This window comes from Photobacterium sp. DNB22_13_2 (genome assembly GCF_052873915.1).
Genome location: NZ_JBNNXU010000002.1, coordinates 57672 through 514221 on the forward strand (window position 1 = coordinate 57672; position 456550 = coordinate 514221).

The following is a 456550-nucleotide window of genomic DNA, read 5'->3' on the forward strand; positions in this document are numbered from 1 at the left end:
TTGCGGTTTTAGCAGCAGGAACACCGAGTTCAGCGCCCGCTGGCATCATAATTGGTGCCTGAACAGCCCACTGACCGCCACCTGAAGGGACAAAGAAGTTAACAATCCCGGCACTAATAAAGGTAAACAATGGGAAGGTATATTCATTGGAGATACTGACGAACATATCAGACATCGCTCCAGCCAATGATACGCCCTCTGGCCCCTTCGCCACCATCATCCCCATGATCCCGGCATAGAATGGAAATTGTAGCAAAATCCCCGTTGTGTTTTTCGTACCTTCAGCGACCGCTTTCAACAACCTTTTAGGAGTGCCGTGCAAAAGAATTGCGGTAAACAAAAAGATGAAGTTAACGATGTTGAGGTTAAGAGCAAAACCATTCTCGCTGAAATACATGACGATATAGGTAAAGCCTAATAACGCCAGCAAACGGTTAACCCATGGCGATTGTTCTAGTTTCTCAGCGGGTGTTAAGTCAGCTCTCTTTTCTTCCTCTAGGCTTTCATCTGATGACAAAAGCTCTGGTGGAATAGTCACCACTTGATCCGCTGAAGGGTGCATAGAGCGATTCAATAAAGGAATAGTAATCAACATTACCAAAAGAATGATGATATTCATGCTGGAGAACAGTGTTTCCGCCGTTGCTACAGGTGCCAATACAGCGCCTGCTGTTACAGTTTCAAGGTTACTTCCCGAAGCTAATGCTAACGGTACAGAGCCAGAAAGGCCTGCGTGCCAGAACAAAAACCCAGTATAAGCCGATGCAATCAACAGTCGGTAGTCGACCCCTTTGACTTTCGCAGCCAATTCACGGGCAAAGATTGCCCCGACCACTAAGCCAAAGCCCCAATTGATCCAGCAAGCAATGGCAGAGACAATGGTGACGATCAAAATTGCATGCCCAGGGGTTTTAGCCGTCATGGCTAAGTAAGACAGGCCACGGCGAAATACCGGAGCTGATGCCATAGCATGCCCCGTTACAACCACCAAAGCCATTTGCATAGCAAAAGTGAGTAATGACCAAAACCCGCCCGCAAATGCATTAACCATTTGGGTGGGGCTTTGTTGAGTTACCGGCATTGCAATAAGGAAAACAGCAAAAGTGAGTAATGCGGCAAATAAAAACGGGTCTGGTAAGTAGCGTTGAACCAAGGCGGTACATACCGTTGAAAAACGCTGAATGAGTGTTGATCTTTGATAGGACAGTGTTTCAGTAGCCATTTCCATCTCCTTTAGAATATGTCTACAGCGTGATTGGATATTATTGAGTTATTTCTCACCTATTATTGAAGCTTAACCATAGCTAAATTAACACTTTCATTATCAGGAATTGGTTTTGCAAATACTGGATACTGTAATACGTTTTTTTCGGGTTTGATTACAGAAATAGTTATAGAACCCTGCTAATGCTGAACTATCTGTAAAGTCGGTGGCTATTCAATAGTTCAACAACAATCTTCTTTATTCACTTGAGAGCAAGCAATATATCGCATCCAAACGTGATACCCTGCCCATACATTCACGCCACCAATAAATCTTTATCTCCCCCTCTCCTTCTGCCTGCTAAAAATTACAAAAGAAACCAGAAAAGGAGGCAAAGATGCAGCGACTCAAAGCTAGTTCATGGTTATGGATAACCATTCCTATTACCCTGTCTGCATCAAGCTATGCAACATTAGAAATTCCCACTGACATACAACCACCACGAGGTGTCGTTGGCGAAAAATACCGTTGGAAGATTCCAGTAAATTACGATGGCGAAGAAACGCTAAGTTGGTCTAGCGAAAATTTACCCGACTTTATCTGGGTCAATAATAATGGTTTTTTTTGGGCTAAACCCTCATCGGACCGAATGCCTCCATCAGGTTCTGAAGGCTATTACCCTAATGTCACCTTTACAGTGACTGACGGCAAAGAAGCCAGTACATTTGGCCCTTTCACTTGGATCGTAGAGCCCAATGCCAATGTTTCGGGTAGACTCATATACCCACGAATCGACCCTATCTCTCCAGCGACTGAATTACCTCAGGTATCACTCACCACCGAGCAAGCAGCATCGCTGCTATATCAAGCCACCTTCGGCCCAAAAGTTGGTGAACCTGCGACATTAAGCACAAATGGCTTTGAATATTGGTTTAATGAACAACTAGCAATCGAACCCACTTATCACCTAGATCGCTATGATAACTACCTTAGCTACGGCGCAGACGACGAAGCAGAAACCCGTTATCGCGTCTGGTGGGAAAAGAGTATCAATGCACCGGATCAACTCCGTCAACGTATGGCTTTTGCTCTCAGCCAAATTCTAGTGATATCGGAAAAAGACGCAACGCTTAGCCAACACCCCCGCCTACTTACCGATTACTATGATGTTCTTATCCGTCATAGCCTTGGCAACTACCGTGACTTACTCCTCGATGTTTCACGCCATCCCGCTATGGGTTACTACCTAACGGCTATCGGCAGCCAACAAGAAAACCCTTTCGAAGGCATACGCCCCAACGAAAATTACCCTCGGGAGTTAATGCAGCTCTTTACTATCGGATTAGATGAACTCAAACCTGATGGCAGCCCTTATCTCACAATAGAGGGTAAGCCGATAGCCACCTACAGCGAAACCGATATAGGTGAGTTCTCTCGAGTACTGACAGGCTGGCATCTAGCAGGAAATACTGACTGGGATGACCTTAGCCAAGGCGAACTCTTTGCTCCCATGGCGCCAAACGAAGCGCGTCATGATAATGGCAGCAAGCAAGTTATGGGGATAACGTTTCCTGGGGGGCAACCTGCAGACAAAGACCTCAACCTTGCCATCGACATGTTGTTTAACCATCCCAACACCCCAGTATTTGTTAGCCGGATCCTTATCCAACGCTTGGTTAAATCCAATCCTTCACCTGAATACCTCACACGTGTTTCAAACGTATTTCGTAACAACGGACAAGGTGTTCGGGGCGATCTTGCCATGGTGGCCAAGGCTATATTGAGTGATGAAGAAGCACGAAGTGGTGATGCCTTTAAACTCAAAGAGCCCTTGATCGTAATGGCCAACCTTGCCCGAGCTATGACGATGCGAGGCAACATTGATGGCTTTTATGGCGACATCAAGACAGCCGAGGCTTACGGTCAAATACCGTTAGGTTCACCATCGGTATTCAACTTCTACCGCCCTGAAGATGTTCCTGATGGGAGCTTGAAGGAAAATGGTTTAGCGGCACCCGAATTTACAGTGCTTAATGCGGCATCCTATAAAGGGTTAAGCAATATCCTCAATTCCGTCATTAGCCAGAACAAAAATTACGATACCCCCGAGGTAAATGAAAACAACAAAGTCGATATATCTGGTTGTTATGACATTAGCCACGTATCCAAGTTCGAAGAACAAATGACCTACCTTGAGCAAACCTTCTATCACCGGTCGATCAGTGACACCATGCTTAACACCTATCGTCAATTCACCGATTCAATAGGCCCAAGTAACGGTCGTATTCGCTGCAAAGGGATGATCTGGCTGACTGTGACTTCCCCTGAATACCTGATCCAGGAGTAATGATGATGAAAAGACGTGACTTCCTAAAAAAATCACTGGCAACTGCCGGCATGCTTTCATTATCAACCGGGATTGGTATGCGTAATTTGGCCATGGCGGCCGGTGGTGACTACAAGGCATTAGTCTGTGTGTTCCTTGCCGGGGGCAACGACTCCCACAACATGTTGATCCCGACAAATACAGCCCGTTATGATGAATACAGCGCAGCAAAAGGTGCGCTAGCGATAGATAAAAGCCAATTGGTGGAGCTTGGAATGGGAGGCGATCTCGCCTTTGGTGCCCATCCGGCTCTGTCTCCCCTGTCTGATTTATTTAACCAAGGAAGAATGACCACCATCGTCAATACGGGCAATTTAATTGCGGCAGGCGATCGGGCCGCTTTCGAAGCCAAAACTGTCCCATCAATTTCTCGCTTGGGTTCGCATGCCGATATGCAGGCAGCCAAACGAAATGGGCTAGTCGGTGGTGAAATCCCAACTGGATGGGCCGGCCGTCTACTAGATACTCTCGCCAGCCCCATTTATGATTTCAGCCCCGCTTACAGCACCGGTGAAGAAACCAATTTCTTATTATCAAGCAGCTACCAGCAAGTATTACTATCAGAAAGTGCCAATGTTAACGCCTTTGGCTTAGCTGAAGGACTTGAGTCCACTTTCAAAGATGACATGATGGTTAAGCGTACCAATTTATTCAGGCAGCAAATCAATATCATCAAACAACAGATGCTTTCATCCGGTGTGCAACTCGACCCAATACTGGAAGCGGAGCTCTCTACGGTCTTTCCCAAATCCTCGCTTGCCAACAACTTATCTATGGTGGCAAAAGTCATCAAAGGTAATGCAGCGCTCAACCAGCAGCGACAAATTTTCTATGTGGTTCAAGGAGGTTACGACACGCACAACAACCAATTAGCAGCCCAAGATCGTTTGTACAAAGAGTTAGCCGATGCATTGGCGGCCTTCCAAACTGAACTGGATATATCAGGGCTCGGCAGTAATGTGACTACCTTCACTATGTCTGATTTCGGCCGCTCACAACTTACCAACGGCACAGGGACTGCTCACGGTTGGGCTGGCCACGAGTTGGTAATGGGTGATGCCGTACTCGGCGGAAAGTACTACGGAGATATTCCAGATTTAGTTCACGATGGTAACTGGTCGATTAACAACAATGGTCGCATGATCCCGACCACCTCTGCCGCTCAAGTCGCAGCGACACTCGCCCACTGGTTCGGGGCTCCAACAGACGCACTCGATAGTCTCTTTCCCAACCTAGTGAACTTCAACCAGAAAACACTGGGCTTTTTAAGCTAAACCACCAACATTGCCGCTTCGCTTGAAGCGGCAACCTACCAGTGATAGCTCACCTCCAGCCCCCATGCATAGTGATCGTCGTATTCACCAACGATCCGTCCTCGAGCTGGGTCTTCACCAGTATCTATGGGCGCCCTTCCGGTATCAAACAGATTGAGGTTAATATCCAGCTTATCACCGCTTTTGTACTCATATTGAATGCCTGCTCCCAAGCCATAAATCCTATCAAGAGCAAATGAGAAACTTCGGTTTTCATCACTAATGGCAGGCTGGGCGTATAACCCGCCTACTCGTCCAACTATCCGGTCACTTAAAGGAAACGACAAACCTGCAGTAAACACCCAGAAGTCTTCATATAAATTATCAGGGGCAACAACTTTATTATCGACAACACTTATTTCAGTGACCCCAAACTCTGAAAAATTAACCCATATGGCATCGAAAGTGATCTCCCAATCATTATCTAGCCGATGATAAGACCCAAACTGAAACTGAGCTGGCACCTTACTGGCGATACTCAGACTGCTTATTGCCGCTTCAAGCTGTTCTCTTGCGTCATCTGGCGCATCCCACCCACTAATTTTCACATCAGGATCGCTATCGGCATTGGACTCAGAATGCCAATTGATCCCAAATCGTGTCGATGGAGACCATTCAATCAATGCGCTCAATACCAATGCTACGCCTAATCCATCGGACCCCACATCCAAGTTTCCATCCGGCTGGCTGGGTTCACTATTCGCAATCGCAGAGCTAATTTCGGATAGCGTATAATTAATGTTTAGCCCCACCCCCACAGAATATCGTTCATCAATTCGATAAGCGACAGAAGGACTTAAGCTCACCAAAATCAGACTTGAATCCGTTGTGTAATAACGACCAGCCCAGCTACCACCGGTTGTCGAACCAAAGCCCGATGGAATAGTCAGAGCCACACCAGCACGCCAATCAGGATCAAGAACCCGGACATAATAAAGAGAAGGCACCAATATCGGATCGCCGCTATCTGGTGCGCCTCCACTGACCGTCGTCAGGCTTTCATCAATATCAAACTCACCCAGGTATTGAAACAACAAACCTGACACCACCAGCGAATGTTCACTTAAACGCGTCATTCCAGCCGGTGTCAGGTAGGCCGTCTCAGCACTGTCTGCAGCGGCAAACAAGCGAGTAAACGCCGGGGCCGCCGCGTAAGTTGAGCTTATGGATAAAACAAATAAAGAGAGAATTGCTAATTTCACCAAAATGCCCTGCTTATTATTAGGACTAAATGGATAAGACTAGCAGTGAAATCCGCTCCACATTTTATAGAGTAAATTCAAATCACTCAGTTTTGATTCAGGCCTATTAAATACAAGAAAAACGCCCACTGCATTTTACATCGTTGAGAAACTCTCCTAATTTTTTAACACAACCATCGTAAATTAAATTGGGATTTTTATATGATGCGGCCGATATTGCCACTCGTCATAACAAGCGCTTTTATCTCTAGTGCCTATGCCATAGAGCCTATTCCTACGGAAAGTGGTTTTTCTGGTTTCGTTAACGTTGGTGTCGGTGGGATGAGTGTTGAATCAAATACCTTGGCCAAGTTTGGTTCTGTTGATTTAAGTAACAACACTATAAATTCAATCAACAACTCCCCTAGCAGTGAAGATACTGGAATGCCGGTTATTGCTGCTGAGATTGCCTACACCTTCGCAGATACTCGTACACAAGTTTTTATTGGTAATCAGTTAGAAGACTATATCCGTTTTGACTTCTCTACTCTTGCCGGTATTAGGCAAGAAATAGGTAAAGCCGGGGTATTAGGCGCTAGCTTTCTTTATACCCCTCTCGCAACAGAAGTATGGGCAGATCCTTTCCTCACTGACTCCCCGAGAAAAAAAACGGATCGAACCGCTGACGGTTTTCGTCTTATCTGGGATAGGATGTACGGTACAGGTTTAGAGCTCCGGTATTCTTACCGCGATGTTGATATAGATGATGAGCTAAGCGGTGTCTCACAGGGATTGGAGCCCGAAGACCTCGCCTTACTTAACCGCAATGGTGAGCTTCACCGTTTTACTGCACAATACACTTTCACATGGGACTCACCTAGACATCGATTAGTGCCTTTGTTTTCTGTAGTCAACTTAGATGCTGACGGTGATGCCATGGCTTATGACGGATACTCACTTGGTGCAAACTACATCTACTCGATTAACCGTTGGCGTTTGGTAACAAACCTTTATATCTCGGAACTTTCTTTTGATGAAGTCCACCCTTTATACGATAGAAAAATAGACAGCAGCCAACTGGGTGCCAGCTTCTCGGCCTTTTACGCTAGTCCGTTTGGCTGGAAAAACTGGCTGGCAAACGGCACAATGGCTTGGTTCGATAACGACAGTGATGTCAATTTCTATGATTCCTCAGTGAGCTTGTTCAGTGTTGGGCTGCTCTATCGCTTCTAGAAAACTTATTTATCAAACAGTGATGACTCAGCAAATATTCTGACACTGCCGTATAGCCTGAAACAGGCTACACGGCGGTATTAATTTGAGTTCAATTATCAATATTTTATTTAAACTGTTTCGTTATCTGATTCAATTATCAATTTTTTTAAAGCTGCTATTATTCATACCGTTATGATTACCTTATCAAGGGATACAGCAATGCAAAAAGTGATTCTTGTTACCGGCTCAACTGACGGCATCGGATTTGAAACAGCCAAAATGCTCGTTTCTCAAGGCCATCATGTCCTTCTGCATGGCCGTAATCCGGCAAAGCTTAAAGATGTCGAAAACCAGCTGATTAAGTTACAAGGTAACGTAAAGATTGAAAGCTATGTCGCTGACTTGTCAAAGATGTCAGAGGTTGAAGTACTCGCAAAAGAGGTCATCGCACAGCATAGCCAACTCGACGCCTTGATTAACAATGCCGGTGTTTACAACGCACCCGTTACGACGACTGATGATGGCTTTGATGTCCGTTTTGCCGTTAATACATTTGCCCCGTATCTACTGACTAAAGCACTACTTCCTGTATTAGGACAAAATGGCCGCGTGATTAACCTGTCTTCAGCGGCACAAGCCACTGTGAACTTAGACGCACTTGCTGGTAATGCTCCCTTATCAGCAGGAGAGGCCTACGCTCAAAGCAAACTGGCGATAACCATGTGGTCTCGCAGCATGGGACTTGCCATGAAACAAAGTGGTCCTATGATAGCCTCGGTAAACCCTAAATCACTCCTTGGCAGCAAGATGGTGAAAAGTGCCTTTGGTATTGCTGGTAGTGATCTCAGTGTCGGTGCAGACATTTTAGTTCGCGGCGCATTGTCAGATGAGTTTGCCAACGCCCACGGCCTCTACTTCGATAATGATATTGGTCAGTTCGGACAACCACATTCTGACGCATTGAACGCTCAAAAGGTTCAAGCCGTAATGACGGCAATGGATTCTGCGCTAAAGAAGTTTCAGCAGTCGTTTTAACTCTACTGCTCTCGTCGATATCGCCCTTCACTTAATCCAAAAATACGGGCTTACAAGTACCTTTTGGGTTAAGTGAAGTTAGCTTAGAGAAGAGATACAAGCCTATATCCTTTTATTATTGCAGCTTGACCCCAGCAAGGGCGTCGAACAGTGCCCGCTTATCTGCTTCTGATAAGTAATTCATTTCTAGCGCCTGAGAAAAAGCATCCCAATCCGCTTGTGACAGCTGCCCACCCGCTTTTAGGTAGCCAACCATTTTTTGGTTAATTTGATTACCCAAAGTGATCAGCGCCGGCCGTACGACCACTTTCAAATCACGAGGCTCACGACTTGTCGGCTCATTAAGCAAATCGGCACGGTAACGATACTGAATCGCTTTTGCCGCAGAGATCTGCGCTCGGAAGAAACCCTCCACACTGCTGCTGTCCAAGCCCACCTTCGCCGCCGAAGCTGATGCTTTTTCAATCACCACTTCTTCTCTCGCCACATCTTCTATAGCTAAGTGATGATTAAATTTATATAACCCCACATCTTCCATATAACTCAATCGTTGGGCGATAGTATTAAATAATGCATCCGTCGAAGACGTTGCTTGCACCTGGAGTGAAAACACACACATCAAAGTCGCGACGATGACTGGAAACACCGGTATTACTTTAAACATTTGCTATCCCTTTTCATTCAATAAGCAACAAGTTGAATTGATATTATTACCAATGAATATGTACATCAATGTGTAATCCCTTGACGTATGACCTAGCATTTCACCCGAGGAATATCCCGCCACTGAGTCGTATATTGCGGTGACAAGAACTCCCGCCGCATGGCCCACTTTGGATGAATACCTTGAGCTGCCAAAAATAAGCTGTTTCGGCCATAGCGCTGATTGATGTTATCGAATACCGCCATTAAGGCAGGGTTGGTTGTTGTTTCATCAAACAAGTCACCCTGCGCGTGCTCACCGCTCACCAAATCAATAAGCCCAACTCCTATTTTGTAATAACGCACCCCAGAAACAAATATCTGATCAAGCAGTGAAGCTACGGCCTTAGTGATCATCGCACTGTCATCGGTTGGATAGGCAAAGCGGTAGACCTGCTTGAATCCCTGCGGCCGCTCGTCATAAGGTGAATTTGAAGCAAACACCATCAGCACACGAACAAGAGAACGTTGCTTTCTTAGCTTCTCTGCTGCGATCCCTGCATGTTTGCACAGAGCTTGGCGAAGACTGTCAGGACAAGTTATCCGCTCACCGACACTTCGGGTAGAGAAGATCTGCTTCTTATCAGCCCGAGCTTGATCCCACCCTTTGCATGCCTCACCATTAAGCTCACGTACTGTACGCTCTACTTCAACACTGAATGACTTCCTTGCTAATCCCGGTTTCATACCCGCAAGCTGCAGCGCGGTATTAATTCCCATGAACTCCAACCGCTTGGCTATCCTCCGGCCAACTCCCCATACATCAGAGGTTTTCATCTGGCCCAATATCTCATGTCGCTCAGCTTTAGTGTTTATTACACATACCCCTTGGTAACCCTGCACCTTTTTAGCGGCATGGTTTGCTACTTTAGCAAGGGTTAACGTCTCCCCCATTCCCACACATACAGGTAAACGACACTCGCGCCAGACAGCCCGCCGTAACAGCTGCGCATGATGGGATAAATCCGAAATGGCTTGCTGGCATTGATGGAAAGCCAGGAAAGATTCATCTATGGAATACACATGTTGCTCGGGAGCAAAGCGGCCAATAACCTCCATCATCTTACTGGAAAGGTCACCATAGAGCTCATAGTTCGATGAACAGGCAATCACCCCCTTCGCTTCGCATAAGCCGCGCATTTCAAAATAGGCTTTGAACTTTTCTACGCCAGCCTCTTTTGCCAGTCGGTTAGCAGCAACAATACACCCATCGTTATTCGACAGCACAATCATGGGCTTACCGCGCCAATCAGGCCGAAAGACCTGTTCAGCCGAACAATAAAAGGAGTTGGCATCAACCAGCGCGAACATTACTGCCCCTATTTATCAACTTTCACCAAAAATCAGACTCTTCCGATGACAACGGATCGAGCGGGTCACCACTCCTTCCAAGGTAAACTGATCATGCTGCGAGACAAAAACCGGTATATAACCCGAGGCCGCCGAAAGTAGCCGCCGTTGCTTAGTATCAATGAGCTTACAGACAAACTCACCATTAAAATTCGCCACGACTACATCGTGATCCTTCACCTCAATATGACGGTCTACAATCAACACATCACCATCATAAATGCCGACGCCTTCCATGCTGCGACCTTGCGCCAAGCCAATGTAGGTAGCACTTGGATGTTCGACCAGTAATTCATCCAACGACAAGGGAAGTTGTAAGTAATCTGCCGCAGGGCTTTCGAATCCGGTGATCCCCGCACTGGCGTAAAATGGAATAAAGTTCATAATTCACGACATACTGTTTATTTATACAGTATCATTGTTATATTAGACGGGACATTGGTCAAGATGCACCTTGATCAATAACCATTCGTAAAGTGAAGGTGGTGACTGGTGTAACCAGCGGAAAGAAGGAAGAAAACCATGTGTGGAAGGCTCAATATTTTTGCTGACATGCTGAATAATCAGGTTTCTGATGAATTACGCATACGCTACAACACCACCAACAATCCAGATCTCTGTCCTAGCCAAACCGTCGAAACCCTTTGTAGACGTTCAGTCCCGAACACTCATACGACTAACCTACAGCAGTTTGCTATGACATGGGGGATCAAACCCGCTTGGGCAAAGAAGCTATTGATCAATGCCCAAGTTGAAACCGCAATGGAAAAGCCGACTTGGCGAAACGCGATGCAGCACCGGCGTTGCATTATCCCTTGCTCGGGTTGGTATGAATGGCGCGATGAAGGCGGTACAAGGAAGCAAAAATATTTGTTCAACCATAGCGACGGTAAGCCCTTGTACATGGCTGGGTTATGGTTTAAAGCAAGCGATAGAGAGTTACCCGAGCTAGTCACCCTCACCACCGCCGCTAATGCGATTTGTCGGCCATATCACCACCGGATGCCATTGTTGATTGAGACAAAGAGCATTAGAAGATGGTTGGAGAACGAGCAAATCACAGTTCAACAGATCGCTCAATTAAGCCTCTTTCAAAATAGTTTCAAGGTCATTAAATGTACTGATTAATAGCCACGTCAATAGCAGCTCATTCTTTCCCTATTATTTATTTCTGATTTCTGATTTCTGATTATTCAACCTAGCATAAACACACATCTTTCGATAAAGCCATATTCTCCCCACTACCACCAAGAATGAATTTCACTAATTCATCGTCTCACATCGCCATCCACTCTATTGTAACGCCTCAGGCACTACTGCAGCATAATTAGTAGATTTTCCAATCTCATACACCTCGTTAAAGGACAGTAACGAACCGTAGAAAATTTCCACAAAAGGCTCATATGTTCAAGATACTAAAGCAAGAATACACACTGATTACCGGTATGCTTGCCATATTATTTTTTAAACTCGGCGGAAATAGCCTGCTAGATGGTGACAACTCTCCAGCTTTATACATAGTGACAACTGGCATTTTGTTTACGGCCGTAATGACAGCAATATTTGCTGTTGTTCGGCACTCTGACGCGCTTGCAATTAAATTAGGTGACCCATTCGGGACGCTAATTCTGACTTTGTCAGTCGTCTTGCTTGAAGTCATCATGGTTTCATCTGTCATGCTGACTGGCGACTCTAATCCCGTATTGGCAAGAGACACCATGTTTGCCGTAGTAATGACTGTGCTCAATGGTTTTGTCGGCATTACTTTGTTGATCGGCGGCATGAAGTACCATACCCAAACATATAACTTGGATGGAATAAAAGCCTATCTTGTCGCCATCATTCCGTTGGCAATGCTCTGTTTGATTCTCCCTAACTTCACCAGTATGGATGCCTTTGGCAACATGTCTGCAGGTTTAACGGGGACTCTAGTGCTCGCTTCGATAGCACTTTATGCCGTATTCCTGTTTATTCAAACCCGCAGTCATACCCACTTTTTCATTGACGCAGATAACAAAAGCGACCACGACAGCCATGGTCCATTAAAGAGCAACACATTCCATACCATCATGCTTATTAGCTACTTGGTAGTGGTCATTTTGCTGGCAAAGAGCCTAGCAATTCCAATCAATGATGGAATCACCGTAATGGGCGCACCTGCTGCACTAGGCGGTTTAGTTGTGGCTTTGATCATTCTAGCACCTGAAGCCGTTGGTGCGCTTAAGGCAGCCTTTAAGAACCAACTTCAGCGAGCCATAAACCTGTTTTTTGGCTCGGTGCTTGCCACTATCGCATTAACTGTACCTGCAGTACTGCTTATTTCAGGGCTAATGAATGAGCCCATCCGATTAGGGCTCGAACCGGCTGAAATGGTGCTTCTTATTGCGACTCTGTTGATGAGTAGTGTCAGCCTCAGTAGTGGCAGAACAAACTCACTCAACGGCGCTACCCACCTCATTCTTTTCTTTGCCTACATCATTCTAATGTTTGATTAAACACGCAGGTTAAGGTCTATATTATGCAACAAATACTAATGGCTATTTGGTTACAAGATTTTGATTCTCTGCAGGTCGTTAACCCAATCAACATCTTGTTGTTGCTTCTTGCTATGGTGTTACTTCTAGAATCCTGCTTTCTTTTATTACCGCTACCAGGGGTTGGTTTAGCGTTATTTGTGGGCGGATTGGCTAGCACAGGGACCGTTGACTATTACAGCGCGGTCATTCTGCTATCAACGGCCACTTCAATAGGCAGCATCATCGCCTATCTTCAAGGACGCTGGCTCCATGGTACGAAATTCATGAACAACATTGAGCTCCGCCTACCCCAAAATACTCAACAAAAGCTAAGAAGGCTGTTAGATAAATATGGGTTCATCTGCCTTTTTGTTTCACGCTTTGTACCATTTTTTCGTGTATTAACGCCGATGTTAATGGGCACGACACAAGTCGATTTTGTTCGCGCAGTACTTATCAGTATTACCAGTTCATTAATCTGGTCCATGAGCTTAATGCTCATTGGCACCCGAGCCATGCAACACCCTTTAATGGCGACTTATCAGGAATCAATCACAAAGTGGTTCTTAATTGGAAGCTTGCTACTTTTGATAACCGTGATTATTGCCCTGCTCATACATTGGATAAGGCATAGCAATTTGCTTAAAAGCGACAAGGCATAAACAATGACATTAATTTCAATGCCCCTGCACTCAACTAGTGCAGAAAAACTTTACGGCCAGCTTCTGTTTTGTGTTGAAACACAGGATGCTGAGTTACTACACAAAAATATAAAAACGACTCACTCTGAAGCACTCCCATCAGCTTTCAGAATGCTTAACGACCATGACCGTGTCACCGTCTGGATTCTACTCAGCAGAAAATCACCACAACTTGCCGCCAATTTACTCGATCACTTTTCTGATAATGAATTGCTAACACTAATGAGTCAGCTCCCACTCGAGGTTACCGTAAGCCTGTTTGAATACCTACATTCTACAGACAGAAGAATATTAATATCTCAGCTGCCTCATCAACTGCAGTCTCAACTAAAACATGCTTTACCGCAAAAATGGCGAAATGAAGAGCGAGCGGCACTCATATATCCAGAATACTCAGCCGGTGGTATTTGTAAAAATGAAATAATAAAAATACGCGCAGAAGCAACTGTCGCTGATTTAAACGCCGCCCTCGAAGAAAAGGAACAAAACTCAGATCACCTTGAATGGCGTTATGTTTTTTTACGCAATGAGAAGGGTGTTTTTATTGGAGCATTAAAATTAAAGGATATTTTCCTGCAATCACCAGAAACAAAGCTCAAGGAACACCTGGACCCAAGCATTCCCGTAGCTTCACCAGAACTAGAGCTTTATTCACTAAAAAGTATCTTAGACACAACACTGCACTCAGTTATCCCAGTGGTAAATGAACATGGGTTTCAAATCGGTGTGGTTGGCTCTAAGCAACTTAACGAAGCACTTTATGAGCAATCAAAGCACCAACTGCTTGAACAGTCCGGCGTGTTTGGGGGTGATGAATTTCGCTCAATGCCAACGATCACCCGCAACCTACGTCGGTTAGCTTTCTTGCTACCGTCTGTCGTTTTAAGCTATGCCGCCGTCTCTATCATTGCCGCTTACGAACCCATTATTGAACAAATCGCGGTACTGGCAGCCATTTTACCGCTTGTCGCTAATCTCTCTGGCGCGGCTGGTAACCAAGCCGTAGCGGTCTCCATTAGAGAGCTATCAATGGGCCATCTTAGCGCAAAGGATTGGTTTTACGTTATCGTCAAAGAAGTCCCCATTGGCCTTATCAACGGCATATTGATTGGCGGAGTGCTCGCCGTACTGACGCTGCTCACTCATGGCAATGAACATATCGGATTACCTTTGCTAATCGGTGTCGCCTACGCTTTTTCATCCATTATCGCAGTAATGATTGGCGGAGCATTACCTTTGCTATTAAGGCGCTTCAAGCTCGACCCGGCTATGTTATCTAGCCCAGTTTTAACCACATTAACCGATGCTATTTCATTCTTTAGCGTCCTTTACCTCGCGCAATTATTTTTACTATAAACAAACATTAAACCCATCTATTGAAGAGCTCGCTTATGCATATTGAAACTTTATTTACCTATTTAACGTTAACGGTTATCGGTTTATTACCGATGATGAATCCACCAGCGGCAGCAACAGTCTTACTTGGGTTAAGTAAGGGAAAAGATAAAAACTACATCGTCTCACAAGCTAAAACGGTCGGCGTTTTTTTATTCTTCGCTCTATGTATCACCTTTCTGATTGGTGCTTCCGTATTAGAGCTATTTAGTATCTCGATACCTAGCCTGCGTTTAGGGGGCGGTATCATCATAGTAGCCATTGGTTTTAATATGCTATTTCCAAGCCCAGAAGCGGGCAATGGACCTCCGGGACAAGATTCTATTGCACTTGTACCACTTACCATCCCTTCATTATGCGGTCCTGGCACAATGGCGTTAATCATTAGCCTAGCTGCTGAATTAGCGATCCATGGCGATGAGTTACACATGCCAAGTGTCTACAGTGGCGTACTATCCGGTTTCGCGGTCGTTGCTTTGATTGCTGCATTTACCCTCAGTATGGCTTACCCATTACTCAAAGCCCTTGGCCAAAACGGCATCAATGCGTTTACTCGAATTATGGGCTTTCTACTGATTTGTATGGGTGTTCAGTTCTTTACTCTGGGCATTGAAGAGATTGTTCAAGATATCTATCAACTCCTGTAGAGCAATACCCGCAATCAGAACTCTATCAACTGCCGGATACAGAATAGTGATACTCAAGGGACAAAGAATACAAAGTCGCTGAAGGGACTCAGCGATAAGCCATTCCTTCTAGCTCACCGCATACGGTTTTATTAGACAAACACCCTGCCACTTAACAATTCCACTAGTAACTTATTGAAATAAAGTGCGTTAAATCTATTCTTAAACGAGTACAGTTAATGCAGAACTAGAGAAGAATCGCTAAGGGTATTCAATGAAAGAGATCCGTGATTTAGACTTAAACCTACTTAAGTTATTAAAAGCCGTCGTAGAAACTCAAAATACGCATGCGGCTGCTGATAAACTGGGGATCTCACAGACAAGTGTTAGCAGAGGGCTGGCAAAGCTAAGGGAGACTTTTGGCGAGCAACTTTTTATCCGTAAAGCCCATGGCGTTCAGCCTTCAGAGTTGGCCGAAAAGCTAGCAGAAGCAGCAGATGAAATGTTTAACCCACTGATCAAAGTGGTAAACTCTTACCGTGACTTCAATGCTCAAACGTTCAATGGTGAAGTCACAATCGCTATGAATATCCTCCTTCTTGAAGTATGTGGGGAGGATATTTTCACCGCATTAAGAGAAGCCCTACCTAAGGCCAAATTCAAATTAAAGTATTGGCAGGAAGAGTCGCTCACTGAAATGCTAAATGGCCATATCGATTACATGGTCCATTTTGCTGCCTTTCCGCTGCCACAAGATATCTACCAACATAAGATTAAAGAGATCAAGCTAGCTTTAGTCGCTAGAAAAGACCATCCAATATTAAAAAATGGCAGTGAATGGGAGCGCATTCACCATTTACCGATAGCTAAAGGTATCGTTGATGGCATAAACTCTAAGCGCTCGCCTATAGAAGAGCTATATCTATCTAAAGGCTACCAAGCAAACATCGAACTAGAGTCACACAGCGCTCGCGTCTTGTTCAGTAAGTTAAAAAATACCGATGCGATACTATTCGGCAGTAGCTTTATGTTACAGCTCGACCCGACATTACGCACCTACCCATTACCGCTAGTCTCCAAGGAAATGGAGCAAATACAAGTTAATGGTGGCTATTTACAGTCTAAGCGAGGCTTCCCGCTCAACCAATTACTGCACCAAATCATGCAAAGTTATTTTGATAGCATCATACAACCTGAGTAGATAAAACAAAGACAGGTGATAGCTTTCACCTGCCTTAAACAAGCAATTGCATCACGCTATGCTCTAGCATCCTTTCGAGTTGCCGAAGTTATGGCCGGATAAATTATTGTGTCCTTGATTTCGTATTTATATTCGAAGCTAAAATCAGGAAATGGATAGTTATTGGTTTCATGCCATTGCTTAACCGTTGAAGATGCTTTTTCTTTTAGCTCTTCATCTATTGCAGAGACCTTACCAGCAAATTGGTACTGGTTAGAAAAGGCAAGTTGCGCCCCTACTGTTTCAATTTGCCGCATGACCATTAACAAAACATCTTCTTGCAAAGCCATAAACTCATCATGATCACGACACCGAATATAAGCGAGAACATTAACCAATATGCCATACTCGCCCACGCCCATGAAACGTGCTCGCAGCGGCTCGGCCTCTAGTTGCGGATGTCGCAGAAGTACTCGGCGAATATTAACTAACAACAACCTCAACTGATCTCTGGTCAACTCTGCACGCACTCTAAAGGTATGTTCCATTCTTCGCTTATCTCGCCGCTCCAGGTTATCTATCTCCATGTTGGCAAACTCAGAGTTAGGAATAGTGATAAGTGATCGCTCCAAAGTTCTGATCCGAGTGGAACGCAAACCAATACTTTCAATCGTCCCAAGCTTATCGCCATAACGACAAAGCTCACCAATCTTAATCCCCCCATCGGCATACAAGGTTAAACCATTAATCACATTCTCCAACACCGGACGAATAGCCAAAGCGACCGCTAAACCACCGACACCAAGACCTGCAACAATCGGAGAAATAGAAAAACCCATAAACTCAACGACATAAATTGCAAGTATTGCAATAGTCAAACCACCAAAAATCCGAGCTAGCACAGTGATTAATGAAGAGTCGACATGCTTACCCTTATGCTTGTGGCAAGCATATACCGTGGCAAAATAGTTAAACAACGCCATGATTAACCAAGACGCAAAGAAAAACTGCCAAAGTAAAAAGGCCGTAGATAAGAACTGATATACATAGCCAGTGATCCAGATACCGTAATCAATCACCTGCCTGGTCGCAAACAAAATCCCCACGGCAAGCAATAATGAAATTAAACGACCTATCTGCCACCTTTTTTCTCGCTCTTCACACCAAGTGTTCCACAATTCCCCTAATTTAAAGCTCAGCTTTATGAACAGCTTACACATGACAAAAATACTCAGTAGAGCAAGCCATTGCCATAGGGGAAGCGTGCCATAAAGTTGTACAAAATCAGCAGGAAGCGAATAAATCAAGCTTTTGGAAAACAATGGACCAGGGGAAACTAAGAACTCTTGGTAATAGTCTGTTCGAGATTCCAACGAATAAGGCATGGCCTCCATATTACGGTACCAAACTGGCACCTGCTGCACCGTATTTGCCGAGAAAACAAACTGCCCTTGCCTGTTGCCGGATTCTAGCCGAACAATGGACAAGTCCGAGTTTGCGAAACGCCAGTAGCTAATGTCTTGTGCTTTTTCATGATCAGGCGCGGCTTGTAACACCTCACTATCGAACCTGTCCAGTATCTCCCGGAGTAAAATAATCCGCTCCATCATTACCACTGTTCGAGTACGGTTAGGCACCAGTGAAATATCCAGTGTTCTGATTGTCTGGCTATAGGCATGCCTCGCTTCTGTCGTATCTAACGTTTCTGCTTGCCAGTGTTTAATCACTATCTCAGAGTAATAAAGAAAGTTAACTAAAGTGTGTTTCGGGCTTGATGTGTCTGCGAGTGAAAATGGAGAGTAAGCAATAGAAAAGGCGCTAAATAACATCATGCCTATGAAAAAAAAGCGCTTAATAATCAATAGTTTTTTCATTATTATGCCCATGTTCTGCACCTGAAACAAACTAGCTTCTTAGAATATAAACTAAAGAGGTAAAAGCGCTCACCTGAGCGCTTTTATTTCAAGAACAACAACTAGAATAACTACTTGAGGTACTCAGCAAAAAACTGACTAATCTCTTTAATAGCATCATCAGACTCGGGGACACCTGCTATTAAGCCACTCATGTAATCAGCATGCGACTGTCCGTCATAAACATGTAATTGGGTGTCAACATCCGCACTACGTAATAAACGATGCATACGAACCGTATCGCTCAGCAATAAGTCACGTGTTCCAGTCAAGAACAACGTTGGTGGGAAGTCATCAATCTCTGCATAAACCGGTGACAACAGCGGGTTTGCTAAATCCTCACCATTTGCATACAAATCAAACGTAGCTTCCAGAAGACCATCGCGCCTCCCTAGAGGATCTAACCCCTTCAGTGTTAGCCACGAATCTGATGTCTCTTTTAAATCCGTTGCAGGTGTGCCCGCATAGATCGCACCCGGTGTAGGCAAGTCCATTTGCTGCAATTTCAACACTGTTGCCAAGGTTAGGTTTCCGCCAGCCGAAGTACCAAAAATAGCCGTCTGCTCTGGCTTCTGGTTTTTAGTGAGTTCTTTCCAAACGGCTACGGTATCTTCTAATGCGGCAGGAAATGGATGTAGCGGTGGCTTACTATAGTCAATAGAGATAACTTGAGCTCCTAGCCCGTTTGCTACCCAAGCAGCCTCCCTTAACGCGGATTCGCCGCCGCCAAAGACAAAGGCTCCACCGTGAATATGGATCAGCCATTTGTCTTTGTACTCTGGTGCGACTTCTTTAGGTGTAACAAAAAACGTCTCAACCCCTGCATACGTTTTCGCTTCGTAAGTAACACCTAAACGCTTCATCCCTTTATGAGCAAACTCAATACCTGAGGCATTGAATGCTTCTTGAAAAGCCAGCCACTCTTCGGTTGACTCTGGAACTGGCACTTCCGGTGCTTGCTCTCTATTTTCAATAATTGAAGCCATTTCAGATGAAACACCCACAGGTGTCGGGATAGATCGTTCATCCAAAGTAATGTTCGCTAATACAACTGAACTAGACATGCTAACTAATAATGCTGGAACAATAGTACGTAATAATTTCTTTTTCATCATGACTCCGATAACCCGTCGTTTATACCCTGTGGACTGTGCCGCCATTATTCAGCACATCGCCGTCCCATTCGATGAATTAGAGAAATTCAAACCTGCACTAGATAAACCTACGCATACCGCCAAATATGAATTACTCAAACCCATGGTTATCAACATAGAAAGCAATAACAATGTGGCTATCAAAGAGTTAAAAATTAAAGAGATTAAAATGAAAAAGTACTTACCTGTTATCGTGATATTTAGCTGCTACCTCGTGTTCTTCTTTGGGTTAGTTACTCGAATTTCGGCGTTGTAGAGGACGGCTTATGTTCGAGCAATGAGGCTGCTATATCCATCAAAACCCTCAGAATAAATTAGCATAGACTAATTTCACTAGCATTATTGAGCAGACTGTAATGAGTGCAGGCTTAACGACTTTACTCCCCTTGTGATGTACTAATTTTGAACCGTACTTTGCACCAATCCACTGGCCAACAGCCATAACCAACCCAAGCTTCCAGACAATCTCCCCTCCGGTAATAAACACCATCAAAGCAGCCAAGTTTGTAACCAGTAACAATAACTTGGTATGGGCAACGGCTTTTGCCGTACTAAAGCCCAAAAGCGCCACAAAACTAATAACGAAAAAAGAACCCGATGCAGGCCCGAAGAAACCATCATAGAAGGAAATTACTGCACCGACTGTAACACCATACACACCAATTGGAATTCTGCTTTGGGTATCAAAATCGGCCAACCGTGGAGAAAAAAATATGTAAATCATTGCCGCCATAATCATAAAAGGCAGAAACTGACTTAAGTATGATGAAGGGATAGTTTGTACAAGGTAAGCACCAAACCCTGCACTTAAAAACGATAAGACTAATGGTACCTTCAAACGAGAAACATCAATCAGTCCTTGCTTGGCAAAATAGCCTACCGAGGAGATCTTACCAAAAATTGCTTGTAGCTTATTGGTTGAAAGCGCTTGTGCCGGTGTTAAACCGACTAATAGTAATGCTGGTAAAATGATTAACCCACCACCTCCACCAATCGCATCAACAAAGCCCGCAAGTAATGCCACAAAGAAAAAAATCGCAACAATATCCAATGTTACTTCCACACATCATCCTCAAAAAACGCTGATCTATCTAAGAGCCTAATATAGTGAAGGTCTAGCCCTGTGACTGCTAGGTGTTTTGGCTGGGAAACTGTAACTAAGATTATAAAAGAAGCCCTTCTTATTGAGAGCGCAGTTGTGCTTATTAAGTTTCACTAGTAGATATGAAATAGGTAATAGCTCATTTGACAGCCAGAATTTAGCCATGCCCCTCCCCCTAATTCTTTGTTATCATTAAGCCAGATGACACTTTTCTCGTGTGAAGATAATAATGAGCAACAACAACAATCAGCCAACCCTGTTTTGGCTGGACTATGAAACCACCAAAATAGTGATATGATTTTATTAAGTTATTTTATATAAATCATCATCTAAGGACACGGTATGGACACGCACTGTAGAGAAGTTTCACACGAACTATATCAACCTTAAAAGAAAAGCTAACCAAACACACCTTTAAACTATCAACCCATCACTGCTACTAGTGTAATACTATCTTCAGCAATATCCGAGGCTTCTAGGGCCCAGCCCACGAAACAGAAATCTGTAGGCTGGCTTCTTGTCTTTTTGGGTATCATTACTCTTTGGTTCTTTGTTTTAGTTCAGTATGCATTTCTCTTAACTGCCTTATCTGCTCGCACTTTTCCGCTTTTCGTTTTAAAAAATCCAATCTTACAATTTCCTTCTTATTTTTATCCTTGTGGTCTTTCAGACGCAGTTTTCTAATACTGGGGAAGAAGCGATATAAGCATGCAAGAGCTAGCATAAATAGCACGATGTTTATCATACGTATAATGTCAGGTGAGATAGATGAAAAGCTATTCAATCCCCAACCAATACCAAGCACACACATAATAGACCAACCAATCCATCGTAGTGCCAAACGAATGTACAAACTGACCTGGTAACGTCTAAGTCTTATCTCTGCTTTATTTTTCATAAAATTCCTCTAAGCTGGCTACTTGACAATCATGTAAACCATTTTCAGTTAGGACTCGTGCAGTATAAACGTAAGTTTGTTGGGCGGGAGCAAGTTGTAGATGGGTTTTCGTGGTGATAATTTTACTCTTGCTCAACCACCAATAATAGGGGATAAGCTCCACCAGCGAACAAAAAGAAGAAGAGTCGAATTGGGTGAAGAAGCCTAGCGCTTCCTTTACCTTTTGTTGGGTATACTGGAATTTTTTAGTTCTAAGGCCGACTAGAGTATCACTTTCTATAACTCTATCTGGAAATACAAACACATGATGTGTCCCCTTTCCACTAGGGCAGCAAAGAGGGTCTGAATCACGTGGATATACTGTTGTAAAGTTTAGTATCCCATCCCTATCGATACTATCAAAATACAAGTGCTTGTCGGACTTTCCTCCTACAATAACCGACTCTATCACGTTAGGATCGCCGTACCGCACCCTTAGGTGTTGGATGTAACCTGTTGCATCAATTGGGTGCTCAGTCAGAAGGTATACATGTTCTATCAAGCCATTTCCCGTCAGGTCATCGCTGAGTATTAAAGTAGATTCTATTCTTGACTCCCCCGCAGATACAGGCAATGTCAATAATATCGATAACACATGTGAGATGACAACCGAACATAATGTAAGTGTGCGCATAGTGCCATGTTGCATAGTGAGTGTTCTATCAAATATAGCACTATTCAAAAGTATGGTTGAATAGCTACCGACTTGATAAACACAGTTAGATGAGCTGTAAAATGACCAAGTATTCCAGCTGGGCTTTTCAATGCTCAATTAATCAATAATTTAGTGATTCCTACAAAGCAAAAATGTCCAGAGGCGCGTTGCAGTGGAATGCCCCAAAACCAGTTAATTCTGCTCGAACTGAGTTGCTTATAACTCTCAAAAGGCATGAAAAATCATCTAACGTTACGCATAACGTTCATAGTCTAAATGCTACAGGTCTCTTCTGATACAAGCCCGATGGTGGTGACCAAAAGACTCGAAAAATTTTTATTCCTCGCGATGTGGCATCGTAAGCAAGACTCTAGCTACCAGAAGGACCCAGTCTGTCTAGATAAGCGTATCTTTATGCCAGCTTATTTACTCATCACGTTATCAAGAATACAATACCAATAAACTAGCTCTACCCTTCAAGGACTTAGCGTATGATTTGGGCTGTATATGTTTCTGATAAACCCCACTCAAAAATTAATTTTCCAATTGGTATGGATAGCAGAGTATGGGGTGTCACCGAAGATAAAAAGAAAACAGTTCTAGATGTAAAGGAAGGTGATTTAGTTGCCTTTGTATACGCAATATCATGGTTAAAAGCTGAAGGTCCTCCACCAAGTGGTTTCTCAAGAGTGGGTAAGGATAAGCTAGATTTATTCCGTGGTGTTGTTCAAAACATCACATTAGGAAAAGTGACTAGATCATACTATGAATCACATAGCGTTGTTTGGCCTGATGATACCTACCCTCACAGGTTTGAGTTTGAAATTGTCGAGCAGCGCAAAGGTAATGTGTTTTTTGGTACAGAGTTCTTCAACTCTGAGTTCGTTGAAGCTGTACGCTACTCAGCATGCACACGAGGTTCAGTTACAGCTGCAAGTTCTATCGTAGAGCTTGAAGACCTATCACCCAAGGAAGATAAAACTGAACAATATACAATCGATGATCCTGGCTACGAAGGACAACCAATTTACCGATTACATAAAACGAGAGAACGTGACGACCAAATACCTCGTCGTAAGAAAGACCAAGTTTTAAACGAAGTAGGCAGACTAGCTTGTGAGATCTGTGATACAGATTTTTATAAAGCTTATGGAGAACTTGGATATGGGTTTGCTGAATGCCACCATGAAAACCCGATTAGCCTAAGAGATAAAAATGAAGAGACCAATCTTAAAGACTTAGCTATCTTATGTGCTAACTGTCACAGAATGATTCACCGGAAAAAACCATGGTTAAGCGTAAAAGAGCTAAAGGCTATTTATGAAGAACACAGAGATTAAAGAAATACAGGAAGCTCTTCAATCATTTGCTCAAGAGCGTAACTGGGATCAATTCCACTCCCCTAAAAATTTGGTTATGGCTCTAAGCGGTGAAGTCGGTGAGCTAACCGAGGTATTCCAATGGCTTACACCTGAAGAAAGTGAAAAGCTATCTTCAAAACAGCAAGATAAACTCGAAGAAGAGATTGCAGATGTATTCTTATATCTTGTGCGATTAGCTGACAAGACTGGAGTAGATCTTCTTGATGTTTCTCGAAAAAAAATAGCAGTTAACGCAGCAAAATACCCTGTAGAAAAAAGCTATGGCTCTGCCAAAAAATACACAGAGCTATAAAACCAGTAGTACTGTATTTTACAGTACTACTCCTTTCAGTTATTCGACTTCACTGAGGCTGGATTGAAATACATTTTCGTAGTGATGTATCAAAGCCTTCTCACTAGCCAACAAACCACTTAGATACTTACCTTCAAAATTTTCATACTCTGAGCCTTTCAACTCATCATCAATTTCTACTTTCAAACTATCTGGGTTAATTGAAATTAAACCAAGGTCATAAAGCGTATGTATATCAGACCTGAGCAAAAGTCCGTTCTGTACATGGTTAGTTCTTTTGCCATTGTAGCCAATGATATGAGCAGCTTCTAAAGCGCGTGTAACTGTACACCCAGTGATAACACATTGCTTATAAACCGCTATAAGCTCATTCCTAAACTTCCTTTGACCTCTCCGAGCAACAATGCTTCTCAGGGTTCGTTCCCTCGCATCGTTTTCATCCTTTGCTTCAATATCCTCAAGATCTTCATCTCCTGCACCTGTATCATAAGTACCAGGAATATCACCAATCATATTGATCTCATAACCTAGTTCAATCAATGCTAAATCAATAGAGCGTTCAATGTGCCGAAGTAATTCTTCTTCAGAGTCGATTGGGAAATAAAACTCTTTAGGGTTTGCAAATACATTATTATATTTAGTAGTACTACTACTTCCATCTACATCGATTTTTAATTCTTTACCACGTTGCTTTCTAGTAACAACACACAAGCCTTGAGAGTTTGTTTTCGATTCAGCACAACCAACTAAAGCGCCACGCCCTAACTTATCAAAGCACAGCGCTACATAGATACCATTTGAAACTGATTGGTTTGGAGGCAAAATACAAACATGTGGAACAAACGGAAACACAGCTACACCCTTGGATGCTTCCACTTCTAGCTGTATCCCCCTGTGCAGCTTAAAACGTTCCTCAAGCTTATTCCTTAACCTTTCCAGATCAGCTTTAATTCCAGATAGCCTTGGGTCACTGGTCTTCAACCCACTACCTGGTTTACCAGGGTGCTCCTTTCTGAACCTACAGATTCCATCAAAGCTATCTTTCATATATCCTCTTAATAATTAAGAATTTACCTTCACTTACTCTACAACTTTGAGTATGCGAACTCAATCCCACCGACTGTTCCCCCCCTAGCATATCGAATTAAATAAGCTCTCTCGCACAAACGTCGTAATGTTGAGCTTGCCCAAGCAGCAGACAATCCACAACGTTCTGCAATATCCCCTGCAGTAACCTCCTCCCCACACTTAATAGACTGAAGCACCCTCAACTGCGTCTTACTCAATTTAACTAAGCCAACTTGATGCGGTACAGCCCGAGCTGCACGAACCAAATTCGGGTCGATTAAGCCGCTTTGAGCCAAATTATCCATATTTTTTATCATCCTCTGAGGTTTAGAATCGGATCATGAAAGGATCCAGTCGTGATAAGGCTTAGTGAAGGGTTGTCTCTGGAATTGAAATAGGTAATAGCCAGTTGTGCCAGCAAGAATTTAGCCATTGATGGTACGTTTTGAGGGCATCTTTCTTCTGCAATTCCATATGAGTGTGAATATATGCCTGGTCAAGCTTGTCGCGAGCGTGATTCAGTAATGCCTCACAAACAATATAGTCGATACCCAATTCAAGCCAGATTGTCCTTGCCCGCTTCCTTAGGTCATGGGCCGACCACTTTCTTTTCGAGATATCCCTCACCCATGTGCTCGCCGTGGTACTGTGGATCGGCTTTCGGCTTCGTTTGGACAAGGGGAACAACATCCCAGTTTGATATCCTTGCACAGCTTGCCACTCTTGGTATGAACGCAATAGTTCAACCATGCCATCAGTTAGAGGATAGACAACTGGCTTACCGTTCTTGGTGTCTTCTGCAGGAATGGTCCAGCGCTTCTGAATCAAGTCGATATGTTCCCACTTGGCTTTTCGTGTTTCCCCTATCCGGGTACCGTGGGCAATGATTAAAGTAAGCAGCAACCGCTTATCTGGATCTGCCTTTTCGATGGCCATCAATGCTTCCGGAAGTTGATCAGTATTGAAACGGCAACCTCGAACCTGTGCAGCAGATATAGAAAAGGTCTCACCAAAGAAGTCTTTGAACCGGACATCTGACATCGGGTTTACTGTGATCTTCTTTACCTTCTTTGCTGCCGAGTATGCCGTCTTCATCAAGTTAAAGTTGGCTCGCACATAGCTCAGAGAATAACCCTGTTGAAACATGGGCTGGATAAGCTGCTTGTCTACTGTTTGATGACACAATTTCATGACAGGCCATCCCTCAAACATACAGCTCACATGCTGTTCCGCCATGCTCTTAAGGTTCTGCAATCTCTGAGTTGTTGAACGATGTAATTTAAATTCCCGCTCAACATACCAATTAATTAGCTGATCAACTGTTTCAAACCCGCTGCATTCAGCTTTTTCTCCGGCTGCAATTCGTTGGGACGCTATACTCACCAACTCCATAACATGCCTCGCCTGAGTCGCTGGATATTTGCCGATGCGATGGCCAAACTGACTACCGTTCTTGTACTCCATCAACACCCAGGTGCCACCCGTGCGCGCTTTATTGAATTTCAGATAAAGAGAGCAACGCTCATCTTTGAGCTGACGAACCCGAGGATCGCGGAGGTGTTTTTTAATTTGAGCGTCTGAAATCTTGAGGGAGATGGTTGAAGAGAATAAAGCTTGCTGATTAAGTCGAATATTGCTTGATAACATCACTCACCTGTTAAAGTCGCCTGAATAACCATACGTGTCGGTTGTAGTCCTTGGCCGGAGAAGCTCACCTGGTCAATAGAACACTTCCCCTGAAATGCACGGGGAAATGACTCATCCATAATCACAATGCCCTCTGCAAAAGCCGTTGGATTGACTGGCGCATCTATGGTGATTTTCCTTCCCTGCCGTTGCAGCTTCCTAAGCTCAGTGGCACAGGCCTGCTCGGCTTCAGCCTTACTGTTCTTGTCTTTACCAATCCGCTTGAACGGTGAACTCCCAAGCCTAACTTCCTTCCGGCTACCGTCGGCTGTAGAAAGGTAATAGGCACGAGCACCACTAAAATCATTACGACCATCCAGATCGGCTGACACATTGATGAACTCTGGCAAGCGAGGATCATTCTCCTGAGAAAGTGACAGGGTAATGGACTGAATAGCCTTTCCTGACGCGCTACGTTGCTCCCCAATGGGAACAAACACAAACTGTCCTTCTGATGGCTTTGCAACTGCATCATACTGTTTTGCCAGTCTGTTTAGGAAAGCCGGTGTACTCTCCTCACATCGGTCCAAATGCTCGATTACAATTTTTTGTAATCTCGAATGCACAAAAACAGAGAACCCATGCGGGGTAACACAGTCCGAGACTACCTGGCCCAAGGTTGTATTGTCCCAGCTCGCTGACTTCCTCTCTCGATATCCCGTTTCATCAGTAATTGCAAAAGGCGCCACTGTTAGAACCAAGGTGATCTCTCTTGGATGCAGGCTGATAGACCGTTTGGAGATCTGAAACTCATCACGAGGGACATCACCCAGCATGACCGAGTACCGCTCACCCTTTGGTGGCATTCCATCGATGTCATCCGAGTTGATAGCCAGAGTCAGACTGTCACCCTCAGTGCCATTTCCATCCTTTAAGCGCCAAGACTTGAGCCGACTCAACATCAAGTCGGCGTTTTTTCCTATCAAATTAATCATCTTCAATCCCATGACTTAGTGACTGTTTTGAGTTTTGGAGCTGATTTCACATCAGGTAGAACCACAACGGTATTCTGCTGAAAAACCTCATTCCGAACGTGCGGATTCAACTGATAAAACGCCTGCTCAAGCTGATCGTTATCTTGCCCGGAATACCGATACAACAAGTCAGTGATCAGCTCTCCGGCCTTTGCATTGACCTTCACCCGCGATACTCCTTCAACTGCAGAGTAATGTCCGTCACCATCGCTCGGCCATCATGTACCAACGATGATTTCCCTTCTTTGAGTTGCTGAATCGTCCAGCGACCTAAATTTCGTCCCTGCCCGTCACTCACTTGTTGAGGTTCATCAATCAAGTTCCGGATCGCCTCAACTGACTCATGAGCACCGTACTGCAGCCATTTCCCGCTAATATCGATGGTTTCAAGTGGACGCCCAGTCCTTTCCGACCGAGCGTCATCTATCAAACCCACTTCAGAGAACGCGCCAGGGGAAGTACGTTCGAACTTACTGATAGGCGTTTTATTGCCCACAGCAAAAACAAACTCACCAATAACTAAATGATGCATAGTGAACCCTTAACAATCTCGAGCACCTAACTATCCCGATCGATAGCGGCATAACCTAACTGAGTCGAAAGCGTGTTCTCACCCATCAGGTAAGCAAATTGCTGATCCATCTGGCGAGTAACTTCTTTCGCAATGACTTGCTCATCTTGACCTTGAGCACCTGTGATTTGAATTTGAGGGGAAAATGTCACTTGAGGTTGTTGTCTAGCCTGAGCTTCTTTCTGCTGAACAGCATCAACCTTTGCGGCAACTTGCTCTGGCGAGTCGAGCTTTCGGCCAAACCAACCACCCAACATCTCGCCGCCCATACCGCCACCAATAGAGCCAATTAAGCCTCCTATTGCGGTACCAATCCCGGGCAATATCATAGTCCCAAGTGCTGCGCCTAGTGCGCCACCACCTAATGAACCACCAATATCACCCAAGGCCTCACCACTCTGCTCCATATTGCCGTTGGCAATACCTTCAACTGCAGAGACAGCATTCATAGTCAGACCGAGTGGCTTTAATACACGAGCAAGCCCAGCTTTACCCAAGGTATCAGCCACATCACCACCAATCTCAATAGCATCTGCAGCCATAGCATTCATTGGCATCATCGCAATACCAGAACCGGCCATCGCCAAAGCTGCCCCTTTCGGTTGAACAAACCGGTTATCCAATACCGAACGAGCTAACCCAGCTAGGCCGCGTCCCCGTTGTCTAGAAGATGATGGACGTGCTCGTTTCCGACCTCCACCAGTCAATCCACCAGCCCTGCCATTCCTAGGGCCACGACTCGAAGCCACCGCAGCATTCAGATTTCGCCACTGTTTAGCCGCCATCGCAGCAATCCGGCCACCTTCCTTGGTTTCCCGGTTAAGTCCTTTGCGAAACAGTCGGGACTTATCCAGCGTATTACCAAAAATAAGTGAGGCAGCTTTCCCAGCAAGCATTACACCTTTAAGGCCAATGAATGCAGCAATACCAATTCCTACGGCAGCAGCAACGCCCTGGTTAGCCTCAGCAAAGTCAGCCAGTATATCCACGCCCTTACCCAGAGGTTCAAGCACCCAGTTCAATGCCGGTAACAAAGCGGTGCCAATAACAACACTCAAACGGCTCACTTTATTGACGAACATATCCACGCCATTTTCAGACGTACTGACTCGAGTCTCGTATTCTTTTTGAAGGGATTCGATATGAACATCTTGCCCTTGCTTGGCAAGCTTCAAGGCTTTAGTGAAATTCTGGGTATTCCCCGCAAGCGCCGCCACAGCACCTTTGGCCTCTTCACCAAAGATCTGACTGATCAATGCGCTCTGCTCTTCAATAGGTGCATCTTTAATCGCTTCGAGCACTTCCAACAACGTACCCGAAGCGTCTTGCTGCATAGAACTGGCAATATCACCAGCATCCAAGCCCAATGCAGTCATTGCTTTTTTCTGTGTTCCACTGGCTGCGTCACCTAAAGTCAGACGGCCAGAAATATTCTTAAGGGCGGTAGACGCACGCTCTTCCCCCATACCGGTTGAAAGCATGGCTGAAGCCAAAGCAGCAGATTCATTAACAGAAAAGCCCGCCGTTTTTGCGGTTGCTCCCTGCCGAGCCATAACGCCAGCAATGTCTTTCGCTTTTGAGTTGGAGTTATTGGAAAGGTGGTTGGCAAGTCCAGCTAGGCCTAAAGCCCCTTGCTGATCAAGCCCCATAGCAGCCTTAAACACTGCCAAGGTTTCACCGGCTTGCCCGGCTTCCATGTCAAAAGCCACACCCATCTTTGCGGAATCGAGTACAAAGCTTTTCAGCTCACTAATGTCTTGAATCCCACTCTGACCACCAGCCGCAAGCATCGCATTAATATCATTGGCACTCATCGGCGTATCTGTGGATGTTTTCAGCGCCCAAGAACGCAGCTGAGCAGACTGCTCCGGTGTCATGTCCACAACTTTGCTGACATCAGCAAATGAGCTTTCGTTCTTCATCGCAGACCACATAGTGCCTGCTAACGGCGCCGCGGCCATCGCTAAACTCGTTGCCTGACTGCCTATCTCACCAAGTTTTGCTTTTCTGGCATCAATGCGACCTTGGATAGTCTGCATTTCCTTGAGCCGACGATTCTGCTTCTCAAGAGCCGCTGTTGATTTCTCAGTTTGGGACTGCAAACGCTTTTGCTCATCACCGAGCCTATCGGTACTAATACCGGCTTTCTTCAGGGCATCACCCAAGCTCTGCAAGCGGTTCTGTTGTTTCGTCTGGCGATCAGTTAGAGAATCCACCCTACCTGACGCCTTTTTATAAGCCGCACCTAATTCAGTCGTTCGAACCTTGCCATGGTGAATCTGCGAATTTAACGACTGAAGTCGCTTATTGGCTTCATTAAGCTTCAGCTTGAGTTGTTGAGCCCCTTCACCAGAGGCTTTTTTCATTTGCTGGTTTAGGCTTCGGATTTCAGCCTGGGTAATGCCGTACTCACCACGTAAATGAGATGTCTTCTGCTTATTCTCTTCCATCTCAATACCAAGCGCATTCATAGATGCCTTGGCGTTAGTAACTTGCTTGGCCAGTTTTGCCGCTCGACTACTGGCAGACTCAAACCCTTTAACTTCACGGAGCTGAGTATTAAGAGACTTCACCTCACCACGCTGCTCTTCCAACGCTGCTGTCAGGCGCTCTGTAGCCGTAGTAGTCGAAATAATATCCTTGGTGCCCTTTACGGTAGCATCAAGGACAAAGCTGATCTTTTCGCTCATCGTTTCACCCCGAGCTTAGAAAGAATCAATTCGTAGCGCCGCATCGCCTGATCTTGTGGCCACTCTCGCAGTTCACTCTCAGAGGTATTACGATGCATAGGGATTAAATCAATGAGCGCTTCTACATCGTCGGGCGAAAGTAATCCCCCGACAGTTGAAAAAAAGCGCCGACCTGAGGCTTGATAGCCAGGTAGTCATTCAGCGCCATCGCATCCATATCCGGTGTATCGAGGTTACAAACAACACGAAACATGAAGTTCTCTCGCTCGGTATCATCTGTGATTTCCGCAAGCGCTTCCGAGTGTTTGACCTTAGGCACAACAAACTTGATATGTGAAATGTTCTCGCCAAGCTCATTCGTGAATGGGAACAGCAAATCAAACTCAAAATCAGAACCAGTCAATTGCTTCTCTTGAATCTCATCGGATGGCTTCAAGATAAAATCTCGAATATCTTCATGTAGCTGAGTGAAATCAGGCGCTGACAGCTCTTCAAATTCCTCATTGGAAATATCGGTACAGGCCAAGATCATCGCTTTAAGTTGTCGGAACAACTCAGAAGGACTCAGATCTTTATCTACCCCAAGATTGACATAAGGAAGCAGTCGGAACGCCCCCAGAGAAATAGGCTTGATTTCAATTTGATGGTTACCGTTTCGGTTGTAGAAAGGCAACTTAGTGGTCTTTTTCATGGAAATTCCGATACAAAAAAAGCGCCCTAAGGCGCTCATCAACTAAACGAAAAACAACTACAGGCTGATACCCGCCTCACCCATCAAATCGGCACCACCGACAATGGTTTTCCCGGTGTTTACATTGATGTCATGAACAACAGTGCCGGTATCACGTTGGGTATACGCCTTACAGGTACCTTCAATAGTAACGGTCGGCTTCTCACCCATTTTCACAGGATCTTTCTTGATCACAGTGATTGGCCCGTACATTGAATACTCTTCAACATACGCCACACCTTCCGTGCTTTTGCCTTTCTCGGTCACATTTACCTGAGCGTTACCCATGGTGAACTTACCCAGCGCTTTAGAAAGCGCACCATGCTCACCGCGTACCTTGAGCGACCAACTTAGCTTCTCAAGCCCAACCGTATCTTCCGAGACAACAAACGAGCCTTCGTTGTTAGCTAGCTTGGCTTTGATTTCTGGCGGTGTGAAATCAACGATCTCATTCATCAAAGGAACAGACTCAACCTGCGCCTTAATCCGCATACGGATACGATCAGCCATTTACGACCTCCTCAAGCCAAGCTGTAATCAAGCCATTATCGACACTCATCTCATACACCATGTGTTCATTCGGTGAGTAACGGCCATAGTTAACACACAAGAACCAACGGCCAGAGCTGTAGTTCTCAAGATTGTTCTTACTTGGGTGCAAGAAGGCTTTGAATACAGGAATCACGCCTTGAGCAACCAGGTCTTGTCCCCAGTTGGTCAGGCGATCAATCACCTGCTGCATAAACTCTTCAGTGAGCTGTTTACCCATTAACGGCTGGCTGGTTTCTTCCAGCTTTCGCGCCATTAAATCTTCAAGGCCAACATGTGAGATAAAGCGCCCGGTATTGGTTCGGTTGCCAATGATCGAATACCCACCCATGCGGGTACGAGCAATAGTCACAACACCGTGCTTATTAAGGAAGTTAGCCTGAGTAGTTTTATCGTTGATCTTGTAAGACACATTACGGGCAGTTTCATCACAAAGCACCGAACGGTTTTGCGGGCTAACCCAACCATCCACAGAGGCCATTGCTGCCACCAGCGCAATCGATGCCGGCATCAATAGCTGGGCGCCGTCATAAGTCTTAAGAAACCAAGGATCGATAATACTAACTTTATCCTCACCGGTACCTTCTGCGCCAAATTCAGCCGCAAACTCTGCTGCAGCCATATCGTTTGTATTAGGCCCATCCAGCACCGAACGGCAGCGAACATCACGCCCCATCAGAGCTAGCTTCTGCCCAATAGGTTTAGAACTGAAACCAGGCGCAGCAATAATTGTTGGTGTCTCAGGACAGCCTTTTACGGTCTCGAGGCCTTTGATTGCGCCCGTAGCGGAATCGACACCGCCAATCACATTGGATTCAGTTGTTGCATCATCGGCATGCTCTTGTACAACCGTCACATAAAGGATGCACTTCACGTACTCCAGCAGATAGCGAATCACATTAGGCAGAGTCCCTTGGCGATCACCTTTACTATCTAGCGCCATCATGGCGTCTGAGTAATTCCAGAGACGTGTCGGTTCATTGTAAGCAATCGTCCCGCGTTTATCCGGCGCAGTACCGACCAAATGAACCACCTGCAACGCAAGCGGCCCCATACTTGGTAACGGCTCAATGGTATTAACTTCAACACCGTTGATCTCAAAATCTTGAATTGGTGCAAGGGTTGCCATTATTTGCTCACCTCTTGTTTAACTTGTGTAGCCTGCTCAGCCAGACCAATCTTGCCGTTCTTCAGCAAAAAAGGCGTCTGCGCAGGCTTTAGGGAAATGGTTTTATCGGATGGGAAATACCACCGGCCATTAAGACGGAAAGGTTTCAGGATCGGGTAATCCTGCACCCCAAGTTGCTTTTGGGTTGCCATAGTTGTTCCTGCAGGAGATCAATAAGGTTGGAATTTAGGTACAAAAAAACCGCTGATGCGGCGTTAGGTTTGTCATTCTGTCGGTAATGGGTAACGGGCTTTTATCTCAGCGACTTTATCTCGCCAAGCTTGCTCTTTTTCTGATGTTTGATCGTACTGCCATTCCATGTATAGCGGATCTGACTCACTTAAATACGCTTTATAACGTTTAGATAAAATAATCCTAAGCTGTTCGGCTCTAGAAGCCTCCACCATATCAGCTTCTATTCGCTCTGCATCAGCTTTTCGAATAAATTGACCATTTATGTATAGATGGGTATCTATATCAGGTAATGAATCGACGAAATACGAGGTAACACCCTTAGGAATGGATACTGATGTTGGAAGAAAAACATTTCCTGAATCATCAACAAAAAATTTGTATGTATTCATAGTCACTTTGCCATCGCTTGGATATCAACAACCGCTGAAACTTGCCAATACTGCTTCACCAGAACTTGAATTGTCATTACTTCCATATCTATAAATGAGTAAATTCCATGTTCATTTGGTTCTATAACTTCACCACTAGAGTTAAGCACCTGAATATAACTAGAAATATCATCCCCAGCAGAGAATGAAATTAACATTTCATCTATAGGTGGGCTAGTGAAAGGGTTAGAGTTTGCCCGAATTGACAGTTCACCTGATACGCCCAGTTGACGACCTCTTTGATATGAACTCAAGAAAACCTTTATATAATGACCCGCATATTGAGTTTTAAAACTAAATAGGTCTACAAAATGATCCGTTCCCGCATCACTATCACCCGTATACTGAGTAACAACTCGTCTATAAGTATCTTTAGGCTCCAATAGGCCAATTCCAGCCGAGTTTTTTACGATAATTAACGAATCAAGGTGCCCTGAATTCAACTTATCTATTGTTGCTTGTGTATCTTTTTCAGCTTTGTCCATGCGCTGATCAATTTTACCAATCTTCCCATTCACCACCTTAGTCAAATCATTCGACGCTTCAACCAACGCCCCGATCTGTTGCTCAATACTCATATGCCTGATTTCCAATTATCGAATTAATGCCAGCCCACTAGCCTTGCTTTTCAAGTTCATTCACCCGAAGCAGCAACTCCACATGTCGGGCCATATTGCCAATCTGTGCTGTGCCCATGATAGCGAGTTCTTCAGCCAGGAAGAGGTTTATATTCTCGGCGCCGAGCACCACGTTAACGCTGTCAGTAGGCAACGGAGAAATATCGAGAGTAAACTTCTGCAGCCAACTGGCATTCGCTGATTTATAGGTGAGCAGCGTGTTTGGTACCGAATAAACAGCCAGCAACGTACCGGACTCTAAGAAGAACCCGACTTCCCTCACCTCATATTCCAGACTGCCTTTAAATACCGCGCCCATACGGAGCTGAGTTGGACTTAACTCTTCCCAATCCGTAATCAATTCGCGCTGCTTTTCGTTATAGAGGCGGGTCTGGTCAACACTGGGGTTATAACTACGGTCACCGGCGGCAATCCACTTAATTGCCCCTTTTATGCCCTGATTTCTCGCGCTGATCAGCTCTGCCAAACCCGCTTTTGTGTACTGTACAACAGGTGTACTCATGCTGTTGCTCCGGGATTCATTTCACTTATAACCACCATCCGTGTTGCACCGCCCCAACACACAGAACCGAGACAAACCGGTGATGGCGGCAGTACACCATTCACCAAGTCATCATGATTGGTCACACCTTCCTGAGCGATACCAGAAAAACGAAAGCCTGACTCATTACCATGAGCCACAATCAGCTCAACCGTGTCCCGTTCCGACTTAGTATGTTCAATACGGGAAAGCATCCGTTCGACACTTCGCTTATTGGCAGGATGGCTACGCTTCCAAGCAATAACTTCTATATGATACGGCCCCGGAGGCTTATCCATTTGATACCAAGGGCTCACCTCGATATCACAATCAAGCGCATCCATTGCTACCGAGAGCCCATGGCGAGTCCCCGCTTTACGGTGTATCTCAAAGGCCTTGTCCGCCGTCTTGCGCTGTTGGTCCAATGTATCTTCAGGACGCCAGTCCATTACCCCGCGTTCTGCCGCTAGCAAAGCGACAAACTCATCGGGGCTATACAAGGGTTGTTTAAGCTCAGGAAAAGGATCCACCAGAAGGTTGATTGCCTGATGCCAGGCGAACTCCAGCGATTCCTCAATAACAGTGCGGTTCTCCGGTTGAACGGAGACGAAAGGTTTACTCTGCCCGGACATCAATCACTACCTCCGTGCAATAAGGCGCCTCATCCCAATCACAAACCACATCTTGCGATGGTTCATGCACCTTGGCTCGCTTAGCACCTAACTCATAAAAGATATGCGCCACCTCTTCACGATCCACAATGGCTTCTAACCGATGAAGCCTATCCGCAAGCGATTCAGCTGCTTTCACTGCTTCCTCTTGCTGAACATGGTTACCCGGCTGCGCACCGGTATATAAGGTCGCCACAATCCGATAAGGCTTTGGCGTTGCACTCTTGGTCGAGATTTCATCCGACTCCTGCGCAATATCATCCCGCCTTAGGTAATTCAGTGTCCGCGCCAATAACTCAGGACTCGCTCTGCCGTCAGGGCTTTCACGGCTAAGCACTGCCACACAGACCTTACCCGAATTAGGCTCAATCATTTTTGGCCGGGCATCTTTAACCGGCATAGGCCGAGTGAGATTCTGAAACTCATACCGCATCACCACAGCATCAGGTTCAGACTCAATCTTGATCACCGGTCGCTCATCCAACGTCAACGCATGGAACTTATACCCCATGTGAGTACCTGTGGTATGAAACTGATAAGGCGCCAAATCAAAACGCTGCAACAAGCTGTCATTTGACTCCATCACCGGCGGCTTAGGCGGAAATACCGAATCATCACCCGGCTCCATCACCTGCCGTTTCAAGCCATACTGCAGCGCCAGCAAATCCACCATGTCCGACTCAGTGACGAACTTGCGGAACATCTGCAAAGCTTGGTGGTTATGCTCACGAATTTCAGCAATACGCTTTAGCACAAACGCCTGTGTTACCTGTGCCAGCAACTCAGCATCATTATCAAATGCCGATTGAAGCTCTATCTCCTTATCAGGATCACGCTCAGCACAGTAATCAACAGCAAAGCCAATGTACTCCTCTAGTAGCGATTCAAAGTCAGGAACCTGAAATGCTCTAGGCAGATTCGAATTAGATAAATTAGATGAACTCGTCATACACGCCCTTTTAGCTCAAGCGGCTTCCCGTTCCAGTCACCACTCACCCGTACAATGAAGCCATTCTTTCCAGATTCAGCGCGGCACGACTTAGCATTGAAAGCCGTCAGTCCATTCGCCGGATTAGCCAAAGCTTCAAGAGTCAGGTTCTGTAAGATCATCGCTTCGGTTGGAGACTGAATTCTACCCAGCCTCTCAATAGCTCGATTGCCAACAGCTCTGCGCTTAACGCGGGAAGTCATAGACGTGGTCAATACCCGTTCAAAACGGCATTGCAATGCAGCCGCACCATTTACCGTGCGACCAGTTTGAGGATCGATTCCAATCATTGTTGTTGTGCCGGAGTAGAAGTATCAGCACCCGTTTCAGGGGATGAATGTTTGTGGCCGTTGTATATTTCACGGTCGGCCTGCATGGATCGCGTATGATCAACAATCTCACCGTGGTTCTTAAAGGTCGGCGCATGCCACTCAACGCCACCAGGATAATGCGCAGTCAGCTTACCGCTATCGAGGTTGTAGAGCTCCGTCATCCCATCACCGTAATCGGTCATCACTTCATGGGCTTCAGTGGTTGGGCATGGGTACTGAGTGGAAGGAAGCCCCATTAACGCGACTGCATTATTTAGGTTGTCACCGCTGCCAAGATTAATCAGCAAGCACTGCTCACCCACACTCGGGCGGCGATAATGACTCACCCGCCCAGCGCAATGAACAAAGAAAGGGATCCGCGTAGCCTTATTCAAACCAGAAGTCACAGCGACGGTTGTCTTATCCGCCTTCGATACCACACCAAGGCGAATAATATTCGCTGCCGCCCTGCGGTTTTCTTCCAGCTCTTCACGCAGGGCCAGAACCTCTTCCTCAAGCGACCTGAGGCGTTTCATCAACTCCAACATCATGATGACTATTCCCCACAATCTGAAGCCACTCTTCGCCAACCGGCCCCATGTAAATACGCTGCTTAATGGTGACCACTCTTAAGAACACCCCATTATCAGGGTCGAACTTACGGGGAATATTCGATATCAGCCGAGTATCATCCACATCGTTAAAGCAACCAAACCGCTCATTCAGTAGCTCCCGCTCAAGCCGAGTTGACGCATCCAGCGCTTCCAAGTCGAAATCCCTGACAGCGGTCGGCACTTCTACCAAAAAACGCAACTCAATCTCATGCAGCTTACGGCCATCATTACCAGAATGATTCACAGGCTCACTCTCACCAACCTGATAAGTGATCAGCGTATGAGCTGGCTCTTTGGCCTCACGTCGATAAGCAGTACCAATTTTGATGCCTAGCCGCTGCTCCAGCGTACCAACCACCAACCTCACCCACTCACTTGGCGCTCGAAAGAACGAATTTGAACTCATGGTGAAAGTGCTCCTCGAACTTGCGGTTTAACTCGGGAAGATAAGACTCAATAATCTCTTCGGACTGCTCCGAGATATCCATCGTCACCAGCTTGATAGACTTTCTGGATCGGCTCTGGCGCCGAAACACCAACAGCTGATCACTATCCATCGGAGAGATAAACGCCCCCTTGTAGAAATGCCGCCCAACAGTGACACCGTCACGGCCTTGAACAGGCTTTCCCAACCGATGAACGCCCACTTCCCGTACACCAACCCACAGCTTCGATGTTTGGCCACGCTGATACACCCGATAGCGTGTTTTCATTGCCTTACTATCGATGGATAGCTCATAACCCAGGTCAGCCATCGAAACCGCACGTAGCCAACGATTAGTTTTCACCACCGCCCGTCGTGCCGCCTTGGCCAACTCCACAGGCAACTGAGAAAACTTCTCCAGCACACGCGTATCAAGCATCATCTGTGAATTCAGACCAGCCATGTTTAGCCCCTGCCGATTCCAAGCTCATCAAGTATTCACGAGTGATCTGGCTATCCCCATCACGCCCCATATCAAGGGCATTAGAATGAGCCAGCACATAGCGCTTACCCTCATCCATCAGCGAAGCTAATGGCGGTAACTCGGCATCAGTTAGAAGCCGTTTTACTTTATTGCCATTCAGCTCAGTGGACTTGATATATCCCTGAACCGTTCGCTGACTGCCATCGGGTAACATCACCACAATGGGACGGCCAAAGCAGCGTTGAAGCGAAGCCCGAATTAACTCTCGGGCTCCTTCAAACTGGCTAGCCCCCTCATCAAACTGACTAGCCATCGCTAAACCAGCACGCCAGTCAGCAACACACAGCCATCAGTGAAGACACCCACGGGCACTTTCACCGAACCGTCAGCCGTCGGTGCTGCTTTCGTAAATTCACCATTGTGGTAATACGCAGGTTCCGATTCGAAAGCAGGCGAATCCCCCGCCTTAATCGGCCCATCAAACAAACCACGGTAAGTACAACTCACCACTTGGCCTTCTGGACCCGAGTAATTGGGTACCACAATCAAAGAGCCATACTTAACCGGTACATCCTTGGTAAACCCGCCAGCTGGCGCTTTCAGGTCAATCTTATTTCCGTCAGCAATACGCATCGTAATTACCTGTCCTAATATCGAATGAATGTGGGAGTGACTAAGCGAACGTCGCTTTAGAAATACCGCGACGATCAACCATCTTAGAAGCCAGATCGTAAGTGATGCGGAACTTCGCACCGTCACTACTCCAGCCGTCGCCCGTTTCCAGCCAAGGATCTTGCTCGCCATCGAGGAAGGCCATCACAACCGAATCAAAGTGCTTACCGGTTAATGCAATCGCACCATTCACCTCAGCCATTCGAGCTGTTTCAATCACCTTCTGGAACTTCTTATAGGCAGGGTTGAAAGTATCTGGCTTACTCGCCGTATTCAGCACCGCTTCTAGGTATGAAGCATGGTCAGGGTTTGCCAGTAGCACTTCACCGCGAAGATCCAATGCATCACCACCCGATGATGTCGCCGTCGCGAACGACTTATGCAGCGCCATAATCAAGGCTTGGTAATCGCCCTTGGTAATACCCGTTTTCAGATTGCCCCACTTAGAGCTCGTACCCGGGATATAAACAGACTTCCCGTCACCCATTTGGCCAGAGAGGATCGCATTGAACATCAGCTTGTCAGACAGGCGATAAGCCGACTGCATGAACTTACGAGGGATCTTAGAAATCAGCGCGATTTCATCATTGATGATCGCCTGACGGGTAAAGGCAATTTCACGGCCAAAGGTCGCCAGCTGGATTTTCTCGCCGCTACCTTTAATGGTTGCCGCTTTGTACTCACCATCTTCCGATACCGCCATCAAATCCGGCGCATCATTAATCAGCACCAAATCCGTTTCTTTAAAGTTCGGCAGGTTCTCGGTATTTGCCAGCTCACGCCACAACGGCGCCCGAACCTTGGCCTCATCACGCATGACCGTGCGAACACCCTCGGTGATGATGTCGGCGAAATCACCACTGTTGAACGCCCTTGCCACCAGTTCGTTCTTGTTACTGCAGAACTTGGCATCTTTGCCCACCGAAATCTCAGCCATATCCAGCAGCGTCTTCATGCGATATGGATTGTCTTTCTCGACACTTTCGGTACCACAGCGCGAATTTAGCGCATTCTGCAGCGCATCTTTGGTGGTATTGCCGTTATCGACATGGATATGAGTATTAATTGGCCCTGAGCTGTTCGCCCCTGATGAAGCCTGATCACCGTTACCCTGCGGATCACGCCCATGAGAAGATGGTTCACTGCCTTGTGCAGCCCCTCCACTCCCTAGCGCAGACAGCGTCCCCAGGTTCTGCAGAATCTTCAGCGAGGCCTTCTCTTCAGAGCAGTCCATATCATTGAGCATGTCATCGCGCAGCTCATCACTCACCTTGTGCTGAGCACACAGCGCACGAATCGCAGACTGGCGAGCGTTTTCTTTCTTCACTGCATTTTGCAGCGTATCGTTATCAAGTGGTTTTGGCATATCGTCACTTACCTGTTGTGATAGTTCGCTGCCTGCCGCACTTGCGGCCAGCGGTTGAGGTTCTGTTTTGGAGGTAGAAGGTTCCGGTTTGGGCTCAGGAACAGGGCTTTCCAACTGATTGAGCAAATCTTCCGGAGGATGCTTAAAGGCCTTGGCCTGTAAATCATCAAGGGAGATATCCTTGAGGCTGTTGGAGAGATCAACCGGATCCACAATCTCATCAATCAAGCCAAACTCCAGTGCTTCCTGCGCAGTAAACCAAGTCTCCTTGGCCATGGCTGCCAGCACATCGTCCAACGGCTTGCCGCAGCGCTCCACATAAGCATCTGCAATGGTTTGTTTCGCGTTCTTCAGCTGGGTAAGCGCGCTATCCAGCTCATCTTCACCGCCCCATGCACCAATAGACGGGTTGTGAATCATCAGCTTGGCGTTTTCCGGCATCTTCACCACATCGCAGGCCATCAGAAAATAGCTTGAGATAGACGCCACCAAGCCATCAACCACACCCACGGTTTTACCCTTGTGTGCCTTGATGGCGTTGTACATCGCCAACCCTTCATACACCGAGCCGCCATAACTCTGAATACGAAACTCTGCATCTTGGCTACCCACGGCCTGCAGCGCACGTACCAAATCGATAGCCTCAATGTCATAGCTACCGATATCACCGTGGATCCACACTTTCACCGGCTGCTCTTCACCTTGATTGGTCAAGGTGAACCATGACTTATTCATCTTCGGCATTCTTTGCCTCTCTGTTATTGTTTTGGCCCGTTTGATTCTTGGCGCTATGCTGAACCTTCGACGCAATGTTATGGGCAGGATCCGCCACACTCACAATCGCATCATCATTCATCGCCTGACGCTCAGCCTTAATCTCACGCCTGACTGATACCGGGTTGAAGTTTCGTTCTCGCTGGTAATGACTTAGCGACTGCAACCCCAACCGAGTACCTTTCTCGACCCCAGTCATCTCTTTGGCTGGGTCTATCCATGGCATCACCGGCGCCTGATAAATCGCATTCAATACCGACTCAGCATCAACATCCTTTGGCACTTTTAGCTGACCAGAGAGAATTGCCATCTCCAACGCTTGCCGGTATTGCGGACGAGTCCAGCAGGTAACGAACTTGCGTTGAAGGATCCGGTAACGAGCAAAGGAATCGATAAGCTCTTGCCGCTGTGCAGAGTAGGTCCCAGAGTAATGACGAGTCACACTAGAGCAGTTCACGCCAGAACCTGCCGACGCTAATCGCATTTGGGCATCACGGAACGGACTACTCATCGACTCACTGCGATTGCTCTCCACCACACCCGCATCTTCACCAGGTGCCAGTTCAAAACTGTTTCCCATACCAAGAAACACATCCCCGCCCCGGTCAAAGGCATCACTCACTTCAGTGCTGCTGTCACGCTTGATGAAATAGGCAAATCGGCTAGCAATCTGCGCACTGATCCGCTCCGACTGATCGTAATCTTCCACATCCGCAATCAAGTCCATCACCGAATGCAGCAAGGTCACGCCACGGTTCTGATGAAAGCGACGAGTAAACTTCAAATGAGTAACGAATCGTGCTTCAACCTCCGAGAACTCAAAGCCCAACGCATCCCGCTGGATCAACACAGAGATAATCTGCCCTAACTTATTGCGGCGAATCCCTTCATACACACCGCGCTCAGGCTCACTGATATTCACCGGCACATAATCCGGCTCAAAAGGCTGCACCCCAAACGGCGTCCCAGATGGATAATCAATCTCTGGGTGATAGCCCATGTAATACCGCGCAAACACTTCCCCATCTCGCAACCAGGTACGGCAGGCCAACCATTCGGTTTCGGCCCTGGAATGTTCACCATCGATATTTTGCTTAAGGGAAAACAGCTCAAACCATTCATTAATCTGACGGGCAAACTCCGTATGCACATTGCCAGCTTTATCCAATGGCTGAGGCTCAATCATGATGCCGTTTGGCCCCACCACATTGGCGCAGAACTCATCAAGAATCGCAGTAACGAAAGGCGTGTTTTCATCCATATGCCGAGCCCGTTGGCGCAGCGACTTGGCATCTTTGTTTAACTGATTGGCTTTACTTGTAGAGCGAGGATTACGTTTCTTGGTGTGAGGGTTAGCAGGAAGTGCCGCTTGATACTTGTTGATCAAGGTTCGGTTGTGCATCCGTTCCAGCCCTGCCTTGGGGTTGAAGTAACCCACCACACGATCGGCAAGGTTGAATTTACTCAAGGTAATTCCTCCGGATCATACTTCTGCGGCCACCTTGCGACTCGCGAGCAATCAACGCCTGCAGGCGTTCAATCTCTCGTCGCACCGTTGCAAGGCTGGCAAAGGTCAGCTTTTCCCCTTCAGCAGTTTCCACCGACTGCTGCATCAAAATCTTCTGCTCGGCATCTAAGTACCACTGCAAGCGCTGGCGGTTAGTTATTGTCATCCGTAAATGCCCCTTGAATGCCTATATCGACTTCTTGGTTTTCGCTCAAACTTAGGCTGCTGATCGGCATCCACCACATTAGTATTGAACTGCCACTCATCGGCCCAGCCCGGAGGGTTCTGCCAGTTCAGCTCATCACCGCCCTTGTAATGCATACCGGCTTCGGCATACACGCACAGGTCAAACGCCTCGTTCGCCGCTTTATCCGGCTTCTTCCAGTCACCATTTTCATCAACAAACTCAGCGGTCAGTTCATCAAACCACTCACGTTGGCACCATGCGGGCAAATGGAAGAACCGAGAACCAAACTCAGCCCGACAATAGCTCGATGACACACGGTGTTTTAAGCGATTGGTATGAAGCAGCAACAGCGGGATTTCACCATGAGCATGTTTAGAACGCTTATCGGGAAAGCTCTCTTTCACCAAGTCTTTCGGATCACGGCTCGCGCCCTTCACCAACCGAAACAAGTGAGACATCCCCTGTCGCTTCAGGCGGTTGTAAAACTGATAACTAAGCTCAGTGACCGAAGTGGTTTTATTACCCACCTTTTCACCAGAGCCACCGGAATCACACAGCGTCAGCAAAGGCTTCATCACCCGGCCAGACTCATCAGCCAGTGGATAGGTTTTCTTAATCACCTGATCAATTAGAAGATCCCAATCTTCGGCGTATACCGCAGGGTTAATACGATCACCATTGCGATGAGGGGTCGTCAGGATTTCAAAGCGGTCAATCACCCAACGTTGCAGTCCTTCACCAAACACCTGAGCTTGCACCACGAACCGAGGGTTCTTACGACCACCCTGCACATCGATACTCATAATCAGGAATCGGCCCCCTTCCGGAATCACGCCACGCGGATAGTCTCCGGCACGAGCCATCAGCTCATGCGCACCCACATCCTGGCTTTGGGATTGCAAAATATAAGGGCGACCAATATCGAGGTTAAAGAAGCTCTTCAACGCTTCCTCATCGCCGCTGTTATCGTATTGCTCTTGAGCACTCAGATAACGGTAAACCAGCACTTCCCAATTCTGATATGTCGCAGCAACGCCCTCAAACCAGAACGTCGCCCACTTAGATTTCCGATGCTGGCTTTCGTCTTCGATAACCTGACCGTATTGATCAACGCCACCTTCCCGAAACCAACGAGCAGCAAGGTTCAAGGTTCGTTTTTGTTTCTCTTCAATGCGATACGTACAACGAGGACACTCACAGTATGCGGTGTTAGCCGCTTCTTGATGATCCTCATGTTCATCCCATCTCAGCGTCTCAAACTCAGGCATAAACCACGCTTCGCAGTCAGGACACTGCCAATACAACCGCCGCCTATCCCCTTGGTTGTACAAAGCACCGATACCCGAACAAGGCTGGCATTCATGCGCTTTCAACTGTCCTTCCTGTTTAGGCTGGCGAACAATACGCCCAGGGGAAGATTCAGCCATCGCCATACCGGAAGATTTGGCATTCTGAACACGCTTAAGCATGAGCTGAAACTTACTGCCTTCTTCCCCCACCGAATCATCAGCCCGATCGTAATCGGTACAACCTGCATAACGATATGTCGAGGCCGACAAACTGGTTTCCGTCGCAGAATCCAGCTTTAGCATCATGCCGTTCTTGAATACTTTACTGGTGAGGTTGTCATCCGCCTTGCGGCCAGTGCGCAAATCCCGAATGGGCTTGGTTTTGGTAAAGCAGCGATCTAAATCGATCTTACTCATATCGACCGCTTTGGTTTTGGTACTGTAGATAAGCAGCATGTCACCCGGCGCTTGAGTAACGGCGTAATTTATCCACCCCTCAACCAAGGCCTTGGTCTTGCCCGAACGCGCAGGCCCCATCAAAATCACCGCTTCGTAAATCCGGCGAGACAGTGCATTCATTGGCTCACGCATATACGGCGTCATCGAACTCATGAACTTGGTAGTGTCCATCCCATCCGACACCCAAAGGTACTCATCAGCGGCTTCTATTGGGGTTTTATTGGCAGGCAAACACAAATAAGCCAAACTACGACGTATAGCCGCCGCATCGGCAAACTTATAATCGAATGTCATCGTTCACCGCCTCTAAATCAAAATTCAATAGCCGTTCTATATCTTCAAGCTGTTCAGCGGTTGCATCGGGTATCGCGGTTTCAATCCGATTGATAGCTCCATCGGCAAACTTCTTAATTGCAGCGATACTCTTGGCGATTTCATTCTCGTAGTCTTCACGCAGGATCAACTCACCAGTGTCTTTCGATAAGCTCAGCTTCTCTCGCTCTGCCTGAACAAACGCCCGCAGCTCAGCGGCGGTTGGAAAGCCCATTAAATCCGGTGCGTCTGACTCTTTCACTGGCGCTTTACACAAATACGGCGCCACCTGGCACACATCGTAAAGCGGAGCATTTCCCTTAAAGGCCACCGGCTCTATACCCGCCGCTTTAAGGCGTTTACGTACCGTCGAACGATGAGAGCCAAACTGCTCTAGCTCACTGGTATTCCATAATCGTTTTTCATTATTCATGGCTTCCTCGGTAATAGCCCAGTCTCTCCCGGTGTCACGCCCGTCTCGCCCACGGTGACGTTGCCGCTCATGTCGCGCTTACTCGCGTGGCTAGTGCCTTTTTGATTCTGAATGCGCGCTCAGATGTAAGGAGGGCACCGTCTTAGCTAACGCAGCAGACAGCGAGGCACAAACGCAGAAGATGAAAATAGAAAAGAAAAGTCACTCTTGAATGCAGGTCTGCGGGTTGTCGTAACAACGCCGCAGGTTCTCGATGCGAGAGGCACACAACGAGAAATACATCAGCCAGACAGGATCACGCCTGACGGCCTCGCCCCACGTTGACGGAGGTGATCGATAAGGTTGAGTACAAGAAAGTAAATACGCCGCAGGCGGTTTAATCAGTGTCACTTTGTATTGGGTGACCACTGGCGGCTGTGTTGTAGTACACCCAACGGTCAGCACCAGGAATAGGCAAATCAGCACAATTCGCATTGGCAATGTCCTTATCAATTTGTTGTTGTGCTTGTGATGCGCGAGCCTGCCAACTTCGACGGGCTAAATCCGCCTGCTCCGCCGCTATACGTTCTCGCTCTGCCATGGCTTCTAGATAAGCCACCGTCTGTTCCATGGATTGATTCACCGCGACTAGCTGTGCAATTTCTTGCACTTTGGCCTGCACATCCGCTTTCGATGCTTTTAAGTCTCGCGATAAAAAACCGTTCTCGACAAACAGCACCAATGCAATCAGAACCAGCACCGCTAAACTGAAGCTCTTGAACTTACTCATAACCATTGAGGCAAATCCCCCGCTCTCGTTCCCGCCGCGTCACAATGCCCCGGCAATTGCTAGCATCCACTCGACAGTCTTTGCCGTTCACATACACCCAGCGGGTAAACTCGTTACAGGCTGCATCCAGCTCGCCGGCTTTAAGTTTCTTCAGGTAAGTAGAACTGCGAAAATTTCCCGAACCAAGGTTCATCACAAAGCTTACGGCCATGTCGAACTTTGGCCCTTCGGGCAGCTCAACTTGTCGATTCACCACCTTCTCTGCCGCAGCAATGTCATCAATAAACCACTGGGCAATTTCGGGCACTTCAGCCGTGTCGCCCTGCTCTACCCCTTGGGTATGGCCAAGGCCGATGGTCCACACATTGGCGCTGCACTGGTAAGCCGAGCTTTTACATCCTTCGAGCCCGGCCATAAACGCCAAGCCATCGTCACTGGTTTTTAAGTCGTGATTACTACCAGCGACAAAAGCCAGCACCGCAGCCACCGCACAACCTGCCGCGCCGCTAGTCGTCTTCCATTTGTTCATAGGCTTTTCTCACATCAGGATGGTTCTGCAAGGCTTTGAGCATTCGGCGGCGATAGAGCCAGTTGATAACAGCGGTGAACAAGGTTGCAGCAATGGACACCACTACACCAATTTCATTGATGGATAAGCCAGACACCAAGCCGGTAAAACCCGCCCAGAGGTAGGCAAACCATCCGATCATCTTCTCTCTCATAGGCGAATTTCAGGGTTAAAAAAACCGCCAGAAAGGCGGTTGGGATTAGAGGTATGAAGCGCTAAAACGACAAAACCCCGCCGAGTTGGCGAGGTTTTGCAATTTGGTAAGTAAACGGCATTTAGAGGTGAATGTCAACACTCAGTCATAATACCACTAGAAATATTATGCTATTGGCTTTCCACGGTAACAAGATGACCCGGCCATAAATTAATCATAAACTTCTGTTATTTTATACACCGTCTTATCTGGCCGATAGACAGAGCTTACTGTCTTAATCACCATTTTAACTCTAACAGTAGAATTCCACTTTTTACCTTGAAGCCTTTTTGCTACTGCTTTTGATGTAGTTCCTGAAATAAGAGCCCCGCCATCTAATGCTTCAAACTTACAGCTCTCTGGTAGTTGACCTATAAGAACAATATCCCTCGTTTCTTCTTCTTCATCTATAGAAGTAGCTTCTGTCCTCCTTCTAGCTAAGGAAATAGACTTACTATCCAAACGATATTCGCTCTTATCTCCCACAACTCTCAAGCAAGATTTACCCTTATCTAAGGTAATAAAAAAGTTTTTAAGTGATTGTAAAATTCTTTGGTCTATATTCTCAACACTGCTTGCAAAAATACTCTCATCTTCTAATGTAGTATTTAATATCAATTCAATTACTTCATCCAGCGTTACTTTTAAAGACGTTTCTGTCATTTCTAGCTGCTCAGACAGCTCATCTAAAATAAAACCAAACGAACCTTTTGCCACACCGGTAATCATTAAATTAGAAGATGCTTTATTAGCAATAGCTCCCCTTGTACCCAATCCACCATTTTCTCTGTAAGCAAAAACTTTGTTAACAAGTTCTTGAAAGTTATCGAGTGAATGGCCAGCAAAACTAGCTAGAATACCCTTGGAACCATAAACGGCCTCGCCATCAAAGAACAAAGCAACACTTGCGTTTGTTACATACTGAGTTTCTAAGCTAGTAAGTTCTTGCTGTAGCTTTTCCAGCTTTTTTAGATACAACTTTTTCGCTACAAAGTCGCCATACTTCACTGCGTCATTTAACAGCTTTTCCACTGAAGTAATATCAACTTTCAAACTATCCAATTCTAATTTACGAGGCATTATTCATCACCTCCATCAGTAATAAGACTGAGAACACTAGACTCATCTTCGCTTAAGTCTATCTCGAGAATACCCTTCCATAAGGATGTTGAACGTTGATGGGAGAATAGACCGAACCAGTATCGCGTTTGTTCGATTAGGTAAAGTGGATTAGTCCTAATGTTCACATAATATGCGTCACACATAAACTCCGTTTTTGATACATCTGTATCAAACAAGTCTTGATTGTCATCAAAGAGCTGATTCCAGTCGTCTTCTGACTGAACAGACGCAGGTAATTCAGAAAAAGTTACAAAGTCAATATCAGCAGGAGGGCGTTTTCTTGTTGTTTCTACATCTTCAACAAAGCTACCATCAATCCATTGAAAACCTGTTGAAAATCCTAACCCTTTCATTTTCAGCCTATAGTTGATAAAGCCACGCAAAAGTAACTTTCGTTCAGGACTAGTTGCAAAATGGGCTACAAACTCATCTAACCCGACTCTATAAGGAGACATACTACCACGTTCAGTTGGATCATCCGCTAAGTATGGCGGCAAAACACCTGACGAATTAAAGTGAGGAATCAAGTAAAGCTCCTTGCAACAATTTATCTCTTGTAATCTCCTGTTATTCTAAGCATTTTATTGTTTCAGTGAAATAGATAGTATAGTCTTCATGACAAATTTATCTATTTTAATCACACATACAACATAGCCTTGTTAACAGGAGGTTAATTGAAAAACTACTCTCGACCTTTGTACAATAATCAATTGGCATTTGACTTCCTTACTCGAGTCCTTGGTCAAAAAAACTCACTGCAGGTGGGAGACAATGTCCAAAGAATCGTCACAGCAGAAAAGTTACTGCAAAGTACTACTGCTGAACCAACCATGACTGTTCGCAATAATAGACACCCTTTTTTCGCCACCGATGAAAGTAGAAAAAAACTCAGGGAAGATATCTTCAAAGAGTTAGCTTTTCTAGAGAGGCTTGACGATGACGATGACATCAAGCTGGGTAAAGGAGGGGCACTACCAAAAACTGAAATTAAGAAAGAAGGTAAAGCATTCATTATTATAGGTTTACCGGCATCAGGTAAATCAACTATTGCAAGTCAAATAGCAGACTATTATAGTGCAGCCATAATTGATTCTGATTACGCCAAAAGAAAATTTCCAGAGTATTCACTACCTCAAGGGGCAAGTATTGTACATGATGAATCAACCTTGATTACATTTGGTGCTGAATCAGGTGACTCTGATGAGCCTTCTCTTTACGAGTTTTTCACAAAAGACAAGTGTAATATAGTCATTCCAAAAATTGGCCATGACGAAAAATCAGTTCTTGGGCTCAGAAACGCGCTATTGTCAAACGAAGCTGGAAGCTACAGTGAAGTGCACTTGGTTTTAGTAAGTGTTGATAGAACAATTTCAACAGAACGCGCTCTCAGTAGATTCCTTAAGACTGATCGGTATGTGCCACTAAGTCTTGTATTTGATGTTTACGCAAATGATCCAACTCTAACCTATTATAGAGTTAGGGAATGTACAAATTGGACAACAACTGGTAAAGTGAAAACGGAAGCGAGTAGCCCAGTCTATGTAGGTGGTTCTGGACAAGAAAATCCAGCCCAAATTATATTCGGAGGTACAAATGACAGATAAAAAAAACGTATCTTATGGATATTCATACAGTTATAACGATATGGTGTGTGAAGACTCAAAACGTGCTACTGCGAAAGAAATGAAGCAGGAAACATATTCAAACAACTTAAGGTCTTACTATAAGCAAGACTCGAGTGATTACAAAGCAGTGTCAAATAATAAGAAAACCAAAGCTGAGCTAGATGAAAAGTACTCAAAGTATATGAACTAGCTTTTAGTGCGTCGTAAAGACAGCAGCCCCACCTCAACTTGGGGCTGTGTCGTAACTAAGCGACTTCTTTTATACCTTCCTTTTCTTCCTCTCCTACTCTTTTCTGAAGTGCCAAAACAGCTACAGTGCGATTACATATAAGCCAATCAACCAACCTATCTAGAACTGATTTATACCGGTTGAACCGGCAATACGTAACAGGCAGCGTTTTAGCAAAGTAGGCAAAACGGGTTTCATTGGTCCACTTGATTCGCCCATCGGTACAGCATGGGCACTTACGGCTGTGTTTACACTTCGATACTACCCTACCCGCACCATTGCACTCGGGGCATAGCTGGCCGAGCTGTTGAGTAGCTTCGGCTATTGCGGTTAGGCACAAGGCCTCGATGGCTTGTTTGGGGTAAACACCACGCCATGTTTGCATCGCTTTGGCAGCTTCTAACCAGGTTTGCTGATATAGCTCTCTGGCTGAATCCCTGTCTGATAGCAGCTCTACAAACAAAACGTGGAAACCGATGGGTGACTCCTTCCAAGTAATGCCCACTATCGCCAACTGCTCATCAAGGCTCAGTAAGGCTTTACCGCCTGTTCGGGGACCATAGCTGATCCCCTTCATCCCGAATTTACCTAGCAACTTTTCAATTTTCATAATGTTATGCCGCCTCTTCGAGCGTTGTTACCATGCTGGCCGGAACCAAGCGGTAGTAGTAAACCAATTTGCCATTAACGTGCTTGCACATCCGCTGCTTAACCAAGCCAGTGTTGCTTGGCTTCACCTCTCGCAATCGGGCGCTGATCGCTGGTTGGGTATCAAAGGCATCAAACTTAGTTTGGATCCGCTGCTCTAAATCCCTCAGCGTTGACCATTCCAAGCCCAGCGCAGAAGACACGACTCGATTAAATTGGGTATCGGCACTTAGGGTGAGTCGCTTCTGTGCTTTCAAGTCTTCCACTTGCTGATCAAAAGTTAGTTTTGTGTTCATGCGGCACTCTCCACTTTTTCACGAAAGTTGATTGTTAGCTCGTCCGCAATACCACGTTTAAAACGGATCCGCTGCGTGACAGGAAAATACCCCGGTGTAAACAGCACAAACACACTCCCGAAGTTAACGCCTGTCTTCTTGGTGACGCCATCAGGTTCAACAAAGTTGTAACGGCCATCAGGCTCATAAATGGCGGCGGCTTTGCCCTCGACATACTCCAGCCACCAACCGGTTAACGGCTCATACGGCAACAGCATCATGCCCGAATGGCCTTTCTTGGCTTGCTCCAACGCCTTACTAAGAAACTCAGGTTTCTTATCAAACGGCGGGTTACACCACCAATGCGATGCCCAGTCGCATTGCAAAGCATCAAAGCCACGAACCGTAGCGTTCGGGTTCAACCTGAAAGCACCTTGCCCGCGGCTACGCTCAAACCATTCCGGTGAAACATAGAACTCGGCACACTTTGTTGTCTCCGGTTCGGCGGCCACATCCAACGCAAACGCACGACCATACAAAGCTTGGGCATCCCAATAACATGGCCACTGTGTACCCCACCGATTCTTATCACTTTGGGCAGTCGTGCTCTTAATCAAAATCGCCATCACGCCGCCCTCGCAATTCCATACGTATTCACCCGCATCCAGATTTCGGCTTCGCGCTTACGCGGTGCGAGCTGATGTCGTGCCCACGGTGATCGGGTGTTGAGCAGTTCTAACATCGCATCAACTTGGTTCCCGGGTATGCCGCTGGTTTGCCATTTCTTCACTGTGGTGACGGATACCCAGCAGTGATCGGCTATCAGCTTTAAGGCCTGATCCTGCTTCAACTTACGGTGATGCATTAGGTGGCGTACAGCAGAACAAAACGCCTTTGATTTCAGTTCAGATTGAATCTGTTCGAGTGTTTGATATTTCATGCTGCGTTGCTCCCTTTCTTGATCCGGTAACTGCTCCAGTTGAACGTCACCCACTTGCCGTCTTCCATAATGCGATCGACCGCAGCGCGCCCGAGGGTTTTCACTAGCTCATCACTCTGCAAGTTGGTGATGATGCCGGTTGGTCGTTCCTGCGTGTATCGCTCATCGATAATGCGGTTAAGCATCACCCGTTCGTTGTTGCTGTTGTGCTGAATGCCCAGCTCATCGAGTACCAGCAAATCAACCCCGCTCAGGTAGCGGATGATTTCTGTCTCGCTGATTTCAGATTCCTTGCGGTAAGAGTCGCGGATCTTCAACATCAACTCCGCCACGGTGATCACCACTACAGAACGGCGCAGCTGCAACAGCCCATTGGCGATAGCACAGGCCAAGTGATTCTTACCCGTACCCGACGTTCCCGCGAAGATAAAACCACCCGGACGATGATTGATGTAGTCATCCAACAAGCCACGCGCTTCGGCAAACGCCGTACGTTGGCCTGAGCAATGGGTGAAGTAGTTTTCAAACTTACAACCCTGATGGCGCTTCTTGATGCCAGAGCGGCCAATCGCTTTAGCAGCCAATACCTGACGGTTTTCTTGATTCACCTTCTGGCGGTAGGCTTCCGCTTCACGCTCGTGGATTTCGGCCATCTGCTCGGCGGTGTATGGCTGGACGTGTTTTGGCATCGCTTTGGCCAATCGATTCATGATGTTCATCAATAACCCTCCGGTGGTCCGTAGTTGCCATTACTAGCCCCCATGCGCAGAACGTTTGAGTCCTGCTTGCTCTGGCGCTCACTTGCCCACTTGTTGGCATTGCGCATGCCGTTGCGCCAGGCGGCAATCCAGTCGGTGTACTTCGAACCTCTGGCAATCATGGCGTCGGCCCATTGGTTGGTGGCGTCGTGTACATCCAGCGAGAAGTTCTGCTGGGCATACCACTGCGCCATCTCATCCGATACGTGGAAATGAGCAGGCAGCAAGGTTTTAGATGGCTTGCGTATTTTGCCTGTTGGTTTTTCAAGATCGCTTGCTTGGGGGACTATAGGGGGATCTTTAAGATCTGATGGATCTAATGATGGTTTGGGGTCAGCCTCCGGCCCACCCTTTGCCGAAATCTGCCCTAGGTCAGATTTCGACCTAGGTTGATTTTCGACTGGGGTAGAATCGCTGTTTTGCAGCTGACGGACATCAATCCAATACATGTTGGTGTCGTTGTTTTTAGCCCCTTCTTTAGCGGGTTTCACCCGACACTCTTTGGTGATAATCCGCATCTCGCACAGACTTTTGATCTGCGCTTTTACCGTAGAGCGGGATACCCCACACTTCTTCGCCAACCGCTCTAAACTCGGCCAGCAATAGCCTTCGTCGTTGGCAAAATCAGCAAGGCAAAGCATGATGAGCTTCGCGTTGCCTTTGAGGTTATCGGCGTCCCATACCGCCGTCATTACTTTGATACTCATAACGCCAGACCTGCTCTCATCTGTTGGAAAATCCAATGGGCTTCAACAGGTGAGACTTCAAACTTGCGCCTGCCGTTACTGGCCATCCATACCGAATGGCCCTGATTAAGAATTAGATAAAGACTCATTGCACGAAATCCTTACGCGGCTTTGTTAGCCATCAAGTTCTCTAGGTATCCCAGTAGCGGTTTATGAGAACCCTCACTCTCCTGCACTTCTTTGTAAGCAGTGCGGAGTTGGTCCAGTGAGGCATTCTCGGGCAGCATCAGTAGCGTGGTCAGTGCTTCTGATGATTCTTTGTTGAAATGAGCCAGCAAGCGATCGCGGCCAGACGTGCAGTCACTCTCCCCTATTGATGCCACCGAAAAGCCCAGTGGATTAAGGAAGGTATTGAGCGCATCGCAAGCCCGTTGCTTAGGCATGGCGAGCAAGATGGCCGGAAGCAGATCCATGATGTTAGCTTTGGCCTCGGCAGAAACCCGTTCGTTGTAACGCCAGAAGTTCTGCGAGTTGTTGGCGTCATCGGCACCTGGAACTTTCAGGATCCGCTTTCTGGGGGCATCCGGTTCATGATGCAGATTCAGCTTGTAATAATTGCGAGCGACTTTATTGGCGATGAACTCCTTGGTGACTTCACACCGCCAACTTTCTATCGCGTTACGCATAACGCTTTTTAGACTTACCATTGTTGTTTCCTTACGTTGGTTGATTGTTTGTAATCACCTCTTCCCTTCAGATCTTGATATGATGAAAAAGTCACGTATCTGATGGGTATATATCGGGTCGCAAAACGCTCTTATCTAATGCACCCTTAGTAGCGATATGTAATTGAGTAGCTAGGTTAAAACCTGCTTTCTTCCTCCCGTGCATGATGTGGCGCAAATAGCTTGTTGTTGTGCCTACCGATTTGGCCAAGGCTCGTTTATCTTTTGCTGTCATAGATTGCCAATAGATCGAATACACAATGTACCTCCTTGGTACATGTAACAATACTTTATATGTACCGTCAAGGGCGTGTACCAAAACAGTACCTAGTTATATGCTGTTTCTATGAAGAAGATCGAAGATTTGCGTTTATACAACGCAAGATTGCTTACAGATAAATTTGATACGCTTGCAGAATTTGCTAACGCTATTGATAGGTCAGCAACGCAAGTAAGTCGGCTTGTAGGTAAAAACCCAACGAAGTCTATTGGCTCAAGAATGGCTCGTCATATTGAGCAAGCACTTCAATTGCCTGAAGGCTGGTTAGACACTGTTCATACTGAATTAATGGATAATAGCTTTGATGATGGAATTGATCTTAGCGTAGATAAAATCACGCTATCAAAGGTGCCAGACGACAGTTCATATCTTCAAACATTTGGACGATCCGAGAGAAACAAAGTTTCTACCTACCCTTTGCTGAATAAGGTTCAAGCTGGTTCTTGGTCGGAAATTACCGAGAAAAGCATCTCTGATGCGCCCAAGTACCCTTGCCCAGTGACTTGTAGTAACCAAACCTTCGTTCTTAAGGTCAGCGGCGACAGCATGCTACCTACTTATCAGGATGGCTATTTAATTTGGGTTGATCCTTCAGTAGAACCTCAGAATAAAAGCCATGTCATTGCGCGTCTTGATGACAGTAATGAAGCTACTTTTAAACAACTCGTTGTTGAAGACAACCAACGTTTTTTAAAGCCACTTAACAAAAACTGGCCAGAGCAATACATTAAAATTAATGGCAATTGCACCATCATTGGTGTTGTGGTTTTTGGTGGTTTTGTCCCTTCTTAACCCTTCAGCTACAGTCAATTTTCTAAAGAAAAGCAGACATTAATATGTGTCTGCTTTTTGTTTTCAGCTCCCAAGAATATTCCCATTCATTCTAAATCCTGAATTATTGACAATATTCACAAAAACTTCATGGTTGAAATATGTACTTTACAGGTACATATTCATGATGTATCTTTCAGGTAAATCACTTGATTTACCTTTTAGGTACATAAGGAATGACCATGAAAGAACTCAATCAAATCGTCACAACCAAGCTTGCCCGCATGATCGATGACGGATCCATCGAGAAAATGATCGAAGATCAGCTAGAAAAGCTGATGCAAGATACCGTCAATGCAACCCTTCGCAGGTATAGCGACTTTGGTAAATCGCTTACCGAGACAATTGAAACGTCTATCGGTACATCACTCGACCACGTTTCATTTCCTGAGTACAACCACTTCGTAGCCCAACTAGTGCAGGAAAAATACGGCCAGGCATTAGATAAACATGCCGCTACCCTGCTGGATGAATTACTCAAAGCTGAGCTTAGCCCGGTACCTGAAGAACTGGATGCACACAAAATACTGGATGAAATTAGAAGCTGTTGGGGAGAGTCGGCCCAAGAGAATGGTGGTGAAATAAATATTGAGTGGGATGAAAATGACACCGCTATTTATATGACTATCAAGCACCCCGAATATGATTGGCAATCAATAAAAGTCACCTTCTACAACCATGGCGAAAAAGACTGCCAATACCACATCGGTTATATCAACGAAGATGATAAACGAATCAGCGGAAGTATTACCGGCGCCACTCACGCAATGGGTTTAGCGGGTTACTTCTACAAACTCTACTGCCGACAAACCAAAATCTCTGGCCTGCAAAATATCTACGGCGAGAGCATTGATGTTTTTGATTACTAAAAGAAAACCCCGACTCAGGGACCAATCCGAATCGGGGTATCTCGTGCAATGAGTCCTCATCGAGGCTCAACTTTAGAATAACGCAGGGCTGACCACCCTGCAAGACCACAATCTGATTATCAATATTCACATAAGGAAATCGTGCAATGAGAGAACCAGTGAAGAACAGTATTGAGGCATTTATTGTTAAGCATATAGATAAACAACTTGAAGCTGAGGGTTATCCCCCATCAGAAATTGATCGCGGAATTAATGAAGCATTACGCTTCTACCGTACTACCGCCACTTTCAGTAAAGGCAAAGTCTTCGACAGCTGTTTAACTAAGGCGCGTCATCTTATTAAGCCGAGTAAGAAAACCGCCACTCGCAGTAGTAAAAAGAAAAAGGCGGCAGCATGAATAAAGAAGATCGCCTTCGCGAACAAGGACGCCGGCGCGCCCAACGTTTTCGCGACAACCAAAAGAGTAATGGGGTGACTAACTTTCCCCTGCCCTTGGAACAAAAGGAAGTGGAACAGCTCAACGAGATTTGCCGCTTCTTCTCGCAACCAGGTACACCATGCAAACAAGCTGAAGCATTGCAGTTATTGATTCACCGCATTCACGCCGAGATTCCGGTGATCAAAGAAAAGCTCGGCACCTGTAAATATTGTGGCGAGTCATTACCCGAAGGCTGCGCCAAGTTAAAACAAGGTGGACTGTTCAAAGGTGATGCCCGTTGTTGGCACACCACCAACAGAGTCCGACTTTTCGAACCGCTGCTACTAGCAAAATCAACGGAGGTTTCATGATGGAATATTTAGCCCCACTCATCTACTCCACCGGATGTGTTGTGTTTTACATCGGTTACCTATTGGCCACCAGCAAGAGGAATAAAAGATGAGTAAAACGATGCGACTTTCATGGCTTAACTGCGCCAAGTGCGACAGCAACAAAATTGAAGTTACCACCGAACAAGGTAACGATGAATGGATCTACGATGGTGACAAATTAACCTGTTTAGACTGCGGCGCAACCGGAGAACTAGAAACTGACGGCGGGATCACCTGGTTCGAGGCAGATAAGGAGCCTAAAAATGCACAATTTCACTAACTACCCCACTGTTGATGTCACATATCGAGTTAAATCAGACATTAAAGTGACAGCGTCACCATTAAAATCTGATAAAAACGATGAGCAATCACCCGAAAAATCAAAAACAATAACAACCTTAGATGAGCAGTCATCACCACAACTGATCAGCCACAAGGAAGTATTGGCCATGTTCCACATAAGCAGCAAAGCCACCATCTACAAATGGCGACAAAACCGTGGATTCCCAGATCCAGTTACGTTAATGCCATTACGATGGTTGCGGTCAGCGGTTGAAGAATGGAAGGAGAATATTGGGGGCTGTGGGAGGTGATGTTTGAAGCGGCTGGAAGGCCGCTTTTGATTTAGAGATCGTAATAAGAGAGTTTGGACAGAAATGAGCTTAGGAAATCCAAACATTAGCAAAGCATCAATTAGTATAAGTATGGAAAGTCGCTTAACTCATTCTTCAACATTGATGAACTAATAAGTGTAATGAAATGCACTAGAGCCATGATACTAGTGCATTTCTTATTGCTTAAGCGGCTTCGAGCCTGTTATATGAAAACTCTACTGGTTCACTAACTTGGATTTTATAGTTACATCATACCGAAGTGGACACTCTGGCTTAATACTTGTTTCATTTAGCTTGTATAACTCAAGGATAGGATGACTTTCAAGGTTCTCTACGGTTACCAAAACCAAAATATCTTCAATCAAATGCATCATATTAGAACACAGAACATCCAAATCATTTAATAAATCATGTGGACCATTCTTTATCTCTAGCTTTTTGGTTAGATCATAAGTCCAAGCAGGAGAACAAAACCGATTCCCAGGTTTAATACCAAAGTTTTCTATTTCTATGCTTTGCCCTGTTCCTGAGTGTTCAATCGCATTACGACACTCTGAGAGCAAACGAATCCAATCCATATCTTGAGAAAGTAATTTAACTATTTCGTTATTTGTACCTAGTCGGTCACTCAAAAATTCGAGGTGCTTGTTAAAATGTGATTCGTTTCTATCAGTTATAGGAATTGAATAAAACAAAGATAAAAACTTAAAAGTATCTATTAGCACTAACTTAGCATTAGTAAGAAAAACTCGTACTCTAGACTCCAATTCCGGTATCTTTGGTAAGGCTGGCATAAAGTCATTGTTTTGGTTCACCAAAATAATCTTATTACATTTAGGAATTAAGTCTTGATAGAGGTCTTCAAGCTCTACGACTACTTTTCGACAGTTCAAAAGTAGTCGATTCATACCCCAAATGTGAGATAAAACCTGATCTTTGTCCATATCTGCATTAGAGATGTATGGTGCAAGTTTTGCCGCTTGCATCAATACACGGGCTACGTATTCAGAAGCACAGCCAAAATCGAAGATTTTCTCGTAAGAGTGTTTCGTTTCTAATTCAGTTCGATGAGGATCGATTGAGTCTGCAGTTAGCATTCTAAAAATGCTATTAGCCTTTAGCAGATACAAAGACTCCCCAATAACTAGTGTCTCAATAATCGCATCTTGAATATCAGGATTGTCAGGATCTTTTACCTCAAATCCAAACGCACTATCTCGATCATATTTTCTCATAGTCTCTCAGGAGCCTCTTTTTATATAACGCCTTGCTATGTGTATTTATTCAATTAATTCTGCTAATTTCTTTTCTAATGCCTTTTTGCCTAAGCTAAAAACAGCTTTCACTGTCTCTGAAGGCCCCGCATCTTTAAAAGAAGTTTTTAATGTTTCTATTACGCCAGGCTTCACTAGATCAGAGGCAAATTGATGACCTTGAGCAGTTAACCTCAAAGGGATTATGCTAACCGAAAATGATCCACACCCAGAACGCGAAAATCCGATACCTTGTAGATTATTACTCGAGTTTTTCAATAAACCTTGATCTTCAAGAATTTCCAAATGAAAAACGAGTTTATGTAACTCATCATCTGTAGATATAAAGCCTTTAAAGCTATCTTGATTAAGTTTGAAATCAGGATGATTATTTTCTAAAACCAATTCTAGAAAATTCTTTATATATTCAATATCGATTTTCATAAACTCTCCAATTTATACAACTTGCACATAACGTCTGCAATAAGGTACGCCATGATGAACTCACAAAGCGCACCGAACTCCATACCAAAACCGCCGAGTGTAACGCATCTCCTTGATGGCTTTGATAAAGCTCGTTATTCCTCAGCTTCTTGGGGGACGACTTCAACAGTATCAGCGTCAACCATTTGCTTTTTAATTAGAGAGATAAACCTTTTATCATTAATTAACTTTAAAAATAAGTCAATATTGTTTTCATCTATTATAAATTTACCGTCACCATCAACTGTTAAATCCCAACCATGCTGACCAACGATTTCTTTCATTTCTTCGATAAATTGTTGATCTTCATAATATCTAGTTTCTTCCACTGCAACGAGTCGTCTAAGTAAAATTTTATTGGTGCCAATAGCAACTTTTAAGTCGTCAACAGATGTAATGATTCCTTGCTCAGCTAAAGCGTCAACGAGGACATCTCTTTTCGCCTCCAATCCTTCACGGATGTTAAGACCTAATTCATAGTTTGCTTTATCTCGAATAAAGACATCATCACCATAGGCAACAAAGTCAAAATAGTCTCTAAATGTAAAGACCTTTTCAACTTCTATTTTTTTAAAATCACCATCACTAAAAATCCAATTATGAGCTGATGATGTTCGTTTTAAATTCCAGCCACCTTTTACTTTAGAAAAGGCAAAAAGCTTATTATTTTCTTGCGTAAACTCAACAACTAGTGCCCACGCATTACTGAACTCTTGGATGTTTTCAACAGGTTCATTATCAGCACCTTGACGAACCTTTGTTATTATCGCTGAGAAATCTGTAGCATCAATAGTATGAACTAACGCTCGATCTTCATCTGTATCAACTGTAAGCGCAGAGTATGCAGCTAAATTTCGAATTGGTTCCACAGAGTCTTGAATTCCACAAAAGAACTTCTTTAACGCTCCAACCAAGTCATCATTCAATCCATCAATTGATGCAGACAGTGCTTTATAACTATTGACACCAGATCTACTACTTTTCTTTATTACCCATAATCGGCTTGCAATCGCATCAAAATCTAGCTGCTTTATATTTTCAAGGGTTTGTAATTTGTCTTGCATCCAACAGTCCTTACTTTGAGATTATTCCCATATAATTATTTAATTTAACAAATTTCTCTTCAGTATTAGCTAAAAGATCTTTTGTTGATAGCATTACGCACTCTTTATTTTCGTCACCTTCTTTATAACTACAATCATATAATCCATACCCCATTGCAGCCAATATCGGGTTAATGAAAACACTTTGACTTCTAATTGATAACAAACAAAGAACACTAAGAAACAAAACAAGAGAAAATATGTCTTGCCATTTACTTAAATCGAAAGCAACGAAAGATATCATGTATGGAATAGTATAATTAACCACTTCGCTTGAGCGACATTTCGCTGAATTGATAGTGATATCAAAAGGATCTTTTGTGATATTTTTTAACACATATCTGAGTAAGATAAGACTTACCACTGACAACCCAATTAAAGTAAACACAACATCTTTATTGCTAAAATTTATCCAGTATGGGAATTTTATTTTGCTAACGAATAAAATAGGTGTGTCAAGTATTTTTTCATACCAAAAAAAACTTTTAATATCCTTGATGATCATTATCAAAAATAAAGGTGTATATCCACTTATGAAAATAGCGATCGATGAAACTAACCTTGTTTTGCTCCTTCTATTCATAAATCCTCCTATTACCAGCGTCAATAAGTTTACATCCCCTCTTAGTCATACGCAACGAAACTAATATCGACGTGTAGAGTTTTAACGCCCGCTTAAGTGGCGAGTGAGCGTGTTCCATAATTGTAGCGAAGCAAAATGGCACACGTTTACGAGCCCGTCTTGAAGCGTTTGTTATGAAACACTTTCCGCTGCTCTTCCGGTCATGTCATTCAACAGGTTTACCCAGATTTTTTCTAGTGTTGGTAAGTTAACATGAGGTGAGCTTTGCTCAATAACGTGGTCACATACTTTTATAGATTCTTGCACCATCACGATGATGTAGTCTCTAAGTCTCTCCTGCCCTTCCTTAAGCATCATCAAAACGCACTTGCCACCAAACAAGTCATTCAACTTTCCTTTACGCTTATTAATACATTTAGTAAGCATTAAAATAAATACGCCTACTTGCTGACTTCGTGGGTCAACCCCCTCTTGAAAATACACTGGATTTTCTGCTGCTACCTCGTGAAGAAAGTCAGGATCAAAATGTCCAGAAAAGCTATTTCTAATGCCCTCAATATCCTTTCTGAAGTTGGAATTGAACTGTTTAAATAGTTCGGTACCAATAGCGTCATCCCGGTTATAGACACTCCACTGGTGCTTTTGCATTGCGTCCTTAACATTGAACATATCAACAAAGGCTAGTTTTATTCTCAAACGAATTTCATCATTATGAAAATTCAACTCTTCATTTTGTAAGTAGACCAGTATCTCCGCCAAACTATTACGCAGATTAGTCGCAACTACATAATTCTCGTGATTCATTAACTTACCTTTATACTCCGAATTTCAATGTGTTTCATAACGCCGCATTAAGGTGTGAGCGGCGCTTGGCTATACTTGAGCGAAGCGAAACTGCCAAGCGTTGCGAATCACTATTAAATGCTTTGTTATACCGTTCTTGAATGGTGCTTCCTTTTTATTTGAAATGACTCGACATCGATATACGCTTTATACACGTCACACTCAATCCCAACATTCCCCTTTAGAACAGACAACAAAGTAACAAGCTTACTTTCTGGCATTTTTTCTCCATAAGTAATCGACTTAATTGCTGCTGGATTAAAATAATTTACATTACCTGTGCTTTTTAGGATAAGCCTAAACTCATTCTCATATGCCCACTCTAAAGATTTGGTAGCTACCAGTGCCCCTAGATTCTTAGAGCTTCCATCGCGTTCTGCTGTTCCAATGAACAAGTCTATAAAACTGTTTTTCTGTAGCACTTGGTATTCCATAGGGCACAAGCCGACGTTCTGTTCTGATGCAACCGATAAGCTATGCACTAATTCAGAATAATCGTACTCAACACAGAAGCCTCGCATCCCGTTCCCATAATGTGACCACATTAGTTTGTTCTCTAGAGCAAGTTCATTTTCATCGATGTTATCTGAGACAAGACAGCATGCTTTTGTATCGTTGATGTGAGCACTAAGTTCCTTTTGGGTCATTGCTACAGCGTTTTTCATGTGCTGTTCGTAATGTTCACGCAATTCATTCTTTACAATAAGTTCAGTTAGGGCTTGGTTAACCTGTTCTGACGGCATATCTCCCTTATGTAAAGCTTTATACATGGCAATTACTTTTGACTGATCATATTCTCCTAAATCTGCTTGCAAGGCATTTTGAACAAACAAGTCTTCAAAAGGATCATTGAAGTCAGAATATGAGCTAAACCACAAATAGTTATTAGCTAGAGCATCTAAGTCATGCGCATTGTAAGGAAAGAATCTATATAAGCTTTTAATCAATTATTACTCCACCGATATGTAATTTTTAGACAAGGTATAACATTTTATTCTACGAAATCGATTCGTATATCTTCCTGTTTCGGCGAATATACGAATCAACTTCGCTTCTCTCACGTTTATCGAAATAGAACCATCAAACCACGTGAACGACATTATGAAAAGTATTAACCGTCATTACTGTCTAGGTAATCAAACAATTTCTTCGCATACAGCTCATATCCCTCCAACTGCTCATCTAACCAATCATGCTTGTTGTATACAGCCAGTACCCCACCCAGCTCATGGCCTAACATCTTCTCTACTACGTGTGGCATTACACCAAGTTCTGAGGCACCTGTAGACAACGAACGCCTGAAATCATGGGTCCGCCACTCTTCTAGCGGCAGACTTGCGCGTATGCGGCGTATATAACGGTTTGCGGCTGAAATGGTAATTGGGGTGTTGAGGTCTTGCCCTGGGAATAGCACGTCATCGTAGGTTGCCATGACGCGTTCTAGTATGGCTCGTGCTTTGGTGGGGATTGGTCGGCGGATAGGCTTGTTGGTTTTGCTCAGCTCTTTGGGGACAGTCCAAATGCCGGCTTTCATGTCGAAGTGGGATCTACGCGCTAGGCGGAGCTCTGAGAGGCGGTTGCCCCATAGCATAGTAAGTTGATGAAGGGTTTTATTGGCGGTACTGGCACGACTACGCTCTATGGCGAGCCAGATTTGCCCTAGTTCGGACCAGGTAGGCACACGGCTTCCGTTCTCTGGCCGCATACCGACGTTTTGTTTTTTGATTCGGTCGAGGTCGGTTCTATCAATGATGAATTTACTTTTACAGAAATTCAGGCAGGCGCGCAGTGTGGTGAAAAGAGAGTTGGCAGTTTTGGGCTTTTCAGCGCCGATATCATCCAGCCATTGCATCCATTCTCTGGCAGGTATGGTTTCGACGTTTCTGTCTGGGAAGGTGCCAAGATAGTAATTTCTTGCAAAGGATCGGTATAGCTCTTGGGTACCCTTCTTCAAGGTGGGGACATAGTGTTTCAGCCAGTAGTTTATGCAGTCATCTAAAGTGACGAAATCTTGTTCACCACTACCTCCAACCCCGTTGGCAATTTCGGGATTTCGACCAGATTCTCTCAATTCCATCATGATTTTATGTTTCCGCCTTGCCTCTTTGAGGCTAGTTGCGGGATACTTACCTATCTTTATTCTGAGGCTTTTTCCATTGAACCGACAACGATACTGAAAGGTAATTTTTGCGGTGGGAGATACGCGGGCTATCAGCCCTTCCCCATCACTGATTTCTGATGGGCCATCGTAAGATTCTTGTTTTGAGATCAGTTTCAGTTGCCGGTCTAAAATGGTCATACTAAATCCTTGTAAAATCCATGATTTGGTTGCTTGGTTTAGAACTAGTTTTGGACACACAGCGCAAATGTTTGGACACGGATTTGGACGTAAATGCAAATCCCAAACGTAAAAGCGCCGGAATCAACTACTGTATAAGTGTACAGTATAGCATTTAAAAGCCATTGTAAGAACAAACACTTAATACCAATGCGATGGCTTCTGGAAACTACTATGAATGATACAAATCAGCCAACCCTGTTTTGGCTGGATTATGAAACCTTCGGTGCCAACCCGGCAATGGATCGCCCATGCCAGTTTGCTGGTGTTCGCACCGACATGGACATGAACATCATCGGTGAACCGCTGGTGATCTACTGTAAGCCACCCGTCGACTACCTGCCTTCGCCTGAAGCCTGTCTTATCACGGGGATTACGCCACAGGAAGCGCATGAGAAAGGCTTGTCAGAGCCTGAGTTTATTGCCCAAATTCACAATGAGCTGTCGAAGCCTAATACCTGTGTGATTGGCTATAACAATGTACGCTTTGATGACGAAGTTACTCGCTATACCCTTTATCGCAATTTCTATGACCCATATGCTTGGAGCTGGCAGAACGGTAACTCGCGTTGGGATCTGCTGGACATCATGCGTACCTGTTATGCATTGCGCCCGGAAGGGTTAAACTGGCCAACCAACGAAGATGATCAACCAAGCTTCAAGCTTGAAAACCTATCTGTTGCCAACGGTATCGAACACGCCAATGCGCACGATGCGATGGCAGATGTATACGCGACCATTGAACTAGCAAAAATCATCAAGCAAAATCAGCCTAAGCTGTTTGATTACTTCTTTAAGCTACGTAACAAGCGTAAGCTTCAAGAGCTGATTGATATCGTCGAAATGACACCGCTGATGCATGTGTCAGGTATGTTCGGTGTCGAGTGTGGCAATACCAGCTGGATTGTACCGATGGCATGGCACCCTGATAACAAAAACGCGGTTATAACGGTGAATCTGGCAATGGATCCTACCCCGCTACTCGAGCTCTCTGCCGATGAGTTGCGTGAGCGTCTGTACACCAAACGAGCAGACCTTGGCCCTGACGAACAACCAGTACCACTTAAACTTATTCATCTTAATAAGTGTCCGGTACTTGCTCCGGCGAAAACCCTCCGCGCTGAAGATGCAGCTCGCATTGGTATCGACCGTGAAGCTTGTCTGAAAAACCTAGCGACGTTGAAAGCGCATCCGGAAGTCCGTGAGAAACTGCTGGCGATTTATAGCGTAGAGCGTGAGTTTGAGAAAAAAGACAATGTCGATGCCATGCTTTATGACGGCTTCTTCTCTAACGCCGATCGCTCGACCATTGATATCATCCAGAAAACGCCAGAAGCCGAGCTCGGCAAGCTGGAATTGAATGTTAGTGATAAGCGTATCAAGCCGCTGCTGTTCCGCTACCGTGCCCGTAACTACCCAATGACGCTGGATTTCCAAGAGCAACAACAGTGGAAGCACCACTGTCAGGACTTCTTTGAAGAAAACCTGCCAAGTTACATGGAAAACCTCGAAGCGGTTGCCATGGAGCACCAGTCGAACGAGAAGAAGATGAAGATCTTAAAAGCTGTCTACGATTACGTACAAACACTTGTATAAATTACGACAGTTCATCGGTGCTTTATTGAACAGATAACTTACTGATATAGAAACATAAATTTACAGCCCCTTGCGCTCATCCAGACAAGGGGCTTTTTATCATCTATGATTCTTTGTTGTGAGATTGCGCAACTGGGCATGAGCACCAACACTAAATAGTGAAGGATTTTAAATTGTCATTCATGGATTCGAAGGGCGAATTGTAGTGATTGATATGACAACACAATCTTTAACACGCTGTTTTCGGTTCCCAGATGTCGACTTTGAGCCAGACGTACACTTGCTGGTTTGGCGAGACAAAACAGAAACACCGCTCACGTTGCATGAGTCTCGGTTACTCGAGGCACTTTGCTATTGTGCCGGTGAAGTGATCAGCCATGAGCAATTACACAATAAAACCTTCAGCCAACTTGATCCTTATGAAGACGGCACCGGTCAACACTACGATCTTAATAATGTACTCAAACCTTTAGCGGCAAAGCTCATCCTGCAGGAAAAAATGGCTATCCCGATCGAAGTGGTCCCCCATTATGGTTTTAGGGTGCCATTGCCTGAGAAAACCTGTCGACTGCCCCACGAACCAGAAAAAGCGGAAGATCAAGACCAAGCTCCCCCTCCGAGCCCAGACAATGAAGAGGACGAATTTAGCTCTGCCACCGAAGAGATAGTCAAAACCAGTACGGTGCATAAAATATCTGTCGCCATACTGGCATTAATCGCAGCGGGTATCATTACCGCGTCATTCCTCGATTATTTATGAAGAATTAACTCTTTTTGAAGCATTAAAGTCATGACAACTAAGTGTGGCTTAGATCACATTTATTTTGTATGATAAATGAGTTTCTTCTACCACCTCTGATGAGCTCATGGCATATCTACGATCTTTCTTTATTATTTTTGTCTGTCTATTGTTAGGCAAAGGCATTCAACACCTTACCGGTTTAGCCATCCCCGGTAGCATCATCGGCATGCTGATATTGTTCACCATTCTTTCTATGGGGCTTATTCCTGCCCACTGGGCAATGCAAGGCTGTCACCTTCTTATTCGCCATATGGCTTTATTGTTTGTCCCTGTTGGCATAGGGCTAATGAACTACCTCGACCTTCTTACCAATAACGCCCTTATCATCCTATTGAGCACTATTGGTAGTAGTGTGGTGGTCTTCGTCACCATAGGTTTGGCAACACATTATAAGGAAAAACAATGATCTGGCTGCTGACTACCTTGGTTGTGTTCTACACGGCCCGTTATATTTCCAAGCATATCCAGCATCCTATTGTTAATCCGCTTCTCATTTGCTTGCTGGTGATCATCCCGTTGTTAATATGGCTTGAAATTCCTTATGAAACCTATTTCGAGCAGAACAAATGGCTTAATGCTTTGCTTGAACCCGCAGTGGTTGCATTGGCTTTTCCTCTTTATGAGCAACTCAGTCAGATCCGCAAAAAATGGAAGGTGATTTTCTCTGTCTGTCTAATCGGTAGTTTGTTATCGATGATCACCGGTGCGGGCATCGCACTGATGCTAGGGGCTGATGCACAACTTACGGCATCAATTCTCCCTAAGTCAGTGACGACCCCTATCGCGATGGCCGTGGCAGAACAAGTTGGCGGACTCCCTTCAGTTGCCGCTATTATGGTTATTATTGCTGGGTTATTTGGTGCGGTATTGGGTTATCCCTTATTCCGCCTGATCGGTGTCAAAGCGCCAATCGCCAAGGGGCTAACCATGGGCACGGTCTCCCACGCATTGGGCACAGCAAAAGCGGCAGAAGAAAATTATCAGGAAGGCGCATTCAGCTCCTTGGCCTTGGTAATTTGTGGGGTGATCACATCGATTTTGGCCCCGCTATTGTTTCCACTCATCATGGCAGTATTTCGCTAAGATGTGCTAGTAATCGAATACAAAACTAAATAATTGATTATCTTCTATAATTTATTTATAACCTGTGTGACCCGACTCGCATTACTGCAAATGATGCAACGGTTGATTGTTAAGTGTGATCGAGATCACTCAATTATATAGTTACCAAGCCTACAATGTTTCTCCATACACAAGACGGAGTGAAAACTCATGCACACTAAAGTAATGGATGCTTTAGGCGCTCTACCCGCTGATCTGGCTTCTGCAATTAAACCTGTGCTAGAAGCTGAGAATTTCGATGCCACCTTAAACCCTGAGGTGTTTGCTCAGTTAATGTCGAAAACCAACATGACTGACAGTGAATTGCGTGTTGCATTACTTCCGCTTGCCGCTGCTTATTCTGTTGCACCTATCTCGAATTTCTATGTTGGCGCAATCGTCCGTGGTCAATCTGGCACGCTTTATTTCGGTGCCAACATGGAATTTGTCGGTGCTTGCCTTTCTCAAACGATTCACGCAGAACAATCCGCCATCAGCCATGCTTGGGTGAAAGGCGAAACCGGCATTTCTGATATTACCATTAATTACAGCCCTTGTGGCCACTGTCGCCAGTTCATGAACGAGCTAACAACAGCGAACGAATTGGTTGTTCAATTGCCAGAGCGTGCTGCAAAGTCACTGCAAGAGTACTTACCTGAATCTTTTGGTCCAGCCGACCTAAATGTAACTGATGCGCTACTGACTAAAGTTGATAATGGTATGGAAACTGAAGCATCAGAAGCCCTCATTCAGCAAGCTTGCCAAGCAGCTAACCGTGCGCATGCGCCTTACACCAAAAACTTCAGCGGTGTGGCACTGAAAGCAAAAGACGGTAAAACATTCATTGGTATGTACGCCGAGAATGCTGCCTTCAACCCTAGCCTTCCTCCGTTACAGGTGGCATTGGTTAACATGAACATGGCAGGTTACCCGCTTGCTGACATTGAAGAAGCGGCATTGGTTGAAAAAGCAGACAGCACAATCAGCCACCTCTCTGATACACAGACTACACTGGAAGCACTAAACCCTGATATTCCATTGTCTTATGTTGCTGCGTAAGCACAATGAAGATAAAAAACCGCCAATTGGCGGTTTTTTTGTATCTGTTGTCGCTTAGCGAACAGAAAGCGGTTTTCTCTTACCATGTGTAGGAGTATGATTTTCCAGATATAAACCCAATAAATATTAATTACATGTCTCATCAACACAACCCGGTTCAAGGGGCTAGCTGGATGGTCACTGCCGGCTTGGCTTTTGCTATAGTCAACAGCTTGGCACAGTACCTCAGTATGGTTTTACATCTTCCATCAACCACTGTTGCCCTATTCCAGTACTTCATTGCCTTAATTGCTATTTTCCCTTGGTTAAGAACCTTGGGTATTCGCAATGCACTGCGCACTCAACATTTTGGCCAACACTGTTTTCGCGTATTGCTAGCGGTAATCGGTATTCAACTGTGGCTTTGGGCGCTGGCCTATCCGGTGCCAATCTGGCAGGGTATCGCGCTACTTATGACCTCACCGCTGTTCGCTACGATTGGCGCGGGTATATTTCTGAAAGAAAATGTCGGCACTGCACGTTGGGTCGCGACAATTGCTGGTTTCTGCGGTGCAATGATCATCCTAGAACCTTGGGCAGAAGGTTTTAGCTGGGCAACGCTACTCCCGGTGGCAGCTGCATTCTTCTGGGCTTGTTACTCGCTCATGGTGAAGAAAATGTCATCCAGTGAGTCACCAACCACCATTGTGGTATACCTACTGATACTTATCACTCCGTATAACCTGTTCCTTGCCGTCCCTGAGTTTACACTGCCGCAAACAGGTTTAACTTGGATTCTGCTGGGTGGTGCGGGGTTATTAACTGCGTTGGCCCAATGGGCGATTGCCAAAGCCTATGCCGTCGCTGATGCCTCTTTTGTCCAACCTTTTGACCATGCCAAACTGCCTCTGAATGTGCTTGGCGGTTGGGTAGTATTTGGCTGGGTTCCACCGGGAAGGTTGTGGTTAGGCGCTGCAATTATCATTGCATCTGTTGCGTTTATCACCCAGTGGGAAAATAAAAAAGCCGCAATGGCAAGAAGCTAGCAATTCAGCATAATATTAAATCCAACCCTCGAGAATACAGATGAAATACCGGTACGCTCGGGGGTTGTCTTAATCCCACGACAAATAGCGCTTCACCACCGTCTACACTCATCCTAAACTGCCCAACCTATTGTTAACGTAAAGGTTGAGTCGCCATGTATGATCAACAACATGTGAGGTATACGGAATGTCTTGGCGCGTTATAGCTCTCTCGTTTATCGGTGGCGCTCTGCTATCGCTCTCCTCGATTTCACAAGCTCAGACTTTCGTTACGGTAGGTACCGGTGGCGTAAACGGTGTTTACTACCCTACCGGTGGTGCAATTTGCCGACTTGTAAATAAAGATAGGAACAGGCACGGGGTAAGATGCTCGGTTGAATCAACCGGCGGCTCCATCTATAACATCAACAGCATCCGTGCTGGCGATCTGGAGCTTGGGATCGCCCAATCGGACTGGCAATATCACGCTTACAACGGTACCGGTAAGTTTGAAGATAAAGGCCCTTTCAAATCACTTCGCGCAGTGTTCTCTATTCACCCAGAACCTTTGACTGTGGTGGCACGTGCTGACTCAGGTATCAAGAATTTTGAAGATCTTAAAGGCAAACGGGTCAACATTGGTAATCCGGGCTCTGGCCAACGCGGAACCATGGAAGTATTGATGAAAGCCTATAACTGGACCGAGAAGGATTTTGCCTTAGTGTCGGAGCTCAAAGCATCGGAGCAATCCAGAGCTTTGTGTGATAACAAAATCGATGCCATGGTCTACACCGTTGGCCACCCAAGCGGTGCTATCAAGGAGGCGACAACTGCCTGTGAAAGTGTCATCGTTAATGTGTCAGGGCCTGTGGTCGACAAGCTTGTTGAAGAGAACAGCTTCTACCGCAAAGCGACAGTACCGGGGACGATGTACCGGGGTAATGATAACGACGTGCAAACCTTTGGGGTCGGTGCCACCTTCGTGTCATCAGCCGCAGTGGATAAGCAGATCATCTATGAAGTGGTGAAGTCAGTGTTCGACAACTTCGATAACTTCAAAAAACTCCATCCTGCATTTGCCATCCTCATTAAAGAAGAAATGGTCGCTGACGGCCTCACGGCCCCACTTCATGATGGCGCAAGACAATATTATTTAGAAACAAAGCTAATTGAAGAAGAGTGACCCCACAAACAAAACAAGGAGCCCGTTAGATAACGTGGCTCCTTGTTTATTGAGTCTTCAATAAATCGCTTAGAAACGAATACGGAAACCCAGCTGACCTTCTAAATCAAGATCGACATCTTCCACCACATACAGTGTTGGGCCAACTTCACCGTAGAACTCAAAGCTGTTCACTGGAACTTGGAAGCCAATACCACCACGTACACCAAGCTTATTGTACTTATTGTCTACGTACTGAGCGCCAACAAAGGTGTACAAGTTATTCATGCCAGGGTCTTGGGTTAGCGAACCTAGGTTAAAGGTTTTATCGAACGCGAGGCCAAAATCGTCGATACCTAATGAGAAACGCAAATCGTTGTGCTTATACTGGATACCCGACATAGGGCTACCAAAGAAGATACCAACAGCCTGAGATGCCTGAGCCGAAAACGGAACCGCCATCATCAGCCCTATAGCGAACAGATATTTTTTCATGATGTAATCATTGTCGTTGCTAAACAAAACTGCGGCTAATCTAACGATAAAGCGGGCAAAATTCGACCCTCACGACTAACTAATGACATAACTTTGACAATCATGACAGAATATTGCGGTGATTTTGTTGTCATCGAAAACACGCCTTACCGATGAAAGATTAGCCAGCATGATGAAGCAGTAAACACGAAGCTCAATAACAAGTTATCCAATTAAATCGCAAACTTTACAAAGTAATTAAACACAAGCGCAATCGTTTGCGTGAGGATGAAATTCCTGTATGATCCGCACTAGTTTCACGTCATCTCCAGTAAGGAATTCTAATGTTAGGATCTGCAACCCGCTTAAACGCAACGCGTGTACTTCTTCTTGGCTCTGGCGAGCTAGGCAAGGAAGTCGCCATTGAATGCCAACGCCTTGGCTTGGAAGTCATTGCCGTTGACCGTTATGCCGATGCACCGGCGATGCAAGTTGCCCATCGCAGCCATGTTGTTGACATGCTTGATGGTGAAGCCTTAAAGCAACTCATTGCTGATGAAAAGCCTGATTATGTTGTGCCAGAAATCGAAGCGATTGCAACCGATACGCTGGTTGAGCTAGAAGCCGAAGGCCTGAATGTAGTGCCAACGGCTAATGCTACCAAGCTAACAATGAATCGCGAAGGCATCCGTCGCCTAGCAGCAGAAGAACTGGGTCTTACCACCTCTCCTTACCGCTTTGCCGATAACTACGATGATTTTCAAGCTGCAGTTGAGCACGTAGGCATTCCATGTGTCGTGAAACCGGTAATGAGCTCTTCTGGCAAAGGCCAGAGCGTGATTAAGTCACAAGAAGACATCGAAAATGCGTGGAGCTATGCACAGGAAGGCGGCCGTACTGGCGCTGGCCGAGTGATTGTTGAAGGTTTCATCGACTTTGATTATGAAATTACCCTGCTGACGGTACGAGCTGTTGATGGAACTCATTTCTGCGCCCCCGTAGGCCATCGCCAGGAAGACGGTGACTACCGTGAGTCATGGCAGCCGCAGGTAATGTCAGAAGATGCGCTAAAAGCCGCTGAGCACGCCGCAGGGAAAGTCGTAAACGCACTAGGCGGTTATGGCATCTTCGGTGTTGAACTGTTCGTGAAAGGTGATACTGTGATCTTCAATGAAGTGTCCCCTCGCCCACACGATACCGGTATGGTAACGCTGATCTCCCAAGAACTATCAGAATTTGCCCTGCACGTTCGTGCCTTCCTAGGACTTCCAATTCACACCATCCACCAGTATGGCCCATCGGCTTCTGCGGTTGTATTGGGTGAAGGTGTGTCTGAAAATATCCGTTTCGATAACCTCGCGGCAGCAATTGCTCGCCCGAACACGCAAGTTCGCCTGTTTGGTAAGCCAGAGATCAATGGTCGCCGCCGCTTAGGTGTCGCACTCACTCGCCGTGACTGTATCGAGAGTGCTATCGAAGACGCTCTTGCTACCGCATCCGACATTAAAGTTGTGTACTGATTTTTAGACAAAGCCAAACAAACAACTAAAAAAGGAGCCACTAGGCTCCTTTTTGTTTGTCTGTCATAACTGCCATTAAGTGGCTGTATTTTACGCGACGGTAATCAACCAAGCTTCTTCAGCAAAGCGTGTTAAGCCACGTTTGCGGCGAGGATGCGACTCATCAGCATCATCACGGGCTATGTGGCGAATCTCGCAACCTTCAAACAGGGCTTCAATTTCGTCCTTAACAACAGAAAATGGAGGGCCATCCATTTCATGCTGAGGGTAATCAAGCGTCACTAATAGGATGCGGCCGCCCGACTTCACCATAGAAAGCAGCTTTTGAGTATAGCTTTGACGCATTTCCTGCGGCATCGCAATAAGCGCGGCACGATCGTACACAATATCGACCGGGTCTACGTTTGCGGTGAAGTAATCACCACAGTGAATAGTGATTTCATCAAACTCGTAAATTGACTGGCCATTGCCCACCGGAATAACCAATGGGGTGTAAAGATGCTCGGCAAAGAATGCACGTACCGCAATTTCACTCAGTTCAATACCAACCACTTTATTGTGTTTTTCCGCCAACCATGCCAGGTCGACTGATTTACCACACATAGGGACCAACACCGAATCTTCTCGGGTTGGTTTTACTTCTGGCCAGTATTTTTCAAGTACCGGGTTGGTATCATCTAGGTGAAAACCAATTCGATTTTCAGCCCAGCGGCTATGCCAAAATTCTGCATCCATTTATTGTTTTCTCTTTCTTTTGACTGACTGATTGGCTTTATATCAAACTTGGCTTGATATAGCGAATCAAGCCACGTCAAACAAATATCTATATATGGCTCTGTAAGGCGTTTAGGAGGGCTTTCTGTAGCAAACTGAGGTAATGGTATTACTGTTGCGTTTCAGTGCGCCATAAGGGAGTGTGCGAAACAAGCACAACGAACAGAAAACAACCAGTGGATACATACAAAAAAGGATGCCGAAGCACCCTTTTTCGTTAGCTAAATTTCAAAGGCAAATCTAGCTAAAAATCTGTTCTTCAATTTTCTTTTATGAGAGTCATTGAATAAACGATACATGCTAGCGAATTATGAAATTCGGAATAGCTTAATCGAGTCACGGCGAACAGTCACACCGCGGAAAGTTACAGGCTCAAGCAACGTCATAAGTTGCTTAGAGACAAAAAACTTACCGCCGTAGCTACGATCACCACCACGATTTACCCAATCTGCAAATTCATCTGCCAAGTTGAACATAGAGTTTCCAACAAGCAGAACCAACACTTTAGCGACTTCACTGTCATTCTGTTTATTAAACTCCGCGTCTCGAACTTTCTTACGATATTCTTCGACGATTCTTTCTAGGCACTCAAATCTGCTCATATACACCACCACAAAAAAAGAGGTGCGGATACTACTGCTCATACTCGCTGAAATCAACCCACCGAGGGCCTATTCTTGGCAGAAACCTGTAATTTTTTCGTTCTCGTAACATGATTCGGGGCGTTTATAAGGAAAATGACGACTTATGTCATATTTTTCACCTTGCCAATAAGTTACATTTAAAATATAACTTTATCGATACCGCCTTGATTTAAAGCCAGAGAAATAACCATGAGTGACCAAAAAATAGACGTAAACGTCTTAATGGGAAACCTAGAAACTGAGTATAAAACCATCGAGGCAATGGTGAAGATTTACTGCAGAGATCACCATGGCACTGACACACTGTGTGAAGAGTGTGATGACTTTTTGGTCTACGCGCTGACCAAACTCGATCGCTGTCCATATGGCGAGGAAAAACCGACCTGCAAACTATGTCCAATTCACTGCTACAAAGCCGATTACAAAGAGCACTCTCGACTTATCATGCGCTATAGTGGCCCCAAAATGCTTTACCATCACCCCATTCTCGCTATCCGACATCTTGTTGCTGGCAAGAAGCCGGTACCAGTTAAGCCAGCACCAAATGCTTCCAACCGCCATAAACGAAAATCACACAGCCGATAACGAATTAATTTCTGTAGTAATCGACAACCTGAATGGTACTTGGTGGGGTATTCGCTTCAAGGGATAACTGAAAGCTTTTTCCACCTTGCATCTGCACGCTTGATCCACCATGGCCTGTCACACTAACTCCCTCAATCTTTTCGAAAGACCGAGATTCGCTGTAATGCATGGTAACGTTCAAATCTACATCTTGGTTGGCAGATAGCTCAAACTGACAAATCCCCGTGAGGCAATAAACATCAAGGTTGCCATCTTGATAACGTACATTATCAACGTTTTTTAAGGGCTGTGCTGTTATTTGCAATTCTTCGCCGCACCCTGCCAGTAAGGCCGCCCCTGCGATTACGGCCAACATCAATCGTTTCACGCATCCTCCTTAATCTCTTTCGTTTTCAGAGAATTAATATCACACCAATCGCCACCATAGTGCAACCCGTTCGATGACTTCAAGTTTTGAATACAGAGGATCTTTCAGTGACTTTCTCCATATTAAGTCTGTGTATTTAACAGAATCTACACACTGTCTCAAAAATAGCTCACCTACACTTCCCGTGACTAAGTTGCTAGGCATAAAAATGGAAGTCATCATGAAAACAGAAACTTATATCCCACATAACCCCTTGGGGTTATGTCTTGCTAGTCATACACAAAGTTTAACGCTGCGAGTTAAGAGGCAATCAACGTCTACTTCAGCGATTAAGTGGATAGCAATGGGCTGTATGCTGTTTTTATTCACTTCTTATACATTCGCCAACCAAGAGTCCGGTAACAACAAATGGCTCAAACCACACAAAGCGAGCTCAGCAGAACAAATCAATAACGAGTATCCCTTTTATCCTTCGCGGGTACAAACCGCAGGAAGAGAGCTGACACCTGACATGTTTGAAGACCCAACCGTATGTAAAGCATGCCACGAAGAGATTTATAAACAGTGGGAAAACTCCGTCATGGCCAAGTCATGGGACGACCCTATCTACAAGGCCCTGTTCAAACGTGCCAGCGCCGCAACTAATGGCGAAATCGACAACTTTTGCATAGCCTGTCATAGCCCTATCGGAATGACGAGTATGAATGCCTCGGCCAAAATGCTAGAAACAAATGAGCATCTGCCGGGGGTGAACTGCGAAGTCTGCCATAACATTTCGGGGATAACCGGGCACGATAATGGCGCTTATGTACTGACTCCAAACCGAGAAGCGCACGTAAAATTAGGACCAAGGACAGATGCCGAATCCCCTTATCACAACACGGCCTACCTCGATGTACAAACTCGCTCCGAGTTCTGTTCGACATGCCATAACGTAACCCATCCGACTAACGGTACGGCCATTGAGCGCACTTATGACGAATGGCAAGAAAGTATTTATAATGAGCAAGATATCCATTGTCAGGATTGTCACATGACTCCGGGGCCAGGCATCAATGAAAACCCAGGCAAGTCGGCGATTATGGGTAAAGAGCGCAAGCATATTTACTCTCACGAATTCACTGGCGGTAATTCGACCCTGCACAACTATTTCAAATCGCCCGAACGTGCCGAAGCAGCAAGAGCGATGCTACGATCAGCAGCCATTATGGAGCTTGTCGATATACCTGAAACCATTCAAGCTGGTGACACTGTCACTATAAAAGTCAAAGTCAGCAACGTCGGCGCTGGGCATAAGCTGCCAACCGGTTTTCCAGAGGGGCGTGAAGTGTGGGTCGATTTCCAAGTCAGCTCTGATAACTACCCTAGCCTCTATCGCTCAGGCGCGATTATTGATGGCCATACCGAACCCAATACCCGCAACTTTAAGGTTTGGCTTGGGAATGCCAAAGGCGAGGTGGTTGATCTAAATGTGTGGGAGGTGGACCGAGTATTGGCGGATACGCGAATCCCGCCTAAGGGCTACTCCATTGTAGACTACACCTTCGTGGTGCCTGCCGATAGCGGGGCTATGCTCAATCTCGATATCACCCTAAACTACTGGCCATTCTCACAACAGCTTGTTGATGAACTACTCGGTGAAGATGTACTGGAAGTGGATGTGGTTGAAATGACTAGCCTAGAGACAAGCCTCAAAATCACACCAGCTGAACCTACTGTAGCGCAACGTCACTAACCACATTAGACGCCAAGGGAAAAAGCGCCAGCAACGGCTAGCGCTTTCATTCTTTTTATATCAATTTACGCTTGGCAATCAATTAATACTGAGGAGTCAGAGACTTCGCCTCTTCTTCCTTCTCCAGTTCTTCGCCTTTACTGATCAGCTTGTTAATCACTTTTGATAGTGCCAGCGTGACAAACGCCATCACTACGGCCAGTATGGCTAGGTTGAAGAAGTAACTTGCATATACACTTTCGATAATATCCTGAGTTAGCTCAACATCTTTCGGCAAAGCGATCTTGGTCGAAATAACCGCAGCCAGAATACCACTTAGTGATAATGCTACAGAACGCAGACCGATAGAGAACGCAGAGAGGTAGCGCGGCACCATTTCAAAGATAAAACCAGCCCCCAAGGCGCCGACAATCAACTCAGCCAAAGACTGGAAGAAGTGTACCCATAGAATCCAGTCTGCAGAGATCTTACCATTGTCACCAACAAAGCTAGTTGACAAGCCAAGTAACGAGAATGCAATGGCGCTGAAGATGAAAGCCGCTGCAAATTTAGTTGGGATTGACGGTGAAATTCCTTTTCTTTCTAACCATCCATAGATAAAAATAACCGGACCACCCAACACAAAACACCATAACGGGTTAAATGCAGCATTTGACTCAGGACGAATAGGAATCAAACCAAACAGATGGTCACCCATTAGGTTGATAGCATAAATGTTCATCGAGGTTAGCATCTGACCGTAGTAGAAGTAGAACACGATCATGATGAAAATGAGGATCAACACCCCACACATTTTGTATTTAAAGGCAGTGGTTGCACGGGTAATTTCATAAATGAAGTAACCAATAGCGCCAGCACCTAGTGCATATAACAGGTATTTACCTTCATCAAGGTTAGAGAATACCCAAAATACCAGACCCAGCATAACCGCCGAGCCCAGAACAAATGCCGTCCACACTTTCATTGATACAGAACGGCGGTCAATATCGTTACCCACACTTACAAAACGATCACGGAACAGTACGAACAGCACCAAGGTAATCGACATTAATCCCGACGCAATATAGAAATTCCCTTGATACGCTAAGTAAGCAACCATGAACGGGAAAAGGTATTTAGATGCGAATGAACCTAAGTTATTTATCGAATAGTTTACCGTCAAACCCTGCTGGAACGAATCGCGGTTATCTGCCGCATAGGAATTACCCAGTAATACCGTTGGGCTTGTTGCAGAAAGTCCCCTCGCGTATCCGATAAGTGCGATAGCAAAAATACTCAGCGGTACATTTAACGAACTCGCCCCATACCCCAGAGTAAAGAAACCGATGGTATAGACTGTGTAACCAATATACACCGCACGAAATGAACCGATATAACGATCAGCAACAAAACCACCCACAGCCGAGAAAACAGGTCCTACAGCACCGAAAGCACCCATCATCATAATGGTATCGGCTTCACTGTAATTAAGTTCAACGAGGAAAAATTTAGTTAGCAGAACGTAGGTGCCGTAGAATGCTGCACCCCACAGGAACTGTCGTAAGATAAGTACTCTGGCAATAAATGGAAATCTAGAGTTTGCGTCTTGCATATTATACTCCTTTAATATTATGCACTGCGTAAACTAGCAATTTACAACTTTTAATTTCATGATCGATAGCAACTTATTCAACAAATCACCTATGATAAATGCATTTTTTTGCATATCTGTGATATTGATATAAAAACAATCGGTAAGAGATTGATTAAAAAGAAGATAACAAAATCATCAAATAAACTTATCCCTCTTTTTAGTGAGTGTTTTATATGATGAATATTGTTCACAAAGCGTACTTAGGTCGTTTTTTGACCAGTACGTACTCCTCGAGTAATAAATCGTTATGTCTGAAGAAAAAAATAGCTAACCAATAAGCTGATGCTCAATGTCACTCATAGCCACTATTTTTTGAACATCCATGTAACGCCCTCTTTAATGTTAATTGGTAACCTAATCCCATTGTGTGGATATAAACCAATTTGGCGCGTCACAGCAAGTCTGACAACCCCACCTACGGCAAACAGTACTTTCCACAACTGCAATGTAACAATCACCCATTAATTCATTGTGATAAGCTGCATGTCACATTATTATCGATGCGTCACATACCCCAACAGGATAAAAATAATGAAAGGCATTCTTTCTGTTCAGTCACATGTCGTTTATGGACACGCAGGAAACAGTTCAGCCGTTTTTCCGCTACAGCGCATGGGCTTTGAAGTATGGCCAATCCATACCGTTCAATTCTCTAACCACACTCAGTACAAGGAAGGCTGGACGGGACGTGCCTTTGCTGCAGAAGATATCACCAGTTTAGTCTCTGGTATGGAAGCTATTGGCCAACTGGCTAACTGTGAAGCGGTTCTCAGCGGTTACCAAGGCAGCGCTGAACAATGTCTAGCTATTGAAGAAACAGTAAAAAAAGTAAAAGCAGCCAACCCTGAAGCGCTATACGTATGCGACCCAGTAATGGGTGCGCCAGATAAGGGTTGTATTGTTGCCCCAGGTATCGCCGAACACCTGATCAATACCCTAATGCCAATGGCAGATATCATCGTGCCGAACCAATTTGAGCTTAGCCAATTTGCTGGGATGGAAATTAACTCTTTGGAAGACGCAGTCAAGGCTTGCCAAGTTGCTCTGAACAAAGGCCCGAAGATGGTTTTGGTCAAGCACCTACACAGCGTATCGAATGAGATGTTCTCTATGATGCTGGCCACCCAAGAAGGTTGTTGGTTAGCCCAGCGCCCTCATCTTGAGTTTGACAAGCAGCCAGTCGGTGTTGGTGACCTAATTTCCGCTCTATTTACAGGCCAGTACCTAGCAAAAAGCAACGCAGAGGCAGCATTCAGCCATTGTAACGATGCCTGTTACGCTGTATTGAAAGAAACTTCGCTACGTGGTGAGTGGGAACTGCAGACCATTGCAGCCCAGAATGAAATTGTTAAGCCCTGTGAGCACTTCCCAGTAGAAGCACTCTAAAAGCTAACAGCATTCAACGCAGAAAGTAGACAACTATCTTCTCTGCGTTGAATGTCAGGGCCAAAGCCGAATAATACTAAGCTACCGACTGCGGCACCTTTGACTTATAAAGCAAGCGTTCAAACTCAGCCGCAGGTAAAGGCTTACTGAAGAAATAACCTTGCCCATAATCACAACCACTCTGAAATAGATATTCGGTATGCCACTTCGTTTCAACCCCTTCAGCAACAACTCGAATGTTCAGCGCTTTAGCCATCGCAATAATAGCGTTTACCAATTCTCGGTTAGACGCATTTTGGTCAATATCTATCAGAAATGACCTGTCTATTTTCAATTTGTCGAATGGGAACTTTTGCAAGTAACTCAGTGCAGAATAGCCGGTGCCAAAATCATCAATCGTCAACTCAACCCCCCGACTGCGCAAATCCTCAAGCAAAGAAACAACCTCATCATTGTGATTGAATAACAAACTTTCTGTCACTTCAATGTCGAGCTTATTTGCAGGAAGCCCTGAAGATTCTAGCCCCTTTTGTATTTGGGCTGATAGCGTTTCACAATATCTGAACTGCACGCTGGAAAAGTTAATTGAGATTTTTATTGGCGCAATACTTTGCCAATGTGCCGCATGGTGACAAGCCTGAAAAATTGCAATCTCACCAAGTCGGTGAATCAAGCCATTCTTCTCGGCCAGTAGAATAAATTCATCGGGTGGAATGGAGCCTAATTTTTCATCTTCCCAGCGCATCAGAGCTTCCGCGCCCACAATTTGATTCGTTTCCAAATCCAATATTGGTTGGTAATGCATCTCAATACGATTGTTTTTAATGGCCTGCCGTAACCGGCTGTCGAGGTCCATTGTACGCTGCACGTCAGTCGTCATACTGGTGTCATAGAACCGATACGCATTACGGCCATCTTGTTTAACCCGATACATGGCAGTGTCGGCTGCCGCCAGCAACTGATGAGTATTTGTTCCATCTCTCGGGAAAACCGCCATACCAATACTGGTAGTAATGAAAAACTCTTGGTTGCTCCAGGTAAACGGACGATCAAACAGCGATAAAATCGTGGATGACAATGATTGGGCATACTCCTCGTCACGGAGGTTGGGAATAATGAGCAAAAACTCATCTCCTCCCAAACGCGCTAATACACTTCCCCCGCCAATGACTGACGACAAGCGTTGGCTGCTGTCGGTAAGAATAAAGTCTCCCGCTAAATGTCCCAGCGTGTCGTTAATCTGCTTAAAGTTATCGAGATCAATAAACATCACGAGTACTTTGCTGTCAGTATCGATTGCATCGGCAATGATCAACTCCAGTTGTTCATTGCCAAATTTTCGATTGGGCAATCCAGTTAAAACATCATGCGTAGCTTGGTACGCTAATTTCCGTTCAGATGCTGTTCTTCGATCAATTTCTTCCACCAGCCGTTCATTTTGAACGGCAAGTACTCGTTGTTGCTTATGTGACTCTTCAAACTTTATTTTTAAAATGATGTTGGCACTATTGATATTGAAGGTAAAAAACAGACCGATAATAACTGGCACGGCTAGAAATGAAATACCCACAACAAACCAACCGGAGGTGAATATATCTTTTTCATTTACAGGGGAAAACCAACCTTTTAATTGATAAGGTGTATTTTCTATTGGAAATTGAAAAAAAAGAATATCGGATTGCTCTAAAACATCATCCGTTATTGAATTCCACACTAATATATCGTCACGCGCAGTGGAAAGCAGCATTCTACTTCTGCTTCCCTCATATTCCTGCGCGGTTAACTGCTCAATAATTACAGAGGTATTCACATCGGCAATTAAATAAGCGACAGGCCGTCCGGAGTAATACACTGTTTTGTATATTTCAATATGCGGTTTCCCTTGATCATAGCTGGTATGTAAAACATTGGTGCCGCCTTCAGCGTTTTCAAAGCGCTTAACATCAACCACCAAGCTTATACTTTCAGCGGTATCGACAATCACAGAGCCATCATAACTGGTCAAAACAAAGCGATTGTATACTGGTATTTCGTTGATAAGCCTAGTTTCAACCAATGCATCCAGTTCGTGATCGAGCTTCATCAGGCTCGCACCCAAACCGTATTCCATTGACATGCCAGACGCCAAATTGGCGAAAAAGGTTGTCATGGCCCTGTCTGTCGTAAAGTCAGTGATCTCTTCACTGGAAACGCTAAAAAAGTACTCAAGCATACTGGTATAGCTTTGAACTTTAAGCGTCAGCTCACGATGCTGCGACTCATTTAACCTAGTTTGGCCTAGGTTGGTTACAGCCAAAATCAAAATCAAATACGCCGCCAGCAAAACTGCGGCAAGTATTATCAGATTACTACTTGATAGTTTTTGTATCCATTTCTTCATAAATCAGCTTCATTGCTTTTACTGAAATAGTCGCCATAAAAATAAAAAACCGATGGATAATGCTTTTCTATAAGCTTCTGATAAGTTCCATCTTTTCTAATCTTAGTTAAGTATTGATTAAATGCATGACGTAATTCAGGACTATTTTTCCTAAATGCAGCCGCCATTCTTTGATCTTGTGATACTGGTCCAATAACTTTAATTTTCCCTGGCCATTTATCTAAAGCAATTAATGTATCTGCTACATCTAATAACGTGGTTTCAGCATCATTGTTTAAAATTGCTGGCACCATTTCATTTAACTTTCGTCCGGGCTCAGGAAGAATGATATTTGCGCCAGTGTCATACAAGTTATACAAATGGGGGTCGAGACAAGATTGTTCCATTGCCAATACATCTTTGTTTTTAATCAATTTCTTTACAAGATTAATATCTTTATTTATATCACCGGTTGGCTTAATTGGTGTCAAAGGTGAATCAGAACGCGCCACTAGCCATACTGCTGAAGGAAAATAATCTATTGAAAAATCAGCTAATTCTTCACGCCAATCTAAAACCGTTACACCATTTGCGATAATATCTCCTTCTATCGGCGACTTATCTCCCAGTACAATCTCGCTATTTACATACAAGGCGTTTTGGCCATTCAGCTTTCCGACAACAGTATCCCATTGGGCGGGAACATATTCGTATTTGACACCTAGCGATTTGGCAAAACCTTTTACAATCTCAACATCGAGCCCACTGAGAGACTCAAATTCCTCTGTTTTTATATATGAAATGAAATTAGCATAAGGGACACCGATATGGCGCAAAACGCCCCTCTCCTTGATTTCAGCTAAATCGTCAGCGGTAGACAAAGGGCTAACCAGCATCCCAGCACCAAGTACCGCCGCGGCAATCAACGATCGTAAAAGTTGTCTCGCACTCTTCATTAAACCCTGCCCTCATCCTTGTAGTACAGTCCCCCAAACACCCAGAAGTGACTGGGAAATATTCGCCCAGCGAACTGGGCGTCTTATATTAGGCCATTGCTTGATACAACTGTTTTATTGCTTTCACTAACCCTTTAACATCTTTTTCATTATGGAATAAATGAGTAGAAATACGCAGAGAGTAAGTCGAGTCGGCATCATCTTTGTACAATTTGAAGTCGGTGGTACGAATAATATAGCCATACTCTTCACGCAACCTATCCCTAAATTCAGTCAGCAAATCGCCATCAGAAACATTGAATGGGAATGGGTTGAATGTTGTTAAACCACTGTCTAGCCCCTCTACATCTGGTGAGAACACCAAAGCTTGCGGCAATGCATCAGACAATAAGCTTTTGCATAATTTGCTCAAATACAAAACACGAGACTCAATGCGACGGCGGCCTATCTCATCCCACATCTTACAGCTGTCAGCTAGCGCTTGTTTAGCAGGGTAATTATCATTACCGATGTATTGCATCTGTAGTTGGGTACCAAGGTAGCCAGCATGAGATAAAGACGAGTTGATATACCACAATGGGTTTTCCCGATCAGGCCAGTACTCATCTAATCGTGTCGCATTGTCCCGTACATACAAGATCCCTGTCGCCCCAGGGCCACACTGCCATTTATGGCCCGACCCCGCATAGAAGTCACAGTCGATATCGTGGAAATCCAAATCCATCATCCCGATGGTGTGTGCCCCATCGACAAGCGTCGGTACCGCATACTTTTTCGCGAGTCGACATAACTTCTTCGCCGGCAAACGCGTACCTGTTTTATAGGTAATATGCGAGAACACCATTAACCGAACATTACTGTTTTCGTTTAACGCTTTTCTGAATGCCTTAACATAATCTTGCTCGCTAACTTTTTCAGTCCCGGTATAAACAGGCAGTTCGACCTCAACAACCTCCACCCCAAAACGTTGCTTGACCACATTCAATGGCGATGAAGCAGCCACATGTTCATGATGGGTTGTGAGAATGACATCCCCAGGCTCAAAATGCAGACCGTTGATAATCGAGCACATACCATCAGTGGTATTGCGGCTCAAAATGATCTCATTAGGATCGGCACCAAAACCGGCGGCAATATCAGTCACCATCTCAGAAACATACGGCCAACCACCAAATTTTCCATCCATGTCCCACGGATATTTAGCAACGGTTTTATTGTTCTCATGAAAAGCTTGTAATACTGACTTTGGCATCGAGCCTGTCGTACCAATATTCATATAGGTTGTGCTGTTATCGAGCATGAACTGCCGTCTAACTTCTTGCCAAAAATCATTGTCATTTCCACCAAAATGAAGGGACTGCCAATCAGCTACTTCATCTGCCGCACTCACTGTGCTGCTAAGCAGCGCACTCCCCACCCCAGCGACAGCAAGTCCTGTGGTTGTTTTCAAAAACTGACGACGTTTAAGGTTTTTCAGATCTGACTCTGAATGGCTCATTTTTATCTCCCTGTGTCATGCACTATAAATTGAGAACAATTAACAATCCCATCAATAAAATCACAAAGTATTACCAAATGTAACCATCCTTTTCAGGAATACCGAGCAATATCAAATTTTCCCCATGCAAATACTGCTAATACGGTTACAAAATAGTTATACCTAAAAGATGATGTTCATTTTTCTGCACAACTATATGGTTAGACCAAAAACACCAGAGAGGCATAATGGAAGTTGTAAGCAGCATTACTAATATAACTGTAGGTTCTATTTAATTATAATGCAGATACAAAAACGCCCTAGATAAACAGGGCGCTATTAGTAAACAAGGTCAAAAAGTACTAATTGACATGACATCGCTTAGTTTTCTGCTGTGCTAGAACAATAGAGTTCAAAGGCTTCTTCAGTATTATCAAACCCCTCACGCTCGGCTAACTCCCAAGGACGCTCACACTGCTCTGATTTTGCACACCAGCTGTATCCCGCAGAATTTTTACAACCGTGTTCATCTTCATCTGCACCCACCATAGGTTCGGTAGAATCATTACAACCAACCAATAGAGTACAACTCGAAACAAGCAGCAAGACTAGCGCTGATGATATTGAAAGACGACGCATCATATATACCCCCTCTACACCCAGAATAAATGTTAAGGATAGGCAGTTATGTTTATGCCGGGCAACAACGATAGGTATAAAGTAAGACCGACACTTTTTGCTGGTGTTTCAGTTTATGTCACGGTGATGGAACGGCCAGATGCCTTCAAATTGCTCTGTTCATTAAACATTCAAACAGTCATCAAAGCAGCTTTAAAGCGTGATGGATGTGGCAAAATTTATCTTTTACGATTGCGAGAAAGTCAGAGCAGGCTTATCGTTGCTTTGTAATCAGTGACTTATATGCGAGCATCGTATAATGGTATTACCTTAGCTTCCCAAGCTAATGACACGGGTTCGATTCCCGTTGTTCGCTCCAAGCGCCTTGGCGCAAAGATTAGACACTGATGAGTAAGGTGACATGCGGTGGTGGCGGAATTGGTAGACGCGCTAGCTTCAGGTGCTAGTGTCCGCAAGGACGTGAGGGTTCAAGTCCCTCCCTCCGCACCAATCTTACATATAAAACTAGTCAGTTTTTCTAGAAATATCCCTCCTTCTACTCTACCCCCTCAAGCTTTGATACACATCAAATCATATTAGCCACATTTTGGAGCAGTATCACACCGGTTGCACATTCTGCAAGCTACGCTTCTTGTACACTCAACACCCCAAACAAGGAGAGTAAAATGGCTTACTTAATTGTGTGTTGTGATGGTACATGGAATGACCCTGATAACAGAGACAAAGGAGAGCTAGCCCCAACCAATGTAAAGCAGCTCTTTGATGCACTACCTGAAAAGCCAGACCTTCAGCGCAAACGCTATCAAGCAGGTGTCGGTACCGAGGGGGGAATAGATAAATTCACAGGTGGGATTTTCGGCTTCGGAATTTCTGAAGATATTCGCGACTGCTACCAATGGATAGCCGACAAATATAAAGCAGGAGACAAAATCATTTTAACCGGCTTTAGTCGAGGCGCTTTCACGGCCCGCAGTTTAGCCGGAATGATCTGTAAATTGGGTATCGTCAACCTACATCAACAAAAAGAAGATGAATGGGACGAAACAGTAAAATTGGTTTATACCCAAGGATATAGAGAGTGTGAAACGGCTGAGTATTTAAAGGCTCACCATAATATCGAATTTCATGAAAATTCGAATACAGTATTCTTCCTTGGTGTTTGGGACACAGTTGGTGCACTCGGTGTGCCTGATGATAAAGCGGTTGCTGATCTGTTTGATAACCCTAAAAAGTATCAATTCCATGATGTAAAGCTCAGTGCAAATGTTGAACATGCTCGGCATGCTGTCGCGATTGATGAGCAACGAGGCAGTTTTAGCCCAACATTATGGGAAAGCGATACTCACCCATCCATGAAACAATTATGGTTCCCTGGTGTACATAGTGATATTGGCGGTGGTTATAAAGAAGATGGGCTCTCAAACACAACCCTTAGTTGGATGGTCAATGAGCTGAAAAGTGTTTCAGATGACCTTATTTGGCACGAGGACATGCTTGACCAGATCATACCTAACCATGCGGCTGAGCTTCATGATTCGCATGTTGGTTTTATGAAAGTGCTAGTCACTGCTCCTCGTAATATACCCTGCTTTGAAAAGCAGGCTGGTAGCTTTCATGAGTCCGCACTGGAAAGACGTGAAAAGCCACCAATAAAACAAGGTCCCTATCGCTCTACACAGACTTTCATTGAAGGGGGCTCTATAGAAGTTGATATCTATGCCAAACACCCATGGTCTTGGACAGGGATCTACCTGCAAAAAGGCAAAAGCTATCGCTTTACCGCGGCTGGTCAATGGGTAGATAAAAGTGTTCCGTGTGGCCCAGCAGGCACCAATGACGGCCGATTTTACCTAGGTGAAATCGCCCATATTGCCAGTGAAGGTCTGGGCTTTGTGGAAAAGCTATACAAAAAGCTACTCGATAAGCCCGACGCAAACTTCGTTCTCACCAAGCGGGTAGAAGAAGCACCGTACTTTAGTTTAATTGGCGCAATTGCCAATGGCGGTAACCCCAACAAAGACGGCACACACTGCCCGCTTCGCCAGTTCAACATAGGTTCGGGGACGACAATAGCAGTGAAGAAATCAGGTTACCTTTACTGTTTCCCTAATGATGCATGGGGATTCTATGGTAATAACCGAGGGTATATAACACTGAAGGTCGAAGAAGTGAACTAGTTAACTTTTGGTTATGAAAACAGCCAAGGGTAAAACAAAGCTTCAGAGTATAAATTCCTGCCTCAAGTCATGGTTATATTTGTACTCTGATGCTTTTTTTCGAGCCAAGTGCTGTGAATTTATGGTAGTTCTCTCAGTTTTCTTGCTGGGTTTCCCGCGTATATACCCTTTTCGGTAATGTCCTTTGTCACCACACTACCGGCCCCAATCACAGCGCCCGAACAAACACTCACTGCGAGGATCGTCGCATTGGAGCCAATTGTCACATTATCTCCAATAACCGTCCGGCCCCAGCTATCAGGGTTTGGATCCGGCTCGCCACTTTTGAATAAATCATTGGCAAACATCACACCGTGGCCAATAAAGCAGTCCGCACCTACTGTTACGAATTCACAGATAAAAGTATGAGATTGCACTTTAGTTCTTTCACCAATGATGGTGTTTTTCTGGATTTCAACAAAAGGCCCAATGAAGACACCCTCTTTTAAGCGACAACCATATACATTGACGGGCTCTATAATGGTGACATTCTCTCCGCACTCAATATCAACGATTTTAGTCTGGATAACCCTTGGTTGTGGCATCAGAATCCCTATAACTCAATAGATAAAAAAATACACATTATAGGCATCGACTTAGTAAGGCAATTTGTCAGGCTCCACTCCGATGTAATCCGGAGCTAACGCCTGACAAAATTGCACGGCACGAATAGTCTCTTTACCCAGTAATACAGCCTTGCAAACCCGGTGCATACCGTCCATCACCCTACCCTGATGACACAATATGATTGGGTAGGACAAATCTGACGCATCAATCAAACTGGCATGTTCCACAATATTCCGGCATGTTGGTTTAGCTCTACCAAGCTCATACCAAAACTCTTCATCCAGTTCCTTTATATTGGATAAAGGTACGTCAATCTCAGGAAGCTCCTTGGCTAACCGTATCAATCGAAAAACATCCCAAGCTAGTAACCCTTCATCTGATTGACGGAAATGATATTGCTGTCTCATAGCATTCCTATTTATTCATAATAATTCAGGTTCGATACAAGTGATAACGTCAACTCCCTTGCTGAGATCTCTTTACAACCCTCGGTGCTCTGCCCACACCACAGAGGAGAAAAATCACCTTGACCACGTTTTTCGAATTGCGTTCGTAGCTGGGTCATCTCGATTGATGCATAAGGAAAATCGGGCGTATCATTACTCATGCAGCCAAGCTCTTTCATTGCCCGGTTTACAATGCCGCGTGCAGGCCTACCAGAGAAAACATTGGTAATCGCAGTATGCTGTGAGCCGGCTCCTTTAAGTGCTGAGCGGTGTATAGGTGAGGTTTTAGCTTCATGACAAAGAAGGTAAGCTGTGCCGACTTGAACATAATCCGCGCCAAGCATGAAAGCAGCATCGACTCCTTTCCTGTCAGCAATACCGCCAGCAGCAATAACCGGCACCTTTACACTGCTGACAATTTGGGGCACTAACGAGAATAGCCCCACCTGAGTGGAGAGGTCCCCCGACAAAAACATGCCACGATGTCCCCCCGCCTCAATCCCCTGAGCAATAACCGCATCAACGCCATTTGATTCAAGCCAAATGGCTTCTTCAACAGTGGTGGCCGATGAGATAACGGTTGTACCCCACCTCTTTATACGAGCAAGCAAGTCTTTATCGGGAAGGCCGAAATGAAAGCTAATAACGTCAGGAGAAAAAGGTTCTATTGCATCAGCTATGTCGTGGTTGAATGGAACTCGGCTGGCGCTATTGGGCCGGCTCTCGCACTCTACGCCTAGCTCAGAAAAGTATGGTTGCAGTCTATGTTGCCACCGTAATTGCCGTGCTTCGTTATAACTTGGCATATCATGGCAAAAGAAATTGAGATTTAAAGGATTACTCGTGGCTGATTGTATCGTCTTAATTTCGCTTACTATCTGGTCAATATTTAACATGCCGCAAGGTAAAGACCCTAGCCCACCCGCTTCACTAACTGCAATAGCCAAAGTGCTGTCTTGAACACCGGCCATGGGCGATTGAATAATGGGTAAAGCCGTTCCGAATATATCCTTTCGCATAATTTTTCCTGTTGTGTGCTCATCCATGCCAATAACCAATAATAATGTAATTTACGGGTGACGATAAATTTGGCCCTCACGGCCACCTTGTAATTCTTCCATGATTCTCCAACGGCAAGATAAGCAAACAGTTTGATCTAACTAGGCTCGGTTTTTCTGCCGATATTGACACTAATCCTCGATTCTCTTCTCACCACAATTTTCACAGACAAGGTGACGGCAGAACTCATCCATTGAAGCCACAAACGGTCCAAGCGCCCAACCTTTAATAAAACCGGATATAAACTCTTTCACCTTTCGGTTATCTGTATCCTTGTAGACAGCTGGCTTTCTAACCAAAACGACAACATGATATGTTTCTACCCGACAACATGGGCACAGATGAACTTCTTTCTGCAATGACAACGGCACTTCCTCCATGAATTAAGCCCGATGATAACTTGGGTATACATCTATTTTTCTAGTAGACTACCCGCCTTTTTGTATCTCTCAAAGTACGGATTTATCATTTTGCATTCACTTTCTCAGCTAAAATCAGGCGAACTAACAGGCATTCAGCACTTGAAGTTGTCGGAAGATTTAACAGAATTCCCATTAGAAATTCTCTCTCTCGCTGATAGCTTAGAAATTCTTGATTTATCCAATAATCAGCTAAGTTCACTGCCAGACGAGCTGAGCCAACTGAGTAAACTCAAGATCTTGTTTACCTCTAATAACCGCTTTGAATCACTTCCTGAAGTACTTGGCCAATGCCCTGACTTGGAAATGATAGGCTTCAAATCAAACAAGATTAAACAGGTTCCGGCAAACTCATTACCGCCCAAACTACGCTGGCTTATCTTGACCAATAACCTGATTGAAACCCTGCCAGAATCTCTGGGTGAACGTCCACGGCTGCAAAAGTTAGCGTTAGCGGGTAACCGTCTAACCCACTTGCCGCAAAGCATGGCGCAACTAAGCAATCTTGAATTGTTACGTATTTCAGCAAACGAGTTAACTGAGTGTCCCGACCAATTACTCAGCTTACCCAAGCTCGCGTGGTTCGCCTTTGCCGGCAACCCGTTTTGCCAATCGCACGTTGCAATTGAATCCGTACCGGAAGTGTCTTCTTCCAGTTACTCCTTGCAGCAAGTGCTGGGGCAAGGTGCCTCTGGTGTTATTTCAAAGGCTGCATGGAATCAAGCTCAATCAGCTTTTCCTAACGACATTGCCGTAAAGGTATTCAAAGGTGAAGTCACCAGCGATGGTTACCCTGAGGATGAGCTGCAAGCATGCCTGAAAGTCGGCAATCACCCCAATCTTGTGCAGTCACTGGCACAAGTCAATGAGAGTGGTTATTTGGCGTTAATTATGAATCTTATCCCCTCGCACTACCGTAACTTGGGGCTGCCTCCTTGTTTCAACAGTTGTACCCGCGATACCTTTTGGCCAGACTTTACGCTAACTATTACGCAGATTGAAAAAATCGTTGCGCAGATGGAAGACGTCTTCAGTCACTTGCATACAAACCAAGTCTGTCATGGCGATTTGTACGCCCATAACACCTTGTTTGACGAAGAAGCCAATATCATTTTTGGTGATTTCGGGGCGGCGACTATGTATCACATGCTTACGGAGCAACAGCAAGGCCAAGTAAAACGGATTGAACACCGCGCACTTCATCATTTTATCGATGACTTACTAAGTATCTGTCGTGATGAAGATATCAATAGTGATGGTTATGCCCGACTAAAGCAGAAGATCAGTCAATAACAAGAAAAGCCAATAGCAAAAGAAATGTTCACCTCGTAATGCCTAATACCCAAATAATAGGGCTATAGTCATAAATATTAGCGTGTTAGATATCGCGAGGGAAAGCACATGACATTGCCTATATTGTACTCTCTTCGCCGCTGCCCTTACTGTGTAAGGGCAAGGCTCGCTTTGCTGTTGGCTCAACAGCCGGTTATTTTACGTGACGTCGTAACGACAAACCTGCCTGATGAAATGCTAAGTGTTTCGCCAAAAGGGACGGTGCCCGTACTGGTATGCCAGGATGCCTCGGTTATCGATGAGAGCCTAGATATTATGGTTTGGGCATTACAGCAGAGCGATCCAAGCAACATGCTATTAAGTGATCACCCCGACAGCTTTCAAGAAATAATCAAACTGATCAAACGCAATGATACTGAGTTTGTCATGTCGTTAGATAAATACAAAATTGCGTCACGGTATCACCACGATGACGAAGTAGAACATCGTGATCAATGCGAACGGTTTGCTGATCACCTTGAACAATGCTTAGCCGAGCAATCTTTTTTAATGGGCGACAATCCAAGTTTGGCAGACTACGCAATATTACCCTTTATACGCCAATTCTCCCGTGTTGACCGCCGTTGGTTCTTAAACGCCCCCTACCCAAACCTTCAACGCTGGATAACCGCTCACTATGACAATCCATTGTATTCTGAAGCCATGACCAAATATCCGTTATGGCTCGACAGCCGTGAAGAGTTTGTGTTTGGTAAGATCTAAAAGGACATCATACCGACTCGTTATTGACTAGCTCCTGTTTATGCAACTCACATCAAGTTCGAATATTTTCTTATCAAGGCTATCAAATATTTGATACACAGTGATGGCTTGATTAGCTTCTTTCTTTGGTGTTTTTCGTGTTGTTTTAAAAAATGCATGAAGAATAATAACATCACCACTTTTTGTTTTTGTAAAAAGTACTCTTGCTGACTCACTTCCATTATCAACTCTTAACTTGTAGATTAAACCTTTATATTTCCATATCTTAGAGTTTAAAACTTTCAAGTGGTTACAATGATAGACATCACCATGAACTTCATAAGACTTAAACTTTTTATATATATTTAAAGCAAGCTTTCCAGAGGTTTTATCAAAAAATTGAAAAAGAGGATAACTAATGTTGTCATCAAGAATAAAAGTAATCATAACATAACAAGATATTTGTTTATTTATAACAATAAACAAATCCGTGTCGATTTCACAATCACTTTTATTTAACATTGCGTTTAGAGATATTTATACCAACAAGTAAGGATTAAACGTTGCGTAGTCAACGAAAGACCGAACTCAGACGGTAACCCATTGAAGTGAAAGCATCAGTTGTCACTTCCAGGCAACGCTCGTCCAGAAGAAAGCCGCGGGCGCTGCGCCCATCAAGTTCCAATCGAGCAATTTACTTAATAAGGCGACACAGGCTTGTCCAACAACCGGATAGAAGTGTCGGCTGCGCGACACGTATCCTTATTTGTTATGTTTATTTTGCCAGCGCTTCCGAATTGTCGTCTGTCACAGGTTTATCATAAGTTTCAGATTCTACTACTGGATCTATTGGATGGTACGGAGGTAAATATGTAACACACATCGGTAACGAGCGCTTACCTTCTAAAACAGCTAATACGCCTTCACGGATTTTAGTTTGTTCATTTTCGACACGACCATGTGCGATTGGACTATAACAGTCTCTCTTAAGCTGAACTTCGTCGAAGTCGTATCCCAATGATTGAGCCATCGCGTATAGAAGACTTGTAAACAAATCATTTCCTCGCTCAATCCATGCATCCAACCTTTCATCTGGGACACTGTTATTCAAATGATCATTGTAGATCTTCCAAGCATTGGTAACTTTTTTATCAGCAGCTGATTGCCAACGTTTTCCAAAAAGTGACTTCCCGTAGAATTCAAGGTCAATCATGTTGAGTGCAGAAACATGATTTCCTGCTAACCTAGTTGCGCGTGTTTCCATCAAAGTATGAAACAGCTGAAGTTTTCTTCTCTTTCGTTCAGTGACATTTTCAATAATCTTCTGAGCCTGAACAGCTAGGATTGGACCAACAATAACAGCACCGATTGTTATCCAATCTTTAATTTCCATGTTTAGTTCCATATTTTCCCCGATAAACATAACGCCCAATTAAGTAGCTGACAACGCTACCAATACACTCAAACTTACCACCTAAATCACTAAAGCTAAACGGTACTAAAAATGCCAAGCGTTGGCAGTCTGCTTAAATTGCTTGTTAGCTTTTGTACACCATGATTTCAGCATTAGTTAACTGAAACTTTTGTAGCAACTGCATCGCCTTTCTTGAGACTAATAACATCCCTTTTTCGGACACGCTAAAGTCGTCTTTGCCGTTGTCTCCCGTTATTTGTAACCACGAGAAACTAGGTAAACAGCACTCTGGCTGTAATTCTTGAAATATATCAGAACTTGATAGTTCCATTGCAGCAAGATTGTATCCAGACAACTGTGATGCAACTAATGCTGTCGCCAAGCTTTCAGAAACTAAAAAACACGGAAATGACTCTAATAAGTCATCACCCAACCACCCATCAAACTCTAAGTGTAACTTTTCTACTTTTGGCGGGTGTACATCAAAATGCCCCAAAGTGTTTTCACCAAATCCCCCAGGGATTTCAGGTTCGATCAAATATTGACTCACCCCATTCTCCTAAAAAAACTAACGAATGACATGGACTCCCCCTCATCAGGCTCTGCCACACTTGGTAAGTCTGACTACAGTCCTTGGAGGCCACCATGTCACAATCAATTTATGGCATTGATTTAGCCAAACATTCGTTCAGTATCCACGGCGAAGATGAACAAGGCAAGATACTGATCCATAAAACAATAACTCGCTCAAAAGTCTTAGTTATGTTTGCCAATATTCCACCTGCAATTGTCGGGATGGAAGCCTGCGGGGCTTCCCATTACTGGGCTCGAGAACTGGCAAAACTCGGCCATACGCCAAAGATCATGGCATCGAAATATGTGGCACCTTTCAGGACGGGTGCCAAGAACGATCTCAACGATGCTGTGGCTATTTGTGTGGCGGTCACCCGCCCTTCAACGCGCTTCGTTAAGATCAAGTCACCTGAGCAACAAGCCATCCTTTTCTTACATCGTGCCCGTGATAACTGGGTTCATGAGCGAACAGCACTGTTAAACCAGATGCGAGCAATGCTAGCAGAATTTGGCATCATCGCACCAAAAGGCCGACATGCCTTACAAACTGCTATCCCTGAAGCACTTGAAGATGGCGAAAACCAGCTGCCCGATTTAGCCAGAGCTATTATCTCCGACAGTTACGAGCACTTGTTGAGTATTAACCAACGTATTGCCGACCAAGAGCACTGCTTCAACATGCTGGTTTCTCGTAGCCATAATGCACAGAAAATCATGAAAGTTGCAGGTATCGGCCCAATTACCGCCACTGCCGTTATCGCCAGTATCGGTAAAGGCGAACAATTTGATAAAGGCCGAGACTTTGCGGCTTGGCTCGGGTTGGTACCGTCACAATATTCAACCGGTGGTAAACCCAGACTTGGCCGAATAACCAAAAAAGGAGACAAGTATCTCAGGACATTATTGGTTCACGGTGCGAGGGCTGTTATCTCGGCCATTGGCAATAAAACTGATCGGCTTAGCCTATGGTGCAAAAGTCTGGTCGAACGACGAGGCTTCAAGCGGGCTATTGTTGCCCTTGCAGCCAAGAACGCGAGAATTATCTGGTCGCTACTCAATAACGACACCGAATACCAACCAATGTAAAAGTCAATTTCAAAAGGAATAAATAGCTTCACCGGGTCATTGCAATAGCCAATGATGATGTAAGGTTCAGACCTTTTGCGGGAAAACCTGATAATGCGGCGGGCACTGTAGATGCCTTCTAACGAATGAGGAACCGCAACCGCGTAGTGTCATCAGGGTCATGGCAACAAAGCCAGTAAATAGACCGAATGTAGAGCGGCAGTCCCAACCTTCCATTACCTGACGCTGTTGTTGACAACCGGGGGAGTCCATGTAGCCGCATTAAGGTGTGAGCAACGCTACCACGAAACTCAACCTTACCACCGTAAACACAAAACCCAACGATGGAATGAAAAATGCCATGCGTTGGGAATCACTCTTAAATGCTTTGTTAGCAAGCAGTTTTTGCATCAATAAATACGTTTTCAACACTCTCTATAAAGTGAATTACCGTATTTCTAAAGACATTCAATTCAGTATCACGCATAAAGTAAAACTTACTATTTTTAACTAGATGCTTTTTCATGATTGCTTCTAGGTCGATAATCATAATTTCTTCTTTGTGCATACTATAGATGGCTTTTTTCATGTCTTCTAACTTACCACCAATATTTGACTTGATTCGACCGTTTATATGCCCATGATTATGCACATATATATTTCTTAATTCAGTGTAAAATATCCATACTTTTTCAATATCATCTTGTTCAAAACCTACTACGTCAGATAAGGCTTCATATTTTTGATAGATTTCATTAACCAAATTTTCTTCTCGAACTTGACCAGACTTACCAAGCACATCTTTTAGTGCAGACTCAACAGCGCCGTACAAGAAAATAAATTCCCATACATTTAGAAGACCTTTTAACAGTTCATACCAGTTTCTTGATGTCGTCGCATCAAGGAGAAGTTGCCGATCAATTTCTACTTCTTTCTGTACATTCCCTGTTATATGCAATCCCATACCATGTGCACAATGCTGTAAAAAGTCACCTCGATTTGAGAACACATTTTCGATAATTTGCTCAATCACGTCCTCTATATGTATAGATTTCAGTTCGGCTTCTTTTGGAATAATAATCGAGCCCGACTTAGAATCTTCATAGATTATTTTCTTTGCTTTCAATTCGTTGTCTAACTCGGAAAGCATCAAAGACTTGTCACTTTCTATAGTAGTTTCCATGTAAGATAACAGTATTTGATTAGTCAATTGAGACATGTAAAACACACTATTAAAGTGCCTATACCAATCTGGTGACTCTGATGTTACTTTTCGCAATATCGGATTATATGCTGAGATCATTTTCTATCCTTAACTGACTTGTTTGACTGTATGCTTGCTAACAGCTTTATAGATTGAATATTTCTCACTTATCAATCTTCATATCATACAGTCACCTTTCAAATGAATCACTAAAATCATTTAAAATTCATGCATTTGCCAGCAATACAGCTAACAAGTAAAAAGTGATATGTTGAAAATTTCAACATATCACTTTCTCCATTATCACCAGCGGATTTTTATCACATTCATCATGTAACAATATGGCCACCCACTCCGTACTTTGTGCGATACACCGAAACTATTAGTCAAATGTCACCACCATTTAGCCCCTCCGGTATAGGTTTACATATTCAATAAGAGGTAAAGACCTTGAACAAATCGCCTTTTTTAGAGTCAATCAAAAGACATATGTATGTGCGCCATTACAGCCAGCGAACTGTAGATGCATACATCTATTGGATACGATCGTATATTTTCTATCACCATAAACGGCATCCGCGTGAAATGGGCTCAGATGAAATAAGTCAGTACTTAACGTACCTGGCTGCACAAAAATGTGTAGCTGCTCGTACACAGTCTACAGCACTCAATGCACTGTCATACTTATATAATAAATTCCTTAACATACCGGTTGACACTAGTTTGAATTTTAAACGTTCAAACCGCGATAAAAAGATCCCTATCGTTTTAACACAGCTTGAGGTATCGCAACTTTTTAAGTCCATTAAACCTAAGTTATTACTCCCAATTCAACTTATGTATGCAAGCGGCTTGAGGATTTCTGAAGTCCTACATCTTAGATATGGTGACATAGATTTTGAATATGGAATGCTGCGGATTTAATATCCTAAGGCGTCACCATATTCATAAGTCGGCACTAAATAAAGAAGTGAAGCGGGCATCGAATCTGGCAAACATTACGAAGTTAGTAACCTGCCATACATTGCGCCACAGTTTTGCCACTCACCTGCTTTCAAGCGGTGCAGATATTCGGACAGTTCAGTCTCAGTTGGGCCACAGTGATGTTAAAACAACGGAGATTTACACCCACGTTTTAAAAAATGGTGCCTCTGGTGTAAAGAGCCCATTCTCAAACCTTTAAGCACGCTACCGCCCTTGGATATAAACAACCCAATGCCAATTTTTGTAATCAGTTAACCGTTATATCGCATATTTGGTCGGTATTGCCTTTAGCTTCATCATTTTTTGAGCTGGCCCACATATGCACCAAAAGACAACACGCACACATGCACCTAGTCATTCCGACCTTCACCACCACTGTATACACAGGTGTTTATACAGTAGTTTTTACCTGTATACAGTACTGGTTATCCCGTCATTTGTACTCCAAATTTCAAACTACTTGTTTGACAAATTATTCAAATCATTTTGATGAGAACTTGTTTTATCAATAAATACAATGATTTAAATCCATAACCGCTACTTTTTAAGCATAAAAAACACCTCCTCCCTCTCTTCTTAATATAAAAAACACTTGCAACAGCGTCTGATTAACACTACTGTATAGACATACAGCATGTATAAATAAACACTGTTTGAGGATGATGGATTATGGCTGCTTACTTTGAACACCAAAACACGGTTTCTGCTGCTCAGGTTTACAAAGCGACATTTGGCGCGCATACCGAGGGCACCCCTTCTCCTCATACCGTGAATTGTCCAATTGAGGTTTCATTCAATGATGAAAGCCAAGCCCAATTGGCCTACTTCCTACGTATCCTCAAACAAGCTAGCCAGCAGAACCGCTGGATCATGTTTATTGGTCAGAATGCTCTGGTTGATAAGAACTTATTGAAAAGTGCTGGCATTGATTTAAACAAGGTCTTGGTATTGAACAATAAAAAAAGCAAATCAGACCAGGAGTTGATGGAAAAAGCGCTTCGCAGCGGGAATTGCAGTGCTGTCATCGCAACGGGTGACATTCAACATTTTGCCAGCTACGCCATCCGCGAAGCGTCAGATGTAGGTGCTAGCTTTGCATTTGTTATTAACCGTGACAATAAATCGCAGATCACTTACCACTAAATACCCTCTCGAATGACAGAGTTATGCTCCGAAACTAAGACTTAATTCTTTCCTATACTTACAAAGCCATCAGCAATGCGGATGGCTTTTTTGATCCAGTACAATGAATGGTGTAATTAACTATTATTTACGTGACCAACATCACTTCTGCCGTGCAAATCAAGAAAAATCCATCATAATACACCTGAAAATTATAAAAATTCAGTCGTTATAACCGGATGTAAAAATGGAAAAGAAACTGGGATTAGGATCGCTAACCGCTTTGGTCATCGGCTCAATGATAGGTGCGGGTGTATTCAGCCTTCCTCAAAATATGGCTGCTGTTGCCAGTCCCGCAGCAGTAATGATTGGTTGGACTATCACAGGTATAGGAATGATTTTCCTCGCCTTGGCTTTCCAACACCTTTCGCGACTTAAGCCTGAAATCGAAAGCGGTGTCTTTGGCTACGCCCAAGCTGGCTTTGGCGATTTCGTCGGCTTTTGTTCGGCATGGGGCTACTGGCTTAGTGCTATGCTAGCCAATGTCTCTTACTTGGTTATTGTATTCAGCACATTAGGTATGCTGTTCGATACCCCCGATATGATGCTGTTTGGTGCGGGTAATACTTGGCTATCCGTTATCGGCTCATCTGTATTATTGTGGCTTGTGCATGCACTGGTGCTACGCGGTGTCCAAACTGCTGCCATGATCAACATGGTCACGACCTGTGCCAAACTGGTCCCATTGTTCCTGTTTATTTTCTCTGCCCTCATTGCTTTCCATTGGGATACTTTCGTATTTGATTTCACCGGGCTGCATTTTGGTGAACAACACGATCTGCTGTCCCAAGTAAAAGGCACCATGCTAATCACGGTATGGGTGTTCATTGGTATTGAAGGCGCTGTGGTGGTTTCTAACCGCGCTAAGAACCGTAAAGACATCGGCCGCGCAACGATACTTGGGCTGCTAACAGCATTAACCATCTATGTCTTTGTGACTTTGCTTTCAATGGGTGTGGTCAGTACAGAAACACTGGCAACCTACCAGAACCCTTCTATGGCTAAGGTGCTTACCGAAATCCTTGGACCATGGGGCAAATACATCATTGGTGGTGGCCTTCTTGTATCTGTCTGCGGTGCTTTCCTTAGCTGGACGGTACTTGCCTCTGAAGCACCATACCTGGGAGCCAAAGATAAAATGTTCCCAATCAGCTTTGCGAAACAGAACGAAGCGGGTAGCCCTGTTAACTCACTATTACTGACGAATTGCTGTATTCAGGTCAGCCTTATCTGTGTGATGTTTGCCGGGAGTACCTATGACACTCTACTCGCTATCGCATCAGAGATGATCCTTGTCCCCTACTTCTTGGTAGGTGCGTATACATTGAAATTGGCGATTGAGCGCAAAAACCGTGGCTCATTGTTCATCGTTGGCCTATGTGCAAGCCTATACGGTTTATGGTTGCTCTATGCATCAGGACTTAACTACCTTCTACTATCTGCATTGCTATATGTACCCGGACTGTATTTCTACATAAAGGCCAAGCGAGAGCAGCAAACCCGTCCGTTTGTCGGAAAGGAAATGACAGCAGCTAGCATACTGACTGCTGCAGCTTGCCTCGCCGTTGGTATGTTGTGGAAAGGTATGATTTAAATACAAAAAAGCCAGCGTAATAAACGCTGGCTTTTTATCTGAACAAGTAAGCATTCAGAGCATATGTGCTCTAAGCACTTCCCCTTCATCGTCTAACTTGATCATCTTGCACGCCGCTTTACTTTCAATCTCTACTAGTTGAAGCTCTTCTAATGCATAAGGCAGCTTAATCATTAGCTCGTCAATATGCTCTGCGCGGGCAAGTCGTAACAAACGAATCAGGTTGTTCGTATCACTAATATTGGTCGACAGCACTTTTAGTGCTTGCATCTGCAACTTCTCTGAGTCTGTCATTCCATTTGGCATTGAAGAAGTCCATGTTATTTCAAATGCTGGAATAAGCGCCTTTAGCGCATCGACAAGTGTTACTCTTTGTTTGCATGATGCGGACAGAAACGTTGTGTAATCAAAGACCACATTGTCTAGATTTGAGAATTCAACTGATGTTTCCATATTCATCCTTTTAGAAACATAACCACTGTTGTTAATAACTCATGTGCACCTAGCTAAATATACCGTTAGCTAATAACTACTATACGACTAACTTAAGTTTGAGCTATGTCTAATTTATGAAAATATGGTGTTGATCTGCTTTTTAGAAGCAAAAAATCAAGGTGGAAATATCCACAAAACAATTGATTAACATCAATAAAACCTTGAGCACACAGTGATCACTATCTTGAAAAATAAATTTTTTTCATCTCAGCTTAATTGATAGAAATAATTATTTTCCACAATTATCACTCGAAACAAATTTGCAACATATTAAAAGAAGGCCAACATTATTTGTCGGCCTTCCATTTGGTTAAATAATGCAAATCTTAAAATTGATAATCAGATGGGATTACAACGACTCCATTAGGTGAAATGACAAACCGATCTGCATCATGTTTTGGATTCACACCAATTTCAGTCCCTGCCGGAATAACGACATCTTTGTCGATAATACAATTCTCAACATGTGCTCCTTCACTTATCACTACCCCTTCAAAAACAATACTGTTTATGACCACCGCTGCGTTCTCAATTTTGACCTTTGGAAATAGAACTGAGTTCTGCGCTGACCCCCCTTCGATGGCTACTCCATTGGAAATAATAGAGTTAATGAAGATCCCTTCATTACCTACAGGTGAAGAAACCGTTCTTGCCGGTGGCAACTGTTGTTCATAAGTACGTATTGGCCACTCTTTCTGATATAGATCCATAGGTGGGGAATAGGACAACAAATCCATGTTGGCTTGATAGAACGAATCAATGGTACCGACATCTCGCCAGTAAGCATCTTGACTTACCCTACCCGCAGATCCACCAAATTGATAAGCATAAACACGTTCACCGTCGATCAGGCCGGGGATAATATCGTTACCGAAATCATGGCTACTCGATGGACAAAGTGCATCTTTTTCCAAAGCCTCTTCCAGTGCCTTCATCGAAAAGATATATATCCCCATAGAGGCTAAGCAGGCATCTTGATTGGTTGGCAATGGCTGGGGCTCTTCTGGCTTCTCTGTGAAAGAGTAAATTCGCTGGTACTCATCAATAGACATAACACCAAAGGCATTGGCTTCTGATTTTGGTACCTCCATACAAGCAACAGTTAAATCAGCTTCATTTTCAACGTGCTGCTTAAGCATTGGCTCATAATCCATGCGATAAACATGATCACCGGAAAGTACAACAACGTATTTTGCATCACTGCGGGTGAGTAAGTAGAGATTCTGATAGATGGCATCTGCCGTACCCTGATACCAACTATCACCAGTGCGCATTTGAGGGGGAACCGCAGTAATATACTCACCAAGTTCAGGATTAAAAATAGACCACCCGTCCCGTAGGTGTTTCTGCAGTGAGTGTGATTTGTATTGAGTTAGCACCAATACTCGGCGTAAACCAGAGTGAAGACAGTTAGTCAGTGTGAAATCGATAATTCGGTATTTACCACCAAAAGGTACAGCAGGCTTGGCTCTATGGTCGGTTAATGGTGACAATCTCGAACCGACGCCACCAGCCAAAATAACGGTAATTGCTTCCTTTTTCATACTCTCCCCTTAGCGCACATTATGTTATACAGAGAACAGAGCAATATTTACGCCACAAAGAGTAACTATTAAATCATTGAAAATTAAAACCAAAAACAAATGGCCAGATAAATCCCGACCTCGTTGCACCAACATGGTGAGACAATATTAGGCACTGCACAAAAAAAGCCCTTTGGGTGTATGACCGCACCAAAAGGGCAAGTTATACCCAGCTACCCTCAAACACTTTCAAGAATACTGGGCATTAGCTAATTTTATTATTATGGAATATGGGGCTTCAAAACAGATTTTATGGGCGTTCGCCGGCAGCTAAACGACGCTCAATATCTGCTACAACATCAGGCAATTCTGCAATAGTATCAATTTGGTAATGTGCACCAGAATGAGCAAATGCATCGACAGCTTTTGCACGTGCAGCTGCTAAAGTGGATTCATCTGCTTGCTCAAATTCCGCTTGCGTCAGACCGGCTTCATTACCCGAAAGTAGCAATGCCACAGTCCACATACCGGCATTTAGACCTTCAGTGATACCCGGTACAGAATCGTCTACTTTAATACAAGCTTTTACGTCTGTTACTGCAAGCTCAATCATATTTTGCAGCAACATGTAAGGTGCAGGACGGCCGCCTGCTGCTAGGTCATCGGTTGCAACAGCACAGTCTGGGCTGTAGCCTTTCGCTCTTGCAGCAGGGATAAGTTCATCCAAGACCACACGTGGGTAACCGGTGCATGAGCCAATCTTGATCCCATCTTCACGCAGGCCATCAATCACCGTTTTTGCGCCGGGGATCAAATCTGCATGCTCACCAACTTTAGCTATCTGCAGTGGCATAAAGGTTTGATAGATTTTATCGATATCTTCTTTTTGCATTGGCTGGCCAAACTTTGCCTGCCAACGCTTGCTGACTTCAGGCAGTTCACCCACACATTTGATGTGGTCCCACTTACCGAGCCCCATAGGTACACGGGCTTCGGCCAGTGAAATGTCGAAATCATATTCACGACGGAATGCTTCAACAAAAATAGTCGTCGGTGCGAATGAGCCAAAATCAACAACGGTACCCGCCCAATCAAAGATTACTGCCTGAACTTGCTTAATCATTTTCTCTTCCTTTTAAATTTTGTCTCCAACGGGCAGCCGAATGAGCTACCAGTCAGTTATTCAATGGTGATTATTGTGCGCTAACTTCGCTGATCGCCTGCTCTACCATAGCCATAGCACGTGCTAAATCTTCACGTTCAATAATTAATGGCGGACTCAGCTGCAACACGTTACCCTGTGACACTTTAAAACTCATGCCTAATTCAAGACAACGATACATAACCTGTTCGGCTTCTTTCATTGCACGCTCTTTGGTCTCTCGAGATGTAACAAGCTCTACCCCCCAAAGCAAACCGACCCCACGCACATCACCAATGATTGGGTATGTTTGTTTCATTGCTTCAAGGCGATCCCGCATGTAGGCTTCGTCTGCCTTCACTTTGGCCAGCAAGTTTTGCTGCTCAATCACTTCAATCGTCGCCAGTGCTGCTGCGCAACCAATAGGTGATTTCTCATGGGTATAGTGTCCCAATGAAACATGCGATGCGGTGTTGTACTTGTCTTTAGTGATCATGGCCGCGATTGGCACTACGCCACCGCCCAACCCTTTACCGATACACAAGATATCTGGTTCAATGCCAAACTCTTGGTAAGTGAACCAGTTTCCACTTCGACCCATACCATTTGGAATGTCATCGATAATCAGCATGACGTTGTGCTTGTCACAAATCTCGCGGATTCGCTTCCAGTAGGCTTTACTTGGCACCTGCACATCGGTGTTGCGAATACCTTCTGCAATAAAGGCACCGATACCACCTTCTTTCTCGATCACATACTCCAGATAGTCAGCATAATGAACATCACTGCCGTCATTGGTTGGGAATGCACCACGATAGCTCACTGCAGGTGGGATGCGCTCTACCCCGGCTAATAATGGGCCCATCCCTTCACGAAAACAGGCTTCACCGCCAACCGAAATAGCATCCAAAGAGGCACCGTGGAACGAATCCCACAATGACACTACCTTGTAATTTCCAGTCACGTAACGTGCAAGTTTCAGTGCCATACCAATAACGGAGGTACCACCCGGTGCAAACAGCACACGGCCTAGATCCCCACCGGCAATTTCAGCTAGCTTTTTCGCACAATCAATAGCGGTTTGGTTAGTAAAACGACGCGGTGAGAATGGTAGATCGACCAATTGCTTCTGGATTCGGCCAACAACATGGGGATGGCCATAACCTAGTTGGTGAACATTGTTACCATGAAAATCCATATATTTTTTGCCGGCAACATCTTCGATATAAATACCTTCAGCACCGACTAATGCATCAAGACATGGTGTCGACATCGCTTGGTGTAAAAAGACATTGCTATCTTCTTCCAACATTTTCTGAGTCACTTGGTCTGCAATACTCTGGGTCCACGCCACTCGCGCTGGGGTAATGTTGGTATCACCTTCGCTAAGCAATGACTGATCGGTTAGTGCTGAACGATCTTGCTTTGTCATATCTAGCTTTTTCAAATCTGTATGAGTCATGCTGATTTCCTTACACCCAGTACATCGCTGTTTCTATAGCATCAATCAAGCGGTGCATATCATCATTATGAACATCACCTATGTTACCGATTCGAAAGCAATCTGCGTTTGACACTTTGCCGGGGTAGATGACAAAACCCAAATCTTTCAGAAGGTTGTAGAATTTTTTGAAATCATACTCGTCGGATTCAGGTGAGTAGAAAGACGTAATGATTGACGAATGCAGTGACCTATCCAGTAGACAGTTAAAGCCCAGCTTTTCCATGCCTGCAACTAGAATCTGTTGGTTAGTTGCATAACGCTGGTGACGAGCAGCGACTCCACCTTCTTCTTGAAGTTCTTGCATTGCTTGGTGGAAAGCGCGGACAGTATGAGTTGGAGAGGTAAAACGCCATTTACCATGATTCTTTTCCATGCACTGCCACTGATCATAAAGATCTAGCGACAATGAACGGGCACGACCTTGGCATTTTCCTAACTCATCTTGTTTAGCAATAACGAAACCAAAACCGGGAACGCCCTGAATACATTTGTTGGCTGAGCTGATCATAAAATCAATGCCTAGCTTGCCGATATCCAGTGGAATACCGCCAAAGCTAGACATCGCATCAAGGATCATGATCTTGTTGCGTGATTTAACCACATCACAAACGGCTTCAACTGGGTTCAACATGCCAGTCGTGGTTTCGCAATGCACCATAGCGACATGGGTAATAGTTGGATCATTATCAAGGATATCAGCTACTTGTTGCGGTGACGGCTGAACAACTTCACCAAGAGCAATAATGGTGTGTTCAATTTTCAAATATTGTGCAATTTGACCAATGCGCTCACCGTATGCACCATTATTGACCACCAGCAATTTTCCGTCTTGGGGAATAATCGTGCCGATTGTCGCTTCAACCGATGCGGTACCACTGCCCTGCATAAGTACACTTGTATAACCCTCAACACCCGTCGCCAGCTCAACTAACTGATTGCGGATCACTTCTACAATGCCTTTATTGTATTCGTCATCCCAAGTACACCAGTCTTTTAGCATTGCTTCACGAACAGTGCGGCTAGTTGATAGTGGACCAGGGGTTAGTAGCAGATATTGATTATCCAAGTTTTCCATTGTCTCGATTCCGATTTGGACTATACCAGTTTCGTCAAACTATAACGATCTTGCCAGATTGCTGTAAATCCCCTCACCCCAAAATTAATAAAAGCTTCATATTATTCTAAATTCATACACGCCTACTTTATTTACGTCTGAATTTTCGTTGTCATAAAGGTCAAATAAAACTGTTCGCAAACTGAAATATCACAATCATTGAAGTGTCATATTTTCTGCCTAGCATCATCCCTGTCGAAACAATCTGGTAAAGACCAAGTTTATTAAGAATACTATTCAGGCTTGGACACCCAAATATTCATGGAGATGACAAAATGAAAAACCGTTGGATGATTGCCCCTCTTACTGCAATTGCTGCACTTACCGCTTCTTCTGCATTTGCTGCCGAGGAACTGACGGTATATACCGCTTTCGAAACCGACATGCTAGCCAAATTTAAAAACGGTTTTGAGCAAGCGAACCCAGACATCAAAATCAACTGGGTACGTGACTCAACCGGCATCATGACAGCAAAATTGCTGGCAGAAAAAAGTAACCCTCACGCTGACGTTGTGTGGGGCCTGGCCGGTTCTTCGATGGCACTACTAAAAGAAGAAGGTGTACTACAGCCTTATACGCCAGAAGGTCTTGATCAAATCCGTACTAACTTGGTTGACCCGCAAAAAAACAAAGCCTGGTTTGGTAACGACGCGTTCTTCAATGCCGTTTGTTTCAACGAAATTGTTGCTGAGCAACAAGGTCTAGCTAAACCTGAAAGCTGGGAAGACCTACTAAAGCCTGAGTACAAAGGCCACATCGCGATGCCAAACCCAGCCTCTTCCGGTACGGGTTACATGCAGGTATCAGCATGGATCCAATCTATGGGTGACGATGCGGCATGGCAGTACATGGAAAAACTGGATAACAACATCGCCCATTACACCCACTCTGGCTCTAAGCCATGTGTACAAGCAGGTATGGGTGAAGTGGCTATCGGCATTTCAATGGCAATTCGTGGCGCAACCCTGAAAACTCAAGGTGCTCCTATCGATATCATCATGCCTAAAGGCGGTGTGGGTTGGGAAGCTGAAGCTGTTGGCCTAGTGAACACTGAATCTGATGCCGCGAAACAGCTGATCGACTGGTCTATCTCTGAAGAAGCCAACAAGCTTTACAATGAGTTCTACCCTGTTGTGGGCCACAAGTCTATCAATGCTCAAGTGAGTAACTACCCAGATGTAGAAAACGCTATGGTTGATATGGATTTCGGTAAGATGGCTGTCAGCCGTGAAGATGTTCTGAAGGCTTGGTCTGATAAGTTTGATGCTAAGTCTGAACCACGCTCATAATTTTCTATCCTAGAAAACGAATCGCTAAGCGTGACGATAATGCTGTCACGCTTTTTTGGTTTATGTGATAGGCATTAAAGCTGGAAATAAGGTTGGCGTGACAAAAGCCCTTCTTGTGCTTCCAATCCTTCTTGCTGCTCAGCCTGAGCATCCAGCTTTGCTAATTCTTTTTTCATTTCCGACAGCTCACGTTCCATATAAGAAATATTACGCATCAACATTTTTCTTTCCATGATACTTTGCCTCAATCAAAAAAAAATAAAAATAGAATAAAAGGTCTAGACCTATTTAGAATATCCAATCTGACAAGGTGAAACCGTGCAACCCGAATCAAATTCTTTTTTAACACAACAAAAAATTACGATATTCAGTACTGGTTAAGTATGTACCAGTAGCTCTTTTTTTCCACAAAATAACTATACCCAAGTAACTTGGGTATAGATCTAAGTAACTTCTTTTTTTCGTAAAATTCATGTCATTTAACTGTAACCGATTACCACTATGTTTGGTATATACCAATACGAGTGAGTCGAACCATGGAAACATATCTGAAGATTGAAAATGTCAGCAAGCAATTTGGACAGTTTACAGCGCTGAATGACATTTCACTTGAAATCAACAAAGGTGAATTTGTTTGCTTCTTGGGCCCATCAGGCTGCGGTAAAACAACCTTGCTACGTGCCATTGCCGGCCTTGATCTGGCGTCTTCAGGCAAAATTACACAAGACGAAAACGAAACCACTTTCCTTGCTCCGGAAAAGCGTGACTTTGGCATCGTATTTCAATCTTATGCCTTGTTCCCAAACCTGACCGTCGCTGAAAACATCAGCCTCGGTCTTCGTAATCAGGGCAAGGACAATAAAACCGTTATCGACACTGTAAACCACTGGTTGAATGTTATTGGCTTGCCAGACTCAGGTGTAAAATACCCAAATCAGCTTTCCGGTGGCCAGCAGCAACGTGTTGCTCTTGCCCGCGCCCTATCATTGTCACCAGGTTTGTTACTGCTTGATGAACCCTTGTCAGCTTTGGATGCGAAAGTACGTTCCCACCTTCGTGATGAGATCCGCCGACTGCAACGTCAGCTGGGCATTACCACGATTATGGTTACCCACGATCAAGATGAAGCCCTAGCAATGGCCGACCGTATTGTCGTAATGAATCATGGCGTTATTGAGCAAGTCGGTACACCGCAGGACATCTATGAAAAACCAGCATCTCGTTTTGTGGCTGACTTTGTCGGCAACATGAACTTCATTCCGGCTTCAGTTGTGAGCGAGAGTCAAATCCGTATCGGTGAGTCTCTGCTCCCTAAACCATCTGATGATTTACAGCGTGGAGAGCAGATAGAGTTAGGACTGCGCCCTGAAGATCTGCACTTCCTAGAGATTGGCAAGAAAAGCGACTCAAGCTTTCCGGTACAGATTGAAGAGTTAGAGTTCCAAGGCACTTATGTTCGCGCGGAATGCAAACTTCAAGGTGAATACCAAGGCAAGATGCTGAAGGTCGACGTGCCAATCCGAGAATTACGCGAGCTCCAGTTAGAACGTGGTCACTACCATTATGTGAACATGTCGAAAAAACACACCCATATCTTTCAAGCGCATTAAAGAGCCTGGATACTGAGATGAATGCAATTACCAATGAGCACGCGATGGCTTCACATCAGCCAAGCTTTGAGCAGCGCCTAACCGTATTTAGGAATTCACTAAGCCGAGATAACATCACCCTTGGTATTATCTTACTAATACTGCTGATCATTATGGGGATCTTTGTGCTGGGTCCCATGTTTGCCATGCTACAAAAAAGCGTGCTGAACAACCAAGGCGAATTTGTTGGCCTACAAAACTTTGCCAACTACTTCTCTTCACCCGCGCTGTGGCAATCATTGAAAAATACCGTCAGTATCGGCTTAACCGTCACTTTCTTTGTCGGTTTTCTTGCCTTTGGCTATGCCTATGCCCTAACGCGTAGCTGTATGCCATTCAAAGGCCTTTTCAATATTCTGGGCGCGGCACCGATCTTGGCACCATCTCTTCTGCCTGCAATCAGCCTGATTTACCTGTTCGGTAATCAAGGGATCGCCAAGGAAGTGTTGATGGGCAACTCGGTGTACGGACCAATCGGGATTGCGCTGGGTTTGATCTTCTGGACTTTCCCCCATGCGGTGATGATCTTGACCACCTCGTTAAAGACATCGGATGCCCGTCTGTATGAAGCAGCCAAGGCATTGAATACATCACCGTTCAAGACATTCTTTGTGGTGACGCTACCGGCAGCAAAGTATGGCTTGATCAGTGCGCTAATTGTGGTCTTCACCTTGGTGGTGTGTGATTTCGGTGTACCTAAAGTGATCGGCGGCAGCTATAACGTGTTGGCAACCGACATCTTCAAGCAAGTGGTTGGTCAACAAAACTTCTCAATGGGTGCGGTAACCAGTGTTATCTTGCTTATTCCTGCCATCCTTGCCTTTTCGGTGGATCGCTGGGTCAAGAAGAAACAGCAGGGTCTATTCGACTCACGTTCGGTCGCTTACACACCAGAGCCAAGCAAGCTGCGTGATGGTTTGTGCTTACTATTCTGTAGCCTGATTTCACTGTGCATTTTGGCGGTGATTGGTATGGCTGTTTATGGCTCGTTGGTTACTTTCTGGCCTTGGAATCTGACCCTTAGCCTGAACAATTACAATTTTGCCCAATTCAGCACTTACGGCTGGGCTCCATACTTCAATTCTATTCAGCTCGCTAGCTTGGTCGCGGTGTTTGGTACGGTGGTGATTTTCATCGGTGCTTACTGTGTTGAAAAAGGTCGTGCCTTTGCTCCTATTCGTAACCTACTGCAAATGATTGCGATTATTCCGATGGCGGTACCGGGCATGGTTTTGGGCTTGGGCTATATCTTCTTCTTCAATAACCAAGCAAATCCGATGTCAGTACTTTACGGCACCATGGCTATCTTGGTTATAAACACCGTGATCCACTACTACACCGTAGGCCATATGACGGCACTGACAGCACTTAAGCAGTTGCCAGCAGAAGTAGAGGCGATTTCGGCGTCAATTAAAATGCCTCAGTACAAAGTGTTTTTTAAAGTTACCCTGCCTGTGTGCCTGCCGGCGGTATTGGAAATTGCTGCCTATATGTTTGTTAATGCCATGACCACAACATCGGCTATCGTATTCTTGTACGCAACCAATACCATGCCCGCATCGGTCTCGGTGCTGAACATGGACGATGCGGGTCAAACAGGCCCAGCTGCAGCAATGGCAGTGATGATTCTGATGACAGCAGCAGTAGTCAAACTCAGCCATGTCGGCACGATTCAGCTGATTGAACGTTACACTCAGGCCTGGCGTAAACGTTAATAGCATTAATTGGTTTATCACCACTGAACATGCTTAAATTCACCAAACGGCAATAGAGAACCAGTAACGCTCTATTGCCTTTTGTTCTTTTAATACAGTAACTTACCACCAACCAATTAGTTGTAGAATAAAACTACAGCGCTACCGATATGATATCGATATAATGTTAATCCGATTACCTTTTAGCTCAATAACGGTAATCGAATTTGCATTTTACATAGGGTCAATTGTGCAATATTTAAAAATTATGGAAGCCATCAACGAGCAGATTGAGGCTGGCCTTCTGTCGGCTGGGAACAAATTACCTGCCGAGCGTAAACTCGCTGAATCATTCAATACCACTAGGGTGACCTTGCGTGAATCTCTGGCTTTATTGGAAGCCGAAGGGAAGCTATACCGCGAAGACCGCCGGGGTTGGTTCGTGTCACCTACCCCATTGAGCTATGACCCAACCTACACCACTAACTTTCCTCAAATGGCCAAAGAGCAAGGTCGTATTGCACGCACTGACCTCATAGATGCCAAGCTAATGCCTGCTAGCCGAAGAGCTGCATCGCTATTGAAAGTACCACCATTGTCAGAGGTATATCGGATAGACAGGTTGCGTTTTCTTGATGAACGCCCAGTCGTCGTTGTAACCAACTTTATCTTACCAACGTATTTCCCTAACCTGCTTGAGAAGTCATTTACCTCATCACTGACGGCCCTCTATAAAGAAGAGTATGGCGTGATCTATTCGAAAACCCGATACCGCGTCAGCACCACTTCGCTACTTGGTGAAACAGCTCAGCACCTGCGAGCAACAGCTGGTAGCCCAGCAATGTTGGTCGAACGCTTAAACTACGATCAACACGATAATGTCATTGACTGTGATTTAGAGTACTGGCGTCACGATGCTATCTGTATCGAGTCGGTCGCCCAACTATCAAAGTAGCCTTTGCCAGTAAATTAAAAAGCCTGAATGTAATCACATTCAGGCTTTCTTTTTAAGGCTCTGACAGAGCACTATACCTTCGAAATCCGCCCTGATGTAACCTTCGTCTTGGCATAACGGTAAACAAGGCCAACTAGCGCTGAAATCATCAGAGTAAAGCTCAGCAGCACCAAACCTTTGGTGATCGTTTGCTGATAGTCGCTCAGCATAGGGCTTAGCATCACCCACTTACCAACAAGTAACAGAATCAAACACCACACCAACGAGCTCATGGTACTAATCAGCACCATACGCCATGCGCTCAGCTTAGCGATCCCCATTAGCATCGGGGTTAACACCCTGACGAAAGGAACAAAACGTGAAATAAACAATGACAAGAAGCCATACTTATTGAGCAGTCGCCTCGCTTTCGGCAATGATTCTTGCGGCAGCATACGCTCAAGCCAGTTAACAAACCCGGTCCGGTGCAGCACCCGCCCCTGCAAATACCCGTTAAACCCGCCCAATGTGGCCGCAAAGCACAGTGCTGCTACCGTGGTTGGAAAATCCAAAATCCCAAGCCCAATCATACCACCGGCAAATAACACCAGCCCATCACCTGGCAAAGGCAAGAATACAAAACTTGATTCCAACAGCAAGATCACCGTCAGTAACAACAAGAACCATTTCAATGAGCTCACTTGCTGCAGGGTTTCAAAATCATGATGCCATATAGCCAATAACATCTCTTGCATAAACTACTCCAAAACGTAACTACCGGCATCCCCGGCTATATGAACTGCTTTAGCAGCAAATACCAACTAATGGCCTGTATCGCTATCGCGAGCAGTACCAAATATCACTTTGACTAGCACCCTAGATGCTAGATTTCCTTCTTGATTGGCTCGCATTTCATTCAGCCTATGTTCGATATAGTCGTTCACTTTTCGTGATGAATGCTTGATGGGCGAGCCAGGACTGTTATCTAAAACAAACAGCACCACAATCAGAATAAACACGATAGATCTCCAACTGGAGATAACATTTTTAATTCGTCGAAAGGTACGTATTCCTTCCATCATCCAACCCTCATTTACATGAGACAGTAGTGATCAATGACGACCCGTCACAGATACACTCCTTAACAAAAATAAGATTTGGAAATGGAGTTAGCCGAAGCGGTGGCTATAAAGTAGATTGCCTTCTTTCCAACCAGAAAGACGGTTATGACTCGGAGGAATGTGACCTATCCAATGAGATTGCAGTTGTGGCAATGCCGTTGACGATAGCGCACTTTGTAAAAGTGAAGGTACAGGGAATTCAAAAACAAGATCGAAATCGGGTTTTACTCCCATTCCAGCGAAATGGTCGACGCTTTTAAGACGCCTTAACGCATTGAAAATATACGCCCCATTCTTCTCATCGAAGACTGAACGGTCATCTTCTTGGGTAATGGTGTTCTCTGCTGTGATATGTCCTGACCTACTGACTTCTGTTGTTCCTATTGAGCCAATCATAGTCATTGGCTGAACCGTAGTAGCAGAACAAAACAGAACATCATTAAACGACTCAATATGCTGCGCCATCGCGGTGTTTACACACAACGATAAGACAAACAGACAAATTGTGCAGAGACGCTTAATCAACATACAACTTACCCAAGATAATCACTCAGGACATTATAATCTGTGTAATCGAACTGAACAGAGATAAATCTCAGGTTGTGTTACAAGTTATGTATGGTTCTCAAGAAAAGTCAGGGTCTGAGTAGATACAAAATAAAGAGCCAAAGGCCCTTTATTCATTTTCATGGATGATAATCAACCAGCATGTAGGCTATATTCATTATCCCTTGTCTGCTTTACCTGCAGCATCTGCAAATTTGGCTAACTGCTTGTCAACCCAAGATGGCTTTTGGCCAACATCTTCAGCCGCTTCCTTTCGTCGAATCGCATCACGCACCATCATCGCCCCAGTCCAACGAATAGGCTCAGGCGGAAAGTAACCTTTCGGGCCGGATACCAATCCACACTCGGTCCATTCATTGTTTTGATCGAGCACCATAGAAGCGAGGATCTTACCGCCTATCCAAGTTTGTGCCACACCATTACCCGAATAGCCCAAACCATAAACTATGTCTTTATTCTGTTTGAGCTGGCCAAAAAATGGCATACCCGTTACAGAGCGATCTGAGGCTCCCGTCCACGTGGTAGCGAATGATTGCCCTGACAATGACGGGAAGAACCGGTTGAAGGCGCCACGTAACAGCGGCTGATAGCGACTAGGTTGATCAAAGATCTTGCTGATCCGGTTAGCGAACGAGAAATAGTTGCCACCTTTACCCAACATTAAACGGCCATCGGGTGTTGAGCGGTAGTAATGAACAAACGTGCGCGAGTCAACGATCGTCTTGCCATCTTTCAGTCCCATTTCGTCTAGCTTTTCTGGGATTGGTTTAGTAATAGCCATATCCGACGAGACCAAAACCACACTGCGCTTGAACTCAGGGAACTGTTCTACCATCCATGCATTGAGTGCGAGTACCACCTTCTTGGCATAGATCTCGGCTTGTGGCGTCGTGATGGTAATAGGGATATCAGTGTTGATATCTTCCATAGGCGTGTTTTCATAAATCTTCACCCCTAGTCGTTCTGCGACATGCCTCAAACCACGGGCCAACATAGCAGGCTGGACACTGGCTGCCGCCGGTGAATAATACCCTTCACAGTGGATGTCTGAGCCTGCATCTAATTGGACTTTATCTTTTTCCCACGCTTGCCAGCTATTGATATCCTGCTTTTTTAGTGCGTGTAAGACACCTTCCATCGAGCCCTCTTGGGCAGTGTTAGTCGCAGTATACAAAGTGCCATGACGACGCAGCTGGGCATCGATATCGTGCTCATTGCAGAACGCTTCGATTTCATAAATCGCTTGCTCTGAGGCCGCCACCAGTTTTGCCGCTTTCTCTTCACCATACAGCTTTTTCATCGACAGGTATTTTGTTGACCACGTCAGCATGCAGCCGCCATTACGGCCCGAGGCACCACTGCCACATAATCCCTTATCGATAACAACAACATCCAAGTCTGGCTGCTCTTGTTTCAAATTGATGGCCGTCCACAAGCCTGTGTAACCGCCACCGACAATACAGACGTCGGTTTGGATATCATTCTGTAAAACATTGGGTTGAGCTGATACTTCAATGCCCATCGCCTGAGCAAACCAATATGGCTGGAAGTTATCATTGTCCTTAAGCATTATTCACCACCTGTCTTGGTATAGACCAAAATAATAATGATAAATTAGCGTCGCTCTGTGAAAGCTTTATGACAAAGAAAGTAAATATCCAAGTTACTTGTAATTGCTTGATACAGGGCACTTTGACGTATATTCGGCATAATAAATTTATTTTTTATGTATTTGGTGTAAATTATCACTAGCGCATTGAGAAATTTGCTTTTAGAATGCGCCTGCTTTGGGGAGTAGTCACCAATTGTTCGTCTGTCGTCATCTCGAAGTCTTGTACTTCCGGCAGCCGAGGGTGGATTTGTAGCACCAGCCCTACACCATCCTGACGAGACCAACGCCATTAATCATGCACATCCGTGCAGGGTTGTCTTACCTATATGTTGCCATTTGGCCGTAAAAGACAACCCTTGTAATTAATGCGCGAAAGGTCTGGTCATATCCCTGATCCCGTCTCTTTCGCGCACTCGATCGCGAAAGGAGAAAACTATGAGCCTTTTAAGCTATGAAGGGTTCGCTGTTCTAACCATCTTTATGTTGGCGCTGGACTTGTATCAAACCCGTGGTGGAAAAGTCACCATCAAGAAAGCCGCTCTTTGGAGTGTGTTTTGGGTGATTTTGGCCTTGGCCTTCAATGTGGTTATCTATCTATACTGGCCTTTGATGGCACCAGAGAGTAGCTATACCAATAGCGAAGCAGCGACTGCTTTCTTAACCGGTTACTTGCTCGAAAAATCATTGAGTGTCGACAACCTGTTTGTCTTCGCGTTGATTTTCGGCCAATTTGCCGTGCCCGAAGCGATTCGTCCTAGAGTGTTAATGTTAGGTGTTGTGGGTGCGTTGATCCTACGTGCGATCATGATCGCAGTCGGCGCTGAGTTGCTTACTCAGTTCCATTGGGTCTTATATGTATTTGCGGCGTTCTTGCTCTACACTGGTTACAAATTGTGGAGCGAAGACGAAGAAGATCAAGAGGACTTTTCCCAATCCTTACCTGTGCGTATGGTGAAAAAGTGCTTCCGGGTCTCTGATAACTACAGCGGCCATCGATTCTTCGTCCAAGATAATAAAGGCTGGATTGCGACTCCGCTGTTGATTGTGATCGCGGTGATCGCATTGACCGATGTGATGTTTGCTCTGGACTCCATCCCTGCTATTTTCGCAGTGACAAAAGAGCCGTTTCTGGTCATGACAGCTAACGTATTCGCCTTGCTTGGCCTGCGCTCGCTGTACTTTGTACTAGAAGGTATGCTGACTCGTTTCTGCTACCTACGTCCAGCACTGGCTTTCATATTGAGCTTTATCGGTATCAAGATGCTGCTAATGGAAACCAGTTATGCGATCCCAACGCCAGTGTCTCTGGCTGTGATTGTGTTGACCATCAGCACTGCAATTATCGGGTCACTATGGAAGACCCGAGAGTTGAAAGTGTCATAGCGGCTTAACGATTAGCCTCTACAAATAGATAAAACCGCTCGCATTTACGCGAGCGGTTTTTGTTTAGCCAATCAGTCGTCTAATCTCGGTTATCTTTAAAGCGAGTATCTTTAAAAATAGTTCCGCCCTTCATCACCACTTTGATATTGTCCGGGTTAGCCAAAATATCAAGGTCAGCAACTGGGTTGCCCTTAACAAACAGCATATCGGCAAAGGCCCCAGAACACAGCACTCCTAACTTCGCTTCCGGGTATGGGTCCAACAGCCCCGACAATTTCAACAACTCTGCGGTATCCGACGTCGCCTGCTTGATGCCTCTAAATGAGCCGAAATATTTCTTACGCGCCGAGAACTCCATGTTCTGCTTGGCATGCACCTCTGTCGTCCCGACCAAGTCAGTACCGAAAGCACACTTCAAGCCGTATTTATCTACCAACTCTGCTTGCTTGAGCAAGCCTTTACCTACACGCTCAGTCTTCTGGTACAAGATTTCGCTACCAAGCGGGATCTGGCGGTTGGCAATCAGCTCGGCAGTGGCATACTGCGGCACCACCCAGACATCTTTGTCGAGGCACATACTGGCGACTTCATCATCCATAAATGTGGCATGCTCGAGCGACTTAACACCTTCCTCCACAGCGATTTTCATCGCTGGCTGGGCATGGATATGACTGCACACATACGAACCGTAATTAGTGACTGTTTCTATAATGGCCCGAAGCTCATCTCGGGTATATTGGATCGTATCGAGCGGATCAAATAAAGAAGATGCCCCGCCACCACCGAAGATTTTGATCTGCGAAGCGCCTTTGAATATTTGATCCCGTGTACGTTTCAAACACTCAGGGATCCCATCAGCTAGCACTAAATGCTGCTGACGCATAAAGCTAGAATCTTCAATACCGCGATTGAAGTTCGAACGCTGGGTTCGATTTTGGCGATAGTCTGCATGACCACATGTTTGCGAGATCCCGGCATAACTTGGGTAGATCCTTGGCCCCGGCACAAAACCATTATCAATGCTTTGCTTAAGACCATAGCAGTTACTGCCTACATCTCGTACCGCGGTAAAGCCACGTTCAAGCATTTCCTTGGCAATTACAGTTGAACGAACAGCAACCTCTTCCGGTGTCATCAAGTCAATATTATCGAAACTATCAGACAATGCGATATGAGTGTGAGCATCAATTAGCCCTGGTATCACTGTGTAACCCGTCGCATCTACCGTTTGATCAACGGTTTCGAGCACCGCTTCGTATTGGTAGATTTTAGAAATGACGCCATCTTCCACCAACAAGCTGCAATCATGACGTAATGCTTCATTTTCCCCGTCAAACAAAGAGGCATTCTTAATTAATACTTTCATCATTTTTCCTCATTACACGCTATTGAAAACACGAACCTCATTTAACTATTCAGCACATACCGCTGGCTCAGAATGCGTTTGTTCTTTGTTATTGCTGAAAAGCGCACGCTCAATGTCAAAAGCGGCGATGATTTTCTCAGCTGAGCGGTCGATATCCTGCTCGTTAGTGTGGCAACTTAGGACCGAAAACAGCATGGTCTTTAGCCCTTTGTAGCCAGATGTCGATGGGTAACAGAAACCTTCTTGCTGCAAACGGTGCACGACCCGTTCGGTCATTTGATTTCGTTCAGCTTCATTTCCAGTACCGAACTGGGCTGAAAAGCGATTGGACACAACGTCATTTAAGATGGTGATACCTTCAACTGGCCGTAACTTGTCAGCCATACGCTGAGCCAGTGCACAACAGTTATCGAGATGCTGAACAATACCCTCTTTACCAAGGGCTTTAATGGCAGCGTAAACCGGTACCCCTCGGGCACGTCGGGAAGCAGAAATACCAAAGTTGATAGCATTACGATCCGGTTTGGCCATGGCGTCATTGAGGTAATCCCCCATGTTGCTGCCGCCCATTGCGCTTGCCAAAGCCGCAGCATCCTTAACAATCACTAGACCGCAGTCATAAGGCATGTTGAACCATTTGTGGCCATCGGTATCAATGGAGTCCACACGCTCAATCCCCTTGAGCAGATGCTTCTGCTTATCGCTCGCTGCTGCCCACAGCCCAATCGCACCGTCCACATGCAACCAAGCATTAGGATGGCTAGCAACAGCGTCGGCCAAGGCATCAAAGGGGTCGAATGCACCGGAGTCGATACAACCCGCCTGAGCGCAAACAAGCGTTGGGCCATCACACTGAGACAAGACTTCTGGGATATGCTCGGCAATGATCCGCAAGTTGTCATCAGTTGGAATAGTATGGATATCTTCCAAGCCAACACCGATCATCGACAGTGCACGCTTGATGGTAGAGTGGATTTGATCGCTCACCACAACGTGAACGCGAGGCGCATTGTAAAGCCCCTGCTTGGCCACATCCCAACCTGCTCGTTGAAGCAAGGTATTGCGTGCTGTGATCAAAGCGGTATAGATCGCTTCCTGTGCACCAGAAGTAAAACCAAGGCCGGCCTGTTGAGATAAGCCAAGTAGCTCTAAGACCCATTCGGCTGCCGTTTCTTCAACAATGGCCATCGATGGGCTAGATACGTAATAAGGAACATTCTGATCCCAAGCACTGACAAGCCAGTCAGCCGCCATTGAAACAGGGAACGAACTACCAATGGCATAACCAAAGAAACGAGGGCCACCAGAGCCAATTAAACCTTGCTCAACATTTACCGCTAGCTGGTTAAGCACGGTATCAGGGCAGCTAGGTGACATCGGTAAGCCGCCGCCGATGGCCTGACGTAAAGCTTCAGATGTCACGTGTTTATCAACCGGACGCTCTGGCAAAGATTCAAGGTAATCCACAGCGTGTTCTAAGGATTGGTTAAGTAACTGACGGTACTGATTAAACTGATGAGACATAGCTTAGCTCCTATTCGTTTTCGGCTATGTCACTAAAGTACTTTTCCTTACAGTTAGTTTTTTATCAATTCGCGCCAAAAAATCAGAAACACGTAGAAGAGGGCATAATTACCTCTTCTAAATCAATCAATACTATTTGCCTCGATTAATGGCATTAAGCTTGGTAACACACTTATTTTGTCTTTGAGGCTGATAACGATTAAGTCATGAAAGGTAATCGTGACCTTGCTATCTAGGCCAAACAATGAGGATGTGAACATGTCCACTGATATACCCAAGTTACCCCAAGGTGCAGGATTAAGAGGGTTGTCAGTGCCATCAAACCGCTGACGTTTTGTATCAATAGTAAGCTCAGGGGATAAATGTTTGCAAAATCACCAAATTCAACGGTTCCTGAACTGTCATTAAAATTACACAATGCCAGTAGAAACATAGAGGCAATATCTATATCAAAGTCAGTAAGTTGAACTGGTAAGTCAAACGAATGGTCAGGCATAGCAACCTCCATGAGATCCAGCTTTTAGCACAGAGACCTGTTAAGCATGAGGTTGTATCGAATATGACAAAAAACGCCAACACCCAGCGGGTATTGGCGTGATTAATAAATCAGCAGATTATTTCATTGGTGCCCAAACAGAATAATCCACCTTAACATCATCCTGGGCATAAATAACCAAAGGAAGCTTTGAGTTGTAGCGCAACAGGTCGCTATGGAACTGTAGGTTAGTGTCAGAGGCTTCTTTCTCACAAGCCATCATGGTACTGGCATAGTTCGTCTGTTTTTCCAGTACGTAGTATGAATATCCCCACCCTTCCAGCGAACGTCGCTCGATATCCATCGGCAGTGCTTTAATGTTGCAATCCACATTCATAACACTATTAGCGATAATCTGTACTCGACGAGTTTGGTTTTCGTCCTCAACCGCATCTAGCTGAATAACATGCTTGGTAAAACCCGGCATTTCAGGGAACATCTCAGCATTTTCGCTAGCGAAGACATGCGGAGCAGAAAACAATAATGCAGCAGTCAGGAATGTCTTTTTCATTTTTATACCTAATATTTTGGAATAGCTTAGTATCACCATTTTACCCTGAACCATTGCTGTTTAACTTAACTTCCAAATATTTTTCTATTTGTAAGAATTGAAACGATACTAAATATGCCCTATTGACTATTACCTAGCCTACCAAGCTTAGAATATAGAGTACAAAGGGAAGACCGGCGACAACTCGCGCTGCCTTGTAGGCCTTTAGATTAAGCTGTTTGGATTGCAAGCGGATATCAAGCAGCATTTTGTCTTCAGACTGTGTATTTTCAGCCATAGGCAATTCTTCAACCAAAGGTATCGCTTTTTGATTGATCTTTTCTATCGCGACTTTTGCTTTAATGTCGCCTTCCAATAATGCTCTTTCAACTAATTCATTGATTTTGTTACTCAACATGATTTGGATCCAGCATCAACCACCATGTACTTTCTACACCGCATTACACCGCATTAAATGACTCAGGTATGGCTCTACTGCCTATAATTTTTAACCGTCGAATATTTCAGCTTTACCGGGCGTTTTATCGGCCTGTCATAACCATAGATATCTTCCCGAAGCTGCAGTTGGTTATTCTTATCAACCCATGCCGTCACATAGGTCACATCAACATCAATCTTGCGCGGTAAGGTAATAGTATCGGTTCGCCTGTCACTTACCAGTTGCTGGTAATTACGCCAATTCGGTCGCTGCTGGTAATCCAACACATATTCAGCTAGCTCGGCGGCTTTTTCTACCCTCACGCAACCAGAGCTTAAATTACGCTTAGTTTTATTGAATAAACCTCTAGATGGTGTGTCATGCAGGTAGACCGAGTAATCATTTGGCATCAAAAACTTCACATTGCCTAGTGCATTTCCCCTACCAGGATTTTGCATAAATTCATAAGGGAATGTATGGGGGTTCACGTTGCTCCACTCCACCAGATCCGGCGAGATCGCAGTACGATCACGCCAGCTGCGGATCATCGTCAGGTTCTTACGCTGCAAGTAATCTGGGGATGCCTTCATCCCTGGAATAACATCTTTCTTTTTTATCGTCTCAGGTACGTTCCAGCGCGGATTCACCACCATGATATTCATCGATGAAGAGAACAAGTTGGTTGGTCGAGCGGTGCGGCCAACAATCACTTTAGATTCGAAAACCACTTCTTGCTTATGGGTGATCTGTAAATGGTAGTCAGGAATATTAACCCTAATACTTGGCCGTTCATCCCCTGTTGCACCTAATTGGCTACGATAAAGGTTCAATGCCAACAATCGGGCAACCTCGCTATAAGGTAATGCCATTTGATGAGCCGTGGCAGGGCCAATAATGCCATCGGCTTCTAATCCATTGCGCTGCTGAAAACGCCTGATGGCTTGGTTGAGCTCACCGCTATTTGTTAACGAAGCCTCAGCAGTGAGTCGATAAAAAGCTTCATCAGTCAAATCACCATAGGTATTAAGAACTTCGATCATGGCCAAACCATTGGGCACCACCTTGTCCTGCTTAACCAGTTGACGACCATGTGTTTGGTAACTGTGTGATGGCAATTGATTAAAATGTTCAACTTGTGCCAGTGCTCTCTGGGCAAGATCATATTGATCTTGCCTGCCGACTAAACGAGAATTCAAAAACGATGTATTAATCACAGCGCCTTTCACGGAGCCCGGTAGTAGCCCAATGTCTGCATCACGGTTCAAACTCAGCGTCTGGTGGCGAAACATCAGACTTGGTGATGAAAATAGTTGGTAGGTTAACGCCTCGTAAAGCAGGAAGGTGTCTGTGGCCAGCATGTCATATGCGCGGAGATCGGGTAACAGTTCAAGCTGGGCAAGCTCTGATAGACGAAGCTCCAAACCCGTTATCAAACCAGAGTACGCCAATGATTTTACGCGAACATTCAGGGCGTTTCTTAAATCACCCTCGCCCCACAGCGGCATATAATCATTCTCAGCATAGATTCGCTTCACTTCTTCTGTGAAGCACAGACCTGTTTGAGTCGCCTCGCACAAGCTTTGTGCACTAGACAGATTGATACTTTTAAGCAAAGAAAGGTCTAATAATGAGCTTCCTATCACCGAACTGGCGGATACTTGAGTCTGCTGGCTTGAATAATCGCTAGCCACATCACTCGGACTAACAAGCGCGGCATATTCGGTGTTATCTAACGATTGCGCTTGCACTTGACAACCAAGCGTCAAAGTCAGCGAGCAAAGAAGTAGATTGAATCGGTTTGGTGATCTGTCTGAGCAAGTCATCACATAAGTCCTGAGCTAAAGTCTTCGACCAACTATCAAGCTCTGTCCATGAGAAATTTAGAGAGCGGAACGGGCTTCCTGTTTGATCCACCTACTATTATTTCTAGTCAAATTAGTGACACTATGACAACTTCGTTATGTTCCAAAAATGACAATCCAGCCAATAAAATCAAGAAGCCTTTCCTCAGCTCAGTGTTTACGGGCTGTTTGTTACCGCTAGGTCAGGTTTGGCAGCAACAAATTTTTTATAACCAGATCCAAGTTATTGGTTTTCCATTATAGAAACTGTCACTTGATTTCTTTTCACTTCAAGAAATCGTCTTGGCCATTTATGGTATTAACCATAATTCAAACATGGTTAATAACATGAGCATTCAAGACAAGTTCAAGCAAATCATCCAAGATCCAACTCTCTCTCCAAAGCAAAAAAGCCAATACCTTGCATTGGAAGCCGATGCTAGCCTGCCCTATCTCGATATTTCAGAGTCAGTTCATGCCGCCATTGAAGACAATATCTTGTGTGACATGTTTGAAGGTAATGCACCATTCAAACCACGTTACGTTCTGCCGGATTACGCCAAGTTTCTTCAACAAGGTTGTGAATACCTTGAACTGCCACCAGCAACAGATTTCGATGAAGCGCTTAACCATCTCTCGATTATCTACCACCATGTGCCATCGGTTACCAATATTCCCGTTTATCTCGGTCAGCTAGATGATGTTTTGATGCCGTTTACCAATGGCCTAGACGAAAACACCATTTACCGTAAGCTACGTCTTTTCTGGATCATGCTGGATCGCACCCTGCCAGATGCCTTTATGCATGTAAATATTGGTCCGACTGATAACATTATTTGCCGTACTATTTTGCGAGTAGATGCCGAACTAAAACAAGTCGCGCCTAACTTAACCTTTATGTACGATCCAGAAGTCACGCCAGACGATCTACTACGCCAAGCCAGCCATAACATCTGTGAGTGCAGTAAGCCACATATCGCCAACTACCCTGTCCATGCCAACGCCTATGACAACAGTGGCTTTGGTATTGTTAGCTGCTACAACTCATTGCCATTAGCGGGGGGGGCTAACACACTGGTTCGTATGAATCTTAAAGAAGTGGCTCGAAAAGCATCATCTAGCGAAGAGTTCTTTCGTACCATCCTGCCAAGCTACTGCCAAACCATGTTCGAGTTGATCAATGCTCGTTCGGCTTATTTACATGAAGATTCAGGCTTCTTTAACAGTTTCTTAGTGCAAGAAGGTTTGATTGACGAAAGCCGTTTTGCGCCGATGTTTGGCATCTACGGTATGGCAGAAGCCGTCAATACCCTACTTGAAAAAGATAATCTGAACGGCCAATACGGTCACCAATCAGCAGCAAATGCACTAGGCCACCGTATTTCGAAAGCCCTGAGTGACATTGTTACCTCAACACCAGTGAAATATGGCTACAATGGCCGCGCCCTGCTCCATGCTCAAGGTGGGATCAGCCTAGATGAGGATGTGACCCCAGGGGTTCGTATTCCATATGGTACCGAACCTGATCCGGTGAACCACATCCAAGCCCTAGCAGAGCATCACCAATATTACACGTCTGGCATTAGCGATATTCTGACCATTGACGAAACGGTCAAATCCAACCCTGAAGCCATGTACCAGCTTTGCAAGGGCGCGTTAGCTATCGGATTCCGTGAATTTACCGCCAATGTGCACTCTAATGATTTGGTACGTGTAACAGGTTATATGATCAAGCTTTCAGATATTGCCAAGTTCAAAGAACAAGGCTCTCGCACCAATACCACAGGACTTGGCGCAGAAGCGGCCGCCAATACTGGTATCCTTAATCGAAAACCACGAGTTGTGAGCCATGAGCAAACGCCGCGCTACTGCGACAGTCAGTAAGATCCTGACCTTCTCGTGTGTCGACGGGCCAGGCAACAGGCTCGTTATCTTCCTGCAAGGGTGCAATTACCAATGCAAGAATTGCCATAACCCGCACACTATCGGAGTATGCAATGATTGCGGTGATTGTGTTGCACCTTGCCCAAGCAACGCGCTTTCGATGCAGGAAGGTAACGTTAAATGGCAGGCAGAACTCTGTACTCAGTGCGATCGCTGCTTGGCAGTATGCCCTAACCAATCCAACCCCAAAACCCAGCAAATGGGGGTTGAAGAGATATTACAACTCGTTCGAAAGCATCAGCTGTTCTTGTCCGGCATTACCATCAGTGGTGGTGAAGCGACACTGCAACTGCCTTTCATTGTAGAGCTATTTAATGCCATCAAAGCAGACTCTAGGCTTCAGCACTTAACCTGCATGGTTGATAGCAATGGCAGTCTAAGCGTGACCGGGTGGGAAAAGCTCCTGCCTGTATTGGATGGCGCTATGATTGACCTGAAAGCTTGGCAAGATGAGACTCATCTATGGCTAACAGGACGCAGCCATCACCGGGTGATGCAATCTATTGCGCTGCTGAGCCGCTATGATAAATTAGAGGAAGTGCGTCTCTTGCATATTCCTGGGATCACTGATTTCGAGCAGGAAATAGATGCCCTAACCCACTATTTATCGTCTCTGCCAGAGAGGACAATCATTCGGCTCAACGCGTTTCAGCATCACGGCGTAACCGGCCAGGCTCTTGAATGGGAACCGTGCAATGGTAGACAAATCAATGCGTTCGCAGAGCAACTCACCACGCGTGGTCTTAGTGTGATATATCGAGAGCCTCTAGGTTAAGCCAATCGAGGTCTCCCACTATTATGGAGGGAGACTTTGATATATTGGAAGACATAACTATACGACGATATAGTCATAATCCTTCATGATGCTATTCCTTTCGCTTATTCCGCAGTGAGTTTACGCTTCAAAATCTTACCAGTTGCACTCATTGGCAGTTCAGACTTGAAGTGAACATGCCTTGGGTATTTATAATCAGCCAGCTGAGCTTTACACCAAGCTTTCAACATTTGTTCGTCTGCGTCATGGTTTTCGTCTAATACCACAAAAGCATGAATTTCTTCGCCATGAACTGCATGAGGTAAACCCACAACAGCAACCATCGAAACAGCCTCGTGCTCCATTAAAATTTCTTCAACCTCTCGCGGATAGACGTTATAACCACCACGAACAATCATTTCCTTTATCCGGTCAACGATGTAAAGGTAGCCGTTGCTATCAAGCCGGCCAATATCACCGGTATGAAACCAGCCATCAACCAAGACCTCCTCTGTGGCTTCCGGTCGGTTGTAATATCCCTTCATGACGCTCGGGCTATTGATACAAATCTCGCCAAGCTCTCCAGCAGGCACTTGCTCACCCTTTAAACCAATAATTTTCACCGCTGTTGCACATAGTGGCTGACCGACACTCCCTGGGATCCGTTCAGCATCTACATGGTTGAATGTAGCAACTGGGGCAGTTTCAGACAGCCCATATCCCTCTAGGATCGGAATATTAAACTGCTGCTCAAATTGCTTAAGGATCTCCACAGGCATAGAGGCACCGCCAGAAATCCCTATCCTTAGGTTTATCGATACCCGCTCTATCAGTGATTGGTGATGGTCAGACGCAGCCAATAACGCTATATACATCGTCGGCACCCCGGCAAAGACGGTGACTTGATTTGCATCTAGCGCTTCAAGCACGGTTACGGGATCGAAGCGAGGGGTCAGAACCATGCTACTGCCACTCAATACCGACGCATTCATCAACACCGTTTGGCCAAAGCTGTGGAATAGCGGCAAGGTTATCAATGTAGTATCGAGTTTAGAAAGTCGCATGAGGTATTGGGATGCCATCGCATTCGTTAGCATGTTGGTATGCGTCAGCTCAGCCCCTTTAGGCCGTCCGGTTGTGCCTGACGTATACAGGATAACGGCAGTATCATCGCCAGTACTGGCGTGTGTAATAAAATCCGAAGGCTGTTGATTGATCCAGCTAGTGAAGTGTATTTAGCCGTCATGCGCAGGTGAGGTATACCCCGGTGTCGGTATGTGAATGAAATGCTCACACGTTTCAACCTCTGTAAAACCAGAACGCCCCATCTCGCCAATCGGCATCTCAGGTGTACCATCAAAACAAAAATAGGCCTTCGCTTCTGAATCTGCCAAGTGGTAAGCAACTTCCCGCGATTTAAATAGCACATTGAGCGGTACAACAGTACAACCCGCCTTTAAGATTCCGTAATAGATAGCGGGAAAATACGGTAAATTCGGGCATGACAATGCCACTTTATCACCGACTTCTAACCCCAATCCTTTGAGTCCATTTGCGACTTGATTGGCTAACACGTTCAATTGTTCATAGGTAAGTTGTTTATCCACACAACTTACCGCAATTTTGGATGGATACAGTGTTGCGCAGCGTTCTAGATTGACAGCAAGATTCAGCATTTACGACCTCATATTATTGTTTTTCATAACATCCGATGAAGGGTATTGCTATAGCATCAGCGCTGCCATACCAACGCTAATGCTCTTATAGTTATACTCATTAATTCAGGTATAGCTATTTACTTCTATAGAATTAATAACGTCTATAGAACAGTGTTCTTCAATTATTTGTTCTCTCTCAAACTGGGGTCGGCTTTGCCGACGAACAAACGTAAAGTTAATCGTTGCAGCAATGTGCCGTAAGGCGGACTGAATATTTGAATAGGAAACCACGGTTTCATTTCTAACACGGTACGTGCATGGCTAAGTTCATGGAAGCCTTCTTCGCCGTGATAGTTACCGATGCCTGAATGCCCCGTTCCGCCAAATGGCACCGAATGATTAAGAACATGCCAGCCCCAATCATTGATAGTCACGCCACCGCTGTGAGTATTTGTCAGCACCCATTCACGCTGTTCAACGTTATTGCTGAATAGGTAACAAGCAAGAGGCCTAGGCCTAGACTGAATATGCTCTACAACATCCTTAATATCGTCGAAACCATATACAGGCAGCAACGGACCAAAAATTTCTTCTTGGCAAATTCTCATATCCGGTGACAGCGATGTAACAATATGCAATGGGTACTGGCGCCCTTCACCTTTGTCACCACAACGTGTAATAACAGCCCCTTTGTCCTCGGCATCCTTTACCAAGGCAATAAATCGCGACTCTTGAGCCTCATCGACGAGATGAGTGACATCGGGATTACCACCAAAACTTGGATACATTTGTCGGTTCGCGGCTTGTAACGCCGCGACAAAGCTATCGATTTTTTCCTTTGGTACCATGGCATAATCCGGTGCGATACATATTTGTCCCGAGTTAAGCCCTTTGCCATGGGCAATACGTTCTGCGGCTTTCTCGATATCGTAATCATCAAACACCACGGCGGGTGACTTGCCACCCAATTCAAGCGTGACCGGTGTCAGATTAGCCGACGCATTAGCCATAATATGTTTGCCACTTGCCGGGGACCCGGTGAAAACCAAGTGGTCAAAAGGAAGGTGGGAAATCTCCATCGCTTGAGGGTGCTCCCCCTCAATAATACACACCAAATCTTCGCTAAAGACTTCAGCCAACATGCGCTTGAGCACTGTCGTCGTTTTTGGGCAGTTGGGTGGCATTTTGATCATGCAGCGATTACCCGCAGCCAGTGCTGTAATCATCGGACCGAGCGACAGGTACAAAGGGAAGTTCCACGGGCAAATAATGCCAACAATACCCTTAGGTTGGTAACGTAATTGAAGTTTATTGCCTTTAAATAGCCACTCTGTTGGCCGGCGTTTGGGCTTGACCCACCGCTTTAAATGACTTTGTACATGGTTGATATCTAAAATAGGTGCAAGTACATCAGCCAACACAGATTCCGTGTGTGAACGGTGGCCAAAGTCATCACTCATTGCCTCCGCGAGTAACTGCTGATAACGGCTAAGCTGTGACTTCAATGCCGTTAGACGCTCTTTCCTTACCGCAATAGAGGGGTATGGTTCTCGAGTAAAAGCACGCTGCAATACTATAAATTTGTTTTTTAAATCATTAACTTGATTTACATTATCTTGCATTGCGTCATGATTTTCGACAGTGCTTGGCTTGTTCATAATAAATGTCACCCTATTGTAATACCATCACATTACAACACTTCGTTCACACCAAGCACAGGTCGCAAGCAGACAATTATAGGTGAATTTCGGACAACACCATAAACCAGATAATTGTTTATGGTAATCTGTTATTTATGGTTAATATTGAATGTAAATATGGAATATATTGCTAACTACGCCCCTAGTGCCAACGATTACACTAACGGTATTTTAGATATCCAATTGCTGGCTAAGATGCTGGAGAAAGAAGAGGTTGCTGTTGAAACCCTGCTCTCAGGGAGTAAGCTAACGCCGGATGATTTATCCTCTCCTAATACTCATATTCGTTACCGAGATAAGCTGGTGGTATATGCCAATGCCATGGATTTATCTTCTCAGCCAGGGCTGGGGTTATTGGCCGGTAGCCAAGCCCGCTTTAGTGATTTCGGTGTACTTGGCTATGCGGTATTCAGTAGTGCGACATTGGGTGAAGCACTGCTTATTGGCTTTAAATATCTTCGCCTTGCGGGCCCCGTATTACGGAAAAAGATGTGGGTCGATAACGATGTCGGTGGATTCAGTGGCGAAAAGTTGCTGGAGCTCGATGAGAATTTACTTCGCTTCTGCGCCGAGTACTGGTTTAGTGCTATCAAAGCATTATGTGAAGAAATCACTCAGACGACGTTTCCAGCTAAAAAGCTCTATTTTCCTTTTCCCGAACCTAGCTACAGTCGTCTGTACCAAGACATATTTAAGTGCCCTGTTATCTTCGGTAGCAATAAACTGGAATGGCATTTTGATTCTGATTGGTTGGCACGTCCATTACCCACAACCAACCCATTAACCTTGAAGATGTGTCTGCAGTCTTGCGACGACATGCTCTCTAAACTGGATCAGCCTACAACCTTAGCCGACAAAGTCTCATTGCTGTTTGTTGAGAGTTCAGGGCGCTATCCAAGTATCGAACAAGTTGCCGAACACTTCTCAATGTCATCACGCACCCTTCGTCGTCACTTAACCCAACTTGGCACCAGCTACCAAATTCTATTAGATCAAGTCCGCTGTAACTTGGCTAAAGATTATTTAAAAACGACTCAGTTGAGCCTAGATGAAATTGCTGAACGTATTGGTTTCTCGGATAGCGCTAATTTTCGTCATGCTTTTGGAAAGTGGAGTGGAAGCAGCCCCTCTCAATATCGCAAACAAACAAGGACTAGCGAAGAAGCATAAGCCACTCGGTTTCACCTGCAACCCTGTATTTCAAAATATGCAACCCAAGCACAAGCCACTAAGATTCAGCTGCGACTGAGATAATTTGTTCGTAAAGCCAACGCTGTGCAGGATCGTTCATGCTCGGCTGATGCCAGACGAGACTGTAAGAGACCTCGCCATAATTAAATGGTAACGGTTTGGTGATCAGATCTTTTGCCTGCAAGGCGACATTTGCCCATTGGCGAGAGCAGGTAAACAGTAAATCACTGTGATGGCACATCAAGGCTGCCCCACCAAAATCAGGTACATTGACGGCGATTTTGCGTTTCTGGTGCTGCTGAGCAAGCTGCATTTCGAAGAACGGGACATTCAAGTCGTTATCGGTTATACCGATATGACCATAACTTAGGTAGTCATCAATGGTCAGGGTTTTATCGGCTAGTGGATGGTTGGGGTTCATTAAGCACACCATTTCGTCATCCAGCAAAGTTTCCCATACCAGATTATTCTGAGTGCTCGGTGGCTGGCTCTTATCATGGGGTAAGATAATAAAATCCAACTGGCCTTTGGCAAGGCTATCAAACCCTTTATTATCACGCGACCAAATCTCGAGTCGCATTCCCGGCGATTGCTCTAGTACCCTAGCACTCAGCTTAGCCGCCAACAGCTCGAACGTACTTTCCCGCATCGCCAATGAAAAACGCCCTTGATATGACGCAGGATCAAATGCCTCTTGCGTCAGCATCTGGTTCATCTCATTGATCATTTGGTGCACTGTCGGCCCCAAACGACGGGCAAGCGGTGTAGCTACAAGCTGATTGCCGTGACGATAGAACAACTCATCGTTCAAGCTTTCCCGCAATTGGGTTAAGGTTTTACTAACAGAGGATGGGCTCAGGCATAACCTTTCTGCACTCGCGGTAACACTGAGTGTATCCAACATGACATGCAGTGTAATTAAATGCTTCATGCTAATTCGGGACAGTTTGATGAGATCCATAAGCCTTTTAGTATCCAATAGCTACAAAAAAGCCAGTAGATGACCTACTGGCTTGTTTCATAATAAATTATTCTGGATTGGCGTCAAATAAAGAATTATCGAAGGCCGTGTAGAAATTCAGCGCGGGTTGCTGGATTGCGCTTAAAAATACCACCGAGCGCCGTGGTTGTGGTCACACTGGTTGCGTCCATGACACCACGCGCTTTCACACAGTAGTGTGTTGCATCCATGGTAACGGCAACATCATCACTTTCAAGCAGGGTCTGCAAAGCAACTAAAATTTGTTGCGTCATGCGCTCCTGAACCTGTGGGCGCTGGGCAAAGAAACGGACAATGCGGTTGATCTTAGACAAACCGATGATTTTGCCACGAGGGATATAAGCAACAGTGGCGGTCCCATCGATAGTTACCAAGTGGTGCTCACAAGTGCTGGTCAAAGTGATGTCTTTGACTCGCACCATTTCATCACACTTCATCTTGTTTTCAATGACGGTGATTTTCGGGAAATTGGCGTAATCTAGACCAGAGAACAGTTCATCAACATACATCTTTGCAATTCGATGCGGTGTTTCAACCAAGCTATCGTCGGTTAAATCTAATGAAAGAAGCTCGAGGATTTCACGCATGTGATACTCGATTTTTTCTTTCTTCTCTTCACGGCTAACCACCCTATCCGTCATAGGGGTTTCTAAGCCACGCTCAACCAGTGCTTGGCGCACCATCAATGCAGATTCGCTAAATGCAGTCATTCTTTTCCTCCAACCGGCTGGGCTTAAGGCAAACATCAAGTGATTTTAGATACTTATGTGTATAAAACGTGCCCAAATACGAGTGCCAGCAAACTTTGAAACGGAAGGATACCCTTAAATCAAAAAGAATACACTAGGAATTACACGACGAAACTACTCAGGTATTAGTGCTAGTGACCTTTTTTTGTCATAATTACCCCACTAAAACATATAACGACGATAGACGGATACTTATTATGGGATGTTGTGACACTCCAGGCTTAATGCCAGTCGACACCGCACTGACCAAGATTCTTGATCAAGTTAAACCTCTTGAAACTGCAACGACGGTTTCCCTGTCAGAAGGCATGGGACTGGTACTTGCAGAAGATATTTGCTCACCAATTAACGTACCGCCATTTGCCAATTCTGCAATGGATGGATATGCCCTGCGTATTGCAGACTTGGATAACACAGACACCCTGCACATGGCAGGTAAGTCTTTTGCCGGTATCCCATATGACGGCGAATGTCAGCCTGGCCAATGTATTCGTATTATGACCGGTGCCCAAATGCCTGAAGGCGCAGACACCGTTATCATGCAGGAAGAAACCGAAGTTGATGGCGACAATATCCGCTTCACTAACAAGGTATCTCACGGTGAGAATGTCCGCCCTATTGGTGATGATGTTCATCAAGGGGATGTGGTTGTAGCAAAAGGTAATCGCATCACCGCTCGTGAAATGCCTTTGCTTGCTTCTCTGGGTGTTGCGACCCTACCCGTTTATCGTCGCCCTGTAGTTGCGTTCTTCTCTACTGGTGATGAACTTCGCCCTGTGGGTGAACCGTTAGAAGCAGGCCAGATCTATGACAGCAACCGTTATGGTATCCGTGCGCTGCTTGAAAAATTCGGCTGCGATGTGATGGATCTTGGCATTATTCCGGACAGCCCTGAAAAACTACGTGAAGCATTTGATCAGGCAACTACAGCAGATGTACTCGTGACATCCGGTGGTGTCAGCGTAGGTGAAGCAGACTACACCAAAGATATCCTCGACGAGCAAGGTGAAATCGGTTTTTGGAAAATCGCCATGAAACCGGGTAAGCCATTTGCTTTTGGCACTATCAAAAACACTTGGTTCTGTGGCTTACCGGGTAACCCTGTATCAGCCATGGTGACGCTTTACCAGTTGGTCCAGCCGATGCTGGCCAAGCTTGCTGGCCATAGCCAATACCAGCCACCGCAACGCCTGAAGGCCAAAGCAACAACAGTATTCAAAAAACGACCTGGCCGTGCCGACTATCAACGCGGTATCTACCAGCTCAACGGTGAAGGTCAAATTGAAGTCGCGACAACAGGCAACCAAGGTTCAGGCGCTTTCAGCTCAATGCACCAAGCCAATTGCTTTGTGGTACTTGAGCAAGAGCGCGGCCGTGTAATGCCAGGTGAAGATGTCACCATCGAGCTTTTCAACCAGGCGATGTACTGAACAAGCTAAGTACTAAAACGGCTGTAGCCATGTACTAATACACACTGACGTGTGTGCCGCTATCTTTGTGCGGCACACTCTTCTCGTGACAACGACCCGCAAGAACACGATAGGAACACACCGTGGTAGAACTTACCGACGCAGAAATGCTGCGCTACAATCGCCAGATTATTCTCAAACAATTTGATTTTGATGGCCAGGAAGCACTGAAATCTACCTCTATGCTTGTACTTGGTGCTGGTGGGTTGGGCTGTGCGTCTACCCAATACCTTGCCGCTGCAGGTGTTGGCAAACTGACTTTAATTGATGACGATAAAGTAGAGGTGTCAAACCTTCAGCGTCAGGTATTGCATAACGACAGCACCGTCGGCATGCTAAAAGTCGACTCGGCCCAACAAGCGTTGCAGACAATCAACCCGAATACTGCTATCGAGACCGTTGCCAAACGCCTTGATGACGAATCTTTGAAAGCGCTGATCGAGCAACATGACATGGTGCTGGATTGCTGCGATAACGTTGATACCCGAAACCAGCTAAACCGCTTGTGCTTCAAGACTAAAACCCCATTGATCTCGGGTGCCGCCATTCGTCTGGAAGGGCAAATCAGTGTCTACACCTACCAAAACAATGAACCGTGCTACCAGTGCCTAAGTGCCTTATTTGGCCAACAAGCTCTGACTTGTGTTGAAGCTGGAATCATGTCACCGGTTGTCGGCATTGTGGGTGCTGTTCAAGCCATGGAAGCGATTAAAGTAGCCGCCAATATGGGACAACCTTTGACTGGCAAGATCTTAATGCTTGATGCGATGACAATGAGCTGGCGAGAAATGAAGCTAGGTAAGCAGTCAAAATGCCAAGTTTGTGGTTAACATTAAGAAAAAAGGAAGCGATAGCTTCCTTTTTTCTTAGATGGTGACAATACATAAGGCATTAGAATAACTTAGGAAACCCTTTCTCAAACCGCCCCCCCCTCCAAGACACATTCACCAAATGTATGCCTTTGTATGGATCGCACCTCAGACCGATGAATGCCATTAAATTAATGCTACTATCCTAAAACATAATGAACAGTGTTTTATAGGGCGCATACAATGAAAAAAATGGGATTAATCGCGTGTGGTTTGAGTGCATTGCTACTTGCGGGCTGCGCAACCCCGTATGATACCGACCGTGACTCTTTCTGGTCATTCGGTAAAGGTTTCGAAGTCACTCCTCTTGCTCAAGATACTTGGCAAATAAGCTTTATCGGCAATGAAAATACCGACCGCACCCTTGCCAGAAACTACCTACTGCACAAAGCTGCAGAGCTTGCCCAAAGTGGAGGCTATCCATACTTTGCACTGCGTGGTGAGCAGAACTTCCGTGACCAAACGGGCAGCACGTCGGGTGTTGGTTACTCGAGCAATGATTTTCTCTACGGCATTGGCAGCATAGTTTCCGAAACAACCGTGATGGTAGAAGTCATTGGTATGAATGAGAAGCCAGCTGATAACAGCCTTCCGGTATACGAGTCAGACTTTATTCTGAAAAACGTTGATATTGAATCGTAAGTAGCCCCCCAACGGCAAGCCAGTGAGGGATCACTGGCTTTATCTCTAAAATGATATTTTACTCTCATTTATCACAACGATTTTTTTCCCAGTAGCAATAGCAACTAAGCTTTATTAAAACAAACAGTTAAACTTAGGCTTAAGGGATTATCCAATGCATGATTTACTGACTGTTAGCGTAACGGTATTTATGGGGTTCTTTGCCATCATGAACCCTGTCGCTAATACCGCTGTGTTTATCGGTTTAACCAGTAACCAAACCCACCAGCAACAAAAAGCCACCGCGTTCAAGGCCCTATTTACCGCATTTTGCATTGTCGCGACGTTCAGTTTGCTCGGTAAAGGTATTTTCCAAGTCTTTGGTATCACTCTACCCGCACTTCGCATTTCAGGTGGCATCTTGGTGTTTTTGGTTGGTTACCACATGCTCCAAGGTAGTAGTTCTTCAATGCATAGCCATCAAGAAATTGAGAGCAGTGAAAACAAGCAAACCGACAATGGTCAAGATGTGGCGATCTCTCCCCTTGCCTTACCGATTTTGGCAGGACCAGGGACGATAGCAACAGCGATGAACTACTCGGCCGCCGGCGGCATTCTCAACATCGTTATTACCATTTCCGCTTTTGCCTTGCTATGCCTCATCAGCCTTGTTTGTTTTATCTATGGCCAAAAGCTAGTGAGCTTACTTGGAGATAACGGTATTAGTATTGTCACTCGGCTAATGGGGTTGATCTTAACGGTTATTGGTATGCAAATGGGTATTCAAGGGATACACGATGCAAGAGAGTTACTAAATCAAATGCCCAAATAAAAAGCCGGAACAGATTCCGGCTTGCTCATTTGCGGCTATTTCGATGAACTCAATTACTGAGTCATATACAAATCACGGGTGTAGCGTGCTTCTGCTGCATTAGTCGCGGAATACCCACCGACTTTGGTGCTCTTAAGCACAGAGCGTGTGTAGTGATATAGTGGGATTGCTGGCATTTCTTCAGAGAACACCTTCTCTGCCTGTTGGTAATACTTGTTACGCTCATCATTACTTGGCGATTGGATCGCTTTCGCCATAGCCTCGTCATAGGCGTCACTTGACCAGCGAGAGTAGTTCATCCCGGTACTTTCGAAATAAGACAAGAAAGTCGACGCTTCGTTGTAATCCCCTACCCAAGCATATCGGGCAACGGTGAAGTCTTTCTGCCCCAGTTTTTGTAAAAACGTTTTCCATTCCTGGTTAGCCAAATTTACTTTCGCGCCCAACGCTTTGTTCCACATCGACGACATCACAATAGCCAACTTCTTGTGTGACTCTGAGGTGTTATACACCAGCTCAAACGATAATGGATTGGATTTATCAAAACCAGCCTCAGCAAGTAACTCTTTCGCCTTTTGGGTTCTTTCTTTCTGGCTCAGCTTACCCCATGCCAATGTCGGAGACTCGAAGCCATCAACAGAAGGCGGTGTCACACCATAAGCGGGGACCTGGCCCTGACCTAAGATCACCTTAGTGACAACGTCACGGTCAATCGCATAAGCCAGCGCTTTTCGTACCCTAGGATCATCAAACGGTGCCTTGCTGACATTAAACAGGTAATAGTAAGTCCCGAGTGAAGGCATAGTTAACAGCTCATCAGGGCGTTGTTTTTTGATAGCGTTGTATTGCTCTAGCGGAAATGACGAGGTGATATGGATTTCACCTGTTCTAAAGCGATTATATTCCGAGGTCATATCGGCAATCGGCAAATACGTCACTTGGTTAATGACTGTTTTTTCGTTGTTCCAATATTGTGGATTACGCTCTAATACTATCCGCTCGTTCAGCGTCCAGTTTGCTAACTTATAGGCGCTGCTGGTGACAATATTCTCAGGTTTAGTCCATGCATCACCGTGGGTTTCGATAGCAGGACGGTAAACTGGGAATGTTGACTCATGCACCATCATCTTAACTAAATACGGGACGGGTTTATCAAGAGTTATTTGAAAGGTTTTATCATCCAGCGCTTTTACGCCGAGCTCATCTACCGGTAATTTCCCTTCGTTAATTTTATCTGCATTGAGAATGTGGGCAGTGCTGTAATACCACGCGTAAGGTGCACCAGTTTTAGGATCGACCACCCGCTTAAAACTATAAGCGAAGTCGCTTGCGATAATAGGTTCACCATTGGACCACTTAATGTCATCACGAAGGTGAAAAGTAAAAACTTTACCGTCATCCGATTGTTCCCAATGGGTCGCTAGCGCAGGAATTATCTCCCCATCAGGGCTTTGAGTGACCAGCCCTTCGAACATATCGGCAATAACACGGGCACTGGAGGTATCTGAAGAATAAGAAGGGTCTAACGTCGGAACTTCATCGCCATTACCACGGACTAGCTCTTGTACTTTTGCTAACGCTACATTGGTGGGGACATCTGCAGCCCAGATTGGACTAGCCGTTAGCATAGCGACAGCTGCGGCGATCACGGTTAGCTTACTTCCTTGCATAATCTATCCTTGTGATGATTGTAATAAAAGGGTAAAACCGCTTTTAACATACACTTATATTCACTTGGGTGATATGCTACTGCTCACAAAAAAGCCGGTGATAAACACCGGCTTTTTAGACAATCACAAAACCAATTTCTGATTAATTATCGTTCAGACGGATTCCATCTTTATCAATAATAATCAGACCTTTCTTATAAAGACCACCAATGGTCTTCTTGAAGGTCGCTTTACTGGTACGGAATTCTTTGAAGATCGCATCTGGTGACGACTTGTCACTCAGTGGCACAAAACCACCTTTACGTTCAAGTGTTGTCAGAATTTTATCGGCCAAGTCGTCAACCTTTGCCTTACCTGCTTTTTGCAGTGACAGGTTGATCTTGCCGTCTGGGCGAATCTCTTTAATGTAAGCCTTTAATTTTTTGCCTGGGAACAATTTACCGAATGACTCAGTTTTGAATAGCAGACCCCAGTGCTTATCTTCGATCACGGCTTTATAACCCAGTTCGCTGGTTTCAGCGATCTGAACTTGAACTTCTTGACCCAGCTTGTATTCAGCTGGCGTTTTATCCAAGAAGCGATTGAATTTAGTTGAACCTACAATACGACCCGATGCTTTATCAGTGTAAACACGCACCATGATGTCTTGGCCTTCTTCAAGGCGGCGACGTTGCTCACTGAATGGAACCAATAAGTCTTTTGTCAAACCCCAGTCAACAAATGCACCTACACCACAAATGCCGACGACACGCAGCAAAGCAAAGTCACCAACCACAGCATATGGCTGTTGAGTCGTCGCAATGATTTCGTCTTCAGAATCGAAATAAACAAAGACTTCCAACTGGTCCCCCAGTTGAGTGCCAGCAGGAACAGAGGCTTTAGGCAGTAGGATATTGCCAAAGTCATCACCACCATCAAGGAATACGCCAAAATCTACTAACTTGACGACCTCTAACGTGTTGTATTGTCCAATTCTAATCATTCTTTCGACACTCTCTGGATAAATTAAACGGCCTGTGTAACAAACAGCCGACAGCATGCGACGCTCTGCAATGCTTCATCTTAACATCAGGCGGCGCATTATACGTGATGTTAATCCAATGCGCCTGACCTATCTTTCATTTTTTGCTTACTTTTCACTCTAATAAAATGTGAAACACCAAATAACACTGCTAATAACTGACTAATTCATCTAAAATTAATCTTACTTCCCAAACTTAACGTTATGTTAGTAGCCAAGTGACTTGGTTATACAGCGTTGCATATTCATATCCCCCAACCATAGTGAGGTAGTGTAGTAGAGTGATCACAGTTGAAAAAAAAGACGGGCATAAACTCAAAATTTCCCACGTCATTCCTGAAACAACCAACCGACAACTGGATCTCTTTATTTTCGTTCCCGGCGAACTTGGATTAAACAGCAATATCATTGCTGAAGATGAATTTTTCCATAATGCGATTCAGGGTAAACGTACCTATTACAGTGATGTAAACCACTTACCATTGGTTCATAGCCGGCTTGCTAGTCGTGGAAAACTCTCTACTGAGCAGTACCGCTTGAGTTTGAGCCTCTATGCGTATCAATACGCCTTGGCCCTTGAAAAAACCGCACAGCAACTACTCGATGACAAAGAAGGGCGTTCGCTGGAAGAGGTCGAAGAAGTAGCCCAATTAACTCAGCGGATTTTAAAGCGACTCCGCCGTAATGTGCCCACAGATAAGAAGCTGCACAAATATTATGAGAATGTCGATAACTATCTTTCATGGTTTACGGAACAACGACTGTTAGAACTCGTTGCACACCTACCAAGAAGTAGTGATTACAGCGAGATAAAATCGCTGCTACTGCAAGTGTGTGAGAAAGAGTCTGAACACCGAACCAAGCATGACTACAACTCATCTAAAGCGATGGAAGATCCGACTCGGATGTCCAACAAAATGCGCCTACTGCGTCGCTTGATTGAGTACCCGGTTACCATGAAGGAAAAGACTAGTGAGCTGGGCCAGAATACGCGCAAAGTTGTCACTGGGTTTGCGGCAGGTTTTGTGATGATTTTCGTTACCTTGATGCTGATTAAAGCTCGAGGGGTACTCGGTGACATTACCGCTTCATTTATTCTAGTTCTGTCTTTTATCTATGCCGCGCGTGAAGTGTTTAAGGATGACTTGAAAACCATCCTTTGGCGTATGGTACGAAAAGGTAAACCCAAGTGGCGAAAACAGTTTTTTGATGTCAACTCGAACCAGTTAATCGGCCGCCAATTAGAGTGGATGGAATATTGCGCCTTTAAAGATTTAGATAAAGAAATCAAAAAGGTCCGCAAACACAAAGTTTCCCAGCATGAAGAAACGGTCTTGCACTATAAAAGTACCACCCGCATGTCGCCGACTAAATTCTTAACTGGATACGAGCAAACCCGCGAGTCCATCATGCTGGATTTACGTACCATTACCCGACTGATGGAAAAAGGCTCACAAAAGATTTATCAACTTAAAGATGGTCAAGTATCAAAAGAGACGGTTGAAAAACGCCACTTAATTAACCTAGTAACTCGGGAAATGGTCGATGAAAAAACCGTCTGCGTCCAACGTTGGAAGGTCATTATGAACCGCTCTAAAATTGTCGATATTGAACCTATCGAAAGCGAATAGACCCAGCCAAAAGCAAAAAAACAATGAATAGAGGTAATACCCCTACACTCTCTCCGTTGTAACCTCGCTGACAGTTGATACGCTTAAAGGGAAGCCATTTTGATGATCCCTATATGAAAAAACTGTCCGAGCTAGTCTTTAACAACACATACAGCCAGCTACCTGCTACATTTGGTACCCTCATCAAGCCACAGCCGCTTGATGATCCTTTCCTGGTCAGCGTAAACAGTAAAGTAAGCGAATTGCTGGAGCTGGATCCAGAACAGGCCAACACAGAGTACTTTGTCAATCTATTTACGGGCAACGATGAGCACTCAGCAATGTCCCCTATTGCAATGAAGTACACCGGTCATCAGTTTGGCCAATACAACCCAGACTTGGGCGATGGACGGGGCTTGCTGTTCGGGGAGGTGCAGACTTCCTCAGGACAAAAGTGGGACATCCACTTAAAGGGATCCGGCCTTACCCCTTACTCACGCCAAGGCGATGGCCGAGCTGTTTTACGTTCCAGTATTCGTGAGTATCTGGCCAGCGCAGCAATGGCAGGATTAGGGATCAAGACAACACATGCGTTGGCCGTACTCTCGAGTAACACCCCTGTTTTTAGAGAAACCGTCGAACGTGGCGCGACGCTAATCCGTGTTGCCGAGAGCCACCTCAGGTTCGGTCACTTCGAATACCTTTTCTATACCCAGCAACATAGCGAACTAAAATTGTTAGCTGATTATTTAATCAGCAACCACTTTGCAAATATAGATAGCCAAGCTAACGATGCCACCCGCTATCGCCAGATGTTCACCAATATCGTCACGTTAACTGCCGAAATGATTGCCGATTGGCAATCCGTTGGTTTTGCCCATGGTGTGATGAACACCGACAATATGTCGGTACTCGGCTTAACTTTTGACTACGGCCCTTATGGTTTCTTGGATGACTATGAGCCCGGATTTATCTGTAACCATTCCGATTATTCCGGCCGTTATGCTTTCAATCAGCAACCCAACATCGCCTTATGGAACTTATCAGCACTCGGCTATGCACTCACTCCACTGCTAGAGAAAGACGACATTGATCATGCCTTAGAAAGCTATCAGCCTTTGTTACAAAAGGCCTATAGCGAGAAGATGCGTAATAAACTCGGTCTAAAAGAAAAACTTGAGCACGATACCCCGCTGTTTGCCAGCTTGTTTGATTTAATGAAAACACAAGCCGTCGACTACACCCTATTCTTCCGTACCCTGTCGTCTATTCCTCATGTTGATTTGAAAGCATCAAGTCACCACTTCCAATCCTTGTTCAAAGACCTCGCGCCGCTAGAGGAATGGCTTTCCCAGTATACTAACAGGCTAGAAAAAGAATCGTTGAGTAATACCGACCGCCTCGAACTTATGCGCGCATCCAACCCAAAATATATTTTAAGGAACTATCTCGCTCAGCAGGCTATAGAGTTAGCAGAGAAAGGTGACTTCACCCTGGTGGAGCAACTCTTGAAAGTATTACAAAGCCCATTTGATGAGCAGCCTGAATTTGCCACTTTTGCAGTGCAGCCACCTGAATGGGGGAAGGCACTGGAAATCAGTTGTTCTTCATGAAGCGGAGCTGAGACAAAGTTCACGATTCATAAAATCATTAGATTTTTGAGTATTTATCCCCATCAAATTTGATGGGGATATCTGGTAAAGTCGATCGACACTTTATTAGCAGTAGTAACCATGACACACAACCGTATTGCCAGCTTCGAAATCGGCAGACTAATTGCTCTTCTTGGCGTTATCGCCATCCATAGCCAACTATTTATGCAAGCCCCTCTGGTTAACGATAAGCCTTGGTTAGGGCTTATCATCAACCAGTTAAGTCGATTTGCTGTTCCGCTGTTTTTTATTTTGGCGGGGTATTTCATTGCGCCCAAACTATCATCTCAACCATTAACGACCCTGAAGCAATATAGCCTTCCGTTACTTAAGGTATGGTTGGCTTGGAGTGCAATATTTATCCTTGCGCCCTTCAACATTCAAATGGCATGGGAATCAGGTTATATAGCCGAACGTAGTGGATATTGGCAGTACTTGCTGTCCCAACCACTTAACACCTTGTTTGAAGGTGGCTTGGTCCATCTGTGGTATATACCGGGCTTGATTTGTGGACTTTTGATTATGGCAATTTGCTGTCATTTCAAGAAACAAAACTTGATCATGCCTGTTGCGATAACTCTTTATCTATTCGGACTTGCTGGAGGCAGCTATGAGCCACTCACAGGCATTGAGTCTCCCTTGTTCACTCGCAACGGACCCTTCATGAGCATGTTGATGCTCACTATTGGCTTCATGACCAAACAGAATGGATGGCAATTAAGTTTTAGTAAAGCGACCACTCTTGCCTTCGTCGGGATGGGGGTACATTTGGCAGAAGCTGCATATTTAACTGGCTATGACGTACCTTTCAATATGCATGACTTCCTCATTGGGACACCTTTCTGGGGGGCAGGACTGTTTTTTATGTTGATGGGCTACCCTCAATTTGGGCAGTCACTGCTAAAATTCAACATAAACAAGCAGATACTCGGAGTTTATTTAATTCACCTGCTTATCATTATTTACTTAATGCGTCTCCTTCCCCTGCTTGGTTTAACAGGTTACGCCAATGACATATTGCGTTTTGTTCTCACATGTATCATTAGCTATGGCTTAGTTACACTGATAGATAAAACGCCACTGAGAAGTGTCCTACTAAGGTAAGAACCAGCATAAACAAAGAACCCGGCAGGATAAGACATCCGCCGGGTTCTTCATTTCAAAGTTTGTTCTCTATTGTGTAATCACTTTAGAAACGCCATGTTCCATCAACCACAGCTGGAGGTTAGGCGCTTTGCTGATGTAATGGCTCAGCATATCACATGGCTTCTTCGCTACATTTGTAGCCTTTAAAGCATGGTCAATGAGTGCTAATACCGCCTCATTTTGATCATCATGCAAATACTCCAATGACGGATGGGTTTGATCCAATCCAAGAGCAAATTGAGCAAGCTGATCGATATCAATAACCAAACCATCAAAGTATTGCAAAAACTTTTCAGCCGTAAGCGCATTAGCCGGAAGCTCTGCCATCAGGTGAACCCTAAGCCCTTGTGCTCCGCGACATAGCCCCTGCTCTGCCAGTAAATCAATGGCCGTCGCCGCCTCACTAAACGTTCTAACAAAAGGGATAACCAACTCAATATTTGTCATGCCCTCTGCAATTCGAGCGCGCTTAATGGCTTCGCACTCTAGCTCAAAAGCCTTACGAACAGATTTGTTCGCCCAGCGTGAGACTCCCCGCTGACCAATAAGTGGATTCACCTCTTTGGTTTCAAGCTCTGAGCCCAATAGTGACTGCCTCTGATACGAGTCAGCCCCTGCAAGACGTACTTTTAGCGATTTATCCCCTGCTTTTTGTGCCGCGGCGATAAGTTTCTCAGCCAATGCAGAAACAAAATATTCGGCTGGATTACCTTCTGTTTGCGCCAACAACTGCTGCTGGACGTCGGCGGGTAAGTCAGCAGGATAAGCTGCTGCCAGAGGATGGATCCCAATTTCAAGCAAAATGTCATCAACCGAAAGCAGGCCAATATCAGCTTGCATACTTGATAATTGCGACGAGGATTTGAGGATTTCAGAAAATTGTAAACCTGACTGAGCGCTGTTTGTCATAAGCCACCATAACTACTTTATCTTGGTTTCTAGGAAGAACATATATAGACAGATCATAGCGCCTAGGCCTGTGATTCCTTTCGTATATCGACTTCCATTTTTACCCATACAACATGGATAGATATTCACATAGACCCAACATACTGACTCATGTCACCTGACGCAAGTAGCTATGCCGAAAGTTTTAATCATCTGAAGCCTCGGTAAGTACAGAATCCTGAGTTATTCATAAGGCCGCGGCATTTAATGCTAGGCGGAGATGAACTATTTCAGTTGCACACAAAAGCAGCATGCATTGATCTATTTTGACAAAACTCGAAGTAAAAAAGTAAACACTAGAATAAAAATCTAAGTGATATCACAAGTTTGGTTTATTCCTGCCAACTTTTGGGCTATCTTTACGCGTCAATAATTTTTGTAATACCGAGATAGGCAACACTATGCCAATGAAAACAGATGAACTCCGCACCGTAAGCCTTGGGCCAATGCCAACGCCGGCAGCGGTAGAAGCTGCTTACCCAATCACAGATGAAATTGCGGAACATATCGCCCACTCTCGTCGTCAAGTTGAAGCGATTCTCACGGGCCAGGACTCCCGTCTTCTTGTTATCGTTGGTCCTTGCTCTGTCCATGATCCTGATGCAGCCATCGACTATGCTAAACGCCTTCAAGCAGTTCAGGAAAAATACAAAGATACGCTATTTATTGTTATGCGTACTTACTTTGAAAAACCGCGTACTGTCGTGGGCTGGAAAGGTTTGGTCTCTGATCCTAACCTTGACGGCAGCTTGGATTTAGCCAAGGGTCTACACACCGCCCGTAAATTGCTTGTTGATATCAATGCACTCGGCATGCCTACAGCCACTGAATTCCTAGATATGATCACTGGCCAATATTTGGCTGACTTGATCAGCTGGGGCGCTATCGGCGCTCGTACAACCGAATCTCAGATTCACCGCGAAATGGCTTCTGCACTCTCCTGCCCGGTTGGTTTCAAAAATGGTACCGACGGCAACATCAAGATTGCGATCGATGCTATTCGAGCCACACGCGAGTCACATGTGTTCTGCTCTCCAGCCAAAAACGGGGAAATGACCATTTACCGTACTTCCGGTAACCCGCATGGTCACGTGATTCTTCGCGGTGGTAAGATGCCAAACTACCATGCAGAAGATATTCAAGCGTCTTGTGACACATTGGCTTCATTCGAATTACCAACCCGTTTGGTCGTCGACTTCAGCCATGGCAACTGCCAGAAGCAGCATAAGCGCCAGCTTGATGTCGCAGCCGACATTTGTCAGCAGATTAAGTCAGGCAGCCAGTTTGTTGCTGGTATTATGGCGGAAAGTTTTATCGTAGAAGGTAACCAGCCTGTCGATACTAACAATTTAGATGCACTAACTTATGGCCAGTCTATTACCGATCCGTGCATTAACTGGGATGATACCGTCACCCTGCTAGACATGCTGTCTGACGCAGTAAGTAGCCAACAATAACTGACCGAGGTATGGCCGTTCAATGCCATACCCCAATCCAAGATATAATTAAATCACTAAACAATTAGGATTACGCACATGCCATCTTTTGATATTATTTCTGAAGTCGACTTCGTTGAAATCCGAAATGCGGTAGAAAATGCTTCTCGTGAACTTGAAACTCGTTTTGACTTCCGAGGTGTGGAAGCCAGCTTCAAACTAGAGAAGGAAGTCGTAAAAATTACGACTGAATCGGATTACCAACTAGGCCAGCTAATTACGATTCTTCGCGGCAACCTTGCTAAGCGTCATGTTGACGCCCAATCAATGGATCAAAAAGACACTACTCGTACAGGTAAATCTTTTGCGTGTAACGTTGAATTCAAGCAAGGTGTCGACACAGCTGTTGCGAAAAAAATCGTTAAAATGATTAAAGATGAGAAGCTTAAAGTACAAGCTTCTATCCAAGGCGATAAAGTCCGCGTAACCGGTAAGAAACGAGATGATCTTCAAGCGGCTATGGCACTTGTACGCAGTGCTGAACTTGGCCAGTCATTCCAGTTTGACAACTTCCGTGACTAATACCGTAACCGCAAATAAAAAACCGCCAACTGGCGGTTTTTTTAGCATTCATTAATGACTTGGCTAACTTTCAACTGATCTACCTTCGTTTCGCCATCTTCATAATGCTCTAACTTCACATAACACTGATGAGATGTGATCTCCTCACCAAAGCGCTCTTCGCCAAAATATACATAAGTCCAATCGTCGTAATCGCTAAGAATTAATCCGTCAATGCTCATCGCACTCTGTAAATGTTCTGGCTTAACACTCATAAAGTTATCACGTACATAAAGCTCCGTCCCCGGTATTTTTTTTAACTGAGCTGTACCATCAAGAACTCCTGCTATTTCGGCTTTTGCCATCACAATATCATTGGCAGCATATAATGCCCCTTCAAACCCTTTTAAGACGGCAATTCTTGCGTCGCTTTGGCTGTTCATAAATTTCGGTGCAGCTGTTACAGCTAAAATGCCAAGTAGCACAATCACTACAACTATTTCTATTAGGGTAAACCCTTTTTCAAAAGAGTTTATTTCACCTTTATCAATTCCCAAACAATATCCCACAGTATGCATATCGATAAGTGAGGTAATTATACCGAAAAACGGCACTCACTCAACGAGCAAGTCAAATTATTGACGAAGAAAGGAAGTATCGCATGCTTCTTCACTCTCTTACCTACTATAGAGTTTTTTTTGAGCTCAAAACCAACCATTCTCACAATAGAATTGCTTGTTTCTTCACCACTTAATTCTCAATGTAAATTAAATGGAACTTAAAACTACTCCTTTTTATCTATACGAAACTCACTTACAACCTTCTACATTTGAATTAGCTCATTTCTTCTAAAACACTAATGCAATTATCTTCACCAAATGATGATGGTACTGATATAAAACAACCATCATTAACAAAAGCTAATACATTTTCACCACTTGACACAATAATTTATAACTGGATATTTTATGGTTATAAACAAGTGTTTGAATATTGTGCAAACAGACTCGTAAAAGCGAAAAACCATAGTTGTGATACGGATAATCCCCTATACTTGCCGCGTCCTATCTAGGGTTCCAGTTGTTAATTTTAAAGGTTTTAATAAGTTAGAGATTTAGAGCAGTCATTACCAAGTAGCATTGTGCATGCATGGAATTAGCGCTTTTAGACCCAGGACGTCGACATAATCACTTTTCAGTTTTAAAGTGATTCCCCCCCACAACTCGCTCCTTATATTGTACGTAGAACCTGCAAATAATGTTTGCAAGCTGCTCTTGCTCCTTTGCTGACATCCCATCAGTGAAGCAGGGAAGATACACCGAAGAGAACCCTTTGAAGGCTATATAAATTATACCTATAAAGGAGATGTCCATAATGGACACTGTGAAAAACAATACCGTTCATTCTCAATCAACTACTTCATCAAAGCTGGGGTGGAAAAAAGCCGATACTCTATGGGTACTTGGCCTTTTTGGTACTGCTGTAGGCGCAGGTACCCTTTTCCTACCTATCAATGCTGGTGTCGGTGGTTTGATCCCGCTTTTAGTCATGACAGTACTTGCGCTGCCGATGACCTACTTCGCTCACCGTGGTATGACACGCTTTGTGCTTTCAAGCGCCAACCCTGGCGCTGATATCACAGAAGTAGTTGAAGAGCATTTTGGTGCGGGCATGGGTAAAGTTATCACTTTGCTTTACTTTTTTGCTATTTACCCAATCCTTCTAGTATACAGTGTGGCACTAACCAACACGGTTGAAAGCTTCATGATCAACCAGTTGAGTATGGTTCCACCTGCGCGTTGGATCCTTGCATTGGCGTTGATTATCGGCCTGATGGCAGTTGTACGCTTAGGTGAAGAACTTATCGTTAAAGCGATGAGCATTTTAGTCTTCCCGTTCGTAGCGGTTCTACTAGCATTAGCTCTGTACTTGGTTCCAGAGTGGAATGGCGAGATATTCAACCATGTTATGCCTGCAGAAGGTGGTATGACGTCAGTATTTATGGCGGTATGGTTAATCCTTCCTGTGATGGTTTTCTCATTTAACCATTCACCAGTGATTTCATCTTTTGCTGTAGCAATGCAAAAAGAACACGGCGAAAATGCTGAACCTCAAGCGCGCCGCGTACTTCAGCGTGCTCACATCATGATGGTTGTAACCGTTATGTTCTTCGTGTTCAGTTGTGTATTGTCTTTGTCTCCTGCGAATCTAGCAGAAGCGAAAGCGCAGAATGTATCAATCCTGACTTACCTGTCTAACCACTTTAATACACCAATGATTGCTTACGCAGCACCGATTGTAGCGATTATCGCAATTACCAAGTCATTCCTTGGACATTACATTGGTGCTAGCGAAGGCCTAAACGGCTTAGTCCTTAAAGTAGCGCGAGGACGTGGCAAAGAAGTGGGCCCGAAAGCCCTAAACGCTTTCACTGCTACCTTTATGCTTGTTACGACTTGGATTGTGGCAACAATTAACCCAAGTATTTTGGGTATGATTGAAAGCCTTGGTGGTCCAATTATCGCCATGTTGCTATTCATCATGCCGATGTACGCGATTAATAAAGTACCTGCAATGCGTAAGTATTCTGGTGCTATCAGTAACGTATTTATCGTGATTATCGGCCTGATTTCTATTTCAGCGATTTTCTACTCTTTGGCTCAGTAAGCCATAATTTAAGGCCATCAGTCGATGGCCTTTTTTATATCCTTAATCCCAATCTATATTCGAATTTTTTAAACATCTTGTTCGTCAATGGCTACTGTTTGTCATCGTAAACTCTGCATACACTGAAACCATAAGCAGATTAGGAGGCAATTATGGCTATTCGACAAATCCAGTCCCTCATACCCGCCCACTCATCCTCTGATGGTGACGGCGTCCAAATTCAACGTGTACACGGTTTTGACAACGCGCAGTTTTCACCTTTTTTGATGATTGATGAACTGAAGTCCGAAAGTGCAGCTGACTACATTGGTGGTTTTCCGCCCCATCCACATCGCGGGATAGAAACCTTGACCTACATGCTAAAAGGCCATTTCCAGCATAAAGATCACATGGGGAATGTAGGCGAACTCAGTGACGGTGGAGCCCAGTGGATGTCTGCAGGAAAAGGCGTGATCCACAGTGAAATGCCAATGATGACTAACGGGCAACTTCATGGCTTCCAGATCTGGATAAACCTGCCAGCAGCCAAGAAAATGCAGCCTGCGGATTATCATGATTTCCAGTCTGACGTTATCACGCAATACCAACAAGAGGATGGCAGCCTTATCCGTGTTATAGCTGGTGATTTAACGACGAAAGGAACGACCCTTGCCGGCCCATTACAACAAACAGGGGTTCCTGTAACAATTGCTGATTGGCAGACGAACCAGGCAGCGACATTTAACAGCTGCCTAAATCCTGACTTTCAAGCCATGATTTATGTATACAAGGGAGAGGTCAATGTCGGAGAAACAACGATAAGCGAGGGTACTCTCGCTATACTCGGTAATGGTGAGGGTTTAGCTATTTCAACACAAAGTGAAGCTGGCGTATTGTTGTTATCAGGCCATCCAATCAACGAGCCAGTGGTACATTACGGCCCATTTGTGATGAACAGCATGGACGAGATTGAACAAGCGATTCAGGATTATCAACAAGGAAGATTAGTGTAAGGTTCAGTCGATGAGCACCAGATCCACCTTGATGAACAAAAAGCGGCTAACATGGCAGACATCATGTTAGCCGCCACAACAAAACTTTATTCGAGATCGGACCCCTTCCGTTTTTCTTGTGCGAGCATTGCAAAGTATTCCTTCGTCAACTTAAACACCACAGGGCTTAATAGTAATAGCGCAATCAAGTTCGGGATCGCCATCATGGCATTAAGTGTATCTGCAAGTAGCCAGATAAATTCTAACGAGCTGGTTGCGCCTATCGGCACCGCAATAATCCACAAAACGCGAAAAGGGATAATTGCCTTTACACCAAATAAATATTGAACACATTTTTCACTATAAAAGCTCCAGCCCAATATTGTTGTGAAGGCAAAGATAGACAATGCTATTGCAACCACATAATTCCCAATGCCTGGTAATGCAGAGGCGAATGCAGCCGACGTTAACGCAGCTCCCGTTTCACCACTTAGCCAACTCCCTGACACGACAATCGCTAAACCAGTGATGCTACAAACAACGATAGTATCAATAAACGTACCGAGCATAGCCACTAAACCTTGGGCTACCGGATTTTTAGTTTGAGCCGCTGCATGAGCAATTGGTGCACTACCAAGCCCTGCTTCATTAGAGAAAATACCACGGGCAACACCAAACCGGATTGCGGCCCACACCGCAGCGCCAGCAAAGCCACCTTGAGCGGCAACAGGGGTAAAGGCACTACTAATAATTAGACCAAAGGCAGCTGGGATTTCGGAAATGTTCATGAAGAGAACAATTAAGCCTGAGGCAATGTAAAAAATAGCCATCAAAGGCACTAACTTACCGGCAACATCCGCTATTCGCTTGATCCCCCCCATCAGTACGAGCCCGACTAGTACCATCATTATCAAGCCGGAAATCACAGGAGAAACCCCAAAACTCGATTCAACCGCTGCAGCAACAGAATTAGACTGTACTGTATTACCAATGCCAAACCCGGCTAATGAACCAAATATTGCAAATGCCGTACCTAGCCATGCCCACTTACTGCTAAGGCCGTTCTTGATATAGTACATCGGGCCGCCAACATGGTTGCCATTCGCATCTGTTTCACGGTATTTCACGGCACAAACCGCTTCGGCAAACTTAGTTGCCATGCCAACTAAGGCAGTACACCACATCCAAAATAAAGCGCCGGGACCACCCAAAAATATAGCCGTGGCTACACCTGCAATATTACCTGTGCCGATAGTGGCTGACAGAGAGGTCATCAATGCATTAAACGGACTGATCTCCCCTTTTGCTTCCTCTTCTTTTTCGGGGATCCTTCCCGTCCAGAGCAGCTTGAAGCCCGCGCCTATTTTCACAATAGGCATTAACTTTAAGCCAAGAGTTAGGAATATACCCACCCCAAGGATAAGTACCAACATTGGTACTCCCCATACAAAGCCGTTTATAGCGGAAATTAAATTAGCGATTGAATCCATCCTTGCCCTCTCTTTTATATTTACATATCCCAAAAACATAGGCGTCCTTGACTATAAGTTCAACATTCAAGTGAACAACGTAAGTGCAAAGCTAGACAAGAGAAATGAAAACAACGAAGTTGCTACATCGTGGATGGAGTAATATCGAGGTATAAAAAAAGCTTCACAGGGAAGCTTTTTTTATCAATTATAGGCGGGATTAATCATATAATGATGATTCACCTTCGGGGCGAGTTTTAAAGCGACGATGCAACCACATATATTGTTCTGGCGCTTCCATGATTGAGCGTTCAACGGCCTTATTGACATAGGCAGCAGCGGCATCTGGATCGTTATGAGGAAACGCATCCAGCGGTGGGAAGACCTTAAGTGTGTAGCGCCCAGAATCAGTATTACGCGTCATGGCGAACGGCACCACGGCACAATGAGAAGCATCGACCAACAAGCTAGTACCGGTTGTCGTACAGGCTTTTTCAACTGCAAACAAAGGGGCGAACGTCGAGCGACGCTTACCATAGTCATGATCAGGTGCATACCATACACGCTCACCTTTACGTAATGCGCGTAGCATACCTTTCACGTCTTTGCGGTCAATCATATATTTGTTAGAACGGATACGACCTGTAAACTGAAAATAATCAAAACAGGGGTTATTATTCGGTCGATATACACCCACTCCTGGCGTTTTCATACCAAATGCACGCGCACCAAGCTCAAGGTTTAATGAATGAACCGCTACAAGCAATACCCCTTTACCTTCTGTTTCAAGTTGATGAATATGCTCCATGCCTTCATAAGTCACATGCCGTTCAACTCGGATATCAGGCCAGAACCAAGCCATGCCGGTTTCGAACATCGCCAAACCGGTATTATCAATATTCTTTTTCATCAATACATCGCGTTCTTCTTGCGACATATCGGGGAAACAAAGCTCTAAATTTCGAGCTATGGTTTGCTTGCGCTTTTTAATAATACGCATAGCAAGTCGACCAAGCCCTTGCCCTAGTCGAAATTGGATAAAATACGGCAGCCAACTGATAAGGTACATCACACCGACCATCAGTAGGGTTAACCAATATCGCGGATGCAAAAGCGATTTAGTAAACGTAGGCGCAGTAAACTGACTCATAACCTATGGTACCCCTTTCTTATTTTATTCCGTATTCAGATATTAGCTGAGTGGGCCATCCCTTGACGGGAGAACTATTTTACGGAGTTATATCGAACAGTGCATTCTATTGCGACGAGATTAGCTATGCAAGAGGCTGAAGTTATGTACCATTATTTTTCAGCTTGTATTAAGCGAATGGATGTAGATGAAGCAATTCTCGTTGCAAATTTGAACTATAGAGATGTATAAGGAAGAAAGAAGGTTATTAATCAGAAAATTGTACGGTGGTTTGACTATGTCAAACCACCGTCGTTTTTTAAGAGGAGCAATTATGCAAATTCAAATATCATTCGGCATTAAGCGGTACGAGACTTTAATTCAAACCCCTCTTTGGCATATAACGAAGGCTCGCCTTCAGGTCGGGTTTTAAAGCGACGATGCAGCCACATATATTGACTAGGTGCAGCAAGGATGGCATTTTCAACGGCTCTATTGATAACCACAGCGGCCTGCTCTGGGTCATTACGTGGGAACTCTTCCTGCAACGGTGCTAGAGTTATCAAATAATCGCCTGAATTGGATTCGCGCACCATTCTAAACGTCATCACCTCGCAGCCACTGTTGTCTACTAACAGACTGGTTCCTGTCGTAGTACAGGCTTTCTCAACAGCAAACAAAGGAGCAAACGTTGAACGCCGGCGGCCATAGTCATGATCAGGTGCGTACCAAACACGCGATCCTGTGCTCAATGCCTTCAACATCCCTTTGACATCTTTACGATCAATCAATGTTCGGTTGGAGCGAGCTCGTCCTCGGTACTGAACAAAATCAAAACAAGGGTTATTATTCGGGCGATATATCCCGGTACCTGATTTGTGAATCCCAAACGCGCGTGCCGCAAGCTCTAAGTTCAATGAGTGTACGGCAACGAACAGCGCGCCTTTACCTTCTTGCTCAAGCTTTTCGATATGCTCCATGCCCTCAATGCGAACATGGCGCTTCACTCGTGCATCCGACCAAAACCATGCCATACCGGTTTCGAACAGGGCTAGCCCCGAGTTATCAATATTCTCCTTAACGATTTGTTTTTTATCGTCTTTGGTCATATCCGGAAAACAAAGTTCGAGGTTTCTCTCAATAGTGAATCGGCGTTTCTTCATAATCCCCAGAGCCAAGCGGCCAATACCCTGCCCTAAGCGGCGCTGGATAACGTAGGGTAGACAACTCAATAAATACATGACCAAGATCAACAGTAAGGTTGGCCAATACCGTGGGCTTAGTAGCTTCCAAGTGAAACGAGGTGCAGCAAATTTGCTCATAAATAATTATCGCAATAGGTTAATTCTAAGTAAATCTACGGGGTTATAAAAAAACGTAAATTGTCCTTGAATCATACGCTGAGCACACCCAAAAACATAGCTAAATTATGTTACATTAACGTTTTTATAAGCACCCTCGGTTTAAAATGATAATTTGACAATAAACCAATGAAAATGAACGATGTTTTACATTGGTTATTCAATAAAAAATAACGACTGAAATATCTACATTTTTATAAATGTGTCAATATCAGTCGCTTAGTGCAATTAGTGAAACTTAAGCTGTCATTTTGGTCACTTTAATTCAAAAGCCCTCGACCCCTTTCATATCAGGAAGACGATGAGCAATCCCCTTGTGACAGTCGATACAGGTTTTCGAACCATCAGCCAATGAGCTCGAATGCTGCACAGAGGCACGCTGAGATTGCTGCGTGAAATCCATATAACTAAATTCATGACAGTTTCGGCATTCGAGTGAGTCACTCTTCTTCATTCGCGTCCATTCCCGCTCAGCCATATGCAGACGCCGGGCTTCAAATTTTTCAGGAGTAGAAATCGCCCCAGTTACCCAAGCCCATACCTCCTTTGAGGCCTGCATCTTACGCGCCATTTTATCCGTCCAGTTGTGCGGAACATGACAGTCTGAACAAATTGCCCTTACCCCAGTACGGTTGTTAAAGTGAATAGTGCCCTGAATTTCCTGATACACGTTATCTTCATGGCAACTAACACAGAAAGGTTCTGAGTTAGTAAACTCCATCCCAGTATTAAACGCCCCCCAGAAAATAACCCCAGCGATAAAGCCTCCTAATGTCAGAAAACCAAGACTAAAATACTTTGCGGGTGAACGAATGAGCGTCCACCATTTTTTTAACCATTGCCACATACGCTTCCTCCCTTACTTCTCTTGATCGAGCAGCGTATCGAGATCGGTAAATGAAGTACCAACCAATGGTTTAGCATCGGTTTGCACCACATGACACTGCTCGCAGAAGTAGCGCCTTGGCGACAACTCCGCAAGAAAGTTACCGTCTCTATCCATATAGTGAGTGACACTGATCATTCTCGCCTGCGTATCTTCTACTCGGCTACGCGCGTGGCAGGACATACATTTGTTCGCATTCAAATCTACTTGGTAGTTATCGATCTTATGTGGGATCAATGGCGGTTGCATTGGATAGCTTCGCTTAGGGATCCTGTCGTTATTAATTGTTTTATTCATTTGCGGCGGTTCAGGTTCACCATTAAGTGGATATTGACGTGTTGTTGCCAATTCATCCCCTTTGATTACCTCCGTTGCCGCGATCACCAGTCCGGTAAAAAACAATAAAAGTACAGCAAATAATCTATTCATGGTTGTACCCCTATGCCTTTACCACTTTAACAGCACATTTTTTAAAATCTGTTTGCTTAGAAAGTGGATCGGTGGCGTCCAATGTAACTTTGTTGATCAGTTGGCTAGCATCAAACCATGGGACATACACCAACCCTTTAGGTGGCTTGTTCCTACCCCGCGTTTCCACCCGTGTAATAATTTCACCGCGTCGTGAAACCACTTTTACTGCATCGCCACGGCGCATACCGCGTGATTTAGCGTCTTCAGGGTGCATAAAAACCTGTGCGTTAGGATATGATTTGTGCAACTCAGGTACTCGCCGAGTCATTGATCCTGAATGCCAATGCTCCAAAACACGGCCAGTAGATAGCCACAAGTCATACTCTTCATCAGGGCTTTCTGCTGGTGGCTCATATGGCAGAGCGAATATCACGGCACGGCCATCGGGTTTACCATAAAAGTCAAAGTCACTGCCCGGTTTCGCGTAAGGATCAGAGCCTTCCTTAAATCGCCACAAGGTTTCCTTGCCATCAACAACAGGCCAACGTAAGCCTCGCACTTCATGGTAAACATCAAATGGGGCTAAATCATGAGCATGACCGCGTCCAAATTGGGCATATTCTTCAAACAGCCCCTTTTGGAGATAAAAGCCATAATCAGAAGACTCATCATTGCTGTGGCCTTCGGTGATATCTTCCAACGGGAATTCATTTACTTGGCCATTAGCAAATAATACCTCAAACAAGGTTTTATCCTTGTATTCAGGGTTCGCGTCTAACAACTCTTTTGGCCAAACCTCGTCAGTCTTAAAGCGCTTCGAAAATTCGGTAAGCTGCCAGAGATCCGATTTAGCCTCTCCCGGTGCATCCACCATTTGATGCCAAAGCTGAGTGCGGCGTTCGGCATTGCCATATCCCCCTTCTTTTTCTACCCACATAGCGGCAGGTAAGATCAAATCTGCAGCTTGAGCAGTGACTGTAGGATAAGCATCTGACACAACAATAAAGTTGTCTGGGTTTCGGTAACCCGGCAGGGTTTCTTCATTGATATTGGCTGCAGCTTGAAGGTTATTGTTTACCTGGATCCAATACGCATTGATTTTTCCATCTTTGAGCATCCTGCTTTGCAGCACAGCATGTGCCCCTACTTTACCTGGAATAGTACCGTCGGGTAGTTTCCATATTTTTTCGGCAATTTTCCTGTGCTCAGGGTTGTTAACAACCATATCGGCAGGAAGGCGATGGGAGAAGGTGCCGACTTCTCGGGCTGTACCACATGCAGAGGGTTGACCAGTCAGTGAAAAAGGACTGTTACCTGGCGTTGAAATTTTCCCTGTCAACAAATGGATGTTGTAAACCAAGTTATTACACCACACCCCGCGGGTATGCTGATTAAAGCCCATGGTCCAAAAAGACATCACCTTGGTATTGGGATCAGCATAAAGCTCGGCTAATTCAATCAGTCTGTTTTGTGGAACGCCCGACATCTCGCTGGCCTTCTCCACCGTGTATTCGGAAACGAAATCTTTGAACTCATCGAATGTCATCGGCTCAGAATCGCCGCTATCTGGGTTTTTCGCCTGTTGCTGAAGTGGATTCTCCGGCCGTAACCCATAACCAATATCCGTCGCACCTCGGCGGAAGTTCACATGTTTACCAACAAAATTATGATTCACTTTATCGTTTGTAATGATGTAATTGGCAATAAAGTTAAGGATAGCAAGGTCAGATTGGGGCTCAAATACGATAGGAACATCAGCCAACTCAAAACTACGATGTTCAAAAGTAGATAGCACCGACACTTTCACATGAGGGTTTGAGAGCCTGCGGTCCGTTACCCTCGTCCAGAGTATTGGATGCATTTCTGCCATATTAGAGCCCCACAGAACGAAGGCATCGGCAGCTTCAATGTCATCATAACAACCCATAGGCTCATCAATACCGAAAGTACGCATGAAACCGACTACCGCCGAGGCCATACAATGCCGAGCATTGGGGTCAATATTATTAGACCGAAAGCCTGCCTTCATCAATTTTGATGCCGCATAGCCTTCATAAATCGTCCACTGCCCCGAACCGAACATACCAATCGCTTCTGGGCCTTTTTCTTTCAACACCGCTTTCCATTTTTCGGCCATGATATCGAAAGCTTGCTCCCAACTGATAGGAGTAAAATCCCCCTCTTTGTCAAACTTCCCATCTTTCATTCTTAACATCGGCTGTGTCAGGCGATCATCACCGTACATAATCTTCGACAGAAAGTAGCCCTTTACACAATTAAGTCCACGATTTACAGGTGATTTAATGTCACCGTGGGTGGCAACCACCTTGTCATCTTTAACCCCAACATTTACAGAACACCCAGTACCACAAAATCGACAGGGAGCCTTCTCCCAGGTGATATTAGTTTTCTCTGAATCGGTAACCACATTGCTCGCCACAACTGGTATCGATATACCAGCCGCCGCCGCTGCACTGGCTGCAGCCTGTGCCTTTATAAACTTACGCCGGGAACATTTCATTGCTTTCTCACTCAACTTTTGCTTCACGGTAAAAACAATTACATACACAAGCTTTTGATATTGTTATGCTTCTAGCCTGCTAATACCTGTAAAAACCACACAACAAACCCATAGCCGCCGACAACGGCAACAGCAAGAATGGGAAACAGAACAATGGTAATAAACAGAAAAGCCTTTAGCTCAGAACGGTGCTGGTTAGCATCACTCATCAGTCACTCCAATCAATATGGATACTAATAACTCTAGCTAGCTTCCAAGAAATTGATAACTTGATGAGATAAAAACCTTTGCTGAGAATAAATCGCATTAATTGTATTGATAATCTTTCGTGCAACAAACGCAGTATTGATGCTAGGGTGAAGGATAATACACTGTTTGAAAAGGAGTCATGGCGTGACGATCAGCAAAACGAAATCAAGTTTTTACAGACGACTATATGTCGCGCACTTGATTAATTCAGGGATAGCAACCGTACCAGAAATCCTAGAGTATACCGGTATGCCGCGGCGCACAGCTCAAGACACGATCAAGAGCCTGGCCGATCTTGATATTGTGTGTATTTTTCAGCAAACAAAAGGTGAGCGTAATCGTAGTGGGAAATATGAAATAGAAAACTGGGGGGCGATCAACAAAACGTGGATCGCCGAAAATATTGCTGAAATCAAATCAGTTCTGAATTACCCATAACTCCAGCAAGCTTGTGCGGGTTACTTTTTCTTGTCCATCATCGCTTTGAGATCAGCGAAAGGATTAAATGTCGCGGCTTGATGATCATCGTCGCCTGCTTTTACCACACTGCCCATTTGGTTGTCGTGCTCGGTATACTTCTCGTGCTCATGGTCATGACAAAACAAGCAGAGCAATTCCCAGTTACTACCATCTGCAGGGTTGTTGGTATGATCATGGTCAACGTGGTGTACTGTCAGCTCACGCAGGTTTGAATAGACAAATTCACGGCTACAGCGGCCGCACACCCAAGGGTATAGTTTCAGCGCTTTTTCTCGGTAGCCCTGCTCTTGTCGGGCATACGCCGCACTGGTTCCATAAAAATCAGAAGACATTCTCTCACCTAGGATTGATTTTGGTTACAGCGCTAGTCTATCGGAATTCACCAAGCAGTGCTGCTAAACAATAAGAAATTCATGAATAGTCTCACTGAATGAAACATTTTGCGCTAAAAATGAAAGCTATGATTGCTAAAATTGACAAGATAAAACAGTGTATCATTTTATAAACGACCAAATGACAGAGTAATGTCAATGTTAATTGGTGCTAAATTAAGCGACAAGACGGCTAAATGCTTAATAGCGGGTAAAAAAATACCCCCCTTGGATGTAATGCACCTTGATTATGATAATATTCTCCCTAATTTGTGGATTAAACTCTCACTCATATAGAGAAGACGACATATGGCTTTTGATTTTTCTGAATTAACTGTGGACTTATCGGCAATGCCGACAACGATTGATATGGGGCATGCTTGGCTGGGCGGTTTAGTGCTTGTCATGCTGGTACTTTATATCTCTAAGAAAGGTAAACCAGTCGAAGTCGAGAAAGTTGTTGAGAAAGAAGTCGAGAAAATCGTTGAGGTTGAAAAGCCTGTCGAGAAAATCGTCGAGGTCGAAAAAGTTGTTGAAGTTGAAAAGATCGTAGAAAAGATTGTTGAAGTTGAGCCTAAGCTTAAAACATCGACACCAGATGCGGCGCTGCAACTTCTTTCTCTGCTTCAGCAAGAAGCACGCTTTATTGACTTCATGCAAGAAGATCTAAAAGGTTTCAGCGATGCTGAAATTGGTGCTGCTGCCCGTGTTATTCATGAAGGTGGCCATAAAGTACTATCCGAATACTTCAGCTTTGCCCCTGTACGTGCTGAAGAAGAAGAAACACGTATCACATTACCTAAAGGCTTCAACGCTTCTGAAGTTCGCCTAACAGGTAATGTTGTAGGCGAAGCACCCTTTACCGGAACCCTAATCCATCGCGGCTGGAAAGTGACTGATATTAAATTGCCAAAACTGGCTGAAGGTCACGATGCAAAAATTGTTGCCGCCGCTGAGGTAGAACTGTGATGCAAGAAATTCAAGAACACCGTTACAGTGTTGGTATCGACCTTGGTACCACTCACTGCGTATTATCCTATGTTGACCTGCAAGACGAAGACGCTAGCGTCAATGTCATGCCTATTGCCCAGCTAACCACTCCAGGTAATGTTGAAGAAAAAAAACAACTGCCCTCCTTCATGTACCAAGCTCACGAATCTGAGCTGGCGGAAGGTGATACGGCACTTCCATGGTCTGCACAACCTAATGCGATTGTCGGTGCAATGGCCCGTGGCCTTGGTAGCAAAACGCCGATTCGTTTGATCTCCAGTGCAAAAAGTTGGTTATGCCACGGTGGCGTTAACCGCCGTGATGCCTTCCTGCCTTTAAACAGCCCGGAAGAAGTTACAAAAGTATCGCCAGTCGAAGCAACACGCCAATACCTTTCGCACCTTGCAGAGGCATGGAATCATCAGCACCCAGACACCCCATTGTTCGAACAAGACGTTACGATTACCGTTCCTGCATCGTTCGATCCCGCAGCACGTGACTTAACGGCAGAAGCTGCCCGTGAAGTTGGCTTCAAGCACATGACTTTGCTTGAAGAGCCACAGGCTGCGGTATACAGCTGGCTAAAGAACAACGACGATACATGGCGTGATCAGGTTTCTGTTGGCGACGTTATTCTTGTTGTCGATATTGGCGGTGGTACCACTGACCTATCTTTGGTCGCTGTAACTGAAGAAGAAGGCAACCTAACACTAAATCGTGTTGCTGTTGGGGATCATATCCTTCTTGGTGGCGATAACATGGATCTTGCCCTTGCCTACCGCTTGAAGATGAAGCTGGCACAAGAAGGTAAGCAACTTCAACCATGGCAAATCCAAGCAATCACGCATGCATGTCGTGATGCCAAAGAAGCCCTGCTGAGTGATGCAGAGCTACAAGCTGTACCTATTGTTGTACCTAGCCGTGGTTCAAAACTGCTTGGCGGCACACTTCAAACCGAGCTTACCCAAGAAGAAGTCCAGCAAACGCTAGTTGAAGGCTTCTTCCCTCGTAATACTATTGAGCAACATCCAGTAGAAATGCAGCGCGGTGCACTGACTCAAATGGGCCTGCCATATGCTCAAGATGCGGCTGTATCGCGTCATGTAGCAGGCTTCCTGAGCCGTCAGTCTTCTGCGGTTGATGAACTGTTCGAAAAGTACGACCAACTGCATGAAGGCTTTATCCGCCCTACTGCTATTCTGTTCAACGGTGGTGTACTGAAGTCTGATTTACTATCTGAACGTCTACTTTCCATCATCAACAGTTGGCTAACAACGGCTGATAGCCCGGAAGCGAAACTGCTTGAAGGCCTTGACCTTGATCTTGCGGTTGCAAGCGGTGCGTCTTACTACGGCTCTGTTCGTAAAGGTAAAGGTGTTCGTATCCGTGGTGGTATCGCCAGCAGCTACTATGTAGGTATAGAAAGTGCCATGCCGGCTATCCCAGGTATGGAGCCGCCACTAGAAGCACTTTGTGTTGCGCCTTTCGGTATGGAAGAAGGTACTCACGCCGACGTACCAAGCCGCGAATTCGGTTTAGTTATTGGTCAGCCAGTACAATTCAAGTTCTTTGGATCAACAGTTCGTCGTGATGACCCTGCGGGTACCCACCTTGATTGGTGGCAACCAGAAGAACTGGAAGAGCTACCAGCGATTCAAGTTACCCTACCGGTTTCTGAAGGCCGTACAGCGGGCGAGATTGTCCCGGTTCGACTTTCTTCTCGTGTAACCGAACTAGGCACTCTATGCCTTGAAGCCACACCGACCGATGGTGGTCAAACATGGCAAGTTGAATTCGACGTTCGCGATTAATAACATATTGTTATCAATAAAACGGCGCCCTTGGGCGCCGTTTTTTATAAGTATTTGTTTAAATTGTTTACTCATCGCACTGTGAGGGCAATCAGCTCTTGATAAACAATATATTATTATTGAAATCAAAGATTTGATCATAAAGATACAGCCTTCATTAATGCACTCTATGTCCTTTTGGGATACTATCAGAAACCTTAAAAAGCATTAAAACAACACGTCTGGAGTATTGCATGACTTCTCCTCGCTACCTTGTCGGTATTGATCTCGGAACAACTCACACGGTTGTCGCTTATACACCGATTTCAGATAACCTTGAATCGAGCCCAATCGAGATTTTCGAAATAGACCAACTTATCGCCCCTGGCGAGGTCGCACGTAAGCCTCTTCTTCCGTCGTTTCGCTACCACCCTGCCGAAGGTGAAATTGACCCGTCATTAATGGTACTGCCATGGGATCTCGACCCCGTCGATGGCGATATTCAACACGCTATCGTCGGTGAACTGGCACGGGAAATGGGTGCTAAGGTTGAAGGGCGCCAAGTAGTCAGTGCTAAAAGCTGGCTATCACATACCGGTGTCGACAGAACCGAGGCAATTCTCCCTTGGTCTTCCAACAGCAGTGTCGAGAAAGTCTCGCCGGTCATCGCCAGTGCCAGTTACCTTAACCATGTACGCCAAGCATGGGATTACCACCATCAAGGTGACAAGCTACAAGATCAAGAAGTCGTTATCACCGTACCGGCCTCTTTCGATGAAGGGGCACGGGCATTAACGTTAGAAGCTGCAAAACTGGCGGGCTTTGGCGATATCCTCCTACTCGAAGAGCCTCAGGCAGTCTGCTACGACTGGTATGCAAAAAACAAAAACCAAGCCGAAGTACTACTTAAAGATATTCCCTTATTAATGGTCTGCGATGTGGGCGGTGGTACCACTGATTTGAGCCTAATTAAAGTCGGTACTAAGGATGACAAGCTCACACTAGATCGAATCGGTGTTGGTGATCACCTCATGCTCGGCGGTGACAACATTGACCTAGCCCTCGCCCACCTTGCCGAACAGCGCCTACATGGTGCCAGCAAGAAATTAAGTGCTTCCGGCCTGTCAAAACTCATTCAGCAAACACGAAAAGTCAAAGAACAGCTGTTGTCGGGCAACGCACCTGATACTGCTAAAGTTACCATGCTAGGCAGTGGCTCTCGCCTGATTGGCGGTGCTAAAAGTATTGATATGACGCGTGATGAGGTCCACCAAATCGCTCTGGACGGTTTCTTCCCGCAGACCGACTTCAGCGATCAGCCAAGTCATCGTCAGGCTGCGGTTATTGAGTTTGGCTTACCCTATGCTGCAGATCCGGCCATCAGTAAGCACCTTGCCCAATTTATAGATTTGCATGATACCGTCTGTCGAGAATCCCTTAAAGATACAGCCCAAGCCCCTACAGCTGAACAACCTGCTATTCCGGTTGCTATATTGCTTAATGGTGGTGTATTCAACAGCCCGCTATTATCAAACCGAGTACTAGAAACCTTTTCTCAATGGAAGGGTGACACTGTCACACAGCTGGATAACCCTCACCCCGATCTGGCTGTCGCTTATGGTGCAGTAGCCTATGCCAAGGCACGCCACGGCGCGCAACTTAAGATTGGTGGGGGCTCTGCCCGTTCTTTCTTCTTAGTACTCGAGAATAAAAAGCGCGAAAAACAAGGGCTTTGCCTGCTACCAAAAGGGATTGATGAAAGTACCGAAATTCGCCTTAAAGACCGCAAGTTTGCATTAACGCTCGGTGAGCCGGTGCGCTTTAACCTAGTTTCATCCACTGACGATAGTCACACCCAAGCCGGTGAGATCTTCACTATTGATGAAGAGAGCTTTGTTTCACTACCTCCTTTCATTGCCACTTTAGACAGTGATCGCGATCGTGCTGCGCTTGCTGCCAACCAGAAAGACCGTGAAGAAGTTACTCTTGCCTGTCAGCTCACTGAAGTGGGTACCTTACAGCTCGAGTGTGTCAGCATTCATGATGACAATAAACGCTGGAAAGTCGAATTCGCCATCCGTAAAGATTTAGCCAAACTCAACCGAGGTGGAGATAACTCGACCCTTGCAGAGTCAGCTTTGCCTGTTCGCATGGATGATGCCATTGCTCTTGTAAAACAGGCTTACGGTGGTAGCACTAAGAACAATGACCCAAAAACCATTAAAACGCTACGTAATCAGCTTGAGAGAACGCTAGGTAAGCGAGATAACTGGGAAACACCTTGTCTAAGAGAACTAGCTAATGCGCTTATCGATAGCAAAAAGCGTCGCCGTCGTTCGGATCTCCATGAAAGGAACTGGCTGAAACTCACAGGCTTTACTATGCGCCCTGGCTTTGGCTACCCTTCGGATGAGTGGCGTATGGAGCAAGTTTGGCAGCTTTACCAACACGGTATTCAATCTAGCACTAGCACGCAAACTTGGAGCGACTGGTGGACGTTCTGGCGACGCATTGCTGGAGGCCTTAGCCAAGAGCAACAATTGGTTATTTACAAGGACATTGCGAAATACATCAATCCGTCAGCAAGCCGCAACAGCAAGCTCGCTAAAGAGCTGCAAGAACGTAGCTACGAGGATATGGTGCGATTGGCTGCGAGTTTAGAAAATTTACCCTTCGACAAAAAACTCCAGCTTATTGAGTGGATATTCGGTCGCTTGCAAAAACCGCAATACTCCCAAGCACATTGGTGGGCTATTGGCCGCATTGCAACACGCAGCCCTTTCTATGGAAGTGCGCATAATTTGCTCACACCACAACACGTCGCGTACTGTTTACCAGAGCTGATGGACTTCGACTGGCGCAAGGATTCAAACATCGCCTTTGCCGCTGTAATGATGTCTAGAATGACCGGAGACCGAACTTTGGACATTGACGAAAATAACCGAAATGACGTTATTTTGAAGCTAAAATCCAGTAAAGCGCCAGAAAGTTGGATAGAAATGGTATCGACCGTCAAGGTCTTGACAGAGAGTGAAACTAAGCGCGTATTCGGTGATGCACTACCAACAGGATTACGCTTAATCGATTAAGGTTCTGTTAGGGTTCAGCTGGTAATCTCATCAATCATAAATGAGAACTAACTTTTATTCCTTAGAGATTTCCTCGGGGAATGTTTTTTGCCTAGCGAGTACACAACACATGAACCGTTCACAATATAAAATCATCTCACAGCGGATTTTTAAATCAGACAATCAACGCATTGCCGTTGAGGCTGTGATCTTTGAAGGCCTATCTAGCTACGAAGCCGAAAAGCGCTTTGACGTGCCAAAAGGTACGCTTTCACGCAATGTACGTAAATACAAGCGTGAAGTTGAATACCTAAACACGATTGTAGCGGCTTAGTTAGTCCACTTAAATCTACAAAAAACGGAGAATGATTACATTCTCCGTTTTTTTATACTTCAGATTTGAGTGATGACGTTCTGAGGCTACATCATACGCAACCTATCATCCCGCCCTCTTAGCCAACTGCTCAGCAAGTACAAACCCACACCAACACAAAACATCACTAGATGAGAAGCAAATCCGAACTCTGCAAAGACTGCATACGCAGACGAACCCGTCAAAATAGAAAATGGTAGGCCATAGATCTCCGACAATACCGCGCCGGATTCACTCGATCCTGTAGCCTGGAACATCGCAACTTTAAATAAAATCACTGTCAAAATCGCCGCAAGCAGTGGGTATCGTGTCAACTGTGACAAAGACATAAGCCCCGCACCAATAGGAAAAAGGGCAATACTCATTAAAGCTAGGCGGCCAAGAAATTCAAACTCATGGCTGAGTAGATTTGCTACTGAGATCCCCCAGCTAGCCATCATATCTTGGGGCAACCACAAGGTCGCCATCACCCATACCATGAAATCAGCCGCCATCATTAAGGCTGCAGCCGTTAAAGGAATAACAATGAGTGCAAAAACCAATTTTACCGCAACAGCCTGATAATCAGACACTGGCATAGAGCGCCAAAATAACAAACTCCCCTCTTGTTTCTCTTTACGTAACGTTTTGGGTACGTAGATAAAGAACAATACGAGGTACACGATACCGGCAACCACTTCGTTGAGCTTACCGACTAAACCAGCAAACGTCCCTTGGGCAATCCCCCAGTCAATAACACTCTGGCCACTTGATTGCATAGAAAAAGATACATTATCCCCTTTAATTACAAAGACAAAATTGATAATGGCAAAAGCGAGCAATAAAAGCGGTAGGCGAATCACAATTCGATGCTCAATCAGCTCTTTCTCGAGCAGAGTTAACCAAGCTTTCATACTTCCTCCTGCTGCAAGGCAATAAACACCTCAGAAAGAGACGGTTCGCTAACTTTCCCAAACGTCGACAGCTTTTCAAGCTTTGTATTTTCGAAAATATACATCGACTCTTTTACCCCGTTTTGAATATATAGGGGTCTTGCCGCTTCGGCCTGACGCTTGTTTTCTTCGTTTACGATGACTTTTTGAAAACGACCATTGAGCTCATCAACAGCACCATTCATCACCACTTTGCCTTTCTTAAGGATCAGCAAATCTGTTAGCAAGTGAGATACCTCATCAACCTCATGACTGGCTATAATCATCGCGCGCTCGCCTTGGTTGAGCCATTCGACCAACTGGTTATAAAAGCGCTCTCTAAACATTAAATCCAAACCAAGGGTTGGTTCATCTAAAATGAGTAAGCGGACATCAGCTGACATGACTAATGCCAAATGAAGTTGCACCTTCATTCCTTTTGAAAGGCGGCCAATCTTAGTTGATAGCTGGATATCAGTCTGTGATAAATACTTCTTAGCTAATTCAAGATCAAAATTGGGATGGACTCCCGCGCTGTATTTCACAATTTGTTTCACTGTCATCCATTCGGGAAGCACAGCGACATCAGAAAGATAAGCGAGGTCACGCACAATCGCTACCCGCTCTTTCATTGGTTCAAGACCAAAAACACTTAATGTGCCATCATATTCATGCGCGCCGAGTAAGCATTTAATAAGCGATGACTTTCCTGCACCGTTATGCCCTAATATGCCTAACACCTGACCAGGTGCAATTTTAAAATTAACACCCATCAACGCACGGAACTTGCCGTAGCTTTTTCCAAGCTGATGTGCATTTACCAACGTATCCACTGTTTAACCTTTCGCTTATTGTCTATTTCTACATAAGCATACTATCAGGTTAGCAATAGCCCTAATACACTTTGTTACCTGCAAGGTTAGATATGGCTGTGTGAATTTACTGACATTAAGACAGGGAACTGCGGAAGGGAATATGACATAAAGAAAATGTGCCAATCAAACAATCGACACATTAAAGAGGTATACTGAGCCCACTCTGATTACGACAGAGTGTACATTCCCGAAACAATACTATGTTTGGGACGTCGTTATATTAACCCTGCAGCATTCAAATTGAGTGCAAGTTAATGTCGACAAATAATAATTTGAAAAGCGGTTTTATTCTTCGATTTTCCCAACAAGCTCTTCCGGTTCAACACCGTCTTTTTCCATTAGAGCCAGAATTTCCATCATTCGAACTTGACGGGCTTCATCTTTAAACTCATGGAGAACAGCAATAAGGTTGTTAATTTTGTGCAAAGGCATACGTTTAATCACGGCCTTTTGGCGTCCAGGTACTTCATCTGCAAAATCGATAAGCACTTGACGGTAGTCAACACGCTCTTCTTTTGTTACAACACCTGTTTTTGTATCGACTTTAACAGTTTTCGCTTCGACACTATTAAGCATTGCTGATAATGCTTTTTCAGCAGCTGCAAAGTTATCCATCAATATTACCTCTTAAATTGAATATCATGCATTTAATCGCCAGTTCATAATTGGGCGATTCATGTGATGTAATGATGATATGCAAATAACATTCAAATGATTTTACCTTGCATCAAGAGCAAGAAATTCTTTTCATATTGGACCACAATCAATGCAGCACATAGGTTGTTAGAAGCAATGAGTGGCAATCGTTAGGGACTACAAAGGGTAGATGTGACGATAATACCTCTTGTTAGAATCCTTGTGAACATAAATTTAAGGAAATTATCAAATATTCAGCGAATAGCAGGGTTTTACTGCATATAGACAGTGTGGACTAGAGAGAAAGCTTTAGCAAATTAATCCGCAAGTAACCTTTATATTTATCTACTACCGCAACCATCAAAGTATTGTAAAGACTATAAAGCAATGAAAATGTTTGAGTCTAGTCCCAACTCTAAATATTAGCCACTTCGCTCGTGCATCACGTTGACACATCAATAATAGGGCAATATATCAAGCAACATATCGGGGAGTCGATATCCGTTAAGGACTTTAAACAAACACTTATCGATCACATGGGAGCTCAAGCGGTTGATCAGATTCAGCTAAGGTGTCTAAAAGGCCGTTACCTGAATGAATTGCGCTTGAACTTAGGTAAGCAGTTTGAAAACAAGCAAAGCCTCACCAGTAAGCTCACATCAGGGCCAATTGCTCACTCTTTCTCTGGTAACTGCCCAACAGTCATAATCATTGAAGATTGATTACTTTTAAATCAGATAGATAAATTAAAAGTAATAATGAGAGGCAGATTTTACTTTCGGAGTTTTGTCCTATTGCATTATAGCTTTCTACGGTAATATTTATGTCGTTATTAGCTAAAACAATGAATATAAAGCCTTTTGGCGGACATTAGCGCAGTTTGGTAGCGCACTACTCTGGGGGAGTAGGGGTCGCTGGTTCGAATCCAGTATGTCCGACCAAAACGTTTTGCTCTTCCCACAGCCCACAGCACAACCTCTACTGCTCCATAATAAAGCCCGTAATTGACGATGATTTAACACAACACATTCAATGAATTAGGTTAAACTACTCAAGTGTACACTCTAAGCTATTGACCCCTTCGACGAGTGAACACCTCTTACGTTGATTTTTTATATCAAGCCGAGGTATCTTCAAAGATTAGGCGCATCACTACATTGTTTTAAGCGCTCTTAGAAACACAAGGGATTTAACAAGCACATGTTTTTTTTCGTTAGCCAGAAACATACAGTATGTCTGGCCTCATTATCCATCAGCCGAATAACCAAATCGCTATGAAGCTATTTAAGATCATACGCTTAGCTGCCATTGGCTGTATTCTCCTCGTATCGTCTATTTTGTTGATCGACCGCTGGTTCTCCGATCAAGCCTCGCCTCGTATCTTTGATAACATTCAAGCCACCCCTGCCCGCTCAGTTGGCCTGGTGCTAGGTACTAGCAAATATATCGCCAAATCACTCAACCCTTATTACCAATATCGAATAGATGCCGCTCAACAATTATATAAAGAAGAGAAAATCAATATTTTGCTCCTCAGTGGTGATAACGCCCACCGCTCATACAACGAACCCTGGACCATGAAGCGTGACTTGCTTAAAGCCGGTATACCCGATCAAGATATCGTACTGGATTACGCAGGGTTTCGTACGTTGGATTCGGTGGTAAGGGCAAAGAGTGTTTTCGACGCCAATCATTTTGTCATTATCACCCAACGTTTTCACTGTGAACGAGCATTGTTTATTGCAGATCGTAATGAAATTGATGCTATTTGCCTTGCTGTCCCGGAGCCCAAAGGCCTTGCCGGATTAAAGATCCGTACCCGGGAGGTCCTTGCCAGAATCAAGGCTGTTATCGATGTATACGTCCTTGACATGCAGCCCAAATTTTCCGGGCCTAAGGAGCCTATAGAAAAAGAGCTGCTTGAATTTGAAGGACCTAACCTTCCGAAGTAAGGACTAATATACCCAAGCTACTTGGGTATAAGATGATTATTCGTTTACTTTGTAATAGATGGCTTGGCCGCTAGCTGAGCCTGATTCCCCTTTGAAGAGCCATCGAACGACTTAATAAATTTTGCCCTTACATTGCGCACATGCAGCTGGGCATCCAGCCTAACGCGCTTTTGAATCCCTTGCTGTTTCATATTACCTGCCAAGATTAGATCAATTGTTCTTCATAATATTACGTTGAAATATGATACATCTAGCATAAGAGCAGGAAAACAGGCATTGAGCACCTCTACTTGTCATTTAGAGCGATATCACAGACTGCAGCAACTTCCAGCCAGTTCCGCGTCAATATAATGATTTACTGGCTGTTACTCCTTCAGAAAATGGGTAACTTTATACTCATTCCCACTTTACAGCCTCACACTTCAATCAATCAAAATGTCAAACGACCAACAAATGGACACACCACTATTAACAAATCAAAAACAATTGATAACATTCATCTCGAGTCAACTTGATGCAAAAAATTGCACTAGATAACTATAATCAGATGAAAGGAAACAACTATGACAGCCTTGACGATGACACTACGCAAGTGGCTGTTTGACCGGAACAGTATTATTCTTCTGGCAGACATAGCCCTCTTTACCCTACTTTTGAATACCCTACCTTTTGAAAAAGACGTGGTTGTTGGCCTGAGTATTCTTGCTTTCGTTGCCGTACTTTGGTTAACGGAAGCACTGCACGTTAGTATTACGGCAATTTTGGTCCCCATCCTTGCTGTAGGCTTTGATATATTTCCGACTCCCGCTGCTTTAAGCAATTTTGCTAACCCGATTATCTTCCTATTCTTGGGGGGATTTGCCCTTGCAGCAGCGCTACATAAACAAGAATTAGATAAGGCAATTGCGGATAAAGTCCTAATACTTGCCCAAGGGCGTATGTCTGTTGCTGTATTCATGTTATTTGGTGTTTCGGCCGTCCTGTCAATGTGGATTAGTAACACCGCAACGACAGCCATGATGCTGCCACTTGTCCTTGGTGTATTGAATAAAGTGAACGCCAAGAGCGAGCGCAGTACTTACGTATTCGTACTGCTAGGTATCGCTTACTGTGCCAGTATCGGTGGTATAGCTACAGTTGTCGGTAGCCCTCCCAATGCTATCGCAGCGGCTGAAGTTGGCCTGAGCTTTACGGAGTGGATGGCATTTGGCCTGCCCGTGTCTATTGTATTGTTACCTATTACGGTTGCTCTACTTTACTTTATGTTGAAGCCAAACCTTAACCACACCTTTGAACTTGACCACAAACCTGTCGAGTGGAATAACAGCAAGCTGGCAACGTTAGTCATCTTCGGTATTACAGTCATGCTTTGGATTCTCAGCAAACCAATCAATGGTATGCTCGGTGGAATAAAAAGTTTCGATACGCTGGTTGCACTGTCAGCTATCGTCATGCTTGGTGCATCACGCGTGGTTCAGTGGAAAGATATCGAGAAATCAACAGACTGGGGCGTATTGCTTCTGTTTGGTGGTGGTATCTGTCTGAGTAATGTACTAAAAGCTACTGGCACAAGCGTGTTCTTGGCACACAGCCTTAGTGGTTTCCTAGAGCAAGCGGGACTATTCTTCACTATCTTGGTCATTGCAGGCTTCGTGGTCTTCCTCACCGAGTTCGCCAGCAACACCGCAAGTGCAGCGCTATTGGTGCCAGTGTTTGCAACAGTCGCCGAGGCACTAGGCGTTTCACCCGTTATTCTATCTGCCTTAATCGCCGTCGCTGCTTCTTGTGCATTCATGCTACCTGTTGCGACGCCTCCGAATGCCATTGTGTTTGGGTCTGGACACATCAAACAGTCCGACATGATGAAGGTTGGTATATATTTGAACGTGCTTTGCATCGCGGTACTTTCTGCCCTTGCCTACCTGTTCTGGTAATCAAACTTAAATAAAAAAAGGGTGGTCCTATGACCACCCTTTTTCATTGCTACTCTGTTTAGTTTTACTGCTCATCCGCCGGAAAACGTACACCTATAATCGCACGAGCCTGTGTTGTAATAGCACTGACTATTTGGCTACGAATAAGACCGTCATGAGTAACAGTACCAGCATGAAATAAGCGGGCAAACTCTTCGGCTTCATAACGCATTGTATTTTCATCTTGCTCAACAGACAGGTCGACTTCTGGCTCATCCCGGCGGCACAATTTAACACCACGACACTGGGAAATGAAATCAACCAACAACGTACCCTGCTCGCCTTGTATCTCACTTGCAATAAAGCCATCGCTGACCTTGGAATGGGCAATAGTGACATCGAAGTCTTGATAATGCAGGACCAAAGTTCCATGCGCATCGACACCTGAATCCAACAAACAACCCTGTGCCGTCATGCTGCCCGGTTCGCCAAAAAGTGCAATAGCACAACTTAGTGGGTAGATCCCGATGTCCATTATCGAACCATTAGAGAATGCCGGGTTGAATGTGTTTGGGTTCTCTCCATTGAGGTATTTCTGGTATCGAGATGAATACTGGCAATACGACAAATAAACCTTACGTAGCCGCCCAAGTCTAGGTATCGCCTTCTTAATAACTTCAAAGTTAGGAACATATGTCGCAACCATTGCTTCGAACAATAGCACTTGCTTTTCAGCAGCAAGTGCAACGAGTTCTTGAACTTCAGTAATATTCGATGCCAACGGCTTTTCGCCAATTACATGTTTACCCGCATTAATAAACACTTTGGCCTGAGGTGCATGCAGTGAATTAGGACTGGCGATGTATACCGCATCTATCACATCACTATTTGCAAGATCATCTAGCGAGTCATAACATTCGACTTGACCATACTGGCTGGCAAACTCCGACGCTTTGTCCTGGGTTCGGGAATAAACCGCTGTCAACTGGTAGTGACCGGTTGACAATGCGGCGCTGATAAAGCGATCCGTAATCCAGTTAGTACCGATTACACCCAAACGAATCATTGGTTATTTCCTTATGGTTATTGACTATATACCCCCGCAGCTTGAAGTTACTTGGGTATAAATAGTTTATCAAATACTTATGTCACACATAACCACAATATCTGTATGTAAGCAGACCATATACCTTGTGTTAACAATCAGTTGTAGTTTATTTTGGTTAGGTTGAATAATAATTACGAGTGACGCTATGTACTACGCGGAAATTACCGGATGGGGCAAGTGCCTCCCTCCTACTGAACTCAGTAATGATGAGCTCAGCCAATTTGTTGAAACCTCAGATGAATGGATACGAACTCGTACGGGTATCGAATCAAGACGAATCAGTCATGTGAACACCTCGGATTTGGCTCGTGTTGCTGGCGCTAGGGCGCTTGCCGCCGCCGGAGTGGATGCATCCGAGTTAGATTTAATCATTATTGCAACTTGCTCTCCAGACACCTTAGTGCCTAATATCGCATCTAAAGTGCAACTCGATCTGGGAGCAACCAAAGCAGCCGCCTTTGATATGAATGCGGCATGCACAGGGTTTCTTTATGGCCTGGAAACGGCGACCAAAATGATTCAGGCCGGTAACTATCAGCATGTTCTGGTTGTTGGCGCTGAACGCCTTTCATGGTATCTCGACTGGAGCCAGCGCGACACTGCCGTACTATTTGGTGACGGAGCTGGTGCTGCGGTCTTAAGCCGTTCAATGCAACATTCAGGGCTACTTGATGCACAATTGGGGTGTGACCCTGAAGGAAGAGATGTTCTTGCCATCCCCGAATTTGGTACGGCCATGGATCGTTTCAACCCCGACGCTGGGCATTTTGCCTTTAATTTTGTTGGCAGAGAAATCTTCCGCCGCGCGGTACGTGGTATGGGTACCGCTGCAAACACCGTATTGCAGCGTGCGAACTTAACCCAAGACGATATTAATGTTGTCATTCCCCACCAAGCAAACCAACGCATAATTGAAGCGCTGTGCGACCATGCGGGTATCCCTCAGGATAAAGCCTTTATCAATATCCACAAGTACGGCAATACATCGGCGGCCACTGTGCCTATCGCACTATGCGAAGCCGTTGAACAAGGACGAATAAAAGCTGGTGATACCATTTTATCGGCCGCATTCGGAGCAGGCCTGACTTGGGGGGCAGCAGTCATTAAATGGGGACAGCGTATCACCCCCGTTAACAAGACGGATATAGAACTGCCAGAGTGCCACCAAACGGCGACAGAATTGCTGGAGAACGCCATCAAACACTGTAAAAAATGACCATAGATAAAACCAGCAGCCTTGTTGCTGGTTTTATCTAACAATGCCGCTATACCGTCGCTTCCTCTACCCGGTTCCTTCCCTGCTTTTTCGCCTTATACAACGCACTGTCGGCTCGCTGGATAAAGTCTTCGATTTTCTCTCCGGGAATATATTCGGTCACACCAACACTACAGGTAATATAAAGCCCGTTCGCCCATTGATAACTTTCAACTATCATCCTGACCACTTCAGCAAACTCTTTCGCTCCTCGCAGGTTGGTTGCAGGACAAAAAATAATAAACTCCTCTCCGCCCCAACGTACAACGACATCGGTCTTTCTAGAGCGTAAGTTTAATACCCTGCCGAATTCCTTTAATACTTCATCGCCACCGTGGTGTCCCAAAGAGTCATTAATCTTCTTGAAAAAATCGATATCGATATAGACCATCGACAAAGCGTGGCAGTTTCGTTGGGAGAAATCGACGATATCTCGTAGCCAACGATCCACTGCATGGCGATTTTGTGTCCCTGTCAGGTTGTCGGTAAAAGCCAACTCCTTAAATGCCAAAGACTCTTGATAGAGATGCTGATTGGCTTGTTTGAGGTACTCTGACTTTGCCCCCATTTCACTCACCTGCTCGGCAAGACGACGTCGCTCTGCAATCAAGAAATAAATGGCTGCCAAGCCCCACATCAAGATGTTAATCCGCAATAAAGACGCTTCCGACAACCAATGCCCATAAAACACAAGCCGATTTAACCGAATAGAGTAATGCGCAGGCTTGATATAACTACCCGTCGCAATTTCAATTTGAATGATGTTGTCAAATTGAGTTCCAGAGTTTTCAATAGGTACTTCGTAATCAGCAATCCACCAAGATAATACCTGAAACGACTTCAATGGAATGACTTTTAGTCCATTCCCCACACCTGGCGCAAATTCTATGGCATTAAATTTATAAGACACAGGGTCATCGGAGGTAGAGTATTCTGAGTCATAGTTACGTAGATAGATACGAAGGCGCTCATCATCGTTCAGGCTATAGTAATCAACATCAATACCGATTGAATGATATGAAGATAAATCCACCCCATTTAGGTTGTCACCCAATGACAGCGATATCTCACAAAACGGCCATTTTCCCTTGTCACCGATTTCACAATTAAGTGCAATCGCCTTGCCATTGTAATCAAGACTTGATTTGCTGTTACCATCCTGTGCGCTATCGTCAATATTCAAATACGCCGCATTCCTTGCATTGATACTGAGCTCCTGATCAAACCCACCGAAATAATGAAAAAGAAAAGTAAACAATGAAAACGTTAGCAGAAAATAAGCCGCTACTCGTATACGTCGTCTTAATTTGTCCACGGAATACCTACGAATACGAATGATCAAGCCTACCTATCACGGGCAGCAACATGTTGGCGATGAAACACAAACAGGCACACTAGCAGATGAGATAGCCTTTACCAAGAATCTAAATTATCAGAGAAAAATAATATCTGAAAATCATGTATTCAGTCACGACATTAAGTGTATAACCTCAATAAAGTTCCCTTCATGACACAAAAAAGCACCACTATAAGTGATGCTTATTTTTCGTTGCAAAAACATTCTTTTTATTGCTATTTCCGAGTCCTGTTCTGACCCCGGTTTTTGTGAATTTGGGATTTAGCCTTAGCCCGGCGTTTATCACTTGAACGGCCACGACGGCGATTTTCAGGCGGCTCGTAGTTAGGGTCTGGTTCATACCCTTCTAACCATTGCTGAGGCAGTCTTGTATCGAGTAACTCTTCAATGGCACGCAGAGCCCACTCTTCATCAAGGCTCATCAGAGATATCGCATGGCCTGTTTGCCCCGCTCGGCCAGTACGGCCTATTCGGTGTACATAATCTTCGGCTTTGAACGGCATCTCGTAATTGATAACATACTCGAGCTGTTCAATATCAATACCACGAGCAGCGACATCTGTTGCAACCAGAACTCTAGCTTTACCCGATTTAAAGTCATCCAGCGCGCGCTGGCGTGCCCCCTGGCTCTTATCACCATTGATGGACACCGCTTTGATGCCGTCTTTGCCCAGCTCCTTTGCAAGTTCGTCTGACCCTTGTTTAGTTTTGGTAAATACCAACACTTGCTGCCAATTTCGAGAACCAATGAGGTAAGCCAGTAATTCGCTCTTACGGTGTTTATCGACCGGATAAACCATTTGTTCAACAGTAACCGCCGTACTGTTACTTGGCGTCACTTCGATCAACTTGGGATCATCCAAAATATCAAAAGCGAGCTTTTTCACTTGTTTGCCAAATGTCGCAGAGAAAAAAGCCGTCTGGCGCTCAACATGCATCCGCTTAAGAATACGTTTGATATCATCAATAAACCCCATATCCAACATGCGATCGGCTTCATCCAAAACCAGATAGCTGATTTTACTGAGATCAACCGTACGGACATGCGCATGGTCAAGCAATCGTCCAGGGGTCGCAACAAGAATATCAACTCCAGATTCCAACGCTTTTACCTGCACTTTCATGCTGGTTCCACCGTAAGCAACAGCAACCTTCAGGGGGGTATTCTTTGCGTACAACGATAAGCTGTCGAAAACCTGTTGTGCTAGTTCTCGAGTAGGCGTCAGAATCAACGCTTTGACCTGCTTGGTTTGAGTTTCAACGTCACTTTCTAGTAAGCGGTGAATCAACGGAAGTCCAAAGGCAGCAGTCTTTCCGGTCCCCGTTTGAGCACCAGCCAGCACATCGTGACCTGCTAATATTTCGGGGATAGCCTGAAGCTGTACTGGTGTTGGCTGTTCAAAACCGAGTGAAGAAACATTTTCGACGAGTTGGTTATTCAACCCCAGTGATTGGAAAGACATGTAAAATACCGACAATTTTCAAAAGAAGCGGGATTTTAGCAAAAAAGCGAGTGAAGTGTGAAACGATAAAAAAGCACCGCAGAGCGGTGCTTTTGAATTAGCGAATAGTAACGGCAGTTTATACCCCAGTAACAAGGGTATATGTCTTACTTAATATTCAGGAATGCAGCACCGCGTACACCGCCGGAATCACCGTGTTTTGCTTTGATGATCTTAGGGCACTTCGCCACAGACAGCAGATACTTTGGAATACGCTTTGGCATCTCTTCGTAAATCAACTCGAAGTTTGAAAGACCACCACCAAGTGCCACGACATGTGGGTCGGTTGCAGTAAATAGGTTTGCAAAACAGATCGCAAGTAGCTCCATAAAACGCTCTACGTGCTCAACAGCCTTGGCTTCACCTTCTGCATGCGCTTTGATGATCTCAATCGCTTTTTTCTCTTCACCGTAGTAATGCGCATAAAGCAGCTCGAAACCACGGCCAGACAAATAACTATCCAAACAGCCTTTCTTGTCACAACCACAACCAAGCAACGGTGCATTGTCACCTAAATGGAACCATGCATCGAGTGGTAGACGGGTATGACCCACTTCACCAGCAACGTGGTTACGACCAGAGAACACCTTACCTTCGTAAATAAAGCCGCCACCAAAACCGGTACCCAAAATCAAGCCTAATACTGATGGCTCATCTTGTAGATCTTCATCCCACGCTTCAGACAGTGCAAAGCAGTTTGCATCATTTTCAATTTTGACCGAGCGACCAATTTTCGCTTCAAGATCTTTACGCAGCGGCTTGCCTTTTGCCGCAGGTACGTTAACCGTGAGAACAGTACCGTCATCGGCATCTTCCATGCCCGGTAGACCTAAACCGATAGTTCCCTCGCAACCATACTCTGCATCATATTTATTGACCAGACTTGCGATAGTCTCAACTAACAGCTCATAGTCGCCAGTTGGGGTTGGTACACGTTCAGTGGCTACGCGTTCAAGTTTTTCATTAAACGCGCCAAACTCAATTTTGGTTCCACCCACATCAAAGCCGTAGTACATCCTGCACTCCAAAAAATAGTAAAAAAACAAAACTGAAAAAATTATCCACACATCTACACCTACAGACTGTGACGAGGTGCAGATTTAACAGGTTAGTATGGTGCTACCTATCGCGTTTGCTGAAAGAAACATCAATAAACTGCATAATTATAAGACAGTGCAATACTCTTTTACATTCGACGTGCAGTTAAGCATAGTTTCCCATGTACTCATGTAACTGGCTGATTGCATTGTCGTCTGGTAATACCCGGTTCAACTTACCGGTCATGTAGCTTTCGCGGAATACATCGAACCACAAATCCAATACATCGGCATTTTTTTGCTCCCCATAGAGATCAACAATACGAGCAGCGACTTCAGCGGTCCCTAACTGATTTTCCTTAGAGGCTTCACGTACCTTATAGCGAGAGGGCTTTTCCGGATTTATAGAAAGTACTGGGAACCGATTCAAGTATGGGCTCTTGCGGAACATCTTCTTGGCTTCAGCCCAACTACCATCAAGCATAATAAACAACGGTCGCTTACCCGATTCAATCTCAACTCGCTCAGCAACACGCTCAGGAGCCGCATATTCAGCGGGAAAAACGACGTATGGCTGCCACTGCGGATCTTCCACTAAGGCAAGCATCTCAGGATTTGGCTCTGTCCGTGACCAAATGTAGGCATGGGTGTCTTCAAACAAATCAGCTATTAAACGGCCTGTATTACTAGGTTTGAGAACCTCGTCGTCATACATCACCAACAAAAAGGCAGCGTTGGATGAAATTTCCGGCTTGCTGGAACAAATACACAAATGTTTGCGTAACATACAGAATAAGCAGCGCTCTACTTTACCACCGCGAGCAAGGAACGGACGAGTAGAGCGAGCAAGGCGCTCATCATATAACTTATGGACAGCATGGATACGCATAACAGCTTTACCTAAAAACAAAAAACGCCAGCATTCTACTGGCGTTTGTATACCCAAGCTAGATCAAAATTCACTTTCAGGACTGTAGTCGGTACCTAGACAACAAGTCCTGCTGCTTGTGGGCGACATCCGATACCCTACCAGCCTGCTCAACCAGCGTCTTAAGTTCTCGACTATTGGTTTGGGCTTTCAACGACACCTGCTCGACACTGTGCCCCACTTCCACAGATGCATTTTCCTGCTGCTGGGTTGCGGCTGCAATCGCGATCACCTTGTCACTGATACTCACAACAATGGATTTGATTTGATGGATTGAAGCCTGAACCTCACTGCTTAAATCAATCGATGATGTCATCTCTTCTCGGCTAACCACCATTGCATCATTCACATCTTTTGCCGCTTGGTGAAGCTCGCTAATGGTGGTTCGAATTGAAGCTGTTTGCATATTAGTTTCACTGGCTAGTTTACGTACTTCATCGGCAACGACAGCAAACCCCCTGCCCTGCTCACCCGCACGGGCTGCTTCTATCGCGGCATTCAGCGCCAGTAAATTGGTATTGTCTGCAATCGCACTGATCAACGCCACGACTTCGGTAATTTTATCGACGTGACTATCTAACTCTTTCATGCGTGTTTCGTTAACAGCAAACCGCTCGTCCAGCATACGCAGACGAGACGTACTTTCATCGATAATATCAACCCCTTGCTGGGCCATATCGTTCGCTTGCTTGGCTTCTTGCTCAGATTCATAAGTACTAGCAACAATCTCTTTGATTGATACTTCAAGCTGAGTGATAGCGGTAGCGATAGCCGTCAGCTCATCGCTTTGTTCTTTAATCGCAATACGGGACTGTGAGGCCGCTTTCTGACTGGTTTCCGAGGCCGTACTTAGCTGATGGCTGTTATCGACCAACTGACCGAGTGTTTGGCTGTTGTTAAAGTTAGATTGGTTAAGCAAGCCACCTAACACAGCAAACTCTTTAGGTGCGTCCTGCGTTGCCTTAACGGTTAGGTCACCTTTACTCGTTGCCTTAACCACTCGGTCAATTTTTTGCAGTGAACGCTTTACCGATTGGCTAATCCAAACACTGGAAAGGACAGCAACCACCAAGCCCGCGATACTGAAGGTAATGAATAATGCCATCGCATTTTCGCTAGCTTGAATAACTCCGGCTTCACCTTGTTCAACTAATCTATTGGCACCATCGGTCAGCGTATTAACTTGGTTAGCCATTGACGCAATTTGTTGCTGGGCATCTTGTACTTGGGCTGCTTGCTCCGCCTGCAGGGCCAAGGTGCTCAGCTGCAGGGAGACAATACCAGAATCCTCAAACAGTTCTTTCACCATTGTAAACGGTACGAGAATACTGGTGTACTCAGAGAAACTCGCGTCGATGCGGTTCATTTCCCGCCATGCGTAGTTCATCCCCGAAAGATTTGTACTTACTAGACTGTGAACAAACCCTTCGGCTTTCGATATATCTCGCTCCAGCATCAATGCCATTAAGTGACTGGCCATTTCCAATGAATGATTTACGAAATTGGTAACGTGATTAACCCCATCCTGATTATCAGCGAAAATTGCCATACCAACACGGCTCATCTCAGCCCTGACGGAAGATACTGCGTAGTTCATCATGGCCTTGTCTGACTCTATCTTGCTTTGATTAACCAGGATGTCTTGCTGAGATTGGTACAGAGTTGCTGCTGTTGCTCCAACTTGTTCAGCTTGAGTGGCAAGTATCCGAATATCATTCATCAACCAACCTAACTGATTTCTATCGGCCAATCGTTGCAATTCATTCAAGGCGGTGGTCATCGTTTGCTGCTCGTCAACAAACGACTGATGGGCAGTATCAAGTTGTTCAACCGATAAACTATTGACCATCTCGCCCAGACGTTGGGCTGATTGCAAGGAAGACCGAACAATGACACTGCTATTCATTGTTACTGGTAGTGCTTGAAGGCTAAGAACCTCAAATTCTTGTGCGACGTTTTTTAGGCCGTTATTCCCAAAATAGGAAAGAAAGCCACCGGTTGTGACCAATAACACAAAGACAATTTGAATAGAGGCAACGATGGAAAGACGCGATTTAACTCGCTGCTGGTTTTTCATGCTGATCATATCCCTGATTAAGTTCAGCCAGTATCGTGGGGTTATATGTCAGCCATAAAACAACAACGAAATAACTTCATGTTGTTATTTCATATAAATTGGGCCGGACATTTGATGGCAAACTTACTCAATAAATATGACAATTAGATTTCAGCCATCAGTTTCATCAATAATATCAATGAATTTAACGACAGCTCTTACTAATCAGAGCATTAAACACTCAGGAGGGATATTTTTACATCGATGCAGTTAAACAAAAAAGCAGCGCAATGCTGCTTCGCTGGCTTATCGGCTTATCGCACTGTCAAAGAGGTTTTTGACAAGCCCAACATAATCTTCGAGAAAACGTACTTGCTCATTGGTTGGGCAACGGTTCCAAGCACCAGCAAGCACCTCGCTTAAGTCTTCCATTACCGCATCGGCTTCTTGCATTAACTTAAAGCGAAAGTCAGCTTCGAGATCAGGATTTTGCGCAAAAACGGTCATCAAATTGGTTGCGATCATATCTGTTACTACGTCTTCAACCGTCTCTTCACAGCCTTCTGCCTCAGCGTTTTCAAACAGAGAAAGGTGCTCTGTAAAGTACTCAATAAGCGCGTGATAACCCTCAGATTCTACAACCATAATCCTATCTACTCTTCCGTTGATTCTTAACTAACATTTACAATTACCGTTTAAGCAGCGTACACCTGTTATCGGTAATAGCTTAAAGGAAAATTTGTAGAATATCTTATGACAAAACAGCCTGATAATATAGGTGAAATTATGATTTTCCCCTTAAGTATCTATGAGGTACCACGCATAGCAGCACATTGTTCCGTTGTTGGCTGGTAGAGTGTACAGCGGTTTCGCCCTTGCCGCTTGGATTGATACAGAGCACTATCGGCACATTCCAGCCACTGTTCATACGAACTCATCCAAGGAGCCCATTCACAAACACCTAAGCTGATCGTTACTTGGATATCCCGAACATCTACCTTCACTAACGACTCTTCTATTCGTTTTCGTAACCGATCGGTAAAATACTGGGCTAATTCCGCCGTTGTACCTGGAAGGATCACTCCAAACTCCTCGCCCCCGTATCGACCTGCCATATCAGACTGACGTTTTGCTTTTTTCAATATACTGGATATCGACTTAATCACTGCATCACCGGCGATATGGCCAAAAGTATCATTTACCTTTTTAAAGTGATCAATATCGAACATCACCAAACTCGCCGCGCTCTGACTATGGCGGCAATGGTCAAACTCATTGGCCAAACATGACTCCCAATGCCCACGGTTATGCAATTGGGTCAACTTGTCAGTGATACTCAAATGTGTCAGCTGTGCATTGCTTTCTCTTAGGTGCGTCTTACTTTTCGCAATATCCGAGACATCGGTAATGGTTAAACAAATATGTCGGTATTCACCATCTAGCGACTTTAGCGGAGTCAGCGTCATGTTTTGATACATGGCTGTCATCCCCCCCGTCACAGGACTAAAGTTAGTGAAGTTAAAAATATAAGACCTATCTTCCCAACTGGTAAAAGATCGTGTCCCGAGCTTAAATGTGGACTGGATTTTATTTTGTAACCATTCCTGCGGTAAATCCGGCATTTCCTCAAAAAGGCTTTTTCCCATAATTTGATCAGCACTGATCCCACTATAAGCCTGCATGAAAGTATTCCAGGTCATGACTCGGTAATCCCTATCGAGCATCACGACTCCCGCATCAATGTTATCGATTAGCTGCGCAGTAAGATGGAAATCAGATAAACTCTCGAGATATTTCACGATAAGGTCTCCATAAAACGTCTGATAACTCGCGTCGAGTCATTATCCATCATCAACAATACATCGCAGGCCATGTCCAGATTTTCAGATTGGTAACTGTACTCAATGGTAAATAGGTCATTATTAGCTGTGTCACTAACCCCTCTGACCATATACTCTTCAAGACAAATAGGTTGTCGAATAGAAAAAGGAATGTTCATCTGCTCAGACAAGGACACCAGAAAAGCAGATACCATTAAGTTGGCAATGTCAGTCATGACTTCACTGTGTTTGCCGTTGAATGTGCTGAACCCCAGTCGTTTGCCAAACAAAGTGATATCTTGACCATATAAGCACACCAATGCTTCCCCATGAATGCCACCCCCGACAAACCGCTGAGCAATCGGTGTTGAGTCAGGCCGCTGGATCTGGTTGCTAATCATCATTTCCAGCTCCCCGCCCCCTAACATTGCGACATTGGGCAGTGGCATAGTGATGAACTCCCCACAGTGATCTGAAATAATGGCCGCTCCTTTACCTAAGGCAATATTGGCGACTTCTTTAAACTGGTATAGATAATCACTCTCATTGGTGGTGTTATTCGAATCGTGTTCGTATGTTTGGGGTATAGGCTGTTCGCTATTATTAAAAATAATACCTAGTTTCTTTAAGATGGCGGATAGTTGTGGTCTCGAAAATGGTTTGGCAAGAAAGTTATTCGCCCCCGCATCAACACAACGCTCTATAGCCTGTTGTTGTACATCAGCAGAAAGCACAATCGTCTTTGTCGGATAATTATTGACGGGCAGTTGCTGTAACACACCAAAACCATCCAATACCGGCATCGTCAAATCAAGAAACATCACATCGATATCGTTATTAGCCAGGCAATCCAATGCGAGTTTACCGTTATCAGCAAAATACAAAGTAACGTCGCTGAATTCCCGGAAAAACTTCTGCATGGCTCGGTGCACGAGCCGTGAATCATCACAGATTAATACTGTTTTATTATGCGACACAAAGATATGACCTAAATTGCTCACCACCAGCAATAATGATAACGCCTTTATTTGTAATTGATATTTATTGGCTTGATTAAATTATCCACTTAGTGACATGGATCGCTTTTTGTGAAACTTGCTGGACGTATATAAATTCAACAAGTTAGCAATAACATGATGCAATGTATATTAGCCATTCTATTAGTGTGGTTTTTTGCATTTTGTTTAACAGGTATGATACAAAAACAATATATCAAAAGGACATTATCACAATGAAAATTATTCGCCTGATCCTTGGCAAGATTATTCTATTACTTAACGCAGTTTTCTCTCCAAAGCCACAACAGCGTGCTCAAGAAGAACAACAACGAATAAACAAAGAGCTCAAATCTATGGCACTTTACCAATTCGAATCCTGTCCATTTTGTGTCAAAGTACGCCGTGCAGCAAAAAAAATGAACCTTCCGCTAGAAACAGTGGATGCCAAGCAGCCTGGTCATGAACAAACGCTACTCAATGGCGGCGGTAAGCGCAAAGTACCTTGCCTACGCATTGAAAGCGAGTCAGGCGAAGTAACCTGGATGTATGAGTCAAACGATATCATCCAATACCTAGAGCAGCGGTTCGCATAACTCATCACATTGCTCAACAATGAATAATGTATGGCTTATGGGTAAAAAAGTGAACTACGTCAACCCCCTAAGCCATTTCCTGTGCAATTCTCCGCTTTTAATGCCACACTTCCGTTCTTTCCCTAAGAACACTAAAGCTCAATGAAAAAGACCAAAGTCATCACTACCGACGATATCCTGCTAAAACTTTGCCAATCCTTTGCCTCCGTGCTGTCATCTGCAACAGATAGCCCAGTCAGCTACTCGGCAATGGTGCAAAAGATCAATAAAACAAGCCTTAAACCTGATATCGGGTGTTTTGTTCTGTTTGATGGTGGCTTTACCGGGCTTGTTGTAACCAACTTTTCACATCAGGCAGCTTTGGAGCTCTATCAAGACTATATGCTGAAAATGGGCATGTCGGCTGATGAGCTCGCCATCCATCACTCATCCGACGAAGTCGCTGATGTACTGGGTGAGTTAATGAATCAGGTTGTTGGTGATTTCACCGGAAAAATCCGCCGTGAGTTACAAGTATCGATTACTCAGAACCAACCTAAAATGTTAGCTTTGAACAAGCAGATACTGTTATCAGTTGATACCAACCTTGATCGTCCGCAGGCCCGACGAGTCAGTTTCACGACCGAGAAAAATAATATCTTCTACTTAGAGCTGGCTATGGATAAAACAGAGTTCATTCAGTTGGAAGAGTTTGACCAGCATGAGGAGTGCGACCCCGACCGTATCATCGAGGCAGCGCAAAGTGGCTCTCGTTCGCCTGCCAAATCAACGGCAACAGCTGCAAACGTAGATCAGGACCTACTCGACGAACTAGGTATTTAAACGCTTTTCTGCACTTTCCACATTAGGTACAGCAGTCAATTTTGTCTGCTGTCCCCCCTCCACTCACTGATGAAACAAATTGATCGGCTCAGCTTTGCTAAACTGTTGTAAAAAATGGTTAGAGGCAGTGTATATGTATCGTCAGCGTTTTTGCTCTCTTATTCTTAGTGCAATTATTTGTACCCCTTTTCCGACGCATGCCGAAAAGGTCAATTACAGCGAGCTTGAAAACGGTGACACCATTACTGTCACTCTTGATCAATTGCTGCCAACCCAAGCCGTTCTAAACTATGACCAAATCTATGCCAACCTTCAGCGCTACAAAGCTGATTTAAAAAACATGTACAACGATCTTTGTCGGTTAAATGGTGCTAAAGCGGTAAAAAAGTGGGATGAAAATTCCATGCCGACAGACCCAGAGACTTATCAATGTTCCGGTAAGATGGCGCAGAACAAGGATGCGTTAAGCGCCGTTGTCGTCGGCCCTGAGGAGGGTATTCTCTACCTGACTGAAGGGTTAACCATACTGTCAACATTCTGGGGGATGCCAAATGGCGGCACTAGCGTTCCTATTACGGTCAAAGTAAATCATAACCTATTGGGTTCTGGCGATGACTTCTGGGCAGAAATGAATAATGATAACGAAGTGTGGCTAGTCAACGAGAAAGGGGAAAAAATAAAAACAAAAGACCTCCCCGAATACATCGGGATGAAACAGCTTAAGCACGACAAGTACCTTTCATTAGTTCATTTTCTCAATGGAATTAGCTACACGTCACCAAAACCCAATGGTAAGGACAATAAAACAGCCGCCGTTCCATTCCTAGCATTAAATTGGGCGCTTGAAGTCCGCCAACATATGAAAATTTCCGATTATGATCTCAATGATCCCGAAGAATATGCCACTGCCCTTACGGAAGCTGCCACCATCATGGTTGATCTACCTGACGATGAAGTGATCGGAAAATCCAAACTCACAGCCAGTGAAATGGGACAATTCGATCAAGTAGATAGCAAAGCGCTAGAAGAACTGGTGACAGATGAGAAATCCTCTTTTGGGCTCGCCATGGCGTACCGCATAGCGAAGAAAGAAAAATCGACGCCTAAAGCCATTCTAGATGAGCAAGAAGCCCAGAAAGAAAAAGAAGAGCAAGAACAAAAGGAAAACGAAGAGAAAGCTAACGCTGAAAAAACAGCGATAGAGGATAAAAGTGATAAAAAGGAAGAGTAAGCATCAGACAATAACAGTGAGGCTAAGGAGTAACCTCACCATTTCAAGCACTTAATACCAACCTTGATATTAAATACCAGCCACTAAGCAATAAACAGCTGGAGCTATTTACAGGATCCTATTTACGATGGTTCTTCGCTAAAAATGCATCAAGCTTATTACCGAAATTCTGCCTATCCGTCTGATTCAGTGGCGCAGGACCGCCGGTTTGCACACCAGAGCTTCGCATGGTTTCCATAAAGTCACGCATCTGAAGACGTTGCTTGATGGTGTCTTTAGTGTACATCTCACCGCGTGGATTTAACGCATGAGCACCTTTGGTGATCACTTCATCGGCCAGTGGGATATCTGCGGTAATTACAAGATCGCCTGGCTCTGACTGCTGCACAATATAGTTATCAGCAACATCAAATCCAGATTCAACCTGAATCGATTTGATATGCGGTGAAGGTGGAACACGGATATACTGGTTAGCGACTAATGTCACAGCAACCCCTACCCGATTGGCAGCACGGAACAAAATTTCCTTAACAACATTCGGACAAGCGTCGGCATCGACCCAAATCTTCATACTTTTTCCTTCTTCCTACTAGGATGAAACGTACTAAGCGTCTCATCGCTATATATAACAAAAAGCCGCCATAAAAAGGCGGCTTTTAAAATCAAGCTTCAACTAATCGGGGATTAGCCAACAAGACCTTTCTTCGCTAGGTACTCTTCATAGGTACCGTGGAAGTCTTCTACACCATCTTTGGTAATTTCAAGGATACGCGTTGCAATCGAAGAAACAAACTGACGGTCGTGAGAAACGAACAATAGTGTGCCCTTGAAGTTTTCAAGTGCCAGGTTCAGTGCTTCGATAGATTCCATGTCCATGTGGTTGGTTGGTTCATCCATCAGAAGAATGTTTGGTTTTTGCATGATCAGCTTACCAAATAGCATACGACCCTGCTCACCACCAGAAATCACTTTTACAGACTTCTTGATGTCATTTTGTGAGAACAACATACGACCAAGAATGCCACGAACGGTTTGCTCGTCATCACCTTCTTTTTTCCACTGGCCCATCCACTCAAGCAGCGTGATATCTTCTGCAAAGTCAGCGCTATGGTCCTGAGCGTAGAAACCAATGTTATTGTTTTCTGACCACTTAACCATACCATCCATCGGCTCCATCGCACCTGCAAGGGTGTTCAGCAGCGTCGATTTACCAATACCATTTTCACCGATGATTGCAATACGCTCGCCTACTTCAACCAGCATCTTAACGCCGTTGATGAGGATGTTATCCTCGTAGCCTTGCTTCAAGCCTTCTACTTCCAATGCGTTACGGAAAAGCTCTTTTTCCTGATCGAATCGGATAAACGGTGATTGGCGACTAGATGCTTTCACTTCGTCTAATTGAATTTTATCTAGCTGCTTTTGACGCGACGTAGCTTGTTTTGCTTTAGATGCGTTAGCAGAGAAACGGCTTACGAACGTTTGTAGTTCGGCCATCTGTGCTTTCTTCTTCGCATTATCAGCGTGTAGACGTTCACGAGCTTGTTCAGCTGCGATCATGTACTCATCATAGTTACCAGAGAACAGGCGAAGTTCACCGTAATCTAAGTCAGCCATGTGGGTACAAACACTGTTTAGGAAGTGACGGTCGTGCGAGATGATGATCATAGTGCAGTTACGCGCCAACAGAATCTCTTCCAACCAGCTAATTGTATGAATGTCCAAGTTGTTCGTTGGTTCATCAAGAAGCATGATTTCAGGATCTGCAAACAATACCTGAGCCAGAAGAACACGAACTTTCAAGCCAGGTGCAACTGCACTCATTAGGCCGAAATGTTGCTCTTCAGGAATACCAAGACCAAGTAGAAGCTCGCCAGCACGCGCTTCGGCTGAGTAACCGTCCATTTCCGCGAACTCAGTCTCAAGGTCACCAACACGCATGCCGTCTTCGTCAGACATTTCTGGCAATGCGTAAATACGGTCACGCTCTTCTTTTACTTTCCAAAGCTCTTTATGACCCATAATAACGGTATCAACCACAGAGTATTCTTCGAAAGCAAACTGATCCTGGCCTAACTTAGCCATACGCTCGTTTGGATCGAGTGAAACAGTACCACCTGACTGCTCTAATTCGCCGCCAAGAATTTTCATGAACGTTGACTTACCACAGCCGTTCGCTCCGATAAGGCCATAGCGGTTACCGCCACCGAATTTAACTGAGATATTCTCAAACAGTGGCTTGTCGCCAAACTGCATCGTGATATTAGCTGTAGAAATCAATGTACTGTTCCAATAATGATGTATATCAAGCAATAAAAAAGTCGCCATAAAGACGACTTCCTCACCATGTGCCCGAAGTATAACAGGTTTTGTGAGCTTCATCACGAGTAGATTTCATTCTTCCTAACACCCACACGTTACCCCGTCACCCAGCTCAGCTGGCATAAAAATACACTATTTCACTTGCATATAAACAAGTGGAATATAAACTAGACTGGTAATACAAAAACGGTAACTTGTGATTTAATTGTGTACACCTTCCAGCACCAATAACAACACCAACATATAAATAAAACAATTCATGTAATTTATTATTATTTCACTTTTATATTATCTAAAGTCACTTAATTCTATTCACGCTTATTTATTTATTTATTTCTGGAAATACTTTGTTACAGACCTCAATATGACCTAGGTCTCAACAAACATGAAATGGACATCCTTTCAATGCCTATTTTCAGTAAGATTGCACCAGGCATTCGTTACTAATAATTAAAGTTATTGATTTAGGCTTGTCTATTTCCAATACGTTGACGCTTTCACATCATAGTTTTGCAGTTAAGCCAGATGTTAGGTGTCCGTTAGGAATTTATGGATCGACATGTTGCAGGAGTAACACTTGATACAGGGATGTTAAATTGATCTAAGGTTGTTGATGCTTTTACTTTATTAAGCTTTATATACACATTCCATAATTAGCCATCAACATTCTGTACCTATAAATATTATGTGAGAATAAATATGTTCATCCCATTGCTATCGCTACCCATCATATTTGGCGCGGGTTTTTTGATTGTTAAGAAATATAACACCCAAGCAGCACTATTTGCCGCCGGTCTAGTAATGATTTTAATTGGCGTTGCTTCTGGTAATACCGACTTCTTACCATCGGGAACAAATTCTTCCGGTACGGTTGTTTTTGACTTTTTCCTTGTTATTAAAGCACTTTCGTCTTCAACCCTAGCCAACCTCGGTTTGGTTATCATGAGTGTAGCTGGCTTTTCTAGCTACATGAACCATATTGGTGCCGCCAATGCCATGGTTCAAGTATCAACTAAGCCACTCTCGCTGATAAAAAGCCCATATGTCGTTCTTGCCCTGACATACGTACTTGGCCAGATCATCAATATCTTCATTCCATCAGCTGTCGGCTTGGCAATGCTTCTGCTTGTTGCTATGTACCCAGTTCTAGTTCGTATTGGTTGTACTCCGGCTTCTACTGCCGCTGTATTGGCAACAACTGCGTGTCTTGATCTAGGCCCTGCATCAGGTAACTCGCTAAAAGCAGCTGAAGTTATCGGCATTGATGCAGCAACCTACTTTGTTAACCACCAGATGATCGTTGCCCCGGTTGTCATGGGTGTTATTGCTGTACTGCACTTCTTCTGCCAGCGTTGGTTTGACAAAAAAGATGCCGAGAAAGGCATTACCAATGAATTGAAAGAGGTTGATCAAGATACCGTTGCCGCACCTAAATGGTTTGCTATCTTGCCTATTCTTCCTCTGCTAATGCTTTTGACATTCAGCAGCTTTGCCATCTCATGGATCAAAGTTGATGTTGTCACAGCGATGTTTACCAGCTTGTTCATTGCCATGGTGTGTGACTTCATTGTTAACCGCGACGGCAAGAAAGTAGCAGCTTCACTGAAAGTGTTCCTAGACGGTATGGGCAAAGCTTTTGCGAGTGTTGTCTCGCTGATTATTGCCGCACAGACCTTTGTTGTTGGTTTGAGCACCATTGGCTTTATCAGTATGCTACTGGGTGCAACCTCTACCGCGGGCCTTGGTTATCTACCGATGATCATCGTGATGGTTACTATTATTGGTGCGACAGCACTTCTATCAGGGTCAGGTAATGCTCCTTTCTTCAGCTTCGCTGATCTGGCTCCGCAGATTGCATCTACCTTGAATGTCTCGACAGCGGCATTTGCCCTTCCGATGCAATTGTCTTCAGGTATCTTCCGCTCATTCTCGCCAGTGGCTGGTGTTGTTATTGCGTGTGCAGGTGTTGCGGGTATCTCACCAATTGAACTGGTTAAGCGTACCGCTATTCCAATGATGGGCGGCTTGGTTGCTCTTGTTGCTATGAGTGCAATGCTGGGTTAATACCGGGCTCGACTAATAGTTCATAATAACTAACGTAATGTGAAACATAAAAACGGGCTTTACAGCCCGTTTATTTATGTTTCACGTTTATAACAAAATCGCTTTGTAATGGTCTCTTTTTCAAACTAAGTTTTATTAATAAGTTTGCTAAAGGATGAGCAATGTTTAAGTTCCCCCCCGTACTAGCCCTCGTGGCTTGCCTACCTTCGTTTGGCCACGCCTCAAATGATACTCATACAAGTTGTAGCGAAATTAGGGATAATACAGCCCGTTTAACCTGCTACGATGAACTTTCTAATAGTAGCGATAGTTTTCCATCAACAACGAATGCTGATAATGAAAGTTTTAATTTAGATGCGATGTCGATAAGCGACATCAGTCACTACTTCAATCAAAGAAAACTGTTTAGGTTAACCCCGCATGAACCCAGTTATATTTTGCCAGCCTCTTACAACGATAAGCCCAATGAGGAAGTATGGCAGCAACTTAGGCCTGGGTCTGAAATGGACAACCTTGAAGTAAAGTTTCAGATAAGTGGCAAAATTAAGTTATGGAACAACCTATACAAAGATAACTGGGATGTATGGTTCGGCTATACCCAAACTGCTTGGTGGCAACTCTATAACTCTGGCGAGTCGGCACCTTTTAGAGAAACCAACTATAGCCCAGAGGTGTTCCTTAGCTACTATTCTAATTACGAACTGTTTGGCTTCAAGCTTATTGCAACTGATCTTGGATTGATCCACCAATCAAATGGCCGCTCAGAGCCGTTATCACGCAGTTGGAATCGCATTTACGCCAACTTCGAGCTTACCAAAGGCAATTTTCTTCTTTCTTTGCAACCTTGGTACCGACTTCCTGAGGATGCAGATGACGATGATAATCCTGATATCGACAAGTACCTCGGATACGGAAATTACCGTCTAAGTTACAAAAATGACGGCCACCTTATGAGTATCTTGCTTCGCAACAATTTTCGCACTAGTGACAACAAAGGCGCTGTAGAGCTTAGTTGGGCATTCCCGGTTTATGATACAGTCAAACTGTATCTGCAGTATTACAATGGCTATGGCGAAAGCCTGATCGACTATGACCACTATACAAACCGGATCAGCGTTGGTGTGTTGATTTATGATTGGATTTAGAGTTAACGCTTACTGAACCCCTGTTAACTTTAATTTATTTTTATTTAATCATCTCCAGCAGTAAACTGACTTTATTGATTTGGAGGTGGTTATGCATGAATTAGACGAGTACTGCGACAACATTGACTTCACACTGAGTGCAGCTGATGCCCTAGCATTAGGTTTAGTAGAACGTTCAAGACCTTCTAAACATTATCTTCCTCCCCTTCTCACCATTACTTTATTACTGATTTTCTGTTTGTGAGGTATATAGGTGGAAGATCAAAGTATTGAACAATATATAAATAAGTTATTTTGCTTCTACTTTATTTTAGGAGTAATCGCATTATCACTTTGGTTTTAAAGTCTCTGATAAAAATGTGGAGTTCATTATGAATTATAAAAATATCATGCTAGCACTGGACCTTGGTGATAACACTCAAGCTATATTGCAGAAAGCCGAGCAAGTTGCAGCGGCGTATCCTAATGCCAAACTTAATATTATTCATGTCAATATGGATTTTGAAGATTACGACCTTGGTATCATGGATATCGATTTAACCGAGTACGAACAAAAAGAATACCATGCTTCAGTTTTGTCAATGAGAGAACAAATTCAAAACATGAACGTGCCCGTACACAAATACCTCGTTTGCTGTGGCGTAGTAGAAAACGAAATCCGGCACAGTATAAAGGAGCATAATATTGACCTATTACTTATGGGTCATCATAGAACCAATGCGCTTACTCAGTTCTTCTCAGAAGCAGGGGCACTCATACGCAATATGCCATGCGACGTTTTGCTACTGAAAATTTAATGCGCAATAGCTATATACCCAGTCACTAAGGTGCAGGATTGCATATTGAAGTAGCTTGGTAGTAAACAATTTGCTAACTATTCGAGATATAAAAAAACGGGCTAATAAGCCCGTTTTTCATTATCCGATAGGAATTATTCCCAATCCAAGATCACCTTGCCTGACATACCTGAACGCATAATGTCAAAGCCTTCCTGGAAGTCATCAATCTTGTAGTGGTGAGTGATGATTGGCGTTAGGTCAAGACCAGACTGGATCAAGCTTGCCATCTTGTACCATGTTTCGAACATTTCACGACCGTAGATACCTTTGATGATCAAACCTTTGAAGATCACCTGGGTCCAATCGATGCCCATATCTGATGGCGGAATGCCCAGCAGTGCAATCTTACCACCGTGGTTCATGCTTGTTAGCATGCTGTTGAAAGCAGACGGTACACCTGACATTTCTAGACCCACATCGAAACCTTCAGTCATGCCTAGCTCAGCCATCACATCTTCCAGTTTCTCTTCAGCCACGTTAACAGCACGGGTCACACCCATTTGACGAGCAAGATCCAAACGGTATTCGTTCACGTCAGTGATAACAACGTGACGAGCACCAACGTGCTTAGCAACCGCTGCCGCCATGATGCCGATTGGACCAGCACCGGTGATTAGAACGTCTTCACCCACTAGGTCAAAAGACAATGCAGTATGAACCGCGTTTCCAAACGGGTCGAAGATAGACGCTAGGTCATCAGAAATGCCTTCAGGGATCTTAAATGCGTTGAACGCAGGGATCACCAGGTATTCAGCAAATGCACCTTCACGGTTTACACCAACGCCAGTTGTGTTGCGGCAAAGGTGAGTACGGCCGCCACGACAGTTACGGCAGTGACCACATGTGATATGACCTTCGCCCGATACACGGTCGCCAATCTCAAAGCCACGCACTTCCTGGCCAATGCCAACGACTTCACCCACATATTCGTGACCGACAACCATAGGAACAGGAATTGTCTTTTGCGACCACTCATCCCAGTTGTAGATGTGAACATCAGTACCACAGATAGCGGTTTTCTTGATGCGAATGAGTAGATCATTATGGCCAAGCTCAGGCTTGTCCACTTCAGTCATCCAAATGCCTTGTTCTGGCTTAAGTTTGGAAAGTGCTTTGATTTTCATTATATGTTCCTACTGCAGGGTAGATATGCAAGGGCTGATACTATGCCAGCCCTTGGCCCTTGAACTACTGGATAATGGGATTAAATAATGCCCATGTCCTTGCCTACTTCGATGAAGGCATTGATCGCTTTGTCTAGCTGTTCTGGAGAGTGTGCTGCTGACATCTGAGTACGGATACGCGCCTGACCCTTTGGTACAACAGGGAAAGAGAAACCGACAACGTATATACCCTTCTCAAGTGCACGCTCAGCAAACTCAGCGGCAACTTTTGCATCACCCAGCATAATTGGGATGATCGCGTGATCAGCACCACCCATCGTGAAGCCAGCAGCTTCCATACGCGTACGGAATTGTTCAGCATTTGACCATAGGCGGTCACGCAGATCGCCACTTTCTTTTAGTAGGTCGATAACGCGGATAGACGCATTAACAATCGCAGGTGCAACAGAGTTAGAGAACAAGTATGGACGAGAACGCTGACGTAGCCAGTCGATCACTTCTTTCTTACCTGATGTGTAACCGCCTGAAGCGCCACCCATTGCTTTACCTAGCGTACCCGTGATGATGTCGATACGGTCAACAACATTATGGAATTCGTGCGTACCGGCACCGTTTTTACCCATAAAGCCAACAGCGTGAGAGTCATCAACCATAGTCAATGCGCCGTACTTATCGGCTAAGTCACAGATAGCTGGAAGGTTAGCCACTACACCGTCCATTGAGAACACGCCGTCAGTCACGATTAGCGTATGACGTGCACCCGCTTCTTTCGCCGCAATCAATTGCTGCTCAAGCTCTTCCATGTTGTTGTTCGAGTAACGGAAGCGCATCGCTTTACATAGACGAACACCATCAATGATTGACGCATGGTTTAATGAGTCAGAAATGATTGCGTCTTCTTTGCCAAGAATAGTTTCAAACAAACCCGCGTTGGCATCGAAACAAGAAGTGTAAAGAATCGTGTCTTCTTTACCCAAAAATGTTGATAGTTTCTGCTCAAGCTCTTTGTGAATGTCCTGAGTACCACAGATAAAACGTACAGAGGCCATGCCAAAACCATGCTGATCCATACCGGCTTTACCCGCTTCAATAAGATCAGGATGGTTAGCAAGACCAAGATAGTTATTCGCACAGAAGTTCAATACTTCTTCGCCAGTACTGATAGAAACAGCAGCTTTCTGCTGAGACGTGATAATGCGCTCAGACTTGTACAGACCTTCAGCTTTTACTTCTTCGATTTGCTGATTGATTTGATCATAAAATGCGGCAGACATGATGTTCCTCACAATAATATCGTTCAACCGGCTGTCACCAATTGACATCCGGCGCAAACACACGGTGAAACCGTCTATTTGAGCAATATTTCCATTTATAGATTAGGTGATTTACCTGCAATTATTGCAAATTCACAGGATCTTTGAACTTTAGCCATTCTAATCAAAGAGCGATCAGACTATTATCCCCTCTCGTGGAAAAGGTCTCGTGAATTATGGACACAAATAAACTTATTGCCTTAATGCCTGAACTGGCAGTATTTAAAATTGTCGTTGATGAAGGCAGTTTCACTGCAGCAGCAAGAAAGCTGGGAGTGACCCCTTCGGCCCTGAGCAAACAGCTATCTCGGCTGGAGCAAACACTATCAGCCAAGTTGCTTGAGCGTACCACCCGCAAACTGGTCATTACTGAGTCGGGTAAAGGTATCTACAACCAATGCGGCACCTTACTGGAAGCGACCAAGCAAGCTGTCGAGTTCACGATCTCTGAGCATGAAACGCCATCAGGATCGCTCACAGTGGCGGCACCCAAAGCTTTTTTGAGTATTGTGCTACAACCTATGGTTTTGCCGTTTCTCACTCAATACCCTGAAATCGAGTTGAAACTCAAAGCACGCGATGGCGATATCGACCTGATATCTGAAGGAATTGACGTGGTTTTCCGCCTGACGGAAAAACCAACCGAAGGGTTAGTCTTAAAACACATGGGTAAAGTGAGCTTGAGCCTATGTGCCAGCCCCGAGTACCTAGACCAAAGAGGCATCCCTACCCATCCAACCGATCTGTTACAGCACGATTGCCTGTACCTTGGTGAAACACCGACTGATCATATTTGGGATTTTGTCCAAGATGGAGAGATACACACGATTCCAGTCTCGGGCCGTTATGCTGTCAATCACTCACAGATGCGCCTGCGTGGTGTAATGGATGGCTTGGGTATCGGTATCTTCCCTGATTTTGTCATTAAAAAAGCACTGGCCGAGGGCGAAGTAAAGCAAGTATTGGCAGACTGGACTATCAAGGGCAACTACCAAGGCGACATTGCTCTGCAATTTTCTCAAACCAAATTCATGCCCGCTCGCCTTCGGGTCTTTATCGACTATGTCGCTGAGCACATGACGAAATACACGGTTTCTTAAAGTAGGGTGACCCCCTACTTTCCCCCTCCGCCTGTCGACAATACAAGTCATCTTGCTGAACCAAGCACGTTTAAGTCACTTAGGTATATACTAATAAGCACAACAATGAGACAACACTCGCACCTTTGATCCAATCCGACATGAATGTCGTTAGTTATTGGCAGCAGCGCTGATTATTACAGCGCCATCACCGGCTTTCCCACCTACTATCAGGAAGGAAGACGACAATGAGTAAGCTGTTAACGAGTCTATTGGCGATAATTCTGGTTAGTTATAGTCTTAACGCCCTGTCCTATCCTACGGATTCTATGCATTGGAATCACCGTAGTATTTTGTATTTTGCACCTGAAAAAGATCAGCATGTAAATACCTTTATCAAGGAATCGCTGATGCATGACTGCATGCTACAAGAGCGGGATATTGTCGTGGTGGTCATGACCAAAGACGGCTATAACAAACCAACAGATGTCTTTAGCCCGGAAGACATCGTTCGCTTGGAAAAACTCTACAACATATCCCGAGATACACACACCGCTATTTTGATCGGTAAAGATGGGCTGGAAAAGCATCGCTGGAACGAACAAACCAACTGGCAACACATATCCCAATTGGTTGATAGCATGCCACTACGCAAAAAAGAAATCGCTTATTCCTCTAACAGCCGCTGCTCTATCTAGTTGCGGCTGACACTTTTATCTACATATTTTCGATTCACTCGCAGTTCTATACTACGCCCCCAACTACGCCTAAATTTTTTGCTTTGGGAGGATTCAATTTTCAGGCAAAAGCAGTAAGGTAATGGGCACATCGACTTCTGAGGGCGGAATAACAATGATGACTAAGCCTTTTTTTTACCACGGACAGGACACCCACTGGGTAACGGTTTCAGAACACACCCTAACCCTAACGCTTGCCAGCGAAGCTGACACGCTGATTTCGACGATTTTCATTCGCTGTGAACCTGACAACGAAGAAATGTTGATCGATATGGAAAAAGGGAAAACCGAAGGTAGACTGCAATACTGGCATGGCCAAATACCACTTAACCAAGATAAAGCCTTAACCCATTACTGCTTCAAAGTAATGCAAAACAGTCGCCAATGGTGGCTCGACGGTAAAGGGATCAGCCCTCGAATGCCTGGCAGAGAATCACATTTCAAATATAACGCCCAGCACCAACCTCCAGCGTGGGTCAAAAGTCAGGTTTTCTACCAAATATTCCCAGACAGATTTAGCAATGGCGATCCATCTATCAGCGTTGTGGATAACGAGTACTGCCTAAAAGGTAATGAACGACCGACTATCGCCAAAGAGTGGGGCGCGCCAGTATCGGAGTCGCATGAAAGCAATGGTCCAAACGAATTCTACGGCGGCGATCTGAAAGGAGTTGAAGATAAGCTCGATTACCTAGAAAAGCTTGGCGTTACGGCACTATACCTGAACCCTATTTTCGAGGCACCGAGTAACCATAAGTACGATACCACTGATTACACCCGTATCGATCCACACTTCGGTAACAATACACAATTTGCCGATATGGTTGAAAACCTCCACCAGCGCAATATGAAAATCGTGCTGGATGCGGTGTATAACCATACCTCCGTCAACCACCCATGGTTTAATCGCTATCAGAAGCAGCAAGAGTTCGCCGGCGCGTTTGGCAACCCTGACTCCCCGTTCCGCAATCATTATCAGTTCAACGGTGACAGCGAGCATTACATTGGTTGGAAAGGCATAGATAGCTTGCCAAAGCTCAATTTTTCGAACCCAGAAGTCCAAGATTATATTTATGCCGGTGACGATGCTGTTATCAAACAGTGGCTTCGTCCGCCGTACAATATTGATGGCTGGCGTTTTGATGTTATCCATATGCTAGGTGAAGGTGTTGGCGCTGCCAACAATGCCCATTACGTCAAAGCCTTCCGAGATGCTGCAAAATCTGTCAATCCAGATTGTTATGTTTTGGGTGAACACTTCTTTGAAGCCACCAGCTGGCTGGAAGGCGATCAGGAAGATGGTGCCATGAACTATTATGGTTTCGCCCATCCGGTAAGAGCTTTCTTTGCCAATAAAGACATTGCCTACCATAACTGCAAAATTGATGCTGCCGAGTTTGCTGGCTGGCTGGAAGAAGTTCGCGGTAAAGTGCCGTGGCAGAACCAACTGGCGCAGCTTAACCAGCTAGACAGCCACGATACCATGCGCTTTTTGACGACATTGGAAGGCGATCAAGACACCATGAATCTGGCTCTGCTGATGCTGTTTACCTATGTCGGCACACCGTGCATCTATTACGGAACTGAAGTAGCGCTTGAAGGAGGCCATGATCCGGATAACCGCCGTTGCTTCCCTTGGGAGCGAACTGAAACCTCAAATTCTACATACGATTTTATCAGCAAGCTCATCGGTTCCCGTAAAGCCAACCTTGCATTACAGGAAGGAAGTCTGCTTTGGCTGCATGCTGAGCAGCAACAACTGGCCTATGCCAGAACATTAGATGATGAAACTCTGCTGACATTGATCAATAACAGCGAATCATCAAAAGCACTGACTTTGCCGGTTTGGCAGTTAGGTATCACTGATGACGCTGTTTTAACAGAATTGATCACCGGCGATGAGTGGGAATGTAAAGATGGGATACTCAACATCACTCTTGCAGGGAAAGAAGGTCTTCTCCTGACGTTGTAATGTCGGCTTTAACTATCACTATCATCATTCAATAAGCCCTTACTGTCACAATATAGTAAGGGCTTTTTTAACTAACTGCATTCGCGCTGAGTACACCTAGCAGGGTGCTGAAAAAATTATTTTTAATAATGGGTTTAGCGAGATAAGCATCCATCCCCGCATCAAAACAATGCTGCTTTTCACTTTCCATTACATTCGCTGTTAATGCAATTATGGGAACCTGACTGCCGTTGTTAGTCTTCCGTATCATCGCCGTCGCTTCCAAGCCACCCATCTCCGGCATTTGGCAATCCATCAATATCAAATCTGGGCTGCGGCTTTTCATATAATTGACAGCTTGAACACCATTTTCGACCACATCAATGTTCGTTAACCCCATCGACTTAAGAAAAGCGATAACCAGTTGCTGGTTCACGGGGCTGTCTTCCGCAACTAAAATTCGGGTATGAGCAAACTGGGATAAGTCGCATTCTGTACTGTCTAGCCTCTCCAACGACTTGATATTACTGACCGCTAACGCTTTTTTAATGGATAATTGAAAAGAAAACTCTGTTCCCTCTCCTTCTTGACTGATCACTCTGAGTTTGGCCCCCATCAAATCACATAGCCGGCTGGAAATAGTCAACCCAAGACCAGTACCACCATATCGCCTTGAAATGGATCCGTCGGCTTGAGTATACGACTCGAAAATACTTTCAATCTTGTCAGCCGAGATCCCAATACCACTATCAGATACCCGAATGCATAACTCCGCTTCATGAGGTTTATCTCGCAAGATCTCTACCAATACATTAACAAAGCCGCGATCAGTAAACTTAACCGCATTCCCTAATAAATTCGTGATGACTTGACGCAAATGCTGTTCATCACCATAAAAGTAACAATCCTTTTCAGACGGTACGCTAATATTCATATCAAGCTTTTTCGCTTTAGCATCTAAGTGAACCGTTTGCACACATGAATGTATAAGTTTACTCATGTTAAAAGCCGTTTTTGATACTTCGACCTTACCGCTTTCAAGTTTTGAGTAGCTCAAAATCTCGTTAATTAGAACTAATAACGAACACGCTGATTCTTTAATATACTCAACCTGCTGGCTCGACTCATTATCTAAGTTTTGTTGCTGCAAACATTGAACAAAGCCAATAATGCCATTCATCGGCGTTCTTATTTCATGGCTCATGTTTGCCATAAACTCGCTTTTCACTTTGACAGCGCGATCCAACTGTTCTGCCTGGAGTTCTAGTGCTTGATTAAGCTCTAATAACTTTTTGTTTCTAAAAAATAACTTAGCATCTGCAGCCTGTATCTTTCTTGCTAAACACCCCAGTTCAGTGTCCGATTCAGTGAGTTCAAGTAAACTCACTTCACCTTTACCAACCAATGAGAGTTGCTCTGTGATTACAGAAATGGGTTTAGTTACACGGGTATAAATGTAATAAAGAATAAAGCACAGCATCAGAATAAAGGGAAGAGAGAGCTGAAATAAGGAGAGCAGTAAATCTTTTACTGTATAAGAGCCTCGATAATACACGGCATATTGGGCAATAACTTCACCATCAAACAACATATCGCTGACAATATTGAAATGAAAGCCTGAATTGAATCCCCCCGCTTGCTTGGTGTCGATAGTCGTGAAACCACTAACAGGGTTCATCTGATAGCTGTGGGCCAATTTACCCTCAAGGTCAAAAATACTCACTGCCAAAAGTTCATCATAATGAGAAAAAAAACGATTTAACTCAATTGAGCTTTCAGGATCGGGCCTCAAAAACGTATCCATAACCAGCGGTGAAGAGGTATTCATTAACACCTCAACATCCCTTGTCACACGCTTTACGTTTTCTAGATAGGTAAAAAGCAGTGATACGAACATTGAGGCCAACATAATCAAGCCAATAACAACAAAAAACCTGCGAGCCATCACACCTTTTGTGCACATTGCTACAGATGTCTTTCTTCGACTCTCTGCCATATTATCGCTTCCCCTCCAGTTTAACCGCCAACTTACTCATGGCCTAACCTTTTGCTATCTGGGCCAACGGGCGTGCCTTAATAAGTAATAATTAGAAGGAAAGCAAGAAACGAACCAAATTGACGACCGTTTAAGCTGTTGTTTATATAGAGATAACTAATGAGGCAAGTACTCTTTAGCAGATAGATTCAATTTGAGAGCCAAATTGCTAAGCGTATTTGTTAACGCCCAAAAATAAGTATCAACATTTTTTACGGGCCACAAAACCAAAGCAGCAAAAAGCTTGCGCTACATCACCGTTTCAACCTGCGTCAGATCACATTTACAAGCCGTTAATTTTACTAGGATAAAAACAACGCAAACGTTACACTCTCCGCCATAAAACTTATAACAAAAATATTACAAACCGCTCTGCGGTCTCTTCCCTAACGTGAAAGGTCCTAACTAACGATGAGTCCAGAAAAATACCTTCTAGACTGGCAAACAAGCCAAACCAATGCTGAATCTATTTCCCCATTACTGGGTCAGCTATACCGGCAGAAGGGCGTGGAAGTCCTCATGTTCGGCAAGCAAATCGTAAATACATCAGTCATCGATATCGTTAAATCCCACCGTCTTTCCCGCCGCTACACAGGCTCTGAACTATCACCCGCGCAAACCTTACCTCTGATCAAAGCACTCTCGACGCTTGATCTTTCACCTTGCCGCGTGGATATAGGCCAGCTTGCGCACAGCTACTGGTCAAACAACGAAGACGAAGCCAATATCAGTGATTACTTGCAAACTGCATTATTGGAATCACTTAACAGCTCACAGTCTGTTGAAACGCGCGATGTTGTCCTTTATGGCTTTGGCCGTATCGGTCGACTACTTGCACGACTGCTGGTAGAAAAAAGTGGTCAAGGCTATCCACTTCGCCTGAAAGCGATTGTTGTTCGTGGGGGCAAAGATGGTGATTTGGAAAAACGTGCCAGCCTATTACGCCGCGACTCAGTACATGGCCCCTTTAATGGCAGTATTACGGTTGATGAACACCGAAAAGCTATTATCGTCAATGGCAACTATATCCAAGTTATCTATGCCAACAGTCCAGCTGAAGTCGATTACACTACATTTGGTATTCACAATGCCCTCGTGGTTGATAACACAGGTATGTGGCGTGACCGTGAAGGATTAAGCCAGCATCTGGGTTGTAACGGCTCTGAAAAAGTACTGCTTACCGCACCGGGTAAAGGTGATTTGAAAAATGTCGTCTTCGGCGTCAATGAGTCAGTGATCCAAGAAGACGATACCATTGTCTCTGCAGCAAGTTGTACCACCAATGCTATTACGCCGATATTAAAAGCGATCAATGACAAGTACGGCATTGATTCCGGCCATATCGAAACGGTGCACTCGTTTACCAATGATCAGAATTTGATTGATAACTTCCACAGCGGTGAGCGCCGTGGCCGTTCAGCCTCGCTCAACATGGTGCTGACTTCTACCGGTGCAGCAAAGGCGGTTGCTAAAGCCTTACCAGAATTATCAGGTAAATTAACAGGGAATGCGATTCGCGTACCTACCCCAAATGTTTCAATGGCGGTGGCCAACCTGAACCTGCATAGCATCGCAGAAAAAGACGAGCTTAATGCTTACCTGCGAGATATGGCACTTAACTCGCCACTTTCAGGCCAAATTGACTATACCGAATCAACGGAAATCGTCTCATGTGACATCGTTGGTTCACGCCATGCGGGGGTCGTTGATGGTGCGGCCACTATCGCCCAAGACAAGCGCTGTGTACTGTACATCTGGTACGACAATGAATTTGGCTACAGCTGCCAAGTTGTCCACTGCATGGAGCAGATGATGGGTGTACGATACAAGACTTACCCCGAAGTGAAATAGATTTAACCTAATCACCTCAAGCGATTGACCTAAGGAAGGTAAGTCACTTGGGTATATTTTTCCCTTCCATCACAATAATAATATTCCTAGCAAATTTTGCCGCCATGTTTCTTGGCGGCTTTCTTTTTCTCCTGACTCTTTTAGTTGATCAATACCTGCAAAGCATAATACCCTCAAAGGGCAGCACTTCACTTCGGACTCGTTTGAAATGGGCTATTTTTCGATATTGCACAAGTGAACCAAACTAGCACAACTGGTATTCAAATCTCTGAATACCAAGAAAACGAAGACATCATCCCTATTCTGCTGACTACAGCCACAACGTCTGTATCAATAAAAAAAGCCCTGACCTTGGAGTGGGTCAGGGCAAAACAACTATATATATTTGGAAATTTTAATAAGCTTCTCTGAAACCGTATTGCAAACTGGGCTGCCGGTCGGTAATCCGCGCCCAGGCTGCAGTTTCAGTTTATCGACGCATCTGCTTCTGGGTCAGTTCAACGGCACGGAGCTGCGCCATTGCCTTTGCCAAATCCATCTGCGCCTGTGCGAAGTTCGCATCGTCAGCATGCCTAACAATGTTCTCTTCTGCTGCACGGCGTGCTTCATCCGCGCGGGCTTTGTCGATATCCTTCCCGTGCATAGCTGTATCAGCCAGCACGGTTACTACAGAAGGTTGTACTTCAACAAGCCCACCCGAGATATAAAGGATTTCTTCAGGATCCTTTAGATCGGTAACAAAGCTCGCCACACCTGGTTTGATCCGACTAAGCAAAGGAGAGTGGCCCGGGCGAATACCCAATTCGCCATCGAACCCTGCAATCGCCAGCGCATGGGCCGGACCAGAAAACAGTGGGCCTTCAGCACTCACAATGTTGAGCTGGAACGTATTTTGAGTAACGCCAATTGCCATAACTTTCCCCTTTTACATCTGCTTCGCTTTTTCAATTACTTCATCGATATTGCCGCAGTACAGGAATGCCTGCTCCGGAATATCGTCATATTCGCCACTTAGCAGCCCCTTGAAGCCTTCGATAGTCTCTTTCAGAGAAACGAACACCCCAGGCTGTCCGGTAAACACTTCGGCAACGTGATAAGGCTGTGTTAAGAAACGTTCAATCTTACGAGCGCGGGCAACGGTTTGTTTATCTTCTTCAGATAGTTCATCCATACCCAGAATCGCAATAATGTCCTTAAGCTCTTTATAGCGTTGCAATACCGTTTGCACACCACGGGCAACTTGATAATGCTCTTGACCTACAACCAACGGGTCAAGCTGACGTGAGGTTGAATCTAGTGGGTCAATCGCTGGATATAAACCAAGCGCTGCAATGTTACGTGACAGTACAACGGTGGCATCCAAGTGCGCGAACGTTGTTGCAGGTGATGGATCCGTCAAGTCATCCGCTGGGACGTATACCGCTTGGATCGAGGTGATCGAACCTTTCTTGGTTGATGTGATACGCTCTTGCAACACACCCATCTCTTCAGCCAATGTCGGTTGGTAACCCACCGCTGATGGCATGCGACCCAACAAAGCTGATACTTCGGTACCCGCCAAGGTATAACGGTAGATGTTATCGATAAACAACAACACATCACGGCCTTCATCGCGGAAACGCTCAGCGATAGTCAACCCCGTCAAAGCAACACGTAGGCGGTTACCCGGTGGCTCGTTCATCTGACCGTAAACCATGGCTACTTTGTCAAGTACACCGGCTTCCTTCATCTCGTAGTAGAAATCGTTACCTTCACGGGTACGTTCCCCTACCCCGGTGAACACTGACAAGCCCGAGTGCGCTTTGGCGATGTTATTGATAAGCTCCATCATATTCACGGTCTTACCTACACCCGCACCACCAAACAGACCGATTTTACCACCTTTAGCAAACGGACAGATCAGGTCGATAACCTTCACCCCAGTTTCCAGTAGCTCGGAGCTGTTAGCCTGCTCTTCATATGAAGGTGCTTCGCGGTGAATAGCGTAAGATACTTCTTCGCCAATCTCACCGCATTCGTCTATCGGTGTGCCCAATACATTCATGATCCGTCCCAATGTCGCTTCGCCGACAGGGACTGTAATTGGTGAACCCGTATTCTCAGCAGTCAGGCCGCGACGCAAACCGTCTGATGAACCCATTGCAATACAGCGAACAATACCGCTACCCACTTGCTGCTGGACTTCCAGCACCAGCGAGGCATGATCGCCATCGATAATATTCAGCGCATCATACACACGTGGCACGCTATTTTGGTCAAATTCCACGTCAACGACCGCGCCGATGACTTTAACAATTTTACCCGTACTCATTTGTTATCCTCGGAAATTCATTTACACGGCCTGGGCACCAGCCACAATTTCACTCAATTCTTGAGTGATCGCGGCCTGTCGGGCTTTGTTGTATATCAACTGGAGATCATTAATTAGTGTGCCGGCATTGTCTGTCGCCGCTTTCATTGCCACCATTCGGGCGGCTTGCTCACACGCACTACTTTCTACCGTTCCCTGATAGACCTGCGACTCGATGTATCGCAGCATTAACTCATCCAGCAACGCCTTGGGATCTTGTTCATAGATATAATCCCAACGACCTTCCCGCTTTGCACTGTCCGCACTATCTGCCTTTGCCAATTCAGGTCGAGGCAGTAATTGAACCACTTGCGCTGTTTGTACCATGGTGTTCACAAACTCGTTGTAAACCAAATACAAGCGGTCTATCAGGCCTTCATCGTATTTGTCCAGCATGGCTTGTACTGGGCCAAGTACTTCTTCCAGTTTGGGTTTGTCACCCAGGCCAGAGGCCTGAGCGACAACATTGCCGAAACGATGGAAGAAAGAGATGGCTTTCGAACCAATCAGGGTAGTATCAACCTCGACCCCTTTATCACGCCATTGCTGCATCTCACCCAGAACTTTCTTAAACAGGTTGTTATTCAAGCCACCACACAATCCTCGGTCAGAGGAGATAATGATGTACGCAACCCGCTTAGCATCTCGCTCTTCGAGATATGGATGTTGATACTCCAGTTTTCCTGAAACAACGTGGCTGATCACCTTACGCATATTGTCTGCATAAGGACGGGTCGCCACCATATTGTCCTGTACCTTACGCATCTTGCTTGCGGCAACCATTTCCATCGCACTGGTGATCTTCTGGGTGTTTTGAACACTGCTGATCTTGGTACGAATTTCTTTTGCGTTTGCCATTTTTCGCTCCTGTCTACCTCGTTGCTATGCCGCTGCGCGGCTTACCCTGACGATCAAAACGACTGGGTATCCATAAAGGACTTCAACAGGTTATGCAGGCTCGTTTCAATCCCATCGTTGTAATCGCCCGAAGCGTTGATTGAGGCCAACAATTCAGCTTGAGTACTCTTAGCAAAGGCCATCAGTTCTGCTTCGAACTCACCAATTTTCGCCAATGGAACACCATTGAGATAACCTTTTTCTGCGGCAAAGATCGCGATGGCCTGCTCAGCAACTGACATTGGCGAATACTGCTTCTGCTTCATGAGCTCAGTCACTTTCTCACCGTGATCCAGCTGTTTCCGCGTAGCATCATCCAAGTCAGATGAGAACTGGGCAAACGCAGCCAATTCACGATATTGCGCTAATGCAGTTCGAATCCCGCCGGAGAGCTTTTTGATAATCTTGGTTTGAGCTGCACCACCAACACGAGAAACCGAAATCCCTGGGTCAACGGCTGGACGCAAGCCCGCATTGAACAAATGCGTCTGCAAGAAGATCTGACCATCAGTGATGGAGATAACATTCGTCGGAACGAAGGCTGATACATCACCCGCCTGGGTTTCGATAATTGGCAATGCGGTTAGCGAGCCGCTCTGCCCAGTGACTTTGCCATCCGTGAAACGGGACACATAGCCTTCATTTACTCGAGCTGCACGTTCTAGCAAACGTGAGTGAAGGTAGAAGACGTCGCCAGGGAAGGCTTCTCGGCCCGGTGGGCGCTTCAGAAGCAGTGAGATCTGGCGATAGGCAACAGCCTGCTTGGACAAATCATCATAAATAATGAGAGCATCTTCACCACGGTCACGGAAGTATTCACCCATAGTACAACCGGAATACGGAGCCAAGTATTGCAGTGCTGCTGCTTCTGAAGCCGATGCCACCACAACGATGGTATTTTGCAGCGCACCATTTTCTTCAAGCTTGCGTACCACGTTGGAAATCGTCGACGCCTTCTGACCAATCGCGACATAGACAGAGTAGATACCGGAGTCTTTCTGGTTGATGACGGCATCAATCGCCATCGCCGTTTTACCCGTTTGACGGTCACCGATGATCAATTCACGTTGACCACGGCCAATCGGCACCATTGAATCAACTGCCTTGTAGCCCGTCTGAATAGGCTGATCAACCGACTTACGATCGATAACCCCTGGAGCAATAATTTCTACCGGGGCAAAACCGTCATGCTCGACCGCTCCTTTCCCGTCTATCGGTTGACCCAAGGTGTTAACGACGCGTCCCAACAGGCCCTTGCCCACTGGTACTTCAAGAATACGCCCCGTGCCTTTCACTTTCATACCTTCAGCAAGGTCGGCGTAAGGCCCCATAACAACAGCACCTACCGAATGGCGCTCAAGGTTTAGTGCCAATGCATAGCGATTACCCGGCAGTTCGATCATCTCCCCTTGCATGACATCAGCAAGACCATTAATAGTGATAATACCGTCACTAACTGAGATAATTGTGCCTTCATTTCGTGCCTGGCTGGTCACGTTGAAGGTGGCGATCCGCTGTCGGATCAGATCGCTAATTTCATTTGAATTTAATTGCATGTCTAGTACCTAATTACGCCTCTAGGCGGCTAGCGAGTCGGTCAATGGCGCTTTTTAACGAGCCATCAATCACCAGCTCCCCGGCAGTGATCTTGATTCCCCCAACCAGCGAATTATCAACCTGGCAAGTCAGGGCAACAGTGCGGTTTAATTTCCGCTCCAACGCTTGGCTCAAGCTACTTTTCTGCTGCTCATCCAACGGTTCAGCTGTTGTGACACAAGCCTCTACTGTGCGTTCAAAATCAGATTTAAACGCCTGGTAAATCTCGGTCACCTGAGGCAATACTCCAAGCCTGCCGTTTTCTGCCATCAGCTTGACTAGGTTTTGTCCGTGCTCATCAATCAGACCATTACAAATTGCCAAAAATGACTGAGTAAATACCTCATGAGCATCCGGGCCAAGCATATCGAGTGCTTCAATTTGACTCGCGACAGCTGGTGCTTCTGCGACTTCTTTCATCACCACCAGCATGTTTTCCCAAGCTTCTAGCTGGGCCGCATCACGGGCATAATCAAACGCCGCTCTTGCGTAGGGGTAAGCAATAGTTTGTGGTTCGGACATACTTAGCCCCTTGTTAAAGATCTGTAATGATCTTATCGACCAACGCCCTATTGGCGTCTGTATCTAACTGGCAGTTGATCAGTTTCTCTGCACTTTCAATCACCAACTCGGTCATTTCGTGGCGTAACTCCTCACGGATTCGATTACGCTCACCCTCCAGCTCAGTTTGCCCTTCGGCAATGATGCGAGCTTTTTCCTGCTCAGCTTCGAGCTTGGCATCTTCGATGATCTGAACTCGGCGTTTATTACCCTGCTCAACCAAGCCACTTGCCTGCTGTTTAGCATCGTCTAGTAAATTGGCGCCATTGGCTTTAGCCAGTTGCAACTCTTTTGCCGCAAATTCACTTTGAGACAGACCTTCTGCAATGACTCGCTGACGCTCATCAAGCAACGCCGTCAAAGGAGGCCATACGTATTTCATACAAAGCCAGACAAAAATCACGAATGACAGTGCCTGTCCAAGCATGGTGGCATTTAAGTTCATTCCATCCTCACTTTTTAGTAACTCTATGTTGTTTAAAGAGTGGTGGAATGACTTATGCCACCGCGAAGATGATGTACAGACCGATACCTACGCCAATCATTGGTACCGCATCAACCAGACCCATCATGATGAAGAACTGGGTACGTAGCATTGGGGTCAAATCAGGTTGACGAGCAACACCTTCAAGATATTTACCGGCTAGGTTACCGATACCACATGCCGCACCTGCAGCACCTAGACCAATTAGCAGTGCACCCGCAACGTAAAGAACCGCACTAACAATATCCATGAATAACTCCGAATCAGATTATTAAAAACATAACTTAAGAAAATAAAACTATTAATGTTCTTCGACGGCCATTCCCAGGTACACAATGGTCAGTACCATGAAAATGAAAGCTTGCAAGAACACAATCAAGATGTGGAACAGTGCCCACGGCACACTCAGCGCCCATTGCATCCACCACGGCATCAATGCGATAAGAATAAAAATCATCTCACCTGCATACATATTTCCGAACAGTCGTAGACCAAGTGAAATAGGTTTGGATATTAGCGTTACTAATTCCAATATAAAGTTCACTGGGTACAACAATGGATGAGTAAAAGGCTGCGTTGTTAATTCTTTAATGAATCCAACTAACCCTTTATTTTTTAGCGTAAATCCAATAATTAGGATAAATACACCAATCGCCATTGACATTGGAACGTTCACATCGGCTGATGGTAGATCCCGGAAGTGCCCCAAACCTATCAGTCGTGCAAGCATTGGTACAAAGTCGACAGGGAGCAAGTCAATAGCATTCATTAAGAATACCCATACGAATATTGTTAATGACAGAGGGCCTATCAATTTATCTTCTGTTTTAAATATTTCCTTCACTAGGTTATTAACAAAATCAAATGTGACTTCAATTAAACATTGCATTCTACCAGGAACACCACTTGTTCCTTTCGTTGCAACATATCTAAACACACCAATAAAAGTTAAACCTAACACCCAAACCATGAACATGGAGTCAAGATTAATACTCCAAAATCCTTCGCCTGCAGTGAGGAATGTCAGATGGTGCTCAATATATTCATGAGCAGTAGTAACATTTTCCACCTTACGTCATCCTAAATTGAGGTTTGTTAAGCATAGGGGTTAAACAAGATCCCACATAAGTCAGAGAATAAGCCACAAGCATTACTATCTCATTGATTTCATTGAATCTAGAAACCATTAACATAAGCAAAGCTGTATAAGTCCATTTGATTATCTCATTAAACCATGCCAGTTCACCGATGTGGCTTCTCTTATTACGCTTAACTTTTATCGCAACAGATAGTAAACCTAATAAAGATGGAACAACGGCAATAGCAACACCGATCAATGCTGACTCACCCCCCAGGGAATCACTCGATACAAATTCATACAAAACCACAACCACACCAATAATAGATTGTGCCAGTAGTAATGATTTTAGTGCAGAAATAATATCAGAGAATGGAGAGAGACCTTCCATAGATATATCCTCTTACGTTAATTAATATAAGTATCAATGCCTCCTAATAATACAAAAAGAAAATTAAACTTCAGCGCCGAAGTGATTTTTAAATTATCATACTTTTTTAAAATGTCACTCAAAAACTAAATATTTTTTATTATAACCACTATTCCAAACTTGAAACACATTCCAATTAAGAACTTCCACACACATATAGCAGCTTACAAAACAAATAATGAACTAAATTATCTTACCCTCTACCAATATCAATCATCACCGTCATACCACTTTAAGGTTAGAGTGTGAGAAATATATGATTTCCTAAACTTATAATTCACGAAAAATAGTAGCTCTTCAATTTTTGCAATCATTGATTTTCATTTTTGGTGCTTGATTGTTAAGTCACTTAAGAGGAGGATACGCCTGACTCGTGAATATCTACTCAAGATTAATCCAACAATAATTATGATAAGTACAATAAAATCAAACCTTTCCTATTGGATACAGTAGATATTCCTGCCTAGTAATAGACGTTAACGGCAGGACCAAAGTTACGAAGATGTAGATATGAAAAAGACCAAAGCGATGTTCGTTGAAGAGTCACGGGCTTTTCATAAAGGAAAATACAGTTATGAAAATTTCGTGTACATCAACGCTAAAACCAAAGGCCTGGTGACATGTCCTGTTCATGGTGATTTTGAACAGCGACCTGATGCACATCTAGCTGGGAGAGGGTGCCCAGAATGTTCAGGTAAAAAGAAACGGACACTAAAAGAGTTTGTAGAAAAGGCTCAAGATATTCATCAAAATAAATACAGTTACGAGAAATTTATATATCGAGGTTCATTAGAAAAAGGCACAATAGTTTGTCCTATTCATGGTGATTTTGAGCAACGCCCAAATTCACACTTAGCGGGTAAAGGTTGTCCCCTATGCTCGCGATCGAGTCCAGTGACTCAAGAGCAATTTATTCGCCGAGCTAATAACATTCACCATAATAAGTATGAGTATAATGATTTTGTTTATACCGGCGCGTTATCTAAAGCGGTAATAACCTGCCCTTTGCATGGGAATTTTGAGCAACGTCCTGATACTCACCTTCGCGGAGCTGGCTGCCCTATTTGTGCAAAAGACAGCCGGAAGAAAACCACTGCGGAATTTATTCATCAAGCACAGCGATTACATCAGCAGCGTTACAGCTACGAGCATTTCAAATATGTAAATGCCAGAACAAAAGGTAAGATCACTTGTGCAATTCACGGCATTTATGAGCAGCACCCTTTTAACCATTTAGCAGGCAATGGTTGTCCGCATTGCGCATCGCAAAGCCGTCAATACCAAGCAATGAAGTCATTTGCTTTTTGGAGATTTAAACCACTGGCAAATTATCCATTAGTCGACTTATGCCGAAAATCACTGCCCATCACTATGAGTAAGCTATCAGCATAATCTGAATCAGGTATCGCCCTACAAAAAAGCTCGCCGTAAAGGCGAGCTTTTTTCAACTTAGCGGCAGGTTATGACTTCTTGCCTAAATGTAACCATGTCTCAACGACCGTATCAGGGTTAAGCGAGACCGAATCGATCCCCTGCTCCATCAACCAATCGGCTAAATCATCATGATCCGATGGTCCTTGTCCGCAGATCCCAACGTATTTCCCAGCTTTATTTGCCGCCTTAATCGCCATCGCCAGCATTGCTTTAACTGCTTCATTTCGCTCATCAAACATATGGGCAATTTCACCGGAGTCTCGGTCGAGTCCCAACGTCAATTGAGTCATATCATTGGAGCCAATCGAGAATCCATCAAAGTACTTGAGGAAATCCTCTGCCAAAATCGCATTGGAAGGTAATTCACACATCATGATCACCTTCAACCCATTCTCGCCTCGACGGAGATCGTACTTCGCCAGTATATCAATCACCGAAGCCGCCTCACTCACAGTGCGGACAAATGGGATCATGATTTCGACGTTTTTCAGCCCCATGGTTTCACGAACTCGCTTAATCGCCTCACATTCTAGGGCAAAGCAATCTTGGAATTGCTCTGAAATGTAACGCGATGCACCACGAAAACCGATCATCGGATTTTCTTCCGTAGGCTCGAAATTTACACCACCCACCAAATTTCGGTATTCATTCGATTTAAAGTCAGACATACGAACGATCACGCGTTTTGGCCAGAAGGCTGCCGCCAGTGTTGAAATCCCCTCGGTTAGTTTCTGAATATAAAACTCAACCGGATCTGGGTACCCGCTGATTCGCTGGTCAATTTCTGCTTTCAGCTCATCGGATTGCTGATCATAATTAAGCAAGGCTTTAGGGTGGATACCGATCATTTTGTTAATGATGAACTCCAACCTTGCTAAACCGACCCCTTCATTAGGAATACAGGCAAAGTCAAACGCCCTATCTGGATTACCGACATTCATCATGACTTTAAGCGGTAAATCCGGTAGATCATCAACGGCGGAACGGCGCACTTCAAAGTCCAACTCACCTTCGTAGATATAGCCTGTTTCACCTTGGGCACATGACACCGTGACACGCTGCCCGGTTTGCAGCAAATCAGTCGCGTTACCACAACCCACCACAGCAGGAATACCTAACTCACGAGCAATAATGGCTGCGTGACAAGTACGCCCACCACGGTTAGTAACAATCGCCGCCGCTTTTTTCATGACAGGCTCCCAATCTGGATCCGTCATGTCAGCAACCAATACATCTCCAGCTTGTACCTGATCCATCTGCGACAAATCAGATACCACGCGAACTTCGCCACTACCAATTCGCTGACCTATAGCTCGACCTTCGATCAGTGCCTGGCCGCTTCCATTTAGGTGGAAACGCTCCATCACATTGGCATCATCGCGCGAGCGTACCGTCTCAGGACGGGCCTGAACAATCAACAACTCGCCGGTAATACCGTCTTTGGCCCACTCGATATCCATTGGTCGGCCATAGTGCTTCTCGATGATCAGTGCTTGTTTGGCCAAGGATTCAATTTCTTGATCGGTTAGGGAGAATTGCGATTGCTCTTGTTCAGATGTGTCGAGCACTTCAACCTGCTTTCCTAGCGATGTGTCGTCGGTATACACCATCTTCAGCAATTTTGAACCGATAGTACGACGTACAACGGCAGGGTTTCCAGATTGTAAAGTTGGCTTGTGGACGTAAAATTCGTCAGGGTTTACCGCCCCCTGGACAACCATTTCACCTAGGCCCCAAGAAGAGGTAATGAATACCACTTGGTCAAAACCGGACTCGGTGTCTAGAGTAAACATCACACCTGATGAAGCTTTGTCCGAGCGAACCATTCGCTGGATACCCGCAGATAGAGCGACACCCTTATGATCAAAACCCTGGTGGACACGATAAGAAATGGCGCGGTCATTAAATAACGATGCAAAAACGTGTTTAACCGCTTCAATAACGGCATCAATACCACGAACATTGAGAAAGGTTTCCTGCTGACCCGCAAAAGATGCATCCGGCAAGTCTTCCGCGGTTGCTGAAGAGCGAACAGCCACTGATAGCATTTCGTCACCCTGAGCCAGCTCTAGATAACATTCACGAATATCCTGTTCAAGACCCTGTGGAAACGGTGCCTCAAGAACCCAATTTCGGATAGTTTCGCCAGCTTGCTGCAAGGCATTTACATCTTCAACATCAAGTTCGTCGAGTAGCTGATAAATCCGTTCGTTGAGTGCATTTGCTTCTAAGAACTGATTAAAGGCATATGACGTTGTTGCATAGCCATTCGGTACTTGTACCCCCGCATTAGCCAAATTCGCCACCATCTCGCCAAGAGATGCATTCTTACCACCGACCTTATCAACATCGTTCATTGACAAAGCATCGTACCAGACAACATTCTGTTGCACGGTAATTCTCCTTATTGGATTCAACAGTTTAAAGCAGGTAACCCTTTAGTAAACGATTGCGTTTTACTGCAAAAAAAGCAAAAAATGTCATTTTCTCGAGCAAACCACCCGTCTCGTCTCCTTCAATGCACTTCACCAGATGTTCATGTCAGCAAAGTACAGTTACCCTGTAAGTTATTGTTATAAATATAAACGCTCAAATTCTGTCAAATCTTTCCATTTACAATCGCTTGAAAATGTATATGTATAGGCGATAAAAAATGTATACGCACATATATAAACACTCTCATATTAAGTCAGGAGTTGCATACCGTGAGCTTTATGCTTTGTAGCACCTAACTTCTGCTTTCAGTTTTCCACCTCTGCTAAAAATTATCTAGCAACTTATCAAAAAAATTTGAACCGCATCAGGTTTTTGATCTAGCTCAACATTGGTTAGTCAAAGAACACACCTCAATAATTAATATTAATTAACGCTAACAATCAATAATTTAAACGCAAAGTTGATTGAAAATAATTCACTCAATATCTATTGATATAAATATGGGCAAATTCGCAAGGCTTGAGTTCATACAAGAGCCTCTCCCCTTTAATCCGCAACTTGTAAAATCCTCTAAAAATTGATGTAAAAAAATCGATCACAAGATTGCATCAAACTGTGATGAAAAAGATAGAAAGTTGCCTTACAGGTGATTATATTGAGTGCTACAGCTCATACAGCTAAAAATATTTTCAAGGATTAAAATTTTAATGCAATCCCAAGCCAATTTACGTGATGTATTCTATGTTTCTGACGGTACAGCGATTACCTCGGAAACCCTTGGCCACGCAGTGCTGGGGCAATTTGATATCACAACTCGCCAGATGACCCTACCCTTTGTTGAAAGCATTGAACGTGCCAACAGTGTGAAGCAGCAAATCAATCAAGCCTACGAAAAGACAGGTGTTCAGCCGCTGGTGTTCTATTCCATCGTGCTTCCTGAAGTAAAAGACATCATAGAGCAAAGTAACGCTCACTTTTACGATGTACTCAACGCATTAGTCGCGCCATTAAGTGAAGATTTACAACTTGCACCGCAACCTCAGCTACAGCGCTCTCATAGCATTGCCAAAGATGCCGACAGCTACCAAGACCGGATTGCAGCTATCGAATATACACTTGCCCATGACGACGGCGTATCGCTCAACAATCTTGAGCAAGCCGATGTTATTCTGCTTGGGGTATCACGCTGCGGTAAAACCCCGACTTGCCTCTATCTTGCGATGCAATTTGGGATAAGGGCAGTCAACTACCCCTTCATTGCAGAAGACATGAGTAAACTTCGCCTCCCGAAAGCCATTGAACCCTATCGTTACAAAACCTATGGACTCACCATCGACACAGAGCGCTTAGTAGAGATCCGCCACGAGCGGTACGCCAATAGCCACTATGCCAGTGTTGAGCAGTGTGAAAACGAGCTGGAGAAAGTTGAAGCTATGTTCCGCCGCGAAGCTATCCCATACCTAAATACCAGTCGTCTTTCAGTCGAAGAGATAGCCACTCGTTTGCTCGATATTAGCGGCCTTAAACGTAGGATGTGCTGACTAGGATCTTTTAGCTGTCTCAATGTCTATTTATCGGCGAGTATTCTGTTTTTTACTACTCGCCGTCGTTATTGAGGATGATTATCACTATCCTACCGCAAAATCTCAATATTGAGAGCTAAAAAAATACAAAGATTCAATCACTTATTAATTTCTTATTTTTCTCCCTATTATTCATCAAAAAATTATCAATTCTTGAAATATGCTTTATTTGAGCTTCAGAAAAATAATAACGAGGTTCCAAGATGATTAGGGTTGCGCTTACAGCATTATCAACAGTATTTCTATTTGCCTGCGGTGGTGGTTCATCAAGTGATACAACTGAACCGACTGTAGTCACTATGGATGATGTTAGTGTTAGAACAATTGGTATTGATCAAGTAAATGTATCTGGGGAAGACGTTGACTTCTATATTAAGGAGTCAAATGTTGGTGGAGTTTTGTTTGATGAAAACAATAAAACATACTCCGTTACAGATTCTGATTCTTATTACCATAAAATTAGTTGGACTTCCGCTACACCAATGAGAATTGATGTTGGAACACAAGACACTAACACCCAAGCTAAAGAATCAAAACAAGATGATATCCTTCTGAATAATAGCGAAAAACTTTGGGCTATTGCATGGAATGATAACGGTGAACTCACCTTGTCTACGGATGTACAGAACCCTGCTCCGATTGAAGACAAGTATCGTATTCGCATCTTTGCAGTTGAAGATACATGGGTGCAAGTTATCTCTACAGCAGCGTCCAGTACCGAAGTTAAGAAAGGTAACTTCTCTTCTCAAATGATTTTAAACAATTGTAGCGGTGAGCTTTATTTAGGAGCAAACCAGCGCGACATTTGTGATTTAGACATAGGGAAATCATATTTATTAATTGTTGACGGGGAAAACGTGCTAATAGCGGCAGAAGAAAAATTATAAATATAAAATATAAAATAATAATTTAGGGTAAATTAAAAACTATAATATAGCGCTTTGTATTACTCGCAGGGAATGCCTACATAATATATACGTCTGTCTTAACAGAGATACTAAAAAAATCTTATGTCATGGAAAGATAACTCTGGTAACTTCGAAGAAGTTTAGGACAAACGAAACAGAATACCGTAGGCAGCGGTGGCATAAGCCCCGGCAATTTTTGCCGGGGCTATCTTTATCTAGCGAATACTAACGCAGCGGTTATTTTGCTTCAGCAACAGCCACTAACTCTTCATCAGACTTCTTCAAGAATGCATATGTCACACCGGTTACAATCGTACCTGCTGCAATCGCAACTAAGTACATCAATACCGGAGAGATAGCGTTCGGGATAAACAATACGAACAAACCGCCGTGTGGAGCCATTAGCTTAGCACCGAACAGCATAGATAGCGCACCCGTTAGTGCCCCACCCAGCATACAGCTTGGGATAACACGCATTGGATCACGAGCAGCAAACGGAATCGCACCTTCAGAGATAAAGCATAGGCCTAGCACGAAAGAGGCTTTACCAGCTTCTGTTTCACTCGCGTTAAACTTACGTTTAGCCAAGAATGTTGCCAAGCCCATCCCCATTGCCGGCACCATACCTGCGGCCATTACCGCGGCCATCGGCGCATAAGTTTGAGACGCCAGTAAACCTACACCAAAGGTATATGCTGCTTTGTTGACCGGCCCCCCCAAATCGAAACACATCATACAACCTAGGATAATACCAAGTAGTACAGCATTGGCTGAGCCCATGTTATTGAGGAAGTCAGTCAAGCTAGTCATTGCCGTTGATACTGGGCCACCCACCACATAAATCATGATAAGACCGGTCACCAAACTAGATAGCAGCGGAATGATCAGGATAGGCTTCAGCGCTTCCATCGATTGCGGCAGCTTAACGTAGTCGGCAATAAATTTGGCACTGTAACCCGCAAGGAAACCGGCAACGATACCACCAAGGAAGCCAGCCCCCGTAGAGCTCGCTAGCATACCGCCAATGAGACCTGGTGCCAGACCCGGACGGTCAGCAATCGAAAAGGCAATGAAACCAGCCAGTACCGGTACCATCAGCGCAAATGCCGAACCACCGCCAATCGTCATTAGAGCAGCAGCCAGTGTCCCCTCTTGTTCAAAGGCGGTAATACCGAATACAAATGAAAGCGCGATAGAAAGACCACCAGCAACAACCAATGGCAACATGTGGGAAACACCGGTCATCAAGTGCTTATAGGCACCGGTCTTCTCTTGTTTTACATCACCTTCAGATGCCGATCCCGCTTGATTTTGATAAGGCGTCGCTGTTGAGAATGCTTTTTCAAACTCTTCTGTCGTTTTCTTCAGAGCTGCACCAGTGCTGGTTTTATACAGCTTCTTACCGGCAAAGCGTGCAAGATCCACTTCAATATCAGCAGCAATAATAACCAAGTCCGCTGCAGCAATTTCTTCAGCAGTAAGTTGGTTCTTCGCACCAACTGAGCCACGGGTCTCAACCTTGATTTGGTGGCCCTGACGCTTACCTTCTTCTTCCAAAGCTTCAGCAGCCATGAAAGTATGTGCAACACCTGTTGGACAAGCGGTAATCGCGACAATTTTCTTGCTAGCCGACTCGCCCGATACTTCTTCGTTTACGGCAGTTACCGCTGTGAGTACTGATGCTTGACTGACAGCCTGAGAAAGCGCCGCTTTCGGATCAGCCAACACATCTTCAATTGAGATTTGCGACAGCTTCTTACCTTTGAAGCGTGTCGTATCCACTGTGGTATCCGCGGCAACGACGATGCAATCAGCGTCATCAATAACGGTCTGACTGAGTACCTTAACCGGCACCACAGAAGACTGACATTCAACCGCTGCGGTCCATTTAAGATCTGCTGCTGCCTTTTCAATTAAGCCAGCGGCAATAATGCTATTTGCAATACCACTCGGGCACGCTGTTATTACTGCAATTTTCATTTCAACACCCTCTGATCCGAATCAGCTATTCACGTTATTTAGTTGGACATTTTCTTTTACTTCCAGCACCTGGTTGATATCTTCAACGCCAACGCCTACTTGGCTTACGGCCAATGCAGACAATGCTGTGGCAAAGCCCAATGTCTCTTTTTTATTCCATTGGTTGAGCTGTCCCCAGCACAAGCCTGCTACTAATGTGTCCCCAGCACCTACTGTGCTCACTACACTCATTTTCGGTGGCTGGGATCTCAACCAGCCTTCACTGTTAAGCCACATAACACCTTTTGCACCCAGAGATACAACCACGTTGGCAATACCTTTTCCTGAGAGTTTCTCAGCCGCTTCCAACAAAGCATGTTCAGATTCAAGTTCACGTCCGACCCAATCAGCAAGCTCTTCGTCATTAGGTTTGACCAACCATGGCGAGGCGTCCAAACCTGCGGTAAGGGCAGCCTTGCTGCTATCGAAGAACACCTGCTTACCGTTATCGTGCAACCATTGGATCCACTCTGCACATTTTTCAGGGGTTATCCCTCGGGGGAGGCTACCTGCAATCACGAACACATCATGGCTCTCGGCCAATGTGTGCAATGTCGTTTCGAAAGCCTTGAGATCGTCTTCACCCACTTCGACACCCGGGAAGTTGATGTCGCTAACCTGACCACCTAGCTCTACCAATTTGACGTTTATTCGGCTGGCACCCTGCACCCGTACAAAAGCGTCTTTTGCACCGAGCTCTGCGAACAGCTGGCAGAACGGCTCTTGATTATCGGCACCCAATAGGCCGGTCACGGTGACGTCCGCACCTAATTCTGCCAGTACTTTCGCCACATTCACGCCCTTCCCTGCTGGGTGCAATGTACCGGTATTAACTAAATTCACTGTGCCTGGGTTAAGAACATCGAGACTACCGGTGAGATCCAAGGCTGGATTAAGCGTAACCGTCACGACCTTTGGCTTGTTATTGATACTTTGAGATTCAGTCATACCTATTTACCTTCACCAAGGCCATCGGCAATTGCTTGTCCTATTGCGACTAATGCTTCATCTGCATCATCACCCTTTGCCGTGAACTGTAATTCGTGGCCTTGTTTAACGCCCAAGGCAATCACCTTCATAAGGCTCTTCGCATTAACTGCTTTACCTTCACCATTTAGGTTGGAGACCAAAATATTACTGTTGAATTTCTTGGCAACGCTCACCAGCATGGCACCCGGACGGGCATGCAAACCGTGTGGATTGCGGATCTTGAAGACTTCGGTATTACCCTCAAGTGCTTCTTCAGTCAAAAGCGTCACGACCTGTTCGGCAGTAGCAGCAAATAACTTTCCTGTTTGATTAGTGAATAATAATTGGGCCAAGTAATTCATGTTATTGACATGCGCGCCATTACAAGCAGCGACAAACAAGAGACCTTTGACTGGGAAACCTGCGTCTTCAAATTGAGTTGTTGGAGTAACAAAAGCGAGTGATGTCCGGCTGACATCTTTACTACTTTTGGCGATCCATAGACCTTGACCAAGATGAGTAGCGCCAGAGGCAATAGCATCGGCAACGGTTTCGTTATTTGCTGATCGGTGATTTTTCACCAAGCCAGCGGCGACAGCGGTTAGCTGAATAAGATCGGTTGCAGGAAACTCAAGTTGGACATAACTTTCATCAAAGTCTGCTTCTAGCTGAGCTTCACCATTCAAAATAGCAATCAAGCCTTCTGCGCTATCACTCGTTTTTAGCTTGCCCTCAACGCCATCAGCAGACAGTACTTTGGTGAGCTGCTTAAGAATGCCTAGGTGCTCATCAGATTTGGCTGCGATGCCGATCGCAAGATACACCGTTTTGCCATCACCCCAGTTAACCCCCTGTGGGAAGTGATGGACGCGAACGCCAGTCTCTTTCACCAAACCCCGGGTATCTGTTGTACCGTGAGGAATCGCAATACCGTTACCAAGAAATGTTGAGTTCTGTGCCTCGCGATCCAGCATACCGTTAACATAGCCGGTTTCAACTAGGCCTTGATGTTCCAAACCAGCAGCAATCGCTTTAATCGCTTCCTGCTTATCTGTTGCTGATTGTTTGAGCTGAATGTCTTTTGTTGAGAGTGACAGCATGTGTTTACTCCAGTTTCGTTAAACCTGGTGAAGACCGGTGGTCTTCTCTCCCCGTCTACACAAATATAAACCTAAATGACCAACTTCATATTTTGCTGACTGAATCGATTCAGCTTTTGGTCAAAATAAAATTTCAGCAGAATTTAGTTCAAATTTATATCACTGCTGAAACCATTCAGCTGACATGCTGAATGGTTTCAGCTAATATTGCAAATGTGCCTAAGAGATCGTGACGAAAATTTTGATCCGTCGCACAAAACCATCTTTATATCGATAAGCAACGCCAAAGTGATTGCGTGAACACGCATATTATTCAACGAGCCAGCCTCTTTCTGTTCGTGATACGAACCAGTAGAATGAAACAGGCCTGCTAACTGTAACCAACAAGAATCAGAATGAAGCTAGACGAGATAGCAAAACTTGCCGGAGTATCCCGTACCACCGCCAGTTACGTGATAAACGGTAAAGCACAAAAGTACCGGATCAGTGAGAAAACCCAGCAAAAAGTGATGGCCGTTGTGAATGAACACAACTTCCGGCCTGATCATGCTGCAACGTCTCTCCGTGCAGGAAGTAGCCGTTCTTTCGGTTTGATCATCCCTGATCTCGAAAACAGCAGTTATGCCAAGTTGGCTAAACTCCTCGAGCACAATGTACGAAAAGCAGGTTACCAACTGATCATATCCTGCTCAGATGATGACGCTGAAACTGAGATAAAAGTAGCTGAAACACTATTAAGCCGACGCATAGATGCTTTGATTGTGGCGAGTGCCCTGCCGACCGATAACGACTTCTACCAACGAATTCAAAAAGGCGGCGTACCGGTTATCGCTATCGACCGTGCGATGAATGATGAAATATTTGCCAGTGTGATCAGCGAAGATCTTGATGGTGCGTTTGATCTCACTGTTAGTTTATTAGACAAGAAGATCAAAACAATCGGCTTAGTTGGAGCCGTACCAGAATTGGGGGTTTCCATAGAGCGAGAGCAAGGCTTTCTTTCGGCTATCCGGTCTTACAGTACCCAACAGCAGGAGCCTGAAATCCAATCACTAATAGCCAATGGTGATCATTTCAGCCAACAACAAGGTCAACACCAGGTACAAAACTGGATCGATAATGATTGTATGCCAGATGCGATCCTAGCGACCTCTTATACCCTATTTGAAGGGGTACTCGATTGTTTGCTGGCAAATCCGGAATTAATGCAAAAGACTCATCTTGCAACATTTGGTGATAACCGCCTACTGGATTTCTTACCGATAAAAATCCAGTCATTGCCGCAACAGTTTGAGCTTATTGCTGACAATGCATTGGAGTTGGCACTGAATGCCATTGCGGGCCGGTATCGAACTGGGGTCGAGGTGATCCCTCGAAAAATTAAGCGCCGATAAAAAAGCATGATTGGGCCTGTTGGATAGACCAAGGCCCAAATAAACAGAATTAAGGTGTATACCGCTTTACTGCCACCTTACCCAGCCGGTACAACCGCTTGGCCTGCTTCGTCAAAGTGTCGCTCCTATGCTCGATACGACGCCGATTGAGTTGGGTATTCACCCCACCTTGAAACGCACTCAGTAGCGCCTCAGCCAAGCTGTCCATATTATAAGGCTGTTCATTCGGTGGCATCGCGACGACAACGTCATCATCAGGCATTATTTTCGCCTTATTAAAATCAAGCGCCGCCTTTATCGTGTTGGCTTTGGCTGATTGCGGCGCTGATAAGTCATAAGGTGGCTGCCACTCTAGGGCCGGAGATAAACGATCCACCTGATTAAGCACCATGATCACTTGTGGCTTTTTGCGACTTCGATTATTCGCCTGCTGATAGTATTCATCAAACTGTTGTCGAAGTATTACATCACTCTTTCTCGCTGGCTGATTGGCTTTCAATACCCAAAGAACAATATCACTTTGCGCCATCTGATTGACCAACAGTTTGTTAGTCTTCTCTTGTCCATCGATACCGGGCAGATCAACAAGATGTATAATATCAATTCCATCAACATAGCAGCGATGAATAACGATATTCTCCGTTGAAGGAATCGCACTCACTTCAGCCACCATATTGCCAACGAAAGTATTGACCAGAGAAGACTTACCCGCACTCACCTGGCCAATAATAGCTACCCGAAGTGGCTCTAATACATCTGCAAAGTGATCGCTATCTGTTTCACTGTTATCAAGCTCACCGCCATCAGCTTTGTATCGGCCGCTATATAAATTTATCGCAACAGAGAGTACTTCCTGCAGCAAAACCTTTTTCAAGGAGTGCTGGACTTCCTCACTAACTTCATCAAACAAACGGCCTAACAATTGCCCCCTCGCCTCCGCTACCAAGCCTGCCGGCGTCATCGCTCTAAATACCCGATACACATCATAAAACTTCTTGGCCGCACCAAGCTTCTCTTTATGCTGGTACCCTTGTTGAAAGTAGGACAGCTTCAATGTTTCTGCGAAGGGAATATGAGTCAGCAGAAAGTGGCGGTAGCGATGACTCACCTTCTCCAGCATCAACAGAAATTCCGGCGCGGTAAAAGACAAAGCTTGGGTATCACGTTCAGGATAATATTGACTAGCAACCTCCATCGACAACGATAATGCATGCTCCCTTAACCCTATCCAACTGTCATCCTGTTCGAGATGGCGAGCTATTGCTGGGTTGAGTTCATTCCAAACTTCACGGTCAAACTCTCCCCACTCACCGGATGGTGCGACATCATAATCACCCCCCAGCTGAACGCCCTCCTCTGAAGTATTTCGACGCACCTGCCGCAGAGAAATCGCGCCAATAATAACAACCAGAGAAGAAGAGGCTATCAATACCGATAAGAATAGCCATTGATCATCCTGAATAATCTGAAATAGCCCCCAGCCCGCTAGCACGAAAAAAGGTATGATCAACGAAGCAAAAACTAAAGGAGCAACCCCAGCAGAGATACGACTTAGCAGGCTGACACTATTGATTGTCTTTTTCATGGCTGTCCTTTGCCTGCTTTAACGCTTGTTCGAATACATGACGAATATCACTCTCATTAACCGTTTCCCCGCGACTGATATGATAGAGGTACTTACAACCCGCCCGGCCAATCGCATAAGTAAGGCCAAAGCTAATCGCAACTGCAACTGCACTGCCTACCGTTTGCCCGTATACCGGAATAAACTTCGCTAACTGCCTTACGCCCAACTTTGTGGCATATTTCAAAGCAAAGCTACTGCCTAGTAAACCTGCGAATTCAGTAAAACGTTTTCGGTTCCACTCAACACCATATTGACGTGCCAAACTGTGCAGCATTTTCCCTTGAATAGCCGGCACAGACACCAAGCCGACACCTGGAAGCGTATCAGATGCCGCCGCACTGCCTGCATACCACATGACTTCTTGTTGAAGCTTATGGAAATTACTTAGTTCAGCGTTACCATGCTGCTGTGATTGCTGCATCAACTGAATAATCGGCAGCAATTCTGCTAACTGTACATTCAAAGCTGATAGACCAAACCATTCATCACTTTGGGTTGCTACACTATCAGGAGCGGTGACTTGGAAGTCCACATTGACCGACATAAGCGTAGTACCCCACACCTTCTCTACTTGAACTTGATTATATCGAATTGCTTGAAGGCGTTGCTCCGGATCAATAATCGCTAAACACGCAGTATGAACAACCAACAGGCTATCAATACGGCCATCTTTTCGGATTTTTTTCAGCGCCGATAGCACATCACTCTGCTCTGGCTCTTCAGCTTTCATGACAACCAACAAGGCATGGCTTTGTGCCTGACAGGCAGAAATATCTTCAGAAGGATCATAATCAGCTTCTGATAATCCCCGAGTATCAAGAAAACGCAGCACCGGGCTTTCGGCAGGGAAAGCATATTCAACGGCTGTTTGGGTACAAGGCTGAAAACCATTACCCACTTCAACTAACTCATTACCTGTAACCGTCGCAACAAGCGTCGACTTACCCGCTCCCGTCTTACCCAGTAACCACAACGTAGGTAATGATGATTCCCATTGCTGATTAGCAGCTTGTAGATCAGGGTCTTTTTCTGGGTTGATATATTGGTAAATATTCTTGAAAAACTGCTGCATCAATACCTCTAACCTCGCTCAGTACAGCGATAATACATGGCGTACATTTAAGTGGCAAAAACTAACGCAAGGAGTTGCACACTATGAAAGAGGAAATGTCTGTATCACGAATGAGAATTGACTGGTACTTTTTTGCTATTTCATAATTTATTTGTCAGCGTCAAAAAAATGACTACTTTTTAACTAGACTTTTCATAACCTTATCATCAATAAGTTTATATAATTTTTTTGTGCTCTTGATGTTTGTTTTTCTTGTTCTAGATTTAATACAGGAAGCGTTAATTGGCATGCTATGTAAGGAAAATATGATGTCAGGCAGTTATTTCAAGCAGGTGTTCTTCATATGTGATTCAAGCTTGCAATCGTTATTGTTTAAGGATTTCCTTGAGAAATCCCTTAATAAAAACATTGAAATAGTAACATTTGACAAATTCACATCCGGATCCTACGGAAATAAAGATCCAATGCTTGTTATTGTTGATTTCTCCTTCATCACAGAAGATAAGTATCACTCTTACTATAATTTCGTAACAACAAACGATATTGAAACAAAAGAAGTACTCATTAACACACCGAAGGAAACAGACTACAAAACTATTTTAGGCTGGCCTAATGTTACCGGTGTATTCTACTCAAATGATGATTTAAAAATCGTTGAGAGAGGTATGCAATCGGTCTTGGATGGAGAGATGTGGTTAAGCAGAAGTCTAAGCCAGAAAATCATTATCTCTTATCGTCAACGATCACAATTAAAATTCAATTTACGGCCTAATACTAGTCTTACGACAAGGGAGAAAGAGATCCTTGATTTGCTGATACTCGGTGAATCAAATGAACAAATTGCAGCTAACTTATTTGTTAGTGAAAACACAGTAAAATCACACCTACATAATGTTTTTAAAAAGATAAATGCAAAAAACCGAGTACAAGCATTTATGTGGGCAAAAAACAATTACTATAATGACATGCCGATATGAAACAGTTAATTATATCAGTAATTTCAGCGACTTTACTTTCAGCCAATGTCAGTTTTGCGAATGACAATAAACCATTAGAAAACGGACCACCACTAGAAAGTAAAGATAGCCTTGAATCACTGGATAGTTTAACTGAAATAGACGGCATTATAATCGACCGTACATTTACCCATTTGGGTGAACAATTTTATTCTCTATTCTCTCAAAAGATGAGTGATAAATTCGAGAATCTAGCTGAAAACCTGACTATAAAAGAAAGACCTACAGCATTAAGCGGCAGTATCATGAGCGTTTACCATCGCCAGAACTTGATATATCGAACCGCAATATCACCAGGCCGATCTCAAATAGAACAAAGAGTGGACGATGCTATTCGTGAAATTAGTAATTACGTTGTCCGCTGGAAAATTGAACGTTACCTAAAAGATACTTTTGATGTTTATCATGATGAGATTTAAGGGACCAATCATGAAAAGAGCAATTATCTGTAGTATTGGAATTGCGTGTTTTAGTTTAAACGCACTCGCCACAGAACTAACTTACCGCCCCATCAACCCTAGTTTCGGTGGAAACCCGTTAAACAGTAATCACTTATTAGGGATTGCTAACGCAATTAATGACCATAAAAATCCCGATGCTAGCAGTATACTCGATGAACAATCTGACCTAGACCGGTTAGCTGCAAGTTTGGAATCAAGGCTCATTAGCCAGTTGCTATCCGATGTTGGTAACGGTAATACCGGTCAACTTGCCACTGACGACTTCTTACTAAACATTGTTGATAACAATGGTGAGCTAACCATACAAATCACCGATAAAGAAACCGGTGAGTCTTCCACAATTCAAGTTAGTGGCTTAGTGCCAGATATGTAATGGAGTACAGTAATGAAATCAACATTTGCAGTTCTGTTCTCGGTTATATTAAGTGGTTGCTCATTATCGATGGGAACGCCGGATATCGACGAAAAACCAAACCTAATGTCACGAGGGGCTACCTATAACGATTTAGTCAGTTTGCCGCTACCCCGAGGAAAAGTATACGTTTCGGTTTATGACTTCAGGGATCAAAGTGGTCAGTACAAGCCTCAGCCAAATAGTAACTTTTCCACCGCCGTTCCCCAAGGGGCAGCCGCTTTGCTTATGACATCCTTGCTTGATTCTAAATGGTTTATTCCCCTTGAACGTGAAGGATTACAAAACCTGCTTACCGAGCGAAAAATCATTCGAGCAGCGCAGAAAAAAGATGAAGTCGTAGCAAACCATGGTAACAACTTACCTTCTCTAGAATCGGCCAATATCATGTTTGAAGGCGGTATAGTCGCTTATGATACCAATATCAAAACCGGCGGTGCTGGTGCGCGTTATCTTGGTATTGGGGCATCTGGGCAGTTTCGAGCCGATCAGGTCACTGTAAACGTAAGAGCCGTTGATGTGAGAAGTGGTCGAATACTGCTCAGTGTTACTACCAGTAAGACGATCTACTCACAAGAGGTTCAAACCGGTGTCTTCAAGTTCATCGATTATAAAGACTTACTTGAGGCCGAGTTAGGGTACACCACCAATGAACCCGTCAATGTCGCAGTTATGTCTGCCATAGATGCTGCCGTTGTCCATGTTATTGTTGATGGTATTCAGACTGGACTCTGGACAACCCTCCGAGAAGAAGACCTCAACAACCCTATTATCCAACAATACATGGAAAAGAGTCAGCCAATAATCTAGCAAAACAGTTAAGGTCCCACCTTTTGCCCTCCTTTGGAGGGCCTTTTCGTTTCTAGCCACACCCGATTTATTCTCTTACTCCATACTCAGTCAATTCTAGTGATGGCTATGGCTATGCCAAAAGGTCAAGCCGAACAATAAATGTCATTCACGTAAAATTGATAATTCAATTCGGAAGAGTCATAACCAATAGATCACACAATAGTCCACCGGTTGCTAGCATCTGATTGCAAGCACCTGATTGCATTTGTGCTATTTAAACTTAAGTTTAGACTGACTCATTGATATCACCCATTATAAGCAATTCTCACCATTGATATTTAAGTCATTACTATTAATCAGTCGCAAAATAATTCAACTGATCGTTTAATGAGAATCTTTTTGCAAAAGCGATAATTAGATTACAAGATGAAACAACAAGACGGATGTGGTGATGAAGAGATTAAACAAAGCAGTAATCATATCCTTTGGTCTGTTGGCTGTTCATAACCATGCAAACTCAAGTGACCTTTCGTTAAATGAATTAGGTCATATAAATGAAATAAGCTATGGGTTTGATAATTACGCTTATATAAAAGTTAGCAATGGTAATAATGGCATCGCAACTATCATTCAAAAAAACGTAGGTAATGGTGGTAATAACAAAGCTGGAATTTCACAATCGGGGAATGGTAACAAGGCTATTATCCATCAGCAAGGTGCTTTGAATACAGCAGCAATACAACAAGATGGACATAATAACCTTGCATATATTTCTGAGACTGGTGTTGATAATACCGGTCTCATTTTACAAGTTGGTAACAACAATAAAGCCGCCTTGGTTCAAAAAGGTAGAGGTAATGAGGGAGAAATAAGTCAATATGGAAATGACAATACCGCATTAATTGTACAAAAAAGTAATGTTAGAAATTTTCAATCTGAAATAAACCAAACCGGTGGTCAAACTCATGTGATCATCAACGGTATGAATCGCAATATCGTTATTGATTAAGCACAATTAAGGATAATATCATGAAAAAGCTAGCAATGATTATCGCAGCAACTATGGCTTCAGGTACAGCACTTGCTTCACCAGAATATTATGAGTCACAAGCACATGACGATAACCGCTCTTTCATTTATGTGACTGATGATAGTAATAATAACAACGTTGATGTGTATCAATATTCGAGAGGCGATAATAGCAAGAACGTATCAAAAGTTAAAGTTGACGACGACTCTGATTACAACAAAGTATATGTTAAACAAGCCGGAAAGCTTAACAAGTCAGACGCCATTATTGACGAGAATTCGGATTATAACAAAATGTATGTGAATCAGTACGGAAAGAAAAATGATTCTCGTACAGAAGTAGATGAAGACTCTCATTACAATAAAATCTCAGCGGTACAAAAAGGTTACAGAAACAAATCTAATAATGAGATTGATGACTACTCTGATGGCAACCGAATCTACACTAAGCAAGTGGGCACTCACAATAAAAACCATGTTAAAATTGACGAATATGCAGATGATAACAAAGTGAGCATGATTCAAAGAGGTCACCACAATGATACTGATATTCATATTGTTTATGGTGACGACAATAAGGTTTATACCAAAACCATTGGGAACCACAATGAAATTGATGTAGATATTTACGGTGGTGATGCTGATTACAATCTAGTATCTGTAAAGCAGTATGGTGATTACTCTCAAGCACGCGTTCTTATTGACGATGAAGGCTCTTACACCTCTGGAAATAAAGTCTACATTGATCAAAATACGCAGGATTACTCGTACGTAGAAGTATCTAATGGTTCTTATTACAACACAATCAATAACGTTCAGATGTAACTTTTCATTACTTTACTGTTTTGCAAGCGGCTTAGCCGCTTGTTTTTTTATTTACTATTTTAAAGCCAAACCTATATCCAAGTAACAGCAATATACTTAGTTCTAGTTATTACCCTACCCTTAGCTTAAAAATAAATCTCGCTGCAAAGAAGCACCAGGCTTGCAGGCATAGTCAGAAAAGTCAGTAATACCTCTATGCTGCAATACCTCTTCATCAATAAAAAACCGCCCCGTACATTCTTTCGCATCTCGGGTGAGAACCTCATAACACGCATCGGCCATAATGGTTGGGTGGCGTGAGTGCTCCATAATTTTCTTACCGTTTTTCATATGAGATATTGCTGAAGTGGCAATGGTGGTTTTCGGCCACAATGAATTAGCGGCAATACCGTACTCTTTAAGTTCATTGGCAAACGTCATGGTCATCATCGACATGCCATATTTCGAACAGGTATACGCACCGTAATTCTTGAACCATTGTGGGCTTAAATCAATTGGCGGCGATAGAGTCAAAATGTGCGGATTGGACGCCTTGCGTAAATACGGCAAGCAAGCTTGCGTCAACAAATACGTTCCTCGTACATTAATCGAAAACATCAAGTCAAAACGTTTACTTGGGGTGTTTTCCATGTTCTGTAGGTGAATGCTGCTGGCATTGTTGATCACTACATCGATCCCACCTGTTTGCGTGACAACTTGCTCTACCGCACTGGCTATTGCCGCTTCATCTCGAATATCTAACACAACAGGAATAGCTTTCCCCTTTCCCATCTGATTAATTTCTTCAGCAGCTGTGTATATTGTACCGGGCAATGTTGGGTGCGGTTCGGCGGTTTTTGCAGCTATGACCACCGTCGCCCCTTCTTGTGCGCATCGCTTGGCAATCGCAAAGCCAATCCCACGTGAGCCTCCGCTGATCAATACCGTTTTATTCGCTAAGGAGCTCGAATGCGCGGTAAGAGGATCACTAAGGTTCTGCTCACCAGGCTTAACCTTTGGCATAGAAATAGTGTTCACCATCACTTCTAACTGGTTTATCGCTCGTCTTGCTTTATCAAAAAAATTACTCATTACCACGACGTCCTGTAGTTATCTTCATTCCATGGCCAATGCTAATAACATTGCATTACTGTACTTGTCTAACCAAGTATAGAGTAATTATTCGAATTATTAGCAAAGAAAAGCTGGAATATGAAAGCGACAAAACACGATCAATATTCCAGCGGTTATATACCCAGAAGCTCCGCAGTTACTTTCAGCGGCGCGTCAATCATTACTATCCGTTAATCAGTATTGGGCTGGGCCTTGGCAACGTCTTCTGCCTCATGGGCACTTCCCTTCTCTTGCGGCGACATCTTCATCCAAGAAATGAATAACTCATACCAAATGGCCAAAACCACCGCACCAAGGAAAAGTCCGATAATACCAGCTGAAATCATTCCGCCAATGGCACCAATCAATATGACGGGCATTGGGACGTCGACTCCCCGTCCCATTAGCATAGGTTTCAGTAAGTTATCAGACAACCCGGCAAGTAGCACCCAAACAGTAAATATAGTCGCCGGGGTAGTATCCATATAAGAGAAAACGTAAACAATAACAGGTAACACAATCAATAGCGCCGGCAATTGGGCAATGGCTAAAATGAAAACAACAAGAGTGATCAAGCCTGCCGCCGGTATTTTAAACACAAACATAGCAAGACCAATCAAGACTGATTGAATGAAGGCAACGCCCACGACCCCCAACAAAACACTTCGTATTGTTGCCGCTATCAAGCTAGCCCATTCTTCACCATGTTTACCAACAACCCGAACTGATACAAGCCCAACCGCTTTGGCCATCGACTCTGAATGCGCCATAAAACCAGCAGCGATCAACAAAGAGATAATAAACATGACAACTGTTGCTAAGCCACTACCTAATGCGCCAGCAAAAGCCCCCACTGCCGCTTTTATTTCTTCTGAATATTTCATCAGAGCTTGTTCCATATTGGTGGCAAACAAAGCCCAGGTACTATGTAGCTTCTCTCCCACCATCGGGATTTCAGCAACTCTTGCTGGAGGTCCCGGTAGTTTGACCGTTTCGCTTTGCAAAAAGTCGGTCAGTCCAACGACACCATCGAATATAGATCCCATTACAACCACTAACGGCACGACTAAAATGGTGATCCCTAGAAGAGCTAAAATAGTGGCTGACAATCCCCGTCGCCCTTTCATTAACCCCTCCAACTTGAGGGTTAGCGGCATCAACGCCACCGCTATAATTGCGCCCCAAAGCACAGGAATAACAAACGGTTTGATAATGTCATAAGTCCACACGATCAAAATAACTAATAGCCCGATCCTTATTGATGCTTCCAGCATATTATTGATAAATATACTGCTCTTTTGCTTTTCAAGTTGTTTATCCATCGTTGTTTTCCTGACTGTTTTGGCTGGCACCGACCAGGCTGGCTACCACAATTGCCATATAGAACACGCCAGCAGTCGCTTCTAAATACACAATGACCTGCGCAACGGGTGAGATTGGGCTCATGTCGCCGTAGCCCAGCGTAGTAAGAGTGACAAAACTAAAATAAGCGGCATTGGAAAAATTATCTCCCCAGTTTTTAGCCTCCAGACCAGTGAATGACTCAGGGGAAAATTCCAAAATAAGCAAATAGGCAATGGCCCACATTAAGCCAAGGAGTAAGAACAACGCCAATGAGCCAACGACTTTATTGTTATCTATGCTGCCAGTGAAAAGGATTTGCCGCATAATAGATTTGAACGTGCCAAAGAAGAAACTCAGCATCAGTACCAACATGGCTACATCAATTTGTTTGAAATCAAACAGCTCTTTGACAACTACCAGCCCAATCCATACAACAGCAAGGCTTAGCAAAAAACGATACCACCCAGAGTCAAATCGTAAGCTCATCAAGCAAACAAGAAACGTCAGCAAGGTGATCCCCTGCATTATCTTATCCAACCAAGTGACATGCAGTACCTGATCAAGTGACGAGCTCACCAGCAAAACAATTAAAGCGATCGTGAGGTAGTAAAAATTATTTTCTTCAGTGATTTTCTTACCCATTTCCCCTCCTAATCCGACTATTGGGTGTGCTCTGATTCTGGATCCTGTTGCTCTTCCATCACCATAATCGATGCGGTCATACCGAAACGCAGGTTCACGCCTTCAGGCAATGTCGATAGGGTGATTTTTACTGGTATACGTTGTGCCAGACGGATCCATTGAAAAACAGGGTTCACGCTTGGTAATAAGTTATAGCCCACAGCACCGTTTTGTGGGGCGATCCCCCACCCGACAGAGTCAACTACCGCTTCAATCGGCTCCTCTGGATAAGCCATCAAGGTTACTTTTGCCTGATCACCTATGCTGATATTAGATAGCTGGTTTTCACGGAAATAACCGAACACCCAAAAGCTATTTACATCAACCACGGCGAGTAAAGGCTGATTAGCTACTGCTTGTGTGCCTTCGCGAATATCCAAGTTAGACACATAGCCATCAACCGAGGCGAATACTTGGGTAAACTCCATATTCAATTTAGCTGCGCGTAACTTTTGCTCAGAGACTTTGATTTGGATAAGCGACTCTTCATAAGAAATTTGCCGGCGGGTAATGTCTTTCAACGAGACCGCCCCTCTATCTTTTCGCTGAATATCAAGCAAGCGATCTAGTTCAATTTTCTTACCTTTCGAGCTTATTTTCGAGCGCTCAAGCGAGGCTTCAGCTTGTGATAACGCTACCTCATATGTAGTGGGATCGATTTGAAATAACAACTCCCCCTTGCGCACAAATTGATTATCAACAACTGGCACATAAACGACAGGCCCTGAAACCCGAGGCGCCACCTTGACAATGTTGGCACGGACTTGACCGTTACGGGTCCACGGGTTGTCGAAATATTCTTGGTATTTCTGATAACCATAATAAATGGCACCACCAATAATGATGAAGTTCAGCGCAATAACGAATAGCTTTTTTATACTCTTCATATGCACACCTAAAATTGAATAAAGTAAGCATCAATAGCAACGGTATAGAGCACCGTTATTGCCAAAAATGTCATCGATGGGTAGGCAATCAGCCGAGATAGTCGCGTTTTATTTAAAATCACTACCGTTATCCAAGTCGCAATCACAGACAAAATGATGACAAGTAAAAAGGGGGAGTAATACACATCTCCCCAGGACATTTCATGCGGCACTTCCATTATGGGCCTCCAGGATAACTCTGCTTGGCCGGATCTATCGGCTCGCCAAACGGTGACACGGCTTTGGGAACTTGATTTGGCGACAATATGGGAAGCTGTGTTTCATCCAGCATCTCCCCCCAATCTGTCCGACTTTCCATTTGCGAACGTAATGCATCATTGAGGTATGGCCGACCGGTTTCAGCTTCCCACCCACCTCCGAGTGATTTATAAAGCGCGACTACTTGATTGGCGACATTCCCCTTCACAATGGCGTAAGCATCTTCACTTCGGGTCATCTTCTCGAGTGAATTGAGCAAACGCTCAAAACTAATCTGGCCATTTTCATACTGAGTCAATGAGATGTTGTAAGCCCGTACCGATGCATCCACAGAACGGAAGGCAAGCTTCTGCTGATATTGATTAAGCTGGTATGACTCAAGGGCATTCGTTACCTCCTGCACCGCCAACAACACCTGCTTGTTGTAATTGGTCAATGTCTCTTGGAACCTAGCGTCTTGAGCGCGAATAGTACTTTTCACCCGTCCGTACTGAAAAATGTTCCACGAGAAGGTAGGGCCAAGAGAGAGATTTAGAGAGTCACTAAAACTGAAATCATTGCCAGCAGGTACAGTACTGTTGAGGCCAATAACTCCGAACAATGAAAATTGCGGATACAAATCAGCTTCTGCAATACCAATTTGACTGCTCTGTGCATGAGCCTGTAATTCTGCAAGCTGAAGATCCGGGCGGCGCAATACCAAACTGGCATCGACTTGTGTACTGATTGGCAAGGTAGCAGGAATCAAGGAGTATTGGTCGTAATCACTGGTTAGCCTGTTACTCCGCGTCCCCTCATATTTATTGTCGAAGGCTTTTATTTTGGCATTCACTGCTGGGCTATCCAGCATCACTATCGCTTGTTCCGGCAAAATACCAAGTAGCACTGCAATGGCATTACGCGATTGCATCATGCCGATTTTCAAACTTGGGAGTGCCGACTCGGTGTTATACAGCTGGGTTCTTGCTTGCTGGACATCCAACTCCGTCACATTACCTGACTCATATTGAATTTCGGTAATCCGCACCACGCGACGCTGAATTTCAATATTACGCTCTGATAGCAGCACCCGCTCTTGGAATGCTCGGTAATTGATGTAATTTCGAGCGACTTCTGAAGTAATGGTGACCAAAATATCGTGATAGGATGCGATTGACGCATACAAGGTTGCTTCAGCGGACTCGACGCCAAGCACATAACGCCCCCAAACATCCAGCTCCCAAGCGGCGTCGAAGCTCAACGAAGCATTATCAAAGGTATTTTCGTTTTGGTAGATTTTTGCCACACTACCCGATACATTTTGCCGCTGAGGATATTGAAATGATTCGGCGACACCGACGGCGGTCCGAGCCTGGAGGATTCTGAGCCCAGCGGCCTCTAAGTCGAGGTTTTGTTGGCTGGCTTTTTCCACTAGCTCATTGAGTACTGAATCATCAAATTGCTGCCACCAGCGCGCGGTTTTGTTTTTACTCTGCTCAAGATCCGACGAAGACCATGATGTGGGCAACGTTGCTGGAGCAACACCTTCAAATTTCGGGCCTAATACCGTACAGCCTGACGTAACAAGCAAAGATAACACTGTTATGCAAACGCTAATCTTACTCACCACGCCCTGCTCCCTAAAACCGCTTCATCGACAATTCTTTCCAAACAATCTCATCACTCACCTGCTTACAATTAAGCAGTGATTCGAAAATATTTTTCTTCAAGTTTAGAAAGATATAAAAACCTGCAATGTCTGAATTTGAATACTTCTCCAATTCGAGATGAGAAAAATACTCATCAAGTCGAGCTTCTAAGTCTTGGTAGTCTTGCTTTAAATGCTCGACTTCCGCTAATTCCACTTTCCATAAAGCCTGTGACAATGCAGGGATCACCATATCTCTATTGCCTTTTTTGGCTTGTATCAGTAATGGGTTTTCATCCAGCTTTTTACGCGCCTTAATTAATATCATCAGGTGATGGTGGAATAAATCACATTGCGTAATGTAAGCATTGAGTTGCTCAGAAGTCACTGATGGATAACCATCTGCTTTAAATTTCGCTCCCCACACCTGCATTTTTTTTAGTGCCACCACCATCGTAGTAATACGCCAAACCAACTGAATCTTATGCCAGATTGACAACTGGTCGACTTGCAGCAACCGGATCACACCTGTTGCATGGCGGAAAAAACGCTCCCTGAAAACGAGTAGCAGGTGCTCTGGACGGCTCGAAAACGGTAAATAATAGGAGATCACCACAGACAACACCGTCATGTAGAACAAGGTGATAATCGTGAGGGTAATGCCGAAATGGTAAACCATGCTGTTATCAATACCGAGGGTGAACATACCTAGCAAGAAGAAGATAGTCACCGGTCCTTTGAGCACATAAAAACCGACAAAGGTATAAATAAAGATAAACATAGCCAGTTCTGCGCCTAGAGTTAATTGCGGCAAGAGAAAAACATAAGCGGGAACAGAGAAAACAAACCCCAGCGTAAACAATATAAATAACATTACTGGGTGGAAGGGCATAAAAGAGAGAATAGACACAAAGAGTGTACTGAAAATGACAAAGTTATAACCACCTGGCGGATTGAACTGAATCCAAAATGCGCCTGCTATCCAATAGGTCACAAATGTCTTTATAGTCGACTTGGCATTTTCAGCGTCCCACCAATTAAAATTGGGCTTAGCTTTTAATGGCGGTAACTCAAAATCGACGGTTCCGGTGAGTGAATCAATACTGCTGATACAACTTTCGAGCTTGGCCAGTCGCTCTCGCAATTGATTGAACAAATATCCTGAAGATACCGCCTCTCCTCGATAAAGGTGTCCCGCTTGCTTCAGTCTTTCTCCATCATACTCAACAGGATCCAGCGACTGGGGAGAGTGTGCAGCTTGTATTTCCCATGCATTAGGAAGCCTTTCGAATAATTGGATCACCTCTGTGCGTAATTCATCAAAGCCCCGAAGGTATTCTATCGGGTGCCCTCCTGACCGCGAATGATCTTTGGCAGCAAACAAAAGTAATTCCGTGATCTGACCATACAACGCAACCGTGCCATCCCACTCTTTTTTATACGCCGATACTGCACTGCACTCACTGTTGAGAGTCTGGTACCTTGCTTCAAAGGCTTGTTGAGCGGCAAATAACGCCTTACTGAGATCAGCTAAGGTTGGTGCTTGCTCTTTTTCTTCGGCCTCTAAAAGATCTGAGGTATCAGCGCTATCCAAAGTATCTAGGTTATCTGAGTTAACCGCTTCATTTTGAGACGACTGTTGCTTTGGCGGGGCGCTCATTACTTCAAACAAGGCTTTTTGCGCAGAAGCTAAATTATCGCCCAACTGGCGAAGGTTTTGTTCTACCTTTGGCGGAAAAAGAAAGATACCAACAAGGGTATAAACAACAACCCCGAACACCGTCATAAAAGTACGGTCAATACCGTAAAGAAAAGCGCCCTCGGCATCACCCCCGTTGTACATCATAAGGATCATGACACCAGTGAGCATAAACAATGTCGGGTCATTCAGATAAGCTGAACGGATATAGAATACGATCACAACAACAAGGGACACCATCAACATATACAGCAAGCGATCCTGAGCGAATAGCCCGACTAACAGCAAACCAATAATGCCACCCGCAATTGTACCGAGTACTCGCAACGTCCCCTTTGCCATGGACTCTCGGCGGCTACCTGTTGATGCTATCAACATCACAGTCGTTGCAGCGGTTGAAGGTTGTGTCCACCCCAAAGCCATAGGGATCATGTAGGCTAATGTAAGACTAGTGGCGACACGGAAGGCAAACTTGAACTTATCATTCAGACAAAAAGGGATTAACCAGTTTCCCAGCTGGAAAACCAATAGCTTGTCTCTGATACGAAGTACCTGAGTATCCGCTTTGCTCACCATACCCCCTAATATTAGTAATTATGCCCTTGTAGGCATAATTACTAATGCTAGGATAATTTTGGTCACATGTAGCAAAAAATTGTCTTATCTATCGGATTGTTAGGCTTCTATCTCCGTTCTTACCTGAGCATTACCCAAAAGCACAACAGTAAAAACGACCTTATAACTGTATCAGTTCCTGGGGTTTAGAGAATAAAAAGGCTGGCGCATGAGCTTCCAATTCCATTTTAGAACCATAACCCCAGAGAACACCCGCTGACTTTAAGCCATTCTTATTAGCAGCAGTAAGATCGACATAGCGATCACCGATCATCAAGGACTGATCTGTAATCACACCTTGCTCCTTGAGTGCCTGCAGCTGTTGCCACTTCTCTATTCCAACATCACCACCGTCGACAAACTCAAAGTGATCAAGTAGATCGAATAACGCTAAAATTTTACATGCAAAGTCAACTCGCTTAGATGTACATACCCCTAGGCGATATTTTCCCTCCGATTTCAGGGCATCGAGAGTTTCACGCATGCCTGCATAAAGTCGATTCTCCGAATAACCAATATCGGCATAGCGTTGACGAAAGGTAGCAACAAGCTCAAGGATCAATGATGGCTGCTTTGATTCAACAATATTCATGAAGATTTGATCGAGAGGAGGCCCAATATAGCTGGCAATCTCATCTTCACATCGTGCTTGATAGCCATGGGCAGCTAACGCATGATTCATAGAGCGCACGACTCCCTGCTTGGGATCGCTGATAGTGCCATCTAAATCAAAAATCAATGTATCAAACAACAATGTATCGCGTTTCATTCTCTCTCCCTGAAAATATCATTACCCAGCTGACGTCTTTTGTAACCCGATACAAAAAGCCCCAGCAATATACTGAGGCATTTGATTATTTATTGGTTATCGAAGGCTCATCTATGGGCTCTTTTACCAGTGGCGGTTGCTGAAGTGCATTAACCGCATTAAGTAATAGCTTCACCGCAGGTAACATTCGACTCTCATCAATATCAAAGTCACCATTATGATGGCCTGCCGTTAAATCCGAGCCGACTAGGCAATATATCGCCTTACCGCCACGGGACTGAACGCGATCAACTAAATATCCCGCATCTTCACTGGCGCCAAAATCTTTTTCTCTAAGCACTTCGGTAAATCCACTATCAGGACCAACATACTCGAGCAATTCAACCAATTCAGGATCATTTTCAAGACCAATCGCTTCGCCTTGGGCGCACAGCTTTACTTTTACCCCATGCATCAAGGCCGCTGCTTGGGCAATATTTTCTACCTGCTGGAACATATAGGAATTAAGCGCACGATTCTCACCGCGAGTTTCTCCCAATAACACCGCACTGGCCGGAATCACATTACGCCCATCTCCCGCATGCATCTGCCCAACGTTAATACGGGTCATACCATCACGGTGACGTGGAATTGCTAACATTTGGCTGACAGCAGTACAAGCCGCAGCAAGAGCATTTTGCCCGGCGTTTGGTTCAATGCCTGCATGTGCTGGTTTTCCTGTAAAGTGAAGATCAAACTTGGAACTACATAGAAAATGTTGGGGATCGCAAACCAGCGTACCACTTGGCACATTCATCCCAATATGGGCAGCAAAGAAATAATCAACATCGTCAAGCCATCCACTCTCTGCAATGGCTTTACCCGCACGGCATCCTTCCTCAGCTGGTTGGAAAAGTAACTTAATTTTGCCTTTCAGCAAATGCTTGTTTGCAGCCAACACCTCAGCAACCCCCAAACCAATAGAGGCATGGGCATCATGACCGCAAGCATGGGCAATACCTGAAGCAAGAGAAGCGAAGCCAAGAAAACGCGGGCGGTGAGCGTCTTCTTCACTTTCCATCACTTCAACCGCATCAATATCAAAACGAAGTGCAATCACCGGACCTGGCTTTCCCGTGTCAAGCACCGCACCGACACCAGTGATCCCATCCATGTGAGCAAGATAAGTGATATCTGCTCCCCAGCTAATTGCCCGCTCCTGTGCTTCTGCAACTAGCACTTCATTACGCCCCATGATTGAAGAGCGCGAAATGATCTCATCACTAAAATGCAGTGAGTAGCCAAAATGTGCAAGGTGGCTAGCGATACGACTCGTCGTAAAGAATTCACGCCACGCGGCTTCCGGGTAGCGATGAAACTCCCGGCGATGATTCATTAAGCGCTGCGACAGCGTCTGTTCGTCGAAATGCAAGTTACTTAACACCTTTTCTTCCTAATAATCTTTTACAGAGCGCAGTTTAATAACCGGTCAACTCCATAAATCCTTGTCCTGTGTGGCTTCCTGTAACCGTTATTGGTCCTTCCCAATACGAGAAGATGAAGGGAAGCCATTGCTCCTTTCGGACCGCATCCACTTTAAGTTCTATTGCCTTGGATGGTACTTTAATCGTCCACACTACGGGGTACGTTTTATCCCCATGATGGGTAAATGAAAACGGTGATAACTGAATATCTTCAGCCGCCAGTGCCTCTGTATTACCATCAGGCCAACTTAACGAGCCAAAATAATATGGTCGGGCATCTTTTTCCCTGATCTGGTACAGCATTAATGCACTTCCATCATCGAGGTGGATGGAGAACCAATCCCACCCTATCTGATTGTCTGAAAGGCCACGACTACTCCATTCGCGATCATACCAAGCATCGCCGGAAACCTGATAAAGCTTACCATCAAGCTCCAACTTGCCGTCTACCGTCAAAAAAGGTGCGCTAAAATAATAAGAGGCAATATCTTCCGTAGCATGTTTTTTACTATAGCCTTGATCACCCTGCAGAACGATACCACCGCTTTGCTGAATCGCTAACTTACCCGCCATACCGCTTGGGTCAGCAAATGTGAGCATCCCCGGAAATGGCGAATCAGAATAAGAGCGCCACTCCCAGTTATCCAACCAAGCGCGATAAGGCTGCCCCAATACACCTGCCTGCCCAATCCCGCCACGAGCAAAACGCTCTGCTGACCACGTTTTATTTTTACTGGTCACCACCGCATGTGCCATATATCGCTGCGGACTTTCCCATCCCAGCCCTTTTTCTGTGACCGATCGGGACCGGAACAAGGTCCACTGAAGACCAAATTCTTCCCCGTCATCTGACTTGAGGTTTGCGGTCAGATACCACCATTCTGTTTTAAACTCAGGGTGAGGTAAGTGGTCACGAGGAAACTGAAATTGATAACCCGGCATAACTTGCGCGAACTGGTCATTGTTTTGTCCTGACATCATCGCAACAGAGGGGTTTTCCCTCTGATCGGGCCTATCGTAGCTCAACATAAACAAGACGGTGCTCAACGTCAGTATCGAAATGACAAAATACCAACGAGGAAACTTGTTTCCCTTCATCAGAACGACTCCCTAAGTGACATAATGGCCGACTGCTTCACCAAGCGCCATACAGGCCAAGCTCCGGCAAGCAACAACACCAATAACGCCGAGCCCAAAGAAAACAGATAGTTTGTTGGGAAGTACTCAATAGGCATAGTCCAGCCAAACGAATATTTAAGCACTACATCAATTAACAACTGAGCCAATACCAGCCCGAGCGGTAGAGCAATCAATGCCGTCAACAACCCAATAACGAGCAACTGGCCACCTCCGAGCAAAGCAAGCTCGCGTCCAGTCATTCCCATACAGCGCAGCAATGCAAACTGACGAAGGCGCGAGGTTTCGCCCGCCACAGTAGCAAAGAACAGACCGCATACAGCCACAAACAAGGTCAATTTCCCTAGGGTTGCTGTTACGATAAAGGTACGATCAAAGACGTTCATCGCTTGAAGCATCAATTCGTTATTGTTCCGGATCCGTTCGGGTGGCAAGCGGAAGGTTTCACCCAGCGAGCGGATCATATTATCGGCCTGTGAATGGTCTTCAAGATGAACAGCCAAACTGACTTGGCCTTTATGCGGCCATACCGCTTTCCAGCGTTTTTGAGACAGAATGACCTGACCATGCGGATTACCATAATCATAGAAAATCCCAGCAACAAGCCATTGTTTATTCAGCGGAGGAGGAAGGTCCAGTACTTGTCCCGGCTTGATATTCTGCTTTAGCGCCATCGACTCACTGACCAAAATAGCACGTTCATGGTGGAGCTTCTGCCAGTAATTGGGAATCGCAACTTTCACTGCCAAGGCCTGTTTCTCATCGGCAGTACCACCAATACTAACAACTTGCAGTGTACCAGCTTCCGTTGGCAGCATCTTGCGCCATTGCCACCAAACCTGTTTCACTTCATCATGATTTTCCAGCCATTGTGTCATTCTCGGTGCCATGCTGATCGCAGGGCGAATATAGATATCAGCAGCCAATCGCTGCTCTAACCATGTTTGAGTAGTATTCCTGAAACTACCCACCATGGTTTCCATCCCGATATTCGATGCCAACGCCAGCATAAACGCCATAGAAGCAACACCGCGATAACTCAAACTAGCAGCAGCATCAGAAAAAAACCATCGCAGACGAGCAGAACGCACTGCATTTCCCAACACTCGGAATAGTTGCCACAACAGGAATGGCATAACCAGAGCCGAAGCGATCAGGATACAAGCAATCAAAACAAATCCGGCTTTTTGGCCATGCGGCAACTGATACACCGCAAAGGCAGCCCCAATAAACATACATGAGAACACAGCTTGCAGCGCGAACTCTCGCCCACTAAACCTAACCAAAGACATCCTAGTCGACAAACGTGCAGGCTGAGTCCTTATTAAGCGTATCAATGGCCAACCACAGGCCAACAAGCACCCACCAACGGCTATCAATACCGAAGCTAGGCCCCATTCCCATTGCCAGCGTACAACGAGGCTGACATTCGCCCCATAAAGATCATTAAGGCTTTGGGCCACCGATGGCAACAGCTTCTCGGCCAGTAATAAGCCAAAAAGATTACCACCGACCAGTCCGACAATAATCCAAACTATCAACTCAACACTCAGCGCGCGTACTAATTGCCCTGAAGAAACACCGGCTTGTCTCATTAACCCTACTAATGGCTGGCGCTGAGAAAATGACAGTGACATAGCCTGGTAGAAAATAAATAGCCCTACCACAAAAGCCAGCATCCCCATGGCAAATAAGTTCAAGTGGAATGCATCAGTCAGTGGCTCTAGACCCGCAGTTTCTTGCTTCTCAAGCTTCAGCGCTGCTGGTAACTTATCTTCAAGCCGACTGAGTGTTTGAGCGTCCAAATCACCACATAGAATAGAGGTCAACCCTGAGCTTGGCTGCAACTGCCTAAGCAGGGCCATATCTGCGATGAGTCTTGGTCCTTTAATCCTTTCTTCATTCAACACATGCAACGGCCCAATTTCTTTACCTGACTCCAACAGTAAGGTCTGGCCGTCTTTAAACCCCATGTAGTTGGCAAGTTGGTCTCCCACCAGTACAGGGTATGGCGGTTGCATTAATGACAGAATTTGCTCTTGATTTTCAACTCCCGCCATCGTGTTACGGCGAAAACTCGAGAACAGAGCGATTGGGTCAATACCGACGAGTTCGACACTGCGGCCGTTTTCCAACGTAATCCGTTGTTCATCAAGCGGTACACACTGGTTGAAGCCCTCGCGACGAAGCTGGATATAAAATCCTTGTGGAACTTTCAGTGCAGGCTGGCTGTGACGAATACGATAAGGAAAAGGGTTGGAAAAAAGAAGTTCGCCATCACGATAGCTTTCTCTGGCCTGCTGGTTGACCCCCATCACCCCGACAAGCAAGGCAATACCTAGAGTCAAACCCAACCATACAAGGACAATTTGAAGTGGGTGACGCTTGTAATGCCCCCAAAGCGCTTTAGCTACGGGGCTGGACATGCAACAGCCCTCCTTGCAGGCGAATACAGCCATTCATATGCGTGGAAACCTGCTTACTGTGCGTGACTAACAGCAACGTACAGTGCAATTGTTTGGTCAGGTTTACCAATAAGTTAATTACGGCAGCTGCATTTCGTTCGTCCAAACTGCCGGTTGGTTCATCCGCCAGTAAGATTTGCGGCTCCATATAAAGGGCTCGCGCAATAGCTGCACGTTGTTGTTGCCCACCCGACATTTCTTCAGGGTAGCGCCCCAACAGCGGCATTAAGTCCAATGCGGCTATGATTTGCCGCCAGAGTGCAGGCTTCTCCGGTAATCCCTTTAGCTGTCGGCAAAAACGGATATTATCAGCAGTAGTCAAGGTGGGTAGTAAATTGAATTGCTGAAAGACCAACCCAATGTTGTTACGACGAAAAGCTGTTCTCTCTCGTTCTGAGATGTCATGTATTGGCTTGTCACCTAACCATACTTCGCCAGAGTCGACGGAATCCAAGCCCGCAATAAGGTTTAATAGCGTACTCTTACCCGAACCACTTTCACCCATGAGTGCCAGTTGCTCGCCCTGCTTTAAATTCAGCTCAGCGCCTTGCAAAACCGAATGGTATTCATCGCCATCCATGTAGCCTTTGCAAAGGTCGACCAGTCGTAACATTATAATCCCCAGAGATAGGAAGTCTTTGAACTGAAATTTACAGTAAACTGATTGTTCTATAAAGCCCTTTAAAGAACATGGAGATGAAATACAACAAACACACCACATCAAATCAACATTTCAAGCAAACCCCCTACGCAGCTCTCACAAAAAGAAACTAAATAATACCAATTGCTGTTATATTTTAGTGTAAACCCTACTTACTATAAGTTGCAGGGAATTGCTGCTAATCCCAAGGTAAGTATCCAAGCGAAACAATCACCCTTCGACACGGAGCTGTAGTTTATGGAACAAACAATTTTAGTTGTCGGCGCATCAGGTTACATCGGCAGTCACCTTGTGCCCGAATTGGCTAGCGCTGGCTACAAAATCAGAGCCACTGGCCGCAACTTAAAATTGTTAGAAAAACGCGGGTGGCAAGAAATAGAAAACGTTACTCTTCATCAATTAGATCTCAATGATACCGAAAATTTACCAGAACTTCTTGAGGGCGTAGACAGTGTTTTTTTTCTCGTTCATGGTATGAATCACGGCCATGACTTTATAGATATTGAGTTACAAGCAGCGCAAAACTTTAGTGATGCCCTAAAAGATTCTGCCGTAGAACGCGTTATCTACCTGGGTGCTTTACAGCCATCTGATGGCGAACCCTCCGCTCACCTACAAGCCCGAAAAGCGACGGGCGATATCCTCAGGGAAAGCGGTAAGACCATTACAGAATTACGGGCAGGTATTATTGTCGGCCCAGGCTCTGCTGCGTTCGAAGTGATGCGAGATTTTGTTTTTCACTTTCCGCTTCTCATCACTCCTAAATGGGTGTATTCCAAAAGCTCGCCAATCGCACTGCGTAACCTGCTGTACTATTTATTGCAGTTACTGCACTTCAAGCCTTCTCGTCATCAAATCATGGATGTGGCTGGCCCAGAAAACATTACTTACGCCCAACAGCTAAAAACGATCGGTCGGCATTTAGGAAAAGAAGCACGTATCTTATCTGTTCCCTTCCTAACTCCCAAGTTCGCTGCAAGGTGGCTGCATTTAGTCACATCTGTTCCCACCAATATTGCCAAGGCGTTAATCGGTGGACTCGGACATGATCTACAGGCAAATGGTACTGCCCTGCAATCTCTAGTCCCCCAGCACCTGTTGAGTTACGAAGAAGCCGTGGAAGAAAGCCTTGGTCATGAAAATGAAGTGGTCAGAAGTGATATTTGGGGCTTTGACCCAGATGCCCTCGCTCGCTGGCAACCGGGTTACGGCTATTACCCCAAACAGGCTGGATACAGATTGAAAACCGACGCAACAGCTGAGCAGTTATGGCAGCAAGTCCAGCTAGTCGGTGGAAAAGAGGGGTACTTCTATGCCAACTACTTGTGGCGGATACGGGAATGGATGGACTTTGCTATCGGAGGAGATGCACTCAAGCGTTATCGTCGGGATCCCGAACAACTAGAACTAGGTGACAAAATTGATTCATGGAAAGTAATTAACTTAATGCCAAACCAATTTTTATCCCTGTTGTTTGGTATGAAGGCACCAGGATTGGGCCGCTTAGAATTCACCATCGAAGATAAAGGTGACCACCGCGAAATCGACATCCGGGCCTGGTGGCACCCAGCAGGTTTTTCAGGTTTACTCTACTGGTTTGCCATGATGCCTGCCCATCTTTTCATCTTTCGAGGGATGACACATGCACTCGTAAGGCGCTGCCAAGCTAAAGCACAAGAAGGAAAAACCGAGACGATATAGGGGTGGCTTTGGTTTAGCTTTTTCTTTGCACTAATGTCGGTTTTATCCGAACTACCATATTTACTTCGGCTTTGCCTTGCCATACTTCTTCCAAACAACGATAAGCTTGCTCAGCAATCTCCAAAACGGGCTGAGCAACCGTTGTTAACTGATAACCCTCCCAATCTGACTGAGGCACATTATCACAGCCTACGACACTCAACTGGTTAGGGATCGTCAAACTGATATCCTGCCGGCAACAGTCCATCAAGCCAAGGGCTAATGCGTCTGAGGCACAAAACACTCCCTGTAACAGCCGCAATGTCGATTGTTCTTTCTGCGTAATTTGATAACCAGCACTATAGCCATATCTTCCAGCCTCTAGCCGAGCAACTTTATCGATCCCATGCTTATAAAGAGTATCGATAAACCCCTGAAAACGTTCGGTGGATGCCTGACCATCGGCTCTACCCGCCACAAAGCCAACACGAGAGAACCCTTTTTCAATAAAGTAATGCGCAGCAAGTTGACCCGCCAGCCGATTATCCGTTTGCACGGAAGGGTGCTGTCCGGCGGGATCTGAACGTCCAAGGGTAACCAAGGGCAAAGATAGCTTCTGGCACTGAGCAACACTTTCTATTGGTAGCGATCCCATCACGGCGATCACCCCATCCACTTGGTAACCCGACAACCTCATCAGTGCCGCATCCAAGTCTTCAGCTTGCTTGACATTAAGCAGCATTGGCTGCTTACCGTGCTTTTGCAGTACCGACGAAAGAGTTTCGAACAAGTAGGATTGAAAAGGATTTGAAAAATCACTGATCAGTATCGCCACTAAGTGAGAGCGGGCTTTCTGTGCTGGCGTACTTAACGTTCTGGCAAAAAAATTAGGTTGGTAGCCCAATTGCTGAGCTGCCAACAATATCTCATCCCGTTTAGCCGCACTAATACTGGCTCCTTCGGTAAATGCACGAGATACCGCTGAACGCGATACCCCAACATGCTCTGCCACATCTGAAGCTGTAACCTTCTTATTCATGAATGACTAAAGACTCCCTAGTCTCATTTTCTTTGTAACAATAACCATCTTCAGCGACGTTCAGCCCCATTGTTTTTTCCACCTCTTTAACCAAAATTGGCCGACATTTCGGATCAATATGGTACAGCCACCATAAACTATTATGCTTACGGGTATAAGACTGAATTTCCTGCCAGGCTCCATGGCTGCCGTGAACCATTAGCGTCTCGCATTCTACAAAAACCCAATCTGACTGAGCCGCGAGTATGCGCCCTTGCTCCAATAGTTTCCCGTCTCCGGAATAGAACAATTTCTGTCCTGCGGACCTCGTTAACTGCAGACTACGATTGGACACGGCATGTTGCGTCGGGGCGGTTTTAACCAACCAAGGTCCAATACGGTTTACTTCATCGCTATCTTGCCAAATAAGCTCAAAACCTAACCCATCTAACGGCCAATATGCAAAATCAACCAGAGGCTTAAGCACTTCCCATTGCGCTTTTTGAGCGACAATAGTCATCGGCTTTTTCCGACCTTTTGCATCCATCCAATTGAACAGCGTTGTTAACCCGGCACAGTGATCTGGATGACTGTGGGTTATATATATTGTGTCTAACTGTTCAGGCTCGATCAGGTGCCCTATTAATGCCTTTGGTACCCATGGGCCACAATCAATCAACAACGAATAGCTATTTTCCTGTATGAACAAACTGGCGTTGATCCTATCACTATCGTAAGCATCCCCACTGCCAACAACATAAAATGAAAAATCATGCTGCATTGGCAATGGCCTTCGATTCAATGCGTTGTTCTTGATGATCAAAAAAATGACTTACTGATTGTGATAGATTCAGCGGTAATTTGTCACCTTGCTCAAACCGCTGATCACTCTCAACAACAAAGGCTTCGCCACCGAGCTCTCCGTAATAAAGACGGGCATGCCCCAATGGCTCTACGACTTTGATGAGCATTTCGCAGTCATAATCCTGCGGACATACTGACACTTGATTCGGTCTAATGCCGACACTTTCCGTGCAATCGAAAACCTTCATTGTCGGCACTAGACGACTCAAGGTATCAATGGGTAGGAAGTTCATCACTGGCGTACCGATAAAAGCGGCAACAAAGCGATTAACAGGCTGATTGTAAAGCTCTTCAGGTGTCCCAACCTGTTCAATTTCTCCTTTGTTAAGTACTACTATTTTATCAGCAAGAGTCATGGCTTCTACCTGATCATGGGTAACATAGACCATTGTTGCATTCAGCTGCTGATGAAGTTGCTTAAGATAAACACGCATCTCACCACGCAATTTTGCATCAAGGTTAGACAAAGGTTCATCAAACAAAAACAGCTCAGGATCGCGAACAATCGCTCGACCAATGGCAACACGCTGTCGCTGCCCCCCTGACAATTCTCCGGGTAGCCTTTTCAAGAGCGCATCGAGTTGAAGGTGCCCTGCCGTCTCACTGACCTTTTCAGCAATCTTGCTTTTGTCTGTGCCTGCCATTTTTAATGGGAAGCCCATGTTCTTCTCTACCGTCATATGCGGATATAGTGCATAGGATTGGAACACCATAGCCACTTCACGCTCAGACGGGTGGATACCGTTTAAACATCTACCGTTGAGCTTAATCTCACCGCCACTGATGGATTCCAGGCCAGCAATCATTCGGAGCAAGGTAGATTTTCCGCAGCCTGAAGGACCGACAAACACAACAAATTCGCCATCATGGATATCTAAATCAACCTTAGGTATCACCACATTTTCACCGTACGCTTTCGTCAGGTTGTTAATTGCTAATTTAGTCATCATCTTATTCTCTTTATTTCAAACCCATCGAAAAGCCACGCAACAAGTAACGTTGCATATAGCCAGCCAGTGCCAACATTGGCAACGAAGAAAGAATCCCTACCGTCATCAGTTCGCCCCACGCGGTACCGTCTTCGGTCATGAAGTTGGAAATGAACAGCGGAATGGTAAATTTATCCGGCGTGTGGATGAACAACAGCGAAAATAAAAACTCGTTCCAGCCAAGGATCATGGCAAATATCGCTGTCGCAACCAGCCCCGGAGCACACAGCGGAAACACAATATATGCCAGACGATTAAATAAGTGGGCCCCATCCATTGCCCCTGCCTCTTCAATTTCAAGGGGAATATCACGTATAAAGCCCAACAACATCCAAATACAAAACGGTAAGGTATAAACCTGATACGCTAATACTAGGCCTAATTTACTATTAAGCAGCCCAAGTTGATTCATCAGTGAATACAAGGGAATAGCAACTACAATCGGTGGCATCATTTTGATGATCAACACGAGTAGCAAGAAAACATTGTCCAGCTTGGCGGGAAACTGGTAACGCACCAACGCATAAGCAGCAAAGAAAGCGACAATGACAGACACCATCGTCGCCGACAGTGAGATCAATACCGTATTACCAATTAAGGTTTGCACATCGCCCGACCAAAGCGTGCGGAAAGCATCGAAGCTTATCTGGGATGGCAGCAAGGATGCACCTGACCGCAAAATTTCACCAGGGGGTTTAAACGCGGTGCCAAACATCCAGATAATAGGTAATAAAAATAACCCGACTGCCAGCCAAACTAATGTTGTATGAATATATCGACTCATGCCTTCCCTCCTTGCAATGCTTTTCGGGCGTAAAATAGGGTCATCACCATGGAGATAGCTAACATAACTAACGCAGCAGCGCTGGCCATACCAAGATTGAAGAATCTAAATCCATATTTGTAGACGAACATAGATAAAGTCTCGGTGGCATTTCCCGGGCCGCCCCCTGTCATCACATAGACTTTGTCGAATAACTTGAAGGTATCAATAGAGCGAAGTAATAGTGCTAACATCAACTGCTTTTGCACTAAGGGGAAGGTGATATAAACAAAACTACGCCACCCCTTTGCACCATCAACCATTGCCGCTTCCCCAATATCTTTGGGAATCGACTGCAAGCCAGCCAAGATGATCAAGAACGCCATTGGCGTCCATTGCCAAGTATCAACCAAGGCGATAGCAAACAAGGCTAAATCGGGATTAAACAACCATTCCTGAGCGGGTAGCCCGATGGCCACAAGAGCGCTATTAAGAAGGCCAAAATCATAGTGATACCATGAGCGCCAAATTGACGAGCAGACCAAAGTGGATAACATCATCGGGTAAATGATAATGGGCAAAGCAAACTTGCGCCCTGGGAACTGCCGCTGAAACAACAACGCCAAGTAAAGCCCTAACAAAACCTGAGCTGTGGAAGCGACCAAGGTAAAAATAAAGGTATTCTTGATAGCGGATATAAAGAAAAAATCTTTCAGCAACTCGGTAAAGTTTGCCAAACCAACAAATTGATAAGTTTGGTTTGCGTAATCCACCTCTCCGAAAGCGTTATAAATCACATTCAAAATGGGATATACAGTCAACAGTCCCAAAATAACCAAGGCCGGTGCTAGTAACAGTCCTAACTGTTTACGGTTCTCAAATAACATAGTGAAATCCAAAGACTCGCTGTCTCAGGCATCTACCCAAGGCAGCGAAAAATAGGCGAACAATTACACTTTAATGATGCGGTCGATACGGCGCTGAGCTTGATTCAATGCCTGCTCTGCGGTCATTTGCCCCATCATCGCCATCTGCAAAAAGTCTCCCAGCACACTTTCTACTTCGGCCCAGTTTTGAATACGAGGGCGTGCTTTACCTGTGGTCAAAGCTTTCGCTTGTTGCGGGTACCAGCGGTACTGTTCAACGACATCATCATCCAGATAAACACTTTCACGCGTTGGTGGCATACCAAAATCAAGCGCCAAGGATTTCTGGATTGCAGGACTGGTTGCAAACTGGAGGAAAGCTTCCGCTTCATTCTGGTGTTTTGAGTCAGCCGGTACGGCCAACTGCCAAATGCCCAACATAGGGGATGGCGCACCAACCTCTGCAGGCGGAGCCATGATTTCCATGTCGCCCACAACGTCAGACATTTCTGGGTTATCAAGGTTTGGTACCCATGCCGGCCAGACTTCAATCGCCATAGCCGCGGTCCCCTTCTGCAGGGAATCACGGACTTCATCGGCGTTATAAACATCGACACCACGCGGGGCATATTGCTTCATAGCTAAGAAGGCTTCGAGTGCTTGCTTAGCCTCAGGGGTGTTCAAGGTTGCCTTTCCATCAGCATCAACCACATCAGCACCATAGCCCCACAAAATTGGCAGGAAACCAGTCACTATCGGGTTACCCTTTACGCCACGGAATACCACACCATTAGTATCAGAAGCTTCATCAATTTTGGCTGCCGCTTGAAGCACATCAGACCACGACTTAGGTTCGGCCAAATCGTGAGATTCAAATGTCGCTCGGTTCCACGCAAACATCGCCACATTACCGACCATTGGCATCGCATAGATATCACCAGAAGCATCTGGATAACGGCCAATGTCAAAAGGGGCTTGAACAAAGTCTTTATCGGCCACAGCATCTGATAATGGTGCCAACCAGTTGTTAGTCATAAACTCTGGCGCCCAAGTATCATCCATCAAGATAACATCGTAGTTACCTGTCTTTTCACGCATAGACAAAACAACACTTTCATACAGCCCATTACTCGGGCGTTGTACCAGCGTCACCTTCGCGTCAGGGTTGTCCTTTTTATATTCATCGACAATGTACTGCATGGCTTGACCGTAGCTACTATCGCGTCCTGCGATAACGAGTTCCCCGGCAATAGTAGTAAACGATGCTCCGATGATGGCTGTCGCCAATAATGTACGTTGCAACATGGAATGTGCTCCTTGTTCTCTTTTCAACTAAACGGCATGAGTAGATGCTTTTCATTAAGCTTGCACGCGCGTGCAAACAATCTGTGAACAAAGTTAACGATTGAACATGTCACTTACATGAAGCAAAAGTGAAGGTTTTTATCCAGTAGACAGATACAAAAACGGGAACCGATAAGGTTCCCGTTCTTCATTAAAAGTAGTCGTTTACTTTTGCGTTGGTAGCTCTGGCAAATGTGTACCAGCATTACGCGGGAACAGCTTGTATTCACCGTGGTATTTCACAATTGACTTATAGTCTGTCACTTTATATAGCAATAAACCTTGCGTGTAAGCCAAGTCAATCAACACACGGACATCACCACGTACAAACAAAGACAACGGTTTTACCATCTCACCCGCTTCATCAAAAGCAGCAGCATGCTGTGCCGAGCAAACAACAAGTGAAGCCTGGCCATCAGTATGGTGGGTGACTTTTCGGTTTACTTCATGTTCTGTCGTAACCAGCCAGTCTTGTTCCTCCAACTGCTCATACAATGCTGTCAGTTGAGCATCGCTCAGCGTGTTGGCGGTCTCACCTTCATGAGGGATCCCTTCGTAGCAAGCTTTGATCTGTTCAAACTGGCTTTTCAGTTGAGCATTTTTACCCATACTGCGCGCCTGCTTTTGCCAAGCAACCAACGTCTTGGCAACAACATGATCATAACGCTGCTGCTTGATGACCTTGGTCACCCAAGCATTGAGATACAGAGTCTCACTCACCGGGTTTTTCGGTGTCTTCCCAGCTTGCTGAGAATCAACTAGCTCTTGCAACCCCTGTGAAACAACCTTATATATTTCTTGATAAAACGTAGCCATTGATAACCTTTATGCCTCTCGTGAAAGGAACCAATAAAACAAAGCTGAAAGCACAGCACAGGCCGCCATAGTCAGCGCCATCGGCCACGGCGTATTGTTATGCATTAAAGCGACCAGCCCGCCAACGACGGTACCGGTTCCAAAACGCAATGTTCCTGCCAGTGACGACGCCGTACCCGCCATATGAGGATAGCGGGCAAGCAGACATGCCATGGTGTTACTGCCGATAGTTGAGATGGTTCCGACAAATAGCATGACAGGGATCACTACCCCCCACAAGCCCAAGCCAAGCAGCTGGCCACAAACCAAGCCAAGACCGGCGATTAACTGTACAGTCAGACCAAAACGTAGCATCCAATGTGATCCTAACTTTTTCACCAAACGGCCATTGATACTGGTCATCAAGATCAAACACACCACATTCAGACCAAATAACAGGCCAAAGTACTGTGTACTTACGTGGTAAATATCAATGTAGATAAACGAACCAACAGTTAGGAAGGTAAACATACCGGCAAACGAGAAGCCGCTACAAAACACGAGGCCGACAGCCACTGGCGTTGTGAGCATTTTTGCATAGTTACGTAGGGTCGAACCAAGATGAAACGGCAAGCGTTTCTCCTTGGGCAGCGTCTCTGGGATCTTGGTCGTTACTGCCAAACAGATAATAATGGCAAAGAGTGCCAACACCCAAAAAATCGAGCGCCAACCAAACCACACAGCCAGATAACCACCTAGCATTGGTGCAATCAAAGGCGCAACCGTCATTACCAAGGTAATAAACGACATCATTCGGGCAAAGTCTTCACGCTCGAACATATCCCGCACTAAGGCTTGGATAATCACTGCCGCAGCCGCACCGGCAAAACCTTGCGCCGCACGAATCCACGTCAGTTCAATGATATCTCCGGAAACAGCACAGAAAACAGCAGCGATGGCAAAAAGAATAACACCGATAATTAGAATAGGCTTACGGCCGTAGCTATCTGCCAGCGGGCCATGTACCAACTGGCCGACGGCAAAACCTGCGGTATATGCCGTCAACGTCGCTTGTACCAACCCGGGATTAACCATCAAATCTTTGGCAATGGTTGGCATCGCCGGAAGATACATATCAATGGCCAGCGGTGTCAGCGCACCAATTGCCCCTAAAATAATTATTAGTTGAATACTTAGTTTTTGGCTGTCTGTCGCAGTCATGTGTTCTCAGTTGTGCAGGAATAAAGTCAAAGACTCATATTGTACGATGAATTGGCTGAATACACTCTTTCCTTCTGGGAAATAGTGCGTTTCTACCATGTAATATTGAAGGAATAAATAAAGGTGGAGAGATGTATAAAATGTAGAGGGATCACTGGCATAATCCCTCTACAATTATTCAAGTAAACATGTCGTTACTTGCTGAAAGAAGCCACTTCTTCAGCCGTCAAAGCACGGTATTCACCTGGTTCAAGATCTTCATCCAGCTCCACACTTCCGATCTGCTCACGGTGCAAGGCTTCAACCTTGTTACCGACAGCGGCGAACATACGCTTCACCTGGTGATATTTACCTTCTGAAATTGTAATCAGCGCTGCTTTTTCATCTAAGATTTCTAGCTTCGCAGGGCGAGTAAGATCTTTTTCACTGCGCAATTGCACACCTTCGGCAAACTGCTTGATCGTTTCTTCTGGAATTGGATCTGCCGTTTCCACGTAGTATACCTTTTCGCATACATGACGAGGTGACGTGATACGGTGTGACCACTGACCATCATCTGTTAATAACACCAAGCCTGTTGTATCGCCATCAAGGCGACCAGCAACGTGTAGTTTTTCCGGACTCACTACATCGAGCAAGACAAAAACAGTAGGATTGAAATCATCCACATGAGAACAAACAAAACCAGATGGTTTGTTGAGCATGAAATACCGTGGACCATCAAAACGCAAAGAGCGGCCATCAAACTGAACGTCGCAATCATCGGTCACTTTTTGAGAACCGTTTTTTACAACATCACCGTTCACTTCAATTTGTTTGTTTTTTAAAAGCTTACCAGCCTCTTTACGGGTAATTCCAAGAGTGGTACTAAGGAACTTATCAAGCCTCATTATTGGCTCCAGATGGTACAAAAGCGCGTATCATAGCAATTCTAACGGTATTAGGCATTATCCTCAGCTTTAATGGGCTAAAATAGAAGCATCTGAACAACGAAACCACAAAGTATCCTGCTTTGTGAAACGACTTTATCCCAAAAGTTCAGTGCAAAATCTCAGAACGTAACTAACCTCAAAGTCTCGAACATTTTTCGATGTATCTTTAAGAATCAATAGACGTATTCAGGCAATAGTTACGTATAACAAGTATCATCTACGCATTGGTTATACCGACTAACTGTGAAGGTTACGATATGAATATTTCACTTGTTGCGCCAAGTATTTCATCTATGGACATGCTGCTTACACTGGTTGAAGAACTGTTTGAATATGAAGTACTACCAAAAAAGAAAGAGCAAACTCAACAGGCTATCCAACACCTGATCACCAATCCCGAGCTCGGCCAAGCTTGGTTTATTGAAGTGGACAATGATGGCGAAAGGCTCATTGCAGGCCATATTATTATTAGCTATAGCTTCAGCTTGGAGCATGGTGGACGAGTCGGCTTGATCGATCAGTTTTACCTTAAACCTGAATGGCGCCAGCAAGGGATCGGGACGATTTTACTTCCGCAAATCGAAGCGCATGCTGCTTCTGCTGGGGTTAACGCCCTTTCTCTTGAAGTCAATATCGGCAACAAAGGCGCACGTAAATTCTATGAAAAACATGAATTTGTACCCCGTCGCCAGTTCTGCATGATGACCAAAATAATCACCGCAGAAGAAATGCCACTACACATCGCCTCTTAATCTATTACCTGAATACATCAACACCCGCGGGCAGTTTACCCGTGGGTGTTTTCATTCTATCGCCCTACCTGTACACTTACACAGTATTTTCCACTTCCGGGCTTTTCACCATTTATGTATACGCTCCGCCCATACCAACAAGACAGTGTCAATGCGACCATCCATTACTTTAGAAAGAACACCTCACCGGCCGTACTTGCCCTGCCTACAGGGGCAGGTAAAAGCTTAGTCGTGGCTGAACTTGCACGTATTGCCCGAGGACGTGTACTGGTGCTTACCCATGTCAAAGAGCTGGTCGAACAAAACCATAGCAAATATGAAAGTTATGATCTCAAAGCCTCTATCTTCTCAGCAGGACTAGGAAGAAAAGAAACCGATCGCCAAGTCGTCTTTGCCTCTGTGCAATCAATGGCCAACAGCCTTGACCAATTTGCCAATGAATTTTCATTGTTGGTCATTGATGAATGCCATCGTGTGCCCGATGACGAGAACAGTGCCTATCGCCGGGTTATTTCACACGTACAAAAAATCAACCCCGGCATTAAGATCCTTGGTTTAACCGCGACACCTTATCGCTTAGGTATGGGGTGGATTTACAAATACCACACCCGTGGTCAGGTCCGTACCGAGGGAGATCGTTTCTTCAGGGACTGCATTTTTGAATTGCCAATCCGCTACCTACTTGACGAGGGCTTCCTGACCGAACCCAAAATGATGGATATGGCCGTAATGGGCTATGACTTCTCCCAGCTAAAACCCGGCAATAATGGCCGTTATAAAGAAGCTGAACTCGACAGTGTGATTGAACAATCTGGTCGCGCAACCCCAATGATCATCGGTCAGGTGATTGACTACGCTAAGGACCGTCGAGGAGTGATGATTTTTGCCTCTACCGTCAACCACGCCAAAGAGATCATGGGTTATCTCGAGGGTGAAAACGCAGCGTTGGTCATTGGTGATACCCCGTTAGATGAACGGGATCGTATCATCGAGCAGTTCAAGAAACGTGAAATCAAATATTTGGTCAATGTTTCAGTATTAACAACTGGCTTCGATGCCCCACACGTCGATCTTATCGCGATATTACGCCCGACAGAATCTATTAGCTTGTACCAACAAATCGTTGGCCGTGGGCTACGTCTGTTCGAAGGCAAACAAGATTGCTTGGTACTTGAGTATGCAGGTAACTGTTATGACCTTTACCAACCAGAGGTCGGCGATCCCAAACCGAATAGCGACAGTGAAGTTATTATGGTTCCCTGCCCTGCTTGTGGTTTCAAAAACAGCTTCTGGGGCAAGCTCGATCCTGCTGGTTTTCTGATCGAGCATTATGGTCGCCGCTGTCAAGGCTATTTCGAAGACGACGATACCGGCGAGCGTGAAGAATGCGGTTATCGTTTCCGCGCTAAATACTGCGAAGAGTGTGGCGCCGATAATGATATTGCAGCAAGGCGTTGCAATGTCTGTGATGCGGTGATGGTCGATCCTGACAAGAAACTTCGTGATGCCCTAAAGCTCAAAGATGCGATGATCATGAACTGCCACGATCTCCGCCTTGAGCCAGGTAAAAATAAGTATGGCAAACCCCAGCTCAAAGTTATTTATATTGGTGATGAAGGTGCAGAGATCAGTGAAACCTGGCAACTATCCACCAAAGGGCAAAAAGACAACTTCATGAAGAAGTTCGTCAATCCGCACCTAGCTGATCGCCATCGTCCCTTTACCGATACAGCGCCGACCAAAGTAGCCAATAACGAGCACCGTTTCCGTCCGCCAGAAATTGTTATTGCCCGCAAGAGCGGTCGTTTCTGGGCGATCCGCGACAAGCTATTTGACCTTGACCAATATCAAAAAGCGTAAACCACTTTCATTGCTTCCATAAAAAACCGCACAACAGCAAAAACTGTGTGCGGTTTTTTTCTAAATAGGCATTGAATTAGAAGCTGTAATCTAGATTCACACCCCAGTTACGGCCTGGTTGTGTACGGCGAGCGATACCTTCGGTCGATGCGGTAGAGCCTTCTAGGTCTTGATACTGCCAATACTTCTCGTCAAACGCATTGAATAGGCCAGCACGTAACGTCAGATCCTGGGTTGGGCGATAGTAACCGGTCAAGTCAACAACGGTATAGCTAGGTGCTTCTAGGTTGTCAGCCTCTTCCCAGTCATCTTTTGCTGCTACAGCAGTAACAGTCAATGCACTACCCCAGTTTTCTGAAGGTGCATCGTAACCAACACCGACAACAGTCGTAAACGGTGCAATTGTATCAAGTGTGTCACCCGTTTCTTTATCTTCACCATCCAAGTAAGCCATCGACAAGCGAGCATAGGTTCCCATTGGCGCGCCAAAGGCTTCATCTAACCAAAGACTACCTTTGAACTCGGCGCCATAAATACGCGCTTTATCGATATTCTCATTGGTCGTTACATCGATACCGTTAACTTCCTCAGTCTTGGACTTAATGAAGTTGTCGTAGTCGTTGTAAAATGCTGCTAGCTCAAGTGCGCCAAGACGATTGTTTGCACGCAGGCCAATCTCATAAGACTGACTCTCTTCCGGTTTCAGATTTGGGTTAGACACAATCTTATAACCATGTGCAGCATTATCTTTATCGTAATAAAGCTCATAAATTGTTGGTGAACGGAAGCCTTCACTGTACTGGGCGTAAGTACTGAAATTATTATTCCAGTGATAAACAGCACCTAGTCGTGATGTCAACGCATCGCTGCTATGCTCCTCTAGTCCGGAAGATGAGTCCGGTTTCGCCTTGTAATCGTCATAGCGAAGGCCTGCAGTCACCACCAACTTCTCATCCATCAAGAAGATCTGGTCTTGCACGAATACAGCCCACTTCTCCTCGTCAGACTTAGGGACTTCTGCTGCACCTGGATTACTGGTTCCTGTATCTAAGAAATAATCCGTGTAATCCAGCTCAAACGACGCGTCTGATGCATCAATACCGTAGGTGAACTCATGGCGACTTGTTGCCAATTGCAGCTCTTTTTGCATTTGAACATTAAGCTGTAAACTTTCATCGGTCCCTGAGCGGGCGCGGTTACGGTTTCCATAGGTATCTGTATGATCAAAGTTATTATGCTCTGTTTCACTCTTAGACCAGTTAAGCTTCCACTCTAACGAGTCAAAAGCAGCAATTCCGGCCAACCATTCATGTTCAAAGCCAAGTCGTAAACGATCATCCTTATCATCACCTTTGACATTGGTATAGACAAAACCAGGCATAAAGCCACCGCCACCGTCGTAACCTTCACGGCTCAATGTGCTCACCTTCTGATCGCGAGTATAAAACTCACCGGTTAAGCCAACACGATGTTCCGAGTTAATTTGGTAAAAAATCTTACCCAAGACATTATGCGATTCGTAGCTCAGTGGATCTGCGGCACCACGTTCAGGACCTGTAATGTTAGCCCCGTCACCGTGGGTTTCAGTTTCATTACCATCGCGATAAGTGTAAATCAGCATGGTTTCAAGATCGCCAGTGCGGTTGGCCACCTCTACCGTTGCTTTATATTCATCACTTGCGCTGGCATAACCCGTTTTTAAACCGACATGGGTATCGTCACCCGCCTCTAATAAATCCTCAGGGTTCTTGGTTCGCATCAGTACAGTGCCACCAAGTGCATCACTACCGTAAAGTGTTGATGTTGGCCCTTTATTCACTTCAATTGCGGTTAACGTATCAACTTCAAACGTGTTGGCATTTTTACGCATCACATCAGCGCCCGGGTTGTAAGAGGCAGGTTGCTCTACCCCATCCACCAGCACTTTTACTCGGCTACCACTCATACCACGAACGGTAATGTCTTCCATGCCAAAACGGCCTTGGCCATTTACCTGTACACCCGGCTCATATTTCAGCGCTTGCTTAACATCCGTTGCTAGGTTCTGCTCGATATCTTCTGATGAAACCTTAGATACTGATGATGGAATGTTTTTGATGCTTTGCTCTGAACGGGTGCCCGAAACAACCACTTCATCAAAAACTGAAAACTCTTCTTGTGCGTGTAGAGCCGGTGAAAGCGCAAGAACCACTGAACTTGCCAAAAAAGTAAGCTTGTAACTCATATTCCCTGCTTATTGATATTTTAGTTGGTAATGAAACTGGCAAGGATTATTACAAACACAAACGAGAATTACTATCATTATCATGCGTATTTTCTATTTTTTGTTTTCTTTTTTGGCTTAGCTCTCAAATATCATCTAATCACGAGAAACTTCTTTGCTTCAGGCGATTAGGTATAATCAGTGCGTGGTTTACCGTCGAGCAATTGTCTTTTCGTGCTAATCGCTTAATTTTTAAGTCATTGAATAAATGGAACGCTTTTTTCCTTGCTGCATTACAGTATCGCTGCTAATATTCGCGCTCGTTTTTACGACATTGAGTAAGGTCGCATTACTCAGTGAATTTAATTTAAAGAGTATTTAATATGAAATTTGAAGCAGTAGTACGTACTGACCTAGGTAAAGGTGCGAGCCGCCGCCTACGTCACGCAGGTAAATTCCCAGCAATCGTTTACGGTGGCGAAGCAGCTCCAGTATCTATCGAGTTGAACCACGACGAAGTGATCAACCAAATGGACAAGCCTGAGTTCTACGAAGGTCTAGTTCTAGTGATCGATGGTCAAGAAGTTGCTGTTAAGCCTCAAGACATCCAGCGTCACGCGTACAAGCCAAAAGTTGAGCACATGGACTTCAAACGCGCTTAATAGCCGTTGATTCATACTCAATAATAAAAGCGCCCTAGGGCGCTTTTTTTGTATCTGTCACATCTAAGCCAAGTTCGACAGCAATAGCCGATAATATCAACCTAGATTGATATCAAACACGGCTACACTGCATTGCTAATTATTCATGCCCCCTTATTCATGCCTCAAGGCTTCAATAGGATCTAGTTGAGAAGCTTTAAACGCAGGGTAAAAACCGAATCCGACCCCAATCAAGGCGGTTGCCGTAATACTCACCAAAATAATCATTGGCGAAACGACCATTTGCCATCCCAATCCATGCTGAAGTACAACAACTGCAAGTAATGACAACGCAATACCAATAAAGGCCCCCAGCAAGCACAGTACTACGCTCTCAATCAGGAACTGAGTCAGGATATGCTTGGGCTTCGCACCAACTGCCATACGAAGACCAATTTCACGAGTACGTTCAGTCACACTCACCAGCATGATATTCATCACACCTATGCCACCTACCAGCAAAGAAACTGCAGCAACCCCAGATAACAACAGCGAAAACACCTTATTGGCTTCAGCTCGGGTCTGTAACATAGCCGTTAAGTTCATGATGGTAAAGGGACTTGGCAAGTGAGAAGCAACACGGTGCTTTTGCAGCAGCAGACGCTCGACTTCTTCCTCCACCATCTCCATGTCTTTTTCATTCTCGACTGATAGCGTAATCCGACTAACCCTATTTGCATTATTGTCATTTCGGCCAATCACCCGCCGGTTGGCAGTTGTCAAAGGCAAGATAATCAAGTCATCTTGGTCTTGCCCTCGAATATCCTGTCCCTTTTCATCCAATATACCAATAATCCGAAGCGGTACCTTGTTGATACGGATCACTTCATCAAGCGCATAATCAGGATGATCGAATAACTCTTGGGCGACCGTTCGACCAATCAGTGCCACCTTAGCATTACGGCGAAGATCTTCATCGCTAAACGCTCTTCCCTGGGCTACTTCCCAATTACTGGCAGTAAGGTAATCGGCATTGGTTCCTTGAATTGAGGTATTCCAATTCTGATTGCCAAACACCACCTGTGCCTGCCCCTGTACATTAGCCCCTGCGGCAATCACTTCAGGAATTTCTGCCTTAATTTGAGTCACATCAGACATAGACAATCGATTTGTCGCCCCCGCCGCAGACGATGCGCCGCCGCTTCGAATTGCGCCCGCTCTCACCATTAACAGGTTAGTCCCATGGCTTTCTATTTGCTTTTCAACCTCACGTTGTGCACCTTCACCAAGGGCAAACATTATCACAACGGCACTGATACCAATGATGATCCCCAGCGTGGTCAAAATAGAGCGCAGTAAATGTGTTCTGAGCGACGTCAGTGCAGTTATCAAGGTCGTCATGCTATTGCCTCCAACCGGTTCTGCTGATCACGTTCTAGCCTACCGTCTTTAATATGTAATATACGGTTAGCCTGAGCTGCGACTTCATTATCATGGGTAATAATCACGATAGTCTGGCCTTGACGGTTGAGATCCTTGAATAACTCAACGATATCTTCACTGGTTTTGCTATCCAGCGCGCCTGTTGGCTCATCGGCTAGCAAGATATCAGGCTGATTGACCATTGCCCTGGCAATCGCAACTCGTTGCTGCTGGCCACCTGATAACTGATTAGGGTGTGAATCCAGCTTATCCCCCAGCCCAACAAGCTTGAGACAGTGTTTAGCCCTTTCATCTGCATCTACGATTTTTTCATCACGGTACATCAAAGGCATCTTAACGTTGTCTAAAGCGCTGGTCCGAGACAACAAATTAAACTGCTGGAATACAAACCCAATATGGTTTTGCCTGACTTCGGCCAACTGATCTTTACTCATTGATGGCGTCGGTTTATCGAGAACTTCAATCTCACCTTGCTCAGGGGTCATCAAGCAGCCAATCACATTCATCAATGTTGACTTACCGGAGCCAGAAGGACCGATAATTGCGACCATCTCACCTTTGCTGATCTGAAAACTGATGTTATCCAACACCTGAAATCGTTCTTCCCCTGTCGGAAAACTATGGCTCAGGGCTCGACAAGCTATCGCTGTATTCATTAGCGGCTATCCCTCACCTGCGTCACGATTTTCATGCCTGAAATGTCCGGGCTCAGTACCGATGAATAGCTATCATCACTAACGCCAAATTCAGCATAGATAACGTTCAGTTCACCGTTATTTAGCACCAAAAGTGGGCCAACTTTAACCTCTCCGTTACGAACTCGACGTTGCAGCTCACGCTGTTCTTTCGTCAGTATCGATGACAAAACTTTCTGCATCTGCTGACGTTGCTGTCGCATTGCCGTATTCGATGGGCCTCCCTGTGATGGCGATGATGATGGGAGAGCCTGCCTCAATGCTTGCTTTTGTTCATCAGTCAAATTCAGGTGCTCGAAACGGGATAAAATATCTCCCCTAGCACCCTGTTGCTGCTTACTCGGCGCATAACGACTGGCTGCACGTACAGCAGCATTACTGACTCTTTGTGCATTACGGATACTTTCAATGGAAATATCCAAATTTGCCGTCATTCCTGGTAGCAAACTGTTATCTGCATTTCGGGCAGAAACAATAACGATATAGCTGATCACACCACTGGTGTCTTGAGGCGCCTTACGGATTTGGCTGACTTTGCCATTGAACTGACGCTCAGGAAAAGCATCTACAGAAAATTGTACGCTCTGATCTAACTTGACCAAACCAATATCAGATTCATCAATGAAGGCTTCGATCTCCATGTCAGAGAGATCTTTAGCCAAGGTAAATAGCTCCGGCGTATTATAGCTTGAGGCAACCGTTTGACCGGCCTCTACCGTTCGGTTGATAACAAAGCCAGAAATTGGCGCCACAATTCGGGTTCGATCCAAATCAATCTGCGCCTGCTGCAAACTTGCTTCATTAGCGGCATGGGTTGCTTTGAGGATAGATAACTGGGAAATACTTTGCTGCCAATCCAATTTGCTCATCTGTGAATTAGTTTCAATCACATCGAGTGCATCTTCAGAAATACTTTTGTTCTTGTATAGAGTGCGGGATCTTGCCAACTCCCTTACAGAACGCTGATAATTCAACTTAGCGCGCTCAATCATTAGTTGTTGTGCATCAATGTCGGCAGCCCCTTTATCCCTGAGCGCCTGTGTCTGGGCAACTTTGGCGGCAAAATATTCTGGGTCTATTTCGGCCAGTAACTGTCCCTCCTCAACCGGATCATTAAAGTCAGCATGGATCTTAATGATCTGGCCTGATAACTGAGCACCGACGACGACATCATTCACTGCGGTTAATGAGCCTGTCGCACTCACACGATTGCTCACGTTGCCAATTGTCGCTTGTTCGGTACGAAAAGTTTGTGCAGAAGTATTGTCCGAACTGAAACTATCAGGAGAAAGCGTATATAAAGATATCGCACTAACAGTCGCCAATGCGAGAATAGATAAGGTAATTTTGGATCGCTTGGTTTTCATCAAGAAAGGTCCCAATATTTATTATTGTATTGAAAACCTTAACAACTGTAAGTGCATAGTAGAATTGGATTTACAGTGTTTTACTCACCAATAAAAACCAGAAACAATTTTGAGGGAAGTATTAACAGTGGTTATTAAAATAACTCCTGTTGCGGGGAAGTATCGCTGCCTGAATCATCTTGACGATTTTGCTGCGCTTTCGCCCTCATCACTCTTTGATAGCGCTGCTTACATAACCTAACGACATTACGTTTTTGTTCATTGGAGAACTGCTGCCAATGAAACCGCTCATCTCTACTGCGAAAACAACCTTTGCAATAGCCGCGGTTATTCGCTTGGCATACCCCCACACACGGGCTGGGAATTGTAAAAAAATCGAGTTGTTCCATTCCTCTCCCCATAGCAAAGGGCTAGTTACCTATTATGATAATAATCCCTTCTACCATTTTCCCCAAATCAGACAATAGATATCCATATAATTTGGGATAAATAGGAAAATTTATCACCAATAGTGAATGGCCATTCATGGCCTTGTACTTTTGTTAATAATTTTGCTAGTCTTTTATCGTTATCAGGATAGATAACCACACTTAAATCGCAGTCATTCTTCTTTTTCTATCGGCTGCTGTTCAACCAGGAGGGAACCATGGATTTCTTTGTACCATCGGCAACTAGCCCACAGCAAGCAGAAGCAGTATTCAATTCAATCGCTAATCACGTTTCTGCACCTGAGCAAAACCAACGCATTTACAAGCTTGTTTGGCAGCATGAAGGTGCTGAATGCACTTGTGAAATCGGCAAGCAGCTCCCTGAGGTGTTCAGAACGGATGAAACCGTACTCGCTATTTTTGAATGTGATGAGGTGTATAAAATCTGTACCCCTAACCGCGGTGCGATCAAGTTTGATCCAATCCACGCCATGAAGTCATCTATTTCTAATATCGAGTACTTCGGCTGATCCTAATGATCATTTAGCTAGACCGTAAAAAAACCGCATCTTCATGCGGTTTTTTGTTTTCTTTTATACCGTAACGCCAGCTTCTGCAAAACTTGCCATATTATTATAAAACTCAGTGGCTGCTCGAAGCAGTGGAACCGCTAACACCGCACCAGTACCCTCCCCTAGTCTTAGCGAAAGATCCAATAGCGGCTCGGCATCCAATTGTTCAAGTGCAATTTGATGGCCCGATTCATGAGATTGGTGAGCAAAAATCAAATAGTCACGGCAGGCCGGATCTATTTTTGTTGCCAGTAATGCAGCCACCGTCACGATAAAACCATCGACAAGAACCGGTGTACGCTGGTTTGCCGCGGCAAGGAAACCACCCACCATTTGTACAATTTCAAACCCGCCTAGCTCGGCAAGCAATGTATTCGGTTCTGTTGAATCACAACGTGCCACCCCTTGACTCACCAAACGCTTTTTCTTCTCCAATTGCTCCGAAGAGACACCAGTGCCGAGACCAACGCAACGTTCAGCGGACTCACCAGTTAATGCAGCAAGCAGCGCTGACGCACTACTGGTATTGCCGATCCCCATTTCACCAAACATGATCAGGTTACAACCTTGGTCGATCACACCTTGAACGACAGTTTGTCCCCATTCCAAGCCTTGCTGTACTTGTTGGACTGTCATGGCCGGTTCAATGGCTAAATTACCGGTACGCTCACCAAGGCGCTGCTTAATCAACAAGGGAGATTCAAACTCAACGGGCACCAAAATACCGCAATCAATGACGTTGATCGCAACATCATTAATACGACAGAAGCAGTTAACCGCAGCTCCACCGGCCAAGAAATTAAGTACCATTTGCTGGGTGACGGCACTAGGGGCAATACTTACCCCTTCCTCTGCAATACCATGATCCCCAGCAAAGACCAGAACCGTAGGTTGCTTGATGGTAATTTTCTCAACCGCCTGCGCCTTACCTTGGCTTTGAATAAGGGCCAACTGATGGGCCACTTTTTCCAGCTGACCCAGCGATCCCAAAGGTTTAGTTTTTTGATCGATACGATCTTGGATCTCGCCGCTAAAACGGGTGTCAAACATCTGCTCTATCCTTGCTTTAAATTTAAAATAACCCTAGCTGAGGCGCGGTAATGTCATCAAAATGTTTACCAATAAACGGCAATATACCATCGGCAACTGGCCTTAGTTGCTTATCAATATAATGTTCGTAATCAATTGGACTTTGCTGGGCTTCTACAGGTTCAGGGCCGTTGATTGTTATCACATACTCGATCCAACCGCCGTTTTGATATTGCAATGATCGACCATGACGCTGATTTACATCATCAGCCATTCTTGCCGCTCTGACATGTGGCGGTACATTTTTTTGATACTCTGACAAGTTACGGCGTAACCGCTTGCGATAAACCAATGCATCGTCATACTTCCCGGCACGGGTATCTTCCACGTACTGCCTGACGTACTCTTCCACTTCCTCGTCGTGAAATACTTGATGGTACAAAGTTTGCTGGAAAGTCTGTGCCAATCGGGTCCAATCCGTTCGTACCGTCTCAAGCCCTTTGTATACCATTTCCTCCTGGCCATTATTGATCACTAAGCCAGCATAGCGCTTTTTACTGCCCGTCTCCTGACCACGAATCGTTGGCATCAGGAATTTGTGATAGTGCGTTTCGTACTCCAGCTCCAATGCCGATCCCACGTTATATTCACCCTGTAGGTGCTCATGCCACCACTGGTTGATATAGGCCACCAGCTCATGACCAATCTCATCGGCTTTCTCAGCGGAATGGGCGTGCTTAAGCGACACAAAAGTCGAGTCGGTATCACCATAGATCACCTCATACCCCTTGCCTTCAATCAGCTCTCGGGTGGTTTTCATGATCTCATGACCGCGCATGGTGATAGATGAAGCCAAGCGGTGATCGAAGAAACGGCAGCCTGACGAGCCCAACACGCCATAAAAGGAATTCATGATGATTTTAATTGCTTGTGAAAACGCTTTTTCACCATCACGCTTGGCTTGATCCCGAGCTGCCCACAATGACTCGATCATTTTCGGTAAAAAATGTTTGGTACGATGAAAGCGCCCTCCCCTGAATCCGGCTATAGCCTGGTCGTCATCTTTACCTTCTTTTAGCGTTAAGCCTTCAATCAATCCGAGCGGATCGATTCGGAAGGTGCGGATTATCGAGGGGTACAGCGACTTGAAATCCAGCACCAATACCGATTCATACAGGCCGGGTTTCGAGTCCATCACATACCCGCCGGGGCTAGCAATCCAGTTTTCACTATCAAGGCTTGGGGCGACATAACCCGCCCGGTGAAGTTGAGGTAAATAGAGGTTGGTGAAAGCCGCTACCGAGCCGCCAATCCGATCAAGTTCCACACCGGTCAAACGGCTTCGCTCGATAGCGAAATCAAGCAAATGAGTATGGTCAAAAATGCGCGAGACCAACTTGCAATCTTGCAGGTTGTATTTTGCCAGCGAGACTTTGTCCTCAAGGAACATCTGGTTGATTTCGGCCATTCGATCATGGACATTGTGTATCGCCTTGCCCTCTCCCAACAGCTCTCGCGAGACTGACTCCAAAGACCAAGAGCGGAAGTTGTAGGTTGCGGTCTTCAGAGTATCAATGCCGTCCAAGACCACACGGCCGGGAATGGAAATAAAGCCTTGGTTAGGATTCTGATTTGACTGTCGCCAATGAGGCGGCTGTTTCCCCCTACCCATACGTAACGTAATAGCATTCCATTCCGCCCGTTTAAGCAGCAAGCGGAAATCAAAGTCAATCACATTCCAGCCGATAACAATGTCAGGATCGTTTTCTAGAAACCATGCTTCTAAAGCAAATAATAAGGCTTTCTCTGAATCTACCCACTGGATCCAACCGTGTGTATCCTTATCACAAGATGCCTCCCCGACCATGATAACCCGGCTGTCTTTATCACTATGTAAACCAACCGAATACAGAACTCCTTTCTCGGAGCACTCAATATCCAAGGACACAACCGATAGTTGGGGCTTATAATCTGCCGATTTGGCTTTGACCTGATGGAACTCATCGAAGCCCGCCTTGATCGTAGGCTTACCAGAAAAGGTAATACCGCCACAAATAAAACGTTCCATCAAATAGCGGTCAGCTAACCGGATGTCAGACTCGAAAGCCTCTATCTCAGCCACACGTAAGATCTGGGATAGTTGAAGGTTATCTTTTATAGAATGGCAATAGCAAGCCGACATGGCTTCATGCTGAAAACTTTTTAGCGCCAATGGTTTCCACTCAACACGTATACCCGCTTTATGGAGTTCCACTTGGGCTCTCGCTTGGTCTTGCTGACGAATAAAGCACACTGGCTTATCGTTATTAATGACCAGCCTCGCAGGCCCATTATCGGTGCTAACCCAAAGCACAATCTCTGTTTGACCGCGAACATCGCGACCTTGCCTTGTTAGTACAAAACCTGTTGACTGAGTTTGCAAAAACACCTCGTTTATTTGCCGCACTGATTATCTGAAATAGAACTTAACCAATCTTACGTTCAATTTTATCAAATTCAGTGACTATCCACAGGCCAAAGTCATTGATCATAAACAATACCGCTTTTTTAGGGACTTGCTGGCCCGAAACCAACATAAAAAGGCGTTCTATCGCCACGTTGTGCTGAGGGTAAAACGTCAAAAATTGCTTAGCAGCTTGCTCTATCGACAACGCTAACTTGCCAGAACGATGAAAGACCAAGGAGTAGCACGACCAAATCATCTTTTTGGCAACATCACTGCACAGAGATAAGTAATGAGATACAACTCGTGTAGCCATAATATTACGGCGGTAGTCGTTAAGCTGTATCGATAAATCATCATTCATTGACTTGCCAATTTCCCAGCTCGGCTCAAAGCAGCCAAATCGACTAGAGAGATCATCCCCATACACGCGCACACAGCAATGCTTTAACCAAAATCCCCACTTAAAGATCGCAGCAATATCAAGCACCTCATGTTTCAGCAACGATGTCACTCGCACTGCGACAACGTGAGGACACTGCCGCTCTATCCGACGGGTAATACTATTAAGTATTGCTTGCTCCGACGCCGTCAGCGGATTGGTCATCACTAAGGTAACATTGAGATCTGATTGTCCAGGGAGCGCTTCCAACCTAGCAACACTTCCCGCAATATAGATACTATGAAGAACAGGTATGCAACGCTTGAGCTGATGAACCAGTTCATCAACAACCTGATCAAACATCGGTTGAAATGTTGATGGGCAATGCAAGGCAGATAAAGCTCGTGTCACTGATATTCCTCTAAATTACTGCTAGCTTCGTAACTATTTCAGTAACTATATCAAATCGCGGTCCATCATGAGCTAACCCTACCGCCAACTGAACAATAAACACACAGATATGACGAATAATTGTCAGTATTATCAGTTCCCGCGACAATATAATGACCGAGCGTTAAAATGTTTTTAATTTTACATATTTCAATGTAATTACACATGAAACTATTATAATATTCGCGTACTTTTTGACTTAGACTCAACATAATGAATATAAAGAATCAGTTTTTTATTTTTGTTTGTATGATATTCATAGGCTTAATAACATTCTTTGCCTACGTTAATGCCTACGCGTTAACTAAGTCAGAAAACACAGCCAAAACATTACTGTCATCAATAGATGCAGAAATAACCACTATGGAAAACCAATTAACTTCGATAGCTCAGTTATACCCTGATTGCAGCGAAGAGAGTCGTCATGCACTCGAAACGATGACATTGAATAACAGTATCATTAAAGAAGTTATTTTTATCAGAAATAATTCGACCATCTGTAGTGATAGAAGCATTACTCTTACCAAAGAAGAAGTCGCTGATACTGAAATTGAAAAAATCCCTTCCGGTCAGAAATATTCAATTTATCAAGTACATAATGACAGCACTAATAAAAAAGCCATTTTCTTTATGATATATATAGAATCAGGCTGGTATCAGATCCATTTTGATAGAAATGTCTTGCAATTGTGGCTAAAGGAAGTCGCAAGCTACCATGAAGTTTACGCTTATATGTATAACAATCGGCGGAAGTACCTATCTAATATCGAATCTATACATAGTTCTGATTTGATATTTTATAAATCATATGAAGAATCAAAATTATACCCAGTAGGGATCTCCGTTGGCTATACAGCTGGACTTTTTTTTAATCTCATTATGACTTTTTTACCTACTGGTATTTTACTGATTTTTGCCAATGCCATTGGGGTTGCTTTCCTTACACACTACTTTGTTTTGAAGCGGGTCCCTTTATATACAGAGATCCAAAAAGGGATCAATAACAAAGAATTTTATGCTGAATATCAACCAATTGTCTCAGCGAACTCAGGGCGATGGGTTGGTGCTGAACTCCTAGTCAGATGGTTGCACCCAAAGAAGAAAAAGGTCATGCCTGCCGAGTTCATTCCTGCAGCAGAGCAATCAGGGCAAATTAACGCGATAACATTGCAGCTAATTGAACAAGCCGCGCAGGACAAGGCATCGATGATGGCAATTGATAAGCCGTTTTACTTATCGATCAATGTCACCGCCTCAATGATTGCTTCACCGCATTTTGTACAGGCTATCACTGCCATTATTGCACGCAATCCACTACTGCAAAGCGGGATTGTTATGGAGTTTTCAGAACGTGAAAACTTCTCCAATACCGATGTCTCTCTGCTACAAAATGGTATGCAGGCACTGCGTGATCAAGGCATAAAGTGGGCGTTAGATGACTTCGGAACGGGGTATGCCGGGCTTTCCACCTTGCAGGCGCTCAGCTTTGACATCATCAAAATTGACAGAGCATTTGTCGCTGCCGCAGCCACAGACTCAGTAACCAAGTCAATTCTCGGTAACATAGCCCAAATAGGACATAACCTTAATTGCCATTTAATTGCTGAGGGTGTCGAAACCTTGGAGCAAGCAGAGCACGTAACTGCGTTAAACATCCAAAGTTGCCAAGGTTTTTTCTATGCTAAACCTATGCCTTTTGAACGATTTTTAGCTAAATTCAAAGTACACTCGACACATCCCGAAGAAGTTAGCTCTTCGGTTCAGGAAATTGTTGGTGTTCAGGCTTAACCGTGGTAATTTTCGGTTTTTACCAAAAGAAAGATATATCCCATGCCAAGAGCTAGTGAAATTAAGAAAGGTTTTGTTATTGTAACTGGCGGTAAAACGCTGTTAGTCAAAGATATTGAAGTTACAACACCTGGCGGCCGTGGCGGTACAAAAATCTACAAAATGCGTTGTACCGACCTAGCGACAGGCCACCGTGTTGACGAACGCCTGAAAGCTGATGATGTGGTAGATACTGTTGAAATGAGTAAGCACCCGGTCGCTTACTCATACGCTGAAGGTGAAAACATCATCTTCATGGATACAGAGAACTTCGATCAGTACACCTTCAACGCAGAAGATATTGCTGATGAAATGCTATTCATCAATGAAGATACCCAAGGTATTCTTGTCATTCTGGTTAATGAAAAAGCCGCTGGCTTGGAACTACCTTCATCCGTTGAGTTGGTTATTGAAGAGACTGACCCATCAATTAAAGGTGCGTCAGCATCTGCTCGTACTAAGCCAGCACGCTTTGCAACTGGCCTATCGGTACAAGTACCTGAATACATCTCTACCGGTGAAAAGGTTAAGGTCAACGTTCAAGAACGTAAGTTCATGGGCCGCGCTGACTAATCAATAGTTAGAAAATGACCAAAGGGAAGCCAATCGCTTCCCTTTTTTATTTTTGAGGCTGTGCTTCAAAGGTAATACGCTTACAAGGTGATTGACGCCCATTAGCCTATGCGGCTGATACTTGCACCTTCATATCGCTTGGGTATACTGCCATTTCAATTAACCAATGACAGATAGAGTTCATGGACACACCAAACCTAATTTCTTATGACGACGTTATCGATGCCGCTTATGACATCTTCCTGGAGATGGCTTCTGATAACCTAGAGCCTGCCGACGTATTGCTTTTCACGATGCAATTCGACGAGCGCGGTGCTGCTGAGCTAGTTGAAACGAAAGATGACTGGGCAGAGCACGTCGGCTTTGACGTTGACAAAGAAGTATATGCAGAAGTGCGTGTTGGTCTGGTTAATGAAGAAAATGACGAGTTAGACGATATCTTCGCTCGCCTTCTTGTGAGCCGTGATCCTGACAACAAATTCTGCCATGTTTTGTGGAAACGTGACTAATTCACACATTGTACCCATAAAAAAGGCGGAGCCATCTTAATGGCTCCGCCTTTTTATTTAGCTTTCGGCTTATATTATATCAGAACAGGAGTGTCATGCTGGTCACTGCGACGCACCCACAGCATGCTAAGCACAACCAAAATCGCCATCACTGTCATTACAGCACCCAAGCTGTACTGATCTTCTGCTCGCATCATGGATGCCGCCAAAGTTGCCAAGCCCGCGCCAAGGTTTTGCAATCCCCCTAACACCGCACCCGCAGTTCCTGCATGATGAGGAAAAGGTTGGATCGCTGCTGTAGTCGCAGCCGGAAATAGCACACCAGCACCGATAAAATAGACAAAAGCACCGCCAATCAATGAGCTCACTGTGACCAAACCAGCCATACCAGGGATAAAGATAGCCAATGCACCTGCAATGATAGCTAGCATACCCAAGTACATCACCCGGGTGTTACCAATTTGCTTGGCTAGTACTGCCGATAACCAAGAGCCAGCAAGGTAGCCTGGTAGCGGTAATATAAACAATAAACTTACCGTTTTCGGATCCAGTTTGAGTACACTGCCCAGCAATACCCCTGCAGCCGCTTCAAATACTGCGATACCAGCAAATGTGGCTATCAGACAAAGGACATAGCCCTGAAAACGGCGGTTACCAAGAACATAGCGGTAGCTTACCAATACTCGTTCATTTCGGCGGTTCTCTTTCGGTAATGTTTCAGTAAACATGAACATCATCGCGATAGTGACAATGGTACCGAAGATCAACAAAAACCAGTAACTTGCTTGCCACTCAAATGCTGATGAAAGGAAACCTCCCAACACTGGCGCGATAAGTGGTGAGAAAATCACTCCCATACTGACCAAGCTATTAGCACGGTGTAGTTGCTCACCGTCAAAACAATCGCGAGTTACGGTACGGCACATTGCACCACTACAACCGGTCCCCATTCCCTGTACGAAAGTCGCAACCAAAAACCACTCAAAGCTAGGTGAAAACAGTGCGGCAATACAGCCAACTAGGAAGATTACCATACCAACAATGATAACGGGGCGGCGCCCTATCCTGTCGGATAACGGCCCATAGACAAATTGTGATAAGCCATAAGGGATTAAATACGCTGCCATCACCGCCTGAAGGTATGCCGATTTAACTGAGAAAAAATCCGACATAGCAGGAATTGAAGGTACATACATGGTTTGGGTCATTTGCCCGACAGCAGCAAGAATGATTATTAGAAATAACAACCGTGCCATGTTTGAAGAAGGTGATTGCTGTTTCACAGCCGATATCCTCATTACAGAATAATATTTTGGGAAGCTGCGTCATCTTTGATGAATTTCATTAACAAACAAAATTTAATGCCATTTTTTACAGTAGACGCGAGATATAAGCTTGAGTAGGAGCCACTTTATAGAGCCAACCCCTGATAAGTTGATCGGAATATTATATCTGAACAGTAATGATGGCAAGCAATTAGGCTGTTGTGTAGCACGATTGTTTATTATCAATCGCATTAGAATAAGTAATGGATTATCACGTGAATTTGCTTACCTTGCACAGCATAAAACAACCACCATAAAAAATGGCCGTAACAATTTGTGAATAAAAAGTCGAATTTCATGCAAAAAAAACCCTGCAAATGCAGGGCTTGGTAGAGGTTTGAGCACAAATCAATCAAAGTGGAAGCGGTGTTTACCGTGTGCTGCCTTGGTTTTCAAGTAGCTTTCATTGCCATCTTTGACATGCGCTTTAGTACCCACAACTTCTGTAATCACTATACCCAGGGCCTCAAGCTCTCGTATCTTTTTCGGATTATTAGTGATCAAGCGAATTTCTTTCAAGCCCAGCGCCGTCAGCATATAAGCGGCTTCAGAAAACTCTCGAAGATCGTCACCAAATCCTAGGTGATTATTTGCTTCGTAGGTGTTCATGCCCTGACTTTGTAATTCATAAGCATCAATCTTGTTGTAAAGACCGATCCCGCGTCCTTCTTGACGCAGATACAGTAGAACACCGCCCTGCTCACCCATTTTTTCGATGGTTTCATCTAGCTGCTCACCACAATCACAACGCGATGAGTGAAAAACATCACCCGTCAGGCATTCAGAATGCATGCGTACAAGTGGTGGTACAGAACGCTGATCGGCATTTTGGAAAATCACGGCAACATGCTCTTTGCCTGACTCTAACCCGTTAAATGAAAGCAGTTCAGCAGGAATATTACTTCTTTGACCGACTTTAAAAGGCACACGGGCCCTTACTTTAACCATGTTGTTCCTAAGTACTTCTACAGACAAATCAGCAGCGGCAATCAGATCGATACAAAGCCTCACGGTTAAGGCTACAGGCTTGCTGTTTGACTGACTATTCTTTACACAACACCCAGCAGTTGAATACTCAATGGTACTACTATCGCTAAGGCATTACTCTTTAACTCGGGCTGATCACTCGGGTTGTTATACCCAAGTAACTTCAAGGTGTTTAGTTTAATGAAGTCACTTGGGTATAGCCTGTAATGATATCTAAAATTATTGCACTAAAACAGCGTAAAGGCATAGGTTGCTGGTAATCAGAACAATATCACCCCTCCTGTGTTATGTTATAACATAACTTACAATCAGAAAAAACCATAAGTTCTCTATGGCTTAATCAATCCTGATCCGATAATAGTCTTTTGATCTTCGGCTTTGGAAAATACACGCAGACATCAAAGTAAAGCATACGACCGCCGCCATGATCACCGACATTCGTAACCAATCATCCCCCATGATCAAACGGATCGTGATCATGCTATAAGTAACTTGTAGCCACTTAAGCGCGACTAGACCTAAACTTATGGACATCACATAGGGAATCCAGCGGTGTCGAATAAGAAGAAATAAAGGAAAGGCTATTAACAACAGGCATGGTACCCATGCGCTATAGCGTAAAAAGTGTGCTGCCAGTAACCAAAAACTCACAACGACAGGGAGTATTCTTAGTATCATTTAACCACCTCCATAAAGAAGCATCATATATACACCTTTATACCATTAATTTAAAGATATATTGCAAATCAATGTGTTGGAGATAACTGTCAACACTCCTTATTAGATAGCTGCTTTTTTTTGCAATTATCCAATGACCCCCTCTGTTATATACAATAAAGTTATGTTTCAATAGCGCCCTTTTTGAGCAATCCATATCTTATTGATGAACATGACTCTTTGGTTACGTTGGCGATTCCCAATCCTGGTTTTTTTACTGGGTGCTACTGCTATTGTTATGTCTTCACAACCGATAAGTCATCACTTGTTCAAAAGTGAAGTCGAAAAACGGCTAGAAAACATCCATATTTTCTACCAAGAAAGATACTTGAATGTTGGACGCGAATTACAAGAGCTCATCACAGGGCTTAACTTTACCTGTACCCAGCAAGATATCTCTTTATTACGAGAGACTATTGAGCAATCAACCGGTATTCAGTTACTAGAGCTCCAGACAGCAACCGGCCATTGCTCTGTTTATGGCGATAGAGTTCCGCTAATTAGAGATTTTGATGATAAGGACAGTCGCGTTATCGGGCATGACACTGTTGACTTTAGTTATGACGTTGCCCCTTATCATAACCACCGCCTCAAGGTTCACTACCGCCTTCCCGAAGCAAGCTTGATCTTAATTACCGAGCCGGTACAGCATGTCTTCACACAAAGTGAGGTTTGCAAAAACTGCACAGCAATGACCTTGAGCCGAGGTGGCGAAGAAATTCAGGTCTATCCTATGCAAGGGATCGAGCCATATTTCCACATTGCGAGAAAAGCTTTTGGCCCCAACTACGCGTTTAATGTCTATGCGACAGAGAGTGGGATTAGCTATGTGACAGGCAATGATTTATTTATTACTCAGCTATTACTGTTTTTTATGCTGCTATCTGGCTGCTTGCTCATTGGGCTATACCGTACACCAGAGCGGACGCTAAAAGAAATGATCGCACATGGCTTACTAAAAAAAGAGTTTATCCCCTTTTATCAGCCGATCATTGATACTCAGTCGGGGAAGATGACCTGTTGCGAAGTTTTAATTCGCTGGCAGCGACCTGATGGAGAGCTCATTTCACCAAATCAATTTATCCCTATTGCAGAGCACAACGGGCAAATCAAGCTGTTAACGGTTTACCTGCTTGAACTCGTCATTGACCAATTTCAAGACGAGCTCATTGCCGACTCCGATTTTTATGTCAGTATTAATGTTACGCCACAACAACTGGAAGATGACGAGTTCCTTGCCACAACGATCAACTTGCTAACACAAAGTAAAGTCCCAGCCCATAGGTTGGCGTTTGAAGTGACAGAGCGGATCCCGTTCAAAAACTTGGCTAAAGCCCGATCAATTATTCAGCAGATGACGAATTTTGGTATTTCAATTAAACTCGATGATGCTGGTACCGGTTATGGCGGTTTTAGCTACCTGCAAAACCTGCCAATCGACACATTGAAAATAGATAAAATGTTTATCGACACTATTGGTACTAATGATTTGAAGTCTAATATTCTTGACTCCATTATCCTATTTGCCAAACATGCTGGGCTAAAAGTGATTGCTGAGGGTGTCGAGACGGCGGCTCAGGTTGAATACCTGCATCAACGTGAGATCCACTTGATGCAAGGTTTCCATTTTGCCAAACCGATGCCATTCAACGAATTTCACCTGTATTTACAACAAGATCAAAAGGTATGAGCTCGCTATTTTAGCTGCGATATTAACCAACCAAGAATTTTTTGCGCAACTTCAATTGTTATTTTTCCCAGAAACTCTAAAATTGCCCAGTTACATTCCTGTAGCACCTGTCACATAACAGGCTCAGGATAAATTAATTAGTCTTACTGCTTACAAGCAGTGATTGACGCAGTAAAGGAAACGACATGATTCAAGTAGTTGGTCACAAAAACCCTGATAGCGATAGCATCTGTTCAGCACTTGTTGGTGCTGCTCTTCTTAAAGCTCGTGGCGTTGAAGCTAAAGCTGTTCGTCAAGGTGAAATCAACCGAGAAACACAGCACATCCTAACAACAGCCGGTGTTGATCAACCTGAAATGTGTACAGGTGTTGCTGGCGAGAAAGTTTGGCTAGTTGATTACTCTGATCTAGCACAAGCACCGGATGACATCGCAGATGCTGAAATCGTTGGTATTGTTGACCACCACCGTCTAGGTGATGTGATGACGGTTAACCCACTTGAAGCATGGATCTGGCCTGTTGGTTGTACATGTACCATCATGTTCAACCTATTCAAGATGGAAAACGTAGAAATCACTCGCGAGCTTGCGACCCTGATGATGTCTGCAATCCTAAGCGATACTGTTGGTTTTGCTTCTCCAACTTGCACCCAGAAAGACAAAGATGCGGTGGCAGAGCTTGCTCCACTAGCTGGTGTTGAAGATCTAGATCTGTTCATCAAAGAGCTACTGATCGCTAAAACTGATATCCAGGGCCTATCTGCTTCTGAGCTAGTAGAAAAAGACCTTAAAGCATACCCGTTCAAAGAGCGTAATGTTGTTGTTGGCCAAATCGAACTTGCAACTCTTGAGCAAGTTGAAGATATGATTGCTGAGCTTGAAGCTGATCTTCAGCGTCGTTGTGACGAAGAAGGTCTAGCAATGGCCGCTCTAATGCTAACTGACATCACTAGCAGCACAACACGTCTACTTTATAAAGGTGAGTGGAACGAAGTGCTAGATACACACGCGAAAGATGGCATGCTGATGATGGAAAATACGCTAAGCCGTAAGAAACAAGGCTGGCCTTGGCTACAGAACGTGCTTGCTTAATCGCTGGAACTTCTTGCTAATGAAAAAAGGAACGCTACGCGTTCCTTTTTTGTACTTGAAAAATACCGTTTATCGCCTTAATGCCGAGGTCTCATTTAATATATCGGCAAAATGAGAGACAAATTCACGCCCTACTAACTTACCTTCGCGATAATCTATCTCCAAGTCATCCTTACTGCTTAGCAAAGCTCGACTCTTTAAACTTCTTTCTGGCGAAATTTGGATAATCTGTAATCCTTCAGGTGGAGAGAGCATAAAATCATGGGCCCCCTGATAGGTGGTATAGTAGCGATTAAGCATATCGATCACCTCAAGCCGTTTATTATTGCCTGTCAGTGCGAGAAAACGCTCTATGTTATCAGCCGAAAGCAAGCTCCAGCTTTTACCTTTACCCGTTGATTCAGCCTCAGGCTCTTTGTCACGCCAATTCAGCTTCCAGCTTTCGAATTTCGTCGTCAGTTCTCCGTGCAGTGCTTTTACCTTATCCAAAGACTCGTTCAAGCTCAGCCGATCAATATAATCAGGCAGTGCAATTTCCACCTTTCCTCGCCAATCATCAAAGCGGCTGTTTTCATCTTGAGGCAACGATACGGGCTCAGTTCTCACCACAATCACTAAATCAGCACCGCGCTGCCAAGCTTCCTTCACCGGAACAGCAGCACTGACCCCACCATCAACCCACTCCAAATCATCGAAGTTTACAGGTTGATTATAAATTACCGGTATTGCACATGAGGCCCGTAATACTTCGCACCAGTTATCCTCGTACATAGGTATATAGATATCCTGCAAGGTATCTTTACGGGTGGCACAAGCAAACGCACGCCGATGATGCAGCACCTCCCTTGCAGCAATCACATCTAACGGTAATGAACCATGAGAGCGAACAGCTTCAAGGGCCCAATCAAGATTCATCGGTTTCTGCTGGCTAAGATACTTATATAAGTTGAAAAATTCATTGTCAGTGGTGTAGTTAACAATGAAATCATAACCGAATCGAGGTTGGCGGCTAATATAAGACGATAAATTTAGCGCACCAGCAGACGTGCCGATGTAAAGCTCAAATGGGTCGAAGCCTCTTTCCAGAAAAGCGTCAAATACCCCAGCGGTAAAAATACCGCGCTGCCCCCCCCCCTGCACAACTAACGCGATTTTTTTCTTTTTCGCATTGAGTAACTGGCGCGAAAAATTGTTAATTAAAGGTAAATCGAATGCCTTTAAACTAAACGGTAAATGATTTGTCATACCCTGACTCACATACTACTGGAACCTTGTACAGACAGTATACCGTCCTTAGTATGATAAAAACTTAACCTGCTCGATATTATATTTCTTTATTAATAGTTTACGCAGTAACTGATACTATACCAAAGCCCATAATAATGGTCATGATGCTAATTGCTGTGAACACAGCTAGTTTCAATTCGAAGCCCATAAATATTCCCTTCCGCTCATGCAAATTAACAAGTTGTTAACTCTATTTTAGGGAGAGTTCAAGATTCTGGCTAATGAAAAAGCAATAATTTAAGAAAGCTGTCACACTTATACTTATGTTTACGCTATTGGGTAATGGTATGAAAACAGGACATTTATCTTTAATTTTCGCTGGGATGCTAACAGCATCGCATACGGTGGCAGCCAATACTATCTACGTGACACCATATGTTGGGTACACTTTTTCAAGTTCAACGACGGATGATAATGGCGTGAAGATTGAGCCCGAAAATGATCCTCATTACGCCGTGGCCATCGAAACAGACCTAGACAAGGGACGTGTGGGTATATTTGTCAGCCACCAACCCACGGATTATGAGACCTTCACTGATTCTGGCTCCCTGACTTATGTCCACTTTCAAAGCACTCTTCGTTTCGAGACTTTCCAGCACTTTAATACGTTTGCTGGAGCCAGCATTGGTACAACCATTGTCGATGCCGATTGGAGCGATCAGGATCTCGTGTTCTCAGGCAGCTTCTTAGGTGGATTGGAATATAAAATTAGCCAAAATTTCTCAGTATTATTTGAAGGACGTTGGTTAGTAAACCTGATAGACAGTGACACCACGACGATCTGCAACTTACCGGAAGGTAATCAGACATGTAATATCAGGGTAAACTCCGAGTGGATGACCCAATTCCAAACAAATCTTGGTTTTACCTACGCGTTCTGAGTTTAATATACTGACCACACACTAGAGAGTTTTCACGTCAGTGTGTGGATTAGCTACAAATTGGCCAATCTTCAGACTTAATCAATGAGTTTGTAAAAGAATATTTCCCACCAAGCATTTTCCCTCTTGCTAGTTTTTTACACCAATATGAAAGAGATCACGGTTTTCTTAACTGAAAAATACCCAAGAAGTAAAAATTAACAACTAGACGACCAATCCTTTACAAGCTTACACTCTATTGCTTTACATATTTACTCTAGTTAATCTCGTTCCATCAGCGTGGTCTTACCTTTTAATTCTCACGCTACTTCTTGTATTTTAATGGAATAATTCTCTGATTAATCCTGTTTCTATAGTGATTTGCAGTACATAAGGAGATGTATATGAAACGTGAACAATGGGGCTCACGCGCTGGATTTATTCTAGCTGCAGTAGGCTCTGCAATCGGGCTTGGGAACATCTGGCGCTTCCCTTATATGGCCTATGAAAACGGTGGTGGCGCCTTTTTTATCCCTTATCTTTTTGCCATGCTCACCGCCGGTATCCCTTTTATGATTATGGAGTTCAGCCTCGGTCATAAGCTTCGTGGGGCTGCACCAAGAGCCTTTTCCAAACTCGGCCTAAGATTTGAGTGGCTAGGTTGGTTTCAAGTCTTTATCGCGGCCATTATCGCCGTTTACTACGTGGCGATTATCGGTTGGGCGATTTCTTACCTGAGCTATTCATTCACCCAAAGCTGGGGCACAGATACTAATGCCTTCTTCTTTGGTGAGTATCTGAAACTAGGCGATAACAGTCCAAGTCAATTGGGTAACCTGCAGAGCCATATTGCAATCCCGATGGCGATTGCCTGGGCGATCACCTTTGCTGCTATATTTACCGGTGTCAAAGGTGGTATTGAGCGCGCAAGCAAGATCATGATGCCTTTGTTGTTTATCATGGTTATCGCGTTGATTGGCCGTGTTGCATTCCTTCCCGGTGCGATGGATGGACTCAATTACCTATTCCAGCCAGACTTCAGTAAGATTTTGGATGCCAAGGTATGGTCTGCTGCATATGGTCAGATCTTCTTCACCCTAAGCGTCGGCTTTGCCATCATGATTGCTTACTCTAGCTATCTGCCTGAAAAATCAGATATCAACAACAACGCCTTTATGACTGTACTCATCAACTGTGGTTTCTCTATCACAGCTGGTGTATTGATTTTCGGTGTTTTGGGCTACATGGCGCAAGAACAGGCAAAACCTATCACTGAAGTGGTGTCGGCTGGTGTAGGCTTAGCATTTGTTACCATTCCGGCGGCGATTAACTTACTACCGGCACCGTATATTCTAGGTCCACTGTTCTTCTTGGCTTTAGTTGTGGCAGGCTTGAGCTCGCACATTTCGATTATCGAAGCCGTTACATCAGCGGTCATTGATAAGCTGAAAATCCCCCGTAAGCTAGCAGCCTCTTTGGTATGTGGTATCGGCTTTGTTGTTTCGATGGCCTTTGCTACCAACGGCGGCCTACTGCTCCTTGATTTGGTTGACTACTTCATTAACAACGTTGCACTTCTGGCTAGCTGTCTTGTTGAACTCGTCGTCATTGCATGGCTACTGAAAGTGTCTGATATCCGCAACTATGTAAATAGCATCTCTGAATTTGGCATCGGTAAATGGTTTGAAATCTGTATCCGCTTCCTGAGCCCGGCAATGCTGGCTGTTATTCTGGGTACCAACCTCGTTAATACATTCAACGATGGTTATGGCGGCTATGCAGCCTCAGATCTTCTGATGTTGGGCTGGGGCCTAGTTGCAGCAATGTTTGTTGTTGCCGTTATTATCAATGTTTCATCGAAACCACAGCCACAGCAGGAGGCCAAACTATGACAACTGGTGCAATTATTATGATGCTTTTCGGCTTGGGCATTACATGGGGCGGCGCTGCATACTGCATTTCCGTCGCGATGAATAAGCAGCGCAAAGATTAAGCTTACGCTAAACGATTGAACAAGGAGGCTATCGCCTCCTTGTTTTTTTTGAGCGAAAGAAGACTAAATACAACAATTATGTTAACAATGATCCATTCTCATAAAGAATTCTTTTCCTTATGGCAATCAGATAGCTACAATCGGGGATTCAGGAGATAGCGGCAAATAACAAACAGTAAAACAATACAGCCGCCTATAGCTTTCATAGCCCAATGAAAGAAAAATCATCAAGGAACAAAAATGAAGTTAGCAGCATTTATACTCTCAACAGCACTTATTCCTTCCATTTCATTTGCTTCTTCGACAAGTTGCGAAAGTGAAAAATACCATCAATACATTGATGCCTCTCTCAACTGGTACGAAAGCCTTGTTGAATTAGCGGTAGAGAAAGAGCCAAACCTCAAAGAAGTTGGCCAATGGTTCCTTGAAGGACGTAAACATCACTTTGAATTTAATCGCGACGCCTTTGATTGGTATCTCACCAACGACAAAGACAAACTAGCCCTGTCTCTGCCCGTTGAGTCATGGTTAAACCTAAGCCAACAAGATGTGAAAGCCTTATCAGAAGAACAAAACTCTGAGTTGAGCAAAGCCGCGAAATTGGCTTTTGATGACCGACAAAGCAAGCCTCACCCACAAAATTATGCATTACGCAGTGCTTTTGCCGAATTACTCACCCACCCAGGTAATATAGAAAAACCACTTAATGCCTATAACGAAAAGATGACAGCGCTTACTGAAATGGAATGTCAGTAAATGTAGTGCCTGATGCCCAATAAATATTTTATATTAATTGGGCTAATATCTTATCTTTTTCAATTGCATAGCTTTGTGGGTTCATACATGCTTAACGGTTATTTGCTACGGTCAATCCGCCCATTTCGCAATGAATCCCTTTAATTAGGAAGGATCCAAGATGACAAACCGGCACGCTAACGCGTTATTCATTCTCATACCGGCAGTTTGCATATCCAGCTATGCACAAGCTAACCAACCACAGCGATGGTCTCCAGGTTTAAACGCTGACATATCACTTTTGACTGGATACTCGGAAAGCCGCTCTCCATTTAATACTGATGACAGCACCATCAGTGATTATGGCAAGGCTGATAAAGAGAGTAACTTCCTTGTTGCTCCACTCGGGACCATTAGCTATACCAACCAAGCGCTAGACAAACAAATTTACTTTGGTACCAGTCGCTCTGACTTAGCGTTTGGCCGCTTTCATGTAGAATTAGGCTATAAGCACAAGCTTGATAATAATGGAACTTTGGTTTTTAGCTATGTACCAGGTTTACTAACGAGTGAGACATGGCAAGACCCTTATTTACTAGACCAAGCTAGAACGAAAACGGATAGTAAGATCAAAGGGTTACGAATCCAATACAATCAGATCCTCGGCAGTAATTTCTCATTAGAACTTTCTGGAGGCAATCAGGATCTTGACGAGGAAACCAGCGGCTCTAGCCAAGCCAATCTGTCTGATGCGCAAAAAAAATCCCTCGACCGCCAATCTGACATTTACTATGCCCAGCTAAGCCATTTCCGGCCAATTAGCCGAACACAGTTCTTGCGCTCAGCCATCAGTTATACCCGTAACGATGCGCAAGGCAATGCAATGGCTAGTGACAACTTCGGCGCAGAGCTTGGTGTCGTACAGCGAGTCAACAAAGCCAGCTTTGCACTGACTTTCAGCTACAACTACATTGACTTTGATGAGCAAAACCCGATTTTTGAACGTACACAACAAGATGACAAGTGGGGTGTCTTCCTTGCATCACAATATGATGAACCTATGGGCTGGAAAAACTGGAATTTAGTCTCACTAGTAGGCTATAACCAAAGTAATTCAAACGTCAGTTTTTATGATGAAGAAAGCTTACTTCTCACCGTAGGTATGAACTACCGGTTTTAATTTTTTTCGACAGCGGCGGCAAATTGCATTAAATTAGCTGCAGTTTGCCGAAAAAGTTACAAGTTATTAATCGTTATGGCAGTAGTGGATAACAAAAAAGCCGATGCAACCCAAGAGTCGTTGCATCGCATTTTTACGGTGCCGGAAGCACCTGAATCGACCTTAGGTCGGATCGAAAAAGAGATTTCAGAAAACCTAAATGTGTTTTTGCAAACGCATATAGCAGCCCGAGAAAAGCCTCTGGCAGAAATCGAGAAAGACTTCTCGTCTGCAGATATACCAGAGCGCCCGAGCTTTGTATCTGATCATACCCATTTCCTATTGGATAAACTGGTGGCCCAGTCTGTGCACACGTCTGCACCGACGTTTATCGGCCATATGACCTCGGCCCTGCCCTATTTCTTGATGCCGTTATCCAAAATTATGATTGGCCTTAATCAAAACCTGGTGAAGATCGAGACCTCCAAAGCATTTACGCCATTGGAGCGGCAGGTACTGGGGATGCTTCACAACTTGATTTACCATGAGAAAGACGCTTTTTACCAGCAGTGGATGCACAGCGCTAACCACTCACTAGGCGCCTTTTGTTCCGGTGGTACTATCGCCAACATCACAGCCCTCTGGGTTGCGAGAAACAGTGCGTTAAAGCCTGATGGTAAGTTCAAAGGGGTAGCACAAGAAGGTCTATTCAAAGCGATGAAGCACTACGGCTATGAAGATCTGGTCGTATTGGTTTCGGAACGTGGCCACTACTCGCTTAAAAAATCCGCTGACGTACTGGGCCTTGGCAGAGACTGCCTGATCCCAATCAAGACCGATAGCCACAATCGAGTATGTGTTGACCAGATGCGCGCCAAGCTTAATGAGCTTAAACAACAGAACATCAAAGCTTTTGCGATTGTCGGTGTGGCCGGTACAACGGAAACGGGTAATATCGACCCTCTTGAGGATCTGGCTGATTTGGCACTGGAATATGGCTGCCATTTTCATGTCGATGCCGCATGGGGTGGCGCAACACTGATGTCCAATACGTACCGATCACTGTTAAAAGGGATCGAGCGTGCGGATTCAGTGACGATTGATGCCCACAAACAACTATATGTCCCTATGGGCGCAGGGATGGTTATCTTTAAAAACCCAGCCCTAATGACAGCGATCGAGCATCATGCAGAGTACATCTTGCGTAAGGGTTCAAAAGATCTAGGTAGCCATACACTGGAAGGCTCAAGAAGCGGGATGGCGATGCTGCTGTATGCCAGCCTCAATATCATCAGCCGGCCGGGCTATGAAATGCTGATCAATACCAGTATTGAAAAAGCTCAGTATTTTGCCTCGCTGATCAATCAGCACCCTGATTTTGAGCTGATATCCGAACCGGAGTTATGCCTACTGACTTACCGGTATGCCCCAGCTCGTACTCAAGAAGCCCTTCGTCTTGCCGATCCTGAGCAACGTGAAGAGCTATTGGATGCCCTTGATGATATGACAAAGTTCATCCAGAAGCGCCAACGTGAATCTGGTAAGTCGTTTGTTTCTCGTACCCGTATCACGCCAGAAGCGTGGGATCGTAGGCTAACAACCGTCTTCCGTGTTGTGTTGGCTAACCCGCTAACGACAGAACAAATATTGCAAGACGTACTCGAAGAACAAAAAGATATCGCGAAGCAGAGCTTGATCAGTTTCCCTAAAATCAACACGCTAACCGAAAGTATTCTCAACCAGCAAGTCACACTCTAAATTAGCATGCAGCACTCTTGCTAACGGATAAAAGCCTGACTCAAGTCAGGCTTTTATTACTGTTGAACCAAAGAAAAATGATTTCATATTTCTTCACAGCCTGCGCTAAAAATAGACAGTCACCTGCAAAAATAATAACCACCGCAATTAACCGCTCGATAAACCACCGCCCACACGCTCAAATTTCAAGCAAACAGTCATTCTATCTAGAGAGCTCCCCCTCTGTAGGGTATTGCAAAATCAACAATTAAGCCCCCAAGTGGCAACTAAACATTAACCTTTAACCATTTAACGCAAAGTAAAATGCTAACGTCTTATTTATGAGACTCTTTTTGCTATTAATAACGCGCAACAATTCTTGATCAAGATCAACATAACTACCGATAAAAATGCATGAAAAAGGCCAACACCCTATAGATACCAGCCTAATTATTACAAAATATTTCAGTTCATCTTTGCATCACTGCCGAGTCATTAGTCACCCGCAAACATGTAACCTTCACCGTGTACCGTCACAAAAATCTGTGGGTTTTTCGGGTCAATTTCCATCTTCGAGCGCATACGTCGAATGAGTACATCAATAGTGCGATCATTCGGCGCTTCTACGCGGTGGCTTAGCATATTTAAGATACGCTCTCGGCTTAATACCACGTTGGGGTGTGAAGAAAATGCCACCAACAACTCATACTCGGCTTTGGTTAATTTCACCGGAACACCGTTGTGCGTGAGCGCACGTTTGTTGATGTCAAACTGCCAATCGCCAAAGCGAATAATGCTATCTTCCTGCATTTCAACAATGGTTTCATCACGTGCTTTTTCGACCAGAGATATGCGCCACAGCAGGTTTTTCACCCGTACAAGAAGCTCACGCAGTTCAAACGGCTTGGTCACATAATCATCGGCACCCATCTCTAATCCGACGATACGATCGATACTGTCTGTACGTCCTGTCACCAAAATAACACCGACTTCTGAGCGGCTTCTGAGCTCGCGTGTCAGCATCAGGCCATCTTCACCTGGCAGGTTGATGTCGAGCATTACCAGATCGATTTTTTCACTGGCCATTACCTCACGCATCTGCGCGCCACTTTCGGCCTGACTGACTTTATATCCCTCGTTCTCAAAGTACCCAACCAATTTGGTACGGGTAACAATTTCATCCTCTACTACAAGTACGTGATGACTCATTTCTTTCTCTTTATGTCTTATTTACTGTTCTATAAAACGTTAGCACAGGAGGCAGCTATTCACAATTTGTCATAATCCAGCAAATTCTGTTCACCGCCGCCATTAACCTTATTCACATCGTGGAATTAAGATTACCCCATAAAAATTTATACGTCACCGTAGTTTACGGCAGACATTCATTCTAAATTGGAATCTTCCACTATGAAAAAACTTTGGCAAATGTTGACTAAGCCTAGCAGCAAGTATTCGATTCTTGCGCTGGTCTTGGTTGGTATTGGTATTACCTTGGCGGGCGTTTTGACCGTACACAAGAGTTTTGAGTTCGCTTCAACAACCGAATTCTGTACGTCTTGCCACACCATGGAACAGAACTACGAAGAGTACAAACAAAGCATTCACTTCAAGAATGCCTCGGGTGTTCGTGCCGAGTGTGTAGACTGTCACCAGCCAAAGGATTTGCCAGGCAAGCTTCAACGTAAACTTGGTGCATGGAAAGACGTATACAACCACTTCATCACCAAGAAGATTGATACCCCTGAATTACTAGAAGAACACCGTCTCGAACTGGCAACCGCCGTTTGGGATCGTATGAAGAGCCAGAACTCGAAAACCTGTAAAAGCTGTCACTCTTACGATGCAATGGATCACACAAAACAGTCTGCCCAAGCCGCTTTCGAGATGAACAAAGCCGCAGCTGAAGACATGAACTGTATCGAGTGTCACAAAGGTATTGCCCATGAGCTGCCAAACATGGCTGGCGGTTTCCAGAAAGACTTCGAAGAGCTTCAAACCACCGCTAACACTCAAGGTGCCGTTGCTGAGACCCTTTACTCTCTGAGTGAGAAAAATATTTTTGCCGTTGCAGATGCAAACAGCACAGCATCAGGCAGCCTACTTCCAGCATCTGAAGTAACCGTGCTTGAGCGCGACGGTGACATGATGAAAGTGAAGATTGATGGCTGGCTTGAAAAAGAAGGTCGTGGTCGAGTACTCACTGAATACATGGGTAAACGTGTCTTCAAAGCAACAATTCGCGGCGATGTGAAAGCCTCTGAGCAGCTTATCGAAGAGCAGACAGATGCAGCAACCAACATTGTTTGGCAGCACGTTTCCGTTGAAGGCTGGATCACCAAAGATGACATGATTGATGACATCCAACCGATCTGGAACTATGCAGAAGGTATGTACGGCTCTACCTGTACCGCTTGTCACGCGGCACCAGCTCCTGGCCATTTTACTGCAAATGGTTGGATCTCCAGCCTAAATGGCATGAGCGCTTACTACCGTCTAAGCAAAACTGAAGAGCGTACCCTTCTGAAATACCTTCAGAACCACGGTAGTGACACCGGCGGCGCTGGCGCACATTAATTCCTGTTAGCAGAGGGGGAAGACACCTTCCCCCTCCCACGCACAAAAGAATTCAAATTTAAGGAATTGCTCAATGGCAACTCAAATTCTAAATAAAGGCGTTTCTCGCCGTCGCTTCCTTTCAGGCATGGTTGCTGCAAGTGCTGCATCTGTTGTAGGTACTAGCCTACTGGCTCCACGTAGCGCCATGGCAGCAACTGATACCAAAGCAAGCTTCTCTGGTGAAGTACTTTCTGGCTCTCACTGGGGTGCATTCCGCGCCAAAGTTGAAAACGGTGTATGGGTTGATACCGTACCATTCGAAAAAGACAAGCACCCAACCACAATGATCGACGGTGTGCGTGAAGTCGTTTACAACCCAGCGCGCGTTAAGTACCCAATGGTACGCCTTGACTGGCTGAAGCATGGCTACAAGTCGGACACGACCCAGCGTGGTGACAACCGCTTTGTACGTGTGCCTTGGTCTCAGGCCTTGGACTTCTTCTATCATGAAATGGAACGTGTCCAGAACAACTACGGCCCAAGCGCACTTTACGCTGGCCACACTGGTTGGCAGTCAGTAGGTAAACTGCACTCTGCTGGTACCATGATGATGCGTGCAATCGGCCTGCACGGTACGTTCCTTGCTAAAATGGGTGACTACTCAACAGGCGCAGCTCAAGTTGTTCTGCCATACGTTGCCGGTGCGATGGAAGTCTATGAACAGCAGACCTCTTGGCCGCTAGTGCTTGAGCATTCAGACACCATTGTGATCTGGGGTTCTGACCCGATTAAAAACCTGCAGGTTGGCTGGTTAGTTCCAGATCACAGCCCATATGCTTACTTTGATCAGCTAGCTGAAAAAGTTAAAAACAACGAAATCAAGGTTATCTATGTTGATCCAGTTGTTTCTGACACTCAGAAATTTGTTGGCGGTGACCAGGTTAAAGTCAACCCGCAAACAGATGTTCCTTTGATGCTGGCAATTGCGCATACGCTATACACTGAGAACCTGTACAACAAAGAGTTCCTAGCTGACTACACCACTGGCTTTAACAAATTCTTGCCATACCTGCTTGGCGAAAGCGACGGTGTTGTTAAAACACCTGAATGGGCAGCAAAAATTTGTGGCATTGACGCTGATACTATCCGTGAGCTTGCTCGTCAAATGGCTTCAGGCCGTACCCAAATCATTGGTGGCTGGTGTCTACAGCGTATGCAGCACGGTGAGCAGTACGCGTGGATGCTGGTTGTTGTAGCCGCTATGCTGGGCCAAATTGGTCTTCCGGGTGGTGGTTTCGGCTTCGGCTGGCACTATAACGATGCAGGCTCGGTAACGTCTGCAGGCCCACTGATGTCTGGCTTTAGTGGTGTAACGGGTGTTGCTCCAATCCACAACGGCTCGTACAAAGGTTACTCTAACTTTATCCCTGTCGCGCGTTTTGTTGACTGTATTGAAAACCCTGGCGAGACCATTGAGTGGAATGGCCATTCGGTTAAATTCCCTGAAATGAAGATGGCGATCTTCTGTGGTAACAACCCGTTCCATCACCACCAAGATCGTAACAAGATGATCAAGACATGGCGTAAGCTGGAAACGGTTGTCTCCGTAGACCACCAGTGGACTGCTACCTGTCGCTTTGCCGATATCGTTCTGCCTGCAACCACAACGCACGAGCGTAACGATATCGAACAATACGGTAACCACTCCAACGCCGGTATCATTGCCCTACCGAAAGTGGTTGAGCCAATGTACGAAGCGAAAGATGATTTCGACATATTCCGCGAACTGTGTCGCCGCTATGATCGTGAAGAAGCCTTCACCGAAGGCAAATCACAGATGGAATGGATTGAGCAATTCTACAACGGTGCCCGCCTGCAAGGACGTGGTATTGGTGTACGTATGTCTAACTTCAAGAAGTTCTGGGAAGAAGAAGGGTTTATCGAATTCCCTGAAGGTACTGAGTGGGTTCGTCACGAGTCATTCCGTAATGAACCAGATCTAGAGCCACTAGGAACTGCAACTGGTCTTATCGAGATCTACTGTAAGACAATCGCCGACATGGGTTACGACGACTGTCAAGGTCACCCAATGTGGTTCGAGAAGACCGAACGAAGCCATGGTGGTCCTCGTTCAGATAAATTCCCTCTGAACATGCAAAGTACTCACCCGAAACACCGCCTACACTCACAGTTGTGTTCTTCTACCGAACACCGTGAAACGTATGCGGTTGCTGACCGTGAGCCGGTTTATCTCAGCACTGAAGACGCAAAAGCACGTGGCATTAATTCAGGTGACATCGTACGCGTATTCAATGACCGTGGGGAAGTACTCGCTGGTGCTGTTGTTTCTGATGACTACATGTCTGGTGTTTGTCGTATCCACGAAGGTGCATGGTACAGCCCACTTGAAGGTGGCAAACCTGGCACTATCTGTACTTACGGTGATCCAAACGTACTGACACAAGATATCGGTTCATCGAAACTGGCTCAAGCAACCTCTGCGGCATCAGCGCAGGTGGAGATCGAAAAGTACACTGGTACAGTTCCAGCGGTTACTGGTTTCCACGGCCCAACCGCCATAACTGACATTAACCCACTATTCCCAGCAATGGATCTAGAATAAGTTAGTGTCCCGGGCGGTATACTACCCTGCGTGCAGGACGGTATAACGCCCTACTCGGAGGCTTCGGCCTCTGAGTATTTTTTTACTGTTATAACAGTGTGTTTAAAGAATCTATTCACGTATAATAAATGCATAATTTATTCTATCTGAATATGTTTTCTATACGGCCAAACTAGCTAGCCGTATGCCTTGATTTGGAGTGATCATGAAAGAGTTTATTGCTTTCAACGAACAGCGCGCAGAGATTTATTGGTGGATGTCATCCCTTTTCGCTCGTGAATTAACCGAGCAGGACATCGAACAGTACCGTGGTGGCGACATGGTCACTTTCTTATCAGGTCTGGCCATGACACCTGAACTTAAGCAGCCAGTTGAAGCCTTCCGCGGTGCCATCAAGCGTTTGGAAAGCCGCGAAGATGCCCAACTTGAGCTTGCCGCTGATTTCTGTGGCCTGTTCCTCAGCACACCAAAATCTGGCGCCCTGCCTTATGCCTCTATGTATGTGGGTGAAAGCGGCCTGATGAACGACAAGCCGGCACAAGACATGAATAAGCTAATGGAAGAATACGGCATTGCCCAACGCAAAGAATTCAATGAGCCAGCAGATCATCTTGCTATCGAACTCGACTTCATGGGCAACCTGATCATCATGGCCAACCAGCAAGGTTCAAAAGAACAAGCTGAACCAGTAATGCAGGCTCAGCTCGACTTTATCAATACTATGCTACTCAATTGGCTGCCTGCGTTTAGTTCAGAAGCTAAGCAACGCGATAAGTTCGGCTTTTATGCCGCCGCAACAGAGGTTCTTGTCGCTTTCTGCCATTTGGATACCCAGTTCCTAACAGGCGAAGAACAATAACCCCGACTGGCACCAGCCAGCGCTCAAAACACTATCTCACATTTATTGCCGGCACATGGATTGCCGGCTTTTTTGTGCTGTTCAGTCTTCATCCAGCATACATGACACAATACTGACATTCCGAACCAAGCGCTTTTATACATTGCAGTCATAGCGATGATAACCACCAATAAAGGTTAATTTATGCAAAACAGCAAAACGCGTACCCAGCAACAACCGAATTCAGTATTAAACCTAATGAAATATGCTCTACCGCTGATGCTAGTGACTTTGTTCGCCTTCAGCCCAGCCTCCAAGGCCAGTGACGCAGCAACAGATACAGTTGCGAGCCAAAAAGAAGTGACACATCGTATCAATGCGATCCAGCGCGACTTAACAAGTATTCGCCAGCAGACACTGCAATCTAACCCTGAGTTGGTTGAACAAGCGAAAGCATTTGAAGCAGCCTATCAGGAGAAAGCGAAAGAAGTTGGCTACAATCCTGATGAGTTCATCAGCCAAGCACAAGACATTCAGGACAAAGTCCGCAATACAGAAACCAGCGAAGAAGAGCGTGAAGCATTGATCAAGGAATTTGCCGCTGCTAAACGTCAACTGGCAGAACAACGCGAAAGCATTCTTTCTGACGCAACCTTGATGGCAATGCAGGAAAAACTTCAAGCTGATACGTTTGCCGCAATGAAGACGAGCAACCCTGAAACTGAAAACCTGATGAAAGAGCTCAACACCCTACTTGAATCTCTTCAGTAAGCTGTAAAAACGTCTTACTCACCTATAGCCAACACAATGGCGGGCAAAAATACGGTCAATACGTATTTTGGCCTGCCTTTGTGCATCGTTGAAATAGCTTTTACACAAAGCAGCGGTATTCTACCTGCGAGAGACATATTCTCCCCCTGCAGTCATGTTTTCCCCCTTACTCTGGAAAGTGCTTAGCAAACATGACATAGATGGTCAAAAAGAACGATAAAACAAACGTAATTTGCCACAACCCTCCGCTGTAGAACGACATTTGATTATCAGACCAAAACCTAAGCGCAATGTTAAATAGCTCACCTTTTAGCCCAAGAACCAAAACTGTTACACAGTAGTACTTCAAAAACTCCAAAAACAGGCTTCCAGCCTGCGATACACAGTTCACTAACATACCTCTCCCTCGTCGCTATTTTCAAAGGACTGAGGTGATTGACGTGAACTAAGTAACCTTAATCTTTTGAACGGCTTCCAGTCACTCTGCGCCAGCTTTGGTAGTTCCAAGTTCCCTCCTGAAATACAACGAACAACATGAAGTATTTCAATATCATGTGAGGATCATCAAAGCAAGGAGCTGCACTATAAAGCAATAACCCGCTCGAAAGTCTATGTACCTTTACGTTGTTTAAATGGCCCTACAAGTAACATGACCACTGAATACAGCGCTCACCTCAATGGCCATCCTCGTAGTCGCTCATATTGATACCCATCTCTTCTGCGACTTCGACCCAGTAAGGTTCTGCCTCGCAGACACAAGTATCACACCAATCCGCGATACCTTCATGCATACTCAATGATCTTTTATGGATTTGATTGTTCTGCCCTGCGTTATCCTGCTTTACATGATTAGTCGCCATAACGCCTCCTTAAAAGCCCTCATCTGCAACAAATTAACAGTGCTAAAACCACGCTTCAATCGGGTAACACCCGCCAGTTTAAGTATAGAGGTTACGCACACTAACCTAATTGACCAAATAAAAAGAGGCAGCATCTCTGCTGCCCCGCATACATATTGATGATTAGAAATACAAAGTTCTAAGCGATACGAAAATCTATAAACTATGGCTGATTTGCTGGAACCATATCTGGTTCATCCGTCATGTTACGAGTCACATATACCGCAAGTATTAAGGCACTTAAACCACCCACTAGTTTGCCCGCCACTACCGCCGAAATCATGTCACTATTCACAGCAGCCGTAAAACCAAGGTGATCACCAAAGACAAACGAACCACATACTGCAAAGGCAACGTTAATCACCTTGCCGCGGTTATCCATGTCTTTAAAAATATTAAACATCGCAATATTGTTTGCCATTGTCGCCACTAAACCTGCAGCCGCCGTTTCTCCCATACCCATAGAGCTACCGAGTTTGATCAACGGTTTGTTCAGATGCTTAGTAATAAAATGTACCATTGGGAAAGCACCGGCCAATACAATGGCAATAGCACCAACAATTTCGATACCGTCAGAAATCGGTGCCATACCCGGGATCAAAACAACCCCAGTTAATGTTTCTACAACGATCGCAGCCAGTGCAATAGTAATAACAGCGATCACTCCTTTACCAAACACTTCAAAGCCGCGGATCATCGCTTCTGGTTTGAGCCATAAACCAACGGCAATCAAGCCGGCCACAATAACGATAGGGACTAAATTCCCTAAGATCATAGCCATATCAAAGCCTGCCACCAAACCACCCACGAAACAACCAACAGGAATGGTGGTCATACCGATTAGCACACCACGGGCCAGATATTTAGTGTCTTCTTTTTGGATAATTCCTAAAGCTACTGGAATAGTAAATACCAATGTTGGCCCCATCATGGCACCAAGGATCAAACCTGAAAACAAGCCAGCAGCTTCCGTTTCAGCCATACTTTGCGCCAATGGGTACCCCCCCATATCGTTAGCCAATAATGTACCGGCAAACATCGCCGGATCGGCACCCAATGCGGTGTAAAGCGGCACCACAACCGGACTCAGTAAGTTAGCTAAAACCGGAGCTAAACTCACGACCCCGACCATCGCTAATGCAAGTGCCCCCATTGCCATGAAGCCTTCATCAAATTGCTGTCCGTAGCCCCAACGGTTGCCGAGTACTTTATCTACTGCACCCAACACCATAAAGCCCACCATAATGTATAGAATAATGTCATTCATGATGTACCTTCCTTTTCCCAAATAATGATTTTCATCAGTTGCACGTGATGGCTACTTTTTTCAAGGTGTAAGAAGCCCGCCCTATGCAACTGCATACGGCTAAAAAGTGAAACGTGTTAAATCGTTTTGCTCGCCTTGTTAGGCGCTAGTGTTTGGTTATTATTCGCTGGGTTATATTTTTCCTTCTAAAATTTCTTTGCGTGGCTGTGCAATCACTACCTTATCGACCAACACACCTTTGTCCCTGATTCTGTCGGCTGCTGCTTCTACCGCAGCTTGTACTGCAGCCACATCACCGGTTAGAGTGACAAAGCCTTTACCACCAATGGCCATTGCCATATGGACTTCTAGCAATTCAATATTTGCAGCCTTCACTGCTGCATCAGCCGCTTCAACAATTGCAGCAACAGAAAATGTTTCAACAATACCTAGTGCGGAGGTATGTTCGACAACGCGGGTACCCGCAATAGCTGGAAACACATCTGGATGAACATTCGTAATGATCAGATCATCTATCACCTCACCACCGCCAACCCGCAACCCAGTTTCAACCGCGGCATTAATAGCAGCCACATCCCCACTCACCATGACCATAAACTTGCCAGGGCAAATCGTGCGGTTAAATAAAATCTCGACGTTGGCCGCTTTTAGCATGGCATCTGCAACCAAGTAGCCCCGAGCAATAGAGTTGAGTTCAATACAGCCAATTGCATTTACCATTTGTTTTTCCAATCTATTTCTAATTGCATTAAGCCACCTATTCTGTGACTGCCTGATAGTTAATGACGACAGAATCACCTACTGAAGCAACGATACCTGAGATACTGGCATGCACAGCGGTACTGAGTCCGCCTTCTGCAGGCTGGCCGATCATCTGTCCTTTAACTACCGCATCGCCCTCTTTGACAATGGCCTGGGCCGGCTTTCCAATATGCTGCGCCAACGGGATACAAACCTGTGCAGGCACATATTCACATTCTCGGTAAGTGGCTTTTACTCCCATGTATTGGCTTAACTCCAAACGCTGGGCGAGCCGCTTAGTCGGCACTCCTCGATACTCCCGCAATGGATGCACCTCGGTTGTTTTTGCTTGCAGCTCCGCTGGCGTTTGCCATTGTAGTTGCTCACGTAACGCCTGCTTGGTAGTGCCACATACCCGACTAGGGTCCAGCCCTTCCGGACACGACCACATCGTACAAAGGTTACACTCGCAGCATGCTTGCGCCGCCAAGGCCAAGCTTTGGTTATTGCCGCCTGAAACCTGAAGCGAACGCATCGCCAAATGCGGTTTAATGGGGTAACCCAACAAATTCCGAGGGCACATGGATGTACACAAGCTACATTGATCACACGCCGCTTTGCCTATCCGGCGAAGATCGGCTTCACTGCGCAATTTAAAGCGAGCTATTCGTGAACTTTTAGGCAACACCAGCAAACCACTGGAGACTTTCGTAATTGGCTTATCCAAATCGTCTGTCACCGAGCCCATCATCGGGCCACCTTCAACAACGACACACTCGTCACGGTTGATACCACCGGCAAGTTCGATAGCCTCACGGTAAGTCATACCAATGGGTAACCACGCCGAATACGGTGACGGGACTTCTCCGTGAACAGAAATCATCGTTTCTGTTACCGGCAAGCCATTGGCTGCGCGAAACACATTGATAAAGGACTCAATGTTATTAACCATCACCCCGATATCTTTAGGTAACCCGCCAGCAGGAATGCGTTTACCCGTGGCATGGAAAACCAGTTCAACTTCATCCCCGGCAGGATAGACATCATCCATCAGCAGTAATTCGATATTGGCTGGCAACAATGTGGTCAGTATCGCAATGGTATCAGTATTTTTCTTTTTAATACCAATGATCCCACGGGATGCACCTACCTGCTTCATGGCCAGTAACATCCCGCCACACAACTCATGTCCCCACTGCTGCATCAAGACCTGATCTTTATACAGCAGTGGCTCACATTCAGCGCCATTGGCCAACACCAGCTCAACTTGGCAATCAAGTTTGACGTAGGTCGGAAAGCCAGCGCCCCCCGCACCGACGACGCCGCCTTGCTGAACCAGGTTCAATAACGGTTCCACATCTACCTCGCCTAGTTAGCTATTGGGTTTCGAGCAACATCAAGCACGGCAGCTTCAAACGCATCACACGCCGCTCGGCACGCCGCTTGTGAACCGGCTAAATGACCGCCACCAAAGTTAGTTTCCGATGGTGGCGCAAACAGGTTCACCAACTGAACATCAGCAGCTTTCAAAGCTGCATCCAGGGCGTACATTGCTTCTAAAGGAGGAGCAATCAAGTAGGCTAATGCCTCGCCCTGCTCGACCCCAGCTTCAGCAGATAGATAACTGCCAGTTGATGAAACCAAATGGGCAAAAAAAGCGATATCACCACTTTCATCAGCACACTGAAAAGCCGCTTCGTCTTCAATAAACGCTTTGGCTCGTTCCAAGCCAGCAATGACATCTGCCGGGCAACCACCAGCCAAAATACCGATCACTTCACCGGATGTCGGGCCGGATGAGTGCGCAGCACCGGCATAAAATGAACGGGCATAAACCACATCCACATTTGCCGCTTTCGTTGCTTCATCCAAGGCGCAATAGGTCACGTCATCACAATCAGACGTGATGATACCTATGCTGTTGTGATGGGGCTGAAGCCCCATTTTTTCCTTGTACACCGGATCTACCGAGGCAATCACACGGGTAGCCAATACTGATGGTTGAATTTTGTCTAAAATTGCCATGCTTCGTTCCTTCTTAGCGCTTCAAGTTAATGCCACTGGCTTTCTGCGCCAGCATGGTTTTTACCAAGTCGACAATCACCGCCGCCGCTTCTACTGGTGGTGTCCCCCCAGCGTGAATATTTGATATTACGGTGCGATCCGACTCGACCGTTTTATCTGTTGGCTTATAGATCGCATAACAACTTAAGGATTCTGACTGACCCAAGCCCGGACGCTCACCAATCAGCAATAAGTTGACTTCAGCATCTAGCAGCATGCCAATTTCATCTTGAGCCTTGACCCTGCCGTAGCGCAGGAAGAAAGGTGTACCCACATTCAACCCAGCATTCTTTAGTCCATTGATCAGTGGCGGAAGAATTTCATCATGGTTGACGGTGACGGCATCCAAACTCAAACCATCAGACAGCACAACCTGTACCTGTGGCGATTTTTTGCAGTTATCACGGATCAGCATCTTGGCATCATCATTGAGTTTGCGGCCAAGATCCGGGCGGGTTAGGTAAACATCTTTATCAGCTGCACAAGACTGCACTTCCAGCAGGTTACGCTCTTGCAACCATGACGATTCGACATTCTTAATCACCGTATCTTTAGAACGTGAGTGATCGGCCAAAAATCGCAGTAAAGCCGTTGTTCTTGGACGAGGGCCGGTACGGCCAGTACCCACACGAGCATCCGTCTGCGACATTAAGTCATCAATCACTTTGCTGTCCGCAGCATCAGTAATTCCGTTCCATTTCTTAAAGCACTTATCTCCCAGATCGGGTAACGATTCAGTACTGTTATTACTCTGCTTCGTTACCTGTGCATCAACCACCTTGGTTACCGCAGCCGGGCTGACATCTTTTTCACCTAACTGCGCAAGTACGGTGGCGACAATATCCTGAATCTTCTGTTCGTTCATTCCTTGCTACCCCTTATTTGAAGAAAACTGATGGGTCGCCCGCCTTGCGGGTTAAACGGCCATTTTCCATAAAGCCCATGGTTTCCATCCACGCTTCAAACTCCGGCGCCGGACGCAATTTCAAAAGCTGTCTCACAGTGGCAGTGTCATGGAATGAGGTGGTTTGGTAATTCAACATGATGTCGTCACCTAGCGGCATCCCAATGACAAAGTTAACCCCAGCAGCAGCCAGAAGAGTCACTAAGTTTTCGTTCGAATTCTGATCCGTATCTGCGTGATTGGTGTAACACGCATCACATCCCATCGGAATGCCCGACAGCTTGCCCATAAAGTGGTCTTCCAGACCGGCACGAATAATCTGTTGGTGGTTGTAGAGGTATTCAGGACCAATAAACCCGACGACGGTGTTTACCAGGTGTGGTTTATAGCGTTGTGCCAATGCATAGCAACGCGCTTCCATTGTCATCTGATCGGCACCATGGTGAGCATCGGCAGAGAGCTCGGATCCCTGTCCGGTCTCAAAATACATCATATTTTCGCCGGCCAAGTTGCAGTACTGCTTACCGACTTCATAGGCTTCGTCAAGCATATCGACACTCACGCCAAACTCCGCCAGACCTTTTTCTGAACCAGCGATACTTTGGAATAGCAAACCACCAGGCGCGCCGCGGCGAACCGCTTCCATCTGAGTACTAATGTGTGCCAAGACACAAGGCTGGGTTGGAATATCCCATTTCGTGATCACATCTTGAATGGCATTTAGCATCTGGGTGGTATTTTCGACGCTATCTGTAACCGGGTTAATACCAATCACGGCATCGCCACAACCATAGGTCAAACCTTCATAGGTTTGTGCCAGAATCGAATTGACATTATCGCGGGTATCATTTGGTTGTAGACGACAGCTAAAGTGTCCTGGCAAACCGACTGTCGCATTGGCTTTGGTGATAACCGGCATCTGACTGGCGCCATACATCAAGTCACCATTCGAGCACAACTTGCCAACGGCTGACACCATTTCTGCGGTTAAACCTTTACGCAAACGTTGCATGTCTTCGTTACTGACATCACTTAGTACATATTCGCGTAGCTCACTCACCGTCCAGTTCTGAATTTTCTCGAACATGGTGCGATTCAAGCTGTCTTGATTAATCCGAGTGATCAAATCGGTTTCGTAGCTGACAACCGGATTTTCACGCAAATCTTTCAATGTCATTTCCGACAGTACATGTTTAGCCGCGACTCGCTCTTGCGCCGTATGCGCCGCAACGCCCGCCAAAATATCGCCCGAGCGAAGATCTGACGCTTTAGCAAGTACATCTTTCACATCCCTGAAATGGTAAGTTTGACCAAACAGGTGGGTTTTTAACTTCATGTAACAACTCCTTTTAAGACGGGAAGGCGAGAGATTTCACAGTTAATGGCACAATCTCCCCGCCGAAGTAACTGTTTCCAATATCGATATAGTCACCCTCATGGGTGATCACTTCGTCAATGACAGTGACAGGTAGAGGATGCAGCTTAGGCTGTAATTCCATCCCCAACGCTTTGCCAATATCGTTATGTACAATGACAAATGCTGGATCCTGATGATTGCCGTGCTGCAGGTAAAACTGAGCTAATTCGGCCGCAACATGCTGCACGGTTTGGTAACGTATTGGCATTCCACGATCGAGCGCTATCGCATAGCGGTCACAGCCTATGGCAAGGTCCATTCGCTCTGCGGCAATCACAATTTGATTGCATATTTCTGGCTGTGGCTGTTGCCAGTCCACCGCGGGGTGTACCACTGGGATATTTTTGAGTGGCAGTTCGTCAGAATTAAGCCAAATAGTTGAGCCCGATAGCGTCAGTGAATACGCACCGGCACCAATTACCGTGGCGCGTAATGTCTGGTTTGGGCGGCGTACCGGATAATCAGTCAACCGACCATGGCGCAGCAATGAGAGCGCAAGTTGAGGGCCAATGTCACCAAAGTTATCTATCTTTGCGGGATTATCCGCTTGGTAGTAACACTCTCCGACGCCGCCACTAAGAAAAACAGCATCAAGATCTTTATGTTCTGATAAGGCCGATGTTTGCAGCAGCTGTACTGCCAGTGGCGATAGCTGTCCTTCCATGACCTCAACAATCAGGTCGGCCATCCGATCAACCATTCTGTTGAGGTGATCAACGGTGATCTGACGCGGATGTAAGGTTTCCCCAAACAAATCCTGCATCACCGCTAATGCTGGTTTATGGACATACACCACATCACCGTTGTCATTTAACTCAACCAAGCGCCCACCAATATTGAGGCAAGCAGTTTCGACTACCCGACCACAGTCAAACACCACATAATTGGAGGTTCCACCACCAATATCGATATTCATCACTTTAAGATGCCCGTTCTGCGCCAGTTCTTGGGCACCACTTCCGCGGCCAGCAATAACCGATTCGAGATTGGGCCCTGCGGTCGCAACCACAAAATCCCCTAACCGCTGCGACAGATCCATGATTGCATCACGGGCGTTATGCGCTTTTGCCGTTTCACCGGTAATAATAATCGCACCGGTTTCAACTCCGTTTGCAAGACCTGCTTGATCGATTTGCTGTTCAATAAATTGCTGTAACCCTAACGCATCGATCGTGCCCTGATGATTAATTGGAGTGAACGTCACCGGGCTCTGATACACGATTTCACGCTCAATAAATTCATAGACCGGCACCTGAGAGGCTGGCGCACGATTAACCACGGTCAGGTTAGAAAAAATCACTTGGGTTGTGGTGGTACCAATATCGATCCCGACACTATGGATAACTTTTCTATCCATCAGCAATACCCCTCCGGTAGCGTTCCGGTAATGACTTGCTGCAATAATGCTGAGATTTGCGCGGATCTCACATCTCTCGGGTTGCCCTGTAGGCAAATGTCTTTCATTGCCTGTTCCGCCAACAAAGGAATATCCCGCTTGGCAATATCAACATCAGCAAGCGAGGTCGGCAGCCCCAAATCCATCACCAACTGACGCACCGCCAACACCGCAGCCCTGCAGCGCTCACGCGGTGTCATGGAATCACGCCCTACACCGAGTGCATTGGCTACTTCCGCTAATTCGGCTTCACAGCTAAGGGCGTTAAAAGCCATTACATACGGTAGTAAGATGGCATTGGCGACCCCGTGGGCAAGATAATAGCGAGCCCCGATCTGGTGAGAGATAGCGTGGGTTAAACCCAGCCCAGCATTACTGAATGCCAAACCGGCTTTATAGGCTGCAACTGCCATGTCATACCGCTTATCAATGTCTTTGCCATAGCCTGCGGCAACGGGTAGTGCCTTACTGATGGCTTCAATCGCGTGATAGGCATACGCTTTGGACAGCGGATTGGAAAAGCGAGAAATATACGCCTCTATGGCATGGGTCAATGCATCGATCCCCGTAGCGGCGGTGATCTCTGCTGGTACACCTAGCATCAAGGCCGGATCGATAAGTGCCATATCAGGCACTAAGGCCGGACCTTTTACGGGCACCTTGATACCCAACGTCAGATCTTTAATCACGGTAATATCAGTCACTTCAGAGCCGGTACCCGCCGTTGTCGGAATCGCCCCCAGCCCTACTCGCCGTGAGGCAATACCACCAACTTGATAGTCAGTCAGTTTTCCTTGGTAATCACCAATAACGGCAATGGCTTTGGCGGCATCCAATGCCGAGCCACCGCCGACACCTAATACAAAGTCTGCACCACATGCCTTGAGGGTTTTGTTACCGCTCTTCAAACAATCACTATCCGGCTCACCGGCGATATCGGTAAACAGTGTCAAAGATAGTCCGGATAATTTGATTGCCGCTTCACAACCTGCCGTTAACCCAAGCTGGTACACTTGCTTGTCGGCGACGAGCAGAACGTTTGACGCACCAAGCTCTTTAAGCACATCCCCGAGTTGATTAACGCAGTAGCCCCCCGTCACAGTGACGGCTGGTGAGCGGAAAGTAAAACCACGGTGAGGCCGGTATTGAGTTAACGTTTGTTGAACAATCGCCGCAACATCGGCTTGTGACACGGCCATCGCTTACTCCTTACCTTCGAGCATCAAGCCATAGCTCGCAATGGCAAATGGCGTCAGGTACAAAGCGCGTGAAAACTCAACCACGTTAATTGTTGGAAATGCCTTACGGAAAATATCACTAAAGCCCGCAATCAAGGTGCCACCACCCGTCAAATACATCGCGGTCGGCTGATGGCCTGCTAGATGAACACCAACAATGTCGGCCATTTTTTCAATGACAGGTCTAGCCATGGTCGCAACAAGTGGGTCTTCATGGCTGCGGCGCTTGTGTTGTTCTGCTTCATCCATATCAACCCTAAGCCCACCCGCAATTGTCAAGCTGACGTGGCGACCGCCCGACGGTTCGTCAAGAGAAGTGACCAACTCACCGTTGGCTATGATGGCAGTCCCTGTGGTTCCGCCACCGACATCAATCACCGCCCCATCTTGGATTTGCAGTAATTCAGCAACGCTGCTTGGCTCATCAATAACATGACTCACCAACACCCCGGCTGATTCCACGACATTGATAGAGATCCGAGGATCGGTTCCTGGCGGGTATGATGTGATTGCATGCTCGACATTCACGCCAAGCTTCAGCTCAACTTTACGTAACTGCTCTCGCACAATCCGGCAAGCCCCCACATAATCAACAACGACTCCGTCTCGCACTACATCGGCCCAATCAAGAAATGCAGCAACCGGTAGCCCGTGGCCATCAATCACAACGGTCTGAATATCTGCCGTCCCTAAGTCAATACCGACATGCCACTGCTGCGGTGCAGAAATGGTTGATTCGTCATTGACCAGTTCATCAATGAGCATCAGGTGTTGATTAACACGTTCGAGCAAATTAGTCATAGCTATACAATCCTGAACGCATCAACTGCGGTACAACGGCGCTTGCGGGTAAACGTTAAGGCATTCGTCACCCCTTCCCCTGTTGGGGTCGAAATCGTCATGGTTGTCCAGCCTTCACCACCAGCACCAATTGCAGCAATCGCAGGTCCATTTTTGGCAAGCAGACTACAATCCATCTCAAAGGCCATTCGGGTTAACACATCAATATTTTTCGAATGAATCGCTGCGGTATGACGATTACCACTTTCAAGTTCCACAGCCCAATCAATTGCCAAATCAACATTCTGGGCCCTGATCAATGGGATAATTGGCATCATCTGTTCAGTTGTGGCAAAGACGTGCTCTTTATCAGCATCAAAGACCAACAGACGGGTATCTGCGGGAACTTGAATATCAGCGGCAGCAGCAATCTTGGCCGCATCTCGTCCTACCCATTTAGGATCGGCCGAAGGATGCTCTCCGGGGTAGCCCTTGAGTACAACACGAGCCACAGACTCAGCTTGCGCTGGGCTTAACTCAAATGCACCGTGCTGACACATGTAGGTTTTAAGTTCATCGGCTATCGATGAAACCGCAATAATTTCTTTTTCCGTCGCACACACGATGTTGTTATCAAACGATGCGCCTTGCACGATAGAAATTGCGGCACGTTGTAAATCAGCCGTTTCATCCACCACCACAGGCGGATTACCAGGACCAGCGGCAATTAGACGCTTATCCGTAACTTTGCGAGCAGCATCGACAACGGCGTCGCCACCAGTCACAACCAGCAGACCGATCCCTGGATAGCAGAACAAGGCTTGAGCATTTTCTAAGGATGGAGTAGCAACCGTGGTACAAATGCTGGCAGGGCCACCCACACTTTCACATGCCTTATTAACCAACTGGATTGCATACTGCGACACCTTCTTGGCAGCCGGATGAGGAGCGAAGACCACCGCATTACCCGCAGCAATCATACTGATCGCATTATTGATCACCGTACAAGATGGATTGGTACTTGGAGTGACAGATGCGATGACCCCCCAAGGGGCATTTTCCATCAAGCTCATACCGGCATCACCTGAAACCGCTTGAGGGGCAAGAATTTCAGTTCCAGGGGTACGCTGGGCAACTAACAAATGTTTGGCGATTTTATCGTCGATACGGCCAAACCCCGTTTCTTCTACTGCCATAGTCGACAGCTCTTTAGCATGCTTTTTGGTCATTCGACGAATGGCCAAAATCATTTCATCCCGTAAGGCCAACGAATGAATTTTTTTCTGGGCAAGCTTCGCTGCAGCAACGGCTCCATCCAATGTGGGATAGATACCGTAATCACCGACCTCATTACCAGAAGACGTACTGGTACTGGAGACATCTAGCTGCATCACTACACGTCTGACAATTTCTTCTATTTGCTGCTGATCCATAATGAACCTACTCCAAGCAACAGGTTAAATTTTCCGATAAAGCTGTTCGCGTGACGCGGTGACTTCATCAATGATCCCCACTACGCAGAGATCAACCGGTGAACCGGTTTGCAAATCGCCGTAAGCCGCTCGGGCCGAACTGCCCGAGACCACCATCACCCACTCGTCTTCGCCCGCTCCAAGCTGATCCATCGCAATATGGATCTCACCCATGCCACTACCCTGCTTATCGATAAACTCGACTAAGCAGAGCTTATCCATCCGCATGTGTTGACTCCGGACAGTTGCAATAACATGACCTATGACTCTCGCGATGCGCATACGAATTCCTCATGCTGTTAATCCCTCAGCACATGCCAAGGGAAAGCCATTACTTCACAGTGATCGGAAATACTTTTTCAAGATCTTGATGAGGGCGAGGAATAACGTGGACAGCCACTAGCTCACCCAAACGCTGCGCGACAACAGAGCCTGCATCCGTTGCAGCCTTGCACGACGCAACATCGCCACGGATCAGCGCAGTAACATAACCAGAGCCAATTTGCTGATAACCAACTAACTCAACACGTGCCGCTTTGACCATCGCATCCGATGCCTCGATAAGCGCAGTCAAGCCTTTCGTTTCTAGAATTCCTAATGCGTCCATTTGTCTGCTCCTAAATTATTTGGTTTCACTGCGTGATTTTGTTGTTGCTGGTTTTGCTTCCACTTCAGTAGTGATCGGGAAGATGGCTTCCAAATCGCCGTGAGGACGCGGGATCACATGAACGGCAACCACTTCGCCAAGGCGTTGAGCGGCAGCAGCACCGGCATCTGTTGCCGCTTTGCAAGCCGCCACATCACCGCGTACCATCGCTGAAACGATGCCAGATCCAATTTGCTTGTAACCCACCAACTGAACGCGAGCTGCCTTGACCATCGCATCAGATGCTTCAATCAATGCAGTCAATCCTTTGGTTTCAATAATGCCTAACGCTTCCATTAGTTATTCCTCAACATTTGTTTGTTTTAAGTTATCGACACAGACAAGACGCCAATACCGAAATATCTACGATATCGTTCGCACTACAGCCGCGAGATAAATCATGTACAGGTGAAGCCAAGCCTTGCAGCATCGGCCCCAACGCAATATATCCACCTAATCGCTGGGCCACTTTGTAAGCAATGTTGCCAGCGTTAAGGGATGGGAAAATAAACACATTTGCCTGCCCTTCTAGCGGGCTATTCGGCATTTTCTGCGCCGCAACCGCTGGGACAATGGCCGCATCAAACTGCACCTCACCATCAATGATTAAGTCCGGGCAGCGCTGACGAACCATTTCTGTCGCTTCGGTAACTTTACTTACGGTCGGGTGATCTGCACTGCCCTTGGTGGAAAATGACAGCATTGCGACCCGCGGAGTTTGGCCAGTGATACGGGCAAAGTTTTCCGCAGTATCAATAGCGATATCTGCCAACTGCTCTGCCGTCGGCAACGGGATCACCCCCGCATCGGAAAAAGCATGTACGGATTGGCCATCTGGTGAGAGCATCAGAAAAAAACTCGATACCGTTTTGGAGTTCGGTGCAACACCAACACCTCGAATGGCAGCCCGAATCACATCACCAGTTGTCGACACATTGCCGCCGATACAGACATCGGCATAACCATGGGCAACCATCACCATGGCGAAATCCAACGGTTGTTTAAGACGGGTGGCAGCTTCCTCAGCAGTGATAGGCTTGCGCTGACGGCTCACATAACTGGCGACCATTTCATCAAAACATCCAGCCGACTCCGGTGAAAGCAATGTCAAGCAAGGCACTGCTATCCCGCTGCGATGGGCCATATCACGCAACCGGAACGGATTACCCAGCAAAATAGGCTCTGCCAGTCCCGCCAATTTCATGTCATTAGCAGCATGGAGCAGACGTACATCCTCAGCATCAGGAAAAACGATACGTTTCGGTTGCTTACGACAGGCTTCCCGACAGGTTTCAAGCAACTTCATGGCCCAACTCCTTGAGAATGTCTTGATGGCCTTTTTCACATTGCAGTACCAAAATCATCACCACATAGACCAAGCTAGACAACCGATTCAAACCCGCCACAATGTCATTTCGACTCAGCAGCATGCAGTCGTCGAGATAGACCTGGCTGGCAATCAACTCAAGCTCGCGAACCAACGCACGTAAATAATTCAGCTGAGCAACCGTGTGGCCATAACACACATCTGGCAATAAATGATCATGACCAAGATAAACCAATGGCTTATGCGACCAACGATGTACCTCATCTGCACCGAAAGAACCAAGGCTAGGCAATGGCAGCGCTTGCTCGGTCACCTCCGCTTGGAGTACTTGCCCCAAATAAGAACGGATATCTGCCATAAAGCCCTTTAGCAGTTCCGGTTGGGCTTCCATCGTGCACTGAGCCACCACACAAAAGCAGATGCAACCATCAAGCTTGCCCCTTAATGCGATCCGCGGATGGGTTTTCGGCACCAACACTTGGTCATTTAGGTGAGTCATCAAGGCCGGCTTATCGGCAATATGCGATCCGCACATCACGCACGCATTCTCAGGAAGTACATTATTGGTTTTCAATGGGTGTACCTGCTCGGCAGGTTCCGGGGCCTCGCCTTCTCGGCTAGAAAACACCTGTCCGTTGTCACTACGCCACTTCACCGTAATTTGCCGCTCAGTGACCATCTGCTGGGCTGCGGGTGTAAAGCGGGTTCCTACCGGTAAAAAGATCTCACCGCCAACACGTAAACCAACATGCTGACGCAAATAATCTTCAGTGATAAAGGCAGGAGTGGCTTTGCTGTCCATGATTATGCCCACTCAACTGGGTATGTAATGTAGACATAGCGCACATGGGTCGGGGTACCGAACTCCACCGAGCTCCCCTTAGGAATGAAAATGACATCACCCGGCTTACCAATCGTGGTTCCAGAGGCCGTCTTCACATGAAACTCCCCTTCCAGTACCACATTGACTTCGTCATAACATAGGGTCCAAGGGAAAAAAGCATTCTCCCATCCCATGTAGCCAACCCCCATGTTGCTGTTGTCTTGGGCACCAATAACATCAGTTAGACCGATATTCTTACCAGGCGCGCCATCAAACTCACCCAACTGGACCGCGCTGCCCCTTACCAGGACAATGCCATCATCATTGATTTGACGGGCTGACGGCGGAGCCTGTAAACCGAAATCTTTCAGCGCTTTACTGATCAGTTCTTTTATCAACGAACTCTGATCACTGTCCACGCTCGAAAGTTTCGATTCGATCTCAGACTGGATCTTGGCCGCAAGCTGGTTCGAACATTCAGCGTCGCTTTTCTTTACTTCAGGCAAAGCCTGGTCGCTGACTGCATTTACCGCTGGTACCGTAACTTGTTGAGGGCATGGCTCCGCGTCGAGCAGTTCAATCTTCTCGACGTTGGCGACATCGCGCGCTTCCGGTGTAATGATGTACTGCGCCACTGGCACAACCAAATAGCTTTTTTTATTCGCTTTTGCTTTACGTATATCCGCAGCAGAAATTAACTGTTTCATTACCGCTTCCCTTGCAATTAGAATGGTTTCAATCAGCACTTACCGGCTGAAGAGAAAGTAAGTGCTCATAGAGTTGGTCAATCGACGAAGGATCATAAATCGAGGTGCGAAAATAAGGTCCGGCTATCCCCTGTCCCTTCAATAGGCGTTCAGCCCTATCACAATCGGCATTCTCAGCATCGGCCTTGCTGATCACCGCCACAATATTCTTATTCGGGTACACCCGTAACAAACCGCTCGGCGCACTGACGCGTTTCGCATCGGCGGGCTGCAAAATCACAATGGTTTTGACCGTCGAGATAGTCGACAGCAATGCACCATTCCACGAGCGGTTATCAACAAACTCCCCTGGAGTATCAATAACACTGCCTTGATAAAAAATAGCGGCCTGCGTTTTACCTGTATTTGTGTCTTGATTAAGTATCTTATTAATCAGTGCAGACTTACCTGCATCCACCTCACCAATAAAGGCGATGTTGGTTATTTTTGGGTCGGTCATACTAAGTCCGAGTTATTTCACAAGTGTTATAAGACAGCGTCCTATTAAGCACAGATATAACTGTATTTAGTGCTTCATCAACTGATGCAACACTACCTGTAATAACTAGAGCTCCAGAGAATCGGTCAAGAAACCCGATATTTACATCTGCAGATTTAGTTGCGATATCGCCGGCGATAATAGATGTTTCGCCAGGTGTTAACGTCAAAATGCCTATCGCACCTTTACTTTCAACCCCAACACGCTCGCATAATTCTTCAGTCGGGTTGGCAACTAAATGAGCAAGTGTCACCTGCTTACCCGGTACAAACTCCTGAATAATCCGTTCTTTACCAGATGATAGATCTAACATTAGTGGATACTTAGAATAAAAACACTAAATCAATTTACACCTATGCTTAGAGTTTTTATGAAACGCATGTCACACAAATTTTCTTTACTCTTATTAATTATTAAAGTTATAGATAAAACATGACAGCAATCACTAAATCGATTAATTAAAAACTTAAGTTGACTCAAAAATAAACAATTAGAATATTCATAGACAACCAAACAAATCATTATATTTAACCATAAAGTAACAGTAATTAATGATTCATTTTATATATAGCTATCAAAATGATAATTTTATAATTGGTTGATATATATATATCAATACAACAAAATTTATAACTAATAGAAAAATAGAAATGCATAAAAAAAGCCGGTGCATAAACACCGGCTTTCTATAAAATAACTATTTATATTGATTAAATTACAGCTCCATCGGCTGATTGGCTTTAAGCAACTTCATACCTTGGATGTGTTGGATAAACCACTTCACAATTGCCAGTACAGCAATGATAAGACCGATAACTGGGATGACCTGCAAAATCTTGTGCAAGATTGGGCTATAAACCCAATACTCAGCCCCGGCAATAATACCCGTGGTTGTTGCCGCCGTTACACCAAGCACAACGAAGAAAGTGAAGAAGTAGAAGAAGGTACGAATGATAGTGTAATAGTGGCTGTAGCTCAGCTCATCAGTGCCCTTGTTCAGCTTATACGCCGAGTAGATTACGGCTGCGATGCCTGAAATCATCAACGTCAGCGGGGTTAGGAAGCTAGCGATATATGCAAGTCGCACTTCGCGTCTTGGATCAGTAGACATGACTTTATCCATTGATAATTGTGTTTAACCTAATTATCACACGTATTTTTGCGCTATCAAGTTTGAATAATGAAGACGCTGATCCCGATCAAGCCTATCCGCTATAGTCTGTTATAGTCACTTAAAATAACAGCGCAAATAAAACAGCCTAGGTGAGCATCCTAGGCTGTTGTTAGATAATATTTTTTAGGCTTTTACAGTTCTTCTGTCGGCTGAGTGACTTCGCTGCCGTCTTTGATACGACGGTGGCCTTCTTGTAGATGTACAAAATCCACCAAATCATCACCACTGACTTGGAAGGCTTGGCCAAAGCCCTTAACGAACAAGCCTTGAGTTGGCTCAAACCGAAACATTTTGAAATCTTCCAAGCCACTTAGGCCATCAATAATTTCACCAAAACGCTCTTTTAGCTGTTCAACCGCTGCGAGCCACTTATCAGTCTCACGCTCGACTACTACCACGTTGGCTTCAAACGTTAAACGCTTACGTGCATAAATGGTTTTAGATGAAGCTTCATCTTCAATCATCATCAAAGAAACCTGAGGATTCTCCAGCAAATTCCGGGCGTGCTTAGCAATCTGGCTGATCAGCACGTAGTAGCCATCGTCAAGCAACGCAAACGGTGCGTAACTTACATTCGGTTTACCATCAGCATCAACAGTCGCCAGCTGAATCGTCTGGCAAGATTGGCGGAATTCTGAGATTTCTGGGCCTAGACGGTTTTGAAGGCGCTCTTGCTTTACAGCATTCATTCTGACTTTCTCCGTTATTATACCCAAGCTACTTGAGGTAACTTAGGTATATTGTTATTTGAATTTTGTTTTAAGTGCTTGGAATTTTTCAATCTGCTCAGGGAACAGCTGACGTTTTTTATCGCGACCTAGATACACTTTGAATACACACTCGCCTCCCTGAACAAAGAAACCAATGAAGTAGCTTTCTTGCCCCATGAATGGCTTACTAACCAAACCGATATCTGTCACTAAATCTAGGCGAAGGTGGCCATGCAATTCACCCTCTTTACCCATTAGATTGTAGTAACCACGGGCTTCTTTACCTTTCGGGAAAGGGGCTTTTACTTCGAAGATAGAGGCCATAGAGTGAACAATAGTTGTCACAGGTCCCCATGTTGGTAGATCTTCTAAAATCGCTTTTGCATGCTCACCCGAGATGGCAACCACCAACTCTTCAGGGAAGGCCATTACGACTTCACCTTCAGTCACACCTAAAGTGTCTGCAATCGCCATTGCGTGAAGTTTCGGTTCAACGGCAAGTTGTTCAGCCACTTGGGCTTTTAGCGCTTCAAATGAAATTTTATCAAACACGATTTGTCTCCAAGTACATCAATGTACAGATCTTTTATTAGGTTATATTTAATTCGTTTATGCGGCGACGTGCTTAATCGCACTCTGTTGCAAAACTTGAATCATCGACTGGGCCAAGGTGACAGACCAGAACGTCCCGGCTAAGGTCAACGAGAGGTACTGACCTTCTAGTTTCACCAAACCGTTCTTTTGCCACGCTTCAAACAATGGCTGACAACAACCAAAGATATCTTGGCCAAACTTTTGCCGGAAATCTTTTGCAGACAGGAAACCGCGGTCAAAGCTGGCTTTAATTTCGGAATGTAATCCAGCCTGAGGGCCAGACTTAGTCATCATGGCTAACGGAAGCTGTTCAGCTTTAATTGCTTCGATATAAGCGTCCAAGGTTCTGTGTTGCATGAAACCGAACCCACCGACGTTACCACCAGCACCCGCGCCTAAAGGCAATACTTCAGCTGATGTCTTAGCGAGGCTGTTATAAATACTGCGCTCTCGGTTATCACGAGCCCAATGGTTTCCACTTAACCGGCGTAGATGGTGCTGCGCCATAAAGTTTACGCCATATTCAAACATGGAGGCTTTAGTCGGCGTATCAGCAGGCTCTGGAAGGCGGCCTTGCTCAATCATGCCTTTCATCGGTGTTCCTCCCATCTCAATCAGCTGATAGAGATCAACACCATGTGCGCCACTGTCTAGAAAATCCTCAAGATCTTGCTGCCAAACGGCCATATCTTGATAAGGTAGACCAAACAGTAAGTCGATAACAATCGGCGCGGCATTCGTCGCACTGAGAGACTGAATACGTTCTAACACCGGCTCGCGGTCATCAAGGCGCTTGGCCTTGCGGCGAACGGTGGTATCAAAACTCTGGACACCAAATGAGAAACGGTTGAAACCACCTTCGAGTGCACCTTCAAACATGCGATCATCGAAACGGTTAATTCGCCCTTCCAGAGTAATTTCACAGTCAGTGGTCAATGGGAAGTGAGCTTTAACCATTTTACCCAAACGGGTCACTTGTTCGGCAGTTAGATCGGTTGGTGTTCCTCCCCCAACATACACGGCACGGAATGGTGCTGCTTGCGTCCATGGCATTGAAGCTTTGGCTTTAAGCTCTACCATCAATGCATCGAAGTAATCATCAATCAATGATTGGCTAGATGCATACTGAAAGAAATTGCAGTAAGTGCATCGAACACGACAAAAGGGAATATGGATATATAGACAACGGCTTTTTAGGGTTTCAGGTACCGTTGATAGCGCTTGATTCGCGAGACTCTGTCGCTCCTCCTCAGCAACCATTGCCGACATGCCACCAGCATGCGCCGAGCGCTTGTTAGCAAATGCATATCGAAGTGGATCGGGGGTGTGCTTTCCTACGACCTCTTCGGTCAGTAGCTCCGGCGGCAACACTGCAGATTCTAAGGCTTGTTCTTCAATCATCTACTTCTTTGTCGAGCTAGTTTCCTAGCCCCTCCTCAACAGGCTAATTCCTGCCAGATTTCCTCACTAGATCAACAGTACTTGGCTGTCGTGTTCTAGTACCACGTTGAGCAAACGGGATACCCAAGTGACTTTAAGTCACAGTTACTTGAGCCTAACTACTTTCTGTTGGGCTTTGCCCCATTTATATAAGTGAAATGATAACCACTCTTATTTGCAGGCAATCATAAGCACCACCAAATAATATTGCAAATGATAATTGATATTATTTTCATTACGTGGATAATGAGAACCATTCTTGATTAAGACAACTAAATGATAATTTGCTTTATAAGTGGTTATTCATTGAAAACAGACAAATAAAGCAGAAATTTGCATGATCGGAGTAGAACAGTGAACGCAAAAAGATATGCCATAGCCGGTATTGCATCAGTACTTGCCCACAGCCTATTGCTTTCTGCTATACCAAACAGAATGGTGATGGCGATGCCTGTTGGTACAGAATCTACTAAGGTATCGCTAAATCTAGTTTCAGCTCCCTCACCTCAACCTTCTGAGCCTGACGCCGCTGAAGCGCCCCCACCCGCGCCAGTTGAAGCACCTAAAAAAGTAGTCAAAAAAGAAACGACGGTGAAAAAGCTGGTAAAGACAAAACAACCTGAACCTAAAGCGGAGATCAAGAAGGCCAGCAAGCCTGCTCCCAAAAAGCCCGTTGAGAAAGTGGTTGAGCCAAAAAAGGTTAAAAAAACGGTTGAAGTCAAAAAACCTGAAACAACCGAAGAGATCCCCAAAGCCCCTGATGCTGTACCAGCAGTCAAATCTCAAGCCGCATCGGGTGTTAACAGTGAGCCACAACTTGTCACTACACCGACATTTGCAACTCGTCCTAGTCCAGTGAAATACCCGAGTATTGCCAAGCGACGCGGGCTTGAAGGGCAAGTATTGGTAGAAATTTGGATTGATGAATCCGGTAAACAAGTAAAACAAAACCTTGTTAAATCTTCCGGTACAGAGATCCTTGACGACGCTGCGATAGCGGCAATTAAGCGCTGGCGTTTCTCATCCCATATTGTTGATGGTCAAGCTATTGCCCATCGCGTACAAGTTCCTGTCCGATTCAAGTTGGACTAGCATTTAATTGGATTCACTCATGGAAATGTTTCACTCCCTACAAAATCAATTTGGCCTAATGACGGCACCTTTGCTGATTTGTTCAGCGCTAACATTGATGATCCTTCTTGAGCGCTGCATTCAAGTATTGTTATGTACCGGCGTTGGCAGAGGTAAGATTGACGGACTGCTTGCAAAACAGTGCCGGTCTGACGAATCTGGACTCGACAAATTAGCTTCATCACTAAAAAACCAACGCCCTTTACTGTTTAAAGGTGTGTCCATGCTGATCTCGCATCGCCATTTTTCCAAAGCCTTACGTGAAGATGCCGCAGGGATCTGGCTACAGCAAAAGCGCTCTCAGCTACGTTCCGGCTTGCGCCTTCTAAGCCTTATCGGCGTTATCAGCCCTCTGCTTGGCTTGCTCGGCACTGTTCTTGGCCTAATCGACATGTTCAAGGGTATCGCTATGAGCTCAGGTGCTGTTACCCCCAATGACCTTGCCGATGGTCTTGGGTTGGCAATGCGAACAACGGCTGCAGGCCTAATGATTGCCCTTCCCGCAATTACAGGTTCTCAATTACTAGGCCTTTGGGCTGATAAAGTGACAGCAAAACTTGAGCATAGCCTCAACCATTGCAACCTTTGGCTAGAAGGCCTATCACTCGATCAAAACTGCCAGCCGAAAACAGAAAACACCGGCAATGCAGAGGCGGTAATATGATCCGAACCCACCAAGGCGTGACTGGCGATGACGATCTCAAGCCCGATCTTACTCCTTTACTCGATATCATTTTTATCGTCATGGTTTTTCTACTATTGACTGCCAGCGTAAAACTGCAATCTCTCGAGGTGGAATTACCCCAGACAGAAACACAGGCCCTACAAGAAACAGAATCAGATCCGATTACTGTCAACATTACCTCTACGGAACCTTATTGGGCACTACAAGGTAATGAAATTGACAGTTGGGACGCCTTCAAGGCCGCACTCACTAAAGAAGTCAAAGCCAACCCAGGCAAGCCCGTCATTATCGGTGCTGACAAGGCGGGGTCGGTCGAAAATATGCTAAAACTCCTCGCTTTTCTTCAGCAGAATGAAATCAAGGCGACACAGTTATTAATGGAAGAGGATAAATCATGAAGCGTATAGCTCTGGCTACCACATTACTTCTTGCTGCACATTCATCATATGCCAGCGAACGCATCATCAGTGCAGGAGCTGCAATTACTGAAATCATCAATGCGATAGGTGCACAAGAACAACTCGTTGCCGTTGATGTCACCAGCAAAAATCTTGTGAATGAAGAGATGCCGGTATTGGGTTATCACCGCCAACTATCTGCTGAAAGCTTAATCGCTCTCACTCCTACCCGGTTGCTGGGATCCAATGAAATGGGACCAAAAACAACATTGGATCTGATTCAGCAGGCAGGTATCGAGGTTGATGTGGTTAATTCAGGCGAAACCGTCAATGATCTACTCGTCCGTATTGAACAAGTCGGTAAACTGACTAACACAGTAGAGGAAGCTCATACCCTGCAATCCCGAGTTGAAGAGACTGTAGATTCGATCAAGCAAACACTTGCCCATCAAACCGGTAAGAAAAAAGTCTTATTCCTGATGATCCATGAAGGTCGTCCTGCCAATGTCGCAGGCCGTAATACCACCGCAGATAGCGTGATCCGCCTTGCGGGCGCCATCAATCCAGCAGCCAGCGCCGTTGAATCCTACAAACCGATTTCTCTTGAAGCCATGGTACAGATGCAGCCTGATATTATCTTACTCAGCTCACACACCCTAAGTCGAATAGGCACGCCTGCTGACCTATTGAAGAGCATGCCTTTGCTCGCGGCAACACCAGCAGGTCAAAACCAAGCCGTTGTGACGATTGATGGTACCGCACTAATTGGCGGCCTGGGCTTAAAGAGTCTCAGCGAAGCTGAACGTCTAAACCAAGTGTTCTACCAACAATAACGGTTAACCGTTCATTAAAGCAGTATATCTATGATGCAGTTACAACGAATCCCCACCAATATTGTCTTTCCTGTTGGTATCACTTTGCTGGTATTGGCTGTTACATCATCTATCGCTGTAGGGCCGATGAATATCAGCTTTGCTGATAGTTTCAAAGCACTGTTGCCATTTCCGCAGGGTTTGCCGGCCCATATCGAAATTGTCATCCACCAAATCCGTCTTCCACGGACACTACTGGGCATGGCCATCGGTGCCATTTTGGCGCTGTGCGGTGCCGTCATGCAGGGTCTGTTCCGAAACCCGCTAGCCGATCCTGGTATCATTGGAGTATCTGGTGGTGCAAGTTTGGGGGCTGCACTTTCAATCGTTATCTTCGCTCCGTTAGCCGCCAACTTTCCATTATTGCTAACATTGGGCACCGTTCCTGTGTTCGCCTTCATTGGTGGCGCAGTTAGTACATTTGTGGTGTATCAGCTTGGCACTGACAAAAATGGCACCTCGGTGACCATTATGCTGTTGGCTGGTGTGGCAATTGGTGCCCTTTCTGGCGCAGCGTTGGGCTTGATGAACTACTATGCCGATGACCAAGCACTTCGTGATCTATCATTGTGGACGATGGGCTCATTAGCCGGGGCAACATGGCCGGGGATTGGCCTTGCCTACATCACTTTGCTTAGCCTGCTGTTGTCTTTTGACCGCAACGCCAACGCACTCAATGCCTTCTTGCTCGGCGAGGCAGAAGCCAAGCACCTTGGCGTCAACGTGCAGCGCCTAAAGCGTATGTTGATTTTGCTGTGTGCGGCAGGTGTTGGCATTGCCGTATCGCTAACCGGTGTAATTGGCTTTGTCGGACTTATCGTTCCACATATTGGCCGTATGATCTCCGGTCCTAACCATAAAACCCTGCTACCACTTTCAGCTTTGCTAGGTGCTTTGATCCTTCTGGTTGCCGATATGCTTGCCCGTGTCGTTGCCGCACCCGCTGAGTTGCCGGTAGGTATTATTACGGCCTTACTCGGTGCCCCATTCTTCATTTACCTACTCGTTAAACAAAAAGGTAAGCTGTCATGAGCCACCAAACAAGTACATCTTTGCAAACTGGAGTAAACACTGAGTCCAACATCGCAATCGAAGCCGAAAGCTTATCACTAAGCCTTGGAGGAAAAACGCTGCTGGATGATTTCTCACTACAAATTAAAAGCGGACAACTGACAGCATTACTGGGTCCAAACGGTGCAGGCAAGAGTACCTTGTTGAAAGTGCTTTGCGGAGAAGTCGAGGCCGAAGGTAAGGTTAATATTTTTGGCTGTCCGCGTCATGAGTGGCCGACAAAGCAACTCGCTTGCCACCTTGGTGTTCTTCCTCAACACAGTTCGCTGAGTTTTGCCTTCACAGCCAAAGAAGTGGTAGAACTTGGCGCCTTACCGCTCGAACTCCCCAATGTCCAAGCACAGCAAGTTGCCCATGAGAAAATGGCAATGGTGGGTGTCACCGATCTCGCTCCTCGCCTCTATCCCACTATGTCCGGTGGTGAAAAGCAGCGAGTTCACTTTGCCAGGGTACTCACTCAGTTAAGCCAAGCAGGTAAGCAGTGCATATTGATGTTAGATGAACCCACCTCAGCTCTCGATTTAGCCCACCAGCACAACGCATTGATTGTCGCCAAGCAAATGGCAAGAGCCGGAGCAGCAGTGATCATTGTGATCCACGATCTTAATTTAGCCGCCCAATACGCAGACAGGTTAGTTATCATTAACCACGGTAAAATCCAGGCGGACGGAACCCCAGAACAAGCTCTGACTGCAGATATCATTAAGTCTGTATATGGTTGGCCGGTATGCATCACTCAGCACCCTATCGATGGCTATCCTATTGTGTTAGCGGCAGCTGCTTAGTCTAGTATTTGGTTGATTTGCAGACAACCATCTGAATTTATTCAATATACAGTACTTTAAACAGGGCCAATTTTTGGCCCTGTTGTCGTTTAGGCAAGCAAAATAGCGTAGCCAACTCACGAAATTTGCAATTTGAGATAACAAGCATTGCACTCTCGGCCACACTAAGTAAAATGTGAACGCAAGCGATTAAACAATGCAACACATGCGATATGGCATGTAAAGCATACAGCATAATTAAAGAAACGAAGCCGCCCATTCGTGATGCGGCCTTTTGCCGTTTCTGCTGATTGTACCCAACAGAACAATGAACTACTCGTAGAGTTGATGGTGAACTAGTTTATTGTTCTGTTGAGTAAAGTATTAATTTACAAGGTTCTCTGACCTTTATTATTAGAAGAATAACTATGGCAACGATTAAAGATGTTGCACGTATGGCTGGTGTATCAACAACCACCGTCTCTCACGTGATTAACAAAACGCGCTTCGTCGCAGAAGCAACCCAAAAGAAAGTGCTGGCCGCTGTTGAAGATTTGAATTACGCGCCAAGCGCCGTAGCGCGAAGCCTAAAGTGCAACACCACAAAAACTATCGGTATGTTGGTAACAAAGTCTACCAACCCGTTTTTTGCTGAAGTCGTCCACGGGGTTGAAGAGTTCTGTTACGGTGCTGGTTATACCCTTATCTTGTGTAATACCGAGGGTAACCTTACAAAACAGCGTGATTACCTGCGTATGCTGGCCGAAAAGCGAGTCGATGGCCTGCTGGTGATGTGTTCTGACCTTGATGAACAACTACTGGAACTGCTTGAGCGCCAGAAAGACACCCCTATGGTGATCATGGATTGGGGCCCAGAAAGCCCGCATACCGATCAAATTCAAGATAACGCCGAACTTGGCGGTTATGTTGCCACTAAGTTCTTTATTGAACATGGCCATAAAGCCGTCGGTTGCCTTACCGGCCACAGCGAAAAATCCGCATGTCGTGAACGCCTACAGGGTTTCCGCAAAGCGATGGGTGAAGCGGATTTAAACGTCAATGAAGATTGGATTCTTGAAGGTGACTTCGAGTGTGAATCTGCGGTTGCTGCTGCCAATAAATTCATCGCGATGAAAGAGCGCCCTACCGCGATTTTCTGCTTCAATGACATCATGGCAATGGCGATGATCAGTACCTTCCAACAAGCAGGCATCAACGTGCCGGAAGATATCTCTATCATCGGCTATGACAACATCGATTTGGCACCGTACTTCTCGCCTCCACTAACGACAATTCACCAACCGAAGCGTCGCCTAGGCAAGAGTGCAGTAGAAATCCTAATGCACCGCGTGAAAGACAAAGAACACGCGACTCAGGTCTTTGAAATGGTGCCTGAATTGGTGATCCGAAACTCGGTAAAAAACTTAACTAAGTAGCCGGCAGCGTTTACTTTTCTAAAATTTAAACGGAGGCCTTCGCCTCCGTTTTTTATTTCGATGAACTCGCGCACCACCAATCATTTTGAGACAAAAACATTCATCTTAAAGCAAAAGAATACAGCAATTTATGGAATCAACATCACATTTCCAAAGTTGCGATCAAGTTCAAAAATATCATCTGAGATATTCTTAAATTGTCACGAACAAGGCAAACCTACCGAAAGGTAGGGACGCAAAGCTTCCGGCCTAAGAGTCGTCGGGTTTTTTAAACTCAGTCAACTTATGGTAGCGGGGTTGCCGATGGATATAGCAACCAATGTCTGGAAAATCTTACTTTTTCCTGACAGTGTAATGTATTGATATTTGCTATTCTTGAATCCTCGCTCTGTTGTTAGGTGACCCTAGAATTTTTCACCGAGAAGAAGCATGGACAAACCAATTTTAAAAGAATCTTTACGCCTATTTAATTGTTTCAATAACGTTAAATCTCGTTCTATGTTTGGCGGCTTTGGAATTTTCGCGGGTGAAACAATGTTTGCACTCGTGGTGAATGACAAACTTCATCTTCGCGCCAACGCAAAAAACGAACAAGATTTTAAAAAGGCAGGGCTTAAGCCATATATATATAAAAAGCGCGGCTTTCCAGTTGTAACAAAACATTACGCTATTCCAGAGGAATGGTGGAGTGAAGCTGGTAAAATTATCGAACAAGCAACTCGCTCTCTTGATGCCGCTAAAGTTGATAAAGAAACCAAAGAGAAAGCATCACCAGATCGTATAAAAGACCTGCCTAACCTTCGCCTGGCGAATGAAAGAATGCTAAAGAAGGCGGGAATTTGTACTGTTGACGAATTATTGGAAGCTGGCTCTATCAATGCCTTTAAAGCATTGCAAAACAGTCATCAAGGCACCGTTACTATTGAGTTACTGTGGGCGCTTGAAGGGGCAATCAGCGGCCAACACTGGTCGGTAATTCCCAAAGATCGCCGTTCAGAGTTGCTAGCAAAATTAAGCTAGCACAACAAATTTCATATATAAAAGGAGATCGTTAAGGTCTCTTTTTTGTATTTATTGCACCAATGATACGTGTCAATAATCAACCATTCTAGTGACAGCTTTTTGTCAATTTTAGTGAAAAATTGAATCGCCTCACAATGCTGTTTATAAATCACTCAACACCCTTTTATTGCACAGTGACACTAGTAAAATAAGTGCCAAGTTAATTCCGGGGGTTATTATGAACTGTTCCAAACCTTTTCCAGGACAAAGTGATCAGATGTTCAAGGATAAGTTTGGCAAGTGGCCGCGAATTATGCGCTTACTTGTTTTGTTCAGCCTACTTCCTCCTCTACTGGCTTTTATTCTGGTACAGAATAACATCACCACCTATCAATCACTTCACCCCTTACTGGTATCCATTGCTAGCCTAAACGCCATCCTGTTGTTCTGGGGGCTATTGTTAAAAATCAGAGCACGCAAGTATTGGTATCGCAATTACCACATTGGCAAAACCATGCTTCTTGCTTTCGTCCCACTGATTGCATGCAGCTATGTTGTGTTGACTGAACTGTCTACAGACAAGGTTATAACCCAGTCCAAACCTCAAGTTGTTCAAATATCAGTCAACTAAACACTCTTTTCTGCGATCACGTGAAATAAATTGCTTCCTTGTAGGGTCTTTGTCTCATAACTATCTGATAATTTCAGTAATAATTACTGTCGCCAGCCAGATAAGCTCACAGTAGCATATTGAAGACACAAGGGGTCACCGTGCGCATTTCCGCCAAAGAAAACTATTCACTATTGATCAAGCCACTACTATGGCTACAAAAACGCCACTACGGCAAGATTCTCAACCCAGCCAAGCTATGGGGACGTCGCCCTACCTTGTTTTGGCTCGTCGCCGGATTTTTCGGCTATCTGGATCGTAGTTCCTCCCCGTTAAGCCCGGTTGTTCGTTCATTAGTCTGTGTCAGGGTGTCACAGTTAAACGACTGTGCTTTCTGTGTTGATGCTAATGGAATGAAACTTGCCGAACGCTGTCATTCAGTCGAAAAAATCAAAGCCCTTGCCAGCTGGCAAGACAGTGATCTTTTTGATGAGCAAGAACGTGCGGTGCTGAGCTATACAGAAGCGATGACGATTACCGGTCAGCGTGTCACAGATGAAATGCTTACAACGCTAAAACAATGGTTTGATGAAGATGCTATTGTTGACTTAACCGCTTTGGTTGCGTTCCAAAATTTATCGGCAAAATTTAACACTGCACTCGATGTACCAGAGCAAGGCTTCTGTTCATTGCCAATCCAACCTGGTGAACAGCAACCTTCTAATGCCCCTAAGCAAACGGACAAATAACAGGAGCTAACTATGGACAGAAAAAAACTGCTGGTGATCAGTATCGTTGTTTCCTTGATTGCAGTATGGTTCGCATTCGATCTTGGTCAGTACTTCACCCTTGAACAAGCAAAAGCACAGCAACTGGCCCTGACAGATACCATCCATGCTAAGCCATTTGTATCAAGCCTGATCTATTTCGTCCTGTATATCGCGGTGACGGCCCTATCATTACCAGGTGCCGCTATCATGACTCTTTTGGGGGCTGCGCTGTTCGGTTTCTGGTGGAGCTTGCTGCTGATCTCTTTTGCCAGCACTATCGGAGCAACCCTCGCCTTCTTATTTAGTCGCTATATCTTACGTGACTGGGTGCAAGCTAAATTCGGCTACCGCCTGTCAGCCATTAACCGCGGGGTCGAAAAAGACGGTGCGTTTTACCTGTTTACTCTCCGATTGATCCCGGTGTTCCCGTTTTTCATCATAAACTTACTTATGGGTCTGACACCTATATCAACACGCATGTTCTACCTTGTCAGCCAGTTGGGTATGCTCGCTGGTACTGCCGTTTACATTAATGCAGGTACTCAGCTTGGTCAGATTGACAGCCTAAGCGGTATTATCTCAGCACCTGTTCTTGTTTCGTTAGCGTTACTGGGTATTTTCCCGCTGATGGCCAAAGCGGTCATGCAGATCGTTAACAAGCGTCGAGTTTACGCTGAATGGGAAAAGCCAAGCCACTTTGATCAAAACATGGTAGTGATCGGCGCTGGAGCGGGCGGTTTGGTTAGCGCTTACATCGCAGCAGCCGTCAAAGCGAAAGTTACGCTTATCGAGCGACATAAAATGGGCGGTGACTGCCTTAACACCGGTTGTGTTCCTTCCAAAGCAATTATTCGCGCAGCCCATACCATGGCAGAAATCACTCGCGCCAATGAATTTGGTATAGAGACTAGTGAAGCCAAGGTCGATTTTGCCAAGGTGATGGCTCGCGTCCACAACGTGATAGGTAAGATCGAGCCTCATGACAGCGTGGAGCGTTACAGCAAACTGGGCGTAAACTGTATCTCGGGTGAAGCCACTATTCTGTCGCCATGGGAAGTAGAAGTGAATGGCCAGCGTATGACCACCCGTAATATCGTGATTGCAACTGGAGCTCGACCGCTCGTACCGGGGATCCCGGGCCTAGATAAGGTCAATTACCTTACTTCTGACTCTATTTGGTCTTTGACCGAGCAGCCTAAACGCTTGCTGGTGTTAGGAGGCGGTCCAATTGGCTGTGAGCTTGCTCAAAGCTTCCAGCGCCTTGGTAGCGATGTCACCCTTATCGAAATGGCAGAACAACTGTTAATCCGTGAGGACAGTGATGCAGCGACACTGGTTAAATCAAGCCTTGAGAAAGATGGCGTAGACATTAAAACAGGTCATAAAGCGGTTAAATTCAACATTCATACCGATGAAAATGGCCAGCAACAGCAATCAGTTTTACTTGAAACAGTTGGCGGTGAATCACAGACCATTGAATTCGATGCCGTAATGCTTGCTCTTGGCCGAATCGCCAATGTCCAGGGTTTCGGTTTGGAAAAACTGGGGATCACCACCTCTGAGCGCGGAACCGTTGAGGTCAATGACTATCTACAAACCAAATACCCCAATATCTTTGCTGTTGGTGATGTCGCAGGGCCATTCCAGTTAACCCATGCTGCCGCTCACCAAGCTTGGTATGCCGCCGTGAATGGCCTCTTTGGCCAATTCAAGAAATTCAAAGCCGATTACTCGGTATTGCCAGCGGCGACCTATACATCACCAGAAGTGGCTCGTGTTGGCATCAATGAAAAAGAAGCCAAGCAACAAGGTATTGATTTTGATATCGTTACCTATGGGATTGACGACTTGGATCGTGCCATTACCGATGGCGAGGACCATGGTTTCATCAAGGTGATCACACCTAAAGGTAAAGACAAGATCCTTGGCGCAACGGTAGTTGGCAACAATGCCGGTGAATTACTCGCCGAGTTTACGCTGGCGATGCGCCACGGCTTGGGGCTCAACAAAATCTTGGGGACAGTCCACCCTTACCCAACCATGAGCGAAGCGGCAAAATATACCGCCGGAGTCTGGAAGCAAGCCAATGCACCGCAAGGACTACTGACTCTGGTTGAGAAATACCATCGCTGGATGCGCAAAGACGAGCAGGTAGCAACCGACCAGCAGAATGAATTTACAACGGCCAGTCCTCAAGTAGACGTTGTTGAAACACCACCAAAGCGCGGCAATGAAGGTGCGCTAAGCGAAAAATAGGGATGGAAACAAGAATCATGAAAAAAACACTCCTGGGGCTGGCGCTTGCGCTGGCCTCTGGCCTTAGCACGGCACAAGCGGCTCCCGCTCCCCAACCGAATTGGGATGAAGTAGTCAAACAGGCTGATGGACAAACGGTCTATTTTAATGCCTGGGGTGGCAGCCAAGAGATCAATGACTACCTACGTTGGGCTGGCCGTCAATTACAGGCGCAATATGGGGTCAGTTTAAAACATGTCAAAGTCGCTGATATCGCCGAAACAACCCAGCGCTTGTTAGCCGAAAAAGCTGCCGGTAAAAATGAAGGTGGCAGCGTTGATCTGGTTTGGATTAACGGTGAAAACTTCCGTTCCATGAAGCACAGCAACCTTCTTTACGGCCCGTTTACCCAGCAGCTGCCAAATTGGCAATATGTTGATACCCGCTTGCCTATTGATGAAGACTTCACTGAACCAACCGCTGGGCTAGAAGCCCCATGGGGCGTTGGACAGCTGGTTTTTATCCATGATAAAGAAACGCTAAACAACCCGCCGAAAAACTTCTCGGAATTGCTCAGTTTGGCCAAAGCGTTTCCGGGCAAGATCAGCTACCCGCAACCACCGGAATTCCATGGCAGCAGCTTTTTGAAAGCCGCTCTGTTGGAGCTGACCAATGACTCAGATTCGCTTTACACAGCCATAGACAGCCAAACTGATCGACAGCGATTTGAACAGGTTACCGCACCACTATGGCAATACCTTGACCAGCTCCACCCTGTCGCATGGCAACAAGGGAAGCGTTTCCCATCGGGGACAAGTGAAACTATTCAACTGCTGGATGATCAGCAGCTTCTATTAGCTATCACCTTCAATCCCAATGCAGCTAATGCGGCGATTGAAAACGGAAATTTAGTAGAAACAGCACAAACTTATGCCTTTGAGCAAGGTGCACTGTCTAACATTCACTTCTTGGCCGTTCCCTGGAACGCACAAGCAAAAGCGGGCGCCTTAGTTACCATCAACTTCTTGATGAGCCCAAAAGCGCAAGCACGCAAAGCTGATGCCAAAATCTGGGGTGATCCATCGGTTCTAAAACAAGAGTCACTGACAAACAGTGGTGCCCAAGGTTTTTCACTGTTTAAATCTATTCCTGAGCCACATCCAAGCTGGTTAACCGCCATCGAGTTGGAATGGCAAAAACGTTACGGCAGCTAAAATTAAAAGGCTAGACCTGAAGGGTGGGAGCTAACTCCCACCCAACGAGTAATTTATGATTCATCTTTTTTTTATTGTTACAGTCCTTCTTTGTTTCTTGCCTTTATTACCGGGCATCATAGGGCTGATCCTCCCATCTCTCTCTTGGCTCCCTACGCTGGGCTTTGAAAGCGTCAACTTGAATGCGTTTGCCGAGGTGTTAACATGGCCTAATCTCACTACGTCTATTGGCCTCAGCCTGTTTTCTGGGCTAGGCAGTACCGCACTTGCCCTGTATTTCACCTACATCATCCTTAAACAGTATTGGGGAACCACCCGCTGGCAGAAATTAGAACGAACACTCTCACCAATGCTTGCCATGCCGCATGTTGCCTTTGCTATTGGCTTTGCTTTACTGTTTTCGCCTACAGGTTGGATTTTTAGGCTGTTTGAAGCCCTGGGGATAGCAGATACGGCCGCAATAGCACTCATCCAAGGCAACCTCATTCAGGATAACTATGGGCTCGGCCTAATGCTGGCTTTAGCCATCAAAGAGACCCCATTTCTGCTGATTATGAGTATTCCGATCCTCAAGCAGCTCAACATGACACAGCTTAGCGCGATGTCAGCCAGTCTGGGTTACAGCAAGTCAGAAACTTGGCGAAAAGTTATTCTACCGCAATGGCTTCCCAAGCTACGGTTATCCCTATTTGCCGTTGCCGCATATGGCTTGTCTGTCGTGGACATCGCATTAATCTTGGGGCCAACACGCCCTGCTACCCTGTCGGTTCTGGTATGGCAATGGTTTAACGAACCCGATCTGCACCAGCTCCCTCGTGCAGCAGCTGGTGCTTGTCTGCTTGTTATGCTCACAGCAACAGGTCTTGGCTTTATTCGTGCTACCGAATGGTTTTGCCTGCGCTATAAGCGAAATTGGCTGACTCAAGGGGCAACACCGTCTCAGCAAGTCGCGAAAAAGCCCCCCCGTCATTTAGCCTTGTATAGCCCGTTTATTGTGATCCCGGTGCTGATCATCCCATTATTGGTTGTCTGGTCTTTTGCCCAACGATGGCGCTTTCCAGACTTACTCCCAAGCCGCTATAGCGGCCGATTTTGGCAGCAAGAGCTCCCGACATTGGCCGATCTCATGGGAACCAGCCTACTGCTGGCGATGATCTCCAGCATCGTGGCGTTGATCTTGGTGATCGCATGCCTTGAATACCGCCAGAAATACCAGAGGGCCATCCCTGCTTGGCTGATCGCTATTCCACTCGTCACACCTCAGCTATCTTTGCTGTTTGGGATCCAGATAGTCACTTACTTGATTCCCGGCCAGCACTATTCGCTTTGGGTGAGCTGGAGTCACCTCATTTTTGTTTTTCCATACATGTACTTGGCGCTGGATGGTGCATGGCGTAGCTATGACATTCGCCTTGATCAATGCAGCCGGAGTTTAGGGCTAACCGCATGGCAGACCTGGTGGCGTGTTAAACGCCCGCAAGTCCAACCAGCCATTATCTTTGGCCTTGCCATTGGGTTCAGTGTTAGCCTCGCCCAGTACTTACCCACGCAGATGCTCGGGGCTGGCAGGATCAGCACCGTAACGACCGAAGCCGTGGCCCTTGCCAGTGGTCAAGATCGCAGGGTGATGGCAATTTATGGCCTACTTCAAGGCGTTCTGCCCTTTGTTTTCTTTACTCTCGCGATAGTGGCTAATCGCCTGATTTATCGTTGGCGTCACTATCGTCAACATTCTCGACAAACACCTTCTATACCCAATAAATCAAAGGAGTACACTCACGGATGACATTATCTGTGAAAAATATCGCAATCCGTCATGGTGACACTCCCCTTTTTTCACCTGTTAGTTTTGACGTTTGCCCTGGTGAAGTTTTCACCTTAATGGGCCCAAGCGGTTGCGGGAAATCAACCTTACTCAGTGCTATTGCCGGACACCTCGTCAGTGACTTCTCCTTATCCGGCGATGTGGCACTCAACGAGCGTAGCGTGATGGCGCTGGCCCCAGATCAACGCAAGATAGGTTTACTATTTCAAGATGATTTGCTTTTTCCACACCTAAGCGTGTTAGAAAACCTCATGTTCGGTATTCCCCGCTATTACCGTGGCAAGGAGCGAGTTGAACGGGCCGAATCAACGCTAACAACCATTGGCTTATCTCAATTGGCCAATAAGCAACCCAGTGAAATTTCTGGCGGACAACGTGCAAGGATCAGCTTGATGCGGATGCTTCTCTCAGAGCCTCAGGCCGTTCTGCTCGACGAACCATTCAGTAAGCTAGATAAAGCGTTGCGAAATGAGTTCAGGCAGCTTGTCTTTGATCAAATCAACAGCCGCCAGATCCCTGCGATCATGGTCACCCATGATCATGATGATATCCCACCACAAGGCCGTGTCTTAAATTGGCCATGGACAACCGCTGATCAGGAACAACAAACATGCTAGATAGATACGCGATCAAGGTGATCCGCTGGCCATTAACCACTTTCTCTGCACTACCGGACAAACTCGGCATTACGGCAAACCAAGTGACATTAACCGGTTTTGTGATCGGTTTATTCGCCCTACCCGCTTTGGCTTTGGAAGCCTACAGTTGGGCATTAGGCTTTATTGTCATCAATCGTATCTTCGACGGACTTGATGGAGCAATCGCCCGCCGCCAAGGTATTACCGATTGCGGTGGTTTTCTCGATATCACCTTGGACTTTCTGTTTTATTCCATGGTGCCCTTCGGCTTTGTATTGGCGAACCCTGATGCCAATGCGGTAGCTGGTGCTTTCCTTATTTTCTCTTTTATCGGCACCGGCTCGAGCTTTCTTAGCTTTGCTATCATGGCTGGTAAGCGCAACATCGAAAGTCCAGTCTATAAGCAGAAATCGCTGTACTATATTGGCGGTCTGACTGAAGGTACCGAAACCATTACCTGCTTTGTACTGTTCTGCCTATTCCCTGCCCACTTCGCTTTGATTGCCTGGATATTCGGTACACTGTGCTGGATTACTACCGTGACCCGTATTTGGGCTGGGTATCAAACCCTTAAAGAAGCCTAAAACAAGAAGGGCAACCAGACCAACCACATAAACAAAAACAGCTACCCGAAGGTAGCTGTTTCTTTTCTACTGAATTGAAGCTTAGAGAAATTACGCTTGGACTGGTTTTGCATCAACCATATCGTTCTCAACAGCATCTTTGTTGAAACCGTCATGCAAGCGGTAGTAGCGTTGGTAAACGATACCACTTACTGCCATCAATATGGCAGGTAAGCCAAACATCATGAAGTTCAGACCCATAATGGTGTCAGCTGTTTGCTCGACATTTGGTACATAACCAACCACTGACAAGCCCACACCGACGATAAAGCCACCAGCCGCACCGGCGAATTTAACTAGCATTGTCTGCACAGAGAAGATAACACTCTCACTACGGCGACCTGTTTTATACTCACCGTAGTCAACAACATCGGCAAGCATCACTGTTTGTAGTGCGTTAGCAATACCCACACCGAACTTAATTGCCGCACCCGCCAAACCGATAAGTAGCGTACTGCCTGGGAACATGACAGCCATTACAAGCAAAATGATGCAAGATAGAATTGGGAAACCACATGCCATTTTCCACAAGTGCTTACGTGGAAGTTTAGCGGCAATACGAGGGAACAAGAACACACCAGCCACTTCTGCTGCACCCGCTACCATCATATAAACTGGGAACAATTCTGGATTGCCAAGTGCGTACGAGAAGTAGTAGATAGCAAAGCCGCCAACAAGCAGGTTAGCAATCTGGAATGATAGAACAGTACCAATGAGTGCTTTTAGCTGGTCGTTTTTACCAATAATGATAAGTACATCTTTGAAACTGAATTTTTCTGCAGGTTTTGCATTGGCCGGCGCTGCTTTCTCTTTTACGTTACGGGCAATCAAGAAAGCACTCATCACGAACAGTACTGCAATCAGCATCGCCATATTGAAGAAACCATCGCCTTGGTTACCGTCACCCAAGACACCCACAATGTGAAGGCCGTAAGTACCAGTGATAAACCATGCTAGGCTAGCAAATAGACGTGGCCATACAACCAACTTTTCACGTTCTTGGCGCTCGCTCGATAGCGCTGGGATCATTGACCAGTAAGGAATATCCATAATGGTGTATGTGAGGCCCCAAAGAATATATGCTGCTGCGGCATAAAGATATAGAGCAGGACCTTCAAACATGTGAGTGCTGAACAGGCCAACTAACACGATGGCATTAAGCAGCGTACCAATCACAATCCACGGGCGGAATTTACCAAATTTTGAACGGGTGTTATCAACAATCACCCCCATCATTGGGTCAGTGACCGCATCCAGGATACGGGCTGCAAGGAAGATAGTACCCACAAAGGCAGCAGACAACCCTGCAACGTCGGTGAAGTAGAACATCAAGAAAATGTAAATTGGTGCACACGCAAAATCTTTACCTAGTGCACCCAGACCATATGATAATTTGGTTTGTAGTGTAATTTTGTCAGACATTTTTTATCCTTCAATCTGTTCCATACCCCTTCCCTAACTAAAAGGGCACGTACAGAATTCATTATTGTATCTTTATTATTTAAGCTCTGGGCTCAGAAGGTATATTAAGGATCCACAGAAGGATAACTGTGATCTAAACCCCACCCATGGAAACGTTTCCATGAGTTATATGAATAGAACCACAAAATGGGATTTTGATCACTCCACACGTTTATTGAATATTTTTAATGGAATTCTGTATTGTAAGATAGACAATAAAAATGGGGCCTGATTAGGCCCCATTTATTCAATGTAATACGATAATGTGATTATTATTCAGCCGCTAGCCTGATAAGCACTGCACTTTCGGCATCAAGAATAGGCATGGATAAACCGACCTTTTGGCACCATTCACCCGTTAGCACCGTTGGGTGCTTTGTCCAAGTCGGCTGCTGGTTCACCAAGCCTTCATGGAAGTTTTCAGGGTGATCAATCACCGAAATTGTATAGGCTTTATCTCCATCCAAACCCGGGATCCTCAGCACACCACTCAGCGAATTGGTTGGCATCGCAAGTTGTGCCACCATAACCAGTGCTTCATTGCCATCCTCACTGATAACCGCCTTAGCTAATTGGCCGTCATGATCATCAACCGGAATACGCAAAGACTTACCGCTATGAAGCAAAGAGCGATAGGTTTTGTGCAGATCGATATAACGCTCAAAGCCAGCTTTCTCTTCAGCGCCTTCTTTAACTGGATCAAGCTCGATCCCCATATGCCCGAACAAGGCTGTAAGGCCACGGAAACGGATATCATGGGTACGACGAGTGCTATGGCAATGACGGGCACCGATATGGCTTCCCATCACTTCAGGTGGGAAGAAATAGCTAAACCCTCGTTGAATCTGCTGTCGCTCCAAGGCATCGTTGTTATCCGATGTCCAAAAACGGTGTGTGCGCTTAAGTACCTCAAAATCGATTCGGCCACCACCTGCAGCACAAGATTCAATTTCAACCTCAGGATGACGTTCTCGGATCTGCTCTACCAATTCATAATAGCGCGTCACTTGATTATTTCCTGCTGCACGTCCTCGGTGTCCAGGCTGGACAATCTCACGGTTCATATCCCATTTTATGTAAGCGATATTGTAGCGAGACAAGAAGTGATCCAGCCTTTCCAGCAAATAATCAAAGGCATCATCATTCTGTAAGTTAATCGCATACTGATTACGGCCCGTTGGCTGATCATAACCTTCTACAGCCAGCAACCAGTCGGGGTGGCTACGGTACAAGTCTGAGTCCTTGTTAATCATCTCAGGCTCAAACCAAAGCCCAAACTCCATACCTAAGTGGTTCACATGGCTGATGATACCCTCGAGCCCTTCTGGGTATTTTGCTTCATCAAGATACCAATCGCCTAATGCCGCTTTGTCACCATTACGGCCTTTGAACCAACCGTCATCAATAATGAAGCGCTCAACGCCCATCCTGGCTGACTCTGTCGCCATCTCTTTGATATACGAAGGATCGTGGTCGAAGTATATGCCTTCCCAGGTATTAAGGTGGATTGGCCTTGGCTTTTCACTGATTTGTGGCGTAAGAATTGACTCGCGAACATGACCATGGAATTGCTGACTCATGCTATTCAAACCAGCCGCACTGTGTGAGGCATACAGTACTGGTGTTACGAGACTTTCACCTGGCTTCAACGACACCTCACCCGGGAAATATAGCGCCTCAGCCTGCACAACTCGTCGCCCATCGGCTTTAACATCAACCCGCATGCGATGGTTACCACTCCATGCCAAATGGAAGCCCCAGACATCACCATCACACTCTCCAAAACCTTTAGTACCTGCAATCAGTGCAGGATAATGTTCATGGGATGTGCGGCCACGACGGTTTTCTTGCTGATAGCCACCTTGAGATAAGATATGGCGTACTTGCTGAAACTCTTTAACCCAACGACCATAGTAGGTCAGCAGCTCATTGGCCCGCCCAGGAATAGGTAAGGTATTAGCCAGGCGGTTAACCTGATACTCTCCTTCCCCGGTATTAGTTAGTGTTTGCTTAAGTTGGACAACATCATTTTTATCTAACTCAAGATTCACCGTTAGAGCTAGCCCAGCAATAGGATCGTGGCTTTTAACAACCAGGCTACCACTTTCGTGTGAAATAGACTTGATGGTAAATACGGGCGCCCAGTCTTGCCCATTACGGTGACCTTCCAGTGCAGGGCTACCAAATACGCCTCTTGCGAATTCAGGATGCAACGAAACAGGCACATCATTATCTAAGCGGCCGTAAGGGACTGGCCGTTTCATGGCAAGATCTGCACCTTTCGGGTAGCCAGAAATTGACTCCCCCCAGTAGAGCACTTCAGCGATTTCTCCAATCTCAACAATCATTTCAGATTGCTGACCTCTTAGACGAATGATTTGCTTGTCCATTATCATGGTTTCCCGTTAAGCATGAAATTTCATCCGATCATAATGAAATACCCAGCAGATACTGTGAGCCAGCACGCACCATGGAAACGTTTCCAGGCCAAATCGGATAACAATCAGCATTTAAGCAACATAGTGCTTTACCAGAGCAGTTTCAGGCTAAGAAATGGGTATAAAGATAGGATGGAGATGTACGGGATCAAAAGTGACCCCGTCACATTTAGAGTTTAATTGATACCGCATAAGTTGTTAGTACACAGTTTTCGCTTTCTGATCAGTTACTTCTTTCTTCAGTTCATTACACTCAGTAATTAACAGGTGTTTATGAATAAGCTTACCATCAATCACACAGGGGATACTCGGAATCCCCCCAGTACCAGAGCCTCCCCCAGCCTGTACCGAAACACTGAATAACATAATTCCCAGTAAACCAATTAGCTTGTTCATGCTGTGATCCTAAAGAAGTCAAAGGCACCTATAAGAATAGATGTTTTTGGCTAACCAGTGCATACAATGACCTCGCAAAGGTTGGTTATGTGATGCAATGCCATATCTATGCAGCTCCTATTCGATGCCATTAAGTAGATATCCTCATGATAAATTTAATTTATTATTTGAATAATTATTGATAATTTTAATTAATGAAAATCAATACATATACTCTCCCCCATCGAAACAAATCACGTCACAATCATCTGAGTCTGGAGCAAATTATGAAAATGAATCATGTGGGTATCATGGTGGGCGATATGGATAAAGCTGTAGAGTTTTATACCAATGCTCTTGGCCTTAAAGTCGTAATGAACAACACCAAAGTTATTGAAGAACGTGAAAGCGCAATCGGTAGAATGTGCATCGCTGTGTTTGGCGAAGGCTTCAAGGGCTTTAACATTGCTCACCTAGTGACAACAGATGGTATCGGTGTCGAGCTTTTTGAGATGAAAAAACGACAGGAGCGCCACGAGGTTGATTTCTCCCGTCTTGGTATTTTCCACTTCTGCCTTCAGACCGATGATTTCGCTGGTGTAATTGATAAAGTAGAGAAATTCGGTGGTAAAGTACGTATGGACATCATGCGCTACCACCCAGAAGATGATAACAAACCAGCCAAAATGGTTTATCTAGAAGACCCGTTTGGCAACCTATTTGAGCTTTATTCGCACACTTACGAAGAAACTTACGCTTCTGATTACGAGTAAATGTTCACTAAAAGATCGACACAGGATTGGCTCAATACCAATCCTTTTTTCTTTGCATTCAGACACAAGACGACGCCCAGAAAGGATGCAGCTGGAAAAAATCAAAATCGATAAGCAACTCCGACACTAAACTTCCACCCAAGATCATTCTGTACAAGCGGACTATCACTGTCGTGATAATCCAGCTCCAATTTAGACACTCCCAACAGGTGGCGGCTCACATCATATAACCCCGTCACTCCCCCCTTATACACCCATGTATCACCGGATTTAAACTGTTGAAACCCAGAAGCGTTAGACTCTCTTTCAGAAACACTATAGATCTAACCAGAGAGATTGTTATCACGATAATTCACCACTACTATCCCGATCATCGATAAAACCATAATCACTATGATGGAATATATAAGGTTTTATACTGAGTCGACTCCCCTCATCAGAGAAAACAGTCTCCCCCACAGCCAAACCAGCCCCTACAAAACTGAAGATTTTATATTTCTCATGAGAATTAAATACTTCCTCTGAAAAAGCACTTCCAGAAGTTGCTGAAGCAAGCAATACCAAAACACAAAATAGCGATGTTTTATTCATACCATTTCTCCTATATTTAAATAGGAGAAACGTTGACTGTGTCGTTTATTGCATAAAAAACATGAGCTAGAAACCCACCCTCAAGCAATTATTTTCTTTTGTTTAAATATCAATAATTTATCATTATCACCAAAAACACTGAGGAACTGTGCCGCGTCAACAAGTTGACCAATGGCTATCCCTTGTTGAACCATATCTAAGAAGCGACGTTTAAATACCTCCCTCTATAAATACCTTTATCTTTACCGTGCAATTATTGAATGATCACATTTACCATTCAACTTTAGAGACAGCTCTCACACCTTCATCCGTGTTTTGTGCATTATTGTCATTAGATTGATAGTTTCTAATTCGTTTGAAAATTATGTAGGTTGGAAATATGACTTCTGTTGCCTTAGTTGATGACCATATTGTGGTCCGCTCAGGTTTTGCTCAATTGCTGTCTATGGAGCCAGATATCCAAATTCACAGTGAATTCAGTAATGCTCGAGATGCATTTCGAGGACTTTCTGATTCTGATGTCGACGTCGCAGTGATTGATATTTCAATGCCAGATGAAAGTGGTTTGATTTTGCTAGAAAAACTGCGCCAAAAACATCCTCATTTTAAGGCCATCATTCTCAGTATTTATGACTCAGCTTCCTTTGTCAGCAAGGCGATTGAAGCAGGCGCTTATGGCTACCTATCGAAACGCTGTGGTCCTAGCGAGCTAGTAAAAGCGATACGCACCGTCGCTAATGGCGACCGGTACCTTTGCGCTGATGCGCTGGTCAACCTTAGCAATGCGTCGGCAGGGCCCAACGTATTGCAAGATCTGACCAAACGAGAGCGCGAAGTCTTTGATCATCTGATATTGGGTAAGGATGTCAAAGAAATCGGCAGTGAACTGTATATCAGCCATAAAACCATACACGTCCATCGGGCGAATATTCTTAGCAAACTCAATCTTTCCAACAATGTCGATCTTATTCGCTTCGCCCTCCACCATAAATTGCTCACTGATGAGCCGGTATGAATGAAATAACTCGGCAGCGGCACCTGCCACGGCTAATCCTGACCCACGGTTTTACTTATGCTTTCGTCCTGGTCTTGTATACCATCAGCTGGTTTTGCCTTTGGAATATCAGCCGCTACCTAGTGCCCGATCTTCTTTTAGCGGGCCTTTTTCTTCCTACAGGACTCAAGTTAGCTGTCTATGCCCTAAGCCCACGCCGCTATTGGCTTTTATTTACTTTGGCAGAAACAGGGTTGATCGCACTGATGCTTCCCGTTATTAGTGAGAACAGCGTGCTCTATCTACTCATGATGTTTTCCTTATTTTGCCATGGTCTAGCCATTGCCTTTCAGCCCTTATGGCAAAAGCTAGACGTATACTGGAAACAGCTTCTGGCGCTATGCAGCTTTGCGTTTGCTTATTCCGGCATTTGTGGCGTTGCCCTTTTGTTGGTTACCAAACCCATAGGATTTAGCTTTAATTACGCGCTAGAAGGTGCAGTCTCAGCATTCACCGGTGGCCTATTGCTAACCCCTTTTTTCTTTCTGCTTTACGACTATTTACATCGCCAGATATGGCAACCTCTCAGCCCCGAGCTTGTACATCAGGAAGTAACACTTCGCAGCTCTGCGCTTATCTGGTGTTTGGTATTTTTCAGTATTGGGCTCGTTGCAGAGTTAACCTTGCTGGAAGAAATGAAATCTCTTTCGCTACTCTTGTTCTTACTGCCCAATATTTTTATGGCCTATCGATATGGCTGGCAAGGTGGCGTACTAGCAAGCGTCATGAACAGTATTCTTCTTGCTACTGCTCGTCAGATCTCGGGGTCATTTGATACCGACCTTGAATTACAAAGCTTTATCGCCACTCAAGCGCTTATAGGCCTGGGGTTAGGTATTGCCATCAGCCGTCAGTACCTACTTTCTCAGCAACTGAAACAGGCCAATACCGAGTTGCAAAAAGAGCTAATTTTCAAAAAGCAGCTAGCACGCCAGCTAGTCCATGTTGAAGAAGATATTCGCAAATCCGTCGCAAGAGAATTGCACGATGAAATTGGCCAGAACATTACCGCAATTCAAATCCAATCAATGTTGGCCAAGAGGCTAGCTGAAACCGCAGAAGCCGAAAAAATTGCGAATACGACTAACGATCTTGCCATGCGTATTCATTCCTCAACCCGCCAACTATTAAAACAACTTCGTCCACAGGCATTGGATGAAATGGGATTGGAATCAGCCATTCGCCAACTAGCCACTGAGATGCGCTTTCGGGAAAGAAATGTCGATTTTAAGCTTAACTTTGGCATCTTAGCTGAACGCTTAGATGAGGTAACGGCGGTTACCCTTTATCGAGTAATACAAGAGCTACTCAATAATATCTGCAAGCATGCTCATGCTACTGACGTTCAGCTTACATTGGTTCCGGGGAGCCAATTCAGCTTAGAGTTGCGTGATAATGGTGTCGGTCTACCGCAAAACTGGCGGGGAAAGGGGCAAGGATTAAGGGGTATCGAAGAACGAGTACAGGCTCTCGGTGGCCAACTGACGATTCACAGCAGTTCGCTTGGAAGCCGGATAATTGTTAACTTGCCCACAAAACCTGACACCCCCCAATCAAACTAGGAAAATTTCCTAGTCATTTATGAAACTGTCTCATTCTTTTCATTCACTTTATCAATAACATTTCACTCAGCACTTAAGGAGAAGTGATGACGTTTGCAGCAGCACCTAGCCCTCGTCAGGTCAACGAAAGCTATCGCTATTGGCGTCTTCATTTGATGGCCGCAATGTATATCGGCTACGGGGTGTTCTATTTCACCCGTAAAAGTCTGAGCTTTGCTATGCCTGTAATGCTATCCGACCTCGGGATGAGCACTGCTGACTTTGGCCTATTAGGCACGCTTTTCTACATCACTTACGGAGCATCAAAATTTCTGTCTGGGATGGTCAGTGATAGAGCAAAACCCAACTACTTCATGGGTCTTGGTCTGATAGCTACCGGGGTCATAAACATCCTATTTGGCCTTAGCTCATCGCTTTCAACCTTTGTGGTGTTGTGGACATTAAACGCATTATTTCAAGGCTGGGGCTGGCCACCCTGTGCAAAGTTGCTGACCTCTTGGTATTCGCGCTCCGAACGGGGTTTCTGGTGGTCTATTTGGAACACCTGCCACAACTTAAGCGGCGCTCTCATTCCGATCTCTATCGGGGTAATTGCAGTTAACTGGGGGTGGCGATACGGCTTCATTTTACCAGGGCTGCTAGCCATCGTCGTTGGCACCGTGCTTTGCTTTCGGCTTCGGGACAAACCACAAACGCTCGGTCTACCTAGTGTTGGGGCATGGCGAGATGATGAATTAGAGAAACAACATGAAGCTGAGGGTCTCGGGCTGCCATTTAAGCACATCGTGAAAACCTACGTGCTGGGTAACAAGTACATCTGGTTACTGTGTAGCTCTTACTTGTTGGTGTATGTAGTACGTATTGCCATTAACGACTGGGGGAATTTATACCTGACTGAACGCCATGGTTATCAACTTATTACCGCCAATACCGCAGTATCGATGTTTGAGGTCGGTGGTTTTCTTGGCTCGTTGTTTGGTGGTTGGGGCTCGGACAAGTTTTTTCGTGGCAACCGAGCACCGATGAACCTGATATTTGCTCTGGGTATTTTTATTTCCGTAGCAGCCCTGTGGCTAACCCCACTCAATAACGTACTGGTGCTTTCAGGTTGCTTCTTCTCCATTGGCTTTTTTGTCTTTGGTCCACAAATGATGATTGGGATGGCAGCTGCAGAGTGTTCACATAAAGATGCAGCAGGTACAGCGACAGGGTTTGTCGGTCTGTTTGCCTACCTTGGTGCCGCGTTAGCCGGTTATCCGCTGGCGGTACTCATAGAAAAATTTAGCTGGGAAGGTTTCTTTGGGGTCATCACGCTGTGTGCAGCGTCGATCGGGCTACTGATTTTACCTTTCGTCAAAGCACAACAACGGGCAGGGATCGCCGTTCCTTAACTATTTTGACTCCCTCTCGTTGTCCCTGACTCCAACACCCTACACGTTGGAAACAACAAGAGGAAATAATAATGAAAGTTAGTACAAAACGCTCCCTGCTTGCCGCCTGTATCCTTAGTTCAACATTTGCCGTTCCCCAGGTGATGGCTGAAGGCCGGTTAGTCGTCTATTGCAGTGCAACCAACGCAATGTGTGAAGCGGAAACCAAAGCTTTCTCTGAAAAATACGACGTTAAGACTTCATTCGTTAGAAACGGCTCGGGTAGTACCCTTGCTAAGATCGAAGCTGAAAAGAAAAACCCGCGTGCTGACGTATGGTACGGCGGTACATTAGATCCTCAATCGCAAGCCGGCGAAATGAACCTGCTACAAGCCTACCCTTCGCCACAGCTTGAAAACATCATGCCGGATTTTCGTGACCCAGCGAAACGTAAAGGCAACTACTCGTCTGCTGTCTATATGGGCATACTCGGCTTTGGTGTTAATACCGAGCGTTTAGCTGAAAAAGGTCTGCCAATCCCTCGCTGCTGGAGCGACCTCACCAAACCAGAATATACCGGCGAAATTCAGATCGCCGATCCGCAAAGTTCAGGCACTGCCTACACCGCGCTAGCCACTTTTATTCAACTTTGGGACGAAGACAAAGCCTTCAACTACTTTAAATCGCTAGATAAAAATGTATCCCAATACACAAAGTCGGGAGTCACACCTTCTCGCAATGCGGCTCGTGGCGAAATAGCTATCGGTATCGGCTTCCTGCATGACTACTCTCTAGAGCAGTCTAAAGGTGCGCCGCTGGAACTGATCTCTCCTTGTGAAGGCACAGGTTATGAAATCGGTGGCGTGAGCGTGATCAAAGGTGCACGCAACCTAGATAACGCCAAGAAGTTTGTTGATTTTGTCCTGTCTCGAGAAGGCCAGGAAACAGCATGGAAAAAAGGCCAATCATTCCAAATCTTAACCAACATCAAAGCCGAGCAATCACCAAATGCGCTCAACCCGGAAGATCTGACATTAATCAGCTACGACATGGATAAATACGGTTCGTCTGATGAACGTAAGCGTTTGATCAATAAGTGGGTTAACGTGGTCAAGATGGGCGAATAACCCTGAAGGGGCTGCAAAAGCAGCCCCTCAGGTCCTCTCCTTTGGCTCGGCCAAAAAATGTAAAATTTCAGGTATAAACAATGAACGAACTTGCCGCACACATCACCCCAAGTGCCATAAAGCGAGACCCGGTCTTCTATTGGATATTGAGTCTGCTCGCTGCTTTTATCCTGTTGCCGGTTTTCGCCCTCGACTGGGGCTTATTTGAATCCACCCAGGAAGAATTTAGAGCTGCAATGGGATGGAGCAGCATCAACATATCTTGGCTATGGTTTGCCCTACCTGCAGTTTTGTTGATCCGCCCTGCGCAAGCAAAAGATAAATACGCAAAAAAACGCCACTACATCGACATCACCTATTCAGCATTGTGTATGCTGTTTGTCGTGCTTTCTTCTTGGTATACCGCACAAGGAATGGGCTACGCCACCATCGCATTGTTTGTCGTACTCGGCGTGGTAATGACACTGGCTTTCTCCCGCCTTGAGTTTCTGGGTGGTGATACCTTTGTTATTGGTTCTCTGATCACTATCGTATTACTGATCACTACCTTTATCATATATCCGAGTATCGCCATCTTTGTTCCAATGTTTAAAGACGAGATGGGTAACTTTGTTGCTTGGCAGTTTCTCGATATACTCGGTCGCGCGCAAATAATCCAAATCATCATGAACTCGGTCATGCTTGGGACCTCGGTGGGGATTGGTGCCACCTTCTTCGGTCTAGTGTTTGCCATATACACTACCCGTATTGCCAAGCGCAGTGCTTTTATCGCCCGTATTTTCTCCATTCTGCCAATCGTAACACCACCATTTGTCGTGGGTTTGGGTGTGACCTTGATGCTTGGCCGCTCAGGTTACATTACTGAACTAATGGCTGACTGGTTCGGCTTGACCCAGACCAACTGGCTTTACGGTTTTACCGGGATCTGGATGGCACAAGTTTTAGCCTTCGCGCCGATGTCGTTTATGATCCTAGACGGTGCGATGAAGTCTCTACACCCGTCTCTGGAAGAAGCGTCCTATACACTGCGCGCCAACCGCTACCAAACCTTCTTTAAAATCGTGATGCCTCTGTTAAAGCCCGCATTGGCAAACAGCTTCCTGATCATTTTTGTTCAATCTCTGGCAGATTTTAGTAACCCGTTAGTGCTGGGCGGCAGCTTCGATGTACTGGCGACTCAGATCTACTTCTACATTGCAGGAGCACAGTTAGATTACGCCTCCGCAAGTACGTTAGGTGCCGTATTATTGCTATTCTCGCTGGCTATTTTTGTCGTGCAGTATCTGTGGATAGGCAAACGTTCTTACGTCACCATTTCGGGCAAGTCTTACCGTGGTGATGTACAGCCGCTACCAACCACGCTTAAGCGCACAGTGTCCGGTCTGCTCTATTTCTGGATGGCGTTTAACGTTCTGCTTTACGGCAGCATTATCTACGGCAGCTTCACAGTAAACTGGGGGGTGGACTACAGCCTAACTCTAGCGAACTACATCAATTTGTTTGGCATGGGAATGAGCGAAGGAGCTTGGCCTTCGCTAATCACTACCATGACATACGCTGGTATCGCCGCGCCGCTGACCGCTTTATTTGGTCTATTGATCGCTTACATCGTGGTACGTCAACAGTTTCACGGTAAGAAGGTCATCGAGTTTGCCACCATGCTTTGTTTTGCAGTCCCTGGAACTGTAGCGGGTGTCTCTTACATCCTCGCCTTCAATGATGCACCGGTTTACCTCACCGGTACCGCCGCGATTGTGGTGATATCCATGGTCATGCGTAACGTTCCGGTCGGTATCCGTTCCGGCATTGCTGGACTAGGTCAGTTGGACAAGTCACTGGATGAAGCCTCACTCAGCCTTCGAGCTAATTCACTGAAAACCATCACCCATATTTTGCTACCACTACTGCGTCCAGCCATTCTATCAACGCTGGTATACAGCTTTGTTCGCGCGATGACCACAGTGAGCGCGATCATCTTCTTGGTGACCCCTGAAACACGGGTTGCAACCTCTTACATCCTGAACCGGGTCGAAGACGGTGAATACGGTATCGCTATCGCTTACGGCTCAATCCTGATCGTGGTAATGCTGGCCATCATTTTAATATTTGATTTCCTTGTCGGTGAAGCGCGTGTCTCGCGTTCCAAAGCCAATAACGAAGAGTCGTAACTGGAGAAAAACTCATGGCAACTGAAAATTTTGTAGTGCTTAAAAACGTCTGTAAGCGCTTTGGAGACAAAACCGTCATCGGCAACCTCGATCTTGAGATTAAAAAAGGCAGTCTCGTTACCCTTCTCGGCCCATCAGGTTGTGGTAAAACCACGGTGCTTCGCCTAGTCGCCGGATTAGAAAAGCCCACCAGCGGACAAATTTTTATTGATGGAGAAAATGTAACCAACACCTCAATCCAGCAGCGTGACATCTGTATGGTATTTCAGTCCTATGCGCTTTTTCCGCATATGTCTCTGCATGAAAACGTAGGGTATGGGCTGAAAATGCTAGGCCTTGATAAAGCCGAGATCAAAAAACGGGTTGATGAAGCCCTAAAAGTCGTGGATTTAGAAGGCTTTGGTGAGCGCTTTGTTGATCAGATTTCTGGTGGGCAACAGCAACGAGTCGCGCTGGCACGCGCGCTGGTTCTTAAACCCAAAGTACTACTGTTCGATGAGCCACTAAGTAACCTTGATGCTAACCTACGTAGAAATATGCGTGAGACCATTCGCGATCTGCAGCAGCGTTTTAATATCACATCACTTTATGTGACTCACGACCAATCTGAGGCTTTTGCAGTATCAGATACCGTGATTGTAATGAAAGATGGCGACATCATGCAGCAAGGCAGCCCAACGGATTTATATAAACACCCTTCTTCGATGTTTATGGCCAACTTTATGGGTGAAGCCAACATGTTCGAAGGCCATTATGATGGTGAGTATATTGATATCCACGGCTATCGCTTACCGGCAGCTAAAGACAATGTTGTCGGTATTGAACCCAATGACTATCAGATTGGCGTACGCCCGGAAGCGATTCTCCTGACAGAAGAGGGAGACCCCTGTCAGCAGTGTAGGGTTTCGAGTGTCGCCTATATGGGCTCTATGTACGAAGTCGTTGTGGAATGGCAAGAGCATGAGTTATTGCTTCAACTGAACTCAGCACAGTTCAATGACAACTTCATCGACCATGCATACTTAACGATTAACCCTAATGGCGTGTTCCTGCTTCCCCCCGAAAAAAGCTAAGGTTACTCGCTAAGTTTAAGCCGCTCAAAAGAGCGGCTTTTTTATGTTTTGTTAGTAGTGAATACTACGCACAAATCTGAGCCGGTACGTCAGTCTCACTGTACTGACGAATTGAAAGACCATTTTCATTGAACAGGTGTAGGTTATGGCTCTCCATATAGACCTTCACCGTATTGCCAGTGACTACGGGCTCGTCGGTTGGTAGATGGATTTTAAAGCCGTCGACTCCTGCATATTGGCCAAACAAGTAGGTACTGTTACCCAGCCTTTCAACCACATCTGATTGGAACTCAATACCAATAGCATCTTCACCACTACCCTGAGGCCTGAGGAAAATATGCTCGGGGCGGATCCCTACTTTCACGGACAGGCCTTCTTCTACCTCATTAGTATGGGCAGCAATAGTAACAGACTGACCATCAGGCAAAGTGAGCGTCAGTGATTGTGGCTCTTTCTTTACTATCGTGGCCGGAATAAAATTCATTTTCGGCGAGCCGATAAAACCTGCGACAAACTCATTGGCGGGCTGATAATAAAGCTGCAGCGGTGAGCCAACCTGCTCTACCCTGCCATCACGCAAGACTACAATTTTGTCAGCCAACGTCATCGCTTCAACTTGATCATGAGTAACATAGACCATGGTATTACCAAGTTGCTTGTGTAATTTAGCGATCTGGATCCGCATTTCAACCCTTAGCTCTGCATCCAGGTTAGAAAGCGGCTCATCAAATAAAAAGACTTCCGGATCACGAACAATTGCGCGACCAATAGCCACACGCTGCCTTTGCCCACCAGATAATTCCTTCGGCTTTCGGTTAAGCAAAGCTTCAAGCTGGAGAATATCACTCGCATGCTTTACCCGCTGCTTAATCAGCTCTGGCTTTTCGCCCACCATCTTGAGACCAAAACCCATATTTTCTTCCACTGTCATATGCGGATAAAGCGCATAAGACTGGAATACCATAGCAACCCCACGCTCAGAGGGCTCAACATCATTCATGTTGATACCACCAATACGAATGTCGCCTTCCGTTATATCTTCCAAGCCAGCAATAAGCCTGAGCAAGGTTGATTTCCCACAACCGGATGGTCCGACGAATACGGTAAATTCGCCGTCTTCGATAGTCAGATCTATACCGTGGATAGTTTGTACTTTTCCAAATCGTTTCACAGCGCGATTTAGGGATATGCCAGCCATATTTATTCATCCTCTAGGAGTACGGGACGTCAGCAAGGCTATTTATCAAACAACTAGAACGCTATTTAGGCTACCTGATTGTAACGAATCAGTAAACGTTTCCAGATTCGTTTTACGATTATTTTTAACATTGTGTGAGCTAGGTACACCTAAGACGCTCAGTAGAGAATAATGGTGATTCAACATGCATTTAATCTAATTAAGCAGCGTATTAGATTGAGTTTTCTATATGTTTTCTTTATACGCGAAGCGTTAACTGACATTGAAATCACACGTTTCATTAGGATCAAAGTCACACATTGCGAGCAACATCACTACGTTTTATGGAAACGTTTCCTTGATCACATTTTACTAACACCATTGTCGATATCGTAACCACGCAAATCACTTTGCGTCATCAAACAGCTATCAAAACAACATCTAGAACATACAGAACACTTTGATAAACGACATTATCAATGAACCGAGATCTTTGCATACATGGAATCGGAGCCTAGTATGATTCATTCTTCTTCAACAGAAGCGACATTAAATAGAGCGGATGACTCTAAACAAAAAAGAAAACGGATAATCCCTATTTCTTTAGTTCCATGGGTATTTTTAGCCCCAGCATTGATGCTGTTTGCTATTTATGTCTTATATCCCATTATCAATAGTTTCAACCTCAGCCTATATCAGTGGGATGGGATGGGTGAGAAAGTATGGGTAGGTTTTGAAAACTACATAGAGTTATTTGACTCTGAAACCTTTTATACCGCACTGAACAATAATCTATTATGGCTGTTGCTTTTCATGCTTGCCCCACCGTTCGGCCTGGCAATTGCTTTATTCCTTAATCAGGAAGTGAAAGGTATTCGGCTAATTAAAGCGTTATTTTTCTTTCCATTTGTCATCTCACAAGTAATTGTAGGTTTAGTATTTACGTGGTTTTATGACCCTAGCCTCGGGTTACTCAATAGTATTCTCGCCTTCTTTGGAGCGGAACCGATAGCATTATTATCCAGTGATCAATATGTCACCTATGGGATTATTGCTGCGGGTCTATGGCCACAAATAGCCTATTGCATGATCCTCTACCTCACAGGCCTCAACAACTTAAATCCGGAGCTTATCGAAGCTGCCCGCTTAGACAACGCAAGAGGATTCAAGCTACTAAGACACATTATCCTGCCTCAACTGTCACCGGCAACCTTCATCGCCGTTGTCGTCACGGTCATTGGTGCACTGCGTTCATTTGACCTTGTTGCCACCATGACAGCGGGTGGTCCTTGGGGAAGCTCGACGGTATTGGCTTATATGATGTATGAGCAATCAATCTTTAACTATCGAATGGGATATGGCGCGGCTATTGCTGTGGTTCTATTCCTGATTATGGCTATCTATATTGCCTTTTTCTTAACTCGGATGCTAAGGAGTGAGAAATAATGTTTCCAACACCCATAAATAAGTCATCCCGAACCATCAACATAGCCTATCGAGTAGCTCTTCCTTGCTCGATTATATTATGGCTTTTACCCTTGCTGGCCATATTACTGACATCAATTCGCTCGATTGAAGATATAAACCAAGGAAATTACTGGGGATGGCCTACCAGCTTTAATCTTATCGAAAACTATCAGATGGTATTCCAAACTACAGATATGGGGCAATACCTTCTGAGCTCTTTAATTATTACTTTACCTGCAGTAGCAGGTGCGGTAGCCCTATCCACACTTGCCGGTTTTGCACTGGCTAAATATAAGTTCAGAGGCAATATTTGGCTTCTAGCCTTATTTATTGCAGGAAATTTTGTTCCGTTTCAAATATTAATGATCCCAGTGCGCGATATCACTATCAGTGCAGGGCTTTATGATACCCATCTTGGACTGATCATATTTCACGTTGCCTTCCAAACAGGGTTTTGTACCTTATTCATGCGCAATTTCATTGTGGGCTTACCAAATGAATTACTTGAAGCCGCACGTGTTGAAGGCGTCAGTGAATTCAAGATTTTCTGGTACATCATATTGCCATTGGTTCGCCCAGCCCTTGCTGCGCTATCTGTGCTGGTCTTCACCTTTATCTGGAATGACTACTTCTGGGCGTTAGTACTGGTTCAAAGTGAAGAAGTTCGCCCTGTCACCGCCGGGATCAGCGCGTTACGCGGCCAGTGGCTGGCTTCGTGGAACCTGATCTCTGCTGGTGCCGTACTTGCAGCTCTTCCGCCGGTAGCCCTGTTCTTCGCTATGCAAAAACATTTCATTGCAGGACTCACCCTAGGTGCAACCAAAGGATAAGTAACCTCTATACCTTCCCTACCAATAAGGATAAATGATGAAAAAACTACAAAAAATCATCACTGCCACAGCAATCGCGATGACGATGGCATCAACTTCGTTTGCCTCTGAGCTCATCATCAACTCAGATCAAGCAGACCCAGCACCAAAAGCAGTGTTCGACAACATGGTGGAGCAATTCAAGCAGGAAAACCCTGATATCACGGTCAAATATAACCTGTATGACAAAGAAGCCTACAAAACCACGCTGCGTAACTGGTTGGTCACATCTCCCCCTGATGTCGTGTTCTGGCATGCCGGAAACCGAATGAAGACTTTTGTAGACCGTGGCTTACTCGAAGATGTCAGCGACGTGTGGGAAGCCAACAATATGTACGAAGACTTCACAAGTACCGTTCCTGCGATGTCGGTGAACGATAAACAATGGGGGGTGCCATTTACCTATTACCAGTGGGGCATTTACTATCGCAAAGATATCTTCGACAAGTACGATATCAGCGAGCCAAAAACCTGGAAAGAGTTCCTCGCGGCCTCTGAAACCCTGAAGCAAAATGACATCGCCCCTATCGCTATTGGAACCAAGTACCTTTGGACGGCTGCGGGTTGGTTCGACTACATCAACCTGCGTGTAAATGGTTTGGACTTCCACCTAGACCTTATGGATGGGAAAGTCCCTTATACCGACGAGCGCGTTAAAAAGACATTCGCCACTTGGCGCGAGCTGATCGACAATGACTACTTCCTTGAAAACCATGCCGGTTACTCGTGGCAAGAGGCACAGCCTTTCTTGTATCGCGGCGAGGCTGCTATGTACCTAATTGGTAACTTCATCACTCCAAACTTCCCTGAGGAGCTAGAAGGTAAAATGGGCTTTATGCAGTTCCCTGCCATAAACCCAGATGTAGCTATGGCAGAAGAAGCACCGATTGATACTATTCATATCCCGAGCAAGGCCAAGAACAAGGACAATGCCCGCAAATTCTTAGCCTTCATTGCTCGCGCCGAGAATCAAACCAAAATGAATGAGGCGCTGTTACAAATCCCAACCAATAACAAATCAGCGGTATTAGATGATGTCTTTCTTAACAAAGGCATTGCCATGCTTAATAACGCATCAGGCACTTCCCAATTCTACGACCGCGACACCGATCCAGCCATGGCGCAAGAAGGTATGAAAGCATTCCAAGAGTTCATGGTACACCCAGACCGATTAGATAAAATTCTAAAACGCCTGGAGCGAACACGAGCTCGTACTTTCGATAAGTAAAAACAACGGGGTGAAATCGATACCACCCCAGTAAAAATGCGGTGTTTTGAGTTAAACATACACTCAAGGAGTTTCACATATTACTTGAATTAACACTAACAGCTGACGTATTCTGTGGCTATTGTGATTCAAAGTGAAACGTTATCCTTGGGTTCCTAACTCAAAACACTCATAGATAGCTTCTTTACTTGGCTTACCGAGCAATCAGTACTGCTTGGGAAAGAAGTTAGTTTCCATTGATCAAAAAAGCCCAACCTTATGTTTTGTTGGGCTTTTTATTTATCTCACCTCCTCATCGCCCCACTCTATGTAATCGTTTCCGGACGATAAACATCATCACCTGTACAAAACCGCCTCAAAAACAGCCAAAAGTCGTCGTTTCTGTGACCTAAATTACAATTTCATCAAATGTTTTGTCTTTGTTTGATAAAATCAGCCCGGCCTCACTGTAAACGTTTCCAGACCAATGTTAGGATCAGCCTCGAGTTAGGACCCATAAATAAAAAAACATAATATGGAGACGTTTCATGAAACAGAAGATGCTAGCAAAAGCAGTCGGTATCGCCTTGGTACTTGCCCCACTAGCCAGCCAAGCAGCAGTGGAAAATATCACTTACTTTGGTTACGCGAAATGGGGAAACATCTACACAGACAATGACGACCATAATAATGGCAAAGGTGAGCGCAATGATGTGATCCGTGCCAGCGAAGGTTATGGTAATTACCGTTTGGGTAACGAACTGAATTGGTGGGAAGCCGGTCTGAAAGCTGATGTATGGCAAAACGGTGACGCTTATTTTGACACCACCCTTTATCTTGGCAGTGGTGAAAGCTGGGGTGATGTCAGCATCATCCAAATGTGGTCTGCGGGTCACGGTCTATTTGCCTCACAGCCTAATGCCAAAGTATGGGCAGGTGAACGCTTTTACCGCCGTCACGAAGTGCACATGATTGATATCAAATATTGGGATACATCCAGTACCGGTATTGGTGTCGAGGACTGGGATCTAGGCTTTGGTAACGGCCATATTGCATGGATGGCACCGAATTCCAATGGTGAAGATGGTCGCAGCCTGCACAATATTGATGCCCGAATCAGCGATATTGCACTAAGCGACACAGCTGACCTGACCTTTGGCCTTAACTATGTCTTCGAGCAAAACTCAAGCCATGACGAAGCCGACATTACAACCTCTGGTTCCATGCTCTCTGCCCTTTATCGCCAAGCTTGGAATTACGGTTCAAACACTCTTGCCTTCCAGTATGGTACCGATGCCCTTGCCGGTGGTTTGATGAGTGCAGAGGGAGGATCTAACCGCAAATACAGTACCGGTGAAGTTCACGATGGTTACAGCTGGCGTGTATTCAATCACGGTGACTTGAACGTCAACGAAGACTTCCAGGTTATGTATTCCATCGCCTACCAAGATAAAAACCTAGACAACAACGAAGGTGAAAAGTGGTTCAGTGTCGGCGCTCGTCCTCAGTACAGCTGGACTGAATACATGGCGACAGCGCTAGAAGTGGGTTACGAGACTGTTGAAGCACAAAATGGCGCTGGTACTAATGACATGTTCAAAGTAACAGTAGCCCAAATGTTCCAAGCTGGAAAAGGGGTCTGGGCTCGCCCTACTCTCCGTGTCTTCGCGACCTACTCAGAGAAAAACGATGAATGGGATCGTGGTGGCGAAACCTACGGTGCAGCAATGCGCAGTGAGAGCGGTAAGCAAAATGTTGACGAAGTAACCTTTGGTTTCAACGTCGAAACTTGGTGGTAAGGAATTCGGTATCGGAAATCGTCCGGTAACGGAAATCTGACAAAACAGTGCAGGTCAGCCTGACCTGCACTGAGAGGAACGAAGAATGAAGAGAAAACAGTTGGCGACCATGCTGCTAGGCCTGAGCCTAACCGCTTGCAGCACGATTCCAGACACAGCGCTCAATACCGATCTTAACCAATCGGCTTGCTGCGATTCTGTCGCTGGACTGGCTATCCAGCCTCTTACGCTGGACACTCAGCAATATGTCACGCTGGATGGTAATAGCGAAACGCTTCCTCTTACATCAGGTCGGACTCCGGTCAAAGCGTATGCCTTACCGCAAGTAACTTCCCCGTTCTTACTCACAGTCAGAGCCCCGATAAAAGACAGCGAAGTCATCGCACCAGCTGTCGCCATTTATGACAATAACTGGAATTTGATCGAACAATACACCACCGATGACTTTCATTATTTCACTACCGACTTAAGTGGTGTAGAACGTATTGAAGGAAAGTTCATCCTCAGTACTCAGTTGAATCAACAGGCTTATATGGTGATCCAAAATGATCCCACCCAAATAGGCAACCAACTCACACGGATTCACCCAGAACAAGAATTTTCCGAATCACAAAACATAATTGGCAGCAAGCGATTACCGCTCGTCGCGACACTGTCTCCAGTCGGTATCATTGAAATCACCACACAGGAACACTTTGGAAATCCTGTTGTCGATATGCTTGCAAACCTGACAGCACAAAAAGCATCAACAACCACAGCATTGTCTGTCACCAACGTTAAACAGGGCATAAAGCCAACCTCTTTTGTGCAACCGCAAACTACTCACGCTGACACACAGAACTGGCACTATTTTAAACAGCATATCGACCAAGCAATGAGTGACGGAAAACTAAAACAAGCAGTTGATTGGGCAAACCTTGCTGAAAAAGCAGGTCATTCACAGGCCAAAGATTACCTGTTGGATACTTTGGCTCAATAACATATAGAGCGCACCAAATTATCTGCAGTGTGGCAAGCAACCATCGCCGTACTGACAGTAACTAAAATTGACAAGATTAAGTAAGATCACTTTAAGTAGGATAACGATGACGGCATTTTCTAACATTCTTCAGCGCCGAGACTGGGAAAACCCACAGTCAGTGAACATCCATTGTTTGTCTGCGCACAGTCCATTAGCTAGCTACCCTGATGTCGACAGTGCCCGTGATGGGAAAAATGCCCAGCGCCAGTCATTAAATGGCGAATGGAAATTCAAACTTTTTGACGCCCCAGAACACGTTAACGGTGAGTTCGTTGATCCTAACTTCAATGATCAGGAATGGGACAATATTAGCGTCCCTTCCAACTGGCAATTACAAGGTTATGACAAACCTATCTATGCCAACGTTAAATACCCATTCGAGGTTAATCCACCGTTCGTTCCTAAAGAAAACCCAACCGGTTGCTACCGTACGCAGTTTTTGGTTAAAGAACATAAACTAGAAGAATCACACCGCATTATTTTTGATGGTGTGAATTCAGCCTTTCACCTATGGTGTAATGGTGAATGGGTTGGTTACAGTCAGGACAGCCGACTACCCGCTGAATTCGACCTATCCCCTTACCTGGTTGCTGGTGAAAACAACCTTTCGGTCATGGTGATCCGCTGGAGTGATGGCAGCTACCTCGAAGATCAGGACATGTGGTGGCTAAGCGGTATTTTTCGTGACGTTACCCTACTAACTAAACCTTCGCAGTGCATACAAGATGTATTCATTACCCCAGATTTAGACGCCTGCTACCGTGATGGCAGTTTGTCAGTAGTCACCCATATCAATGCCACAGCAGATCACCAAGTTCAGGTTCAGCTGTTTGACGGTGAACAAGCAATCACAGAGCCTGTGATTGACCGCCCTAATAACCGCCGTATTGATGAGCGCGGTAGCTACAACGACGTGGTATTCCAAACCTTAACCGTGCGTGAGCCGAATAAGTGGAGTGCTGAGACACCGAATCTGTATCGCTGTGTTGTCTCGTTGCTAGATGCCAATGGCAATCACATTGAAAGTGAAGCCTATCAGGTCGGTTTCCGTAAAGTCGAGACCCTCGGTGGCCAGCTTTGCCTCAACGGTAAGCCGCTGCTGATCCGTGGTGTAAACCGCCATGAACACCACCCTGAGCTAGGCCATGTAATGACCGAAGCGGATATGATCAAAGATATCTGCTTGATGAAGCAATACAACTTCAATGCAGTTCGTACCGCTCACTACCCTAACCATCCACGTTGGTATGAGTTGTGTGATCAGTATGGTTTATATGTTTGCGATGAGGCCAACATCGAAACACACGGTATGGAACCGATGAACCGTTTGTCTGCTGACCCGATGTGGGCACATGCTTACATGAGTCGCTATACCCAGATGGTAATGCGCGATAAGAACCATCCATCGATTATTATCTGGTCACTGGGTAATGAATCAGGCCACGGTAGCAACCACAATGCCATGTATGCTTGGTCAAAGAACTTTGACCCTTCCCGCCCAGTTCAGTACGAAGGTGGTGGCTCTGATACCACAGCCACAGATATTATTGCCCCGATGTATGCGCGGGTTAATACCGCCATCGCCGATGAAGCCGTGCCAAAATGGTCAATCAAGAAGTGGGTTTCGTTACCGAATGAAGATCGTCCATTGATCCTGTGTGAATACGCTCACGCTATGGGTAACAGTCTCGGTAGCTTCAATGAATACTGGGATGCATTCCGTGATTACCCTCGCCTGCAAGGTGGCTTTATTTGGGATTGGGTTGATCAAGGCATCAGCAAGTATGACGACCAAGGCGAGCACTTCTGGGCCTACGGGGGAGATTTTGGCGATACAATCAATGACCGTCAGTTCTGCATCAATGGTTTAGTGTTCCCGGATCGAACTCCTCATCCAACACTGGAAGAAGCCAAACACTGCCAGCGGATGATCACAATCCAACTCGACAGTGAAGAGCAACTGGCAAACTGCGTGGCATATACATTAACAGTGACCAACGAGAACTTGTTCCGTGCCACTGATAACGAACAGTTGAAATGGTCGCTACTTGAAGATGGCTGTGTGATTGCCTCTGGTGAACAGCAACTTGATGTTCCGGCAGACAGCAAACGCACACTTTGCTTCGATATCGATTTTAAACCTCGCTCGGGTGCGGTTTATCACTTAAATACCGACATCGAACTGATTGAAGCAACCGCATGGGCTGACGCAGGACACACCATTGCCAGTGAACAGTTTGCTGTTACTAACCGAAATTCGTTAACTTACCCTTCAGTTACACAAGGTAATGTTCCTGTCACAACGGAAAACAGCGATGCCATTTTAGTCAGTACCGAAGACGGCAATCACCATTGGTGCTGGAATAAATCGAGTGGCTTATTAGAGCAGTGGACTGTTGATGGTAATCCTCAATTCGTAAGCTCACCGGTCGATAACTTCTTCCGTGCACCACTGGATAACGACATCGGTGTCAGTGAAGTCGACTTTATCGACCCAAATGCTTGGGTATGCCGCTGGGACGCTGCGGGCATTGGTAAGTGGGATCGTGAGTGTGTTGATTGTCAGGTCAACACTCTCAACCATCACGCTTCAGTCACATCCACATTTGTGTATACCTTCAATGGCAAGGTACAAGCGATTACGATCTGGACTTACACCTTGGACAGCAAAGGCGAAACCAATATTGATGTATCGGTTCAGCTCGCCGATGAACTTCCGCCAATGCCACGTATTGGTATTGAACTTACTCTACCACTTATAAATGAACGACAACACGTTGAATGGCGCGGACTGGGCCCATTCGAAAACTACCCCGACAGACTATCGGGAGCACGTTTTGGCCATTACACTGAAGCAGTCACGGCCATGCACACGCCTTATATCTTCCCAACGGACAGCGGGCTGCGTTGTGATTGTCGGTCACTTGCCATTGGTAGTCTAAACATTTCGGGTGACTTCCAGTTCAGCGTTAGTCAATACAGCCAACAGCAATTGACTGAAGCAAAACACACCAATGAGTTGAAACCTGAGCAACAGCTATTCCTGCGTATCGACCACCAGCACATGGGTGTTGGCGGTGATGATTCATGGAGCCCAAGTGTTCATGAGGAATTCAAGCTAACGGATAAGCAGTACGCTTACAGCCTGACTCTAAAGCCAAGTAAACACTAAAATCTAGACATAGATTTTAGTGCTGAAGTGCCGCATTGACTTCCCCCTCAATGTGGCACTCTTCCTCTTTCCTCCCCTAGTGTCTCGTCCTATTCACTTATTTGGCTATAAATCATACGACTTTCAATTCGGTAGAGTGACTCACCTTACAATAATTAATTCAGCCAATGAAAAAACACAAACAGGGGTTTGTTTTATATTGCTAACCATTGTTTAATGAGCCAGCAGTAAAGAGAGAGGGCTCTATGGCTACCATCAAGGATGTCGCGAAAGAAGCGGGCGTTTCCGTCGCCACGACTTCACGGGTAATCAACAACGCACCACACACCAGTGAAACGGCTATTCAAGCCGTAAAGGCCGCTATGGCAAAGCTCGGCTATAGGCCCAATGCCAATGCCAGAGCACTTGTGAGTAAATCGACCAACACTATTGGCGTGCTCGTCAATGATGTCTCCGCCCCCTTCTTCGGTACCATGGTTAAAGCCATCGATACCATTGCCAATCAACATGCAAAACAACTTCTAATTGGAAGTGGTTATCACGATCCAGTCAAAGAACGTAATGCGATAAACCTTCTAATTAACAGCCGATGTGAATCATTAGTTATTCACAGTAAAGGATTGGAAGATCAAGAGCTCATAGACCTAGCCACAGAAATTCCGGGACTGGTGGTGATCAATCGTATCGTCCCAGAGATCGCCTCACGCTGTATTTCACTCGATAACCGCAAAGGATCTTATCTCGCCACTGAATATTTGATCCGCCATGGTCACAAGCATATCGGTTACCTGTGTTCCAGCCATGACATCGAAGATGCCAGGGACCGTAAAGCTGGTTATCTCGAAGCGTTAAAAGATCATGGACTCGAAGCCCATGAAGAATATATTGAATACGGTGAACCAGATGAGCTTGGTGGTGAATACGCCATGACTAATTTGCTCTCGAAAAACCTCCCCGTGACTGCCGTTGCTACCTACAACGACTATATGGCGGCAGGCTGCTTATCCGTTCTGCATGAAAATAATTTGCGCATTCCGGAAGATATTTCCGTTATTGGCTTTGATGATGGTGATATTGCTCGATACGTCCATCCGAAGCTGACAACGATTCGATATCCTATCCAAGTTATGGCAGAACAAGCTGCAAAACTGTCCTTGCAGCTAGCAAGCGAGAATAAAAATGCGGCCCAAGCAAGATTGTACAATCCAACATTAGTGCGTCGTTTATCCGTCGGTACCGCGCCACTGTAGCCATACACTATATTGAGCCAATCTGACGTGAATGGCTCAATACCCCTTCACATCACATCTATTTCCCCCTAGAATTGCCAACCAATTTCGATTTGGTATGTAACCATGAACCGCAAGAAGAAAATTAACGAAGCGCTGAAGAAAAGGCAGAAGAAAACAAACGCCAAGTTGCACCGCAGCAACAAGCCACGCTACATCTCCAAGGCTGAGCGAGCCAAGATGGAAGCAGAAGCGCAGCAAGCAGAACAAGTACAAGATGTGAATCCAGCAGAAAGCGCTGAAGGCGAGCAACCTGCAGAATAATCACAAACAGCTAAGAATGGGACTTAACGCATCCATTCACGATGGAGCTGCTCGCTGTCACCCAGGTATTCGAGCAGCCAATCAATCGCTGAGTTTTGACTCTCTTTATTCCAAGCCAAACAACAAGGGCTAACTGGTGGTTTCACTGCAAGTTGCTTTTCCACCAACTCACCACTTTCGATAAGCGGCAAGGCTTTATGCTCTGGCACCACACAAATCCCAAGACCAGATTTTAAGCACGACATAGCACTGTGCCAGTTAGGTACCATGATACGGCGCTGGTTATCCATCAACCACGTTACCCGCTTAGGCAATACCCGCGACGTGTCTTCAAGACAAATTGCCGGATACTCCACCAGCTCCTTTGCATCCAGCGGATAGTCGATTTCAGCCAAAGGGTGATCAGGGCTAACAACAAACCGCCATTCCAATACCCCCATGTCGCGATAATCAAAATAACCACTAACAGGCACCGCCGCAGTTGCACCAATAGCAATATCAGCCCGGCCATCCGACAACGCATCCCATACACCGTTGAACACCTCCATCGTCAGATGCAACTCCATATCCGGAAATTGCCGATAAAAGTCACGTACTAACGTATTTACCCGGCTCTCACGAACGACTGTATCAAGCGCCACCGACACACTTTGCGACCAGCCATTGGCAACACGTTGGGTTTGCAATTTCAGCATCTCCATTTGCTTAAGCAACTCCCTGGCTTCTTCAACAAAAAACTCTCCTGCTGGGGTTAACTGCACTTGTCGGTGAAGCCGAACAAACAAGTCGACAGCTAACCGCTCCTCAATCACCCTGACGGTATAACTAATCGCACTGGGCACTTTGTGCAATTCTTCAGCAGCGGCCGAAAAACTTCCTCGCCGAGCAACGACATCAATCACTTGCAAATCGTTATAAGAAAACATCGGGCTCTTCCTTTGGTTCGTACTCAGCTGACAAAAGCCGCAGCCAAAATTGTTGATTTTCACAGCAACAATGCAACAAGTTGCGCCTATTAGGCGCTATTTGAGCAATATTCAACCTCACTCAGTGCGCAAGAGAATATCACAACGCACTGATGAAAAAACAATCACATCAAATTATTTGAAAGCAATGTTTAAATTTTACCGTTTCACACCATAAAAAACCATGTATAGACTTGCCGCAAAGTACAATACAGCTAATGAAATAAAACTATGACAAATCAACCTTCAAAAATGACCACTCTGTGGTTTGCGTGTTTAAGTATGCTGGGCTTCCTAGCAACTGACATGTACCTTCCTGCTTTCGAAGTAATTCGAGAGGATTTTGATACATCACAATCACTTATTGGCCTGACATTGAGTATTTTCTTGTTGGGAATGGCACTCGGCCAGCTGATTTACGGCCCGTTGTCTGATCGTATTGGTCGTATCAAAGTGCTGATGGGCGGTATGACACTCTTCAGCATTGCTTCAGTGCTCTGTGCTTTTGCGCCGAACGTTGAGCTTATGCTGGCAGCCCGCTTTGCACAGGCACTCGGCGCATGTAGTGCAACAGTTATCTGGCAAGCCGTTGTTATCGACCGCTACGAAGGCAAGGTCTCTGAGCGTGTATTCGCAACTATCATGCCGTTGGTAGCACTATCGCCGGCATTAGCACCACTTGCAGGCGCAATGCTTGAGCACCAGTTTGGCTGGCGAAGCATCTTTGTTGCTCTAGTTGGCTTTGGTGCTGTTTTGTCCATTATGACGCTTAAGGAAACTGAAAGTGCTAATTTGGACAAAAAACAAGAAAAAGTAATGGTACAACTACGCCGTGACTATGCCCAAATACTGAGTTCAAAAAAATTCATTGGTAACATGATCATCTTCGCTGCATGTTCTGCTGCTTTCTTTGCTTACCTAACAGGCTCACCATTTGTAATGGCCGCTATGGGTTACTCAGGTGCAGATATCGGTCTGAGCTACGCGCCGCAAACTGTTGCGTTCATCATCGGTGGTTACGGTTGCCGCACCCTGCTGAACAAATACGATAGCCAGCAATTGCTTCCGTGGATCCTGAAGCTATTCTTTGCCAGCGTAACGATTATGTTCATGATCTCGATTCAAACTGAGCCAACCACAATTTGGCCTATCCTTGTGCCATTCTGTTTCCTAGCGGTGGCTAACGGTGCAATCTACCCGCTAATCATCAGTAAAGCGCTGGAAGATTTTAAAAACTGTAGTGCGACAGCAGCTGGGCTACTTAACTTCCTCCAAACGATGGTATGTTTCGCAGCAAGTGGCTTGGTATCAGCATTTGCTATGCACGGTTTGATAACAGTAACCATCGCGATGTTTATCACAGGTTTTGTGGCACTTATCGGTTATGCGTTTGTGGTTAAAGCACGCCGCGAAACAGCTGAAATTGCCCAAACGGCATAATTTCATCGCGCGGTAAACCCCATATAGTTAAAGGCCACTTTCTAAGTGGCCTTTTTTACATCTGCTACTCCATGAGGGCCTTTCCTTTCGCCAGATAAATGCGTAATTATTCCCTCCATGCTTGTTCACTTTCTTTCTCTTTTCACATCTGCCACGTCACTCATGTGTTTACAGTAGTTTAAATGGCAAAAAAGCCAAAACCTAGAACAAAAATCAAACAAAAATGTAACCTATGGAATTTTTTATACATTTTTCTTGCATAAGATCTCACTCTGGGTAATATAACCATTAAGTGACATTTAATGCAGTAAGTCAGCATGAGTATTCAAGTTAAGAGTGTTAATAAATTCTATGGTGATACCCAGGTTCTTCATGATGTTGAGTTCACCTGTGGTAAAGGGGAAACCTTGGTATTGCTTGGCCCAAGTGGCGCAGGCAAAAGCTCTTTGCTAAGAGTACTGAACTTGCTGGAAAACGCTAACAGTGGTCAGCTACAGGTCGCCAACGAAGCCTATGATTTTTCTCAGTCAATCTGCGAAAAGCAGGCACTTAAACTAAGACGTAAAGTTGGTATGGTTTTTCAGCAGTACAACCTCTGGCCCCACCTTACGGTGATGGAAAACCTGATTGAAGCCCCAATGAAAGTTACAGGGATGAATAAAGAGTTGGCAACAAAAGAGGCCATAGCCCTACTGACAAGATTACAGCTTGCAGATAAAGCCGATGCTTGGCCGCTGCAACTCTCTGGGGGTCAACAACAACGCGTAGCCATTGCCCGCGCCCTGATGATGAAGCCTGAGGTGCTGCTATTTGATGAGCCAACTGCGGCGCTCGACCCTGAAATTACCAATCAGGTGGTCAAGATCATTAATGATCTCGGTGAAACAGGTATTACCCAAGTGGTAGTAACCCACGAAGTAGATTTCGCCAAGAAAATTGCCAGTCACGTTCTGTACCTTGAAAAAGGTCACATGGTGGAACATGGCACCAAAGAGGCATTTACCCATCCGGCCACACCGGAATTTGCAGAATACCTCGCACATTAATTTAGTTTTACACCTCTTATTTCAGCATCACCCACCCACGTGATGCTGCACCTAACGACGCACGGAGTATCGCGATGAAAAAGATTGTATTGGCAACAATAATTGGTTTGGCTTCAGCTAACGCCGCCGCTCAGGAAGAAATCAAGTTTGCAATGGAAGCGACTTATGCCCCATTCGAATACGTTGATGAGAATAACGAAATTCAGGGCTTTGATATCGATTTAGCCAATGCACTGTGTGATGTGATCGAGGCAAAGTGTACTTTCCACAACCAACCTTTTGACAGCCTTATCCCTGCTCTAAAATTCCGTCGTTATGATGCAGCTATCTCGGGTATTGATATCACTGAACAACGTCAGCAAGTGGTTAACTTCACAGACGCTTACTATGACAACTCTGCGGCTTTTGTTGCTCTTGATGGCAAAGTAGCAGATCAAGCCGCTCTCAAAGGTAAGCGCGTAGGCGTACAGAACGGTTCAACCCACCAAAGCTACCTGACAGAACAGCTTGATGGCGTTACCGCCGTTCCTTATGCAAGCTACCAAGATGCATTTATCGACATGCAAAATGGTCGTATCGACTCAATCTTTGGTGATACCGCCGTGGTGGCTGAATGGTTTAAGAAAAGCGACAGCCTAGTGTATGTCGGCGAACAAGTAACCAATGCAAAATACTTCGGTAACGGTTTTGGCATCGCTATTAACCAAGACAACCAAGAGCTACTGGACAAGCTAAACACGGCACTAAAAACCGTTAAAGCCAACGGCCAGTACGATGAGATCTTCGACAAATACTTCGGTGAGTAATTTATGGCGTTATCAGGTTATGCTCTGACGCTACTAGAGGCGAGCTGGGTCACTATCCAGCTTAGCCTAGCCAGCGTCACTGTTGGATTAGTCTTGGCAGTATTATTTTCCAGTGGTGAAATGTCGCGATTCCGTGCCATTGCTTGGCCTGTTACCGCGCTGGTCACCGTGCTTCGGGGCTTACCTGAAATATTGGTTGTACTGTTTATCTTCTTCGGCTCAACGCAAATATTGTTTTTGCTGACCGGAGATTTCATCGAAGTTAGCCCTTTTCTGTCAGGGGTCATTGCCTTATCCCTTATTTTTGCTGCTTATGCCTCCCAAACATTGCGAGGTGCTTTAAAGGCTGTACCGAATGGTCAGCGTGAGGCGGCAAGTGCATTAGGGATCAGCAAACCACGTGCTTTCTTTAAGATTGTTCTGCCACAAGCGGTTAGACATGCCCTTCCTGGCTTGACGAACCAATGGCTCGTATTGCTCAAAGACACCGCACTGGTCTCTTTGATTGGTGTTACTGACCTACTAAAACAAGCCCAGTTGACAGCAGCAGCTACCCACGAAAGTTTTACTTGGTATGCCTGCGCAGCAGCCGTCTATTTGGTCATCACATTGATCACTCAGCGTGTGGTTAAGCAGCTAGACAAAAAATTCAGCGTACAAGATGGCAACTCATCACAAGGCGCGTCTGTTAAAAGTAAATCAGTACAAAGCAAGCCAGTACACGCTAACCCAGTAAAAGGAGCAAGCGCATGAATGAACTGCACGTTTGGCAACTGCTCGAAGGGTTAGTCGTCAGTCTTGAGCTAACAGCCGTTTCCTTGATCGTAGGTTGTACATTAGCGTTATTGATGACTTTAACGCTTATTTTGAAAACGTCCGGCCTTCACTGGTTGAGCCGAGGCATTATTACCTTATTTACCGGCACTCCCCTACTGGTACAGATCTTTTTGATTTACTACGGCCCGGGTCAGTTTGAGTGGGTACGTGAAAGTGTATTGTGGTACTGGCTACGCCAACCTTGGTTCTGCGCGATGCTTGCACTCGCGCTTAACACGGCAGCATACAGCACGCAATTGTTCAAGGGCGCATTCAATGCAATTCCTTCCGGCCAATGGCAAGCCTGCAAAGCCTTGGGGATGGATACCAAAGCAACCTTAGGGGTATTGTTACCTTATGCGATTCGCCGGGCTATTCCCGCTTATTCCAACGAAGTGATTCTGGTATTCAAGGGCACATCACTTGCCAGTACCATCACCATTATGGACATTATGGGGTATGCACAGCGTATCAACGCCCAGACCTACGATACATTAATGGTCTTTAGCGTCGCTGGCGCCTTTTATTTGGCAGTCAATGGTGTGCTTACTCTCATTTTCAGGCAGGTAGAAAAGAAAGCACTTGCTTTCGAAGTCGCACGATAAGTAGATTTCGACAAACGAGCTCTTAATATATACCCAAGTTACCTCAAGGTGCAGGATTCAGAGGGTTGTCAAATTCTCGCTGAACCTTGAAGTAGCTTGGGTATAAAGCTGGCAGACGCCAGCTTTTTTATGTCGAGTAAGCAATCACCACAGAAACAAACTCTGTAATAAATCATTTCTAATCAAGCCCACACTGAAACATATTTAATATCTTATTTTTGTTCAATGAATTGAGATGCTGGATTATGTATAGAATGCCCTCTTCGTTTACATGGTTAATATTCATATAGATCTAGATCACACTTTAAATTGATCAGCACACCAACAATCTCGTTGTTATCGCGTGTTATTCTAATAGAGAAGATCAACAAAGCAACAAAATACAAACCAATTTAACCATAATTAAACACAAACCCCCATTAACACTTCTTCATAATTACCCATAAGTAGTTACATAAGATCGCATACCATTCATCTTTCCGTTACAGATCAAAAAAGGGATAACTAGGTTAAATCAATATCTTTTGCCCAATTGAATCACCCCGGAAATATATTTTAAGATCCTCTCAAAACATTTGTTAACACTTTTCTTTTAGCTCAATTAACAAAGTAGAACGGGTAAATCTATGAACAATGGAATCAGCACAGTTGCTAAGGATGAAAAGCAACGTGAGTGGCGTGCTTTCTTTTTCATCACAGTATTTCTCTTTCCCATCCTCAGTGTTGCCGCCGTCGGTGGCTACGGTTTTTTCGTATGGATGATGCAGATCTTCTTCATGGGGCCTCCTGGCCACATGGGATAAGCCGATATAACAACAATCAAATAACCACACACTGAGTACACAACATGAAAACATTTCTCACTAAAGCTTGGCGGACATTTTCTCGGCCAAGTGTCCATATCAGCCTTGGGGTATTAACCCTTGGCGGCTTTATTGCCGGGGTTATTTTCTGGGGTGGTTTTAATACTGCATTGGAAGTAACCAATACCGAAGAATTCTGTATTGGCTGCCATACCATGGAAAACAACGTATACCAAGAATTACAAGAAACCGTACACTGGAAAAACACTTCCGGTGTTCGCGCCACTTGCCCTGACTGTCACGTTCCGCATAATTGGACCGACAAGATTGCGCGTAAGATGCAAGCTAGCAAAGAAGTGTTCGCCCAAGTATTCGGTGATTTAGACACCAAAGAAAAATTCGAAGAACGCCGCGTTGCACTGGCCCAACATGAATGGGATCGCTTCTCTTCCAACAAATCGCTGGAATGTAAAAACTGCCACAACTACGACAGCATGGATTTCGACAACATGCGCCCAACGGCACGTATCCAGATGAAGCAAGCCGCCGAACGTGACCAAAGCTGTGTAGATTGCCACAAAGGTATTGCCCATAACCTACCAAAGAACATGGACAGCTCTGGCGGCATGATTGGCGAACTAGAACAGCTCGCATCAAGCACCAAGTTCGAGACGGGCCAAGAGTATGTCAGCGTCCGCCATCTGCCTCTTTACGAAGAAAAGGCCCTAAAAACAGAAGCTGGCCTGCTAAACCCGGCTTCAACAGTCAAAGTGATTAACCAAACAGCGGATGCTATCGAAGTTGAAGTCTCTGGCTGGCGCAAGGATAAAGGATTTGGCCGAGTGATCCAGGAAGATTTCGGCATGAACATTGCCGTAGCCTCACTGCTGAAAGAGTCAGCGACTAATGATCAGGTCGTTGAGAAGTTCGAACGTAAAGAAGATGACCTTACCGGCCTTCCTTGGCAGCGCGTTACTGCCAAAGTGTGGATGAAAAAAGAAGCGCTGATGGCCGATGCGCAACCTATTTGGGATAAAGCCCGACAGTCTTACAACACTAACTGTTCTGTGTGTCATACCCAGCCAGATGAAGCACACTTTGATACCAACACTTGGCCAGGCATGTTCAACGGCATGATGGCATTCGTTAACTTCGATACCGATAGCAAAGCCTTGGTACTGAAGTACCTACAGAAACACTCATCTGACTTTGCAGATGGCCACCACTAAGCAATTGACGGAGTAATTGAATATGTCAGTAAGCAGAAGACGCTTCCTACAAGGTATGGTGGCCACCAGCGCCGCATCAGTGATCGGTCCTAGCCTGTTAGGTATGAATAACGCCATGGCAGCTGAAACCGTTGGGACCTGGAAGGTCTCTGGTTCTCACTGGGGGGCGTTCCGCGCTCATATCTACGGCGGTAAGCTACAAGAAATCAAACCACTGGAACTGGATAAGCACCCAACTGAGATGCTTAATGGCATCAAGGGGATCCTTTACAGCCCATCACGTGTACGCTACCCAATGATTCGCCTCGACTGGCTGAAGAAGCACAAATACAGTGCCGACACCCGTGGCAACAACCGCTTTGTCCGCGTGACATGGGATGAAGCTATCGATCTGTTTTACCGTGAACTGGAGCGCGTTCAGAAAGATTACGGCCCATGGGCACTGCACGCAGGTCAAACCGGTTGGCGCCAGACCGGTCAATTCCACAGTTGTGGCAACCACATGCAGCGTGTTGTAGGCATGCACGGTAACTACATCAAGAAAGTAGGTGACTACTCAACCGGCGCAGGCCAAACCATCTTGCCTTACGTGCTAGGCTCAACCGAAGTCTATGCACAGGGAACGTCTTGGTCCGAAATTCTGGAGAACAGTGACAATATCGTACTGTGGGCTAACGATCCGGTAAAAAACCTGCAGGTTGGCTGGAACTGTGAAACCCATGAGTCTTTCGCTTATTTGGAGCAACTTAAAGAGAAAGTCGCCAAAGGCGAAATCAATGTGTTGTCTGTTGACCCAGTCAAGAACAAGACTCAGAAGTACCTTGATAACGACCACCTGTTCATTAACCCACAAACCGATGTGGCGTTTATGCTGGGTGTAGCTCATACCCTCTACACTGAAGAGCTGTATGACAAAGACTTCATCAAGATGTACTGCCTGGGCTTTGATGATTTCATCCAGTATGTGATGGGTGAAACCAAAGACAAGATCGAGAAGACACCTGAATGGTCAGCAGACATTTGTGGCGTACCGGCAGATAAGATCCGCGAGTTTGCCCGTATGCTGGTCAATGGCCGTACCCAGATGTTGTTCGGCTGGTGTATCCAACGTCAGGAACACGGTGAGCAGCCATATTGGATGGGAGCCGTTATTGCTGCTATGGTCGGCCAAATCGGCCTACCGGGTGGTGGTATCTCATACGGTCACCACTACAGCTCAATCGGTGTTCCTTCTACGGGCTTTGCCGCACCGGGCGGTTTTCCGCGTAACCCAGATGAAGGCCAGAAACCTAAATGGGACAACAGCGACTTTAACGGTTACAGCAGCACCATTCCGGTTGCCCGCTGGATTGACTGCTTGCTAGAACCCGGTAAGCAAATCCGCTACAACGGTTCGAAAGTGACGTTGCCAGATTACAAAATGATGGTGATCAGTGGTTGTAATCCTTGGCACCACCACCAAGATCGCAACAAGATGAAGCAAGCCTTTAAAGCGCTGCAAACCGTCGTGACCATAGATTTTGCTTGGACAGCAAGCTGCCGCTTCTCGGACATCGTTCTTCCTGCTTGTACCCAGTGGGAGCGGAATGATATCGATGTCTATGGCTCGTACAGTGGCCGTGGTCTGATTGCGATGCAGAAACTGGTCGACCCGTTGTTCCAGTCGAAAACTGACTTCGAGATCATGACAGAAGTCGCTCGTCGCTTCGGGCGTCACAAAGAATATACCCGTGGAATGGACGAAATGGAGTGGGTACGCCAGCTTTATAGCGAATGTCGTGAGGCCAACAAGGCCAAATTCGATATGCCGGAGTTCGATGAGTTCTGGGCACAGGGCTATTTCGATGCAGGTAAAGGTAAACCTTGGGTTCGCCATGCTGATTTCCGTGAAGATCCGGAGATCAACCCATTGGGTACACCGTCAGGCTTTATCGAAATCACCAGCCGTAAGATTGACCGCTTTGGCTACGAGCACTGCCAGGGTCACCCGATGTGGTTCGAGAAGAGCGAGCGCTCGCACGGCGGTCCGGGTTCAGACAGACACCCGTACTGGCTGCAGTCATGCCATCCAGACAAGCGCTTGCACTCGCAAATGTGTGAATCGGAAGATTTCCGTGCCACCTACGCGGTACAAGATCGCGAACCGATCTATATCAACCCACAAGATGCCGCTGCCAAGGGCATTCAAAACGGTGACTTGGTCCGCGTCTACAACGACCGTGGCCAATTGCTGGCTGGTGCTGTATTGACCGATAGCTACGCACCGGGTGTCGTTCGCATCGAAGAAGGTGCTTGGTATGGTCCTTTGAGTGAGAAAGTCGGTGCTATAGATACCTATGGCGATCCAAATACCCTCACGCAGGATATTCCATCTTCAGAACTTGCTCAGGCAACCAGTGCCAACACTTGTCTGGTTGAATTCGAGAAGTTCACCGGCACCGTACCACCGGTTACTTCGTTCGGTGGGCCGATTGAGGTTAGCTGATCCTCAGTGATAGGAAAACGAAGGGGTAGCGGTTAATGACTGCTCCCCTTTTCACTTTTATGGTAACGGTTACACTAACCTTTCCTATTGATTTTATTAATTATGTGTAATAGCTCTGATCTTTTTACTGCATTATCATTGCACCCGTTACACAGTCGGTGTTAAATAGGCACCAAGTTTGATTTGAGCTAGGATGTGTAGCCATGGCTACGATTAAGGATGTGGCCAAGCTGGCCGGTGTTTCCGTTGCGACAGTATCACGAGTGATCAATAAATCCCCCAAAGCCAGTAAGGCCTCGATTTCGTCGGTGACTCAGGCAATGAAAGAGCTTGGCTATCGCCCCAATGCCAATGCCAGGGCCTTGGTCAGCCAATCCACCAATACTATTGGCGTAGTTGTCGGCGATGTCTCTGATCCCTTCTTTGGCTCCATGTTAAAAGCCATTGACCAGATTGCACGGCAAAACGGCAAACAAATCCTGATCGGCAATGGCTATCACAACGCCACGACAGAAAAAGAAGCCATTGAACTACTCATCAACAGCCGTTGTGAATCACTTATCATTCACAGCAAAGGCCTGAGCAATCAAGAATTGATTGATTTTGCCAATGAGGTACCGGGAATGGTGGTTATCAACCGTTATATTCCTGAAATAGCCCATCGCTGTATTGCACTCGATAACCATAAAGGCTCATATCTCGCAACTGAATACCTGATCAAGAACGGCCACCAGCATATCGGTTATGCCTGCTCAAACCATGACATTGAAGATACCGAACAGCGCCTCGCCGGATACCTCGATGCACTACGGACTTATAACCTACCAACCGATGACAGCTACATCGAATACAGTTCACCCGATGAAGCAGGTGGTGAGCATGCGATGATGAATCTACTCTCCAAAAACCTGCCAATTACGGCGATTGCCGCTTACAACGACAACATGGCTGCTGGGTGTTTATCGGTACTGGAAGAAAACGGCATGATCCCACCACAAGATATCTCTCTGATTGGTTTCGATGATGGTATCATCGCAAAATATTTGAGCCCGAAACTAACCACGGTTCGTTATCCAATCAACATCATGGCTGAGCAAGCAGCGAACCTATCGTTGTCATTGGCAAAAGGTGAGGAAAACAAGACGTGTACCCGGATGTTTGTTCCTACCCTAGTACGACGCTTGTCCGTCACCCAGAAATAACGCGATCACAACGATCGAAAAGCAATAAGAGGAATGTATGCTTAATCTCGATAAACAGTTGGCCTTTATCAATGAATTGGATCGCTTAAAAGCGGTCTACCGCAAAACCATGGTAAAGCCAGATAACAATCGCCAGGAAAACAGTGCGGAGCACAGCTGGCACATTGCTCTTATGGCGCAGATTTTAAAGGATTACATCGAAGAGCCTGTCGATGTGAATCGCGCAGTTATGATGCTACTGATCCATGACATTGTTGAAATTGATGCGGGTGATACTTTTGCTTTTGCCGCGCAACATGAACTAGACGGCCAGGAAGAAAAAGAAATTGCTGCAGCCAACCGCTTGTTTGGCTTACTGCCAGAAGCGCAGTTCACTGAGATGAAATCGCTATGGTTGGAATTTGAACAAGCTGAAACCGCTGATGCCCGCTTTGCCAAAGCGATGGATCGCATTTTGCCGCTGATCCAGAACATGTCCAACGGTGGTGGTAGCTGGGTGAAGCACACAGTGACCAAGCAGCAGGTACTCAAGCGTAATGAATACTTGGAAAAAGTCACACCTAAGCTATGGCAATATGCTTGCGAACAAATTGACTTAGCCGTAACGAATGGCTGGCTTGTCGACGACTAATCGTTTTCTTAGTAGCAAATGACAAAGGCCGGAAAGACTTCTGAATGTCTTTCCGGCCTTTTTCTTGTTGAATCATTTACAGTAGTCATACCACGTTTGGCATGCTGGATATCCGTTTCCAACTCTTCCATAAAGATTTTATTCGGTTACTTATCTTTGCTAATTAGCGCCGATTTGTAAGCAAGGTTACCTTCTACATCCATTGCTCTGAATTTCACACTACCTGATCGGTTAGATGCAATAGTCACATAAGCCCTACCATGCTCATCCGTGGTGAAAGAGCCTGTACCTGGAACATTGGTAGTAATTGTAACGTTGCTAGCTGGTGCTCCGTTTTCACTTACTTTTACCCATGCACCTTCGTTCTGAGGAGTAACATCAAGGTTTAAATCAGCCATCACTGGTGAGCTTAGTAATACAGTCGCAGCAATCATGGTACCTGTAAGCTTAAGCATAATATTTCTCCGTTAATATATTCGTTTGGGTTCGGAGTTAAATTTAGCTGGGGCATCAATATAATGAAACATATAGAATTAATCATGTCGTTCGAATTATTCGAACATGATTTATTGTCCTGACAGTGCTTTACATACGTATACGCATGGCTTACGAATAACCAATTTAACTGATAATTATTAATTTACAGAGTAATAATTCTAAAAAAACACAAATAACCACTATATTTTACCGTCACCCACTTTATCCTCTACCAAGCACAATAAATCTATAGAGCATAAGAAATAACAACTTCATATAAGTCGTTTTATTTCTCAACAATAATACAAGCACACTGTAAATGAGCGTAAAAGACCGTCAATCAAACGATATTTTATTGTGTTTTTGTAAAGATAATTTACGTACTTAGATCAGCATTTTGTCTTATAAATCATAATGTAGACTGTTCGTACTGTAGAGCCCACCATTGCTTTGAACTGATGTCACTGTTGAGTTGTAGATGTACCCCATATCCCATTACAAATGGGACATATTCCATCAACTGGTTTTTAAAAATACCGTTTATCAATTATCGACAGGCATACCTTTATCGCACTTCTTGCATTCCAGCCTATAACCCAGCATCAATTTTCTACCTGTTTTAGAAACAACCCAAGGACGATTGATAAAGGGTGGCTGATGTCTGACATGCTGGTTGTGGCCGCACTCTAATTCAGCCACCCAATCGTTTTCTTCATCGAGGTGATAACCAGATATCGCTTGTTGCATAAATTAATTTTGCTTCCTATCTGCTGGATGGTTCACGCCATCATTTGTCACCACATCACCTAACTCAAAGGGATTGACACCTTCCAGGCACCCTATGTTGTAACCATACTCTTCGGGATTTGAACGTCTTTGGTGATGAGTGTAAATGCCACATTCAGAGCAGAAGTAGTGCTTGGCGGTATGGGTATTAAATTGATAAAGTTTAAGAACATCTTGACCTTTAATTATACGAATACCATCAAGTTTTACCGACCCCACTATTGCCCCTTTACGCCTGCATATTGAACAATCACAGCGGCGGGGATTTTCTATCCCATTGGGTAGTGTCAGCTCTATTTCGACTGCCCCACAATGACATGTCGCCCGATGCTTAGTTTGAATTTCCGTATCACCTACTCTTTTGATCATGTTTATTCCTTGCTTCACAAATACTGTAATTCGTTTTATTTATAACGGGTGTTTTAATCGATAACTAAGCTACCGTCATCATTGAATTCCCAACAATCTCCATAAGCGACCTCCCATAGATACCCATCGGGATCGGAGAAGTAGCCGCTATAGCCGCCCCAAAATACATCTTGCGCCTGTTTCTCTATTTTACCCCCGGCGTACTCCGCCTGAGCCAATACCGCATCCACTTCTTGTTTCGACCGGGTATTATGGGCCAAGGTTACGCCGGAGAAGCCCGCTTTTACCACCTTGAAATCCCGAGAGACATCTTCTGCCAATTCACTTAGCGGATATAACGCTAAACAGACCCCACCCGTTTTGAAAAAAATAATGCCGTCTTCTGGCTTTTTTGATGACGGGAAACCGAGTTTACTGTAGAACTCGAATGAAACCTCAAGGCTTGCTACCCCCAGCGTGATAATACTTATACGTGGTTCCATCCTTTTCTCCAATCACGATATCAATCATAAATTCAACATGACAAAAATGTCATGTTGGCGTCCGTTTTTGGTCACCGTCAGTTCGGTATTCTCTATCACGTAAAGTCAAACACTGAAGAGGACACCACTATGAAATCACTTAAGACTATCGCTGCTGCAACCACACTTGTTTTGTTTAGCTTACCATCAATGGCTTCAACACCACTGATTGCCGGTAGCAAATACAGCGTGCAAAGTAATGAACGTGTCATTACAACGGAAACATTCGACACTCGCCAAGATGCCTATGCTGAAGGTCTGCAAGTTCTCAATGTTCTCGAAGAGAGCAAACCTGCAGAGTTACACAAAATGCTACGTGTTATGGCATGGGGCCCGAAAGAGATTTCTAGCCTACGTATTCAGGATAACGGTTATGTCACCGTCGATGAAATGATGAGTTCTGATGGAAATGTCGAATATCGTGCAAACGTCAATGTACGCTACGAGCACTTCCGCTACGATAATAACTAATAGGTATCATACATCTGCCTGAATATACTAATAACATCCTAACACGAACTTTGCTGAACAAAGGGTTGAGGGAACCAACCCTAGAGGCTAAATATGAGAAGAGACTTGAGGTGAACATGAAGTTACTGCTTATTGAAGATGAACCCAAAACCGGTGAATACCTTAGAAAGGGGCTCACCGAAGCAGGCTATGTTGTCGACCTCTCATCAGACGGCGTTGATGGTTTATACCAAACCACCAGCGCCAATTATGATCTCATCGTCCTAGATGTCATGTTGCCACAACTTAATGGTTGGCAAGTATTAACTACCCTGCGAGCCAGCAATATAGAAACGCCTGTCATTATGTTGACCGCCAGAGATCAGGTCGAAGACCGAGTCAAAGGGCTGGAATTGGGTGCTGACGATTATATCGTTAAGCCTTTTGCCTTCGTTGAACTCGTCGCACGTATAAAAAATACCTTGCGCAGAAAACAACCCTCACCATCAAAAGAACTCGCCCTAGAAGTTGCCAATCTTCACCTTGATTTACTCAAACGCCGAGTGACACGAGAAGGTGACAGTATCACCCTCACCGCCAAAGAGTTTTCTTTACTCGAACTCTTGATGCGACGCCAAGGCGAAGTGCTATCGCGCTCAGAAATTGCATCTATCGTGTGGGACATGAACTTTGACAGTGATACTAATGTTATTGATGTCGCGGTGAAACGTCTGCGTGGGAAAGTCGACAAAGGGTACGAGCCCAAGTTGATCCATACAATTCGTGGAATGGGATACATGCTAGATGAACAAGGTTAGCAAAAACGCAATGTTCAACTCAATGTCATCGAAACTGATTGTTTCCTTCTTTACTGCTTCCATTCTTGTATTATTTGCATTGAGTGCCACAACGCTTTATCACCTTAAACGCCACTTCTACGCCCAAGATCAATATACCATTGAGCAAAAATACAAAACCATCAATACCCTTCAACTGCAAAACGATTTTATTGCAAAGTACGGTACCTTTTTTGAGCTGGGGGAGAATAAACTATGGTTAATCAATAACAGTTCAAAGAAAGTTATCTACCAGACCGAATCTATCAACTTGCCCCAAGACTTTATCCTTCACCGTGAAACAGAAGCGGTGGAATGGCAAGATAACAACAACCGCTACCGGGCGTTTCGCTTTCCTGTTAACAAAGAGCCCGAAAACGATGTCATTTTAGGGCTTAACATCAACCATCAGCGTACATTTCTTACCAGTTTTACTGAAATACTGTTCTGGACGACGCTTTTTGCCAGTATTGTCAGTGGCTTTCTTGGCTGGTTAATCGTTAAAAAAGGTATGCGTCCTGTTAAAACGCTTGAGAAACACATGCAGCAAATCTCCACCGAGAAGCTAAACCTGCGCGTCGAGCCAGCTCAGTTTCCAAGCGAGCTACAACACTTGGTTGTTATGTTCAATGATATGCTGTCGAGATTAGAGAAAGAGTTCGAGCGCTTGTCTGAATACTCATCCGATATAGCCCATGAGCTTCGTACACCAATAAGCAATATGATGACTCAAACTCAGGTGATCCTCGCCCACCCACGCACAACTGATGAATATCAGGAAAGCCTAATTTCAACCTCTGAAGAGCTGAGCCGCTTAACTAAAACCATTACCGACATGTTGTATTTGGCTAAATCTGAGCATAACTTGCTGCAAACCGCCAATGAAGATATTGCTCTTAGCCCACTTGTTGAAGACTTGGCTGAATATTATGAACTGGCAGGAGAAGAAAAAGGCGTTACCATCAACCTATCGGGATCTGGCTTTGTCCACGGGGATAAAGAGATGCTCAAACGCGCTATCGGCAACCTTATATCCAATGCAGTCAGGCACAGTGATGATAACGAAGCCATTACGATCCAAATTAGTGAAAATGAAACGTCTACCCGAGTAGCCGTTATCAACAAAGGGGAAACAATTCCCGCTGAAAACCTTCCTTATATTTTCGAGCGATTCTACCGGGTTGATAAAGCCAGAATGCACCGAGCGACTGCCGGAGCTGGGCTAGGATTGGCGATTGCCCGTTCTATTGCCAAAATCCACCACGGTGACATTCTGGTGCGATCCGATAATGGCATTACCAGTTTTGTTTTGTCGGTGCCTAAGAAAGCCAGCGAAGTATAAAACACTATCAATGACGAAATAGAAAGAAATGATAAAAATGAAAACCCATGCGGATGCATGGGTTTATAAAGCATAGGCTGATAAAGAGACTATTGCGATAGAGTCCTCTCTAATCTAACTGTTCACCATTAGACTGGATAACTTTCTTATACCAATAAAAACTGTCTTTTTTGTAACGCTTAAGCTCTTTTTCGCTCTCTTCGTCACGGTCAACATAAATAAAACCGTAGCGTTTGGCATAACCATTCAACCAGCTAAATAGATCCTGGCAAGACCAGGTACAATAACCGATAACCTCACAGCCATCGTCAATGGCATCTGAAATCGCTTCAACATGACGGCGAAGGAAATTGATCCGGTAATCATCGTGTACCTTACCTTCTTCCGTTAACGTATCAAACGCACCGAGGCCGTTTTCACTGATCAGGATCGGCAGTTCATAGCGGGACGTGATACGACGCAACGCAACTCGTAGACCATTTGGGTCAATCGCCCAGTTCCAATCCGTCATATCCAAGTATTCATTATCCGCGCGAGCAAACAACTTATCTGTTGGAATGTCACTGATTTCAGAAACAACTGACACTTGGGAGGCGTTCCCTGTCTGGGCTATGCTTTGTTTATTATCTGCAGCCACATAAGTCGCAGACTGATAGTAATTCAAGCCCATGAAATCGCATACACCAGCAGCCAATAGCTCTTTATCACCTGGGTGGAAGTCGATGTGGATATTTAATTTTTCCAATCGCTTCAAGGCAATTTTTGGATAACGGCCTTTGGCATACACATCCATCCAGAACAGATCTTGCAGCTCTTGGGCATCTTCCGCCGCAATGACATCTTCAGGTTTCGCTGACTGCGCATAAGCTGGACTATAGGCAAAACTGGCGCCAATTTGGGCGTTGATACCCATCTCACGGAATTTCTTCACCGCACTGGCATTAGCCAGATTGGCAATATGATTGGCATTAATAAAACGCTGGAAGTCAGACACTTTCGGCGGGTGAATTGCTTGTAAGTAACCTAAGCTGGTAAAGATATTCTGCTCATTGAGACTTACCCAATAAGGAACCTTATCACCGTATTCCTCAAACAACACTTCACAGTAGCGAGTAAAGTCCTCGATGATATCGCGACTCTCCCATCCCTGATATTCATCTTGTAATGCCTGAGGTAAGTCCCAGTGATAAGCCGTTAGGATAGGCGTGATCCCATTCGCGATGAGGGTATCAATAACCTTATGATAAAACTCCACTCCTTGGGGGTTGACCGTACGGCCATCAGTCATGATCCTTGGCCAAGACACCGAAAACCGGTACGCCTGCAGGCCCATTTCTTTCATCAAGGCAATGTCTTCTTCAAAGCGGTGGTAGAAATCTATCGCAACCTCACCGGTGGTATTTTTGAAGGTATTACCTGGTACTCGGGAGTACACGTCCCAAATGGAATCCCCCTTGCCATCAAGGTTTGCTGCACCCTCAATCTGGTACGCTGCCGATGCACTTCCCCACAAAAACTCGTTTTGAAAACTCATAATTCACCCTAGCTAGGCTAGCCATTAATGTATTCAGTTTGCAAAAAGTCGCTCGTTACCACCTAGTGCAAACAACGCTGATAGCAAGACCCTAACCAAAACCATATGGTTTTACACTCAGAAAAAACCAATAACCATACATAGATCACATTAAACACACTATCAGCCGCTGTTATAAAGAGCTATTTAAGGTATTCTGCTTGTGCCAGTCCCTAACGTGTATGAAACAACAATGAACAAATATCAGGCTATCTATCAGCAACTTAAAGCTCGCATTCAATCTGGTGAATACAGCGCTGCAGCGAAACTTCCTGAAGGGAAGAAACTCGCCGCCGAGTTTGAATGCAGTGAAATCACCCTAAAAAAAGCGATGGATATCCTGGTGAAGGAAGGTATTGTTGTCCGTAAAAGGGGGGCCGGTTCGTTTGTTAAGAGTACCCCTCCTCAGCAACCTGATACCCACTTACAAGGCACCAAGCTACGTTACGAGGGCACCGGGAAAAAAGTCACCACACAGGTAAAGCACTTTCGTATTATCGAAGCTGATACTGAGACCGCAGAATTAGTCTGTGGGCAGCTTGGTGATCACCTGTATGAAATCATTAGGTTACGCTCGCTCGATGACCAGCCGACCATCGTTGAATATACCTATATGCCCGTTGCTGTGGTGACAGGACTGACTCTTGAACAAGCTGAAGATTCCATCTACGGCTACATAACCGAGACCCTAAACCAAAGGATCCACAGTGCAAACCTGACGATCACCGTGGATCAAGCCAACAAACAAGAAAGCCAATGGTTAATTATTCCTGAAGGCGAGCATTTAGTTACCGTCTCTCAGCGCGCCTACCTGGATAACGGACAGCTTTTTGAACACTCCGTTGCCAAACACACCTGTGAGTCTTTCAAGCTATCGACGACCTATGTGAAATCACTACAGCTGAAGTAGTTAGGCCGCCCACAGTACTGTCCCAACGAGGCACTATACCCAAGTGACCTAAAAGTACAGAGCGGGCTACTGGCGTTGATAAGCAAACGTCAAATTACCTTGATGCAGGGCAAACTTAGAGTAGTCAATATCACCCGATGCGGTCATTCCAAACTTGCACAATATACCTGCAGGCTTGAATTCAAATTCATGTTCGCTATAGGCTTCCAACGGAATAGCCTCTTGACCAGTTGCTTGCAACATCAAAATCCCGTTTATCACTGAAAGATTAATATCTAAATCAAAATCAGGGCTCGTGTAACTACCTTCATACCCTTTTAAATTATCAACTACGACAGTGATTGGCTGACGCTCGAAATTAGGGAGCGTAAAGGGTATGCCGTAATAAATACTCAATATGCCTATCGTGATGTCATTGAAGTTATAATTTAGCGCATCAACATTGATTGCCACAGCCAGATCGTCACTTTCAAAATAGCTCAGATCAGAGTTGAAACTCTCGATCAAGCCACGGTGACCATAAGAATACTTTGAGTACAACGGTAGTCTAAATAATCCCTTACTGGACAGATTTGAGGTCCCTTTCATTTGCTTAAGAGAATCCTCAGAGACCAACTCGCCGTTGAAAAGCGCACGAATGAATTTTGTTAAATCATATGGTGTTGAAATGATAGCACCGGCAGCTGAGGCAACACTCATTGACCAAGATGGCGACTTAAACCATTGATTACCAGAAAAGAAAAAAGACTCAAGCTCTTGGCCACAACTGGTTTCACTCGCGCAATATTCAGTATTTTTCAACCCGACCCGATCAATAATATTTTCCTTTACGACTTCGCCATAGCTCTTACCCGTTACATCTTCAATGATGTAACCTAAAAGAAGGTAGTTGGTATTAGAGTATTCATGTTTTTTATTTGGAGTAAATACCACTGGATAGGATGCTACACGCTGTAACATCTGTTCTTTGGTCTGGTACGTATTAAAATATGCAATGAAATTTTTAGCGTTAGTATAATTATAAAGCCCGCTACGATGAGATAACATATGCCCTATTGTAATGTCATCAGCATATTCAAACTCCGGATAGAATGTTGACAAGGGCGTCGATAATTCTATTTCCCCTTGCTCTATTAATTGAAAAATTAATGTAGATGTAAATGTTTTCGTTATCGAGCCTGCTTTATATTTTTTAACTATATCTGATTGTTCTGTTTTTAATTGTGACGGGGTAGACGTTTGATGGCTGTATGTCACTTTTCCTTTATCCACCACAACAACACCCAGTGTTGCTTTGTTATTTTCTGCTAACGTTGTTAAGTAACGATCCATTTTTTCTTTATCAATCTTCCTTTCAGCAAATGCATAATGGGAAAGCGCCAATAAACTACAAACAAGCACGCATCCAATCATACTGCTAACACGATACCAATAGCTTTTTCCAAACATCATATCTAGCCCCCCTAAGTTTCTGTCTCAATCAAAGCGATAAATTATTAAATCGTTTTAAATCAACCCATTGCCCTGACTTTACACGCAGAGCGATAAATAGCCTCTAACGTTATTCAAAATTACAGCGCAAATCACTGAAAATAATAAGAAAACAACTGAGCAATTTGTTACTTGGAACTTGCTGGTAGGTTACAACGAGTGAAATGACTGACCACAGCCAACACATTTTCCAGCATTCAATCCAGAATATTCAATTGATTACAACGGGGATTATTAATATCCAAATATCAAGCAATTCATGTCTGCATTGCTAGACTCAAGTAAGTTGGACAGTAAATTTATAAATTACTTACCTTTTGTGGGGACATGGAGGAAACCATGAACGCTCTATCTATTAAGCAACGCTTGATGCTGATCATTCTGATCGCGGTAGTATCCCTCATTTCAGCCACCTTGTTTGCACTTTTTGACAGCAGAGACAGCATGCTTGGTGAACGTAAACATCAAATTCAAGTCCTTGTCGAATCTGCTGAAACACTCGTTTCGGATCTCTATAAACAGGCTCAACAAGGTGAAATAACAATTCCGGAGGCACAGAAAAGGGCGATATCGTCACTTAACGCCATGCGCTATGGCGACAATGGATACTTTATGGTGTATGACATGAAAAGCACCATGATACACCATCCTATTAGCCCACATTTAAACGGTCGAGATCTCTCAAACCTAAAGGATATCAAAGGTGTACTAATTGTCAGTGATCAAGTCGAGGCAGCCAAAAAAGGTGGAGGGTTTGTGACTTACCACTGGCAAAAAGCAGGGTCAGATGAGACTCCCTATCCTAAAATTGCCTATTCTCTCCCTTTTCAACCTTGGGGCTGGGTACTCAACACAGGACTTTATGTCGATGATGTTGATACCGTATTTTACCAAAACATAAGAGATTTCCTCGTTTTGATTGCAGTTTTGGCTATCGGGCTCATTGTTGTCTCACTCTACATCACCAAAAGCATCACCTCACCACTTGCAAAGCTACAATCTCTTATTCTACGAGCAGAAAGTAATCTTGATCTCACCGTACGGATCCCAAAACAAGGTAACAATGAAATATCTGATGTTGGAATCGCGTTCAATAGCCTGATGGCTACCTTTCAAAATACATTACAGGGGGTTCATAGTGGCGCCGAAGCACTTGGCGAAGAAGCAGCAAAACTTGATGTACTAGCCAACGACATTGTCAGCTCCTCTGATCGTCAATCAGATGATACCGGCTCAATCGCCGCGGTTGTTGAGCAATTCAACCAGAGCATTCATACCATTTCACTTGATGCCGACAAAATAAAGTCCCTCTCCAATGACAGTGGGGAGCAAGCGAATATCGGCGCTTCAACAATGCTTAGAGCAATTGACAATATCAGTGTCTTGTCGGAAAAATCCCGTCGTTCAAGCGATGCTGTCTCTGAGTTGGGTCACCATTCCAAAGAAATTGAAGGTATTGTCAATGTCATCAATGATGTTGCCGAACAAACCAATCTCCTCGCCCTCAACGCAGCTATTGAGGCTGCACGAGCTGGCGATCAAGGCCGTGGTTTTGCGGTTGTCGCCGATGAAGTCCGACACCTTGCCGTCAGAACATCCGACTCGACCAAGCAAATAGCATCAACCATACAAGAGCTACGATCTGGGATTGAATCAACAGTCGACCATATAGAAGTCAGTGTCTGTGCGGTTGAACAAAACATGACCCAAACCGTAGAGGCAGAAAAAAAAGTGCGCTTGATGCAGGGAATGTCACAAGCTCTAATGTTATTGATCGACGAAGTCACCAGCTCATTACATGAACAGTCCAGCGCAAACCTAGAGCTTGCCGAACGTGTGCAAAAAATTGCCGAGATGGCCACTAACAACCAGCATTCTGCCAATGATGTTCAAGGAGCTGCAAAGCAAGTCAATGGCCTAGTCGCTGCACTCCACAACTCTATTGACAAGTTTACCTTCTCACCAAACTAGCCTTTCGTAATTTTTATCACCTAAATAAAGCCCTGCAATTGCAGGGCTTCTTGTTTCAGCAACGCCAACTTGTTAAAAGGCTTTAAATTCAGATATTCAGCACAAAACGTGATGTAGCCCAGTGCTGTCGCACGTTACAAAGTAGTTTGCGAAACACTTAATACAAAAAATGTATACGTTAATGACCAGGATCAATTTACTACATATCAGTTGGTCGTATGTTGGAAACATGTTAAACGAAGAGGACGAGTGTATATGGAGCTTATTCAAGACCCAAGATGTTATACCGACATCTGTATTGACGGAAAATGGTTTCACCATGACCATTGTACCGATAAAGCCTACATGCTTTGGGGCGGTTCTTCGCCTCACATTCAATTAGACAAGACCCCAAAAACCGAAAACGAGCTCATTGACCTTCTCACCCATGCTAATCGCAGTTAAGGCCAACAGAAGAGAATGACTTATTACCTTATATAGCTGGTACTCAAATGAAAGTACCAGCTTGTGCCTTATAACAACGAAGGGCTCGTTTACTCATTATTCACGAAACGTTTGCCTAGCCTCGTGAAAGCGAAGTAAATAGGCACATAAATCACAAGTAGTATCAATGTATCGAGCAAAAAGTGTAGCTCACCAGTCCCTAAGAATGCACCAACAAGGAAGTTCTTAGCCGTTATTGCACAAAACACCGACACGAAAGTGACGATGAAGGTCATCGTGTTTTTTTTCATTTTTCAACCAATACACAGTACCCAAAATATCAATTTGTGATTATACCGTGTGATAGAGAAATTCACACAACGTTAAGCGGTACGTATGTGTACATCGTGACTTCGGTAACTATCCATGCCCAAGAAAGCAGGGGAAAGTAGTAAGTTCATCATGTTTCCCCCACCCCGTTACTGGCTACATCTGCATTCTAAACAGAGTTACAAGTACCTTGAATTGCCATTGTAGTTTCAGTGATAGATTGCTTTCCTTGTACTTCGTCGACTAAACGAACATCTGCACCGCCAACAAACAAACCCATTTTTATATATTGTTCGATGAAATACAGATTCCCAGACTCTGTTAATACCTTAAGAGCATTTGGGGAAAACTCCGACTCTGTACTGATTATATACTCCTTCCCAGCATCAACTTCTTGATAGAAAAATACACCAGGTGCCGTTTCGCCAACACAGCCCCCATTAAGAAATACATCCTTTTTCAACGCAGCACCTACGGGAGAGTCAACACGGAAGACATACAGTCCCGCTTTGCCATCTGTAGGTTGCTCAAACTGTTTTGCTTCATTTGACTGTGCAATATTCGCTGTAGGAACAGACGCACAACCAGAAAGCGCAGAGAGTATAAAAACACTCAGTAATATTCTATTTTTCATAATGTTACCCATTTTTTGATTAACATATGAAATCTTACTCTCTCGCGAATCAAGGGCAATATTACGCCCCCAAAATGCGGCACATATAACGTAATGGTTAATCTCACACGTTGGCATAAAAAAGCCCGCTCACTTGAGCGGGCAAACCCCAATTTCAACAAAGGAAATAGAACAACTAAAAATTAAAACGGTAGCCTGTGTAATGGGCATAGGTTTGGTTTGGTCGCAGGATACTGTCACCTGGCCATTCCGGATGGTTCGGTGCATCAGGCAGATACTCGGTCTCTAAACAAAAGCCTTGGTGAATGCCATATTCACCCGACGTACCCTTGGTACCCGCCAAGAAGTTACCAGTATAGAGTTGTACCGCTGGCTTGGTAGTCTGTACCATCATTGTCACTTTCTGATCCGGTGAGACTACTTTGGCAAAATCTTGAATACCGTTAGTTAATTCAAACGGTAGAATGAAAGCATGATCATACCCTTTTGCTAATAACTGCTCAGGATCGCTCAGCAAATCTCGTCCAATTGTCTTACCTTCACGAAAATCAAAACCCGTTTGTTCAACCGATTTCAATTCGCCTGTCGGGATCCCTACTTCAGATGTCGGAACAAAATGACCAGCCTTTATCATTAATTCATGCTGCAAACAGTCCTCAGCCGAAGCTTCACCAGCCAAGTTGAAGTAAGCATGGTTGGTAAAGTTCACTGGGCATGGTTTATCACAGTTTGCCTGATAACTAATGGCAACTGTGTTATCAGCAGTCAGTTCAAATGTGACTTTTGCTTCTAATCTGCCAGGAAAGCCTTGATCACCATCTTCTGATACTAGGCTTAGTTCCAGTTTTGACTCGCTTTGCGAAATCACACTCCAACGACGTTTATCGAAGCCGTCAGGGCCACCATGTAAGGTATTTCCCGCTTGATTAGTAATAACTTGGGTTGTTCCACCTTCGGTGATGAATTGGCCATTCGCGATTCGGTTGGCATAACGCCCAACGGTGGATCCAAAATACGCACTTTGCTTTTGGTGATCGGCCATGGTTGCGCAACCTAGTAACATTTCACGTGTTTCGTTACTTTCACCATTTTCACTGCTCACAGGCACAGTACAGCTTAACCAAGTGGCACCGATATCCATGAAGGTGGCAGTCATCCCCGAAGCATTGGTCAGGGTAAATAGGCTAGCAGGACGACCATCAAAGGCCGCCTCCGTAGTCATAGTGTCGTGCAGCGCTAACACTTTTTGAGGTAGTGTCATATTCATTCCTTATTTGAGCAAACTCAACTTAGGCAATAGCACCCGCACCGGCTTTGGCCTTACACACGTAGATGGTTTCTTTCAAACCAGTCTTAGCTTCATATTTCTCGGCTAGCACTGTTGTCACTTCTTTAACCAATGCCGGTGGAACAATAGATACAATACAACCACCGAAACCACCACCGGTCATACGAACACCACCTTGATCACCAATCACTGCTTTCACAGTATCAACGATGAAATCAATTTCAGGGACTGTAATTTCAAAATCATCGCGCATTGATGCATGAGATTGTGCCATCAGCTCACCCATACGCTTTATATCACCTTTGCTTAGGGCAATTGCCGCTTCTTCTGTACGATCGTTTTCAGTGATCACGTGACGAGCACGTTTGGCAACCATTTCATCCAACTCCTCAGCACGGGCGTTGAATTGCTCGATAGTCACATCACGTAGCGCTTTCACACCAAAAATACGTGCTGCTTCTTCACATTGTTCACGGCGAGTATTGTACTCACTATCAACCAAACCACGTTTTTTGTTAGAGTTGATAATCACTACCGCCATATCTTCTGGCATTGAAACCGCTTTGGTTTCTAGTGAACGGCAGTCTATTAGCAAGGCATGGTTTTCTTGACCTTCAGCAGAAATCAGCTGATCCATAATGCCGCAGTTACAACCTACGAATTCGTTTTCTGCTTGCTGACCGTTTAGCGCAATTTCTTGCTGGCTAATCTCAAGTGCATACAAGGTTTTAAACGTTTGACCAATAACGACTTCCAATGCTGCAGATGAACTCAAGCCCGCACCTTGTGGCACGTTTCCACTCACTGCAATATCAGCACCTGCAAATTCATAACCGCGCTCGCGTAGACACTTCACTACCCCTTTAATGTAGTTGATCCACATGCAGTCTTCATCAAAGGTGATATCAGCTGTTAGGTCGAACTCTTTGGTCTGGTTGTCATAATCAACAGAAACAACACGGACGATATTATCTTCACGACGGGCAGCAGCAACGACCGCTTGGTAATCAATCGCACATGGTAGGACAAAGCCATCGTTGTAGTCGGTGTGCTCACCAATCAGGTTCACTCGGCCAGGTGCTTGGATAAGGTGTGTAGCCTCGTAACCCAATACGGAGGAGAATGAGGTATTAACAGCGTCAATAAGCAGTTGTGTTTTAGACATAAAATGTTCCTATCTTTCTATATGGGTTCTTTATTATTTTTGGTTTTTTGCTTCGCGGTAGTGCACGTCGCTTAGAGCGCGTAATTTGTCTGCCGCCTGCTCTGCAGTAAGGTCACGCTGGCTTTCAGCCAACATTTCATAACCCACCATAAACTTGCGTACAGTGGCAGACCGAAGTAGTGGCGGATAGAAAATCGCATGAAGTTGCCAATGCTCTGTGGACGTATCACCTTCTTTGAAGAATGGTGCATAATGCCATCCCATCGAATAAGGGAATGAACACTTGAACAGGTTGTCATAACGACTGGTCAGTTTCTTAATGGCAACCGCTAGGTCATCACGCTGCTCTTCTGTCAGATCATTCATGCGGCGAACATGGATTTTCGGCATTAACATGGTTTCAAATGGCCACGCAGCCCAGTAAGGCACCACTGCAATCCAATGTTCTGTTTCAACCACAGTACGAGAACCATCGGCCATTTCAGCTTTCGCATAGTCCACCAGCAAATTTGATCCTTGCTCTTGGTAATAAGCACGTAGATTTTCGTCTTTACGCGCGATTTCATTTGGCAAAAAGCTATTTGCCCAAATTTGACCATGAGGATGAGGCTGCGAACAACCCATTGCAGAACCTTTGTTCTCAAACGCTTGAACCCAAACGTATTTTTCACCTAGCTCTTCAATTTGTTCGTTCCAGGTATCAATGACCTTACGAATCATGCCAACAGGAAGTTCAGGCAAGGTCTTGCTGTGATCGGGTGAGAAGCAAATGACGCGGCTCAGGCCTCGGGCACTTTCGCAACGAAACAGAGGGTTGCCTGACTCCGGCGCATCGGGCGTATCTTGAGTTAAAGCGGCATGGTCGTTGTTGAACACATAAGTGTCAGCATAATCAGAGTTCTTGTCACCCGATACTCGGGTATTAGTCGGGCACAGAAAACACTCGCTATCATACGCTTTGTCTTCCGCTTGTTCTGGGGTCTCATCAGCACCCTGCCACGGACGCTTGGCGCGGTGTGGGGAAACCAGAATATATTGACCCGTCAATGGGTTATAACGACGGTGAGGATGGTCAACTGGATTGAATTTTTGCTCAGACATTGTCAAATCTCGTAATTACAACTTACTGAAAAATAAGGGGAGGAGCAGGCAAATATATAGGGTGAAACACAACCGACTCCAAAATTTCTAACAGGCTATCTAGTAGCCGTTCGGGTTTTCTGACTGCCAACGCCAAGTATCAGCAGCCATCGCTGTGACATCAAATTTCGCTTCCCAGCCTAAATCGTTTCGTGCTTTTGCAGGATCAGCCCAGCACTCAGCGATATCACCAGGACGGCGAGGACAAATTTTATACGCCACATCATGACCACACGCTTGGCTAAAGGCATCAACCATATCAAGTACACTGCTGCCTTTACCTGTACCAAGGTTGTAAATATGCAAACCAGCCTTTTCACCCACAGCTCGCAATGCTGCGATGTGACCATCCGCCAAGTCCATAACGTGGATATAGTCGCGAATACCGGTACCATCAGGGGTTGGATAATCATTGCCAAACACAGAAAGGTATTCACGACGGCCTACCGCGACTTGGGCGATAAATGGCATTAAGTTATTTGGGATACCCTGTGGGTCTTCACCCATAATGCCTGATGGGTGGGCACCAACAGGGTTAAAGTAGCGCAGCAAAGTGATACTCATCTCTGGAGCTGCAACTTGAATATCACGTAGACACTCTTCCACCATGTATTTACTACGGCCATAGGGGTTCGTCACTTGACCAGTCGGTGTTGTTTCCTTGATTGGGATCTCTTCGGGATCACCGTAAACCGTAGCCGATGAGCTAAAGACCAAACTGTTTACTCCAGCATGTTTCATCGCATCTACTAGCATCAATGTGCCATGAACATTGTTGTCGTAATATTCAAGTGGCTTCTCAACAGACTCACCCACAGCCTTCAAGCCAGCGAAATGGATAACAGAGCGGATATCATTCTCAGAGAATACTTGATCTAAAACCTCACGGTCACGAATGTCACCCTGATAGAAAGCAGGCTTTACACCCGTCAGTGTGTTCACTCTATCAAGCACGGCTTCTTTACTGTTGCAAAGGTTATCCAGAATGATTGGTTCAAGACCTGCTTCAATCATTTGTACACAGGTATGGCTGCCGATATAGCCCATACCGCCTGTTACTAATACCTTCATCACGCTCTCCCAATTCACTGTCGGTGTCTAATTCAAAACCATCTAAAGAAAACAGCACCTTGTTCTTAACTGCGAGCAAGTTTATCAGTAAGCCCAAAATGAATTCTGTGATCAACGCCACATAGTGTAAACGTTTCCACTGGATTTAATCGATGTACATCCCTTATCACAACTTATTAAAAGTAATAACATCTGAGCGAATTTAATCAATAACGATAAATTTCATAGTGTTACGTATTTTCACCAGCATAATCTATTTATGCATAGACCAAAGCAAAACAGATCGTGTGAAAACGATTAACCTTAAAATACAGGCGGGAGATAACCCCAAAAAAGCTGATAGTACAATCCAATGAATCCAATCACGGTATGCAATGTGATGTGTAAGACTAATTTAACCTTTTTGTATGCATAGATAGGCAATAAAAAGCTATACTAAATCAGTTGATATGCATCTTGGTGAAGAATGAAAACAGCCTTAATACGATTTTTCCTCTTTTTTATTCCCCTCCTGACTATTACGTCAGCGTCTATATTTTATATCTACAATGAAGATATCAACCAACTAAACCACCGTATTCAAGATCGTGAAAACAGCCGTCACCAGTCCTCTTTGCATATAACTCGCCTGCATTTCGCCCCGATTATTGAAGATTTGAGATACCTCACAGAGAAAGCCAAAGAGCTTTCCGAAACATCATTAAACATAGAAAGACAGCACGATATTCTGACTGCTAGTTTCCAGCGTTTATCAACCACGCGTCACTATTATGATCAAGTCCGGCTACTCAATGCCGATGGCAAAGAAATCATCCGCATCAATAAGTCCGGGGATACAGCAACAGCCGTCCTCCCTAGCCAACTTCAAGACAAAAGCCACCGTGACTATGTCAAGGAGGCTTTAGAAATCCAACCAGGAGGGTTCTACACCTCTCAGTTCGACCTTAACCAAGAAAATGGCCAGATTGAGCTCCCCCATAAGCCAATGCTGCGCTTTGTCAGCCATTTTAAAATAAATGGACAAAGCTGGCTTATCACTCTCAATTACTTGGGGATTGATTACCTAGAGGAGCTAAAAGGTCAATACGGCTGGGACCAAGTCCAAAACTGGTTAGTGAATAGTCATGGCCAATGGCTACTGGGACCAACAAGTGATAGCGCATGGCAGTTCATGCCATCTCTCAACCAACCAGAACAATCAGATTTCAACACCCAATATCCAAAGCTATGGCAAGATATCAGCCTTAATGATTCGGGACAGGTCATCATAGGTGACTACCTCTATACTTTTACCCGCTTTTTTTCCGGTGCAGCTTTCAGTGGAGAGGACAGCTTCACCTTACCTTTTCAAGGTTCGGACTTGCCATGGACAATCATTTCACGCGTTAACATGACAGCAGCAGTCACCGAGCTAGCTTTTACTAAAGCAAGAATATTAAAACTGATTATCTTTACGGGACTGATCATTAGCTTGGCTTCGGGTTGTTTGGTGCTAGCTTGGCATCTATCCCAGCTACTCAATGCACAGCGCAAATTAACGCTGAAGATTGAAGATACAGCCTTACAGTACGCCACCGTGTTACGCCATGCCCCTGACGGTTTGATTACCCTAGATCAAGACATGAAAATTGTCACAGCAAATAATGCAGCCATACAAATTCTATCCCTTCATAATAAAGAAGTACTAGGCTGTCCCCTGACGAAACTATTGCCTGGCTCACAATCACGGCGGCAAGTAGAGGCCATTATTGAGCAACTGCATCAGCTCAGAGAGAAGAATCAGCCAACAATTAAGATCCGATTACAGTTTACGAATCTAAAAACTAAACATATTGAGATCATCGCGACCGAAACGACCTACAGTTCAAGCAGAGAAATTTTGCTAAACCTGCGAGATGTAACCTACTGGATTGAGCGGGAAGAAAAACTCAAGAGTATGTCACGGGCACTCGAACAAAGTAATGATTCCATCATCATTACAGATCGGAGAGGTGTTGTTGAGTATGTAAACCGCTCCTTTGAGAAACATAACGGCATAACATCCAAAGAAATTATTGGTAAGCAGTCAATTGAGTTATTAAGAAATACCTTAAATAACCATAACGATGTAAAACATGTCCAGAAACAATTGAAAGAAGGCCATGTCATTGAACGGGTTATTGCACATAAGCAAGGTGATGAGCAGATAATATATGAAGAAAAAACCATTGCCCCTATCCGTAATAGCCGAGGAAAGATCTGCCATTATATATCCACTGGCAAGGACATAACCGAACGCGTTTTGTTCGAAAACCGACTGCATCGCTTGGTCCACTATGATCTATTAACTGAACTGCCAAACCGCACCCTACTGCAACAGCAGCTGTGTGCGGCGGTGAAGTGTAATAAGGGTACAGGTGAAAATATCGCCCTTCTCTCACTGGATTTGGACTATTTCAAACAGATTAATGATTCACTCGGGCACGCTGTCGGTGACATGGTAATTAAGACCGCGGCCAAGCGTATTCAACGCTTGCTTAGAGAAACTGACTTTCTTGCCAGGCTTGGAGGGGATGAGTTCGCGATCCTTCTGGCGCAGAATGCCGACCTACAGAATGTCAGCAATATTGCCACCCGGATCCTGAAGCACATATCGGCACCACTGATTATTGAAGGTAAGGAATTATACTTAACCACGAGTATAGGAATTAGCTTCTTTCCCGACGATTCTGATGTGCCAGAAAACCTCAGTAAGTATGCCGATATAGCTCTATACCGCGCAAAAGAACAAGGACGTAATCAGTTTTGTTTCTATACGCAAGAAATGGGGGTTCACAGTGTTCTACAAATTCAGTTGGAGTCAGAGCTTCGCCGAACAGTAGGTTCAGATCGTTATGAGTTTTTCTACCAACCTAAAGTCAATGCCAAAGATCATCGAGTCTGCGGTGTGGAGGCTTTGCTGCGGTGGAGAAATGAATATGGTGAACATGAATCACCACTCAATATTATCCCTATCCTGGAACGATCTGGCGTCATTATCGAGGCGGGAGAGTACTTAATCAAAAAAGCCTGCCGACAATTGAAAGCTTGGCAAGCCAAAGGCATTAACCTCAATTTTGCCATTAATATCTCAGCGCAGCAGTTATTGGGCTCAAATATTGTCGAGACTATTGATAAAGCCATCATTAAGAGTGGATGTGATCCGCAATATCTCGAAATAGAAATCACTGAAACCGTCATTATGTCAGATGTCGATACCGCTCTGGACAAGTTAATCAAACTTGAAGCTTTGGGTGTAAAAATAGCCATTGATGATTTTGGGACTGGTTACTCCTCCCTGGCTTACCTGAGTCGCTTCCCTATCCATATACTCAAAATTGATCGGGAGTTCATTAAGGATCTCCCTTGGAATAAAGACAACATCGCCATCACCCGCTCTATTGTGGAATTGGCGCACAACCTTAATATGCAGGTTGTCGCAGAAGGTGTAGAAACTCAATCCCAACGGGATTTTTTGGCCAGTATCGGGGTTGAAGAATTCCAAGGGTTCCTATTCGGCCGCCCTCAGACTATTTATGAATTTGAACAGCATTATCTTCATACCAATGAAAGTACCGTATAAGTTTAAATGGCGGTGCAGCGTAAATAGTACGCAGCAGAAACCTAATTATTCGAATTCTTGGTCGCTATAGAGATAAAACAGCAAAAAAATTGATCTCACGCGGATTATATACGCTGTTTTATTAGTCATCATTCCCCGTAAACCAATCAAAGCGGCGGTTTAAGGGAGCCCGTGATGAAAAAAAACAAAAAAATATCGATATAAAAGCACTCACTGTGATGACTATTAAGCCCAATCATCTAGTTTGCTTACTAAGTAGTCGACAAATTTAGTGACGTAACATATTAATTACAATAATTATTAGTTTATATATTCCGCTTTTTTCGTATGGATATTCATCGCTTCAGCATTAGCCTACTGATTTTAAAGCACACCTGTTTTCATCATAAGACTTTTCTTATTTTTAAGCCATTTTATCAACAAGGAAGCACCACCCCACCAATAAAAACATATCAATAACAAAGCACTCTACAGCTCCGCTAGTTAATATACATAAACACCAAAATCAAAACATAAACAACCAACCCGCAACCACGGGTCTACACTATTGTAGTTAAAATGGCAATATAGGCAGTCGCCATTTTAGGGGGTAAAATTAACGCCTAAAAAACAATGAAAAGACATAATCATGAATTCAGTTATACAAGTAAGCGAACTTGAGTCGTTTCTCATTGCGATTATTGTGCTTTTTCTTGGCTACTTCATTAATAGCAAAGTAAAGGTGTTCCGGAAGTACAATATTCCTGAGCCTATTGTTGGCGGATTGATAGTTGCCATACTAATTGCAGTTTTACATACTCAAGGTATCGATATTACCTTCAAGCTAAGCCTCAAAGACACACTAATGCAGATGTTCTTTGCCACAGTTGGCTTAGCGGCAAGCTTCAAGTTGTTGGCCAAAGGCGGCTCACGGGTTTTCTTATTCCTTGCGATCGCAACACTGTACATTATTATCCAAAATGCGGTTGGTGTTGGCCTAAGCACGATGCTCGGTCTCGATCCCCTGCTCGGACTAATGGTAGGCTCTATTACCCTGTCAGGTGGGCACGGCACAGGTGCGGCTTGGTCACAGACCTTTGCCGATATCTATGGCCTGCATACCTTAGAGCTCTCTATGGCCGCGGCAACGTTTGGGTTAGTCATGGGTGGCATTATTGGTGGACCAGTCGCACAGCGCCTAATTAACAAGTTCTCACTAAAGTCTGAGTTTGGAATTGGTGAGAAACACCATATCGAACACCCTGACTTAGTCACATACAGTGATAACGAAGAAGATCGCATTACTGGCAAGAACACCATTGAAGTACTCTTTATCTTGCTGATTTGTGTTGCTGGCGCTGCACACGTAAAGGAGCTCATCGACAGCCTTGGTATCAACTGGCTGCGTATTCCTGACTTTGTGTATGCCCTCTTTATCGGTGTTTTCATTACCAATGTCTGTGAAACAACCAAAGTCTATAAGATCAATAAAGAAACCGTCGATGCACTAGGTACGATTTCATTATCACTGTTTTTGGCTATGGCGCTAATGAGCCTTCAGCTGTGGGAGCTGCTTGGTCTGGCCTTGCCTATGATAGTGATTCTGTCGGTACAGACGATTACACTTGCAGCCTTTGCATACTTCGTCACCTTCCGCCTGATGGGTAAGACCTATGATGCGGCAGTTATTGCAGGTGGCCACTGTGGTTTTGGCATGGGTGCAACACCAACTGCGGTGATGAACATGGGTGCGCTTGTTTCACGTAATGGCCCATCACCACAAGCCTTCATGGTCGTACCAATCGTCGGGGCTTTCTTTATCGACATTGCCAACCTAATCGTACTGCAGACCTATATCAGCTTCATCCAGTAAATATCCCTTCTGCCGGGCCTAACAGGGCCCGGCTTTGCCGTTCGGCATCTCCAAGCTATTATTAATCTATTGGCCTCTCTTCTTACCACAGACTTGTGTGGTATGAATGTTGAATCTGTGCCTACCGTAGAATTCGGTAGGGTCGTAAAGAGCGTGGGAGTATCAATATGTTAGGTGAAAATCATGCACTGTTTATCGAGTATCCTGAGCATCAAGATAGAATTAAGGAACTAAAACAATCCGACAACGGCTTCAAGCAAATGGCCGACCGTTACCACCAACTAGATCATAAAATTAGAGGCCTTGAAGGCAACAACATTCCCACCGACGATCACCACTTCACACAACTGAAATTAGAACGCGTCCAACTGAAAGATAAAATCTACAGTATTCTGTCACACTGATGCTGCCATGGTTCTCATTATTTATGATGTTCACTTCACTGCTTTACAATCGGTGAAGTGAACATAAATTCATACCTTCCCTCCAATATGAAATGCCTCGCAAAAATGGATATAAGCTATTGAATAAATAGCAAAAACAATATTAACAGCATATGAACAGTTCAAATAACCACAGAAACATTTGTAACTAGATATTTCTAGCGGTTTCCTATTCAAAAAATATTGATAGAATCCGCGCACCTTTAGTGACAATCAACTTTTGTTAATAAAGACAAAAAATTTTTGAGCACAGTATGCAAGCCATACTGTTTCCCTTGTAGTGACGAGAAAACAATGACTAAATTCGATAAAGCAAAGCAGATCCTGCTGGCAGGCTTCTGTATCAACCTATGTATGGGCATCCTGTATGCTTGGAGTGTATTCAAGCAAGCGCTCGTTCTAGATATGGGCTGGTCAGATGCAGATGCTTCTATGCCGTACTCAGTCGCTGTAATTACTTTTGCTCTATCTCTTTTGGTAGCTGGTGTACTTCAAGACCGCATGGGCCCGCGTAAGATCCTTATTTTGGGTACGGTTCTTGTTGGTTCAGGCATGATCATTTCTAGTTTTGCCACCACCCCACTATTGCTTCTTATCACTTTCGGCCTAATGACTGGTGCAGGTATCGGCTTTGGCTACGCGTGCCTTGCTCCTTCTGCAATGAAATGGTTTCACCCTTCAAAGAAAGGTCTTGTAAACGGTTTAATCGCTGCTGGATTTGGTCTAGCTGCGGTATATCTTGCACCGCTAACATCTCTGCTAATTGACTCTTTCGGCATCAGCACCAGTTTCCTGATCCTAGGCGTGGCTATCCTGCTTATTGCAGTTCCACTGGCTAGCACTATCACCAACCCACCTGAAGGCTACAAACCACAAGTACCAGCTAATTACAAAGCGAAAGCTGGCAAGCCGGTAGACATCCAGTGGCGTGCAATGCTGAAAACACCCCAGTTCTATTCACTGTGGGTAATGTTCGCTCTTGCGTCATCTGCAGGCCTAATGGTTATCGGTAATATCACTTTGATTGCTTCACAGCAGGCAAACATTACTGAAGCCGCTTTCCTGGTTGTTGTTCTGTCTATATTCAACTCTGGTGGCCGTGTTGTTGCTGGTATTCTGGCTGACAAAATTGGTGGCCTACGTACACTGACTATCGCCTTCATTATGCAAGGTATCAACATGGCACTGTTTGCTAGCTTTGACTCTAGTTTCACGCTAATGATTGGTGCTGCTCTTGCTGGTGTTGGTTACGGTACGCTACTAGCGGTATTCCCAACACTAACGGCTGAGTTCTATGGCCTGAAAAACTACGGTGCTAACTTCGGTGTGCTATATACAGCATGGGGCGTGAGTGGCTTTATCGGTTCTGCAATCACTGCTATCGCAATGGGTGCTTCAGGTAACTACACCCTAGCATACTCAATCTGTGCGGTAATGTTGGCGTTTAACGTTTTGCTTTCTGTTATCACCAAGCCTGTTGATGCTGAAGCACTAGAGAAGAAACTGGCCAAAGCCTAATTCTTTCTACAAGCAAACATAAAAAAGCACAGCCTCGCTGTGCTTTTTTTATACCTTCTCATTCAAGATTTCACTGTTCTGGGACACGCAAGCAGGTAGCCAGAGGCAAGCTTGTGCGAGTTGTCACTACAGTGCCGGTGCTGATATCCGAACTCAAACCAAATCAGCCCGGACTGAACCACACAGAATCGGCCAAACGTGAAATTTTCGACCCGACTCGGACAGGGGTTGGCGGACCAAACTACACTTTGGTACCGGAAGGTTTCCCATTCCGAGTCTACGGCGATCCTGATGATCGCGAGGTCTTGTTCGATACCGATGATGTTGTATCCTCGCAAGGCGTATTTGCCGCGGTATTCGATGAACTCTATGCTGGTAGCTATAGTGAACCTAAGTTCCCTGACCGCAGAGAAAGCAGTGAAACAGTCAAAGATATTTTCCACGTCGGAGGTGTGACTACACGTCGTGTGGAACCGCGTAATACATCAACCGTTATCAATGCCATTTTCAACTTCCGAAACTTCTGGGACGGTCGCGCCAACAACACCTTTAACGAGGTTGACCCATTTGGACGTCGCAACGTTGACGCTAAGGTTGTTCATTACGATCCCTACACAGATTCTGTTAGTTTGAAAAAAGTGGACCTGATCAACTCCAGTGCAGCATCGCAGCCTGCTGGGCCTCCGGGTAGTGCTTTTGAAATGACCTGTGCCAACAAAGCCTTCAGAGATATGGGTAAAAAGCTCCTTCTCGTGAAAGCGCTGGGCTTGCATCAAGTTGACAGGACGGATAATGAGCAGGGACCCGCTCTGTGCGGGGCTTTTTCTCTTTCTAACAATACCCAACAGCTGAGATCACCCTCCCCCCCCCCGAAACGTTAACAACTTATTAACTAGAACTATTTCAAAGTGTTCCTATACTAAATAGTGACTCAAAAACAGACAGTTATTTTTTACGACCGAAAGAAAGTGCCTATTAGATGGATAAATCACGGCGGCCCCCTTTTGGATATAACTGCTAATAATGACGATAAGAAGCGTCAATTCTCTTGATAAGGAATAACAGGACGTAATTATGAAGCAAATCCTTACCTCAACCATGGCAGTATCTACTCTTGCTCTTATTCTTGCTGGCTGTGATGGCGGTGGTAGCAGCCAAGATAGCGAGCTGGTCAAATCACTACAAGATCAAGTCGAGACGCTTGAACAACAACTGGCCCAAGCTTCAGGGGGTGCCGCTACTACTGTGGAATCTGGCTCTGAAGAACTGACAGCCAAAAGTGCGCCAGCAGCAGCTGTGAGTTCTGACACGCTCGCTCAAATTCAAAAGCAAGGTTACATCCAATGTGGCGTGACGACCGGCTTACCAGGCTTCTCAAATCCCAATGAGAAAGGCGAGTGGGAGGGGATCGATGTTGAATTTTGCCAAGCTGTAGCGGCAGCGACGCTTGGTGATAAAACCAAGGTGAAATATATTCCACTGACCGCCAAGGAGCGTTTCACAGCCCTTCAATCTGGTGAGATAGACCTGCTATCCCGCAATACAACTTGGACTCTTCATCGTGATACAGCACTGGGGATAAACTTTGCTGGTGTTAATTATTACGACGGCCAAGGTTTCATGATCAAAAAAGAGCTCGGGGTAGAGAGCGCAAGAGAGCTTGATGGCGCAGCCGTATGTGTTCAGTCAGGTACCACCACCGAACTCAACCTAGCCGATTACTTCCGCTATCGTGAAATGAAATACACCCCAGTAGTCTTCGATACAGCCGCTCAAACTGTCAAAGGCTTTGAAGCTGGCCGCTGTGATGTTCTAACCACAGACCAATCTGGACTTTATGCCCTGCGCTTAAATCTACAAGATCCATCATCGGCAGTCGTGTTGCCAGAAATTATCTCTAAAGAACCTTTAGGCCCGGCGGTCCGTCAGGGAGATGATCAGTGGTTTAATATTGTTAAGTGGACACTCAATGCCATGATCCATGCTGAAGAGTTAGGTGTGTCCTCCCACAACATCGATGATATGAATAAATCAAATGATCCTAATATCCGCCGCCTTATGGGTATCGATGGTCCGAAAGGCAAAGGGCTTGGACTCAATGACGATTGGGCGTACCAAATAATTAAACAAGTCGGTAACTACGGCGAAAGCTTTGAACGTACTGTAGGCATGAGCTCCCCGCTTGAAATTAAACGCGGACTTAACGCACTATGGACCGACGGTGGTATGCAGTATGCTCCACCAATTCGCTAACCGCTCTCATTCCAAATAACAAATATTAGCGGCCAAAGGTGGAGAGAATGTCTCTCCACCTTTCAAAAATCACCGACACAGGATGTGACGTTTTGGCAGCGAAGAAAACTAACCTGATATATAACCCTACTTTTCGTGCGCTCTTGTTTCAAGCACTTGCCGCTGCAGCGTTGTTCTTCTTTATTTACTCAATTATCAACAATGCATTGGTCAATTTGGAGCAGCGTGGGATTGCCACTGGGTTTGGTTTCCTCACAGAACAAGCGGGATTCGGAATCGGGTTGAGTCTGATAGATTACGATGAAACCTATAGTTATGGCCGTACCTTCTTTGTCGGTTTGCTCAATACCGCTCTAGTCTCTGTACTGGGTATTTTACTTGCCACGATTATTGGGTTCCTTATCGGTATCGCTCGGCTTTCTTCTAATTGGTTGGTTAGCCGTTTTGCGGCAGTTTATATCGAGACGTTCCGTAATATCCCCTTGTTGCTGCAAATCTTCTTTTGGTATTTCGCTGTCTTACAAGCGCTCCCCTCTCCCCGTAACAGCATCAGCCTCGGCGAAAGTGTCTACCTCAATGTTCGTGGTTTGTATTTTTCCAAGCCTGTTTTCGAGCAAAATGCCTACTGGATTGGCTTTGCACTTCTCACAGCGTTAGTACTGAGTATTGGCTACACGATTTATGCAAGGCGAAAACAAAAAGCGACCGGAAAACAATCACCGATCCTTTGGGTGTCAATTAGCCTGCTTGTTATCCTCCCGACAATCAGCTATTTCGCCAGTGGGCAACCAGTTCATATGCAGGCCCCTGTACTGAAAGGCTTTAACTTCAGGGGGGGGATCAGCATCATTCCCGAGCTGGCTGCTTTACTGCTTGCCTTAAGTGTCTACACCGCATCATTCATCGCTGAAATAGTTCGTGCGGGGATTAATGCTGTCAGCCACGGGCAGACAGAGGCCGCCTTATCGCTTGGCCTCCCCCAAGGTAAAACCCTACGCTTGGTCGTCATTCCACAAGCTTTGCGGATTATTATTCCTCCGCTGACAAGCCAATACCTCAACTTGACCAAGAACTCCTCCTTGGCTATGGCTATCGGTTATCCAGATCTCGTGTCGGTTTTTGCCGGTACCACACTCAACCAAACCGGACAGGCTATCGAAATAATTGCAATGACCATGGCCGTTTACCTTGCTCTAAGCCTACTTACTTCATTGATCATGAATATCTATAACCGCAAAGTTGCGCTGGTCGAGCGCTAGGAGAGCGAGGGAATGCATCAACACCAGTTTCGCCCAGACTTACCTCCTCCAGCCAACACTGTTGGTATCATTGGCTGGTTACACAAAAACCTGTTTTCCAATGCCATCAATACATGCCTAACGCTTGTTCTGGGTTACTTCGCTATCATGGCCCTTTGGAACATTGCTGATTGGGCCTTTCTCAATGCTGACTGGGCAGGGACTACTCGGGACGACTGCCAACGAAATGGGGCGTGCTGGGTATTCATTTCTGTTCGCTTCGAGCAATTTATGTTTGGGTTCTACCCCCAACAAGAACTGTGGCGCCCTCAGCTTTTTTACTTCACCCTTGCAATATTCATAGCACTACTTGCCTATGAAAAAACACCTCGTCGCACATGGATATGGCTGTTCTTCGTCAATATCTATCCTTTCATTATTGCTGGTTTACTCTACGGTGGAGTTCTCGGGTTACCCGTTGTTGAAACCCATCTGTGGGGCGGCTTGTTGATCACATTGATCATAGCCATTGTCGGTATTGTCGTATCGCTACCGATTGGTATCGCACTGGCATTGGGTAGACGCTCGAATATGCCGGTGATCCGCAGCCTTTGCACTGTCTATATTGAGGTATGGCGCGGCGTACCGCTTATCACCGTTCTTTTTATGGCTTCAGTCATGCTGCCGCTTTTCCTCAGCGCCGAAACCGAGACCAACAAACTGTTCCGGGCACTGATTGGCGTTGTTTTGTTCAGTGCAGCCTACATGGCAGAAGTAGTTCGCGGAGGCCTGCAAGCCATTCCTTCAGGACAATATGAAGCCGCCGATGCACTCGGGCTGAGCTATTGGAAGAAAACATACCTGATCGTGCTACCGCAAGCGCTCAAGATCAGTATTCCAGCTATCGTTAACACCTTCATAGGACTGTTTAAAGACACCAGCTTGGTGCTCATCATCGGTATGTTCGATGTGCTTGGCATCGGTCAGGCGGCCAATACCGACCCTCGGTGGTTGGGCTTTGCCACAGAGAGCTATGTTTTTGTCGCACTGGTGTTTTGGGTGTTTTGCTTTGGTATGTCGCGATACAGCATATATTTGGAAAACAAACTTCATACCGGTCATAAACGGTAAGTCATCAAGAGGGATTGGTATGACAGACAACAATAACCCAAACAGCAGTAACCCAAATATCAATACACCACTAAATAACTCGACAGTGATGATCACCATGGATGAAGTCAATAAATGGTATGGTGAATTTCATGTATTAAAAGACATCAACCTCACGGTTAAGCAAGGTGAAAAAATCGTCATCTGCGGTCCTTCTGGTTCAGGGAAGTCCACCTTGATCCGCTGTATTAATCGCCTTGAAGAGCATCAAAAGGGACACATCATCGTTGCCGGCAACGAACTCACTAGTGACCTAAAAAATATCGAATTGGTTCGTCGAGAAGTAGGCATGTGTTTTCAGCATTTCAATCTTTTCCCCCATCTTACTGTGCTCGAAAACTGCACCTTAGCCCCCATCTGGGTAAAGAAAATGCCGCAGAAAGACGCCGAGAAAATCGCCATGCAATATCTTGAGCGGGTCAAAATACCAGAGCAAGCCAACAAATACCCCGGACAGCTATCTGGCGGCCAGCAACAACGCGTTGCCATAGCCCGATCGTTATGCATGACGCCGCAGATAATGCTGTTTGATGAACCGACATCAGCCCTAGACCCGGAAATGGTCAGGGAAGTACTAGAGGTCATGGTCGAGCTTGCCAATGAAGGGATGACGATGATTTGCGTGACTCATGAAATGGGGTTTGCCCGCCAGGTTGCCGACCGGGTTATCTTCATGGATATGGGTGAAATCATTGAAGAAAACACCCCGCAAGCATTCTTCGATAACCCACAATCAGACAGAACGCAGCTATTCTTGAACCAGATCCTGCACTGAACCGTATAAAGATTGATGCTCAAGTAACTTGATTATATGGCAAAACAAACACTTAATGAGGCGCAGCATACATGTGCTGTAACATTCATTTACAACTTTGACCACAAAGATAAGGAATTGTTAAGTATCATTCAGGTCATATCGTTACACTAGTGATTATTGTTTGGGGACAGCCGCATTAATTTGACAAACGGCTTGCAATAGCGATGAAATGCCCCAATATACATTTATATTAGCAATCACATATCTAACCCTGAGGGGACTATTTATGAACGATCGTATGGTCAATCGTGGCGCAGCTTACGAAAGCGTACTTTCTACGAACAAAGTTCTACGTAACACTTATTTTCTTCTGTCACTAACGCTTGTATGGTCAGCTATCGTTGCAGGTTTCGCAATGGCGATGAATATGCCTCACCCAGGTTTAATCATCACACTTGTTGGCTTCTACGGTCTGATGTTCCTGACAGAGAAAAACCGTAACAACGGCTTGGGGGTTGTATTTACCTTCGCGCTAACTGGCTTTATGGGGTACACATTGGGGCCAATCCTCAATATGTACATTGGCGCTGGCATGGGTCACGCAATTGTCCCTGCACTAGGCGGCACGGCTCTTACCTTCATGGCGTGTTCGGCATACGCACTGACCACTAAGCGTGATCTGTCTTTCCTAGGCGGTATGCTATTGGCTGGCTTTGTTGCTATTCTCGTGATGGTTGTTGCAAACATCTTCCTACAGATGCCAATGCTATCACTAGCAATCAGCGGCATGTTTGTTCTGTTCTCGTCAGCAGCTATCCTGCTTACAACACAGAGTATTGTTCGCGGCGGTGAAACAAACTACATCTCTGCGACTGTTACGTTGTATGTTTCTATCTACAACCTATTCCTGAGCCTACTGCAAATCCTAGGCATCATGGGTAGCAACGACTAATCTTTGATTCAGTCAAAGATAACGAAAAAGCGCCGGAAGGCGCTTTTTTTGTTGCTACAGCCTTGCAGCCAAACCTGAATATCACTATGCTTTGGCCGTTCTATATGCGAGGCAAACATGCTTGAATTTGAAGGTAAACAAATAGAAACCGATGCCCACGGTTATCTGAAAAACACCGACGACTGGAGCGAGGCTCTGGTTCCTCTTTTGGCAAAAGATGAAGGAATCACCCTGAGCGAAGCCCATTGGGAAGTCGTCCGTTTTGTTCGCGAGTTCTATCAGGAATTCAATACCTCACCAGCCATTCGAATGCTGGTAAAGGCGATGGCTAAAAAGTACGGCGAAGAAAAAGGCAGTTCACGCTACTTGTACAAACTGTTCCCGAAAGGGCCAGCAAAACAAGCAACGAAGCTGGCCGGCCTACCAAAGCCTGTAAAGTGTATCTAAGCTCTTACAGGTGATAGCTAATATGGGCGAGCGGTATCCTCTCGCCTATCACCTCTTACCTTGCACATCGCAGTGAGATATACCAGGCTCGCGCCCCATTACATAATTTCAAAGCCATCATAATGCCGCCAATCAAGTTGTTCCCAGCTCAGACTATCGACACTGGACGTTCTGGGCCCTACTTCCAGCCAGCTAAGCAGTTGCTTAACTTGCTCCTCTGAACCACAAGCCATGACCTCAACACTGCCGTCCGGTAAATTCTTGGCATAGCCCGTCAAACCACACTTCAGGCCTTCATGCGCGGTATGAAATCTGAACCCAACACCTTGAACCATGCCGGTAACTAACGCCTTTACACAAATTTGTGACATACACTACCTCAGCTTCCTGCTTTCGTTTGACATCAATATTAGCTGATCGCGAGAATCAACAACGTATTGAATTCACGACATAACAACTAGAAACCACAACTTCCTTTTTCTCTCGCAACACCCCCCAATCAGATACATACCAACTAAAATCTAACACCAACCATCACGTTGGCCAGACTGATAACTCTTTATTTGTCAGTGGTATGATTTACAGCATATATGCAGGTGACTTAGTGGGGTTGTTTCCCCATTTCAGCGCCAACCATGATATTTGAACAACTGAGAAAACAAGCTTATGCGCTTGAGTCACTACAGCGAGTAGTGAAAGTCTAATTCCTCCCTATTGGGCTCTGCCTACTGCAAGCAATGCTGCTATTGATAATAGGCCATATAAATTTGATTTTATGTGGTTTCGACAACATAATACGCCCCCATTCCTTACTCCATACTGGGCAAGTCATGACAGCTTCAATTTATCTGGTTAAAGGCCGTGAAAAATCACTTCGCCGCCGCCACCCTTGGGTTTTCTCGCGCGGCATTCAACGCGTAGAAGGCAAACCATCGCTTGGCGAAACCGTTGATATCTTCGACCACAATGGTGAGTGGTTAGCACGCGGCGCATTTTCTCCGCAATCTCAGATCCGTGTTCGAGTATGGACCTTTGTTCGAAACGAACAAATCGATGTGGATTTCTTCGTCAATCGCCTTAAATCTGCACAGGGCCTGCGTGACATTCTTACTGCCCGTGACGGCCTAACAGGTTACCGTCTTATCGCCGCTGAATCTGATGGCCTACCTGGCATCACTATTGACCGTTACCAGAATTACCTTGTGTGTCAGTTGTTGAGTGCAGGTGCCGAAGCACAGAAAGACGCATTGGTTGAAGCGCTTAATATCTGCTACCCAGAATGTAGTGTGTACGAGCGTTCAGACGTGTCAGTGCGTAAGAAGGAAGGCCTTAAGCAGCGTACTGGTGTACTGTCTGGTGAAGAGCCTCCTAAATTTGTCACCATTGAAGAAAACGGCGTTAAGATCAATGTCGATATTGTTGGTGGCCACAAAACAGGTTTCTACCTTGACCAACGTGACAGCCGCGAAGCCGCCGTTAAGTATGTCAACGGCAAGCGTGTTCTTAACTGCTTCTGTTACACCGGTGGATTTGGCCTGTATGCGCTGAAAGGCGGTGCTAGCAATGTGGTGAATGTGGATGTCTCCCAGCCGGCACTAGACACTGCTCGTATGAACGCAGAAGCTAACGGCTACCCGCTTGAGAATGCTGAGTTCCTCAATGCTGATGTGTTCAAATTGCTACGTGAATACCGTGAACGCGGTGAGAAATTCGATGTTGTGATCATGGATCCACCAAAGTTTGCCGAGTCGAAGTCTCAGCTCGTCGGTGCATGCCGTGGCTACAAAGACATCAACATGCTTGCGATGCAGATCCTAAAGCCGGGTGGTACCCTGTTAACGTATTCTTGCTCGGGTCTGATGGACAACAACCTGTTCCAGAAAATCATTGCTGATGCCGCTCTTGATGCCAAGCGTGAGGTACAGTTTATTGAGCGCTTCGGTCAAGCTGCCGATCACCCTCTAGACAGTGCTTATCCAGAAGGTTTCTACCTTAAAGGTTTCGCCTGCTACGTGAAGTAACAGTGCACTAGCCGTCCCGATACAAAGCAACCTTGAAGAAGCCAGCCTGATAGCTGGCTTCTTTTTTAGTCTGTCAGCATTGCCGCAGCTGAGCCACACAGCGTCATCAAGAACAAGAACCATTTCAGTGTTTCCGGCCTAGCCGAAATAGCCATTTTCACCGCAAGATGCGATCCCACCATTGTTCCACCAGCCAATATCAACCCCGGCCCCCACAGCACCAAATCTTCGATAATAAATAGTACTAAAGCCACAGATGTAAAAGCTAAGGCACACAACATTTTCAAAGCATTCGCGCGCACTAGGTCATAGCGAAGCGTCCCAGCCAGGGCCGCTAATAAAACAAAGCCAACACCGGCTTGCACAAAACCACCATAAAAGCCTGCCAAACCAAGCCCCCACCACGAACTCGGGGTATTTCTTACTTTTTTGGGCTCACTACCAGCCGGAGGGGCAACAATCGAAGGGCGGAGTAGAATCACCAGCGCCATGGTTAGCATGGTGCCTAGCAACAAAGGCTTAATCCATGTTGAAGGAGCATAAGCCGCCCCCACCGCACCCAGTAAGCCACCAATAATGGTCGGCAATAAGATAGGACCAGTATCTGATGTATCCAGCTTGCCGTGTCGCCGGAAACCAAGCAAGGCCGTAAGGCCTTGTACCGCAACCCCAACCCGGTTGGTCGCATTCGCCACTTCAGCTGGCATCCCCATAACCATTAATGCCGGCAAGGTAAGATTAGATCCTCCACCAGCTAATGTATTGATGATCCCAGCCAGAAAGCCAGTACCAATCAGCAAGCAAGCCTGCAGTATCGACATATCCATTGTATTGTTCTATCCATGGCTGAAACGTATTTTGTCTATAAGCAATATACCCAATACATTAAACAAAGTGTTATATTTGATGATTAGTTTATTAGGGCATCAAAGTCAGTATTCAGCCCTTATTCAGCTGCCTAGCGACAAACTGCTAGGATAATACCGATAAATACAACCTACTTCGGACATTGTTTTTCAAGGAACCGTTATGAAATTTCGTACCGCGCTTATGGCTATTGCAGCATGCGGCATTAGCTTCTCCTCTCTTGCTGACGTTACACTGGATCTCCCTTACCAAGCCGACCTAGTTTTGGTTAATGGCATTGAGCAGGATGGCAATGACACATTAACGCTGCCTAATGGTGTCAACCAATTTGCCTTCACTTACGTTGATTCACTTCGTAATAATGGCGATGACTACCTGTATCAATCTGACGTTATCGTGGTTAAGTTTGATGCCAGTGATGAAGCCTTAAAGCTTGACCTGCCAAAACTACGCACCGCACAAGACGCTCGTAAATTCAATAAGTCACCGAAGTTCTCATTGGTTGCGGTTAATGGTGAGAAAGTCAGCTTTAAGCAGGACAAACTGATGAAATCAGGCCTACAACTTGGCCGTGACTTCGAAAAAGAAATTGCTGTTTATAACCAGTCAGGCAAAGTCGCTGCGGTAGCAACAACTGCGACTGCTGCGGTAGTACCAGTCACACTCCCTGCAGCAACACCGTCCTCGACATCACCAAAACCGCCAGTCGATCAGCAACAAACACGCAATGTAGCCGAAAACATGCTGGACTACTGGTATGCACAGGCTGACGAAGCGACACGAGCGCGTTTCAAGGCGAAAATCAATCAAGAATAAGAGCCTAGCGATGTAATACCAATCTGGATAAGTAGTTGATCAAATATTTATATAGGTTGGTATAAAAATACAGCAAAAGAGCCAACGGGCTCTTTTTTCATTTCTCCCTTATCTACAGCCCCTCATGCTGTCCTATTTCCTCTTCACATCAGCCAGTCTTGATACCATCCTAGTACCTATCGCTAGTATCAAACCATACCCGATTTATCCCTGTAATATCCCTGCCCGTCAGCCCTTTCTCCAAATCCCACTCCACCTCGATACCTTCATCTTGGTCTTAACGTGCCTGGTATAAAAATTTAGTTATCGGTGCAAAATAACACTGTTTAGACCACATAGAACAAGCAGATTTTTGCGAGCCAGTATGTGATTTATAACAAAATCACCTGCCAACCTTGATATTCCTCTTATACTTTTTTCACGGCGCAACCCAAGACCAAGATGCCGTAATCTAATTCAACTAACGCGTTTCAATATTAAAGGAAATATTCAATGGAACACCTGAAACAAGGACAGGCGATAACTCGGGCACTTAAGCTCAGTACCCTCGCCGTTTCATGCATAGCGGCGATGAATGCCCATGCAACAATGGAATGTGAAACCGTCGAAACATGGAATAGCGCCGTGGCCTATACGGGTGGCGCTCAGGTTCAAGAAACAAATAAAGTGTATAAAGCGAATTGGTGGACAAAGGGGAATGCACCTTCGGCCCACTCAGGTCCAAGCCAAGAATGGTCATTTGTCGATGACTGCTCAACTGGCACAACGAACCTGCTTCCCACCGTCACTATCACCTCTCCTAGCGTTAACACGGCAATCAGTGCTGGAGACACTGTAACTATCGCGGCTGATGCGACAGACAAGGATGGGACAGTCGCAAGCGTTGACTTCTATGTGGGGTCATCAAAACTTGGTTCTGCTACCCAATCTCCTTATCAAATTAACTGGACAGCTGTCACCGGTAACCAGCTTCTTAAGGCTGTAGTGACTGATGATAAAGGCGGCTCAGCAGAAACATCTGTTGCCGTTATTGTGCAGGAAACCGCTAATAGCCAACCAACAGTCAATCTTACTCTTTCTGTATCCAGTATCGAATTTGGCGGCTCCGTTACCCTTAGTTCCGCGGCCGATGACATCGATGGCACCATTGAAAAGGTAGACTTTTTTGCCAACGGCTCATTAATCGGCACCGTTGCCACCGCCCCCTATACGCTGGACTACGCGCCATCTCAATCTGGCACTATCACCCTTTTTGCCCGCGCCACTGACAACCTTGGCGCTACGTCGAATTCTAGCTCGGCAGCACTAGCCGTTAACGGGGGGGGAAGTGCGCAAAGCTGCCGACCTGACGGTCTGTATCAAACAGAAGGGGTTACGGTCCCATATTGTACAATTTATGATGATCAAGGCCGTGAAGTAATGGGGGCCGATCACCCACGTCGCGTTATCGGCTACTTCACAAGCTGGCGCAGTGGCGATGATCCGCAAGCGGCCTACCTAGTCAATGACATTCCGTGGGATCAACTCACCCACATCAACTACGCCTTTGTCAGTATTGGCAGCGATGGCAAAGTGAACGTCGGTAATATAGCCGATCCGACCAACCCTGCAACGGGTAAGGAATGGCCGGGCGTCGAAATTGACCCAGCCCTAGGCTTCAAAGGGCATTTTGGTGCACTCGCTACCTACAAGAAGAAACATGACGTCAAAACCCTGATCTCTATCGGTGGCTGGGCTGAAACCGGTGGGCATTTTGGCGCTGACGGCAACCGGATTGCAGACGGTGGTTTCTATACAATGACCACCAATGCTGACGGCTCTATCAACCATGCAGGTATCGAGAAATTTGCAACCTCAGCGGTTGAAATGATGCGCCAATATCAGTTCGATGGTCTGGACATCGACTACGAATACCCAACGTCTATGGCTGGTGCCGGTAACCCCGATGATAAAGCCTCTATGGAACCTCGCCGTGCTTACCTATGGGCTTCTTACCAAGAGCTAATGAAAGTACTACGCCAGAAACTGGATAACGCATCAGCACAAGACGGCATCCATTACATGCTGACTATCGCTGCACCTTCATCTGGTTACTTGCTGCGCGGTATGGAAGACTTTGATGTCACCAAGTACCTAGACTATGTCAACATCATGTCGTACGACCTGCATGGTGCGTGGAACGATCACGTCGGCCACAATGCGGCACTGTTTGACACGGGTAAAGACTCAGAGCTGGCACAATGGAACGTATATGGCACTGCCGCTTATGGCGGTATTGGCTATCTAAACACTGATTGGGCATACCATTATTTCCGAGGTTCAATGCCAGCAGGACGTATCAACATCGGCGTACCTTACTATACCCGAGGCTGGCAAGGTGTAACTGGTGGTGAAAACGGGCTATGGGGCCGAGCTGCATTGCCTAACCAATCACAGTGTGCACCTGGCACCGGGGAAGGTGAAAAGAATAACTGTGGCTACGGTGCCGAGGGGATTGATAACCTATGGCATGACAAAAATGCTGCCGGTGATGAAATGGGAGCGGGCTCAAATCCTATGTGGCATGCTATGAACCTTGCCCAAGGTATTTTCGGTAGCTACAGCACCGCTTACAACCTAGACCCAGCCAACAACCCTGCTCATCAGCTAACAGGTAACTATACCCGCCACTATGACAGCGTTGCCGTCGCCCCATGGTTATGGAATGCAGACAAGAAAGTCTTCCTATCAACAGAAGATAAAGCATCCATCAATGTTAAAGCAGACTATGTAATCGACAAAGAAATCGGCGGGATCATGTTCTGGGAGCTTGCTGGAGACTATAACTGCTACGTCTTCGATGCCAACGGCAATCGTACTTCTATCGATACAACAGAGAATGCGTGTAAAACTGGCAATGGTGAATACCATATGGGTAATACCATGACTAAAGCCATCTATGAGAAGTTCAAGTCTGCAACGCCATACGGCAACAAAGTTGCCACTGGTGCTATCCCGACTGAAGCACTCGATATTGCTGTAAATGTATCAGGCTTTAAGGTCGGCGATCAGAACTACCCGATCAACCCTACAGTGACCTTTACCAATAACACAGGTCAGGATATCCCTGGCGGAACTGAATTCCAATTCGATATCCCAACATCGGCACCGGACAATGCCAAGGATCAATCTGGCGGTGGCTTAGCTGTAATTGCATCAGGTCATAGCCGTACCGATAATATCGGTGGCCTCGACGGCGTGATGCACCGAGTCGCCTTCACCCTGCCGGCTTGGAAGAGCCTTCCTGCAGGCGGTACCTATGAGCTTGATATGGTGTATTACCTACCAATCTCTGGTCCAGCCAACTATAGCGTTAACATAAATGGCAAGGACTACGCGTTCAAGTCTGAGCAACCCGATTTACCACTTGGCACTATCGGAAACGGCAATGGCGGTGACAATAACGGGGGTGGCGACGGAACCTGTAGCACAACGGGTATCAACACTTACCCTAACTGGCCACAAACCGATTGGGGGGGGAATCCAAGTCATGCAAACCAAGGTGATAAGATCATCCACAACGGTGTGGTATACCAAGCCAATTGGTGGAGTAGTTCAGTACCGGGTAGTGACGGTAGCTGGTCTACAGTGTGTACAATTTAACCATTAAGCGATAAACATAATGCGCGGGGCTTTTCCTGCGCATTTTTTATCCAAAAACCCGCAAAAACAGGTAGATCGTCGTTTGAAAAGAAACATACAACTCATGCAAAACTGATACTTTTTACACAACACTTCTTCTTACACTGGAGGCACCCAGAAGAGGAGGAGTAAAAAACTGCGATAAAGCGCTCACTTTTCAACCAAACAGCCAAAATGCTAATATTTCTTTGTTTTCAAAATATGACACGATTTTTAGCCATTGCAAACAAGGCATTATCATATTGGTAATTGTAACAATAAGACATTTGGGTGATTTTTTCACCTTTGAGACAATATTTCATATAAAAATGACAATCGCTTTTAATTACTTGTAATTAGTTATTTTTTGAACAGCACGCAACAATAAAACAGGATTTTTTTGCTGTAACCACTCTCCCCTACCTTTAATTCCATAGCATCAAATGTCATTTTTTTTGTGTTAAAGTCAGCCTCAACCAACCACAACGACAAAATGAACATTTTACAGGGACAATGAAAAAGCTAACCTTACTATTTGTGATGGCACTAATCATTCTGCCATTACAGGCGACTGCCAGTGTTATAAAAAGTCAGCCTCATACTAATAATCAACACGCTGACATTTTAGTTAAAGATGTATATAACAAGGCAAACTTAAATGGAGTGGTTAATTATCAAGTATTTAAAGAAGCCTACGAGGCTTATTACAATACTAAAGGGCGAAAGAAACCCGTCCTGACGATTATTGATTACAGCCTTCCTTCGACGAAAGAGCGCTTCTTTGTGGTTGACCTGCAACGGAACAAATTGCTATACCGCACTTTCGTCTCGCACGGTGTCAATAGCGGTGGTAAAAATGCAACTAAGTTCTCTAACATCGTCAACTCTCGCCAAACGTCTCTGGGGACCTTCCTAACAGATACCACCTACTATGGCGGTAATGGCTATTCACTTCGTCTTGATGGGTTGACACCTGGCATTAATGATAAGGCAAGAAAGCGCTACATTGTTATCCACGGAGCAGATTACGCGACCAAATCTTTTATTAATCGCCATGGGTATTTAGGCCGCAGTTGGGGATGTCCGGCATTGCCGACTAACCTTTCAAGAGAAATTATCGACATCATCAAAGGTGGCAGTGTTATCTACGCCCACGCTTAATGTCTATTCCCTGTAGTCTTGTTTTATAAACAGTAGCTTATTCAAGCTGCTGTTTTTTTTGATTAGCTATGTAGCGTGGTGTTAATTTTATTTACGTCAATGTTTGATTAAACTGACACTCATATATATCTTTATGTATTTATTGCTTATTCAAGCAACCTTCATCATAAAATTAAGCTTCAAGCATCGTTTATCAACGATGACAATTAATAGTGACATCATTGTATAAAAACGATTACTAAGAATAAGTATGCCTTTGTTTTAATATCATTGTTAACCCTTATCCCTTACCTCCAATGTTCAACCATGTCTACTTTACGGGGGGCATATCATGCCTATATCAGATGTTAAACAACAAAAAAATCCCTACCAAGGCAGGGATTTAGAATCATTGCTTAAATCTATGTGATGGAAATTACGCTAGTGCTTGCTCTGGCGAAATGTACGCAAGTTCTAATGCTTCCGATACTTCTTCACAAGTAACCTGGCCACGATATACATTCAAGCCATTCAGCAAGTGCTTGTCTTCTTGCAACGCAGCTTTGTAGCCTTTATCTGCCAGTTTTAGAATGTATGGCAGGGTGACATTGTTCAGAGCGAATGTAGATGTGCGAGCAACAGCACCAGGCATGTTCGCTACGCAGTAATGAACAACCTCGTCAACAATGTAAGTTGGATCGCTGTGAGTGGTTGCATGAGATGTTTCAACACAGCCGCCTTGGTCGATAGCTACGTCTACGATTGCAGCACCAGGTTTCATCTTCTTGATCATTTCAGCTGTAACCAGTTTCGGTGCGGCAGCACCTGCAACCAGAACACCGCCAATAACAAGATCAGCTTCTAGTACGTGTTTTTCAATCGCATCTTTGGTCGAGTATACACACTGTACTGTACCGCCAAACTGAGCATCAAGCTGGCGTAATACATCGATGTTACGGTCTAGTACAACCACATCAGCACGCATACCTACCGCCATTTGAGCAGCATTGGCACCGACAACACCACCACCGATGATAACGACTTTCGCAGGCTCTACACCCGGTACGCCGGCTAGCAACATGCCGCGACCGCCTCTTGATTTCTCAAGCGCTTGTGCACCGGCTTGAATTGACATGCGACCTGCCACTTCTGACATTGGAGCCAATAATGGTAGGCGTCCTTTACTGTCTGTAACCGTTTCGTAAGCAATACACACAGCCTTGCTGTTGATAAGGTCATGCGTTTGCTCTGGGTCTGGCGCAAGGTGAAGGTAGGTAAATAAGATTTGGCCTTCACGAAGCATGGCTCGTTCAACAGCTTGCGGCTCCTTAACCTTTACAATCATTTCTGATTCTGCAAAAACCGCTTCGGCTGTCGGCAGAATCTGGGCACCTGCTTCAATGTAGTCCTGATCGCTAAAGCCGATACCAGAACCCGCATTGGTCTCAACGTATACTTTATGTCCATGAGCAACAGCTTCGCTTACTGAAGCTGGGACCATACCCACACGGTATTCGTGAACTTTAATTTCCTTAGGTACACCAATAATCATCTTTTGTTTCCTTGCTGCCTCGTTAAAAGATATACACACAATAAAGTAAAAACCTTGGAATGTGTGACCATTTTTTAACTTATAACCAACAAATCAAACTGGAATTTTATCCCTATGTAGCACAAGAAACTGTTTTTGAGCTTGGTCACACAAGAAAAAACCAACAATCAACAACAAAACAGACCAGTTATCTATCTTTGCCAATAATGGCAGTCAATTAAACCAATATGAAAGCTATTCTGTAGGTTTAAACTCTGTTCGAAACAATGGAAAATCTTGTTTTTTTTGTTGTTTTCAAGTGTTTTTTTCAAGAAAAGTGACATTAAATCGATTAACTGCAACATTATTCTCTGCACCACACATCAGCGATTAATCGCTTCCAGTCAAAACCCGTCAAGCGCAAAGAAACAAAAACAAAACATACAGATAACAAAAAAGCCGCTATGAGCGGCTTTTTTGTGAGCTATACCAAAGGTTAGTCTTCAAACTCCCACGGCATATCAGGCAGTGCGTCTAAATTTTCACTATAACGTTTCAAATCAAAGCTACCGCCATTTTTTGCTACATCAAACACTTCAATAGATAATGCACAGGCAATCATTTGAAGAGCCTCTTCTCTCGGCGTACCCGTCATCACCAAACGCATCAAAGTTTCTTTCACCTTGATTGGGTTGCCATCTTCTAGTTGGTTCTCAACCGTTTCGACTAACATGTCGCCAGTCATGATATCTTCATCTTGCATAGTAATGCCTTTCACTGGGCCTTTAACTTGGCCTATTTACCGAATCTTAGATACTTCGCCTATATCATAGGCAAAGATACAACTACTGTGCGACAAGCCATTTAGCTTGTTGCGCTTGTGCTTCCATCAAATTGTCATAACGATAGGGTGTCATGTTTACACCTACCGGGTGTAAATCGTTAACGACCACCAACCTCAATCCTGCAGAATAAGCAGACTGTGCACCAGTCTGGCTATCTTCAATAGCTACAGCCTGATGTTCCGATACTCCGAGGGTACGACAAGCCAATTGATAGATCTCTGGGGCTGGTTTGTTCTCTGCGACATCGTCACCACAAAACACATGATCAAAGTAATGCAACCAGCCGAGATGGGACAAAATACCCTCAACGTAATTTCTTGGTGAACCGGTGACCACTGCCAATGGCCGTGAGCCATGGAGCGACTTGACCAAGTCAAATGCACCCTCTTTAGCAGGGATCCCTCTTTCTATAATAGCTTGATAGGTTAGCCGCTCCATTTCAGAGACGACAGTCGCAGTGGTATACGGTATGGTAGCGATTGAAGTGAAATGTTTAGCGACTATCTCCCAAGGAACCCCTGCAAAATCAGCCAAGAAGTCATGAGCTGAGATGTTGATATTCAAACCCGATAAATAATGACTCCAGTTCTGCGCGTGGAAAATCTCAGAATCGACCAAGGTACCATCAAAATCAAAACAAACTGCCTGCATTAGCTTACTCCACGAACAACAAGACCGACATCTTACTCAGTTAAGCTCATCAAATCCAAGCCAATATTACTTGACAGCCGACTTGAGCAGTACATCATCCAATGGTTGCTTCTCAAGGATAGAGAAACATCTTGTAAGCGGCACTGCAGGGCTAAAGAAGAATCCTTGGATAAAATGGCAATTCATTTCGCGTAAGATATCCATCTGTTGTCGCGTTTCGACACCTTCGGCTACCACCTGAATACCCAGTTTATGGCTCAAATCTATGATCAAGGACACCAATGTTCGGTTATCCTGTTTGTCGATTCCCTCAATGAAACTACGATCTATTTTGATAATATTCGGCCGAAGATCGACCACCGAGCTCAAGGAAGAGTAGCCAGTACCAAAATCATCCAGGGCAATTTCGATTCCTCTTTGCTTATACGATGACAACAACGATTGAATATCACTACTTTCGCTCGACGCTGTTGACTCAGTGATCTCCACCACGATAGAACACAGAGGCAAGTCATAAGATTCAATGATCTCCCATATGGGAGGAAGGCCGTTGCTGCCGATAAATTCTTTCACCGAGCGATTAATACTCATAGTCACATCAGAAAAACCGGCTAGATGCAGCTGTTTAAGATCGTGACATACTTGGTGTAGAACAAAAGCCCCCAACGGCCTTATCAGGCCATAGCGCTCGGCAATAGGAATAAACTCAGAGGGAGAAATATACCCTTCAATCTCATCATGCCATCGGATCAAGGCTTCAAATCGACTAATTTTCCCAGTGCGCGCATCGACAACTGGTTGGTAATAGACCGTAAGCAATTCGTCGGAAATCGCCTTCTTGAGCCGATCACGCATTTTCAATTTTTCAATATAATCATATTGTAATGCACTGTCATATTGGCAGACCCCATTTCGCCCCTGTCCTTTCATGTTATACATGGCGTAGTCAGCGTTCTTAAGCAGTTCGCTATGGGTTTCTCCACTCTCGGGATAGGTCGAGATCCCGATGCTGACAGTGGTATTCACTTCGATGTCATCGAGTACAAACGCTTCCGCCACACGGTCAACGACCTGCTCTCCCCATACCCTTGCTGCGCCGGAAGTCGTTTCAGGCAGCAGAACACAAAATTCATCACCACCATACCGGCAGATATTGTCTGCAACCGGAAATACGTGTTTGAGACAGCCGGCAATGTGAACCAATACTTTATCGCCAAAGTCATGACCATAAAGATCGTTGAGTGACTTAAAGTCATCCATATCAATGAACAATAGCGAGAAAGTTTGAGCCCGTTTGTCATCGATAGAAGCGATATGCTTTTTCACTCGTTGAATAAAACTGCGACGATTCACAAGGCCGGTAAGCGGATCTTTATAAGCAAAAAAAGTCAGCTGCTCTTCTGCTTTTTTCCAATGACTTATATCACGGAATACTGCCACGAAATTAACAATTTCATCATTGTCATCACGGATCACATTGATAGACATTTCTTCTGGATAGATCTCACCATTCTTGCGCCGGTTCCAGACCTCGCCTTTCCAGTGCCCATGCCTGTTCAGAGTATGCCAAAGGGACTGATAATACTTGGTATCATGGATCCCCGATGACAGTACACTAGGTGACAAGCCAAGCAGTTCTTTCTCGCGGTAACCCGTTATTTCCTCGAATGCACGATTGACTGAAATGATTTTGTTTTTTCTATCGGTGATCAATATGCACTCAGAGGTATTATCAAACACCACCTGAGCCCGATCCAGTTGCCGTTTTGCTTCGATAATATGGGTGATATCGCGTTGAATACCCGCGACTTTGGTTGGTTTTCCGTTGTCATCCCGAGCGACAACACTGCCCTTTACGGTTAACCAACATTCATTGCCATCTAGCGCAACGCGACTACTGTTTTTTAAGCGAAACTCAAATTGAAACACTGAAGCATGCTGCTGCTGAATAAAACGATCGAAGTAATCAACGCCTTCGTCTCTGTCTTCTTCAACAATGCACGATAGCCACAGTTCAAGATCGTCGCCCTGTTTCGGCTTTTCACGACCTAATAAATGCCAGAATTTGGCTGAGGTCGCAATCTCTCTACGTTCAAGATCAAATTCCCAAATACCCTCTTCCACAGAATTGAAGGTCGTTGTCAGTTGACGAGAGGCTTTATTCAATTTGGCTGAAATTTGATAAACATCGGTGACATCGTGGACCGTGCCTCGCATTTCAACAGCTTGCCCCCGACTATCACGTATCACTTCAGCCCGTTTGCGTAGATACTTAATGGTGCCATCCCAGAGCTGAACTCGGTGGACCAAATTGTAATTGACCGCATCATTTTCAATCGACCGATACAGCGTATCGAGTACCCATTCTCGGTCTTCTGGATGAATTAACGCAGAGAGTAAAGATAACGTCGGCAATAACGACTCATCTTTAATGTCATATATTCGATAGACCTCTTTGCTCCATTCAAAGCAATGCTCTTGAAGATTCCAACTCCAGCAGCCAACTTTTGCGACTTTTTGACCTTCTTCCAGTTGCCATTTCAGCTGTGACTGACGCAGCAACAGAGCTTCGTAGCCGACTTCGTAGCCAAGATACGTCAAGAACGTATTGCAATACTCAAGCAAAGCATCAATCGAATAGAAAGGTCGTTTGAATAGACAGGAAATAACACCAACTAACTGATGGTTGCGAGCAAAAAGAGGAATACCAATGAAGGTTTCTGCTGTCTCGGTATGTTTATGCGAGTATAGAGGGTACCTCTTATCAAAGGCACTAGGAATAATGAGCGGCCGCTCACTCTCGACGATTTTAGCTTCGGGCACTTCCATTAACGGAAAATAATGCCCCTCTCCTGCATCACCCTGAAAGCAGCTTGAGAGAGTATGTACTCCTTCACCATCTTCGCTTATGGAACCAATGAGGATGGTATCTACTGCATAGGCCTCGTACAAACTCTGGCCAATCGCCTCAAAGAGCTGGTTTCCGCTAAGTTGGTTAAAGCTATTGATTTTATTGTAATCCATCAGCATTTTAATTATTACCAACGGCATTTTTCAGTTGTCTTGGTAATAATACTATCATTTCACCCGTGCGGACTTTACCCCATACCCCCGCAAGATAAAAGCAAGCTTGAGCATTCATAAAAGGGATATCTACAAAACATTGATTAACATCACCCTAATGTACTTCTGTCGTTTACATAACATGCGACTTAGAGTGTTGACTCTGTAATAGAGCTTAACGACTGCCCTCTTTGCTCTCATTCATACTGGCGAACGGTAATCAACCTCTCAATAAAAACCGGAGTATCAATGACACTCCGGTTTTTCATATTAGACCTAGATTACGAGATAAAATAGCCGCTTAACTCGCAGGTTCAATCGTCCCCTTGAAGGTTTCCTGCATGAAGTCTCTTATCGGTTGGGACTGAAAGATACCGACGAGCTTTTGATAAGTACTGTTGTCTTTGTCTTCATCACGGGCGGCGATCACCATCACCGCCAGTGGCGCGTCTTTCGCTTCAAGGAATAGTCCCTGCTCTTGTGGATTAAGCCCGGCAGACATTACGTAGTTCATGGTAATCGCGGCTGCGTCTACATCATCCAAACTGCGTGGTAATTGGGCTGCCTCGACTTCAATAAATCGAAAGCCTTTTGGGTTATCAGCAATGTCATGCAACGTTGCGGTAAATCCAACATCAGGCTTCAACGTAATAAGCTTTGCCTCTTCTAACAGTAGAAGACCACGGCCACCATTAGTCGGATCATTTGGAATAGCAATCTGAGCGTTGTCTGGTAGTTCTGCAAGAGAGCGGTATTTATTGGAGTAAACACCCATTCGCATCAGGATCGACTCGCCGATGGAAACTAAGTTACTGTTGTGGCCCTTATTGAAGCTCTGCAAAAACGGAAGATGCTGATAACTATTTAACTGAATACTCCCATCAGCCAAAGCGGCATTCGGCGTGATGTAATCAGAAAATTCAACGACTTCGATCTCCAAGCCTTGCTTCTTCGCCTCAATCGCAACAGCTTCAACAACCTGAGCATGAGGTCCCGACGTTGCCCCAATTTTTATGACTGAGGCTTCTTCCTGTCCACAAGCCGTCAATCCTAACAATGCAACAGCCGCAATGGCCCATCGTTTTAGCTTGGTATACTGCTTCATGCTTCTTCCCTGTAAGTTAACTTGGACATCCATACGTCCATAATATAGAGCGTTATCTATAATTCAAACACTTAATTGAACCTAACATAGAGCTATCAATAATGAGTTATTCCAATAAGGCATACTCAGTTACTAGCCTCTCATATGTTTAAACTGAAGCTCTATCAAACGTTGATATAACTCACTACTTTGCATTAATGATGGATGGTCACCAATATCAACCAAGCGCCCTTGATCAAATACGGCTATTTGATCGGCATGCTGAATAGTTGAAAGTCGGTGAGCAATAATGAGCGTGGTTCTGCCACGCATCAGCTCCTCGAGTGCCTGCTGAACATGGTATTCACTTTCACTATCTAGCGCACTGGTCGCTTCATCAAGTAGCAAGATTTTGGGATCTTTTAAAATCGCCCTAGCAATCGCGATTCGCTGGCGTTGTCCTCCTGATAACCGGACTCCTCGTTCACCAAGAAAGCTGTCATACCCATCAGGCAAATTCATAATGAAGTCATGAGCGTGGGCTTTTTTCGCAGCCTCTATCACTTGCTCATCGGTTGCTTGCGGATTGCCGTAGCGAATGTTGTGGAAGACATTATGGCTAAACAGTGCAGGCTGCTGTGGCACCAACGCCATTTGTTGACGTAGCTTGCTGGGATCGAACTGGCGAATATCAATACCGCCTAATGTCACCTTGCCTGACTGCGGATCGTAAAAGCGCTGCAATAATTCGAACAAGGTTGTCTTACCCGCACCTGACGGACCAACCAACGCGAGCACTTTCCCCTCTTCAGCTGTTAGCGTTAACTGCTTTATGGCTGCCTGATCTGGTCTTGAGGGATAGTTAAATGTCACATCCTCAAATATGGCCTCGGCAGAAATATCCTCGGCAGAGGTAACACTGTGACTAGGCGCGATAATATGGCTCTCAACATGGAGTAGCTCTACCAACCTTTCTGTTGCCCCAGCAGCGCGTTGTAATTCACCCATAACCTCTGAAATAGTGGCCAGTGAAGAAGCGACCATAATGGCATAGAAGACAAACGCCCCTAAGTCACCGGCCGACATCACACCATTGATGACATCACTGCCGCCAACCCACAACATGCCAGCAATCGCACTGAACACAATCACGATAACACCAGAGATTAAAATCGCACGCTGCATAACCCGCTGGCGGCCGATGTCGAATGCCTTCTCGACTTCCGTCGCAAAAGAAGCCCTTTCTTGCTCTTCATGGCTATAGCTTTGCACTGTTTTTATGTGCTCAATCGCCTCACCCGCATAGCTACCCACATCCGCCATAGAATCTTGGCTCTGACGCGACAACGCCCTAACACGTCGCCCATAAACGAGGATAGGCACCAAGACAAACGGTACCGATGCCAACACAATTAACGCCAACTTTATGTTAGTGGCAAAGAGCATAACGATACCACCAGCACACATGAGTGCACTGCGCATCGCCATTGAAAAAGATGAACCTATAATGCTCTGCAGCAAAGTGGTATCAGTAGTGAGGCGCGACATGATCTCGCCGCTGCCATTGGTTTCGAAGTAGCTGGGATGCAAGGAGATGACATGATTGAATACCGCAAGCCGAATATCGGCACTGACTCGCTCCCCCACCGAGGAGACCAAATAAAAGCGAAAGAAAGTCCCGACAGAAATGAGTACAGTAACAACTAGGATAAACTGGATAGCATTGCCCAGCTGTTGGGTCGACTGTTGAGAGAAGCCTTCGTCAATCAATATTCGTACACCGTGGCCGACTGACAGCGTCAAAGAGGCTGTGAATATCAGTGCCACCAATGCTGCCAGTACCCGCCCTCGATATGGCTGAACAAAATTCACCAGCTCAAGTAAAATACCGAGGCTTTTTCGCTGATCTTTTGGGTTCAACGTTTGATTTTTATTGCTGCGGCTTGAAGATGTTTGACTAGACGTTTCCATAGACATGCCTTTTGCTTTCCATATGGCTAGCTTATCACTAAGTGCATGTAGTTATAGCTATGAATATTCAGGCAAGATAAAAAAGCCCCAGCTTTTATCCTGAGGCTTGCTTCCCTATGTTTACTCTACCTCTACCGGTGGCCTAAACACCATCTCATGCATCACCACATCTTGCGGTAGCTCCAACAGCACGGCAATCGTCTCGGCCACACTTTTCGGGTGCATATATTGAGGGCGTTCAGCTTCCCTAAAGTTAGTATCGGTACCGCCAGGGAATAACGAGGTTACTTTAATGCCATGAGGTTGTGCCTCTTTCATGAGGATCGCACTAAACCCCGCTAACCCTTGCTTCATTGCCGTGTACACACTCATTGTTTCATTTGAACGCTTAGCGACAGTACTGAGGACATTGATGATTTGACCACTCTTGGCAAGTTTCATCACTTTCAATGCTTCACGACTGAGCAAAGCCGGCGCTCTCAAATTAACAGCGTACTGGTGGTCGAATTCTTCCACTGTGAATTCATCAATTCCACATTTACGTGAGTTCATCCCAGCATTGTTAATCAGTACATCTAATCCACCGAGTTTTTCAACCGCTTTCGCGAAAAGTTCAAGGGGTTGCTGTGGATCGCTCAGATCAGCCTGGATCTTGTGGCAACCAGTTAGATTGCTAAGCTCTGCCAGCTTGTCACTATTTCGCCCTGACGCAACAACAAAATACCCTTTCTCACACAGCGTTTTGGTTAGCTCGAAACCAATACCGCTGGTAGCCCCTGTTATTAGTACACGCTTCATTCTTATCCCTATTAGTAATCCTTAACTCTGGCTGCTTACCAGTCTGTCATATTAATTTAGATAAAAGAATACGAGAGTATTTTTACGTAACCACACTTCATTCTAAACAGGCTTTAGCATTTGCATATCTGTACCATTATCATCAGATAGATATTCCATATTATGTAGGCGATATGAAGCCCAATATCCCCGCCAGCGAACATCGGAACTCAATACGTTGGCCATTTGAGCGACAAGCTCAGGCCGTAATGCCTCCCCTTGTTCCTCATAAAACAGGTTAACTTGTAAGTCAGCATCAACATCATACAACTCTTGATAACCAGTAGATGCATTATAGCCATAGAACCATTCCTTTCCGGACAGTTCCAATCTGATGGCAGCACCTAAATTCATTCCCACATGCATACCGGTCTGGAAGACTTGCACCAACGGTTCCCTTGCTTCGCCTTTGGCTAGGCTCATCAAATTGCAACCTTCCATGTGGCTAGGCTTTTCAACACCGGCGAATGCCAACAGTGTTGGACCAATATCCAATGCCGAACACACCGTTTCTACTGTATCTAATATCGGCAAATAGGCCTTAGGTGGTTTGACATAAAGCGGAATTGAAAAAATATCAGGCTGAAAATACACACCTTTGTCAGCCATTCCCAAGCGACCATTCATATCACCATGATCTGCTGAAAAGACAATGGCACAATCATCCCACAGCCCTTCCGATTTTAGATAATCCACTAGGCGGCCGACAGCATAGTCAATAACCTCAACTTGTAGCAGATGACCCGCAATATAATCGATCACTGTCTCTTCATCGTACATCCCCCAATACTTTCTGTATAACGGATAGATTGGGTTATCCGGCAGCGTGTCTTTTTCCTGCAATTCAGCATAACTCGCTGGCAATCTAACTGACCGCTTTATTTCTTCATAGCGAGACTCAAACCCACTCGGGATGGAATATGGCTGGTGAGGGTCAAAGAAGTCCAATTGGGCAAAGAAAGGACGGTTAGGCTCCTGCCTCCTAGCTGCTTTTATCTGTCGGATAGTCAGATCCGCAAGAAACGTCGAATAATGGGCATCTTTGGGAAAATCAGCCCCATCAGACTGCTCTATCCAGCCGCCAAAAGAATTAGCTGGCGTTTGTTTATCAGCCCTCAGTCCACGAAGCTCCCTGCGGTAACGCGGAGGTTGTACATTCAATGCATCAAGGTATTCCAGATACCTATCATCGTCGGCAACCGGTGGACCCCACCGATCCCAGGCATGTAAGTTTTCACCAAAAGTACGAATAAACTTATCCACCCCGACATGACACTTCCCTGAGTGTTTGAGTACATACCCTTCTGATTTCAAATAATCTTGAAAAATAACGTCGTCTACACCCAGATCGACCTGAGAACCACAAGGGGCACGTTCACCATTGGTCAAATAAGGAGGGTGCATCCCTGTAAACATAGCGGCTCTTGCTGGGCCACACAGAGGGCTTGTGGTATAAGTTCGATTAAATCGCGTTCCCTCTGCCGCAATCGAATCAATATTAGGCGTATTGATGACCTTGGAAAGCGGTCTTGTATCAAAATAACAATCAGGAGATATCATATCGACCGTGATAAAGACGATATTATGTTTTTTAATAGCAGAGTCGACGCGATAACTTCCCTGACGCAACTTTGGGTTCAGGAATTTATTCCTCAGACCTGAATATTCAAAAGACGACATATTTTATTCTCACATTAACAAAGTGATTAAATAAAGAAGCAGGCAGGGTTATATCCCTGCCTGTATTTGCCAGAAACTATACTTCTCTGGCTACCTCTGCTGTTGAAGCACTCTTGGTATTGTGACGTTGCAATGCCCGATTTATAACAAAACAACATACGGCGACAAGAGAAAGCACAGCCATAACTTTTCCGGCACTTCCCTGTTCACCAAGTATGCCAATTTCAGAAAATACGGTGTATAGCAAAGCCAATAAGCCAATGATTGCCCAACTGGCATGAGAAGCGTATTTCCAAGGCTTCACGTCAACTTGATTGGTATAGACTTGCTGATAAGGTTGAGCCATCGGCTTGAGAAAACGAACCACCATCATAATGCTAATCATCCATAAGAAATTTAGGCCAACAAGGTGGAGCCAGTGAACTTGAACGAAACCAAAGTCACCTTTAAGTACGAAATGGGCGATATAGAAAGACAGCATACCTATTGGCAAAGCGATATAAGCAGCCAATGCAGGGGTTCGTTTAGAAACAATGCCAACTAAAATCACAGTTAAGATTGGCACATTGATAACAGCCATGATGGTTCTCATCAAGGTATAAAGCCCATCAGACTGGGCAATAAATGGGGCGATACAAACACAGATAGCAATAGTAACAGCGCCAAAAATTTTCCCCATTCTTACCACTTTTAAATCATCAGCCTTAGGGTTAATAATTTGTTTGTAAATATCCAAGCTGACAAGGGTCGATAGGCTATTTACGCCACTATTAAAAGAACTCATCACAGCACCAAACAGTACGGCTCCGAAGAAACCTGTTAACCATGATGGCATGACCTCGCGTACTAAGGTTGGGTACGCCATATCTTTAGCCAGTATTGCCTCACCAGCATCAGTAAAACCACGGCTCGGTATGGTAAGCATGCCTTTTTGGTGCATGTGCCATGCAATAATCCCGGGGAGAACCAGCATAGCAACTCCTAGTACTTTCATTGCCGCAGCGGCTAATACACCTTTTTGGCCTTCCGATAAATTTTTTGCCCCCAGCGAACGCTGTACTATTGCCTGATTCGTACACCAGTAGAACAAGTTAATTAATAAAATACCGGAGAATAAAGTGTGCCAGGGAACTGCTGCACCATCACCTACACCAGCAGCAGCCATTCGCTCAGGAGACTCTGTTATAAGAATATTGAATCCTTCGGCCACACTGCTATCACCTAGTTGATACAGCGCCAAAATAGGCACAAGAAATCCACCGAAGAGCAAACCAACACCATTGACAGTATCTGATACTGCGACAGCCTTAAGTCCACCAAATACTGCGTAGATACCACCGATAAAGCCTAGCCCTATGACCATAACCCAGGTCGCTGCCGTTTCACTGACACCAAGGATTTCAGCCACACCGAACAGTTTGCCGAGAGTAATGGCTCCTGCGTACAATACAAAAGGGAGGAACCCGATCACGATGGCATAAATGAATATAAATGACGCCACCGAACGCATCCGCTTACCGTAGCGCGCTTCCAAATACTGAGGAACAGTAGCTACTCCTCCTTTGAGAAACCTTGGTAGAAAAACAACGGCCAAAATAATCATTGTCACTGCAGCAACGGTTTCCCATGCCATCACACTGGCACCATTAGCAAACGCGTTACCGTTTAGCCCTGTCAACTGTTCTGCCGATATGTTGGTCAGGAATAGCGAACCAGCTATAACAAACCACGGTAAACTCCGTCCTGCTAAAAAATATCCTGTTGATTGTTTAAGGTTTTCTTGTTTGGTTGCTTTATATGATATTAAAGCAACCAACAAGGTAAATAATATGAACGAGCTCATTGCTATCATGTGTAAACTCTCCATGTAGGTGGCGTTTTTTATTCTTATACGCTTTTAATATGTTCTATCTTCATGCAAATTATTACTTTGTTAAAAGCAACTCTTAATATTGATCGCTATCACAAATATTATTTACATCTAAATTTCAACTGTGAATATAATTTAAATTCATACATTATTAGATGTACTTAACGAACCAATCCATGTAAAAAACGAAACTATGAAGAATCAACCATTAGTTATTACTAGAAATGTGAGCTTCAGCAGTGTTGGCATTCGCTCGTTTTGGGATGTGATTGGCGATGAGAGCTACATTAACAATTGGCCCCGCGACAGACGGCTACCAATATCCGATGACACCCTCGTTGTAGTTTACACTGAAAAAGGCAATGGAATTATAGAGTTAAAAAGTGGTGATAAAATTCAGATCCGTGGTAACTGCTTAATTTTCCTCGATCCTAAAACAATAAATTGCTACTGGTGTGATGGTTTTATTTGGAAACTATATTGGATAGAAATATTCATTGAGGAAAAAGCCTCAATGAATATACCGAAACAGAAAGTGATCCAAGTTGATAATCATAGGCATTTCGAAATTCAATTCGAAGAACTCATTAATTCTCTTCAAAAACAGAAAGATACATACAAATATTATGCAGCTGCATTATTCAATAAGATATTTTACGAGTGGCTTCTAACGGTAAACAATGAGCAAAGTTCTAAGTCATATGATAAGGTCAAGTTAGTCATAGAAGAAATGCACCATAGACTTTCTGAAAATTGGCATGTGAAATCAATGGCAACATTTATTGGCTGTAGTGAACAGCATTTAAGAAAGCTATTTCTAAATCATACAGGCCGATCACCGAAAGAATATTACCTTCAGCTCAAACTAGATATCGCCTTGAGTGTTCTGAAAAGAGGGAACAAATCAGTCTCACAAATCGCTTATGACCTTGGGTTCTCTGACGCTTTTCATTTCAGCAATATCTTCAAGAAACGCTTTGGATACTCTCCTTCCTGCGTTGCCCCCCGAACACATGCCGCACAACAGTTAATCGCTATTGAACCTGAGTAAACACTGTCGGAATAGGTTACAGGGAGACTCATGATGTAAATCTCTGTCTTATTGTTTTCAGGTGGCTTACCGCATCACTCTCTTCAATATTTATAGAAGGTGTCCAACACTCGGCGATCGCAAGCACCCCTCTAACCCGATCATGATATGAAAGAGCAACGGCACTGCGCCGGACGCCATTTTCGTTAAACATGAGGTCAATATGGTAACCATTCTCTTTTGCCAGAGAAACTTTGATCGCTTCTTCTTTGTTACTGATTACGTTTCTAACTCCTTTGGGTCCGTATCGCCAAGAGGTTTCATTTTTGACTAGCAAGCTTTCCGAAAAAGCTTTACCAACAATATATACTGCATCGACCTCACCTATCCAATTGCGTATATACCCTTCCTTAGCCCATACTCTCCTCTCTTGAACAGGGCTAACGCTTTGCTGCAACACCATGCCGCTCTTTGAATACTCATACCACTCAACGGTATAGCCACATTTCTTACTCAAGGATGTCATTTCAACCTTCAGAGAATTTTCAAAACTTACAATATCTTCATCATGGATTGCCGTTAATTGTCGGCGTGGTTCGTAGGTTTTATCTTTATTTCGATAAAGGATTTCCATCTGTAATAAAGTCTCTAAAATTCTCGAAAGCGTCGCTTTTGGAACACCAGAAACTTGAAACAGCTGCTCCAAAGTCAACGGTTTTTTTGCCGTATTAAGGCACTGCAGTACCCAGAACCCCCGCGCGCAGGCAGGAGCTGAGTAATTATCAGATTCATTAAATTTCATATTTAAAATGTACCAAAAATGAACTTTAATTATAGAGAAATATTATTGATATGTGACCAACTCGATGTATTAAATAATAAAAAATATTGATTAACATTAAGTGATCAATTGCCACATACAAATATGAAAATTGATGATTGCAATAAAAAGCCACCACTAAATGGTTAAATTAAAATAACCGCTGTTCTGCGTAATCGAACTCTCACCCACAAAAACGTCAATGCGAGAAGATGATAAGGTTAAACCTACATCATCTGAAAAATAACGCAATTTATCAGGAGTTAAGGTGAAGGACACTTCTTTCGACTGACCGGGATCAAGCTCAATACGTCTGAAGTCTTTCAGCTCCCGATTAGGACGCGTATTACGGGCAACATTCTGGCGAATATAACACTGAACAATTTCGGACGCTTTAACTTTACCTGTATTAGTAACAGTGACTGAAACCGTTTGATTATCTTGCCCAGATACTACAGGCTTCAGTACGTTAACATCAGAGTAAGAGAATATGGTATACGTCATACCAAAACCGAATGGATACAGAGGCGTATCATGCTGATCTTTATAGGGCATATATTCCTGAAAAGCACGCATCTTTCCTATCGGTTTCCTAGCGTAATAAATTGGGATTTGCCCCGTAGAACGAGGGACAGTCATCGGTAATTTACCGCTTGGTGAGCTATCGCCAAACAAAATACGCGCCACAGCCTTACCGGTTTCTGTCCCTGACTGCCATGCATACAAAAGTGCATCGGCATATTGCTCCGTCGCAGGTGAAGGTAAAGGACGCCCAGTACACTGAACCACAATCATCGGTTTACCCGTCTTACCAATCGCAGCGATTAACTCTTCCTGCCCAGCAGGGAGTGCCAATTCGGCTACATTTCTTGCCTCACCTGTGCGGCGATGACTTTCACCGACACAGAGAACCACAATTTCAGCGCGATGAGCCTGCTCAACCATTTCATCACTAAATGCCGCTGATTCAGTAATAACCTCAAGTTCTGGTGCCGCAGCAACAATTCCTGCAAAGATGGAGGTCACATCTTCAGCCTTCCCGTCTAGACACCAAGAGCCAAGGTGCTGCCTCTGTGAATGAGCATGAGGACCCAACACAGCAAGCTTCAGTCCTTTTTTTGACAGTGGAAGAACTTGTTCACGGTTTTTGAGCATCACAATACACTGCTCAGCCAGCTCCAAAGCTTTATCGACATGATCATCAGCGCGCAGTGTTGTTTTGTGCCATTCCTCATCAACATAAGGCTTTTCAAACAAACCAGCCCTGAACTTAGCCGTCAGAACACGGCTGACAGCATCATCAAGCCTCGCTTCATCAATACGACCATTTTCAAGTAGCTGAGCGAGATTCTCATCATAAACTTCATAGGTCATGGCCATATCCACACCCGCATTAAGGCCTTGCGCCGCGGCATCAGCAAGATCATCAGCCACCCCGAAGTAATTCAAATCAGAAATAGAGCCCCAATCACTTACCACCATACCGTCAAATTGCTGGTCTGTTTTCAACCAGCCCTGGATCAGCTTCTGACTCCCTGAAACTGGTGTACCGCCTAGGTCATTAAAGCCAGACATCAAGGTCGCAACACCATTCTCAAGTGCCGCTTTGAACGGCGGTAAATAGATATTATGGAGCGTATTGTCGGTGATCTCGGTCGTATCATAATCACGTCCCCCTTCTGCCGCACCGTAACCCACAAAATGTTTGGCACAGGCCAGTAAAGAGCCTGACTCAGAGGTGTCATTCCCTTGAAAGCCACGAATGACCGCACCAGCAAACTGGCTGCTGAGGTATGGGTCTTCACCGCTGCTCTCGATCACCCTTCCCCAACGCGGATCACGAACAATATCCAGCATCGGAGCAAAAGTCCAATGTATCCCCAGTGATGCCGCTTCTGTCGCTACACAGCGGTATGCTTCTTCCACCAAAACTGGATTCCAAGATGCAGCTTGAGCCAACGGGATCGGCAAAACGGTTTGCTGACCATAGATGACATCCCGAGCAATAATCAATGGGATCCCCAAACGACTTTCTTCTACCGCTGCTCGCTGTATTTCGTTGAGTTGTACCGGGTCTACAACTTCAGCAGGCGCATTACCAGCCCATGCGGTATCGGCAAGAATTCTTGAGCCAAAACGGCCATGCCGAACCGCTTCCAAATGTTCGTCGCGTCGCTGTTCGTAATTACGCATTGGGGTTTGACAAAGCTGGCCTATTTTTTCAGAGACCGTCATGCGATTAAGTAAATCTTCAACGCGAGCCATAATAGGTAAATCAGGCTTTTTATAGTCCGGTATAGTCATAATTATCCTTTATCATCATGTCGCAATGAGAAGGACTCTTTGCGACATTAACATTACGATTAAGCTTCGTTTTTGGCTGCACGGCGAAGTTTCAGTTCGGCCGTAATCTTTTCAAACAATTCGGGGGTGATGTAGTACCAACGCATAGCAAGAATTGAACAGGCGTGGGCAAAAGCAACGGTGAGGAATTTCAAAACCAAAATAGTATTAAGTACATCATCAGGTTGAATTTCATTTGGTGTGTAATTAACCGATGCCAATGCATAACCTGTCAACATGCCCGCCATCGCACTACTACACTTAGCTACAAAGGTCATAATTGCCGTGGTAAGAGCGTTAGCGTTATTACCCGTTTTATATTCACCGTATTCCACACAATCTGGAATAAGCACCCAAGTCAAATTACCGGCAAATACGTTACATGCCATTGATGCAACTAGCAGACTGAACATCATCCAAACCGGTAGAAAGTCAGCAGTGAAATAGCAGAATACGCAAATGAGCAAACCAGCCCAACTACCACCAAGAAACATGCCCTTTTTAGAGAAAATACGTCCCAGCAATGGTAATGAGGCCACCATCACAAACGGAATGAAACTGCCCACACCTTTAAGCATTGGGAACAAAGCTTCATTCATCATGTAATATTTGAAGAAATAGATTGCAATAGAGGTCTCCATGGCAAAACCAAATATATTGGTAGCATGGGCGGTTACCAAGGCAATCAAAGGCTTGTTAGACTTAACGGTTTTGTAAACCTGCTTGGGTGTCACTTTCTGAGTCGTTACCTGCTGCGCACTTTCCAGCGTATCACGCTTTTTTGCCCCATAAGCACAAATCCAGAAGTTGACCGTTACAAGTGCACCAAAAATAACACCGGTTACACGCCAACCCTCAAGACCGCCGCCAAACCAGTCAACCATGATCAACGGCAGAGCAGTCGCAACGAAAGTAGCCAAGATCCCCAGCCCTTGTTTCATGGCGACAACCGTTGTCCTTTCATGGTAATTGGTAGTCATCACTGGCGTTAGGGCATGGTATGGAACATTAATAACGGTTTGCGCCAACGAGTAGCTAATATAGGCAATATAAGCGAATACCACTTTGGATGTCACCGATAGCTCAGGCGCCCAGAACAGAGCGGCAATCGTTAAACCAAGTACTGGTGCACCAAAAATCAGATAAGGACGATACCGCCCCATTTTGGTTCGGGTGGCATCAGAAATCATGCCAAATAGAGGATCGGTTACCGCATCGATTAGGCGCGTTACCAGAAAGATTTTACCAACCGTCAATGGATCAATGCCATACATGTCAGTCAGGAAGAACATCAAGAATGTACCAATGAAATGGAACATCAGATTTGAACCAACTCCTCCCATACCATACGCAAAGAGTTCTTTCTTCGATAACGTTACCAAAAACTTACTCTTTGGCTTATTTATAACGGCAGGATCTGCCGCTGCTTTTGCTACGGTCATATTAAACTCCGAAATTCACGCTATTGGATTAGATTTTTATTTCTGGGCTGAGTTTCACTCAGCCCATTTATTTTTATTAAGTGAATACAAAAATAATTACTTTGTAATTGTCGGGTGTTTTTGTTTTATTTTTTCTATTTGATCTCCACGCCCGGTTTCTTCTAGCCTTCTAAAATAGCTATGAATATCATCACATTTAGCATGGTGAGGCCCCCCCTCTTGCATTACCACACGTAGAGGATCTTCGGTATTGCCAAACGGCTGAGTTGTCATCATATGGTCATGCCACTGCAAATATCGGTATGCCATATCTTTGACAACATCGGGCAATTCATCTGCTAAGTTATATTGCTGGTGAGGATCATTCTTAATATTGAATAACATTTCCTGCGGGAAAAGATGCAGGCCATCATGGTAGGTACGGATATATATATAATCACCATGACGAACACTGCGCTGGCAAACATGAGCACACTGGCTTAATACTAATGCTTCATGCCCCTCTTCTTTTCCTTCTGTAATCGCAGAAGCAAAGCTCTTGCCAGTCCATAGCGGCAACGAATCTGTCCCCATCATTTCCGCTAAGGTCGGTGCCCAGTCGATATTATAATGCAATGCATTGTTTTCAATCCCTGCTTGCATACCAGGCCATCGGACAATGAATGGTACACGGCAAGTAATATTATCCGCAGTTGCATGCTCACCGAATAATCCAAGCTCTCCCAGCTTTTCACCGTGATCGGAGCTAATCACGATAATAAGATCATCCATCACCCCTTTTTCCTCAAGGGCTGCAAAGATCTGGCCTAGGTGCTGATCCATATATCGGATACCACAATCATAGCCATCAATCATTCGGCGGAATCCAGCCATACCTTCAATATCACCGGGTTGACGAGGATATTGCTCGTAGGTGTTATTGTCCCACATGTTGAAATCCTGGGCTGAATGCGGGCCAGCTTTTTTCCAATATTCAGCCATCTTTTCTTCAGTCATCCATTCAGGTAAAGGATCATTCTTGAACGGGTTACCAAAGTCTTCTGGTGCTCGATACGGCGTATGCGCATCCCAATAGTTAACGTGCAGATACCAATTATCCTCATCACCATTTCGCTCAATCCAATCAAGTACAGTGGGTGTCACTTCCTCCGCAGATTCATGACCCGAGCCACCCGTGTTATACATTTCTGTAAAACCAGCATAATAATGAAATAACGAGTGACGCTCAGGGAATGGGCTAACCAAAACCGTGCGCATGTTATTTTGTCTAAACAAGGTTGGCAGTGCGTTATGTTCAACATAGCTTTTGAATTTTCGGCTTGCTCCCTGCCCCCGGATATCTCCTGCTGTACCGCCATGGCTTACTGCACCATTATGAATACCCTGCATCCCTGTCATCATTGCCGTTCGCGATGGGGCGCATGGCGTATCAGATGCATAATAATTATTAAACCTAATGCCCTGTGCAGCAATTTTATCAATATTGGGAGAAGTATTACGTTGGTATCCATAACAGCCTAGATGGTCTGGACGAAGAGTATCAAGATCAAGGTACAACACACGCATAGGGGGTCCTTTATATATCTTATTTTACCAATTATTAATCGATACCTATCAATTAAACCGATAATTCCAAATATGTAATTCGCTCATTTATTCCATATTTAAAATATACCTTATTTGATATTTATAGGGAATTAAGCTATTTATTTTCTGTGACCGAAGTATTTTAAAATCGTATTTAGTATTAATTTAACAGCCCACAGTAATACTTCCAACACATAATAGGCTATTTATTGCTTCGAATTTTCGATGATATCTCTTGTGATTTACTTTTTCACGACGTAATAAATACAAAAGAGCCGGCATTTAGCCGGCTCTTTTAATGTTAATATCAAATATGGAATATTTAGCTTTTCAATATTTTCATCATTTCAGATTTATATTGATCAACACCGTTCTGATCAAACGGGTTAACACCAGCCATGTAACCACCAATTGAAACACTCATCATGAAGAAGTACATCATGCCGCCCAAATGATATTCATCGAGCTTTGCAATCGAGATCTCTAAGTTAGGCACGCCGCCTTCTGAATGTGCAACCATACTGGCTTGCTTAATGGAGGCTTGGATATGATTTAAAGACGACCCGGCTAGGAAGCCTAAGTTATCCAAATCTTCTTCCAATTCTGGTACAGGCACATCAATTGTCTTATCCGTCACATGAAGAACCGTCTCGAACAAGTTGCGTCTGCCTTCTTGCACCCATTGACCTAGTGAATGCAAATCGGTGGAATATAAAACACTCGCAGGGAATAACCCTTTTCCATCTTTACCATCACTTTCACCAAACAGTTGTTTCAGCCATTCAGAGAAATACGCCATATAAGGTTCATAATTGACAAAAAGCTCAATCTCTTTGCCTTTCTGGATCATGATATTACGGGTAATGGCATACTTCAGTGCAGGGTTGGCTTCTACCTCATCAGATTCGCAAACCGTCATCATTTGTTTAGCACCAGCAAGTAAGGCATCAATATCAATACCGGCAACAGCCAAAGGTAACAAACCCACAGGAGTGAATACAGAAAAACGTCCCCCTACTTCATGCGGTAGGTGATACATTGGGTAACCTTGCTCAGCGACGATATCTTTCAATGGGCCACGGAATTTATCAGTCGTGACAATAATTCGTTCCTTTGCACCCTCTTTGCCAAAACGGCGCTCAAGTTCAGCGCGCAAAATTCTGAACGTCACTGCGGTTTCAAGCGCCATTCCTTCTTTTGCAATTACATTGATACAGTAATTTTTATCAGCTAAATATTGCATGACCTCGTCAAGGTAACGAGCGCTTAAGTTATGGGCAGTAAATAAAATTTCAGTTTTCTGATTTTTCTCAACGGCTGGTTGAAGCGCTTCCATAATCGCTTTATGACCCAGATATGAACCACCAATCCCGATACAAACAAACGCATCAAATTGTTGCTGAATAGCTTCCGCTCGCTGTTTGATATCAGCAACCTCTTCCAAGTCAATGGTTTCTGGAAGACGAATCCAACCATGGAAGTCACTGCCTACACCTTCTCCCGTCACCAATTGATGATGGGCCAACTTCGCATAAGGAGCTAATTGAATGTATTCATGATCTTTAACTGATTGATTAAGATATTCAGTATTAATTGTTAGCATTTTTTGCTCCATAACTTGCAATATACCCCACACAATTTGTAGAGCTTAATAAAACTTTGGTATTGGCAGGTATGATAAATGTCTCACCCTGACAGTATTTTTTAAAATCACCTTCAGACAAAACAGATAACTGCTCATGAGCAACAAAAATCATACTTAAATAAGATGATTGATATTCAACGTCAGTATTTTCATCATCAAGTGTAAGTTGGTTTAAATTAAATGCTTCTGTGCCACCATGCTGATAACATCGAATATTTACTTCACCTGCAATTTCTGTTGGTGTTAATAGTTGCGGATCGACCTCACAGTACTCAATCAAACAATGAACTTCGTCAAGATCGACGTGTAATTTCGTAGGCCCGATACGTACAACATTGTCGGAATTCGACATAACCTCAATATTCTGCCCTGCGAGGTAAGCATGAGGGATCCCAGCACCTTGGTAGATCCCCTGTCCTACAGGTACATGAACGATATTCATCATGAACATGGCAACTAAACCACGATCGTAACCACTCCGATGTTCCAGCACTGCACGGCAGGCCCAGTATTCCGGCTGCTGTTGGCATATGGAGCCACGTGTATATGGCTCTTGGTGAGTCTCAATGATTTCACCTAATAGAATATTAATTTCAGCCTGTGGCATCCGCATCAATAATTCAAAAGCCGACTGAATCCCAAACAAGCGCAGTTGATCGCATAATTGACCAAAAGAAGCGTACGAGGTGAAGCGGCGTAATATCGTCTCCCTTGTCGTGAAGCCATGCGCTAACCAGCAAGGCGTCAGTGCGACCATCATCTCCGGCTTATCGTTGCGGTCACGATATGTTCTCTCAGATGCCGTTCGTGCAATACCAAGCTTGTCCTGCCTGTTGAACCCTTCTTCAGCCTGAGCTTTAGTCGGGTGAACCTGTATCGCCAACATTTGATTCACATCGAGGATTTTCATCAAAAAAGGAAGAGGAAATTCCCCTTGCCGTTCCTCTTGTGCTTGTGCCTGTTGATTCAACTTAAGCCACTCAAGTAATTGCTCCTGTACACCATCGACCTCTATCAATGATGAATCATCAGGGTGTGCGCCTAACCACCACTCAGCAAAGGGCTTTAAGTCCGCATTATTCACACCGACAAGAGATGGAATATAATTCTCTCCTCCCCATGCATAATGACGAGGTTTACCTAATATGGAAAAAGTGCTCATAATGATTACAGCCACATTGTCGATAAGAAAGGAACGAATGTAATGAGTAACAACGACACAATCATGCCCAGAACTAATGGAAATGCGCCCTTAAAGACTTGAGGTACTGAGGTATTACTTAGCTGATTGGCGATGAACAAGTTGCCACCAAAAGGAGGGGTCACAAAACCAATTCCCAAATTAATTATCATCATGATACCAAACTGATAAACGCCCATTCCAAATTGTTGTAATAATGGATACAACAGTGGTGTCAAAATAATGATCGCAGCCAATGTATCCATAAAACAACCGACAAATAATAGGAAAAGGTTAATCATCAATAGTGTCATCAGCATAGTACTGACGCTATCTGACATCATCCCTGCAATAATTGCAGGTACATCCTGAGAGGTAAGTACTTTTCCGAAGGCGGTTGCAAAAGTCATCAGGAACATAGCGACGACCGTAATCATTGCGGCAGTTGACAATACCTTGAATGTATCTCGAAATTTTAGATCTTTATGAACAAACACACCAATCACATACGAATAAAAACACGCGACGGCTGCTGACTCTGTTGGTGTGAAAATACCAGAATAAATACCACCAAGAATAATAACCGGAGTTAAAATAGCCCAACGAGCGTGTTTAAATGCCGCCAAGCGAGTTTCGAAAGTACCTTTTTCACGATGAGCGCCCCAGCCATTTTGCTTTGAGATCCACCACGCTGGTACGGCCATTCCTACAGCTAATAGGAAGCCTGGAATAATTCCAGCTAGGAACATATTAGAAACCGATGTGGCATACTGGGTCAGTGAATAAATGATCATCGGGTTACTTGGCGGAATAATAATGGCGATAACACCAGAACACGCCGCAACCCCTGCAGCAAAGCCAGGGTTATAACCTTGCTTTATCATGGCAGGGATAGTGATACTACCCACGGCTGCAACTGTTGCTGGGGCTGAACCGGAAAGACCGCCAAAGATCACACTTGTCATTATGGTTACAATGGCGAGGCCACCATACATATGACCGAAAAACTCTTCAGACAAATCTAAAATACGCTGTGCGACCCCGCCAGTCGCCATAATGGTTCCTGCCAATACAAACATCGGGATTGCCAATAACGGGAAACTGTCTATAGATTGGAAGGTGTCTAGTGCCATCTCGAATATTTCGAGTCCGAGCAATTTGTTATAAATAATTAAGACAATACCAATTGCTATTGCAACAGGCACTCTAACTATCACCATGGCAATAAAGCCAAAAATTAGCATTAATACTGGTAAAGTAGTCATCGCTTACACCTCCTCATGAAGAGCTAGGTCTGTATTTCCAGATTTTTTATAGTCCATTACGGCGGCAATGATTTTTTGGATAATACGAACACATGTTAGACCAAAAGCAAATGGTAACATTGAAAGTTGTATCCAATATTCAAACCCCAACGCTTCTGTTTTAGAGCCAAGCATCTTGTGAAACTCAACAGCTTCTAATGCTGCTTGAGTAAATAAATATGCAAATATAAAAAATAAAACATTTGAAACAATATTTAAAACAAGATTCTTTACCGGTGAAATATCCTGCGGCCATAAATCAATAATGATATGCCTATTTTGTTTTACAGCCCATGGCACTCCGAGAAAAACAATAAATAACATCAGCATTCTTGCTATTTCATCAGTAAATGCTGATGGTGACATGAAAACGTATCGATTCAATACTTCGATATTCAAAGAGATGGCGATATAGCCAAGCATGAGTGAACAAAAGAGTTCTTCAAAATGCTGGTCAATTTTTTTTATGATGGTAAGTAACATAACTACCTCTACCAATAGTCACCTGCACTGACATGCAGGTGACGTTTTTGCAGAATTACTGTGCTGCTGCGGTTTTAATCAGTTTGATAAACTCAAGTTCATCTTCGCTCATACCACGTGTCGCTAGAGGCTCTGCAGCTTCCATAGCTGCCCGACGGAACGAATCTAATTCCTCATCGGTTGGCTGGATAACCGTTGCGCCGTTGTCTTCAAACGAAGTGAAAGCAAAATCAATCGCATCATAGTGTAGTTGCTTCGTTTTCATAACTGCTTCATCGGCAGCCTGCTGAAGCATTTCTTGTTGCTCTTCTGGTAGGCGGTCCCAGAAACGTTTGTTTATCACCACAAACGTTGGGTGAGCCTGGAAGTTCAAATTATTGAAAACCTTAGCAACTTCATTCAAAGCAAATGCTTGGGCGGTAACAGGTGGGATAGCTAGACCATCAACAATGCCTGTTTGCAAAGATGTGTATACCTCTGAAATCCCCATCGTGGTACCAGCCGCTCCCCAACTTTCAACAATGCCGCGCTCAACAGGGTTTGGTGTAACACGGAATTTCATGCCACCGACATCATCCATTGTACGAACTTCCTTACCATTGGTAAGAACCCCACGGAACTCAAACGGCGTTGCATAAAGCAAACGGAGGTTCTTCTCTCCTAGGAACGCTTGCAACTTATCAGCAACTTCTCCAGATAGTTGGCCATCTTGATATAACAGCTCAATACTCTGCTCAGGACCATTTAGCAAAAATGGCACATCAAACGCCTTAAAAGCATCAACAACGGTCCCCAAGTTCGCACCTGAAGTTTGTGCGGCATGCACTTGGCTGCCAATTTGGGCTTTCTGTAATAGCTGAGTATCATTGCCTAGCGCACCACCAAAACTCGTTTGGATGGTAATCGAGCCATCAGACAATTCTTGTGCCCTTTCCTGGAACGCAATCATTGTTTGAGACATCGGAGTATTTTCTTGCGTTGTATTGGCAATGGTCAAGTGAGTGTTCTTAGCAAATGCTGACGCAGACGTTATTGCCATCGTTAGGGCAGCAGCAAGAACAGTTAAAGACCTCTTCATAAAATTTCCTTTTCACGTTATTAGAGTTAAGTCGTTATTGGTTTGAACTGGCTCATTCGAAATGAGCTCTATTTTCTGGCTTCCGTTTTTTCTAATTTAACCATTTGCCAAAATGATTTTATCGATACAGATCACACTAATTATAAGTGTGATTTACGTCACCCTTAAATTGTGATCTCCCGCATCAACGCAAAAACAGTAAGTATATGAATATAAAAAGTTAAATATATTTATAGTGACCAATCTCACTAATTTTAAAAGTGAGGTATTGATCATGTAATGGGTTTAGGATGACAATATAGTCACTGGTTTGAGCTTCTTCCGGCTTCCAAATATATTTATTATGAGGAGCTAGTTTTGAATATTTTATGTATTGGCAATGCCACTTGGGATCGCATATTTAATGTGACTGAAATACCTTCAGAGGCAACAAAATACTTTTCAACTTCATATCACGAAATTGGTGGTGGAGTCGCGGCAACAGCTGCCGTGGCAATTGCAACACTTGGGGCAAATGTTTCATTAGTAGCACGCCTTGGTAATGACAACGTTGGACGTGCAATTAAAGAAGACCTTATTAAATGGGGAGTTGACACTTCTCTGTTACAGCAATTTGACGACACCAGCTCCAGTAACGCTGTAGTACATGTTGATCCTACCGGTGAGCGCCAAATCACCGTTCATAGGGATCCTAGTTTACCTGTAAACAGTGACTGGATTACTGAATCATTACTTGAGAATGTCGACTGTATTTTATGTGACTGTACCTGGGGAGAAGGTGCAGAAAAACTACTAACCCTAGCCAATAAAAAAGGGATCCCATCAGTTATCGATGCTGATTTAGGTGGAGAAACAATGGCCAAGTTAGTTGGCCTAGGTACTGATGTTGCTTTTTCTTACCCAGCACTATGTCAAATGACAGGTGAAACAAACATCGAAAAAGCATTGTTGGCTGCCCAGCAAAATAACCAAGGTACCGTCTATGTCACCAATGGTGAGCACGGCTGCTATTGGGTTGAAGACAATATTGTTAAACATGTTTCTGGATATAAGGTAAACGTCGTCGATACCACAGGTGCAGGTGACGTTTTTCACGGTGCTCTGGCCTTTGCCATTGCCAATAAACTCCGCGGAGAGAATGCCGTTAATTTCGCAAATGCAGTTGCGGCACTGAAATGTACAAAACCTGGAGGCCGAGCCGGTATTCCAGATTATGACCAAGTTATTAACTTTATCAAATCGCATTAAAACAGGATTATATTTATGGCTCTTGTCACACTAAAAGAAGTATTAACTCACGCAAAAGAAAATAAATATGCCGTGGGCAGTTTTAATGCTGTTGATTTCAACCTTCTTCGTGGCTTAATTGCTGCCGCAGAAGAAGAAAAGTCACCAATTATTATTAATTTAGGCCAAGGTCAATTTAGACTGACTCCACCTGAATTGATCGCTCCAACTATGGTAAAAATGGCACAAGAAGCCTCAGTTCCTGTTGTACTACACCTCGATCATGGTAAAGATGTAGAAACGTGTATTCGCGCACTACGCCTTGGCTTCTCATCAGTTATGTATGACGGCTCAGCCTTACCATTTGAAGATAACCTAAAGAATACTCAAGAAGTTATTCGCTTTGCTAAATATTACGGAGCATCTGTTGAAGCCGAAATCGGGAAAGTCGGCAATACGGAAACGGGTGATGAAGAAGTCGTTCAGGCTGCCGAAGAACAAACTGAAGATCAGCTAACCAAACCAGATGAAGCTAAAGCCTTTGCTGATGGCGCAACAGATCTTGATGCCCTTGCGGTTGCATTTGGTACCGCGCACGGCCTTTACCATGGTGAACCAAAACTTGATTTCGACCGCCTTCGTGAGGTCAACAATTCGGTTTCGATTCCTCTTGTCATGCACGGTGGTTCGGGTTTAGACGATAGCGTCTACCGAGATGCCATCGCATGTGGCGTTTGTAAAATCAATTATTTCACTAACATGTCTCATGATGTCGGTAAGCAAGTTCAAGCCATGTTAAATAACAAAAATGAAGCGTACTACCACGAAACTATTCTTTGCGCTATTGAAGCAACGAAACAGCATGCTGCTCGAATTATGCAAGTCTTTGGTAGCAGCGGCCAAGTTAAATAATCAACTGAGTTAAAAAATATAATATTTATTATTGAGGAAAATATGAAAACAATTCAATTTGAATACGGCTCAGGTTTTATGGCCGCACAACTGCCTGACTCTGCAGATGTATTTATTCCGGGTGAGACGGTCAAAGATCCAGAAGCACTGGTTGACCCTATCGCTGCTACGCGCGATTCAATCCTAAACCCAATTGGTATGCCGCCAATCAGCGAGCAGGTAAAGCAAGGTTCAAAGGTAGCTATTGTATTCCCAGACCGTGTTAAAGGTGGTTGCCATGATACCGCGCATCGCCGAGTTTCAATCCCAATCATTTTAGAAGAGTGCCGTAAGGCAGGGGTTGAGAAAAAAGATATTACCCTTATCTGTAGTAATGGCCTGCACCGCAAGAATACTGAAAAAGAGCTACGTGAAATCTTGGGAGATGAAGTATTCAATGCTTTTTACTGGGAAGGTCAGGTAGTCAACCATGACAGTGAAGATTGGGATAACCTTGTTGACCTTGGTCGAAATGAACACGGCGATAAAGTGGTCATGAACAAAACCGTGTTCGAAGCTGATCTTGCGGTCATGATCGGTCATACCCTCGGGAACCCTTATGGGGGTTACTCAGGCGGTTATAAACATTGTGCGACAGGTATTACTAACTGGGAGTGTATTGCATCACACCACATTCCACGTGTTATGCACCGCGATGACTTCACTCCAGTATCAAGCAAAAGCCTGATGCGTCAGAAGTTTGATCAAATTGGAAAGCACATGGAACTGCGCATGGGTAAGAAGTTCTTTACCTGTGATGCGGTGCTCAATACCTTCTCTCAGCAACTATCAGTGTACACCGGTGGCTGTGAAGATATTCAACCATTCTGTTTCACCGATGCCGACAAGCGTACCTATGCTAACTGGGCTGAGAAAAAATACGACATCATGGTCTTTGGCATGCCACAAAACTTCCACTATGGAAACGGCCACGGCACCAACCCTGTTCTGATGATGCAAGCAATCGGAGCACAGATAATCCGCCATAAGCGAGTGATGTCTGATAACTGCGTTGTGATTTGCTCTTCACTGTGTAATGGGTATTTCCACGATGAAGAATTCCCTTCATACCGCAAGTTGTTCGAACTGTTCCAGACGGACTACTGTAATACGCTTGTCGATATTAATAAGCATATTGAATATATCGCCCGTGACGAAGAGATGATCAAACAGTACCGCTTCAATTACGGCTACCACCCTTTCCATGGTTTCTCCATGACATCATGTGGCCATATTGCAGAAATGAATACAAAAGCGGTGTATATCGTTGGTGCTCAGGAACCAGGTATGGCAAGACAAATGGGGATGAAAACCCGAGCCACCTTTGAAGATGCTTTGGCTGATGCAGTGCGTTACACCGGTGCCAACCCGAATATCCTTGCACTGCCACAGGCATTCACCCGGGCGGCAATGCATTTAGGCAGCAAAGAAGAACTATAACGTAAAACAGTATTTTCCTTAGTTTGCCACCGTTCCGGCGGTGGCCTTTTTTCCATCCAGATGACAACGCGTGGGGCAAAAATGCATATTCATCTTGATATAATTGGCGGGATTGCAGGAGATATGTTCTCTGCTGCAATGTTAGATGCGCACCCGCATTTAGAGCAACCTCTTCTCGACATGCTCAATTCACTCCAGCTTGAAGAGCATGTATCAGTAGTACTTAACCACGGTGAAGATAAAGGGCTTAACGGTAAGCGCTTTAGTGTAGACCTGATAGAAAGTTCACACGACCATCATCACCACAGCCATCATCATCACCACAGCTATGAGCTCAAACACGGGCACCACGATCATAATCATGACCATGATCATGACCACCAGCATAATCACGATAATCACCATCATCATGATTGGCAGCAGATTCGCCATTATCTGATGGATAGCTCACTAGAGGCTGAAGTAAAAGAAAACGCTATTGGTATCTTCAGTTTATTAGCCGCCGCGGAAGCAAAAGTACATAACATGGACATTGATCATGTTCAATTTCACGAGGTAGGTGCTTGGGATTGTATCGTTGATATCATTTCAGCAGCTTGGCTAATACACCATAGCCGTACCACTAGTTGGTCAATGTCTTCCTTACCTTGGGGTGGTGGTACCATTAAATGCGCACACGGCATCATTCCCGTTCCGGCACCTGCAACACTTAACCTCCTAAAAGGCTTCACTTTTATTGACGATGGTGAAGATGGTGAACGTATCACGCCAACAGGCGCTGCAATTTTAGCTTGGCTATCGCCAGAGCAGACAGTAGCGACCGGTAAATTTCAAATGGCAGGCTATGGCTTTGGCACAAGAAAACTCTCCCAACGTGCCAATGTAGTCAGAGTGAGCTTGATTAAGCCTTCAAAACCTCAATTAAAAGAGCAAATTGCCATTGTTCAATGTGATATCGATGACATGACAGGCGAAATGCTTGCCAATGCCAGAGAGTCGCTGCGACAACAGTCCGGTGTGTTGGAAATTACAGAAACAGTCTCCCATGGCAAAAAGCATCGACTGATCAGTACACTCACACTGCTATGCCAGCCACTTCAGCTCAGTAGTGTTGTCGATGCTATCCTCAACCAAACATCCACTCTCGGTGTAAGGCACTGGCTGTGTGATCGAGTCAGTTTGCCCCGCCTACACCATCAAATTACTCATGATGGCAAAGAGTTTAACGTAAAAACCGTCCAGCGCCCTGATGGTAGCCAGACCAGCAAACTAGAAGCGGATCATCTCAATGAAGCCGGCACCAGCTATCAAAAAAAACAACAGCTAAAACATGCGATTGAACAACATGCTGAGGAGTACGAACTATGAGTATTTCTACAAAATTAAAGGCGCTGGAAGACGTATTACAACAAATAGGCAAAGTAACCGTCGCGGTAAGTGGCGGTGTAGATAGCATGACTCTGGCCTATGTCGCCCATAAAACCTTGGGTAATAAAGCCAAAATGGTACATGCGACCTCCTCAGCCGTACCAAGTGCAGATACACGCCGCATCCAAAAATACGCCAAGGAGCAAGGATGGCAACTGGAGTTGGTTCAAGCCGGTGAGATGCAGGATACGGCCTACCGAAATAACCCTGTCAACCGCTGTTACCATTGTAAATCAGCGCTCTATTCAACCCTAACAGCGATAAATTTTGGTCAGGTAGTCTCCGGCACAAACCTGGACGATCTGAGAGATTACAGGCCAGGACTTATTGCTGCGAAAGAAAAAGCTATCCGCCATCCTTTCGTTGAAGCCGATATCGACAAGGCCACTATACGCCGAATTGCCGAGCACTTTCAACTAGATGATATTGCATTCCTGCCAGCATCCCCTTGCCTAGCAAGCCGCGTAGAAACGGGAGTCTTCATCCAGCCCGAGCAGCTTGACCTAATCAACCGAGTTGAGACTAGCCTGCGCCAGCAAATCAATGCTGAAAACATCCGTTGTCGTTTACTTGCCCAGCGACTGGTTTTGCAAATTGATGAGGACAAACTCAGCACACTTCACAAGACGCTGATCGATAGCATCATTGCCGACACCGAATCAATGGCTAACGAAGTTGGCTTGACATTACCAGTAGATGTCGCACCTTACCGTCGCGGTAGTGCATTCGTGAGGGTAGCATAATGAGCAATATTACTATGGACTTTGAACGTCGTGCTCGTTGTGGCATTGAAGAAGCGGTTTTCTGTGAAGGGAAAACGGCTGAGCAAATCAACATCATCATCAAGATGGCCAACGACCAACAACGCCGATTGTTACTCACTCGACTTAGCCAGGAAAAATTTGAACAGCTGGAACCTGTTAATCAAGAACACCTTATGTTTGATCCTCTTGGGCGGACGGCTGTTCTGGGAGACCTTGAGTCTCCGAGTCAAAAAGCAACGGTCGCCATTGTGTCAGGCGGTGCATCAGACGCAGCTGTGTGTAACGAAGTCGCTGTTACCTTGCAATATCACGGCATACATTGCGAACGCTATGAAGATATCGGCGTGGCCGCGCTATGGCGCCTAACCAATCGTTTGGAAGAAATACAACAGGCCAAGATCATTATTGCCGTTGCAGGAATGGAAGCCGCTTTGCCGACCGTATTGTCAGGCATGATCTCAAATCCGATTATTGCAGTACCTACTTCCGTTGGCTACGGTGTTAGCGAAGGAGGTCACCTTGCTCTGAACTCTTGCCTTGGCAGTTGCGCAGCCGGATTAACCACGGTCAACATTGACAATGGCTTCGGCGCAGCCTGTGCTGCGATAAAACTTATCAACCAATTCTGTCGTTAATACAAAACCTAGCGACTCAACGAGCCCCGCGCACATACCAGGCGCATAACACCTTCTGGTGTACTGGTTAGGGCCACTTCGGTGGCCCGCTTCTCCACCGAGTGACTTTCAATACCACTTAAAATGCTTATCCGTTACAATATTCAATAATTTGTTTACCAAACAACTATTAAAAGAAGATTAATGTGAAAACAGTTATTTGCATCGGAAACGCAACTTGGGACCAAACTTTTTCGGTCAACACATCGCAACTTCAAGCCGCAAAATCTTACGCTGAAGGGTTCTCGGTCAGTGGAGGGGGTGTCGCTGCCACAGCAGCAGTTGCCATTGCAAATTCGGGGGAGAACGTCGACTTCATCGGCCGTATGGGTATCGATATGGTTGGTCAACAGATATCAGATGAACTCCTTGCTCATGGAGTCAACATTGAACACTGCCTGCGATACGAACAAGTCCAGTCATCAATTGCAACCATCATCCTCGATGAACAGTATTCATCGAAAATCTATGTCTATAACGACCCTTCAATGCCAAAAGACACGTCATCACTGTTTGATATGGATCTGTCAAACACCGCTGCCATCGTAGCCGATCTGACATGGCCTGAAGGTGCAAAGGTACTATTTGAACTTGCCAAACAAAAAGGTATTCCGACTTTCCTTCGGGTAAGCTACTTTGACAACACGCTAATTGAGCTTCTAGAGCTCGCCGATTGCTGTGTTTTCAACCACCCTTCATTGCTGGCCATGACCTCGGATATTCAGCACAAACGAGCTCTTAACAAAGCCATTAAACGCGTCGGTGGTTCTGCTGTGGTCACACTCAGTCAGCGCGGTTGTGCTTGGCTACATGAAGGAACCTTTGACAGTTTACCCGGCCATCAGGTCAACGTAGCAGATACGACGGGCGCGGGAGATATTTTCATCGGTATACTGGCGATGCAAATGGGTAAAGGGCTGCCTTTCGAACAATCTATCGAGACCGCTAACCATGTGGCTGCACTGAGCTGCGAATTCATGGGAGCCAGGCAACTCGCCGAGTGCAAAATAGCCCAAGAGGTACTACGCCAGTCTTAAGCACTTAGGCTTAATCATTCTATTAAGTTAAATGCAGACAAAACACCCTCGAAATAATGGAACTATTTCGAGGGTATTTTGGTTAAAAATTTTCTTAATTGACTCTTTCGTTATGCCAAATTCAGCCAGTTTTCAGCAGTTCTATATCAGGCCATTCAATTACAGTATCACAGACATTCTTCAACAGAGAGTAACTATGAGAAATGATCAGTGCCCCCATATTTCTCTCCTTCAGATCCTCAAGTATCACCTGCCATATCTCTTGCTGGGTAATCGTATCAAGCTGTGCCGTGATTTCATCACAGATCAAATACTCAGTAGCAGGGGCCAATGCTCTAACAATATTCAACCTTTGTAATTCTCCCCCCGAAAGTTGCGTAGGTAACCGTTCTAGCCATTGCGGTTTCACCTGATAACGAGCCAGTACTGATTCTGGTACTGCATAGCTCTCAGCTAAAGACCGAGAAAGGCGCCAACGGGGATTAAATGCGAACTCCGGAGATTGGCTGATCCACTGAACCGGAGAGCCTACACCCATTTTTTTCAATGGCTGAGACATTACTCCATGTGATTGCACAAGCACCCCAGCTAATACCTGGGCCAAGGTTGATTTACCACATCCACTAGGGCCATATAAACCAACACGCTCACCCGATTGAATACTGACATCAGGAAAGGATAATCGCTGATGGCCATATTCAAACGCACCATTACGCAGACTTAGCATAGTGTTCCTCGTTTATGTCCTGCCAATGCTCAGGGGCGGCTTGCCACAAGGCTTGTGTATATGGATGACACTCATTGATCCAACCTGATTCAATACTTACATCGTCAACCAGCTGACCATCTCTAAATACCAACAAGCGCTCTACATGCCTTGTAAGGGCAACAATATCATGGCTAATAACAATCATTGATTGTCGGTTTACCGTTGATGACGTCAATAGCGTCAACAATTGTTCACTTCGAGTATGATCTAAACCTGAAGTCGGCTCATCGGCGATAATGACCTCTTTTCCCTGTACTAACCCCAAAGCTATCAGCGCACGCTTTGCCATTCCTCCCGATAGCTCACCGGGGTACTTATTTAGCAACGCCTCATCTAATTGGCAATGTTTGATAACTTTGCGATATTCATCGTCATTGCGGGACATATCTGCTAATTGCCTATAAATTCGTGACGTCGGATTCAGGCAAGCCGCTGATTGAGGGACCAATGCAATATCCCCGACGGAATCAATGGACCCCTTCATCTCAAACCCTTCAGGGCAATAGCCCAGCAGCGCATGTGCAAGAATTGTTTTTCCACTTCCGCTCGCGCCTACTATCCCGACTTTCTCACCGACATTAACAGTGAATGTTACGCCATCGAGTAAGCGACTTTCACCGCAACAGATTGCTAATTGATTAACTAACAACATTAGTAGCCCCTTATTTGAGTGAGTCGAATTGATCCTTGCCCTATTGCGGAAAGCAAGAGCAAGACAGCTAACAAAACCAAGCCCGGGAATACCGCCAACCACCAATATCCCGATAGCATATAACGACTAGCTTCAGATAGAAGGATGCCTATGGAAGGTGTGGTCGGCTCTAAGCCAAAACCGAGGAAGGTCAAACCCGAAACATGAATCAATGCATGTGGGATCATCAGCAAGATGCCAATAAGGCAGTGAGGGGAAAGGAATGGCAGCACATGATGCCATAAGATAGACCATTTCGGTCGACCAAACTGCCCGGCCAATTGAACAAACTGACACATTAGCAGCCCGCGCTGCTCTTCCACCAGCAAACGAGTGAGTTTAGGCCAGTGAGTCAGAGCAACAGCCCATATGACTCCGCTCATCCCTCCACCCAAAGCAAGTGTCATAATAATCAGCAACAGCAAATGCGGGATGGCCATAAGCATATCGACAACCAAAGAAACGCCCCATTCACAGCGTTGATTGAGCCCTGCAACAATCGTCAGCACCAACGCAATAAAGCCACTAAGTAGGGCTGAGCCACCGCCAATTTGTAAACTCAGCAATAGTCCTTTAGCGGTGCGCCCCCACATATCTCGCCCCATGACATCAGTTCCAAACCAATTATCAACTGATGGCGCCATGAACACCTGATGTAGGTCTATAACTTGACTCTGTACAGGCAGTACAGCGCAATAAAACAAGATACCAATTAAAATGACGGTGAGGATCAAAATATTTCGTTGTATCCGATGGATATTCTTTTCTTTTTGATTAGACATGTGCCCTCCCTTTTGGAAGGAGTTTTACACTCACAAAACGGGCAATTCCATTACCAGTAAACACCAATAACATCGACAGCATCGTGACTGCCATAAGGAGTGCTATGTCACCGTTTAACCCAGCAACAACCATTGTCATTCCAATACCAGGAAAATTAAACACAGTTTCAACCAGCGCAGAGCCTCCAAGCAATTCAGATAACCCGGCAAACTGCAAAACAATAGCTGGAGTAAGGGTATTTCGAAGCAGGTGTTGACGATATATTACCCAGCCTTTTTTACCGTGCATCCGGGCATATAAAACATGGTCGCTAGCTAATACCTGCACAGCTTTTTCTCGGGTATGCATCGCGATATGTCCCATACCTGTCAGCGATAGAACAATGGTAGGCAGCACCAAGTAAGGCATCTGTTCAATCCAGCTAATAGAATCAGGGGATGTGCCGATAGGTGCCCCGCAACATACCGGTACCCATTGCAGAGAGACTCCAAACAGACTTAGTGCTAGTAACGCAATCCAAAATGCCGGTGCAGATGCTGAAATCCAACACACACCACGGAGCAATCGGTCAATCGCCCTCCCACGAAAGAAAGCTGCAAAAATTCCCAAGCAATAACCGATTATAAGCGACCCCATCCAACCCATAATCATAAGGCGCAGGGTAAGAGGTACTCTCTGCTGTAAAACCTCTGAAACGGGCTGCTGCTGTGAAATGGAAAAGCCAAGATCCCCTTGTAACAAATGCCAGAACCAACTACCAAATCGTGCGGTAAGCGATTGATCCAATCCCAACTGCGCGGAAAACTGCGCAGTATGATCTGCGCTCATCGAAAACAAATTTTCACTAGTGTAGTAAAGCACAGGGTCGATGGGAGAAACCGCCAGTAAACTGAAGGTCATGGCCAAAACCATAATGGCCAACAATAAAAGGCGTCCTCCCGAGGCCAAGCAACGGGCTTTATGTCTCATCACTGGCATCTCCATTGCCACTGCTCGATGGTACGCGTGATGGGCCAGCCATGTTGATGGGGTTCAGGTAACGGAGTACCAATATCAAGACATTCATTCACCGCATAAAGGTGGTCAATGTTCACCAACCAGCTCCATGGGAGATCTTTATCTAGTTGTTTATAGACCTTATTCCAATATGGTTGTGCCGTCTGATAATTGGTTGTTTGTTTAATTGCATTCAATGCTGCATCAACCACACTACTGCCATAATAACCCGAGTTGTACCAACCCTCTCCAGCATACTCACTTCCATATACAAGGAACATCTCGTTAATGGCATGACTGCCAAATCCCATGAGTACAGGGCTTGTCGTCATCGCATGTCCAATCTGCGTCCAGCTTGCTCCACGCACTGTAACCTTGATGCCCAGCGGATCGACCATTGCCGCAACCGCCAGTGATAACTGCTCCCGAAGGCTGTCTCCTGCTGGGTAATAGAGCGTAAAGCTAGCAGTTACATCTTGTTTTACCCTGATGTTGCGCTGCTTATCCAAAAGCCAGCCAGACTGCTCAAGCATTTGAGTAATGTCACTAGTATCAACTAATTCGCGGTGTTGAAGAGTTGGCCCCCACGGTAGACCGTCTGCAAGAGAGAAAGCTGGGCGGCCGTAGCCTTGCAGAACACTTTCTACAAGCAAATCACGGTCAATAATTTGGTCTATAGCACGACGAATTGCGATATCAGAGGTAACGAGATTACCTTGTTGCAACGCCGAAGGTGCATTGAAAGGCCAAACGATGCCACGATTGTCATTAGTCTCAACACTAACGAGCTGATAGTTATCAGGGACAAGACGCGCATATCTTTGTGGAATTGAAGCTAAATGAATTTGGCCACTACGTACCAGAGAAATAAGGCTATCTTCGCTGGCGAATACGATAATTAGTCTATCAACAGCAGGCAATTGCCCGTAATAATATGGATTTGTCTCCAGTACTATTTGCTGTCCTTTATCCCAGCGAACAAACCGAAACGGCCCACTTCCCAGTGGCTTCTGACCATAGCTGGGGCCATAAGCCTTCTTAGATACGATACCTACAGAAGCAAGTAAGTCCGCAAATCCCAGATCAGGTGAAACCAGACGAAAACGTAATGTGAAATTATCTTCGATGATTATTTCGCTAATCATGCTGGCATCGTGTATAGATAAGCCCTGTTGAAGCTGGTGGTATGTAAAAGCAACATCTTCCGAAGTCAACAATGAGCCATCACCGAAACGTGCATCCTCTCTTAAGTCAACAGTCCACTCATAGCGATTATCAGAAACCGTAATATGCTGGGCTAAGTCCGGCTGGAGTGACAAATCATCTCCTCGCTGTAGCAGTGTTGACTGGATAAGGGGGTCACCATACCGTCCCCAACCCATAACCGGATCTAACCCCATTTCAGGCTCTTCACTGAGACCTAAAATCCACTGTTCCGTATTTTCCGCATAAATTTGGAAAGAGAAAAAGACACAGCAAATTACTGCAAAGATTTGTAGAAAATATTTTTTCGATGACATCACAGTTTTAATTTTTTAATCGGTAAGTGCAGTTAACATTATCATCAAATTCGTGTTAACGTGAGTGACACAAATCACACAAACAATAAAAGTGATCTATGTCACATGAGTAATTCAAATAAAGAAATTGTCCGGTTTTCACTATCATTTCCCAAACAACTTTATCAAGAAATGATGAACAACCTTGCTGAGCGTCAATATAGCTCTCGCTCTGAATATTTTCGGGACCTATTTCGTGAAAATCGTACAAATGACGACTGGCGAACACCAAACCGCAATGTAGTAGGTGTGTTAAGTATCGTCTACAACCACCACCAGCGTGGGCTCAGTGAGAAAATCAATCACCTGCAGCATGACAGCCGCACTCAGGTTCAATGTACGACACACGTACACTTACAGCAGGAGTTATGCCTCGAAAATACGGTTATCATCGGTAAAAGCCACGATGTACAAGAGCTTGCAAACCAAATATCTGCCCTAAAAGGTGTTGAACAAGCTAAGTTGATACAGCACCTCAATAGGTAGTGTGATCAATATCTCTTTATTAATTTAAATGACAAAGATCACATAATAGTTCTACTGACACTGATATATTTTCTTCCACTTATCCTACAACGATGTGAACAATAGAAATGAAAAAAAACATACTCATTAATTTAAAAAGATTTGAAGTTAATAGAGAGAAAGGTGGAGTATGCCCATCAGATAACCCTGTTAATTGGATAAGGGAAACTATCCAAAGTATTATTGATGCTGGCTGGGGTGCAAATGAAAAGATAAACCTCTCCGTATTCGTACCCGATATTCTCCTCCATGCTGCCATCGAACAATTACAAGCCAATCCAGATACAAACATCAGTAATATGTCTATCGGCTGCCAAAGCTGCCACCGTGAAGATGTCACCATAGGAGGAAATTTCGGTGCCTTTACCTCACACCCGATAGCAGCAACGCAGGCTACACTCGGTAGCAAGGCCAGTATTATCGGGCACTGTGAAGAGCGCCGCCACCTGAACGTTGTTATCTCTAAATACACTGGCGCAGAAGATTTCTGCAGCGATTCTGCAAACAAGGTCGTTAGTGGAATCATTAGTGAAAAAGCCTGTTGTGCCCTAGAACAGCAAATGAAAGTGGCGATCTGTATTGGCGAAACAGCTGAAGAACGTGGAAACGGGACAGAGGAAGAACAATTAGTACGAGCAAAAAATACATTAAAAAACCAGATCATTACCAGCCTCTCCCTAATCAAACCCGAACAACTGAAAGACAACGTACTACTAGCCTATGAGCCTGTATGGGCTATTGGCCCGGGAAAAACACCACCTAACAGTGACTACATTGGCCTTATCACCGACTTCATCAAACAGACTGTAAAAGCCAATTTCAACGTAACGATGCCAGTTGTATACGGTGGTGGACTGAAAGCTGAGAATGCCGCTATGCTTGCTGATATCAACCAACTTGATGGCGGGTTAATTGCCTTAACCAACTTTACTCAACCTATTGGCTTTCAGGTTGACGAACTTTCAAACATCCTATCCATTTATACATCTTAATATTCAATAATTTAAAAGTTAATGATTAAAAAGCCCCCTCCTAATATCAGAAACTTGGTGGGGGCTCTTTTGTTTGGTTCAGCGGTTAACAGAGAGTTTTAAAACAATGTATAAAGTACCAAACTCACTAAGATAACCGTTAACGTAATAATATAAGTTGTTTTCTCAGATATCTTGCCGAGTAAAGAAGCCGCGACAGGTACACCGATGAATGATCCAACAACAAACCAAATTGCGGTATGCACATCTGCCTGCCCCCCTTTGGCATAACCAAGAGCAGCAAATCCTGATAGGAAAAGTGCTAATACCACAGATGAACCAATCGCTTTCTTGATATCCAAATTTAATATATTGTTGAGCACAGGAAGCAGCAAAACACCGCCACCAACACCTGTTGAGCCGAGAATTGACCCACAAAACATACCTGAAACTAGAGCCTTTCTATCGCTATTACTCACAATTGACGGTGTCGGCTTTACTTTTGGCGAGGATCTAAGCTTGTAAAACACCGATAACAAGGAACCAACCATGACAACGGTAACAAGACTCGTAATAATAGTTTGCGTTGTTTCTTGATGTAATGGGTGCTGATTAAAATAAATAACTACCTGTGTTACAAGTAATGTTATTGGCAACGCACCGACAAACAATATTGAAATTTTCCGCCAAGAAACATTCTTTGCTTTAACATGAACAATAGATGCATTCACTTTCACCAAAGCTGATATTAAACTTGCGGTACCCACTGCGAGTACGGGGGCCATTCCGCAAAATAACTGAAGCATCGGAATAAGCAATACGCCACCTCCCACCCCAGTTAAACCTAAGCACAGGCCAAAAATACTGCCCAAAACAATTTTAAGCACCAAGGCCTCTGTTGCGAGTAAATCCGATAAAATATTTACCATATCCATGAAAGGTGATCCCCAACTTTTAATTGTATTTCTTTGCTTGCAAACGATTCCACTAACAATCATTTTACGGCATGAATAACTTTAATATTTATGGTGATGATCATATTTGTTTAGCTTCTTATCAGGTAAAGTATCTCTTGAAGTTCTTATAAATAGAATCAAAAATGGCTATTGATATCCGAACACAGCTAACCAACGATATTGAACTGGTTGACGTGAATAAAAAAGAAGCTGTTTATCGTAATGGTTTGACAGCCAAGGGTTTTTATTATGTAGAACAAGGCTTGGTTGGGCTGTATCAAGTTTCGGAGAGCGGGAAAGAGTCACTCTTGAGGATATATGGACCGGGCTGTTACTTCGGGTATCGTTCTCTTTTTACTGCGCAAAATTACCCATCAACAGCCAGAGCAATGTTGGATAGCTCTATCATTCGAATAAATGTAAACGATTATAAATCTCTCGATATAACAGCCCCGAGTTTAGCCAGATTTCTGATGGCAGAAGTCTGCTCTGAGTTAGGGGAAGCTGAAAAACGACTCATGCAATTTAATGCCTTTAGCGCTAAAAAACGTATCCTCGATACGATACATTACATGTTCAATACATACCCAGAGTATCCATGGACCTACCGTGAGATTGGCGAATACAGCGGTACTGACACCACAACGGTCATTCGTTATTGCAAGACACTAAAAGATAACGGGATACTAGAACGAAACAGCCGCAAGCCACAACCTGTTAATCTGCAGCAATTGGCAGACTACCGTAAGTCACTACTAATTAAATAGCCAACCAATGAAACGTATCAAACAACGACTCCCCCGACATACTTGGCGCAACGAAGGGGAAGCGCCTGATTATCGTTTTTCTCTAGCAAACGAGCGAACCTATCTGGCCTGGATACGTACTGCTCTTGCATTACTGGCCGGTGCTATCGGTATTGATCAGCTTACCCCCGACCTTGCCGATCCTCTTGTCCGGGTATTGATATCATCTTTTTTGTGTCTTTGCTCAGGCCTTCTGGCCGTTTTTGCATACCGCCGTTGGTCACAGAATGAAAAGGCCATGCGAACCAATGCTCAATTGAAATATACCGGATTTCTCAAAATCATTAGCTTTGTCATGCTGTTTTTTACCTTTGTCGTCATCTTGGTTATTCTACTTTGAGTAGGGATCCGGGCTTACAGCCCGAGCGAACAGCCATGTCCTGGTTGAGAACCCAGTTGGTATTATTCGCATTAGGACTACTATTCCTCAAAGTCACCCAGCAAAGTGACATCATAGTTTTACCCGCAATAGGTGTTATCGCAATGTTGTCGGCAATATTGGGGACGTTTTACTGCCGTTATCGTTTTACTCAGATATTCGACAATGACATGACCGTTTCAGCCAAGGAGTATGGGATTAAGCTCTTTCTTTCGTCCTTAATCTTACTTCTCGCTGCAGGGTATCTTGCTTTTCTGTGGATATAACCGTATTGCCATATGTGAATATTCATCGAGTGATGTGTACTAATAAGCCAGTAGAGAGTGTCTACTGGCTTAGTAAAATGCGTGATCCTATTTTAGGACTCAGCATTATTTAAACTCAACAAGCCTCAAGCCCTTTTTCCATCATGGCTTTATATTTAACCTGATCATCATACATACACCTATACACGCTATATTTCGCATCATGGAAGCTTTTCCGTTGGTGATTAGGAGTTACCGTTAATGATTGCTGAACCATCGCTGTAATTGCAGTGCCAATATTTGTGTAATATTCACTTGCAACAGCAGCCATAATTGCAGAACCGAGTAATACCGCTTCAGGCTCTGAGTTAAGATATACAGGTAAACCCGTTACGTCAGATAACTCACGCATCCAAAAAGGATTTTTAGTTGCTCCACCGCACATATGAATTTCTGTAATTTGATGCCCTTCAGCTTCTAACGCTTCAATAATATGCCGCGCCCCATAAGTAATGGATTGAATTGTCGCCAAGTAATGAACAGCCAACGTCTGTAAATCACTATTCAATGTTAAGCCTGTGGCCATACCTGTAAGCGTCGCGTCCCCAATCGGAGAACGGTTACCATGATGATAATCCAACACGTGGGTGTTAATCGTGCAGTTAGGGTTGAGTAATTCAACCTCAGTCACTAATTCGTTAAGGAGGTCGAACGTTGAGCATTGTCTCTTTGTTGCCAACAAGTTCAGCTCTTCAGCCGCTTTACTATTTTCAATGACGAAGTCCACTAATGCCCCTGAGGCACTCTGCCCTCCCTCGAGCAACCAAGCGGACGGGAGCATCGCATCCCAATAAGGTCCCCATATACCCTCCACAAAACGTTTTTGTGTAGCTGACGCCATAAAACAAGTCGAAGTACCAGAAATAACGGCAATTGAGTGATCGGAATTCTTACCTATTGTTGCAAGACCTCCCGCATGAGCATCTATAATCCCGACGGCAACAACGGTTTTATCAGATAAACCCAATTGATTTGCGGTGTCTTTCTGTAGCACCCCTGCTGCTTGTCCAATAGAGCGGAGCTCACCAGAGATTTTGTCCATAGAAGTAGGTTCACCTAGCCCCAACTGTTCTAGGAATCCTTCTCCCCATCTATTTTCTTCAACAAGGTAATTCCACTTGCACCCCATAGTACAGCTGCTTCTAATGAGCTGGCCTGTAGCCTTAAACACCAGAAAATCAGCAAGGTCGAGGAGATACTTCGCCTTATCAAACTGCGCTGGCAAATTGTTCTTCAGCCATAGAATTTTAGGTATTTCCATTTCAAGGCTGACTTCACCGCCAACATATTTCAAGCACTCATGCTCAAGACCGTTGATGTATGATGCTTCTCCTTGAGCACGATGATCCATCCACATAATAATGTTCTGATCATCTTCTAAGGTAGGTGAAATTGAAACTGGGTTTTCATTGGCATCCAATGCAACTAGTGAACACGTCGCATCAAAGCCAATACCAATAATTTCATCTTTAGGCAGCAAGCTTTGCTCTACGGCCTGACTTACGCAGTAACAAACGGCCGACCAGATACCATCAGAACTTTGTTCAACGAAGTTTGGCATTGGCCGATATTGTCTGATTGTTTTAACAGCATGTGAAATCGAACGACCTTCGCTATCAAAAACGGCTGCTCTAACACTACCAGACCCAACATCAACTCCAACGAAATAACTCATCTATATCCCCTAACCGACCGTGATTTATTGAGCCATTTCGTACTGAAGGTGCATCTGATTATGTGCCTCCAGCTTTTCTAATGCTGCGGATTTAGCAGGCATGGCAATTGCTGTCCCATGGTTTTCTACCGCACAAGCAGCATAAGCACCGGCATACATTGCGGCATCATATAATGATTTACCTTCTGCCAAGGCGGCAACTAATGAACCATTAAACGCATCGCCAGCTCCCGTAGTATCTATAGCATTGGCAGGGAATCGAGGGATATGCATTACCCGATTATTTTCAGAGAGAAGCGCCCCCAAACTACCCAGTGTTACAATAACGGACTCCACACCAAATTCGTGTAAAATTTTTGCAGCTTTAGACGCTGAATCAACATCATCGACGTCAATCCCGGTTAATAAGGTCGCTTCTGTTGCATTCGGGGTAATTAAGTTTATCTTGGCAAACAGATCCCGCGGAACGTCCTGGTAAGGGGCTGGGTTGACGACAGTATAAACACCAGAAAGGTACGCGCTACTAATCAAAGAATCTAAAGCATCAATATTATTCTCTAATTGAGTCAATAATATATCACTTGCTTCAATCACAGGGAGACACCGGTTAACCTCTTGATCAGTCACATCAAGGTTAGCCCCAGGGTTTACAGCAATCATGTTCTCAGCATTCCCTTCTGCCACATAGATAAGTGCAAGACCCGTTGATTTAGTCTCTGAGAAAAATAATGTATGGACGTCAATGTTTACCTCTTTCAGGTAATTTTTAGCAATCTTTCCATAATCATCGTTGCCCACCTTACCAATAAAATGTACTCGAGCACCGGAATAAGAAGCTGCAACAGCCTGATTAATCCCTTTCCCGCCCGGCCCTGTTGCACTATCTTTCGCTATCAATGATTCTCCAGGCACTGGAAAGCGTGGAACATTTGCAACCACATCAACATTGTAGGAACCAAATACACAAATACGTTTTGCTCTTTGTTGGCTCATAAGTAATTTCCTTATAATCAAAACATTATGCGCTAGCTTTAAGCTGCTGACCCATCACATCCCATGCTTGAGTGAGGTCATTGCTTAGTCCGAATAGTCCAGTTGAGCCCATGACCAAAACTTCAGCTCCTGAACAGAGCAAATCATTGTACGTATTTTGGTTGCAGGAGCCATCCACTTCAATTAGGTAGTTATATTTGTTTGTGAGCTTCCAGTCTTTTAACGTACTGATTTTCTGTAGTGTTTCTGGGATAAATGGCTGACCAGCGAAACCTGGATCTACTGTCATTACCGTGATTTTATCCAAACTACTAACATAGTGTTGAATTGTCTCTACCGGTGTCGCTGGGTTAATGACGATACCAACCTTACAACCCAATGACTTAATTTTATTAATTAATCTAAACGCTTTTGAATTAATAGTTTCAGCATGGAGTGAAATATAATCAGCGCCACTTTCAGCTAGCTCTTCAATATATTGTTCTGGTTTTTCAACCATTAAGTGAACATCAATAGGCAACGTTGCAAATGGTTTAATTTGCTTTACGAAGTACGGTGATAACGTAATGTTTGGCACATAGTGGCCATCCATAATGTCAACGTGGTAGAAGTCTGCAAGAGGGTTGAGAAAAGCAAGTTGTTCCTCGAGTTTCATCAAATTCATACACATTAGTGATGGTGCAATTTTAATATCCATAATAGAGTCCGTTATTATCCTTGGGTAATAGTCTGTGATGTATTTTTAGGCTTAAGTTTTTGTTTGATTTTGGGGCCATACTTGGCTTTGGCGAATCGGTAAATCAATACCGATAACAAGGCTATCCCCCACATGGCTAAACTAAAGTGTTGGCTTACACCCATTAAATTAAGACCGGTTGAAATCACTTGGAGGGTGACGAGAGCTAACACCACATCAAATACTTTACCGAAACCACCAAAGGGATCAGTTCCTCCTAAAATGACAGCAAGTACTGTCAACAATAGATACGATTCACCATAACCCATTCGAGCAGAATTAAATCGAGCCATCATGACAAGGCCCGCCAAGACACAAAGAAGGTTACTGATCACATAGATATACATTGTCACTTTGTGCGTATTTATCCCACTAAAGTACGTCGCATTTATATTACTTCCGTACATATAGACGTATTTTCCATAATGCGTCCTTTCAAGAAATAAATAGAGCGCTGCAGCTGCAGCCAAAAACAGAAGTAACGAGACTGGGACTCCGAAAATCGAACTATGCCCAATAAACAATATTGTTGATGGCATATTACTTATCGCAGCACCATGAGTGAGCCAAATACCCAAACCGTTCACTGTTGTCATCACGGCAAGCGTTACAAGTATCGGGTGAATGCCAATTTTCGACACGAAAAAGCCTGTCAGAGCACCGATAGCAATAGCTATCATAAAGGCCCCAGCTAACGCGATGACTAACCAAACTAATTGAAGGGCAACACCTGCGTCTGTTGGCATCAGGTTGACGAACAACCATGCCATGAAAATCGCGGTAATATTAGATGTTGCGATAATGGCAAGATTAAGTCCTCCGCTAAGGATAGCAATAAACATCCCAAGCGTAAGTAAGCCAAGCTCAGGCAATTGGTACGCCATACTACTGAAAGTGACTGCAGTCAAAAATTGACCGGGGATCATTATTGAAAAGATGACAAAGACCATGACAAGGAGCCCTATCAGACTAATTGTCGTCTCACTCAGTTTATTCATATTTAATTTCATGCGATTAGACTCCCTTAGCTAAACCCAACATTGGTTTCACGTCGTTTGCCGTAATGGGTAATAGTTATTGCTGCAATAATGACTAGACCAACAGCGACATCAGAAAAGTAATTTGATACGCCAATAATATTGAGCCCGTTGTTCAACATCCCTACAAGGAAAACACCAAGGAGCGTACCCCAAACAGTTCCTTTACCACCGGACAGGCTTGCCCCACCAAGTACAACAGCTGCCAATACGTTTAACTCACTGCCCACAAGTGCATTCGGAACGACTTCCCCCATACGGTATACCTGCACCAATCCACCGATCGCAGCCATTGCACCGCAGAAACCGTAGGCTAGTAGATGGATGCCTCCAACTTTAATACCAATTCGACGTGCTGACTCCATATCCCCGCCAGCAGCATAAATCTTTCTGCCTAGTGACGTTTTTGAAAGAATGAACCACGTTGTTACAGCCAACACGATCAAGACTGCTAAAGGTAAGCCAACAATATACTCCTGTCCGCCGATACTAAATGGCAAGACCCGGTAAAACTCAAATATCCAATCTGGCAGGTCGTAGAGGCTGCGACCATTTGTCGACCACATAAGAAGACCAAATAGCACCGACTGCATACTAATAGTCACGATTATTGATATGATTTTGAAGTAATAAACTAGGACCGCATTCAATACACCAAACCCTACCCCTAATAACACACAGAAAAGGATAGCAACGCTGGCACTATCAATACCTAAAGACATCACAAAAGTGGCGATCATATATTGTGTGACGGATGCCACTGCAGCAAAAGAAATATCAATACCGCCTGTAATAAGGACGACAAATAAACCTAATGCAAATATACCTGTTACCGAATAGCTTTCCGCTAAGTCAAGAAAATTTCGTATCGTCAAGAAGTTTTCACTTTGTACGGAGAAGAAAAAAATCAAGGCAGCAATAACAATGACTAGCCACCCTTCAACCGATTTTGGTGCGAATCTTGATAAATTAGGCATTTATTTTCTCCTGCAATTCTTGAGCATCAATCTCAGCAGTTCGATAGCAATCGACAATTTGACCCCTGTCAAAATGAAGCACGGTATCGCAGTTGTAATATACTTCAGGGACTTCATCCGAAATCAAAATAACAGCGACGTTCTGTTCTGACAATTTAGAAATTAGCTCATAAATACTGTCTTTTGCCCCAACATCAACCCCGACCGTTGGCGAGTCCAAAATAAGTATTTTGGGTTGGGTCAAGATCCATTTAGCGAGCACCACTTTTTGTTGATTACCACCTGAAAGTGATGATATCGGTAATGATGGATCAGAAACCTTAACACCAAGATCATTTATCCAGCGGTCAACAGTTGATCGCCATTTTTCATCATCAATAAAACCAGCTTTGGTTTTTAGCTTATCCATTACAGAAAGCACTGTATTCTCATTTACGGACTGCTCTAGCACTAGGCCAAGGGTAAGCCTATCTTCAGACACATATCCAACACCATTATTGATGGCATCCTGGTGGTCCTTAAACTGGGTTCTTTTACCTTCAATATAAATAGAGCCCTTGTCAGGTTTTGTAATACCAAACAGAGATAAAGCTAACTCGGTACGTCCAGAACCTAACAGGCCACACAAGCCAAGCACTTGCCCTTGCTTTAGTGAAAAGCTGATGTCGTCGTATTGCCCCTTTCTACTTAGGCCTTCCAATCGAAGTATCTCTGGCGTGTCATCACTCACATTAGAATGACGAATGGCATGCTTTATCCTAAGCCCTGTCATGAGCTCAACTAGCCTGTCCGATGTCATGTCAGTTGCATCGTAAGCCCCCACCATAATGCCATCTTTAATGACAGCAACCCTGTCACTCACTTCCATAACCTCATCGAGTTTATGGCTGACAAAAACGACAGCAATCCCCTTTGCCTTGAGCTTATTAACTGTGAGCAATAACTGATTGACCTCAGTTCGAGTTAATGATGCTGTAGGCTCATCCATAATGACCAACTTGGCATCTGAAACTAAAGCTCGGCAAATAGCAACTTGTTGACGTTGGGCTATTGGCAGGTTCTCTACCATATCATCAAGATCTAAAGAGAAATTAAACTCATCTATTATCTTTTTGGCCGTTTTATTTATTACTTTTTTATCAACTAGCGAAAAATTGGAATCAAGATGTATAGAAAAGGCAATATTTTCACCAATAGATAAGTTAGGAAATAATGATAAGTCCTGATATATAACTTGTATTCCTAATTCCCTAGCTTTACTTGGTGTGATGTTTTTAATTTGATTTCCATCTATTTCAATAATTGAACCATCATCCGGTTCATGAACACCACAAATAACTTTAATAAGAGTACTTTTACCTGAACCATTGGTACCTGCAAGACAAAGCACTTCACCATATTTCAATTGAAAGTCGACATTATCTAACGCTTTATGGCCACTAAAACTTTTTGTTAGGCTTTTTACGTTAATAAAGTGACCACCAATGTTTTCTTTCAACATTGCTGACATATATATAACCTGAACTTTGAGATATTAACCCGCCATAATTGATATGGCGGATATACAGGGAGATTACAGACCTAACTTCACAAGACGAGGAATGTTTTCTTTATCAAGCGGCTCCAACTTATCACCATACAAGTTATTATTGGAGATCTTAATAGGGCCTAAACCTTCGATTGTCATCCCCTCTTCAAAACTATCGCCACTGACAGTCATTTCAGCTACTCGAACAAACACTTCACCAGCAGTCATCGGGTTCCAGATAAACCCACCTTTAAGGTTGCCATTATTAACAAGACGTTGACCCTGGCTAGCACTAAACGGCCCTAACACACAGGCTTGATCTTTTTTACCCTGTCGCTGTACAACACGTGCCGCCCCGATAGGACCTTGAGAGCCAAACCCAATAATGCCTTTCATGTCTGGGTGCTTACTAAATAGATCATTCGTTGTACGCATTGAATCGTCTACTGATTCAGCAACACCGAATACATCAGCCACCATTTCCATCTCTGGGTAATTTGCCTCAAGATAATCAATCGTCGCCGTTGACCAAGCCATATGAAGTGGAACCGTTAAGCCACCAACATAAATGGCATATTTACCCTCTCCATTCATACATTGAGCCAGCTCTTTAGCGTAAGTTTCACCATAGATCGTGGCGTCAGCAAGCTCAAAATTCCAATCAGCAAAGTTTTGGTCTGGAGACTCATGAACAATAACTTTTATACCTTGTTCTTGAGCTTTTTTCAGCACGGGCTCAAGTACAGTCGGATCGTTGGGAACAACACCGATGACATCAACCCGCTGAGCAATCAAATCTTCAATCGCCCTTACCTGTAGCGCTGGATCAGCCGCTGTTGGCCCAATCATCCAAGCGTCAATTCCACGTTTTTCTGCTTCAGATTTAATTCCCTCTTCCATCGCAGTAAACCAAGGGATGCCGCCAATTTTAACTACGACCCCCATCCTCAGCGTATCTGCAGTCGCAGCGCTCGATGCAAGAGCAATGGTTGAGGCAATAAGTGCAGATGTAAGTTTGTTCAGCTTCATTTGTAGGTCCCTTTCTAGTTATTGGCGGCTATAACGCTATCCTGTTTAATCCACCATAGTTACATTGTTCCACGCCAACTCCTGGAGAAGTTCATAATCCGGAGTGAAGCCAAGAACAGCATGATCAATTTTGTTAAAACCGACGGTGCAATATTCTCCTTCCACCTGGTACTTTGATTCGTCTGCAAGTAGAAACACTTCCTTGCTTATACTTATCATTGCTCTTTTTATTTCAGATGTGGCCATTGAGTTATCTTTAAGACCATCTTCAAGGCTAAAGCTGTCACAGGAGATAAACAGTTTATCTGCTTTAAATTCAGAAAGTGACACCTCAACTAAGCGCCCCATAAATGCCCCATGTTCTGGCTGGTACTCTCCCCCCAAACACACTGTTCTAATTGAGCTCTTGCAGGCCAATACCTGAACAATTTCGAGCGAGTTCGTCAGTACTGTCATTTCAATATCTGGCAACTGTCTGGCCAAAAACCATGATGTCGAACCGCCATCCAGTACAATGAGGTCATGCTTTCTAATAAATGGAAGGCACCGTTTTGCCAAAGACATTTTCTGCTTTACATTTTTGTTCTTCTTGTCACTAAATAACGGGGCTTCAACTTCTGGGTTCGCTAAGGTTTTAGAGTCGGAATGCATTGATCCATTATTGGATAACACCCTATTAATAAAAATTGCTCCACCGTATGTACGTGAAAGTACTCTACGTTCAACCAACACATTGATGTCTCGTCTGGCTGTTTCCTTTGAAACAGCAAACTCTGATACCAACTCCGCTACAGTAACCGAGCCTTTTTGCTCCGCTAGTTGTGCTACACGCTCAATTCGGACCTGCTGAAGCATTCGTGTCCTCCCTCTATGTCCATATACTAGTGATGTGAAAATTATTTGTATGAGTAGCCAATCAAAATTAAATTCACGTTGATTAAATGCGATACAGTTTGTGACGTACTCAACCATATTGATAAACTCAGCGATATACTTTCACAGTATTCCGTTTCGCCCATGTCTTCACTGAAGATAATGTGAAGTCGCGCGTGGAGGTTTGTGGGAAACGGGCACAAAGACACATGACTGGTGATGCCCGATGTTGGCTGATGTGTTGGTTTCATTTAACAGCAAGGCGATATTTCGCTGTTAATCGTCATTTTTCTCTGCTATTGGGACAAATGGGAGAAGTTGAATGCTTCATGTCATCCGGCTTCTCCTAAGTACCTTTCTACTCTTACAGGCAAATTCAGCAATTCACTTTGGATATTTTCAACTAGGAACTGTGAGTGCCAAAAAAACATACAAACAATACAAGGAGAGTCATATGTTCAAGAAAGGATTGTTGGCAGTCATCGTAAGTTTGGCATCATCATCATGATGAACTTAAGCATTGGGCTAGTTACCCCACCAGTTGGGACTGCACTTTTATGCCGGATGTGCGGTGGGGAACGTCAGTATGACTCAGGTAAGTCGTGGACTGCTGCCATTCTGACTGACTATGATTGCGGTATTGATGGCAGTAACTCACATTCCAGCTCTATCTCTTTGGTTACCATCTATGCTGTAGGACTTAAAGAAGACATTTGAACGAAAAAAAGCCCCAGCATTTCTGCTGAGGCTTTCTTATGTAGATGGTGCCCCGGGCCGGACTTGAACCGGCACAACGCGAACGTCGAGGGATTTTAAATCCCTTGTGTCTACCAAT

The 456550-nt window shown here is 45.0% G+C and carries 429 protein-coding genes, 3 tRNA genes, 2 pseudogenes and 1 riboswitch (1 of these 435 running past the window's edge); of the genes and pseudogenes, 185 read left to right on the forward strand and 249 right to left on the reverse strand.

The window, feature by feature from the left end; translation table 11 throughout:
• Positions 1 to 1222, reverse strand: partial view of a short-chain fatty acid transporter gene (locus ACVA58_RS03350; protein ID WP_446509035.1) — the 5' portion only. Its footprint begins 164 nt before the window's first position; 1222 of the gene's 1386 nt are visible here — the first part of the coding sequence; the start codon lies at positions 1220 to 1222; its stop codon lies off the left edge, out of view.
• A gap of 379 nt (positions 1223 to 1601) precedes the next feature.
• Here ACVA58_RS03350 and ACVA58_RS03355 point away from each other — a divergent pair, with 379 nt between their 5' ends.
• Positions 1602 to 3551, forward strand: coding sequence for a DUF1800 domain-containing protein (locus tag ACVA58_RS03355; RefSeq protein ID WP_446509036.1), 1950 nt, complete (start codon positions 1602 to 1604; stop codon positions 3549 to 3551).
• Complete coding sequence (locus ACVA58_RS03360; RefSeq protein WP_446509037.1) at positions 3551 to 4864, forward strand: DUF1501 domain-containing protein; 1314 nt, start codon at positions 3551 to 3553, stop codon at positions 4862 to 4864. Before ACVA58_RS03355 ends, ACVA58_RS03360 begins: the two co-directional genes overlap by 1 nt.
• 35 nt (positions 4865 to 4899) lie before the next feature.
• Here ACVA58_RS03360 and ACVA58_RS03365 read toward each other — a convergent pair whose 3' ends face one another.
• Positions 4900 to 6105: an OmpP1/FadL family transporter gene (locus ACVA58_RS03365; RefSeq protein ID WP_446509038.1), complete on the reverse strand. Its 1206-nt coding sequence runs from the start codon at positions 6103 to 6105 to the stop codon at positions 4900 to 4902.
• 201 nt (positions 6106 to 6306) lie between these two features.
• On the opposite strand from ACVA58_RS03365, the gene ACVA58_RS03370 reads away from it, so the two are divergent.
• Together ACVA58_RS03370 and ACVA58_RS03375 are read left to right on the forward strand one after the other, a co-directional pair.
• Positions 6307 to 7317, forward strand: coding sequence for a DUF2860 family protein (locus ACVA58_RS03370; protein WP_446509039.1), 1011 nt, complete (start codon positions 6307 to 6309; stop codon positions 7315 to 7317).
• Positions 7318 to 7518: 201 nt separating this feature from the next.
• Positions 7519 to 8334, forward strand: a complete 816-nt coding sequence (locus ACVA58_RS03375) for an SDR family NAD(P)-dependent oxidoreductase (protein WP_446509040.1) — start codon at positions 7519 to 7521, stop codon at positions 8332 to 8334.
• Between the two features lie 115 nt (positions 8335 to 8449).
• Here ACVA58_RS03375 and ACVA58_RS03380 read toward each other — a convergent pair whose 3' ends face one another.
• The 3 genes from ACVA58_RS03380 to ACVA58_RS03390 all read right to left on the reverse strand — a co-directional run bounded on the left by ACVA58_RS03380 (position 8450) and on the right by ACVA58_RS03390 (position 10770).
• Entirely contained in the window at positions 8450 to 8998 is a 549-nt protein-coding gene (locus ACVA58_RS03380; protein ID WP_446509041.1) for a chorismate mutase, read from the reverse strand.
• 92 nt (positions 8999 to 9090) lie between these two features.
• On the reverse strand, positions 9091 to 10347 hold the full coding sequence (locus tag ACVA58_RS03385) for a Y-family DNA polymerase (protein WP_446509042.1): 1257 nt from the start codon (positions 10345 to 10347) through the stop codon (positions 9091 to 9093).
• Positions 10348 to 10362: 15 nt separating this feature from the next.
• Positions 10363 to 10770, reverse strand: a complete 408-nt coding sequence (locus tag ACVA58_RS03390; protein WP_446509043.1) for a S24 family peptidase — start codon at positions 10768 to 10770, stop codon at positions 10363 to 10365.
• Positions 10771 to 10908: 138 nt separating this feature from the next.
• Between ACVA58_RS03390 and ACVA58_RS03395 the strand changes: the two genes are divergently transcribed.
• The 6 genes from ACVA58_RS03395 (at position 10909) to ACVA58_RS03420 (ending at position 16825) form a co-directional block, all read left to right on the forward strand.
• Entirely contained in the window at positions 10909 to 11514 is a 606-nt protein-coding gene (locus ACVA58_RS03395; RefSeq protein WP_446509044.1) for an SOS response-associated peptidase, read from the forward strand.
• Positions 11515 to 11789: 275 nt separating this feature from the next.
• Positions 11790 to 12881 carry a calcium:proton antiporter gene (locus tag ACVA58_RS03400; protein ID WP_446509045.1) on the forward strand — a complete coding sequence of 364 codons (1092 nt, stop codon included), beginning with the start codon at positions 11790 to 11792 and terminating at the stop codon, positions 12879 to 12881.
• 23 nt (positions 12882 to 12904) lie between these two features.
• Complete coding sequence (locus ACVA58_RS03405; protein ID WP_446509046.1) at positions 12905 to 13564, forward strand: DedA family protein; 660 nt, start codon at positions 12905 to 12907, stop codon at positions 13562 to 13564.
• A gap of 3 nt (positions 13565 to 13567) precedes the next feature.
• Positions 13568 to 14959 carry a magnesium transporter gene (locus ACVA58_RS03410; protein WP_446509047.1) on the forward strand — a complete coding sequence of 464 codons (1392 nt, stop codon included), beginning with the start codon at positions 13568 to 13570 and terminating at the stop codon, positions 14957 to 14959.
• A gap of 35 nt (positions 14960 to 14994) precedes the next feature.
• Positions 14995 to 15645, forward strand: a complete 651-nt coding sequence (locus ACVA58_RS03415; RefSeq protein ID WP_446509048.1) for a MarC family NAAT transporter — start codon at positions 14995 to 14997, stop codon at positions 15643 to 15645.
• A gap of 253 nt (positions 15646 to 15898) precedes the next feature.
• A complete protein-coding gene (locus tag ACVA58_RS03420) occupies positions 15899 to 16825 on the forward strand; it encodes a LysR family transcriptional regulator (protein WP_446509049.1) in 927 nt (308 codons plus the stop codon).
• A 56-nt stretch (positions 16826 to 16881) separates the two neighbouring features.
• Here ACVA58_RS03420 and ACVA58_RS03425 read toward each other — a convergent pair whose 3' ends face one another.
• Positions 16882 to 18678 carry a mechanosensitive ion channel family protein gene (locus ACVA58_RS03425; RefSeq protein ID WP_446509050.1) on the reverse strand — a complete coding sequence of 599 codons (1797 nt, stop codon included), beginning with the start codon at positions 18676 to 18678 and terminating at the stop codon, positions 16882 to 16884.
• Positions 18679 to 18788: 110 nt separating this feature from the next.
• Positions 18789 to 19781: an alpha/beta hydrolase gene (locus ACVA58_RS03430; RefSeq protein WP_446509051.1), complete on the reverse strand. Its 993-nt coding sequence runs from the start codon at positions 19779 to 19781 to the stop codon at positions 18789 to 18791.
• On the opposite strand from ACVA58_RS03430, the gene ACVA58_RS03435 reads away from it, so the two are divergent.
• A complete protein-coding gene (locus tag ACVA58_RS03435; RefSeq protein ID WP_446509052.1) occupies positions 19780 to 20127 on the forward strand; it encodes a hypothetical protein in 348 nt (115 codons plus the stop codon). The two genes, ACVA58_RS03430 and ACVA58_RS03435, sit on opposite strands and share 2 nt — an antisense overlap.
• A gap of 48 nt (positions 20128 to 20175) precedes the next feature.
• Here ACVA58_RS03435 and ACVA58_RS03440 read toward each other — a convergent pair whose 3' ends face one another.
• From ACVA58_RS03440 to ACVA58_RS03450, 3 genes are all read right to left on the reverse strand, one after another.
• Complete coding sequence (locus ACVA58_RS03440) at positions 20176 to 20934, reverse strand: TSUP family transporter (RefSeq protein ID WP_446509053.1); 759 nt, start codon at positions 20932 to 20934, stop codon at positions 20176 to 20178.
• Positions 20935 to 21508: 574 nt separating this feature from the next.
• Complete coding sequence (locus ACVA58_RS03445) at positions 21509 to 21871, reverse strand: hypothetical protein (RefSeq protein ID WP_446509054.1); 363 nt, start codon at positions 21869 to 21871, stop codon at positions 21509 to 21511.
• Positions 21861 to 22412 carry a hypothetical protein gene (locus ACVA58_RS03450; RefSeq protein ID WP_446509055.1) on the reverse strand — a complete coding sequence of 184 codons (552 nt, stop codon included), beginning with the start codon at positions 22410 to 22412 and terminating at the stop codon, positions 21861 to 21863. The genes ACVA58_RS03445 and ACVA58_RS03450 overlap by 11 nt, the downstream gene beginning before the upstream one ends.
• A gap of 644 nt (positions 22413 to 23056) precedes the next feature.
• Here ACVA58_RS03450 and ACVA58_RS03455 point away from each other — a divergent pair.
• Both ACVA58_RS03455 and ACVA58_RS03460 read left to right on the forward strand, forming a co-directional pair.
• Positions 23057 to 23905 (forward strand): HNH endonuclease, encoded by an 849-nt coding sequence (locus ACVA58_RS03455; protein WP_446509056.1) that lies wholly within the window; start codon positions 23057 to 23059, stop codon positions 23903 to 23905.
• Positions 23886 to 24239 carry a nucleotide pyrophosphohydrolase gene (locus tag ACVA58_RS03460; protein ID WP_446509057.1) on the forward strand — a complete coding sequence of 118 codons (354 nt, stop codon included), beginning with the start codon at positions 23886 to 23888 and terminating at the stop codon, positions 24237 to 24239. The genes ACVA58_RS03455 and ACVA58_RS03460 overlap by 20 nt, the downstream gene beginning before the upstream one ends.
• A 39-nt stretch (positions 24240 to 24278) precedes the next feature.
• Here the strand turns inward: ACVA58_RS03460 and ACVA58_RS03465 are convergent, their stop codons facing one another.
• The 33 genes from ACVA58_RS03465 to ACVA58_RS03625 form a co-directional block, all read right to left on the reverse strand.
• Positions 24279 to 25286: an HNH endonuclease gene (locus ACVA58_RS03465; protein ID WP_446509058.1), complete on the reverse strand. Its 1008-nt coding sequence runs from the start codon at positions 25284 to 25286 to the stop codon at positions 24279 to 24281.
• 38 nt (positions 25287 to 25324) lie between these two features.
• A complete protein-coding gene (locus ACVA58_RS03470; protein ID WP_446509059.1) occupies positions 25325 to 25624 on the reverse strand; it encodes a MarR family transcriptional regulator in 300 nt (99 codons plus the stop codon).
• Positions 25625 to 25673: 49 nt separating this feature from the next.
• Positions 25674 to 26954 (reverse strand): tyrosine-type recombinase/integrase, encoded by a 1281-nt coding sequence (locus tag ACVA58_RS03475; protein ID WP_446509060.1) that lies wholly within the window; start codon positions 26952 to 26954, stop codon positions 25674 to 25676.
• Complete coding sequence (locus ACVA58_RS03480; protein WP_446509061.1) at positions 26954 to 27928, reverse strand: hypothetical protein; 975 nt, start codon at positions 27926 to 27928, stop codon at positions 26954 to 26956. Before ACVA58_RS03480 ends, ACVA58_RS03475 begins: the two co-directional genes overlap by 1 nt.
• A gap of 2 nt (positions 27929 to 27930) precedes the next feature.
• Entirely contained in the window at positions 27931 to 28134 is a 204-nt protein-coding gene (locus ACVA58_RS03485) for a tail protein X (RefSeq protein ID WP_446509062.1), read from the reverse strand.
• Positions 28131 to 28499: a phage tail protein gene (locus ACVA58_RS03490; RefSeq protein WP_446509063.1), complete on the reverse strand. Its 369-nt coding sequence runs from the start codon at positions 28497 to 28499 to the stop codon at positions 28131 to 28133. The genes ACVA58_RS03485 and ACVA58_RS03490 overlap by 4 nt, the downstream gene beginning before the upstream one ends.
• Positions 28500 to 28525: 26 nt before the next feature.
• Positions 28526 to 31228, reverse strand: coding sequence for a phage tail tape measure protein (locus ACVA58_RS03495; RefSeq protein WP_446509064.1), 2703 nt, complete (start codon positions 31226 to 31228; stop codon positions 28526 to 28528).
• 121 nt (positions 31229 to 31349) lie between these two features.
• Positions 31350 to 31919, reverse strand: coding sequence for a phage tail assembly protein (locus ACVA58_RS03500; protein WP_446509065.1), 570 nt, complete (start codon positions 31917 to 31919; stop codon positions 31350 to 31352).
• 57 nt (positions 31920 to 31976) lie between these two features.
• Positions 31977 to 32468 (reverse strand): phage major tail tube protein, encoded by a 492-nt coding sequence (locus ACVA58_RS03505; RefSeq protein ID WP_446509066.1) that lies wholly within the window; start codon positions 32466 to 32468, stop codon positions 31977 to 31979.
• Positions 32461 to 33636, reverse strand: a complete 1176-nt coding sequence (locus tag ACVA58_RS03510) for a phage tail protein (RefSeq protein ID WP_446509067.1) — start codon at positions 33634 to 33636, stop codon at positions 32461 to 32463. Before ACVA58_RS03510 ends, ACVA58_RS03505 begins: the two co-directional genes overlap by 8 nt.
• Positions 33636 to 33827 (reverse strand): hypothetical protein, encoded by a 192-nt coding sequence (locus ACVA58_RS03515; RefSeq protein WP_446509068.1) that lies wholly within the window; start codon positions 33825 to 33827, stop codon positions 33636 to 33638. The genes ACVA58_RS03510 and ACVA58_RS03515 overlap by 1 nt, the downstream gene beginning before the upstream one ends.
• 72 nt (positions 33828 to 33899) lie before the next feature.
• Entirely contained in the window at positions 33900 to 34259 is a 360-nt protein-coding gene (locus tag ACVA58_RS03520; protein ID WP_446509069.1) for a hypothetical protein, read from the reverse strand.
• Between the two features lie 2 nt (positions 34260 to 34261).
• On the reverse strand, positions 34262 to 34876 hold the full coding sequence (locus tag ACVA58_RS03525) for a hypothetical protein (RefSeq protein WP_446509070.1): 615 nt from the start codon (positions 34874 to 34876) through the stop codon (positions 34262 to 34264).
• A 37-nt stretch (positions 34877 to 34913) separates the two neighbouring features.
• Positions 34914 to 35438 carry a phage tail-collar fiber domain-containing protein gene (locus ACVA58_RS03530; protein WP_446509071.1) on the reverse strand — a complete coding sequence of 175 codons (525 nt, stop codon included), beginning with the start codon at positions 35436 to 35438 and terminating at the stop codon, positions 34914 to 34916.
• The gene (locus tag ACVA58_RS03535) at positions 35435 to 36088 is read right to left on the reverse strand and encodes a phage tail protein I (protein ID WP_446509072.1); all 654 of its coding nucleotides are present in this window, start codon (positions 36086 to 36088) and stop codon (positions 35435 to 35437) included. The genes ACVA58_RS03530 and ACVA58_RS03535 overlap by 4 nt, the downstream gene beginning before the upstream one ends.
• Complete coding sequence (locus ACVA58_RS03540) at positions 36072 to 37076, reverse strand: baseplate J/gp47 family protein (protein WP_446509073.1); 1005 nt, start codon at positions 37074 to 37076, stop codon at positions 36072 to 36074. The genes ACVA58_RS03535 and ACVA58_RS03540 overlap by 17 nt, the downstream gene beginning before the upstream one ends.
• On the reverse strand, positions 37073 to 37405 hold the full coding sequence (locus ACVA58_RS03545) for a phage baseplate protein (RefSeq protein WP_446509074.1): 333 nt from the start codon (positions 37403 to 37405) through the stop codon (positions 37073 to 37075). Before ACVA58_RS03545 ends, ACVA58_RS03540 begins: the two co-directional genes overlap by 4 nt.
• On the reverse strand, positions 37402 to 37962 hold the full coding sequence (locus ACVA58_RS03550; protein ID WP_446509075.1) for a phage baseplate assembly protein V: 561 nt from the start codon (positions 37960 to 37962) through the stop codon (positions 37402 to 37404). Before ACVA58_RS03550 ends, ACVA58_RS03545 begins: the two co-directional genes overlap by 4 nt.
• Complete coding sequence (locus ACVA58_RS03555) at positions 37940 to 38446, reverse strand: hypothetical protein (RefSeq protein WP_446509076.1); 507 nt, start codon at positions 38444 to 38446, stop codon at positions 37940 to 37942. Before ACVA58_RS03555 ends, ACVA58_RS03550 begins: the two co-directional genes overlap by 23 nt.
• On the reverse strand, positions 38412 to 38927 hold the full coding sequence (locus ACVA58_RS03560) for a phage tail protein (RefSeq protein ID WP_446509077.1): 516 nt from the start codon (positions 38925 to 38927) through the stop codon (positions 38412 to 38414). The genes ACVA58_RS03555 and ACVA58_RS03560 overlap by 35 nt, the downstream gene beginning before the upstream one ends.
• The gene (locus tag ACVA58_RS03565) at positions 38896 to 39261 is read right to left on the reverse strand and encodes a hypothetical protein (RefSeq protein WP_446509078.1); all 366 of its coding nucleotides are present in this window, start codon (positions 39259 to 39261) and stop codon (positions 38896 to 38898) included. The genes ACVA58_RS03560 and ACVA58_RS03565 overlap by 32 nt, the downstream gene beginning before the upstream one ends.
• Positions 39262 to 39263: 2 nt before the next feature.
• A complete protein-coding gene (locus ACVA58_RS03570) occupies positions 39264 to 39581 on the reverse strand; it encodes a hypothetical protein (RefSeq protein ID WP_446509079.1) in 318 nt (105 codons plus the stop codon).
• Between the two features lie 40 nt (positions 39582 to 39621).
• A complete protein-coding gene (locus ACVA58_RS03575) occupies positions 39622 to 41721 on the reverse strand; it encodes a ClpP-like prohead protease/major capsid protein fusion protein (protein ID WP_446509080.1) in 2100 nt (699 codons plus the stop codon).
• On the reverse strand, positions 41714 to 43228 hold the full coding sequence (locus ACVA58_RS03580) for a phage portal protein (RefSeq protein ID WP_446509081.1): 1515 nt from the start codon (positions 43226 to 43228) through the stop codon (positions 41714 to 41716). The genes ACVA58_RS03575 and ACVA58_RS03580 overlap by 8 nt, the downstream gene beginning before the upstream one ends.
• On the reverse strand, positions 43221 to 43433 hold the full coding sequence (locus tag ACVA58_RS03585) for a hypothetical protein (protein ID WP_036817360.1): 213 nt from the start codon (positions 43431 to 43433) through the stop codon (positions 43221 to 43223). Before ACVA58_RS03585 ends, ACVA58_RS03580 begins: the two co-directional genes overlap by 8 nt.
• The gene (locus ACVA58_RS03590; protein WP_446509082.1) at positions 43430 to 45496 is read right to left on the reverse strand and encodes a terminase gpA endonuclease subunit; all 2067 of its coding nucleotides are present in this window, start codon (positions 45494 to 45496) and stop codon (positions 43430 to 43432) included. The genes ACVA58_RS03585 and ACVA58_RS03590 overlap by 4 nt, the downstream gene beginning before the upstream one ends.
• Positions 45480 to 45947, reverse strand: a complete 468-nt coding sequence (locus ACVA58_RS03595) for a DUF1441 family protein (RefSeq protein ID WP_446509083.1) — start codon at positions 45945 to 45947, stop codon at positions 45480 to 45482. The genes ACVA58_RS03590 and ACVA58_RS03595 overlap by 17 nt, the downstream gene beginning before the upstream one ends.
• A 201-nt stretch (positions 45948 to 46148) precedes the next feature.
• Entirely contained in the window at positions 46149 to 46421 is a 273-nt protein-coding gene (gene lysC, locus ACVA58_RS03600) for an Rz1-like lysis system protein LysC (RefSeq protein WP_446509084.1), read from the reverse strand.
• Positions 46324 to 46716, reverse strand: coding sequence for a hypothetical protein (locus tag ACVA58_RS03605; RefSeq protein WP_446509085.1), 393 nt, complete (start codon positions 46714 to 46716; stop codon positions 46324 to 46326). Before ACVA58_RS03605 ends, lysC begins: the two co-directional genes overlap by 98 nt.
• Positions 46709 to 47245: a lysozyme gene (locus tag ACVA58_RS03610; RefSeq protein WP_446509086.1), complete on the reverse strand. Its 537-nt coding sequence runs from the start codon at positions 47243 to 47245 to the stop codon at positions 46709 to 46711. The genes ACVA58_RS03605 and ACVA58_RS03610 overlap by 8 nt, the downstream gene beginning before the upstream one ends.
• The gene (locus ACVA58_RS03615; protein ID WP_158262707.1) at positions 47223 to 47426 is read right to left on the reverse strand and encodes an HP1 family phage holin; all 204 of its coding nucleotides are present in this window, start codon (positions 47424 to 47426) and stop codon (positions 47223 to 47225) included. The genes ACVA58_RS03610 and ACVA58_RS03615 overlap by 23 nt, the downstream gene beginning before the upstream one ends.
• Before the next feature lie 222 nt (positions 47427 to 47648).
• Positions 47649 to 48557 (reverse strand): hypothetical protein, encoded by a 909-nt coding sequence (locus tag ACVA58_RS03620; protein ID WP_446509087.1) that lies wholly within the window; start codon positions 48555 to 48557, stop codon positions 47649 to 47651.
• On the reverse strand, positions 48557 to 49126 hold the full coding sequence (locus ACVA58_RS03625; protein ID WP_446509088.1) for a DUF6932 family protein: 570 nt from the start codon (positions 49124 to 49126) through the stop codon (positions 48557 to 48559). The genes ACVA58_RS03620 and ACVA58_RS03625 overlap by 1 nt, the downstream gene beginning before the upstream one ends.
• Positions 49127 to 49273: 147 nt before the next feature.
• Between ACVA58_RS03625 and ACVA58_RS03630 the strand changes: the two genes are divergently transcribed.
• Positions 49274 to 50203 carry a hypothetical protein gene (locus tag ACVA58_RS03630; RefSeq protein ID WP_446509089.1) on the forward strand — a complete coding sequence of 310 codons (930 nt, stop codon included), beginning with the start codon at positions 49274 to 49276 and terminating at the stop codon, positions 50201 to 50203.
• Positions 50193 to 50414: a hypothetical protein gene (locus ACVA58_RS03635; RefSeq protein ID WP_446509090.1), complete on the forward strand. Its 222-nt coding sequence runs from the start codon at positions 50193 to 50195 to the stop codon at positions 50412 to 50414. Before ACVA58_RS03630 ends, ACVA58_RS03635 begins: the two co-directional genes overlap by 11 nt.
• Positions 50415 to 50469: 55 nt before the next feature.
• Here the strand turns inward: ACVA58_RS03635 and ACVA58_RS03640 are convergent, their stop codons facing one another.
• The 8 genes from ACVA58_RS03640 to ACVA58_RS03675 are packed head-to-tail and all read right to left on the reverse strand — an operon-like array spanning position 50470 to position 54467.
• Positions 50470 to 51063 carry a hypothetical protein gene (locus ACVA58_RS03640; RefSeq protein ID WP_446509091.1) on the reverse strand — a complete coding sequence of 198 codons (594 nt, stop codon included), beginning with the start codon at positions 51061 to 51063 and terminating at the stop codon, positions 50470 to 50472.
• A 4-nt stretch (positions 51064 to 51067) separates the two neighbouring features.
• Complete coding sequence (locus ACVA58_RS03645) at positions 51068 to 51397, reverse strand: hypothetical protein (protein WP_446509092.1); 330 nt, start codon at positions 51395 to 51397, stop codon at positions 51068 to 51070.
• The gene (locus ACVA58_RS03650) at positions 51394 to 52002 is read right to left on the reverse strand and encodes a DNA N-6-adenine-methyltransferase (protein WP_446509093.1); all 609 of its coding nucleotides are present in this window, start codon (positions 52000 to 52002) and stop codon (positions 51394 to 51396) included. Before ACVA58_RS03650 ends, ACVA58_RS03645 begins: the two co-directional genes overlap by 4 nt.
• Positions 52002 to 52370 (reverse strand): hypothetical protein, encoded by a 369-nt coding sequence (locus ACVA58_RS03655; protein ID WP_446509094.1) that lies wholly within the window; start codon positions 52368 to 52370, stop codon positions 52002 to 52004. Before ACVA58_RS03655 ends, ACVA58_RS03650 begins: the two co-directional genes overlap by 1 nt.
• Positions 52313 to 53035: an ATP-binding protein gene (locus tag ACVA58_RS03660; RefSeq protein ID WP_446509095.1), complete on the reverse strand. Its 723-nt coding sequence runs from the start codon at positions 53033 to 53035 to the stop codon at positions 52313 to 52315. The genes ACVA58_RS03655 and ACVA58_RS03660 overlap by 58 nt, the downstream gene beginning before the upstream one ends.
• Entirely contained in the window at positions 53035 to 53781 is a 747-nt protein-coding gene (locus tag ACVA58_RS03665; RefSeq protein ID WP_446509096.1) for a helix-turn-helix domain-containing protein, read from the reverse strand. The genes ACVA58_RS03660 and ACVA58_RS03665 overlap by 1 nt, the downstream gene beginning before the upstream one ends.
• On the reverse strand, positions 53778 to 53909 hold the full coding sequence (locus ACVA58_RS03670; RefSeq protein WP_275451424.1) for a hypothetical protein: 132 nt from the start codon (positions 53907 to 53909) through the stop codon (positions 53778 to 53780). Before ACVA58_RS03670 ends, ACVA58_RS03665 begins: the two co-directional genes overlap by 4 nt.
• Positions 53910 to 53921: 12 nt before the next feature.
• The gene (locus ACVA58_RS03675; RefSeq protein ID WP_446509097.1) at positions 53922 to 54467 is read right to left on the reverse strand and encodes a hypothetical protein; all 546 of its coding nucleotides are present in this window, start codon (positions 54465 to 54467) and stop codon (positions 53922 to 53924) included.
• A gap of 364 nt (positions 54468 to 54831) precedes the next feature.
• Between ACVA58_RS03675 and ACVA58_RS03680 the strand changes: the two genes are divergently transcribed.
• From ACVA58_RS03680 to ACVA58_RS03705, 6 genes are all read left to right on the forward strand, one after another.
• Complete coding sequence (locus tag ACVA58_RS03680; protein ID WP_446509098.1) at positions 54832 to 55557, forward strand: S24 family peptidase; 726 nt, start codon at positions 54832 to 54834, stop codon at positions 55555 to 55557.
• A gap of 221 nt (positions 55558 to 55778) precedes the next feature.
• Positions 55779 to 56465, forward strand: a complete 687-nt coding sequence (locus ACVA58_RS03685) for a hypothetical protein (RefSeq protein ID WP_446509099.1) — start codon at positions 55779 to 55781, stop codon at positions 56463 to 56465.
• A 146-nt stretch (positions 56466 to 56611) separates the two neighbouring features.
• The gene (locus ACVA58_RS03690) at positions 56612 to 56863 is read left to right on the forward strand and encodes a hypothetical protein (protein ID WP_446509100.1); all 252 of its coding nucleotides are present in this window, start codon (positions 56612 to 56614) and stop codon (positions 56861 to 56863) included.
• Entirely contained in the window at positions 56860 to 57255 is a 396-nt protein-coding gene (locus tag ACVA58_RS03695) for a hypothetical protein (RefSeq protein WP_446509101.1), read from the forward strand. The genes ACVA58_RS03690 and ACVA58_RS03695 overlap by 4 nt, the downstream gene beginning before the upstream one ends.
• Positions 57256 to 57343: 88 nt before the next feature.
• Positions 57344 to 57556: a hypothetical protein gene (locus tag ACVA58_RS03700; protein ID WP_446509102.1), complete on the forward strand. Its 213-nt coding sequence runs from the start codon at positions 57344 to 57346 to the stop codon at positions 57554 to 57556.
• Positions 57540 to 57869, forward strand: a complete 330-nt coding sequence (locus tag ACVA58_RS03705) for a helix-turn-helix transcriptional regulator (protein ID WP_446509103.1) — start codon at positions 57540 to 57542, stop codon at positions 57867 to 57869. The genes ACVA58_RS03700 and ACVA58_RS03705 overlap by 17 nt, the downstream gene beginning before the upstream one ends.
• Positions 57870 to 58105: 236 nt before the next feature.
• On the opposite strand, the gene ACVA58_RS03710 is transcribed toward ACVA58_RS03705, so the two are convergent.
• The 7 genes from ACVA58_RS03710 to ACVA58_RS03740 all read right to left on the reverse strand — a co-directional run bounded on the left by ACVA58_RS03710 (position 58106) and on the right by ACVA58_RS03740 (position 64454).
• A complete protein-coding gene (locus ACVA58_RS03710) occupies positions 58106 to 59125 on the reverse strand; it encodes a hypothetical protein (RefSeq protein WP_446509104.1) in 1020 nt (339 codons plus the stop codon).
• A 45-nt stretch (positions 59126 to 59170) separates the two neighbouring features.
• A complete protein-coding gene (locus ACVA58_RS03715) occupies positions 59171 to 59587 on the reverse strand; it encodes a hypothetical protein (protein WP_446509105.1) in 417 nt (138 codons plus the stop codon).
• Between the two features lie 134 nt (positions 59588 to 59721).
• Entirely contained in the window at positions 59722 to 60690 is a 969-nt protein-coding gene (locus tag ACVA58_RS03720) for a Kiwa anti-phage protein KwaB-like domain-containing protein (protein WP_446509106.1), read from the reverse strand.
• A gap of 10 nt (positions 60691 to 60700) precedes the next feature.
• Complete coding sequence (locus ACVA58_RS03725; protein ID WP_446509107.1) at positions 60701 to 61312, reverse strand: hypothetical protein; 612 nt, start codon at positions 61310 to 61312, stop codon at positions 60701 to 60703.
• A 171-nt stretch (positions 61313 to 61483) separates the two neighbouring features.
• The gene (locus tag ACVA58_RS03730) at positions 61484 to 62116 is read right to left on the reverse strand and encodes a hypothetical protein (RefSeq protein WP_446509108.1); all 633 of its coding nucleotides are present in this window, start codon (positions 62114 to 62116) and stop codon (positions 61484 to 61486) included.
• Between the two features lie 125 nt (positions 62117 to 62241).
• On the reverse strand, positions 62242 to 63102 hold the full coding sequence (locus tag ACVA58_RS03735; RefSeq protein ID WP_446509109.1) for a DUF2971 domain-containing protein: 861 nt from the start codon (positions 63100 to 63102) through the stop codon (positions 62242 to 62244).
• Between the two features lie 164 nt (positions 63103 to 63266).
• Positions 63267 to 64454 carry a tyrosine-type recombinase/integrase gene (locus tag ACVA58_RS03740; RefSeq protein ID WP_446509110.1) on the reverse strand — a complete coding sequence of 396 codons (1188 nt, stop codon included), beginning with the start codon at positions 64452 to 64454 and terminating at the stop codon, positions 63267 to 63269.
• A 213-nt stretch (positions 64455 to 64667) separates the two neighbouring features.
• On the opposite strand from ACVA58_RS03740, the gene sbcB reads away from it, so the two are divergent.
• The 7 genes from sbcB (at position 64668) to ACVA58_RS03775 (ending at position 71238) form a co-directional block, all read left to right on the forward strand.
• Positions 64668 to 66089, forward strand: coding sequence for an exodeoxyribonuclease I (sbcB, locus tag ACVA58_RS03745; protein ID WP_446509111.1), 1422 nt, complete (start codon positions 64668 to 64670; stop codon positions 66087 to 66089).
• Positions 66090 to 66303: 214 nt separating this feature from the next.
• On the forward strand, positions 66304 to 66849 hold the full coding sequence (locus ACVA58_RS03750) for a winged helix-turn-helix domain-containing protein (RefSeq protein WP_446509112.1): 546 nt from the start codon (positions 66304 to 66306) through the stop codon (positions 66847 to 66849).
• 106 nt (positions 66850 to 66955) lie between these two features.
• Positions 66956 to 67297: a CidA/LrgA family protein gene (locus tag ACVA58_RS03755; protein ID WP_446509113.1), complete on the forward strand. Its 342-nt coding sequence runs from the start codon at positions 66956 to 66958 to the stop codon at positions 67295 to 67297.
• Positions 67294 to 67974: a CidB/LrgB family autolysis modulator gene (locus tag ACVA58_RS03760; RefSeq protein ID WP_446509114.1), complete on the forward strand. Its 681-nt coding sequence runs from the start codon at positions 67294 to 67296 to the stop codon at positions 67972 to 67974. Before ACVA58_RS03755 ends, ACVA58_RS03760 begins: the two co-directional genes overlap by 4 nt.
• Positions 67975 to 68163: 189 nt before the next feature.
• A complete protein-coding gene (gene cdd, locus ACVA58_RS03765) occupies positions 68164 to 69051 on the forward strand; it encodes a cytidine deaminase (RefSeq protein WP_446509115.1) in 888 nt (295 codons plus the stop codon).
• Positions 69052 to 69185: 134 nt separating this feature from the next.
• The gene (locus ACVA58_RS03770; protein ID WP_446509116.1) at positions 69186 to 70076 is read left to right on the forward strand and encodes a DMT family transporter; all 891 of its coding nucleotides are present in this window, start codon (positions 69186 to 69188) and stop codon (positions 70074 to 70076) included.
• 187 nt (positions 70077 to 70263) lie between these two features.
• A complete protein-coding gene (locus ACVA58_RS03775) occupies positions 70264 to 71238 on the forward strand; it encodes a TAXI family TRAP transporter solute-binding subunit (RefSeq protein ID WP_446509117.1) in 975 nt (324 codons plus the stop codon).
• 69 nt (positions 71239 to 71307) lie between these two features.
• Here ACVA58_RS03775 and ACVA58_RS03780 read toward each other — a convergent pair whose 3' ends face one another.
• Complete coding sequence (locus tag ACVA58_RS03780) at positions 71308 to 71712, reverse strand: hypothetical protein (RefSeq protein WP_446509118.1); 405 nt, start codon at positions 71710 to 71712, stop codon at positions 71308 to 71310.
• A gap of 323 nt (positions 71713 to 72035) precedes the next feature.
• Between ACVA58_RS03780 and purT the strand changes: the two genes are divergently transcribed.
• The gene (purT, locus tag ACVA58_RS03785; RefSeq protein ID WP_446509119.1) at positions 72036 to 73211 is read left to right on the forward strand and encodes a formate-dependent phosphoribosylglycinamide formyltransferase; all 1176 of its coding nucleotides are present in this window, start codon (positions 72036 to 72038) and stop codon (positions 73209 to 73211) included.
• A gap of 90 nt (positions 73212 to 73301) precedes the next feature.
• On the opposite strand, the gene ACVA58_RS03790 is transcribed toward purT, so the two are convergent.
• Both ACVA58_RS03790 and ACVA58_RS03795 read right to left on the reverse strand, forming a co-directional pair.
• Positions 73302 to 73946: a thiopurine S-methyltransferase gene (locus ACVA58_RS03790; protein ID WP_446509120.1), complete on the reverse strand. Its 645-nt coding sequence runs from the start codon at positions 73944 to 73946 to the stop codon at positions 73302 to 73304.
• Between the two features lie 347 nt (positions 73947 to 74293).
• Positions 74294 to 74587, reverse strand: a complete 294-nt coding sequence (locus ACVA58_RS03795; protein WP_107348508.1) for a hypothetical protein — start codon at positions 74585 to 74587, stop codon at positions 74294 to 74296.
• 231 nt (positions 74588 to 74818) lie between these two features.
• On the opposite strand from ACVA58_RS03795, the gene ACVA58_RS03800 reads away from it, so the two are divergent.
• Entirely contained in the window at positions 74819 to 75214 is a 396-nt protein-coding gene (locus tag ACVA58_RS03800) for a nitrous oxide-stimulated promoter family protein (RefSeq protein WP_446509121.1), read from the forward strand.
• A 4-nt stretch (positions 75215 to 75218) separates the two neighbouring features.
• On the opposite strand, the gene ACVA58_RS03805 is transcribed toward ACVA58_RS03800, so the two are convergent.
• Positions 75219 to 75581, reverse strand: a complete 363-nt coding sequence (locus tag ACVA58_RS03805) for a spore gernimation protein (RefSeq protein WP_446509122.1) — start codon at positions 75579 to 75581, stop codon at positions 75219 to 75221.
• 220 nt (positions 75582 to 75801) lie between these two features.
• Between ACVA58_RS03805 and ACVA58_RS03810 the strand changes: the two genes are divergently transcribed.
• The gene (locus tag ACVA58_RS03810) at positions 75802 to 77316 is read left to right on the forward strand and encodes a multiheme c-type cytochrome (RefSeq protein ID WP_446509123.1); all 1515 of its coding nucleotides are present in this window, start codon (positions 75802 to 75804) and stop codon (positions 77314 to 77316) included.
• 82 nt (positions 77317 to 77398) lie between these two features.
• Here the strand turns inward: ACVA58_RS03810 and ACVA58_RS03815 are convergent, their stop codons facing one another.
• Positions 77399 to 78907 (reverse strand): peptide MFS transporter, encoded by a 1509-nt coding sequence (locus ACVA58_RS03815; protein ID WP_446509124.1) that lies wholly within the window; start codon positions 78905 to 78907, stop codon positions 77399 to 77401.
• 573 nt (positions 78908 to 79480) lie between these two features.
• On the opposite strand from ACVA58_RS03815, the gene pdxY reads away from it, so the two are divergent.
• Complete coding sequence (gene pdxY / locus ACVA58_RS03820) at positions 79481 to 80335, forward strand: pyridoxal kinase PdxY (protein ID WP_446509125.1); 855 nt, start codon at positions 79481 to 79483, stop codon at positions 80333 to 80335.
• 76 nt (positions 80336 to 80411) lie between these two features.
• On the opposite strand, the gene ACVA58_RS03825 is transcribed toward pdxY, so the two are convergent.
• The 4 genes from ACVA58_RS03825 to ACVA58_RS03840 form a co-directional block, all read right to left on the reverse strand.
• Positions 80412 to 82715, reverse strand: coding sequence for an EAL domain-containing protein (locus tag ACVA58_RS03825; RefSeq protein WP_446509126.1), 2304 nt, complete (start codon positions 82713 to 82715; stop codon positions 80412 to 80414).
• A complete protein-coding gene (locus ACVA58_RS03830) occupies positions 82712 to 83590 on the reverse strand; it encodes a transporter substrate-binding domain-containing protein (protein ID WP_446509430.1) in 879 nt (292 codons plus the stop codon). Before ACVA58_RS03830 ends, ACVA58_RS03825 begins: the two co-directional genes overlap by 4 nt.
• A gap of 148 nt (positions 83591 to 83738) precedes the next feature.
• Positions 83739 to 85148 carry an aminotransferase class V-fold PLP-dependent enzyme gene (locus ACVA58_RS03835; protein ID WP_446509127.1) on the reverse strand — a complete coding sequence of 470 codons (1410 nt, stop codon included), beginning with the start codon at positions 85146 to 85148 and terminating at the stop codon, positions 83739 to 83741.
• Positions 85149 to 85508: 360 nt separating this feature from the next.
• Positions 85509 to 85769: a serine protease gene (locus ACVA58_RS03840; RefSeq protein WP_446509128.1), complete on the reverse strand. Its 261-nt coding sequence runs from the start codon at positions 85767 to 85769 to the stop codon at positions 85509 to 85511.
• 45 nt (positions 85770 to 85814) lie between these two features.
• Between ACVA58_RS03840 and ACVA58_RS03845 the strand changes: the two genes are divergently transcribed.
• The 4 genes from ACVA58_RS03845 (at position 85815) to ACVA58_RS03860 (ending at position 87943) form a co-directional block, all read left to right on the forward strand.
• Positions 85815 to 86036, forward strand: a complete 222-nt coding sequence (locus ACVA58_RS03845) for a hypothetical protein (RefSeq protein WP_446509129.1) — start codon at positions 85815 to 85817, stop codon at positions 86034 to 86036.
• A gap of 14 nt (positions 86037 to 86050) precedes the next feature.
• A tRNA-Gly gene (locus tag ACVA58_RS03850) sits at positions 86051 to 86124 on the forward strand.
• A gap of 44 nt (positions 86125 to 86168) precedes the next feature.
• A tRNA-Leu gene (locus tag ACVA58_RS03855) sits at positions 86169 to 86255 on the forward strand.
• Positions 86256 to 86431: 176 nt separating this feature from the next.
• A complete protein-coding gene (locus tag ACVA58_RS03860; protein WP_446509130.1) occupies positions 86432 to 87943 on the forward strand; it encodes a DUF2235 domain-containing protein in 1512 nt (503 codons plus the stop codon).
• A gap of 119 nt (positions 87944 to 88062) precedes the next feature.
• Here the strand turns inward: ACVA58_RS03860 and ACVA58_RS03865 are convergent, their stop codons facing one another.
• The 4 genes from ACVA58_RS03865 to ACVA58_RS03880 form a co-directional block, all read right to left on the reverse strand.
• Positions 88063 to 88527 carry an acyltransferase gene (locus tag ACVA58_RS03865; protein ID WP_446509131.1) on the reverse strand — a complete coding sequence of 155 codons (465 nt, stop codon included), beginning with the start codon at positions 88525 to 88527 and terminating at the stop codon, positions 88063 to 88065.
• 51 nt (positions 88528 to 88578) lie between these two features.
• Positions 88579 to 88956: a hypothetical protein gene (locus ACVA58_RS03870; RefSeq protein WP_446509132.1), complete on the reverse strand. Its 378-nt coding sequence runs from the start codon at positions 88954 to 88956 to the stop codon at positions 88579 to 88581.
• Positions 88957 to 88967: 11 nt separating this feature from the next.
• Positions 88968 to 90041: an NAD(P)H-dependent flavin oxidoreductase gene (locus ACVA58_RS03875; RefSeq protein ID WP_446509133.1), complete on the reverse strand. Its 1074-nt coding sequence runs from the start codon at positions 90039 to 90041 to the stop codon at positions 88968 to 88970.
• Positions 90042 to 90185: 144 nt separating this feature from the next.
• Positions 90186 to 90419, reverse strand: a complete 234-nt coding sequence (locus ACVA58_RS03880) for a hypothetical protein (RefSeq protein ID WP_446509431.1) — start codon at positions 90417 to 90419, stop codon at positions 90186 to 90188.
• Between the two features lie 105 nt (positions 90420 to 90524).
• On the opposite strand from ACVA58_RS03880, the gene ACVA58_RS03885 reads away from it, so the two are divergent.
• Both ACVA58_RS03885 and ACVA58_RS03890 read left to right on the forward strand, forming a co-directional pair.
• The gene (locus tag ACVA58_RS03885) at positions 90525 to 91766 is read left to right on the forward strand and encodes a leucine-rich repeat-containing protein kinase family protein (RefSeq protein ID WP_446509134.1); all 1242 of its coding nucleotides are present in this window, start codon (positions 90525 to 90527) and stop codon (positions 91764 to 91766) included.
• Between the two features lie 108 nt (positions 91767 to 91874).
• Positions 91875 to 92528 carry a glutathione S-transferase gene (locus tag ACVA58_RS03890; RefSeq protein WP_446509135.1) on the forward strand — a complete coding sequence of 218 codons (654 nt, stop codon included), beginning with the start codon at positions 91875 to 91877 and terminating at the stop codon, positions 92526 to 92528.
• Positions 92529 to 92555: 27 nt separating this feature from the next.
• On the opposite strand, the gene ACVA58_RS03895 is transcribed toward ACVA58_RS03890, so the two are convergent.
• The 3 genes from ACVA58_RS03895 to ACVA58_RS03905 all read right to left on the reverse strand — a co-directional run bounded on the left by ACVA58_RS03895 (position 92556) and on the right by ACVA58_RS03905 (position 94471).
• Positions 92556 to 92954, reverse strand: coding sequence for a type II toxin-antitoxin system RelE/ParE family toxin (locus ACVA58_RS03895; protein WP_446509136.1), 399 nt, complete (start codon positions 92952 to 92954; stop codon positions 92556 to 92558).
• Positions 92955 to 93282: 328 nt separating this feature from the next.
• Positions 93283 to 93900 (reverse strand): DUF6680 family protein, encoded by a 618-nt coding sequence (locus ACVA58_RS03900; protein ID WP_446509137.1) that lies wholly within the window; start codon positions 93898 to 93900, stop codon positions 93283 to 93285.
• A gap of 145 nt (positions 93901 to 94045) precedes the next feature.
• Positions 94046 to 94471, reverse strand: coding sequence for a hypothetical protein (locus tag ACVA58_RS03905; protein WP_446509138.1), 426 nt, complete (start codon positions 94469 to 94471; stop codon positions 94046 to 94048).
• Positions 94472 to 94566: 95 nt separating this feature from the next.
• Here ACVA58_RS03905 and ACVA58_RS03910 point away from each other — a divergent pair, with 95 nt between their 5' ends.
• Entirely contained in the window at positions 94567 to 95580 is a 1014-nt protein-coding gene (locus tag ACVA58_RS03910; protein ID WP_446509139.1) for an IS110 family transposase, read from the forward strand.
• A 370-nt stretch (positions 95581 to 95950) separates the two neighbouring features.
• Here ACVA58_RS03910 and ACVA58_RS03915 read toward each other — a convergent pair whose 3' ends face one another.
• The gene (locus tag ACVA58_RS03915; RefSeq protein WP_446509140.1) at positions 95951 to 96862 is read right to left on the reverse strand and encodes a hypothetical protein; all 912 of its coding nucleotides are present in this window, start codon (positions 96860 to 96862) and stop codon (positions 95951 to 95953) included.
• A gap of 390 nt (positions 96863 to 97252) precedes the next feature.
• On the opposite strand from ACVA58_RS03915, the pseudogene ACVA58_RS03920 reads away from it, so the two are divergent.
• From ACVA58_RS03920 to ACVA58_RS03930, 3 genes and pseudogenes are all read left to right on the forward strand, one after another.
• Positions 97253 to 97946, forward strand: a pseudogene (locus ACVA58_RS03920) (tyrosine-type recombinase/integrase).
• 470 nt (positions 97947 to 98416) lie between these two features.
• Positions 98417 to 98890: a cell division inhibitor SulA gene (locus ACVA58_RS03925; RefSeq protein WP_446509141.1), complete on the forward strand. Its 474-nt coding sequence runs from the start codon at positions 98417 to 98419 to the stop codon at positions 98888 to 98890.
• A gap of 226 nt (positions 98891 to 99116) precedes the next feature.
• Complete coding sequence (locus ACVA58_RS03930; RefSeq protein WP_446509142.1) at positions 99117 to 100523, forward strand: basic amino acid/polyamine antiporter; 1407 nt, start codon at positions 99117 to 99119, stop codon at positions 100521 to 100523.
• Between the two features lie 54 nt (positions 100524 to 100577).
• Here ACVA58_RS03930 and ACVA58_RS03935 read toward each other — a convergent pair whose 3' ends face one another.
• From ACVA58_RS03935 to phnW, 5 genes are all read right to left on the reverse strand, one after another.
• A complete protein-coding gene (locus tag ACVA58_RS03935) occupies positions 100578 to 100976 on the reverse strand; it encodes a hypothetical protein (RefSeq protein ID WP_446509143.1) in 399 nt (132 codons plus the stop codon).
• Between the two features lie 368 nt (positions 100977 to 101344).
• Positions 101345 to 102562 (reverse strand): glucose-1-phosphate adenylyltransferase, encoded by a 1218-nt coding sequence (gene glgC / locus ACVA58_RS03940; protein WP_446509144.1) that lies wholly within the window; start codon positions 102560 to 102562, stop codon positions 101345 to 101347.
• A 289-nt stretch (positions 102563 to 102851) separates the two neighbouring features.
• On the reverse strand, positions 102852 to 103664 hold the full coding sequence (gene phnX, locus ACVA58_RS03945) for a phosphonoacetaldehyde hydrolase (protein WP_446509145.1): 813 nt from the start codon (positions 103662 to 103664) through the stop codon (positions 102852 to 102854).
• Positions 103665 to 103734: 70 nt separating this feature from the next.
• Entirely contained in the window at positions 103735 to 105114 is a 1380-nt protein-coding gene (locus tag ACVA58_RS03950; protein WP_446509432.1) for an aspartate aminotransferase family protein, read from the reverse strand.
• A gap of 40 nt (positions 105115 to 105154) precedes the next feature.
• Positions 105155 to 106252, reverse strand: coding sequence for a 2-aminoethylphosphonate--pyruvate transaminase (gene phnW / locus ACVA58_RS03955; RefSeq protein WP_446509433.1), 1098 nt, complete (start codon positions 106250 to 106252; stop codon positions 105155 to 105157).
• A 323-nt stretch (positions 106253 to 106575) separates the two neighbouring features.
• Between phnW and ACVA58_RS03960 the strand changes: the two genes are divergently transcribed.
• Positions 106576 to 107589, forward strand: a complete 1014-nt coding sequence (locus ACVA58_RS03960; RefSeq protein ID WP_446509146.1) for a putative 2-aminoethylphosphonate ABC transporter substrate-binding protein — start codon at positions 106576 to 106578, stop codon at positions 107587 to 107589.
• Between the two features lie 74 nt (positions 107590 to 107663).
• Here the strand turns inward: ACVA58_RS03960 and ACVA58_RS03965 are convergent, their stop codons facing one another.
• Complete coding sequence (locus ACVA58_RS03965) at positions 107664 to 107822, reverse strand: hypothetical protein (protein ID WP_446509147.1); 159 nt, start codon at positions 107820 to 107822, stop codon at positions 107664 to 107666.
• A 303-nt stretch (positions 107823 to 108125) separates the two neighbouring features.
• Between ACVA58_RS03965 and ACVA58_RS03970 the strand changes: the two genes are divergently transcribed.
• The 3 genes from ACVA58_RS03970 to phnR all read left to right on the forward strand — a co-directional run bounded on the left by ACVA58_RS03970 (position 108126) and on the right by phnR (position 111887).
• Entirely contained in the window at positions 108126 to 109199 is a 1074-nt protein-coding gene (locus ACVA58_RS03970; protein WP_446509148.1) for a putative 2-aminoethylphosphonate ABC transporter ATP-binding protein, read from the forward strand.
• 44 nt (positions 109200 to 109243) lie between these two features.
• A complete protein-coding gene (locus ACVA58_RS03975) occupies positions 109244 to 110953 on the forward strand; it encodes a putative 2-aminoethylphosphonate ABC transporter permease subunit (RefSeq protein WP_446509434.1) in 1710 nt (569 codons plus the stop codon).
• Positions 110954 to 111182: 229 nt separating this feature from the next.
• Positions 111183 to 111887, forward strand: coding sequence for a phosphonate utilization transcriptional regulator PhnR (gene phnR, locus ACVA58_RS03980; protein WP_446509149.1), 705 nt, complete (start codon positions 111183 to 111185; stop codon positions 111885 to 111887).
• A 71-nt stretch (positions 111888 to 111958) separates the two neighbouring features.
• Here phnR and ACVA58_RS03985 read toward each other — a convergent pair whose 3' ends face one another.
• The 4 genes from ACVA58_RS03985 to ACVA58_RS04000 form a co-directional block, all read right to left on the reverse strand.
• Positions 111959 to 112621 (reverse strand): DedA family protein, encoded by a 663-nt coding sequence (locus tag ACVA58_RS03985; RefSeq protein ID WP_446509150.1) that lies wholly within the window; start codon positions 112619 to 112621, stop codon positions 111959 to 111961.
• Between the two features lie 66 nt (positions 112622 to 112687).
• Positions 112688 to 112885, reverse strand: a complete 198-nt coding sequence (locus tag ACVA58_RS03990) for a hypothetical protein (RefSeq protein WP_446509151.1) — start codon at positions 112883 to 112885, stop codon at positions 112688 to 112690.
• Positions 112886 to 113035: 150 nt separating this feature from the next.
• Entirely contained in the window at positions 113036 to 113515 is a 480-nt protein-coding gene (locus ACVA58_RS03995; protein WP_446509152.1) for a hypothetical protein, read from the reverse strand.
• A gap of 196 nt (positions 113516 to 113711) precedes the next feature.
• Complete coding sequence (locus ACVA58_RS04000; RefSeq protein WP_446509153.1) at positions 113712 to 115124, reverse strand: FAD-dependent oxidoreductase; 1413 nt, start codon at positions 115122 to 115124, stop codon at positions 113712 to 113714.
• A 477-nt stretch (positions 115125 to 115601) separates the two neighbouring features.
• On the opposite strand from ACVA58_RS04000, the gene ACVA58_RS04005 reads away from it, so the two are divergent.
• A complete protein-coding gene (locus ACVA58_RS04005; protein WP_446509154.1) occupies positions 115602 to 116549 on the forward strand; it encodes a TerC family protein in 948 nt (315 codons plus the stop codon).
• Between the two features lie 79 nt (positions 116550 to 116628).
• On the opposite strand, the gene ACVA58_RS04010 is transcribed toward ACVA58_RS04005, so the two are convergent.
• The 6 genes from ACVA58_RS04010 to ACVA58_RS04035 all read right to left on the reverse strand — a co-directional run bounded on the left by ACVA58_RS04010 (position 116629) and on the right by ACVA58_RS04035 (position 122651).
• Positions 116629 to 117915 (reverse strand): amidohydrolase family protein, encoded by a 1287-nt coding sequence (locus ACVA58_RS04010; protein WP_446509435.1) that lies wholly within the window; start codon positions 117913 to 117915, stop codon positions 116629 to 116631.
• 45 nt (positions 117916 to 117960) lie between these two features.
• Positions 117961 to 119439, reverse strand: coding sequence for a pyridoxal phosphate-dependent decarboxylase family protein (locus ACVA58_RS04015; protein WP_446509155.1), 1479 nt, complete (start codon positions 119437 to 119439; stop codon positions 117961 to 117963).
• 232 nt (positions 119440 to 119671) lie between these two features.
• Positions 119672 to 119935: a hypothetical protein gene (locus tag ACVA58_RS04020; RefSeq protein WP_446509156.1), complete on the reverse strand. Its 264-nt coding sequence runs from the start codon at positions 119933 to 119935 to the stop codon at positions 119672 to 119674.
• A 118-nt stretch (positions 119936 to 120053) separates the two neighbouring features.
• A complete protein-coding gene (locus ACVA58_RS04025) occupies positions 120054 to 120485 on the reverse strand; it encodes an ecotin family protein (RefSeq protein WP_446509157.1) in 432 nt (143 codons plus the stop codon).
• A gap of 133 nt (positions 120486 to 120618) precedes the next feature.
• Positions 120619 to 120882, reverse strand: a complete 264-nt coding sequence (locus tag ACVA58_RS04030) for a hypothetical protein (RefSeq protein WP_446509158.1) — start codon at positions 120880 to 120882, stop codon at positions 120619 to 120621.
• Between the two features lie 74 nt (positions 120883 to 120956).
• A complete protein-coding gene (locus ACVA58_RS04035) occupies positions 120957 to 122651 on the reverse strand; it encodes a L,D-transpeptidase family protein (RefSeq protein WP_446509159.1) in 1695 nt (564 codons plus the stop codon).
• 429 nt (positions 122652 to 123080) lie between these two features.
• Between ACVA58_RS04035 and ACVA58_RS04040 the strand changes: the two genes are divergently transcribed.
• Together ACVA58_RS04040 and ACVA58_RS04045 are read left to right on the forward strand one after the other, a co-directional pair.
• Positions 123081 to 124628, forward strand: a complete 1548-nt coding sequence (locus tag ACVA58_RS04040) for a YjjI family glycine radical enzyme (RefSeq protein WP_446509160.1) — start codon at positions 123081 to 123083, stop codon at positions 124626 to 124628.
• A complete protein-coding gene (locus ACVA58_RS04045) occupies positions 124594 to 125463 on the forward strand; it encodes a YjjW family glycine radical enzyme activase (protein WP_446509161.1) in 870 nt (289 codons plus the stop codon). The genes ACVA58_RS04040 and ACVA58_RS04045 overlap by 35 nt, the downstream gene beginning before the upstream one ends.
• A gap of 104 nt (positions 125464 to 125567) precedes the next feature.
• Here the strand turns inward: ACVA58_RS04045 and ACVA58_RS04050 are convergent.
• Positions 125568 to 127118, reverse strand: a pseudogene (locus ACVA58_RS04050) (long-chain-fatty-acid--CoA ligase).
• A gap of 164 nt (positions 127119 to 127282) precedes the next feature.
• Positions 127283 to 128758 carry a coniferyl aldehyde dehydrogenase gene (locus ACVA58_RS04055; protein WP_446509162.1) on the reverse strand — a complete coding sequence of 492 codons (1476 nt, stop codon included), beginning with the start codon at positions 128756 to 128758 and terminating at the stop codon, positions 127283 to 127285.
• A 159-nt stretch (positions 128759 to 128917) separates the two neighbouring features.
• Here ACVA58_RS04055 and ACVA58_RS04060 point away from each other — a divergent pair, with 159 nt between their 5' ends.
• Complete coding sequence (locus tag ACVA58_RS04060) at positions 128918 to 129970, forward strand: AraC family transcriptional regulator (protein ID WP_446509163.1); 1053 nt, start codon at positions 128918 to 128920, stop codon at positions 129968 to 129970.
• Positions 129971 to 130028: 58 nt separating this feature from the next.
• Here the strand turns inward: ACVA58_RS04060 and ACVA58_RS04065 are convergent, their stop codons facing one another.
• Both ACVA58_RS04065 and folE read right to left on the reverse strand, forming a co-directional pair.
• Positions 130029 to 130952: a LysR family transcriptional regulator gene (locus ACVA58_RS04065; RefSeq protein WP_446509164.1), complete on the reverse strand. Its 924-nt coding sequence runs from the start codon at positions 130950 to 130952 to the stop codon at positions 130029 to 130031.
• A gap of 95 nt (positions 130953 to 131047) precedes the next feature.
• Positions 131048 to 131701: a GTP cyclohydrolase I FolE gene (gene folE / locus ACVA58_RS04070; protein WP_107351594.1), complete on the reverse strand. Its 654-nt coding sequence runs from the start codon at positions 131699 to 131701 to the stop codon at positions 131048 to 131050.
• Between the two features lie 236 nt (positions 131702 to 131937).
• Between folE and moeA the strand changes: the two genes are divergently transcribed.
• The 4 genes from moeA to ACVA58_RS04090 all read left to right on the forward strand — a co-directional run bounded on the left by moeA (position 131938) and on the right by ACVA58_RS04090 (position 135531).
• Entirely contained in the window at positions 131938 to 133170 is a 1233-nt protein-coding gene (gene moeA, locus ACVA58_RS04075) for a molybdopterin molybdotransferase MoeA (protein ID WP_446509165.1), read from the forward strand.
• Positions 133171 to 133292: 122 nt separating this feature from the next.
• Entirely contained in the window at positions 133293 to 134039 is a 747-nt protein-coding gene (gene moeB / locus ACVA58_RS04080) for a molybdopterin-synthase adenylyltransferase MoeB (RefSeq protein WP_446509166.1), read from the forward strand.
• A gap of 222 nt (positions 134040 to 134261) precedes the next feature.
• Complete coding sequence (locus ACVA58_RS04085; RefSeq protein WP_446509167.1) at positions 134262 to 134720, forward strand: CC0125/CC1285 family lipoprotein; 459 nt, start codon at positions 134262 to 134264, stop codon at positions 134718 to 134720.
• Positions 134721 to 134874: 154 nt separating this feature from the next.
• Positions 134875 to 135531, forward strand: a complete 657-nt coding sequence (locus ACVA58_RS04090) for a MarC family protein (RefSeq protein WP_446509168.1) — start codon at positions 134875 to 134877, stop codon at positions 135529 to 135531.
• A gap of 53 nt (positions 135532 to 135584) precedes the next feature.
• Here ACVA58_RS04090 and ACVA58_RS04095 read toward each other — a convergent pair whose 3' ends face one another.
• The gene (locus tag ACVA58_RS04095; RefSeq protein WP_446509169.1) at positions 135585 to 137201 is read right to left on the reverse strand and encodes a peptide ABC transporter substrate-binding protein; all 1617 of its coding nucleotides are present in this window, start codon (positions 137199 to 137201) and stop codon (positions 135585 to 135587) included.
• A 142-nt stretch (positions 137202 to 137343) separates the two neighbouring features.
• Positions 137344 to 138183 (reverse strand): CvfB family protein, encoded by an 840-nt coding sequence (locus tag ACVA58_RS04100; protein WP_446509170.1) that lies wholly within the window; start codon positions 138181 to 138183, stop codon positions 137344 to 137346.
• Positions 138184 to 138503: 320 nt separating this feature from the next.
• Between ACVA58_RS04100 and ACVA58_RS04105 the strand changes: the two genes are divergently transcribed.
• The 3 genes from ACVA58_RS04105 to ACVA58_RS04115 all read left to right on the forward strand — a co-directional run bounded on the left by ACVA58_RS04105 (position 138504) and on the right by ACVA58_RS04115 (position 142588).
• Entirely contained in the window at positions 138504 to 139853 is a 1350-nt protein-coding gene (locus ACVA58_RS04105) for a hypothetical protein (RefSeq protein ID WP_446509171.1), read from the forward strand.
• Between the two features lie 113 nt (positions 139854 to 139966).
• Positions 139967 to 141445: a protein adenylyltransferase SelO gene (locus ACVA58_RS04110; protein WP_446509172.1), complete on the forward strand. Its 1479-nt coding sequence runs from the start codon at positions 139967 to 139969 to the stop codon at positions 141443 to 141445.
• Between the two features lie 120 nt (positions 141446 to 141565).
• Positions 141566 to 142588 carry an acyltransferase family protein gene (locus ACVA58_RS04115; protein WP_446509173.1) on the forward strand — a complete coding sequence of 341 codons (1023 nt, stop codon included), beginning with the start codon at positions 141566 to 141568 and terminating at the stop codon, positions 142586 to 142588.
• Between the two features lie 69 nt (positions 142589 to 142657).
• On the opposite strand, the gene ACVA58_RS04120 is transcribed toward ACVA58_RS04115, so the two are convergent.
• The gene (locus ACVA58_RS04120; RefSeq protein ID WP_446509174.1) at positions 142658 to 143539 is read right to left on the reverse strand and encodes a putative PEP-binding protein; all 882 of its coding nucleotides are present in this window, start codon (positions 143537 to 143539) and stop codon (positions 142658 to 142660) included.
• A 440-nt stretch (positions 143540 to 143979) separates the two neighbouring features.
• On the opposite strand from ACVA58_RS04120, the gene ACVA58_RS04125 reads away from it, so the two are divergent.
• On the forward strand, positions 143980 to 145035 hold the full coding sequence (locus ACVA58_RS04125) for a 3-deoxy-7-phosphoheptulonate synthase (protein WP_446509175.1): 1056 nt from the start codon (positions 143980 to 143982) through the stop codon (positions 145033 to 145035).
• A 78-nt stretch (positions 145036 to 145113) separates the two neighbouring features.
• On the forward strand, positions 145114 to 145596 hold the full coding sequence (locus ACVA58_RS04130; protein WP_446509176.1) for a YajQ family cyclic di-GMP-binding protein: 483 nt from the start codon (positions 145114 to 145116) through the stop codon (positions 145594 to 145596).
• 41 nt (positions 145597 to 145637) lie between these two features.
• On the opposite strand, the gene ACVA58_RS04135 is transcribed toward ACVA58_RS04130, so the two are convergent.
• The gene (locus tag ACVA58_RS04135; RefSeq protein WP_446509177.1) at positions 145638 to 146132 is read right to left on the reverse strand and encodes a type II secretion system protein; all 495 of its coding nucleotides are present in this window, start codon (positions 146130 to 146132) and stop codon (positions 145638 to 145640) included.
• Positions 146133 to 146949: 817 nt separating this feature from the next.
• Here ACVA58_RS04135 and ACVA58_RS04140 point away from each other — a divergent pair.
• Positions 146950 to 148242 (forward strand): serine/threonine transporter, encoded by a 1293-nt coding sequence (locus ACVA58_RS04140; RefSeq protein ID WP_446509178.1) that lies wholly within the window; start codon positions 146950 to 146952, stop codon positions 148240 to 148242.
• Between the two features lie 149 nt (positions 148243 to 148391).
• On the forward strand, positions 148392 to 149234 hold the full coding sequence (locus tag ACVA58_RS04145; RefSeq protein ID WP_446509436.1) for a pirin family protein: 843 nt from the start codon (positions 148392 to 148394) through the stop codon (positions 149232 to 149234).
• Between the two features lie 86 nt (positions 149235 to 149320).
• On the opposite strand, the gene ACVA58_RS04150 is transcribed toward ACVA58_RS04145, so the two are convergent.
• The 7 genes from ACVA58_RS04150 to ACVA58_RS04180 form a co-directional block, all read right to left on the reverse strand.
• Complete coding sequence (locus tag ACVA58_RS04150; protein ID WP_446509179.1) at positions 149321 to 150703, reverse strand: alanine/glycine:cation symporter family protein; 1383 nt, start codon at positions 150701 to 150703, stop codon at positions 149321 to 149323.
• A gap of 199 nt (positions 150704 to 150902) precedes the next feature.
• Positions 150903 to 151832 (reverse strand): LpxL/LpxP family Kdo(2)-lipid IV(A) lauroyl/palmitoleoyl acyltransferase, encoded by a 930-nt coding sequence (lpxL, locus tag ACVA58_RS04155; RefSeq protein ID WP_446509180.1) that lies wholly within the window; start codon positions 151830 to 151832, stop codon positions 150903 to 150905.
• Positions 151833 to 152170: 338 nt separating this feature from the next.
• On the reverse strand, positions 152171 to 153133 hold the full coding sequence (gene lpxL, locus ACVA58_RS04160) for an LpxL/LpxP family Kdo(2)-lipid IV(A) lauroyl/palmitoleoyl acyltransferase (RefSeq protein WP_446509181.1): 963 nt from the start codon (positions 153131 to 153133) through the stop codon (positions 152171 to 152173).
• 304 nt (positions 153134 to 153437) lie between these two features.
• Complete coding sequence (locus ACVA58_RS04165) at positions 153438 to 154019, reverse strand: NapC/NirT family cytochrome c (RefSeq protein WP_446509182.1); 582 nt, start codon at positions 154017 to 154019, stop codon at positions 153438 to 153440.
• Positions 154020 to 154031: 12 nt separating this feature from the next.
• Positions 154032 to 154487, reverse strand: a complete 456-nt coding sequence (locus ACVA58_RS04170; RefSeq protein ID WP_446509183.1) for a nitrate reductase cytochrome c-type subunit — start codon at positions 154485 to 154487, stop codon at positions 154032 to 154034.
• Between the two features lie 10 nt (positions 154488 to 154497).
• A complete protein-coding gene (gene napA / locus ACVA58_RS04175; RefSeq protein WP_446509184.1) occupies positions 154498 to 156990 on the reverse strand; it encodes a nitrate reductase catalytic subunit NapA in 2493 nt (830 codons plus the stop codon).
• Between the two features lie 71 nt (positions 156991 to 157061).
• A complete protein-coding gene (locus tag ACVA58_RS04180) occupies positions 157062 to 157199 on the reverse strand; it encodes a periplasmic nitrate reductase, NapE protein (protein WP_446509185.1) in 138 nt (45 codons plus the stop codon).
• A 184-nt stretch (positions 157200 to 157383) separates the two neighbouring features.
• On the opposite strand from ACVA58_RS04180, the gene ACVA58_RS04185 reads away from it, so the two are divergent.
• Entirely contained in the window at positions 157384 to 157677 is a 294-nt protein-coding gene (locus tag ACVA58_RS04185; protein WP_446509186.1) for a winged helix-turn-helix domain-containing protein, read from the forward strand.
• 20 nt (positions 157678 to 157697) lie between these two features.
• Here the strand turns inward: ACVA58_RS04185 and ACVA58_RS04190 are convergent, their stop codons facing one another.
• The gene (locus ACVA58_RS04190) at positions 157698 to 158051 is read right to left on the reverse strand and encodes a YajD family HNH nuclease (protein WP_446509187.1); all 354 of its coding nucleotides are present in this window, start codon (positions 158049 to 158051) and stop codon (positions 157698 to 157700) included.
• Positions 158052 to 158399: 348 nt separating this feature from the next.
• Between ACVA58_RS04190 and ACVA58_RS04195 the strand changes: the two genes are divergently transcribed.
• From ACVA58_RS04195 to ACVA58_RS04210, 4 genes are all read left to right on the forward strand, one after another.
• Positions 158400 to 159059 (forward strand): DUF2760 domain-containing protein, encoded by a 660-nt coding sequence (locus ACVA58_RS04195; protein WP_446509188.1) that lies wholly within the window; start codon positions 158400 to 158402, stop codon positions 159057 to 159059.
• Positions 159059 to 160891 (forward strand): Hsp70 family protein, encoded by a 1833-nt coding sequence (locus ACVA58_RS04200; RefSeq protein ID WP_446509189.1) that lies wholly within the window; start codon positions 159059 to 159061, stop codon positions 160889 to 160891. Before ACVA58_RS04195 ends, ACVA58_RS04200 begins: the two co-directional genes overlap by 1 nt.
• A 233-nt stretch (positions 160892 to 161124) precedes the next feature.
• A complete protein-coding gene (locus ACVA58_RS04205; protein WP_446509190.1) occupies positions 161125 to 163959 on the forward strand; it encodes an Hsp70 family protein in 2835 nt (944 codons plus the stop codon).
• Positions 163960 to 164068: 109 nt separating this feature from the next.
• Complete coding sequence (locus ACVA58_RS04210) at positions 164069 to 164272, forward strand: helix-turn-helix domain-containing protein (RefSeq protein WP_446509191.1); 204 nt, start codon at positions 164069 to 164071, stop codon at positions 164270 to 164272.
• A gap of 86 nt (positions 164273 to 164358) precedes the next feature.
• Here ACVA58_RS04210 and ACVA58_RS04215 read toward each other — a convergent pair whose 3' ends face one another.
• The 3 genes from ACVA58_RS04215 to ACVA58_RS04225 form a co-directional block, all read right to left on the reverse strand.
• Complete coding sequence (locus ACVA58_RS04215) at positions 164359 to 165204, reverse strand: ABC transporter (RefSeq protein ID WP_446509192.1); 846 nt, start codon at positions 165202 to 165204, stop codon at positions 164359 to 164361.
• Positions 165201 to 166055 carry an ABC transporter ATP-binding protein gene (locus tag ACVA58_RS04220; RefSeq protein WP_446509193.1) on the reverse strand — a complete coding sequence of 285 codons (855 nt, stop codon included), beginning with the start codon at positions 166053 to 166055 and terminating at the stop codon, positions 165201 to 165203. Before ACVA58_RS04220 ends, ACVA58_RS04215 begins: the two co-directional genes overlap by 4 nt.
• 327 nt (positions 166056 to 166382) lie before the next feature.
• Positions 166383 to 166712 (reverse strand): hypothetical protein, encoded by a 330-nt coding sequence (locus ACVA58_RS04225; protein WP_428653993.1) that lies wholly within the window; start codon positions 166710 to 166712, stop codon positions 166383 to 166385.
• 885 nt (positions 166713 to 167597) lie between these two features.
• Here ACVA58_RS04225 and ACVA58_RS04230 point away from each other — a divergent pair.
• The 3 genes from ACVA58_RS04230 to ACVA58_RS04240 all read left to right on the forward strand — a co-directional run bounded on the left by ACVA58_RS04230 (position 167598) and on the right by ACVA58_RS04240 (position 170619).
• Positions 167598 to 167674, forward strand: a tRNA-Pro gene (locus tag ACVA58_RS04230).
• A 333-nt stretch (positions 167675 to 168007) separates the two neighbouring features.
• Positions 168008 to 168685 carry a SanA/YdcF family protein gene (locus tag ACVA58_RS04235; RefSeq protein ID WP_446509437.1) on the forward strand — a complete coding sequence of 226 codons (678 nt, stop codon included), beginning with the start codon at positions 168008 to 168010 and terminating at the stop codon, positions 168683 to 168685.
• Between the two features lie 563 nt (positions 168686 to 169248).
• Positions 169249 to 170619, forward strand: a complete 1371-nt coding sequence (locus ACVA58_RS04240; RefSeq protein WP_446509194.1) for an SLC13 family permease — start codon at positions 169249 to 169251, stop codon at positions 170617 to 170619.
• Positions 170620 to 170683: 64 nt separating this feature from the next.
• On the opposite strand, the gene ACVA58_RS04245 is transcribed toward ACVA58_RS04240, so the two are convergent.
• Positions 170684 to 171664 (reverse strand): Gfo/Idh/MocA family protein, encoded by a 981-nt coding sequence (locus tag ACVA58_RS04245; protein WP_446509195.1) that lies wholly within the window; start codon positions 171662 to 171664, stop codon positions 170684 to 170686.
• A 187-nt stretch (positions 171665 to 171851) separates the two neighbouring features.
• Here ACVA58_RS04245 and ACVA58_RS04250 point away from each other — a divergent pair, with 187 nt between their 5' ends.
• Complete coding sequence (locus tag ACVA58_RS04250; RefSeq protein ID WP_446509196.1) at positions 171852 to 172922, forward strand: beta-ketoacyl-ACP synthase 3; 1071 nt, start codon at positions 171852 to 171854, stop codon at positions 172920 to 172922.
• A gap of 49 nt (positions 172923 to 172971) precedes the next feature.
• Here ACVA58_RS04250 and ACVA58_RS04255 read toward each other — a convergent pair whose 3' ends face one another.
• The 8 genes from ACVA58_RS04255 to ACVA58_RS04290 all read right to left on the reverse strand — a co-directional run bounded on the left by ACVA58_RS04255 (position 172972) and on the right by ACVA58_RS04290 (position 182665).
• Complete coding sequence (locus tag ACVA58_RS04255; RefSeq protein WP_446509197.1) at positions 172972 to 174276, reverse strand: GGDEF domain-containing protein; 1305 nt, start codon at positions 174274 to 174276, stop codon at positions 172972 to 172974.
• A 257-nt stretch (positions 174277 to 174533) separates the two neighbouring features.
• Positions 174534 to 175781, reverse strand: a complete 1248-nt coding sequence (locus ACVA58_RS04260) for a DEAD/DEAH box helicase (RefSeq protein WP_446509198.1) — start codon at positions 175779 to 175781, stop codon at positions 174534 to 174536.
• A gap of 146 nt (positions 175782 to 175927) precedes the next feature.
• Positions 175928 to 176836: an N-acetylglucosamine kinase gene (gene nagK, locus ACVA58_RS04265; RefSeq protein WP_446509199.1), complete on the reverse strand. Its 909-nt coding sequence runs from the start codon at positions 176834 to 176836 to the stop codon at positions 175928 to 175930.
• Positions 176837 to 177023: 187 nt separating this feature from the next.
• A complete protein-coding gene (locus ACVA58_RS04270) occupies positions 177024 to 177746 on the reverse strand; it encodes a tRNA-uridine aminocarboxypropyltransferase (RefSeq protein WP_446509200.1) in 723 nt (240 codons plus the stop codon).
• Positions 177747 to 177822: 76 nt separating this feature from the next.
• Positions 177823 to 179862, reverse strand: a complete 2040-nt coding sequence (locus ACVA58_RS04275; RefSeq protein ID WP_446509201.1) for a methyl-accepting chemotaxis protein — start codon at positions 179860 to 179862, stop codon at positions 177823 to 177825.
• Positions 179863 to 180147: 285 nt separating this feature from the next.
• Complete coding sequence (locus ACVA58_RS04280) at positions 180148 to 180486, reverse strand: DUF3802 family protein (RefSeq protein WP_446509202.1); 339 nt, start codon at positions 180484 to 180486, stop codon at positions 180148 to 180150.
• Between the two features lie 161 nt (positions 180487 to 180647).
• The gene (locus ACVA58_RS04285; RefSeq protein ID WP_446509203.1) at positions 180648 to 181640 is read right to left on the reverse strand and encodes a sensor domain-containing diguanylate cyclase; all 993 of its coding nucleotides are present in this window, start codon (positions 181638 to 181640) and stop codon (positions 180648 to 180650) included.
• On the reverse strand, positions 181637 to 182665 hold the full coding sequence (locus ACVA58_RS04290; protein ID WP_446509438.1) for a response regulator: 1029 nt from the start codon (positions 182663 to 182665) through the stop codon (positions 181637 to 181639). The genes ACVA58_RS04285 and ACVA58_RS04290 overlap by 4 nt, the downstream gene beginning before the upstream one ends.
• A 227-nt stretch (positions 182666 to 182892) precedes the next feature.
• On the opposite strand from ACVA58_RS04290, the gene ACVA58_RS04295 reads away from it, so the two are divergent.
• The 3 genes from ACVA58_RS04295 to ACVA58_RS04305 all read left to right on the forward strand — a co-directional run bounded on the left by ACVA58_RS04295 (position 182893) and on the right by ACVA58_RS04305 (position 185305).
• On the forward strand, positions 182893 to 183252 hold the full coding sequence (locus tag ACVA58_RS04295) for a glutathione S-transferase N-terminal domain-containing protein (protein ID WP_446509204.1): 360 nt from the start codon (positions 182893 to 182895) through the stop codon (positions 183250 to 183252).
• A 141-nt stretch (positions 183253 to 183393) separates the two neighbouring features.
• Positions 183394 to 184074 (forward strand): DUF3334 family protein, encoded by a 681-nt coding sequence (locus ACVA58_RS04300; RefSeq protein WP_446509205.1) that lies wholly within the window; start codon positions 183394 to 183396, stop codon positions 184072 to 184074.
• Between the two features lie 133 nt (positions 184075 to 184207).
• Positions 184208 to 185305, forward strand: a complete 1098-nt coding sequence (locus ACVA58_RS04305) for a ParB/Srx family N-terminal domain-containing protein (protein WP_446509206.1) — start codon at positions 184208 to 184210, stop codon at positions 185303 to 185305.
• A gap of 118 nt (positions 185306 to 185423) precedes the next feature.
• Here the strand turns inward: ACVA58_RS04305 and ACVA58_RS04310 are convergent, their stop codons facing one another.
• A complete protein-coding gene (locus ACVA58_RS04310; protein ID WP_107348796.1) occupies positions 185424 to 185876 on the reverse strand; it encodes a YaiI/YqxD family protein in 453 nt (150 codons plus the stop codon).
• A 113-nt stretch (positions 185877 to 185989) separates the two neighbouring features.
• The gene (locus ACVA58_RS04315) at positions 185990 to 187585 is read right to left on the reverse strand and encodes an ABC-F family ATPase (protein ID WP_446509439.1); all 1596 of its coding nucleotides are present in this window, start codon (positions 187583 to 187585) and stop codon (positions 185990 to 185992) included.
• 741 nt (positions 187586 to 188326) lie between these two features.
• On the opposite strand from ACVA58_RS04315, the gene dcuC reads away from it, so the two are divergent.
• The 3 genes from dcuC (at position 188327) to ACVA58_RS04330 (ending at position 191633) form a co-directional block, all read left to right on the forward strand.
• On the forward strand, positions 188327 to 189691 hold the full coding sequence (gene dcuC, locus ACVA58_RS04320) for a C4-dicarboxylate transporter DcuC (protein ID WP_446509207.1): 1365 nt from the start codon (positions 188327 to 188329) through the stop codon (positions 189689 to 189691).
• A gap of 161 nt (positions 189692 to 189852) precedes the next feature.
• Positions 189853 to 190836, forward strand: a complete 984-nt coding sequence (locus tag ACVA58_RS04325; RefSeq protein WP_446509208.1) for a phospholipase A — start codon at positions 189853 to 189855, stop codon at positions 190834 to 190836.
• A gap of 371 nt (positions 190837 to 191207) precedes the next feature.
• Entirely contained in the window at positions 191208 to 191633 is a 426-nt protein-coding gene (locus ACVA58_RS04330) for a universal stress protein (RefSeq protein WP_446509209.1), read from the forward strand.
• 134 nt (positions 191634 to 191767) lie between these two features.
• On the opposite strand, the gene tdh is transcribed toward ACVA58_RS04330, so the two are convergent.
• Positions 191768 to 192799, reverse strand: coding sequence for an L-threonine 3-dehydrogenase (gene tdh / locus ACVA58_RS04335; protein WP_107348794.1), 1032 nt, complete (start codon positions 192797 to 192799; stop codon positions 191768 to 191770).
• A gap of 80 nt (positions 192800 to 192879) precedes the next feature.
• Positions 192880 to 194073, reverse strand: a complete 1194-nt coding sequence (locus ACVA58_RS04340; protein ID WP_446509210.1) for a glycine C-acetyltransferase — start codon at positions 194071 to 194073, stop codon at positions 192880 to 192882.
• Between the two features lie 215 nt (positions 194074 to 194288).
• Here ACVA58_RS04340 and ACVA58_RS04345 point away from each other — a divergent pair, with 215 nt between their 5' ends.
• The 3 genes from ACVA58_RS04345 to malZ all read left to right on the forward strand — a co-directional run bounded on the left by ACVA58_RS04345 (position 194289) and on the right by malZ (position 197900).
• Complete coding sequence (locus ACVA58_RS04345; RefSeq protein ID WP_446509211.1) at positions 194289 to 195212, forward strand: LysR family transcriptional regulator; 924 nt, start codon at positions 194289 to 194291, stop codon at positions 195210 to 195212.
• A 227-nt stretch (positions 195213 to 195439) separates the two neighbouring features.
• A complete protein-coding gene (locus tag ACVA58_RS04350) occupies positions 195440 to 195889 on the forward strand; it encodes a DUF4174 domain-containing protein (protein ID WP_446509212.1) in 450 nt (149 codons plus the stop codon).
• A 157-nt stretch (positions 195890 to 196046) separates the two neighbouring features.
• Positions 196047 to 197900 (forward strand): maltodextrin glucosidase, encoded by a 1854-nt coding sequence (gene malZ, locus ACVA58_RS04355; protein ID WP_446509440.1) that lies wholly within the window; start codon positions 196047 to 196049, stop codon positions 197898 to 197900.
• A gap of 67 nt (positions 197901 to 197967) precedes the next feature.
• On the opposite strand, the gene ACVA58_RS04360 is transcribed toward malZ, so the two are convergent.
• Positions 197968 to 199875 carry an ATP-binding protein gene (locus tag ACVA58_RS04360; RefSeq protein ID WP_446509213.1) on the reverse strand — a complete coding sequence of 636 codons (1908 nt, stop codon included), beginning with the start codon at positions 199873 to 199875 and terminating at the stop codon, positions 197968 to 197970.
• Between the two features lie 450 nt (positions 199876 to 200325).
• On the opposite strand from ACVA58_RS04360, the gene ACVA58_RS04365 reads away from it, so the two are divergent.
• On the forward strand, positions 200326 to 201765 hold the full coding sequence (locus ACVA58_RS04365) for a glyceraldehyde-3-phosphate dehydrogenase (protein ID WP_446509214.1): 1440 nt from the start codon (positions 200326 to 200328) through the stop codon (positions 201763 to 201765).
• 469 nt (positions 201766 to 202234) lie between these two features.
• Here ACVA58_RS04365 and ACVA58_RS04370 read toward each other — a convergent pair whose 3' ends face one another.
• The 9 genes from ACVA58_RS04370 to ACVA58_RS04410 are packed head-to-tail and all read right to left on the reverse strand — an operon-like array spanning position 202235 to position 209122.
• The gene (locus ACVA58_RS04370) at positions 202235 to 202678 is read right to left on the reverse strand and encodes a F0F1 ATP synthase subunit epsilon (RefSeq protein WP_446509215.1); all 444 of its coding nucleotides are present in this window, start codon (positions 202676 to 202678) and stop codon (positions 202235 to 202237) included.
• 12 nt (positions 202679 to 202690) lie between these two features.
• The gene (gene atpD, locus ACVA58_RS04375; RefSeq protein ID WP_446509216.1) at positions 202691 to 204076 is read right to left on the reverse strand and encodes a F0F1 ATP synthase subunit beta; all 1386 of its coding nucleotides are present in this window, start codon (positions 204074 to 204076) and stop codon (positions 202691 to 202693) included.
• Positions 204077 to 204097: 21 nt separating this feature from the next.
• A complete protein-coding gene (gene atpG, locus ACVA58_RS04380) occupies positions 204098 to 204973 on the reverse strand; it encodes a F0F1 ATP synthase subunit gamma (RefSeq protein WP_446509217.1) in 876 nt (291 codons plus the stop codon).
• A 53-nt stretch (positions 204974 to 205026) separates the two neighbouring features.
• Positions 205027 to 206568, reverse strand: coding sequence for a F0F1 ATP synthase subunit alpha (gene atpA, locus ACVA58_RS04385; RefSeq protein WP_446509218.1), 1542 nt, complete (start codon positions 206566 to 206568; stop codon positions 205027 to 205029).
• Between the two features lie 13 nt (positions 206569 to 206581).
• On the reverse strand, positions 206582 to 207130 hold the full coding sequence (locus tag ACVA58_RS04390) for a F0F1 ATP synthase subunit delta (protein WP_446509219.1): 549 nt from the start codon (positions 207128 to 207130) through the stop codon (positions 206582 to 206584).
• Between the two features lie 13 nt (positions 207131 to 207143).
• Positions 207144 to 207614 (reverse strand): F0F1 ATP synthase subunit B, encoded by a 471-nt coding sequence (gene atpF, locus ACVA58_RS04395; protein ID WP_446509220.1) that lies wholly within the window; start codon positions 207612 to 207614, stop codon positions 207144 to 207146.
• Positions 207615 to 207666: 52 nt separating this feature from the next.
• Positions 207667 to 207903: a F0F1 ATP synthase subunit C gene (atpE, locus tag ACVA58_RS04400; RefSeq protein ID WP_446509221.1), complete on the reverse strand. Its 237-nt coding sequence runs from the start codon at positions 207901 to 207903 to the stop codon at positions 207667 to 207669.
• A 51-nt stretch (positions 207904 to 207954) separates the two neighbouring features.
• Positions 207955 to 208722, reverse strand: a complete 768-nt coding sequence (atpB, locus tag ACVA58_RS04405; protein ID WP_446509222.1) for a F0F1 ATP synthase subunit A — start codon at positions 208720 to 208722, stop codon at positions 207955 to 207957.
• Between the two features lies 1 nt (position 208723).
• Positions 208724 to 209122, reverse strand: a complete 399-nt coding sequence (locus ACVA58_RS04410; protein ID WP_446509223.1) for an ATP synthase subunit I — start codon at positions 209120 to 209122, stop codon at positions 208724 to 208726.
• A gap of 549 nt (positions 209123 to 209671) precedes the next feature.
• On the opposite strand from ACVA58_RS04410, the gene ACVA58_RS04415 reads away from it, so the two are divergent.
• Complete coding sequence (locus ACVA58_RS04415; protein WP_446509224.1) at positions 209672 to 210553, forward strand: hypothetical protein; 882 nt, start codon at positions 209672 to 209674, stop codon at positions 210551 to 210553.
• A gap of 68 nt (positions 210554 to 210621) precedes the next feature.
• Here ACVA58_RS04415 and ppsA read toward each other — a convergent pair whose 3' ends face one another.
• Entirely contained in the window at positions 210622 to 212988 is a 2367-nt protein-coding gene (ppsA, locus tag ACVA58_RS04420; protein WP_446509225.1) for a phosphoenolpyruvate synthase, read from the reverse strand.
• 750 nt (positions 212989 to 213738) lie between these two features.
• Here ppsA and ppsR point away from each other — a divergent pair.
• The gene (ppsR, locus tag ACVA58_RS04425; protein WP_446509226.1) at positions 213739 to 214572 is read left to right on the forward strand and encodes a posphoenolpyruvate synthetase regulatory kinase/phosphorylase PpsR; all 834 of its coding nucleotides are present in this window, start codon (positions 213739 to 213741) and stop codon (positions 214570 to 214572) included.
• 245 nt (positions 214573 to 214817) lie between these two features.
• Entirely contained in the window at positions 214818 to 215501 is a 684-nt protein-coding gene (locus ACVA58_RS04430; RefSeq protein WP_446509227.1) for a hypothetical protein, read from the forward strand.
• Between the two features lie 258 nt (positions 215502 to 215759).
• Here the strand turns inward: ACVA58_RS04430 and fruA are convergent, their stop codons facing one another.
• The 3 genes from fruA to fruB are packed head-to-tail and all read right to left on the reverse strand — an operon-like array spanning position 215760 to position 219610.
• Positions 215760 to 217502: a PTS fructose transporter subunit IIBC gene (gene fruA, locus ACVA58_RS04435; RefSeq protein WP_446509228.1), complete on the reverse strand. Its 1743-nt coding sequence runs from the start codon at positions 217500 to 217502 to the stop codon at positions 215760 to 215762.
• 21 nt (positions 217503 to 217523) lie between these two features.
• Positions 217524 to 218489, reverse strand: a complete 966-nt coding sequence (gene pfkB / locus ACVA58_RS04440; protein WP_446509229.1) for a 1-phosphofructokinase — start codon at positions 218487 to 218489, stop codon at positions 217524 to 217526.
• 2 nt (positions 218490 to 218491) lie between these two features.
• Entirely contained in the window at positions 218492 to 219610 is a 1119-nt protein-coding gene (gene fruB / locus ACVA58_RS04445) for a fused PTS fructose transporter subunit IIA/HPr protein (protein WP_446509230.1), read from the reverse strand.
• A 395-nt stretch (positions 219611 to 220005) separates the two neighbouring features.
• Between fruB and cra the strand changes: the two genes are divergently transcribed.
• Entirely contained in the window at positions 220006 to 221004 is a 999-nt protein-coding gene (cra, locus tag ACVA58_RS04450) for a catabolite repressor/activator (RefSeq protein ID WP_446509231.1), read from the forward strand.
• A 49-nt stretch (positions 221005 to 221053) separates the two neighbouring features.
• Here the strand turns inward: cra and ACVA58_RS04455 are convergent, their stop codons facing one another.
• Both ACVA58_RS04455 and ACVA58_RS04460 read right to left on the reverse strand, forming a co-directional pair.
• The gene (locus ACVA58_RS04455) at positions 221054 to 222589 is read right to left on the reverse strand and encodes a GTPase family protein (RefSeq protein WP_446509232.1); all 1536 of its coding nucleotides are present in this window, start codon (positions 222587 to 222589) and stop codon (positions 221054 to 221056) included.
• On the reverse strand, positions 222570 to 223703 hold the full coding sequence (locus ACVA58_RS04460; RefSeq protein WP_446509233.1) for a YcjF family protein: 1134 nt from the start codon (positions 223701 to 223703) through the stop codon (positions 222570 to 222572). Before ACVA58_RS04460 ends, ACVA58_RS04455 begins: the two co-directional genes overlap by 20 nt.
• Positions 223704 to 224008: 305 nt before the next feature.
• On the opposite strand from ACVA58_RS04460, the gene ACVA58_RS04465 reads away from it, so the two are divergent.
• The 6 genes from ACVA58_RS04465 (at position 224009) to ACVA58_RS04490 (ending at position 228238) form a co-directional block, all read left to right on the forward strand.
• A complete protein-coding gene (locus tag ACVA58_RS04465; RefSeq protein ID WP_446509234.1) occupies positions 224009 to 224680 on the forward strand; it encodes a LuxR C-terminal-related transcriptional regulator in 672 nt (223 codons plus the stop codon).
• Positions 224677 to 225138 carry a CsgE family curli-type amyloid fiber assembly protein gene (locus ACVA58_RS04470; RefSeq protein ID WP_446509235.1) on the forward strand — a complete coding sequence of 154 codons (462 nt, stop codon included), beginning with the start codon at positions 224677 to 224679 and terminating at the stop codon, positions 225136 to 225138. Before ACVA58_RS04465 ends, ACVA58_RS04470 begins: the two co-directional genes overlap by 4 nt.
• Positions 225139 to 225148: 10 nt before the next feature.
• Complete coding sequence (locus tag ACVA58_RS04475) at positions 225149 to 225553, forward strand: curli assembly protein CsgF (RefSeq protein WP_446509236.1); 405 nt, start codon at positions 225149 to 225151, stop codon at positions 225551 to 225553.
• 12 nt (positions 225554 to 225565) lie between these two features.
• Positions 225566 to 226402: a CsgG/HfaB family protein gene (locus ACVA58_RS04480; RefSeq protein WP_446509237.1), complete on the forward strand. Its 837-nt coding sequence runs from the start codon at positions 225566 to 225568 to the stop codon at positions 226400 to 226402.
• Between the two features lie 433 nt (positions 226403 to 226835).
• Entirely contained in the window at positions 226836 to 227393 is a 558-nt protein-coding gene (locus ACVA58_RS04485) for a curlin subunit CsgB (RefSeq protein WP_446509238.1), read from the forward strand.
• A gap of 20 nt (positions 227394 to 227413) precedes the next feature.
• Positions 227414 to 228238: a hypothetical protein gene (locus ACVA58_RS04490; protein ID WP_446509239.1), complete on the forward strand. Its 825-nt coding sequence runs from the start codon at positions 227414 to 227416 to the stop codon at positions 228236 to 228238.
• A 120-nt stretch (positions 228239 to 228358) separates the two neighbouring features.
• Here the strand turns inward: ACVA58_RS04490 and ACVA58_RS04495 are convergent, their stop codons facing one another.
• The 12 genes from ACVA58_RS04495 to ACVA58_RS04550 form a co-directional block, all read right to left on the reverse strand.
• Positions 228359 to 229309, reverse strand: coding sequence for an SDR family oxidoreductase (locus ACVA58_RS04495; RefSeq protein WP_446509240.1), 951 nt, complete (start codon positions 229307 to 229309; stop codon positions 228359 to 228361).
• A gap of 212 nt (positions 229310 to 229521) precedes the next feature.
• Positions 229522 to 230652: an AI-2E family transporter gene (locus ACVA58_RS04500; RefSeq protein ID WP_446509241.1), complete on the reverse strand. Its 1131-nt coding sequence runs from the start codon at positions 230650 to 230652 to the stop codon at positions 229522 to 229524.
• Positions 230645 to 231316 (reverse strand): potassium channel family protein, encoded by a 672-nt coding sequence (locus tag ACVA58_RS04505; protein WP_446509242.1) that lies wholly within the window; start codon positions 231314 to 231316, stop codon positions 230645 to 230647. Before ACVA58_RS04505 ends, ACVA58_RS04500 begins: the two co-directional genes overlap by 8 nt.
• Positions 231317 to 231333: 17 nt before the next feature.
• Positions 231334 to 232233 (reverse strand): HlyD family secretion protein, encoded by a 900-nt coding sequence (locus ACVA58_RS04510; RefSeq protein WP_446509441.1) that lies wholly within the window; start codon positions 232231 to 232233, stop codon positions 231334 to 231336.
• Between the two features lie 17 nt (positions 232234 to 232250).
• Positions 232251 to 232454, reverse strand: a complete 204-nt coding sequence (locus tag ACVA58_RS04515) for a DUF1656 domain-containing protein (RefSeq protein WP_082008569.1) — start codon at positions 232452 to 232454, stop codon at positions 232251 to 232253.
• 5 nt (positions 232455 to 232459) lie between these two features.
• Positions 232460 to 234106 carry a TolC family protein gene (locus ACVA58_RS04520; RefSeq protein ID WP_446509243.1) on the reverse strand — a complete coding sequence of 549 codons (1647 nt, stop codon included), beginning with the start codon at positions 234104 to 234106 and terminating at the stop codon, positions 232460 to 232462.
• 13 nt (positions 234107 to 234119) lie between these two features.
• Complete coding sequence (locus tag ACVA58_RS04525) at positions 234120 to 236315, reverse strand: FUSC family protein (protein WP_446509442.1); 2196 nt, start codon at positions 236313 to 236315, stop codon at positions 234120 to 234122.
• Positions 236316 to 236562: 247 nt separating this feature from the next.
• Positions 236563 to 237210 carry an HAD family hydrolase gene (locus ACVA58_RS04530; protein ID WP_446509244.1) on the reverse strand — a complete coding sequence of 216 codons (648 nt, stop codon included), beginning with the start codon at positions 237208 to 237210 and terminating at the stop codon, positions 236563 to 236565.
• Positions 237211 to 237295: 85 nt separating this feature from the next.
• Positions 237296 to 238633 carry an amidohydrolase gene (locus ACVA58_RS04535; RefSeq protein WP_446509245.1) on the reverse strand — a complete coding sequence of 446 codons (1338 nt, stop codon included), beginning with the start codon at positions 238631 to 238633 and terminating at the stop codon, positions 237296 to 237298.
• Between the two features lie 34 nt (positions 238634 to 238667).
• Complete coding sequence (locus ACVA58_RS04540; RefSeq protein WP_446509246.1) at positions 238668 to 239771, reverse strand: lipocalin-like domain-containing protein; 1104 nt, start codon at positions 239769 to 239771, stop codon at positions 238668 to 238670.
• Entirely contained in the window at positions 239771 to 242236 is a 2466-nt protein-coding gene (locus ACVA58_RS04545) for an ABC transporter permease (RefSeq protein WP_446509247.1), read from the reverse strand. Before ACVA58_RS04545 ends, ACVA58_RS04540 begins: the two co-directional genes overlap by 1 nt.
• Positions 242217 to 242888 (reverse strand): ABC transporter ATP-binding protein, encoded by a 672-nt coding sequence (locus ACVA58_RS04550; RefSeq protein WP_446509248.1) that lies wholly within the window; start codon positions 242886 to 242888, stop codon positions 242217 to 242219. Before ACVA58_RS04550 ends, ACVA58_RS04545 begins: the two co-directional genes overlap by 20 nt.
• A gap of 285 nt (positions 242889 to 243173) precedes the next feature.
• On the opposite strand from ACVA58_RS04550, the gene ACVA58_RS04555 reads away from it, so the two are divergent.
• Positions 243174 to 244637, forward strand: coding sequence for a DUF2867 domain-containing protein (locus ACVA58_RS04555; protein WP_446509249.1), 1464 nt, complete (start codon positions 243174 to 243176; stop codon positions 244635 to 244637).
• Positions 244638 to 244650: 13 nt separating this feature from the next.
• Here the strand turns inward: ACVA58_RS04555 and ACVA58_RS04560 are convergent, their stop codons facing one another.
• From ACVA58_RS04560 to rsuA, 9 genes are all read right to left on the reverse strand, one after another.
• Positions 244651 to 245655 (reverse strand): LacI family DNA-binding transcriptional regulator, encoded by a 1005-nt coding sequence (locus tag ACVA58_RS04560; protein WP_446509250.1) that lies wholly within the window; start codon positions 245653 to 245655, stop codon positions 244651 to 244653.
• Complete coding sequence (locus tag ACVA58_RS04565) at positions 245648 to 246415, reverse strand: MBL fold metallo-hydrolase (protein WP_446509251.1); 768 nt, start codon at positions 246413 to 246415, stop codon at positions 245648 to 245650. The genes ACVA58_RS04560 and ACVA58_RS04565 overlap by 8 nt, the downstream gene beginning before the upstream one ends.
• The gene (locus tag ACVA58_RS04570) at positions 246405 to 247445 is read right to left on the reverse strand and encodes an ABC transporter ATP-binding protein (RefSeq protein WP_446509443.1); all 1041 of its coding nucleotides are present in this window, start codon (positions 247443 to 247445) and stop codon (positions 246405 to 246407) included. Before ACVA58_RS04570 ends, ACVA58_RS04565 begins: the two co-directional genes overlap by 11 nt.
• A 13-nt stretch (positions 247446 to 247458) precedes the next feature.
• On the reverse strand, positions 247459 to 248271 hold the full coding sequence (locus tag ACVA58_RS04575; protein ID WP_446509252.1) for a carbohydrate ABC transporter permease: 813 nt from the start codon (positions 248269 to 248271) through the stop codon (positions 247459 to 247461).
• Positions 248268 to 249137, reverse strand: coding sequence for a carbohydrate ABC transporter permease (locus tag ACVA58_RS04580; RefSeq protein WP_446509253.1), 870 nt, complete (start codon positions 249135 to 249137; stop codon positions 248268 to 248270). Before ACVA58_RS04580 ends, ACVA58_RS04575 begins: the two co-directional genes overlap by 4 nt.
• A gap of 63 nt (positions 249138 to 249200) precedes the next feature.
• Positions 249201 to 250421: an extracellular solute-binding protein gene (locus ACVA58_RS04585; RefSeq protein ID WP_446509254.1), complete on the reverse strand. Its 1221-nt coding sequence runs from the start codon at positions 250419 to 250421 to the stop codon at positions 249201 to 249203.
• 204 nt (positions 250422 to 250625) lie between these two features.
• Complete coding sequence (locus tag ACVA58_RS04590) at positions 250626 to 251276, reverse strand: DUF2913 family protein (protein ID WP_446509255.1); 651 nt, start codon at positions 251274 to 251276, stop codon at positions 250626 to 250628.
• A 9-nt stretch (positions 251277 to 251285) separates the two neighbouring features.
• Positions 251286 to 252476: a Bcr/CflA family multidrug efflux MFS transporter gene (locus ACVA58_RS04595; protein WP_446509256.1), complete on the reverse strand. Its 1191-nt coding sequence runs from the start codon at positions 252474 to 252476 to the stop codon at positions 251286 to 251288.
• A 194-nt stretch (positions 252477 to 252670) separates the two neighbouring features.
• Positions 252671 to 253366, reverse strand: a complete 696-nt coding sequence (rsuA, locus tag ACVA58_RS04600; RefSeq protein WP_446509257.1) for a 16S rRNA pseudouridine(516) synthase RsuA — start codon at positions 253364 to 253366, stop codon at positions 252671 to 252673.
• 299 nt (positions 253367 to 253665) lie between these two features.
• On the opposite strand from rsuA, the gene ACVA58_RS04605 reads away from it, so the two are divergent.
• Both ACVA58_RS04605 and ACVA58_RS04610 read left to right on the forward strand, forming a co-directional pair.
• Entirely contained in the window at positions 253666 to 254160 is a 495-nt protein-coding gene (locus ACVA58_RS04605) for a GNAT family N-acetyltransferase (RefSeq protein ID WP_446509258.1), read from the forward strand.
• 114 nt (positions 254161 to 254274) lie between these two features.
• Positions 254275 to 256020: a DEAD/DEAH box helicase gene (locus ACVA58_RS04610; RefSeq protein ID WP_446509259.1), complete on the forward strand. Its 1746-nt coding sequence runs from the start codon at positions 254275 to 254277 to the stop codon at positions 256018 to 256020.
• A 76-nt stretch (positions 256021 to 256096) separates the two neighbouring features.
• On the opposite strand, the gene ACVA58_RS04615 is transcribed toward ACVA58_RS04610, so the two are convergent.
• A complete protein-coding gene (locus ACVA58_RS04615; protein WP_446509260.1) occupies positions 256097 to 258244 on the reverse strand; it encodes a TonB-dependent hemoglobin/transferrin/lactoferrin family receptor in 2148 nt (715 codons plus the stop codon).
• Positions 258245 to 258606: 362 nt separating this feature from the next.
• Here ACVA58_RS04615 and rplY point away from each other — a divergent pair, with 362 nt between their 5' ends.
• Positions 258607 to 258885 carry a 50S ribosomal protein L25 gene (gene rplY, locus ACVA58_RS04620; RefSeq protein ID WP_255042728.1) on the forward strand — a complete coding sequence of 93 codons (279 nt, stop codon included), beginning with the start codon at positions 258607 to 258609 and terminating at the stop codon, positions 258883 to 258885.
• A gap of 153 nt (positions 258886 to 259038) precedes the next feature.
• Here the strand turns inward: rplY and ACVA58_RS04625 are convergent, their stop codons facing one another.
• From ACVA58_RS04625 to ACVA58_RS04640, 4 genes are all read right to left on the reverse strand, one after another.
• Entirely contained in the window at positions 259039 to 260265 is a 1227-nt protein-coding gene (locus ACVA58_RS04625) for an ABC transporter permease (protein WP_446509261.1), read from the reverse strand.
• Positions 260262 to 260963 (reverse strand): ABC transporter ATP-binding protein, encoded by a 702-nt coding sequence (locus ACVA58_RS04630; RefSeq protein ID WP_446509262.1) that lies wholly within the window; start codon positions 260961 to 260963, stop codon positions 260262 to 260264. Before ACVA58_RS04630 ends, ACVA58_RS04625 begins: the two co-directional genes overlap by 4 nt.
• Positions 260963 to 262369, reverse strand: coding sequence for an efflux RND transporter periplasmic adaptor subunit (locus tag ACVA58_RS04635; protein ID WP_446509263.1), 1407 nt, complete (start codon positions 262367 to 262369; stop codon positions 260963 to 260965). The genes ACVA58_RS04630 and ACVA58_RS04635 overlap by 1 nt, the downstream gene beginning before the upstream one ends.
• A 134-nt stretch (positions 262370 to 262503) precedes the next feature.
• Positions 262504 to 262758: a DUF1289 domain-containing protein gene (locus ACVA58_RS04640; protein ID WP_446509264.1), complete on the reverse strand. Its 255-nt coding sequence runs from the start codon at positions 262756 to 262758 to the stop codon at positions 262504 to 262506.
• A gap of 257 nt (positions 262759 to 263015) precedes the next feature.
• Between ACVA58_RS04640 and ACVA58_RS04645 the strand changes: the two genes are divergently transcribed.
• Positions 263016 to 263327, forward strand: coding sequence for a hypothetical protein (locus ACVA58_RS04645; protein ID WP_446509265.1), 312 nt, complete (start codon positions 263016 to 263018; stop codon positions 263325 to 263327).
• Positions 263328 to 263390: 63 nt separating this feature from the next.
• Here ACVA58_RS04645 and cobT read toward each other — a convergent pair whose 3' ends face one another.
• Genes cobT through ACVA58_RS04660 form a run of 3 tightly spaced genes read right to left on the reverse strand, consistent with a single transcriptional unit; the run spans position 263391 to position 267634 of the window.
• On the reverse strand, positions 263391 to 264419 hold the full coding sequence (cobT, locus tag ACVA58_RS04650) for a nicotinate-nucleotide--dimethylbenzimidazole phosphoribosyltransferase (protein WP_446509266.1): 1029 nt from the start codon (positions 264417 to 264419) through the stop codon (positions 263391 to 263393).
• 22 nt (positions 264420 to 264441) lie between these two features.
• Positions 264442 to 266820: a DNA polymerase II gene (locus ACVA58_RS04655; protein ID WP_446509267.1), complete on the reverse strand. Its 2379-nt coding sequence runs from the start codon at positions 266818 to 266820 to the stop codon at positions 264442 to 264444.
• 43 nt (positions 266821 to 266863) lie between these two features.
• Complete coding sequence (locus tag ACVA58_RS04660) at positions 266864 to 267634, reverse strand: nucleotidyltransferase domain-containing protein (RefSeq protein WP_446509268.1); 771 nt, start codon at positions 267632 to 267634, stop codon at positions 266864 to 266866.
• A gap of 402 nt (positions 267635 to 268036) precedes the next feature.
• Between ACVA58_RS04660 and ACVA58_RS04665 the strand changes: the two genes are divergently transcribed.
• The 3 genes from ACVA58_RS04665 to ACVA58_RS04675 all read left to right on the forward strand — a co-directional run bounded on the left by ACVA58_RS04665 (position 268037) and on the right by ACVA58_RS04675 (position 270582).
• Complete coding sequence (locus ACVA58_RS04665; RefSeq protein ID WP_446509269.1) at positions 268037 to 269461, forward strand: EAL domain-containing protein; 1425 nt, start codon at positions 268037 to 268039, stop codon at positions 269459 to 269461.
• A 42-nt stretch (positions 269462 to 269503) separates the two neighbouring features.
• A complete protein-coding gene (gene efpL, locus ACVA58_RS04670; RefSeq protein ID WP_446509270.1) occupies positions 269504 to 270073 on the forward strand; it encodes an elongation factor P-like protein EfpL in 570 nt (189 codons plus the stop codon).
• A gap of 182 nt (positions 270074 to 270255) precedes the next feature.
• A complete protein-coding gene (locus ACVA58_RS04675) occupies positions 270256 to 270582 on the forward strand; it encodes an HI1450 family dsDNA-mimic protein (protein WP_446509271.1) in 327 nt (108 codons plus the stop codon).
• Positions 270583 to 270656: 74 nt separating this feature from the next.
• On the opposite strand, the gene emrD is transcribed toward ACVA58_RS04675, so the two are convergent.
• From emrD to ACVA58_RS04690, 3 genes are all read right to left on the reverse strand, one after another.
• Positions 270657 to 271838 (reverse strand): multidrug efflux MFS transporter EmrD, encoded by a 1182-nt coding sequence (gene emrD / locus ACVA58_RS04680; RefSeq protein WP_446509444.1) that lies wholly within the window; start codon positions 271836 to 271838, stop codon positions 270657 to 270659.
• A 417-nt stretch (positions 271839 to 272255) separates the two neighbouring features.
• Positions 272256 to 272855 (reverse strand): GTP cyclohydrolase II, encoded by a 600-nt coding sequence (locus ACVA58_RS04685; protein ID WP_446509272.1) that lies wholly within the window; start codon positions 272853 to 272855, stop codon positions 272256 to 272258.
• A gap of 375 nt (positions 272856 to 273230) precedes the next feature.
• Positions 273231 to 273428 (reverse strand): hypothetical protein, encoded by a 198-nt coding sequence (locus ACVA58_RS04690; RefSeq protein ID WP_446509273.1) that lies wholly within the window; start codon positions 273426 to 273428, stop codon positions 273231 to 273233.
• A 355-nt stretch (positions 273429 to 273783) separates the two neighbouring features.
• On the opposite strand from ACVA58_RS04690, the gene ACVA58_RS04695 reads away from it, so the two are divergent.
• Together ACVA58_RS04695 and ACVA58_RS04700 are read left to right on the forward strand one after the other, a co-directional pair.
• Positions 273784 to 275301 (forward strand): EAL domain-containing protein, encoded by a 1518-nt coding sequence (locus tag ACVA58_RS04695; RefSeq protein ID WP_446509274.1) that lies wholly within the window; start codon positions 273784 to 273786, stop codon positions 275299 to 275301.
• 185 nt (positions 275302 to 275486) lie between these two features.
• The gene (locus ACVA58_RS04700) at positions 275487 to 276392 is read left to right on the forward strand and encodes a manganese-dependent inorganic pyrophosphatase (protein WP_446509275.1); all 906 of its coding nucleotides are present in this window, start codon (positions 275487 to 275489) and stop codon (positions 276390 to 276392) included.
• A 69-nt stretch (positions 276393 to 276461) separates the two neighbouring features.
• On the opposite strand, the gene ACVA58_RS04705 is transcribed toward ACVA58_RS04700, so the two are convergent.
• Complete coding sequence (locus ACVA58_RS04705; RefSeq protein WP_446509276.1) at positions 276462 to 277637, reverse strand: patatin-like phospholipase family protein; 1176 nt, start codon at positions 277635 to 277637, stop codon at positions 276462 to 276464.
• 329 nt (positions 277638 to 277966) lie between these two features.
• Here ACVA58_RS04705 and ACVA58_RS04710 point away from each other — a divergent pair, with 329 nt between their 5' ends.
• The 6 genes from ACVA58_RS04710 to panP all read left to right on the forward strand — a co-directional run bounded on the left by ACVA58_RS04710 (position 277967) and on the right by panP (position 284184).
• Positions 277967 to 278560 carry a hypothetical protein gene (locus tag ACVA58_RS04710; RefSeq protein ID WP_446509277.1) on the forward strand — a complete coding sequence of 198 codons (594 nt, stop codon included), beginning with the start codon at positions 277967 to 277969 and terminating at the stop codon, positions 278558 to 278560.
• 383 nt (positions 278561 to 278943) lie between these two features.
• Positions 278944 to 280431 (forward strand): sodium-dependent transporter, encoded by a 1488-nt coding sequence (locus ACVA58_RS04715; RefSeq protein WP_446509278.1) that lies wholly within the window; start codon positions 278944 to 278946, stop codon positions 280429 to 280431.
• Positions 280428 to 280532, forward strand: coding sequence for a MetS family NSS transporter small subunit (locus ACVA58_RS04720; protein ID WP_446509279.1), 105 nt, complete (start codon positions 280428 to 280430; stop codon positions 280530 to 280532). The genes ACVA58_RS04715 and ACVA58_RS04720 overlap by 4 nt, the downstream gene beginning before the upstream one ends.
• A 240-nt stretch (positions 280533 to 280772) precedes the next feature.
• A complete protein-coding gene (locus tag ACVA58_RS04725) occupies positions 280773 to 281288 on the forward strand; it encodes a hypothetical protein (protein ID WP_446509280.1) in 516 nt (171 codons plus the stop codon).
• 160 nt (positions 281289 to 281448) lie between these two features.
• Positions 281449 to 282447, forward strand: a complete 999-nt coding sequence (locus ACVA58_RS04730) for a DUF2860 domain-containing protein (RefSeq protein WP_446509281.1) — start codon at positions 281449 to 281451, stop codon at positions 282445 to 282447.
• Positions 282448 to 282522: 75 nt separating this feature from the next.
• A complete protein-coding gene (gene panP / locus ACVA58_RS04735; RefSeq protein WP_446509282.1) occupies positions 282523 to 284184 on the forward strand; it encodes a pyridoxal-dependent aspartate 1-decarboxylase PanP in 1662 nt (553 codons plus the stop codon).
• Between the two features lie 474 nt (positions 284185 to 284658).
• Here panP and torR read toward each other — a convergent pair whose 3' ends face one another.
• Positions 284659 to 285372 (reverse strand): two-component system response regulator TorR, encoded by a 714-nt coding sequence (gene torR, locus ACVA58_RS04740; protein WP_446509283.1) that lies wholly within the window; start codon positions 285370 to 285372, stop codon positions 284659 to 284661.
• A gap of 201 nt (positions 285373 to 285573) precedes the next feature.
• Here torR and torC (ACVA58_RS04745) point away from each other — a divergent pair, with 201 nt between their 5' ends.
• The 4 genes from torC (ACVA58_RS04745) (at position 285574) to ACVA58_RS04760 (ending at position 290954) form a co-directional block, all read left to right on the forward strand.
• Positions 285574 to 286740 carry a pentaheme c-type cytochrome TorC gene (gene torC, locus ACVA58_RS04745; RefSeq protein ID WP_446509284.1) on the forward strand — a complete coding sequence of 389 codons (1167 nt, stop codon included), beginning with the start codon at positions 285574 to 285576 and terminating at the stop codon, positions 286738 to 286740.
• A gap of 73 nt (positions 286741 to 286813) precedes the next feature.
• Positions 286814 to 289345 carry a trimethylamine-N-oxide reductase TorA gene (gene torA, locus ACVA58_RS04750; protein ID WP_446509285.1) on the forward strand — a complete coding sequence of 844 codons (2532 nt, stop codon included), beginning with the start codon at positions 286814 to 286816 and terminating at the stop codon, positions 289343 to 289345.
• Between the two features lie 205 nt (positions 289346 to 289550).
• The gene (gene torD, locus ACVA58_RS04755) at positions 289551 to 290204 is read left to right on the forward strand and encodes a molecular chaperone TorD (protein ID WP_446509286.1); all 654 of its coding nucleotides are present in this window, start codon (positions 289551 to 289553) and stop codon (positions 290202 to 290204) included.
• Positions 290205 to 290387: 183 nt separating this feature from the next.
• Positions 290388 to 290954, forward strand: a complete 567-nt coding sequence (locus ACVA58_RS04760; RefSeq protein ID WP_446509287.1) for a hypothetical protein — start codon at positions 290388 to 290390, stop codon at positions 290952 to 290954.
• 674 nt (positions 290955 to 291628) lie between these two features.
• On the opposite strand, the gene ACVA58_RS04765 is transcribed toward ACVA58_RS04760, so the two are convergent.
• From ACVA58_RS04765 to hutW, 23 genes are all read right to left on the reverse strand, one after another.
• Positions 291629 to 291814: a hypothetical protein gene (locus tag ACVA58_RS04765; protein ID WP_446509288.1), complete on the reverse strand. Its 186-nt coding sequence runs from the start codon at positions 291812 to 291814 to the stop codon at positions 291629 to 291631.
• Between the two features lie 202 nt (positions 291815 to 292016).
• Positions 292017 to 293120, reverse strand: coding sequence for an ethanolamine utilization protein EutH (eutH, locus tag ACVA58_RS04770; RefSeq protein ID WP_107348737.1), 1104 nt, complete (start codon positions 293118 to 293120; stop codon positions 292017 to 292019).
• A gap of 171 nt (positions 293121 to 293291) precedes the next feature.
• The gene (locus tag ACVA58_RS04775; RefSeq protein ID WP_446509289.1) at positions 293292 to 293840 is read right to left on the reverse strand and encodes a BMC domain-containing protein; all 549 of its coding nucleotides are present in this window, start codon (positions 293838 to 293840) and stop codon (positions 293292 to 293294) included.
• Positions 293841 to 293877: 37 nt separating this feature from the next.
• On the reverse strand, positions 293878 to 295218 hold the full coding sequence (locus ACVA58_RS04780) for a 4Fe-4S dicluster domain-containing protein (RefSeq protein ID WP_446509290.1): 1341 nt from the start codon (positions 295216 to 295218) through the stop codon (positions 293878 to 293880).
• Between the two features lie 11 nt (positions 295219 to 295229).
• Positions 295230 to 295886 carry an ethanolamine utilization microcompartment protein EutL gene (eutL, locus tag ACVA58_RS04785; RefSeq protein WP_446509291.1) on the reverse strand — a complete coding sequence of 219 codons (657 nt, stop codon included), beginning with the start codon at positions 295884 to 295886 and terminating at the stop codon, positions 295230 to 295232.
• Between the two features lie 13 nt (positions 295887 to 295899).
• Positions 295900 to 296790, reverse strand: a complete 891-nt coding sequence (gene eutC / locus ACVA58_RS04790) for an ethanolamine ammonia-lyase subunit EutC (RefSeq protein ID WP_446509292.1) — start codon at positions 296788 to 296790, stop codon at positions 295900 to 295902.
• Between the two features lie 13 nt (positions 296791 to 296803).
• Positions 296804 to 298165 (reverse strand): ethanolamine ammonia-lyase subunit EutB, encoded by a 1362-nt coding sequence (locus ACVA58_RS04795; RefSeq protein ID WP_446509293.1) that lies wholly within the window; start codon positions 298163 to 298165, stop codon positions 296804 to 296806.
• Between the two features lie 13 nt (positions 298166 to 298178).
• A complete protein-coding gene (locus tag ACVA58_RS04800) occupies positions 298179 to 299603 on the reverse strand; it encodes an ethanolamine ammonia-lyase reactivating factor EutA (RefSeq protein WP_446509294.1) in 1425 nt (474 codons plus the stop codon).
• Positions 299603 to 300841 (reverse strand): iron-containing alcohol dehydrogenase, encoded by a 1239-nt coding sequence (locus ACVA58_RS04805; protein ID WP_446509295.1) that lies wholly within the window; start codon positions 300839 to 300841, stop codon positions 299603 to 299605. Before ACVA58_RS04805 ends, ACVA58_RS04800 begins: the two co-directional genes overlap by 1 nt.
• 3 nt (positions 300842 to 300844) lie before the next feature.
• Positions 300845 to 301681: an ethanolamine utilization protein EutJ gene (gene eutJ / locus ACVA58_RS04810; protein ID WP_446509296.1), complete on the reverse strand. Its 837-nt coding sequence runs from the start codon at positions 301679 to 301681 to the stop codon at positions 300845 to 300847.
• Between the two features lie 2 nt (positions 301682 to 301683).
• Complete coding sequence (locus ACVA58_RS04815) at positions 301684 to 303093, reverse strand: aldehyde dehydrogenase family protein (protein WP_446509297.1); 1410 nt, start codon at positions 303091 to 303093, stop codon at positions 301684 to 301686.
• 24 nt (positions 303094 to 303117) lie between these two features.
• Positions 303118 to 303414, reverse strand: coding sequence for a EutN/CcmL family microcompartment protein (locus tag ACVA58_RS04820; RefSeq protein WP_446509298.1), 297 nt, complete (start codon positions 303412 to 303414; stop codon positions 303118 to 303120).
• Between the two features lie 49 nt (positions 303415 to 303463).
• Positions 303464 to 303739, reverse strand: a complete 276-nt coding sequence (gene eutM / locus ACVA58_RS04825) for an ethanolamine utilization microcompartment protein EutM (RefSeq protein ID WP_107348726.1) — start codon at positions 303737 to 303739, stop codon at positions 303464 to 303466.
• Between the two features lie 15 nt (positions 303740 to 303754).
• Positions 303755 to 304075 carry an ethanolamine utilization microcompartment protein EutM gene (gene eutM / locus ACVA58_RS04830; RefSeq protein WP_107348725.1) on the reverse strand — a complete coding sequence of 107 codons (321 nt, stop codon included), beginning with the start codon at positions 304073 to 304075 and terminating at the stop codon, positions 303755 to 303757.
• Between the two features lie 31 nt (positions 304076 to 304106).
• Positions 304107 to 305084 carry a phosphate acetyltransferase gene (gene pta, locus ACVA58_RS04835; protein WP_446509299.1) on the reverse strand — a complete coding sequence of 326 codons (978 nt, stop codon included), beginning with the start codon at positions 305082 to 305084 and terminating at the stop codon, positions 304107 to 304109.
• A complete protein-coding gene (gene eutT / locus ACVA58_RS04840; RefSeq protein ID WP_446509300.1) occupies positions 305071 to 305907 on the reverse strand; it encodes an ethanolamine utilization cob(I)yrinic acid a,c-diamide adenosyltransferase EutT in 837 nt (278 codons plus the stop codon). Before eutT ends, pta begins: the two co-directional genes overlap by 14 nt.
• Before the next feature lie 2 nt (positions 305908 to 305909).
• On the reverse strand, positions 305910 to 306635 hold the full coding sequence (eutQ, locus tag ACVA58_RS04845; RefSeq protein ID WP_446509301.1) for an ethanolamine utilization acetate kinase EutQ: 726 nt from the start codon (positions 306633 to 306635) through the stop codon (positions 305910 to 305912).
• Between the two features lie 28 nt (positions 306636 to 306663).
• Positions 306664 to 307134, reverse strand: coding sequence for a EutP/PduV family microcompartment system protein (locus ACVA58_RS04850; RefSeq protein ID WP_446509302.1), 471 nt, complete (start codon positions 307132 to 307134; stop codon positions 306664 to 306666).
• Position 307135: 1 nt separating this feature from the next.
• Positions 307136 to 307486: an ethanolamine utilization microcompartment protein EutS gene (eutS, locus tag ACVA58_RS04855; protein WP_446509303.1), complete on the reverse strand. Its 351-nt coding sequence runs from the start codon at positions 307484 to 307486 to the stop codon at positions 307136 to 307138.
• Between the two features lie 402 nt (positions 307487 to 307888).
• The gene (locus ACVA58_RS04860; protein ID WP_446509304.1) at positions 307889 to 308284 is read right to left on the reverse strand and encodes a hypothetical protein; all 396 of its coding nucleotides are present in this window, start codon (positions 308282 to 308284) and stop codon (positions 307889 to 307891) included.
• Between the two features lie 194 nt (positions 308285 to 308478).
• Positions 308479 to 309036 (reverse strand): heme utilization protein HutZ, encoded by a 558-nt coding sequence (hutZ, locus tag ACVA58_RS04865; protein ID WP_446509305.1) that lies wholly within the window; start codon positions 309034 to 309036, stop codon positions 308479 to 308481.
• Positions 309037 to 309090: 54 nt separating this feature from the next.
• Complete coding sequence (gene hutX / locus ACVA58_RS04870) at positions 309091 to 309609, reverse strand: heme utilization cystosolic carrier protein HutX (RefSeq protein WP_446509306.1); 519 nt, start codon at positions 309607 to 309609, stop codon at positions 309091 to 309093.
• A gap of 57 nt (positions 309610 to 309666) precedes the next feature.
• On the reverse strand, positions 309667 to 311052 hold the full coding sequence (hutW, locus tag ACVA58_RS04875; RefSeq protein WP_446509307.1) for a heme anaerobic degradation radical SAM methyltransferase ChuW/HutW: 1386 nt from the start codon (positions 311050 to 311052) through the stop codon (positions 309667 to 309669).
• A gap of 393 nt (positions 311053 to 311445) precedes the next feature.
• On the opposite strand from hutW, the gene ACVA58_RS04880 reads away from it, so the two are divergent.
• The 15 genes from ACVA58_RS04880 to ACVA58_RS04950 all read left to right on the forward strand — a co-directional run bounded on the left by ACVA58_RS04880 (position 311446) and on the right by ACVA58_RS04950 (position 326326).
• Positions 311446 to 312183 (forward strand): energy transducer TonB, encoded by a 738-nt coding sequence (locus ACVA58_RS04880; RefSeq protein ID WP_446509308.1) that lies wholly within the window; start codon positions 311446 to 311448, stop codon positions 312181 to 312183.
• Between the two features lie 19 nt (positions 312184 to 312202).
• Positions 312203 to 312886, forward strand: coding sequence for a MotA/TolQ/ExbB proton channel family protein (locus ACVA58_RS04885; RefSeq protein ID WP_446509309.1), 684 nt, complete (start codon positions 312203 to 312205; stop codon positions 312884 to 312886).
• Complete coding sequence (locus ACVA58_RS04890; protein ID WP_446509310.1) at positions 312883 to 313305, forward strand: ExbD/TolR family protein; 423 nt, start codon at positions 312883 to 312885, stop codon at positions 313303 to 313305. Before ACVA58_RS04885 ends, ACVA58_RS04890 begins: the two co-directional genes overlap by 4 nt.
• A complete protein-coding gene (locus tag ACVA58_RS04895) occupies positions 313302 to 314138 on the forward strand; it encodes a heme/hemin ABC transporter substrate-binding protein (RefSeq protein ID WP_446509311.1) in 837 nt (278 codons plus the stop codon). The genes ACVA58_RS04890 and ACVA58_RS04895 overlap by 4 nt, the downstream gene beginning before the upstream one ends.
• 33 nt (positions 314139 to 314171) lie before the next feature.
• Positions 314172 to 315209, forward strand: a complete 1038-nt coding sequence (locus ACVA58_RS04900) for a FecCD family ABC transporter permease (RefSeq protein ID WP_446509445.1) — start codon at positions 314172 to 314174, stop codon at positions 315207 to 315209.
• Positions 315206 to 316033, forward strand: a complete 828-nt coding sequence (locus tag ACVA58_RS04905) for a heme ABC transporter ATP-binding protein (RefSeq protein WP_446509312.1) — start codon at positions 315206 to 315208, stop codon at positions 316031 to 316033. Before ACVA58_RS04900 ends, ACVA58_RS04905 begins: the two co-directional genes overlap by 4 nt.
• Before the next feature lie 407 nt (positions 316034 to 316440).
• The gene (locus tag ACVA58_RS04910) at positions 316441 to 317448 is read left to right on the forward strand and encodes a substrate-binding domain-containing protein (RefSeq protein ID WP_446509313.1); all 1008 of its coding nucleotides are present in this window, start codon (positions 316441 to 316443) and stop codon (positions 317446 to 317448) included.
• 200 nt (positions 317449 to 317648) lie between these two features.
• Positions 317649 to 317753, forward strand: a riboswitch (cyclic di-GMP riboswitch).
• Positions 317754 to 317877: 124 nt separating this feature from the next.
• A complete protein-coding gene (locus tag ACVA58_RS04915) occupies positions 317878 to 318468 on the forward strand; it encodes a TfoX/Sxy family DNA transformation protein (protein WP_446509314.1) in 591 nt (196 codons plus the stop codon).
• A gap of 220 nt (positions 318469 to 318688) precedes the next feature.
• A complete protein-coding gene (locus ACVA58_RS04920) occupies positions 318689 to 319081 on the forward strand; it encodes a hypothetical protein (RefSeq protein WP_446509315.1) in 393 nt (130 codons plus the stop codon).
• 140 nt (positions 319082 to 319221) lie between these two features.
• The gene (locus ACVA58_RS04925; protein ID WP_446509316.1) at positions 319222 to 319809 is read left to right on the forward strand and encodes a carboxymuconolactone decarboxylase family protein; all 588 of its coding nucleotides are present in this window, start codon (positions 319222 to 319224) and stop codon (positions 319807 to 319809) included.
• Between the two features lie 12 nt (positions 319810 to 319821).
• Entirely contained in the window at positions 319822 to 322086 is a 2265-nt protein-coding gene (gene lpdA / locus ACVA58_RS04930) for a dihydrolipoyl dehydrogenase (protein WP_446509317.1), read from the forward strand.
• A 17-nt stretch (positions 322087 to 322103) separates the two neighbouring features.
• A complete protein-coding gene (locus ACVA58_RS04935) occupies positions 322104 to 323279 on the forward strand; it encodes an ABC transporter substrate-binding protein (RefSeq protein ID WP_446509318.1) in 1176 nt (391 codons plus the stop codon).
• A 55-nt stretch (positions 323280 to 323334) separates the two neighbouring features.
• Positions 323335 to 325065, forward strand: a complete 1731-nt coding sequence (locus tag ACVA58_RS04940) for an ABC transporter permease (protein ID WP_446509319.1) — start codon at positions 323335 to 323337, stop codon at positions 325063 to 325065.
• Positions 325062 to 325721, forward strand: coding sequence for an ATP-binding cassette domain-containing protein (locus tag ACVA58_RS04945; protein WP_446509320.1), 660 nt, complete (start codon positions 325062 to 325064; stop codon positions 325719 to 325721). Before ACVA58_RS04940 ends, ACVA58_RS04945 begins: the two co-directional genes overlap by 4 nt.
• Positions 325715 to 326326, forward strand: a complete 612-nt coding sequence (locus ACVA58_RS04950; RefSeq protein WP_446509321.1) for a CDP-alcohol phosphatidyltransferase family protein — start codon at positions 325715 to 325717, stop codon at positions 326324 to 326326. The genes ACVA58_RS04945 and ACVA58_RS04950 overlap by 7 nt, the downstream gene beginning before the upstream one ends.
• A 90-nt stretch (positions 326327 to 326416) precedes the next feature.
• Here the strand turns inward: ACVA58_RS04950 and melB are convergent, their stop codons facing one another.
• The 3 genes from melB to ACVA58_RS04965 all read right to left on the reverse strand — a co-directional run bounded on the left by melB (position 326417) and on the right by ACVA58_RS04965 (position 330660).
• Positions 326417 to 327787 (reverse strand): melibiose:sodium transporter MelB, encoded by a 1371-nt coding sequence (melB, locus tag ACVA58_RS04955; protein WP_446509322.1) that lies wholly within the window; start codon positions 327785 to 327787, stop codon positions 326417 to 326419.
• Between the two features lie 311 nt (positions 327788 to 328098).
• Complete coding sequence (locus tag ACVA58_RS04960) at positions 328099 to 330222, reverse strand: alpha-galactosidase (RefSeq protein ID WP_446509323.1); 2124 nt, start codon at positions 330220 to 330222, stop codon at positions 328099 to 328101.
• A gap of 240 nt (positions 330223 to 330462) precedes the next feature.
• Positions 330463 to 330660 carry a hypothetical protein gene (locus ACVA58_RS04965; protein ID WP_446509324.1) on the reverse strand — a complete coding sequence of 66 codons (198 nt, stop codon included), beginning with the start codon at positions 330658 to 330660 and terminating at the stop codon, positions 330463 to 330465.
• A 266-nt stretch (positions 330661 to 330926) separates the two neighbouring features.
• Between ACVA58_RS04965 and ACVA58_RS04970 the strand changes: the two genes are divergently transcribed.
• Positions 330927 to 331412 (forward strand): VOC family protein, encoded by a 486-nt coding sequence (locus ACVA58_RS04970; RefSeq protein WP_446509325.1) that lies wholly within the window; start codon positions 330927 to 330929, stop codon positions 331410 to 331412.
• A 101-nt stretch (positions 331413 to 331513) separates the two neighbouring features.
• Here ACVA58_RS04970 and ACVA58_RS04975 read toward each other — a convergent pair whose 3' ends face one another.
• The gene (locus tag ACVA58_RS04975) at positions 331514 to 331735 is read right to left on the reverse strand and encodes a MipA/OmpV family protein (protein WP_446509446.1); all 222 of its coding nucleotides are present in this window, start codon (positions 331733 to 331735) and stop codon (positions 331514 to 331516) included.
• 19 nt (positions 331736 to 331754) lie between these two features.
• Positions 331755 to 332003, reverse strand: coding sequence for a hypothetical protein (locus ACVA58_RS04980; protein WP_446509326.1), 249 nt, complete (start codon positions 332001 to 332003; stop codon positions 331755 to 331757).
• A gap of 379 nt (positions 332004 to 332382) precedes the next feature.
• Here ACVA58_RS04980 and ACVA58_RS04985 point away from each other — a divergent pair, with 379 nt between their 5' ends.
• The 6 genes from ACVA58_RS04985 (at position 332383) to fbpC (ending at position 340357) form a co-directional block, all read left to right on the forward strand.
• On the forward strand, positions 332383 to 333018 hold the full coding sequence (locus tag ACVA58_RS04985; protein ID WP_446509327.1) for a response regulator: 636 nt from the start codon (positions 332383 to 332385) through the stop codon (positions 333016 to 333018).
• Positions 333015 to 334619 (forward strand): MASE1 domain-containing sensor histidine kinase, encoded by a 1605-nt coding sequence (locus ACVA58_RS04990; RefSeq protein WP_446509328.1) that lies wholly within the window; start codon positions 333015 to 333017, stop codon positions 334617 to 334619. Before ACVA58_RS04985 ends, ACVA58_RS04990 begins: the two co-directional genes overlap by 4 nt.
• 86 nt (positions 334620 to 334705) lie before the next feature.
• Positions 334706 to 336010, forward strand: a complete 1305-nt coding sequence (uhpC, locus tag ACVA58_RS04995) for an MFS transporter family glucose-6-phosphate receptor UhpC (protein WP_446509329.1) — start codon at positions 334706 to 334708, stop codon at positions 336008 to 336010.
• A 71-nt stretch (positions 336011 to 336081) separates the two neighbouring features.
• The gene (locus tag ACVA58_RS05000) at positions 336082 to 337116 is read left to right on the forward strand and encodes an ABC transporter substrate-binding protein (RefSeq protein ID WP_446509330.1); all 1035 of its coding nucleotides are present in this window, start codon (positions 336082 to 336084) and stop codon (positions 337114 to 337116) included.
• An 80-nt stretch (positions 337117 to 337196) separates the two neighbouring features.
• Positions 337197 to 339284: an ABC transporter permease gene (locus ACVA58_RS05005; RefSeq protein WP_446509331.1), complete on the forward strand. Its 2088-nt coding sequence runs from the start codon at positions 337197 to 337199 to the stop codon at positions 339282 to 339284.
• A 14-nt stretch (positions 339285 to 339298) separates the two neighbouring features.
• Positions 339299 to 340357, forward strand: coding sequence for a ferric ABC transporter ATP-binding protein (fbpC, locus tag ACVA58_RS05010; RefSeq protein WP_446509332.1), 1059 nt, complete (start codon positions 339299 to 339301; stop codon positions 340355 to 340357).
• Positions 340358 to 340421: 64 nt separating this feature from the next.
• On the opposite strand, the gene ACVA58_RS05015 is transcribed toward fbpC, so the two are convergent.
• Complete coding sequence (locus ACVA58_RS05015; RefSeq protein ID WP_446509333.1) at positions 340422 to 341555, reverse strand: ABC transporter ATP-binding protein; 1134 nt, start codon at positions 341553 to 341555, stop codon at positions 340422 to 340424.
• Between the two features lie 615 nt (positions 341556 to 342170).
• On the opposite strand from ACVA58_RS05015, the gene ACVA58_RS05020 reads away from it, so the two are divergent.
• The 8 genes from ACVA58_RS05020 (at position 342171) to ACVA58_RS05055 (ending at position 352622) form a co-directional block, all read left to right on the forward strand.
• Positions 342171 to 342980: a carbohydrate ABC transporter permease gene (locus tag ACVA58_RS05020; RefSeq protein WP_446509447.1), complete on the forward strand. Its 810-nt coding sequence runs from the start codon at positions 342171 to 342173 to the stop codon at positions 342978 to 342980.
• Complete coding sequence (locus tag ACVA58_RS05025; protein ID WP_446509334.1) at positions 342980 to 343831, forward strand: carbohydrate ABC transporter permease; 852 nt, start codon at positions 342980 to 342982, stop codon at positions 343829 to 343831. The genes ACVA58_RS05020 and ACVA58_RS05025 overlap by 1 nt, the downstream gene beginning before the upstream one ends.
• A gap of 37 nt (positions 343832 to 343868) precedes the next feature.
• Positions 343869 to 345098 (forward strand): ABC transporter substrate-binding protein, encoded by a 1230-nt coding sequence (locus ACVA58_RS05030; protein ID WP_446509448.1) that lies wholly within the window; start codon positions 343869 to 343871, stop codon positions 345096 to 345098.
• A gap of 527 nt (positions 345099 to 345625) precedes the next feature.
• Positions 345626 to 346876, forward strand: a complete 1251-nt coding sequence (locus ACVA58_RS05035; protein WP_446509335.1) for a carbohydrate porin — start codon at positions 345626 to 345628, stop codon at positions 346874 to 346876.
• A gap of 85 nt (positions 346877 to 346961) precedes the next feature.
• Positions 346962 to 347855 carry a MalM family protein gene (locus tag ACVA58_RS05040; protein ID WP_446509336.1) on the forward strand — a complete coding sequence of 298 codons (894 nt, stop codon included), beginning with the start codon at positions 346962 to 346964 and terminating at the stop codon, positions 347853 to 347855.
• A 106-nt stretch (positions 347856 to 347961) separates the two neighbouring features.
• Positions 347962 to 351069 (forward strand): beta-galactosidase, encoded by a 3108-nt coding sequence (locus tag ACVA58_RS05045; RefSeq protein ID WP_446509337.1) that lies wholly within the window; start codon positions 347962 to 347964, stop codon positions 351067 to 351069.
• Between the two features lie 245 nt (positions 351070 to 351314).
• Positions 351315 to 352319: a substrate-binding domain-containing protein gene (locus ACVA58_RS05050; RefSeq protein WP_446509338.1), complete on the forward strand. Its 1005-nt coding sequence runs from the start codon at positions 351315 to 351317 to the stop codon at positions 352317 to 352319.
• A gap of 105 nt (positions 352320 to 352424) precedes the next feature.
• The gene (locus ACVA58_RS05055) at positions 352425 to 352622 is read left to right on the forward strand and encodes a DUF2986 domain-containing protein (RefSeq protein WP_446509339.1); all 198 of its coding nucleotides are present in this window, start codon (positions 352425 to 352427) and stop codon (positions 352620 to 352622) included.
• Between the two features lie 23 nt (positions 352623 to 352645).
• Here the strand turns inward: ACVA58_RS05055 and punR are convergent, their stop codons facing one another.
• The gene (gene punR / locus ACVA58_RS05060) at positions 352646 to 353548 is read right to left on the reverse strand and encodes a DNA-binding transcriptional activator PunR (protein WP_446509340.1); all 903 of its coding nucleotides are present in this window, start codon (positions 353546 to 353548) and stop codon (positions 352646 to 352648) included.
• A 270-nt stretch (positions 353549 to 353818) separates the two neighbouring features.
• Between punR and punC the strand changes: the two genes are divergently transcribed.
• The 10 genes from punC to ACVA58_RS05110 all read left to right on the forward strand — a co-directional run bounded on the left by punC (position 353819) and on the right by ACVA58_RS05110 (position 364650).
• Positions 353819 to 355027, forward strand: a complete 1209-nt coding sequence (punC, locus tag ACVA58_RS05065) for a purine nucleoside transporter PunC (RefSeq protein WP_446509341.1) — start codon at positions 353819 to 353821, stop codon at positions 355025 to 355027.
• A gap of 317 nt (positions 355028 to 355344) precedes the next feature.
• Positions 355345 to 356073, forward strand: coding sequence for an arginine ABC transporter ATP-binding protein ArtP (gene artP, locus ACVA58_RS05070; protein WP_446509342.1), 729 nt, complete (start codon positions 355345 to 355347; stop codon positions 356071 to 356073).
• 74 nt (positions 356074 to 356147) lie between these two features.
• Positions 356148 to 356879, forward strand: a complete 732-nt coding sequence (locus ACVA58_RS05075; protein WP_446509343.1) for a lysine/arginine/ornithine ABC transporter substrate-binding protein — start codon at positions 356148 to 356150, stop codon at positions 356877 to 356879.
• A gap of 3 nt (positions 356880 to 356882) precedes the next feature.
• Positions 356883 to 357632 carry an arginine ABC transporter permease ArtQ gene (gene artQ, locus ACVA58_RS05080; protein ID WP_446509344.1) on the forward strand — a complete coding sequence of 250 codons (750 nt, stop codon included), beginning with the start codon at positions 356883 to 356885 and terminating at the stop codon, positions 357630 to 357632.
• Positions 357629 to 358300 (forward strand): arginine ABC transporter permease ArtM, encoded by a 672-nt coding sequence (artM, locus tag ACVA58_RS05085; RefSeq protein ID WP_446509345.1) that lies wholly within the window; start codon positions 357629 to 357631, stop codon positions 358298 to 358300. The genes artQ and artM overlap by 4 nt, the downstream gene beginning before the upstream one ends.
• A 626-nt stretch (positions 358301 to 358926) precedes the next feature.
• The gene (gene torE, locus ACVA58_RS05090; RefSeq protein ID WP_428653717.1) at positions 358927 to 359103 is read left to right on the forward strand and encodes a trimethylamine N-oxide reductase system protein TorE; all 177 of its coding nucleotides are present in this window, start codon (positions 358927 to 358929) and stop codon (positions 359101 to 359103) included.
• Between the two features lie 44 nt (positions 359104 to 359147).
• Positions 359148 to 360332: a pentaheme c-type cytochrome TorC gene (gene torC / locus ACVA58_RS05095; protein ID WP_446509346.1), complete on the forward strand. Its 1185-nt coding sequence runs from the start codon at positions 359148 to 359150 to the stop codon at positions 360330 to 360332.
• A gap of 22 nt (positions 360333 to 360354) precedes the next feature.
• The gene (gene torA, locus ACVA58_RS05100; RefSeq protein ID WP_446509347.1) at positions 360355 to 362817 is read left to right on the forward strand and encodes a trimethylamine-N-oxide reductase TorA; all 2463 of its coding nucleotides are present in this window, start codon (positions 360355 to 360357) and stop codon (positions 362815 to 362817) included.
• A gap of 203 nt (positions 362818 to 363020) precedes the next feature.
• The gene (locus ACVA58_RS05105; RefSeq protein ID WP_446509348.1) at positions 363021 to 364019 is read left to right on the forward strand and encodes a substrate-binding domain-containing protein; all 999 of its coding nucleotides are present in this window, start codon (positions 363021 to 363023) and stop codon (positions 364017 to 364019) included.
• Between the two features lie 37 nt (positions 364020 to 364056).
• Positions 364057 to 364650, forward strand: a complete 594-nt coding sequence (locus tag ACVA58_RS05110; RefSeq protein ID WP_446509349.1) for an HD domain-containing protein — start codon at positions 364057 to 364059, stop codon at positions 364648 to 364650.
• Positions 364651 to 364796: 146 nt separating this feature from the next.
• On the opposite strand, the gene ACVA58_RS05115 is transcribed toward ACVA58_RS05110, so the two are convergent.
• From ACVA58_RS05115 to ACVA58_RS05130, 4 genes are all read right to left on the reverse strand, one after another.
• A complete protein-coding gene (locus tag ACVA58_RS05115; RefSeq protein ID WP_107348676.1) occupies positions 364797 to 365105 on the reverse strand; it encodes a hypothetical protein in 309 nt (102 codons plus the stop codon).
• A 565-nt stretch (positions 365106 to 365670) separates the two neighbouring features.
• On the reverse strand, positions 365671 to 365874 hold the full coding sequence (locus ACVA58_RS05120) for a DUF3565 domain-containing protein (protein WP_446509350.1): 204 nt from the start codon (positions 365872 to 365874) through the stop codon (positions 365671 to 365673).
• A gap of 3 nt (positions 365875 to 365877) precedes the next feature.
• The gene (locus ACVA58_RS05125; RefSeq protein ID WP_446509351.1) at positions 365878 to 366282 is read right to left on the reverse strand and encodes a GFA family protein; all 405 of its coding nucleotides are present in this window, start codon (positions 366280 to 366282) and stop codon (positions 365878 to 365880) included.
• 53 nt (positions 366283 to 366335) lie between these two features.
• Positions 366336 to 366764 (reverse strand): VOC family protein, encoded by a 429-nt coding sequence (locus tag ACVA58_RS05130; RefSeq protein WP_446509352.1) that lies wholly within the window; start codon positions 366762 to 366764, stop codon positions 366336 to 366338.
• A gap of 129 nt (positions 366765 to 366893) precedes the next feature.
• Here ACVA58_RS05130 and ACVA58_RS05135 point away from each other — a divergent pair, with 129 nt between their 5' ends.
• The 3 genes from ACVA58_RS05135 (at position 366894) to ACVA58_RS05145 (ending at position 369431) form a co-directional block, all read left to right on the forward strand.
• Positions 366894 to 367274 (forward strand): DUF3316 domain-containing protein, encoded by a 381-nt coding sequence (locus tag ACVA58_RS05135; protein WP_446509353.1) that lies wholly within the window; start codon positions 366894 to 366896, stop codon positions 367272 to 367274.
• Between the two features lie 116 nt (positions 367275 to 367390).
• Positions 367391 to 368071, forward strand: a complete 681-nt coding sequence (locus tag ACVA58_RS05140) for a heavy metal response regulator transcription factor (protein WP_446509354.1) — start codon at positions 367391 to 367393, stop codon at positions 368069 to 368071.
• Positions 368058 to 369431 (forward strand): heavy metal sensor histidine kinase, encoded by a 1374-nt coding sequence (locus tag ACVA58_RS05145; protein WP_446509355.1) that lies wholly within the window; start codon positions 368058 to 368060, stop codon positions 369429 to 369431. The genes ACVA58_RS05140 and ACVA58_RS05145 overlap by 14 nt, the downstream gene beginning before the upstream one ends.
• A gap of 109 nt (positions 369432 to 369540) precedes the next feature.
• Here the strand turns inward: ACVA58_RS05145 and ACVA58_RS05150 are convergent, their stop codons facing one another.
• Entirely contained in the window at positions 369541 to 370965 is a 1425-nt protein-coding gene (locus tag ACVA58_RS05150) for a glycoside hydrolase family 1 protein (protein WP_446509356.1), read from the reverse strand.
• Positions 370966 to 371197: 232 nt separating this feature from the next.
• Here ACVA58_RS05150 and ACVA58_RS05155 point away from each other — a divergent pair, with 232 nt between their 5' ends.
• Positions 371198 to 371914 carry a GntR family transcriptional regulator gene (locus ACVA58_RS05155; RefSeq protein ID WP_446509357.1) on the forward strand — a complete coding sequence of 239 codons (717 nt, stop codon included), beginning with the start codon at positions 371198 to 371200 and terminating at the stop codon, positions 371912 to 371914.
• A 66-nt stretch (positions 371915 to 371980) separates the two neighbouring features.
• On the opposite strand, the gene ACVA58_RS05160 is transcribed toward ACVA58_RS05155, so the two are convergent.
• Entirely contained in the window at positions 371981 to 373366 is a 1386-nt protein-coding gene (locus tag ACVA58_RS05160) for a serine hydrolase domain-containing protein (RefSeq protein WP_446509358.1), read from the reverse strand.
• A 378-nt stretch (positions 373367 to 373744) separates the two neighbouring features.
• On the opposite strand from ACVA58_RS05160, the gene ACVA58_RS05165 reads away from it, so the two are divergent.
• Both ACVA58_RS05165 and ACVA58_RS05170 read left to right on the forward strand, forming a co-directional pair.
• A complete protein-coding gene (locus tag ACVA58_RS05165; RefSeq protein WP_446509359.1) occupies positions 373745 to 375376 on the forward strand; it encodes a methyl-accepting chemotaxis protein in 1632 nt (543 codons plus the stop codon).
• A 255-nt stretch (positions 375377 to 375631) separates the two neighbouring features.
• On the forward strand, positions 375632 to 375820 hold the full coding sequence (locus tag ACVA58_RS05170) for a hypothetical protein (protein ID WP_446509360.1): 189 nt from the start codon (positions 375632 to 375634) through the stop codon (positions 375818 to 375820).
• Between the two features lie 89 nt (positions 375821 to 375909).
• Here ACVA58_RS05170 and ACVA58_RS05175 read toward each other — a convergent pair whose 3' ends face one another.
• The 6 genes from ACVA58_RS05175 to galE all read right to left on the reverse strand — a co-directional run bounded on the left by ACVA58_RS05175 (position 375910) and on the right by galE (position 381427).
• Positions 375910 to 376110, reverse strand: coding sequence for a hypothetical protein (locus tag ACVA58_RS05175; protein ID WP_446509361.1), 201 nt, complete (start codon positions 376108 to 376110; stop codon positions 375910 to 375912).
• 188 nt (positions 376111 to 376298) lie between these two features.
• The gene (locus ACVA58_RS05180; protein WP_446509362.1) at positions 376299 to 376763 is read right to left on the reverse strand and encodes a DUF2846 domain-containing protein; all 465 of its coding nucleotides are present in this window, start codon (positions 376761 to 376763) and stop codon (positions 376299 to 376301) included.
• Positions 376764 to 376938: 175 nt separating this feature from the next.
• Entirely contained in the window at positions 376939 to 378024 is a 1086-nt protein-coding gene (galM, locus tag ACVA58_RS05185) for a galactose-1-epimerase (protein WP_446509363.1), read from the reverse strand.
• A 28-nt stretch (positions 378025 to 378052) separates the two neighbouring features.
• The gene (gene galK / locus ACVA58_RS05190) at positions 378053 to 379216 is read right to left on the reverse strand and encodes a galactokinase (protein ID WP_446509364.1); all 1164 of its coding nucleotides are present in this window, start codon (positions 379214 to 379216) and stop codon (positions 378053 to 378055) included.
• A 33-nt stretch (positions 379217 to 379249) separates the two neighbouring features.
• Complete coding sequence (locus ACVA58_RS05195; RefSeq protein WP_446509365.1) at positions 379250 to 380317, reverse strand: UDP-glucose--hexose-1-phosphate uridylyltransferase; 1068 nt, start codon at positions 380315 to 380317, stop codon at positions 379250 to 379252.
• 99 nt (positions 380318 to 380416) lie between these two features.
• Positions 380417 to 381427, reverse strand: a complete 1011-nt coding sequence (gene galE / locus ACVA58_RS05200; protein ID WP_446509366.1) for a UDP-glucose 4-epimerase GalE — start codon at positions 381425 to 381427, stop codon at positions 380417 to 380419.
• Between the two features lie 466 nt (positions 381428 to 381893).
• Between galE and ACVA58_RS05205 the strand changes: the two genes are divergently transcribed.
• From ACVA58_RS05205 to tusE, 11 genes are all read left to right on the forward strand, one after another.
• The gene (locus ACVA58_RS05205) at positions 381894 to 385028 is read left to right on the forward strand and encodes an EAL domain-containing protein (RefSeq protein WP_446509367.1); all 3135 of its coding nucleotides are present in this window, start codon (positions 381894 to 381896) and stop codon (positions 385026 to 385028) included.
• A 628-nt stretch (positions 385029 to 385656) separates the two neighbouring features.
• The gene (gltS, locus tag ACVA58_RS05210; protein ID WP_446509368.1) at positions 385657 to 386880 is read left to right on the forward strand and encodes a sodium/glutamate symporter; all 1224 of its coding nucleotides are present in this window, start codon (positions 385657 to 385659) and stop codon (positions 386878 to 386880) included.
• Positions 386881 to 387047: 167 nt separating this feature from the next.
• Complete coding sequence (locus ACVA58_RS05215) at positions 387048 to 387284, forward strand: YdcH family protein (RefSeq protein ID WP_446509369.1); 237 nt, start codon at positions 387048 to 387050, stop codon at positions 387282 to 387284.
• A 333-nt stretch (positions 387285 to 387617) separates the two neighbouring features.
• A complete protein-coding gene (locus ACVA58_RS05220; protein ID WP_446509370.1) occupies positions 387618 to 388841 on the forward strand; it encodes an L-lactate MFS transporter in 1224 nt (407 codons plus the stop codon).
• Between the two features lie 113 nt (positions 388842 to 388954).
• On the forward strand, positions 388955 to 389722 hold the full coding sequence (locus tag ACVA58_RS05225) for a hypothetical protein (protein WP_446509371.1): 768 nt from the start codon (positions 388955 to 388957) through the stop codon (positions 389720 to 389722).
• 193 nt (positions 389723 to 389915) lie between these two features.
• Positions 389916 to 391094, forward strand: a complete 1179-nt coding sequence (locus tag ACVA58_RS05230) for an amino acid ABC transporter substrate-binding protein (RefSeq protein ID WP_446509372.1) — start codon at positions 389916 to 389918, stop codon at positions 391092 to 391094.
• 47 nt (positions 391095 to 391141) lie between these two features.
• On the forward strand, positions 391142 to 392353 hold the full coding sequence (locus tag ACVA58_RS05235; RefSeq protein WP_446509373.1) for an amino acid ABC transporter permease: 1212 nt from the start codon (positions 391142 to 391144) through the stop codon (positions 392351 to 392353).
• Positions 392354 to 392365: 12 nt separating this feature from the next.
• Positions 392366 to 393463 (forward strand): amino acid ABC transporter permease, encoded by a 1098-nt coding sequence (locus tag ACVA58_RS05240; protein ID WP_446509374.1) that lies wholly within the window; start codon positions 392366 to 392368, stop codon positions 393461 to 393463.
• A gap of 88 nt (positions 393464 to 393551) precedes the next feature.
• The gene (locus tag ACVA58_RS05245; protein WP_446509449.1) at positions 393552 to 394277 is read left to right on the forward strand and encodes an amino acid ABC transporter ATP-binding protein; all 726 of its coding nucleotides are present in this window, start codon (positions 393552 to 393554) and stop codon (positions 394275 to 394277) included.
• Between the two features lie 268 nt (positions 394278 to 394545).
• Positions 394546 to 395211 (forward strand): Bax inhibitor-1/YccA family protein, encoded by a 666-nt coding sequence (locus ACVA58_RS05250; RefSeq protein WP_446509375.1) that lies wholly within the window; start codon positions 394546 to 394548, stop codon positions 395209 to 395211.
• 117 nt (positions 395212 to 395328) lie between these two features.
• Complete coding sequence (gene tusE, locus ACVA58_RS05255) at positions 395329 to 395658, forward strand: sulfurtransferase TusE (RefSeq protein ID WP_446509376.1); 330 nt, start codon at positions 395329 to 395331, stop codon at positions 395656 to 395658.
• Between the two features lie 98 nt (positions 395659 to 395756).
• On the opposite strand, the gene yccX is transcribed toward tusE, so the two are convergent.
• Entirely contained in the window at positions 395757 to 396029 is a 273-nt protein-coding gene (gene yccX / locus ACVA58_RS05260) for an acylphosphatase (RefSeq protein WP_446509377.1), read from the reverse strand.
• A 459-nt stretch (positions 396030 to 396488) separates the two neighbouring features.
• On the opposite strand from yccX, the gene ACVA58_RS05265 reads away from it, so the two are divergent.
• A complete protein-coding gene (locus ACVA58_RS05265; protein ID WP_446509378.1) occupies positions 396489 to 397679 on the forward strand; it encodes a class I SAM-dependent methyltransferase in 1191 nt (396 codons plus the stop codon).
• A 65-nt stretch (positions 397680 to 397744) separates the two neighbouring features.
• Here ACVA58_RS05265 and ACVA58_RS05270 read toward each other — a convergent pair whose 3' ends face one another.
• Complete coding sequence (locus ACVA58_RS05270) at positions 397745 to 398506, reverse strand: sulfite exporter TauE/SafE family protein (RefSeq protein ID WP_446509379.1); 762 nt, start codon at positions 398504 to 398506, stop codon at positions 397745 to 397747.
• 202 nt (positions 398507 to 398708) lie between these two features.
• On the opposite strand from ACVA58_RS05270, the gene ACVA58_RS05275 reads away from it, so the two are divergent.
• The 3 genes from ACVA58_RS05275 to ACVA58_RS05285 all read left to right on the forward strand — a co-directional run bounded on the left by ACVA58_RS05275 (position 398709) and on the right by ACVA58_RS05285 (position 404183).
• On the forward strand, positions 398709 to 399362 hold the full coding sequence (locus ACVA58_RS05275) for a YccT family protein (RefSeq protein WP_446509380.1): 654 nt from the start codon (positions 398709 to 398711) through the stop codon (positions 399360 to 399362).
• 492 nt (positions 399363 to 399854) lie between these two features.
• A complete protein-coding gene (locus ACVA58_RS05280) occupies positions 399855 to 403004 on the forward strand; it encodes a chitinase C-terminal domain-containing protein (RefSeq protein ID WP_446509381.1) in 3150 nt (1049 codons plus the stop codon).
• 531 nt (positions 403005 to 403535) lie between these two features.
• Complete coding sequence (locus ACVA58_RS05285; RefSeq protein WP_446509382.1) at positions 403536 to 404183, forward strand: murein L,D-transpeptidase catalytic domain family protein; 648 nt, start codon at positions 403536 to 403538, stop codon at positions 404181 to 404183.
• Positions 404184 to 404598: 415 nt separating this feature from the next.
• Here ACVA58_RS05285 and ald read toward each other — a convergent pair whose 3' ends face one another.
• The 9 genes from ald to ACVA58_RS05330 all read right to left on the reverse strand — a co-directional run bounded on the left by ald (position 404599) and on the right by ACVA58_RS05330 (position 417676).
• Positions 404599 to 405714: an alanine dehydrogenase gene (ald, locus tag ACVA58_RS05290; protein ID WP_446509383.1), complete on the reverse strand. Its 1116-nt coding sequence runs from the start codon at positions 405712 to 405714 to the stop codon at positions 404599 to 404601.
• Between the two features lie 475 nt (positions 405715 to 406189).
• Complete coding sequence (locus ACVA58_RS05295) at positions 406190 to 406456, reverse strand: hypothetical protein (protein WP_446509384.1); 267 nt, start codon at positions 406454 to 406456, stop codon at positions 406190 to 406192.
• An 82-nt stretch (positions 406457 to 406538) separates the two neighbouring features.
• Positions 406539 to 407189 (reverse strand): HAD family hydrolase, encoded by a 651-nt coding sequence (locus ACVA58_RS05300; protein ID WP_446509385.1) that lies wholly within the window; start codon positions 407187 to 407189, stop codon positions 406539 to 406541.
• Positions 407190 to 407255: 66 nt separating this feature from the next.
• Positions 407256 to 410213, reverse strand: coding sequence for a bifunctional diguanylate cyclase/phosphodiesterase (locus ACVA58_RS05305; protein ID WP_446509386.1), 2958 nt, complete (start codon positions 410211 to 410213; stop codon positions 407256 to 407258).
• Positions 410214 to 410553: 340 nt separating this feature from the next.
• A complete protein-coding gene (locus tag ACVA58_RS05310; RefSeq protein ID WP_446509387.1) occupies positions 410554 to 411357 on the reverse strand; it encodes a MetQ/NlpA family ABC transporter substrate-binding protein in 804 nt (267 codons plus the stop codon).
• Positions 411358 to 411489: 132 nt separating this feature from the next.
• On the reverse strand, positions 411490 to 413307 hold the full coding sequence (locus ACVA58_RS05315; protein ID WP_446509388.1) for an ABC transporter ATP-binding protein/permease: 1818 nt from the start codon (positions 413305 to 413307) through the stop codon (positions 411490 to 411492).
• A 120-nt stretch (positions 413308 to 413427) separates the two neighbouring features.
• Positions 413428 to 414105 (reverse strand): SDR family oxidoreductase, encoded by a 678-nt coding sequence (locus ACVA58_RS05320; RefSeq protein WP_446509389.1) that lies wholly within the window; start codon positions 414103 to 414105, stop codon positions 413428 to 413430.
• 102 nt (positions 414106 to 414207) lie between these two features.
• Entirely contained in the window at positions 414208 to 415824 is a 1617-nt protein-coding gene (locus tag ACVA58_RS05325) for a sulfatase-like hydrolase/transferase (protein WP_446509390.1), read from the reverse strand.
• Between the two features lie 76 nt (positions 415825 to 415900).
• Positions 415901 to 417676 (reverse strand): solute:sodium symporter family transporter, encoded by a 1776-nt coding sequence (locus ACVA58_RS05330; RefSeq protein WP_446509391.1) that lies wholly within the window; start codon positions 417674 to 417676, stop codon positions 415901 to 415903.
• A gap of 211 nt (positions 417677 to 417887) precedes the next feature.
• Between ACVA58_RS05330 and ACVA58_RS05335 the strand changes: the two genes are divergently transcribed.
• Complete coding sequence (locus ACVA58_RS05335; RefSeq protein WP_446509392.1) at positions 417888 to 418745, forward strand: helix-turn-helix transcriptional regulator; 858 nt, start codon at positions 417888 to 417890, stop codon at positions 418743 to 418745.
• 28 nt (positions 418746 to 418773) lie between these two features.
• Here the strand turns inward: ACVA58_RS05335 and ACVA58_RS05340 are convergent, their stop codons facing one another.
• The 9 genes from ACVA58_RS05340 to ACVA58_RS05380 all read right to left on the reverse strand — a co-directional run bounded on the left by ACVA58_RS05340 (position 418774) and on the right by ACVA58_RS05380 (position 430606).
• Positions 418774 to 419526 (reverse strand): helix-turn-helix domain-containing protein, encoded by a 753-nt coding sequence (locus ACVA58_RS05340; RefSeq protein ID WP_446509393.1) that lies wholly within the window; start codon positions 419524 to 419526, stop codon positions 418774 to 418776.
• Positions 419527 to 419682: 156 nt separating this feature from the next.
• Positions 419683 to 421848: a glycoside hydrolase family 3 N-terminal domain-containing protein gene (locus tag ACVA58_RS05345; protein ID WP_446509394.1), complete on the reverse strand. Its 2166-nt coding sequence runs from the start codon at positions 421846 to 421848 to the stop codon at positions 419683 to 419685.
• 59 nt (positions 421849 to 421907) lie between these two features.
• A complete protein-coding gene (locus ACVA58_RS05350) occupies positions 421908 to 423329 on the reverse strand; it encodes an MFS transporter (RefSeq protein ID WP_446509395.1) in 1422 nt (473 codons plus the stop codon).
• A 96-nt stretch (positions 423330 to 423425) separates the two neighbouring features.
• A complete protein-coding gene (locus ACVA58_RS05355; RefSeq protein ID WP_446509396.1) occupies positions 423426 to 424895 on the reverse strand; it encodes a sulfatase family protein in 1470 nt (489 codons plus the stop codon).
• A gap of 343 nt (positions 424896 to 425238) precedes the next feature.
• Positions 425239 to 426519 (reverse strand): glucose-6-phosphate isomerase, encoded by a 1281-nt coding sequence (locus tag ACVA58_RS05360; protein ID WP_446509397.1) that lies wholly within the window; start codon positions 426517 to 426519, stop codon positions 425239 to 425241.
• A complete protein-coding gene (gene manA / locus ACVA58_RS05365; RefSeq protein ID WP_446509398.1) occupies positions 426506 to 427723 on the reverse strand; it encodes a mannose-6-phosphate isomerase, class I in 1218 nt (405 codons plus the stop codon). The genes ACVA58_RS05360 and manA overlap by 14 nt, the downstream gene beginning before the upstream one ends.
• Before the next feature lie 5 nt (positions 427724 to 427728).
• Positions 427729 to 429006 carry a TRAP transporter large permease gene (locus tag ACVA58_RS05370; RefSeq protein WP_446509399.1) on the reverse strand — a complete coding sequence of 426 codons (1278 nt, stop codon included), beginning with the start codon at positions 429004 to 429006 and terminating at the stop codon, positions 427729 to 427731.
• Between the two features lie 3 nt (positions 429007 to 429009).
• Positions 429010 to 429528 carry a TRAP transporter small permease gene (locus ACVA58_RS05375; RefSeq protein ID WP_446509400.1) on the reverse strand — a complete coding sequence of 173 codons (519 nt, stop codon included), beginning with the start codon at positions 429526 to 429528 and terminating at the stop codon, positions 429010 to 429012.
• 55 nt (positions 429529 to 429583) lie between these two features.
• Positions 429584 to 430606 carry a TRAP transporter substrate-binding protein gene (locus tag ACVA58_RS05380; protein WP_446509401.1) on the reverse strand — a complete coding sequence of 341 codons (1023 nt, stop codon included), beginning with the start codon at positions 430604 to 430606 and terminating at the stop codon, positions 429584 to 429586.
• 357 nt (positions 430607 to 430963) lie between these two features.
• On the opposite strand from ACVA58_RS05380, the gene ACVA58_RS05385 reads away from it, so the two are divergent.
• The 7 genes from ACVA58_RS05385 to ACVA58_RS05415 all read left to right on the forward strand — a co-directional run bounded on the left by ACVA58_RS05385 (position 430964) and on the right by ACVA58_RS05415 (position 438127).
• Complete coding sequence (locus ACVA58_RS05385) at positions 430964 to 431854, forward strand: PfkB family carbohydrate kinase (protein ID WP_446509402.1); 891 nt, start codon at positions 430964 to 430966, stop codon at positions 431852 to 431854.
• Between the two features lie 15 nt (positions 431855 to 431869).
• The gene (locus tag ACVA58_RS05390; protein ID WP_446509403.1) at positions 431870 to 432745 is read left to right on the forward strand and encodes a class II fructose-bisphosphate aldolase; all 876 of its coding nucleotides are present in this window, start codon (positions 431870 to 431872) and stop codon (positions 432743 to 432745) included.
• Between the two features lie 42 nt (positions 432746 to 432787).
• Positions 432788 to 434224, forward strand: a complete 1437-nt coding sequence (locus tag ACVA58_RS05395) for a lactate racemase domain-containing protein (RefSeq protein WP_446509404.1) — start codon at positions 432788 to 432790, stop codon at positions 434222 to 434224.
• Between the two features lie 81 nt (positions 434225 to 434305).
• A complete protein-coding gene (locus ACVA58_RS05400; RefSeq protein ID WP_446509405.1) occupies positions 434306 to 435592 on the forward strand; it encodes a LarC family nickel insertion protein in 1287 nt (428 codons plus the stop codon).
• Positions 435589 to 436395, forward strand: a complete 807-nt coding sequence (locus tag ACVA58_RS05405; protein ID WP_446509406.1) for a hypothetical protein — start codon at positions 435589 to 435591, stop codon at positions 436393 to 436395. Before ACVA58_RS05400 ends, ACVA58_RS05405 begins: the two co-directional genes overlap by 4 nt.
• A complete protein-coding gene (gene larB / locus ACVA58_RS05410; RefSeq protein ID WP_446509407.1) occupies positions 436395 to 437051 on the forward strand; it encodes a nickel pincer cofactor biosynthesis protein LarB in 657 nt (218 codons plus the stop codon). Before ACVA58_RS05405 ends, larB begins: the two co-directional genes overlap by 1 nt.
• Before the next feature lie 185 nt (positions 437052 to 437236).
• Positions 437237 to 438127 carry a PfkB family carbohydrate kinase gene (locus ACVA58_RS05415; RefSeq protein WP_446509408.1) on the forward strand — a complete coding sequence of 297 codons (891 nt, stop codon included), beginning with the start codon at positions 437237 to 437239 and terminating at the stop codon, positions 438125 to 438127.
• 121 nt (positions 438128 to 438248) lie between these two features.
• Here the strand turns inward: ACVA58_RS05415 and ACVA58_RS05420 are convergent, their stop codons facing one another.
• From ACVA58_RS05420 to ACVA58_RS05440, 5 genes are read right to left on the reverse strand one after another with little or no spacing between them, the layout of a single operon-like run.
• A complete protein-coding gene (locus tag ACVA58_RS05420; RefSeq protein ID WP_446509409.1) occupies positions 438249 to 438854 on the reverse strand; it encodes an ATP-binding cassette domain-containing protein in 606 nt (201 codons plus the stop codon).
• Positions 438838 to 439548: an ATP-binding cassette domain-containing protein gene (locus ACVA58_RS05425; protein WP_446509410.1), complete on the reverse strand. Its 711-nt coding sequence runs from the start codon at positions 439546 to 439548 to the stop codon at positions 438838 to 438840. Before ACVA58_RS05425 ends, ACVA58_RS05420 begins: the two co-directional genes overlap by 17 nt.
• Positions 439548 to 440369 carry an ABC transporter permease gene (locus ACVA58_RS05430; RefSeq protein WP_446509411.1) on the reverse strand — a complete coding sequence of 274 codons (822 nt, stop codon included), beginning with the start codon at positions 440367 to 440369 and terminating at the stop codon, positions 439548 to 439550. Before ACVA58_RS05430 ends, ACVA58_RS05425 begins: the two co-directional genes overlap by 1 nt.
• Positions 440362 to 441339 (reverse strand): ABC transporter permease, encoded by a 978-nt coding sequence (locus tag ACVA58_RS05435; protein ID WP_446509450.1) that lies wholly within the window; start codon positions 441337 to 441339, stop codon positions 440362 to 440364. The genes ACVA58_RS05430 and ACVA58_RS05435 overlap by 8 nt, the downstream gene beginning before the upstream one ends.
• The gene (locus ACVA58_RS05440) at positions 441339 to 442766 is read right to left on the reverse strand and encodes an ABC transporter substrate-binding protein (RefSeq protein ID WP_446509412.1); all 1428 of its coding nucleotides are present in this window, start codon (positions 442764 to 442766) and stop codon (positions 441339 to 441341) included. Before ACVA58_RS05440 ends, ACVA58_RS05435 begins: the two co-directional genes overlap by 1 nt.
• Before the next feature lie 225 nt (positions 442767 to 442991).
• On the opposite strand from ACVA58_RS05440, the gene nikR reads away from it, so the two are divergent.
• Complete coding sequence (gene nikR, locus ACVA58_RS05445; protein WP_446509413.1) at positions 442992 to 443411, forward strand: nickel-responsive transcriptional regulator NikR; 420 nt, start codon at positions 442992 to 442994, stop codon at positions 443409 to 443411.
• A gap of 107 nt (positions 443412 to 443518) precedes the next feature.
• Positions 443519 to 444442: a triose-phosphate isomerase gene (locus tag ACVA58_RS05450; RefSeq protein ID WP_446509414.1), complete on the forward strand. Its 924-nt coding sequence runs from the start codon at positions 443519 to 443521 to the stop codon at positions 444440 to 444442.
• A gap of 98 nt (positions 444443 to 444540) precedes the next feature.
• Here the strand turns inward: ACVA58_RS05450 and ACVA58_RS05455 are convergent, their stop codons facing one another.
• A complete protein-coding gene (locus tag ACVA58_RS05455) occupies positions 444541 to 445356 on the reverse strand; it encodes a sulfite exporter TauE/SafE family protein (protein ID WP_446509415.1) in 816 nt (271 codons plus the stop codon).
• Between the two features lie 164 nt (positions 445357 to 445520).
• On the opposite strand from ACVA58_RS05455, the gene ACVA58_RS05460 reads away from it, so the two are divergent.
• The 3 genes from ACVA58_RS05460 to ACVA58_RS05470 are packed head-to-tail and all read left to right on the forward strand — an operon-like array spanning position 445521 to position 446828.
• Complete coding sequence (locus ACVA58_RS05460) at positions 445521 to 446144, forward strand: Crp/Fnr family transcriptional regulator (RefSeq protein ID WP_446509416.1); 624 nt, start codon at positions 445521 to 445523, stop codon at positions 446142 to 446144.
• 7 nt (positions 446145 to 446151) lie between these two features.
• Positions 446152 to 446523 (forward strand): YidH family protein, encoded by a 372-nt coding sequence (locus ACVA58_RS05465; protein ID WP_446509417.1) that lies wholly within the window; start codon positions 446152 to 446154, stop codon positions 446521 to 446523.
• Positions 446520 to 446828, forward strand: a complete 309-nt coding sequence (locus ACVA58_RS05470) for a DUF202 domain-containing protein (RefSeq protein ID WP_446509418.1) — start codon at positions 446520 to 446522, stop codon at positions 446826 to 446828. The genes ACVA58_RS05465 and ACVA58_RS05470 overlap by 4 nt, the downstream gene beginning before the upstream one ends.
• Before the next feature lie 115 nt (positions 446829 to 446943).
• Here the strand turns inward: ACVA58_RS05470 and ACVA58_RS05475 are convergent, their stop codons facing one another.
• From ACVA58_RS05475 to ACVA58_RS05510, 8 genes are all read right to left on the reverse strand, one after another.
• The gene (locus ACVA58_RS05475) at positions 446944 to 448542 is read right to left on the reverse strand and encodes an FGGY-family carbohydrate kinase (protein WP_446509419.1); all 1599 of its coding nucleotides are present in this window, start codon (positions 448540 to 448542) and stop codon (positions 446944 to 446946) included.
• A gap of 24 nt (positions 448543 to 448566) precedes the next feature.
• Positions 448567 to 449535 carry a ribokinase gene (locus tag ACVA58_RS05480; protein WP_446509420.1) on the reverse strand — a complete coding sequence of 323 codons (969 nt, stop codon included), beginning with the start codon at positions 449533 to 449535 and terminating at the stop codon, positions 448567 to 448569.
• Positions 449536 to 449560: 25 nt separating this feature from the next.
• Entirely contained in the window at positions 449561 to 450232 is a 672-nt protein-coding gene (gene alsE / locus ACVA58_RS05485) for a D-allulose 6-phosphate 3-epimerase (protein WP_446509421.1), read from the reverse strand.
• A gap of 14 nt (positions 450233 to 450246) precedes the next feature.
• Positions 450247 to 451281 (reverse strand): ABC transporter permease, encoded by a 1035-nt coding sequence (locus ACVA58_RS05490; RefSeq protein WP_446509422.1) that lies wholly within the window; start codon positions 451279 to 451281, stop codon positions 450247 to 450249.
• A 14-nt stretch (positions 451282 to 451295) separates the two neighbouring features.
• Positions 451296 to 452285, reverse strand: coding sequence for an ABC transporter permease (locus tag ACVA58_RS05495; protein WP_446509423.1), 990 nt, complete (start codon positions 452283 to 452285; stop codon positions 451296 to 451298).
• Positions 452278 to 453795, reverse strand: a complete 1518-nt coding sequence (locus ACVA58_RS05500; RefSeq protein WP_446509424.1) for a sugar ABC transporter ATP-binding protein — start codon at positions 453793 to 453795, stop codon at positions 452278 to 452280. Before ACVA58_RS05500 ends, ACVA58_RS05495 begins: the two co-directional genes overlap by 8 nt.
• 63 nt (positions 453796 to 453858) lie before the next feature.
• Complete coding sequence (locus ACVA58_RS05505) at positions 453859 to 454842, reverse strand: substrate-binding domain-containing protein (protein ID WP_446509425.1); 984 nt, start codon at positions 454840 to 454842, stop codon at positions 453859 to 453861.
• Positions 454843 to 454887: 45 nt separating this feature from the next.
• Positions 454888 to 455697, reverse strand: coding sequence for a DeoR/GlpR family DNA-binding transcription regulator (locus ACVA58_RS05510; protein ID WP_446509426.1), 810 nt, complete (start codon positions 455695 to 455697; stop codon positions 454888 to 454890).
• A gap of 522 nt (positions 455698 to 456219) precedes the next feature.
• Between ACVA58_RS05510 and ACVA58_RS05515 the strand changes: the two genes are divergently transcribed.
• Positions 456220 to 456432 (forward strand): hypothetical protein, encoded by a 213-nt coding sequence (locus ACVA58_RS05515; RefSeq protein WP_446509427.1) that lies wholly within the window; start codon positions 456220 to 456222, stop codon positions 456430 to 456432.
• Positions 456433 to 456550: the final 118 nt, after the last annotated feature.

Coding starts and splice junctions, on each gene's coding strand:
- ACVA58_RS03355 (WP_446509036.1), top strand. CDS start 1,602: ATGCAGCGACTCAAAGCTAGTTCATGGTTATGGATAACCATTCCTATT.
- ACVA58_RS03360 (WP_446509037.1), top strand. CDS start 3,551: ATGATGATGAAAAGACGTGACTTCCTAAAAAAATCACTGGCAACTGCC.
- ACVA58_RS03370 (WP_446509039.1), top strand. CDS start 6,307: ATGATGCGGCCGATATTGCCACTCGTCATAACAAGCGCTTTTATCTCT.
- ACVA58_RS03375 (WP_446509040.1), top strand. CDS start 7,519: ATGCAAAAAGTGATTCTTGTTACCGGCTCAACTGACGGCATCGGATTT.
- ACVA58_RS03380 (WP_446509041.1), bottom strand. CDS start 8,998: ATGTTTAAAGTAATACCGGTGTTTCCAGTCATCGTCGCGACTTTGATG.
- ACVA58_RS03385 (WP_446509042.1), bottom strand. CDS start 10,347: ATGTTCGCGCTGGTTGATGCCAACTCCTTTTATTGTTCGGCTGAACAG.
- ACVA58_RS03390 (WP_446509043.1), bottom strand. CDS start 10,770: ATGAACTTTATTCCATTTTACGCCAGTGCGGGGATCACCGGATTCGAA.
- ACVA58_RS03395 (WP_446509044.1), top strand. CDS start 10,909: ATGTGTGGAAGGCTCAATATTTTTGCTGACATGCTGAATAATCAGGTT.
- ACVA58_RS03400 (WP_446509045.1), top strand. CDS start 11,790: ATGTTCAAGATACTAAAGCAAGAATACACACTGATTACCGGTATGCTT.
- ACVA58_RS03405 (WP_446509046.1), top strand. CDS start 12,905: ATGCAACAAATACTAATGGCTATTTGGTTACAAGATTTTGATTCTCTG.
- ACVA58_RS03410 (WP_446509047.1), top strand. CDS start 13,568: ATGACATTAATTTCAATGCCCCTGCACTCAACTAGTGCAGAAAAACTT.
- ACVA58_RS03415 (WP_446509048.1), top strand. CDS start 14,995: ATGCATATTGAAACTTTATTTACCTATTTAACGTTAACGGTTATCGGT.
- ACVA58_RS03420 (WP_446509049.1), top strand. CDS start 15,899: ATGAAAGAGATCCGTGATTTAGACTTAAACCTACTTAAGTTATTAAAA.
- ACVA58_RS03425 (WP_446509050.1), bottom strand. CDS start 18,678: ATGAAAAAACTATTGATTATTAAGCGCTTTTTTTTCATAGGCATGATG.
- ACVA58_RS03435 (WP_446509052.1), top strand. CDS start 19,780: ATGCTAACTAATAATGCTGGAACAATAGTACGTAATAATTTCTTTTTC.
- ACVA58_RS03430 (WP_446509051.1), bottom strand. CDS start 19,781: ATGTCTAGTTCAGTTGTATTAGCGAACATTACTTTGGATGAACGATCT.
- ACVA58_RS03445 (WP_446509054.1), bottom strand. CDS start 21,871: ATGAAAAATAAAGCAGAGATAAGACTTAGACGTTACCAGGTCAGTTTG.
- ACVA58_RS03455 (WP_446509056.1), top strand. CDS start 23,057: ATGATTTGGGCTGTATATGTTTCTGATAAACCCCACTCAAAAATTAAT.
- ACVA58_RS03460 (WP_446509057.1), top strand. CDS start 23,886: ATGAAGAACACAGAGATTAAAGAAATACAGGAAGCTCTTCAATCATTT.
- ACVA58_RS03465 (WP_446509058.1), bottom strand. CDS start 25,286: ATGAAAGATAGCTTTGATGGAATCTGTAGGTTCAGAAAGGAGCACCCT.
- ACVA58_RS03470 (WP_446509059.1), bottom strand. CDS start 25,624: ATGATAAAAAATATGGATAATTTGGCTCAAAGCGGCTTAATCGACCCG.
- ACVA58_RS03475 (WP_446509060.1), bottom strand. CDS start 26,954: ATGTTATCAAGCAATATTCGACTTAATCAGCAAGCTTTATTCTCTTCA.
- ACVA58_RS03480 (WP_446509061.1), bottom strand. CDS start 27,928: ATGATTAATTTGATAGGAAAAAACGCCGACTTGATGTTGAGTCGGCTC.
- ACVA58_RS03490 (WP_446509063.1), bottom strand. CDS start 28,499: ATGCATCATTTAGTTATTGGTGAGTTTGTTTTTGCTGTGGGCAATAAA.
- ACVA58_RS03495 (WP_446509064.1), bottom strand. CDS start 31,228: ATGAGCGAAAAGATCAGCTTTGTCCTTGATGCTACCGTAAAGGGCACC.
- ACVA58_RS03500 (WP_446509065.1), bottom strand. CDS start 31,919: ATGAAAAAGACCACTAAGTTGCCTTTCTACAACCGAAACGGTAACCAT.
- ACVA58_RS03505 (WP_446509066.1), bottom strand. CDS start 32,468: ATGGCTGATCGTATCCGTATGCGGATTAAGGCGCAGGTTGAGTCTGTT.
- ACVA58_RS03510 (WP_446509067.1), bottom strand. CDS start 33,636: ATGGCAACCCTTGCACCAATTCAAGATTTTGAGATCAACGGTGTTGAA.
- ACVA58_RS03515 (WP_446509068.1), bottom strand. CDS start 33,827: ATGGCAACCCAAAAGCAACTTGGGGTGCAGGATTACCCGATCCTGAAA.
- ACVA58_RS03520 (WP_446509069.1), bottom strand. CDS start 34,259: ATGAATACATACAAATTTTTTGTTGATGATTCAGGAAATGTTTTTCTT.
- ACVA58_RS03525 (WP_446509070.1), bottom strand. CDS start 34,876: ATGAGTATTGAGCAACAGATCGGGGCGTTGGTTGAAGCGTCGAATGAT.
- ACVA58_RS03530 (WP_446509071.1), bottom strand. CDS start 35,438: ATGAGTACACCTGTTGTACAGTACACAAAAGCGGGTTTGGCAGAGCTG.
- ACVA58_RS03535 (WP_446509072.1), bottom strand. CDS start 36,088: ATGTCCGGGCAGAGTAAACCTTTCGTCTCCGTTCAACCGGAGAACCGC.
- ACVA58_RS03540 (WP_446509073.1), bottom strand. CDS start 37,076: ATGACGAGTTCATCTAATTTATCTAATTCGAATCTGCCTAGAGCATTT.
- ACVA58_RS03545 (WP_446509074.1), bottom strand. CDS start 37,405: ATGATTGGAATCGATCCTCAAACTGGTCGCACGGTAAATGGTGCGGCT.
- ACVA58_RS03550 (WP_446509075.1), bottom strand. CDS start 37,962: ATGAAACGCCTCAGGTCGCTTGAGGAAGAGGTTCTGGCCCTGCGTGAA.
- ACVA58_RS03555 (WP_446509076.1), bottom strand. CDS start 38,446: ATGAGTTCAAATTCGTTCTTTCGAGCGCCAAGTGAGTGGGTGAGGTTG.
- ACVA58_RS03560 (WP_446509077.1), bottom strand. CDS start 38,927: ATGGCTGGTCTGAATTCACAGATGATGCTTGATACGCGTGTGCTGGAG.
- ACVA58_RS03565 (WP_446509078.1), bottom strand. CDS start 39,261: ATGGCTAGTCAGTTTGATGAGGGGGCTAGCCAGTTTGAAGGAGCCCGA.
- ACVA58_RS03570 (WP_446509079.1), bottom strand. CDS start 39,581: ATGCGTATTGCTGACGGAAATAAGATTGACCTGAAAGCGCCAGCTGGC.
- ACVA58_RS03575 (WP_446509080.1), bottom strand. CDS start 41,721: ATGAATAAGTCATGGTTCACCTTGACCAATCAAGGTGAAGAGCAGCCG.
- ACVA58_RS03585 (WP_036817360.1), bottom strand. CDS start 43,433: ATGACAATAACTAACCGCCAGCGCTTGCAGTGGTACTTAGATGCCGAG.
- ACVA58_RS03590 (WP_446509082.1), bottom strand. CDS start 45,496: ATGACATTCGATTATAAGTTTGCCGATGCGGCGGCTATACGTCGTAGT.
- ACVA58_RS03595 (WP_446509083.1), bottom strand. CDS start 45,947: ATGAATAATGAAAAACGATTATGGAATACCAGTGAGCTAGAGCAGTTT.
- lysC (WP_446509084.1), bottom strand. CDS start 46,421: ATGCGAATTGTGCTGATTTGCCTATTCCTGGTGCTGACCGTTGGGTGT.
- ACVA58_RS03605 (WP_446509085.1), bottom strand. CDS start 46,716: ATGAGTAAGTTCAAGAGCTTCAGTTTAGCGGTGCTGGTTCTGATTGCA.
- ACVA58_RS03610 (WP_446509086.1), bottom strand. CDS start 47,245: ATGAACAAATGGAAGACGACTAGCGGCGCGGCAGGTTGTGCGGTGGCT.
- ACVA58_RS03615 (WP_158262707.1), bottom strand. CDS start 47,426: ATGATCGGATGGTTTGCCTACCTCTGGGCGGGTTTTACCGGCTTGGTG.
- ACVA58_RS03620 (WP_446509087.1), bottom strand. CDS start 48,557: ATGCCTCGTAAATTAGAATTGGATAGTTTGAAAGTTGATATTACTTCA.
- ACVA58_RS03635 (WP_446509090.1), top strand. CDS start 50,193: ATGACAGATAAAAAAAACGTATCTTATGGATATTCATACAGTTATAAC.
- ACVA58_RS03640 (WP_446509091.1), bottom strand. CDS start 51,063: ATGAAAATTGAAAAGTTGCTAGGTAAATTCGGGATGAAGGGGATCAGC.
- ACVA58_RS03645 (WP_446509092.1), bottom strand. CDS start 51,397: ATGAACACAAAACTAACTTTTGATCAGCAAGTGGAAGACTTGAAAGCA.
- ACVA58_RS03650 (WP_446509093.1), bottom strand. CDS start 52,002: ATGGCGATTTTGATTAAGAGCACGACTGCCCAAAGTGATAAGAATCGG.
- ACVA58_RS03660 (WP_446509095.1), bottom strand. CDS start 53,035: ATGAACATCATGAATCGATTGGCCAAAGCGATGCCAAAACACGTCCAG.
- ACVA58_RS03665 (WP_446509096.1), bottom strand. CDS start 53,781: ATGAGTATCAAAGTAATGACGGCGGTATGGGACGCCGATAACCTCAAA.
- ACVA58_RS03670 (WP_275451424.1), bottom strand. CDS start 53,909: ATGAGTCTTTATCTAATTCTTAATCAGGGCCATTCGGTATGGATGGCC.
- ACVA58_RS03675 (WP_446509097.1), bottom strand. CDS start 54,467: ATGGTAAGTCTAAAAAGCGTTATGCGTAACGCGATAGAAAGTTGGCGG.
- ACVA58_RS03680 (WP_446509098.1), top strand. CDS start 54,832: ATGAAGAAGATCGAAGATTTGCGTTTATACAACGCAAGATTGCTTACA.
- ACVA58_RS03685 (WP_446509099.1), top strand. CDS start 55,779: ATGAAAGAACTCAATCAAATCGTCACAACCAAGCTTGCCCGCATGATC.
- ACVA58_RS03690 (WP_446509100.1), top strand. CDS start 56,612: ATGAGAGAACCAGTGAAGAACAGTATTGAGGCATTTATTGTTAAGCAT.
- ACVA58_RS03695 (WP_446509101.1), top strand. CDS start 56,860: ATGAATAAAGAAGATCGCCTTCGCGAACAAGGACGCCGGCGCGCCCAA.
- ACVA58_RS03700 (WP_446509102.1), top strand. CDS start 57,344: ATGAGTAAAACGATGCGACTTTCATGGCTTAACTGCGCCAAGTGCGAC.
- ACVA58_RS03705 (WP_446509103.1), top strand. CDS start 57,540: ATGCACAATTTCACTAACTACCCCACTGTTGATGTCACATATCGAGTT.
- ACVA58_RS03710 (WP_446509104.1), bottom strand. CDS start 59,125: ATGAGAAAATATGATCGAGATAGTGCGTTTGGATTTGAGGTAAAAGAT.
- ACVA58_RS03715 (WP_446509105.1), bottom strand. CDS start 59,587: ATGAAAATCGATATTGAATATATAAAGAATTTTCTAGAATTGGTTTTA.
- ACVA58_RS03720 (WP_446509106.1), bottom strand. CDS start 60,690: ATGCAAGACAAATTACAAACCCTTGAAAATATAAAGCAGCTAGATTTT.
- ACVA58_RS03725 (WP_446509107.1), bottom strand. CDS start 61,312: ATGAATAGAAGGAGCAAAACAAGGTTAGTTTCATCGATCGCTATTTTC.
- ACVA58_RS03730 (WP_446509108.1), bottom strand. CDS start 62,116: ATGAATCACGAGAATTATGTAGTTGCGACTAATCTGCGTAATAGTTTG.
- ACVA58_RS03740 (WP_446509110.1), bottom strand. CDS start 64,454: ATGACCATTTTAGACCGGCAACTGAAACTGATCTCAAAACAAGAATCT.
- sbcB (WP_446509111.1), top strand. CDS start 64,668: ATGAATGATACAAATCAGCCAACCCTGTTTTGGCTGGATTATGAAACC.
- ACVA58_RS03750 (WP_446509112.1), top strand. CDS start 66,304: ATGACAACACAATCTTTAACACGCTGTTTTCGGTTCCCAGATGTCGAC.
- ACVA58_RS03755 (WP_446509113.1), top strand. CDS start 66,956: ATGGCATATCTACGATCTTTCTTTATTATTTTTGTCTGTCTATTGTTA.
- ACVA58_RS03760 (WP_446509114.1), top strand. CDS start 67,294: ATGATCTGGCTGCTGACTACCTTGGTTGTGTTCTACACGGCCCGTTAT.
- cdd (WP_446509115.1), top strand. CDS start 68,164: ATGCACACTAAAGTAATGGATGCTTTAGGCGCTCTACCCGCTGATCTG.
- ACVA58_RS03770 (WP_446509116.1), top strand. CDS start 69,186: ATGTCTCATCAACACAACCCGGTTCAAGGGGCTAGCTGGATGGTCACT.
- ACVA58_RS03775 (WP_446509117.1), top strand. CDS start 70,264: ATGTCTTGGCGCGTTATAGCTCTCTCGTTTATCGGTGGCGCTCTGCTA.
- ACVA58_RS03780 (WP_446509118.1), bottom strand. CDS start 71,712: ATGAAAAAATATCTGTTCGCTATAGGGCTGATGATGGCGGTTCCGTTT.
- purT (WP_446509119.1), top strand. CDS start 72,036: ATGTTAGGATCTGCAACCCGCTTAAACGCAACGCGTGTACTTCTTCTT.
- ACVA58_RS03790 (WP_446509120.1), bottom strand. CDS start 73,946: ATGGATGCAGAATTTTGGCATAGCCGCTGGGCTGAAAATCGAATTGGT.
- ACVA58_RS03795 (WP_107348508.1), bottom strand. CDS start 74,587: ATGAGCAGATTTGAGTGCCTAGAAAGAATCGTCGAAGAATATCGTAAG.
- ACVA58_RS03800 (WP_446509121.1), top strand. CDS start 74,819: ATGAGTGACCAAAAAATAGACGTAAACGTCTTAATGGGAAACCTAGAA.
- ACVA58_RS03810 (WP_446509123.1), top strand. CDS start 75,802: ATGAAAACAGAAACTTATATCCCACATAACCCCTTGGGGTTATGTCTT.
- ACVA58_RS03815 (WP_446509124.1), bottom strand. CDS start 78,907: ATGCAAGACGCAAACTCTAGATTTCCATTTATTGCCAGAGTACTTATC.
- pdxY (WP_446509125.1), top strand. CDS start 79,481: ATGAAAGGCATTCTTTCTGTTCAGTCACATGTCGTTTATGGACACGCA.
- ACVA58_RS03825 (WP_446509126.1), bottom strand. CDS start 82,715: ATGAAGAAATGGATACAAAAACTATCAAGTAGTAATCTGATAATACTT.
- ACVA58_RS03830 (WP_446509430.1), bottom strand. CDS start 83,590: ATGCTGGTTAGCCCTTTGTCTACCGCTGACGATTTAGCTGAAATCAAG.
- ACVA58_RS03835 (WP_446509127.1), bottom strand. CDS start 85,148: ATGAGCCATTCAGAGTCAGATCTGAAAAACCTTAAACGTCGTCAGTTT.
- ACVA58_RS03840 (WP_446509128.1), bottom strand. CDS start 85,769: ATGATGCGTCGTCTTTCAATATCATCAGCGCTAGTCTTGCTGCTTGTT.
- ACVA58_RS03845 (WP_446509129.1), top strand. CDS start 85,815: ATGTTTATGCCGGGCAACAACGATAGGTATAAAGTAAGACCGACACTT.
- ACVA58_RS03860 (WP_446509130.1), top strand. CDS start 86,432: ATGGCTTACTTAATTGTGTGTTGTGATGGTACATGGAATGACCCTGAT.
- ACVA58_RS03865 (WP_446509131.1), bottom strand. CDS start 88,527: ATGCCACAACCAAGGGTTATCCAGACTAAAATCGTTGATATTGAGTGC.
- ACVA58_RS03870 (WP_446509132.1), bottom strand. CDS start 88,956: ATGAGACAGCAATATCATTTCCGTCAATCAGATGAAGGGTTACTAGCT.
- ACVA58_RS03875 (WP_446509133.1), bottom strand. CDS start 90,041: ATGGATGAGCACACAACAGGAAAAATTATGCGAAAGGATATATTCGGA.
- ACVA58_RS03890 (WP_446509135.1), top strand. CDS start 91,875: ATGACATTGCCTATATTGTACTCTCTTCGCCGCTGCCCTTACTGTGTA.
- ACVA58_RS03895 (WP_446509136.1), bottom strand. CDS start 92,954: ATGATTACTTTTATTCTTGATGACAACATTAGTTATCCTCTTTTTCAA.
- ACVA58_RS03900 (WP_446509137.1), bottom strand. CDS start 93,900: ATGGAAATTAAAGATTGGATAACAATCGGTGCTGTTATTGTTGGTCCA.
- ACVA58_RS03910 (WP_446509139.1), top strand. CDS start 94,567: ATGTCACAATCAATTTATGGCATTGATTTAGCCAAACATTCGTTCAGT.
- ACVA58_RS03915 (WP_446509140.1), bottom strand. CDS start 96,862: ATGATCTCAGCATATAATCCGATATTGCGAAAAGTAACATCAGAGTCA.
- ACVA58_RS03925 (WP_446509141.1), top strand. CDS start 98,417: ATGGCTGCTTACTTTGAACACCAAAACACGGTTTCTGCTGCTCAGGTT.
- ACVA58_RS03930 (WP_446509142.1), top strand. CDS start 99,117: ATGGAAAAGAAACTGGGATTAGGATCGCTAACCGCTTTGGTCATCGGC.
- ACVA58_RS03935 (WP_446509143.1), bottom strand. CDS start 100,976: ATGGAAACATCAGTTGAATTCTCAAATCTAGACAATGTGGTCTTTGAT.
- glgC (WP_446509144.1), bottom strand. CDS start 102,562: ATGAAAAAGGAAGCAATTACCGTTATTTTGGCTGGTGGCGTCGGTTCG.
- phnX (WP_446509145.1), bottom strand. CDS start 103,664: ATGATTAAGCAAGTTCAGGCAGTAATCTTTGATTGGGCGGGTACCGTT.
- ACVA58_RS03950 (WP_446509432.1), bottom strand. CDS start 105,114: ATGACAAAGCAAGATCGTTCAGCACTAACCGATCAGTCATTGCTTAGC.
- ACVA58_RS03960 (WP_446509146.1), top strand. CDS start 106,576: ATGAAAAACCGTTGGATGATTGCCCCTCTTACTGCAATTGCTGCACTT.
- ACVA58_RS03965 (WP_446509147.1), bottom strand. CDS start 107,822: ATGGAAAGAAAAATGTTGATGCGTAATATTTCTTATATGGAACGTGAG.
- ACVA58_RS03970 (WP_446509148.1), top strand. CDS start 108,126: ATGGAAACATATCTGAAGATTGAAAATGTCAGCAAGCAATTTGGACAG.
- ACVA58_RS03975 (WP_446509434.1), top strand. CDS start 109,244: ATGGCTTCACATCAGCCAAGCTTTGAGCAGCGCCTAACCGTATTTAGG.
- ACVA58_RS03985 (WP_446509150.1), bottom strand. CDS start 112,621: ATGCAAGAGATGTTATTGGCTATATGGCATCATGATTTTGAAACCCTG.
- ACVA58_RS03995 (WP_446509152.1), bottom strand. CDS start 113,515: ATGTTGATTAAGCGTCTCTGCACAATTTGTCTGTTTGTCTTATCGTTG.
- ACVA58_RS04000 (WP_446509153.1), bottom strand. CDS start 115,124: ATGCTTAAGGACAATGATAACTTCCAGCCATATTGGTTTGCTCAGGCG.
- ACVA58_RS04005 (WP_446509154.1), top strand. CDS start 115,602: ATGAGCCTTTTAAGCTATGAAGGGTTCGCTGTTCTAACCATCTTTATG.
- ACVA58_RS04010 (WP_446509435.1), bottom strand. CDS start 117,915: ATGAAAGTATTAATTAAGAATGCCTCTTTGTTTGACGGGGAAAATGAA.
- ACVA58_RS04015 (WP_446509155.1), bottom strand. CDS start 119,439: ATGTCTCATCAGTTTAATCAGTACCGTCAGTTACTTAACCAATCCTTA.
- ACVA58_RS04020 (WP_446509156.1), bottom strand. CDS start 119,935: ATGCCTGACCATTCGTTTGACTTACCAGTTCAACTTACTGACTTTGAT.
- ACVA58_RS04025 (WP_446509157.1), bottom strand. CDS start 120,485: ATGAAAAAGACATTCCTGACTGCTGCATTATTGTTTTCTGCTCCGCAT.
- ACVA58_RS04030 (WP_446509158.1), bottom strand. CDS start 120,882: ATGTTGAGTAACAAAATCAATGAATTAGTTGAAAGAGCATTATTGGAA.
- ACVA58_RS04040 (WP_446509160.1), top strand. CDS start 123,081: ATGGTTAATAACATGAGCATTCAAGACAAGTTCAAGCAAATCATCCAA.
- ACVA58_RS04045 (WP_446509161.1), top strand. CDS start 124,594: ATGAGCAAACGCCGCGCTACTGCGACAGTCAGTAAGATCCTGACCTTC.
- ACVA58_RS04055 (WP_446509162.1), bottom strand. CDS start 128,758: ATGAACAAGCCAAGCACTGTCGAAAATCATGACGCAATGCAAGATAAT.
- ACVA58_RS04060 (WP_446509163.1), top strand. CDS start 128,918: ATGGAATATATTGCTAACTACGCCCCTAGTGCCAACGATTACACTAAC.
- ACVA58_RS04065 (WP_446509164.1), bottom strand. CDS start 130,952: ATGGATCTCATCAAACTGTCCCGAATTAGCATGAAGCATTTAATTACA.
- folE (WP_107351594.1), bottom strand. CDS start 131,701: ATGACTGCATTTAGCGAATCTGCATTGATGGTGCGCCAAGCACTGGTT.
- moeA (WP_446509165.1), top strand. CDS start 131,938: ATGGGATGTTGTGACACTCCAGGCTTAATGCCAGTCGACACCGCACTG.
- ACVA58_RS04085 (WP_446509167.1), top strand. CDS start 134,262: ATGAAAAAAATGGGATTAATCGCGTGTGGTTTGAGTGCATTGCTACTT.
- ACVA58_RS04090 (WP_446509168.1), top strand. CDS start 134,875: ATGCATGATTTACTGACTGTTAGCGTAACGGTATTTATGGGGTTCTTT.
- ACVA58_RS04095 (WP_446509169.1), bottom strand. CDS start 137,201: ATGCAAGGAAGTAAGCTAACCGTGATCGCCGCAGCTGTCGCTATGCTA.
- ACVA58_RS04100 (WP_446509170.1), bottom strand. CDS start 138,183: ATGATTAGAATTGGACAATACAACACGTTAGAGGTCGTCAAGTTAGTA.
- ACVA58_RS04110 (WP_446509172.1), top strand. CDS start 139,967: ATGAAAAAACTGTCCGAGCTAGTCTTTAACAACACATACAGCCAGCTA.
- ACVA58_RS04115 (WP_446509173.1), top strand. CDS start 141,566: ATGACACACAACCGTATTGCCAGCTTCGAAATCGGCAGACTAATTGCT.
- ACVA58_RS04120 (WP_446509174.1), bottom strand. CDS start 143,539: ATGACAAACAGCGCTCAGTCAGGTTTACAATTTTCTGAAATCCTCAAA.
- ACVA58_RS04125 (WP_446509175.1), top strand. CDS start 143,980: ATGCCAATGAAAACAGATGAACTCCGCACCGTAAGCCTTGGGCCAATG.
- ACVA58_RS04130 (WP_446509176.1), top strand. CDS start 145,114: ATGCCATCTTTTGATATTATTTCTGAAGTCGACTTCGTTGAAATCCGA.
- ACVA58_RS04140 (WP_446509178.1), top strand. CDS start 146,950: ATGGACACTGTGAAAAACAATACCGTTCATTCTCAATCAACTACTTCA.
- ACVA58_RS04150 (WP_446509179.1), bottom strand. CDS start 150,703: ATGGATTCAATCGCTAATTTAATTTCCGCTATAAACGGCTTTGTATGG.
- lpxL (WP_446509180.1), bottom strand. CDS start 151,832: ATGAGTCAGTTTACTGCGCCTACGTTTACTAAATCGCTTTTGCATCCG.
- lpxL (WP_446509181.1), bottom strand. CDS start 153,133: ATGAGCAAATTTGCTGCACCTCGTTTCACTTGGAAGCTACTAAGCCCA.
- ACVA58_RS04165 (WP_446509182.1), bottom strand. CDS start 154,019: ATGTGGCAATGGTTAAAAAAATGGTGGACGCTCATTCGTTCACCCGCA.
- ACVA58_RS04170 (WP_446509183.1), bottom strand. CDS start 154,487: ATGAATAGATTATTTGCTGTACTTTTATTGTTTTTTACCGGACTGGTG.
- napA (WP_446509184.1), bottom strand. CDS start 156,990: ATGAAATGTTCCCGGCGTAAGTTTATAAAGGCACAGGCTGCAGCCAGT.
- ACVA58_RS04180 (WP_446509185.1), bottom strand. CDS start 157,199: ATGAGTGATGCTAACCAGCACCGTTCTGAGCTAAAGGCTTTTCTGTTT.
- ACVA58_RS04190 (WP_446509187.1), bottom strand. CDS start 158,051: ATGTCTTCTGATTTTTATGGAACCAGTGCGGCGTATGCCCGACAAGAG.
- ACVA58_RS04195 (WP_446509188.1), top strand. CDS start 158,400: ATGGCTTTTGATTTTTCTGAATTAACTGTGGACTTATCGGCAATGCCG.
- ACVA58_RS04200 (WP_446509189.1), top strand. CDS start 159,059: ATGCAAGAAATTCAAGAACACCGTTACAGTGTTGGTATCGACCTTGGT.
- ACVA58_RS04205 (WP_446509190.1), top strand. CDS start 161,125: ATGACTTCTCCTCGCTACCTTGTCGGTATTGATCTCGGAACAACTCAC.
- ACVA58_RS04210 (WP_446509191.1), top strand. CDS start 164,069: ATGAACCGTTCACAATATAAAATCATCTCACAGCGGATTTTTAAATCA.
- ACVA58_RS04215 (WP_446509192.1), bottom strand. CDS start 165,204: ATGAAAGCTTGGTTAACTCTGCTCGAGAAAGAGCTGATTGAGCATCGA.
- ACVA58_RS04225 (WP_428653993.1), bottom strand. CDS start 166,712: ATGGATAACTTTGCAGCTGCTGAAAAAGCATTATCAGCAATGCTTAAT.
- ACVA58_RS04235 (WP_446509437.1), top strand. CDS start 168,008: ATGAAGCTATTTAAGATCATACGCTTAGCTGCCATTGGCTGTATTCTC.
- ACVA58_RS04240 (WP_446509194.1), top strand. CDS start 169,249: ATGACAGCCTTGACGATGACACTACGCAAGTGGCTGTTTGACCGGAAC.
- ACVA58_RS04245 (WP_446509195.1), bottom strand. CDS start 171,664: ATGATTCGTTTGGGTGTAATCGGTACTAACTGGATTACGGATCGCTTT.
- ACVA58_RS04250 (WP_446509196.1), top strand. CDS start 171,852: ATGTACTACGCGGAAATTACCGGATGGGGCAAGTGCCTCCCTCCTACT.
- ACVA58_RS04260 (WP_446509198.1), bottom strand. CDS start 175,781: ATGTCTTTCCAATCACTGGGGTTGAATAACCAACTCGTCGAAAATGTT.
- nagK (WP_446509199.1), bottom strand. CDS start 176,836: ATGTACTACGGCTTTGATGTGGGTGGAACCAAAATTGAGTTTGGCGCG.
- ACVA58_RS04270 (WP_446509200.1), bottom strand. CDS start 177,746: ATGCGTATCCATGCTGTCCATAAGTTATATGATGAGCGCCTTGCTCGC.
- ACVA58_RS04275 (WP_446509201.1), bottom strand. CDS start 179,862: ATGAAAAACCAGCAGCGAGTTAAATCGCGTCTTTCCATCGTTGCCTCT.
- ACVA58_RS04280 (WP_446509202.1), bottom strand. CDS start 180,486: ATGGTTGTAGAATCTGAGGGTTATCACGCGCTTATTGAGTACTTTACA.
- ACVA58_RS04295 (WP_446509204.1), top strand. CDS start 182,893: ATGAAAATTATTCGCCTGATCCTTGGCAAGATTATTCTATTACTTAAC.
- ACVA58_RS04300 (WP_446509205.1), top strand. CDS start 183,394: ATGAAAAAGACCAAAGTCATCACTACCGACGATATCCTGCTAAAACTT.
- ACVA58_RS04305 (WP_446509206.1), top strand. CDS start 184,208: ATGTATCGTCAGCGTTTTTGCTCTCTTATTCTTAGTGCAATTATTTGT.
- ACVA58_RS04310 (WP_107348796.1), bottom strand. CDS start 185,876: ATGAAGATTTGGGTCGATGCCGACGCTTGTCCGAATGTTGTTAAGGAA.
- dcuC (WP_446509207.1), top strand. CDS start 188,327: ATGTTCATCCCATTGCTATCGCTACCCATCATATTTGGCGCGGGTTTT.
- ACVA58_RS04325 (WP_446509208.1), top strand. CDS start 189,853: ATGTTTAAGTTCCCCCCCGTACTAGCCCTCGTGGCTTGCCTACCTTCG.
- ACVA58_RS04330 (WP_446509209.1), top strand. CDS start 191,208: ATGAATTATAAAAATATCATGCTAGCACTGGACCTTGGTGATAACACT.
- tdh (WP_107348794.1), bottom strand. CDS start 192,799: ATGAAAATCAAAGCACTTTCCAAACTTAAGCCAGAACAAGGCATTTGG.
- ACVA58_RS04340 (WP_446509210.1), bottom strand. CDS start 194,073: ATGTCTGCCGCATTTTATGATCAAATCAATCAGCAAATCGAAGAAGTA.
- ACVA58_RS04345 (WP_446509211.1), top strand. CDS start 194,289: ATGGACACAAATAAACTTATTGCCTTAATGCCTGAACTGGCAGTATTT.
- ACVA58_RS04350 (WP_446509212.1), top strand. CDS start 195,440: ATGAGTAAGCTGTTAACGAGTCTATTGGCGATAATTCTGGTTAGTTAT.
- malZ (WP_446509440.1), top strand. CDS start 196,047: ATGACTAAGCCTTTTTTTTACCACGGACAGGACACCCACTGGGTAACG.
- ACVA58_RS04360 (WP_446509213.1), bottom strand. CDS start 199,875: ATGGCAGAGAGTCGAAGAAAGACATCTGTAGCAATGTGCACAAAAGGT.
- ACVA58_RS04365 (WP_446509214.1), top strand. CDS start 200,326: ATGAGTCCAGAAAAATACCTTCTAGACTGGCAAACAAGCCAAACCAAT.
- ACVA58_RS04370 (WP_446509215.1), bottom strand. CDS start 202,678: ATGGCAATTGGCGTTACTCAAAATACGTTCCAGCTCAACATTGTGAGT.
- atpD (WP_446509216.1), bottom strand. CDS start 204,076: ATGAGTACGGGTAAAATTGTTAAAGTCATCGGCGCGGTCGTTGACGTG.
- atpG (WP_446509217.1), bottom strand. CDS start 204,973: ATGGCAAACGCAAAAGAAATTCGTACCAAGATCAGCAGTGTTCAAAAC.
- atpA (WP_446509218.1), bottom strand. CDS start 206,568: ATGCAATTAAATTCAAATGAAATTAGCGATCTGATCCGACAGCGGATC.
- ACVA58_RS04390 (WP_446509219.1), bottom strand. CDS start 207,130: ATGTCCGAACCACAAACTATTGCTTACCCCTACGCAAGAGCGGCGTTT.
- atpF (WP_446509220.1), bottom strand. CDS start 207,614: ATGAACTTAAATGCCACCATGCTTGGACAGGCACTGTCATTCGTGATT.
- atpE (WP_446509221.1), bottom strand. CDS start 207,903: ATGGATATTGTTAGTGCGGTTCTTTACGTTGCGGGTGCACTGCTAATT.
- ACVA58_RS04410 (WP_446509223.1), bottom strand. CDS start 209,122: ATGGAAGGTCTCTCTCCATTCTCTGATATTATTTCTGCACTAAAATCA.
- ACVA58_RS04415 (WP_446509224.1), top strand. CDS start 209,672: ATGAAAAAGACCAAAGCGATGTTCGTTGAAGAGTCACGGGCTTTTCAT.
- ppsR (WP_446509226.1), top strand. CDS start 213,739: ATGCAATCCCAAGCCAATTTACGTGATGTATTCTATGTTTCTGACGGT.
- ACVA58_RS04430 (WP_446509227.1), top strand. CDS start 214,818: ATGATTAGGGTTGCGCTTACAGCATTATCAACAGTATTTCTATTTGCC.
- fruA (WP_446509228.1), bottom strand. CDS start 217,502: ATGAAAATTGCAGTAATAACAGCGTGCCCGAGTGGTATTGCAAATAGC.
- pfkB (WP_446509229.1), bottom strand. CDS start 218,489: ATGACTGAATCTCAAAGTATCAATAACAAGCCAAAGGTCGTGACGGTT.
- fruB (WP_446509230.1), bottom strand. CDS start 219,610: ATGCTGTCACTCTCAACAAAAGACATTCAGCTCAAACAATCAGCAACA.
- cra (WP_446509231.1), top strand. CDS start 220,006: ATGAAGCTAGACGAGATAGCAAAACTTGCCGGAGTATCCCGTACCACC.
- ACVA58_RS04455 (WP_446509232.1), bottom strand. CDS start 222,589: ATGAAAAAGACAATCAATAGTGTCAGCCTGCTAAGTCGTATCTCTGCT.
- ACVA58_RS04460 (WP_446509233.1), bottom strand. CDS start 223,703: ATGCAGCAGTTTTTCAAGAATATTTACCAATATATCAACCCAGAAAAA.
- ACVA58_RS04465 (WP_446509234.1), top strand. CDS start 224,009: ATGATGTCAGGCAGTTATTTCAAGCAGGTGTTCTTCATATGTGATTCA.
- ACVA58_RS04470 (WP_446509235.1), top strand. CDS start 224,677: ATGAAACAGTTAATTATATCAGTAATTTCAGCGACTTTACTTTCAGCC.
- ACVA58_RS04475 (WP_446509236.1), top strand. CDS start 225,149: ATGAAAAGAGCAATTATCTGTAGTATTGGAATTGCGTGTTTTAGTTTA.
- ACVA58_RS04480 (WP_446509237.1), top strand. CDS start 225,566: ATGAAATCAACATTTGCAGTTCTGTTCTCGGTTATATTAAGTGGTTGC.
- ACVA58_RS04485 (WP_446509238.1), top strand. CDS start 226,836: ATGAAGAGATTAAACAAAGCAGTAATCATATCCTTTGGTCTGTTGGCT.
- ACVA58_RS04490 (WP_446509239.1), top strand. CDS start 227,414: ATGAAAAAGCTAGCAATGATTATCGCAGCAACTATGGCTTCAGGTACA.
- ACVA58_RS04495 (WP_446509240.1), bottom strand. CDS start 229,309: ATGAGTAATTTTTTTGATAAAGCAAGACGAGCGATAAACCAGTTAGAA.
- ACVA58_RS04500 (WP_446509241.1), bottom strand. CDS start 230,652: ATGGATAAACAACTTGAAAAGCAAAAGAGCAGTATATTTATCAATAAT.
- ACVA58_RS04505 (WP_446509242.1), bottom strand. CDS start 231,316: ATGGGTAAGAAAATCACTGAAGAAAATAATTTTTACTACCTCACGATC.
- ACVA58_RS04530 (WP_446509244.1), bottom strand. CDS start 237,210: ATGAAACGCGATACATTGTTGTTTGATACATTGATTTTTGATTTAGAT.
- ACVA58_RS04540 (WP_446509246.1), bottom strand. CDS start 239,771: ATGAAGGGAAACAAGTTTCCTCGTTGGTATTTTGTCATTTCGATACTG.
- ACVA58_RS04545 (WP_446509247.1), bottom strand. CDS start 242,236: ATGTCCAGCCCCGTAGCTAAAGCGCTTTGGGGGCATTACAAGCGTCAC.
- ACVA58_RS04550 (WP_446509248.1), bottom strand. CDS start 242,888: ATGTTACGACTGGTCGACCTTTGCAAAGGCTACATGGATGGCGATGAA.
- ACVA58_RS04555 (WP_446509249.1), top strand. CDS start 243,174: ATGGAACAAACAATTTTAGTTGTCGGCGCATCAGGTTACATCGGCAGT.
- ACVA58_RS04560 (WP_446509250.1), bottom strand. CDS start 245,655: ATGAATAAGAAGGTTACAGCTTCAGATGTGGCAGAGCATGTTGGGGTA.
- ACVA58_RS04565 (WP_446509251.1), bottom strand. CDS start 246,415: ATGCAGCATGATTTTTCATTTTATGTTGTTGGCAGTGGGGATGCTTAC.
- ACVA58_RS04570 (WP_446509443.1), bottom strand. CDS start 247,445: ATGACTAAATTAGCAATTAACAACCTGACGAAAGCGTACGGTGAAAAT.
- ACVA58_RS04575 (WP_446509252.1), bottom strand. CDS start 248,271: ATGAGTCGATATATTCATACAACATTAGTTTGGCTGGCAGTCGGGTTA.
- ACVA58_RS04580 (WP_446509253.1), bottom strand. CDS start 249,137: ATGTTATTTGAGAACCGTAAACAGTTAGGACTGTTACTAGCACCGGCC.
- ACVA58_RS04585 (WP_446509254.1), bottom strand. CDS start 250,421: ATGTTGCAACGTACATTATTGGCGACAGCCATCATCGGAGCATCGTTT.
- ACVA58_RS04590 (WP_446509255.1), bottom strand. CDS start 251,276: ATGGCTACGTTTTATCAAGAAATATATAAGGTTGTTTCACAGGGGTTG.
- ACVA58_RS04595 (WP_446509256.1), bottom strand. CDS start 252,476: ATGACTGCGACAGACAGCCAAAAACTAAGTATTCAACTAATAATTATT.
- rsuA (WP_446509257.1), bottom strand. CDS start 253,366: ATGAGGCTTGATAAGTTCCTTAGTACCACTCTTGGAATTACCCGTAAA.
- ACVA58_RS04605 (WP_446509258.1), top strand. CDS start 253,666: ATGAATATTTCACTTGTTGCGCCAAGTATTTCATCTATGGACATGCTG.
- ACVA58_RS04610 (WP_446509259.1), top strand. CDS start 254,275: ATGTATACGCTCCGCCCATACCAACAAGACAGTGTCAATGCGACCATC.
- ACVA58_RS04615 (WP_446509260.1), bottom strand. CDS start 258,244: ATGAGTTACAAGCTTACTTTTTTGGCAAGTTCAGTGGTTCTTGCGCTT.
- rplY (WP_255042728.1), top strand. CDS start 258,607: ATGAAATTTGAAGCAGTAGTACGTACTGACCTAGGTAAAGGTGCGAGC.
- ACVA58_RS04625 (WP_446509261.1), bottom strand. CDS start 260,265: ATGACGACCTTGATAACTGCACTGACGTCGCTCAGAACACATTTACTG.
- ACVA58_RS04630 (WP_446509262.1), bottom strand. CDS start 260,963: ATGAATACAGCGATAGCTTGTCGAGCCCTGAGCCATAGTTTTCCGACA.
- ACVA58_RS04635 (WP_446509263.1), bottom strand. CDS start 262,369: ATGAAAACCAAGCGATCCAAAATTACCTTATCTATTCTCGCATTGGCG.
- ACVA58_RS04640 (WP_446509264.1), bottom strand. CDS start 262,758: ATGGAACAACTCGATTTTTTTACAATTCCCAGCCCGTGTGTGGGGGTA.
- ACVA58_RS04645 (WP_446509265.1), top strand. CDS start 263,016: ATGGATTTCTTTGTACCATCGGCAACTAGCCCACAGCAAGCAGAAGCA.
- cobT (WP_446509266.1), bottom strand. CDS start 264,419: ATGTTTGACACCCGTTTTAGCGGCGAGATCCAAGATCGTATCGATCAA.
- ACVA58_RS04665 (WP_446509269.1), top strand. CDS start 268,037: ATGGAAAACCAATTAACTTCGATAGCTCAGTTATACCCTGATTGCAGC.
- efpL (WP_446509270.1), top strand. CDS start 269,504: ATGCCAAGAGCTAGTGAAATTAAGAAAGGTTTTGTTATTGTAACTGGC.
- ACVA58_RS04675 (WP_446509271.1), top strand. CDS start 270,256: ATGGACACACCAAACCTAATTTCTTATGACGACGTTATCGATGCCGCT.
- emrD (WP_446509444.1), bottom strand. CDS start 271,838: ATGGCACGGTTGTTATTTCTAATAATCATTCTTGCTGCTGTCGGGCAA.
- ACVA58_RS04685 (WP_446509272.1), bottom strand. CDS start 272,855: ATGGTTAAAGTAAGGGCCCGTGTGCCTTTTAAAGTCGGTCAAAGAAGT.
- ACVA58_RS04690 (WP_446509273.1), bottom strand. CDS start 273,428: ATGTCCATAAGTTTAGGTCTAGTCGCGCTTAAGTGGCTACAAGTTACT.
- ACVA58_RS04695 (WP_446509274.1), top strand. CDS start 273,784: ATGACTCTTTGGTTACGTTGGCGATTCCCAATCCTGGTTTTTTTACTG.
- ACVA58_RS04700 (WP_446509275.1), top strand. CDS start 275,487: ATGATTCAAGTAGTTGGTCACAAAAACCCTGATAGCGATAGCATCTGT.
- ACVA58_RS04705 (WP_446509276.1), bottom strand. CDS start 277,637: ATGACAAATCATTTACCGTTTAGTTTAAAGGCATTCGATTTACCTTTA.
- ACVA58_RS04710 (WP_446509277.1), top strand. CDS start 277,967: ATGAAAACAGGACATTTATCTTTAATTTTCGCTGGGATGCTAACAGCA.
- ACVA58_RS04715 (WP_446509278.1), top strand. CDS start 278,944: ATGAAACGTGAACAATGGGGCTCACGCGCTGGATTTATTCTAGCTGCA.
- ACVA58_RS04720 (WP_446509279.1), top strand. CDS start 280,428: ATGACAACTGGTGCAATTATTATGATGCTTTTCGGCTTGGGCATTACA.
- ACVA58_RS04725 (WP_446509280.1), top strand. CDS start 280,773: ATGAAGTTAGCAGCATTTATACTCTCAACAGCACTTATTCCTTCCATT.
- ACVA58_RS04730 (WP_446509281.1), top strand. CDS start 281,449: ATGACAAACCGGCACGCTAACGCGTTATTCATTCTCATACCGGCAGTT.
- panP (WP_446509282.1), top strand. CDS start 282,523: ATGGCAGTAGTGGATAACAAAAAAGCCGATGCAACCCAAGAGTCGTTG.
- torR (WP_446509283.1), bottom strand. CDS start 285,372: ATGAGTCATCACGTACTTGTAGTAGAGGATGAAATTGTTACCCGTACC.
- torC (WP_446509284.1), top strand. CDS start 285,574: ATGAAAAAACTTTGGCAAATGTTGACTAAGCCTAGCAGCAAGTATTCG.
- torA (WP_446509285.1), top strand. CDS start 286,814: ATGGCAACTCAAATTCTAAATAAAGGCGTTTCTCGCCGTCGCTTCCTT.
- torD (WP_446509286.1), top strand. CDS start 289,551: ATGAAAGAGTTTATTGCTTTCAACGAACAGCGCGCAGAGATTTATTGG.
- ACVA58_RS04760 (WP_446509287.1), top strand. CDS start 290,388: ATGCAAAACAGCAAAACGCGTACCCAGCAACAACCGAATTCAGTATTA.
- ACVA58_RS04765 (WP_446509288.1), bottom strand. CDS start 291,814: ATGGCGACTAATCATGTAAAGCAGGATAACGCAGGGCAGAACAATCAA.
- eutH (WP_107348737.1), bottom strand. CDS start 293,120: ATGAATGACATTATTCTATACATTATGGTGGGCTTTATGGTGTTGGGT.
- ACVA58_RS04775 (WP_446509289.1), bottom strand. CDS start 293,840: ATGGTAAATGCAATTGGCTGTATTGAACTCAACTCTATTGCTCGGGGC.
- eutL (WP_446509291.1), bottom strand. CDS start 295,886: ATGGCAATTTTAGACAAAATTCAACCATCAGTATTGGCTACCCGTGTG.
- eutC (WP_446509292.1), bottom strand. CDS start 296,790: ATGAACGAACAGAAGATTCAGGATATTGTCGCCACCGTACTTGCGCAG.
- ACVA58_RS04795 (WP_446509293.1), bottom strand. CDS start 298,165: ATGAAGTTAAAAACCCACCTGTTTGGTCAAACTTACCATTTCAGGGAT.
- ACVA58_RS04800 (WP_446509294.1), bottom strand. CDS start 299,603: ATGGATAGAAAAGTTATCCATAGTGTCGGGATCGATATTGGTACCACC.
- ACVA58_RS04805 (WP_446509295.1), bottom strand. CDS start 300,841: ATGGCCGTGTCACAAGCCGATGTTGCGGCGATTGTTCAACAAACGTTA.
- eutJ (WP_446509296.1), bottom strand. CDS start 301,681: ATGACTAATTTGCTCGAACGTGTTAATCAACACCTGATGCTCATTGAT.
- ACVA58_RS04815 (WP_446509297.1), bottom strand. CDS start 303,093: ATGGATCAGCAGCAAATAGAAGAAATTGTCAGACGTGTAGTGATGCAG.
- ACVA58_RS04820 (WP_446509298.1), bottom strand. CDS start 303,414: ATGCGCATCGCGAGAGTCATAGGTCATGTTATTGCAACTGTCCGGAGT.
- eutM (WP_107348726.1), bottom strand. CDS start 303,739: ATGGACGCATTAGGAATTCTAGAAACGAAAGGCTTGACTGCGCTTATC.
- eutM (WP_107348725.1), bottom strand. CDS start 304,075: ATGGAAGCGTTAGGCATTATTGAAACCAAAGGATTGACTGCATTGATT.
- pta (WP_446509299.1), bottom strand. CDS start 305,084: ATGAAGTTGCTTGAAACCTGTCGGGAAGCCTGTCGTAAGCAACCGAAA.
- eutT (WP_446509300.1), bottom strand. CDS start 305,907: ATGGACAGCAAAGCCACTCCTGCCTTTATCACTGAAGATTATTTGCGT.
- eutQ (WP_446509301.1), bottom strand. CDS start 306,635: ATGAAACAGTTAATTTCTGCTGCGGATATACGTAAAGCAAAAGCGAAT.
- ACVA58_RS04850 (WP_446509302.1), bottom strand. CDS start 307,134: ATGACCGACCCAAAAATAACCAACATCGCCTTTATTGGTGAGGTGGAT.
- eutS (WP_446509303.1), bottom strand. CDS start 307,486: ATGTTAGATCTATCATCTGGTAAAGAACGGATTATTCAGGAGTTTGTA.
- ACVA58_RS04860 (WP_446509304.1), bottom strand. CDS start 308,284: ATGTCTACTGATCCAAGACGCGAAGTGCGACTTGCATATATCGCTAGC.
- hutZ (WP_446509305.1), bottom strand. CDS start 309,036: ATGAATGCTGTAAAGCAAGAGCGCCTTCAAAACCGTCTAGGCCCAGAA.
- hutW (WP_446509307.1), bottom strand. CDS start 311,052: ATGATTGAAGAACAAGCCTTAGAATCTGCAGTGTTGCCGCCGGAGCTA.
- ACVA58_RS04885 (WP_446509309.1), top strand. CDS start 312,203: ATGGAAATGTTTCACTCCCTACAAAATCAATTTGGCCTAATGACGGCA.
- ACVA58_RS04890 (WP_446509310.1), top strand. CDS start 312,883: ATGATCCGAACCCACCAAGGCGTGACTGGCGATGACGATCTCAAGCCC.
- ACVA58_RS04895 (WP_446509311.1), top strand. CDS start 313,302: ATGAAGCGTATAGCTCTGGCTACCACATTACTTCTTGCTGCACATTCA.
- ACVA58_RS04900 (WP_446509445.1), top strand. CDS start 314,172: ATGCAGTTACAACGAATCCCCACCAATATTGTCTTTCCTGTTGGTATC.
- ACVA58_RS04905 (WP_446509312.1), top strand. CDS start 315,206: ATGAGCCACCAAACAAGTACATCTTTGCAAACTGGAGTAAACACTGAG.
- ACVA58_RS04910 (WP_446509313.1), top strand. CDS start 316,441: ATGGCAACGATTAAAGATGTTGCACGTATGGCTGGTGTATCAACAACC.
- ACVA58_RS04915 (WP_446509314.1), top strand. CDS start 317,878: ATGGACAAACCAATTTTAAAAGAATCTTTACGCCTATTTAATTGTTTC.
- ACVA58_RS04920 (WP_446509315.1), top strand. CDS start 318,689: ATGAACTGTTCCAAACCTTTTCCAGGACAAAGTGATCAGATGTTCAAG.
- lpdA (WP_446509317.1), top strand. CDS start 319,822: ATGGACAGAAAAAAACTGCTGGTGATCAGTATCGTTGTTTCCTTGATT.
- ACVA58_RS04935 (WP_446509318.1), top strand. CDS start 322,104: ATGAAAAAAACACTCCTGGGGCTGGCGCTTGCGCTGGCCTCTGGCCTT.
- ACVA58_RS04940 (WP_446509319.1), top strand. CDS start 323,335: ATGATTCATCTTTTTTTTATTGTTACAGTCCTTCTTTGTTTCTTGCCT.
- ACVA58_RS04945 (WP_446509320.1), top strand. CDS start 325,062: ATGACATTATCTGTGAAAAATATCGCAATCCGTCATGGTGACACTCCC.
- ACVA58_RS04950 (WP_446509321.1), top strand. CDS start 325,715: ATGCTAGATAGATACGCGATCAAGGTGATCCGCTGGCCATTAACCACT.
- melB (WP_446509322.1), bottom strand. CDS start 327,787: ATGTCTGACAAAATTACACTACAAACCAAATTATCATATGGTCTGGGT.
- ACVA58_RS04960 (WP_446509323.1), bottom strand. CDS start 330,222: ATGATAATGGACAAGCAAATCATTCGTCTAAGAGGTCAGCAATCTGAA.
- ACVA58_RS04965 (WP_446509324.1), bottom strand. CDS start 330,660: ATGAACAAGCTAATTGGTTTACTGGGAATTATGTTATTCAGTGTTTCG.
- ACVA58_RS04970 (WP_446509325.1), top strand. CDS start 330,927: ATGAAAATGAATCATGTGGGTATCATGGTGGGCGATATGGATAAAGCT.
- ACVA58_RS04980 (WP_446509326.1), bottom strand. CDS start 332,003: ATGAATAAAACATCGCTATTTTGTGTTTTGGTATTGCTTGCTTCAGCA.
- ACVA58_RS04985 (WP_446509327.1), top strand. CDS start 332,383: ATGACTTCTGTTGCCTTAGTTGATGACCATATTGTGGTCCGCTCAGGT.
- ACVA58_RS04990 (WP_446509328.1), top strand. CDS start 333,015: ATGAATGAAATAACTCGGCAGCGGCACCTGCCACGGCTAATCCTGACC.
- uhpC (WP_446509329.1), top strand. CDS start 334,706: ATGACGTTTGCAGCAGCACCTAGCCCTCGTCAGGTCAACGAAAGCTAT.
- ACVA58_RS05000 (WP_446509330.1), top strand. CDS start 336,082: ATGAAAGTTAGTACAAAACGCTCCCTGCTTGCCGCCTGTATCCTTAGT.
- ACVA58_RS05005 (WP_446509331.1), top strand. CDS start 337,197: ATGAACGAACTTGCCGCACACATCACCCCAAGTGCCATAAAGCGAGAC.
- fbpC (WP_446509332.1), top strand. CDS start 339,299: ATGGCAACTGAAAATTTTGTAGTGCTTAAAAACGTCTGTAAGCGCTTT.
- ACVA58_RS05015 (WP_446509333.1), bottom strand. CDS start 341,555: ATGGCTGGCATATCCCTAAATCGCGCTGTGAAACGATTTGGAAAAGTA.
- ACVA58_RS05020 (WP_446509447.1), top strand. CDS start 342,171: ATGCTGTTTGCTATTTATGTCTTATATCCCATTATCAATAGTTTCAAC.
- ACVA58_RS05025 (WP_446509334.1), top strand. CDS start 342,980: ATGTTTCCAACACCCATAAATAAGTCATCCCGAACCATCAACATAGCC.
- ACVA58_RS05030 (WP_446509448.1), top strand. CDS start 343,869: ATGAAAAAACTACAAAAAATCATCACTGCCACAGCAATCGCGATGACG.
- ACVA58_RS05035 (WP_446509335.1), top strand. CDS start 345,626: ATGAAACAGAAGATGCTAGCAAAAGCAGTCGGTATCGCCTTGGTACTT.
- ACVA58_RS05040 (WP_446509336.1), top strand. CDS start 346,962: ATGAAGAGAAAACAGTTGGCGACCATGCTGCTAGGCCTGAGCCTAACC.
- ACVA58_RS05045 (WP_446509337.1), top strand. CDS start 347,962: ATGACGGCATTTTCTAACATTCTTCAGCGCCGAGACTGGGAAAACCCA.
- ACVA58_RS05050 (WP_446509338.1), top strand. CDS start 351,315: ATGGCTACCATCAAGGATGTCGCGAAAGAAGCGGGCGTTTCCGTCGCC.
- ACVA58_RS05055 (WP_446509339.1), top strand. CDS start 352,425: ATGAACCGCAAGAAGAAAATTAACGAAGCGCTGAAGAAAAGGCAGAAG.
- punR (WP_446509340.1), bottom strand. CDS start 353,548: ATGTTTTCTTATAACGATTTGCAAGTGATTGATGTCGTTGCTCGGCGA.
- punC (WP_446509341.1), top strand. CDS start 353,819: ATGACAAATCAACCTTCAAAAATGACCACTCTGTGGTTTGCGTGTTTA.
- artP (WP_446509342.1), top strand. CDS start 355,345: ATGAGTATTCAAGTTAAGAGTGTTAATAAATTCTATGGTGATACCCAG.
- ACVA58_RS05075 (WP_446509343.1), top strand. CDS start 356,148: ATGAAAAAGATTGTATTGGCAACAATAATTGGTTTGGCTTCAGCTAAC.
- artQ (WP_446509344.1), top strand. CDS start 356,883: ATGGCGTTATCAGGTTATGCTCTGACGCTACTAGAGGCGAGCTGGGTC.
- artM (WP_446509345.1), top strand. CDS start 357,629: ATGAATGAACTGCACGTTTGGCAACTGCTCGAAGGGTTAGTCGTCAGT.
- torE (WP_428653717.1), top strand. CDS start 358,927: ATGAACAATGGAATCAGCACAGTTGCTAAGGATGAAAAGCAACGTGAG.
- torC (WP_446509346.1), top strand. CDS start 359,148: ATGAAAACATTTCTCACTAAAGCTTGGCGGACATTTTCTCGGCCAAGT.
- torA (WP_446509347.1), top strand. CDS start 360,355: ATGTCAGTAAGCAGAAGACGCTTCCTACAAGGTATGGTGGCCACCAGC.
- ACVA58_RS05105 (WP_446509348.1), top strand. CDS start 363,021: ATGGCTACGATTAAGGATGTGGCCAAGCTGGCCGGTGTTTCCGTTGCG.
- ACVA58_RS05110 (WP_446509349.1), top strand. CDS start 364,057: ATGCTTAATCTCGATAAACAGTTGGCCTTTATCAATGAATTGGATCGC.
- ACVA58_RS05115 (WP_107348676.1), bottom strand. CDS start 365,105: ATGCTTAAGCTTACAGGTACCATGATTGCTGCGACTGTATTACTAAGC.
- ACVA58_RS05120 (WP_446509350.1), bottom strand. CDS start 365,874: ATGCAACAAGCGATATCTGGTTATCACCTCGATGAAGAAAACGATTGG.
- ACVA58_RS05125 (WP_446509351.1), bottom strand. CDS start 366,282: ATGATCAAAAGAGTAGGTGATACGGAAATTCAAACTAAGCATCGGGCG.
- ACVA58_RS05130 (WP_446509352.1), bottom strand. CDS start 366,764: ATGGAACCACGTATAAGTATTATCACGCTGGGGGTAGCAAGCCTTGAG.
- ACVA58_RS05135 (WP_446509353.1), top strand. CDS start 366,894: ATGAAATCACTTAAGACTATCGCTGCTGCAACCACACTTGTTTTGTTT.
- ACVA58_RS05140 (WP_446509354.1), top strand. CDS start 367,391: ATGAAGTTACTGCTTATTGAAGATGAACCCAAAACCGGTGAATACCTT.
- ACVA58_RS05145 (WP_446509355.1), top strand. CDS start 368,058: ATGAACAAGGTTAGCAAAAACGCAATGTTCAACTCAATGTCATCGAAA.
- ACVA58_RS05150 (WP_446509356.1), bottom strand. CDS start 370,965: ATGAGTTTTCAAAACGAGTTTTTGTGGGGAAGTGCATCGGCAGCGTAC.
- ACVA58_RS05155 (WP_446509357.1), top strand. CDS start 371,198: ATGAACAAATATCAGGCTATCTATCAGCAACTTAAAGCTCGCATTCAA.
- ACVA58_RS05160 (WP_446509358.1), bottom strand. CDS start 373,366: ATGATGTTTGGAAAAAGCTATTGGTATCGTGTTAGCAGTATGATTGGA.
- ACVA58_RS05165 (WP_446509359.1), top strand. CDS start 373,745: ATGAACGCTCTATCTATTAAGCAACGCTTGATGCTGATCATTCTGATC.
- ACVA58_RS05170 (WP_446509360.1), top strand. CDS start 375,632: ATGGAGCTTATTCAAGACCCAAGATGTTATACCGACATCTGTATTGAC.
- ACVA58_RS05175 (WP_446509361.1), bottom strand. CDS start 376,110: ATGAAAAAAAACACGATGACCTTCATCGTCACTTTCGTGTCGGTGTTT.
- ACVA58_RS05180 (WP_446509362.1), bottom strand. CDS start 376,763: ATGAAAAATAGAATATTACTGAGTGTTTTTATACTCTCTGCGCTTTCT.
- galM (WP_446509363.1), bottom strand. CDS start 378,024: ATGACACTACCTCAAAAAGTGTTAGCGCTGCACGACACTATGACTACG.
- galK (WP_446509364.1), bottom strand. CDS start 379,216: ATGTCTAAAACACAACTGCTTATTGACGCTGTTAATACCTCATTCTCC.
- ACVA58_RS05195 (WP_446509365.1), bottom strand. CDS start 380,317: ATGTCTGAGCAAAAATTCAATCCAGTTGACCATCCTCACCGTCGTTAT.
- galE (WP_446509366.1), bottom strand. CDS start 381,427: ATGAAGGTATTAGTAACAGGCGGTATGGGCTATATCGGCAGCCATACC.
- ACVA58_RS05205 (WP_446509367.1), top strand. CDS start 381,894: ATGAAAACAGCCTTAATACGATTTTTCCTCTTTTTTATTCCCCTCCTG.
- gltS (WP_446509368.1), top strand. CDS start 385,657: ATGAATTCAGTTATACAAGTAAGCGAACTTGAGTCGTTTCTCATTGCG.
- ACVA58_RS05215 (WP_446509369.1), top strand. CDS start 387,048: ATGTTAGGTGAAAATCATGCACTGTTTATCGAGTATCCTGAGCATCAA.
- ACVA58_RS05220 (WP_446509370.1), top strand. CDS start 387,618: ATGACTAAATTCGATAAAGCAAAGCAGATCCTGCTGGCAGGCTTCTGT.
- ACVA58_RS05230 (WP_446509372.1), top strand. CDS start 389,916: ATGAAGCAAATCCTTACCTCAACCATGGCAGTATCTACTCTTGCTCTT.
- ACVA58_RS05235 (WP_446509373.1), top strand. CDS start 391,142: ATGTCTCTCCACCTTTCAAAAATCACCGACACAGGATGTGACGTTTTG.
- ACVA58_RS05240 (WP_446509374.1), top strand. CDS start 392,366: ATGCATCAACACCAGTTTCGCCCAGACTTACCTCCTCCAGCCAACACT.
- ACVA58_RS05245 (WP_446509449.1), top strand. CDS start 393,552: ATGATCACCATGGATGAAGTCAATAAATGGTATGGTGAATTTCATGTA.
- ACVA58_RS05250 (WP_446509375.1), top strand. CDS start 394,546: ATGAACGATCGTATGGTCAATCGTGGCGCAGCTTACGAAAGCGTACTT.
- tusE (WP_446509376.1), top strand. CDS start 395,329: ATGCTTGAATTTGAAGGTAAACAAATAGAAACCGATGCCCACGGTTAT.
- yccX (WP_446509377.1), bottom strand. CDS start 396,029: ATGTCACAAATTTGTGTAAAGGCGTTAGTTACCGGCATGGTTCAAGGT.
- ACVA58_RS05265 (WP_446509378.1), top strand. CDS start 396,489: ATGACAGCTTCAATTTATCTGGTTAAAGGCCGTGAAAAATCACTTCGC.
- ACVA58_RS05270 (WP_446509379.1), bottom strand. CDS start 398,506: ATGGATATGTCGATACTGCAGGCTTGCTTGCTGATTGGTACTGGCTTT.
- ACVA58_RS05275 (WP_446509380.1), top strand. CDS start 398,709: ATGAAATTTCGTACCGCGCTTATGGCTATTGCAGCATGCGGCATTAGC.
- ACVA58_RS05280 (WP_446509381.1), top strand. CDS start 399,855: ATGGAACACCTGAAACAAGGACAGGCGATAACTCGGGCACTTAAGCTC.
- ACVA58_RS05285 (WP_446509382.1), top strand. CDS start 403,536: ATGAAAAAGCTAACCTTACTATTTGTGATGGCACTAATCATTCTGCCA.
- ald (WP_446509383.1), bottom strand. CDS start 405,714: ATGATTATTGGTGTACCTAAGGAAATTAAAGTTCACGAATACCGTGTG.
- ACVA58_RS05295 (WP_446509384.1), bottom strand. CDS start 406,456: ATGCAAGATGAAGATATCATGACTGGCGACATGTTAGTCGAAACGGTT.
- ACVA58_RS05300 (WP_446509385.1), bottom strand. CDS start 407,189: ATGCAGGCAGTTTGTTTTGATTTTGATGGTACCTTGGTCGATTCTGAG.
- ACVA58_RS05305 (WP_446509386.1), bottom strand. CDS start 410,213: ATGGATTACAATAAAATCAATAGCTTTAACCAACTTAGCGGAAACCAG.
- ACVA58_RS05310 (WP_446509387.1), bottom strand. CDS start 411,357: ATGAAGCAGTATACCAAGCTAAAACGATGGGCCATTGCGGCTGTTGCA.
- ACVA58_RS05315 (WP_446509388.1), bottom strand. CDS start 413,307: ATGGAAACGTCTAGTCAAACATCTTCAAGCCGCAGCAATAAAAATCAA.
- ACVA58_RS05320 (WP_446509389.1), bottom strand. CDS start 414,105: ATGAAGCGTGTACTAATAACAGGGGCTACCAGCGGTATTGGTTTCGAG.
- ACVA58_RS05325 (WP_446509390.1), bottom strand. CDS start 415,824: ATGTCGTCTTTTGAATATTCAGGTCTGAGGAATAAATTCCTGAACCCA.
- ACVA58_RS05330 (WP_446509391.1), bottom strand. CDS start 417,676: ATGATAGCAATGAGCTCGTTCATATTATTTACCTTGTTGGTTGCTTTA.
- ACVA58_RS05335 (WP_446509392.1), top strand. CDS start 417,888: ATGAAGAATCAACCATTAGTTATTACTAGAAATGTGAGCTTCAGCAGT.
- ACVA58_RS05340 (WP_446509393.1), bottom strand. CDS start 419,526: ATGAAATTTAATGAATCTGATAATTACTCAGCTCCTGCCTGCGCGCGG.
- ACVA58_RS05345 (WP_446509394.1), bottom strand. CDS start 421,848: ATGACTATACCGGACTATAAAAAGCCTGATTTACCTATTATGGCTCGC.
- ACVA58_RS05350 (WP_446509395.1), bottom strand. CDS start 423,329: ATGACCGTAGCAAAAGCAGCGGCAGATCCTGCCGTTATAAATAAGCCA.
- ACVA58_RS05355 (WP_446509396.1), bottom strand. CDS start 424,895: ATGCGTGTGTTGTACCTTGATCTTGATACTCTTCGTCCAGACCATCTA.
- ACVA58_RS05360 (WP_446509397.1), bottom strand. CDS start 426,519: ATGCTAACAATTAATACTGAATATCTTAATCAATCAGTTAAAGATCAT.
- manA (WP_446509398.1), bottom strand. CDS start 427,723: ATGAGCACTTTTTCCATATTAGGTAAACCTCGTCATTATGCATGGGGA.
- ACVA58_RS05370 (WP_446509399.1), bottom strand. CDS start 429,006: ATGACTACTTTACCAGTATTAATGCTAATTTTTGGCTTTATTGCCATG.
- ACVA58_RS05375 (WP_446509400.1), bottom strand. CDS start 429,528: ATGTTACTTACCATCATAAAAAAAATTGACCAGCATTTTGAAGAACTC.
- ACVA58_RS05380 (WP_446509401.1), bottom strand. CDS start 430,606: ATGAAGAGGTCTTTAACTGTTCTTGCTGCTGCCCTAACGATGGCAATA.
- ACVA58_RS05390 (WP_446509403.1), top strand. CDS start 431,870: ATGGCTCTTGTCACACTAAAAGAAGTATTAACTCACGCAAAAGAAAAT.
- ACVA58_RS05395 (WP_446509404.1), top strand. CDS start 432,788: ATGAAAACAATTCAATTTGAATACGGCTCAGGTTTTATGGCCGCACAA.
- ACVA58_RS05400 (WP_446509405.1), top strand. CDS start 434,306: ATGCATATTCATCTTGATATAATTGGCGGGATTGCAGGAGATATGTTC.
- ACVA58_RS05405 (WP_446509406.1), top strand. CDS start 435,589: ATGAGTATTTCTACAAAATTAAAGGCGCTGGAAGACGTATTACAACAA.
- larB (WP_446509407.1), top strand. CDS start 436,395: ATGAGCAATATTACTATGGACTTTGAACGTCGTGCTCGTTGTGGCATT.
- ACVA58_RS05420 (WP_446509409.1), bottom strand. CDS start 438,854: ATGCTAAGTCTGCGTAATGGTGCGTTTGAATATGGCCATCAGCGATTA.
- ACVA58_RS05425 (WP_446509410.1), bottom strand. CDS start 439,548: ATGTTGTTAGTTAATCAATTAGCAATCTGTTGCGGTGAAAGTCGCTTA.
- ACVA58_RS05430 (WP_446509411.1), bottom strand. CDS start 440,369: ATGTCTAATCAAAAAGAAAAGAATATCCATCGGATACAACGAAATATT.
- ACVA58_RS05435 (WP_446509450.1), bottom strand. CDS start 441,339: ATGAGACATAAAGCCCGTTGCTTGGCCTCGGGAGGACGCCTTTTATTG.
- ACVA58_RS05440 (WP_446509412.1), bottom strand. CDS start 442,766: ATGGGGTTAGATCCGGTTATGGGTTGGGGACGGTATGGTGACCCCCTT.
- nikR (WP_446509413.1), top strand. CDS start 442,992: ATGAGTAATTCAAATAAAGAAATTGTCCGGTTTTCACTATCATTTCCC.
- ACVA58_RS05450 (WP_446509414.1), top strand. CDS start 443,519: ATGAAAAAAAACATACTCATTAATTTAAAAAGATTTGAAGTTAATAGA.
- ACVA58_RS05455 (WP_446509415.1), bottom strand. CDS start 445,356: ATGGATATGGTAAATATTTTATCGGATTTACTCGCAACAGAGGCCTTG.
- ACVA58_RS05460 (WP_446509416.1), top strand. CDS start 445,521: ATGGCTATTGATATCCGAACACAGCTAACCAACGATATTGAACTGGTT.
- ACVA58_RS05465 (WP_446509417.1), top strand. CDS start 446,152: ATGAAACGTATCAAACAACGACTCCCCCGACATACTTGGCGCAACGAA.
- ACVA58_RS05475 (WP_446509419.1), bottom strand. CDS start 448,542: ATGAGTTATTTCGTTGGAGTTGATGTTGGGTCTGGTAGTGTTAGAGCA.
- ACVA58_RS05480 (WP_446509420.1), bottom strand. CDS start 449,535: ATGAGCCAACAAAGAGCAAAACGTATTTGTGTATTTGGTTCCTACAAT.
- alsE (WP_446509421.1), bottom strand. CDS start 450,232: ATGGATATTAAAATTGCACCATCACTAATGTGTATGAATTTGATGAAA.
- ACVA58_RS05490 (WP_446509422.1), bottom strand. CDS start 451,281: ATGAAATTAAATATGAATAAACTGAGTGAGACGACAATTAGTCTGATA.
- ACVA58_RS05495 (WP_446509423.1), bottom strand. CDS start 452,285: ATGCCTAATTTATCAAGATTCGCACCAAAATCGGTTGAAGGGTGGCTA.
- ACVA58_RS05500 (WP_446509424.1), bottom strand. CDS start 453,795: ATGTCAGCAATGTTGAAAGAAAACATTGGTGGTCACTTTATTAACGTA.
- ACVA58_RS05505 (WP_446509425.1), bottom strand. CDS start 454,842: ATGAAGCTGAACAAACTTACATCTGCACTTATTGCCTCAACCATTGCT.
- ACVA58_RS05510 (WP_446509426.1), bottom strand. CDS start 455,697: ATGCTTCAGCAGGTCCGAATTGAGCGTGTAGCACAACTAGCGGAGCAA.
- ACVA58_RS05515 (WP_446509427.1), top strand. CDS start 456,220: ATGATGAACTTAAGCATTGGGCTAGTTACCCCACCAGTTGGGACTGCA.